This is a genomic window from Rhizobium changzhiense, assembly GCF_013087625.1.
GTDB classification, from domain to species: domain Bacteria; phylum Pseudomonadota; class Alphaproteobacteria; order Rhizobiales; family Rhizobiaceae; genus Rhizobium; species Rhizobium sophorae.
Window position 1 is genome coordinate 55,369 of record NZ_JABFCQ010000004.1, and the last position, 457,485, is coordinate 512,853.

Annotated in this window: 426 protein-coding genes, 2 tRNA genes, 2 other RNA genes and 13 pseudogenes (2 of these 443 cut by a window edge); 202 read left to right on the plus strand and 241 right to left on the minus strand. The window is 61.3% G+C overall.

Features of this window, described 5'->3' with window-relative positions; translation table 11 throughout:
• Both G9X68_RS20435 and G9X68_RS20440 read right to left on the minus strand, forming a co-directional pair.
• Positions 1-97 carry the 5' portion of a glycosyltransferase family 2 protein gene (locus tag G9X68_RS20435; RefSeq protein ID WP_171603985.1) on the minus strand. 962 nt of this gene lie to the left of the window's left edge, so the window shows 97 of its 1,059 coding nt (coding positions 1-97); the start codon lies at positions 95-97; its stop codon lies off the left edge, out of view.
• A 97-nt stretch (positions 98-194) separates the two neighbouring features.
• On the minus strand, positions 195-1,103 hold the full coding sequence (locus G9X68_RS20440) for an AraC family transcriptional regulator (protein ID WP_171603986.1): 909 nt from the start codon (positions 1,101-1,103) through the stop codon (positions 195-197).
• A 204-nt stretch (positions 1,104-1,307) separates the two neighbouring features.
• Between G9X68_RS20440 and G9X68_RS20445 the strand changes: the two genes are divergently transcribed.
• Positions 1,308-2,354, plus strand: a complete 1,047-nt coding sequence (locus G9X68_RS20445) for an NAD(P)-dependent alcohol dehydrogenase (RefSeq protein ID WP_171603987.1) — start codon at positions 1,308-1,310, stop codon at positions 2,352-2,354.
• Between the two features lie 190 nt (positions 2,355-2,544).
• Here G9X68_RS20445 and G9X68_RS20450 read toward each other — a convergent pair whose 3' ends face one another.
• The 3 genes from G9X68_RS20450 to G9X68_RS20460 all read right to left on the minus strand — a co-directional run bounded on the left by G9X68_RS20450 (position 2,545) and on the right by G9X68_RS20460 (position 6,747).
• Positions 2,545-4,491, minus strand: coding sequence for an elongation factor G (locus G9X68_RS20450; protein ID WP_171603988.1), 1,947 nt, complete (start codon positions 4,489-4,491; stop codon positions 2,545-2,547).
• A 417-nt stretch (positions 4,492-4,908) separates the two neighbouring features.
• Entirely contained in the window at positions 4,909-6,174 is a 1,266-nt protein-coding gene (locus G9X68_RS20455; protein ID WP_171603989.1) for an NAD(P)/FAD-dependent oxidoreductase, read from the minus strand.
• 108 nt (positions 6,175-6,282) lie between these two features.
• Positions 6,283-6,747, minus strand: coding sequence for an Lrp/AsnC family transcriptional regulator (locus G9X68_RS20460; RefSeq protein WP_168310066.1), 465 nt, complete (start codon positions 6,745-6,747; stop codon positions 6,283-6,285).
• A 158-nt stretch (positions 6,748-6,905) separates the two neighbouring features.
• Between G9X68_RS20460 and G9X68_RS20465 the strand changes: the two genes are divergently transcribed.
• The 4 genes from G9X68_RS20465 to G9X68_RS20480 all read left to right on the plus strand — a co-directional run bounded on the left by G9X68_RS20465 (position 6,906) and on the right by G9X68_RS20480 (position 10,795).
• Positions 6,906-7,625 (plus strand): aspartate/glutamate racemase family protein, encoded by a 720-nt coding sequence (locus tag G9X68_RS20465; protein ID WP_171603990.1) that lies wholly within the window; start codon positions 6,906-6,908, stop codon positions 7,623-7,625.
• A 248-nt stretch (positions 7,626-7,873) separates the two neighbouring features.
• Complete coding sequence (locus G9X68_RS20470) at positions 7,874-8,791, plus strand: bifunctional helix-turn-helix transcriptional regulator/GNAT family N-acetyltransferase (RefSeq protein WP_171603991.1); 918 nt, start codon at positions 7,874-7,876, stop codon at positions 8,789-8,791.
• 61 nt (positions 8,792-8,852) lie between these two features.
• Positions 8,853-9,476 (plus strand): TetR/AcrR family transcriptional regulator, encoded by a 624-nt coding sequence (locus G9X68_RS20475; RefSeq protein ID WP_171603992.1) that lies wholly within the window; start codon positions 8,853-8,855, stop codon positions 9,474-9,476.
• A 110-nt stretch (positions 9,477-9,586) separates the two neighbouring features.
• Positions 9,587-10,795 (plus strand): MFS transporter, encoded by a 1,209-nt coding sequence (locus G9X68_RS20480; protein WP_171603993.1) that lies wholly within the window; start codon positions 9,587-9,589, stop codon positions 10,793-10,795.
• Between the two features lie 9 nt (positions 10,796-10,804).
• On the opposite strand, the gene G9X68_RS20485 is transcribed toward G9X68_RS20480, so the two are convergent.
• Positions 10,805-11,221, minus strand: a complete 417-nt coding sequence (locus G9X68_RS20485; RefSeq protein ID WP_171603994.1) for a winged helix-turn-helix transcriptional regulator — start codon at positions 11,219-11,221, stop codon at positions 10,805-10,807.
• 137 nt (positions 11,222-11,358) lie between these two features.
• On the opposite strand from G9X68_RS20485, the gene G9X68_RS20490 reads away from it, so the two are divergent.
• Positions 11,359-12,246, plus strand: a complete 888-nt coding sequence (locus G9X68_RS20490) for an SDR family oxidoreductase (protein WP_171603995.1) — start codon at positions 11,359-11,361, stop codon at positions 12,244-12,246.
• A gap of 62 nt (positions 12,247-12,308) precedes the next feature.
• Here the strand turns inward: G9X68_RS20490 and G9X68_RS20495 are convergent, their stop codons facing one another.
• The gene (locus G9X68_RS20495) at positions 12,309-13,061 is read right to left on the minus strand and encodes a pyridoxine 5'-phosphate synthase (protein WP_171603996.1); all 753 of its coding nucleotides are present in this window, start codon (positions 13,059-13,061) and stop codon (positions 12,309-12,311) included.
• Positions 13,062-13,512: 451 nt separating this feature from the next.
• Between G9X68_RS20495 and G9X68_RS20500 the strand changes: the two genes are divergently transcribed.
• Positions 13,513-14,205 carry a MerR family transcriptional regulator gene (locus tag G9X68_RS20500; RefSeq protein ID WP_171603997.1) on the plus strand — a complete coding sequence of 231 codons (693 nt, stop codon included), beginning with the start codon at positions 13,513-13,515 and terminating at the stop codon, positions 14,203-14,205.
• An 86-nt stretch (positions 14,206-14,291) separates the two neighbouring features.
• On the opposite strand, the gene G9X68_RS20505 is transcribed toward G9X68_RS20500, so the two are convergent.
• Complete coding sequence (locus G9X68_RS20505; RefSeq protein WP_003541249.1) at positions 14,292-15,419, minus strand: ATP-dependent DNA helicase; 1,128 nt, start codon at positions 15,417-15,419, stop codon at positions 14,292-14,294.
• Positions 15,420-15,492: 73 nt separating this feature from the next.
• Positions 15,493-16,416, minus strand: coding sequence for a LysR family transcriptional regulator (locus G9X68_RS20510; protein WP_171603998.1), 924 nt, complete (start codon positions 16,414-16,416; stop codon positions 15,493-15,495).
• Positions 16,417-16,547: 131 nt separating this feature from the next.
• Here G9X68_RS20510 and G9X68_RS20515 point away from each other — a divergent pair, with 131 nt between their 5' ends.
• The 4 genes from G9X68_RS20515 (at position 16,548) to G9X68_RS20530 (ending at position 19,910) form a co-directional block, all read left to right on the plus strand.
• Entirely contained in the window at positions 16,548-17,027 is a 480-nt protein-coding gene (locus G9X68_RS20515) for a carboxymuconolactone decarboxylase family protein (RefSeq protein ID WP_171603999.1), read from the plus strand.
• Between the two features lie 68 nt (positions 17,028-17,095).
• On the plus strand, positions 17,096-17,851 hold the full coding sequence (locus G9X68_RS20520) for an SDR family oxidoreductase (RefSeq protein WP_171604000.1): 756 nt from the start codon (positions 17,096-17,098) through the stop codon (positions 17,849-17,851).
• Between the two features lie 66 nt (positions 17,852-17,917).
• On the plus strand, positions 17,918-18,334 hold the full coding sequence (locus G9X68_RS20525; protein WP_171604001.1) for a cupin domain-containing protein: 417 nt from the start codon (positions 17,918-17,920) through the stop codon (positions 18,332-18,334).
• 94 nt (positions 18,335-18,428) lie between these two features.
• Entirely contained in the window at positions 18,429-19,910 is a 1,482-nt protein-coding gene (locus G9X68_RS20530; RefSeq protein ID WP_171604002.1) for a cyclic nucleotide-binding domain-containing protein, read from the plus strand.
• Between the two features lie 19 nt (positions 19,911-19,929).
• Here G9X68_RS20530 and G9X68_RS20535 read toward each other — a convergent pair whose 3' ends face one another.
• Both G9X68_RS20535 and G9X68_RS20540 read right to left on the minus strand, forming a co-directional pair.
• Positions 19,930-20,418 (minus strand): RrF2 family transcriptional regulator, encoded by a 489-nt coding sequence (locus G9X68_RS20535; RefSeq protein WP_012758212.1) that lies wholly within the window; start codon positions 20,416-20,418, stop codon positions 19,930-19,932.
• 133 nt (positions 20,419-20,551) lie between these two features.
• Positions 20,552-21,103, minus strand: a complete 552-nt coding sequence (locus G9X68_RS20540; protein ID WP_171604003.1) for a MarR family winged helix-turn-helix transcriptional regulator — start codon at positions 21,101-21,103, stop codon at positions 20,552-20,554.
• A gap of 145 nt (positions 21,104-21,248) precedes the next feature.
• On the opposite strand from G9X68_RS20540, the gene G9X68_RS20545 reads away from it, so the two are divergent.
• The 5 genes from G9X68_RS20545 (at position 21,249) to G9X68_RS20565 (ending at position 23,919) form a co-directional block, all read left to right on the plus strand.
• On the plus strand, positions 21,249-21,584 hold the full coding sequence (locus G9X68_RS20545) for a cupin domain-containing protein (protein WP_171604004.1): 336 nt from the start codon (positions 21,249-21,251) through the stop codon (positions 21,582-21,584).
• Between the two features lie 58 nt (positions 21,585-21,642).
• Positions 21,643-22,059: a VOC family protein gene (locus tag G9X68_RS20550; RefSeq protein ID WP_171604005.1), complete on the plus strand. Its 417-nt coding sequence runs from the start codon at positions 21,643-21,645 to the stop codon at positions 22,057-22,059.
• Positions 22,060-22,213: 154 nt separating this feature from the next.
• Positions 22,214-22,594: a COG4315 family predicted lipoprotein gene (locus tag G9X68_RS20555; RefSeq protein ID WP_171604006.1), complete on the plus strand. Its 381-nt coding sequence runs from the start codon at positions 22,214-22,216 to the stop codon at positions 22,592-22,594.
• Between the two features lie 30 nt (positions 22,595-22,624).
• Positions 22,625-23,140, plus strand: a complete 516-nt coding sequence (locus G9X68_RS20560) for an RNA polymerase sigma factor (protein WP_171604007.1) — start codon at positions 22,625-22,627, stop codon at positions 23,138-23,140.
• Complete coding sequence (locus tag G9X68_RS20565; protein ID WP_171604008.1) at positions 23,137-23,919, plus strand: anti-sigma factor family protein; 783 nt, start codon at positions 23,137-23,139, stop codon at positions 23,917-23,919. The genes G9X68_RS20560 and G9X68_RS20565 overlap by 4 nt, the downstream gene beginning before the upstream one ends.
• 3 nt (positions 23,920-23,922) lie before the next feature.
• Here G9X68_RS20565 and G9X68_RS20570 read toward each other — a convergent pair whose 3' ends face one another.
• Genes G9X68_RS20570 through nthA form a run of 3 tightly spaced genes read right to left on the minus strand, consistent with a single transcriptional unit; the run spans position 23,923 to position 25,587 of the window.
• Positions 23,923-24,291 carry a nitrile hydratase accessory protein gene (locus G9X68_RS20570; RefSeq protein ID WP_171604009.1) on the minus strand — a complete coding sequence of 123 codons (369 nt, stop codon included), beginning with the start codon at positions 24,289-24,291 and terminating at the stop codon, positions 23,923-23,925.
• On the minus strand, positions 24,278-24,937 hold the full coding sequence (nthB, locus tag G9X68_RS20575; RefSeq protein ID WP_171604010.1) for a nitrile hydratase subunit beta: 660 nt from the start codon (positions 24,935-24,937) through the stop codon (positions 24,278-24,280). Before nthB ends, G9X68_RS20570 begins: the two co-directional genes overlap by 14 nt.
• Positions 24,934-25,587 (minus strand): nitrile hydratase subunit alpha, encoded by a 654-nt coding sequence (nthA, locus tag G9X68_RS20580; protein WP_171604011.1) that lies wholly within the window; start codon positions 25,585-25,587, stop codon positions 24,934-24,936. The genes nthB and nthA overlap by 4 nt, the downstream gene beginning before the upstream one ends.
• A 381-nt stretch (positions 25,588-25,968) precedes the next feature.
• On the opposite strand from nthA, the gene G9X68_RS20585 reads away from it, so the two are divergent.
• Entirely contained in the window at positions 25,969-27,243 is a 1,275-nt protein-coding gene (locus G9X68_RS20585; protein ID WP_171604012.1) for an SDR family oxidoreductase, read from the plus strand.
• Entirely contained in the window at positions 27,243-27,719 is a 477-nt protein-coding gene (locus G9X68_RS20590; RefSeq protein WP_171604013.1) for a DUF2269 family protein, read from the plus strand. Before G9X68_RS20585 ends, G9X68_RS20590 begins: the two co-directional genes overlap by 1 nt.
• Here G9X68_RS20590 and G9X68_RS20595 read toward each other — a convergent pair.
• The gene (locus G9X68_RS20595) at positions 27,711-28,304 is read right to left on the minus strand and encodes a LysE family translocator (protein WP_171604014.1); all 594 of its coding nucleotides are present in this window, start codon (positions 28,302-28,304) and stop codon (positions 27,711-27,713) included. The genes G9X68_RS20590 and G9X68_RS20595 overlap by 9 nt on opposite strands.
• Before the next feature lie 152 nt (positions 28,305-28,456).
• On the opposite strand from G9X68_RS20595, the gene G9X68_RS20600 reads away from it, so the two are divergent.
• Positions 28,457-29,305, plus strand: coding sequence for an aldo/keto reductase (locus G9X68_RS20600; protein ID WP_171604015.1), 849 nt, complete (start codon positions 28,457-28,459; stop codon positions 29,303-29,305).
• Between the two features lie 116 nt (positions 29,306-29,421).
• Here G9X68_RS20600 and ilvN read toward each other — a convergent pair whose 3' ends face one another.
• Positions 29,422-29,994, minus strand: coding sequence for an acetolactate synthase small subunit (gene ilvN, locus G9X68_RS20605; RefSeq protein WP_168310041.1), 573 nt, complete (start codon positions 29,992-29,994; stop codon positions 29,422-29,424).
• Positions 29,995-30,014: 20 nt separating this feature from the next.
• Positions 30,015-31,805 carry an acetolactate synthase 3 large subunit gene (locus G9X68_RS20610; protein ID WP_171604016.1) on the minus strand — a complete coding sequence of 597 codons (1,791 nt, stop codon included), beginning with the start codon at positions 31,803-31,805 and terminating at the stop codon, positions 30,015-30,017.
• A 323-nt stretch (positions 31,806-32,128) separates the two neighbouring features.
• Here G9X68_RS20610 and G9X68_RS20615 point away from each other — a divergent pair, with 323 nt between their 5' ends.
• Complete coding sequence (locus G9X68_RS20615; RefSeq protein WP_171604017.1) at positions 32,129-34,168, plus strand: ATP-binding protein; 2,040 nt, start codon at positions 32,129-32,131, stop codon at positions 34,166-34,168.
• Here G9X68_RS20615 and G9X68_RS20620 read toward each other — a convergent pair.
• Positions 34,153-35,079, minus strand: a complete 927-nt coding sequence (locus G9X68_RS20620) for a dihydrodipicolinate synthase family protein (RefSeq protein ID WP_171604018.1) — start codon at positions 35,077-35,079, stop codon at positions 34,153-34,155. The two genes, G9X68_RS20615 and G9X68_RS20620, sit on opposite strands and share 16 nt — an antisense overlap.
• 21 nt (positions 35,080-35,100) lie before the next feature.
• Positions 35,101-35,715: a LysE family translocator gene (locus tag G9X68_RS20625; protein ID WP_171604019.1), complete on the minus strand. Its 615-nt coding sequence runs from the start codon at positions 35,713-35,715 to the stop codon at positions 35,101-35,103.
• A gap of 150 nt (positions 35,716-35,865) precedes the next feature.
• On the opposite strand from G9X68_RS20625, the gene pdxR reads away from it, so the two are divergent.
• Positions 35,866-37,374 carry a MocR-like pyridoxine biosynthesis transcription factor PdxR gene (gene pdxR, locus G9X68_RS20630; RefSeq protein ID WP_206679813.1) on the plus strand — a complete coding sequence of 503 codons (1,509 nt, stop codon included), beginning with the start codon at positions 35,866-35,868 and terminating at the stop codon, positions 37,372-37,374.
• Here the strand turns inward: pdxR and miaA are convergent.
• Complete coding sequence (gene miaA, locus G9X68_RS20635) at positions 37,371-38,267, minus strand: tRNA (adenosine(37)-N6)-dimethylallyltransferase MiaA (RefSeq protein ID WP_171604021.1); 897 nt, start codon at positions 38,265-38,267, stop codon at positions 37,371-37,373. The two genes, pdxR and miaA, sit on opposite strands and share 4 nt — an antisense overlap.
• On the opposite strand from miaA, the gene serB reads away from it, so the two are divergent.
• Entirely contained in the window at positions 38,266-39,156 is an 891-nt protein-coding gene (gene serB, locus G9X68_RS20640) for a phosphoserine phosphatase SerB (RefSeq protein ID WP_171604022.1), read from the plus strand. The genes miaA and serB overlap by 2 nt on opposite strands.
• 331 nt (positions 39,157-39,487) lie before the next feature.
• On the opposite strand, the gene G9X68_RS20645 is transcribed toward serB, so the two are convergent.
• The 5 genes from G9X68_RS20645 to G9X68_RS20665 form a co-directional block, all read right to left on the minus strand.
• On the minus strand, positions 39,488-41,218 hold the full coding sequence (locus G9X68_RS20645; RefSeq protein ID WP_171604023.1) for a Do family serine endopeptidase: 1,731 nt from the start codon (positions 41,216-41,218) through the stop codon (positions 39,488-39,490).
• Between the two features lie 200 nt (positions 41,219-41,418).
• Entirely contained in the window at positions 41,419-42,384 is a 966-nt protein-coding gene (gene hflC, locus G9X68_RS20650) for a protease modulator HflC (RefSeq protein ID WP_171604024.1), read from the minus strand.
• A gap of 3 nt (positions 42,385-42,387) precedes the next feature.
• Positions 42,388-43,470, minus strand: coding sequence for an FtsH protease activity modulator HflK (gene hflK / locus G9X68_RS20655; protein WP_171604025.1), 1,083 nt, complete (start codon positions 43,468-43,470; stop codon positions 42,388-42,390).
• Positions 43,471-43,618: 148 nt separating this feature from the next.
• Positions 43,619-44,137, minus strand: coding sequence for a dihydrofolate reductase (locus G9X68_RS20660; RefSeq protein WP_171604026.1), 519 nt, complete (start codon positions 44,135-44,137; stop codon positions 43,619-43,621).
• A 13-nt stretch (positions 44,138-44,150) separates the two neighbouring features.
• Positions 44,151-44,945: a thymidylate synthase gene (locus G9X68_RS20665; RefSeq protein ID WP_171604027.1), complete on the minus strand. Its 795-nt coding sequence runs from the start codon at positions 44,943-44,945 to the stop codon at positions 44,151-44,153.
• A 111-nt stretch (positions 44,946-45,056) separates the two neighbouring features.
• Between G9X68_RS20665 and ssrA the strand changes: the two genes are divergently transcribed.
• The 4 genes from ssrA (at position 45,057) to G9X68_RS20685 (ending at position 46,684) form a co-directional block, all read left to right on the plus strand.
• Positions 45,057-45,419: a transfer-messenger RNA gene (gene ssrA / locus G9X68_RS20670) on the plus strand.
• Positions 45,420-45,547: 128 nt separating this feature from the next.
• Entirely contained in the window at positions 45,548-46,063 is a 516-nt protein-coding gene (locus G9X68_RS20675; RefSeq protein WP_003541317.1) for an SspB family protein, read from the plus strand.
• A gap of 50 nt (positions 46,064-46,113) precedes the next feature.
• A complete protein-coding gene (locus tag G9X68_RS20680; protein WP_171604028.1) occupies positions 46,114-46,308 on the plus strand; it encodes a DUF4169 family protein in 195 nt (64 codons plus the stop codon).
• 157 nt (positions 46,309-46,465) lie between these two features.
• Positions 46,466-46,684 carry a ribbon-helix-helix domain-containing protein gene (locus G9X68_RS20685; protein ID WP_171604029.1) on the plus strand — a complete coding sequence of 73 codons (219 nt, stop codon included), beginning with the start codon at positions 46,466-46,468 and terminating at the stop codon, positions 46,682-46,684.
• A gap of 98 nt (positions 46,685-46,782) precedes the next feature.
• Here the strand turns inward: G9X68_RS20685 and G9X68_RS20690 are convergent, their stop codons facing one another.
• The 3 genes from G9X68_RS20690 to G9X68_RS20700 all read right to left on the minus strand — a co-directional run bounded on the left by G9X68_RS20690 (position 46,783) and on the right by G9X68_RS20700 (position 53,413).
• Complete coding sequence (locus G9X68_RS20690) at positions 46,783-50,499, minus strand: AsmA family protein (RefSeq protein WP_171604030.1); 3,717 nt, start codon at positions 50,497-50,499, stop codon at positions 46,783-46,785.
• A gap of 202 nt (positions 50,500-50,701) precedes the next feature.
• A complete protein-coding gene (locus G9X68_RS20695) occupies positions 50,702-52,114 on the minus strand; it encodes an FAD-binding oxidoreductase (protein WP_171604031.1) in 1,413 nt (470 codons plus the stop codon).
• Positions 52,115-52,378: 264 nt separating this feature from the next.
• Positions 52,379-53,413 carry an aldo/keto reductase gene (locus G9X68_RS20700; RefSeq protein WP_171604032.1) on the minus strand — a complete coding sequence of 345 codons (1,035 nt, stop codon included), beginning with the start codon at positions 53,411-53,413 and terminating at the stop codon, positions 52,379-52,381.
• Between the two features lie 92 nt (positions 53,414-53,505).
• Between G9X68_RS20700 and G9X68_RS20705 the strand changes: the two genes are divergently transcribed.
• Together G9X68_RS20705 and G9X68_RS20710 are read left to right on the plus strand one after the other, a co-directional pair.
• Positions 53,506-54,408 carry a LysR family transcriptional regulator gene (locus G9X68_RS20705; protein ID WP_171604033.1) on the plus strand — a complete coding sequence of 301 codons (903 nt, stop codon included), beginning with the start codon at positions 53,506-53,508 and terminating at the stop codon, positions 54,406-54,408.
• A gap of 254 nt (positions 54,409-54,662) precedes the next feature.
• Positions 54,663-55,757, plus strand: a complete 1,095-nt coding sequence (locus G9X68_RS20710; RefSeq protein WP_171604034.1) for an AbrB family transcriptional regulator — start codon at positions 54,663-54,665, stop codon at positions 55,755-55,757.
• A gap of 76 nt (positions 55,758-55,833) precedes the next feature.
• Here the strand turns inward: G9X68_RS20710 and G9X68_RS20715 are convergent, their stop codons facing one another.
• On the minus strand, positions 55,834-56,730 hold the full coding sequence (locus tag G9X68_RS20715) for an AraC family transcriptional regulator (protein WP_171604035.1): 897 nt from the start codon (positions 56,728-56,730) through the stop codon (positions 55,834-55,836).
• Positions 56,731-56,775: 45 nt separating this feature from the next.
• Between G9X68_RS20715 and G9X68_RS20720 the strand changes: the two genes are divergently transcribed.
• Positions 56,776-57,183 (plus strand): DUF2000 family protein, encoded by a 408-nt coding sequence (locus G9X68_RS20720; RefSeq protein WP_003560946.1) that lies wholly within the window; start codon positions 56,776-56,778, stop codon positions 57,181-57,183.
• Between the two features lie 49 nt (positions 57,184-57,232).
• Here G9X68_RS20720 and G9X68_RS20725 read toward each other — a convergent pair whose 3' ends face one another.
• The 10 genes and pseudogenes from G9X68_RS20725 to G9X68_RS20770 form a co-directional block, all read right to left on the minus strand.
• A complete protein-coding gene (locus G9X68_RS20725; protein ID WP_129419950.1) occupies positions 57,233-57,898 on the minus strand; it encodes a YiaD family glycine zipper/OmpA-like lipoprotein in 666 nt (221 codons plus the stop codon).
• A 264-nt stretch (positions 57,899-58,162) separates the two neighbouring features.
• Positions 58,163-59,161 (minus strand): flagellin N-terminal helical domain-containing protein, encoded by a 999-nt coding sequence (locus tag G9X68_RS20730; protein WP_171604036.1) that lies wholly within the window; start codon positions 59,159-59,161, stop codon positions 58,163-58,165.
• A gap of 271 nt (positions 59,162-59,432) precedes the next feature.
• Entirely contained in the window at positions 59,433-62,588 is a 3,156-nt protein-coding gene (locus tag G9X68_RS20735; protein ID WP_171604037.1) for an efflux RND transporter permease subunit, read from the minus strand.
• Positions 62,585-63,787, minus strand: a complete 1,203-nt coding sequence (locus G9X68_RS20740) for an efflux RND transporter periplasmic adaptor subunit (RefSeq protein WP_171604038.1) — start codon at positions 63,785-63,787, stop codon at positions 62,585-62,587. The genes G9X68_RS20735 and G9X68_RS20740 overlap by 4 nt, the downstream gene beginning before the upstream one ends.
• 255 nt (positions 63,788-64,042) lie before the next feature.
• Complete coding sequence (locus tag G9X68_RS20745) at positions 64,043-64,963, minus strand: adenylate/guanylate cyclase domain-containing protein (protein ID WP_171604039.1); 921 nt, start codon at positions 64,961-64,963, stop codon at positions 64,043-64,045.
• Positions 64,964-65,143: 180 nt separating this feature from the next.
• Positions 65,144-65,287: pseudogene (locus tag G9X68_RS20750) on the minus strand (PIN domain-containing protein); the annotation flags it as partial.
• A gap of 35 nt (positions 65,288-65,322) precedes the next feature.
• Positions 65,323-66,873: a SpoVR family protein gene (locus G9X68_RS20755; RefSeq protein WP_171604040.1), complete on the minus strand. Its 1,551-nt coding sequence runs from the start codon at positions 66,871-66,873 to the stop codon at positions 65,323-65,325.
• Positions 66,870-68,141, minus strand: a complete 1,272-nt coding sequence (locus G9X68_RS20760; RefSeq protein WP_171604041.1) for a YeaH/YhbH family protein — start codon at positions 68,139-68,141, stop codon at positions 66,870-66,872. The genes G9X68_RS20755 and G9X68_RS20760 overlap by 4 nt, the downstream gene beginning before the upstream one ends.
• A 12-nt stretch (positions 68,142-68,153) precedes the next feature.
• Positions 68,154-70,097 carry a PrkA family serine protein kinase gene (locus G9X68_RS20765; protein WP_168310012.1) on the minus strand — a complete coding sequence of 648 codons (1,944 nt, stop codon included), beginning with the start codon at positions 70,095-70,097 and terminating at the stop codon, positions 68,154-68,156.
• Positions 70,098-70,509: 412 nt separating this feature from the next.
• Complete coding sequence (locus G9X68_RS20770) at positions 70,510-70,986, minus strand: VOC family protein (protein ID WP_171604042.1); 477 nt, start codon at positions 70,984-70,986, stop codon at positions 70,510-70,512.
• A gap of 247 nt (positions 70,987-71,233) precedes the next feature.
• Between G9X68_RS20770 and G9X68_RS20775 the strand changes: the two genes are divergently transcribed.
• Entirely contained in the window at positions 71,234-73,714 is a 2,481-nt protein-coding gene (locus G9X68_RS20775) for an ATP-dependent helicase (protein WP_171604043.1), read from the plus strand.
• 27 nt (positions 73,715-73,741) lie between these two features.
• Here G9X68_RS20775 and G9X68_RS20780 read toward each other — a convergent pair whose 3' ends face one another.
• Positions 73,742-74,089 (minus strand): hypothetical protein, encoded by a 348-nt coding sequence (locus tag G9X68_RS20780; RefSeq protein ID WP_171604354.1) that lies wholly within the window; start codon positions 74,087-74,089, stop codon positions 73,742-73,744.
• 396 nt (positions 74,090-74,485) lie between these two features.
• Here G9X68_RS20780 and G9X68_RS20785 point away from each other — a divergent pair, with 396 nt between their 5' ends.
• The 3 genes from G9X68_RS20785 (at position 74,486) to G9X68_RS20795 (ending at position 76,657) form a co-directional block, all read left to right on the plus strand.
• Positions 74,486-74,983, plus strand: a complete 498-nt coding sequence (locus G9X68_RS20785; protein ID WP_171604044.1) for an EF-hand domain-containing protein — start codon at positions 74,486-74,488, stop codon at positions 74,981-74,983.
• Between the two features lie 322 nt (positions 74,984-75,305).
• A complete protein-coding gene (gene pncA, locus G9X68_RS20790) occupies positions 75,306-75,932 on the plus strand; it encodes a bifunctional nicotinamidase/pyrazinamidase (RefSeq protein ID WP_171604045.1) in 627 nt (208 codons plus the stop codon).
• 59 nt (positions 75,933-75,991) lie between these two features.
• The gene (locus G9X68_RS20795; RefSeq protein ID WP_171604046.1) at positions 75,992-76,657 is read left to right on the plus strand and encodes a dihydrofolate reductase family protein; all 666 of its coding nucleotides are present in this window, start codon (positions 75,992-75,994) and stop codon (positions 76,655-76,657) included.
• Positions 76,658-76,705: 48 nt separating this feature from the next.
• Here G9X68_RS20795 and G9X68_RS20800 read toward each other — a convergent pair whose 3' ends face one another.
• Both G9X68_RS20800 and G9X68_RS20805 read right to left on the minus strand, forming a co-directional pair.
• Complete coding sequence (locus G9X68_RS20800; protein WP_171604047.1) at positions 76,706-78,298, minus strand: hypothetical protein; 1,593 nt, start codon at positions 78,296-78,298, stop codon at positions 76,706-76,708.
• Between the two features lie 165 nt (positions 78,299-78,463).
• Positions 78,464-78,709 carry a DUF2164 domain-containing protein gene (locus G9X68_RS20805; RefSeq protein WP_033181033.1) on the minus strand — a complete coding sequence of 82 codons (246 nt, stop codon included), beginning with the start codon at positions 78,707-78,709 and terminating at the stop codon, positions 78,464-78,466.
• A 132-nt stretch (positions 78,710-78,841) separates the two neighbouring features.
• Here G9X68_RS20805 and G9X68_RS20810 point away from each other — a divergent pair, with 132 nt between their 5' ends.
• Positions 78,842-79,573, plus strand: coding sequence for an AzlC family ABC transporter permease (locus G9X68_RS20810; RefSeq protein WP_171604048.1), 732 nt, complete (start codon positions 78,842-78,844; stop codon positions 79,571-79,573).
• A 3-nt stretch (positions 79,574-79,576) separates the two neighbouring features.
• Positions 79,577-79,885 (plus strand): AzlD family protein, encoded by a 309-nt coding sequence (locus G9X68_RS20815; RefSeq protein WP_168310003.1) that lies wholly within the window; start codon positions 79,577-79,579, stop codon positions 79,883-79,885.
• Positions 79,886-79,953: 68 nt separating this feature from the next.
• Here G9X68_RS20815 and G9X68_RS20820 read toward each other — a convergent pair whose 3' ends face one another.
• Positions 79,954-81,789, minus strand: coding sequence for an aminopeptidase P family protein (locus tag G9X68_RS20820; protein ID WP_171604049.1), 1,836 nt, complete (start codon positions 81,787-81,789; stop codon positions 79,954-79,956).
• A gap of 279 nt (positions 81,790-82,068) precedes the next feature.
• On the opposite strand from G9X68_RS20820, the gene G9X68_RS20825 reads away from it, so the two are divergent.
• Positions 82,069-82,242 (plus strand): hypothetical protein, encoded by a 174-nt coding sequence (locus G9X68_RS20825; RefSeq protein WP_003541368.1) that lies wholly within the window; start codon positions 82,069-82,071, stop codon positions 82,240-82,242.
• A gap of 230 nt (positions 82,243-82,472) precedes the next feature.
• Here the strand turns inward: G9X68_RS20825 and G9X68_RS20830 are convergent, their stop codons facing one another.
• Together G9X68_RS20830 and G9X68_RS20835 are read right to left on the minus strand one after the other, a co-directional pair.
• Entirely contained in the window at positions 82,473-83,351 is an 879-nt protein-coding gene (locus tag G9X68_RS20830; RefSeq protein WP_171604050.1) for a 50S ribosomal protein L11 methyltransferase, read from the minus strand.
• 68 nt (positions 83,352-83,419) lie between these two features.
• Entirely contained in the window at positions 83,420-84,022 is a 603-nt protein-coding gene (locus tag G9X68_RS20835; RefSeq protein WP_168310000.1) for an SCO family protein, read from the minus strand.
• A 319-nt stretch (positions 84,023-84,341) separates the two neighbouring features.
• On the opposite strand from G9X68_RS20835, the gene G9X68_RS20840 reads away from it, so the two are divergent.
• Complete coding sequence (locus tag G9X68_RS20840; protein ID WP_003541378.1) at positions 84,342-84,812, plus strand: chemotaxis protein CheW; 471 nt, start codon at positions 84,342-84,344, stop codon at positions 84,810-84,812.
• Positions 84,813-85,079: 267 nt separating this feature from the next.
• Here G9X68_RS20840 and G9X68_RS20845 read toward each other — a convergent pair whose 3' ends face one another.
• Complete coding sequence (locus G9X68_RS20845; RefSeq protein WP_171604051.1) at positions 85,080-85,574, minus strand: CreA family protein; 495 nt, start codon at positions 85,572-85,574, stop codon at positions 85,080-85,082.
• 77 nt (positions 85,575-85,651) lie between these two features.
• Complete coding sequence (locus tag G9X68_RS20850; protein ID WP_171604052.1) at positions 85,652-86,242, minus strand: 3'-5' exonuclease; 591 nt, start codon at positions 86,240-86,242, stop codon at positions 85,652-85,654.
• Positions 86,243-86,523: 281 nt separating this feature from the next.
• Between G9X68_RS20850 and G9X68_RS20855 the strand changes: the two genes are divergently transcribed.
• A complete protein-coding gene (locus G9X68_RS20855; RefSeq protein ID WP_171604053.1) occupies positions 86,524-87,060 on the plus strand; it encodes a GNAT family N-acetyltransferase in 537 nt (178 codons plus the stop codon).
• 34 nt (positions 87,061-87,094) lie between these two features.
• Here the strand turns inward: G9X68_RS20855 and ligA are convergent, their stop codons facing one another.
• The 10 genes from ligA to aqpZ form a co-directional block, all read right to left on the minus strand.
• Complete coding sequence (ligA, locus tag G9X68_RS20860; RefSeq protein WP_171604054.1) at positions 87,095-89,251, minus strand: NAD-dependent DNA ligase LigA; 2,157 nt, start codon at positions 89,249-89,251, stop codon at positions 87,095-87,097.
• 109 nt (positions 89,252-89,360) lie between these two features.
• Complete coding sequence (locus tag G9X68_RS20865; protein ID WP_171604055.1) at positions 89,361-89,888, minus strand: DUF6886 family protein; 528 nt, start codon at positions 89,886-89,888, stop codon at positions 89,361-89,363.
• A 99-nt stretch (positions 89,889-89,987) separates the two neighbouring features.
• Positions 89,988-91,661, minus strand: a complete 1,674-nt coding sequence (gene recN / locus G9X68_RS20870) for a DNA repair protein RecN (RefSeq protein WP_171604056.1) — start codon at positions 91,659-91,661, stop codon at positions 89,988-89,990.
• 5 nt (positions 91,662-91,666) lie between these two features.
• Positions 91,667-92,536 carry an outer membrane protein assembly factor BamD gene (locus G9X68_RS20875; RefSeq protein WP_171604057.1) on the minus strand — a complete coding sequence of 290 codons (870 nt, stop codon included), beginning with the start codon at positions 92,534-92,536 and terminating at the stop codon, positions 91,667-91,669.
• A gap of 258 nt (positions 92,537-92,794) precedes the next feature.
• On the minus strand, positions 92,795-93,751 hold the full coding sequence (gene lpxC, locus G9X68_RS20880) for a UDP-3-O-acyl-N-acetylglucosamine deacetylase (protein WP_129419922.1): 957 nt from the start codon (positions 93,749-93,751) through the stop codon (positions 92,795-92,797).
• Positions 93,752-94,013: 262 nt separating this feature from the next.
• A complete protein-coding gene (ftsZ, locus tag G9X68_RS20885) occupies positions 94,014-95,729 on the minus strand; it encodes a cell division protein FtsZ (RefSeq protein WP_171604058.1) in 1,716 nt (571 codons plus the stop codon).
• 56 nt (positions 95,730-95,785) lie between these two features.
• Complete coding sequence (gene ftsA / locus G9X68_RS20890; protein ID WP_003561012.1) at positions 95,786-97,117, minus strand: cell division protein FtsA; 1,332 nt, start codon at positions 97,115-97,117, stop codon at positions 95,786-95,788.
• The gene (locus G9X68_RS20895) at positions 97,114-98,046 is read right to left on the minus strand and encodes a cell division protein FtsQ/DivIB (RefSeq protein WP_129419920.1); all 933 of its coding nucleotides are present in this window, start codon (positions 98,044-98,046) and stop codon (positions 97,114-97,116) included. Before G9X68_RS20895 ends, ftsA begins: the two co-directional genes overlap by 4 nt.
• A complete protein-coding gene (locus G9X68_RS20900) occupies positions 98,034-98,960 on the minus strand; it encodes a D-alanine--D-alanine ligase (protein WP_017961294.1) in 927 nt (308 codons plus the stop codon). Before G9X68_RS20900 ends, G9X68_RS20895 begins: the two co-directional genes overlap by 13 nt.
• 272 nt (positions 98,961-99,232) lie before the next feature.
• A complete protein-coding gene (gene aqpZ / locus G9X68_RS20905; RefSeq protein WP_171604059.1) occupies positions 99,233-99,919 on the minus strand; it encodes an aquaporin Z in 687 nt (228 codons plus the stop codon).
• Positions 99,920-100,186: 267 nt separating this feature from the next.
• Between aqpZ and G9X68_RS20910 the strand changes: the two genes are divergently transcribed.
• Together G9X68_RS20910 and G9X68_RS20915 are read left to right on the plus strand one after the other, a co-directional pair.
• Positions 100,187-101,500 carry an MFS transporter gene (locus tag G9X68_RS20910; protein ID WP_171604060.1) on the plus strand — a complete coding sequence of 438 codons (1,314 nt, stop codon included), beginning with the start codon at positions 100,187-100,189 and terminating at the stop codon, positions 101,498-101,500.
• Between the two features lie 113 nt (positions 101,501-101,613).
• The gene (locus G9X68_RS20915) at positions 101,614-102,543 is read left to right on the plus strand and encodes a UDP-glucose 4-epimerase family protein (RefSeq protein ID WP_171604061.1); all 930 of its coding nucleotides are present in this window, start codon (positions 101,614-101,616) and stop codon (positions 102,541-102,543) included.
• Between the two features lie 4 nt (positions 102,544-102,547).
• On the opposite strand, the gene murB is transcribed toward G9X68_RS20915, so the two are convergent.
• The 18 genes from murB to G9X68_RS21005 all read right to left on the minus strand — a co-directional run bounded on the left by murB (position 102,548) and on the right by G9X68_RS21005 (position 122,178).
• The gene (gene murB, locus G9X68_RS20920; protein ID WP_171604062.1) at positions 102,548-103,522 is read right to left on the minus strand and encodes a UDP-N-acetylmuramate dehydrogenase; all 975 of its coding nucleotides are present in this window, start codon (positions 103,520-103,522) and stop codon (positions 102,548-102,550) included.
• A complete protein-coding gene (gene murC / locus G9X68_RS20925) occupies positions 103,519-104,934 on the minus strand; it encodes a UDP-N-acetylmuramate--L-alanine ligase (RefSeq protein ID WP_171604063.1) in 1,416 nt (471 codons plus the stop codon). Before murC ends, murB begins: the two co-directional genes overlap by 4 nt.
• Positions 104,931-106,055 (minus strand): undecaprenyldiphospho-muramoylpentapeptide beta-N-acetylglucosaminyltransferase, encoded by a 1,125-nt coding sequence (gene murG, locus G9X68_RS20930; protein WP_171604064.1) that lies wholly within the window; start codon positions 106,053-106,055, stop codon positions 104,931-104,933. The genes murC and murG overlap by 4 nt, the downstream gene beginning before the upstream one ends.
• 6 nt (positions 106,056-106,061) lie before the next feature.
• A complete protein-coding gene (ftsW, locus tag G9X68_RS20935; protein WP_129419907.1) occupies positions 106,062-107,216 on the minus strand; it encodes a putative lipid II flippase FtsW in 1,155 nt (384 codons plus the stop codon).
• Position 107,217: 1 nt separating this feature from the next.
• Positions 107,218-108,630, minus strand: coding sequence for a UDP-N-acetylmuramoyl-L-alanine--D-glutamate ligase (murD, locus tag G9X68_RS20940; protein WP_171604065.1), 1,413 nt, complete (start codon positions 108,628-108,630; stop codon positions 107,218-107,220).
• 7 nt (positions 108,631-108,637) lie between these two features.
• Positions 108,638-109,738, minus strand: coding sequence for a phospho-N-acetylmuramoyl-pentapeptide-transferase (gene mraY / locus G9X68_RS20945; protein WP_003541415.1), 1,101 nt, complete (start codon positions 109,736-109,738; stop codon positions 108,638-108,640).
• Between the two features lie 22 nt (positions 109,739-109,760).
• Complete coding sequence (locus G9X68_RS20950) at positions 109,761-111,194, minus strand: UDP-N-acetylmuramoylalanyl-D-glutamyl-2,6-diaminopimelate--D-alanyl-D-alanine ligase (RefSeq protein ID WP_171604066.1); 1,434 nt, start codon at positions 111,192-111,194, stop codon at positions 109,761-109,763.
• Complete coding sequence (locus G9X68_RS20955; protein WP_171604067.1) at positions 111,191-112,711, minus strand: UDP-N-acetylmuramoyl-L-alanyl-D-glutamate--2,6-diaminopimelate ligase; 1,521 nt, start codon at positions 112,709-112,711, stop codon at positions 111,191-111,193. Before G9X68_RS20955 ends, G9X68_RS20950 begins: the two co-directional genes overlap by 4 nt.
• 6 nt (positions 112,712-112,717) lie before the next feature.
• Entirely contained in the window at positions 112,718-114,478 is a 1,761-nt protein-coding gene (locus G9X68_RS20960; protein WP_171604068.1) for a peptidoglycan D,D-transpeptidase FtsI family protein, read from the minus strand.
• Positions 114,478-114,927: a cell division protein FtsL gene (gene ftsL / locus G9X68_RS20965; protein ID WP_171604069.1), complete on the minus strand. Its 450-nt coding sequence runs from the start codon at positions 114,925-114,927 to the stop codon at positions 114,478-114,480. The genes G9X68_RS20960 and ftsL overlap by 1 nt, the downstream gene beginning before the upstream one ends.
• A gap of 1 nt (position 114,928) precedes the next feature.
• A complete protein-coding gene (rsmH, locus tag G9X68_RS20970; RefSeq protein WP_171604070.1) occupies positions 114,929-115,954 on the minus strand; it encodes a 16S rRNA (cytosine(1402)-N(4))-methyltransferase RsmH in 1,026 nt (341 codons plus the stop codon).
• Positions 115,955-115,971: 17 nt separating this feature from the next.
• Positions 115,972-116,409 carry a division/cell wall cluster transcriptional repressor MraZ gene (mraZ, locus tag G9X68_RS20975; RefSeq protein WP_244956229.1) on the minus strand — a complete coding sequence of 146 codons (438 nt, stop codon included), beginning with the start codon at positions 116,407-116,409 and terminating at the stop codon, positions 115,972-115,974.
• 415 nt (positions 116,410-116,824) lie between these two features.
• An RNA gene (rnpB, locus tag G9X68_RS20980) (RNase P RNA component class A) lies at positions 116,825-117,222 on the minus strand.
• A 157-nt stretch (positions 117,223-117,379) separates the two neighbouring features.
• Positions 117,380-118,555, minus strand: a complete 1,176-nt coding sequence (locus G9X68_RS20985) for an NAD(P)/FAD-dependent oxidoreductase (protein WP_171604071.1) — start codon at positions 118,553-118,555, stop codon at positions 117,380-117,382.
• Positions 118,556-118,564: 9 nt separating this feature from the next.
• Positions 118,565-119,749 (minus strand): NAD(P)/FAD-dependent oxidoreductase, encoded by a 1,185-nt coding sequence (locus G9X68_RS20990; protein WP_171604072.1) that lies wholly within the window; start codon positions 119,747-119,749, stop codon positions 118,565-118,567.
• Positions 119,750-119,830: 81 nt separating this feature from the next.
• A complete protein-coding gene (locus G9X68_RS20995) occupies positions 119,831-120,451 on the minus strand; it encodes a lytic transglycosylase domain-containing protein (RefSeq protein WP_171604073.1) in 621 nt (206 codons plus the stop codon).
• Between the two features lie 261 nt (positions 120,452-120,712).
• Positions 120,713-121,474, minus strand: coding sequence for an N-acetylmuramoyl-L-alanine amidase (locus G9X68_RS21000; protein ID WP_171604074.1), 762 nt, complete (start codon positions 121,472-121,474; stop codon positions 120,713-120,715).
• Complete coding sequence (locus tag G9X68_RS21005) at positions 121,471-122,178, minus strand: J domain-containing protein (protein ID WP_171604075.1); 708 nt, start codon at positions 122,176-122,178, stop codon at positions 121,471-121,473. The genes G9X68_RS21000 and G9X68_RS21005 overlap by 4 nt, the downstream gene beginning before the upstream one ends.
• 409 nt (positions 122,179-122,587) lie before the next feature.
• On the opposite strand from G9X68_RS21005, the gene G9X68_RS21010 reads away from it, so the two are divergent.
• From G9X68_RS21010 to G9X68_RS21020, 3 genes are all read left to right on the plus strand, one after another.
• The gene (locus tag G9X68_RS21010; RefSeq protein ID WP_171604076.1) at positions 122,588-123,799 is read left to right on the plus strand and encodes a pyrophosphate--fructose-6-phosphate 1-phosphotransferase; all 1,212 of its coding nucleotides are present in this window, start codon (positions 122,588-122,590) and stop codon (positions 123,797-123,799) included.
• 57 nt (positions 123,800-123,856) lie between these two features.
• Positions 123,857-124,492 carry a LysE family translocator gene (locus G9X68_RS21015; RefSeq protein ID WP_171604077.1) on the plus strand — a complete coding sequence of 212 codons (636 nt, stop codon included), beginning with the start codon at positions 123,857-123,859 and terminating at the stop codon, positions 124,490-124,492.
• 125 nt (positions 124,493-124,617) lie between these two features.
• Positions 124,618-125,559, plus strand: coding sequence for a lytic transglycosylase domain-containing protein (locus G9X68_RS21020; protein WP_171604078.1), 942 nt, complete (start codon positions 124,618-124,620; stop codon positions 125,557-125,559).
• A 71-nt stretch (positions 125,560-125,630) separates the two neighbouring features.
• Here G9X68_RS21020 and G9X68_RS21025 read toward each other — a convergent pair whose 3' ends face one another.
• Positions 125,631-127,055: a serine hydrolase domain-containing protein gene (locus G9X68_RS21025; protein ID WP_171604079.1), complete on the minus strand. Its 1,425-nt coding sequence runs from the start codon at positions 127,053-127,055 to the stop codon at positions 125,631-125,633.
• A gap of 193 nt (positions 127,056-127,248) precedes the next feature.
• Here G9X68_RS21025 and G9X68_RS21030 point away from each other — a divergent pair, with 193 nt between their 5' ends.
• The 5 genes from G9X68_RS21030 to G9X68_RS21050 all read left to right on the plus strand — a co-directional run bounded on the left by G9X68_RS21030 (position 127,249) and on the right by G9X68_RS21050 (position 132,422).
• Positions 127,249-128,493 carry a BtaA family protein gene (locus tag G9X68_RS21030; RefSeq protein WP_171604080.1) on the plus strand — a complete coding sequence of 415 codons (1,245 nt, stop codon included), beginning with the start codon at positions 127,249-127,251 and terminating at the stop codon, positions 128,491-128,493.
• Positions 128,490-129,164: a methyltransferase domain-containing protein gene (locus G9X68_RS21035; protein WP_171604081.1), complete on the plus strand. Its 675-nt coding sequence runs from the start codon at positions 128,490-128,492 to the stop codon at positions 129,162-129,164. Before G9X68_RS21030 ends, G9X68_RS21035 begins: the two co-directional genes overlap by 4 nt.
• Before the next feature lie 125 nt (positions 129,165-129,289).
• A complete protein-coding gene (locus tag G9X68_RS21040) occupies positions 129,290-130,087 on the plus strand; it encodes a glycoside hydrolase family 25 protein (protein ID WP_171604082.1) in 798 nt (265 codons plus the stop codon).
• An 81-nt stretch (positions 130,088-130,168) separates the two neighbouring features.
• Positions 130,169-131,386: a lytic murein transglycosylase gene (locus tag G9X68_RS21045; RefSeq protein WP_171604083.1), complete on the plus strand. Its 1,218-nt coding sequence runs from the start codon at positions 130,169-130,171 to the stop codon at positions 131,384-131,386.
• A 130-nt stretch (positions 131,387-131,516) separates the two neighbouring features.
• The gene (locus tag G9X68_RS21050; protein WP_171604084.1) at positions 131,517-132,422 is read left to right on the plus strand and encodes a DMT family transporter; all 906 of its coding nucleotides are present in this window, start codon (positions 131,517-131,519) and stop codon (positions 132,420-132,422) included.
• A gap of 480 nt (positions 132,423-132,902) precedes the next feature.
• Here G9X68_RS21050 and metF read toward each other — a convergent pair whose 3' ends face one another.
• The 4 genes from metF to G9X68_RS21070 all read right to left on the minus strand — a co-directional run bounded on the left by metF (position 132,903) and on the right by G9X68_RS21070 (position 137,483).
• Positions 132,903-133,805, minus strand: coding sequence for a methylenetetrahydrofolate reductase [NAD(P)H] (metF, locus tag G9X68_RS21055; RefSeq protein ID WP_171604085.1), 903 nt, complete (start codon positions 133,803-133,805; stop codon positions 132,903-132,905).
• 1 nt (position 133,806) lies between these two features.
• Positions 133,807-134,832 carry an ArsR/SmtB family transcription factor gene (locus tag G9X68_RS21060; RefSeq protein ID WP_171604086.1) on the minus strand — a complete coding sequence of 342 codons (1,026 nt, stop codon included), beginning with the start codon at positions 134,830-134,832 and terminating at the stop codon, positions 133,807-133,809.
• 162 nt (positions 134,833-134,994) lie between these two features.
• Complete coding sequence (ettA, locus tag G9X68_RS21065; RefSeq protein ID WP_018242886.1) at positions 134,995-136,644, minus strand: energy-dependent translational throttle protein EttA; 1,650 nt, start codon at positions 136,642-136,644, stop codon at positions 134,995-134,997.
• Between the two features lie 98 nt (positions 136,645-136,742).
• Positions 136,743-137,483: a ribonuclease T2 family protein gene (locus tag G9X68_RS21070; RefSeq protein WP_171604087.1), complete on the minus strand. Its 741-nt coding sequence runs from the start codon at positions 137,481-137,483 to the stop codon at positions 136,743-136,745.
• Positions 137,484-137,642: 159 nt separating this feature from the next.
• Here G9X68_RS21070 and G9X68_RS21075 point away from each other — a divergent pair, with 159 nt between their 5' ends.
• From G9X68_RS21075 to G9X68_RS21090, 4 genes are read left to right on the plus strand one after another with little or no spacing between them, the layout of a single operon-like run.
• Complete coding sequence (locus G9X68_RS21075; protein WP_171604088.1) at positions 137,643-138,587, plus strand: alpha/beta fold hydrolase; 945 nt, start codon at positions 137,643-137,645, stop codon at positions 138,585-138,587.
• Positions 138,588-138,619: 32 nt separating this feature from the next.
• Complete coding sequence (locus tag G9X68_RS21080) at positions 138,620-139,576, plus strand: DMT family transporter (protein ID WP_171604089.1); 957 nt, start codon at positions 138,620-138,622, stop codon at positions 139,574-139,576.
• Positions 139,577-139,614: 38 nt separating this feature from the next.
• A complete protein-coding gene (caiB, locus tag G9X68_RS21085; protein ID WP_171604090.1) occupies positions 139,615-140,817 on the plus strand; it encodes a succinate--glutarate CoA-transferase in 1,203 nt (400 codons plus the stop codon).
• A 13-nt stretch (positions 140,818-140,830) separates the two neighbouring features.
• The gene (locus G9X68_RS21090) at positions 140,831-142,489 is read left to right on the plus strand and encodes a thiamine pyrophosphate-binding protein (RefSeq protein ID WP_171604091.1); all 1,659 of its coding nucleotides are present in this window, start codon (positions 140,831-140,833) and stop codon (positions 142,487-142,489) included.
• A gap of 188 nt (positions 142,490-142,677) precedes the next feature.
• On the opposite strand, the gene G9X68_RS21095 is transcribed toward G9X68_RS21090, so the two are convergent.
• The 3 genes from G9X68_RS21095 to G9X68_RS21105 form a co-directional block, all read right to left on the minus strand.
• Positions 142,678-143,022 (minus strand): RidA family protein, encoded by a 345-nt coding sequence (locus G9X68_RS21095; RefSeq protein ID WP_018446572.1) that lies wholly within the window; start codon positions 143,020-143,022, stop codon positions 142,678-142,680.
• Positions 143,023-143,093: 71 nt separating this feature from the next.
• Positions 143,094-143,432 (minus strand): protein tyrosine phosphatase family protein, encoded by a 339-nt coding sequence (locus tag G9X68_RS21100; RefSeq protein ID WP_018446573.1) that lies wholly within the window; start codon positions 143,430-143,432, stop codon positions 143,094-143,096.
• 71 nt (positions 143,433-143,503) lie between these two features.
• Complete coding sequence (locus tag G9X68_RS21105) at positions 143,504-144,343, minus strand: aldose 1-epimerase family protein (protein WP_171604092.1); 840 nt, start codon at positions 144,341-144,343, stop codon at positions 143,504-143,506.
• 357 nt (positions 144,344-144,700) lie between these two features.
• Between G9X68_RS21105 and G9X68_RS21110 the strand changes: the two genes are divergently transcribed.
• From G9X68_RS21110 to G9X68_RS21125, 4 genes are all read left to right on the plus strand, one after another.
• Positions 144,701-146,101 (plus strand): L,D-transpeptidase family protein, encoded by a 1,401-nt coding sequence (locus G9X68_RS21110; protein ID WP_171604093.1) that lies wholly within the window; start codon positions 144,701-144,703, stop codon positions 146,099-146,101.
• A gap of 183 nt (positions 146,102-146,284) precedes the next feature.
• Positions 146,285-147,253, plus strand: a complete 969-nt coding sequence (locus tag G9X68_RS21115; protein WP_171604094.1) for an aliphatic sulfonate ABC transporter substrate-binding protein — start codon at positions 146,285-146,287, stop codon at positions 147,251-147,253.
• 21 nt (positions 147,254-147,274) lie between these two features.
• Positions 147,275-148,114, plus strand: a complete 840-nt coding sequence (locus G9X68_RS21120) for an ABC transporter permease (RefSeq protein WP_171604095.1) — start codon at positions 147,275-147,277, stop codon at positions 148,112-148,114.
• Position 148,115: 1 nt separating this feature from the next.
• A complete protein-coding gene (locus tag G9X68_RS21125; RefSeq protein WP_171604096.1) occupies positions 148,116-148,871 on the plus strand; it encodes an ABC transporter ATP-binding protein in 756 nt (251 codons plus the stop codon).
• A gap of 58 nt (positions 148,872-148,929) precedes the next feature.
• Here the strand turns inward: G9X68_RS21125 and G9X68_RS21130 are convergent, their stop codons facing one another.
• From G9X68_RS21130 to G9X68_RS21155, 6 genes are all read right to left on the minus strand, one after another.
• Complete coding sequence (locus tag G9X68_RS21130) at positions 148,930-149,628, minus strand: ParA family protein (RefSeq protein WP_171604097.1); 699 nt, start codon at positions 149,626-149,628, stop codon at positions 148,930-148,932.
• A gap of 231 nt (positions 149,629-149,859) precedes the next feature.
• Complete coding sequence (locus tag G9X68_RS21135; RefSeq protein ID WP_171604098.1) at positions 149,860-151,011, minus strand: iron-containing alcohol dehydrogenase; 1,152 nt, start codon at positions 151,009-151,011, stop codon at positions 149,860-149,862.
• Positions 151,008-152,393, minus strand: a complete 1,386-nt coding sequence (locus G9X68_RS21140; protein ID WP_171604099.1) for an aldehyde dehydrogenase family protein — start codon at positions 152,391-152,393, stop codon at positions 151,008-151,010. The genes G9X68_RS21135 and G9X68_RS21140 overlap by 4 nt, the downstream gene beginning before the upstream one ends.
• Before the next feature lie 203 nt (positions 152,394-152,596).
• Positions 152,597-153,961, minus strand: a complete 1,365-nt coding sequence (locus G9X68_RS21145; protein ID WP_171604100.1) for a glutamine synthetase family protein — start codon at positions 153,959-153,961, stop codon at positions 152,597-152,599.
• 148 nt (positions 153,962-154,109) lie between these two features.
• Positions 154,110-155,666, minus strand: coding sequence for an amino acid permease (locus G9X68_RS21150; protein ID WP_171604101.1), 1,557 nt, complete (start codon positions 155,664-155,666; stop codon positions 154,110-154,112).
• A gap of 119 nt (positions 155,667-155,785) precedes the next feature.
• On the minus strand, positions 155,786-156,556 hold the full coding sequence (locus tag G9X68_RS21155; RefSeq protein WP_171604356.1) for an N-formylglutamate amidohydrolase: 771 nt from the start codon (positions 156,554-156,556) through the stop codon (positions 155,786-155,788).
• A 178-nt stretch (positions 156,557-156,734) separates the two neighbouring features.
• Between G9X68_RS21155 and G9X68_RS21160 the strand changes: the two genes are divergently transcribed.
• The 6 genes from G9X68_RS21160 to G9X68_RS21185 all read left to right on the plus strand — a co-directional run bounded on the left by G9X68_RS21160 (position 156,735) and on the right by G9X68_RS21185 (position 162,227).
• Positions 156,735-157,607 (plus strand): MurR/RpiR family transcriptional regulator, encoded by an 873-nt coding sequence (locus G9X68_RS21160; protein ID WP_017961343.1) that lies wholly within the window; start codon positions 156,735-156,737, stop codon positions 157,605-157,607.
• Positions 157,608-157,798: 191 nt separating this feature from the next.
• The gene (locus G9X68_RS21165; protein WP_171604102.1) at positions 157,799-158,902 is read left to right on the plus strand and encodes an extracellular solute-binding protein; all 1,104 of its coding nucleotides are present in this window, start codon (positions 157,799-157,801) and stop codon (positions 158,900-158,902) included.
• Between the two features lie 73 nt (positions 158,903-158,975).
• Positions 158,976-159,869 (plus strand): ABC transporter permease, encoded by an 894-nt coding sequence (locus G9X68_RS21170; RefSeq protein ID WP_064652265.1) that lies wholly within the window; start codon positions 158,976-158,978, stop codon positions 159,867-159,869.
• A complete protein-coding gene (locus G9X68_RS21175) occupies positions 159,866-160,654 on the plus strand; it encodes an ABC transporter permease (RefSeq protein WP_171604103.1) in 789 nt (262 codons plus the stop codon). Before G9X68_RS21170 ends, G9X68_RS21175 begins: the two co-directional genes overlap by 4 nt.
• Before the next feature lie 12 nt (positions 160,655-160,666).
• Positions 160,667-161,728, plus strand: a complete 1,062-nt coding sequence (locus G9X68_RS21180) for an ABC transporter ATP-binding protein (protein WP_171604104.1) — start codon at positions 160,667-160,669, stop codon at positions 161,726-161,728.
• A 193-nt stretch (positions 161,729-161,921) separates the two neighbouring features.
• Positions 161,922-162,227: an NIPSNAP family protein gene (locus G9X68_RS21185; RefSeq protein WP_171604105.1), complete on the plus strand. Its 306-nt coding sequence runs from the start codon at positions 161,922-161,924 to the stop codon at positions 162,225-162,227.
• A 69-nt stretch (positions 162,228-162,296) separates the two neighbouring features.
• Here the strand turns inward: G9X68_RS21185 and G9X68_RS21190 are convergent, their stop codons facing one another.
• From G9X68_RS21190 to G9X68_RS21210, 5 genes are all read right to left on the minus strand, one after another.
• Positions 162,297-163,298: an ABC transporter ATP-binding protein gene (locus tag G9X68_RS21190; RefSeq protein WP_171604106.1), complete on the minus strand. Its 1,002-nt coding sequence runs from the start codon at positions 163,296-163,298 to the stop codon at positions 162,297-162,299.
• A 10-nt stretch (positions 163,299-163,308) separates the two neighbouring features.
• Positions 163,309-164,367 carry a Gfo/Idh/MocA family oxidoreductase gene (locus G9X68_RS21195; protein ID WP_171604107.1) on the minus strand — a complete coding sequence of 353 codons (1,059 nt, stop codon included), beginning with the start codon at positions 164,365-164,367 and terminating at the stop codon, positions 163,309-163,311.
• Positions 164,364-165,203, minus strand: a complete 840-nt coding sequence (locus G9X68_RS21200) for a carbohydrate ABC transporter permease (RefSeq protein WP_017961350.1) — start codon at positions 165,201-165,203, stop codon at positions 164,364-164,366. Before G9X68_RS21200 ends, G9X68_RS21195 begins: the two co-directional genes overlap by 4 nt.
• A gap of 9 nt (positions 165,204-165,212) precedes the next feature.
• Positions 165,213-166,160 (minus strand): carbohydrate ABC transporter permease, encoded by a 948-nt coding sequence (locus G9X68_RS21205; RefSeq protein WP_171604108.1) that lies wholly within the window; start codon positions 166,158-166,160, stop codon positions 165,213-165,215.
• A 219-nt stretch (positions 166,161-166,379) separates the two neighbouring features.
• A complete protein-coding gene (locus tag G9X68_RS21210) occupies positions 166,380-167,639 on the minus strand; it encodes an ABC transporter substrate-binding protein (protein WP_171604109.1) in 1,260 nt (419 codons plus the stop codon).
• A gap of 528 nt (positions 167,640-168,167) precedes the next feature.
• Here G9X68_RS21210 and G9X68_RS21215 point away from each other — a divergent pair.
• Both G9X68_RS21215 and G9X68_RS21220 read left to right on the plus strand, forming a co-directional pair.
• Positions 168,168-169,052 (plus strand): glucosamine kinase nucleotide-binding domain-containing protein, encoded by an 885-nt coding sequence (locus G9X68_RS21215; RefSeq protein ID WP_171604110.1) that lies wholly within the window; start codon positions 168,168-168,170, stop codon positions 169,050-169,052.
• Positions 169,049-169,813 (plus strand): GntR family transcriptional regulator, encoded by a 765-nt coding sequence (locus G9X68_RS21220; RefSeq protein WP_171604111.1) that lies wholly within the window; start codon positions 169,049-169,051, stop codon positions 169,811-169,813. Before G9X68_RS21215 ends, G9X68_RS21220 begins: the two co-directional genes overlap by 4 nt.
• Before the next feature lie 133 nt (positions 169,814-169,946).
• Here G9X68_RS21220 and metH read toward each other — a convergent pair whose 3' ends face one another.
• Complete coding sequence (gene metH / locus G9X68_RS21225; RefSeq protein ID WP_171604112.1) at positions 169,947-173,720, minus strand: methionine synthase; 3,774 nt, start codon at positions 173,718-173,720, stop codon at positions 169,947-169,949.
• A gap of 169 nt (positions 173,721-173,889) precedes the next feature.
• On the opposite strand from metH, the gene G9X68_RS21230 reads away from it, so the two are divergent.
• Positions 173,890-175,149 carry an AGE family epimerase/isomerase gene (locus G9X68_RS21230; RefSeq protein ID WP_171604113.1) on the plus strand — a complete coding sequence of 420 codons (1,260 nt, stop codon included), beginning with the start codon at positions 173,890-173,892 and terminating at the stop codon, positions 175,147-175,149.
• Positions 175,150-175,176: 27 nt separating this feature from the next.
• Here the strand turns inward: G9X68_RS21230 and G9X68_RS21235 are convergent, their stop codons facing one another.
• The 7 genes from G9X68_RS21235 to G9X68_RS21265 form a co-directional block, all read right to left on the minus strand.
• A complete protein-coding gene (locus tag G9X68_RS21235; RefSeq protein WP_171604114.1) occupies positions 175,177-175,674 on the minus strand; it encodes a heme-degrading domain-containing protein in 498 nt (165 codons plus the stop codon).
• A gap of 87 nt (positions 175,675-175,761) precedes the next feature.
• Positions 175,762-176,373 (minus strand): flavin reductase family protein, encoded by a 612-nt coding sequence (locus G9X68_RS21240; RefSeq protein ID WP_171604115.1) that lies wholly within the window; start codon positions 176,371-176,373, stop codon positions 175,762-175,764.
• A gap of 4 nt (positions 176,374-176,377) precedes the next feature.
• On the minus strand, positions 176,378-177,121 hold the full coding sequence (locus G9X68_RS21245; RefSeq protein ID WP_171604116.1) for an aspartate/glutamate racemase family protein: 744 nt from the start codon (positions 177,119-177,121) through the stop codon (positions 176,378-176,380).
• A 1-nt stretch (position 177,122) separates the two neighbouring features.
• Positions 177,123-177,944, minus strand: coding sequence for an ABC transporter permease (locus G9X68_RS21250; protein WP_171604117.1), 822 nt, complete (start codon positions 177,942-177,944; stop codon positions 177,123-177,125).
• Position 177,945: 1 nt separating this feature from the next.
• Positions 177,946-178,857, minus strand: coding sequence for an ABC transporter permease (locus G9X68_RS21255; protein ID WP_171604118.1), 912 nt, complete (start codon positions 178,855-178,857; stop codon positions 177,946-177,948).
• A 309-nt stretch (positions 178,858-179,166) separates the two neighbouring features.
• A complete protein-coding gene (locus tag G9X68_RS21260; RefSeq protein ID WP_171604119.1) occupies positions 179,167-180,465 on the minus strand; it encodes an ABC transporter substrate-binding protein in 1,299 nt (432 codons plus the stop codon).
• 53 nt (positions 180,466-180,518) lie between these two features.
• Positions 180,519-181,607, minus strand: coding sequence for an ABC transporter ATP-binding protein (locus G9X68_RS21265; RefSeq protein WP_171604120.1), 1,089 nt, complete (start codon positions 181,605-181,607; stop codon positions 180,519-180,521).
• A 266-nt stretch (positions 181,608-181,873) separates the two neighbouring features.
• Here G9X68_RS21265 and G9X68_RS21270 point away from each other — a divergent pair, with 266 nt between their 5' ends.
• Complete coding sequence (locus tag G9X68_RS21270) at positions 181,874-182,584, plus strand: GntR family transcriptional regulator (RefSeq protein WP_171604121.1); 711 nt, start codon at positions 181,874-181,876, stop codon at positions 182,582-182,584.
• A gap of 64 nt (positions 182,585-182,648) precedes the next feature.
• Here the strand turns inward: G9X68_RS21270 and G9X68_RS21275 are convergent, their stop codons facing one another.
• Positions 182,649-183,062, minus strand: a complete 414-nt coding sequence (locus tag G9X68_RS21275) for a DUF4174 domain-containing protein (protein WP_171604122.1) — start codon at positions 183,060-183,062, stop codon at positions 182,649-182,651.
• A gap of 220 nt (positions 183,063-183,282) precedes the next feature.
• Complete coding sequence (locus G9X68_RS21280; protein ID WP_129419796.1) at positions 183,283-183,666, minus strand: BRA0787 family protein; 384 nt, start codon at positions 183,664-183,666, stop codon at positions 183,283-183,285.
• Between the two features lie 361 nt (positions 183,667-184,027).
• On the opposite strand from G9X68_RS21280, the gene G9X68_RS21285 reads away from it, so the two are divergent.
• Both G9X68_RS21285 and G9X68_RS21290 read left to right on the plus strand, forming a co-directional pair.
• Positions 184,028-184,234, plus strand: coding sequence for a hypothetical protein (locus G9X68_RS21285; protein WP_129419795.1), 207 nt, complete (start codon positions 184,028-184,030; stop codon positions 184,232-184,234).
• Between the two features lie 25 nt (positions 184,235-184,259).
• Positions 184,260-184,499: a DUF2934 domain-containing protein gene (locus G9X68_RS21290; protein ID WP_171377548.1), complete on the plus strand. Its 240-nt coding sequence runs from the start codon at positions 184,260-184,262 to the stop codon at positions 184,497-184,499.
• Between the two features lie 42 nt (positions 184,500-184,541).
• Here G9X68_RS21290 and G9X68_RS21295 read toward each other — a convergent pair whose 3' ends face one another.
• Positions 184,542-186,467 (minus strand): DUF5054 domain-containing protein, encoded by a 1,926-nt coding sequence (locus G9X68_RS21295; protein ID WP_171604123.1) that lies wholly within the window; start codon positions 186,465-186,467, stop codon positions 184,542-184,544.
• 337 nt (positions 186,468-186,804) lie between these two features.
• The gene (locus G9X68_RS21300) at positions 186,805-186,999 is read right to left on the minus strand and encodes a hypothetical protein (protein WP_003541553.1); all 195 of its coding nucleotides are present in this window, start codon (positions 186,997-186,999) and stop codon (positions 186,805-186,807) included.
• Positions 187,000-187,122: 123 nt separating this feature from the next.
• On the opposite strand from G9X68_RS21300, the gene G9X68_RS21305 reads away from it, so the two are divergent.
• The 3 genes from G9X68_RS21305 (at position 187,123) to G9X68_RS21315 (ending at position 188,910) form a co-directional block, all read left to right on the plus strand.
• A complete protein-coding gene (locus tag G9X68_RS21305) occupies positions 187,123-187,848 on the plus strand; it encodes a LuxR family transcriptional regulator (protein ID WP_164046687.1) in 726 nt (241 codons plus the stop codon).
• Between the two features lie 196 nt (positions 187,849-188,044).
• On the plus strand, positions 188,045-188,710 hold the full coding sequence (locus G9X68_RS21310) for an acyl-homoserine-lactone synthase (RefSeq protein ID WP_027683681.1): 666 nt from the start codon (positions 188,045-188,047) through the stop codon (positions 188,708-188,710).
• On the plus strand, positions 188,707-188,910 hold the full coding sequence (locus G9X68_RS21315) for a hypothetical protein (RefSeq protein ID WP_171604124.1): 204 nt from the start codon (positions 188,707-188,709) through the stop codon (positions 188,908-188,910). The genes G9X68_RS21310 and G9X68_RS21315 overlap by 4 nt, the downstream gene beginning before the upstream one ends.
• A 122-nt stretch (positions 188,911-189,032) precedes the next feature.
• On the opposite strand, the gene G9X68_RS21320 is transcribed toward G9X68_RS21315, so the two are convergent.
• Positions 189,033-189,401 (minus strand): response regulator, encoded by a 369-nt coding sequence (locus tag G9X68_RS21320; protein ID WP_130692259.1) that lies wholly within the window; start codon positions 189,399-189,401, stop codon positions 189,033-189,035.
• Positions 189,402-189,600: 199 nt separating this feature from the next.
• On the opposite strand from G9X68_RS21320, the gene G9X68_RS21325 reads away from it, so the two are divergent.
• Positions 189,601-189,676 (plus strand) — tRNA-Ile (locus G9X68_RS21325).
• A 571-nt stretch (positions 189,677-190,247) separates the two neighbouring features.
• Here the strand turns inward: G9X68_RS21325 and G9X68_RS21330 are convergent.
• Positions 190,248-190,541: a hypothetical protein gene (locus tag G9X68_RS21330; protein ID WP_171604125.1), complete on the minus strand. Its 294-nt coding sequence runs from the start codon at positions 190,539-190,541 to the stop codon at positions 190,248-190,250.
• 279 nt (positions 190,542-190,820) lie between these two features.
• Here G9X68_RS21330 and G9X68_RS21335 point away from each other — a divergent pair, with 279 nt between their 5' ends.
• Complete coding sequence (locus G9X68_RS21335) at positions 190,821-191,093, plus strand: BON domain-containing protein (protein WP_097620353.1); 273 nt, start codon at positions 190,821-190,823, stop codon at positions 191,091-191,093.
• A gap of 183 nt (positions 191,094-191,276) precedes the next feature.
• Complete coding sequence (locus tag G9X68_RS21340; protein WP_171604126.1) at positions 191,277-191,564, plus strand: DUF1236 domain-containing protein; 288 nt, start codon at positions 191,277-191,279, stop codon at positions 191,562-191,564.
• A 208-nt stretch (positions 191,565-191,772) separates the two neighbouring features.
• On the opposite strand, the gene G9X68_RS21345 is transcribed toward G9X68_RS21340, so the two are convergent.
• Positions 191,773-192,399, minus strand: a complete 627-nt coding sequence (locus G9X68_RS21345) for an outer membrane protein (protein WP_171604127.1) — start codon at positions 192,397-192,399, stop codon at positions 191,773-191,775.
• Positions 192,400-192,539: 140 nt separating this feature from the next.
• Entirely contained in the window at positions 192,540-192,731 is a 192-nt protein-coding gene (locus G9X68_RS21350; protein ID WP_020050966.1) for a hypothetical protein, read from the minus strand.
• 255 nt (positions 192,732-192,986) lie between these two features.
• On the opposite strand from G9X68_RS21350, the gene G9X68_RS21355 reads away from it, so the two are divergent.
• Positions 192,987-193,133, plus strand: coding sequence for a hypothetical protein (locus tag G9X68_RS21355; protein ID WP_171604128.1), 147 nt, complete (start codon positions 192,987-192,989; stop codon positions 193,131-193,133).
• 99 nt (positions 193,134-193,232) lie between these two features.
• Here G9X68_RS21355 and G9X68_RS21360 read toward each other — a convergent pair.
• Positions 193,233-193,677, minus strand: a pseudogene (locus tag G9X68_RS21360) (GNAT family N-acetyltransferase).
• Between the two features lie 195 nt (positions 193,678-193,872).
• On the opposite strand from G9X68_RS21360, the gene G9X68_RS21365 reads away from it, so the two are divergent.
• The gene (locus G9X68_RS21365) at positions 193,873-194,613 is read left to right on the plus strand and encodes an SIMPL domain-containing protein (protein WP_171604129.1); all 741 of its coding nucleotides are present in this window, start codon (positions 193,873-193,875) and stop codon (positions 194,611-194,613) included.
• Between the two features lie 396 nt (positions 194,614-195,009).
• On the opposite strand, the gene G9X68_RS21370 is transcribed toward G9X68_RS21365, so the two are convergent.
• The 4 genes from G9X68_RS21370 to G9X68_RS21385 form a co-directional block, all read right to left on the minus strand.
• The gene (locus tag G9X68_RS21370; RefSeq protein ID WP_171604130.1) at positions 195,010-195,372 is read right to left on the minus strand and encodes a hypothetical protein; all 363 of its coding nucleotides are present in this window, start codon (positions 195,370-195,372) and stop codon (positions 195,010-195,012) included.
• A 177-nt stretch (positions 195,373-195,549) separates the two neighbouring features.
• Complete coding sequence (locus G9X68_RS21375; RefSeq protein WP_171604131.1) at positions 195,550-195,852, minus strand: hypothetical protein; 303 nt, start codon at positions 195,850-195,852, stop codon at positions 195,550-195,552.
• Positions 195,853-196,021: 169 nt separating this feature from the next.
• Positions 196,022-196,444, minus strand: coding sequence for a secondary thiamine-phosphate synthase enzyme YjbQ (locus G9X68_RS21380; protein WP_171604132.1), 423 nt, complete (start codon positions 196,442-196,444; stop codon positions 196,022-196,024).
• Positions 196,445-196,522: 78 nt separating this feature from the next.
• Positions 196,523-196,876, minus strand: a complete 354-nt coding sequence (locus G9X68_RS21385; RefSeq protein WP_168309896.1) for a DUF1428 domain-containing protein — start codon at positions 196,874-196,876, stop codon at positions 196,523-196,525.
• Positions 196,877-197,090: 214 nt separating this feature from the next.
• Here G9X68_RS21385 and G9X68_RS21390 point away from each other — a divergent pair, with 214 nt between their 5' ends.
• Positions 197,091-197,834 carry an HAD family hydrolase gene (locus G9X68_RS21390; RefSeq protein WP_244956231.1) on the plus strand — a complete coding sequence of 248 codons (744 nt, stop codon included), beginning with the start codon at positions 197,091-197,093 and terminating at the stop codon, positions 197,832-197,834.
• 65 nt (positions 197,835-197,899) lie between these two features.
• Here the strand turns inward: G9X68_RS21390 and G9X68_RS21395 are convergent, their stop codons facing one another.
• From G9X68_RS21395 to G9X68_RS21405, 3 genes are all read right to left on the minus strand, one after another.
• Entirely contained in the window at positions 197,900-198,571 is a 672-nt protein-coding gene (locus G9X68_RS21395; protein ID WP_171604133.1) for a DUF922 domain-containing Zn-dependent protease, read from the minus strand.
• A 3-nt stretch (positions 198,572-198,574) separates the two neighbouring features.
• Positions 198,575-199,795 (minus strand): MFS transporter, encoded by a 1,221-nt coding sequence (locus G9X68_RS21400; protein WP_171604134.1) that lies wholly within the window; start codon positions 199,793-199,795, stop codon positions 198,575-198,577.
• 135 nt (positions 199,796-199,930) lie between these two features.
• Positions 199,931-200,650, minus strand: a complete 720-nt coding sequence (locus G9X68_RS21405; protein WP_017961399.1) for a Crp/Fnr family transcriptional regulator — start codon at positions 200,648-200,650, stop codon at positions 199,931-199,933.
• A gap of 132 nt (positions 200,651-200,782) precedes the next feature.
• Between G9X68_RS21405 and G9X68_RS21410 the strand changes: the two genes are divergently transcribed.
• Positions 200,783-201,028, plus strand: coding sequence for a DUF6894 family protein (locus G9X68_RS21410; protein ID WP_168255513.1), 246 nt, complete (start codon positions 200,783-200,785; stop codon positions 201,026-201,028).
• 171 nt (positions 201,029-201,199) lie between these two features.
• On the opposite strand, the gene G9X68_RS21415 is transcribed toward G9X68_RS21410, so the two are convergent.
• The 14 genes and pseudogenes from G9X68_RS21415 to G9X68_RS21480 form a co-directional block, all read right to left on the minus strand.
• Positions 201,200-201,433: a DUF6894 family protein gene (locus tag G9X68_RS21415; protein ID WP_129419781.1), complete on the minus strand. Its 234-nt coding sequence runs from the start codon at positions 201,431-201,433 to the stop codon at positions 201,200-201,202.
• A 75-nt stretch (positions 201,434-201,508) separates the two neighbouring features.
• Positions 201,509-201,907, minus strand: coding sequence for a DUF427 domain-containing protein (locus G9X68_RS21420; protein WP_171604135.1), 399 nt, complete (start codon positions 201,905-201,907; stop codon positions 201,509-201,511).
• 83 nt (positions 201,908-201,990) lie between these two features.
• On the minus strand, positions 201,991-202,683 hold the full coding sequence (locus tag G9X68_RS21425) for a B3/B4 domain-containing protein (RefSeq protein WP_171604136.1): 693 nt from the start codon (positions 202,681-202,683) through the stop codon (positions 201,991-201,993).
• Positions 202,684-202,686: 3 nt separating this feature from the next.
• Entirely contained in the window at positions 202,687-203,583 is an 897-nt protein-coding gene (locus G9X68_RS21430; protein ID WP_171604137.1) for a DMT family transporter, read from the minus strand.
• An 83-nt stretch (positions 203,584-203,666) separates the two neighbouring features.
• Positions 203,667-204,473: an AraC family transcriptional regulator gene (locus tag G9X68_RS21435; protein ID WP_171604138.1), complete on the minus strand. Its 807-nt coding sequence runs from the start codon at positions 204,471-204,473 to the stop codon at positions 203,667-203,669.
• Positions 204,474-204,552: 79 nt separating this feature from the next.
• On the minus strand, positions 204,553-205,350 hold the full coding sequence (locus G9X68_RS21440; RefSeq protein WP_171604139.1) for an APH(3') family aminoglycoside O-phosphotransferase: 798 nt from the start codon (positions 205,348-205,350) through the stop codon (positions 204,553-204,555).
• A 107-nt stretch (positions 205,351-205,457) separates the two neighbouring features.
• On the minus strand, positions 205,458-205,619 hold the full coding sequence (locus tag G9X68_RS21445) for a hypothetical protein (RefSeq protein WP_171604140.1): 162 nt from the start codon (positions 205,617-205,619) through the stop codon (positions 205,458-205,460).
• A 96-nt stretch (positions 205,620-205,715) separates the two neighbouring features.
• Positions 205,716-206,789 carry a DUF930 domain-containing protein gene (locus G9X68_RS21450; RefSeq protein ID WP_342355364.1) on the minus strand — a complete coding sequence of 358 codons (1,074 nt, stop codon included), beginning with the start codon at positions 206,787-206,789 and terminating at the stop codon, positions 205,716-205,718.
• A gap of 77 nt (positions 206,790-206,866) precedes the next feature.
• Positions 206,867-207,070 (minus strand): annotated as a pseudogene (locus tag G9X68_RS21455) (DUF930 domain-containing protein); the annotation flags it as partial.
• Between the two features lie 105 nt (positions 207,071-207,175).
• Entirely contained in the window at positions 207,176-207,469 is a 294-nt protein-coding gene (locus tag G9X68_RS21460; RefSeq protein WP_171604141.1) for a GYD domain-containing protein, read from the minus strand.
• Between the two features lie 314 nt (positions 207,470-207,783).
• Positions 207,784-209,841 (minus strand): RNA polymerase sigma factor RpoD, encoded by a 2,058-nt coding sequence (gene rpoD / locus G9X68_RS21465; protein WP_018074040.1) that lies wholly within the window; start codon positions 209,839-209,841, stop codon positions 207,784-207,786.
• Positions 209,842-210,308: 467 nt separating this feature from the next.
• Positions 210,309-210,656 (minus strand): GFA family protein, encoded by a 348-nt coding sequence (locus tag G9X68_RS21470; RefSeq protein ID WP_171604142.1) that lies wholly within the window; start codon positions 210,654-210,656, stop codon positions 210,309-210,311.
• A gap of 9 nt (positions 210,657-210,665) precedes the next feature.
• Positions 210,666-211,703, minus strand: a complete 1,038-nt coding sequence (gene tdh / locus G9X68_RS21475; protein ID WP_075224496.1) for an L-threonine 3-dehydrogenase — start codon at positions 211,701-211,703, stop codon at positions 210,666-210,668.
• 305 nt (positions 211,704-212,008) lie between these two features.
• Positions 212,009-213,196 (minus strand): glycine C-acetyltransferase, encoded by a 1,188-nt coding sequence (locus tag G9X68_RS21480; RefSeq protein WP_171604143.1) that lies wholly within the window; start codon positions 213,194-213,196, stop codon positions 212,009-212,011.
• A 171-nt stretch (positions 213,197-213,367) separates the two neighbouring features.
• On the opposite strand from G9X68_RS21480, the gene G9X68_RS21485 reads away from it, so the two are divergent.
• Positions 213,368-213,610, plus strand: a complete 243-nt coding sequence (locus G9X68_RS21485; RefSeq protein ID WP_171604144.1) for a type II toxin-antitoxin system VapB family antitoxin — start codon at positions 213,368-213,370, stop codon at positions 213,608-213,610.
• Entirely contained in the window at positions 213,610-214,032 is a 423-nt protein-coding gene (locus tag G9X68_RS21490) for a type II toxin-antitoxin system VapC family toxin (RefSeq protein ID WP_171604145.1), read from the plus strand. Before G9X68_RS21485 ends, G9X68_RS21490 begins: the two co-directional genes overlap by 1 nt.
• Before the next feature lie 41 nt (positions 214,033-214,073).
• On the opposite strand, the gene recQ is transcribed toward G9X68_RS21490, so the two are convergent.
• Positions 214,074-215,930 carry a DNA helicase RecQ gene (recQ, locus tag G9X68_RS21495; RefSeq protein ID WP_171604146.1) on the minus strand — a complete coding sequence of 619 codons (1,857 nt, stop codon included), beginning with the start codon at positions 215,928-215,930 and terminating at the stop codon, positions 214,074-214,076.
• Positions 215,930-217,939, minus strand: coding sequence for a DNA primase (gene dnaG, locus G9X68_RS21500; protein WP_171604147.1), 2,010 nt, complete (start codon positions 217,937-217,939; stop codon positions 215,930-215,932). Before dnaG ends, recQ begins: the two co-directional genes overlap by 1 nt.
• A 61-nt stretch (positions 217,940-218,000) precedes the next feature.
• Between dnaG and G9X68_RS21505 the strand changes: the two genes are divergently transcribed.
• Complete coding sequence (locus G9X68_RS21505) at positions 218,001-218,300, plus strand: hypothetical protein (RefSeq protein ID WP_171604148.1); 300 nt, start codon at positions 218,001-218,003, stop codon at positions 218,298-218,300.
• A gap of 308 nt (positions 218,301-218,608) precedes the next feature.
• On the plus strand, positions 218,609-219,499 hold the full coding sequence (locus G9X68_RS21510; RefSeq protein ID WP_171604149.1) for a hypothetical protein: 891 nt from the start codon (positions 218,609-218,611) through the stop codon (positions 219,497-219,499).
• 3 nt (positions 219,500-219,502) lie between these two features.
• On the opposite strand, the gene G9X68_RS21515 is transcribed toward G9X68_RS21510, so the two are convergent.
• Positions 219,503-219,958 carry a GatB/YqeY domain-containing protein gene (locus tag G9X68_RS21515; RefSeq protein WP_003541620.1) on the minus strand — a complete coding sequence of 152 codons (456 nt, stop codon included), beginning with the start codon at positions 219,956-219,958 and terminating at the stop codon, positions 219,503-219,505.
• Between the two features lie 269 nt (positions 219,959-220,227).
• Here G9X68_RS21515 and carA point away from each other — a divergent pair, with 269 nt between their 5' ends.
• Both carA and G9X68_RS21525 read left to right on the plus strand, forming a co-directional pair.
• Complete coding sequence (carA, locus tag G9X68_RS21520) at positions 220,228-221,433, plus strand: glutamine-hydrolyzing carbamoyl-phosphate synthase small subunit (protein WP_011652894.1); 1,206 nt, start codon at positions 220,228-220,230, stop codon at positions 221,431-221,433.
• A 127-nt stretch (positions 221,434-221,560) separates the two neighbouring features.
• The gene (locus tag G9X68_RS21525) at positions 221,561-221,881 is read left to right on the plus strand and encodes an antibiotic biosynthesis monooxygenase family protein (RefSeq protein ID WP_171604150.1); all 321 of its coding nucleotides are present in this window, start codon (positions 221,561-221,563) and stop codon (positions 221,879-221,881) included.
• A gap of 15 nt (positions 221,882-221,896) precedes the next feature.
• Here the strand turns inward: G9X68_RS21525 and G9X68_RS21530 are convergent, their stop codons facing one another.
• The 3 genes from G9X68_RS21530 to G9X68_RS21540 all read right to left on the minus strand — a co-directional run bounded on the left by G9X68_RS21530 (position 221,897) and on the right by G9X68_RS21540 (position 224,925).
• Positions 221,897-223,300, minus strand: coding sequence for an MATE family efflux transporter (locus G9X68_RS21530; RefSeq protein WP_171604151.1), 1,404 nt, complete (start codon positions 223,298-223,300; stop codon positions 221,897-221,899).
• Positions 223,301-223,442: 142 nt separating this feature from the next.
• On the minus strand, positions 223,443-224,687 hold the full coding sequence (locus G9X68_RS21535; RefSeq protein ID WP_171604152.1) for a TCR/Tet family MFS transporter: 1,245 nt from the start codon (positions 224,685-224,687) through the stop codon (positions 223,443-223,445).
• Entirely contained in the window at positions 224,680-224,925 is a 246-nt protein-coding gene (locus G9X68_RS21540; RefSeq protein ID WP_171604153.1) for a hypothetical protein, read from the minus strand. Before G9X68_RS21540 ends, G9X68_RS21535 begins: the two co-directional genes overlap by 8 nt.
• Before the next feature lie 135 nt (positions 224,926-225,060).
• Here G9X68_RS21540 and G9X68_RS21545 point away from each other — a divergent pair, with 135 nt between their 5' ends.
• On the plus strand, positions 225,061-226,056 hold the full coding sequence (locus tag G9X68_RS21545; RefSeq protein WP_171604154.1) for an aldo/keto reductase: 996 nt from the start codon (positions 225,061-225,063) through the stop codon (positions 226,054-226,056).
• Between the two features lie 55 nt (positions 226,057-226,111).
• Here G9X68_RS21545 and ypfJ read toward each other — a convergent pair whose 3' ends face one another.
• The gene (ypfJ, locus tag G9X68_RS21550; RefSeq protein WP_171604155.1) at positions 226,112-227,032 is read right to left on the minus strand and encodes a KPN_02809 family neutral zinc metallopeptidase; all 921 of its coding nucleotides are present in this window, start codon (positions 227,030-227,032) and stop codon (positions 226,112-226,114) included.
• A 76-nt stretch (positions 227,033-227,108) separates the two neighbouring features.
• On the minus strand, positions 227,109-227,639 hold the full coding sequence (locus tag G9X68_RS21555; protein WP_171604156.1) for a DUF2306 domain-containing protein: 531 nt from the start codon (positions 227,637-227,639) through the stop codon (positions 227,109-227,111).
• Between the two features lie 47 nt (positions 227,640-227,686).
• Here G9X68_RS21555 and G9X68_RS21560 point away from each other — a divergent pair, with 47 nt between their 5' ends.
• Both G9X68_RS21560 and carB read left to right on the plus strand, forming a co-directional pair.
• Positions 227,687-228,463, plus strand: a complete 777-nt coding sequence (locus tag G9X68_RS21560; RefSeq protein WP_171604157.1) for a LytTR family transcriptional regulator DNA-binding domain-containing protein — start codon at positions 227,687-227,689, stop codon at positions 228,461-228,463.
• Between the two features lie 269 nt (positions 228,464-228,732).
• A complete protein-coding gene (carB, locus tag G9X68_RS21565; RefSeq protein WP_171604158.1) occupies positions 228,733-232,221 on the plus strand; it encodes a carbamoyl-phosphate synthase large subunit in 3,489 nt (1,162 codons plus the stop codon).
• Between the two features lie 55 nt (positions 232,222-232,276).
• On the opposite strand, the gene G9X68_RS21570 is transcribed toward carB, so the two are convergent.
• The gene (locus G9X68_RS21570; protein ID WP_171604159.1) at positions 232,277-233,731 is read right to left on the minus strand and encodes a UdgX family uracil-DNA binding protein; all 1,455 of its coding nucleotides are present in this window, start codon (positions 233,729-233,731) and stop codon (positions 232,277-232,279) included.
• The gene (locus tag G9X68_RS21575; protein WP_171604160.1) at positions 233,731-234,963 is read right to left on the minus strand and encodes a putative DNA modification/repair radical SAM protein; all 1,233 of its coding nucleotides are present in this window, start codon (positions 234,961-234,963) and stop codon (positions 233,731-233,733) included. Before G9X68_RS21575 ends, G9X68_RS21570 begins: the two co-directional genes overlap by 1 nt.
• 253 nt (positions 234,964-235,216) lie before the next feature.
• Between G9X68_RS21575 and greA the strand changes: the two genes are divergently transcribed.
• Entirely contained in the window at positions 235,217-235,693 is a 477-nt protein-coding gene (gene greA / locus G9X68_RS21580; RefSeq protein ID WP_012758398.1) for a transcription elongation factor GreA, read from the plus strand.
• A gap of 27 nt (positions 235,694-235,720) precedes the next feature.
• The gene (locus G9X68_RS21585; RefSeq protein ID WP_171604161.1) at positions 235,721-236,779 is read left to right on the plus strand and encodes a glycosyltransferase family 4 protein; all 1,059 of its coding nucleotides are present in this window, start codon (positions 235,721-235,723) and stop codon (positions 236,777-236,779) included.
• 71 nt (positions 236,780-236,850) lie between these two features.
• On the opposite strand, the gene G9X68_RS21590 is transcribed toward G9X68_RS21585, so the two are convergent.
• Positions 236,851-238,185 (minus strand): dicarboxylate/amino acid:cation symporter, encoded by a 1,335-nt coding sequence (locus G9X68_RS21590; RefSeq protein ID WP_168310681.1) that lies wholly within the window; start codon positions 238,183-238,185, stop codon positions 236,851-236,853.
• 224 nt (positions 238,186-238,409) lie between these two features.
• Between G9X68_RS21590 and G9X68_RS21595 the strand changes: the two genes are divergently transcribed.
• Together G9X68_RS21595 and G9X68_RS21600 are read left to right on the plus strand one after the other, a co-directional pair.
• Entirely contained in the window at positions 238,410-240,278 is a 1,869-nt protein-coding gene (locus G9X68_RS21595) for an ATP-binding protein (protein WP_171604162.1), read from the plus strand.
• 4 nt (positions 240,279-240,282) lie between these two features.
• Positions 240,283-241,629 (plus strand): sigma-54-dependent transcriptional regulator, encoded by a 1,347-nt coding sequence (locus G9X68_RS21600; RefSeq protein ID WP_168314106.1) that lies wholly within the window; start codon positions 240,283-240,285, stop codon positions 241,627-241,629.
• A 32-nt stretch (positions 241,630-241,661) separates the two neighbouring features.
• Here the strand turns inward: G9X68_RS21600 and G9X68_RS21605 are convergent, their stop codons facing one another.
• Entirely contained in the window at positions 241,662-242,129 is a 468-nt protein-coding gene (locus tag G9X68_RS21605; RefSeq protein WP_003541645.1) for an Lrp/AsnC family transcriptional regulator, read from the minus strand.
• A gap of 230 nt (positions 242,130-242,359) precedes the next feature.
• On the opposite strand from G9X68_RS21605, the gene trxB reads away from it, so the two are divergent.
• The 6 genes from trxB to G9X68_RS21635 all read left to right on the plus strand — a co-directional run bounded on the left by trxB (position 242,360) and on the right by G9X68_RS21635 (position 248,298).
• Positions 242,360-243,334, plus strand: a complete 975-nt coding sequence (gene trxB / locus G9X68_RS21610) for a thioredoxin-disulfide reductase (RefSeq protein ID WP_168314107.1) — start codon at positions 242,360-242,362, stop codon at positions 243,332-243,334.
• A 22-nt stretch (positions 243,335-243,356) separates the two neighbouring features.
• Complete coding sequence (locus G9X68_RS21615) at positions 243,357-244,253, plus strand: LysR family transcriptional regulator VtlR (protein ID WP_018446649.1); 897 nt, start codon at positions 243,357-243,359, stop codon at positions 244,251-244,253.
• Positions 244,254-244,807: 554 nt separating this feature from the next.
• Positions 244,808-245,101, plus strand: a complete 294-nt coding sequence (locus tag G9X68_RS21620) for an ArsR/SmtB family transcription factor (RefSeq protein ID WP_168310677.1) — start codon at positions 244,808-244,810, stop codon at positions 245,099-245,101.
• Position 245,102: 1 nt separating this feature from the next.
• Positions 245,103-246,269, plus strand: a complete 1,167-nt coding sequence (locus tag G9X68_RS21625; RefSeq protein WP_171604163.1) for an MFS transporter — start codon at positions 245,103-245,105, stop codon at positions 246,267-246,269.
• Positions 246,270-246,294: 25 nt separating this feature from the next.
• Positions 246,295-247,419, plus strand: coding sequence for an alkene reductase (locus tag G9X68_RS21630; protein ID WP_171604164.1), 1,125 nt, complete (start codon positions 246,295-246,297; stop codon positions 247,417-247,419).
• A gap of 78 nt (positions 247,420-247,497) precedes the next feature.
• Entirely contained in the window at positions 247,498-248,298 is an 801-nt protein-coding gene (locus G9X68_RS21635) for an aminoglycoside phosphotransferase family protein (protein WP_171604165.1), read from the plus strand.
• On the opposite strand, the gene G9X68_RS21640 is transcribed toward G9X68_RS21635, so the two are convergent.
• Positions 248,295-249,317: an NAD-dependent epimerase/dehydratase family protein gene (locus G9X68_RS21640; protein ID WP_171604166.1), complete on the minus strand. Its 1,023-nt coding sequence runs from the start codon at positions 249,315-249,317 to the stop codon at positions 248,295-248,297. The genes G9X68_RS21635 and G9X68_RS21640 overlap by 4 nt on opposite strands.
• 94 nt (positions 249,318-249,411) lie before the next feature.
• Here G9X68_RS21640 and G9X68_RS21645 point away from each other — a divergent pair, with 94 nt between their 5' ends.
• The gene (locus G9X68_RS21645; RefSeq protein ID WP_171604167.1) at positions 249,412-250,311 is read left to right on the plus strand and encodes a LysR family transcriptional regulator; all 900 of its coding nucleotides are present in this window, start codon (positions 249,412-249,414) and stop codon (positions 250,309-250,311) included.
• A gap of 104 nt (positions 250,312-250,415) precedes the next feature.
• Positions 250,416-251,034, plus strand: a pseudogene (locus G9X68_RS32425) (GrpB family protein).
• Here G9X68_RS32425 and G9X68_RS21660 read toward each other — a convergent pair.
• On the minus strand, positions 251,031-251,318 hold the full coding sequence (locus G9X68_RS21660) for a DUF2188 domain-containing protein (RefSeq protein WP_003541669.1): 288 nt from the start codon (positions 251,316-251,318) through the stop codon (positions 251,031-251,033). The pseudogene G9X68_RS32425 and the gene G9X68_RS21660 sit on opposite strands and share 4 nt — an antisense overlap.
• Positions 251,319-251,549: 231 nt before the next feature.
• On the opposite strand from G9X68_RS21660, the gene G9X68_RS21665 reads away from it, so the two are divergent.
• Positions 251,550-252,647 carry a calcium:cation antiporter gene (locus G9X68_RS21665; RefSeq protein ID WP_171604168.1) on the plus strand — a complete coding sequence of 366 codons (1,098 nt, stop codon included), beginning with the start codon at positions 251,550-251,552 and terminating at the stop codon, positions 252,645-252,647.
• A 100-nt stretch (positions 252,648-252,747) separates the two neighbouring features.
• Here the strand turns inward: G9X68_RS21665 and G9X68_RS21670 are convergent, their stop codons facing one another.
• The 5 genes from G9X68_RS21670 to G9X68_RS21690 form a co-directional block, all read right to left on the minus strand.
• The gene (locus G9X68_RS21670) at positions 252,748-253,617 is read right to left on the minus strand and encodes a 3-deoxy-manno-octulosonate cytidylyltransferase (protein ID WP_171604169.1); all 870 of its coding nucleotides are present in this window, start codon (positions 253,615-253,617) and stop codon (positions 252,748-252,750) included.
• 46 nt (positions 253,618-253,663) lie between these two features.
• Positions 253,664-254,650: a glycosyltransferase family 8 protein gene (locus G9X68_RS21675; RefSeq protein ID WP_171604358.1), complete on the minus strand. Its 987-nt coding sequence runs from the start codon at positions 254,648-254,650 to the stop codon at positions 253,664-253,666.
• 100 nt (positions 254,651-254,750) lie between these two features.
• Positions 254,751-255,137, minus strand: coding sequence for a type II toxin-antitoxin system VapC family toxin (locus G9X68_RS21680; RefSeq protein ID WP_171604170.1), 387 nt, complete (start codon positions 255,135-255,137; stop codon positions 254,751-254,753).
• A gap of 2 nt (positions 255,138-255,139) precedes the next feature.
• The gene (locus tag G9X68_RS21685; RefSeq protein WP_003593113.1) at positions 255,140-255,400 is read right to left on the minus strand and encodes a type II toxin-antitoxin system Phd/YefM family antitoxin; all 261 of its coding nucleotides are present in this window, start codon (positions 255,398-255,400) and stop codon (positions 255,140-255,142) included.
• Between the two features lie 101 nt (positions 255,401-255,501).
• Positions 255,502-256,704, minus strand: coding sequence for a pyridoxal phosphate-dependent aminotransferase (locus G9X68_RS21690; protein WP_168310667.1), 1,203 nt, complete (start codon positions 256,702-256,704; stop codon positions 255,502-255,504).
• Between the two features lie 384 nt (positions 256,705-257,088).
• On the opposite strand from G9X68_RS21690, the gene G9X68_RS21695 reads away from it, so the two are divergent.
• From G9X68_RS21695 to G9X68_RS21705, 3 genes are read left to right on the plus strand one after another with little or no spacing between them, the layout of a single operon-like run.
• The gene (locus G9X68_RS21695; protein ID WP_171604171.1) at positions 257,089-259,476 is read left to right on the plus strand and encodes a marine proteobacterial sortase target protein; all 2,388 of its coding nucleotides are present in this window, start codon (positions 257,089-257,091) and stop codon (positions 259,474-259,476) included.
• Positions 259,466-260,239, plus strand: coding sequence for a class GN sortase (locus tag G9X68_RS21700; RefSeq protein WP_171604172.1), 774 nt, complete (start codon positions 259,466-259,468; stop codon positions 260,237-260,239). Before G9X68_RS21695 ends, G9X68_RS21700 begins: the two co-directional genes overlap by 11 nt.
• Positions 260,240-260,299: 60 nt before the next feature.
• The gene (locus tag G9X68_RS21705; RefSeq protein ID WP_171604173.1) at positions 260,300-261,442 is read left to right on the plus strand and encodes a PQQ-dependent sugar dehydrogenase; all 1,143 of its coding nucleotides are present in this window, start codon (positions 260,300-260,302) and stop codon (positions 261,440-261,442) included.
• A gap of 4 nt (positions 261,443-261,446) precedes the next feature.
• Here G9X68_RS21705 and G9X68_RS21710 read toward each other — a convergent pair whose 3' ends face one another.
• Positions 261,447-261,914 carry a DUF3052 domain-containing protein gene (locus tag G9X68_RS21710; RefSeq protein ID WP_171604174.1) on the minus strand — a complete coding sequence of 156 codons (468 nt, stop codon included), beginning with the start codon at positions 261,912-261,914 and terminating at the stop codon, positions 261,447-261,449.
• A 97-nt stretch (positions 261,915-262,011) separates the two neighbouring features.
• On the opposite strand from G9X68_RS21710, the gene G9X68_RS21715 reads away from it, so the two are divergent.
• From G9X68_RS21715 to G9X68_RS21725, 3 genes are all read left to right on the plus strand, one after another.
• Complete coding sequence (locus G9X68_RS21715) at positions 262,012-262,902, plus strand: DMT family transporter (protein WP_171604175.1); 891 nt, start codon at positions 262,012-262,014, stop codon at positions 262,900-262,902.
• A gap of 486 nt (positions 262,903-263,388) precedes the next feature.
• Positions 263,389-263,604, plus strand: coding sequence for a cold-shock protein (locus tag G9X68_RS21720; protein ID WP_003561293.1), 216 nt, complete (start codon positions 263,389-263,391; stop codon positions 263,602-263,604).
• A gap of 147 nt (positions 263,605-263,751) precedes the next feature.
• Positions 263,752-264,204, plus strand: coding sequence for a BA14K family protein (locus G9X68_RS21725; protein WP_171604176.1), 453 nt, complete (start codon positions 263,752-263,754; stop codon positions 264,202-264,204).
• 41 nt (positions 264,205-264,245) lie between these two features.
• Here G9X68_RS21725 and G9X68_RS21730 read toward each other — a convergent pair whose 3' ends face one another.
• A complete protein-coding gene (locus tag G9X68_RS21730) occupies positions 264,246-265,118 on the minus strand; it encodes an oxidoreductase (RefSeq protein WP_171604177.1) in 873 nt (290 codons plus the stop codon).
• Between the two features lie 34 nt (positions 265,119-265,152).
• Here G9X68_RS21730 and G9X68_RS21735 point away from each other — a divergent pair, with 34 nt between their 5' ends.
• The gene (locus tag G9X68_RS21735; protein WP_171604178.1) at positions 265,153-265,614 is read left to right on the plus strand and encodes a winged helix-turn-helix transcriptional regulator; all 462 of its coding nucleotides are present in this window, start codon (positions 265,153-265,155) and stop codon (positions 265,612-265,614) included.
• Here the strand turns inward: G9X68_RS21735 and G9X68_RS21740 are convergent.
• From G9X68_RS21740 to G9X68_RS21750, 3 genes are read right to left on the minus strand one after another with little or no spacing between them, the layout of a single operon-like run.
• Positions 265,611-266,987, minus strand: a complete 1,377-nt coding sequence (locus G9X68_RS21740; RefSeq protein WP_168310658.1) for an ATP-binding protein — start codon at positions 266,985-266,987, stop codon at positions 265,611-265,613. The two genes, G9X68_RS21735 and G9X68_RS21740, sit on opposite strands and share 4 nt — an antisense overlap.
• 24 nt (positions 266,988-267,011) lie before the next feature.
• Positions 267,012-267,713 carry a response regulator gene (locus G9X68_RS21745; protein WP_129419734.1) on the minus strand — a complete coding sequence of 234 codons (702 nt, stop codon included), beginning with the start codon at positions 267,711-267,713 and terminating at the stop codon, positions 267,012-267,014.
• Positions 267,714-268,205: a MarR family winged helix-turn-helix transcriptional regulator gene (locus tag G9X68_RS21750; RefSeq protein WP_171604179.1), complete on the minus strand. Its 492-nt coding sequence runs from the start codon at positions 268,203-268,205 to the stop codon at positions 267,714-267,716.
• Between the two features lie 353 nt (positions 268,206-268,558).
• On the opposite strand from G9X68_RS21750, the pseudogene G9X68_RS21755 reads away from it, so the two are divergent.
• A pseudogene (locus G9X68_RS21755) lies at positions 268,559-268,897 on the plus strand (aminotransferase class IV); the annotation flags it as partial.
• Between the two features lie 68 nt (positions 268,898-268,965).
• On the opposite strand, the gene G9X68_RS21760 reads toward G9X68_RS21755, so the two are convergent.
• Complete coding sequence (locus tag G9X68_RS21760; protein WP_171604180.1) at positions 268,966-269,235, minus strand: hypothetical protein; 270 nt, start codon at positions 269,233-269,235, stop codon at positions 268,966-268,968.
• A 183-nt stretch (positions 269,236-269,418) separates the two neighbouring features.
• Complete coding sequence (locus tag G9X68_RS21765) at positions 269,419-270,036, minus strand: DUF1236 domain-containing protein (RefSeq protein ID WP_171604181.1); 618 nt, start codon at positions 270,034-270,036, stop codon at positions 269,419-269,421.
• A 287-nt stretch (positions 270,037-270,323) separates the two neighbouring features.
• On the opposite strand from G9X68_RS21765, the gene G9X68_RS21770 reads away from it, so the two are divergent.
• The gene (locus G9X68_RS21770; protein ID WP_171604182.1) at positions 270,324-271,019 is read left to right on the plus strand and encodes an MBL fold metallo-hydrolase; all 696 of its coding nucleotides are present in this window, start codon (positions 270,324-270,326) and stop codon (positions 271,017-271,019) included.
• Between the two features lie 106 nt (positions 271,020-271,125).
• On the opposite strand, the gene G9X68_RS21775 is transcribed toward G9X68_RS21770, so the two are convergent.
• From G9X68_RS21775 to G9X68_RS21790, 4 genes are all read right to left on the minus strand, one after another.
• Positions 271,126-271,467 (minus strand): tRNA-binding protein, encoded by a 342-nt coding sequence (locus G9X68_RS21775; protein WP_171604183.1) that lies wholly within the window; start codon positions 271,465-271,467, stop codon positions 271,126-271,128.
• A gap of 10 nt (positions 271,468-271,477) precedes the next feature.
• Positions 271,478-272,305, minus strand: a complete 828-nt coding sequence (gene proC / locus G9X68_RS21780) for a pyrroline-5-carboxylate reductase (protein WP_171604184.1) — start codon at positions 272,303-272,305, stop codon at positions 271,478-271,480.
• Between the two features lies 1 nt (position 272,306).
• Positions 272,307-272,807: a type III secretion system chaperone family protein gene (locus tag G9X68_RS21785; protein WP_003541709.1), complete on the minus strand. Its 501-nt coding sequence runs from the start codon at positions 272,805-272,807 to the stop codon at positions 272,307-272,309.
• A 389-nt stretch (positions 272,808-273,196) separates the two neighbouring features.
• The gene (locus tag G9X68_RS21790; protein ID WP_003541711.1) at positions 273,197-273,457 is read right to left on the minus strand and encodes an accessory factor UbiK family protein; all 261 of its coding nucleotides are present in this window, start codon (positions 273,455-273,457) and stop codon (positions 273,197-273,199) included.
• A gap of 201 nt (positions 273,458-273,658) precedes the next feature.
• Between G9X68_RS21790 and lgt the strand changes: the two genes are divergently transcribed.
• From lgt to G9X68_RS21820, 6 genes are all read left to right on the plus strand, one after another.
• Positions 273,659-274,507: a prolipoprotein diacylglyceryl transferase gene (lgt, locus tag G9X68_RS21795; protein WP_171604185.1), complete on the plus strand. Its 849-nt coding sequence runs from the start codon at positions 273,659-273,661 to the stop codon at positions 274,505-274,507.
• Positions 274,508-274,525: 18 nt separating this feature from the next.
• Entirely contained in the window at positions 274,526-275,626 is a 1,101-nt protein-coding gene (locus tag G9X68_RS21800) for a class I SAM-dependent methyltransferase (RefSeq protein ID WP_171604186.1), read from the plus strand.
• Positions 275,627-275,738: 112 nt separating this feature from the next.
• Positions 275,739-276,533, plus strand: a complete 795-nt coding sequence (gene pgeF, locus G9X68_RS21805; RefSeq protein ID WP_171604187.1) for a peptidoglycan editing factor PgeF — start codon at positions 275,739-275,741, stop codon at positions 276,531-276,533.
• Positions 276,534-276,538: 5 nt separating this feature from the next.
• Positions 276,539-277,690, plus strand: a complete 1,152-nt coding sequence (locus G9X68_RS21810; RefSeq protein WP_171604188.1) for a M24 family metallopeptidase — start codon at positions 276,539-276,541, stop codon at positions 277,688-277,690.
• A 91-nt stretch (positions 277,691-277,781) separates the two neighbouring features.
• The gene (locus G9X68_RS21815) at positions 277,782-278,603 is read left to right on the plus strand and encodes a hypothetical protein (protein WP_171604189.1); all 822 of its coding nucleotides are present in this window, start codon (positions 277,782-277,784) and stop codon (positions 278,601-278,603) included.
• A gap of 105 nt (positions 278,604-278,708) precedes the next feature.
• Positions 278,709-279,641 carry a ribose-phosphate pyrophosphokinase gene (locus G9X68_RS21820; RefSeq protein WP_171604190.1) on the plus strand — a complete coding sequence of 311 codons (933 nt, stop codon included), beginning with the start codon at positions 278,709-278,711 and terminating at the stop codon, positions 279,639-279,641.
• A gap of 135 nt (positions 279,642-279,776) precedes the next feature.
• Here the strand turns inward: G9X68_RS21820 and G9X68_RS21825 are convergent, their stop codons facing one another.
• Positions 279,777-281,330: a hypothetical protein gene (locus tag G9X68_RS21825; RefSeq protein WP_171604191.1), complete on the minus strand. Its 1,554-nt coding sequence runs from the start codon at positions 281,328-281,330 to the stop codon at positions 279,777-279,779.
• Between the two features lie 401 nt (positions 281,331-281,731).
• Between G9X68_RS21825 and G9X68_RS21830 the strand changes: the two genes are divergently transcribed.
• From G9X68_RS21830 to G9X68_RS21850, 5 genes are all read left to right on the plus strand, one after another.
• Positions 281,732-282,340: a 50S ribosomal protein L25/general stress protein Ctc gene (locus G9X68_RS21830; protein WP_171604192.1), complete on the plus strand. Its 609-nt coding sequence runs from the start codon at positions 281,732-281,734 to the stop codon at positions 282,338-282,340.
• Between the two features lie 185 nt (positions 282,341-282,525).
• A complete protein-coding gene (locus tag G9X68_RS21835) occupies positions 282,526-284,877 on the plus strand; it encodes an EAL domain-containing protein (protein ID WP_171604193.1) in 2,352 nt (783 codons plus the stop codon).
• Positions 284,878-284,902: 25 nt separating this feature from the next.
• On the plus strand, positions 284,903-285,616 hold the full coding sequence (locus G9X68_RS21840; RefSeq protein ID WP_171604194.1) for a substrate-binding periplasmic protein: 714 nt from the start codon (positions 284,903-284,905) through the stop codon (positions 285,614-285,616).
• Positions 285,617-285,807: 191 nt separating this feature from the next.
• Positions 285,808-286,539: an aminoacyl-tRNA hydrolase gene (pth, locus tag G9X68_RS21845; RefSeq protein WP_171604195.1), complete on the plus strand. Its 732-nt coding sequence runs from the start codon at positions 285,808-285,810 to the stop codon at positions 286,537-286,539.
• Positions 286,536-286,997: a GNAT family N-acetyltransferase gene (locus tag G9X68_RS21850; protein ID WP_171604196.1), complete on the plus strand. Its 462-nt coding sequence runs from the start codon at positions 286,536-286,538 to the stop codon at positions 286,995-286,997. Before pth ends, G9X68_RS21850 begins: the two co-directional genes overlap by 4 nt.
• 11 nt (positions 286,998-287,008) lie before the next feature.
• On the opposite strand, the gene clpS is transcribed toward G9X68_RS21850, so the two are convergent.
• From clpS to G9X68_RS21865, 3 genes are all read right to left on the minus strand, one after another.
• The gene (gene clpS / locus G9X68_RS21855) at positions 287,009-287,320 is read right to left on the minus strand and encodes an ATP-dependent Clp protease adapter ClpS (protein WP_171604197.1); all 312 of its coding nucleotides are present in this window, start codon (positions 287,318-287,320) and stop codon (positions 287,009-287,011) included.
• A gap of 96 nt (positions 287,321-287,416) precedes the next feature.
• Positions 287,417-287,815 carry a type II toxin-antitoxin system VapC family toxin gene (locus tag G9X68_RS21860; protein ID WP_171604198.1) on the minus strand — a complete coding sequence of 133 codons (399 nt, stop codon included), beginning with the start codon at positions 287,813-287,815 and terminating at the stop codon, positions 287,417-287,419.
• Entirely contained in the window at positions 287,805-288,083 is a 279-nt protein-coding gene (locus G9X68_RS21865) for an AbrB/MazE/SpoVT family DNA-binding domain-containing protein (protein WP_171604199.1), read from the minus strand. The genes G9X68_RS21860 and G9X68_RS21865 overlap by 11 nt, the downstream gene beginning before the upstream one ends.
• Positions 288,084-288,235: 152 nt before the next feature.
• Here G9X68_RS21865 and ychF point away from each other — a divergent pair, with 152 nt between their 5' ends.
• Complete coding sequence (ychF, locus tag G9X68_RS21870) at positions 288,236-289,339, plus strand: redox-regulated ATPase YchF (RefSeq protein ID WP_027664117.1); 1,104 nt, start codon at positions 288,236-288,238, stop codon at positions 289,337-289,339.
• Positions 289,340-289,354: 15 nt separating this feature from the next.
• On the opposite strand, the gene G9X68_RS21875 is transcribed toward ychF, so the two are convergent.
• Positions 289,355-290,437 (minus strand): hypothetical protein, encoded by a 1,083-nt coding sequence (locus tag G9X68_RS21875; protein WP_171604200.1) that lies wholly within the window; start codon positions 290,435-290,437, stop codon positions 289,355-289,357.
• An 81-nt stretch (positions 290,438-290,518) separates the two neighbouring features.
• Here G9X68_RS21875 and G9X68_RS21880 point away from each other — a divergent pair, with 81 nt between their 5' ends.
• Together G9X68_RS21880 and G9X68_RS21885 are read left to right on the plus strand one after the other, a co-directional pair.
• On the plus strand, positions 290,519-291,010 hold the full coding sequence (locus G9X68_RS21880; RefSeq protein ID WP_171604201.1) for a MaoC family dehydratase: 492 nt from the start codon (positions 290,519-290,521) through the stop codon (positions 291,008-291,010).
• Positions 291,007-291,474 (plus strand): MaoC family dehydratase, encoded by a 468-nt coding sequence (locus tag G9X68_RS21885; RefSeq protein ID WP_171604202.1) that lies wholly within the window; start codon positions 291,007-291,009, stop codon positions 291,472-291,474. Before G9X68_RS21880 ends, G9X68_RS21885 begins: the two co-directional genes overlap by 4 nt.
• 24 nt (positions 291,475-291,498) lie before the next feature.
• Here G9X68_RS21885 and G9X68_RS21890 read toward each other — a convergent pair whose 3' ends face one another.
• From G9X68_RS21890 to petA, 4 genes are all read right to left on the minus strand, one after another.
• Positions 291,499-292,041 (minus strand): adenine phosphoribosyltransferase, encoded by a 543-nt coding sequence (locus G9X68_RS21890; protein ID WP_003561340.1) that lies wholly within the window; start codon positions 292,039-292,041, stop codon positions 291,499-291,501.
• A gap of 115 nt (positions 292,042-292,156) precedes the next feature.
• On the minus strand, positions 292,157-293,038 hold the full coding sequence (locus tag G9X68_RS21895) for a cytochrome c1 (RefSeq protein WP_171604203.1): 882 nt from the start codon (positions 293,036-293,038) through the stop codon (positions 292,157-292,159).
• 25 nt (positions 293,039-293,063) lie between these two features.
• Positions 293,064-294,344, minus strand: a complete 1,281-nt coding sequence (locus G9X68_RS21900) for a cytochrome b (RefSeq protein WP_171604204.1) — start codon at positions 294,342-294,344, stop codon at positions 293,064-293,066.
• 14 nt (positions 294,345-294,358) lie between these two features.
• Entirely contained in the window at positions 294,359-294,937 is a 579-nt protein-coding gene (gene petA, locus G9X68_RS21905; protein ID WP_171604205.1) for a ubiquinol-cytochrome c reductase iron-sulfur subunit, read from the minus strand.
• A gap of 386 nt (positions 294,938-295,323) precedes the next feature.
• Here petA and G9X68_RS21910 point away from each other — a divergent pair, with 386 nt between their 5' ends.
• A complete protein-coding gene (locus tag G9X68_RS21910; RefSeq protein WP_171604206.1) occupies positions 295,324-296,256 on the plus strand; it encodes an endonuclease/exonuclease/phosphatase family protein in 933 nt (310 codons plus the stop codon).
• On the opposite strand, the gene G9X68_RS21915 is transcribed toward G9X68_RS21910, so the two are convergent.
• A complete protein-coding gene (locus G9X68_RS21915) occupies positions 296,212-298,125 on the minus strand; it encodes an ABC transporter ATP-binding protein (protein ID WP_171604207.1) in 1,914 nt (637 codons plus the stop codon). The genes G9X68_RS21910 and G9X68_RS21915 overlap by 45 nt on opposite strands.
• Before the next feature lie 162 nt (positions 298,126-298,287).
• Here G9X68_RS21915 and G9X68_RS21920 point away from each other — a divergent pair, with 162 nt between their 5' ends.
• Positions 298,288-298,518 carry a CopG family ribbon-helix-helix protein gene (locus tag G9X68_RS21920; RefSeq protein WP_168310631.1) on the plus strand — a complete coding sequence of 77 codons (231 nt, stop codon included), beginning with the start codon at positions 298,288-298,290 and terminating at the stop codon, positions 298,516-298,518.
• A gap of 109 nt (positions 298,519-298,627) precedes the next feature.
• Here the strand turns inward: G9X68_RS21920 and G9X68_RS21925 are convergent, their stop codons facing one another.
• Entirely contained in the window at positions 298,628-300,484 is a 1,857-nt protein-coding gene (locus G9X68_RS21925; RefSeq protein WP_171604208.1) for an ABC transporter ATP-binding protein, read from the minus strand.
• A gap of 385 nt (positions 300,485-300,869) precedes the next feature.
• Between G9X68_RS21925 and G9X68_RS21930 the strand changes: the two genes are divergently transcribed.
• Together G9X68_RS21930 and G9X68_RS21935 are read left to right on the plus strand one after the other, a co-directional pair.
• A complete protein-coding gene (locus G9X68_RS21930) occupies positions 300,870-301,331 on the plus strand; it encodes a tRNA (cytidine(34)-2'-O)-methyltransferase (RefSeq protein ID WP_171604209.1) in 462 nt (153 codons plus the stop codon).
• A 207-nt stretch (positions 301,332-301,538) separates the two neighbouring features.
• Positions 301,539-303,185 (plus strand): Na/Pi cotransporter family protein, encoded by a 1,647-nt coding sequence (locus G9X68_RS21935; RefSeq protein WP_171604210.1) that lies wholly within the window; start codon positions 301,539-301,541, stop codon positions 303,183-303,185.
• Between the two features lie 3 nt (positions 303,186-303,188).
• Here the strand turns inward: G9X68_RS21935 and G9X68_RS21940 are convergent, their stop codons facing one another.
• Positions 303,189-303,449, minus strand: a complete 261-nt coding sequence (locus G9X68_RS21940) for a hypothetical protein (RefSeq protein WP_003541775.1) — start codon at positions 303,447-303,449, stop codon at positions 303,189-303,191.
• A gap of 175 nt (positions 303,450-303,624) precedes the next feature.
• Between G9X68_RS21940 and hemF the strand changes: the two genes are divergently transcribed.
• The 3 genes from hemF (at position 303,625) to G9X68_RS21955 (ending at position 305,209) form a co-directional block, all read left to right on the plus strand.
• Positions 303,625-304,536 (plus strand): oxygen-dependent coproporphyrinogen oxidase, encoded by a 912-nt coding sequence (gene hemF, locus G9X68_RS21945; protein ID WP_171604211.1) that lies wholly within the window; start codon positions 303,625-303,627, stop codon positions 304,534-304,536.
• A gap of 102 nt (positions 304,537-304,638) precedes the next feature.
• Positions 304,639-304,908, plus strand: coding sequence for a hypothetical protein (locus G9X68_RS21950; protein ID WP_171604212.1), 270 nt, complete (start codon positions 304,639-304,641; stop codon positions 304,906-304,908).
• Positions 304,909-305,023: 115 nt separating this feature from the next.
• Positions 305,024-305,209: a DUF1059 domain-containing protein gene (locus G9X68_RS21955; protein WP_171604213.1), complete on the plus strand. Its 186-nt coding sequence runs from the start codon at positions 305,024-305,026 to the stop codon at positions 305,207-305,209.
• Here G9X68_RS21955 and G9X68_RS21960 read toward each other — a convergent pair whose 3' ends face one another.
• Genes G9X68_RS21960 through G9X68_RS21970 form a run of 3 tightly spaced genes read right to left on the minus strand, consistent with a single transcriptional unit; the run spans position 305,210 to position 307,730 of the window.
• The gene (locus tag G9X68_RS21960; RefSeq protein ID WP_171604214.1) at positions 305,210-306,463 is read right to left on the minus strand and encodes a CCA tRNA nucleotidyltransferase; all 1,254 of its coding nucleotides are present in this window, start codon (positions 306,461-306,463) and stop codon (positions 305,210-305,212) included.
• Positions 306,460-307,110 (minus strand): CoA pyrophosphatase, encoded by a 651-nt coding sequence (locus tag G9X68_RS21965; protein WP_171604215.1) that lies wholly within the window; start codon positions 307,108-307,110, stop codon positions 306,460-306,462. The genes G9X68_RS21960 and G9X68_RS21965 overlap by 4 nt, the downstream gene beginning before the upstream one ends.
• Positions 307,107-307,730: a DUF1285 domain-containing protein gene (locus G9X68_RS21970; protein ID WP_171604216.1), complete on the minus strand. Its 624-nt coding sequence runs from the start codon at positions 307,728-307,730 to the stop codon at positions 307,107-307,109. Before G9X68_RS21970 ends, G9X68_RS21965 begins: the two co-directional genes overlap by 4 nt.
• Positions 307,731-307,888: 158 nt before the next feature.
• Between G9X68_RS21970 and G9X68_RS21975 the strand changes: the two genes are divergently transcribed.
• From G9X68_RS21975 to G9X68_RS32055, 5 genes and pseudogenes are all read left to right on the plus strand, one after another.
• Positions 307,889-308,899, plus strand: a complete 1,011-nt coding sequence (locus G9X68_RS21975) for an AAA family ATPase (RefSeq protein ID WP_129419697.1) — start codon at positions 307,889-307,891, stop codon at positions 308,897-308,899.
• 13 nt (positions 308,900-308,912) lie between these two features.
• Entirely contained in the window at positions 308,913-309,833 is a 921-nt protein-coding gene (locus tag G9X68_RS21980) for a DUF58 domain-containing protein (protein ID WP_171604217.1), read from the plus strand.
• Positions 309,830-312,643, plus strand: coding sequence for a DUF4159 domain-containing protein (locus G9X68_RS21985; protein WP_171604218.1), 2,814 nt, complete (start codon positions 309,830-309,832; stop codon positions 312,641-312,643). Before G9X68_RS21980 ends, G9X68_RS21985 begins: the two co-directional genes overlap by 4 nt.
• A 1-nt stretch (position 312,644) precedes the next feature.
• Positions 312,645-314,714: a hypothetical protein gene (locus tag G9X68_RS21990; RefSeq protein WP_171604219.1), complete on the plus strand. Its 2,070-nt coding sequence runs from the start codon at positions 312,645-312,647 to the stop codon at positions 314,712-314,714.
• Positions 314,714-314,869 (plus strand): annotated as a pseudogene (locus tag G9X68_RS32055) (GNAT family N-acetyltransferase); the annotation flags it as partial. The gene G9X68_RS21990 and the pseudogene G9X68_RS32055, both read left to right, overlap by 1 nt.
• A gap of 51 nt (positions 314,870-314,920) precedes the next feature.
• Here the strand turns inward: G9X68_RS32055 and G9X68_RS21995 are convergent.
• Positions 314,921-315,484, minus strand: coding sequence for a GNAT family N-acetyltransferase (locus G9X68_RS21995; protein ID WP_003541792.1), 564 nt, complete (start codon positions 315,482-315,484; stop codon positions 314,921-314,923).
• A gap of 194 nt (positions 315,485-315,678) precedes the next feature.
• Here G9X68_RS21995 and G9X68_RS22000 point away from each other — a divergent pair, with 194 nt between their 5' ends.
• Positions 315,679-316,689 (plus strand): glutathione S-transferase family protein, encoded by a 1,011-nt coding sequence (locus G9X68_RS22000; RefSeq protein WP_171604220.1) that lies wholly within the window; start codon positions 315,679-315,681, stop codon positions 316,687-316,689.
• Between the two features lie 23 nt (positions 316,690-316,712).
• Here the strand turns inward: G9X68_RS22000 and G9X68_RS22005 are convergent, their stop codons facing one another.
• Entirely contained in the window at positions 316,713-317,192 is a 480-nt protein-coding gene (locus tag G9X68_RS22005; RefSeq protein ID WP_171604221.1) for an NUDIX domain-containing protein, read from the minus strand.
• Positions 317,193-317,262: 70 nt separating this feature from the next.
• Here G9X68_RS22005 and G9X68_RS22010 point away from each other — a divergent pair, with 70 nt between their 5' ends.
• The 4 genes from G9X68_RS22010 to G9X68_RS22025 all read left to right on the plus strand — a co-directional run bounded on the left by G9X68_RS22010 (position 317,263) and on the right by G9X68_RS22025 (position 320,436).
• A complete protein-coding gene (locus G9X68_RS22010; RefSeq protein WP_171604359.1) occupies positions 317,263-318,171 on the plus strand; it encodes a metallophosphoesterase family protein in 909 nt (302 codons plus the stop codon).
• Between the two features lie 159 nt (positions 318,172-318,330).
• Positions 318,331-318,891, plus strand: a complete 561-nt coding sequence (locus G9X68_RS22015; protein ID WP_171604222.1) for a tetratricopeptide repeat protein — start codon at positions 318,331-318,333, stop codon at positions 318,889-318,891.
• Positions 318,892-319,078: 187 nt separating this feature from the next.
• Positions 319,079-319,588, plus strand: a complete 510-nt coding sequence (locus G9X68_RS22020) for an RNA polymerase sigma factor (RefSeq protein WP_003541801.1) — start codon at positions 319,079-319,081, stop codon at positions 319,586-319,588.
• 2 nt (positions 319,589-319,590) lie between these two features.
• Positions 319,591-320,436, plus strand: coding sequence for an anti-sigma factor family protein (locus G9X68_RS22025; protein WP_168310613.1), 846 nt, complete (start codon positions 319,591-319,593; stop codon positions 320,434-320,436).
• Positions 320,437-320,779: 343 nt separating this feature from the next.
• Here G9X68_RS22025 and leuA read toward each other — a convergent pair whose 3' ends face one another.
• From leuA to G9X68_RS22040, 3 genes and pseudogenes are all read right to left on the minus strand, one after another.
• Positions 320,780-322,513: a 2-isopropylmalate synthase gene (leuA, locus tag G9X68_RS22030; protein ID WP_171604223.1), complete on the minus strand. Its 1,734-nt coding sequence runs from the start codon at positions 322,511-322,513 to the stop codon at positions 320,780-320,782.
• A gap of 429 nt (positions 322,514-322,942) precedes the next feature.
• Positions 322,943-324,173 (minus strand): annotated as a pseudogene (locus tag G9X68_RS22035) (benzoate/H(+) symporter BenE family transporter).
• A gap of 161 nt (positions 324,174-324,334) precedes the next feature.
• Complete coding sequence (locus tag G9X68_RS22040) at positions 324,335-324,919, minus strand: ATP-dependent Clp protease proteolytic subunit (RefSeq protein WP_168310610.1); 585 nt, start codon at positions 324,917-324,919, stop codon at positions 324,335-324,337.
• A gap of 229 nt (positions 324,920-325,148) precedes the next feature.
• On the opposite strand from G9X68_RS22040, the gene G9X68_RS22045 reads away from it, so the two are divergent.
• The gene (locus G9X68_RS22045) at positions 325,149-325,910 is read left to right on the plus strand and encodes a DUF2076 domain-containing protein (protein WP_171604225.1); all 762 of its coding nucleotides are present in this window, start codon (positions 325,149-325,151) and stop codon (positions 325,908-325,910) included.
• Between the two features lie 136 nt (positions 325,911-326,046).
• Here G9X68_RS22045 and queF read toward each other — a convergent pair whose 3' ends face one another.
• From queF to G9X68_RS22075, 6 genes and pseudogenes are all read right to left on the minus strand, one after another.
• Positions 326,047-326,511, minus strand: coding sequence for a preQ(1) synthase (gene queF, locus G9X68_RS22050; RefSeq protein WP_003541825.1), 465 nt, complete (start codon positions 326,509-326,511; stop codon positions 326,047-326,049).
• The gene (gene emfA / locus G9X68_RS22055) at positions 326,511-327,425 is read right to left on the minus strand and encodes a CDF family cation efflux transporter EmfA (protein ID WP_171604226.1); all 915 of its coding nucleotides are present in this window, start codon (positions 327,423-327,425) and stop codon (positions 326,511-326,513) included. Before emfA ends, queF begins: the two co-directional genes overlap by 1 nt.
• Before the next feature lie 152 nt (positions 327,426-327,577).
• Positions 327,578-328,249: a DUF2161 family putative PD-(D/E)XK-type phosphodiesterase gene (locus G9X68_RS22060; protein WP_171604227.1), complete on the minus strand. Its 672-nt coding sequence runs from the start codon at positions 328,247-328,249 to the stop codon at positions 327,578-327,580.
• 15 nt (positions 328,250-328,264) lie between these two features.
• A complete protein-coding gene (locus G9X68_RS22065; protein ID WP_003561395.1) occupies positions 328,265-328,504 on the minus strand; it encodes a hypothetical protein in 240 nt (79 codons plus the stop codon).
• Between the two features lie 121 nt (positions 328,505-328,625).
• On the minus strand, positions 328,626-330,815 hold the full coding sequence (locus G9X68_RS22070; RefSeq protein ID WP_171604228.1) for an anthranilate synthase: 2,190 nt from the start codon (positions 330,813-330,815) through the stop codon (positions 328,626-328,628).
• Between the two features lie 262 nt (positions 330,816-331,077).
• Positions 331,078-333,329: pseudogene (locus tag G9X68_RS22075) on the minus strand (TonB-dependent hemoglobin/transferrin/lactoferrin family receptor).
• Positions 333,330-333,538: 209 nt separating this feature from the next.
• Here G9X68_RS22075 and G9X68_RS22080 point away from each other — a divergent pair.
• The 3 genes from G9X68_RS22080 to G9X68_RS22090 all read left to right on the plus strand — a co-directional run bounded on the left by G9X68_RS22080 (position 333,539) and on the right by G9X68_RS22090 (position 335,178).
• Entirely contained in the window at positions 333,539-334,561 is a 1,023-nt protein-coding gene (locus G9X68_RS22080) for an extensin-like domain-containing protein (RefSeq protein WP_171604229.1), read from the plus strand.
• Between the two features lie 84 nt (positions 334,562-334,645).
• On the plus strand, positions 334,646-334,891 hold the full coding sequence (locus G9X68_RS22085) for a CopG family ribbon-helix-helix protein (RefSeq protein WP_171604230.1): 246 nt from the start codon (positions 334,646-334,648) through the stop codon (positions 334,889-334,891).
• Entirely contained in the window at positions 334,888-335,178 is a 291-nt protein-coding gene (locus tag G9X68_RS22090; protein WP_171604231.1) for a type II toxin-antitoxin system RelE/ParE family toxin, read from the plus strand. Before G9X68_RS22085 ends, G9X68_RS22090 begins: the two co-directional genes overlap by 4 nt.
• An 8-nt stretch (positions 335,179-335,186) precedes the next feature.
• On the opposite strand, the gene G9X68_RS22095 is transcribed toward G9X68_RS22090, so the two are convergent.
• Positions 335,187-336,866 (minus strand): formate--tetrahydrofolate ligase, encoded by a 1,680-nt coding sequence (locus G9X68_RS22095; RefSeq protein WP_171604232.1) that lies wholly within the window; start codon positions 336,864-336,866, stop codon positions 335,187-335,189.
• Positions 336,867-337,125: 259 nt separating this feature from the next.
• Between G9X68_RS22095 and G9X68_RS22100 the strand changes: the two genes are divergently transcribed.
• Positions 337,126-337,656, plus strand: coding sequence for a TIGR00645 family protein (locus G9X68_RS22100; protein WP_171604233.1), 531 nt, complete (start codon positions 337,126-337,128; stop codon positions 337,654-337,656).
• 82 nt (positions 337,657-337,738) lie between these two features.
• Here the strand turns inward: G9X68_RS22100 and G9X68_RS22105 are convergent, their stop codons facing one another.
• Positions 337,739-339,436 (minus strand): hypothetical protein, encoded by a 1,698-nt coding sequence (locus G9X68_RS22105; protein WP_171604234.1) that lies wholly within the window; start codon positions 339,434-339,436, stop codon positions 337,739-337,741.
• Positions 339,437-339,920: 484 nt separating this feature from the next.
• Here G9X68_RS22105 and G9X68_RS22110 point away from each other — a divergent pair, with 484 nt between their 5' ends.
• Together G9X68_RS22110 and G9X68_RS22115 are read left to right on the plus strand one after the other, a co-directional pair.
• Positions 339,921-340,646: a helix-turn-helix transcriptional regulator gene (locus G9X68_RS22110; protein WP_171604360.1), complete on the plus strand. Its 726-nt coding sequence runs from the start codon at positions 339,921-339,923 to the stop codon at positions 340,644-340,646.
• A gap of 46 nt (positions 340,647-340,692) precedes the next feature.
• Complete coding sequence (locus G9X68_RS22115; protein ID WP_171604235.1) at positions 340,693-341,154, plus strand: PAS domain-containing protein; 462 nt, start codon at positions 340,693-340,695, stop codon at positions 341,152-341,154.
• Positions 341,155-341,160: 6 nt separating this feature from the next.
• On the opposite strand, the gene G9X68_RS22120 is transcribed toward G9X68_RS22115, so the two are convergent.
• The 4 genes from G9X68_RS22120 to G9X68_RS22135 all read right to left on the minus strand — a co-directional run bounded on the left by G9X68_RS22120 (position 341,161) and on the right by G9X68_RS22135 (position 345,744).
• A complete protein-coding gene (locus G9X68_RS22120; protein WP_171604236.1) occupies positions 341,161-342,453 on the minus strand; it encodes an MgtC/SapB family protein in 1,293 nt (430 codons plus the stop codon).
• A gap of 258 nt (positions 342,454-342,711) precedes the next feature.
• Complete coding sequence (locus G9X68_RS22125) at positions 342,712-343,842, minus strand: DUF2333 family protein (protein ID WP_171604237.1); 1,131 nt, start codon at positions 343,840-343,842, stop codon at positions 342,712-342,714.
• Positions 343,843-343,991: 149 nt separating this feature from the next.
• Positions 343,992-345,065, minus strand: coding sequence for a hypothetical protein (locus tag G9X68_RS22130; RefSeq protein ID WP_171604238.1), 1,074 nt, complete (start codon positions 345,063-345,065; stop codon positions 343,992-343,994).
• A 76-nt stretch (positions 345,066-345,141) separates the two neighbouring features.
• Positions 345,142-345,744, minus strand: a complete 603-nt coding sequence (locus tag G9X68_RS22135) for a thymidine kinase (protein WP_171604239.1) — start codon at positions 345,742-345,744, stop codon at positions 345,142-345,144.
• 236 nt (positions 345,745-345,980) lie between these two features.
• Between G9X68_RS22135 and G9X68_RS22140 the strand changes: the two genes are divergently transcribed.
• The 6 genes from G9X68_RS22140 (at position 345,981) to aptA (ending at position 351,798) form a co-directional block, all read left to right on the plus strand.
• A complete protein-coding gene (locus G9X68_RS22140) occupies positions 345,981-346,937 on the plus strand; it encodes a choline ABC transporter substrate-binding protein (protein ID WP_171604240.1) in 957 nt (318 codons plus the stop codon).
• Positions 346,938-347,009: 72 nt separating this feature from the next.
• Positions 347,010-347,855: a choline ABC transporter permease subunit gene (gene choW, locus G9X68_RS22145; RefSeq protein WP_171604241.1), complete on the plus strand. Its 846-nt coding sequence runs from the start codon at positions 347,010-347,012 to the stop codon at positions 347,853-347,855.
• Positions 347,852-348,904: a choline ABC transporter ATP-binding protein gene (gene choV / locus G9X68_RS22150; protein WP_171604242.1), complete on the plus strand. Its 1,053-nt coding sequence runs from the start codon at positions 347,852-347,854 to the stop codon at positions 348,902-348,904. Before choW ends, choV begins: the two co-directional genes overlap by 4 nt.
• Positions 348,905-348,935: 31 nt before the next feature.
• A complete protein-coding gene (locus G9X68_RS22155) occupies positions 348,936-349,685 on the plus strand; it encodes a HugZ family pyridoxamine 5'-phosphate oxidase (RefSeq protein WP_171604243.1) in 750 nt (249 codons plus the stop codon).
• A 115-nt stretch (positions 349,686-349,800) separates the two neighbouring features.
• A complete protein-coding gene (locus G9X68_RS22160) occupies positions 349,801-350,118 on the plus strand; it encodes an ArsR/SmtB family transcription factor (RefSeq protein WP_003561417.1) in 318 nt (105 codons plus the stop codon).
• Positions 350,119-350,472: 354 nt separating this feature from the next.
• Positions 350,473-351,798 (plus strand): omega-aminotransferase AptA, encoded by a 1,326-nt coding sequence (gene aptA / locus G9X68_RS22165; protein ID WP_171604244.1) that lies wholly within the window; start codon positions 350,473-350,475, stop codon positions 351,796-351,798.
• A 184-nt stretch (positions 351,799-351,982) separates the two neighbouring features.
• Here the strand turns inward: aptA and G9X68_RS22170 are convergent, their stop codons facing one another.
• Positions 351,983-352,897, minus strand: a complete 915-nt coding sequence (locus G9X68_RS22170) for an HD-GYP domain-containing protein (protein ID WP_171604245.1) — start codon at positions 352,895-352,897, stop codon at positions 351,983-351,985.
• 481 nt (positions 352,898-353,378) lie between these two features.
• Here G9X68_RS22170 and G9X68_RS22175 point away from each other — a divergent pair, with 481 nt between their 5' ends.
• Together G9X68_RS22175 and ade are read left to right on the plus strand one after the other, a co-directional pair.
• Entirely contained in the window at positions 353,379-354,482 is a 1,104-nt protein-coding gene (locus G9X68_RS22175; protein WP_130695171.1) for a branched-chain amino acid ABC transporter substrate-binding protein, read from the plus strand.
• Positions 354,483-354,599: 117 nt separating this feature from the next.
• A complete protein-coding gene (gene ade, locus G9X68_RS22180) occupies positions 354,600-356,297 on the plus strand; it encodes an adenine deaminase (RefSeq protein WP_171604246.1) in 1,698 nt (565 codons plus the stop codon).
• 70 nt (positions 356,298-356,367) lie between these two features.
• Here ade and bglA read toward each other — a convergent pair whose 3' ends face one another.
• Entirely contained in the window at positions 356,368-358,014 is a 1,647-nt protein-coding gene (bglA, locus tag G9X68_RS22185) for a beta-galactosidase BglA (protein ID WP_171604247.1), read from the minus strand.
• A 286-nt stretch (positions 358,015-358,300) separates the two neighbouring features.
• Here bglA and G9X68_RS22190 point away from each other — a divergent pair, with 286 nt between their 5' ends.
• From G9X68_RS22190 to G9X68_RS22215, 6 genes are all read left to right on the plus strand, one after another.
• Positions 358,301-359,881: a peptide ABC transporter substrate-binding protein gene (locus tag G9X68_RS22190; RefSeq protein WP_168310585.1), complete on the plus strand. Its 1,581-nt coding sequence runs from the start codon at positions 358,301-358,303 to the stop codon at positions 359,879-359,881.
• A gap of 48 nt (positions 359,882-359,929) precedes the next feature.
• Complete coding sequence (locus G9X68_RS22195; protein WP_168310584.1) at positions 359,930-360,853, plus strand: ABC transporter permease subunit; 924 nt, start codon at positions 359,930-359,932, stop codon at positions 360,851-360,853.
• Positions 360,850-361,767: an ABC transporter permease gene (locus G9X68_RS22200; RefSeq protein WP_168314165.1), complete on the plus strand. Its 918-nt coding sequence runs from the start codon at positions 360,850-360,852 to the stop codon at positions 361,765-361,767. The genes G9X68_RS22195 and G9X68_RS22200 overlap by 4 nt, the downstream gene beginning before the upstream one ends.
• Positions 361,768-362,760 carry an ABC transporter ATP-binding protein gene (locus G9X68_RS22205; RefSeq protein WP_168314166.1) on the plus strand — a complete coding sequence of 331 codons (993 nt, stop codon included), beginning with the start codon at positions 361,768-361,770 and terminating at the stop codon, positions 362,758-362,760.
• Positions 362,753-363,739, plus strand: coding sequence for an ABC transporter ATP-binding protein (locus G9X68_RS22210; RefSeq protein WP_168310581.1), 987 nt, complete (start codon positions 362,753-362,755; stop codon positions 363,737-363,739). Before G9X68_RS22205 ends, G9X68_RS22210 begins: the two co-directional genes overlap by 8 nt.
• Positions 363,740-364,043: 304 nt before the next feature.
• Positions 364,044-364,964 carry a sugar kinase gene (locus G9X68_RS22215; RefSeq protein ID WP_168310580.1) on the plus strand — a complete coding sequence of 307 codons (921 nt, stop codon included), beginning with the start codon at positions 364,044-364,046 and terminating at the stop codon, positions 364,962-364,964.
• Positions 364,965-365,067: 103 nt separating this feature from the next.
• Here the strand turns inward: G9X68_RS22215 and gstI are convergent, their stop codons facing one another.
• On the minus strand, positions 365,068-365,259 hold the full coding sequence (gene gstI, locus G9X68_RS22220; RefSeq protein WP_131619636.1) for a glutamine synthetase translation inhibitor GstI: 192 nt from the start codon (positions 365,257-365,259) through the stop codon (positions 365,068-365,070).
• 432 nt (positions 365,260-365,691) lie between these two features.
• Between gstI and G9X68_RS22225 the strand changes: the two genes are divergently transcribed.
• Entirely contained in the window at positions 365,692-366,732 is a 1,041-nt protein-coding gene (locus G9X68_RS22225) for a glutamine synthetase beta-grasp domain-containing protein (protein ID WP_047611346.1), read from the plus strand.
• A gap of 244 nt (positions 366,733-366,976) precedes the next feature.
• Positions 366,977-368,158, plus strand: coding sequence for a glycosyltransferase family 4 protein (locus G9X68_RS22230; protein WP_171604248.1), 1,182 nt, complete (start codon positions 366,977-366,979; stop codon positions 368,156-368,158).
• Positions 368,159-368,164: 6 nt separating this feature from the next.
• Here G9X68_RS22230 and G9X68_RS22235 read toward each other — a convergent pair whose 3' ends face one another.
• Entirely contained in the window at positions 368,165-369,178 is a 1,014-nt protein-coding gene (locus tag G9X68_RS22235) for an alpha/beta hydrolase (RefSeq protein WP_171604249.1), read from the minus strand.
• Between the two features lie 161 nt (positions 369,179-369,339).
• Here G9X68_RS22235 and G9X68_RS22240 point away from each other — a divergent pair, with 161 nt between their 5' ends.
• Entirely contained in the window at positions 369,340-369,777 is a 438-nt protein-coding gene (locus G9X68_RS22240; RefSeq protein ID WP_171604250.1) for a MarR family winged helix-turn-helix transcriptional regulator, read from the plus strand.
• Between the two features lie 236 nt (positions 369,778-370,013).
• Here the strand turns inward: G9X68_RS22240 and der are convergent, their stop codons facing one another.
• The 3 genes from der to G9X68_RS22255 form a co-directional block, all read right to left on the minus strand.
• A complete protein-coding gene (gene der, locus G9X68_RS22245) occupies positions 370,014-371,438 on the minus strand; it encodes a ribosome biogenesis GTPase Der (RefSeq protein ID WP_171604251.1) in 1,425 nt (474 codons plus the stop codon).
• An 18-nt stretch (positions 371,439-371,456) separates the two neighbouring features.
• Positions 371,457-372,140: a tetratricopeptide repeat protein gene (locus G9X68_RS22250; RefSeq protein ID WP_171604252.1), complete on the minus strand. Its 684-nt coding sequence runs from the start codon at positions 372,138-372,140 to the stop codon at positions 371,457-371,459.
• A gap of 206 nt (positions 372,141-372,346) precedes the next feature.
• Entirely contained in the window at positions 372,347-372,931 is a 585-nt protein-coding gene (locus G9X68_RS22255) for an NnrU family protein (RefSeq protein ID WP_171604253.1), read from the minus strand.
• 121 nt (positions 372,932-373,052) lie between these two features.
• Here G9X68_RS22255 and G9X68_RS22260 point away from each other — a divergent pair, with 121 nt between their 5' ends.
• On the plus strand, positions 373,053-374,039 hold the full coding sequence (locus G9X68_RS22260) for a polysaccharide deacetylase family protein (protein WP_171604254.1): 987 nt from the start codon (positions 373,053-373,055) through the stop codon (positions 374,037-374,039).
• 108 nt (positions 374,040-374,147) lie between these two features.
• On the opposite strand, the gene sbmA is transcribed toward G9X68_RS22260, so the two are convergent.
• On the minus strand, positions 374,148-375,413 hold the full coding sequence (gene sbmA, locus G9X68_RS22265) for a peptide antibiotic transporter SbmA (RefSeq protein WP_171604255.1): 1,266 nt from the start codon (positions 375,411-375,413) through the stop codon (positions 374,148-374,150).
• A gap of 124 nt (positions 375,414-375,537) precedes the next feature.
• Positions 375,538-376,722, minus strand: a complete 1,185-nt coding sequence (locus G9X68_RS22270; protein WP_171604256.1) for a YbfB/YjiJ family MFS transporter — start codon at positions 376,720-376,722, stop codon at positions 375,538-375,540.
• A gap of 165 nt (positions 376,723-376,887) precedes the next feature.
• Here G9X68_RS22270 and G9X68_RS22275 point away from each other — a divergent pair, with 165 nt between their 5' ends.
• Positions 376,888-377,463: a PadR family transcriptional regulator gene (locus G9X68_RS22275; protein WP_171604257.1), complete on the plus strand. Its 576-nt coding sequence runs from the start codon at positions 376,888-376,890 to the stop codon at positions 377,461-377,463.
• A 275-nt stretch (positions 377,464-377,738) separates the two neighbouring features.
• Here the strand turns inward: G9X68_RS22275 and map are convergent, their stop codons facing one another.
• The 7 genes from map to glpK form a co-directional block, all read right to left on the minus strand.
• The gene (gene map / locus G9X68_RS22280; protein ID WP_138386876.1) at positions 377,739-378,497 is read right to left on the minus strand and encodes a type I methionyl aminopeptidase; all 759 of its coding nucleotides are present in this window, start codon (positions 378,495-378,497) and stop codon (positions 377,739-377,741) included.
• A 146-nt stretch (positions 378,498-378,643) separates the two neighbouring features.
• The gene (locus G9X68_RS22285; RefSeq protein ID WP_171604258.1) at positions 378,644-379,705 is read right to left on the minus strand and encodes an LLM class flavin-dependent oxidoreductase; all 1,062 of its coding nucleotides are present in this window, start codon (positions 379,703-379,705) and stop codon (positions 378,644-378,646) included.
• A gap of 373 nt (positions 379,706-380,078) precedes the next feature.
• Positions 380,079-380,369 carry a GIY-YIG nuclease family protein gene (locus G9X68_RS22290; RefSeq protein WP_017989127.1) on the minus strand — a complete coding sequence of 97 codons (291 nt, stop codon included), beginning with the start codon at positions 380,367-380,369 and terminating at the stop codon, positions 380,079-380,081.
• Positions 380,370-380,529: 160 nt separating this feature from the next.
• The gene (locus G9X68_RS22295; RefSeq protein ID WP_171604259.1) at positions 380,530-380,997 is read right to left on the minus strand and encodes an SRPBCC family protein; all 468 of its coding nucleotides are present in this window, start codon (positions 380,995-380,997) and stop codon (positions 380,530-380,532) included.
• A 90-nt stretch (positions 380,998-381,087) separates the two neighbouring features.
• The gene (locus tag G9X68_RS22300) at positions 381,088-382,347 is read right to left on the minus strand and encodes an RNA polymerase sigma factor (protein ID WP_171604260.1); all 1,260 of its coding nucleotides are present in this window, start codon (positions 382,345-382,347) and stop codon (positions 381,088-381,090) included.
• Positions 382,344-382,718: a YciI family protein gene (locus tag G9X68_RS22305; protein ID WP_011653034.1), complete on the minus strand. Its 375-nt coding sequence runs from the start codon at positions 382,716-382,718 to the stop codon at positions 382,344-382,346. Before G9X68_RS22305 ends, G9X68_RS22300 begins: the two co-directional genes overlap by 4 nt.
• Positions 382,719-382,891: 173 nt before the next feature.
• Positions 382,892-384,385 (minus strand): glycerol kinase GlpK, encoded by a 1,494-nt coding sequence (glpK, locus tag G9X68_RS22310; protein WP_171604261.1) that lies wholly within the window; start codon positions 384,383-384,385, stop codon positions 382,892-382,894.
• Positions 384,386-384,542: 157 nt separating this feature from the next.
• On the opposite strand from glpK, the gene G9X68_RS22315 reads away from it, so the two are divergent.
• The 4 genes from G9X68_RS22315 to xdhC all read left to right on the plus strand — a co-directional run bounded on the left by G9X68_RS22315 (position 384,543) and on the right by xdhC (position 390,437).
• Positions 384,543-385,319 (plus strand): 3-hydroxybutyrate dehydrogenase, encoded by a 777-nt coding sequence (locus G9X68_RS22315; RefSeq protein ID WP_105006948.1) that lies wholly within the window; start codon positions 384,543-384,545, stop codon positions 385,317-385,319.
• Positions 385,320-385,346: 27 nt separating this feature from the next.
• Positions 385,347-386,813: a xanthine dehydrogenase small subunit gene (xdhA, locus tag G9X68_RS22320; RefSeq protein ID WP_171604262.1), complete on the plus strand. Its 1,467-nt coding sequence runs from the start codon at positions 385,347-385,349 to the stop codon at positions 386,811-386,813.
• A 181-nt stretch (positions 386,814-386,994) separates the two neighbouring features.
• A complete protein-coding gene (xdhB, locus tag G9X68_RS22325) occupies positions 386,995-389,334 on the plus strand; it encodes a xanthine dehydrogenase molybdopterin binding subunit (RefSeq protein WP_171604263.1) in 2,340 nt (779 codons plus the stop codon).
• 287 nt (positions 389,335-389,621) lie between these two features.
• Positions 389,622-390,437 carry a xanthine dehydrogenase accessory protein XdhC gene (gene xdhC, locus G9X68_RS22330; protein ID WP_171604264.1) on the plus strand — a complete coding sequence of 272 codons (816 nt, stop codon included), beginning with the start codon at positions 389,622-389,624 and terminating at the stop codon, positions 390,435-390,437.
• On the opposite strand, the gene G9X68_RS22335 is transcribed toward xdhC, so the two are convergent.
• Entirely contained in the window at positions 390,413-390,604 is a 192-nt protein-coding gene (locus G9X68_RS22335; protein WP_012758544.1) for a hypothetical protein, read from the minus strand. The two genes, xdhC and G9X68_RS22335, sit on opposite strands and share 25 nt — an antisense overlap.
• A gap of 101 nt (positions 390,605-390,705) precedes the next feature.
• On the opposite strand from G9X68_RS22335, the gene G9X68_RS22340 reads away from it, so the two are divergent.
• Positions 390,706-391,602 carry a LysR substrate-binding domain-containing protein gene (locus G9X68_RS22340; RefSeq protein WP_171604265.1) on the plus strand — a complete coding sequence of 299 codons (897 nt, stop codon included), beginning with the start codon at positions 390,706-390,708 and terminating at the stop codon, positions 391,600-391,602.
• Positions 391,603-391,689: 87 nt separating this feature from the next.
• On the opposite strand, the gene G9X68_RS22345 is transcribed toward G9X68_RS22340, so the two are convergent.
• Entirely contained in the window at positions 391,690-392,022 is a 333-nt protein-coding gene (locus G9X68_RS22345) for a hypothetical protein (protein ID WP_003541942.1), read from the minus strand.
• A gap of 163 nt (positions 392,023-392,185) precedes the next feature.
• Positions 392,186-392,872 carry a Type 1 glutamine amidotransferase-like domain-containing protein gene (locus G9X68_RS22350; RefSeq protein WP_171604266.1) on the minus strand — a complete coding sequence of 229 codons (687 nt, stop codon included), beginning with the start codon at positions 392,870-392,872 and terminating at the stop codon, positions 392,186-392,188.
• A 126-nt stretch (positions 392,873-392,998) separates the two neighbouring features.
• Here G9X68_RS22350 and G9X68_RS22355 point away from each other — a divergent pair, with 126 nt between their 5' ends.
• From G9X68_RS22355 to G9X68_RS22380, 6 genes are all read left to right on the plus strand, one after another.
• Positions 392,999-394,237: a urate hydroxylase PuuD gene (locus tag G9X68_RS22355; protein WP_171604267.1), complete on the plus strand. Its 1,239-nt coding sequence runs from the start codon at positions 392,999-393,001 to the stop codon at positions 394,235-394,237.
• A complete protein-coding gene (gene guaD, locus G9X68_RS22360; protein WP_171604268.1) occupies positions 394,234-395,544 on the plus strand; it encodes a guanine deaminase in 1,311 nt (436 codons plus the stop codon). Before G9X68_RS22355 ends, guaD begins: the two co-directional genes overlap by 4 nt.
• 120 nt (positions 395,545-395,664) lie before the next feature.
• Positions 395,665-396,807, plus strand: a complete 1,143-nt coding sequence (locus G9X68_RS22365; protein ID WP_171604269.1) for an alpha-hydroxy acid oxidase — start codon at positions 395,665-395,667, stop codon at positions 396,805-396,807.
• A 149-nt stretch (positions 396,808-396,956) separates the two neighbouring features.
• The gene (locus G9X68_RS22370) at positions 396,957-398,096 is read left to right on the plus strand and encodes a PspA/IM30 family protein (protein ID WP_171604270.1); all 1,140 of its coding nucleotides are present in this window, start codon (positions 396,957-396,959) and stop codon (positions 398,094-398,096) included.
• A 4-nt stretch (positions 398,097-398,100) separates the two neighbouring features.
• Complete coding sequence (locus tag G9X68_RS22375; RefSeq protein ID WP_171604271.1) at positions 398,101-398,748, plus strand: OB-fold-containig protein; 648 nt, start codon at positions 398,101-398,103, stop codon at positions 398,746-398,748.
• Positions 398,745-400,490 (plus strand): flotillin family protein, encoded by a 1,746-nt coding sequence (locus tag G9X68_RS22380; protein WP_171604272.1) that lies wholly within the window; start codon positions 398,745-398,747, stop codon positions 400,488-400,490. The genes G9X68_RS22375 and G9X68_RS22380 overlap by 4 nt, the downstream gene beginning before the upstream one ends.
• Positions 400,491-400,565: 75 nt before the next feature.
• Here the strand turns inward: G9X68_RS22380 and G9X68_RS22385 are convergent, their stop codons facing one another.
• The 8 genes from G9X68_RS22385 to G9X68_RS22420 all read right to left on the minus strand — a co-directional run bounded on the left by G9X68_RS22385 (position 400,566) and on the right by G9X68_RS22420 (position 406,063).
• Complete coding sequence (locus tag G9X68_RS22385; RefSeq protein ID WP_171604273.1) at positions 400,566-401,306, minus strand: metallophosphoesterase family protein; 741 nt, start codon at positions 401,304-401,306, stop codon at positions 400,566-400,568.
• Positions 401,307-401,308: 2 nt separating this feature from the next.
• Complete coding sequence (gene uraH, locus G9X68_RS22390) at positions 401,309-401,665, minus strand: hydroxyisourate hydrolase (protein WP_171604274.1); 357 nt, start codon at positions 401,663-401,665, stop codon at positions 401,309-401,311.
• Positions 401,662-402,162: an ureidoglycolate lyase gene (locus G9X68_RS22395; protein ID WP_182208711.1), complete on the minus strand. Its 501-nt coding sequence runs from the start codon at positions 402,160-402,162 to the stop codon at positions 401,662-401,664. The genes uraH and G9X68_RS22395 overlap by 4 nt, the downstream gene beginning before the upstream one ends.
• Positions 402,163-402,166: 4 nt before the next feature.
• On the minus strand, positions 402,167-402,529 hold the full coding sequence (locus G9X68_RS22400) for a HepT-like ribonuclease domain-containing protein (protein WP_129421666.1): 363 nt from the start codon (positions 402,527-402,529) through the stop codon (positions 402,167-402,169).
• Positions 402,526-403,026: a 2-oxo-4-hydroxy-4-carboxy-5-ureidoimidazoline decarboxylase gene (uraD, locus tag G9X68_RS22405; protein WP_171604276.1), complete on the minus strand. Its 501-nt coding sequence runs from the start codon at positions 403,024-403,026 to the stop codon at positions 402,526-402,528. The genes G9X68_RS22400 and uraD overlap by 4 nt, the downstream gene beginning before the upstream one ends.
• Complete coding sequence (gene puuE / locus G9X68_RS22410) at positions 403,026-403,949, minus strand: allantoinase PuuE (RefSeq protein ID WP_171604277.1); 924 nt, start codon at positions 403,947-403,949, stop codon at positions 403,026-403,028. The genes uraD and puuE overlap by 1 nt, the downstream gene beginning before the upstream one ends.
• Before the next feature lie 113 nt (positions 403,950-404,062).
• Positions 404,063-404,770, minus strand: coding sequence for a DUF1045 domain-containing protein (locus G9X68_RS22415; RefSeq protein WP_171604278.1), 708 nt, complete (start codon positions 404,768-404,770; stop codon positions 404,063-404,065).
• Positions 404,771-404,884: 114 nt separating this feature from the next.
• Positions 404,885-406,063 carry an NAD(P)/FAD-dependent oxidoreductase gene (locus G9X68_RS22420; RefSeq protein ID WP_171604279.1) on the minus strand — a complete coding sequence of 393 codons (1,179 nt, stop codon included), beginning with the start codon at positions 406,061-406,063 and terminating at the stop codon, positions 404,885-404,887.
• Here G9X68_RS22420 and mnmC2 point away from each other — a divergent pair.
• Positions 406,062-406,805, plus strand: coding sequence for a tRNA (5-methylaminomethyl-2-thiouridine)(34)-methyltransferase MnmC2 (gene mnmC2 / locus G9X68_RS22425; RefSeq protein WP_171604280.1), 744 nt, complete (start codon positions 406,062-406,064; stop codon positions 406,803-406,805). The genes G9X68_RS22420 and mnmC2 overlap by 2 nt on opposite strands.
• Here mnmC2 and G9X68_RS22430 read toward each other — a convergent pair.
• Entirely contained in the window at positions 406,799-410,194 is a 3,396-nt protein-coding gene (locus tag G9X68_RS22430) for a response regulator (protein WP_171604281.1), read from the minus strand. The two genes, mnmC2 and G9X68_RS22430, sit on opposite strands and share 7 nt — an antisense overlap.
• Positions 410,195-410,513: 319 nt before the next feature.
• On the opposite strand from G9X68_RS22430, the gene G9X68_RS22435 reads away from it, so the two are divergent.
• A complete protein-coding gene (locus G9X68_RS22435; RefSeq protein WP_171604282.1) occupies positions 410,514-410,822 on the plus strand; it encodes a hypothetical protein in 309 nt (102 codons plus the stop codon).
• A gap of 118 nt (positions 410,823-410,940) precedes the next feature.
• On the opposite strand, the gene G9X68_RS22440 is transcribed toward G9X68_RS22435, so the two are convergent.
• Complete coding sequence (locus G9X68_RS22440) at positions 410,941-412,326, minus strand: MFS transporter (protein ID WP_171604283.1); 1,386 nt, start codon at positions 412,324-412,326, stop codon at positions 410,941-410,943.
• A 197-nt stretch (positions 412,327-412,523) separates the two neighbouring features.
• The gene (locus tag G9X68_RS22445) at positions 412,524-413,471 is read right to left on the minus strand and encodes a dihydrodipicolinate synthase family protein (RefSeq protein WP_027683480.1); all 948 of its coding nucleotides are present in this window, start codon (positions 413,469-413,471) and stop codon (positions 412,524-412,526) included.
• 161 nt (positions 413,472-413,632) lie between these two features.
• Here G9X68_RS22445 and G9X68_RS22450 point away from each other — a divergent pair, with 161 nt between their 5' ends.
• The 3 genes from G9X68_RS22450 (at position 413,633) to G9X68_RS22460 (ending at position 417,828) form a co-directional block, all read left to right on the plus strand.
• Positions 413,633-414,661, plus strand: a complete 1,029-nt coding sequence (locus tag G9X68_RS22450) for a LacI family DNA-binding transcriptional regulator (protein WP_171604284.1) — start codon at positions 413,633-413,635, stop codon at positions 414,659-414,661.
• A gap of 73 nt (positions 414,662-414,734) precedes the next feature.
• The gene (locus tag G9X68_RS22455) at positions 414,735-415,850 is read left to right on the plus strand and encodes a DNA alkylation repair protein (RefSeq protein ID WP_171604285.1); all 1,116 of its coding nucleotides are present in this window, start codon (positions 414,735-414,737) and stop codon (positions 415,848-415,850) included.
• Positions 415,851-416,097: 247 nt separating this feature from the next.
• Complete coding sequence (locus tag G9X68_RS22460) at positions 416,098-417,828, plus strand: DEAD/DEAH box helicase (protein ID WP_171604361.1); 1,731 nt, start codon at positions 416,098-416,100, stop codon at positions 417,826-417,828.
• A 53-nt stretch (positions 417,829-417,881) separates the two neighbouring features.
• Here the strand turns inward: G9X68_RS22460 and G9X68_RS22465 are convergent, their stop codons facing one another.
• Positions 417,882-418,781 (minus strand): DMT family transporter, encoded by a 900-nt coding sequence (locus G9X68_RS22465; protein WP_171604286.1) that lies wholly within the window; start codon positions 418,779-418,781, stop codon positions 417,882-417,884.
• A gap of 386 nt (positions 418,782-419,167) precedes the next feature.
• Between G9X68_RS22465 and G9X68_RS22470 the strand changes: the two genes are divergently transcribed.
• The 3 genes from G9X68_RS22470 to G9X68_RS22480 are packed head-to-tail and all read left to right on the plus strand — an operon-like array spanning position 419,168 to position 422,355.
• Positions 419,168-420,577 carry a circularly permuted type 2 ATP-grasp protein gene (locus G9X68_RS22470; protein ID WP_168309433.1) on the plus strand — a complete coding sequence of 470 codons (1,410 nt, stop codon included), beginning with the start codon at positions 419,168-419,170 and terminating at the stop codon, positions 420,575-420,577.
• Positions 420,577-421,518 carry an alpha-E domain-containing protein gene (locus G9X68_RS22475; RefSeq protein ID WP_168309432.1) on the plus strand — a complete coding sequence of 314 codons (942 nt, stop codon included), beginning with the start codon at positions 420,577-420,579 and terminating at the stop codon, positions 421,516-421,518. The genes G9X68_RS22470 and G9X68_RS22475 overlap by 1 nt, the downstream gene beginning before the upstream one ends.
• 12 nt (positions 421,519-421,530) lie before the next feature.
• A complete protein-coding gene (locus G9X68_RS22480; RefSeq protein WP_171604287.1) occupies positions 421,531-422,355 on the plus strand; it encodes a transglutaminase family protein in 825 nt (274 codons plus the stop codon).
• 43 nt (positions 422,356-422,398) lie between these two features.
• Here G9X68_RS22480 and G9X68_RS22485 read toward each other — a convergent pair whose 3' ends face one another.
• The 8 genes from G9X68_RS22485 to chvE form a co-directional block, all read right to left on the minus strand.
• Positions 422,399-422,809: a type II toxin-antitoxin system VapC family toxin gene (locus G9X68_RS22485; RefSeq protein WP_171604288.1), complete on the minus strand. Its 411-nt coding sequence runs from the start codon at positions 422,807-422,809 to the stop codon at positions 422,399-422,401.
• Complete coding sequence (locus G9X68_RS22490; protein ID WP_171604289.1) at positions 422,806-423,048, minus strand: type II toxin-antitoxin system Phd/YefM family antitoxin; 243 nt, start codon at positions 423,046-423,048, stop codon at positions 422,806-422,808. Before G9X68_RS22490 ends, G9X68_RS22485 begins: the two co-directional genes overlap by 4 nt.
• 116 nt (positions 423,049-423,164) lie before the next feature.
• Positions 423,165-424,904 carry an L-arabinonate dehydratase gene (araD, locus tag G9X68_RS22495; protein ID WP_171604290.1) on the minus strand — a complete coding sequence of 580 codons (1,740 nt, stop codon included), beginning with the start codon at positions 424,902-424,904 and terminating at the stop codon, positions 423,165-423,167.
• A 61-nt stretch (positions 424,905-424,965) separates the two neighbouring features.
• Positions 424,966-426,399, minus strand: coding sequence for an aldehyde dehydrogenase family protein (locus tag G9X68_RS22500; RefSeq protein ID WP_171604291.1), 1,434 nt, complete (start codon positions 426,397-426,399; stop codon positions 424,966-424,968).
• 69 nt (positions 426,400-426,468) lie between these two features.
• Positions 426,469-427,464 (minus strand): AraD1 family protein, encoded by a 996-nt coding sequence (gene araD1 / locus G9X68_RS22505; protein WP_129421651.1) that lies wholly within the window; start codon positions 427,462-427,464, stop codon positions 426,469-426,471.
• A 120-nt stretch (positions 427,465-427,584) separates the two neighbouring features.
• The gene (gene mmsB, locus G9X68_RS22510; protein WP_171604292.1) at positions 427,585-428,790 is read right to left on the minus strand and encodes a multiple monosaccharide ABC transporter permease; all 1,206 of its coding nucleotides are present in this window, start codon (positions 428,788-428,790) and stop codon (positions 427,585-427,587) included.
• On the minus strand, positions 428,787-430,325 hold the full coding sequence (gene mmsA / locus G9X68_RS22515) for a multiple monosaccharide ABC transporter ATP-binding protein (RefSeq protein WP_168309428.1): 1,539 nt from the start codon (positions 430,323-430,325) through the stop codon (positions 428,787-428,789). The genes mmsB and mmsA overlap by 4 nt, the downstream gene beginning before the upstream one ends.
• Before the next feature lie 92 nt (positions 430,326-430,417).
• Positions 430,418-431,482 (minus strand): multiple monosaccharide ABC transporter substrate-binding protein, encoded by a 1,065-nt coding sequence (chvE, locus tag G9X68_RS22520; protein ID WP_020051228.1) that lies wholly within the window; start codon positions 431,480-431,482, stop codon positions 430,418-430,420.
• 271 nt (positions 431,483-431,753) lie between these two features.
• Here chvE and G9X68_RS22525 point away from each other — a divergent pair, with 271 nt between their 5' ends.
• The 3 genes from G9X68_RS22525 to G9X68_RS22535 all read left to right on the plus strand — a co-directional run bounded on the left by G9X68_RS22525 (position 431,754) and on the right by G9X68_RS22535 (position 434,481).
• A complete protein-coding gene (locus G9X68_RS22525; RefSeq protein ID WP_171604293.1) occupies positions 431,754-432,758 on the plus strand; it encodes a LysR family transcriptional regulator in 1,005 nt (334 codons plus the stop codon).
• Between the two features lie 62 nt (positions 432,759-432,820).
• Positions 432,821-433,294 carry a hypothetical protein gene (locus G9X68_RS22530; RefSeq protein WP_171604294.1) on the plus strand — a complete coding sequence of 158 codons (474 nt, stop codon included), beginning with the start codon at positions 432,821-432,823 and terminating at the stop codon, positions 433,292-433,294.
• 308 nt (positions 433,295-433,602) lie between these two features.
• Positions 433,603-434,481 (plus strand): Hint domain-containing protein, encoded by an 879-nt coding sequence (locus G9X68_RS22535; protein WP_171604295.1) that lies wholly within the window; start codon positions 433,603-433,605, stop codon positions 434,479-434,481.
• A 121-nt stretch (positions 434,482-434,602) separates the two neighbouring features.
• Here G9X68_RS22535 and G9X68_RS22540 read toward each other — a convergent pair whose 3' ends face one another.
• Complete coding sequence (locus G9X68_RS22540) at positions 434,603-434,884, minus strand: hypothetical protein (RefSeq protein ID WP_171604296.1); 282 nt, start codon at positions 434,882-434,884, stop codon at positions 434,603-434,605.
• A 313-nt stretch (positions 434,885-435,197) separates the two neighbouring features.
• Here G9X68_RS22540 and iolG point away from each other — a divergent pair, with 313 nt between their 5' ends.
• Positions 435,198-436,190, plus strand: a complete 993-nt coding sequence (gene iolG, locus G9X68_RS22545; protein ID WP_171604297.1) for an inositol 2-dehydrogenase — start codon at positions 435,198-435,200, stop codon at positions 436,188-436,190.
• A gap of 353 nt (positions 436,191-436,543) precedes the next feature.
• Here iolG and G9X68_RS22550 read toward each other — a convergent pair whose 3' ends face one another.
• Entirely contained in the window at positions 436,544-437,794 is a 1,251-nt protein-coding gene (locus tag G9X68_RS22550) for an ROK family transcriptional regulator (RefSeq protein ID WP_171604298.1), read from the minus strand.
• A gap of 226 nt (positions 437,795-438,020) precedes the next feature.
• On the opposite strand from G9X68_RS22550, the gene xylF reads away from it, so the two are divergent.
• From xylF to G9X68_RS22575, 5 genes are all read left to right on the plus strand, one after another.
• Positions 438,021-439,061 (plus strand): D-xylose ABC transporter substrate-binding protein, encoded by a 1,041-nt coding sequence (gene xylF, locus G9X68_RS22555; RefSeq protein WP_003542055.1) that lies wholly within the window; start codon positions 438,021-438,023, stop codon positions 439,059-439,061.
• Positions 439,062-439,324: 263 nt separating this feature from the next.
• Positions 439,325-440,638 carry a sugar ABC transporter permease gene (locus G9X68_RS22560; RefSeq protein WP_171604299.1) on the plus strand — a complete coding sequence of 438 codons (1,314 nt, stop codon included), beginning with the start codon at positions 439,325-439,327 and terminating at the stop codon, positions 440,636-440,638.
• A 14-nt stretch (positions 440,639-440,652) separates the two neighbouring features.
• Positions 440,653-441,435, plus strand: a complete 783-nt coding sequence (locus G9X68_RS22565) for an ATP-binding cassette domain-containing protein (RefSeq protein WP_171604300.1) — start codon at positions 440,653-440,655, stop codon at positions 441,433-441,435.
• A gap of 207 nt (positions 441,436-441,642) precedes the next feature.
• A tRNA-Arg gene (locus tag G9X68_RS22570) sits at positions 441,643-441,719 on the plus strand.
• Positions 441,720-441,972: 253 nt separating this feature from the next.
• Positions 441,973-442,260 (plus strand): DUF1236 domain-containing protein, encoded by a 288-nt coding sequence (locus G9X68_RS22575; RefSeq protein ID WP_171604301.1) that lies wholly within the window; start codon positions 441,973-441,975, stop codon positions 442,258-442,260.
• A 60-nt stretch (positions 442,261-442,320) separates the two neighbouring features.
• Here G9X68_RS22575 and G9X68_RS22580 read toward each other — a convergent pair.
• Positions 442,321-443,457 (minus strand): annotated as a pseudogene (locus G9X68_RS22580) (glycosyltransferase family 2 protein); the annotation flags it as partial.
• A gap of 473 nt (positions 443,458-443,930) precedes the next feature.
• Between G9X68_RS22580 and G9X68_RS22585 the strand changes: the two are divergent.
• The 3 genes and pseudogenes from G9X68_RS22585 to G9X68_RS22590 all read left to right on the plus strand — a co-directional run bounded on the left by G9X68_RS22585 (position 443,931) and on the right by G9X68_RS22590 (position 445,632).
• Entirely contained in the window at positions 443,931-444,308 is a 378-nt protein-coding gene (locus G9X68_RS22585) for a response regulator (RefSeq protein ID WP_171604302.1), read from the plus strand.
• Positions 444,309-444,688: 380 nt separating this feature from the next.
• A pseudogene (locus G9X68_RS32060) lies at positions 444,689-444,799 on the plus strand (BON domain-containing protein); the annotation flags it as partial.
• Positions 444,800-445,023: 224 nt separating this feature from the next.
• Positions 445,024-445,632: pseudogene (locus G9X68_RS22590) on the plus strand (response regulator).
• A 368-nt stretch (positions 445,633-446,000) separates the two neighbouring features.
• Here G9X68_RS22590 and G9X68_RS22595 read toward each other — a convergent pair.
• From G9X68_RS22595 to G9X68_RS22610, 4 genes and pseudogenes are all read right to left on the minus strand, one after another.
• Positions 446,001-447,190, minus strand: a protein-coding gene (locus G9X68_RS22595) for an IS3 family transposase (protein WP_171604303.1) whose coding sequence is annotated in 2 segments (ribosomal slippage) — positions 446,001-446,941 and positions 446,941-447,190 — 1,191 coding nt in all. Because the reading frame shifts where the segments join, the coding sequence is not laid out codon by codon here.
• Between the two features lie 537 nt (positions 447,191-447,727).
• Positions 447,728-447,947, minus strand: a pseudogene (locus tag G9X68_RS22600) (transposase domain-containing protein); the annotation flags it as partial.
• 64 nt (positions 447,948-448,011) lie between these two features.
• The gene (locus tag G9X68_RS22605) at positions 448,012-448,461 is read right to left on the minus strand and encodes a hypothetical protein (RefSeq protein ID WP_171604304.1); all 450 of its coding nucleotides are present in this window, start codon (positions 448,459-448,461) and stop codon (positions 448,012-448,014) included.
• Between the two features lie 159 nt (positions 448,462-448,620).
• A pseudogene (locus G9X68_RS22610) lies at positions 448,621-448,851 on the minus strand (IS481 family transposase); the annotation flags it as partial.
• Positions 448,852-449,032: 181 nt separating this feature from the next.
• Here G9X68_RS22610 and G9X68_RS22615 point away from each other — a divergent pair.
• Positions 449,033-450,409, plus strand: coding sequence for a peptidoglycan L,D-endopeptidase MepK (locus G9X68_RS22615; RefSeq protein WP_171604305.1), 1,377 nt, complete (start codon positions 449,033-449,035; stop codon positions 450,407-450,409).
• A gap of 6 nt (positions 450,410-450,415) precedes the next feature.
• Here G9X68_RS22615 and G9X68_RS22620 read toward each other — a convergent pair whose 3' ends face one another.
• Entirely contained in the window at positions 450,416-450,565 is a 150-nt protein-coding gene (locus G9X68_RS22620; RefSeq protein ID WP_171603940.1) for a hypothetical protein, read from the minus strand.
• 809 nt (positions 450,566-451,374) lie between these two features.
• On the opposite strand from G9X68_RS22620, the gene G9X68_RS22625 reads away from it, so the two are divergent.
• The 4 genes from G9X68_RS22625 to G9X68_RS22640 all read left to right on the plus strand — a co-directional run.
• Positions 451,375-452,331: an NAD-dependent epimerase/dehydratase family protein gene (locus G9X68_RS22625; RefSeq protein WP_171604306.1), complete on the plus strand. Its 957-nt coding sequence runs from the start codon at positions 451,375-451,377 to the stop codon at positions 452,329-452,331.
• Positions 452,332-452,401: 70 nt separating this feature from the next.
• Positions 452,402-453,583, plus strand: coding sequence for a glycosyltransferase family 2 protein (locus G9X68_RS22630; protein ID WP_171604307.1), 1,182 nt, complete (start codon positions 452,402-452,404; stop codon positions 453,581-453,583).
• Positions 453,577-456,576 (plus strand): trifunctional glycosyltransferase/class I SAM-dependent methyltransferase/polysaccharide deacetylase, encoded by a 3,000-nt coding sequence (locus G9X68_RS22635; protein WP_171604308.1) that lies wholly within the window; start codon positions 453,577-453,579, stop codon positions 456,574-456,576. Before G9X68_RS22630 ends, G9X68_RS22635 begins: the two co-directional genes overlap by 7 nt.
• A 2-nt stretch (positions 456,577-456,578) precedes the next feature.
• Positions 456,579-457,485 carry the 5' portion of a glycosyltransferase gene (locus G9X68_RS22640; RefSeq protein ID WP_171604362.1) on the plus strand. 170 nt of this gene lie beyond the right edge of the window, so only the first 907 of its 1,077 coding nucleotides appear in the window; the start codon lies at positions 456,579-456,581; the stop codon falls past the right edge of the window.

A 457,485-nucleotide genomic window follows, 5' to 3' on the forward strand; every position in this document is an offset into this window, starting at 1 on the left:
TCTGCGCTGCAGCAGCGGCGCGGCGGCAGAACTCACGCAGCCCCTCCTCCTCGTTGTGACAAGGCGCGACGATTGAAAGTAACGGTGCTTGCGTCATGCTGACGTCGGTGCCTGCTTGATGTTTGGCGCCAGCCTAGCCCGGAAAGGTCAAACATCCTTTAATGGCTGGCCGGCATCGCCGGCGTCCTTCAGCGCTATTCCGCCGCGATCATCTCGCGCACGCCGTCGACATCGCGGGCCGGCGAAGCGCCGTAGAGTCGGCTGTATTCGCGGCTGAACTGCGACGGGCTCTGATAACCGACGCGATGGCCGGCCGTGCCGGCGTCGAGCCGCTCGACCAGCATCAGCCGGCGCGCCTCGTGCAGGCGAAGCTGCTTCTGATATTGAACGGGCGTCATCGCCGTGACCGACTTGAAGTGATGGTGGAAGGATGACACGCTCATATTGACGCGCTCGGCAAGATCTTCGATGCGCAGCGGCCGCGCGTAATTCTCCTTCAGCCAGGCAACGGCGCGGGCGATCCTGTTGCTGTGGCTGTCGGCTGTGGCGATGTTGATCAGCCGCGCGCCATCCGGCCCAGTCAGCACCCGATAGAGGATTTCCTGCTCGATCAGCGGCGCCATGGCAGGAATGTCGCCTGGACGATCGAGCAAGCGCAGCAGGCGGACGGCGGCATCCAGAAGCTCCGGCGGAGCGACGTTCACCGCCATCCCGCGCTGCCCGTCGGTATGGGCGGCCGGGCGCGGAATATCGATGCGGCTGAGCAACTCCAGCAGCTTTTCCGAGTCGATTGCCAGCCCCAGGCAGAGATGCGGAACCTCAGGGCTTGCCTCCGTGACGCGCCAGGCGACCGGCAGGTCGAGCGAGGTCAGCAGATAGTCCCCGGTCCCGTAGCTGATAAGTTCCGTGCCGAGGCGCAGGCTCTTGGCCCCCTGCAGCACAAAGGCAAAACAGGGCCGGTAGCTGCTGTGCAGCGGATCGCTGGGCTTGGACCGACGGCTGATGTGAAGATTGCCGATATCAGTCGTAAACTCGCCGTCACCAGCCGCGAAGCGCATCGCGATATCGACAATTTCCTGATAGGGGCTGAAGGGCAAAGTCATGCGGCAACTCTTTCTGTCAACTGTCTGACGCCGGCGATACCGCTCTTATCTAGAGTGCCTTGGCCATTTCGCAAACAGGCCGGCGCCTCACTTTTGCAGGATCGTGCAAAAAGCTGAGAGGATCGCTCTAGCTCTCTGACGCAGTTCCAGGCGATAGTCCACCATCTCTTTCAACCCCCACCACAATCGAAAAGGATGGTTCCTATGCCTATTGCAAGAGGCTACGCCGCGACCGACGCTTCCAAGCCGCTGACCCCTTTCACCTTCGAACGCCGCAACCCGAACCCCGATGACGTCGTTATCGACATCAAGTTTGCCGGCATCTGCCATTCGGACATCCACACTGTCCGCAACGAATGGAAGAACGCCGTCTATCCGATCGTGCCGGGCCATGAGATCGCCGGCATCGTCTCGGCTGTCGGTTCCGATGTGACCAAATTCAAGGTCGGCGATCGCGTCGGCGTCGGCTGCTTCGTCGATTCCTGCATCGGCTGCGCCGAGCGAGACCTCGATCGGGAACAGTATATGCCCGGGCTCGCCGGCACCTACAACGACTTCGAAGCCGACCGCAAGACACGCACCCAAGGCGGCTATTCCGACTCGATCGTGGTTAGGGAAGGCTATGTTATGTCCATTCCGGACAATCTGCCGCTCGATGCCTCCGCGCCGCTGCTCTGCGCCGGCATCACGCTCTACTCGCCGCTGCGCCACTGGAATGCCGGTCCCGGCAAGAAGGTCGCGATCGTCGGCATGGGCGGTCTCGGCCATATGGGCGTCAAGCTTGGCGCCGCCATGGGCGCCGATATCACCGTTCTGTCCCAGAGCCTTTCCAAGAAGGAAGATGGGCTGAAGCTCGGCGCCAAGGAATACTACGCCACCAACGACCCCGAAACCTTCACGAAGCTCGCCGGCTCTTTCGACCTGATCATCTGCACCGTCAGCGCCGAGATCGACTGGAATGCCTATCTCGGCCTCCTGAAGGTGGATGGTTCATTCGTGGTGGTTGGCGCCCCGGAAAACCCGATCCCCGTGCATGCGTTCTCGGTCATCCCCGGCCGCAAGAGCATTTCCGGCTCGATGATCGGCTCGATCAAGGAAACCCAGGAAATGCTCGACTTCTGCGGCGAGCACAACATCGTCTCCGAGATCGAGAAGATCAACATCCAGCAGGTCAACGAAGCCTATGAACGCGTCCTGAAAAGCGACGTCCGCTACCGCTTCGTTATCGACATCGCCTCGCTGGCGGCTTGAGGAAATGGAAGGCGGCTCGCAAGGGCCGCCTTTTTTGATACCGGCATTCTCCACACGCCCTCATGCTGAGGTGCGGCCGCGCGACAGCTGAATCCTGTACCGGCGTTCCGTGTGGCACCCCCTCTGCCCTGCCGGGCAGAGGGGGTAACCACACGGCATACCCGTGCTCTGCGGGCACCCATCGCACCCTTCACACACTCCCCCGCAGACGCAACAGATATTCCGCACCATTGAACGGATCAGGCCCCGAACGCCCACGCAAGCGCGGCGGGCCGGCGGCCGGGGCATAATGATCGAAAGCGGTTTCCATGGTCCCCGCCCCGCTCGTCAGCCCCGGCAATTGCTGCTGGACGCTTTGGATCATCTGAGACGCCATGGTGCCTTCGAGCCGAGCGACGCCATCGACGATCGCCGAATCCGTCGTCGTCGCGGCGGATTTCGCAAGCAGGGTCAGCACGCCGCTCAAGCTCTCCGCGGGCGCTTCGAGATGAAATCGGTCGATCGGTTCGCATAGGACGGTTTGCGCGGCCGACAGTGCATCTGCCAGCACCCAAGGCGTCAACTGTCGGAAATCGGCGGCGGTGCTTGCCGGCGAACTGTGCCGGGCTGCGGTCATCGCCACGTGGCAATCGATGATCTGCCAGCCGAAAATACCCTGCTTCAGCGTCTCGAACACAGTTTCTTCGACCGCCCTGTAAAAGCTGGCAGGCATCTGGCCTACGTCCACTTCAAGTGCAAAGCTGTTGCCTGCCCCTTCTCTACGCGGTTCGACGCGTAGACCGACGGTGGCGAGAAACGGATTGGGCTCCTTGAAGAGGATCTGCAGGCCTTCCCCGGTTCCCGCAAGCCTTTCCACGAAGATGACCGTGCTTTCCTCAAACCTAGCCTCGAGACCGAAATCCGCCAGCAGGGTCGATTGGACGACCTCCTTCTGCACCTCGCCATAGAGCGATACGAAGATGTCGTCCGCATCGTCGTTCCGGCGCAGATTGATCAACGGGTCCTGTTCGGCCATCTGGTTCAGCGCCAGCCAGAGCGCCGCCTTGTCGGAGGGGCGCCGGGCAAGGACGCGAGTTTCGAGGCTGGGCGGGGCAAACTGCGGCCGGCCGCCCGCGAGCAGGTCGCCGCCCACCGCATCGCCGATCCGTGCGCCGGCAAGGCCGCCTACGCGCGCGATCTGCCCGGCGCGGAAGCTTGCCGCGCCATGAACCCTGCCGGCCTCGAAAACCTCGATCGCGGTCACTCTATGCGGGCCTTTGGGCAAATCCAGATATTGCCGCAGCCGGACCGTGCCTGACGTCAGATACGTATAGGCCAGCTTTTCACCGCCCCAGCCGCGTTCGATCTTGAAGATTGTTCCGGCAATCGGCCCGTCCGGATCGAGGCGCCGGCCGGGCAATATCGTCGCAATGGCCGATGTCAGGGCCGGCACGCCGACGCCGGTCGTTGCCGCACCTGCGAAGACAGGATGCACCAGACCGCTCGCGACCTGATCGGTCAGGCAGCGTTCAAGCCTATCCGCCGTCAGGCGATCGGGCGTCAAGACGTAATCGTCCAGCAGCACCTCGTCATTCTCCGCGAGCGCTTCGCAGAGCGGCGTGAAAAGCGGTTCGCATCCGGGAGACAACGCCTCGACCCTGGCAAGCCTGCTGCCGGCATCGATCACGGAAGACATGGCGATGGGACGAACGAGCAATTGGCTGGCAAGAGCCTTCAGTACGTCCTGATATTGCGCGCCGAGACGATCGACCTTGTTGACGAAGAAGATGAAGGGAACGCCAAGCCGCCGCAGCGCCCGCACCAGCACCCGCGTTTGGGCCTGTACGCCTTCGACCGCCGAAACGACGACGACCGCGGCATCCAGCAATCCGAGCACCCGCTCGACCTCGGCGATGAAATCCGGGTGACCGGGCGTGTCGATGAGATTGACGTTCCTGTCGCCGATCGTGAACGACACCACCGCGGCTCTGATCGTGATGCCGCGTTGCCGTTCGAGTTCGAGAGTGTCCGTTTGTGTATTGCCGGTATCGACGCTGCCGAGCTTGTCGATAACGCCGGCATCAAAAAGCAGTCTTTCGGTAAGGCTAGTCTTGCCTGCATCCACATGGGCGAGGATGCCCAGATTCAAAGTGCGCATGAACCACCAACTTCTCAGAATTTCGAATGTGATTTTCGTGAGAAGTGAATCGGCGCATTGGAACCTCTACCTGATGACAGGACAGCTGGATGCGTAACTCCCGGTGGTTGGGAGACGCGGGCGGAATGCTAAGGGTGAGTGTGGAGATATGTCAAGCGGGGCGTACCCCTGCTTGGAAGCGGCGGCCGTCTGGATCGACGCTGCGGCAAGCACACCGATCGGCCCTCATCGTGAGGAGGCCCACAGGGCCGTCTCGAACCACGATGGCGGGTGATTGGGTGGGTGTGTGCTGCAATCACTGGGTGAAGCGGCGGTGGCCGGCCCGTCCTTCGAGTCCCCTTCGGGGCAAGGATGAGGCCGGAGAGACGTCGCATTCCGGGGGCACGGCAGGATCGCCGTGGACGCACCGCAGCATATCTACCCCTCCTCCCGCATCGTCTCCTTCTGCGTAATCAGCCGGGCACTGTGCTGGCCGCTGAGGTAGATCCACAGCCAGCTCCAGGCAACGGAGAAGCGCGAGCGGGTGCCGATCAGGAAGTAGATGTGGGCAAGGCCCCAGATCCACCAGGCGATCCAGCCCTTCAGTTTGATCCGGCCGAAATCGATGATCGCAGCACTCTTGCCGATCGTCGCCAAGCTGCCCTGATGCCAGTAGCGGAAGGGCGCCGGCGCGGGTTTGCCGGATATGCGGGCGCGGATCACTTTGGCGACGTAACCACCCTGCTGCTTGGCGGCGGGCGCAATGCCGGGCACCGGCTTGCCGTCCTCGCGCATGACGGAGGCGGTATCGCCGACGACGAAGACGTCGGGCAGACCAGGCGCGCTCAGATCCTTCTCGACCACGACGCGCCCTGCCCGGTCGGCTGCAACACCAAGCCACCGCGCCGCCGGCGAGGCGGTGACTCCGGCTGCCCAGACGATCGTCCGGCTGGGAACGAAGGTCTCGCCGATCTTCACCCCGTCGGCGTTGCACTCGGTCACCGGTTGGCCCAGATGGATCTCGACCCCGAGTTTCTCCAGCGCCTTCTGCGCATAGGCCGAAAGCTCTTCGGCGAAGGTCGGCAGCACCCGCGGGCCAGCCTCGACCAGCACGACGCGGGTCTTGCGCGTATCGATGTTGCGGAATTCCTTGGGCAGCGTGAAATGCGCAAGTTCGGCAATGATGCCGGCCAGCTCGACGCCGGTCGGCCCGGCCCCGACGATGGTGAAGGTCAAAAGCGCATCGCGCACGGCAGGATCGGCCTCCATCTCCGCCTTCTCGAAGGCAAGCAGCACGCGCCGGCGGATCGTCGTCGCATCCTCCAGCGTCTTCAGGCCGGGCGCCACCGGCTCCCATTCGTCATGGCCGAAATAGGCATGCGTCGCTCCGGTCGCCAACACCAGCGTATCGTAACGAAGAGTCATGCCGTTGCGTAAGGAAACAGTCTTCGCAACGCTGTCGACACCCGTGACCTCGCCGAGCAGCACCGTCACGTCAGGCCGGTCGGCATAAAGGCGGCGGATCGGCCAGGCGATCTCCGAGGTGGAAAGAATGGTGGTCGCCACCTGATAGAGCAGCGGCTGGAAGAGATGGTGATTGCGCCGGTCGACCAGCGTGATCTTGACGCCCGCCCCCTTCAACCCGTTGACAAGCTGCAGCCCGCCGAAACCGCCGCCGACAACGACGACATGATGATCGCTCATGACCTACCCCTTTGCGCCATTTCGCTCAAAGCCAATGTGGCCTTCGCCGCGAAGGTTGCAACTGCCGTTTCGGCATAGCTCCCCTGCATCCCGGTCGGTGGAGCCGACTCAATCGGCATATCCGACGGGGATCGCCGTGCCGCCCTTCAGATGCTCCATCGAGATCGACGCTGAAACATCGAAAAGCTCGATCTTGCGGACGATCTGCTTGTAGATCACGTCGTAATGCTCGACCCGCGGCAGCACGATCTTCAGGATATAGTCGTGATTGCCGGTCAGACGGTGCGCCTCGACGATCTCGGGAATGTCACTGATGATCCTGCGGAAGCTTTCCGTCCATTCGTCGGAATGGTGCGCCGTCTTGACCAGCGCGAAAACTGTCGTCGGCACGCCCATCTTTTCCCGGTCGAGCACGACGATGCGCCGGGCGATATGGCCGCTCTCCTCCAGCCGCTGGATTCGCCGCGAGCAGGCCGATATCGAAAGCGCCACGCGCTCGGCAAGATCGGTCACGGATATGCCCGCATCCTTTTGCAGCATGTCCAGAATGCGTCTGTCGCGATCATCAAGCATGTGTCGAACATCTACCTCTCGCCTATTTTTTGCATGATTTCATAAAATGGCGCAAAATTCCATCACATGGATGATGAGAGAGACAAACAAAGCAAACACGCCGCGTCGAGAGTGCGGCATCATTTTCTAAAGTTCAGAAGCATGGAGAGCATGAAGAGATGGAAACGATCGGCCTGATCGGCGGCATGAGTTTCGAAAGTTCGGCGGTCTACTACCGCCTCGTCAACGAGATGGTGCGTGACCGCAAGGGTGGCCTCGCCTCGGCCGAACTCATCCTGCATTCGGTCAACTTCGAGGAGATCGTCACCCTTCAGAAGGCCGGCGACTGGGATATGGCTGCCCGCCGCCTCGCCGATGTGGCTCTGCGCCTGCAGATTGCCGGCGCCGGCTGCATCCTCATCTGCACCAACACCATGCATCTGATCGCCGACAAGGTCGCAGACAAGATCTCCGTGCCACTGATCCACATCATCGATGAGACGGCGAAATCGCTGCATGCGGCCGGTCGCAAGCGCCCGCTGCTGCTTGCGACCCGCTACACGATGGAGCACGGCTTCTACAGCAATCGTATGAAGAGCCTTGGCCTCGATATCATGGTGCCCGATGCTGGCGACCGCACGACCGTGCACGACATCATCTTCAACGAACTCTGCGCCGGCAAGGTGCTCGACAGTTCGCGTCAAAAACTGTTCGATATCATTGCTCGCGCCGTCGAGAACGGCGCCGACAGCATCATCCTCGGCTGCACCGAAATCTGCCTGATCCTCGACCCCGACCACCTGCCGTTGCCGGGCTTCGACACCACCGCGATCCATGCGCGCGCGGCGGTCGATTTCGCGCTTGGCGCGGACGAGACCGCGGAAGAGGAAGCGGCCTGACATCGCCCCGCTCTTGGGATCAGCAATTTAATTGACTCAGTCAACTAAATGCACAACAAAGTCTTCGTTCAGAGATCTTTGCCGGACTGCTGACAAAGTCGGCCAACACCTCTGTCGTCATGCTCGGGCTTGTCCCGAGCATCTGCAACCGATGTAGCAGATCCTCGGCACAAGGCCGAGGATGACGCCGAGTAAAGAGCGAGGTTTGTCAGCAGTCTGACAAAGATCTCCATCTGGAGATCTTTGTCATGTCCGATATCGCCCTTATCGAAACCGCTCGCGATTTCAACCGCTTCTATACGAACTTCCTCGGCCTCTTGAACAAGGCCTATCTCGACACCCCCTTCACGCTGACCGATGCCCGCATCCTCTTCGAGATCGGCTCGCATGACGGTGTCAGCGCCGTGGCGTTAGCCCGCGACCTGCATCTCGACGCCGCTTATCTCAGCCGCATCCTCAAGCGTTTCCGCGCCGAGGGGCTGATCGAAACCAGCCCCGATCCAGCCGACCTGCGCAGCCAGGTCATCATTGTCACCGATCGGGGACGAGAGCAGTTCGAAGAACTCGGCCGGCGCGCCAATGCGCAGATCGCCGCCCGGTTCGACAATCTTGCCAGCGGCGAGCCGGAGGCAGCGGTCTCCGCGATGCACACCATCCGCGCCCTCCTCGACCCCACGGCAAAGCCCGCACCGGCCATCATCCGCGCCCACCGCGCCGGAGATATCGGCTGGATCGTTCAGAGCCAGGGCCGCTTCTACGCAGAAGAATATGGCTGGGATCTGCGCTTCGAGGCGCTGGTCGCCGAGGTCGCCGGAAAATTCCTCGCCAATTTCGATCCGGCCAAAGAATATTGCTGGATCGCCGAACGCGGCGGCATCAATGTCGGTTCGGTCCTCGTCACCGATGGCGGCAACGGCATCGCCAAGCTCCGCCTGCTCTATGTCGACAAATCAGCCCGCGGCCTCGGGCTCGGCAAGCTGCTGGTCGACCAATGCATCCGCTTCTCCAGGGAGAAAGGCTACCGCGAACTCTCGCTCTGGACCAACGACATGCTGGAGACCGCCCGCGCCATCTACGTCAAGGCGGGCTTCCGTCTTGTCTCCGAGGAGAGACATCGCATGTTCGGCCCTGAAGCGAACGGCCAGAACTGGGTGCTCGATCTCTGAATTTGCTGCGTCGCAGAAATTTCACTTGATTTGGAAACGTTCATTCCCTAATTAGGCGGTCATGACCGTTGACAGCCTCGTATCAGATGAAAAAACACGCAGCCGTGGTCGTCCGCGCGAGTTCGATATGGACGACGCATTGGATTCGGCCCTACGGGTCTTTTCCGAACGCGGCTACCACGCTACGTCGATCAGCGATCTGACCGAGGCAATGGACCTCGCCTCTGGCAGTATCTACAAGGCGTTCAAGGACAAGCGCGGCGTCTTCCTCGCCGCTTTTGGTCGTTATCGCCAACTCGGCCGGCGGCGTCTCGAAGCGATGATTGCGTCGGCGGAAACAGGCCGCGACAAAGTCTTCCAGATGGTGATGTATTATACGGAACTATCCCATGGCGATGCTGGTCGTAAGGGCTGCCTCGTCGTCGGCGGCGCCAATGATTTCGCCCTGCTCGACGACGAAACGGCCACCCACGTTGCAACTGCCTTCGCCGCAGACGAAAAGCTGATGGCTGGTCTCATCCGCATCGGCCAGGCCGACGGCACCGTCCCGACGACGGTGGACCCTGATGCCGCCGCCCTTACCTTTCTCTGCTTTACCAAGGGCTTGCGCGTGATTGGCAAGACAGGACGCAGCAGGCAGGAGATGGTCGCCGCAGCCGAAGCCGCGATGAAGCTCGTGACTTGAACAGTCCACACCGTGGACGAGAGAAATACCGGCATTCGGTCAAGGATCGGGTGGCCGCAGCCAGCATATTTGCATTCATTCCTTCCAATCTTTGAATACCGGAGTTTCCGATGAGCATTTCGGCCACGACACCCGATAAGGCCATTCCTAGGGCGCTATCCCCCTGGCTCACCTTCCTTTTTGCTGCCGCCTGCGGGTTGGTGGCCGCCAATCTCTATTACGGCCAGCCGCTTGCCGGCCCGATCAGTGCCGATCTCGGCTTCACGCCTGCCGCCACCGGCCTGATCGTCACGCTGACGCAGATCGGCTACGGCCTCGGCCTGCTGCTGATCGTGCCGCTCGGCGACCTCACCGAAAACCGCCGTCTGGTGCTGATGCTAATCGCCGTCTCGGCCGTTGCGCTCATCGGCGCGGCGCTGTCCTCGACACCCACGGCCTTTCTCGTCGCCTCGCTCTCTATCGGCCTTTCCTCGGTCGCAGTTCAGGTCCTGGTTCCCTTCGCCGCCAACATGGCGCCCGATGCAACGCGCGGCCAGGTCGTCGGCAACGTCATGAGCGGCCTGCTCTGCGGCATCATGCTGGCGCGCCCCTTCGCAAGCTTCGTCGCCGAAGCCTCTTCCTGGCATGTGGTCTACTACGTCACCGCGGGGCTGATGATTGTGCTCGCCGTCGTCCTGCGCGCCAACCTGCCGGTCCGCCTGCCGAAGACGAAGCTGCGGTATAGCGAGTTGCTCGCCTCCATGGCCCATCTGGCGCTGACTTCGCGCGTGCTGCAGCGCCGCGCCCTCTATCAGGCCGGCATGTTCGGCGCCTTCAGCCTGTTCTGGACGACGACGCCTCTGCTGCTCGCAAGCCCGGCCTTCGGCCTGACGCAGAACGGCGTCGCCCTCTTCGCGCTTGCCGGTGCTGCCGGCGCCGTCGCTTCGCCGATCGCCGGCCGGCTTGCCGATCGCGGCATGACGAGGATCGCCTCGACGATCGCCATGCTGCTCGGCATGGCCTCTTTCCTGATCAGCCATTTCGCGGGCGACGGCTCGCTCACCGCTCTCGTGCTCCTGACGGCGGCGGCGATCATGCTCGATTTCGGGGTAACGACCAATCTCGTCTGCGGCCAGCGCGCCATCTATGCGCTGAACCCGGAACACCGCAGCCGGCTCAACGGCCTGTTCATGGCGACCTTCTTTGCCGGCGGCGCGCTCGGCTCAGCGCTCGGCGGCTGGGCCTATGCAACTGGCGGCTGGACGATGACGGCCTGGATCGGTTTTGCTTTCCCGGCGCTGGCCTTCCTGCTGTTCCTGACGGAGGGGCGCGGCAAGTAGGAAACCAGCCTATTTGTCAGTGGCATCGAAATGCGAGCGGGCGGCGCGAACCGCCTCGTGGTTCGCTTCCGCCCAGTTCAGAAGCTGCGATAGCGGCTGGTAGAGCGATCGGCCGAGATCGGTCATCGAATATTCGACGCTCGGCGGCTTGGTCGGGAAGACCTCGCGATGGATGTACCCGTCCCTCTGCAGGTCGCGCAGCGTCTGCGTCAGCATGCGCTGCGAGATATCGGGGAGCATACGCCGCAGCTCGCCGAATCGATGGGGCTCGGCCGCCAGAACCTCGAGCAGCAGCGTCGACCATTTGCCGCCAATCTGCTGCATCATGTCTCTGACCGGGCAATTGCCGAAATCGAGACCGGCGAGATCGATCTCGCGCCGCGCGCCCGGCATCCTGTTCTTCAGACTGACGACCGCACCGCTCATCTGCTGGTTCCCTTTTGGTAACGTAGAGCCGAAAAACTGCCTCCTTTACACCGCCAAGTCAATTCCTATTCTAGTGTTACTCTCTTTTCGAGACCACCGGCACAACACAGCCAATACAGCACAGAAGGAAACGACGTATGAGCGAAATCATCCTGGTCACCGGCGCTGCCGGGCAGCTCGGCCAGCGTGTCATCCATCACCTCATCGAGACCTACAAGGTCGCCCCCGGCAACATCGTTGCAGCGACGCGCAGCCCCGAAAAGCTTTCCGATCTAGAGAAGAAGGGCGTCGTTACCCGCAAGGCTGATTTCGATGACGTTGCCGGCTTGGAGAAGGCTTTCGCCGGCGTCGACCGCTTGCTGATCATCAGCACCGACGCGCTCGACACTCCCGGCAAGCGTCTCGCCCAGCACAAAGGCGCCGTTGCGGCCGCCGTCAAGTCAGGCGTCAAGCACATCGCCTATACCTCGATGCCGGCGCCCGACGATTCGCTCGTCACCTTCGCGCCCGACCACCTCGGCAGCGAAAACGCCATCAAGGCCAGCGGCATCGCCTATACGATCATTCGTGACGCCTGGTATCACGACAACTACCTGCACGGCATGCCGCACAATCTCCAGGGCGGCAAATGGTACAGCGCCACCGGCGACGGCAAGATCTCGACCATTTCGCGCAATGACTGCGCGCTGGCGATCGCCGCGGTCCTTGCCTCCGGCACCTCCGAGAGCGCCACCTATACGCTGACCGGCGCGCAACGGCTGACCAACAGGCAGATCGCCGCCATCGTCTCGGATGTCGCCGGCAAGCCGCTCGAAGTGGTCGACGTCAATGACGAACAGCTCGGCCAGGGCATCCGCGGCGCCGGCCTTCCCGGCTTCGTCGCCGACATGCTGGTGTCGGCCGACGCCAACACCCGCGCCGGCAAGTTCGACATCGTCACCGAAGACTTCACCAAGCTGACCGGCAGGGAGCCGCAGCCGCTGAAGGATTTCTTCGTCGAACACAAGGCGGCCCTGACCGCCTGAGGTAGCATAAGGTCGTCTGGAAAGCTCGCCTCGCACATCATGGGGCGGGCTTTCTTCAATGATCAAACCGTCTGCCCACAGGCCCGGCAGAAGCGCCGCACGGTTTCCGCCATGCCGTATTCCAGCGCATCGGCGGTCAGCCCGTGACCGATCGAAACCTCGGCAAGAGCGGGAATGCGCTTCACCAGGGCCGGCAGGTTTTCCACTGTCAGATCATGGCCGGCATTGACGGCGAGGCCAATTGCAAGGGCTGCATCGGCCGTCCGTCCGAGCGCTTCGAGGATCGGGGCGGAGCGCTCCGGCGCGTCGAAGCAGCCACCATAGGGACCGGTATAGAGTTCGATCCGGTCGGCGCCGACCGCCTTGGCGATATCAACCGCTTCTGCATCGCCATCGCCGTCGGCAAAGAGCGACACCCGGCATCCCATCGTCTTCAGCCGCGCGACGGCATGGGTCAGGAACGCCTGGTGCTTGCGGAAATCCCAGCCGTGATCGGAGGTCGCCTGGGCGGGATCGTCAGGCACCAGCGTCACCTGCTCGGGGGCCGCCCCGGCGCAGAGTTCGAAGAATTCCTCGGTCGGATAACCCTCGATATTGAACTCGGCCTTGGGGAATTCGTCGTCGATCAGGTTGCGGATCACCGGCAGGTCGGAAAAGCGGATGTGCCGCTGGTCGGGGCGCGGATGCACCGTCAGACCGCTGGCGCCGGAGGCAAGTGCGATCCGCCCGAGCGTTTCGACGCTCGGCCAGGGCAGATCGCGCCGGTTGCGCAGCATGGCGATGGCATTGAGGTTCACGGAGAGCTTGGCGGGCATGGCTGATATCCATCGGTCACGGAAATGGGAGGCTTGCTTTTAAGCCAAGGCCCGTGCGATGGCCAACGAGATTCGCAGATGGGTGCGATGCCAATCGCTGATGAGCGCCGAAATTACGCTGAGCATTTGCCGCACGCGTACCGCAGATAGTAAATCCCGTCACCTTTAAAGAGGACCGCGAGATCCCGCAGTGCAGCACCTGTTTTTGTGCAACACACCCAAGAACCCGGCAAAATATGCCGGTAAAGTTGCTATCCCATTTAAAAGAGATTATTTTTAGCACTTATAAAAAAGATCGTTCACGCATAACGTGGACATCGTATCGCGTAGAGTACGCCGCGTACTGCTTCTTTCCCACTGAGAAGAACGCCTAGAGGAAACCCCACTCGCCGCGCATGGGAAGCAACTGGCAAAACCGCATGAGGTGCAACAACATGCCCCAGGAGGGTTCATGCCAGACGGTTCCAAACGCCTGTTTGCCACCGCCGGTATCGCTTCGGAGGCCCGGTCGAAATACCGGTTCCTGCCTTCGGCCGCGCTGCCGCCGGATCTACCAGACGGTCCGGTGCCCATTGCCGATATGGCAAACGCATTCGGCGTCACGCACAGGACACTGCATTTCTATGAAGAGAAAGGGTTGATTTCAGCCAACCGTATCGGCCTGATGCGGGTCTACGGCCAGGACGACGTGATGCGCATGGCCGTCATTACAGTCTGCCGCGAAACCGGCATGCCGATCGCCGTCATCCAGGAACTGATGGACGAACTCCGCAACGCCGATTCGCAGGAATCGGCCGAGGCGATGTTCCGCGAGGGCCTGCAGGTGCGCAAGCGCGAACTGACGGCCGAGATGTCGACGCTGCACCGCCAGCTCCAGCAGGTCGGCGACCTCCTGGATTTCGACGGCAGCATCGAAGAGCCGCCGTTGAACGACAATCAGGGCAGCGCCAGCCTGACCCCGCAGGAACGGCGTTGCCTGGAACTGATGGCGGAAGGCTATTCCACCCAACGCATCGCCCGGGCACTCGACCTGAAACATGACGAGACCAAGGATCTCGAAGCCGGAATCATCTTGAAATTCCGCGCCAACAACCGCTTCCAGGCCATCGCCAAGGCGGTTCTGCTCGGCATCGTGCAGGCTTAGTACCATCCGCCTAAGACACGGCCGCCACCGTTTCTTCCTTACCACTCCAGACCGCGAATGCGACCGGGCCGCGGGTGCGACTGGGATTAGCGGACGATCGTCAGCGTCTCCGCCGCGCGCGTGATCGCGGTATAGAGCCAGCGTTCCCGGGTATCGCGAAACGCCCAGCTCTCGTCGAAGAGCACGACATCGTTCCATTGCGAACCCTGCGCCTTGTGAACGGTGAGCGCATAGCCATAGTCGAACTCGTCGTAGCGTTTGCGGGTGTTCCAGGGGATCTCACCCTCGACATCCTCGAAGGCCTGTTTCAGCAGCTTGATCTTGGCAGCCCCCCGGTCCATGTCATCGTCTTCGGGACGGACGAGCAGATTGATGCCGGGCTTCGTCGTTTCCTTCGACGAGGTCATCACCTGCCAGAGCGAGCCGTTGAGCAAGCCTTTGGCCGGATCGTTCCTGAGGCAGACGAGCTTGTCGCCGGTCTGCGGATAATCGGCATTGAAGCCTTTCAACTCCCGCAGGCGCTGATTGTAGCGCCGCCGCGTGCGGTTGGTGCCGACGAGCACCTGATCGGCATCGAGCACCAGCTGCTGCGTCACCTCGTTCTTCGAGATCACCTTGGCCGTGCCGTAATCGCCGTACATCACCTCATTGCCTTCGCGCACCTGCATGGCGAGCTTGATGATCGGATTGTCGCGCGCCTGGCGGTGGATATCGGTGAGCAGATAGTCCGGATCCTGATTGGTGAAGTAGCCGCCGCCTGTGACCGGCGGCAGCTGGCCGGGATCGCCGAGCACCAGGATCGGCGTGCCGAAGCTCATCAGGTCCTTGCCGAGCGCCTCGTCCACCATCGAGCATTCGTCGACGATGATCAGCGCCGCCTTCGCGACCGGGCTTTGCCGGTTGATCGAAAACATCGGCGCGATCGAGGTCTTGCCTGTTTCCTCGTCTTCCACCGCCTCCTCGCCGCGCGGCCGGTAGATCAGCGAATGGATCGTCCGGGCGTTGGAGGCGCCCCGCGAGCGCAGCACCTGTGCCGCCTTGCCGGTGAAGGCGGCAAACAGCACGTCGCCATCGACATTTTCGGCAAAATGCTTGGCAAGCGTCGTCTTTCCCGTTCCGGCATAGCCAAACAGGCGAAAGAGCGGCGAGCGCCCTTCCTTCAGCCATTTCGAAACAGCCTTCAGGGCTTCATCTTGTTGCGGCGCAAATTGCATGATCGCAGGACTTGGCAGGATTCGCGGGCTTTAGGCAAGGCGGAAAACCGCAAATCGCCCGGCCGGACGATCATCAGTTCCACTGCCGGTCCGCGCCGCTGGCGCACATCGACGGGTCCTGCCCCATAGCCTCGGTGAGAAAATCCAGAACCGTCTTGACGCGCAGCGGCATGTTGCGCCGCGAGGGATAGACGACGGTAACCGGCAGCCGGCTCGGCTGGAAATCCTTCATCACGGGGACCAACCGACCGGCGGCGATATCGGGCATCGCGATGATGTGCGAAAGCACCGCAAGACCCGCTCCGGCAAGGGCAGCCCGGTGAATGGCGACCGCATTGCAGGCGGTCAGCCGCGGTGAGATCCGGACCGATATGTCTTCCGAACCGTTCGAGAAGGACCAGGTATTGGCCTCGCCTGCCCTGTTGTAGCACAGGCATTCATGATCCTTGATCTCCTTCGGTGCGCGGGGAGCCGCCCTGCGCGCGAGATAGGCGGGAGCTGCAACGAGGAAGGCGGTCGTCCAGCCGATCCGTCGGCAGACGAGGCTGCTGTCGGCGACCTGGCCCAAGCGCACTTCGAGATCCAGGCGCTCCTCGATCATATCCGAGCCCAGCTCCCTGAAGATAAGTTCGACCGAGAGCTTCGGATTGGCGGCAAGAAGATCGCCGAGCCGCTCGCTGAGATAGAGGCCGAGTGGTGCTGGAACGCTGAGCCTGACCTTTCCCGAGGCCATGGCTCCGTCCGATCCGGCCGCATCGCCAAGCTCCTCAACCGCTTCGAGAATCCGCAGCGCCATCGGCAACATCCGCTCCCCCTCCGCGGTCAGCGACAGGCCGCTCGTCGTGCGATGCAGGAGGCGGGTGTTGAAATGGCCCTCGAGGGCTGCGACCTGTCGCGAGACCGCCGGCTGCGTCACGTCGAGATCGTGCGCCGCCGCCGAGAACGAACCCGTCTCCACGACGCGCTGAAAGGTCCGCAATGCCGAAACGATATCCATCCCCTGCCCCTCATACTTTTGCGCATAGGCTTTATGCAGCCAGACTAAGCGAGAATGGCTTTACAGTCCAGCAATTAAGGATATTTTCTATCCATAAGGATATAGAGTGTCCTTAATTGAAGGAGAGGCACATGACCCAGCGATTGAACTACGCCCAACAGTCCCCCGAGCTTTTCAAGAAATTCATGGAATTCAGCATGGCGCTGAAGAGCAGCGTGATCGACGAGAAGCTGCAGGCCCTCGTCGAAATCCGCGCCTCGCAGATCAATGGATGCGGCTTTTGCCTCGATATGCATGTGAAGCAGGCCAAGATCCACGGCGAGACGGAACTGCGGATCTACCACGTCGCCATCTGGCGGGAATCGAACCTGTTCATCCCCCGCGAGCGTGCAGCCCTTGCCTGGACCGAAGCACTAACCAAGCTTCCCGAAGGCGGCATTCCCGACGAGATTTACGAACGGGTGCGCGGCCAGCTTTCCGAGAAGGAAATCTCGGACCTGACTTTCGTCGTCATGGCGATCAATGCTTGGAACCGTGTCAATGTCGGCTTCAAGACCGTGCCCGGCACGGCCGACAAGGCCTATGGCCTCGACAAGGCCGGCCTGAACTAAACCGCGCAATTCATTGAGAAGATTCACCTTTAACGCTGCCGCACCGCGGCAGCGAACGGAGATCCATTATGAAAATCGTTGTCATCGGCGGAACCGGCCTCATCGGTTCGAAGACTGTCGAACGCCTGGCCAAACGCGGCCATGACGTGATCGCTGCCTCGCCGAACTCCGGCGTCAACACGATCACCGGAGAAGGGCTGGCAGAGGCGCTCTCAGGCGCCGAAGTCGTGCTCGACCTCGCCAATTCGCCGTCCTTCGAGGATAACGCCGTGCTCGAATTTTTCGAGACCTCGGGCCGCAATCTTCTCGCCGCCGAAAAACTCGCCGGCGTCAAGCACCATATCGCCCTCTCCGTCGTCGGCACCGAGCGCCTGCAGGAAAGCGGCTATTTCCGCGGCAAGCTTGCTCAGGAAAAGCTGATCAAGGCGTCGGGTATTCCCTATACCATCGTGCATTCGACGCAGTTCATGGAATTCCTGAACGGCATCGCCCAATCGGGCACCGTCGGCCAGACGGTCCACCTGTCGCCGGCCTATGTGCAGCCGATCGCTTCTGACGACGTGGCGGACGCCATGGCGGACGTGGCCCTCTCTGCTCCCGCCAACGCGACGCTCGAGATCGCTGGTCCGGAGCAGGCCCGCCTCAGCGAGCTCGTCGCCCGTTATCTGAAGGCGATGAAAGACCCGCGCACCGTCGAGGTCGATGCCGAAGCGAGATATTTCGGCGCAAGGCTCAATGACCAATCGCTCGTCTCCGACGCTAATCCGCGGCTCGGCTCGATCACCTTCGAGCAATGGTTCGCAAAGTCCGCCCAGCCGAAGTGATTTCACTTGTCCTCAGGACGCGGCCGCTTGGGCGCGTCCTCCGCATCCAGATCCAAGGAGATTCCGATGATCAAAAAATCATTCCTCGCCGCCGCCCTCGCCCTTCTGGCCGCCACCGGCGTGGCCGCACATGACAGCAGCAAGGCTGCGAAGGTCACGCTCGTTTATGAGCACCAACTTCCGAACGTGCCCGACAAGAGCATTAAGGGCGTGCTCGTCGAATATGGTCCGGGCGGCTTCTCCGAAGGCCACACCCATCCGGACTCGGCCTTCATCTACGCCACCGTGCTCGAAGGGTCGATCCGCAGCCAGGTCAATGACGACCCGGTCAAGGTCTATAAGGCTGGGGAGAGCTTCTCCGAAATGCCGGGCGACCGCCATGGCGTCAGCGCCAATGACAGCGAGACCAAGCCCGCCCGCCTGCTCGCGGTCTTCGTCGTCGACACCGACCAGAAAGAGCTGACCTATCCGCTCCAGAAGTGACAGTTCACTCCTGCCGTCCGCGCGAAGCTCCGATGCTTGCGTGGGCGGCCGAGATGCTGAATCATGTGCCGCCCGCCCCTCCGGAGACAGAGAGATGATTGACGACGCGTTCTTCGGCAAGCCTCTGATATCGCTGATAACAGTCGGCTTCGCCGGCATCGTCGTCTGGCATCTGCTTTCCCGCCAGCGGCCGACGACGCGACTGGTGGTGCAGATCCTGTTCTTTGGTGTGATGACGCTGATCCTCGTCGGCAGCGGCATCGAACCTCACCGGTTTCAGGGATATGGCTCGGAAGATCCGCAGGCCCTGCTCATCATCGTCGCAAAAACGCTCTGGTGGATCCATCTGGCATGGGCCGTCATCGGTTTCATCAGGCTCTATCTGGTGCTGGAGGGCAGCCCGCGAGAGGCCCGCCTGCTTCAGGATCTGGTTATCGGCGTCGTCTATATCGGCATGGCCCTGTCGGTTCTGGCCTTCGTCTTTGGCGTGCCGATCGGAACCCTCGTTGCAACCTCGGGCGTGGTCGCGATCATTCTCGGCCTGGCGCTGCAGAACACGCTCGCTGACGTCTTCTCCGGCATCGCCCTGACGCTCGGCCGGCCATACATCATCGGTGACTGGATCCTCTTGAGCGACGGCACAGAGGGGCGCGTCGTCGAAAGCAACTGGCGCGCGACGCATATCCTGACCAGCGCAAACAATATCGTCGTTCTGCCGAACAGTTTTCTGGCAAAGCTAGGCCTGACGAATGTAAGCCGGCCGGACGAGACCCATCTCTTGATCCTCACCATCCGCATCGCCCCGACGCGGATGCCGGCATCGGTCCGCCAAGTCATGGCAACGGCGCTTGCGAGCTGCAATTCGATCGTGCGCGAGCCGCCGCCGGTCGTAGCACTCAAGGGGCTGGATGCCACGGCGCTTGAGGTCGAGCTGCAGTTTCGGGTGACAAGCCCAAGCCAGCGGGTGCCGGCGCGGAACGAAGTGCTCGATCTCGTCTATCGCCATTGCAAATCCGCCGGCCTGTTGCTGGCCATTCCGCCGTCGGCGACGGTGCTGACCGCCGATCTGCCGACGGAAGAAAGCGCAAAGCCGCCGAGCGTAACGCCGCTTGCCCTGATCGAGGCCATTCCGGTCTTCACGACGCTGACATCCGATGAGAAGCGCAGGCTCGCCGAAACCACGACTGTCCGGGAGTTCCGCAAGGGCCATGTGATCGTGCGGGAGGACGAAATGCTTCCCTCACTGATGATGGTGCGCGCCGGCATCATCGCAGCGCGGAACGCAGGCGAGGAACGCGGACGGCTCGCGCCGGGCGACTTTTTTGGCGAGACCGGACTCCTCGCCGGCATGCAGGAAGTCTGCACCCTGGAGGCTCTGACCCCCGTGACCGCCTATGAGATCGACCAGGAGGCCTTCGCGCCGCTCTTAAGCGAACGCCCGGCGCTGGCGGAAGAAATCGCCGACCATCTCGCCAGCCGCGCCGAGCGTTTCCGCAACGGCGCCTCCTTGCCCCCGGAACATGCCCGCAATGCGCATGCCATCCTGAAGACCATCAGGACCATCTTCAAGGCGTAGAGATCGGCGCCCCCCCCGCTCAGCCGGCGCGCTTGAGCACCCATTCGAACGTGCTGCGCCAAATGTCGGCCGGCACTTCCTCGGACAAGGTGCCGACCAGATCGGAAAGCCGGACGCGCCTCAGCGTATCCCGCCAGGCCTCGTCGGCCTCCCACATGATGCGCGCCACCGCGCATGGCTTGCTGTCGCAATACCCCTCCGGCCGGCAGGGATTGTTCGCCCGGATATTCGTACAGGTGAAGCTGCGGGCCTTCCCCTCGACCGCCTCGACGATCTCGAGAAAATTGATATCCGAGGGGGTCTTGGCAAGCCTGTAGCCGCCACTTGGGCCGAGCGTGGTCTCGACCAGCGATGCCTGCGAAAGGCTCTGCAGCGCCTTGGAGAGATATTCCTTCGGCAGGCCGTGCAGCTCGGCGAGCGCCTTGGTGGAAAGATACCTGCCCTCTGGCAGGCCCGCGAGAATGGCGCAGCAGTGAAGCGCCCACTCGACCTGGCTTTTCAGGATCATTCAGCAACTCGTGTGATGGCTGGTTCTGCCAATGGAATTAAGGACATATCATATCCGAAAATCGACATGATGTAAATGAACTGCAAAAGCAGCGTGTTGCTGCCTGAACGGCGATGCGGGCTCCGATCTCCGCTCAGCCCCCGTTCTCGTCCTCTCCCTGCGCCTGCTGGTTTTCAATTCCCGCAATCAGCTTGCGCAGCAGCACAGCGAGCGCCTCGCGCTCCTTTCCGTCAAGAGCCTGCAGAAACGAAGATTCGCTCGCCATGTCGGTGCGGAAGGCCTTTTCGGCGAGTGCCGCACCCGCCTCGCTCAATGCCACCAATACGCTGCGCCCATCGCGCGGCGATTTCTCCCGGCGGATCAGTCCCGCCTTCTCCAGCCGGTCGAGCCTGTGGGTCAGGCCTCCCGAGGAGATCATCAGCGCCGAATACATCTCCGTCGGGGTCAGCCGGTAAGGCGGTCCGGAACGGCGAAGCGTTGCGATCACGTCGAATTCGCCGCGGTCGAGGCCAAAATCGGCAAAGGTCGCCTCAATGCTCGGGCGCACCAGGTTCGACAGCCGAAAGGCCCGGCCCAGGATCGCCATCGGCTCGGTGTCGAGGTCGGGCAGTTCCAGCGCCCATTGCCGGCGCAGCCGGTCGACATGATCCTCGTAAGAGCCGTCTCCTTTAGTTCCATTCGTCATTTTCTGCCTCATATGCCACCACAGCCGAGACATACACCTTCCATCCATATCAAGGAAGATATCTTGACAGGAAGACAGTTTTGAGGATATATCTTCTCGCGAAGATAGTTTTGTGATCGCAGATGGCACCAGCAGGAAGCCCGTGATGTTCAGTATTCTTCGCCACCAGGAACCGCGGCCCGATCAGAGCCGCACGGTCCGCTTCGAGGGCCGTGACCATGGCGGCGAGATATCGCTTTTCCTGGTCGACAATGAGCCCGGCCAAGGGCCTGACCTGCATGTTCACCCCTATTCCGAAACGTGGGCAGTCAGGAAAGGCGAAGCCGAATTTACCGTAGGCGACGCCAAGACCCGCGCCTTTCCCGGCGATATCGTCGTCGTGGCCGCCAACATTCCCCACCGCTTCGAGAATGTCGGCACCGGACGACTCGAAATCGTCTGTATTCATGCCAGCGAGACGATCGTGCAGGAATTTGTGTGAGCCGAGCCGCCGCCTGGAAAACAAAGCCCGAAAGACAAAAGAAGAGGAGAGAACTGCAATGCCCAAGATGATCTTCGTGAACCTGCCGGTAAAAGACCTTGCTGCTGCGACCCGCTTCTACGAAGCGATCGGCTGCAGCAAGAACGAACAGTTCAGCGACCATCAGGCGTCGAATATGGTCTGGTCCGACGCCATCTTCTTCCACCTGCTGACGCGCGATTTTTTCGCGACCTTCACGCCAAAGCCTGTCGCCGAAGCGCAAAAGGCGAGCGAAGTGCTGATCGCCCTGACGATGGACAGCCGCGAAGAAGTGGACGCTATCGTCGAGGCAGCCGCGGCCGCCGGGGGCAAAGCCGATCCGCGCGCGCCGACGGACATGGGCTGGCTCTACAACCGTGCCTTCGAAGATCCCGATGGCCATATTTTTGAAGCGGTCTGGGTCGACATGGCGGCGGCGACCGCCACCGGAGAATAGCCGGCAAGGCGCCGACACGCCATGGCGGGCGAAACGGGCTTCGGCCCACCTCGCCCGCCATGAAAACTTTTGCTGCGCCTGGAATAAAACCACCGCGCCTCGTGTCTTATCTCAGGTAGCGCAAGATTGCGTGCCCAACCTGAGGAGAGACATCATGAAATCCGTGAAATTCCTGTCCGTCTTGGCGGCCGCCGCCCTTGCCGCGACCGCTGCTTTCGCCGCCGCTCCTGTCACGACCGTGGAATCCGCCAAGGGCAAGGTGCTTGCCGGCGAAAACGGCATGACGCTCTACACTTTCAAGAAGGACGTGAAGGGCGTTTCCAACTGCTACGATGATTGCGCCAAGAATTGGCCTCCGCTGATGGCGGCTTCCGATGCCAAGGCTGATGGTGCATATTCGATCATCGACCGTAAGGATGGCACGAAGCAATGGGCCAAGGACGGCATGCCGCTCTATTATTGGGTCAAGGACAAGAAGACGGGCGACATCACCGGCGACGGCGTCGGCGGCAACTGGGATCTCGCCAAACCTTGATAGTCGGGCCCTGATGCCAAGAGAGCCGGCATGAAGATACCCGCACCCGAAAGTTTCGAGGGCCAGATCCTGGCCCTCCTGCCCTCGCTCAGGCGTTATTCGCGCAGCCTGACGCGCTCGGATGCCGATGGCGAGGACCTGCTCCAGGATTGTGTCGAAAAGGTTCTCACGCGCCGCGGCCAATGGCGCGGCCTCAACCTGCGCGGCTGGGTCCTGACCATCATGACCAATCTCTACCGCAACGGCCGGCGCGGCAAGACGCGCGACGGCCTTGTCGAGCTCGGTGCCGCAGAAAATCTGGCCGCGTCCGAACCGCCCGCCGATCCGCTGGAACGTGCCCGGCTGGACGATGCGCTGAACAGCCTTTCAGAGGAACACCGCGCGGTGCTGATGCTGGTCGTCATCGAGGGATACACCTATGGCGAAGTCGCCGCCGCGCTCGATATCCCGATCGGCACCGTCATGTCGCGCCTGTCGCGCGCCCGCCGGCGCGTCGCCGAGCGATTGAAAGCCGACAACATCATTACGCTTCGGAGACCGAAATGAACGAGACCAATCCGAGCGTCACCGAAGCCGACCTTCACGCCTATGCCGACGGCCAGCTGCCGGAAACGGTGCGCGCCCGCATCGAGACCTTCCTGGCCGACAATCCCGACGAGGCGGTGATAGTCGCCGAATGGCAGGCGCAGAACTCAGCCATCCGATCGCTGTTTGCCGGTTATGAGAAGGCGAAGGATACCGATCCTCTGCTCGTCGTCCCCCCGCGCGCCGTTTCATCGGGACCGAAACGCTGGGCGATTGCCGCATCAGCCCTCCTCGTCTTCACGCTCGGCGCCGTCAGCGGCCATTATGGCCCCGCGCTTCTGGAAAAGCCGGAGTTGCAGCTTGCCGGCTCCGAGACCCTGCCGAAACAGGCCCAGACCGCTTTCACGGTCTATGCCGCCGAGGTTCGCCATCCCGTCGAGGTCTTTGCAGACGAGGAGGTCCACCTCGCCACCTGGCTCGGTAAGCGCCTGGCAATCCAGAACCTCAAGATCCCGAACCTGCAGCCGCTCGGCTTCAAGCTTGTCGGCGGCCGCCTGCTGCCGGTCGACGGCAGGCCGGGTGCCATGTTCATGTATGAAAACCAGGCCGGCGAGCGCCTGACCGTCATGGTCGGCCGCAACACGGAGAACCGCACGACGAGCTTCCGCTTCGCCTCATCGGGCAATCTCGAAACCTTCTACTGGATCGACGGCGAACTCGGTTATGCCGTCACCGGCGAAATCTCCCGCGAGACGCTGCGTCAGGTGGCCGAGGAGTGCTACAAGCAGTTCCCGTCGTGAGGATCAGCGTGAGGGATCGTTGCAAAGCTCGATCGGCCGTCCGTGCGGCGTCGCTTCTGCCGCCCGCTGCCAGCTCTGCTGCAGCGCCAGGATCGTTTCCGCATCGGCGATGCCGTTGTCGACGATGAGGTCGGAGAGTGCCGCCACCCAGCAGTCGAAATAGTCGCTGCCATCTTCGGCCCGGCCGGGCTTGTGCAATTGCGCGGAAAGCGTTTCAGCCCATTCGCTCCAGCTGAACAGGCCTTGTGCGTGCAGGTGCACGGTCATGGCGAAAGCCTCAGCCGCCCATGGCTCGGGAAAAACCGGCTCGCCCTCCGGCGACCTCGGCAGGCTGGGCGATTGCGTCAGCGGCGACATTTCATGCCGGCTCAAGGTAGCTCTCCCACGCATCGATCGACACCGTCAGCGTCGGATCGGCATCTCCTCCCCAAATCTCCGCGCCGTCGAAAACGACCGTATAGAGCCATTGCGGGTTTTCGCCCTTGCCATGTGCATTGTCGTCAGGGAAAACGAAAGAGCCCTGCACTGCCTCGACCACACCGGTCCTGGCCCTGGCATAACGCGGCAGGCGCGTATGCGTCGTCGGATTGAAATTCTTCGTCCTCACCGTCTCGCCGACCGCAAAGAGCGGCGCGGTCTTAACAGGACGATCGCAAGGCCCGCCCTTCGCCAGAACGCCGGGCACCATGTCCGCCTTCAGCACCCGCTTCGGAACGGCTCCTGGCTGCTGCGCATGGCCGGACAGCAGCTCCTCACGAGTCGCAAAACCATGCCGTTCGAGCAGCTTATCGATGCCGCGGATCCAGATCTCGTAATAGCTGGCGGCGAGGTAATCGGCCGGCGGAATATTCTCGCGCGCATGCCGGCTTTCATCGATCGTCCATGCGCCGAAAGCGCCGCAGGAAATCGTAATGCCGAGCGCCCGCTTTTCCCATTCGGCATGGAAATAGGGCTCGTCCTTTTCGGGCGCGACCGGCCCAAAGCCCATCTGCCCGCCGAGATCGTGCGGTCCGTTCATGTGGCGCTCCCCGGCCTGCGGGCAACGGCCGTGCCGATCATCGCATCGCGACTGACGAGGCCGGCGAGCGTCTGCTCATCCATTCCGTCGGTCCCTTCGGGCCGTTCGGGAATGACGAGGTAACGCAGTTCCGCCGTCGAATCCCAGACGCGGATCTTCTTGTCCTCCGGCAGGGTCAGACCGAATTCGGCCAGCACGCCGCGCGGATCGATGACGGCGCGCGAGCGATAGGCCGGCGCCTTGTACCAGACCGGCGGCAGGCCAAGCACCGACCAGGGATAACAAGAGCAGAGCGTGCAGACGACGAGATTATGGGTCTCTGCCGTATTGAAGACGGCGCGCATATGCTCGCCCTGTCGGCCGGTATAGCCGAGGCTGGCGATGGCCGCCATCGCATCACGCTTCAGCCAGTCGGCGAAATCGGCATCGCTCCAGGCCTTGGCGACGACATGCGCGCCGTTTCTCGGTCCCACCTTCGTCTCGTAGGTCTCTACGATCGCGTCGATCGCCGCCGGATCGATCAGCCCCTTCTCCGTCAGCAGCGTTTCCAGGGCCTTCACGCGTGCCTGCATGTCGGAATAATGGTTGTCGTGATCATGCCCGTGGGCGTGCTCATGTCCCTGAGCATGGTCGTCGTCATGGTCGTGCAAGGCAATGTCCTCCCGGTACGGCAGATAGGTGGCTCTGACCCTCTCTGGCGGGTCTGAAAAGTAAGCGAGTCCGCGGCTTGGTTCCCTCTTCTCCCCAGCGGGGAGAAGGTGGCCCGCAGGGTCGGATGAGGGGGCCGCACGGCACGCCATTCATTGTTGCCCTTCGCTTTCGCTCAGAGCATTCGCGGCTTTGCCGCTCACCCCCTCATCTGCCTGCCGGCATCTTCTCCCCGCTGGGGAGAAGCGGAATCGTCGCAAAGCCTCGCCCCTCCTCGAAGCACGCCCATGGAAGCAGTGTAAACATCCGCCTCTCATTTTAGCACACACCACATGCCCGCCAAGCCCTTCTATGTCTCGTGCGCTTTCCGCTAATCTCCCACCATGAACATCCTGATTCTCGGCGCTACCGGCTTCATAGGCTCCGTCGTCGCGGCCCGGCTCGTTGCCGACGGCCACGCCGTGAGCGGGCTTGGCCGCAATCCCGCTCGTGCACGCCTGAAACAGCCGGCGATCGACTGGCGGCGCGCAGATCTCTCGCGCATGACGAAACCAGCGGATTGGGACGATATCCTCAAGGACCGGAATGTCGTCGTCAACTGCGCCGGCGCCCTGCAGGACGGGCTGTCGGACGATCTGTCGGCCACCCAGGCAGAGGCGATGCTGGCGCTCTATTCCGCCGCAAAAAGCTCATCGCGTCCGCTGATCGTGCAGATATCGGCAAGGACGGCGGGAGCGGCGGGCGACCTGCCCTTCCTTGCCACCAAGCGGCGAGCCGACGAGGCGCTGGCGGCAAGCGGCCTGCCTTACCTCATCCTGCGCCCTGCCCTCGTTCTCGGCCGCAATGCCCATGGCGGTTCGGCGCTGCTACGGGCGCTTGCAGCCTTTCCCCTGGTGCTGCCGCTGGTCCATGCCGAAAGTCCGGTCGAAACACTTTCGGTGGACGATGTGGCGGAAGCCGTGTCGCGGGCAGTCTCCGGCGGCATCTCCGGCGATATCGATCTTGCCGCCGACGAAGTTCTGACGCTCGCCGATCTCGTCGGCCTTCACCGCCAGTGGCTCGGCCTGCCGCCCGCCCGCGTGTTCACTCTTCCCCGCTGGCTTGCCGGCCCGGTGACATCGCTGGCCGATCTATCAGGACTGCTCGGCTGGCGTTCGCCGCTGCGCTCGACGGCGATGACTGTCATGTCGGAAGGCGTGCGGAGCTCGAAAACGAGGAGCGACCTTGCCACGACACCCGCGGCAGCGACGCTCTCGGCCAATCCCTCCAGCGTACAGGATCTCTGGTTTGCCAGGCTCTATCTTTTGAAGCCGCTCGTCATATCGGGCCTATCCGCTTTCTGGCTGCTCTCAGGTCTGATCCCGCTGCTGACGCTGGAGAAGACGTCCGCTCACTTCCTGCCGTTCATGCCTGAGGCCGCGGCAACGGCGCTGACACTTGCAACCTGTCTGATCGACATCGCTCTGGGCGTAGCCGTCCTCCTTCGTCCGCTGGCGAAAGGCGCCCTTCTCGGCATGCTGGCCGTGTCGTTCGCCTATCTTGCCGGCGCCAGCCTGCTCGAACCCGCGCTCTGGCTCGATCCGCTCGGCCCCCTCGTCAAGGTGCTGCCATCGATCCTGCTGACGTTCACCGCACTTGCCATCCTGGATGAACGCTGATGCTCGAGCAATGGCTGCTGCTTGCCCATGTCATCGGCGCGACCGTGCTCTTCGGCACCGGCGCCGGCATCGCCTTTTTCATGGTGATGGCGCACCGGACACGCGATCCCAAGCTGATCGCCCATGTTGCGGCAACGGTAGTGGTCGCCGACACCCTCTTTACCGCCACCGCAGTCATTCTCCAGCCGGTGACCGGCTATCTGCTGGCCCGGTCGATCGGCTGGGAGTTGTCGGAGGGCTGGATTGCGCTGTCGCTGCTGCTTTATGTCGTAACCGGCCTGTTCTGGCTGCCCGTCGTCTGGATCCAGATCCGGCTGCGCGATATTGCCCGCGCCGCAGCAGCGGCGGGAAAAGCCCTGCCGCCGGCCTATTTCAGCCTCTATCGCATCTGGTTCGCCTGCGGCTTTCCGGCCTTCTTCGCCGTCATCGGCATTCTCTGGCTGATGCTCATGAAGCCGGCAATCACTCTATTTTAGCATCGGCCAGAGGCTCGCCACCAACAGTACCGCCATGCTGATATTGAACCATTTCAACCGCACCGGATAGGAAAGCCATTCCCTCAGCGCCGAGCCGAAACCGGCCCAGGTCGAAACGCTGGGCACATTGACTGCCGCGAAAGCGAGACCCACGATCAGCACGCTGACGAGGTAGAGTTGCGGATTGGTATAGGTCGCCATCGCGGTCACCGCCATCACCCAGGCTTTCGGGTTGAACCACTGGAAGGCGGCGGCGGCGAGGAACGACATCGGCTCAGCGCCGGTTCTGCCTTCGCTGAGCGAGCGCGAGGAAGCGATCTTCCAGGCGATCCAGACGAGATAGGCGCCGCCCGCAAACTTCAGCGCCGTATAGATCACAGGTATCGTTTGCAGCAGCGCGCCAAGCCCGAGGCCGACGCCGAGCAACAGCACGAAGAAGCCGGCACCGATCCCGAACATATGCGGGATCGTCCTGCGGAAACCGAAATTCACGCCCGATGCGAAGAGCATCATATTGTTCGGCCCCGGCGTGATCGAGGTCGTGAAGGCGAAGAGAACGAGGGCGAGAAACGTATCCAGCGGCATGAAACCTCCCGGGACCGGCCATCCTTCGCAGCCGATTTCATTTAGGTCAATGTAACTGTCCTAAATTGCTGATGCCATTACATCATTGTCATGGAGACAGGATTACTTGAAAGATAAGAATTGGCGGCAATCTCCCCCAAATGGAAAAGATCATGCAAGACGACCCGATCCCGACGATCACCTTCCCGAATGGCGCGCAAGTGCCGGCGCTCGGCCAGGGAACCTGGGCCATGGGCGAGGATGCCGGCCATGCCAAGGCCGAGATCGAAAGCCTCAAGGCAGGCATCGATCTCGGCATGACGCTAATCGACACCGCCGAAATGTACGGTGACGGTGGCGCTGAAGAGATCGTCGGCCAGGCGATCAGGGGCCGGCGCGACGAGGTCTTCATCGTCAGCAAGGTCTATCCTTGGAATGCCAGCCTGAAAGGCACGATCGAGGCTTGCGAGCACAGTCTCGAACGGTTGGGCACTGACCGCATCGATCTCTATCTCTTGCACTGGCGCGGCAACTATCCGCTCGCCGAGACCGTCGCCGCTTTCGAAACGCTGAAGGCATCAAGCAAGATCGGCGCCTGGGGCGTCTCCAACTTCGACACCGACGACATGGAGGAACTGCTCCGCGTGCCCGGCGGCGCCAATGTTGCCGCCAACCAGGTGCTCTATAATCTCTCCCGCCGCGGCATCGAATTCGATCTGCTGCCCTGGTGTCAGAGCCGCGGCATTCCCATCATGGCCTATTCACCGATCGAACAGGGACATATCCTGCATCATCCCGAACTGATCCGCATCGCCAAGGCCTATCAGGCGACACCCGCCCAGCTGGCGCTCGCCTTCCTGCTGGAACGCGATGGCGTCATCGTCATCCCGAAGACCTCGAATGCCGAACGCGCGGCAGAAAACCGCGACTGCGTCTCGCTCGACATTACCGACGACGACTGGCTGGCGCTCGACACCGCCTTCCCGCCGCCGGCAAAGAAAAAGCCGTTGGAAATGCTCTGATCGCCGACTCCTCTTTCGTCATGCTCAGGCTTGTCCCGAGTATCTACTACCGGTTGATATGCAGCAGACCCTCGGCACAAGGCCGAGGATGACGCCAAGCAAAGGGCGATGCGAACTCACATCCCCTGCGCGCCACGGTTCATCGCGGCAATGCCGGTGCGGCAGACCTCGATCAGGCCAAGCGGCTTCATGATCGCCACGAACTGGTCGATCTTCGACGACTTGCCGGTGATTTCAAGAATGAAATGACCAACCGTCGCATCCACCACCTTGGCATGGAAGGCATCGGCAAGGCGGAGGGTCTCGGCGCGCATCTCGCCCTCGCCGATCACCTTGATTAGTGCCACTTCGCGCTCGATCGGCCGATCCTGGCCGAGTTCGCGGGCGCGCACCGTCAGGTCAACGACGCGATGCACCGGCACGATGCGTTCCAACTGCGCCTTGATCTGTTCCAGCACCTGCGGCGTGCCGCGTGTGACAACGGTGATCCGGGAAAGATGCGCCTGGTGCTCGGTCTCGGAGACCGTCAGGCTCTCGATATTGTATCCGCGGCCGGAAAACAAGCCAATGACCCGGGCAAGAACCCCCGGTTCGTTGTCGACGAGAACCGAAAGCGTGTGGCTTTCGACAGCCGCCGTTTCCGGCGAAATGAAGTAAGCGGAGCCCGTGGGCTGTAGGTGAGCGTTCATGTCCTTGGTCCCTTCCCTTATTATACGAGCGCGCGGCCCTTGGCGTCGATCGCATTGGCGACCGCTTCGTCGGTGGCTTCGTCCGGCAACAGCATTTCGTTATGGGCCTTGCCCGAGGGGATCATCGGGAAACAATTGGCGAGATTGGCGACGCGGCAATCGAAGATGACCGGCTTCCTGACCTCGATCATCTCGAGAATGGTGTCGTCGAGCTGATCCGGCTTTTCGCAGCGCAGGCCGACGGCGCCATAGGCCTCCGCCAGCTTGACGAAATCGGGCATCGCCTCCGTATAGGAATTCGACAGGCGGTTGCCGTGCAGCAGCTGCTGCCACTGGCGCACCATGCCCATATACTGGTTGTTCATGATGAAGATCTTGATCGGCGCATCGTGCTGGATCGCCGCCGACATTTCCTGGATGCACATCTGGATCGAGGCGTCGCCGGCAATGTCGATGACGAGGCTGTCGGGATGGGCGATCTGCACGCCGAGCGCGGCCGGCAGGCCGTAGCCCATCGTGCCGAGGCCGCCCGAGGTCATCCAGCGGTTCGGTTGCTCGAAGCCGAAGAACTGCGCCGCCCACATCTGGTGCTGGCCGACCTCGGTGGTGATGTAGGTATCGCGGTCCTTGGTGTGGGCGAAGAGCCGCTCCAACGCATATTGCGGCATGATGACATCATTGCTCTTCGTATAGGCGAAGGAGTTGCGCGCCCGCCAGCGGCCGATATCGGTCCACCAGTCATCGAGGCGGCCCTTTTCCGGTTTCTTCGGCAGCGCCCGCCACAGGCGGACCATGTCTTCAAGCACATGCCCGACATCGCCGCGGATGCCGATATCGACCCGGACGTTCTTATTGATCGAGGACGGATCGATATCGATATGGATCTTCTTCGAATTCGGCGAAAAGGCATTGAGACGGCCGGTGATGCGGTCGTCGAAGCGGGCGCCGATGCAGACCATGACATCGCAGTCGTGCATCGCCATGTTGGCCTCGTAGGAACCGTGCATGCCGAGCATCTTCAGCCAGTTCTTGCCTGAAGCAGGATAGGCGCCGAGGCCCATCAGCGTCGAGGTGATCGGGAAACCGGTGAGCTCGACCAGCTCGCGCAGCAGCTTGGAAGCCTCGGGGCCGGAATTGATGACGCCGCCGCCGGAATAGATGATCGGGCGGCGCGCATTCGCCATCAGCTCGATCGCGGCATGGATCTGGTTGAGATCGCCCTGGATCTTCGGCTGATAGCTCTTCTGGATCGCGTAATCGGCGGGCGGCGTGTAGGTGCCGGTCGCAAACTGCACGTCTTTCGGAATATCGACGACGACGGGGCCCGGACGGCCGGACTGGGCGATGCGGAAGGCCTCATGAATGACGGCAGCGAGCTGGTTGACATCCTTGACCAGCCAGTTGTGCTTGGTGCAGGGCCGGGTGATGCCGACCGTATCGCATTCCTGGAAGGCGTCGGAGCCGATCAGTGGGGTCGGAACCTGGCCGGTCAGGCAGACGAGCGGGATCGAATCCATCAGCGCGTCCTGCAGCGGCGTGACGGCATTGGTAGCGCCCGGACCCGAGGTCACGAGCATGACGCCGACCTTGCCGGTGGAGCGGGCGTAACCTTCGGCCGCATGGCCGGCCCCCTGCTCGTGGCGGACGAGGATGTGCTTGACATCCTCCTGCTGGAAGATCTCGTCATAGATCGGCAGGACCGCGCCGCCCGGATAGCCGAAGATATGTTCGACACCGTTGTCCTTCAGCGCCTTGAGAACGATCTCCGCTCCCGTCATCCGATTGCCTGCCGCCTGATTGTCCGTGCTCATCTGTCTGTTCCGTTTATGCTGGGATTACGTTTGTGGCCGGAAGCCCTGATTTCGGGCATAAAAAAAGGCCCCGGAGGGAGCCTGTCATCTAGCGCATGGGTGGCTATCGCCGGATGGTTACACCATCCTGCCCATGCGCTTTCCCACCACGATAAGAGCCGTTGCGATTTTCATGGTCGGAAGTGATAGACAGAAAATTTCGCAGCGTCAACGCATGCCGCAATAAAAAACTGCCCCAAGCCTGCATCCCTGAAAATCGGTAGGATGAAGGATTTGTTAAAGGATCGACTCTATTCTTCTACGCTACCGCATGGAGTAGCCCTTTGCTCAACAACGACTTGCGCACGTCTGGCAAGGCAGGCGAGCATGATCGCCGCGATGGCCATGCGCCGGGAAATCGCTTTCTCGGCCGCGTCGTTGCATGCAGCGGGTCGCGGGCCACCATCGCCGCCGTCGCCGAACAGGGCGGCACCGATCTGACCGAACTCTGGTCCGTGGGCCGGCTGATTTCGATCAGCGTTGGCCGCAACCGCGTCGTCGCCCTCGTCTATCAGATGAACACCGGCAGCCATGCCTGGGGCGAAGGCGAGGACAATACTTTCAGGATCGAGACCGAGCTGCTGGGCGAAGTCCGTGTCGACGAGGACGGGCGCGAGGAATTCTCGACCGGCATTTCGCGCTATCCCTATCTCGGCGCCATCGCGCACCGCATCCGATCCGCAGACCTGATGCGCATCTACGATGCCGGCCAGGGCACCACCGCCGTCATCGGCAAGCTGACGCAGGACGAAAGCATTGATGCGGCGATCCACATCCCCTCGATGCTCTCCAAGCATTTCGCCGTCGTCGGCTCCACCGGCGTCGGCAAGTCGACGGCCGTGTCGCTGCTCCTGCACAAGGCGATCGCGGCGGACCCGAAGCTGCGCGTGCTGATCCTCGATCCGCATAATGAATTCGCTGCCGCATTTCCGAAGCACGCCGTCACCATCGATACCGATACGCTCGACCTGCCTTTCTGGCTGATGCGGCTCGAGGAGTTCGCCGAAGTCGTCTTTCGCGGCCGCCCGCCGGTGCCCGAAGAGCTCGATATGCTGCGCGATATCCTGCCGGAAGCCAAGCGCGCCTTCCGCGGCAGCGACAATTCGCTGGTGCGGCGCACGACGGAAAAGAGTTCGATCACCGCCGATACGCCGGTTCCCTACCGCATGGCCGATCTGCTGGCGCTGATCGACGAGCGCATCGGCCGCCTGGAAGGCCGTTCGGAAAAACCCTCTCTGCGGTCGTTGAAGATGCGCCTCATCGCTGCGATCAACGATCCGCGCTATCACTTCATGTTCTCCAACAACACGATCAGCGACACGATCACCGAAACCATCGCGCAGATCTTCCGCATCCCCGGCGAGAACCGGCCGATCTGTACCTTCCAGCTTGCCGGCATTCCCTCCGAGGTCGTCAATTCTGTCGCCTCCGTGCTCTGCCGCATGGCCTTCGAGGTGGCGCTGTGGAGCGACGGCGCCATCCACATGCTGGTCGTCTGCGAGGAAGCTCACCGCTACATCCCCTCCGATCCGAGCCTCGGCTTCGTGCCGACACGCCAGGCAATCGCCCGCATCGCCAAGGAGGGCCGCAAATACGGCGTCTCGCTCGGCATCATCACCCAGCGGCCGGGCGAGCTCGACCAGACGATCCTCTCGCAGTGTTCGACGCTGTTTGCCATGCGCCTTGCCAACGACCGCGACCAGGAAATCATCCGCTCGGCCATCCCGAATTCGTCGATCTCGACGACGAGCTTCATCTCCTCGATCGGCAACGGCGAGGCGATCGCCTTTGGCGAGGCGATCAGCGTGCCGATGCGTATGCGTTTTTCCCGCGTGGACGAAAACCTCCTGCCGAAGGCGAGCAGCGCCAACAGCAAGCAGAGCGAGGAAGATCCGGATACGGTCGATCTGCGCAAGATCGTCACCCGCATGCGGGCGGTGACCGTCGGACCCGACATTTCGAATTTCCAGCAGAACTATGCCGCGTCCGTGGCAGGTTTCGAAGAGACCGACGCAGCCGACGAGGATCTTGACGCGAAGCCATACACGCCGCCCGCCTCTTCCGCCGCGCCGCCCGCCTCCGCGCCGCTTGAATCCTACCGCCGCGAACTCCTGCCGCAGACACCGCGGCTGGACCCGGCCACGTCACCTGCGATCGATCCCCGGCTGGACGCGCTCCGCCGCGAGATGCGCCGCGACGAGCCGGTCTTTCCCCGGCCGGCACCGCCGGCGGACCAGCCCGCGGTCTCGCGCCGGGAACCTGGCACGTCGCTGCGCGAAAGCATCCTGAAAAAACCGCTGAGCAGCCTCTACAACAAGGATTGACGCTTCAGCTCGCTCTCTAGAGCGATCGGAGGCTCGACGGCCTCGAGCACACGTTGCCGGTCCGTCGGCCCGAGCGGTAAGAGAGGGCGTGGGAGCTCTGCCCTGGCGAGTGAAAGAAAGTCGACCAGCGTGTAGACCACGCGAAGGCTTCCAAACTCCTTGAACGTTTTCCAGAGCGGCTGGAGGAGAGCATCGAGTCGATGCGCCTCGTCGCTGTCGCCTGCAATCGCGGCCTTGCTCAGGGCAAGAGCGACGTGCGGAAACAAGCCGCCGATGACGCTGTACCAGGCGTCGGCACCTGAAAGCAGCGCTTCGGCCGCGCCCCAGTCGCCGCTGTAGCCGATCGCAAGCCTGGTCTTCTCTCGCAATTCCGCCAACTCGCCTGCAAAATCGCCGTCAGCAGGCAGAGGCATCTTTACGGCCTTGATCGTCTCGATATCGGATAGGCGCTGCAGAAGATCTCGGCTGAAGGTGAAGTGGGTCGTGCCGGGATTGTTGTAGATACAAAGCGGCAGCTTCGCCGCCTCGGTGACCGCCAGGAAATGCTCGTAGGCTTCGTCCTGGGTCAGCGGCGTGTAGGACACCGGCGCAAGCAGAAGAGCGTCTGCACTGGCGGCCTCGGCATCCTTCGCCAGGTTCTGGGCTTGGTCTGTCCGGAGAGTACCGACGCCGACGACGAGGGGAATACGACCGCGAACGCACTCGACCGCAGCCTCGACGGCTCGCCGTCGTTCCTCGCGTGTGAGAAAGGCATAGATCCCGGTGCTGCCGAGAAGACCTATCGAAGCGACGCCCGCATCACACAGGCGTTCCAACAGACGGCAGAGGGCTTCCGTGTCGACCCGGCCATCCCTATCGGCGGGCGTGGGCGGAAAGGCCGAAAGACCATGAAACGGAGAAGCGACAGACATGATGCGATCCTGAAAATCCGGTCAATGTGAGAACAGAAGGCGCGATCCGGCGCCCGCGAAGAAGACGGCGAGAGTGCCCTCGATCCACCGCCGCGCACGTGCGTAGCCGCGCACCATGGGTGCCGTGGAGAAGAGCACGGCATAGCCGGCAAATATCGAGATCCCCAAGAACACGCAGCCGCCGAAGGCGGTGACGGCCATCTCTGGCGAAGCGCCCGGCTTGAGGCCGAGCGACATGATCGCCACCCAGGCCAGAACCGCCTTCGGATTGCCGAGATGCATCAGAACGCCGCGACGATAGAGCGTGCCGAGTTGCGCCGCGGGTCGGACGACCTCGCTTGCCGGCATATCCGGGGCAACTGCCGAGCGGGCCGCCCTCCAGGCGAGCCAGAGGAGGTACAATCCGCCTGCGATCTTAAGGAACAGCAGGGCATGGGCATAGCGGACCAGGAGTGTCGAGATGCCGGTGACCGCGATCAGCCCCCAGCATGTCGACATCGTTATAACTCCAGCGGCAAGGGCGAGCGCCGGTCGACGCCCTTGCCGCATCGCCACATTCATGATGGCCATATTGCTCGGTCCGGGACTGCCTGCAGCGATTGCATAGGCGATGTAGACGACGAGAAGATCCTGCATTTGCGTTTTTCCAGAAGTTTGCGCCCGCGCACGGCACGCCCCCGAAGGCGAAGAATGCGCCATCGGGGAGCCGCCAATCTGCTTCCTTTTCCTCAAAAATTGGTTCATCGTGAAGCGCCATTTTGAAGAATCTCTATGGACCATTTTACGATGTCTAAACGGCGCAGCACCATCGAAATCCCATCGCTCAACGCGATCGATCGAACGGCTAACGTCGGCCGCCAGCTTGCGCAGGCCCTGCGGAATGCAATCGCCCGCGGTGAGCTGAGGCCAGGCGAACGCCTTCCTTCAACGCGCAGCCTTGCGGATTCGCTGAAGATCGCGCGCGGCACCGTCGTCGAGGTGTTCGATCAGTTGACTGCCGAAGGCTATCTCGAAGCGCGGGTCGGAGCCGGAACCCGTGTTGCCGCCGATCTGATGGACACCACGCCGGCACCCCCGCTTGCGCCGGCAGTGCCGTCTACCGCGGATGCCGTCGATCTGCCTTCCCAAGCTGGCCGGCTGAGCGCCATCGCCCGTGCGCTCACCCCGCACCCACCCGTTCCCTTCGCCATCGCCGTCCCGGCTTGCGGTATTGCGCCCGACGACAACTGGCGCCGTCTCGGCAACCGCGTGCGCGCGTCGCGACAGGCCGCACCTTCGGGTTATCACGACCCTATGGGCTTGCTCGAACTCAGGCTTGCCATTGCCGACCACGTCCGGCGCGCGCGGGCCGTTCATTGCGAGCCGGAACAAATCATCGTCACGTCAGGCACCCAGCAAGGCCTCTATATGGCGGGCCGGGTTCTTCTCTCGCGTGACGATCCGGTATGGGCCGAGGACCCGGCCTATCCCGGCCTGACGGCAGTGCTTGACGATCTCGGCGTACGGACGCACCGCCTGCCAGTCGATGCACAGGGAATGAACGTGGAACGCGGCCTCGAGCTCTGTCCCCAGGCGCGCGCCGCATTCGTCACCCCTTCGCACCAATATCCGATCGGGATGCCGCTCAGCATGGCGCGGCGCAATGCCTTGATCGCCTGGGCCGACCAAAATCGCGCCTGGATCGTCGAGGACGATTACGACAGTGAGCTGCGTTATGCCGGACACCCGTTTCCGTCGATGCAAGGGTTGCGTCCGTCACGCGTCGTCTATCTCGGCACCTTCAGCAAGGTGCTCTTTCCTTCCCTGCGCCTCGGCTACGTCATCGTCCCTCCTCCGCTCGCAGAAGCCTTTGCCGGCGCCCGCGCCATTCTCGACCGGCATTCGCCGATCGCCGAACAGCATGTTCTGGCGGCCTACATGCGGGAAGGTTATTTCGAAGCGCATATCCGGCGCATCCGCGGCCTCTATGCCGAACGCCGCGCTGTTCTGCTCTCGGCGCTCGAGCGGGGCTTGCCTGAGGGCTGCCGCGTCCAGGAGAGCGACCAAGGCATGCATATTCTTCTATGGCTGCCCGAAGAGGTCGACGACGTGCAACTCGCAGCCCGTGCCCTCTCGGCCGGCCTCGCCGTGCGGGCGATTTCCCCGATGTATGCCACGCAGCCGGCGCGTCGCGGCCTGATGCTGGGCTTCGGCGGATTTATGCCGGACCAGTTGCAGGCCGCGGTCGGCGAACTCGTCAAACTGCTGAGCCAGCACATGTCTGGAGCGGGAGGCCCGCAACGAACTGAAGCCTAAACTGTCAGCCGCTCCCAGCTGTCGTCCATCTGGTTGCGGAACCATGTCATTTGCCGCTTGGCATATTGCCGCGTCGCCGCAGCACCCTTCTCCAACACCTCGCCGCGCGTCATCTCGCCCCTCAGCATCGCCGCAATCTGCGACACGCCGATTGCCTTCATCACAGGCGCCTCGGCCGGCAGGTCGAGCGCAAGCAGAGCCCGTACCTCGTCTTCCGCGCCTTGCTGCAGCATTTTTTCGAACCGCCCGTTGATGCGCTGATGCAGCACGGCTCTATCCGGCAGCACGACGATCTTGCGGGCCTCATCGGCGTCGATCACCACCGGTCCCGACTGGCCCTGGAAATTGGCGATCGATCGCCCCGTCGCCTTCAAGACCTCCAGCGCCCGGACGATCCGTTGCCCGTCCCGGCGGTTGAGGCTTGCCGCCATGGCGGGATCTGCCTCGGCGAGTTCGGCATAGAGCCCGTCCGGCCCCTCCTCCAGCAGCCGCGTCCTGAGTCTCTCCCGCAGCACCTCCGGTATCTCCGGCATATCGGAGAGCCCGCCGATCAGCGCCTTGAAGTAAAGTCCCGTGCCGCCGACGAAGACCGGCAGCCGTCCTGCGTCCCTGAGCGCCGGCAGTAGTGCCGAGACATCCCGCAGCCAGGCGCCTGTGGAATAGGCCGCACCTGCCGGCACGTGGCCGTAAAGATGATGCGGCACGCCCTGCATCTCCTCCTCTGACGGGCGCGCCGTCAGCACCCGCAGCGTGTCGTAGACCTGCATGCTGTCGGCGTTGACAACCGCGCCGTCATGGCGCTTGGCCAATTCGACAGCGAGCGCGGACTTGCCGCTGGCGGTCGGCCCGGTTATCAGGATCGCATTCATTGTGCTCAGAAGGTTTTCCATCATGGCCCTCGTTGCCACGCTTGTTGCCAATCCGTCAAATCCCGTGCTGACCCCGGAAATCGCCGAACGGGCGGCCGAGGCCGTGAACGCTTCCGGTCTCTACTGGCTGGCCGACGGCGTTGCCTGCGACATCGCGCTGCGCGACGGCACCGATGCGCAGGCAGCCGAGGCCAATATCCTTGCCGTCATATCAGGCGCGCCCATCGACCTCGTCATCCAGGAGCAAGAGACCCGCCGCAAAAAGCTGCTGATCGCCGACATGGACTCGACGATGATCGGTCAGGAATGCATCGATGAATTGGCCGCCGAAGTCGGCCTGAAGGAGAAGATCGCGACTATTACCGCCCGCGCCATGAACGGCGAGATCGCCTTCGAGCCGGCGCTGCGTGAGCGTGTCGCCCTGCTGAAAGGGCTGCCGATATCGGTCGTCGACGAGGTGATCGCCAAGCGCATCACGCTCACCCCTGGCGGTCCGGAACTGATCGCCACCATGAAATCGAAAGGCCACTACACCGCGCTTGTCTCCGGCGGCTTCACCGTCTTCACCAGCCGCATCGCCGCCACCCTCGGCTTCGATGAAAACCGCGCCAACACGCTGCTCGAAGACGGCGGTATTCTCTCCGGCTTCGTCGCCGAACCGATCCTCGGAAAACAGGCGAAGGTCGATGCGCTGAACGAAATTGCGGCTCGCCTCGGCATTTCGCCGAAAGAGGCGATCGCCGTCGGCGACGGCGCCAACGATCTCGGCATGCTGCACCTTGCCGGCTCCGGTGTCGCGCTCCACGCCAAGCCAACTGTTGCCGCCGAAGCGCAGATGCGCATCAACCACGGCGACCTGACCGCCCTGCTCTATATCCAGGGCTACCGAAAGACGGATTTCGTGATGGTTTGAAGGCGATGCCAGCGACATTCCCGAAATCGGGGCTGATCGCTGGTGGCTCGTACGGAAAGGCAACCTCCGTAAACCGCCAAATAGCCTGTCACCTCCGGACCGTTAGGCCAACGGTCCCGTTTCGAAAGGCCGCCCGGCAAACCCTCTCCGCCCTCATTCCTGTGCTCGTCACAGGAATCCAGCCACGGCGCGTCTGCGCGGTGAGTGACTTACGTCAGGAGAGAAGAGTCTTCTGCGCCCAAGGACCTGGGCGCACTGGATTCCTGTGACAAGCACAGGAATGAGGGAGAGTTGGAGACTACGGCTGCTAATTCACTATCGCCGTAGCTCGTTATTCCATCGGCACCGCCACGAACCGCAGATCGCCATTCGCCGATGCGATCATCAGCTGGGCGTTGCGGCGGCCTTCCTGTTTCAGCGCCTGCACCTTGGCGGCGACCGCATCCGGCGACTTCATGAACTCCTGTGCCACCTCGACGATTACATCGCCGGGCTTCAGCCCCTTTTCCGCCGAGGCCGAGCCGGGCGTCACTTCCGTCACGACGACACCATCGACGCTCTCGGCGATGCCGAAGGCCTTGCGGGTCTCGGCGCTCAACAGCGACAGCGACAGCCCGAGCACGTTCTTCGGCATGGCCGCATCCGGCGGCACCTGGCCCTTGTGCTGGTCGGGTGTATCAGGTGCAGGCTTTGCCTGATCGCCGGAATCCGGCTGGTCCATGTCATTGTTCTCGCCGGGATCCGGAGTGATCACGCCATCGTCCTGCGAGCCATCGGGTGCTGAATCGCCGGATGCAGCCGCCTGATCGCTGTCCTCGAGCCGGCCGAGCTTCACCTTGACAGTCTGTTCCTTGCCGTCGCGCAGCACCACGACGTCGACTTCCTTGCCGACCGTGCTTTCCGCCACGACGCGCGGCAGGTCGCGCATTTCGCTGACGGTCTTGCCGTCGAATTTCAAAATGACGTCGCCCGCTTTGATCGAGCCGTCGTCGACGGGACCGCCCTTGATGACGCCGGCGACCAGTGCGCCCTTGGCCGTGTCAAGCCCGAGGCTGTCGGCGATATCGTCGGTGACCGGCTGGATGCGCACGCCGAGCCAGCCGCGCCGCGTCTCGCCATATTGGCGCAGCTGCTCGACGACACCGGAAGCAAGCTCCGAGGGCACCGAGAAGCCGATGCCGATCGAGCCGCCGCTCGGCGAGATAATCGCCGTGTTGATGCCGATCACCTCACCCTTCATGTTGAAGAGCGGACCGCCCGAATTGCCCTTGTTGATCGCCGCATCCGTCTGGATGAAGTTATCGTAGGGGCCGGCATTGATGTTGCGGCCGCGCCCGGAAATGATGCCCACCGTCACCGAACCGCCGAAGCCGAACGGATTGCCGATCGCCATCACCCAGTCGCCAATGCGCATCTCGCTGGAATCGCCGAATTTCACGGATTTCAGCGGCGTCTTCGGCTCGACCTTCAGCACCGAGAGATCGGTCTTCGTATCCGTGCCGATCAGCTTCGCCTTGAGCTTCGAACCATTGGCGAAATTGATCTCGATATCGTCGGCGCCCTCGATCACGTGATTGTTGGTGACGATATAGCCGGCCGGATCGATGACGAAGCCGGAGCCAAGCGAGCTGACATTGTGGTTGCCGCCCTTGTTGCCCTGCTGCTTGTTGAAGAAGTCGTTGAAGAATTCCTGGAAAGGCGAGCCGTCGGGGGCGCGCGGCGCCGGACCGGCGCCCTCATCGTCCTTCACCTTCTGCGAGGTCGAGATGTTGACCACGGCGTCGAGCAGCCCTTCGGCGAGATCGGCGACGGAAGCCGGGCCGGTGTTGGGCACGGCGGCCTGGATCGGAGCGGTCTGCTCCGGCGCGGCGGGTGCGGGAGGCGTAGGAGCGGGAGCAGCCGTTTCCGGAGTAGCCGGAGCGGGTGCAGTAGCCCCGGGTGCGGTCGTCTCAGCCGCGGTTTGCGCATAGGCGACCCCGTTCATGCCGGCATGCGCAAGAATTGCAGCGCTGGCCATAAGCGCGAGCGTTCGTCTGAAGGGCGAGCGATTCGTGGGGGCCATCAAGCTTCCTCATAAGGGGTACATGCGCACATTGAGCACCAGCATAAGGCGGAATGATGGAGGGTGAAATCACCTTTTCGCGAAATCCCCGTGCAATGCGACGTGGCCTCGCAAAAGCCGGATCGTCTCAATCATTCCACGAAAAAAGGGCCGGCGCTCGGGCCGGCCCTTCCAGGATTGTCGGGGTGGTTTTCCTGCTGTCAGTTCGTCGGCTGGGCCGGTGCTGCGGGAGCAGCTGCGCCGGGAACTGCCGGAACTGGTGCGGCCGGATTTGCCGGCTGCAGTGTGCCGGCGGCATTGTCGAAATAGCGGAAGAATTCCGAATTCGGCGACAGCACCAGCGTCGTGTCCTGCGACGAGAGAGCGGAGGAATAGGCCGCCATCGAGCGATAGAACTCGAAGAAGGCTGGATCCTTGCTGAAGACTTCGGCGAAGACGCGGTTGCGTTCCGCATCGCCCTGGCCTCGAAGGATCTCCGCATCGCGCTGGGCGCCTGCGGTGAGCTCGACGACCTGACGGTCGGCGATGGCACGCCGCCGCTGGCCTTCCTCATTGCCCTCCGCACGGATACGCTCGGCCTCGGCGAGGCGTTCCGAACGCATGGCATTATAGGTGTTGGGCGCAACCTCCGGCGAAAGGTCGGTGCGGCGAATGCGAACGTCGTCTATATGCAGGCCGAGATTTTCGGCATCGGTGCGCAGGTCGTCGCGAATCTCCAGCATCATCGCGACACGCTCTTCCGAGAGGGCGGCATTGTAGTCACGCAGACCGTAGACGCGACGAAGCGATGAATCGAGCTGCGCTCTCAACCGCGCTTCCGCGGCTTCGCGATCGCCCGATACCGTTTCGCGGAAGCGGCGAACATCCGAGATGTTATAGATCACGAAGGCATCGACGTCGAAGGTCTGGCCATCCTGGACCTGAACGCGAATATTGTCGAGATCGAGCCTCAGCGCCTGCTTTTCGACCAGCTGAACGCGGTCGGCATCCATGAAGCCGAAGGGCAGCTTGAAATAAATGCCAGGCTCGGTCTTGACCGACTGGATCTGGCCGAAACGGACGACGATGGCCTGCTCACGTGCATTCACCACGAAGATGGACGAATAAAGCCCGACCAAAACGATGGCGAGGATGATGAGAATGATGGGAAGTCTGTTCGATGTCATGACTCAACCTCCCTGCTGCGCCGGCTTGCCAAGCTCATTGAGCGGCAGATAGGGCAGAACGCCCTGCTTCTCGTCGATGATGACCTTCCGGGAATTCTTCAGCACCTGCTCCATCGTTTCGAGATACAGCCGCTTGCGGGTCACGTCGGGCGCCTTGGAATATTCGTCGTTGATCGCTGTGAATCGCTGCGCTTCACCTTCCGCCTCCTTCACGACACGGTTCTTGTAGGCGGCTGCATCTTCACGGATTCTGGCCGCATCACCTCGCGCCTGGCCGAGCTTCTGGTTCGTGTAGCGATTGGCCTCTTCGATCGTGCTGTCGCGGTCACGGCCGGCACGCTGCACTTCTTCGAAAGCGTCGGCGACTTCCCGCGGCGGCGCCACGTTCTGGATCGTCACGCCGGTCACGGTCACACCCGCGCCATATCGGTTCATCGTGTCCTGCAGGATATTGAGCACGTCCACTTCGATCGGCTGACGATTGCTGCGGAAGGCGTCCTGCGCCGGACGACGGCCAACGATCTCACGCATGGCACTGTCGGATACCTGCTGCAGAGTCTCCGCCGGATTTTCGACGTTGAAGAGATAGGCCTTGGGATCGCTGACGGTATAGAAGACCGCGAACTGCACGTTGATCACGCTTTTGTCGCTGGACAGCATCAGGCCGTTCGAAGACGAGGCCGAAGTCGCCCCGATGTTCAGCTGCTGTACGGTCACCTTCACCGTCTCCACGGTTTCCATCGGCCAAAAGTGGAAATGCAGGCCCGGCATGGAAATCTCGTCCTTCGGCTGGCCGAACCGCAGTTCGACGCCGCGTTCGTCCGGCTGCACGACGTAAATGCACTGGATCAGCCAGAAGACGGCGAAAATCGCCACGACGATCACCGCCACGCCGCCGTTGAAGCCGCCGGGAATGATGTTGCGCAGCTGGTCCTGGCCGCGCCGAATGATATCTTCCAGATCAGGCGGTCCGCCCTTGCCGCCGCCACCGCGCGGCCGGTTCGGCCCCTGTCCCCATGGTCCCTGATTATTACCGCCGCCGCCGCCCCAAGGGCCGCCGCCGCCATTCTGATTGCTCCAGGGCATCAAAACCTCGTTGTTCGTTAAGTCGCGACGCATCCGAAACCGTGGGGGCTGACCGGCGGACGCGTTGGTGACCGTTATAGGTATCGCCGCATCGGCTTTCAACGCAGCGTGAGAAACTTGGTCAATTTAATTGGAAAATAGTTCATTTTCAGGCGCGACGGCGTTCGTAGACGATGAAACGCGTGGGATAACTGTCCTTTTCGCCGGCCGGAACCGCGATCGCCTCCCCCGCCTGCCAGATGTCGGGATCGATCGCGGGAAACGAAGCGTCTCCGTCGAGATCGGCCTCGACATGCGTGATGCACATCCGGTCGGCAAGACCGATCGCCTGGGCATAGACCTGCCCGCCGCCGAGAATGCAGATTTCGTCGACGCCGGTTTCGAGCGCCAGCCTGTCGGCCACCGTCATCGCCTCGGGCAGCGAATGGGCCATGCTGACATCAGCATGGTCTATCGCCGCTTGCCGCGAAATGACGACGTTCGGCCGTCCCGGCAGCGGCTTGCCGATCGAATCGTAAGTCTTGCGGCCCATCACGACAGGCTTTCCCAATGTCAGCGCCCTGAAGCGCTTGAGATCGCTCGAAAGCCGCCACGGCATATCGCCGTCGCGGCCGATAATGCCGTTGCGAGCAACGGCGGCGATAATGGTCCTGCGGATGTCGGCCATGGAATATCCCGGATCAGACGGCGATCGGCGCCTTGATGCTGGCATCGGCCTCGTAGCCGATCAGCTCGAAATCGTCGAAAGTGAAGCCGAAAATATCCTTCACATCAGGATTGATTCGCATGAAAGGCAGCGGCTTCGGCCGGCGCGCCAGCTGCAGCTTCGCCTGGTCGAAATGGTTGTGATAGAGATGGGCGTCGCCGAGCGTGTGCACGAAGTCGCCAGGCTTCAGTCCGGTCACCTGAGCCACCATCATCGTCAGTAGCGCATAGGAGGCGATATTGAACGGCACGCCGAGGAAGATATCGGCCGAGCGCTGGTAGAGCTGGCAGGAAAGCCTGCCGTCGGCCACATAGAACTGGAATAGGCAATGGCAGGGCGGCAGCGCCATCTCGTCCACTTCGGCCGGATTCCAGGCCGAAACGATGTGGCGGCGCGAATTCGGGTTGTTGACGATGGCTTTGACCAGATTGGCGATCTGGTCGATATGGCCGCCGTCGGGCGCTGGCCAAGAGCGCCACTGGGCGCCGTAGACCGGCCCGAGATCGCCGTTTGCATCCGCCCATTCGTCCCAGATCGAAACGCCGTTCTCCTTGAGATAGCGGATATTTGTCTCGCCCTTCAGGAACCATAAAAGCTCGTGAATGATCGAGCGCAGATGCAGCTTCTTCGTGGTAAGGACGGGGAAGCCTTCTTCGAGATCGAAGCGCATCTGGTAACCGAAGACCGAGCGCGTGCCGGTGCCGGTGCGGTCGCCCCGGTCGGAGCCCTTTTCCATCACATGATTCAAGAGATCGAGATATTGCTTCATGTCGCGCTGATTCCGTTTCGGCTAATTTAAGCCTTCGGAACTGGGAAACCAATCACCGGCAGGCATTTTCCCAATGTTTCTGATGGGTCGCATAACGCTTTTATGACGTTTGCCCTTTCCTTGGGCTGAGGAAACCACTATATCAGCCTTGCCGGCTTTCGGGTCGGCTATGGCGATAAATGAGCGGTGTAATAAACCTATTGGACCCGGGGGCGGTACCCGGCGCCTCCACCAAAAACCGGCGGTCTTAAAGGCCGGCTTTTGATGGGGGCGAAACAGGATCGACAAGGGTGTAAAGATCGTCTTTTTGCTCGGCATTGTACCGCCGTTATCGGGCTAAAATTGTAGTTGCAAACGACAACTATGCGGAAGCTCGTCTCGCTGCTTAATCGCGGTGTGACACTTCAATCAAAGTCCTAGTGGTTCGCACCTCTAGGCGGGGTCCGAAGGCACCTGGCAACAGAAGCCTTCACCTTCTCCCTGCCGCCGAAATCATGTATGCTGCTTAAAAACGTGACTCGGCTCCGGTCTTTCCCAAGGCGCCCGGACGTGGCATATAACCTTGTGAAAAGACTTCCGAACCGACGAAAGACAGGAAAAGCATGGGGCAGGATCATATCCGCTACGACATTCTGGCACAGGATGCACTTCGCGGCGTCATCCGCAAGGTTTTGGCGGAAGTCGCAGCGACGGGCCGCCTGCCCGGTGATCATCACTTCTTCATCACCTTCCTCACGGGCGCCACCGGCGTGCGCATCTCCCAGCACCTGAAGTCGAAATACCCCGAGCAGATGACCATCGTCATCCAGCACCAGTTCTGGGACATGAAGATCACCGAGACGCATTTCGAGATCGGCCTTTCCTTCTCTGACGTTCCGGAAAAGCTGGTCATCCCATTCAATGCGATCCGCGGCTTCTACGATCCCTCCGTCAACTTCGAGCTCGAATTCGACGTGCCGCTCGCCGATGGCGAGGAATTGCCGTCCGGCGAAATCACCGCCTATCCGGTGGATGCGGCTGGAAAGCCCGATGACGCCGCAGGCGCAAAACCCGCCGACGGTGAAGAGAAGAAACCGGGTTCCGTCGTCTCGCTCGACTCCTTCCGCAAGAAGCAGTGATTTGAAGGGAGGCCAAGCCTCCCTTCTTCATAGGGAATCCAGGCAACCGCATGAGCGCCGAAATCATCAATCTGCGCCAGTTCCGCAAGAAGCAGGCTCGCTCCGAAAAGGAGAAGCAGGCCGAGCAGAACCGCATCTCCTTCGGCCGCACCAAGACCGAGAACCAGCTGACCCGCAGCCTGAACGACAAGGCCGACAAAGCCCATCGCGACGGCCGGATCGAGACGGATGACGACGGCGCGTGACGCTTTCACGCAAAGCGTGAAAAGCCGGAATGGATTCTGCGATCAGCCACTTGCGCCCTTTCCTTGAATCGATCTGCCAACCCACGCTTAATTTGATAGAACGTCCTGAACGCGTCGTCTCGGGCGCGCTGTGCTCTACCTGGGATGTGAAGGCTCCATGATCCGCAAGCATTCGGCGACCTTGCACGGCCATCGCACCAGTTTCTCGCTGGAGGATGAGTTCTGGACCGAGCTGAAGACGATTGCCGCAGCCCGTTCGATACCGCTCGCCGCCCTGATCTCCGAAATCGACGACCACCGCCCACCGGACAGCAACCTGTCCTCGGCGCTGCGGCTGCATGTGCTTTCCTGGCTGAAGGCGGGCGCCGGCCACTAGCCTTGATGCATGTTGCTCAAAATCGCGTCGCGATTTGGGGCGACATCAATGAAAACAAAGACCTGAAGCGTCTTGCATGAATCAAATTCAACGCGCTTTCACTGCGCCTGAACGCCCGGCACCTGATCGAAATTGAGCGGACCGGGCTGCGCTTGCCCACTGCGCCGTGCTGCTTCCGCCTCGGCCGCGGCCCTCGCCTGCGGATCTGCATCCGCCTTCGCTTTGGCTTCCGCCGCGCGTGCGGCCTCCGCCTCGGCAGCAGCCTTCTCAGCGGCTGCTTTCTGCGCCAGCGCGCGCAGCCGCTCTTCCTCCGCCTGCCGTTGCTGCTCGATCTCGGCCGCCTTGATGCGCTCGGCGTCGTTGAACCGGTAGAGCGCCACCTCGCGGCGCAGCCGCTGTTTTTCGAGCACGACCGCCTGCAGCCGCTCGACACGCCGGCGCTCGCGCTCGAAGGCGCGCAGCGACAGATAGCTGGTGATATCGGTCACATCCATCGTCTTGCCGGGCGACGGCAGCATGCCGGAAAAATTCAGCCGGAGCGCAGGCTCGGCGCCAGAAAGCGCTTCCGTGCCAGGATTAAACCCGACACCCAGCGTCGCGCTGATCCGCTCTTCCGGCAGCGCGATCTGCGCATCGGCGGTGATGCGCGCGAGATCGTTGGCGACGGTGACATTCTGCACCCTCAGCGTCCCGTCGGCGATGTTGAAGGGGATGCCGAGCGGCGGCAGCTTCGCCTCGCCGTTGCTGAGCAGCGTCTCGATGATCGGATGCACCTTGCCGGCATTGATCTGCTCCTGCATCGTATCGGTCGCGGCAAGCAGCGGCGGAAGGACGGCAAGGTTCAACCCGCGTATGCTGGTTTCGCCGAGCCTCAACTCGCCCGAACCATTGAGGGAGCTGGCGATCTCGCCGATCGTCTTGCCCGAGGCCTCCATCGACAGCGACAACCCGAACTTGCCGTTGGCGATCGGCGCGCCGTCGCGCAGCCAGACGACGCCGGACAGATCGGAATCGGCAAGCGCAATCTTCGTTTGCAGGAAACCTGTGCCGTTGGCATTGGTGAAGAGCAGGTTGCCGGAGAGCTTTCCACCATCCCAGTTACCGGCCATGTCGTTGAGCTGCAGCTCGTCGCCCTTGTAGGCGACGTTGCTGGTGAAGTCGGACACCGCCGTTTCCGGCAGGCCGGGCCAGAACTCCTTGGCCGTCAGCTTCACGTTGACGTCGAGATCCTTGAAGATGGGTAGCCCCAGCGGCGCTGTCGTCAGCTGACCATTGGCGGGATCGACGATCTGGCCGAACACCGCCTCGCCGAGCCAGCCGGCATCGGCCTTGGAGAGTGTCAGCCCGCCGCTCGCAGTCGTCTTCGCAGCCTTCCGGTCGAAGGTCAGCGCACCGGAAAATTCGTTGTCGGCCGCATGTCCCTTTAGATCGGAAAAGACGATCTTGTCGCTGTCGACGGCGGTATTGACCTGGAGGCCGAACGGCAGCCCGGTTGCGGTCTGTGGCAGAGCGATGCCGTTCATGATGAGATAGGGGTCGATATCGGCGCTGTCGAGAGAAAGCGCGATCTGGCCGTTCATGAAGGTCTCCGGTCGGACATCGACCTTGCCGTTGGCCATGAACGAGGTCCGGTCGGTCGCAAAGGTCAGCGCCGCATCGGCGGGATCGTTGCCGGATGCCTTCACCTTGAGCGTCAGACGGCCGTTGGCCCCGACATCCACCGGCAGCGGGTCGAGCCCGGCCTGGCCGAACAGGATGGAGGGCACGGCGTTTTCGAGCGTCGCCTCGAGGCTCGTCGTGCCATTGCCGGTCAGCGCCAAGAGGTCGGACATGCGGTAGTCGAGATTGACGCGGCTGCCGTTCGCCACACCGGCAAGCGTCACCGTCAGCGCGTCGCCCTCGTCGCCGCCGAGCGTCAGCGCGCCGCGGAGTGCCGTATTACCGTACCAGCCGGCGTTGCGCACTAACCGGTCGAGCACGGGGTGATGCGGCAGGTGCTCGCGCAGCATGGTGAAGAAGCCGCCGGGATCGGCCGATTTGAAGGTGATTTCGCCTGCGCCCTTGTAATCGAGCAACGAGCCTTCCGCCCTGCCCGTCGCCGTCAGCTCGGCGCCGGCGATATTCTTGATCGACAGCCGATCGACGGCAAGCGCCCCATCGGCGATGGTAAACGTGGTCTCGACATCCTCGGCACTGACGCCGAAGGCAGTGAACTTGCCGGCCTTGAGCTGGGCGGCGATCTTGTGGTCGAGCACATTGTCGCCGGCATCCTGGCCGGTCATGAGCCCGCTCAGCGCCTGCAGCGCGTCGAGATCGAGCGTATCGCCGTTCAGCGCCACCGATAGCGTCGGCGTCTGGTCGGAGATTGCCTGGCGCTCCAGCCGACCCTTCAGCGTCGCCGGTCCGATGGCAATCTCGAGATTTTCAAAACGCTGCAATTCATGCGTCAGGCTGACATTGGCCGAAAAGCCCGCCTGCCGTAATTGCCGGATGGCCGGATCGACCGAGCCGGCAAGCCAGGAGGCAAGCCCCGTCGGCTGGCTGGATGCCACCACGATCTGGCCGTTGAACGAAGGTTCGCCCTGAAGCAGGAGCTTGCCCTTGCCTTCCACTTGCGTGCGCCCCGGCAGCGTGCCGGTGGCGCTGTCGATCATCCAGCCGGTGCCGGCCGGTTCGAGCTCCAGTTGCACGTCGCGCAGCGTCGTATCGCCGGCGACGATCGCCGGCAATTTGACGCTCGCCTTGCCCGGCACCTGCGGGATCGGCACCTGCGCGACGATATCGATCAGCGAATTCAGCCGTTGGCGCGCCGAAACAGCGGGATCCCGCGTCGTCTTGCCAGCCGAGCCCTGATTGCCGATGCGGTTGACGTCGATCTGCTGCCCGTCGGCGGTCAGCAGGAATTCCGGCGCATTGCCGGTATCGAGCGTCGCCTCGCCGGTTATGACATAGGGATCGTCCGTCGGGCCGATCTCCATCCGGTATTCCGGGATGCGGATGCGTTCGTTGGTGAGCTCGAAGCGGCCCTTGACGCGCGGCGGCTGTTCTTTCTTGTTGGCGGGCTTGGCGCTGTTGCGGATCTCGATCGCTGCCGAAAGCTGGCCCTGATAGTTCGGCTTGCTGTCGACGAGCTTCAGCTCGCCGTCGAGATCGATGCTGACAGGGTGCTTGTCCGGCGAAAGCCTCGTGCGCATGCGCAGCACGCCCTTCTCGTCCGGCTGACTGCTCGAGATCGAGAAGCCGCCGTGCTCGCCGTCGAGCGCAGCATCGCCCTCGATGCGCCAGGGGCCGGCCAGCGACTTTGCCGACATTTCCGCATTGAGGCCGGTGATGCGACGTGAGCGGCCCGACTGGTCGTCGATGAACTCGACTTCGCCGCCGCTGACATGCACGTTTTCGAGAACGACGGTCCTTGCCGGTATCTCCGCGCGGCTGCCACGCATCCAGTCGAGCGTGCCGTCCTTGAGCAATCTCAAGCGCACCTTCGGATTGACGACGCGCATGTCGAAGATCAGCGCTTCGCCCGACAGGAAAGGTGCCAACTCCGCATCCATGGAGAACTGCTCGACCCTGACGATCGGCGTGCCGTCCGCTTCCTGGCCGACGCGCACGTCATGCAGCGTCACCGACGGGAACGGCAGCAGGCGCGCATCCACCGTGCCGTAGACGGTGACCTTCTTGCCGATGATGCGGCTTGCCTGATCCTCGAAATTCTTGCGGAAATCCGTCCAGTCGATGAACAGCGGCGCAAGCAGCGCCACAAACAGCACTACGACGATCACTCCCCCCAGAAAGACGAGGAACCGGCCTACCAATGCAAAGCGTCTCCATTCGGGATTCTGTTGCCGACACTAGAGCATGATGCCGAAAAGTGTGAGCGGTTTTCGGACGACATCATGCTCTAACTCTTTAATTGAGAACAGGTTTCAGATTTCGGGGCGAGCCGGCCTAACATCATCTTGTTCTAGCGCTATTCATGCAGGGGGCAAGGCCCAAGTTCATGAGAATGTTCCGTTTTTAGCCATGGTGGAAAATCTTGCCGGGATTGAAGATATCGTCCGGATCGAGCGCCTGTTTCACCTGTCGCATCAGATCCACCGCGCCGCCGAGTTCCTGTTCCAAAAACGCCATCTTGCCTTGCCCGATCCCGTGTTCACCGGTGCATGTCCCGTCCAGGTCGAGCGCCCGCTGGTTGAGTCGCTGCACGAAGCTCTCAGCCCTGGCGATATCTTCGGCACTTCTGTCGTCGAACAACAGCAGCACATGGAAGTTCCCGTCGCCGGCATGGCCGACGATCGGACCCAACAGCCCGTGCTCCTCGATATCCGCCTGCGTTTCGGAAACACAATCTGCGAGCCTCGATATCGGAACACAAACATCGGTCGAAAGTGCGGCAAGCCCGGGCGCTAGCGCCCTTGCAGCCCAATAGGCGTCGTGGCGCGCCTTCCAGAGCTTCGTCCGCTCCTCGGCATTGGCGGTCCATAGGAATTCGCCGCCGCCGCACTCGGCGGCGATCTCGGCAAAGGCTGCCGATTGCAGCGGCACGGTCTCGTCGGTGCCGTGGAATTCGAGGAACAGCGTCGGGCTTTCGGCATAAGAAAGCTTTGAATAGGCGTTGCAGGCCCGCATCTGCACCGTGTCGAGCAGCTCGATGCGCGCCACCGGAATGCCCATCTGGATCGTCATGATGACGGCATCGCAGGCGGCCTTGATGCTCGGAAAGGCACAGGCCCCTCCGGCGATCTTCTGCGGGATCGCCTGCAGGCGCAGCGTCACCGAGGTCAGAATGCCAAGCGTGCCCTCGGCGCCGACGAAGAGCCGCGTCAGATCGTAGCCCGCCGAGGATTTACGGGCGCGCCGGGCCGTGCGGATCTCCTCGCCATTGGCAGTGACGGCGGTGACGGCAAGCACATTGTCCTTCATCGTTCCATAGCGCACGGCATTGGTGCCGGAGGCCCGCGTCGAGGCCATGCCGCCGATCGAGGCGTTGGCGCCGGGATCGATCGGGAAGAACAGGCCGGTATCGCGCAGGTGGATGTTCAGCGCCTCGCGTGTCACACCCGGTTCGACGGTGCAATCGAGATCTTCGGGGTTGACCTCAAGCACCCGGTTCATGCGGCTGAAATCGATCGAAATGCCGCCATTGGCGGCGTTCACCTGACCCTCCAGCGAGGTACCGACACCGAAACCGATCACCGGCACCTTGTGGGTCGCACAGGCTCTGACCGCCGCCTTCACATCCTCGGTGCTCTCAGCAAAAAGCACCCCGTCGGGCAGTTGCGGCGGGATATAGGTGGTCGTATGGGCATGCTGTTCGCGGAAGGACTGGCCGGTCTGGAAACGCTCGCCGAAGCTCTGTTTGAGAATGCCGAGCACCGCGGCAATTCCCGCCTCGTTGCGTGTGCCCGCCTTCGCGTCCTTCAGCGCCATCCCTTTGATCTCCCTGCCATTCCGCAGAAACCATATCGTGTCCCGCAGGCTACAGCGCCGCGCGTCTTTTCAGCCGCGCAAAGGACGCTGTAGGACTCTAGAATTGCTACATAATTTCCTCCTTAAATCGATTCCGATTTAAGGAATTATGCAGCAGGCTGGGTATGCGGCAAGTCACAGCGGCTGTCCAGTTAAGATTGGCAGAAGATTTCATTCCCCTTTTGTTATAGGCGGTTGCTATAGCCAAGGTCGCCGCCTTGCACCTCAGACAATCGGCGGATTGAGCCGCGCAAAACCCTCCTGCCTGCGATAGGGAAAATAGGGATAGGGCGCCGTGACAGTGCTGATCGCGTCGAGCCTTTCGATCTGCTCTCTCGAGAGGTTCCAGCCGACCGCGCCGAGGTTCTGCCTGAGCTGCTCCTCGTTGCGGGCGCCGATGATGACGCTCGATACTGTCGGCCGGCCAAGCAGCCAGTTGATGGCGATCTGCGGCACCGTCCGGCCGGTCTCCCCTGCAATGGTGTCTAGGACCTCGACGATGTCGAACAGCTTCTCGTCGTCGACCGGCGGGCCGTATTGCGCCGTCTCGTGCAGCCGGCTTGCCTCAGGCAGCGGCTGGCCGCGGCGGATCTTGCCGGTCAACCGCCCCCAGGCGAGCGGGCTCCAGACGAGGGCTCCGACACCCTGGTCGGCGCCGAGCGGCATCAGCTCCCATTCGTAATCGCGCCCTGCCAGCGAATAATAGACCTGATGAGCGACATAAGGTGGATAGCCGTAGCGCTCGGCGGCGGCGATCGACTTCATCAGTTCCCAGCCGGCAAAATTGGAAACGCCGATATAGCGGATCTTGCCTGCCGCGACGAGCCCGTCGAGCGTCGAGAGCACCTCCTCGACCGGCGTCGAGGCATCGAAGGCGTGAAGCTGCAAGAGGTCGATATAGTCGGTCCCGAGCCGGCGCAGCGCATCCTCGGTCGCGCGGATCAACCGCGCCCGCGACGTTCCCCAATCCTGCGGCCCCTCGCCCATCGGCAGCGCCGTCTTCGTTGAGATCAGCACAGCGTCGCGCCGGCCGCGGATCGCCTGGCCGAGCACCTGCTCGGACGCGCCGGCCGAATAGACGTCGGCCGTGTCAAAGAGATTGACGCCGGCTTCGAGGCAGATGTCGACGAGCCGCCGCGCTTCCTCGGCATCGGTATTGCCCCAGGCGCCGAACAGCGGCCCGCTGCCGCCGAATGTGCCCGCGCCGAAGCTCAAGACCGGCACTCTGAGGCCGGAGGCTCCGAGATTTCTATAGTCCATGGATCTGTCTCCTGTATTTCCTATGAGATAGACCTCGAGCATTCGATGATATAGATTGCCTATCAGCAAATCATCTGTGACTTGAATTCATCATGAGCCGTCAGGACATCAACCGCTCCGGCGAAATGGAAGTCTTCGTCAGCGTCGTCGAGCGCGGCGGCTTTTCTGCGGCGGCCACGGCCCGGCGCATGACGCCGTCGGCTGTCAGCAAACTCGTCGCCCGGCTGGAGACACGCCTCGGCGCCCGCCTCGTCAACCGCTCCACCCGCAGGCTGCAATTGACGCCGGAAGGCTGTGCTTTCTACGAGCGCTGCATCATCATCCTTGCCGATATCGCCGAGGCTGAACGTCAGGCATCGACAGGCGAACAGGCTTCAGGCCGCATCCGCATCAACACCAGCGGTTCTTTCGGCAACCATGTGCTGGCGCCGCTCGTGCCGGCCTTTATGGCGCTTCATCCGGCCATAACGCTGGATATTTCCCATACCGACAGAATAGTCGATCTGATGGAGGAGCGCGCCGATGTCGCAATCCGCGCCGGCCCCTTGAAGAATTCCAGCCTGATCGCCCGCAAGCTCGGCGCCACTGGCAAGATCATCGTCGCATCGCCGGATTATCTCTCGCGTCATGGCAAACCACGCACGATCGCCGATCTTAGCCGCCATTGCCGCATCGGCTTTTCCTACGCCCGCGCCATCGAGGGCTGGCCGCTGCGCGAAGGTGGCGAAACGGTAACGATCCCGATCACCCCGGGCCTGCAGGTGGGAGACGGCGAAGCCATGCGCCACCTCGCTTTGTCAGGTGCCGGCCTTGCCCGGCTCGCCGCCTTCACCGTGCGCGCCGATATCGATGCCGGCCGCCTGGTGCCGGTGCTCGAAGAGGCCAATCCCGGCGATATCGAGGAGTTCTACGCCCTCTATATGGGCCAGGGCGGCCATCTGCCGGCGCGTGTACGCGCCCTGCTTGATTTTCTCGCCAGCCATGTACGTTTCTGACGGTACCTCGCCTAAACCGTGCAGCGGCTTCGGAGGTGAGATGGATAAAAACAATGGCTTAGAGCGGCCGCATGAATCAAATTCGCACCTAAGGCGCCGAGACGCCAGATTTCGCAATTGACCGCTCGTCTTTCCCCCGCCTATATCGGACCCGCGCCAGCCGGCTCTCGTAGCCGGCCTTTTTTCGTCATGCCGGAGCCCCCTCCCAACTTCAGCCTCAAGGCTTGGCGCCGGCCAGGAAAGATACGGGGATCATGTCATTCAGCGACGCGAGCCGCCTGCTGCGGGATGCCGGCCTGCCGAAATGGGCGCTGCTGCTGGCACTTTCGACCGCTCTCGTCATCTTCCTCGAACTCTTCGCCCTGCCGGCCTCGCTGCTGATCGGACCGATGGTCGCGGCAATTGCGCTGGCGCTGACCGTTGGCAGGGGAAAGCTTCGCGTGCCCTTCTGGCCGCTGCAATTCGGCCAGGTTCTGGTCGGCCTGATGATGGCGCGCACCATCACCCCTGACATTCTCGGCACCATGGCGAAGGACGCACCGCTCTTCCTGCTGTTCATCTTCTCGGTCATCGCCATCGCCACCGGCCTCGGCTGGCTTTTGACGCGCTGGCAGGTGCTGCCTGGGACAACCGCGGTCTGGGGTTCCTCGCCGGGCGGCGCCTCCGCCATGGTCATCATGTCGGAAGCCTATGGCGCCGATGCCCGTCTCGTCGCCTTCATGCAGTATCTGCGCGTCGTCTTCGTCGCTGTCGGCGCGTCTGTGATCTCGCGCCTGTGGGTGGCAGCCGATGGCGCCGAGCCGCCGCCGCTCGTCCTCTTTCCCGAGATCGACTGGCCAGCCTTTGCAGCAACGATGGCTTTTGCCGCCTTTTGTGCTTATGGCGTCCGGCGCCTGCGCCTCCAAGGCGGCACGATCATCGTGCCGCTCTTTCTCGGCGCCTTGCTGCAGGGCATGGGCCTCCTGAAAATTGAGTTACCGATGTGGCTGCTCGCCATCGCCTATGCCCTGGTCGGCTGGAGCATCGGCCTGCGTTTCACCCGCTCGATCCTCAAGCACGTGGCGCGCGCCCTGCCGAGGGTATCGGCCTGCATCGTGCTGCTGATGGCGCTCTGTGGCTGCATGGCGGTGGCGCTTCACATCTTCGCCGGCATAGACCCGCTGACCGCCTATCTCGCCACCAGCCCCGGTGGCGCCGATTCCGTCGCCATCATCGCCGCCTCCAGTGATGTCGACGTGCCATTCGTCATGGCAATGCAGACCGGCCGTTTTCTCGTGATCCTGATGATCGGCCCGATGCTTGCCCGTTTCATCGCGCGCCGTTCCGGCCTTGCGGAAAATCCTGTCTAGAGCGGTTCAGCTTTTCATGGAAACGCAGAACCGCTCTAAGTTTTTGTTTTTACGCAATTCCGAACGGAAAACCGCTTCACACTTTTCCTGGAATTGCTCTAGTGCCCTGCTTGAGATTGTGCGCGAGTGCTACCCATTGGCCGGGCGTCATGCCATAGGCCTTCTTGAAATGGCGGTTGAGATGGCTCTGGTCGGCAAAGCCGGTCGCCGCCGCCACATCGGAAATCCCCTCGCCCGCGCCGATCATCGCCCGGGCTCGCTGCAGCCGACGCATCAGGAGGTAGCGATGCGGGCTGGTGGCGAAGGCTGCCCGGAAATGCCGCGACAGCGCAAAACGGTCGAGACCCGTCACCGCCTCAAGCTCGCCGGAATTCACTGCCCGGGTCGCATGCGCCTCAAGATAATCCCGTGCCGTCCGCGCCTGCCGCCAGGCGATAAGGCCCAGCGGCCGCGGCGGCAGGCGCGCATGCCGTGTCAGCCCGCCCACCACCCGCGATACGAAATCGTCGACGAAAAGCGCGTCCAGTTCGCGGTCGAGTTCGCCGAGAGCCGCCAGCAGCACGCCCGCCAGCGCCGGATCGCCGATAACGGGTTCATCGACAAAAGGCAGGCCGACGCCATCCGCCTTCAGGCATTCGAGAAGCAGCGATGGCTCCAGATAGAGCATGCGGTATTGCAGCCCATCCTCCGTCCCCGCCCCGCCGTCATGCTCTTCGTCGGGATGTAGCACGATCACCTGCCCCGGCAGGCTGAAGCGCCGCTCGCCACGATAGCGGAAGGTCTGAACCCCCTTCAGAGTCACGCCGAGCGCATAGGTGTCGTGCCGATGCGGCTCGAAAGCATTGCCTGAGAACTGCGCCTCGATGCGCTCGATGCCGGGAAAGGCTGGCGCAGCCAGGATGGCGTTGCCGGATGGTCCCGCGCACAAACGTTCAAGACCTTCGAAGACCTGCGGATGTAAGTCCTGGTTCAACGCGTCCGATACTCCATAACCCGTAGATAGGTGAAAGACCGTCCGATGTTTGATACCAAAATTGCCGTCGTCCTGCGAAACAATCTTGCCGGCTGGCAGAAGCTGAACGTCACCGCCTTCCTGATGACAGGCATCGCCGGCCGGCATCCCGAGATCATCGGCGAAGCCTACAGGGACCGCGCCGGCAATCTCTACAATCCGCTATCGATCCAGCCGATCATCGTGCTCTCCGCCGACGAGGCGACCATATCAGCCGTTCACCGCCGCGCGCTGGAGCGCGATATCACCAGCTCGCTGTTCATCGAGGAGATGTTTGCGACCGGCCACGACGCGGCGAACCGCGCCGTCTTCGCAGAATTTGCGCCCGAAGACGCCAAGGTGGTCGGCATCGCCCTGCGCGCCGAAAAGAAGATCGTCGACAAGATCACCAAGGGCGCAACGATGCAACACTAACAGAAACGGCCGGGCTAAGCCCGGCCGTTTCACAGGCAGAAAATTTGGTTCAGCCCTGCGTGATCGGCGCGATCTGGATCTCGACGCGGCGGTTCTGCGCGCGGCCGGCCTCGCTCGCATTGGAAGCGACGGGCTGCGACGGGCCGAAACCGACGGCGGAGACGCGGCGCTGGTCGATGCCCTGGCCGCCGAGATAATCGGCAACCGAAAGTGCGCGGCGCTGTGACAGGTCCTGATTGTGCTGCAGGCTGCCGGTTGAATCCGTATGGCCGTTGACGTCGATCAGCGTGCGGTTGAACTTGCGCAACACGATCGCCACCGAATTCAGCGTCGGATAGAAGCCCGGCTTCACCGCGTCCTGATCAACGTCAAAGGTGATGTTCGACGGCATGTTGAGGATGATGTTGTCTCCGTTGCGGGTCACCGAAATGCCGGTGCCTTCGAGCTGGGCGCGAAGCTCGGATTCCTGCTGGTCCATGTAATTGCCGATCGCGCCGCCGGCGAGAGCTCCGACGCCTGCGCCGATCAACGCCGCATTACGCTTGCCGTGGCCACCGCCGCCGACAGCCACGCCGACGAGAGCACCGCCCAGCGCACCGAGCGCCGCGCCGCCGGCCGTATTGGAAACCTTCTGTTCACCGGTATAGGGATCGGTCGTCGTGCAGGCGCTGAGATAACTTGCTGCGACAGCCAGAAGTATGAATTTCTTGATCATGGACAGGACGGTCTCCGTTCAAAGCTGATGCGAGCAAATGGCAAGGATTGCGGCAAGAAAATGAAGATTTTCCCTTGATAGGGGAATTTCAGACGCCGAAACAGCAGCCATGTTGCAGCGATGCGCTGATATCACCAGTTTTCGCAAATTGGCAGCGCTCGACGTCCCGCAAGATGCCGCAGGCTACGACGATCAGCCCTTATGGTGAGGAGGCCCAAGGGCCGTCTCGAACCACGAGGGCGAGTGTCTGGATGACCCGCATCGTTAAAAATTCTGGAACAGCTGCCGCACGGTGTCGTAGGTGGCGTTGGCGATGTTCAGCGATTGCAGGCCGAGCTGCTGCTGCGTCTGCAGCGCCCGCAGCCTGCTTGACTCCTCCTCCATGTCGGCATCGACAAGCCGGCCGATGCCGGCGGTGATGTTGTCGTGCAGTTTCGTGGCGAAGTCGTTCTGCAGGTTGATGCGCTTTTCCAGCGCGCCGAAGGCCGAACCGACCGTCGTCAGCTGCGAAAGTGCTGCATCGACGACGCTGATCATCTGGCCGATCTGGCCCTGCGTCGTGCTTGATGTCACCGAGATCACCACCTGCCCGGTGGTGGTGCCGTTCTTGCTCGTCATCAGCACGTAGTTCTGCGCAGCACCAAGTTCGGTGGCGAAATAGGCCGATGTCAGCACCCCGTATTCGCCGGAACCGGTGGCCCGGTCGTCGATCAGGTAGCGCGCGTCCTTGGAGGTCGTCGCCCCGACCGGCGTATTGTCGATATGGTAGCTCAGCATGCCGATCGAGATCGTGCCGTCGGCGTTGCGGATGAACGAGGCCGGGATCTGGCGCGGCTGCGTCGGCGTCGCATCGTTGGTGAGGACCACCCAGTTGTCGCTGTTGAAGGTCGCCGATTCCGAAACGCTGCGCAGCTGCTCCTGCAACTGCTTGATCTCTTCGTTGATCTTGTTCTTGTCGATGCCGTCTTCGGTGGCGGCGACCAGCTTGGCCTTGATTTCGGAGACGACGTCGATGACGCTCTGAACGCCGGTATAGGCCGTTCCCATCGTCGCTGCGGCCATGCCGAGCGCATCCTGGATGGCCGAAACCGCTTTATTGTCGGTCCGCGCGGTGGTGGCGATCGACCAGTAGACGGCGTTGTCGCTGGCTTTTGCGACACGCATACCCGTCGTGATGTGGTTCTGCGTGACCGTCATATTCCGATTGATGTCGCGCAGCACATAAAGCGCCGCATCCACGGAGACGCGCTGATAAATACTCACGGGACTAAACTCCAAAACACAACACACGCAAACTGAACTAAAAATGAACCATGCCGCACGGACATTCATGTCCGGGGTCGCTGAAACTCCAGCGCATCGCAGCCTTCAAGAAACGAAGAAGACCAGTCGGTTACTGGTAACAAGCATTGCCGTTTATGCTTAACAAACGACTAAACTTCAGAAGTAATTTATCTTATTTCGCAAGGTTTCATACACCATAAGAAACGCCGCAGGAGGAGATCCGGCGGCGTTTTCAAATTGGATGAAAATCCTATTCGGCGGCCTGCAGCTGCTCGTCGTCGGGTGCGGCGCGCGGCCGTGTGGCAATCGACATCTCTTCGTGCAGTCGCGCTTCCTCGTGGGCGTGCGGCTTGGCGAAGCGGGCAAGCAGTAGGTAGGCGACCGGCGTGATGAACAGCGTCACCAGCGTCGCGAAACCGAGACCGCCGACGATCACCCAGCCGAGCGCAACACGTGCTTCGGCACCGGCGCCATGGGCAAAGACCAGCGGCACGCCGCCGAGAATGGTGGCGATCATCGTCATCATGACAGGGCGAAGTCGCAGCGCGCAGGCCTTCTCGATCGAGGACCGCACATCCTCGCCCCGGTCGCGCAGCTGATTGGCGAATTCGACGATCAGGATACCGTTCTTCGCCATGACGCCGACGAGCAGCACCAGGCCGATCTGGCTGTAGATGTTGAGACTGGAGCCGGTGATAACAAGTGCGAAGACGGCGCAGGCAAGACCAAGCGGCACCGTCGACATGATGATCAGCGAGGACAGCACGCTTTCGAACTGGGCGGCTAGCACCAGGAAGATGATGACGATGGCAAAGCCGAAGGTCAGCGCCATGCCGCTCGAATTCTCTTCGAGCGTCGCAGCCTCGGCGAGCGGCAACAGGCGGGAGCCCGGCGGCAACAGCGGCTCGGCGAGCGCAGTCACTTGGCTGACGGCATCGCCGAGCGACATGCCGTTCCTGAGGCCGGCGGTGATCGCGACGGAGGCGAGCTGCTGCTCGCGGTTCAGCTGCGGCGCGACCGAACCTTCCTTCATCGTGGCGATAACCGACATCGGCACGATCTTGCCGTCGCCGGTTTTCAGGAACACGTTCTCAAGGTCGGTCGGATCGTCGATCGGCCGCGTCGTCGAGGTCAGAAGCACGGGATAGGATTCGCCGTCGACGAAGACGTCGACCACCGATCGCCCTTCGAGCAGTGATTGGATTGCCGTCGAAAGCCCGGTTATGTCGATGCCGAGATCCGAGGCGCGCTCGCGATCGATCGCCACCGATACCTGCGCCTGGCTCGGCTCGTTGGTCAGGCGCGGCGTATCGTACTGGCCGGTGGCCTCAAGCGACTGAACCAGCTTGGCGGCGGCCGCCGTCAGCGCCTCGTGATCATTGCCGATCAGCGCCATCTGCAGACCACTGCCGGCGCCGCGGATACGAAGGCTGTTCGATGAAATGGCATTGCCGCGCAGGGCCGGCACCCTGGAGGCTGCCTGGTTGATATCGCCGACGATCTCCGTCTGCGTCCTGTCACGCTCTCCCCAAGGGGCGAGCGTCAGCACCATGAAGCCGCTGTTCAGCGAACCGCCCTGGCCGGAGATCGAGAAGATATTGCGGATGTCGCCGCTGTCGACCAGCGGCTGCAGATATTCCTCGACGAGCTGCATCTTGTCGCGGGTATATTCGAGGCTCGATCCCTGCGGCGTCGTCAGCCGCATCATCACCATCGACCGGTCCTCTTCGGGCGTCAGCTCGCTCTTCACCGTCGAGAAAGCAACGAGTGCCGCACCGGCAAAGATCACCGAGAACAGGATGACGACGAAAGGCGCATTGAGACAGCCGCGCAGCGCCCATTTGTAGAGATCGGCGAGCGCCCCGCCGAAGCGGCCGAGCATGCCGTGATCTTCGAGCATCGGCTTGGTCAGCATGCGCGAGGCGAGCATCGGACACAGCGTCAGCGCCACGATCGACGACAGCCCGACCGAGAAGGCGAGCACGAAGCCGAATTCGCGGAAGAGGCCACCGACCTGTCCCGGCAGAAAGGAGAGCGGAATGAACACCGCCGCCAGTGTCGCCGTCGTAGCAATGACGGCGAAGAACACCTCGCGCGTTCCGAGCACGGCAGCAGCGCGCGGACCCATGCCCTCGGAGCGCCGGCGTACGATATTTTCGAGCACCACGATCGCATCGTCGACAACGAGGCCCGTCGCCAGCACGATCGCGAGCAGCGTCAGGATGTTGATCGAGAAGCCGACCATGTAGATCGCCGCCAGCGTGCCGATCAGCGCCACCGGCATGCTGACCGCCGGGATCAGCGTCGCCCGCCAGTCGCGCAGGAAGAGGTAGATCACGGCGGTGACGATGACAGCGGCGAGCACCAGCGCCAGCACCACTTCGTGGATCGCGCCCTGGATGAAGACGGCGTCGTCGCTGGTGATGGCAATCGTCGTGCCCTCGGGCAGCGTCTGCGACAATTGGTCGACGGCCACCTTGATGCCGGTCGAGATGTTCAACGTATTCGACTGCGCCTGGCGGATGATGCCGAGGCCGATACCCGGCTTACCGTTGGAGCGCAGCGCCGTTTCGCCGTCGCGTGGCCCAAGCATCACCGTCGCGACGTCGCCGAGCCTGACGCGATCCTGCAGGATGACGTTGGAAAAATCCGCCGGGGTCTGCAGGTTGGCGGTGGCCCGCACCACGATATCCTGCGTATTGCTCTTCAGCGAGCCAGCCGGCACGTCGAGTGCGGCATTGTCGAGCGCCTTCGTCAGGTCGCCGATGGTCAGCCCGCGGCTGGCAAGCGCCCCTTGGTCGACATCGACGCGGAACACCTTCTCCTGGTCGCCATATTCCTCGACGTCGGCAACCCCGTCGACGGAAGCGAGGCGATCGATCACCTCGTTTTCGACGAGCTGGGTCAGGTCGTCCATGTTGAGATTGGTGGAGGTGACGGCAAGGCGCATGATCGCCGAGGAATCCGAATCCGCCTTGACGATCTGCGGCGCATCCGCTTCGTCGGGCAGGTTCTGGGTAATGCGGCCGATCGCGTCGCGCACGTCGTTGGCAGCGACCGAGAGATCGATCACATCCGAGAATTCCAGCGTCACCCGGCTCTGGCCGAAGGATGAGGTCGACGAAATCGATTTCAGGCCACTGACGCGCGCGACTGCCCCCTCGATCACCTTGGTCAGTTCCTGGTCGATCGTCTGCGGCGATGCACCATCGAATGTGGTGCGCACGGTGACGACGGGACGGTCGACATCGGGCAGTTCGCGTACCTCGACGCCGACATAGGCGGCAAGGCCGGCAACGACCATCAGCGTATTGAACACCAGCGCCAGGATCGGCCGGCGAACGAAAAGTGCGGTGAAGCTCTGCTTGCCCGACGCCCTGTCCTGATGAATCTCGGTCACGTTCATTGGGTGGCGACCTCCGCAGTCGCGGCGACATCGCCGCTTACGCGCACCGCCCCACCCTCACGCACGCGCTGGAGGCCCTGCGTCACGATGTTGTCGCCGTCCTTGAGGTCGGCCTTGACGAGAATGAAGTCGGGATTGCGCTGCACGACGCTCACCCGCACCTTGTGCGACTTATCGTTCGTCACCTGCCAGACGAAGGACCCTTGCGAATCCCACTGTACGGACTGTGGATCGACCGCCGGATATTTGTCTCCGGGGAATTTCATACTGACGCTGAAGGACATGCCCGCACGCAACTCGTCCGAAGAGTTGTCGATCTTGGCGCGCAGGCGCAACGTACGGCTCGCCGCATCAATACGATTGTCGACCGCCTCAATCACCCCCGAGAACACTTGCCCGGGCCTTGCGACCGACATCGCCTCGACCGGCTGGCCGACCTCAACGGTGTTGGCAAAGCGCTCCGGTACCCAAAAGTCGACCAGGATTTCCGAACGGTCGTCGAGCGTGACGATCGGGATGCTCGTCGTGACGTTGTCGCCGATATTGACCGGCACGATGCCGACGATGCCGTCGATCGGTGCGGTGATGTTGCGCCGGGCGAGATTGAGTTCGGCCGCCTGCAGCTGCAGCCGCGCGCCCTGCTCGGCGATCTCCGAATCGAAGACGTCCATGCGCGACACGCTGGACTTGATGTTGTGATAGAGATTGGACTTCTCGACGGCGGCCTTGACCGCCACATCAGCTTGACCGCGGGCGATCACCTGCTCCTCGCTGTCGAGCTTGGCCAGCACCTGGCCGGCCTTCACCCTGTCGCCCGACCTGATGAGGATTTCGCGGATCGTGCCCGATGCCTGGGGCGTGACCGCGACCGAACGGATCGCGTCACCCGTGCCGATGGCGTTCAGCCGGTCATTGACGATACCCTGGACGACCGCCTGCGTTGCGACGAGAATGGTGTTGTTGCGCCCGCCGCCGTTGCGGCGCCCCCCCTGTGCCTGCCCCTCACCCCGCTGCTGCCCTTGCGCCCGGGCCGGAGCATCGGTCGTCTCCTCGGCCTTCGGCGCGATCTTGGAAACGATGCTGTCTGGAATGCCTGCGTCGCGCATCGTATCGCCAGCGGCAGGCGCGAAGAAAACCCACGCGGCAAAGCCGGCAATAATGACGATGAGCGAAAGTACAAACTGCTTCCAAAAGGCCATTCACGTCTCCGGAGGGACTCGAGGTTGGACCAGGGTCGGTCGAAAGAGGCGCTGCGGGATCGAGATTCCCGTCTGATGCGACAATATCGCGCGTTTACAGTTTACCAGCAAGCATAAGCAGCCGGCATTACCGATTTGTAATATCAGCAAAGAATGGAAATAACCCGGCCGCTCACTTTTGCTTGAATGAACACTCGCCCGTGTCTTTGACACCGCCGATTTTCGGGCAGATTTCTGAAGATGCGGGTTCGATGCCTATCGGCGCATCGACCACCGCACGCCCATGACGGCCGCAATCCCCAGTATTGGCCACACCGCCCAGAACTGCCCCGTCCAGGTGAAAAGGTTGATGCCGGCAAGGCCAAGCGCCAGGATCGCCAGCGAGGTGATCTTGCGGTTGAACAGGATCTGATCGCGGTTCCACGCGAGCGCCGCGACGACAGCAAGCGCGAGCACCGGAAAACGCGCCCAGAAGACGCCCTGCCACGACAGGATATTGATACCGATCAGGACGGCGGCGATGACGCCGAGCACGCCATACAGCCTGTGTCCGCCCGGTGCTGGGATTGTCTCGGCCTTGGCTGCCGCCATAACCGGCGCCGGCTGCGGCCGCGCGGGGCCGGATCGTTCAGCAGATGGCGTCTCGTCCTTGGCATCGCCGATCTTCACCGCGTAGCTCGGCACGCCTTCATCGACGTTCTTCACCATCAGCGGCCCGAGAAACTCGAAGCCGACTGCCACCTTGTTGCGGACCTGATCGTAAACGGTATTTGATATGACAATGCCGCCGGCCGCAGCCGACGTCTGCAGCCGCGCCGCAATATTGACGCCGTCGCCATAGATGTCGTCGCCCTCGACGATCACGTCGCCGAGATTGATGCCGATGCGGAAGAGCATGCGACCGTCAGCCGGGCGGCGGGCGTTGAAGCCCGCGAGTTCGTTCTGGGTATCGACGGCCGCACGCACCGCCTCGACCACGCTCGGGAAATCGGCGATCAGCCCATCGCCCCAGGTATTGATGACGCGGCCGCCATGGCTTTCGATCAGGCGCCCCATCGCTTCCCGGCAGCGCTTCAGGCTCGCAAGCGTCCCCTCCTCGTCAACCCCCATCAGCCGCGTATAATCCTGCACGTCAGCACAGAAGATCGTCGTCAGCTTGCGCCGCGTTTCACTCATGGTCTCTCGTCTCCGCGCTATCCGCCCCCAGGAAAGATCGCTGCAAAGGCTGAAATTGGTCGATTTGAGATCATGGGCTATTGCAGCGGCGGTAAGTTACTAAGCCTTTGTGTTCGTTGCCACCGATAATTGCTGATCGTCGGCCCGCGTTTTCCGGGCATGAGAGGCGGCGTGGACGATTCAGCTTCCTTCATTCGCCCAGTCATCGATCTTCAAAGGTTCCGAAACACGAGCAAAAGCCTCGTCGCGTGTGACGAGGGTCGCGGCCGTTGCGACGGCATGAGCGGCAATCATCATATCGAGGGGCGCCAGAGTCACGCCTAGCCCTTTAAGCCCGGCGCCTCAAGAAAAATGCTGGATCACTGAACGATCTTGCGCGGGCTGGCCGTGTGTTCTCTCGCCACCGTGCTGGAACTGTCGATTTCCTGGAGCAAAACGTCATAGCCCCAGAGATCGGCGAGATGTTGCAGGACGAGCTTCGTATCGGCTTCCTGCAGATAGCAGCCATTCATCATGATATGTTGCAGCAGCAGCCGGCGGTCGCCGGCGAGATCGACATCGACGATATCGATGGCGGGATCGGTCCAGCCGATATCGTATTCGCGGGAGAGCTGGCGGCGGATGCGCAAGTATCCGCGCTCATTGTGGATCGCCGAAACCAGCACCCCCTCGGTCTGTTCCGGATCGTCGTAGAGATGGAACAGCCGCAACTGCCGGATCAGGTTCGGGCTCAGAAACTGGCTGATGAAGCTCTCGTCCCGGTAATTGGCCCAGATGTCGCGCAGGACGGCCATCGCATCGCCGCGTCCCGCGATATCAGGAAACCATGCGCGGTCCTCATCCGTCGGGTTCGTGACGATCCGCTCGATATCCTGCATCATCGCAAAACCAAGCGCATAGGGGTTGAAGCCGGAGAAGCGCCGGTCGTCATAGCTCGGCTGGAACACGACGTTGGCGTGCGACTTCAGGAATTCGAGGAAGTTTCCGTCGCTGATCTGCCCTCGTTCGTGAAGCCGGTTCATGATCTGGTAGTGGACGAAGGTGGCGGTTCCCTCGTTCATCACCTTGGTCTGCCGCTGGGGATGGAAATATTGTGCGACATGGCGGACGATGCGAAGGATCTCGCGCTGCCACGGCTGCAGCCGCGGCGCCGACTTTTCCAGAAAGTATAGGATGTTGTCTTGCGGGAGCCCGAGGGCGGCGCGGCGCTTTTCCAAGCCGCTGTCGCCGGCCTTCCGGGCCTTGCCGACGGGAACCGTGCGCCACAGGTCGTTGAACATCTGCTCCTCGTGGGCGCGGCGCTCCTGCAGCCGCTTCTCCTCCTGGCGAAGGTCGATCGTGGTCTTGCCCGCATATCGATGCACGCCGTGCGACATCAGCGCATGCGCCGCATCGAGCGTCCGCTCGACGGCCGTCTCGCCGTAACGCTCCTCGCAGCGGGTGATGTAACCCTTAGCGAAGTCGAGATAATCGAGGATGCCCTCCGCATCGGTCCAGAGCTTGAAGAGATAGTTGTTCTTGAAGAAGTGGTTGTGGCCGAAGGCCGCATGCGCGGTGACGAGCGTCTGCATCGTCGCTGTGTTCTCCTCCATCAGGTAGGAGATGCAGGGAGAGCTGTTGATGACGATCTCGTAGGCAAGATCGCGCATCCCGCGGCGGTAGAAGGCTTCGTGATGCGCGAAGTGCTTGCCGAAGGACCAATGGCGGTAAAAGAGCGGCATGCCGGTCGAGGAATAGGCATCGAGCATCTGCTCCGAGGTGATGACTTCGATCTGGTTCGGGTAGACGTCGAGGCCGAGTTCGCCGAGCGCGATCTCCTCGCAGGCGTCGTGGATGCGCTGGAGCGTTGCGAAATCCCAGTCAGCCCCCTCGAACAGCAGCCGCTCTCTTGGCCTCATCGTCGTGGTCATGGCGTCACCCTCGACTGTGCTTCACGTTTCTGGAACAGATCGTGGAAAACAGGGAATATTTCGCTTCGCCGGCAGACCTTGCGCATCGAAAGCGGCAGCTCGGAACGGATCCCGTCATAGAGCATCCAAAGCGGTGAACGGGATACCGAGGAGTCGCCGCCTTCTTCGCCGACCTCGATATAGGCGAAATACTGGCACAGCGGCAAAATCTCGCGCAGCAGCTGTCCGGTCAGGTTTCCGTCCGAATGGGCATTGTCGCCGTCCGAAGCCTGGGCGCCGTAGATATTCCACTCTGCCGGATCGAAACGCGCCGCGATGATCCCGCGCATTGCCGCTAGCGCACTGGATACCAGCGTGCCGCCCGTCGCCGGACCATAGAAGAAGGTTTCCTCGTCGACCTCCTCCGCCTTGTCTGTGTGACGAATGAAGACGATCTCCACTTTCTTGTAGCGCTTTGACAGGAAAAGATAGAGCAGCAGGTAGAACCTCTTCGCCAGATCCTTCATGTGCTCCGACATGGAGCCGGAAACGTCCATCAGGCAGAACATCACCGCCTTCGCCACAGGCTTCGGCTCGTTTTCGAAGCGCCGATACCGCACGTCGAGCGGATCGATATAGGGAATGCGCCGGCTTTTTTCCGTCAGGGATTTGAGTTTCGCCTCGAGCGCCAGGCGGCTCTCGTCGTCCTCGCATTCGTCGATCTGCCGCTGCAGGGCTTCGATCTCTTCTCGGCGCGGACGGTGAAGCGCGACGCGGCGCATCATCGCGAGCCTCGTCGTGCGGCCGACGGCGATGTTGGACGGCGACCCCGACACGGAATAGCCGGCCCGCGATGGAATTTCCTCCTCGGTTTCGGCCAGACGCCGCTTGGCAAGATCGGGCAGTTCCAGGTCGTCGAGGAACACATCGAGGAATTCCTCGCGCGTCAGCACGAAACGGAAGCCATCCTCGCCGTCGCCTTCCCCTGCATCTTTTGGCTTTCCGCCTTTCCCGCCCGGCGGCCGCGGAATGATATCGCCTTCGACGAAGGCTCTGTTTCCCGGCAGGATGTGATCGGCGATGCCGCCGCCGCCCCTTCGAAGGCTCGGTTCGGCCATTCCATCGATCGGCAGGCTGATCTCACCGCCGTCGAGCACATCGCGAATGTTCCGGTTTTGCAGAGAACGCTTTACCGCCTGCTGCACGGCGCCTTTCATGCGCCGAAGAAACCGTTGCCGATTTTCCAGACTTTTACCGCGCGGATTTAGCCGACGGTCGACAATGTGCATATTGGCTCCACATTAACTTGCCTGTTTGACGCGCATGTACCATTCGACGAGGCGCCGAACCTGCCTCTCCGTGTAGCCCCGCGCAGCCATGCGCGAGACGAATTCGCTGTGCTTCTTTTCTGTTTCCGAATCCTTCTTCGATCCGAAGGAAATGACCGGCAAAAGATCCTCGACCTGCGAGAACATTCGCTTTTCGATAACTTCCCGGATCTTCTCGTAGCTCGTCCATGACGGATTCTTTCCGCCGTTGGCTGCCCGCGACCTCAACGAGAACTTGACGATTTCGTTGCGGAAATCCTTCGGATTGGCAATTCCCGCCGGCTTTTCGATTTTCGTCAGTTCCTGGTTGAGGAGCTCGCGATCGAGAAGCTGGCCGGTATCGGGATCCTTGAAGTCCACGTCTTCGATCCAGGCATCGGCATAATCGACGTAGCGGTCGAACAGATTCTGTCCGTAATCCGCATAGGATTCAAGATAGGCCTTCTGAATCTCATTGCCAATGAACTCTGCGTAACGCGGCGCAAGATCGGCCTTGATGAACTCCAGATAACGCTTCTCGACATCGTCGGAAAACTGCTCGCGGCGGATCGACTGCTCCAGCACATACATCAGGTGAACCGGATCGGCGCCGATATCCGTGGTGTCGTGATTGAATGTGGAGGCGAGCACCTTGAAGGCGAAGCGGGTCGATATGCCGTCCATGCCCTCGTCGATGCCGGCGGCATCCCGATATTCCTGGACACTGCGGGCGCGCGGATCCGTCTCTTTCAGGCTCTCCCCGTCATAGGTGCGCATTTTCGAGAAGTACGTCGAATTCTCATGTTTGCGCAGGCGTGAAAGCACGGAGAAGCGGGCCAGCATTTCGAGCGTCGCGGGGGCGCATGGCGCATCGGCGAGTTCCGATCCCTCGATCAGCTTTTCGTAGATCTTCTGCTCTTCCGTGACGCGCAGGCAATAGGGCACCTTGATCACGCAGATACGGTCGATGAAGGCCTCGTTGTTCTTGTTGGCCTTGAAGGTTTGCCATTCCGCTTCGTTCGAATGCGCAAGGACGATGCCGGAGAAGGGTATGGCGCCGATATTCTCGGAGCCGATATAGTTCCCCTCCTGCGTCGCCGTCAGCAGCGGATGCAGCATCTTGATCGGCGCCTTGAACATCTCGACGAATTCGAGCACGCCCTGGTTGGCGCGGTTGAGGCCGCCCGAATAGCTGTAGGCATCGGGATCGTTCTGGGAATAGGTCTCCAGCTTGCGGATATCGACCTTGCCGACCAGCGACGAAATATCCTGATTGTTCTCGTCTCCAGGCTCGGTCTTGGCGATGGCGATCTGGCGCAACCGCGAAGGCTGTACTCTGACGACACGGAAGCGGGAAATATCTCCTCCGAAGTCATCAAGCCGCTTCAGGCACCACGGGCTCATCAATCCATTCAGGCGGCGCAGGGGAATGCCGTATTGCTCCTGCAGGAGCGATCCCATCGTGTCCGGGTCGAAGAGGTTGAGCGGACTTTCGAAAACGGGGCTGATCTCATCACCCGCCTTCAGCACGTAGATCGGATGAACCTCCATCAGCAGCTTCAGCCGCTCCGCCAGCGATGACTTGCCGCCACCGACCGGGCCGAGAAGATAAAGGATCTGTTTGCGCTCCTCGAGCCCCTGCGCCGCATGCCGGAAGAAGGAAACGATGCGTTCGATTGTCTCTTCCATGCCATGGAAGCCGGCAAAGGCCGGATAGATCCGGATGGTCCGGTTCATGAATATCCGGCCGAGGCGCGTGTCCCTGGCGGTATCGACCATCTGCGGCTCGCCAATCGCGGCCAGCAGGCGCTCGGTCGCATTGGCATAGGCAAGCGGTTCTTTTTTACAAAGGTCGAGATACTCCGCGATCGACATATCGGTTTCGCGACGCGCATCATAGCTGCGGGTGAACGCATCAAATACGGATTCGCTCAGCATGGGCCCTCCATTCAAGGTTAATGCCACAGGCTCTAGGTCGTCATACCAAGGAGATGGACACGACATTCCTAAGAATCAATAGTTTCGCAGGTATATTCCACGCTCACCGGCTGTTTCTGGCAATGCACAAAAACGTGCATGCACCGGTTATTTTTCTACTCTACGAAACTGTCTCTTATTGTAGTTGAGAAGGATGCCATTGTGGTATCAGCACATTTCGCGACGTGACAGAAAGATGAAAAAGGTGTGCAATGTCGCCCGTGATTCGAGCACTGGAGAAATCGACGATTTGGCGGTCAATCTGCCCAAAGTCGATGCGGGGCAGCGTGTGCCGATCCGCTCCAGACATGCTGGAAAACGGCGCATCCCAGCCATGCGCCCCGCATCGTGATCATGCGCCTACCCGCGCGACTCAGCCGTTGAATGCCTTCTCCAGTGCGGCGACCTCGATCTTGACCATGCCGAGCATCACTTCGGTCACGCGCCTGGCCCGCTCGCGGTTGCTGTCGGCGATCATCTCGGACAGCATGCGCGGCACGATCTGCCAGGAAAGGCCCCAGCGGTCCTTCAGCCAGCCGCAGGCCTCCGGCGTGCCGCCATTTGCGAGGAAGGCCTCCCATATCCGATCGATCTCGGCCTGGTTTTCCACAAGAATCGCGATCGAGAAGGAATGGTTGAAACTGTCGAGCGGGCCGGCCTTCATCGCCAGGAAGGCCTGGTTGGCGAGCGTGAACTCGATCAGCTCGACGCTGCCGGGCGGCCCGCTCGGCGTTTCCGCCTGAAGTATGGTGGTGCGGCCGATCCTCGAGTCCGGGATGACAGACACGTAGAATTCGACGGCTTCGCGCGCTTCCTCGGCGAACCAGAGATTTGAAACGACCTTCGGCATGAATCGGCCTCCTTGTTGATGGGTGTGATCCGGACTGCTGTTCGATGACCCAAGGACGCCTCACCGGCGCCCGATCCGACACGCCGCGATCGGAAATTTTTAGCCCCGCACGCACGCAGGCCGACGGCAGCCGGGCTCGGCGGCGGTATTGCCGCCCGCAACATGCCGCCTGGAATAGCGCCGGCTCGGGAATGAAAGCAGAACATCTTTTCTGGTCTTTCCTTCCCGAATCACTACATTACGCGCCATGAGCAATAGTTTCGACGATATGCCCTTCTTCGACGAAGAGCCGGGCGAGATGGCGCGCAAGCCGCAGCCGCCTGCCGCACCCGCCGAAAGGGCGCCCGCCGCCGGTGGCGGCATCGCCGCCCGCGCCATGGCGGCTCGCGACGGCGGCAAGCGGCCGGATTATCTCGCCGGGTTGAACCCGGAACAGACCGAAGCCGTCGAAACGTTGGAAGGCCCGGTCCTCGTGCTCGCCGGCGCCGGCACCGGCAAGACGCGCGTATTGACGACCCGCATCGCCCATATCCTCAACACCGGCCGCGCCTTCCCCTCGCAGATCCTCGCCGTCACCTTCACCAACAAGGCTGCCCGCGAGATGAAGGAGCGCATCGCTTTGCTCGTCGGCGGCGCCGTCGAAGGCATGCCCTGGCTCGGCACCTTCCATTCGATCGGCGTCAAACTGCTGCGCCGCCACGGCGAGCTCGTCGGCCTGCGCTCCGATTTCACCATTCTCGATACTGACGACGTCGTCCGCCTGATCAAGCAGTTGATTCAGGCCGAAGGCCTGGACGACAAGCGCTGGCCGGCCAAGCAGTTCGCCGGCATGATCGACACCTGGAAGAACAAGGGTCTCGGCCCTGCCGATATCCCCGAGGGCGACGCCCGCGCCTTCGCCAATGGCCGCGGCCGCGATCTCTATTTCGCCTACCAGGCGCGCCTGACGACGCTGAACGCCTGCGATTTCGGCGACCTGCTGATGCATCCGATCGCGATCTTCCGCAGGAACCCGGATCTCTTGAAGGAATATCACGGCCGCTTCCGCTATATCCTCGTCGACGAATATCAGGACACCAACACCGCCCAGTACATGTGGTTGAGGCTTCTCGCCCAGCGCGCCAAGGGCGAGCCGCAGAACGTCTGCTGCGTCGGCGACGACGACCAGTCGATCTATGGCTGGCGCGGCGCGGAGGTCGACAATATCCTGCGCTTCGAAAAGGATTTCCCCGGCGCCAAGGTCATCAAGCTCGAGCGCAACTACCGTTCGACCGAGCATATCCTCGGAGCCGCCGCCCATCTGATCGCCCACAATGAAGGCCGGCTCGGCAAGACGCTGTTCACCGACCGCTCCGATCCGGACGACGTCAAGGTGCAGGTGCACGCCTCCTGGGATTCGGAGGAGGAAGCCCGCGCCATCGGCGAGGAGATCGAGCAGCTCCAGCGCGGTAAGCATCTCTTGAACGACATGGCGATCCTCGTGCGCGCCTCCTTCCAGATGCGCGAATTCGAAGACCGCTTCGTCACCCTCGGCCTCAATTACCGCGTCATCGGCGGCCCGCGCTTCTACGAGCGCCTGGAAATCCGCGATGCCATGGCCTATTTCCGCCTGGTCGCTCAAGCCTCCGACGACCTCGCCTTCGAACGCATCATCAACACGCCGAAGCGCGGCCTCGGCGACACGACGGTGCGCGCGCTGCACGACTATGCCCGCGCCCGCGATATCCCGATGCTCGCGGCGGCCGCCGACATCATCGAGACCGATGAGCTGAAGCCGAAGGCGCGAAAGGCGCTCTTCGACGTGATTCAATCTTTCCGCCGATGGCAGGAACTGCTTGAAAACACGCCGCATACCGAACTTGCCGAGCAGATCCTCGAAGAGTCCGGCTATACCGACATGTGGAAGAACGACAAGAGCGCCGAAGCACCCGGCCGCCTCGAAAACCTCAAGGAACTGATCCGCTCGATGGAAAGCTTCGAGTCGATGCGCGGCTTCCTCGAACACGTCTCCCTGGTGATGGATGCCGAGACCAACGAGAACCTTGATGCCGTGTCGATCATGACGCTGCACTCGGCCAAGGGCCTGGAATTCGACACCGTCTTCCTGCCCGGCTGGGAGGAGGGCCTCTTTCCGCACCAGCGCTCGCTGGATGAGAGCGGCCGCGCCGGCCTGGAGGAGGAACGCCGCCTCGCCTATGTCGGCATCACCCGCGCCAAGCACCGCTGCCACATCTGGTTCGTCTCCAACCGCCGCATCCATGGCCTCTGGCAATCGACCCTGCCCTCGCGCTTCCTCGACGAACTGCCGATCACCCATGTCGAGGTCGCCGAAATGGAGCAGAGCTACGGCGGGTACGGCCGCGGCGGCTACGGCCAGTCCCGCTTCGACAAGGCCGAACCCTTCGCCAACTCCTATTCCACTCCCGGCTGGAAACGTGCCCAGGCCAACAAGACCGACGCCACGCGCGACAATTGGGGCACCCGCTCCGGCCACGCCGTCGAACGCATCGGCTACGGCGAAAGCGGCCCGAAGGGGCGCACCATCGAGGGCGAGCTGGTGGCGAAATCGACCTCGTCGGAGCCATCTAGATTCACGCTCGGCGACCGCGTGTTCCACCTGAAATTCGGCAACGGCAACATTACCGGCATCGAAGGCAACAAGCTAACGATCGAGTTCGACCGGGCCGGACAGAAACGGGTGCTGGACGGGTTCGTCGAGCGCGTCTGACCTCGCGTCAGCACGACGCGAAAAGCCTTACCCGAGCATCCGCATCCTTCCGAGCCCGAGAATATCGTTGACGAGCGCGACGCCAATGCCCGCGGCGACGATTCCCAATCCGATCAGAAAGAGCCGGCGAGACCGGTCATATTTGACGGCAAACAAGGAGTCGCGCGCCAGCAGATCGGCAAAGACCTTCACCTGGACGGCGATGCCCACGGTCAGGAACAGCATCGGCGGAATATCGATGCGGCTCCAGTCGTTGGGATTGGAAACCCAGACACTGATGAAATTGAGCGAGAAACCGAGAATGATCCCGGCCGCCGTCAGCGACCCGTTGCGAAACGTCGCATCGATCTTTTCGTCGGGGTCCGGCTGTGACATGGCTTCGGTTCCGCCTTGCTTCTGAGTAAGAAAGGCAGAAATCATGACCCGGAGCAAGATCGGCCTGACGTTGCCTCGCGGAAAACAGACGAAATGTCGCAGCCGCGCAAACCTGGTCACTCCGTCCACACCTCCTCCGCACGCTGCGTTACGGCAATTTCGGGCCAACACCGGCACCGATTTAATCGCGCCCACACAAACCGTTGCCAAAAAATCCAATAAATTCAATGAAAAAGCTTTGGCAACCGAAAGGTTGATGTGCATTGCCTCACGTCGTCAATCACACTCCCGCCCCGTCAAAACGTCGCTTTGACGCCTTGCGCAAATCAGCTTAGCCCAGAGGCTGCCCGCCCATGAAAGGCAGGCTTCACGACGAACTTTTCAAAGGAGGTTCCAGTGACCAGTGTTTCATCTCTCGGCAGCACAGTGACCCAGTACCAGTCTACGCTGTCCAGCCTCGACAAGAACGGCGACGGCGTCATATCGGCGGACGAGTTGGCCGCCGCCTCGCAGTCCTCGACATCGGGCACGGCGTCGACCGACAGCGACGACAGCAGCACCGACATCGTCAAGAAGATCACCGCCGACATTCTGTCGCTGATGCTGTCCATGCAGAAGACCGATAGCAGCGACTATCAGGGCGACGGCAGCGATCAGAGCGACGACGATTCCAAGGGCGTCTTTGCCGCGATGGATACGAATGGCGACGGCAAGTTGACCGAGTCCGAATTCCTCGCCGCCGATCCGAACAGCATCAACACTTCAGGTGATAGCGATCCGCTCCTGACCGAAGTGCTGAGCGACATGCAGACGTCCCTTCAAGCCTACCGCAATACCTACGGCAATTCCGCCGCAGCAGGTGATTCCGCAGCCGACGACGTGGCTGCGGTCTAGCTGGCCAAGATCTGGGCCCTGCCGGGGGAGCCTCGATCCATCGATGCCGCACAAAAGCGTCCCGACGCGGCAATTGCCGCTGTCGCGGGCTGTGTCCGCAATTCGGAAATCATGCGCGAGCCTTCCCCATCCCTCCGTTCCATTTCAACACGAGAGCCGCCGTAAACTCTCGCAGCAGTTGCATTAGAGCACTCTGTTTTGACCACTTACTACCGCTAGTGCCAGAATTAACACTTGCGCGTCCGCGCCTGGAAATCCACTAGTTGATCCATTCAGTGTTCTTGGCGTCTTACACTGCAATAAAGCGAAGGGATTGGCCTTGATGAAAGCGCTGCTGCTCGTCGACATTCAAAACGGCTTCTGTCCGGGCGGCAATCTGCCGGTGCCGGAGGGCGACAAGGTGGTTCCCGTCGCAAACAGACTGATCGACAGCGGCAAATACGATCTGATCGTCGCCTCGCAGGACTGGCATCCGCCGAGCCACGGCAGCTTCGCCTCCGCCCATCCCGGTGCCGCCCCCTTCGAGATGGGAGAACTGTCGGGCAAGCCGCAGATGATGTGGCCCGATCACTGCATTCAGGGTACGCTCGATGCCGAACTGCACCCCGAGCTCAAATCCGAAGAGATCGACCTCATCCAGCAGAAGGGCGAGGATCCTGATATCGACAGCTATTCGGCGTTCCGCGACAATGACCGCGATGCCTCGACTGGGCTTTCCGATTTCCTCGAGGATCAGGGCGTCACCGATCTCGATGTCTGCGGGCTGGCGACCGACTATTGCGTCAAGTTCTCCGCGCTCGACGCGCTGGAGATGATGCCGGGTGTGCGCGTGCGCTTCATCGAGGATGCAAGCCGCGGCATCACGCCCGAAGGCGTCGCCGCCGCCATCGAGGAAATGCGGACGCATGGCATCGCCATCATCGACAGCGTCAAGGCCCTGGCCGGCTGATTGCGATCAGCGATAAAAGACAACTGAACACACCAATGATGAATCATGGGAGTTGAGAGATGAGAAAGCTTGTTACCGCCGCCTTCGTGAGCTTGGATGGCGTCATGCAGGCGCCGGGCGCGCCGCAGGAGGATCCGACCGGCGGCTTCACTCTTGGCGGCTGGACCGTCAATTACTGGGACGAGCAGATGGGCAAGTTCATGGACGGGATCTTCAAAGACCCCTTCGCCCTGCTGCTCGGCCGCAAGACCTACGAGATCTTCGCCGCGTACTGGCCCTTCGTCGGCGCAGACGATCCCATTGGAAAAGCCTTCAATGCCGCGACCAAATATGTCGCGACCACGTCGAAGGAACCATTCACCTGGGAAAACACCGTTGCGCTGCGCGGCGATGTCGCAGCTGAAATCGCCCGCTTGAAGCAGGAGGACGGTCCCGACCTTCTGACGCAAGGCAGCAGCGGCCTGCTGCAGACCCTGCTGGCGCACGATCTGATCGACGAACTTCGGCTCCTGACCTTCCCGCTCATCCTCGGCCCCGGCAAACGTTTGTTCGGCGAAGGCGCCAAACCGGAGGCTCTGAAGCTCAGCGCCAACTCGCTATCGACAACCGGCGTCATCATGAGCGTCTACGAGCGCGCGGGCGAGGTCAAAACCGGCAGTTTCGGGATGACGGAGCCTTCGGAAGCCGAAATCGCGCGCCGTGAACGGATGAAGCGCGAGGGCTGAGGCGGCGGTGGAGAAAGCGGAGGCCGAAGAGCCTCCTGACGGGGCCTCCTATTTCAATACGTAGACGTCGTACGTCTCATCGCTTCCCGCTGTCGCGCCGAAGCGCTTGATGAGGCTTGTCGCGCTCTGGAAAGCGGAAATGTCTTCCGGCGTCAGAGACAACCGCCAAACGTAGCTTTCACGCAGGGAGACGGGGGCGGCAATCTGATCGAGCCGCTGCGAAAGAAGAATGACGATAGGCACATGCTCGCTCTGCCGCAATCGATGTGCCGTTTGCAGAATATCGGCAAGGCTGAGCGAAAGCCGCGCGTTCCGAGTATATCGCACGATGGCGCCGAACCGCTCCTCCCGCAGAAGATAGGTGCGATTGGAGACGTAATAGGGCAAGGCTTCCACGAGATAGTCGGGATCCGCCATGATGACCGCGTCCTTGAGATCAGGGCGCGATTGCATGAAGGCACCGAAATCCTTGCTTCGGCTGAAGGGTATTTCAACGACGAAGGCCTGATTGACCTTTTCGATGCCGGACACGACCTGTAGCGCCAGCAATATCGGGAAGCACAGACGGGCGAACCTTACGATACCGCCGGCAGCCTCGATGTCCGCAACGCCTGCCCCTTCGCGCTGAGAGCGTGGGCTCAAAGCAGTGATGGCGATCATGAAAACCAGCCAGAGCGCCTGATGTCTGTATCCGCCGGGATAGACAAGCGTAAAAAGGAGCGAAAGCCCTAGAAGGACGAGTGCCGCTGCGATCATCGCCGGTCGCCGGTCCGCCAACGCCAGCAGGCTGCCATAGATGAGCACGGACATCAACGCTGCGAAAATATGGGACGCCAACGGATACGCCACGACCAATTCAAGGACGATGTTGGGATAGAACGCCATGAAATGCGAGCTGGGCGCGACAAGAGCACGAAGGGCAAGCAAGGCGAAATTCTCGCCGCTGAGATCGTTCTGCCCCGTATCGTTGAAAGTCGGATAGACTGTTGCGAAACAGAGAACAATTCCAAGCGCGGCAATGGCAGCGGCCGTCGCAAAGGCCCGATATTCCGTCAGAGGAGATCTCGGTCGCGCAAGAACCAGATCGAAGAACCAGTAGGCAAGGAAGCCGCCGACGAGGACGACCGAATGGACATTGGTATTGGCCAGCAAGGCAAACAACAGGCCGAGCAATAGCCCGCTGCGTGTTCCTTTCTCCCAATTCAGGACGATAAGAAAAATCACCAGCATGCTGATGCCGTAATTTCGCGACATCGCGGCATATTCGAAAAGCGAAAAGCCGCCAAACAACGACAGCAGCATGATGGAAAGCGGCAGCTTGAGCCGGAAAACAAGAAGATAGGCGGCTGCTGCCGCAATCGTCAGCGCAAGTATCTTCAGGACGACCGGCGAACCGATGACGATATAGGCGGCGCGCAGAAGGATATACCAGACAGCAGGATGACCCTCGCCATGCATCTGGCGAAGCATATCGATGAAATTATCCCCCTGGAGGGCGAGTGACAAAGCACGAACCTCGTCACGCCAGACCGTTTCGGACCAGCAAAGCGCAGACGCCAGCGTAAGCCAGACCATAAAGATCAACGCCTTGCCGAGCTTCGCGGATCGAGGTTCATCGATAGCAGAGACAATCACGGCCAAATAACACGCAACCCTGTGAACGAAAGCGTCTCGACCATATCGGGGCAGAAATAATTTGGCGTTAAGTGAAGGCCCTGTTTTGATTTCAGGGGCGCTGAAGCATGTCGCGCAAAACTGTGCAGCGGTTTAAACGCGACAAGCGAATCTGAAAGGTCGCGGCGCGCTTTAGAATTTTTCCTCCCTCTCAAGAAGATGGATGTCCTCGGCGACGTCGTCCATTCTCTGCAATAAGGCGGCCTGGGCATCTCTTAGCCCTCGATTGTAGAAGTACGGCCCGATCTCCTCGGCGAAGAAGTCAAGCAGGAATTCAGCCGGCAATGCACCGATGGGATCAAGTTCCCGGTCGAAATAAGCGCGGATGCGCGAAACGATCTCAGCCTTTTCTTCCTTCGAAAATTCGATCTTCTTCATGTTTGCCTCTTTACCGAATGCGATCAGGACTTTGATGGTTCAGCGAAATCGATTGGTCAATCAATGAAATTCAATTGCCGTTGCAAGCCGCAGACCATAAGGGGAGACCTGAATTCCAACAGGAAATATCCCATGAATCGCGCCGACTTTGTTGAAGGTTTGCGGGGCGGCTCCGCCGTTGCGCTGGCATCGGCGCCCTTTGGTGCCCTGTTCGGAGCGCTTGCGGTCGAAAACGGCATGTCGCTCTCCGAAGCCGCCTTCATGAGCGCCACGGTCTATGCCGGCGCCAGCCAGATGGTCGGCATCGAACTCTTCGGTCACAATGTCCATGCCTGGCTGATCGTGCTGTCGATCCTCGCCGTCAATTTCCGCCACGTGCTCTATTCGGCCGCGCTGGCGCGCTACATCGGCCATTTCACGCCGGTGCAGAAATTCTTCACCTTCTTCCTGCTCGTCGATCCGCAATTCGCCGAAGCGGTAAAGCGCGGCGAGGCCGGCCGGCAACTCACCTTCGCCTGGTATTTCGGCTTCGCGATCATCATCTACATTCCCTGGGTGCTGATCAGCGTCGCCGGCGGCATGCTTGGCGGTTTCATCGGCGATCCCAAGGCCATCGGCCTCGACATTCTGCTGCCGGCTTATTTCCTCGGCATCGTCCTCGGCTTCCGCAAGCGAGACAATTTCCTGCCCGTAGCGCTCGTCAGCGCAGTCGCTTCCGTACTCGCCTACCGCTATGTCGGCTCGCCCTGGCACGTCAGTCTCGGTGCTGCCGTCGGCATCCTGCTCGCCGCCGTGCTGCCTCTGCCGCCGCAAGAGCCTGATCTCGAGGCCGACGCCCTTAAATCCGAAGTGCATGAGGTCTGAGCCATGGAATTCGATCTTCACATGGCGCTCGTCATCCTCGCCGCAGCAGCCGCCACCTTCGCCACCCGCATCGGCGGCTATATCCTCATCACCCGAATGAAGAGCATTCCCCCGCGCATGGAGGCGGCGCTGAATGCCGTGCCGGCCGCCGTGCTGACGACGCTTGTCGCACCCGCCTTCTTCATCGGCGGCTGGGAATCGAAGCTGGCGCTGATCGTCGCCCTCTTCATCGGCCTGCGCTTCAGCCACACATGGATGCTGGTCGCAGCCTGGATCGTCGTGATGACCTGGCGCCACACGATCGGCGCCTGAGCACAGGCCCGAAAGCCGGCGCAGAGATTCAAGGCATTACAGCGTCGCCAAGGCTGTATGCCGTTTTCTCAATATTCCAGCGGCAGCGTCGCGTTTTCGAGCCATGTCCTGACATCGTGATCATGGATCAGCGGCATCAGCGCCTCACATGTGCGGCGATGATAGTCGTTGAACCAGTGCAACTGGTCGTGGGTCAGAAGCTCCGGAATGACGAGGCTGCGGTCGATCGGGCAGAACGTCAGCGTCTCGAATCCGAGCATCGGCGCATCGCCGCCCTCGATCTCTTCGGCCCCGCGCACATAGATCAGGTTCTCGATGCGGATGCCGAAGCTGCCCGGCCGGTAATAGCCAGGCTCGTTCGAAAGGATCATGCCGGGCAGCAGTTCCTGCGTCGAAAGCCTGGAGATGCGCTGCGGCCCCTCATGCACCGAGAGATAGGAGCCGACGCCGTGGCCTGTGCCATGGGCGAAATCGGCCCCTGCCCGCCACAGCGCGATGCGCGCCAGCGGATCGAGGTCGCAGCCGCGCGTGCCCTTCGGGAAACGCGCCGTGCTGATCTCTATCATCCCCTTCAGCACCAGCGTGAAGAAGCGCCGATGCTCTTCCGAAACAGTGCCGATGCCAACGGTGCGGGTGACGTCGGTCGTGCCGTTGATATATTGCGCGCCCGAATCAATCAGGAAGAGTTCGCCGGCCTCGATCATCCGGTTGGTCTCGGTCGTCACGCGATAATGCATGATCGCCGCATGTTCGCCGGCGCCCGAAATCGTGTCGAAGGAAATGTCCTTCAGCGGGTTCTGCATGCTCTGGCCGACGCGGGCGCGCGCAGCTTCGAGATGCTCGGCAGCAGCGATCTCGCTCACCGTGCCGGGCTTCGTTTGCGACAGCCAATAAAGGAATTCCACCATCGCCGCCCCGTCCTGCAGATGCGCGGCGGCCGAGCCGTTGATCTCGACGTCGTTCTTCACTGCGCGCGGCAACTTGGCGGGATCGGCGCCCTCCACCACTTCGCCGCCCGCCTTGCGGATGATCTCCGCCAGCGCATAGGCGGCGATGTCAGGGTCGATCAGCACGCGGCCGCCATCCCTGGAAACGGCAGCGAGCTTTTCTTCCAGCGCCGATGGCGGCAGCTGCGTGCAGATCTGCGCGAGATAGGCCTCCGGCTCGATGCCGGTCTTGCGCTTGTCGAGGAAGATCTCGGCCCGGCCGTCGGCATGAATGATGGCACGCGCCAGCGGATGCGGCGTGTGCGGCACGTCGGCGCCGCGGATATTGAAGGTCCAGGCGACCGAAGAAGGATCGGCGATCAGCACCGCCGCAAGGTTCTTCTTAGAAAGATCCGCGGCGATCGTCGCGATCTTCTCCCTCGCCAGAACGCCGGCCTGCGCGACGTTCTGGACGCTGACCGCGCCAAGCGGCTCGGCCGGCCGGTCAGCCCAAAGCCTGTCGAGCGGATTGTACGGCAGGAAGACCAGCGTGCCGCCGATCTCCGACAGCGCCCTTTCCAGACGGCGCACCTCGGCCCCTGCATGCAGCCATGGGTCGATGCCGAGCCGCAGGCCCTTGGCTCCGTTTGCGGCAAGCCAGACATGCGGCGGTTCGTTGACGAGATCGCCACCCGAAAAGACCGAGCCGTCGACCTGTTCGGCAAGCTGCGTCACATAGCGTCCGTCGACGAAGACGATCGCCTGCGTGCGCAGGATCATCGCAATGCCGGCCGAGCCGGTGAAGCCCGTCAGCCATGCCAAGCGCTCCGAACATGCTGGAACATATTCGCCATTGAATTCATCGGCGCGCGGCACGAGGAAGGCGTCGATGCCGAGCGAATCGAAACCGGCGCGCAGCGCCGATACACGATCCCTGCCGAATTGCGGCGTGGAGGTAACCTCGAAGGACTGGAACATGCTGGAAACCCGAATGATTGAAACGAATCCGGTTAATGGGATGCCGGCCATGTTAGCGAAATTTCAACCGATGGGGAGAAAAAGCGACAAAACGAGTCGAAACCCCTGGGACCGCTCAACATTTTGACAGAACTGTGACGCCAAAAGTTAATTTGGCACGCTTTATGCATTGGCCGCATGGCTCCCATGAGCGAAACCCTCTGCCTCCGCATTTCAGAATAGCTATATAGGCGTCATCGAACGGTTCGCGATGAACCTGTAAACAAAGGAATTCTTGAAATGACCGCCTCTCTCTCGCGCTTCGCATATAGCAGCCCGGTGCAGGCTGGCGAACGCCAGACCGTGCGTCACGTGATCGGCGCCCGCCGCCCGCAGAACGAGGACAGCCTCAAGCTGCTCGGCGCCGGCCAGCGGGCCACGCGCCACAAGGGCGCCCCCAGCTACGCGTTCTAAGCCTGAAAGCCAGTCCGTCTCCTCCCTCCCGGACCGGCCTATTGGAATGCAGTAGAGCCCGCTCGAGCGCTCCTCCCCTTGAGCTCGCGGGCATTGACCGGATAGACCGGTCCAAGGCGGTGCCATCGGCACCGCCTTTTTTGTTGTTGGAATGACCAGCGTGCCGCAGGTTCCCCTTCGCCCCAGCGGGGAGAAGAGGGAGCAAGCCGCGCTGCCTCAACTCTCCTTCGTCAAGGCCGATCGAAATGGATGGTCACCCAGCCGTTGCGCCAGATGGTTCTGACATGGCGAAGCCTCGCGCCGCTATAGGCGGCGATCACCTTCCAGCGTTGCCCGGAAAGGATGCCGGAGAGAATAACCGATCCGCCAGGCGCAATATGCGTCGCAAGCTTCGGCGCCATGCGGATCAGCGGCCGGGCGAGAATGTTGGCAATGATGAGATCGAAGGGACCATGCTCGGAAAAGGCCGTCGAATGAAGGCCCGGCGCGGTTCTGGTGACGATGCCCGAAGCGATACCGTTGCGGCGCACGTTCTCGGCCGCCACCTTCGTCGCGATCGGATCGATGTCGGTCGCCAGCACCGGTATGTTCCTGAGCTTGCGCACCGCAATCGCCAGTACGCCGCTGCCGGTGCCGAGATCGAGCGCGTTGCGGACCGGGCGCGAGCGCACCACGCTATCGATCACCTCGAGGCAGCCCGCCGTCGTGCCGTGATGGCCGGTGCCGAAGGCCTGGCCGGCATCGATCTCGATCGCTATGTCGCCGGGACGGACCTTGTCGCGGTCATGCGAACCATGCACCAGGAAGCGCCCTGCCCTGACGGGCTTCAGCCCCTCCAGCGATTTCACGACCCAGTCGACCTCGGGAATGACTTCCCGCTCCAGCACGGCTTGGGGAAAGGCAGTCGTCAGTGCCGTCTCGACGCGGGAACGCACTTCTGCCTCGTCCTCGGCCATCATATAGATCGAGGCTTCCCAGATATCCTTCTTCTCGTCGATCTCGGTGGTGCCGATGGCAAAGTCTTCTTCGCCGAAGACCGCGCTCAGAAGGTCGAGGATCTCCTCGGCCTTGCTTTCGGTCGTCGTCACGTAAAGGCGGATTTCACTCACGATAGGCGGTCTTTCCCGTTTCCGTTGCCCGCCACCGATCGAGCCAACGCCCCATCACGCTGAAGCTGTCACCCCTTGCTGACGAGATTCTCCAGCTTCTTTACCGCCGTGTCCGGGTTTTCGCCATAGGCGATCGTTCCGGAAAATCGCCCGGCCGAATCGAGCAGGAAGACCGACGCGGTGTGGTCCATCGTATAGTCGCCGTTCGGATCCTTCTCGTCGACCGGCACTTTCTTGGCGTAGACGCGGAACCCTTTGACGACCTCGGCGATCTTATCGGGCGCGCCCGAAATGCCAGTGATGCGCTTGGAAACATTGGAGACGTATTCGTTCATGATCTCAGGCGTGTCGCGTTCCGGATCAACGGTGACGAAATAGGCCTGCAGCTTATCGCCCTTCGGATCGACCTTCTCCATCCAGCCGTTCAGCTCGAAAAGCGTCGTCGGGCAGACTTCCGGGCAATGGGTGAAGCCAAAGAACAGCGCCGTCGGCTTGCCGCGCAGCGCCTCCTCGGTGATCGGCTGCCCGCTCTGGGAGACCAGGGTAAAGGGCACGCCGAAGGGAGCCTCCGCCACCACATTCCCCGATCTGTTGAGATAGTACGTGAACCCGCCGAGAAACCCGGCCAGTATCAGGACACCGACCCAGACGGCGATGCGGAATGTCTTCATTGGCATAATCCTCGATCCAGGCGGATGTGCCGCCCGCCACTGCTGGCGTGATTATAGCCTCGACCGGAGGCGCGCAATTCAAGAATATGTTTTCGAACCCGTGTTGAATTGTCTCACCGGCAGAAACGGCCACGGCAACGAAATCCGCCCTCAGGAATCTGCATGGATCAAAAATGCATGTGTATGAATGGCTTACCTCTAAAGCGACGGGCAATCCGAAAATACATATCGTTAGGAAAGACTTAAGCCGTCACATCTATATTTAACGGCGGTTCTGCATCGCCTCTCCCGCTGGGGACAACTGGGAAGAATTCTGACCATGAACAACAACAACGCCATCAAGCAGTCGGGCGCTTATCTCGAAATCGTTTCGTTCCACCTGGGCGATCAGGAATTCTGCATCGACATCATGGCCATCCGCGAAATCCGCGGCTGGGCGCCGGTGACGCCGATGCCGCACACCCCGCCCTACGTCTTGGGTCTCATCAACCTGCGCGGTGCGGTGATCCCCGTTATCGACATGGCCTGCCGCCTCGGCATGAAGATGACCGAGCCCTCCGAGCGCTCGGCGATCATAGTCACCGACATCGCCGGCAAGCTGGTCGGCCTGCTGGTCGAGCAGGTTTCCGACATGATGACCATCAAGAGCGAAGACCTGCAGCCGCCGCCGGAAATCATCCCGGAAGCCCAGCGCGCCTTCTGCCGCGGCATCGTCGCGCTCGAAAAGACCATGGTCTGCTTCTTGAACCTCGACACGGTCATTGCCGACGAGCTGACACAGGCGGCCTGAGGAATACTCATATCCTGGAATTCGAAGGCCCGGCTCGTCCGGGCCTTTATGTTTAGAGGATATGAAGCGGCCTGATCTCGCCAGGCAACATGGCACAGCCTCCACGACCCTCATCCCTGTGCTCGTCACAGGGATCCGGCCACCGCGCGTCTGCGCGGTGAACAACCCAGCTATTTAGGGAAATGAGCTTCCTACGCCCGAGGACTTGGGCGCGCTAGATCCCTGTGACAAGCACAGGGATTAGGGGATTGGGGGAGACGGCCTGCCCTACTGCGGCTTCCCGTTCTTCCACACAACGTTCTGCCCGTAGAGCGGGATGGTCGAGATCGACATCTTCGCCGAACCGTCCGTCAGTTCGCGCGAATGGGCGAGATAGATCAGCGTGTCGTTGGTCTTGTCGTAGATGCGGTTGACGACCAGAGTCTTCCAGATCAGCGACATGCCCTGGCGGAAGACCTCGGTGCCATCCTTGGACAGGTCGATATTGCCGATCTCGATCGGCCCGGTCTGCCGGCAGGCAATGGAATTGTTGGACGGATCCTCGAACCAGTTGCCGTTCTTGAACCGGTCGATCAGGCTGCGGTCGAAATAGGTGACGTGGCAGGTGACGCCCTTGACGTCAGGGTCGGAGACCGCATCGACGATGATGTCGTTGCCGATCCAGTCGACCCCGACCTTGCCGACGACTTCGGCCGACGCAGTACCTGCGGAAAGGGCGGCGAAAGAGAAGGCGGCGAGGAGAAAATTGCGCAGTCTGGACATGGCGGCTCCCTGAATAATCCACATTCTAGATAAGCATGGACCCATGTTTTGCAAGAAATGCGGTTACGTGAGAACACTCAGCCCTTTCGGCAGGTGCAGGGCTCGTAGGCCTGCGCCGTCAGCCGACCTGGCTTCATGCCGATCAACGTCGGTATAGCGTGGACGGCATGGGCCTGGACCGCCCTTGCCATCTCGATTGCGGCCGCTGCGCAGACGGCGGCATCTTCGGCGGCGTTGTGGTGCACGAATCGCAGGCCCAGATGCTCTGCGAGGAGGTTCAGCCGGTGCGAGAGGAAATGCGGCCAGATCCGCTGCGCCATCTTCAGGCTGCAGAGATAGGTAAGCTCCGGATAGGATTGCCGGTAGAGATCGAGGCTCGCCCGCCAGACGCTGAAATCGAAGGCGGCATTGTGCGCGATCATCGTCGCGCCGCGAAAATCCTCCTCGAACTCATCCATTACCTCGGGAAACTCGGGCGCGTCCTCGACATGCTCCGGCCGGATGCCATGGATTGCAATGTTCATCCCGGAAAAGCGCATCTGCCGCGGCCGGATCAGCCGCTCCTCGACGCGCGTGACCCTGCCGTCCTCGATCCAGGCAAGGCCGACGGAACAGGCGCTGCCGCGCTGTTCGTTTGCCGTCTCGAAGTCAATCGCAATGGTCTTCAATGCAGCAATCCGAATCGTTTCTCGAGGCACAGAAATACCGCCCCGCTTCCCACGGCGCAAATTCGACACGACGCAAGGTTGACTTTTTACCCCACATATCGAAACTTGCTGCCATGATCGGTTCCGTAACCATGGCAGCGCTTATTCATCACACCACGACCCTTGAAGGGTACGCGGGAGCGATGGCGCGTTAGCAGCGATCCGATCATCCCGAAAACCCTGCCGAGGCGAGCAGGGTTTTCGGAAACCGGCTCTCCTCCCGACACTGATGGAGAGCATGAATGTCCGAAAACGAAGAGAATGAACCTCGCGGCCGAGCGCGCCTGCCGGTTGGCGTCGTCGTGCGCGCCGTCCGCCTGTCCGATGCAGAGGAGATCACCGATCTCATAAATCTGCCGGGCTACCGGGCCGGCACCTTGCGGCCGCCGTACCAGAGGGTCGAAGAGGTTCGCAAGTACATGGAAAATCCGTCGCCAGGCGCGCTCAACCTCGTCGTCACCCAGGACGGTAAAATCGTCGGCAATGGCGGCCTCAACCGTCTTTCCGGCCGCCGGCAGCACGTCGCCAGCATCGGCATGGGCGTGCATGACGATTTCACCGGCCGCGGCTTCGGACGGATCCTGCTCGGCGCGATGGTCGAGGCTGCCGATGACTGGCTCGATATCAAACGGCTGGAACTGACTGTCTACACCGACAACGATGTCGCCATCGGCCTCTACCGGAAATTCGGCTTCGAGCAAGAAGGCCTGCTGAAGGCCTTCGGCTTTCGATCCGGCGAATATGTCGACGCCTATACGATGGCACGGCTCAGGCTATGAGCGAGCGCGAGGCTGACGGCTGGCCGCCAGCCCTTCACCCGCTGATCAGTGCCAGCCATTCGTCCTCGTCCATCGTCTGCACGCCTAGTTCGCGCGCCTTATCGAGCTTGGAGCCGGCGCCGGGGCCGGCAACGACGATGTCGGTCTTCTTCGAGACCGATCCCGCCACCTTGGCGCCGAGGCTTTCCGCCCTCGCCTTTGCCTCGTCGCGGGTAAACTTTTCCAGCGAGCCGGTGAAAACCACAGTCTTGCCGGCGACCGGGCTGCCTGCCGTCTTCGGTTGTTCGGCCTCCTCGGGCGTCACTTCCTCAAGCAGCCGGGTGATCACCTCGACATTGCGCGGCTCCTTGTAGAATTCGACGATAGCCCGCGCCACGACCTCCCCGATACCCTCGATGGCGTTGAGATCGTTCCAGGCGTCGCCGGAAAGCGCCTCGGCCTCGCGCATTGCGGTTTCAAAGGCCGCATAGGTGCCGTAGGAGCGCGCCAAGAGCTTCGCCGTAGTCTCGCCGACATGGCGGATGCCGAGCGCGTAGATGAAGCGGTGGAGCGCAATGCTGCGCCGTTCGGTGATCGCCGCATAGAGCTTGCCGACGCTGACCTTGCCGAAGCCATCAATATTCTCCAGCTTGGTCAGCGATTGCTGCTGACGCTTCTCCAGCGTGAAGATATCGGGCGCAGTGCGGATCTGCAGGGACGCGTCCTCGTTTTCGAAGAAGAAGTCGATCTGCTTCGAACCGAGCCCTTCTATATCGAAGGCGTTGCGCGAAACGAAGTGCTTCAGATGCTCCGTCGCCTGCGCCCGGCAGATGAAGCCGCCGGTGCAGCGGGTGACCGAATCGAGCTTGCCGGTCTTCTCATGTCTTTCACGCACCGCATGCGAACCGCAGACCGGGCAGGTCTTCGGAAATTCATAGGGCCTGGCCTCGGCCGGGCGCTTCTCCATGACGACGTCGAGCACCTGCGGGATCACATCACCTGCGCGCTGCACGATGACGGTATCGCCGATGCGGATATCGTGCTCGTCGTCGCGGATGCGCTCGCCGCTATTGCCGATGCCCCTGATGTAATCCGCGTTGTGCAGCGTCGCATTGGTGACGACCACGCCACCGACAGTGATCGGCGTCAAACGTGCGACCGGTGTCAGGGCGCCGGTGCGGCCGACTTGGATGTCGATATTCTCGACGATCGTGAAAGCCTGCTCCGCCGGAAACTTGTGTGCCGTCGCCCAGCGCGGCGAACGCGAGCGGAAGCCGAGACGGGCCTGCAGCTCAAGACTGTCGACCTTGTAGACGACGCCGTCGATGTCGTAGTCGAGATCCGGGCGGTCAAGGCCGATCTCGTCATAATGCGACAGGATGTCGGCGACCGAGTTCAATCGCTTCATCAGCGGATTGACGGGGAAACCCCAGTCCTTGAAGGTCTGCACCATCCCAAATTGCGTGTCGGCGGGCATTTCCGACATCTCGCCCCAGGCGTAGGCGAAGAATTTCAGCTTGCGGCTCGCCGTCACCTTGGCATCGAGCTGGCGCAACGATCCAGCCGCGGTGTTGCGCGGATTGACATAGGTCTGCTTGCCCTCCGCCTCCATCTGCCGGTTCAGTGCCAGGAAGTCGCTCTTGGCCATATAGACTTCGCCGCGGATCTCGACGACCGCGGGCACGCCTTTCGGCAGCTCGTTGGGGATCTCAGCGATGGTGCGGATATTGGCGGTGACATTCTCCCCCGTCGTGCCGTCGCCGCGCGTCGCTGCCGTCACCAGCCTGCCGTTTTCGTAACGGATCGACATCGAGAGCCCGTCGATCTTCGGTTCGGCGGTAAAGGCGATCGACTGGTCCGGCAGCCGGCCGAGGAAACGATAGACGCCGGCGACGAAATCCTGCACGTCCTCCTGCGAGAAAGTGTTGTCGAGCGACAACATCGGCCGCGCGTGGATGACGGGCGAGAACGTGACGGAGGGCGCTGCGCCGACATGCCGCGATGGGCTGTCTTCGCGGATCAACTCGGGAAAGCGCGCCTCGAGTGCATCGTTGCGGCGCTTCAGCGCGTCGTAATCGGCATCCGAAATCTCCGGCCGGTCCTTGCCGTGATAGAGCGCATCGTGATGTGCGATCTCCTTCGCCAGCCGTTCGAGCTCGGCGGCAGCCTCTTCGATCGTCAACGTGTCGACGGCGGAACCTTCGGTGGACATGGAACATCACTCCAGAGAATCTGGCCAGAAATCTGGATTGTTTTTAGAGCAAAATTGCCGGATGAAAAGAGAGGCTGCGGTCCTTCGAAAGGAAGATCGGTCTACCCGCCTATTCCCAATCCCTGACATTGCGCAGCCGGATGCCGCTGACATGCAGGCTGCTGTTCCAGAGACCCTTTAACGGCCGCAGGCTATCGACCACCCGAACCTCCACCCCGCGCGGCCCAAACTCCTGGTCGAGCCGCGAGATGGCGGTCCTCTCCAGGGGAATGACGCCTCTGCGGGCCACCCACATGCCAGCATCATCCAGATCCTCGAAGCTCTCGGCCGGCATCTCGTAACGGTGGATCGTCTCCGCTTCGAGCCTTTCCAGCCAATGGCGCTCGACATAGGCGACACCGCGCCAATCGCCAAGCCAGTGCCGCCGCTCGTTCTGTGACGTATCCGGCGTCGCCCAGATCAGAATACGCGGACAATCGCGCGGAAAAAGATACATGAAATCATGATCGGCATCGATTGCCCAGACGAGCGGACCGTTCAGCCAATCCCGGCCGGGCGCGCGGGCGGAGGGAATGCGAACCGGGCGCGGTTCGAACGCTACGATACCGGGATCGTCGCTGAAATGGAAAAGTCGCATGGCTTGAGCTCGCCGCCGATCGGGAAGCTTCAGCGCATATCGCGATGCGCGATGATTGTCATCCCGCCTACCCGAGCCGAAAGAACGTCGGAAGAAAAATCAGCCGTTGCCGGCCAGCAGCCGCTTCGCCGCCGCCCTCGCCTCTTCGGTGACCGAAGCCCCGGCCAGCATACGGGCGATCTCCTCGGTGCGGTCCTTCTGCGCCATCGTCGCCACACGCGTGGCAATCTTTTCCGAACCGTCGGCCGACGGTCCCTTGGAAATCAAGAGATGCGTGGCCGCCCGCGCCGCGACCTGCGGCGCATGGGTGACCGACAGCACCTGCACACGCTCCGACAGCCGCTTCAGCCGCTGGCCGATCGCATCGGCCACCGCACCGCCGACGCCGGTATCGATTTCGTCGAAGACAAGCGTCGGGGCCGATCCGCGATCGGCGAGCGCCACCTTCAGCGCCAGCAGGAAACGCGAGAGTTCGCCGCCGGAGGCGACCTTCATGATCGAGCCCGGCCGCGTGCCGGGATTGGTCTGGACGTGGAACTCGACCACATCGATGCCTTCAGCCAGAGCCTCGTGCGCATCCGTGGTGATCTCGACCATGAAACGGGCACGTTCGAGCTTCAGCGCCGGCAGCTCGGCCATGACGGCCCCAGCCAGTGCGGTGCCGGCATGATGGCGCTTGTCGGAGAGCGAGCGCGCCGCCGCATCGTAATTTTCCCGCGCCAGGCCGACCTCGGCCTCGAGCCGCGCAAGCCGCTCCTCGCCCGCGTCGAGATCGGCAAGATCGGCGATCATGCGCACGGCAAGCGCCGGCAGCTCGGTGACGGGCACGGAATATTTGCGCGAGGCGGCCCTGAGCGCGAAAAGCCGCTCCTCCACCCGCTCCAGCTCTCTCGGATCGTATTCGGTCTTGCGCAGCGCCGCTTCGACTTCCATCTGCGCGTTGGAAAGCTGGTCCAGCGCAGCATCGAGCAGCGTCACGGTGTCTTCGAGCAGTCCCGGCGCCTCATGGCTCTTGCGCTCCAGCCGGCGCACCAGCGAGGCGATATGGGGCACCGGCGAGGCATTGCCGTTGAGGAATTCGGACGCCTCGGCGATATCGCCGGCGATTCGCTCGGCCTTCATCATCTTCTGCCGTCGATCGGCGAGTTCTTCCTCCTCGCCATCCTGCGGCGAGAGCTTCTCGAGTTCCTCGACGGAAGAGCGCAGGTAGTCGGCTTCGCGCGCCGCGCTTTCCACCTTCTCGCGGTGCTTCTTCAGCGTCCGCTCGCTGTCGCGCCACAGGCGATAGAGCCGGGAGACCTCCGAAACCTCGTCGGTGAGGCCGGCAAAGGCATCGAGCAGAGTGCGGTGGGCATTGGTGTCGACAAGGGCGCGATCGTCGTGCTGTCCGTGGATTTCGACCAGCATCTGACCGGCCTGGCGCATCAGTTGCACGCTGACCGGCTGGTCGTTGACATAGGCCTTGGTGCGCCCGTCCGCCGATTGCTGGCGGCGGAAGATCAGGTCGCCCTCGTCGTCGATGCCGTTTTCACGCAGGAGGATGCGGGCGCCGTGTTCCATGCCGACGTCGAAAACCGCCGTCACCTGGCCCTTGTCCTCGCCATGGCGCACCAGGCCGCCGTCGCCGCGCCCACCGAGCGCCAGCGACAGACTGTCGAGCAGGATGGATTTGCCTGCCCCGGTCTCGCCTGTCAGCACGGAGAGGCCGGTCTCGAAGGCAAGATCCAGCCGCTCGATCAGGACGATATCGCGGATCGAAAGCTGGATCAGCATTGGCCTCAGGAACCGAGAAGAAGTTTCTTGCCCGCTGCCGCGATCCACGAGCCCTTGTTTTCACGCGGCTCGGCACCGCCGTTCTGCAGCAGCTTGTAGGAATCAGCGTACCACTGGCTGTCGGGATAATTGTGACCGAGAACGGCAGCGGCTGTCTGCGCCTCGTCGACGATGCCCATGGCGTAATAAGCTTCGACGAGACGCGCCAAGGCCTCTTCGATCTGGTTCGTATTCGGATATTTCTCGACGACGATGCGGAAGCGCGAGATCGCGGCGAGATATTCCTTCCGCTCCATGTAATACCGGCCGATCTGCATTTCCTTGCCGGCGAGCTGGTCGCGCGCGAAACGGATCTTGGCCTGTGCGTCGTCGACGTATTCGGAGTTCGGATAGTTGTCGACGACGGCCTGCATCGCCTCGATCGTCTTGGCCGAGGCGCGCTGGTCCTGCGTCACATCGACGATCTGCTTGGAATAGGTGAGACCGATGAGATACTGCACATAGGCGGCATCCTGGGACTTCGGATATTGCGACATGTAGCGGTTGCCGGAAGCAAGCGCATCGTCCAGGCGGCCTTGGCGGTATTTGACGAAGGTGCTCATCACAAGCGCCTTGCGCGCCCATTCGGAGAACGGGTTCTCGCGGTCGATCGCGTCGAACTTGCGCCCCGCTTCCGCCATGTTGCCGGCCTTCATATTGGCAAGGCCTTGCGTGTAGAGCACGTCGGGCGGATCGGTTTCGAGGCCGAGCTTGGTGATGTCGATATCGGGGTCCGACTGGCAACCGGAGATCAAGGCGCCTGCGCTGAGCACCAGAAGCGATGCGAACAAAGCGCGCGCTGTCTTCATCATACCTTCAGATCCTGCATAACCCATTCGAAAGAACCCCACTGCTGCCGCTCTCTCCACGGCAGCCACGCCTCGCTGGCGTTTCTAGCCACAAATGTGCATCAAGAGCAACGCAATGATAAGGCATTAACGCATTTTTGTGGCAGCAGCCTCAGAAATGATCGGCTTTACAACTTCTTCCCGACCTGTGGCGACAACGCATCGGGCTATTGCCGCAGACACGGCCGGACATAAAAAAACCGCCTCCGGGAAAGAGGCGGCCTGGTCTTGAGAATATGCTGGAGGTCATGCCGACCAGGGAGCGAATTCCGAAGCACTGACCGCGATCAGTTCGCGGGCAGCGACGCGCTGGCGCGGCGTCGACGTCTCGACCACCTCGTAGGCGGAGGGATCGGCGAGCAGCGCCTTCAGCGCATTGGCGTTCATCTTGTGACCACCGCGATAGGAACGGTAGCAGCCGATGAACTGGGCGCCGGCAAGCGAGAGATCGCCGACGGCATCGAGCGCCTTGTGGCGGACGAATTCGTCCTTGGCGTAACGCAGTCCTTCGACGTTGATGACGGTGTTGTCGTCCGAGATGACGACGGAGTTTTCGAGCGAGGAGCCGAGCGCGTGGCCCGACGCCCAGAGACGCTCGACATCGCGCATGAAGCCGAAGGTGCGCGCGCGGGAAAGCTCGGCCTTGAAGACGGCGGCGGTCATGTCGCCGGCCCACTTCTGCCGGCCGATCAGCGGGCAATCGAAATCGATCTCGACTTCGAAGCGCGTGCCGTCATAGGGGCGGAATTCGCTCCAGGAGCCGCCATGCTCGATTCGCACCGGCTTGGTGATACGGATATAGCGGCGCTTGACGCCGAGCGAGACGAGACCGACCTGCTCGATCGCCTCGACGAAGGGCAGCGAGCTGCCGTCCATGATCGGCATTTCGGAGCCCTGCACCTCGATCACCACATTGTCGAGGCCGAGCGCATAGACGGCGGCCATGACATGCTCGATCGTCGCGACCGAATGGGCCGGCGAGAATCCGAGCACGGTGCAGAGGTCGGTATTGCCGACCTGCGAGGAGACGGCCTTGAGTTCGGTGATGTCGCCATTGTCATGCAGGCGCTGGAAAACGACGCCGGTGTCCGATTCGGCCGGATTGAGGGTGATCGAGACTTCCGCGCCAGAATGGACCCCGGTGCCCGAAAGCGTCACGGGACGCGATACCGTCGTTTGAAAACCCAGCAAGCCAATCGCCATAAATTCTGCCTTTTATTCTTCCGTACCGGCGGTCTGTCCGATCGGCACGGCCATCGTTCATTCTGCAGCCGGAGCCTGTCGAAAGGTCTCCTAGGGCAGTTTCATTGCACCATACTTACGTGCGCCGGCGCTTCAATCCAAATCACTGTTTCTTTCGCTTTGTTACGAAGTCACGCGATTGAAATTGCTCGCGAATCGCAGGCTGAAAAACAGCAATGCCCGGGACCTTGATCCCGGGCATAAACGGTGCCGAAGCACGGCCTCAGTTCGACTGGCGACGCAGGAATGCCGGGATTTCCAGCTGGTCGTCTTCTTGCATCATCCGGGCCTGCGGAACTGCCCGGCCCTGGTCGTCGAGGTTGCCGCGGCGCGGTGCGTAGAGGCTTGCCTCGGGCGACAGCGGACGGCGCTGCTGCGAAGCGGCCGGCGGTGCTGCGGTCATATCGGCGGCAACGGCGTCGTCGTCGCGGCGGCCAAGCGAATTGGTGATTCGCTTGAGCAGACCCATCGGGCCGCGCTCCTCCGCCGCGTGCGCGGAAGCCGGCTGCGTGCGGTGGTCGAGTTCGGCCTGGACGACCGGCGGGAAATCCTCAACCTTCGGCATGCGCACCGGTTCGGCCTGGCGGATGGTCGGCTCCTGCCGGACCGGCTGCTGCTGGACCGGCTGACTTATGACCGGCTGGCTCATGACGGGCGCCGGAGCCTGCTGCTGCACCGGTGCCGGACGCATTGCCGGAGCTTCCGGCGCAGGCGCGAAGATCTTGCTCTGCGGACGGAAGGTTTCCTGCTGTACTACGGGCTGCTGCAGCGGTGCGGCAGCACGCGGGGCCGGAATTTCGAGTTCGCGTTCCATCTCGGCTTCGCGGATGGTCTGCGCGATCGGATCCATGGCCTTCGGTGCCTGCATCACGGGGGCAGGCTGCACTGCGGCCGCTGCCGGAGCAACAGCCGCGGAGGGACGGATAGCGGGCCTTGCGGCCGGCTGGAGGTTGCGCTCGGCGGCTTCGTTCATCGCCCGGTCGATGCCGGTTGCGACGACCGAGACGCGGATGATGCCTTCGAGCGATTCGTCGAAGGTGGCGCCGAGGATGATGTTGGCGTCAGGATCGACTTCCTCGCGGATGCGGGTCGCGGCTTCGTCGACTTCGAAGAGGGTGAGGTCGCGACCGCCGGTGATGGAGATCAGCAGGCCCTGGGCGCCCTTCATCGAGGTTTCGTCGAGCAGCGGGTTGGCGATAGCAGCCTCTGCGGCCTGCAGCGCGCGGCCGGAGCCGGAGGCTTCGCCAGTGCCCATCATCGCGCGGCCCATTTCGCGCATCACCGAGCGGACGTCGGCGAAGTCGAGGTTGATGAGGCCTTCCTTGACCATCAGGTCGGTGATGCAGGCAACGCCCGAATAGAGAACCTGGTCAGCCATGGCGAAAGCATCGGCGAAGGTCGTCTTGTCGTTGGCAATGCGGAAGAGATTCTGGTTCGGAATGACGATCAGCGTATCGACAGACTTCTGCAGCTCCTGAATGCCCATCTCAGCCAGACGCATGCGGCGCCCGCCTTCGAAATGGAACGGCTTGGTGACGACGCCGACCGTCAGAATGCCCTTGTTGCGGGCCGCCTGTGCGACAACTGGAGCAGCACCTGTGCCGGTGCCGCCGCCCATGCCGGCGGTGACGAAGCACATATGCGTGCCGTTCAGGTGATCGACGATCTCGTCGATGCACTCCTCGGCGGCCGCGCGGCCGACTTCCGGCTGCGAGCCGGCACCGAGGCCCTCGGTGACGTTGACGCCGAGCTGGATGATGCGCTCGGCCTTCGTCATCGTCAGCGCCTGCGCATCCGTGTTGGCGACGACGAAGTCGACGCCCTGGAGGCCGGCGGTAATCATGTTGTTGACGGCATTGCCGCCACCGCCGCCAACGCCGAACACGGTGATGCGCGGCTTCAGCTCTGTGATGTCAGGCTTTTGCAGCTTGATGGTCATGGTACCTGTTCCTTCTCTCTCTGGCCGCATCGCCACGCCGGCCAATTACGCAAATTTCAGAAGCTTTCCTTCAGCCACTGGCCCATGCGAGCTATGCGGCTGTTATTTCCCCCAAGCGACATGAGCAGGCCGCTCTGTGACGCATGTGTCTCCATGTCCGCGACCTGCGGATAGATCATCAGGCCGACGGCCGTCGAAAAGGCCGGGCCTTTGGCCGCCGTCGGCAACCCCGAGACGCCCATCGGACGGCCGATGCGGACGTTGCGGGCAAGGATGCGCCGCGCCACGTCGGCAAGGCCGGTCAACTGGCTCGCCCCGCCGGTCAGTACGACGCGCTTGCCGACGATCGGGCTGAAACCCGAACGCTGGATACGGTCGCGGATCAGTTCCATCGTCTCTTCGATTCGGGCGGACACGATGCGCGAAACCAGCGCCCGCGGCACCTGCGACGGCTGGTCGCGATCGTCCTCGCCGATCGGCGGGATCGAGATCAGCTCGCGCTCGTCGGAGGAATTCGAAAGCGCCGAGGCATGCACGACCTTCAGACGCTCCGCATCCTCGATGCGGGTCGAAAGACCGCGCGCCAGGTCGGTGGTGACGTGATGACCGCCGAGGCCGACGGCATCCGTATGAACGAGCTTGCCTTCAGCAAAGACCGAGATCGTCGTCGTGCCGCCGCCCATGTCGATCGCCGCGCAGCCGAGCTCGACCTCGTCGTCGACGAGAGCCGCAAGGCCCGATGCATAGGGCGTCGCGACGATGCCCTCGACCGACAGATGCGCACGATTGACGCTAAGTTCGAGGTTCTTCAGCGCCGAGCGCTCCGCCGTCACTACATGCATGTCGACGCCGAGCGCATCCCCATACATCGCCAGCGGATCGCGGATGCCGCGCTCGCCATCGAGCGAGAAGCCGGTCGCCAGCGAATGCAGCACCGAACGGTCCTGGCGCAGGGACTGCTGGCAGGCTGCCGACAGCACCTTCTTCAGATCGTTGAGCTCGACTTCCTGGCCGCCAAGATCGATCGTTGCGGTGTAGATATCGCTGCCGAGCCGGCCGGCCGTCAGGTTGACGATCAGGCTCTCGACGGTCAGCCCCGCCATGCGCTCGGCCGCATCGACGGCGAGACGGATGACGCCTTCCAGCGCGTCGAGATCGGCGATGACGCCGGTCTTGATGCCGCGGGAACGCTGGTGGCCGATGCCGATGATCTCGATATTGTGTGTGCGGCCCGGCAGGATCTGGCTTTCCTCGCGCGGCGTCAGCCGGCCGATCATGCAGACGACCTTGGTCGAGCCGATGTCGAGCACCGAAACGACATGCGACCGCTTCGACGAAAGCGGCTTCAGGCGCGGCAATCCGAAATGGGATGAACCGAACAAGCTCATATATTCTGCCCCGCCTTCTTCAATTCTTTCGTACGCTCTGTCACTGCCGTCTGCCTGCGGATCGCCGCCTCCGGCGTCAGCTGGATCGCGGTTCTGTCGGCCAGCCTGAGATCGACTGCGGCAATATCTCGCTCCAGCAGCTGGTGCTCCTTGTCGAACTTCGAAAGCGTCGCCAGTGCCTGGTCGATACCGTCTTCCGGCAGCTTGACGACGACGCCGTTATCCATATGCAGGTCCCAGCGACGGCCGGATATCCAGACATAGGCCTTCACGCGGGCCTTCACGTCGGGCCACTTCGAGAAGGCGTCGTCCAGTGAAGCCGCCGCCGTTTCCGCATCCCGGCCGACAACCAGCGGCAGCGCCGAAAACTTATTGTCGCGCAGCGGCGCAATGACGCTGCCGTTCTTTTCGATCAGCGAAAGCTCCTGCCCGTGCTGCCAGATCGCATAGGCCTGGCGCTCCTTGAGCTTCACCTCGATGGTCTTCGGATAAATCTTGCGGACCTCGACATTTTCGACCCAGGGAAGATGCGCGATCTTCCGGCGGGCGGCATCGACGTCGAGGGCGACCAACGAGGTCGTGCCATCAAGGCCGATCAGCTGTAGGATCTCGATTTCGGAGGTTTCCGAATTGCCGGAGACCTTCACGTCCTCGATCGCAAAACCCGCGGCCGTCGTCGTCGCCTGCGCGACGGCTTCGGTGTGACCGCCGAGCGACATGCCGTAAAGCCCGGTCGCGCCTAAGAAAGCGAGCGCCGAGACCGTGCCCGTATGAACAGGAATGTAGATGCGGCCGCTGCAAAGGCTGATCAGGAAGCGCGTGACCCGGCGCAGCGGACGCGGCAGCACGAACCGCTCTTCGGCTTCCATGATCGGAAGCACGGCATGATGGCTGGGGCGCCCAATCCTCTTGACCGTCAACGCAAACAAGACGCGTCCTCCACCATCCACCGGAGAAACTGACCAAATGAATAGCCGGCATGACCGGCCATTTCGGGCACGAGCGAGGTTGGAGTCATACCTGGCTGGGTATTGACCTCCAGCCAGATGATTTCGCCGTCTTCGGAGAAACGATCGTCGTAACGAAAGTCGGACCGACTGACGCCGCGACAACCGATTGCCTGATGCGCCCTTAGGGACAATGTTTGTATTTTTTGGTAAATATTCGGTGAAATTTTCGCGGGGATGACGTGTTTTGAACCGCCTGCCGCATACTTGGAGTCGTAATCATAGAAATTGTGTCCCTGCGGCACCACTTCCGTGACGCCGAGCGGAGTTTCACCCATGACGCCGCAGGTGAGTTCGCGACCGTAAACATAGCGCTCGACGATCACCTCTTCGCCGTAACGCCACTCGGGCGAGCTGACGATCTGCGGCGGATGCGCCTGATCCTCCGTGACGATGACGACGCCGAAGCTCGACCCCTCGCGGACAGGCTTGACCACATAGGGCGGCTTCATCGGATGCGTCGAGGGAAAGGCGAAACGGTTGACCACCTGCGATTCGGCGACCGGAATACCGGCAGCGGCGGCAACGAGCTTCGCCTTATCCTTGTCCATCGCAAGCGCCGAGGCAAGCACGCCCGAATGCGTATAGGGGATCTCGAGATATTCGAGGATGCCCTGAATGGTGCCGTCCTCGCCGAACGGGCCATGAAGCGCATTGAAGACGACATCGGGCTTCAGCGCGGCAAGCTTCTCGGAAACGTCGCGCGCCACGTCGATGCGCGTCACGTCGAAGCCCTCTGCCTCGAGAGCTTCTGCGCAAGCCTTTCCCGAGGAAAGGCTGACAGGCCTTTCCGAGGAAAATCCGCCCATCAGGACAGCGACATGCTTGCGACTCATCAACACCCCCAAAAATAACTTTCATTTTCGAAATCGACGCTTGCGCGAAGCTGTCTGCGCCGTTTCAGGCCTTTGTCCGACCTGGGTGCATTAGAGCATCATTATGGTTAATGAAGTGTTTACTTTCGTTAACTTCGTATTGCCGCGCCCTTGATTTTTTAACCTTCTCGTCTTCGGGATTGCCAGATCGAAGATGCCGCCGATCCGCGAAAACAGAAAAACCCGCACGGAAAAACCGGGCGGGCTCAATGGGATAGCTCGGTATCTTGCAGTCAGTCGGCGTCGTCGAGGAATTTCCAAACGAACCCGCCGAGCGCGCCACCTGCAAGCGGCGCAATCCAGAACAGCCAGAGCTGCTGCAGCGCCCAGCCACCGACGAAAAGCGCCTGGCCGGTGGAACGGGCCGGATTGACCGAGGTATTCGTCACGGGGATAGAAACGAGATGGATCAGCGTCAGCCCGAGGCCGATGGCAAGCGGCGCGAAGCCCGCAGGCACCCGGCTGCTGGTCGATCCCAAGATGATGATCAGGAAGAACATGGTGAGCAGCACTTCGATCAGCAGCGCCGAAAGCAGTGAATAACCGCCCGGAGAATGATCGCCATATCCGTTGGCGGCAAAGCCGCCGAGTTCGAAACCCGCCTTGCCGCTGGCGATGAGATAAAGCAGCGCCGCCGCGGCGATGGCGCCGACAACCTGCGTGACGATATAGGGAACGAGGCGCGCCGCCGGAAACCGTCCGGCAACCGTAAGGCCGAGCGAGACGGCGGGATTGAAATGACCGCCCGAAATGCCGCCCACGGCATAGGCCATGGTGAGCACGGTCAGACCGAACGCAAAGGCCACGCCGACAAAACCTATTCCAAGCTCGGGATAGGCCGCGGCCAGCACGGCACTGCCGCATCCGCCGAAGACCAGCCAGAACGTGCCGAGAAATTCGGCAACAAGACTCTTTTGCATGGATATCTCCTCTGCCCTCAACCAGAGGGTTAGCAATGAATCTGTTACAATTCGATTCCGGTCAAGCACACGGGCGCCGCCGTGGCAAGCCTCGCGCAAGGAAGGAAAACCCAAGGATTTGAAATGACCGGGGGATGCGAGCCGGTAACGCATGCAGGCCGCGTCCCCTGTACCGAATGCATGTTTTGACATTTTCTCGGATCTGAAATTGCGTTAAGACCCGCGAGCCTCCCAAGGCGCTTCATAAAAATATTGATTGGAATGAAAATGACAGACGCGATCTCTGCATCGCCGACTCCTGCCTCGAACAGCGCGCAAGTCAATTCTCCGGCTCGCGTCCTTATCGCCAGCCTCGTCGGCACCACCATCGAATTCTTCGACTTCTACGTCTACGCGACGGCAGCCGTCCTCGTCTTCCCGCATCTCTTCTTCCCGGCAAGCGATTCGAACGCCGCAACGCTGCAGTCGCTCGTCACCTTCTCGATCGCCTTCTTCGCCCGCCCCATTGGCGCCGTGGTTTTCGGCCATTTCGGCGATCGCATCGGCCGCAAGGCGACGCTCGTCGCCGCGCTGATGACGATGGGGCTTTCGACCGTCCTGATCGGCATGCTGCCGGGCTATGATGCGATCGGCATCGCCGCGCCGCTGTTGCTGGCGCTTTGCCGCTTCGGTCAGGGCCTCGGCCTCGGCGGCGAATGGGGTGGCGCCGTTCTGCTTGCCACCGAAAACGCTCCTCCCGGCAAGCGCAGCTGGTACGCCATGTTCCCGCAACTCGGCGCTCCGATCGGCTTCATCCTCTCCTCCGGCTTCTTCCTCATCCTCGCGGAAACGATGAGCAATGAGGATTTCCTCGACTACGGATGGCGCATTCCCTTCATCGCCAGCCTAGCGCTGGTCGCCGTCGGCCTCTATGTCCGCCTGAAGATCGCCGAGACGCCGGAATTCCGCAAAGCCGTCGAAAAGCACGAGCGCGTCGCCGTGCCGATCGAGGTGGTCTTCCGCAACCATCTGCGTAGCTTGATCCTCGGCACCTTCATCGCCGTTGCGACCTTCGTGCTGTTCTACCTGATGACGGTCTTCACCCTCTCCTGGGGTACGACACCTCTGGAAAAGGGTGGGCTCGGTTACTCCCGCGAGCAGTTCCTGGTCGTCCAGCTTGTCGGCGTCGTCTTCTTCGGCCTGACGATCCCGCTCTCCGGCTGGCTCTCCGATCTCTATTCGCGCCGCACCATCCTGACGCTGACGACGATTGCCATCGCCATCTTCGGCTTCTTCTACGCGACGCTGTTGACCAGCGGTCTCACAGGCGCTTTCCTATGCTCGATCATCGGCCTCGGCTTGATGGGCTTCACCTATGGTCCGATCGGCGCTGCGCTCGCCGCCCCCTTCCCGGCCACGGTGCGCTATACCGGCGCCTCGATGACCTTCAACCTCGGCGGCATCTTCGGCGCTTCGCTCGCCCCTTATATCGCCACCTGGCTCGCCACCCATTATAGTCTGGACTATGTCGGCTACTACCTCGCTGCCTCGGCAGTGATCTCGCTGGTCTGCATCCGGTTGTCGGGCCGCGAGGAAGTCTGAACCTCGATCCGCAAATGAATAACAAGCCGCGGCGGCTAACGTCGCGGCTTTTTTATTGATGCCGTCAGCACTTCCGGCTAACCGGAACACTCACGGCAAAACGGGAACAGATCATGCGATGCCTCATTACCGGCGCAGCCGGCTTTGTCGGTGGGCCTCTCGTCGAAAGACTGCATGGAGAGCGGATATGCGAGCTTGCGGTGACGACGCGATCTGCAGCCGCCAGCTTCCCGACATCCGTGCGGCATTTCCCCATCGAGATAACAAGCGAAACCGATTGGACAGCGGCTCTCGAGGGTATTGATGTCATCGTCCATCTCGCCGCTCGTGTTCACATCATGCACGACCGCGCAGCCGATCCGCTTGCGGAATTTCGTCGGATCAACACGGCCGCCACGTTGAACCTCGCCGAGCAGGCCGCCCGCGCAGGCGTAAAAAGGTTCGTCTTCATCAGCAGCATCAAGGTCAATGGCGAGGAGAACGATCGGCCCTTCCGGCATGACGATACGCCAATGCCGATCGATCCCTATGGCATCTCGAAGCTGGAAACTGAAATCGGGCTGCATGAAATCGCCGCCCGAACAGGCTTGGAAGTCGTCGTCATTCGGCCGCCGCTCGTTTATGGACCCGGCGCGCGGGGCAACTTCGCCCTGCTCGTCGGACTTGTCCGGAAGAAGATACCGCTCCCCTTCGCGTCACTGAAGAACCGCCGGACACTGGTCGCGCTTCCAAATCTCGTCGACCTGATCATCACTGGGATGAAGCATCCGGGTGCTGCCGGCCAGACCTTTCTCGCAGGCGATGGTGAAGATCTGTCGACTCCCGGGCTTATTGAAGGGATTGCCGCAGGGCTGGGTGTCAAACCGATGCTGCTCCCCTTCCCTCCCATCCTGTTGCAGATGGGCGCCAGAGTCACGGGAAAGGACGCCGTTTACCAGCGTCTTTGCGGTTCCCTGCAAGTCGACATATCCCACGCCCGCGAAGTGCTTGGCTGGTCGCCCCTCGTCACGCCGCGCGAAGGCCTGAAGCTTGCGGTGACGTAAACCGTTATTCGCTCGTCACGCCGTGGAACGGACGCACCTCACGGCCCGGCATGAAGACGCCGAGGCGTTTGATTTCCCATTCGAGCTTGATGCCGTCTTTTTCGAAGACCTCGCGACGTACCTGTTCGCCGAGATATTCGAGATCGTAACCGGTCGCCTGCCCCATGTTGATCATGAAGTTGCAGTGCAGCGACGACATCTGCGCTCCGCCGATGACGAGGCCGCGGCAGCCTGCCTCGTCGATCAGTTTCCAGGCCGAATGGCCGGCCGGGTTCTTGAAGGTTGAACCGCCTGTCTTTTCGCGCACCGGCTGTACCGTCTCGCGATGATTGCGCACGGCATCCATCTCGGCGCGGATCTGCGCGCGCTCTTCCGGGTAGCCCTCGAACAGCACGGAGGTGAAGATCAGGTCGGCGGGCGCTGCCGAATACCGGTAGGAGTAGCCCATCTCGGCATTGGAGAGCACATGCTTGTTGCCCTTGCGATCGACAGCATTGACTTCGATCAGCCGCTCGCGCGTCTCGACACCGTTCGCGCCGGCATTCATGCGCGCCGCGCCGCCGATACCGCCTGGAATCCCGTAGAAGAAATGGAAGCCGCCGATGCCGTTATCCATCGCCATCGCCGCCACATGTTTATCAGGGCAGATGGCGCCGGCGAGAATCCGGTTTTCGCCGGCAAGCTCGACGAAACCGAACCCCTTGGCCGACAGGCGCAGCACGACGCCGGGAATGCCGCCGTCGCGCACCAGGATATTGGAGCCGACGCCGACCACCGTCAGCGGTACCTCCTCCGGCAATATCTTCAGGAAGGCGATGAGGTCATCGACGTCATGCGGCTGGAACATCAGCTCGGCCAAGCCGCCGGCCCTGAACCAGGTGACGCGGTCCATGGGGGCATCCGGCGTGATACGACCGCGGATATCCTTTACACCGTCTCCCAGAGACGCGAGAAGCTTTTCCCCATTCACCTGTTTCATACGGACTTTCCCGATAGGCCTTCCAGTTGTTTGGGCAGCGCCGCCGCCCAGGATGTGATGCTCCCAGCCCCCAACAGAACCACGAAATCGCCAGGCTTTGCAACCTCCGCAACCATCTGCGGTAGAAGCTCCGCCGAGCTCAGAAAGCGGGCGTCGCGATGGCCACCGGATTTTATGCGCGAGACCAGCGACACGGAATCGATACCCTCGATCGGATCCTCGCCGGCCGCATAGACCGGTGCCAGGAAGATGCTGTCGGCATCGTTGAAGCAGGCGGCGAATTCCTCGAACAGGCTCGCAAGACGGCTAAAGCGGTGCGGCTGGTGGACCGCGATGACACGCCCCTTGCAGGATTCGCGGGCGGCGCGCAGCACCGCCTTGATCTCGACCGGGTGATGGCCGTAATCGTCGAAGATCTGCACGCCATTCCACTCGCCGGTCAGCGTGAAGCGGCGCTTGACGCCGCCGAAGGAGGCGAGCCCCTTGGCGATATCTGCGCTCGATATGCCGAGCCGGTTGGCAACGGCAATCGCCGCCGTCGCGTTGGAAATATTATGCCGGCCGGGCATCGGCATGACCAGCCCCTTGAGCTCGATTACCTGACCGGTGCGGCGGCGGCGGATTTCGACGTCGAAGATCGAGCGCGTGCCGTCGATGCGCACATTCTTGAAGCGCACGTCGGCCTGCGGGTTCTCGCCATAGGTGATGATCTTGCGGTCCTCGATGCGGCCGACCAGCGACTGCACCTCGGGATGGTCGAGACACATGACGCCGAAGCCGTAGAACGGCACGTTCTCGACGAACTGCCGAAAGGCGGCACGCACGGCGTCGAAATTGCCGTAATGGTCAAGATGTTCCGGGTCGATATTGGTGATGACCGCAACATCGGCCGGAAGCTTCAGGAAGGTGCCGTCCGATTCGTCGGCCTCGACCACCATCCACTCACCCTCGCCCATGCGGGCATTAGTACCGTAGGCATTGATGATACCACCATTGATGACGGTCGGGTCCAGCCCACCAGCTTCGAGCAGCGTGGCGACCAACGAGGTGGTCGTCGTCTTGCCATGCGTGCCGCCGATGGCGATCGCATTGCGGAAGCGCATCAGCTCGGCGAGCATCTCGGCGCGGCGCACCACCGGCAGCAGCTTTTCGCGCGCGGCGATGAGTTCCGGATTGCTCTTCTTGATTGCCGTCGAGACGACGACGACTTCGGCCTCACCCAGGTTTTCCGCCCTGTGGCCGACGAAGACCTCGATGCCCTTGTCGCGCAGGCGCTGGACATTGGCGCTGTCGGCCTGGTCCGATCCCTGCACCTTGTGGCCGAGATTGTGCAGCACCTCGGCAATGCCGCTCATGCCGATGCCGCCAATGCCGATGAAATGGACGAGACCGATCGCCTTCGGCAGTTTCATGCGCGTGTCCTCTTGAATTCTGCAATTGTCCGTCCGGCGGCAATAGCCTCAACCATGTCGGCAAGCAAGTTCGCCGCATCGGGTTTCCCGGCGAGTTTCGCCGCCGCCGCCATGTGCGAAAGCTTTTCTGGATCGTTCATCACAGCCGCCAGGATCGCCGCGATCTTCCCCGGCGAAAGCTCCGACTGGGCGATCACCTTCGCCCCGCCGGTCGCAGCAAGTGCCGCCGCATTCGCCGCCTGGTCGTGATCGAGAGCGTGCGGGTAAGGCACGAGCACCGCAGGCCGGCCGATGACGGAGATTTCCGAAACCGTCGAGGCGCCCGAACGGCAGATGACGAGATGCGCCCTGGCTAGCCTCTCGGCCATGTCGGTGAAGAAGGGTGCGATATCGGCTCCCATCTCCAGCCTGGCGACGCAGCCGCTGACCATCTCCATGTCCTCGGGACGCACCTGCTGGGTGATGCGGAGCCGCACGCGAAGCGCGTCGTCGAGCAGGCTGATCGCCGTCGGCAGCGCCTTGGAGAAATATTGCGCGCCCTGGCTGCCGCCGAAGACGACGAGGTTGAAGGCCTCGCCCGCATGCGACGGCGTGTAAGGCACCTCCGCTGCGGCGATGATTGCCGGGCGGACGGGATTGCCCGTCGTCACCGTCTTGTCTGGAAAGGCAGCGCCTCCCTCCGGCAGGAAACCGCCGGCGATGGCCTGCACGCGAGTTGCCAAGGCCTTGTTGGCGCGCCCCATCACTGCATTCTGCTCGTGGATCATCGCGGGCACGCCGAGCCGGGTGGCGGCAAGCAGCGGCGGCACGGTGGGATAACCACCGAAACCGACGACGATAACAGGCTGCAGCCGCTGGATCAGCTTCTTCGCCGCCCGCATCCCGCTCCAAAGCGTCCATAGCGAGCGGGCAACCGCAACCGGGTTCTTCGAGCCGATCGTCGCCGACGGCACGACATGAATCTCCTCGGCCGGGAACTTGCCGGCATAACGCTCCGCCCGGCTGTCCGTGACGAGATGCACCGAATAGCCGCGCTCCTTCAGCTTGAAGGCCAGCGCCTCCGCCGGGAACACATGGCCGCCGGTTCCCCCGGCGGCGAGCAGCACGATGCCTTTGCTCATGGTCTTCTACTCCGCCGGCATGCCGTGCGGGACACGGAAGAGACTCCGGTCCTGTGCGCGCTTTTCCGGTCGATGGCGCGTCAGCGCCAGAATGAAGCCGGCGGTGACGCAGATCGCCACCATAGACGAGCCGCCATAGGAAATCAGCGGCAGCGTCATGCCCTTTGCCGGCAGCAGTTCGAGATTGACGCCGATATTGATGATCGACTGGATGCCCATCTGCAGCACTAGGCCGGCGACGGCGAAACGGTTGAAGTCGTTGCGCTCGCGATAGGCATGCGAGAGGCCGCGCAACACTAGCACGGTAAACAGCGCGACGAGCGCCATGCAGAAGACGATGCCGAATTCCTCGGCCGCGACCGAGAAGATGAAGTCGGTATGCGCATCCGGGATGATGCGCTTGACGATGCCCTCGCCCGGGCCCTGGCCGAACCAGCTGCCGCGGATGATCGCCTCGCGCGCTGTATCGATCTGGAACGTATCACCCTCGCCGGTCATGAACTTGTCTATGCGGCCGGCGACGTGCGGAAAGACGTAATAGGCGCTGAGCAGGCCCCCGGCGCCGCCGATACCGAGCAGCACGATCCAGATCCACGGCATGCCGGCCATGAAGAACATCCCGCCCCAGACAGCGGTCGTCAGAATGGTCTGGCCAAGGTCCGGCTGTGCGATAAGAAGGGCCGCGACGATGCCGAACAGGATGATGGCAAAGAGATTGCCGGGGATCTCCGGCTGGCGCGCATGTTCGGCAAACAGCCAGGCGCAGACCACGACGAAGGCGGGCTTCATGAATTCCGACGGCTGAATGGAAAGGCCGGCGATCCAGATCCAGCGCCTGCCGCCCTTGACCTCCTGCCCGACGAACAGCACCAGCACCATCATGGCGAGCGAGATGATCAGGATCAGGATTGCGGTTCGCCGCACCTGGCGCGGCGTCAGGAAAGAAAGCCCGAGCATCACGGCGATCGAGGGGATCATGAAGGCCGCCTGGCGCTTGACGAAGTGGAAAGGTTCGAGCCCGATACGCTCGGCAACCGCGGGAGATGCCGCAAACGACAGCATGAAGCCAATGCCCATCAGGAAGATGAACATCGCCAGGAAGAAGCGGTCGATGGTCCAGAACCAATCGGCCAGAGGCCCACGTTCCGCGCGGCTTACCATGTCATTTCTCTCCTGTTGCCGGACCGATCAGCATCGTAATCCCGTCAAGCGCCGCCACGTGGCCGACGAAGGCTTCGCCCCTGACTTCGAAGTTCTTATACTGGTCGAAGCTTGCGCAAGCCGGGGATAACATCACCGTAGAAGCAGCGGCCTCGTCGCGCTCCGCATCCGCTGCCGCATGCGCGACCGCCCGCTCCAGCGTGCCCGAGATCTCGTAAGGTACGGCCTCGCCGAGTGTCGCCGCGAACTCCGCCGCCGCCTCGCCGATCAGATAGGCCTTGGCGATGCGCGGGAAATAGGGCGCGAGCGTCGTAATGCCGCCGGCCTTCGGCAGGCCGCCGGCGATCCAGTAGATGCGATCATAGCTCGAAAGGGCCGGCGCCGCCGCATCGGCGTTGGTCGCCTTGGAATCGTTGACGAAGACGACGCGGCCGCGTCTGCCGACCGGCTGCATGCGGTGCTTGAGGCCAGGGAAGGAAGCAAGGCCGGCGCGGATGTCGTCGGCGGAAATCCCGACGGCGAGGCAGGCGGCGACGGCTGCAGCGGCGTTCTGCGCATTATGGCTGCCGCGCAGCGTCTGGATGCCGTCGAGATCGGCGAAGGGCAGGATGGCGCCGCCGGCGGCCTGGATGAGTTTGGTGCCCTCGGCATAGATGCCGTCGGCCAGAACGTTGCGGCGCGAAATACGGACCACCTTGACGCCTGCCCGCTCGACACGATCGGCAATCAGCGCCGAAAGGCTGTCGTCGACGCCGACGATCGCGACATCGCTGCCGGCGACCAGCCTTTCCTTGATATCGGCATAATGCTGCATGGTGCCGTGACGGTCGAGATGATCCGGCGTCAGGTTGAGCAGAATGCCGGCAGACGGGTCCAGCGTCGGCGCCAGATCGATCTGGTAGGAGGAGCATTCGACGACGTAATAACGCTCGGCCTTCGGCGGTTCGAGCGTCAGCACCGCAGTGCCGATATTGCCGCCGAGCTGCGTGTCGTAGCCGGCGGATTTCAGGATATGGGCGATCAGCGCCGTCGTGGTCGACTTGCCGTTGGTGCCGGTTATGGCGATGAAAGGGCAATCCGGCGCATGGGCGCGGCGCTCGCGCACGAAGAGTTCGACGTCGCCGACGATATCGACGCCGGCCGCTCGCGCAAGATCGACGGTCCAGTGCGGCTTCGGATGGGTGAGCGGCACGCCGGGCGACAGCACGAACAGCGCCTGCTGGCTCCAGTCGATGTTGTGCAGGTCTTCCGTCCTGATGCCTTCCGCAGCGGCCTTGGCGACACTGTCGGGATTGTCGTCCCAGGCGGTCACCTCGGCACCGCCTGATATCAGCGCCCGGGCGGTGGCAAAGCCGGAGCCGCCGAGCCCGAAGAGCGCGACCTTCCTGTCCTTGAGCGTCGTGACCGGGATCATTGCTGCCTCACCGGAGCTTCAACGTCGAAAGGCCGAGCATCGCAAGGCCGACGGCGACGATCCAGAAGCGGATCACCACCTGGCTCTCGGTCCAGCCCTTCTTTTCGAAGTGATGATGGATCGGCGCCATCAGGAAGACGCGCCGGCCGGTCATCTTGAAGAAACCGACCTGGATGATGACCGACAGCGTCTCGATGACGAAGAGGCCGCCGATGATTGCCATGACGATCTCGTGCTTGGTGGCGACGGCGACGGTGCCGATCGTGCCGCCGAGGGCCAGCGACCCGGTGTCGCCCATGAAGATGGCGGCCGGCGGTGCGTTGAACCAGAGAAAGCCGAGGCCCGCGCCGATGACGGCGCCGAGCACGACGGCAAGCTCGCCGGTGCCGGGCACGAAATTGATCTGCAGGTAGTTGGCAAACACCACGTTGCCGGCGAGATAGGCGATGACGCCGAAGGAGGCGGCGGCGATCATCACAGGCACGATGGCAAGCCCGTCGAGACCGTCGGTCAGGTTGACGGCATTGCCCGCGCCGACGATCACGAAGCCGCCGAAGACGACGAACATGATGCCGATATTGATCATGAAGTCCTTGAAGAAGGGAAAGGCGATCGAGGAGCCGAAGGTCGAGCCGGCAATCCCCGAAGCAAGGGCGGTGCGCATCATGAAATAGACGGCGATGCCGGCGATGACGAATTCGATACCGAGACGCGCCTTGCCGGAAAAGCCCATATGGCTCTGCTTGGTGACCTTGAGATAATCGTCGTAGAAGCCGATCGCGCCGAAGCCCAGCGTCACCAGCAGCGTGGCGACCACATAGACGTTGGAAAGATCGGCCCAGAGCAGCGACGCGCCGACGATGCCGGCCAGGATCATCAGCCCGCCCATGGTCGGCGTGCCGGCCTTTTTGAAATGCGTCTGCGGCCCGTCGGCGCGGATCGGCTGGCCCTTGCCCTGCCGGATGCGCAGCGAATTGATGATCGTCGGCCCGAACAGGAAGACGATCAGCGCTGAGGTGAAGAGGGCGGCCCCCGTGCGGAAGGTAATATATCTGAACAGGTTCAGAAATTTGAAATATTCCGACAGTTCGACAAGCCAGATCAGCATTCAGGGCCCCTTGTTTACCCGATCAAAATTCGCGTTGCGTGTCGGCAAATGGCGGGAACTTGTCAAGGAGCGCGGCGACGATCTTGCCGAAAGCGATGCCCAGAGACGATTTCACCATCAACACGTCGCCCGGCGCGACCGAGTTCAATACATAATCCGTCAATTCGTCCGTGTTCTCGCGATATTCGACATGGACGCTTTCCGGCAACGATTCCTTGAGCGCAGCCATCTCGGCTCCTGCGAGCCACACATGCTCGATGCCGGCAGCAAGCAGCGGCACGGCAAGGTCGGTATGGACCTTTTGCGCATACTCGCCCATTTCCAGCATGTCGCCGAGCACGGCGATACGGCGTCCGCGGCCGGTCGGCTCGGAGGCTGCCAGCAGCGCGATCGCCGCGCGCATCGAAGCCGGATTGGCATTGTAGCTCTCGTCGATCAGCGTGAAGCTGCCGCCGCCGATGACAAGCCGGTGGCGCTTGCCCCTACCCTTTTCCGGCCTCAGCGTCGCGAGCGCTTCGATCGCCTTCTGCATATCGGCGTCGACGATCCTGACGACGCCGAGCGCTGCGAGCGCATTCTCGGCGATATGGCGGCCAGGCGCGCCGAGCGCGACCTCCAGCGTCTCGCCGTCGATCGTCAGCCACAGCGTCGAATTCTCGTCGGAGCCGTTGAATTCTGCGAGCCGGAATTCGGCCTTGGCATGCTGTCCGAAAGAGTGGATATGCTCGATGCCGAGCGACTGCGCCGTGCGGTCGAGGAAATTGAACTGGTCATTGTCGCGGTTGAGCACGACATGCCCGCCGGGTTCGAGCCCCTCGAAGATCTCGGCCTTGGCGGCGGCAATTTCCTTGATGTTCTTGAAATTGCCGAGATGCGCCGGCGCGATCGTCGTGATGACGGCGACATCGGGACGGATCATCGCCACCAGCGGCCGGATCTCGCCGGGGTGGTTCATCCCGACTTCGAAGACGCCGTAATCCGTATCCTCAGGCATGCGCGCCAGCGTCAGCGGCACGCCCCAATGATTGTTGAAGGAGGCGACGGAGGCGTGCACCTTGCCGGAGGGCGACAGCACATGCCGCAGCATTTCCTTGGTAGTCGTCTTGCCGACCGATCCCGTCACCGCGATGATTCGGGCCCGCGAACGCTCGCGCGAGGCAAGGCCGAGCCGGCCAAGTGCCGCGAGCACGTCTTCCACAACGATCATCGGCACCGTCAGGCGGCCCATGGCGGGAAGCCTCGCCTCGCTGACAACGAGAAGGGAAGCGCCGTTCGCCATCGCCATCGAGGCGTAGTCGTGACCGTCGACGCGGTCGCCCTTGATCGCGAAGAAGGCTTGGCCTGGAGTAATCGAGCGGCTGTCGATGGAAATGCCGGTGATACCTTCGGGCAGCGTGCCGAAAGGGCGCCCTGCCATCGCTGCGATCATGTCTTCCGTCGTCCAGAGCCAGCTCAAGATTTCAACTCCTCCAAGGCCTTGCGCACCTCCGCATGATCGGAGAACGGCAGGGTGACGCCGCCGACCGTCTGCCCTTCCTCATGCCCCTTGCCGGCGACGATCAGCGTATCGCCGGATCTCAGCATGCCGACCGCCTCGCGGATCGCCATGGCGCGATCGGCGATTTCCGCGGCGCAGCTTGCCGCCGCCATGATCTCCGCCCGGATCGAGGCCGGTTCCTCAGAACGCGGATTATCGTCGGTGACGATAACGACGTCGGCAAGACGGCAGGCGATTTCGCCCATGATCGGCCGTTTGCCGCGGTCACGGTCGCCGCCGCAGCCGAAAACGACGATGACGCGGCCGGTGGTGAAAGGTCTGACCGAGCCCAGCACGTTTTCCAGCGCATCCGGCTTGTGGGCGTAGTCGACATAGGCGAGCGCGCCGTCTTTCGTATGGCCGACGAGTTCGAGACGGCCGGACGCGCCGACGAGCTTCTCGAGCGCGGCCATTGCAACCTTCGCCTCAACGCCGGTCGACATGGCAAGCCCTGCGGCGACCAGCGCGTTGGCCACCTGAAAATCGCCGGCCAACGGAATGTCCACCTCGAAGATCTCGCCGCCGATGTGGATCTCGGCCATCTGCTTGTGGCGGAAGTGCTCGACTCGCTTCAGCGTAAGGTAATCGCCCTTTCGCCCGACGGTACGAACATCGTGACCGGCATCGGTCGCGGCCTTGGTCGCCTGCGCCGACCACGGATCGTCGGCGAAGATCACCGCCGGCGAGCCCTTCGGCAACAGCGTATCGAAAAGCCGCATCTTGGCGGCCATGTAGGCCTCGACGGTCGGATGATAATCCATGTGGTCTCGGCCGAGATTGGTGAAGGCGGCGGCGGCAAGTCTAACACCGTCGAGCCGGAACTGGTCGAGACCGTGGCTGGAGGCTTCCATCGCGGCATGCGTCACGCCTTCTCCGGCGAGTTCCGCCAGCAGCTGGTGCAGAGACACCGGATCGGGCGTCGTCAGCGAGCCATATTCGTTGCGCGTCGGCGAGACGACGCCCGTCGTGCCGATCATTGCGGCCACGTGGCCCGCATACGCCCATATCTGCCGGGTGAAAGAAGCGACGGAGGTTTTGCCGGCCGTGCCGGTGACGGCGACCATAGTGTCGGGCTGCCTGCCGTGGAAACGCGCGGCGGCGATGGAAAGGAAACGGCGCGGCTCCTTGACCGCAAGCACGGGGATCGAAGCATCGACGGCTTGGGAGGCAATCGCGACGGCAGCGCCGCGGCCGGCGGCATCCGCGATGAAGCCTGCGCCGTCCGCCTTGGTGCCGGCGACCGCGACGAAGACATTGCCCGGCGCCACCTTGCGGCTATCCGAAGACAGGCCTGAAATATCAAGCAGGCCTGCCGGGCCTTCGAGCTGTGCTTCAAGTTCCGGAAACTGATCTCCGGCCAAGTCTCGCAATTTCATCGAATGCACTTTTCTCTCTTGAAGCCGGTTCACCCCTCGCGAATCGGCATCGATATTCATTCACACTCAATAAGACACCAGCAAGGCCGATCCGCCCTCCCCGAATTTCGGCTCGATGCCGAGAATAGGGGCCGCACGCCTAATGATCTCGCGGGCGATCGGGCCGGCGGTACCGGCGGAGATCGTTCCGCCATAGGCTTTCTCGCCGGTCTTCGGCTCGTCGCAGAAAGTGATCACGGCATATCTGGGATCGTTCATGGGGAATGCGGCGATGAAGGAATTGAAATTCAGGGTTGCCGAATAACGCCCGTTCACCACCTTGTCGGCCGTGCCGGTCTTGCTGCCGACGCCAAAGCCCGGCACGCGGGCGACACGCCCGGACCCCCTGTAGCCGTTGAAGTCGAGCAGATAGCGGATCTCGTCGCTGGTGGTCTTCTTGATTACCTGCGTGGCGATCTGATCGGCCTGTTCGCGTGTGCGCGGCAGGAATGTCGGCTCGATCAGCTTGCCGCCATTGACGAGAGCGGCAGCCGCCACCCCTGTCTGCAGCGCCGTCGTCGATACGCCATGGCCGAAGGAAATCGTGATCGAATTGATCTTCTTCCAGACGCGTGGCTGGCTCGGCATCTTCACTTCGGGCAACTCGGTCTGCATCTTCGTCAACAGGCCGAACTTGGTTAGGTAATCCTTCTGCGCGTCGATGCCGACGATGTCGATGACGCGCGCCGTACCGATATTCGAAGAATACTGAAAGATCTCGGGAACGGTCAGCCAACGGCGCTGCCCGTGAAAATCGTGGATGGTGAAGCCGCCGATATAGATCGATTTGCTGGCATCGAAACTGTCGGTCATCTTCACCTTGCCGCTATCGAGCGCCATGGCCAGCGAAAAGGTCTTGAAGGTCGAGCCCATTTCGAAGGTGCCGTTGGTCATCCGGTTGAGCCAACCCTCCTTGGCGCCTTCCTGCGGATCGTTCGGATCGAAATCCGGCGCCGATGCCATCGCCAGCACTTCTCCCGTATGCACGTCAATGACCGCGGCACCGGCGCCTTTGGCCTGGAAGTTGTTGACGGCGTTGACGACCGCGTCCCGAACGATGTTCTGCACGCGCAGGTCGATCGAAAGGCGCACCGACTCGAGCGGCTGGTCGCTGGTCATGCCGACGGAGGCGAGATCGGCAAGCCCCTGGTCGTCGATAAATTTCTCCATGCCGGCGACACCGCGGTTGTCGATGTTGACGTAACCGAGGATATGCGCGGCGGTCGCCCCGCCCGGATAGAAGCGGCGCTTCTCCGGCCGGAAGCCGATACCGGGAATGCCGAGCGCCAGGATCTGGCTCTGCTGCTTCGGCGTCAGTTGCCGGCGCAGCCAGGCGAAATGCGAGGTTTTGACCGAGAGCTTCTTATAAGTGTCCCTGACGTCGAGTTCGGGCAGCACTGTCGCGAGCTTCTCGACCGCCTCGTCGGCGTCGACGATCTTGTTCGGCTCGGCAAACAGCGAGACGGTGCGAATGTCGGTTGCCAGCACCTCGCCGTTGCGGTCTAGAATGTCGGGGCGGGAGGCCATCAACCGGTCGGGCGGCAGGATGCTGGAGACGACCTCCTGATCCTTCATCGCGTATTCGACGAGACGGCCGCCGATGACGGCGTAGACACCCATGAAGCCAAGGATCAGCAGGCCGACGCGGCTTTTTGCCTGCCCTGATTTCTTCTTGCGCGACCCCTCGATCGCCAGGCCGGCGGGGGAAGGACCGCCGAACCGGTTATAGACGCCGGCGGAGAAATGCGCCTGGCTCTTCAAAACCATGATGCGGGAAAGAAACGACATTATTCCTCCACCGAGCCGGTTTCGATCTGGTCTGCGTCTTCTGCCTCACCACGTGGCGCGGGCATCGGGATGGGCTGCACCTTGGCGGTGGCTTGCGCGCCCTTGGCGGTGTCTGGCGCGCCTTTGGCCTTTGCCCCCGTCACGTCAGGCACGGGAACCTCGGATTTCAGCATCGGCAGTTCCTTGGCATGCACGAGCGCCGTCGATTCCGTCGGCTGCAGCTTCAATTCTTCATTATAGGCCTTGACCAGCCGCTCCAGCCGGTTCGGCTGCGATTGCAGCGCCCAGTCGGCCTTGAGAAGGTCGATCGTGTCCTTCTCGAGCTTGATCTCGGCTTCGAGGCGATGAACCTCCTCGAGCTTCAATTCGGCGCGGTGCTTGATCGTGTAGGTCACGGCGGCGGTGGCCGTCATGACGCCGATGAGCACGAGATCGAACGTTTTCAGCATATCAACCTCCAAGCTTTCCGAGATTGGCAAGATTGGGAAACCCGAAGAGGGACATATCCGCTGCTTCGGCGGCGGCGTCCGTCCTCAGACCAGCGCGCAGCTTGGCGGAGCGGGCGCGCGGATTGATCTCCGCCTCCGCCTCGCTTGCCGAAACCATCGGCTTGCCGATCGCCGCAAAGGTTGCCGCCCGCTCATGCGCGATCGGCAGATGCCGCGAACCCGACGCCTTGCCGGCGCGGTCGGAGAAGAATTTCTTGACGATGCGGTCTTCGAGCGAATGAAAGGTGACTACGACAAGCCGACCGCCGGGCTTCAGCGCCGTTTCCGCCGCAAACAGCGCCTGCGCCAGTTCACCGAGCTCGTCGTTGACGAAGATGCGCAAGGCCTGGAAGACCCGCGTTGCCGGATGGATCTTGTCCTTCATCTTGCGCGGCGTGACGAGCTCGATAAGACCGGCGAGATCGCGTGTCGTTTCAAACGGCTTTTCGGCGCGGCGCTTCTCGATCGCATGGGCGATGCGCGGCGCCTGGCTTTCTTCGCCGAGAAAATGGAAGATGCGGATGAGATCGGCGACCTTGGCGCGATTGACGACATCGGCGGCCGAAACGCCTTCGGCCGACATGCGCATGTCGAGCGGCCCGCTCTTCTGGAAGGAGAAGCCGCGCTCGGCCTCATCGATCTGCATGGAGGAGACGCCGATATCGAGCACGACACCATCGAGCCCGCCCTGCGGCGCATGATCGGCGAGATGCGAGAATTGCGAGTGAACGAGCTTGAGATGACCGCCGTGGGCGGCGACCATTGCTTGACCAGCCGCAATCGCCGTGGGGTCGCGGTCGAGCGCGATCACCTCGGCGCCTGCCGCCAGGATGGCTGCGCTGTAACCGCCCGCACCGAATGTACCGTCGAGAATGAGTTTGCCGGAAGCCGGCGCCAAGGCCGCAAGGACTTCGTCGAGAAGAACAGGAACGTGACGAACCGGTCCGCCACCGGCATCAGTTGAACCTCCGCCAGGATTCGCCACCATTCCGTTCCCTCGTTCTTTCAGGAACGCTTGCCCGCCAGCTTGCGCTCCCCTCGTGCCTGCGCCTGTGCGGCCACAAAAGCCTGCGGCTGCCAGAGCTGAAAATGATCCGCCCGACCGACGAAGGTCACTTCGTCCGAGATGCCGGTAAAGCCACGAATGAAATCCGTGACCATCAGCCGCCCCTCGGCGTCGAGCTTCATGAAGACCCCGCCCCCATGAATGAGAAGCGACATCTCGTTCGCATCCGGCGAAAACGGATCCTCCGCAACAATCTGCCGTTCGAATCTTTCGAGAAGATCCGGACCGCCGATGCTGATCGCCGGAAACACAAAGTCCTGGAAGCAATAGAGCTCCTGGACGTTGCGCTGCGCCAGCACGGAACGGAAAGCCGAAGGCACGGAAACCCTGCCCTTGGCGTCGATCCTGTTGGTCGCGTTCGAAAGGAAGCGGCTCATGACACGAAACATCCGTTCCCGCAGGGATCCGGACGACAAAAACACGCCCGAAACTCCCGATATCAGGCACAGCTTCGCAAGCCGGATGAGCGAAAACCCCTCCGACGCTTCCGGAGAGGAAGACGCCTTTGCTTTGCGATGAATGGGCAGGTGATTGCCCTGGTGCAGTGCGCATTTGGGATAGCATGGGACCATATGGGCGTCAATGGGATACGCCCATCTTGCAATAGACGCATGATCAAAAATTTATAAGCCGTTAAGTTTAACAAAGGGTTAGCGTCGTCATTTTACGAATGACACGCATTGGTATCCCTGCACGAAAAATCCATCCACTGGATGCATAAACATCTGCTTGAAAACAACCGGTTTCAGCGACTTAAGGTGAAAATCCGGCTGACGCGCCGTTCAGATGTTAATCGCCAGTTGGCCTGTAAGCCGGGTTCTGTATGGCTCCGGCGTGAACCGGAACGTGGCAGCCATTCCTCTGGGACAGCGTTCGCACGCTGCCTCACGCAACCCACCCGGATGACTGGCCTGGAAACCAGCCGGAAGGCCTTTCGGCCTACCGCGTCATCCCTATTCGGTCTTGCTCCCGGTGGGGTTTACCGTGCCATCTCCGTTGCCGGAGATGCGGTGGGCTCTTACCCCACCCTTTCACCCTTACCTGTCATGACAGGCGGTTTGCTTTCTGTGGCACTTTCCCTGAGGTCGCCCTCGCCGGACGTTATCCGGCACCGTGTTTCCGTGGAGCCCGGACTTTCCTCACCCTACCGCCTTTCGGCATTGGTAAAGCGCGGCTGCCCAGCCAACTGGCAGGGCTCCCATAAACGAGAGAGATCGCAATTGCTATCGAAATAAATGATATCGCTCAGAGTAATTCCAGCAAAACTGCGCAGCGGTTTTGTGTCCGGAATTGCGCAAGAACAAAAACAGGGAGCACCTCCGTGATTCGGAGAAAAACGGAAATGCTTTAGCGAAATTGCGGTGTGAAATCCGTCGAGTAGCCCTGTTCGCTGATTCCGCCCGACAAAAGCAGCTCGGCCCCAAGCCGACCGATTTCGTCCGAGCTCTTGGCCGACGTCCCGGCGCAGCCCGTCAGCACCGCGATCTCGGGCGATGAGCTATAGCCGATCATCGGATAGCCGCTTTCCGTATGCGACACGACGCAGGCGGCCGTCGAAATCGAAAGCGGCACCATATTGGGCACAAGACCTTCAACGATGCGTTTGAGATGCGCGCGCACCGTATCGCGCCCCTCGGTCTTGAACCAGGCGCGCATTTCCGTGTCGTCGCTGAGCGCCAGATCGTCTGGATCGCCGCCGATCTTCAGGTAGAATTTGCCGTCGGGATACCGGATCGGCGGTAGCAGATAGATATCGATGCCGGGTGCCCGGAGAATGAGCGACGGCATCGCGGCCAGCCGCGGCGCGTCGGCTTCGCTTACCTCGAAAAGCGTCACGGTACGGGCATAAACCGTCATGGCAACGGGCTGCGGCAACAGATTCTTCGCAATGGAAAATCCGCCTGCTGCCAGCAGCACCTTTTCAGCACGATGGGTCAGGCCACCGGCCGTCTCGACGACGGCCGATCCACCTTCGCTGCGGATCGAGACGACATGATCGCGGATGACTGTGGCGCCTGCCTTTTCCGCCAGCAGCGATTGGGCTTTCACAAGCTTGCGCGGACTGATGTGGCCGGCCCCCCTCGCCTCGAAGACGCCCGCGCCCCCATTGGGAAAGGCGAAGAAGGGAAAGGCGGCTTTCAGCCCCTGCTCGTCGAGCAGGCTGGTCTCGACGCCGAGCGAAACGGCGGCCTCTCGGGTTCTCTCGAGATAATCGCCCCCGGTCGGCGCGACGACGACGCAGCCGACCTCGCGATAGAAATCGATGCCGCTGTCGCGGGCGATCTCGCCATAGCGGTCGATCGAGCGGTTGGCGAGCAGTGCCCAATTGCGGTCGGGATCGATGGTGCGAGTGATGCGCCCCTCGTCATAATGGCTGGCGAAGACGCCCTGATGCGCCTTGCGGTCATCAGGCTCGTCCGGACCGATCACCGCGACACCGTCCGCTTGGCGCGCCAGATGCCGCGCCGCCGCCGCCCCCATCAGCCCGCGGCCGACGACGATATATTTGAAATCGACTGCCATAGTGTCCTCTCAAGCGAAAACGGGTGTCAGTTCACGGCCGAAATCCTGATCACCGAGCCGTCCTTCCGCCAGAAGCACGGCCCCTAAGCGGCCGAGTTCGTCTGAGGATTTGGCTGCGACGAAATTGCCGCCGGTCAGCACCGCGATGCGCGGCGACTGCGTAAATCCGGCATAGGGATAACCGGTCGGCGTGAAATTCGCCACGCAGGGCGCCGAGGTGACCGGGCAGCCGGCAAGCCCCGGCATCAGCTGCAGGGCGACGCGCGAGAGATGATCGCGCTCGGCAGCATTGCCGTCGGAACGGAACCACGCCCCGGCATCCTCAAGCCTGCCGAAGGAAAGCGCCTCGGTGTCGCCACCGAGTTTCAGATAGGTCTTGCCGTCGGGATAACGCACCGGCGGCAGGATATAGATGTGATCCTCTTCCCGGTCACCGAGCACGATCGTCGACGGCATATCGCCGAAGATCGCCATCTCGCGTTCGCCGATCTCATAGAAGGCGACCGTGCGCGCCATGACCCTGATATCGACGGGACGCGGCAGCAGGGCATGGAAATTACTGAAACCGCCGGCGGCGACCAGCACGCGCTCGGCACTGTAGATTTTGTCGCCAGCCATCACCTCGACATGGGAGCCCGCATCGCGCACCGATGTCGCGGTCGCCTCGACCAGCGAGACGCCGCCCTGTTCGGCAAGCTTGGCCTGCGCCCGCACCAGCGCCCGCGGGTTTATGTAGCCGGCGCGCGTGCGTTCGAAATATCCTGTGAAATCAGGATCGACGTGAACATAGGGAAAGCGTCCGCCGAGTTCCGACGGTGCGATGGTCTCGATATCGCTGCCGAGGGTCCGGCTGACGGTCAGCGCCCTTTCGATATAGTCCTGCTCGTCCTTCTCAGGACCGGCAAAGAGGCAGCCGACCTCCGAATAGAAGGAGATGCCGCTCTTTGCCTCGATCTCGCGATAGCGGTCGAGCGCGCGAGCGGCGAAGGTCCCCCAGCCAAGACTGCCATCGAAGGTGCGGGTGATGCGCGCTTCGTCGTAGTGGCTGGCGAAGACGCCGTGATGGGCCTTGCGCTCTTCCGGCTCGCGCGGGCCGATCAGCGCGATGCCGTCGGCCATCGAGGAGAGATGCCGTGCGGCGGCTGCACCCATCATGCCGCGTCCGATGATGATGAACCTGAAATCGACTGCCATATCCCACCTCGCTAAATTCCAGCGATACCATGGCAATCATCTTGAATCATCCAGCTCTTGTCAGGGATAAGCGCTTCAGGCTCAGAGCATTGCCAGAACCTTGCCGCAATAGGACTTGGACACCGGGTTCATGCGCTTGGCGCCATGACCGGCATTGTATTTGAGGATGGTGTTGCAGGTCTCGCCACCACCGAGATCATGGGCGGCGGCCAGATATTTCATGCCGTACTTGATGTTGGTTTCCGGATCGAACAGGCCCTTGGCGCTGCCGGAATAGCCCATCATGCGGGCGGTTGCAGGCTTTATTTGCATCAGGCCGATTTCACCGTGGCTGCCGCGTGCATTCGGATTGAAATTGCTTTCGATGCGGATGACCGCGGTCGCAAGCGCAACCGGTACATCATATTGGCTCGCATATTTGCTGATCAGTGCGGAATAGGAATTGCCGGAAGCATTGGCGACGGGATAACCGCTCTGGCGCTCCACTGTCTTCAGCGGGCGTTCCGCCGTCTTGAGCGGACGCTTCGCCGGCTTGACCGCACGCTCCGCTTTCTTCAACGGACGCTCTGTCTTCTTCGCAGGACGCTCGACTTTCTTCACCGGCACATCAGCTCGCACACCCCAATCATTCGCAAAGGCAAAGCTATTTCCGGCCAGCACCATGCCAACGCATGTTGCAGCAACAACAATCAGTTTTCTCATGTAGTCTTGAACACTCCGACCCAAAGAATTACCGGACCGCGCGCCTCGCTGTCATAATGAATACCAGATCAAGGATAGATCAGGATTCTCGGTAATTCTTATCGTTTCACATAACGCCCGTGGTTTAACTCGAAAACAACCCCGAGCCCCGCTTGGCGACGTTCTTAGACCATCGCAATGAGGAGATAATAGGGAAATGATGTGGCAGGCCGAATTTCGCGCTGCAGTGCGAAATTCGGCGTTTCAGTAATTGCCGAGGAATCAGGAATAACGCGGCAACGCCGACAGCAGCCGGTGCAACGTGTCGATCGTCGAGAAATCGGCGATGCCATCTATCCGTTCGGGCCGAAAATGGCGCTGGAAAGCTTCGACGTCGCCCGCCGTTTTTTCCGAGAATTCGCCTGTGATTTCAGTGGCGTAACCATAAAGCGACAGCATCGACTGCAGCGCTTCCACAGGTTGGCCGGTATCGCCGCGCTGGAAGAAGCGCCCGCCGGTGATCGTTGCCGGCTCGACCCAGTGCCCGATGCCTGCTTGGTGGAGCGCGGCCCAGGGGAATTTCTCGCCCGGATCGACCTTGCGGATCGGGGCAACATCGGAATGCCCAAGCACCCGTTCCGGCGTGATCGACCAACGTTTGACACAGTCGCGACACAATTCGATCACCGCGGCGATCTGCTCTTTCGGATAATCAGGAAGCCCGCCGGGATGGCCGGCATTGGCGATCTCGATGCCGATCGACAGCGAATTGATATCGGTCTCGCCGTGCCAGCTGCTTTTTCCCGCATGCCAGGCACGCCGCATTTCCGGCACGAGTTGCACGACCTCGCCATTCTCATGCACGAAATAATGGCTGGAAACCTGGCTCTCGGCGCGACAGAGCCAGTCGAGCGCGCCATCTGCCGTCGGCATGCCGGTATAGTGCAGCAGGATCATGTCGGGACGGCGCCCGTCCGCCCGCTCGCCATGGTTCGGCGAAGGCTGCACGCGGGCGCTTCTGCAGTCGGCCTCGAAAGAGGTCATGCGGCGCGGCGTTCCTTCTCGATCGCCTCGTAGGCCGCGTTCAGCGCCGCCATGCGCTCATTGGCGATCATATGGAATTCCTTCGGCACGCCGCGCGAGATCAGCCGGTCGGGATGATGTTCGCTGACGAGGCCGTGGTAGCGGCGGCGGATGGTCGGGAAATCATCCGAAGGCGAGACGCCGAGCACCTTGTAGGGATCGCCGCCGGACGAGACATGGCGGGCGGCGATCTGCTCGAAGCGGGTCTCGCTCATCTGGAAGATCTCGCCGATATGGCCCAGGAAATTCAGTTCCTTCTCGTGGATCAGCCCGTCGGCCTTGGCGATGTGGAAGAGCCCGTCGAGCACGTCTTCCAGCACCGGGCAATTGGCCGCACAGGTAACGCAGAGCGTGGAGAGCCGTTCGGCATAGGCTTCGTAGCCGGCGACGTCCTGCCGCGCGAGGTTGTAAAGCCTGGCGACATTCTTGGCCTGATCCTCAGGGAATTCGAAGATTTCGCGGAAGGCTTGGACCTCCTTCTCGCTGACGATGCCATCGGCCTTGGCCATCTTGGCCGACAGCGCGATGATCGCGACCGAGAAAGCCACCTTACGCCGGGTCTCGGGATCGCCTTCAAAAACCGTCCGGATAGCCTCGACCACCGCAGACAGCGCATTACCTGCGGTATTGCCAATGGCATTCAACAGTTTTTCCCAGAAGGACATCGAAAATCTCACACACGTGTCAACTTATAGAGAAACAGCTTGACCAAAGAATCGCAGCCTTTGCAAGGCGACTATTCGTCGTAGAGCCGAACACAGTTTTCACGATTTGGTAATTGTCGCACCGCAGCAAACGATTCATCACGCCCGCTTTCATCTCGCGTGAGCGCATGGCCGGCGGTCACCGCCATTGCTCGGGCAATGGATTCTGGTGCGCGCAGCGGAAATTTCCACGGCAGTTCCCGACAAGCAGACCCGGGTTGAAACGATTATATCAGCACTTCGCGTCGCCTTTGCGGTCCAACACGGCAGAAACGCGCATTTTTCGTAAATTCTTTACTTTACAGGGCCCTTTCCCTGCCGCATCCATGCGCTAGCTAACGCTGCCGCACCGAAACACCTAGGAGGGATCATGGCCAAACAGAAAGTCGCAATGCTGACCGCCGGAGGCCTGGCGCCCTGTCTTTCGTCCGCCGTCGGCGGCCTCATCGAACGCTATAGCGACGTCGCGCCCGAGCTCGAAATCGTCGCTTACAAGTCAGGCTACCAGGGTGTCCTCCTCGGCGACAGCATCGAGATCACCCGCGCGATGCGCGAAAAGGCGCCGCTGCTGCACCGCTATGGTGGCTCGCCGATCGGCAACAGCCGCGTCAAGCTCACCAATGCCGCCGACTGCGTCAAGCGCGGCCTGGTCAAGGAAGGCGAGAACCCGCTGCGGGTCGCCGCCGAACGCCTCGCCAATGACGGCATCACCATTCTCCACACGATCGGCGGCGACGACACCAATACCACGGCCGCCGACCTTGCCGCCTACCTTGCCGCCAACGGCTACGATCTCACCGTCGTCGGCCTGCCGAAGACTGTCGACAATGACGTCGTGCCGATCCGCCAGTCGCTCGGCGCCTGGACGGCCGCCGAAGTCGGCGCGCATTTCTTCGACAATGTCGGCAACGAGCAGACGGCCGCCCCCCGCACCCTCGTCATCCATGAAGTCATGGGCCGCCATTGCGGCTGGCTGACGGCCGCCACCGCCCGCGCGTATCTGCAGCGCACCAGCCGCAACCAGTATGTCGACGGCCTGATGATGGACGCGCACCTGAAGAGTATCGACGCCGTCTACCTGCCTGAGATGGCCTTCGACCTCGACGCCGAGGCAGCCCGCCTGAAGGAAAGCATGGACCGCAACGGCCACGCCACGGTCTTCGTCTCGGAAGGCGCCTGCCTCGACGCCATCGTCGCCGAGCGCGAAGCCGCCGGCGAGACCGTCAAGCGCGATGCTTTCGGCCATGTGAAGATCGACACGATCAATGTCGGCGCCTGGTTCCAGAAGCAGTTCGCCAATCTGCTCGGCGCCGAGCGTTCCCTGGTGCAGAAATCAGGCTATTTCGCCCGCTCGGCGCCGGCCAACGGCGACGATCTCAGGCTGATCCAGAGCATGGTCGATCTCGCCGTCGAAAGCGCGCTCAATAAGGTCTCCGGCGTCACCGGCCATGATGAAGGCCAGAACGGTAAATTGCGCACTATAGAATTCCCGCGCATCAAGGGCGGCAAGGCTTTTGACCTTTCGACGGCATGGTTTGCCGAAGTCATGGACAATATAGGCCAGAAATACAAAGAAGCGTGATTGACGGATGGTTAATATGGTGTCTTTGCTTGTTCCTGAGGAATAGGAGGAGACACCATGTCACTTGAAGCTTGGCTCGCTTTTGCGGCCGCATCCGCCATCATGCTGGCCATACCGGGGCCGACGATACTGCTCGTCGTTTCCTATGCGCTCGGTCATGGGCGCAGGACGGCGTTCGCGACGGTGGGCGGCGTGGCGCTGGGTGACTTCACGGCGATGACGGCTTCTCTCTTCGGTCTCGGCGCCGTCCTGGCGGCTTCCGCGACCCTCTTCACCGTCTTGAAGTGGATCGGCGGCGCCTACCTGATCTGGCTGGGAATCAAGCTCTGGCGGGCTCCCATCATCGGCGAACCGGTTGCCGACAACGACAACCTGCCGGAGGAGAAGTCGCGCAAGATCTTCCTCCACGCCTATGTCGTCACCGCCCTCAATCCGAAGAGCATCATCTTCTTCGTCGCCTTCGTGCCGCAGTTCCTCAATCCGGCCCTGCCCTTCGTCGGGCAGATGGCGATCATGGAAGCGACCTTCCTCGTGCTGGCGATCCTCAACGCTTCCACCTACGCCTTTCTCGCCCATAGCGCGCGCGGACTGATTCGCAAGGCGAGCATCCAGCGCGCGGTAAACCGAACCGGAGGCACTCTGCTGATTGCTGCAGGGACCGTAACGGCGGGATATCGCCGTATTGCCGCGTAGAAATATTCCGAAATATTCCGTGGTTGCCGGAATGCCACGAATAGGTTAATGGGGTCACCAGGGCTTAAGGCTTTTGGTAACTTTTATACGCTGCCGGGGCGGCGCGATTTCACGAAAGTGGCGGAATGGTAGCGATCGGATTATCCGGCCTGAAACGCAGTCTTGTCGTCTCGACGATACTCTGCGGCGTGATGACGGGATGTACGAGCGTCGAACACACATCGCAGGCCGAACTGACAGCCGCCCAGACCGTCGTGCCCATGCCGAAACCCGGCGAAGATGCAACACTCGCCGCGATCCCGACAGCCGAAGGCGCGGCCGGTCAGGTGGTTGCAGGCGCCATCATTCCCCAGGCATCCCCCTCCCTGACCGCAACGGCGATGCCGGCCGTGACAGCCTCCCAGCCTGGCGATCTTCCCATGCAGGCAGGCATGCAGCCGGCAGCCTATGCCCAGATCCCGCTGACGCCCGAGATGACGGCGATCCAGTCCGTCGTGCCGACGCCGCGTCCGGGAACGCCGGCACAGCCGACGACGCAGCTTGCCTTTGCCGCGACACCGCAAAACAGCGCGCTTGCAGCACTTGCCGCCGTCGACACCACGCCGCGCGCTAGCATGGACTACGGTTTCGACGAATCCGGGCCGATCGATCCGCCGACCGCGCCCCCGATGTTCAGCGACGACGACAAAGACGATGCGCCGACCGTCGAGAAGAGCTTTGTCACCAAGCTCATCCAGAAATATTCGAAAATCTACGAAATTCCCGAGACCCTGCTCCATCGCGTCGTCCACCGCGAGAGCCGCTATAATGCGAAGGCCTACAACAAGCGCGGCTATTTCGGCCTGATGCAGATCAAGTACAACACTGCCAAGTCCATGGGCTACGACGGTGCCCCGGGCGGCCTCTTCGATGCCGAGACCAACATCAAATATGCCGCGAAATATCTGCGCGGCGCTTGGCTCGTCTCCGACAGCAAGGAAGACGACGCCGTTCGCCTCTATGCCCGTGGCTATTATTACGACGCCAAGCGCAAGGGCATGACCGACATCGCCCAGGGTAACTATTGAAACCGGGTCATTGCTGAAACTACAGCATCCGTTGAATATGCAGTAGTGATAACGGCTGAATAAGCCCCGGCCTATGGCTGCGACTGGGTCTGCCCCTGCGATCCGGCTTGCTGTTGCTGCTCTCCCGGTTGCGGCAATGCCGCAAGGATCGCCTTGAGAAGCACCTGCGGCTGATAGTCGAACCAGCTCGGCGTCAGGCCAAGCCTCACGACCACCAGATTGGCCGAAGGCACGATCGCCACGCTCTGCCCGTCGTGCCCCGTCAGCCAGAACGCATCCTCAGGCAGCCCGGCCCCAGCGCTCGAGCCGCGGCCGGGAGCCAGCCAGGCCTGGCCCTGCGAATACCGCCCGTTCGAAGCCGCCGTCGGGGTACGCATGGCGCCGACGAAACCCTCCGGCAACAGACGCTGGCCGTTCCACACGCCATCCTGCAGCAGGAACTGCCCGAAGCGCGCCCAGTCATGCGCCGTCGCATAAAGATACGAGCTTCCGGCGAACGTGCCGCGCGCATCGAGTTCGAACACGGCGCTCGTCATGCCGAGCGGCGAGAACAACGCATCGTGCGGATAGGAAAAGGCTGCCTGGGCATTGCCGACCCTGTCCATCCAGATGCGCGAGAGCAGCATGGCCGTGCCGCTCGAATAGCGGAAGCGCTGGCCGGGTGCTGCCTCCATCGGCGCATTGGCCGGCAGCGATACCATGTCGGGATCGAGATAGAGCATGCGCGTCACATCGGCGACGTCGCCATAGTTCTCGTTGAAGGCAAGGCCGCTCTCCATGCCGAGCAGATCGGAAACCTTGATCTTGGCACGCGCATCGTTCTTCCACTGCGCCAGCAGGTTATCATCGTCGAAGGAGATCTTGCCGCCGAGCATCAGCCGGCCGAGGATCGCCGCATTCACCGTCTTCGTCATCGACCAACCAATCAGCGGCGTCTTCGCCGAGAATCCGGGGGCATAGGCTTCGCCGACGATGCGACCATCCCGCACCACCACGACCGCCCGCATGGCCGGGCCGGCAAGCTCGGCATCGGCCAGCACAGCGGCAATCTTCGTGTCGGGATCGCCGACGCCCTCGCCCTGCGGCCATAACGCAGGGTTGGTTTCCATCTTGGCCGGCGCGTCGAAGGGGACGGCATTCGCCGCCGCCTCGAAATCGCCATCCGGCACACTCGTGCAGCCGAGCCCGCCGCGATAGAGCGCATAACTCGATGCAAACAGCCCCATGAAGCGAGCCGTCACTCGGCCATTGTCACGGTCGACACTGACGCGCACAAGCCGCAGCAGCGGGTTTCCCGGGGCCTGCACATCGTCCTCCAGCACGTCCTCGGCGTTGCGGCCGGCGATGAAGACGTTGGAACAGACAATCTTGGCGGCATAGCCGTCCCCGACACGCAGGAGCTCCGGCGGACTGACGAACAACCAGGCTGCGCCGGCAACGACGAAGAGAACGAGAAGGAGAGCAAGCGCCTTCAAGATACGCAGGACAAGTCGCATGGCATTCCTCCGAATGCCCGGAGAGAAGCAGGAATTCAGTCTGCCGGAAAGGGGGCGGCGCAAAGAAGATCGGTCGCCTCGATCACTTTCCGAGGAGCTTGATGTTTTCGAACGGCGCGCGCCCACAGCCCACGTCATCAAACTGTAGCAGTGGCGCGCTACACGCCCTGAACGCTAAAAAGGTGACAGACTCATGTCAGAATTTGCACCGGATGCCGGCTTCCGCAAGAACCGGAAACTCAAAGACGCCCTTCTCCGCCACAAGGCTTTTTCGAAGGATGGCTTTTCCGAGCGTCTCTTCGGCCTTCTCTTCTCCGGCCTCGTCTATCCGCAGATCTGGGAGGATCCGGATCTCGACATGCAGGCGATGGAGCTGAAGCCAAACCATCGCATCGTCACCATCGGCTCCGGCGGCTGCAATATGCTCGCCTATCTCTCCAAGGCGCCGGCCTCGATCGACGTCGTCGATCTTAACCCGCACCACATCGCGCTGAACCGCCTGAAGCTTGCCGCCTTCAAGCACCTTCCCGGCCATGCGGATCTCGTCCGCTTCCTGGCAATGCCGAACGAGAAGTCGAACAGCCGCGCCTACGACCAGCATCTTGCCGCCAACCTCGATGAGGCGACCCGCAGCTACTGGAACGGCCGCAAGTTCGGCCGTCGCCGCGTCACCGTCTTCGACCGCAACATTTACGAGACGGGCCTGCTCGGCCGCTTCATCGGCGCCGCCCACCTTCTTGCCCGCCTGCATGGCGTCAAGCTACGCGAGATGACCAAGACCCGCTCGATCCGCGAGCAGCGCCAATTCTTCGACGAGCAGATCGCGCCGCTCTTCGAAAAGCCGGTCGTGCGCTGGATCACCGGCCGCAAGAGCTCGCTCTTCGGCCTCGGCATTCCGCCGCAGCAATATGACGAACTCGCAAGCCTTGCCGCCGATCATTCGATCGCGCCGGTGCTGAAGCACCGCCTGGAAAAGCTCGCCTGTCATTTCCCGATGAGCGACAACTATTTTGCCTGGCAGGCCTTCGGCCGCCGCTACGGCACCGAAGCGGAAGGCCCGCTGCCGACCTATCTGAAGTCGGAGCACTATCAAGTGATCCGCGCCAATGTCGACCGCGTCAATGTCCACCACGCAAGCTTCACCGAGCTTCTCGCCCGCGAGCCGGCCGCCTCGCGCGATCGCTATATCCTGCTCGACGCACAGGACTGGATGACGGACGAGCAGCTGAACGACGTCTGGAGGGAGATTACCCGCACGGCGCGCGAAGGCGCCCGCGTGATCTTCCGCACCGCCGCAGAAAAGAGCATCATCGAAGGCCGACTGGCTCCGGTGATCCGCGACCAGTGGGATTACTTCGAGGAGAAGTCGCGTGATCTGACCGCGCTCGATCGCTCGGCAATCTACGGCGGCTTCCACATTTACGGGAAGAAGGCGTGAGCAAGGTCGATACCGATATGGCAGCAAAGGACGATGAACATGCCAGCCTGATGGATGGCATGTACCGCTATCAACGCCATATCTACGATCTCACCCGCAAATATTATCTTCTCGGCCGCGACAGCACGATCCGTAATCTCGACGTTCCCGAGGGCGGCACTCTGCTTGAAGTCGGCTGCGGCACCGGGCGCAACATGGCCTTCGCCCACCGGCATTTCCCGACCGCCAAGCTGTTCGGCCTCGACATTTCCCAGGAAATGCTGATTTCGGCGCGCAAGACCTTCGCCACCAAGGCGACGATCCCGGAATTCCGCGTCGCCGACGCCACGGCGTTCACACCGCGAGAATTCGGCGTCAGCGGCTTCGATCGCATCCTGATTTCCTATGCCCTGTCGATGATCCCGGACTGGGAGTGCGCCGTCGATGCATCGATCGCCGCCCTCAATCCCGGCGGCCAGCTGCACATCGTCGATTTTGGCCAGCAGGAAGGCTTGCCGGGCTGGTTCCGGCGCATGCTGCAGTCCTGGCTTGCGAAATTCCACGTCACGCCGCGTCCCGATCTGCGCGAGGTCCTGGAAGCGCAAGCCCATGAAAACAACGCGACATTGTTGTTCGATACCGTCGGCGGCGGTTATGCCTGGCGGGCAGCTATTATCAGCAAGCGCTCATAATTCGCTTGAAACTAACCAATTTTTTACGTTGATATGATGAAAAGAGGGTTATCCTCTGCTGACTCGTCTTTTTCGAAGGTCAGGTTGTGGGGCAAAGAGATCATTCGAGCTACGACGGGACGCCCATGCGCCGGCTTTTGTTTTGCGTTTTGCCCTTGGCCGTCCTTTTGGCGGGCTGCAGTTCCTCCGGTTATGACTACCTCGAAACGGCCTCGATCAAGCCGAAGACGCGCTTCAAGGATACCGATCCCCAGGATTTCGGAGCGAAGCATCCGCAGCAGAATCCGGTGCACGGCATCGATATTTCCAAATGGCAGGGCGATATCGACTGGGGCACGGTGAAGAATTCCGGCGTCGCCTTCGCCTTCATCAAGGCCACCGAAGGCAAGGACAGGGTCGATTCGCGCTTCGACGAATACTGGCGAGAGGCCCGCGCCGCCGGCATCCCGCACGCTCCCTATCATTTCTACTATTTCTGCTCCTCCGCCGATCAGCAGGCCGACTGGTTCATCCGCAACGTGCCGAAGGAGGCCATGCGCCTGCCGCCGGTGCTCGACGTCGAATGGAACGCCGAATCGAAGACCTGCCGCTACCGTCCCGACGCTGAAACAGTGCGCGCCGAAATGCAGCGTTTCATGGACCGGCTGGAGGCCTATTACGGCAAGCGCCCGATCATCTACACCTCGGTCGATTTCCACCGCGAAAATCTCGCCGGATACTTCCGGGATTATCATTTCTGGGTCCGTTCGGTGGCAAAACACCCCGAGGTGACCTATTCCGACCGCCGCTGGGCCTTCTGGCAATATACCTCGACCGGCGTTATTCCCGGCATCAATGGGCCGACCGATATCAATGTCTTTGCCGGCAGCGCAAAGAACTGGAACAATTGGGTCGCGGCCGTTTCCAAGGATAGAAATTCTTAGTAACGTCTTGCGATGTTTCTTGCTTCCGTCACATTCGTCTGTGAAAGCGACGGCAATCTGTTTGATATAAGGACCGCATCCATGCACCGCTCGCTCGCAAGCCGCTCTGCACTCGCCCTTCTGTTTGTCCTCGCCCTCGCAGGCGGCGCGGCCGCCCAGCAGGCGCCGGGTGCAGCCCCGGCAGCGCCCTGCGGCGGCGACCTGTCCGCCTTCCTCGAAGGCGTGAAAAAGGATGCGGTTGCAGCCGGCGCCAGTGCGGCAGCCGCCGACGAGGCCTTCGCCGGCGCCGAGATCGACCCCAAGGTTCTAAGCCGGGATCGCGCCCAAGGCGTCTTCAAGCAGACCTTCCTCGAATTCTCCCAACGCACCGTCAGCCAGGCCCGCCTCGACATCGGCCGCCAGAAGATGAAGCAATATGCCGACGTCTTTGCCCGCGCCGAGCAGGAGTTCGGCGTCCCCCCGGGCGTCATCACCGCCTTCTGGGCGATGGAAACCGATTTCGGCGCCGTCCAGGGCGATTTCAACACCCGCAACGCCCTGGTGACGCTGTCGCATGACTGCCGCCGCCCGGAACTTTTCCGTCCGCAGCTGATCGCCCTCGTCGAGATGGTTCAGCACGGCGACCTCGACCCTGCCACCAATACCGGCGCCTGGGCCGGCGAGATCGGCCAGGTGCAGATGCTGCCGCGCGACATCATTGCCTATGGCATGGATGGCGATGGTGACGGCCATGTCCGCCTGAAACAGAGCAGCCCCGACGCCATCCTGACGGCGGCGAAATTCATCCAGCACCTCGGCTTCGAGCGCGGCCAACCGTGGCTGCAGGAAGTGACCGTGCCCGACAACCTGCCCTTCGAGAAATCCGGCCTCGGCGGCACGATGAAGGCCGCCGAATGGTTTGCACTCGGCGTCAAGCCGCGCGACGGCAACACAGCTTTCGGCGATCTCGAAGGCGACCTGGTGCTGCCGCAGGGCCGCATGGGACCGGCCTTCATCGCCTATCCCAATTTCAAGATCTATCTCGAATGGAACAAGTCGTTCATCTACACGACCTCGGCCGCCTATTTCGGGACGCGCCTTTCGGGCGCCGAACCCTATCTCAAGGGCGTGCCGGAACAGGGGCTTGCCAGCGACCAAATGAAGGCGCTGCAGACCAAGCTGCAGTCGCTCGGCCATGATGTCGGCGAGATCGATGGCATCCTCGGCTCCGGCACGCGTGTCGCGATCCAGAAGGAACAGCAGCGCCTCGGCATGCCGGCCGACGGATGGGCGACGCCTGCCCTTCTCAACGCCCTCTGATCCCCGCTGACATCTTGCCGCTCGCTTCGCAAGAAACGGGTGGCGCGATCCGCCTGCTGCGCTAAAGCATCAAGCCGAAAACCGGTGCCGGTTTTCGGCGAAACGAACGGCTTGCGGTGGAGGAATCGGCATGGACAGCAGAATGAATGCCTGGACCTGGGGGCTGCTGGTCCTGCTCGGCCTGATCTGGGGCGGCTCCTTCTTCTTTGCCCGCATCGCCGTCCAGCACGTGCCGCCGCTGACCCTCGTCTTCTTCAGGCTGCTGCTCGCAGCGCTGGCGCTGCATATCTATATCGCCGGCCGTTTCGACTTCTATGCGATCCTCAAGGCCCGCTGGCGCGAATTCCTGATCCTCGGGTTCATCAACAATGCCCTGCCGCATGCGCTGATCTTCTTCGGCCAGACTCGCATCGGCGCCGGTCTAGCGGCGATTCTGAATGCGACGACGCCGATCTGGACGGTGCTGATCGCCAACTACTTCACCTCGGACGAGAAGCTGTCGCCTGCAAAGATCGCCGGCTGCCTGGTCGGGCTGGGCGGGACGATCGTGCTGATCGGCCCCGGCATGTCGGCCGGTGGTCAAGCCCCGCTCTGGGCGCTGCTTCTTCCCGTGCTTGCAGCGATCTCCTATGGTTTCGCCGCCACTTACGGCAAACGCTTCAAGAATGTTCCCGCCCCTGTCACCGCAGCTGGCCAGTTGACCGCCTCCTCGCTGATTGCGCTGCCGCTGTCGCTGCTGGCCGATCGTCCCTGGGCGCTTGCCGCACCGCCGCTCGATGCCCTGCTCGCCATACTGGCACTGGCGCTGCTGTCGACCGCCTTCGGCTACATCCTCTATTTCCGGATCATGGCGGCGGCCGGCGCCACCAATGCCTCGCTCGTCACCCTGCTCGTGCCGCCGAGCGCCATCCTTCTCGGCGTGCTCTTCCTCGGAGAAAGGCTCGCACTGAGCGAGTTTGCCGGCATGGCGCTGATCGGTTTCGGCCTCGTCATTCTCGACGGCCGCGCCTATCGCATGCTGGCGAAGGCCGCCTGAAACCGGTTGCGAATTCCATATGTTTTCAACCGGTTGCGGGCCTGCCATGTTTTAGGCGCATAGGTAAATGCGCGATCGCTCAATTTAACGGCACGTTAAAATCTGTGAACAAAAATTTGTTGAAAATTATGAAGTAATTTCAAATGCTTGCTGAAACACTATTCGACTTATCCACCGAACCCTTCTGCAGCGCAGCATAAGATCTGCTTCCCAACCGACATATTTCAGACATATTATCGGCCGGTTAACGCGAGGAGACAGACATGGGACTCACGCAATCCTTGAATGTTCTGTTGGTCAGTGCAGCGTTTGCTTTCGTCTTGTCGATGCTCTTCATCTGAGCTGGCCGACGAAAGTGTAATGACTGATAGTGCCTAAACTCCTGAATAGCTGATCAATCCGCCAACGAAAAAGCGCATGTCCCGCCCGACATGCGCTTTTCACTTTTACAGCGCCACGCGCCTTTCAGACGCGCAAAGATCAGGCGGCTGCGCCCGCACTTTTTGCCGCCCGGCGGGAGAGGCCGAGATTGTCGAGCACGGCGGAAACCAGCGGCGCACGGTTCATCGTATAGAGATGGAAGTCGTGGATGCCGCGCCGGACGAGATCGTCGATCTGTTCGGCAGCGACTTCGGCGGCGACCTTCGCCCGCTCCTCGGGCTTGTCGTCGAAGCCTGCGAAGCGCTCGTCGAGGAAGGCGGGGATGATCGTGCCGCAAGCCCCGGCGAAGCGCTTCAGCTGCGTCAGGTTCTGGATCGGCATGATGCCGGGCACGATAGGGATCGAGATGCCGGCGCCGCGCACCCGTTCCAGGTAGCGCTCGAAATTATCGTTGTCGAAGAAGAACTGCGTCAGTGCTCTGTCGGCGCCATTGTCGGCCTTGCGCTTCAGCATCTCGATATCGGCCGCCGTGTCGCGGCTTTCCGGGTGTTTTTCCGGATAGGCGGAAACCGAAATCTCGAAATCGCCGATTTCCTTCAGGCCGGCCACCAGCTCCGCCGCATTGGCATAACCGCCGGGATGCGGCTGGTAGGGTGCGCCGGCGCCACCGGGCGCATCGCCGCGCAGCGCCACGAAATGCGTCACGCCGGCCTTGCGGAACGTGTCGACCACCTGATGCGTCTCCTCCTTCGTCGCGCCGACGCAGGTGAGATGCGAGGCGGTGGCAAGCGGCGTCTGCGACAGGAACCGCGTAACGGCGGTCAGAGTCGGCGCCTTGGTGGTGCCGCCGGCGCCATAGGTTACCGACACGAAATCCGGGTCCCAGTCCTGCAGTTCGCTGACGGTATGCCAGAGCTGCCCTTCCATCTCCTCCGATTTCGGCGGGAAGAATTCGAAGGAGACCCTGATGTTGCTGCCCCGCGCTTCGTTTTTCAAAGCCATGTCATACCCTCCCGGCAAATGTAGGTTCGGCGCCTTCGCTTAGTTGCGAAGCCATGAGGCGCCTCGGATCACGCGCGAGCCAGACGGTGACCGTCAACCCCTGCCCGCTTTGCTGACCCGGATGAAGATCGACGACCTGCTCGACGTCGAGCCCGGCCTTGCGCAACCAGTCGGACATTGCCTGGTGCGAAAAACCGAGACGGACATGCGCATGCTCGTCGCGGAGATATTCGAGCGTGTGCGGCGCAAGGTCGATGACCACGAGCCGGCCGCCCGGCCGGAGCATGCGCGCCGCTTCCGCGATCGCAATCTCTGGCTGATCAAAGAAATGCAGCACCTGATGGATCGTCACCAGATCGAAATCCTGTCCCTCGAACGGCAGGTTCAGGATATCGGCGTGGCGCACGGTGGCCTTGGTGATGCGGGACTTGTAGAGATTGGCGCGCGCCACGCTCAGCATGTCGCGGCTGGCATCGACGCCGGTCGCCCGACGGTAGAGCCCGGACAGGAGTTCGAGGATGCGGCCGGTGCCGGTGCCGAGATCGAGCAGCGAGTCGATCGGCTGGCTGCCGAGCAGCCGGATGACGGCAGCGTCGACCTCCTCATCGGCCGCATGCAGGCGGCGAAGCTCGTCCCATTCGGCCGCGTTCCGGCTGAAATAGGCCTGCGCCCGCTCGGCGCGCTGGCGCTTGACCTGCGAAAGCCGCTCGCCGTCGCGAAGAATGGTCGGATCGTTCTCGGAAACATGCTTCAACAACGCCCGCACCAGCATGGCGGCCTTACCGTCCTGCTTGAGGCGGAAATAGGCCCAGGCGCCCTCTTGGTAGCGTTCGATCAGTTCGGCCTCGCCAAGCAGCTTCAGGTGGCGGGAGATGCGGGGCTGGGATTGGCCGAGAATTTCGGTAAGATCGGTCACCGTCAGATCGCCGCCGTCAAGAAGCGCCAGAAGACGCAGGCGCGTGGGCTCGCCGGCCGCCTTCAAGACGTCCACCAGCGCATCCAGTCCAAGCTTCAAGGGTTCGCTCATCTTCGATCCAATCAAGATATAAAGATATCTTTATGTGATTTGAAAAGCGGTGGCAAGCGGCAATTCGCACTCTCCGCGAAATTGGCTGCTCAGATTGCGACAAGGCGCACCATGAAAAAGCCCCGGCCGAACCGGGGCTTCCGCATGCAAAAATAGGTGAAATCAGCGTGTCAGGCGCTTGTGAGCCTGGCTGCCCGGGTTGAGGGCGTCAGGGCCGAGACGGCGAACCTTGTCCTGTTCATAATCCTCGAAGTTGCCTTCGAACCATTCGACATGGCCGTCGCCTTCGAAAGCGAGGATATGCGTCGCCAGACGGTCGAGGAACATGCGATCGTGGCTGATGATGATGGCGCAGCCGGCGAAATTCTCCAGCGCGTTTTCCAAGGCACCCAGCGTTTCCGTATCAAGGTCGTTGGTCGGTTCGTCGAGCAGCAGAACATTGCCGCCGGCCTTCAGCATCTTGGCAAGGTGAACACGGTTGCGCTGACCACCAGAGAGATTGCCGACCTTCTGCTGCTGGTCGCCGCCCTTGAAGTTGAAGGCGCCGCAATAGGCACGGGAGTTCATGTCGAACTTGCCGAGCTTGATGATTTCGGCGCCGCCGGAGATTTCCTCCCAGACCGTCTTGTCAGCCGCAAGCGCGTCGCGGCTCTGGTCGACATAACCGAGATGCACGGTCTCGCCGATGCGGATCGAGCCGCCGTCCGGCTTTTCCTGGCCGGTGATCATCTTGAACAATGTCGTCTTGCCAGCGCCGTTCGGGCCGATGATGCCGACGATGCCGCCCGGCGGCAACTTGATCGACAGATCGTTGATCAGCGTGCGGCCCTCGAAACCCTTGGTGATGCCTTCCATCTCGATGACCACCTGGCCGAGGCGTTCACTGACCGGGATGATGATCTGCGCGTCGCCGGGACGCTGCTTCTCGGCGGCATCCACCAGTTGCTCGTAGGACTTGATACGCGCCTTGGACTTGGCCTGACGGGCCTTCGGGCTGGAAGCGATCCATTCCTGTTCGCGGCTGATCGCCTTCTGGCGCGATGCGTCTTCGCGGCTTTCCTGCAGCATGCGCTTGGCTTTCGCCTGCAAGTAGGCCGAGTAGTTGCCTTCGTAGGGGATGCCACGGCCGCGGTCGAGTTCGAGGATCCAGCCGGTGACGTTGTCCAAGAAGTAGCGATCGTGGGTAATCATCATCACGGCGCCCGGATAGTCGCGCAGATGTTTTTCGAGCCAGGCGATGGTTTCGGCGTCCAGGTGGTTGGTCGGTTCGTCGAGCAGCAGCAGATCCGGCTGCGAAAGCAGCAGGCGGCAGAGCGCGACACGGCGGCGCTCGCCACCGGAAAGGCTGGTGACTTCGGCGTCGCGCGGCGGGCAGCGCAGCGCTTCCATCGCCATCTCGACCTGGCTTTCCAGATCCCAGAGGTTCTGGCTGTCGATGACGTCCTGAAGCTTGGCGCCCTCTTCCGCCGTCTCGTCGGAATAGTTCATCATCAATTCATTGTAGCGATCGAGGACGGCCGTCTTCGAGGCAACGCCTTCCATGACATTCTCGAACACCGTCTTGTTGGGATCGAGATGCGGCTCCTGCTCCAGATAGCCGACCGTCGCACCTTCGGCGAGCCAGGCTTCGCCGGTATACTCCTTGTCCTGGCCTGCGATGATGCGCAGCACGGTGGATTTACCCGCGCCATTCGGACCAAGGATACCGATCTTGGCATCCGGATAGAACGAAAGGTGGATATTCTCCAGGATCTTCTTGTTGCCATAGGCCTTGTTGAGGCCGGACATATGATAGATGAACTGACGTGCCATGCTGCGCTGCTCCGGGCGGGAAACTTCGATTGTGCCGCTATGTAGGCGAAACAGCGCCTGCGGGCAACGCCGAAACCCGGTTTACTCAGGATTTCCGGTCAAAAGCCTGCAGCGTCGACGACGCCCTCGTCACAGCCGAACGACGTTTTTCCAGCACCCTGGATCAGATCGGCAAGGCCGGCACTCTTCGCCGATGCCGCCCCGGCGGCTTCCGAAAGCCCGATCGTCAGCTCGCTGATCATCCTGACATTGCCGGCCCGCCGGCAGCTCATCTTGACGCGGTCGCCGGCACCCGGCCCGAAGCTCTTGTCGAAAGCCGCCTTGATCGCGTCGGCCTTGACCGGCTTGCCGATATTGGCAGCGAAAAGATCACGCACGGCCGAAGCGTTGAGTGCGCCCACGAGATGCATACCGACACCGAAATAGTCGTCGGCGCTCATCTTCGTGCAGGTGCCATGCTTCACCCATTCATGCCGTTCCAGGCCGGATTGCGTGCCGGGCATCGCCTTTGCCAGCGCCGTCTTCGTCTCGGCCGCAAGCGTCACCTCCGGCAGCTTGTTCCAGTCGCCATCCTTGTCGGCGGCCTTCTGCTCGGCGCTCACGCCGCAATAATCCTGCCGCATCGGCCAAAGTCCGTGCAACGAAAAGTTCGTCGCGTCGGGGCGCTCGCCGGTTTGGCTCGCGCACTCGGCTTTCTTCTGGTTCGTCTGACAAAAGGCCGGCTGCCAGCTTGCCGCCAGAATGAAGCGGGTGCGCCCGCCGCCCTCCTGCGCCACGCCGGCGCCGGCAACAACCATCGACACGGCAAACGTCAAGGTACGCAACTGCATGCTGCTCATTTCAACCCCCAAAAAAAGAACAATACAGGAACAAATAAGCATCAAAATCAAAAGGCCGCAACCCTGAATCGCAACAAGGCTGCAAATTGTTATCAGATAATCAAATGCCCATGTTGCAATTACCCGGCGATCTGGTCTGTTGCCGCCGGGAGGACCCACATGTTTCCTGAAACGCAAAGGCTGGCCGTGCCGGAGGCGTCGCTGGCCTATCACCATGCCGAGGCTGCCGATCCGGCGCGCGGCATCCTGTTGATATCGCATGGCTTGGCCGAACATTCGAAACGATACCGCTTCTTTGCCGAGGCGATGGCGGCGCGCGGATATCATGTCTATGCCCATGATCATCGAGGCCACGGCGAGACGACGGCACCCGATGCGCCGATCGGTCGCTTCGCCCGGCGCTGTGGGGTCGAAAGGGTGATCGGCGACGTCATCGCCATGCGCGGCCATGCGGCCTCCCGCCATCCCGGCCTGCCGGTGATCCTTTTCGGCCATTCGATGGGCGGCCTCATCGCCTTCAATGCTGCCGTCACCGCTCCGGCCGACTTCGATGCCGTAGCCGTCTGGAATTCGAATTTCGCCGTCGGTTTTGCCGGTCGCGCCGCCCAGGCGATCCTGCTTGCCGAGCGCATGCTGAAGGGCTCCGACGTGCCGAGCGGCTTGCTGCCGAAGCTCACCTTCGGCACCTGGGGCAAATCCATTCCCGGCCGCCGCACCGAGTTCGACTGGCTGTCGCGTCTTCCTGATGAAGTCGACAAGTATGTCGCCGATCCGCTCTGCGGCTTCGACGCCTCGGTCTCTCTCTGGCTCGACATCTTCGAGCTGACCTTCCGCGCGCCGCAGAAAATCCACCTCGACCGGCTGCCGCGGGACATGCCGATCCATCTCGTCGGCGGCGGAGAAGACCCGGCGACGGAGCGTGGAAAAGCCGTGCTCTGGCTGTCAAACCATTTGAAAGGCCAAGGCTTCTCCCGTATCAGCACTGAGATATATCAGGACAAGCGGCACGAAACACTGAATGAGATCGGCGCGGATGCGGCGATTGCAGCCTTCGCGGACTGGTGCGACAGGGCCGTCCAAGATCCTGAGCGATCAATATCCTGAGTGACCAATATCCTGAGTACAGGGACTTCATCATGAACAGCACCTCCGCCCGCCCCGTTTCGTCCGCCTCCGACGTGACGATGGGGCTTGTGCTGATGTTTATCTCGGTGATGTTCTCGCCGCTCATCGATATTTTCGCCAAGCTTGCCATCGTCACAGTCCCGTCCGCGGAGATCACCGCCGGCCGCTTTGCAGTGCAGGCGATCTGCATGCTGCCGATTGTAATATGGCGGCACAGCTTCGCCGATTTCTCCTGGCGCCAGAGCCTGTTCCACGCAATCCGCGGCGCGATCATCACGATCTCGATGATCTCCTTCGTCACCACGCTGAAATACATGGCGGTCGCCGACGCGATTGCGATCTTTTTCGTCGAGCCGATCATTCTGACGATCCTCGGCGGCATCTTCCTGAAGGAGACCATCGGCTGGCGGCGCTATACCGCCTGCGGCGTCGGTTTCTTCGGGGCGATGCTGATCATCCAGCCGAGTTTCGAAGAGGTGGGCTATATCGCGCTTCTGCCTGTCGTCAGTGCCTTCTGCATCGCGATCTTCGTCCTGATGACCCGCGTCCTCTCGCACAGGGAGGACCCTTGGGCGATGCAGTTCCAGATGAGCATCTGGGGCCTGCTCTTCTGCGCCGTCCTGCTGTTCCTGGGCCAGGGAACCGGCTCCGATCTCTTCGATCCGATCATGCCGGAAGGCCGCGCCTGGTTCTATCTCGCCGGCGTCGGCGCCATGGCCGCAATCGCGGGCATCCTTGGCGTCTACGCCTATCGCGCGGCACCAGCCTCGACGCTGGCGCCGCTGCAATATTTCGAGATCGTCTCGGCGACGATCTTCGCCTGGCTGGTCTTTGGCGACTTCCCGGATGCGGTCAAATGGCTCGGCATCATGATTATCATGGCGTCGGGCTTTTACATTGTCTGGCGCGAGCGCCGCTTTGCATCGAAACCGGTATCCGGTACATCAGAGGCGACGCTGGCGCCCTAGATCTAAGCCCAGATCTAAGAACGAGAGCCCGGAGGAACATGACGGAGACCGTGACGAAAAAACCGCCGCTCGCCGGCATCCGGGTGATCGAGCTTGCCCGCGTGCTCGCCGGCCCCTGGGCGGGACAGATGCTCGCCGATCTCGGTGCCGACGTCATCAAGGTCGAAAATCCCGACGGCGGCGACGACACGCGCCAATGGGGGCCACCCTTCGTCGAGGGCGCCGACGGTGAAAATCTCTCGGCCGCCTATTACCACGCCGCCAATCGCGGCAAGCGCTCCGTCACCGCCGATCTGAAGAGCGCCGAAGGCCAGGATCTCGTCCGCCGCCTCGTCTCCACCGCCGATGTGGTCATCGAGAATTTCAAGCTCGGAGGCCTCGCCAAATACGGGCTCGACTATGACAGCCTGCGCAAGGTGAACCCGAAGCTCGTCTATTGCTCGATCACCGGCTTCGGCCAGAACGGCCCTTATGCCAGCCTCGCCGGCTACGACTATATCGTCCAGGGCATGTCCGGCTTCATGTCGATTACTGGGGAGCCGGGTGGCCAGCCGATGAAGGCAGGTGTCGCCATCGCCGATATCTTCACCGGCATCTATGCCGTCTCGGCGATCGAAGCCGCCCTGATCCACGCCCTGAAATCAGGCGAAGGCCAGTTGGTCGACATGGCCCTGCTCGACGTGCAATCGGCCGTGCTCGCCAATCAGAACATGAATTACCTGGTCTCCGGCGAGGCGCCGACCCGCCTCGGCAATGCCCATCCCAATATCTCGCCCTATGAGGTCGTGCCGACGGCGGATGGTTACCTCATTCTCGCCGTTGGAAACGACGGCCAGTTCCGCCGCCTCTGCACCATCCTCGGCTTGGAGGCCATCGCCGGCGACGAGCGTTTCGCCACCAACAAGGCCCGCGTCGCAAATCGCGGCGAAGTGCGCCGCCTCGTCTCCACCGAAACGCTGAAATGGCAGAAGACGGATCTGCTGAAGGCCTGTGAAGAGAACGCGGTTCCATCAGGCGCAATCAACACGATCGAGGAAATGTTCGCCCATCCGCAGGTGCAGGCCCGCGGCCTGCGCATCGACCTTGCGGATGCAGCCGGAACGGTGATCCCCGGTGTCAGGACGCCTGTGGTACTGTCGGAGACGCCGCTGCGTTATATCAGGCCGAGCCCGCGTCTCGGCGAACACCAGGCAGAAATTCTGGCGGAACTCGCCGAGCGCGAGAGGAAGGCATCGTCATGAAGAAGGCATTGTCATGAAGAAGACGGGCGGGGAACTGATCGTCGAGGCGCTGAAGGCGAATGGCGTCAAGCGTCTCTCCTGTGTGCCCGGCGAGAGCTTCCTCGCCGTGCTCGACGCGTTGCGCGACAGCGATATCGACGTCCTCGTCTGCCGCCAGGAGGGTGGAGCGGCGATGATGGCGGATTGCTGGGGCAGGCTGACCGGCGAACCCGGCATTTGCATGGTGACCCGTGGCCCCGGCGCCACCAACGCTTCCGCCGGCCTGCATATCGCCAAGCAGGACTCGATCCCGATGATCCTCTTCATCGGCCAGGTACAGCGGGAAGCGAGAGAACGCGAGGCCTTCCAGGAGGTCGAGTTCCGCCGCGCCTTCACCGAATTCGCCAAATGGGTGGGCGAGATCGACGATGCTGCCCGCATTCCCGAGTTCGTCACCCGCGCCTTTGCGATCGCAACCTCCGGCCGTCCCGGCCCTGTCGTGCTGACGCTGCCGGAGGACATGCTGCGCGATGAGGTCGAGGCGCCCCGCGCAAAGCGCTTTGTCGGCGTCGAAGCCCACCCCGGTCGCAGCCAGGTCGACGATCTCTATCTGCGCCTGCTCAAAGCCGAGCGGCCGATGGTGATCCTTGGCGGCACACGCTGGGATGCCGATGCCGTCGCCGATTTTGCAATATTCGCCGAACGTTTCAAATTGCCGGTCGGCTGCTCGTTCCGCCGGCAGATGCTGTTCGATCATCTGCATCCCTGTTATGCCGGCGATGTCGGCATCGGCATCAATCCGGCGCTGGCAAAGGAGATCAAGGAGAGCGACCTGCTGATCCTGCTGGGCAGCCGCATGTCGGAAATGCCGTCCTCGTCATATACGCTGATCGATATCCCCTACCCCCAGCAATCGCTGGTGCATATCTATCCCGACGCTTCCGAGCTTGGCCGCATCTATCGCCCGGATCTTGCCATCTGCGCCGCTGCTGCCGATTTCGTGGCCGCGCTCGCCGATCTGGAAGCGCCGGCCGAGCCGCACTGGGCGGAGCGCACGGAACGCATGCACCGGGCCTATCTCGCCTGGTCGAAGCCGCCTTCGACAGGTCCGGGCGCCGTCCATATGGGGCCGATCATGGAGTGGCTGGAGGCCAATACCGGGCAGGACGCGATCTTTACCAATGGCGCCGGCAACTACGCCACCTGGGTCCACCGCTTCCATCGTTTCCGCCGCTTCAACACCCAAGCCGCCCCCACCTCCGGCTCGATGGGTTACGGCCTGCCGGCCGCCGTCGCCGCCAAGCGGCTCTTTCCCGAGCGCGAGGTCATCTGCTTTGCCGGCGACGGCTGTTTCCTGATGCACGGACAGGAATTCGCCACCGCCATCCGCTACGGTCTGCCGATCATCGCAGTCGTCGTCAACAACGGCATCTACGGCACGATCCGCATGCATCAGGAGCGCGAGTATCCCGGCCGCGTCAGCAGCACCGATCTGACCAATCCCGACTTCGCAGCCCTTGCTCGCGCCTATGGCGGCCATGGCGAGACGGTGGAGACGACGGCGGATTTCGCTCCCGCCTTCGAGCGGGCACGCGCCAGCGGCAAGCCCGCAATCATCGAAATCAAACTCGATCCCGAAGCGATCACGCCGACGCGCACGCTCTCGGAAATCGCGCAAACAAAAAGCCGGTGAGTTTCCCCACTGGCCAAATCTGTTGACAAACCTCATTCTTTACTCGGTCTCGTGCCGAGGATCTGCTGCAGCGGCTGCAGATGCTCGGGACAAGCCCGAGCATGACGAAAAGAGTAGCGGTCGACTTTGTCAGCAATCAAAGCCGGCAAGTTTCCTAACCGGCTTTGACGAATAGCGCTGCCGCGACCTTAGTCGAGTGCCGCCGTGATGATGAACTCGACCTTGTATTTCGGCGCAGCGAGCTTGGCTTCGCTGGTGGCGCGGGCCGGCGGATTGGCCGGATCGATCCAGCCTTCCCAGACGGCGTTCATCTCGGCGAAATCGGCGATGTCGGAAAGGTAGATGATCGTCTGCAGGATCTTCGACTTGCTGCTGCCTGATGCGGCCAGCAGACGGTCGACTTCGGCAAGCGATGACTTGCACTGATCGGTGACGCTTTCGCCCTCGCCGACCTGGCCTGCGAGATAGACCGTGTTGCCGTGAATGACGGCGCCGCTCATGCGCGAGCCGACGTCGATACGCTTAATGCTCATTCTAGTCTCCTGAGTGAATGAAAGGTGACGGCGCTGAGGTTCAACGCCGGAAAATCGGCCCGGAACCGGGCTCAATTACGGATATGGTGGGTCTTCTGGTAAATCGCCGTCGAGCGTGCGCCGGAACGGCAATAGCCGAGCATCGGCCGCGGGAATTCATCGAGCGCGTCGACCATGCCCTGCACGGCTTCCTCGGTCACGCCCATCGGTCCAACCGGCACATGAGCGATCTCGAGACCGAGCTCCTTGGCGCGCGCCTCGATAACGGAGAACGACGTCTGGTCGGGACTTTCATGGTCGGGGCGGTGGCAGACGATCGATTTGAACCCCAGCGCCTTGATCTCGTCGAGCTCGTCCAGCGTGATCTGGCCCGAAACCGAATATTCATCGTCGATCTGGCGAATATCCATCGTCTTGTCTCCTCAAAAATCGTGGGCTGAAGGTCTACGACGGAGGTCTGCCAGCGTCAACAACACTTCGCTCACAGGAAGGCAAAGCTCAGCGCATAGCTGCGGCTCTCGCCGGGCGCCAGCATGTTGAACTCACCAGCTGCCTCAAGCTCGTCGCGCGAGACCCACCGATGCGACACCGGCTCGATGCCGATGATGTGGGCTGGCGCCTTCTGGTTCCGCCAGACCTGCAGATGGGGCAGCGTGTCGGCGCGGAAACGCACTCGCAGCGTCCTGCCGCCGATCGCGGCGATCGGTCCGAGACGGACCTCCGCGAACCCCTCCTCCGCAGCCGGCGCCGCGACGCAGAAGATGCCGCCCGGCTCCTCGCCGAACGTCCAGGGGAAACCGCCATTTTCCAGCATCCGGCCTTCGAGCCGCGTGTCGTCGTCCAGCCATTTGCCGCCGGTGTTCATGTGGTACATGAGGAAGGTCGGCACCGTCCGATCGCTTGTATTGACGACCCGGTCCTCGAGCCGCACCTCGCCGGTCGCACCATCGATCCGCCACAGCCGCTCGATGCGCTGCGGCAGTCCCTCGACGGTGGTGATGTCGATATCGGCGCGGCATTCGGCATTGGCGTTCTCGAACTTCGTCCACAGCACCTTTGCCGCATGACCGGAGGCCGATCCGTGCAGCGGATAGACCTTGCCGTCGTCCCGGCCGGCGATCGGCTGGCGGTGGCGGATATGGTCCGGCCCGCAGGTGAACAGGAAGCCTTCGAGCGAGTGATCGATTCGCGGATCGCCGTCGTCGGGAATGGCGCGTTTCGGCGCGATGTCGACGCCTTCGACGATGCATCCGCCGATATCCAGCACCGATGTTTCATCCAGCATCAGGCGTGGCCCGCTTGCGGCGGCAAATTCGATCATCACGGTCTCCTCAGGGATTATCGACTCTTTAGCGCCGTGCGCCTTCCGGATCGCCACGAAGGACGCTCTAACTCTTTGAATCCTCGTATCGTCCTTTCCGAAAATCGGTTCCGATCTCGGAAAGGACGATACGCTAGCGTTAGGTTTCACGCCGCCATTCGTCAATCGGTGCGGCTCCTATCTTGTGTTTTTGCAGCAACCGTGAATTTTGCGGAACTGACACAAGGACGCAAACGTTTATCAGTAAAAGGAAATCTTAGTGATTTTCATATTTTGTTCAGCACGCTTTCATAAATTCCACACTAGCGTCAAAATTCGCAGGTGTGTGTCTGCCAGTCACTGATCGAGGTATGATACGTGGATCGCTTTTTGAAGTCGGCATTTTGTCTCGCGGCCGTCCTGGCTGCTCTTGCGGCTACAGCGCCGCAGGCAAGCGCGCAGCAGTTCCGCGATCGCCGCCAGAGCGATATCGTGCTTGTGACGCCGAGGGGCGAAATCCTCGACTATGTTCCAGCCGGCTATATCTACGCCCGCGACCGTAGCGGCAATCGCGTGTTGATCGACGACTATGGCAACGTCGTCGCCACCGAGATGCGCGCCCGCGGCTACTATCCGCCGCAGCCCGGCCCGCGCGAAGTCTATAACGACCAATACGGCAACGACCCCTATTATTCCGACAACAATCCCGACGGCGATACGCGTTATTCCGAGCGCGGCGCCGTCACCGGCGGCATTCCGCGCGATGCCGCGATCGAGCGACAGCCGCTCGGTGACCAGCCCTATCCCGAGGATAACAGCATCGGCAATCCGCAGCCCGGCGACGATTATGCCTCGATCGATCCCGACCAGCAGATCCCGCCCGCCGATCAGCCGAAGGCCGCACCCGATGAACCTGTCATCACGCTGAACAACAAATCGAAGCCGGAGATCGTCGCATTGCAGGTCTTCCTCGACCGCGCCGGCGTCTCTCCCGGCGTCATCGACGGCCATATGGGTTCGAACGTCACCAAGGCGATCTTAGCCTACGATCAGATGACCGGCTCGAAGCTCGATCCGAACAACACCGACGCCATTCTGGAAGAGCTGCGCATGACCGGCGGGCTGCCCGTCGTCAGCTATACGATCACGCCGGCCGATGCGGCCGGACCTTTCGTCGCCGAGATTCCGGAAGACTATTCGCATAAGGCGCTGCTGCCGTCGCTGGCTTACACCTCGACCACCGAAATGCTGGCCGAGCGTTTCCACATGGATGAGGCTTTCCTCAAGGAGATGAACCCCGGCGCCGACTTCACCGTTCCCGGCACCGTCATCAAGGTCGTCAATCCGGGAGAGCCGAAGAGCGGCGCGGTCGCCCGTATCATCGCCGACAAGGGGCGTAAGCAGGTCTTCGCTTATGACGGCGCCGGCAATCTCCTCGCCGCCTATCCGGCGTCGATCGGCTCCACCGATACCCCCTCTCCGTCAGGCACGGTCAACGTCGAGCGCGTCGCCCTCAATCCCGGCTACACCTACAATCCGAAGATCAATTTCCAGCAGGGCGCCAATGATAAGATCCTGAACATTCCGCCCGGCCCGAACGGTCCCGTCGGCACCGTCTGGATGGCGCTTTCCAAGCCGACCTACGGCATTCATGGCACGCCCGAGCCCTCGAAGATCGGCCGCACTCAGAGCCACGGCTGTATCCGCCTGACCAACTGGGATGCCACCGAGCTTGCCAAGATGGTCAAGCCGGGCGTGACGGTCGAATTCGTCGACTGACTACAGCAACGCGTCGTCATTAACCGTGACGCGGCCACGCCACGTCCGCTTTTTGACACAACAATCTAGCGGCGACCGCGGCGGCAGTTCAAATTTGCTCTCCCGTTTCAAAGTTTAGAACCTGAAAGCGCGCCAAAAGCTATTAAATCTGTAGATTTCATCTCCTGACATTTAGGAGGTCGTATGAAATCGTTTGTTCGCTTGGCTTTGAGCGTGTTCGCGGGTTTGGTCGCAATCGGCACGGCGCGGGCTGCCGATGTCTCGGAAATTCGCGTGGACTGGGCAACCTACAACCCGGTCAGCCTTATTCTGAAGGATGAAGGCATCCTGGAAAAGGAATTCGAAAAGGACGGGATCAAGATAACCTGGGTCCAGTCCGCAGGCTCCAACAAGGCGCTGGAATTCCTGAATGCCGGCTCCCTCGACTTTGGCTCGACCGCGGGTGCGGCTGCATTGATCGGCCGGGTCAACGGCAACCCGATCAAATCCATCTATGTCTATTCGCGTCCGGAATGGACCGCGCTCGTAACGCGCAAGGATACCGGCATTGCCAAGGTCGAGGACCTCAAGGGCAAGTCCATCGCCGTGACGCGCGGCACCGATCCGCATATTTTCCTGGTACGCGCGCTCGCCGATGCAGGTCTCACCGAAAAGGATGTTTCGCTTGTTCTGCTCCAGCATGCGGACGGCCGCCTTGCTCTGAAGCGGGGGGACGTCGATGCCTGGGCGGGCCTCGATCCGATCATGGCCTCCGCCGAGATCGAAGATGGCGATATTCTCTTTTATCGCAAGCCGGAGAATAACAGCTGGGGCGTTCTCAACGTGCGCGAGGAGTTTGCCGCCGCGCATCCGGACATCGTTAAACGCGTGCTTGCCTCTTACGAGAAGGCGCGCACTGAGGCTCTGAAAGATCCGGCAAAGCTCAAAGCCGCCCTAGTTGCCGCCACCAAGCTGCCCGATACCGTAATTGAGCGCCAGCTGGAGCGCACGAACCTCGGCTATTCCGTGATCGGCGATGCCCAGCGCGAGACGATCGAAGCCGCAGGTCTTGCTCTGCAAAAGGCGGATGTCATCAAGGCGGATGTCGATGTCAAAACGGTCGTCTCCACGCTGATCGATCCCAGCTTCGCCTCCGCCGCTCTCGGCCAATGAAGCGATAGGAAACACATTCCCATGTCGTTGGTCGACATCGCGCTGTCATGGCGCAATACCGAAACAGAACGGGAGACCCGGCAGCGCCGGGTCTCGCCTTTCGATCACCCGATCGTCGGGATCGTGTTTCCAATCGCATTGTTTGCCGCCTGGGAGATCCTCGTCCGCACAGGGATAGTCGGCGGCCGCTTGATGCCTCCGCCCTCGAAGATTCTTTATACGGTCTATACGCTGGCCGGATCCGGCGATCTGGCTACCCATGTCGGTGCGACGCTGCGCAGAGTGGCGATCGGTTTTGCCTTCGGGTCCCTGGCGGGGACTGTGCTCGGGGCGCTGACAGGCTACTCCAAACTGCTGGCGCGCCTGCTCGATCCGACACTGCAGGCCCTGAGAGCGATTCCTTCGATTGCCTGGGTGCCGCTCTTCATCCTGTGGTTCGGCATTTTCGAGGCCTCCAAAGTCGCCTTGATTGCCGTCGGCGTCTTCTTCCCGGTCTATCTCGGGGTCTATGGCGCGGTCATCGGCGTCGACAGGCGCATCGTCGAAGTCGGTCGCGTCTTCCGGCTTTCGGGGTTCGAACTCATTCGTCTGATTCTGCTGCCGGCGGTCCTTCCGGACTTTATTCTGGCTCTGCGCGCCGGCCTTGGTCTCGGTTGGATGTTCGTTGTCGCGGCGGAATTCATGGGCGCGTCGGAGGGCCTGGGATATCTCCTGGTGGATGGTCAGCAGCTCGGAAAACCGGATCAAATCCTGGCGGCTATCTTGATCTTTGCCATTGTCGGCAAGGCGACCGACAGCCTGCTTCTGATTGCGACCAGACCATTTCTGCGCTGGCGTGACAGCCATACGAGCGGGATCTGACATGCTCGAGATCCGCTCGCTATCCAAGGTCTATCCCAACGGAACGCACGCGCTGCAAGACTTTTCCCTGAGCATCGGAAAGGGAGAACTGGTGGCAGTCATCGGCGGCTCGGGTTGTGGCAAGAGCACTCTTCTGAGGCTCTTGTCAGGCCTCGAAGCCCCGACACATGGCGAAATCAGCTCGCAGGGACGGCGGCTGACGGAGCCGGACTCGTTGGTGAACATCGTCTTCCAGGAGCCTCGGCTCTTTCCCTGGCTGAGAGTCGCGGACAATATCGGTTTCGGCCTGCGACATCTCCCAAGCAGCGAACGGGATGAGCAGGTATCGGCGGCCCTGGAGAAGATCGGCCTTCGTGGCTACGAGAAGCGCTGGATCAAAGAGCTGTCCGGCGGGCAGGCGCAACGCGTGGCCTTGGCGCGCGCACTCGTTACGAAGCCGGCCGTACTTTTGTTGGACGAGCCCTTCTCCGCGCTTGATGCGATGACGCGTGTTGATCTCCAGGATCATTTGATCGACCTCTGGCAGGTGAATGCCACGACGATGCTACTGGTCACCCATGACATCGAAGAGGCAGCTTTTCTAGCGGATCGCGTGGTCGTGATGAGCCCCTGGCCGGGACGCATTCTCGAAGTGGTCGACATGGGCTTGCCGCGGCAACGCAATCGCATGTCCGACGAATTTGCCGCTGTCAAAAGGCGCCTTTCCGATCTCCTGGCCCGTTCCCTCAACAATGGCAGCCGCTCGGCGAGTGCCTGAAAAACGAAATGCGTCGCGGGCGAACCGGACGCATTTTGTTCGACAATACGGGAAACGGTTAGGCGGCGGTCGCCATGCGGGCCGAGGCCGTCAGCCTGACCGGCAGCTTGCGCATCATTTCCTCGGCAAAACAGGTGGCGTTTTCCCGCGCCTTGTCGAGGTTGCTGACGCGTGTGGGGTCGATCGTGTGCAGTGTGCCGCCACAGTCGAAGATGTCGCGGAAGGCGGAGCGTTCGATAATCGCGGTATCCAGCACCGGCACGTGCCGCTCGCTGAGCAGCGACTTGACGACTTGCAGCGCCCGCGTCGTCACCATCGAATTGACACGGGTGAGCACCACCGAATGGCCGATCTTGATGCCGGCCTTCTCATCCAGATACTGCAGTAGTTCGAGCACCTGCGCGCCACCGCGCGCATCCATCGCACAGCCCTGAATGGGGATCAGCACATGGTCGGAAAGGCCGACGGCGGTGGCAAGCAGCGGATTGCGCGCACCCGGCAGGTCGACGATGAAATAGTCGGTGTTGTGCTTGTTCTCGCTGATATGTAGCGGCAGCGACGCAGTTGTCACGAAATCGATCACCGAAAGATTGGCCACATGACCTGATATTTCGTGCCAGCGCGAAATCCAGTGCTGCGGGTCGGCGTCGAGAATGGTGACGCGATAACCTTTGCGGGCAAGCTCGGTCGCGAGCAGCAGAACAGCGGTCGTCTTGCCGGCGCCGCCCTTGGTATTTGCGAATGTGATAACAGGCATGTTCGGTCCTCGGAAGGAAATGGTGCGAGCTGGAATCGCTCTTTTACGCACCCGTCGGAGCATCGTGCGGTTAATCCATCCTTTCTAATCATGGTTAACAAATTCGAAACACGCGCGGCGAAATTGCAGCCGGTATTTTTCACATCCCTAAAAATAGGGATGCCGCCGAAACGAAAAAAGCCTGGAAAACCAAGGTTTTCCAGGCCAGTCTGTAGGTCCGCTTTTATATTGTCAGAAGCAATCCCTGAAAAGCACCTTGGTATTTTCGAGTGTCATTGCAACCGGATTGCCTCCGGCGCTCGGATCTTCGATCGCCATGGCCGACAATTCGTCGATGCGGTCGGCGGCGATTCCCATCGCCGACAGCGTCTCCGGCACGCCGAGTTCGGAGCGGAGCTTCAGCACATAATCGTAGAATCCGTCGAAACCGCCCGAAATGCCGAGATAGGCCGCGGCACGGCCGATCTTCTCCTCGATTGCCTTCCGGTTAAAGCGCAGCACCGCCGGCATCACCACCGCGTTGGTCATGCCGTGATGGGTGTTGTAGACAGCTCCGATCGGGTGCGACAGCGCGTGAATGGCGCCGAGCCCCTTCTGGAAGGCCACCGCACCCATGGCGGCGGCGGCCATCATGTTGGCGCGAGCTTCCAGATCCGTGCCTTCCCTATAGGCGCGCGGCAGGAATTCCTTGACGAGCCGCATGCCTTCGAGCGCGATGCCGGCTGACATCGGGTGATAGAAGGGCGAGGAATAGGCCTCCAGGCAATGGGCGAAAGCATCCATGCCGGTGCCGGCCGTGATGATCTTCGGCATGCCGACCGTCAGTTCCGGATCTGAAATGACGACACCAGGCAGGAACTTCGGATGGAAGATGATCTTCTTCACATGCGTTTCGGAATTGGTGATGACGCTGGCGCGCCCGACTTCCGAACCGGTGCCTGCCGTTGTCGGCACCGCGACGATCGGGGCGATGCCCTCGAGGCTCGCACGCGTCCACCAGTCACCGATATCTTCGAAGTCCCAGACCGGCCGCGTCTGGCCGGCCATGAAGGCGACGCACTTGCCGAGATCGAGGCCGGAGCCGCCGCCGAAGGCGACGACGCCGTCATGGCCGCCATCCTTGAAAGCCCTGACGCCGGCTTCGAGGTTCTTCTCGTTCGGGTTCGGATCGACATCGGCAAAGATCGCCCGGCCGAGGCCGGCATCTTCGAGAATATCGAGCGCAGTCTTGGTGATTGCCATCGAGGCAAGGCCACGGTCGGTGACGAGCAGCGGCTTCTTGATGCCGAGGCTCTTGCAGGCGTCGGCCAGTTCCGTGATGCGGCCCCGGCCGAGCTTGACCGATGTCGGATAGCTCCAGTTTGCGATGATGTTGCTGCTCATGCTGTGACTTTCTTCAGATGGAAGGATTTCGGACGCGTCAGATTGTGGAAGCCGATGATCGACAGCGAACCGCCGCGGCCGGTCTCCTTGACGCCGGTCCAGCAGAGCGCCGGATCGAGATAATCAGCGCGGTTCATGAAAACGGTGCCGGTTTCGATCTCGCGGCCGAGCCGCCCTGCCCGCTCGACATCTTTGGTCCAGAGCGAGGCCGTCAGCCCGTACTGGCTGTCGTTCATCAAAGCGAGTGCCTCTTCGTCGCTCTTCACCTTCATGATGCCGACCGCCGGGCCGAAAGTCTCTTCGCGCATGAAGGCCATGGAATGGTCGACATTGACGAGAACCTGCGGTGCCAGATAGGCGCCGCCGTCATCCTGAGGAAAAAGCTTGGGATCGACGAGCGCCTTGGCGCCCTTGGAAACCGCGTCGGCGATCTGCTCGCGCACCACCTTGGCGAAGCGCATATGCGCCATCGGCCCGAGCGACGTCTCGGGATCAAGGGGATTGCCGAGCTTGTAGTTCGATACCCAGGCAACCGATTTCTCGACGAAGGCGTCATAAAGCGATTCATGCACGTAGATGCGCTCGATGCCGCAGCAGCACTGGCCGGAATTATAGGTCGCGCCGTCCATCAGCGTGTCGACGGCCGCCTCGAGATCGGCGTCTTCCATGACGTAACCCGGATCCTTGCCGCCGAGTTCGAGGCCGAGACCGGTGAAGGTGCCGGCGGCGGCCCGCTCCATCGACCGCCCGCCTTCGACCGATCCGGTGAAGTTGACGAAATTGAAGCTGCCGGCGGCAATCAGCGCCGATGTCGTTTCATGGTCGAGAAAGACGTTCTGGAACACATCCTCGGGAACGCCAGCCTCGATGAAGGCCTGCACCAGCCGCTCACCGACAACAAGCGTCTGCGAGGCATGCTTCAGCACCACGGTGTTGCCGGCCATCAGCGCCGGCGCGATCGTATTGATCGCCGTCATATAGGGATAGTTCCACGGTGCGACGACGAAGACGACGCCATGCGCCTCGCGCTCGATGCGACGCTCGAAACGCTCGCTCTCCTCGACCACAACAGGCGCCAGCGCATCCGCCGCGATCGAAGCGACATAGTTGGAGCGCTCGTTGAAACCCTTGTATTCGCCGCCATACTTGATCGGCCGGCCCATCTGCCAGGCGAGTTCAGGCACAACGACGTCGGACATCGCGTTCAGCCGCGCCACACCCTTCAGCACCAGTTGCACGCGCTCTTCAAGCGGCCGTTTCGCCCAGGCCTTCTGCGCCTTGCGGGCACGCGCCACCGCATCCTTCGCGGCATCGAGCGAAAGTGCCGGACGCTCGGCATAGATCGAGCCGTCAACCGGTGAAATGCATTGGATCATTGCCATGATCTATTCCTGTCCTCGTATTCTTCAAAATGTGTGTGGGCGACCGCCCCTCATCCGCCTGCCGGCACCTTCTCCCCGCACGCGGGGAGAAGGGACTACGCAGCACCGCTTTCGTCAACCGCAAATCCCGCGCAGGGCACGTCCCCTCTCCCCGTCAGAACGGGGAGAGGGTTAGGGTGAGGGGCAAACCCACGAAATGCCTATTAAGCCCTTTCGAAACCCCGCGCCACTTCCCAGTCGGTGATGCGGCGATCATATTCCTCCTGTTCCCATTCGGCAGCGCGGGTGTAATGGTCGATCACGTCGTCGCCGAAGGCTTTGCGCAGCATCGCCGATTCCGTCATCGCCGCCGTGGCCGCGCGCAGGGTGCGCGGGATCTCGCGAATATCCTTGCCGCCATAGGCGTCGCCGACAAAGGGCGCCTCGAGTTCGAGCTTGTTCTCTATGCCGTCGATGCCGGCGGCAAGCAGCGCCGCGAAGGCGAGATAGGGATTGAGATCGGAGCCGCCGACGCGGCACTCGATACGGATTCCCTTGGTCTCCTCGCCGCAGAGCCGGTAGCCGGCGGTGCGGTTGTCCTTGCTCCAAATCGCCTTGGTCGGCGCAAAGGTGCCGGCCATGAAGCGTTTGTAGGAGTTGATGTAGGGCGCCAGGAAATAGGTGATCTCGCTCGCATGCGCGAGAAGCCCGGCGACGTAATTGTGCATCAGCGGCGACATGCCGTATTTGCCGGTATGGTCGAAGAACAACGGCTTCTCCTCCAGGCTCCAGAGCGACTGGTGGATATGCGAGGAACTGCCGGCAGCGTTGTAATTCCACTTGGCGAGGAAGGTGATGGCCTTGCCCTTCGACCAAGCGATCTCCTTGCAGCCGTTCTTGATGATCGCGTGCCGGTCGGCCATGGCGAGCGCATCGGCGTAGCGCACGTTGATCTCCTCCTGGCCGGCCGAAGCCTCGCCCTTGGAGTTCTCGACCGGAATGCCGGCGCCCTGCAGCCCAGTGCGGATCGCCCGCATCACCTCTTCCTCCTTGGTGGTCTGGAAGATGTGGTAATCCTCGTTATAGGCGCTGGCGAGCTTGAGATTGCGGTAGCCGGAAGCCTGCGCCGTCTCGTAGCTCTGGTCGAACAGGAAGAATTCGAGCTCGGAGGCCATATAGGCCTTCATGCCCATATCCTCGAGCCGCTTCACCTGCTTCTTCAGGATCGCGCGCGGCGAGTGGGCGACCTCCTCATGGGTATGATGGTCGAGCACGTCGCAGAGCACCAGCGCCGTGCCGTCGAGCCAGGGAATGCGGCGCAGTGTCGCCAGATCCGGCTTCATCGTGTAGTCACCGTAACCCTTCTCCCAGCTCGTCGCCTTGTAGCCGGAGACGGTCTCCATCTCCATATCAGTCGCTTGCAGGTAATTGCAGCTGTGCGTTTCCTTCCAGGCGCTCTCGACGAAATATTCCGCCTGGAAACGCTTGCCCATCAGCCGGCCCTGCATATCCACCTGGCAGGCCAGAACCGTATCGATGCGCCCTTCGGCAACATCCTTCCTGAGATCGTCGATTGTGTAGCTGCTCATGATTGATCCGCCTGAAATAGGGATTGATAAAATCGGGGCAACGAAATCGCATCCGCTCGGCCTGGTATCACGGCCCGATGCCTTTTCGTTGAACCGGTGATGGGGCCGCAGGATGCGGCCCCGCCATTTGAGAGGGAAGCCTCGGTGCTTAGTTTTCGCCACTTTCGCCGACGGCTGCTTCGGCGGCCGCGATCTCGGCCTGGCGCTTTGCCACTTCGGCACCGATCGGCGGCCCCTTGAAGCGGCGGCTTTCGAAGCCGAACCAGACGATTGCCGTCAGCACCAGGAAACCGACGGTGATGTAGAGCGCCCATTCGTTCGGCGGCTGAATGCCGAGGATGAAGATCAGGATCATTGCGATGATGGTCAGCACGGCAAAGAGCTTGAAGACGCCTTCGCCGAGGTTCCACGGCCCCATCTTGTCCCACTTCGACGTGCCCCAGGCGAACAGGCCGAGCGTGATCGGGATCGCGAAGGAGAAGAACAGGAAGATGACCGTGCACGAGACGACGATCGTGTAGACCGGCGTGTCGCCGATCGAAACGAGCGAGGAACCCCAGACGAACAGAACCGACAGGATCGAGCCGGTCCAGATCGCAGCCACCGGCGTGCGGTATTGCGGGCTGACCTTCGAAAGGGCCTTCGATGCCGGCAGACCGCCGTCACGCGAGAAGGCGAAGATCATGCGCGAGACCGAAGTGACGGTCGCAAGGCCGCACAGCCATTGGCTGACCAGGATGGCGAGATAGAGAATGTCCTTGACGATCGGGTTGACCTGGCTGTCCATCGCCCAGAAGAACACGTTCCAGCCCTGCTTTGCCGCATCGTCCATGTTCGGCAGCATGAGGACGAAGGCGCACAGCATGATGTAGCCGAAAAGCGCCGACCAGAGCACCGAGGCGACCATGCCGCGCGGGACAGATTCGGCAGCTTTGACCGTCTCTTCCGACGTATGCGCCGAGGCATCATAGCCGGTGATGGTGTAGATCGGCAGCAGCAGGCCGAGAAGAAAGACCCAGGCGCCGGAGGTGGTCGGCCAGACATTGCCGCCGGCTTCACCGGAATAGTTGGCGAAGGTGAAGAGGCGACCGATCTCGTAGGAGGGCGCTGCGATGAGGCAGACGACCGCCAGCGCGATCGAGGTCGCGAAGATGAGATAACCCGAGAAATCGGTCAGCTTCGCGGTCAGTCCGATGCCCATGTGATTTACGAGAGCCTGCGCACCGGTGATGATGACGAGGAAGATGATGCGCACCGTCGTCGAGTCGGTCAGCCCGAGATAGCTCGTGCCGAACGAACCCATGAAGAAATAGTAGGTGCCGACATTGATGGCGCCGAGCACGGTGACGAGACCAAGCAGGTTGAACCAGGCGGTCAGCCAGCCGGTGAAGCGGTTGCCGAGGATCGAGCCCCAGTGATAGAGCCCGCCGGCCGTCGGATAGGCCGAGCTGATCTGCGCCATGGCGACGGCAAAGACGAGCGAGATGAAGCATCCCACAGGCCAGCCGATGCCGATGGCGGCGCCGCCGGCACCCGAGGTCGCCTGCGCCAGCGAATTGATGCCGCCGGAGAGAATGCAGATGATGGAAAATGAAACGGCGAAATTCGAGAACGAACTCATGCGTCGTTCGAGTTCCTGGGCATAGCCCATGGAATGCAGGATGTGCACATCCTGCTTCTTGTCCAGTTCGGTATAGTCCGACATGACTTCCCCCTGTTCACGACCGGCCGCGGGATTGCGGACCGATTCAGTGCCAATTGCCCGCGGCATTTTCGCCGTGCGGACGTTCGCAGTTAAACTGCTCCCTCGAGTCTTCTTTTTATTCAGCCGTCCAGGCTTTGCTGGAGCAGCCTTTTCAAATAATCGGCCATGACCCCTTGGCCGATATCGTCTGCGATGAAGTCGTTGCGGACCTCGATCATCACATTGCGCAAGCCGTTCGAAAGCCCGTGCAGGATCAGCGTGTGGGTGACGCCATCCTCGGGTCCGTAAGGCTCGTTGCGTTCCGTCCTGTAAAGCGGCGCCTCGGCCGCGGCTCTCAGCATGCGGTCGGCGAGCCGGCTGTCCTCATCGTGCAATATGCCGAGTTCGACGGCGCGTTCGCGGCCGTGATAGACCGGCGTGAAGCTGTGCATCGTCACGATGATGCTGTCCTGCCCTTTCGCCCGGCGATCGCGGATCAGCCCGCGAATAGCGTCATGGAAAGGTACATAGAGCGCATCGGTGCGCGCAAGCCGTTCTTCAGGGCTCAAATCCTTGTTGCCGGGAACGGCGTAAACTTCGCTGGTCTCCGGCATGGCGCCGGGTGCACTGGGCGGCCGATTGCAGTCGTAGATAAGCCGGGAGAACCGCTGGTAAACGAGCGTCGCGTCGAGCGCTTCCGATAGGATGCGGGCGACCGCCAGCGCGCCCGGGTCCCAGGCAATGTGGCTGGAGAGCGCTTCGCTGGGTAGGCCGAGATCGCCGAAAACAGCTGGAAGCGCATTCGAAGCGTGCTCGCAGATAAGAAGCACCGGGCTCGGGCCGTGGATGCGTTCGATCCCGACGCAGTCGCCGTCCGCTTCGCTGAGGATCTTCGGCCGGGCCAGCACCAAAGGCACCACTCCTTATCCCTTAACAAACTCTTGATGAAGAAAAGAATTCTTCAGGTTTCGGCCAGTGTCAAGCATGGGCTGAAAATTTCTTTTCATGACAGCGGTTGACATGGATTGTGACAGCGTTGTTAACTTTGAGTGGGAAAGTGGCGCCAGACCATCCCGGGGAGCATATTAAGTGACAGTTGCGTCGAAGACGGTTTCGGACGTCATACACTCGCATTTGGGGGTGTTGACTCGTGCCGAGAAGCAGCTGGCCGAAAGCCTGCTGGACAACTATCCGGTCTCCGGCCTCGGCAGCATCACCACGATCGCCGAAAACGCCGGCGTCTCGACGCCGACCGTCGTGCGCATGGTACAGAAGCTCGGCTTCAAGGGTTATCCGGACTTTCAGGCGCATCTGCATCAGGAAGTCGAGGCGACGATCTCGAACCCGATCGCCAAGCACGACCGCTGGGCGCAGAACGCGCCGGGCACCCATATTCTCAACCGTTTCGCCGATGCCATCATGGGCAATCTGCGCCAGACGCTGACAGATCTCGACACCGCGACGTTCGACAGCGTCGCCGCGTTGCTCTCCGATCGCAAGCGCGGCCTTTATTTCGTCGGCGGCCGCATCACCGGCGCCCTTGCCGAATATTTCTTCACCCATATGCAAGTGATCCGGCCGGCAACGACGCTACTATCGTCGAATTCAAGCAGTTGGCCGCAATATGTCCTCAACATGAATGCCGGCGACATCCTGATCATCTTCGACATCCGCCGCTATGAGCAGGAGATGGTGAGCCTTGCGACCGCCGCTCGCAAACGCGGCGCCGAAATCATCGTCTTCACCGATCAGTGGGGTTCGCCGGCCGCCAAGCTCGCCAGGCATGCCTTCCGCGTCCGGATCGAGGCGCCGTCGGCCTGGGATTCCTCCGTCGTCACCCTTTTCATCGTCGAAGCGCTGATCGAGGCCGTTCAGAATTCGACCTGGGACGAGACGAAAGAGCGCATGAAGACACTGGAAGGCCTGTTCGAGCAGACCAGGCTTTTCCGTAAACCGGGTTAGGAGGACAAGACTAAAACAGAAGAAAAACAATGACGGATTTTTCGCGGAACCAGACGACGTTGTCGCAAATAAAACATTTGTTGCAACCCCCGCTATTCACAGCAGAATTAACGTCACCGAACTGTCACACAAGCTTCATGTAATCTCATTAACAGCATCGCCAGACACTGAAAACCCGAAGGAGAACAACAGTGATCTCTAACATTTCTCGACTTCTGTCGCTTTCTACTGCGCTGATCGTGGCCTCGACCGCGATTGCCGCCGCCGAGCCGAGCGCTGAGCTTATCGCCGCCGCCAAAAAAGAAGGAAGCTTGACGACGATCGCTCTTCCGCACAGCTGGTGCGGCTATGGCGACGTCATTGCCGGCTTCAAGGCCAAGTACGGCATCGAGGTCAACGAACTGAACCCGGATGCAAGTTCGGGCGACGAAATCGAAGCCATCAAGGCCAACAAAGGCAACACCGGCCCGCAGGCTCCTGACGTCATCGACGTCGGCCTCTCTTTCGGCCCGTCTGCCAAGAAAGACGGCCTGATCCAGCCTTACAAAGTCTCCACCTGGGATTCCATTCCGGATACCGCAAAGGATTCTGAAGGTTACTGGTACGGCGACTATTACGGCGTTCTCGCGTTCCTGGTGAACAAGGATCTCGTCAAGGAATCGCCGGCCGACTGGGCCGACCTGAAGAAGAGCGACTATGCAAACACCGTCGCCCTCGCAGGCGATCCGCGCAGCGCCAACCAGGCTGTCCAGGGCGTCTACGCCGCTGGTCTTTCCGCATCCGGCGGCGACGCGGCCAAGGCAGCCGAGGAAGGCCTGAAGTTCTTCGCCGAACTGAACAAGAGCGGCAATTTCGTGCCGGTCGTCGGCAAGGCTGCTCCCTTCGCGCAGGGCTCCACGCCGATCGTCATCGCCTGGGACTACAACGCCCTCTCGTGGGGCGAAGGCCTGAAGGGCAATCCTCCCTTCGAGGTTGTCGTTCCGAAGACCGGCGTCGTAGCCGGCGTCTACGTTCAGGCGATTTCCGCCTTCGCTCCGCACCCGAACGCTGCCAAGCTCTGGATGGAATATCTCTATTCCGACGAAGGTCAGCTCGGCTGGCTGAAGGGCTATTGCCACCCGATCCGTTTCAACGATCTTGCCAAGAACAACAAGATCCCGAAGGAACTGCTCGACAAGCTGCCGCCGGCAGCAGCCTATGAAAAGGCTGTCTTCCCGACGCTGGAAGAGCAGGCCGCCGGCAAGGAAACCATCACCAAGAACTGGGATTCCGTCGTCGGCGCCAACGTTCAGTAAACTTTGATCCTGCCTCCCCGCCCGCCAAGGCGGGGAGGTTTTCTCACTCCGACGCCCCAGGATGAGCTTTTCCATGAGCACCGTTTCAACGCCGATGGCGAGCAGTGCCCCCTTGATCAACAAAGACCGCGTGATCGACTGGCTGGGCATCGCACCCTTCATTATTTTCTCCCTGCTATTCCTGATCATCCCTACGCTTTATCTCGTGGTGGGCGCGTTCCTGACGCCCGAGGGCGATTTCACGCTGAAGAATATCGGCGATCTTTTTACGCCATCGATCATGAGCGCTTACTGGATCAGTATCCGCGTCTCGGTCGCCTCCGCCCTCGGCGGCGCGTTGATCGGCTTTTTCCTTGCCTGGGCCGTCGTGCTCGGCGGCCTGCCCGCCTCCGTGCGCTCGACACTGCTGACCTTCTCCGGCGTCGCCTCGAATTTCGCCGGCGTGCCGCTCGCCTTCGCCTTCCTCGCAACGCTCGGCCGCACCGGCCTTGTGACGATCTTCCTGCGCGAATGGTTCGGCTTCAATCTCTACGGCACCGGCTTCAACCTGCTGTCCTTCTTCGGCCTCACCATCACCTACATGTATTTCCAGATCCCGCTGATGGTGCTGATCCTGACGCCGGCCCTCGACGGCATGAAGAAAGAATGGCGCGAAGCCTCGCAGATTCTCGGCGCCACCAACCGTCAGTACTGGACGATGGTCGCGCTGCCGATCCTCTGGCCGAGCCTGCTCGGCACGACGCTGCTGCTCTTCGCCAATGCCTTCGGCGCTATCGCTACAGCCTTTGCGCTGACCGGCAGTTCGCTGAACATCGTGCCGATCCTGCTTTATGCGCAGATCCGCGGCGACGTTCTGCATAATGCCAACCTCGGTTACGCCATCGCGCTCGGCATGATCGTGATAACCGGCGTCTCCAACGTCCTTTACCTCCTGCTGCGCATGCGCGCCGAACGGTGGCAGAAATGAAAGCTCAACGTCTCGGAGCCTGGATCGCCATCATTCTCGGCGCGTCCTACTTTATCATCCCGCTGATCGGCACAATCGAGTTTTCGCTGCGCATGCGCCGCGGCGAATACAGCCTCGATGCCTATGAGTCGGTCTTTTCAGACATTCAGTTCCGCGAGACGTTCGGCTATTCCATGCTGATGGCTCTGCTCACCATCGTCTTCGGCATGCTGCTCGTCGTGCCAACGGCATATTGGGTGCGGCTGCGCCTGCCGCAGATGCGCCCCGTCGTCGAATTCATCACGCTGCTGCCGCTTGTCATTCCGGCGATCGTCATCGTCTTCGGTTACCTCAGGATGTACAATTCGTCCTCTTACCTGCCGCTGACGGGTTCAACGACCGGCACCAACATCCTGCTGGTCTTCTCCTATATCACCCTGTCCCTGCCCTACATGTACCGCGCCGTCGATACCGCAATGCGCGCCATCGACGTCCGCACCCTGACGGAGGCAGCCGAAAGTCTCGGTGCCAGCTGGACGACCATCATGTTCAAGTGCATTTTCCCCAACGTCATGAGTGGCGTGCTCTCAGGCGCCTTTATCACGCTCGCGATCGTCATGGGTGAATTCACCTTCGCCGCGCTGCTCAACCGTCCGGCCTTCGGTCCCTACCTGCAGCTCGTCGGTGCCAACAAGGCCTATGAGCCTTCGGCGCTCGCCGTCATCGCCTTCTCGATCACCTGGCTCAGCATGGGCCTGCTCAACCTCGTTTCCCGCGTCGGCAAAGCCCGCCCGGCAAAGGCTTAAGGTAACTGGCTCATGTCCTTTCTCACACTGACCAACATTCAGAAATCCTTCGGCCCGGTGCAGGTCGTCAAGAACTTCAACATGACGATCGAAAAGGGTGAGTTCATCTCCTTTCTCGGCCCGTCGGGCTGCGGCAAGACGACCGTCCTGCGCATGATCGCCGGCTTCGAAACGCCGACCGGCGGCACGCTGACCATCAATGGCAAAGATCAGAGCTCGCTGAAGCCGAACCAGCGCAATATCGGCATGGTCTTCCAGGCCTACGCGCTGTTCCCCAATATGACCGTGCACGACAATGTCGCCTTCGGCCTCAAGGTCGCCGGCGCCCCGAAGACTGAGATCGACGCCCGCGTCAAGGAAATGCTTGGCCTGATCAAGCTCGATCATCTGGCCGACCGCTTCCCCTATCAACTGTCGGGCGGCCAGCAGCAGCGTGTCGCCCTTGCCCGCGCGCTTGCCGTCAAGCCGCAGGTGCTGCTGCTCGACGAACCGCTCTCCGCACTCGACGCCAAGATCCGCGTATCGCTGCGCGAGGAAATCCGCCAGATCCAGCAGCAGCTCGGCATCACCACGGTCTTCGTCACCCATGATCAGGAAGAGGCCCTGTCAATCTCCGACCGCATCGTCGTCATGAATGCCGGCAAGGCCGACCAGATCGGTTCGCCCTTCGAGATCTACAACACGCCGGCGACGCGCTTCGTCGCCTCCTTCGTCGGCACGCTGAACCTGATCGAAGCCAAGGTCGTGGATCCCGACAGCAACCTCATCCAAATCGGCGATCAGAATATCACGCTGAAGCAGTCGGTCGCCGCTCACAAGGCTGGCGAAACCATCTCGCTGGCGCTGCGTCCGGAAGCCGGCTCCCTCTCCGACAACGTCAAAAGCGATACGGCGCTAACCGGCCAGGTCGTCTCGGCTCACTTCCTGGGTTCTGTCATCCGCACCCGTATGAATGTCGGCGGCAACGTCATCTCCTTCGACATGTTCAACAGCCCGGGCATCACCCCGCCGCAGGCCGGCGAAACGGTGACGCTGCGCTTCATGGCAGCCGACCTGCTGATCATCCGCGACTGATTTCGCCGATACCGTTCACGCAAAAGGCGCCGCGAAACGGCGCCTTCTCCATTTCAGGCCGGCCGACACGTCAGCAAACGTGATGCAGCCATCACCACAAAGCACTTGAACTCTCTCGACGCGATGCCAGAAGGTGAGCAAACCAAACCTGCCAGGCAGACGTCCGCCAGCATTTACGCGATTGGATATGTCAATGATTACCTGCCACCTGCGTTATATGATCGATCCGTACAAGCTTGCCGAATTCGAGGAATATGCCCGGCTCTGGATTCCGATCGTCAATAGGATGGGCGGCATCCATCACGGTTATTTCCTGCCATCCGAAGGCGCCAACAACATTGCCGTTGCCTTGTTTTCCTTCCCGAGCCTTGCCGCCTACGAGGACTATCGCACGCGCATGGCGAGCGATCCGGAATGTCAGGCCGCTTTCGAACTCGACAAACGCAACCGCAGTATCGTCAGCTATGAACGTAGCTTCATGCGGCCCGTGCTCGGCTGATCGAACTCTTGCACGTCGACGGGAAGTGAAAAGCCCCGCAACACGGGGCTTTTTCGTTCTATCATGCGCTCAGCGGATCGCCTGGTCGTCTACATCGAAACGATGCACGTGCCCCTGGTCCGGCGTCGCATAGACGATCTCGTCCGGCTCATACTGGTGCTCGCCGAAAAGACGCGCGGTCAGCAGGCCGCACTGATCGGATTCCAGATAGATGATCGTGTCGGCGCCGAGATGCTCGACATGGACGACCTTCGCAGCCCAAGTCCCGTGTTCGCGCGACAGAGTCAAATGTTCGGGACGCACTCCGATCGTCTTGGCGCTGTGATCGCCGACCTTCTCGGCCGCGATGAAATTCATCTGCGGCGAGCCGATGAAACCGGCGACGAAAACATTGGCCGGTCGTTTGTAGAGTTCCATCGGCGAACCGATCTGTTCGATCGCGCCGGCATTCAGCACCACGATCTTGTCGGCAAGCGTCATCGCCTCCACCTGGTCGTGGGTGACATAGATCATCGTTGCCTTCAGGCTCCGGTGCAGCCGGGCGATTTCGAGGCGGGTCTGGACGCGCAGCGCCGCATCGAGGTTCGACAGCGGTTCGTCGAACAGGAAGAGCTCCGGTTCGCGCACGATGGCGCGGCCGATGGCGACGCGCTGGCGCTGGCCGCCGGAGAGCTCTGCCGGCCGCCGCCCCAGATAGGGTTCCAGCGAGAGCATGCCGGATGCTTTGGCGACGCGCTTTTCGATCTCGTCCTTGGCGGTGCCGGCCTGCTTGAGACCGAGCCCCATATTGTCCTTGACCGTCAGATGCGGATAGAGCGCGTAGGACTGGAACACCATGGCGATGCCGCGCTTGGCCGGCGGCGTCAGCGTCTCATCGCGGCCATTGATGACGACGGCGCCTGACGTGACGTCTTCAAGGCCAGCGATGCTGCGCAGCAGCGTCGATTTCCCGCAGCCCGACGGCCCGACGAAGATGACGAATTCGCCGTCCTTGACCTCGAGGTCGATGCCTTTCAGCACCTCATGCGTGCCATAGGTCTTGCGGATGGATTTGAGTTGAAGCGATCCCACGGGTCTTTCCTTATAATCTGACCGGCTGGCCGGTGCGCACGCTCTCGTCGGCGGCAAGGCAGATGCGCAGCGACGCCACCGCATCCGCCATATGGCGATCGAGGTTCAGATCCTCGCGGATCGCCCTCAGCATGAAGGCCTGTTCCAGGTCGCAGAGCGCCTGATGACCGGGCTCACCCGCCATCGTCATGTCCTGGTCAGGCCGGATGAACTTTCCGTCCGGGCCGGTCTCGGCAGTGTGCAGACGGATCACCGAGGTCTTGGTGTGCGTGTCGATATCGTCGGACTTGGCGTTCGGATCCATGACGATCGACACCGCGCCCTTCGGCGACATCACATCCTTCACAAAGAAGGCGGTCTCCGAGATCATCGGTCCCCAGCCCGCCTCGTACCAGCCGACGGAGCCGTCCTCGAACAGCACTTGCAGGTGACCGTAATTATACATGTCGGCGGCGATCTCGTCGGACATGCGCAGCCCCATGCCGCGCACCTCGACGGCTCTCGCGTCGGTGATCTGGCACATGACGTCGACATAATGCACGCCGCAATCAACGATCGGCGAGGTCGTGCGCATCAGCGACTTGTGCGTCGCCCAGGTCGGGCCGCTGGACTGCTGGTTGAGGTTCATGCGGAAGACGTAAGGCGGGCCGAGCTTGCGCGCCTCTTCGATCAGCTTCATCCAGGAAGGGTGATGGCGAAGGATATAACCGATCACCAGCTTGCGCCCCGCCTTCCTGGCCGCCGCGACGACGCGCTCTGCGTCGGCGACGGTGGTTGCCAGCGGCTTTTCCACGAAGACATCGCAGCCGGCCTCGAAGGCGGCGACGGCATAATCGGCATGGCTGTCGGAATAGGTGTTGATCGAGCAGAGGTCCGGCTTCAGCTCGGCCAGCGCCGTCGCGAAGTCGGGATGGATCGTGTAGCCCTGCAGCTCGGCCGCCAGCTCTGGCGTCGAGCGGTTGACGAGACCGACGATCTCGAAGCCGGGATTATTGTGATAGGCGAGCGTATGGCTGCGGCCCATATTGCCGAGGCCGGCAACGAGCACGCGGATCGGTTTTTCGGTCACTTGACGGCTCCTGACGTGATGCCGCGGATCAGCTGCCGCGAGAAGATGACGTAGAGGACGAGGATCGGTAGGATCGCCAGCGACAGCGCCGCCAGCACCGCATTCCAGTTGGTGACGAATTGGCCGATGAAGATCTGCGAGCCGAGCGTGACCGTCTTGGTGGCCTCCGAAGGCGCCAGGATCAGCGGGAACCAGAGATCGTTCCAGATCGGGATCATGGTGAAGACGGCGACCGTCGCCATGGCGGGGCGCACCAGCGGTAGCACCAGGCGGAAGAAGATCGCATATTCGGAAAGCCCGTCGATGCGCCCGGCATTCTTCAGATCGTCCGAAACCGTGCGCATGAATTCCGACAGGATGAAGATCGCCAGCGGTATGCCCTGCGCGGTATAGACGAGGATCAGCGCCGTCAGCGTATTGACGAGGCCGGCCGCCACCATGCCTTGCAAGATCGCCACAGTGCCGAGACGGATGGGGATCATGATGCCGATCGCCATGTAGAGCCCGAGCAGCATATTGCCGCGGAAACGGTATTCGGAAAGCGCAAAGGCCGCCATGGCGCCGAAGAGCAGCACCAGCAGGATCGAGACGATCGTGACGATGAAGCTGTTCTGGAAATAAGTGGCGAAATCGCCCTGTCCCAGCACCGTCTGATAGCCGACGAGGCTGAAGGTCGACGGCGTCGGGATCATCAATGGCTCGCGGAAGATCGAAGCGCGGTCCTTGAACGAGTTGACGATGGTCAGAAACACCGGAAACAGCGCGACCAGCGTATAGGCGCTCAGCGCCAGATGCACGAGGCCGGTGCGGATGGGAGATGTGCGTGCCTTGGACATGCGCGCTCCTCAGAACTGATAGCGACGCATGCGCCGCTGGATGACGAAGAGATAAAGCGAGACGCCGGCGAGGATGATGAGGAACATCACTGTGGCGATCGTCGCCCCCATCGAGCGGTCGCCGAGCTGAAGCTGGAAACCGAAGAAAGTGCGGTAGAGCAGCGTGCCGAGAATGTCTGTCGACATGTCAGGTCCGGCAAGCGCCCCCTGCACGGTGTAGATCAGGTCGAAGGCGTTGAAATTGCCGACGAAGGTCAGGATCGAGATAATGCCGATCGCCGGCAGGATAAGCGGCAGCTTGATCTTCCAGAATTGAGCCCAGCCGGTAATGCCGTCGCATTCGGCCGCCTCGATCACTTCCTCGGGGATGCTCAGAAGGGCCGCATAGATCAGCATCATCGGAATGCCGATATATTGCCAGTTGGAGATCAGCGACACCGCAATCAGCGCCGGGCCGGACTGGCCGAGCCAGGGTGCGAACAGGAATTTCAAGCCGATGAGATCGAGCATCCAGGGCGCCACGCCCCAGATCGGCGAAAGGATGAGCTTCCAGATGAAGCCGACGATGACGAAGGACAGGAGCGTCGGCAGAAACATCGCTGTGCGGTAGAAGGCGACGCCACGCAGCTTCGGCACCGAAAGCAGGGCGGCCAGCGCCACGCCGATCGGGTTCTGCACGCACATGTGGATGGCAAAGAAGATCAGGTTGTTGACAAGGGCATTCCAGAAATCGCGCGCCCAGCGCGCATCGCCGAACAGCACCTTGAAATTCGCCAGTCCGACGAAGGCCGGCTGCCCGTCGACCGTATTGTAGAGCGACAACCGGAGCGTTTCGATGAGCGGCAGCACCATGACTGCGGAATAGACGATCAGGGCCGGCAGCATGAAGACGAAAATGTGCCAGCGCACCGGGCGCTTGATCGGGACGATATCAGCCGCGTTGTCGGTTTCGCTCATGGCTTTTGCCTGTTCTTGTCGACTGGCCGCATGGCGCAGCTCAGGTGGAAAACGTTGCGCCTCACCCTAACTCTCTGCCACCTGGGAAGAGAGGGAACACGCCCTGCTGAGATGCCATATCGGGCTGGGAGGTCGCTGCGAGTCTCCTTCTCCCCGCAAGCGGGGAGAAGGTGGTCGGCAGGCCGGATGAGGGGCAGCAGACGCCGCCCCTCGATCACATCACTTGGCCGGCTTGTACCAGCTGTCGAGGCCCTTCTGGAGCTTCTCGGCAGCAACCGCCGGCGTATCCGTGCCGTTGATGACGTTGGCCGATTCGACCCAGGTCTCGTTTTCGAGGTTCGGGGTGCCGCGCGACAGGATCTGGTAGGTCGAGCGCACCGTCGACTTGTACGGGCCGCGCCAGGAAACGAATTCTTGAGCGAGCGAATCGGACATTTTGACCGGGGTGGAGTTCAGGCTGAAGAAGCCTGGCAACGAGTTGGCGTAGATATCGGCGAACTCCGGCGAAGCGACCCAGCTGAGGAACTTCTTGGCTTCCTCGGCATGCGTGCTCTTTGCGTTCAGGGCAACACCGATGTCCGGATGGTCGGAGATGTAGCCCGTGTCGCCAGCCTTCGGAACCGGCGGCGGGAAGGCGCCCATCTTGAACTGAGCCTGGGTATTGAACAGAGCGATTTCCCACGAACCGGCCGGATAGATGGCGGCGCGACCGAGCGTGAAGAGGTTCTGGCTGTCGGAGTAGGTTTGCGCTTCGAATCCGTCGCCGAGATAAGGCTTCCACTTGGCGAGCTCTTCGAAGGGCTTGACCCATTCGGGGTCGGTCAGCTTCTGCTTGCCGGCGATCAGGGCCTCGCGGCCCTCTTCACCCTTCCAGTAATTCGGGCCGATGTTCTGGTAGCCCATGGTGGCGGCTTCCCAGAGGTCCTTCGTGCCCATGGCGAGCGGAATATAGGTGCCGTCGGCCTTGATCTTGTCGAGCGCTGCGTAGAACTCGTCCTGCGTCTTCGGCACGGCTATGCCAAGCTTGTCGAAGGCATCCTTGTTGTAGATGAAACCGTGGATGACCGAAGCCATGGGCACGCAGAAGGTGGACTTGCCGTCGTCGGTCGTCCAGGCGGCCTTGGCGACGGGCGAAAAGTTCTCCATGCCCGGCAGGCTGGTGAGATCGACGAGCTGCTTCTTGTTGAAAAGTTCGAGCGAGGCGTCGAACGGACGGCAGGTGATGATATCGCCTGCGGAGCCGGCATCGAGCTTGGCGTTCAGCGAGGCATTGTATTCGGTCGGCGCGGTCGGCGAGAAGACGATCTTGATGCCCGGGTTCTTCGCTTCGAAGGCCGGGATGATCTTTTCCTGCCAGATCTGCAGGTCGTCGTTACGCCAGCTTTCGACCGTCAGCGTGACGTCGGCGGCATGGACGAGACCCGCTGAACTCAGCAGACTGGAGGCAAGCAGCAGGCTTTTCAGAGCAGTGTTTTTCATTTCCCTCTCCTGTTTTAAAGCGCCTGAAGGCGCCGATCTCGATCTGAAACAAGCAATTGGGGTGCCTGAGGCAACACCCAACGCCCCTTGGAGGGCCGCCAGCGACTGCCGGCCCCGAAAGCTCGATGGACGCAAAGGCGAATCGCCTGCGGCCGGACTGTGCGCCTTGCCGGTGACCTGCACCGGACGCGCCGAAATGATGGGAAAGCCGATAGATGCCTGAATTCCAACGCCGGCCCGACAGGCCGGTGGCATTCTGGCAATCATTCCCGAAGCGGTTCCGGCTTTGGCTTTATTGCCGGTTTCGTGGGCTTCGAAACGCTGTTCCCTTTTGTCGAATTAAGGCCAAAAAAATACCAATTGTCCAGCCGAATTTAACTTTTGGGCTGTCAAAAATTCATTAAAAAATTTTATCAAGTAAAATCAATACGATAAAAAGATGAATTTTCTCAACCATTCCCACTTGGTAAATGGTATTTTTTTGGTATTGTATTCAAAACAAGTGGGAACGGCGTATTCGGAGGTCCGATGACGGAGCTTGCAATCGGCATAGATGGCGGCGGAACGAGCTGCCGGGCCGCGGTCGCGGACAGAAACGGCAATATCGTCGGCCGTGGCAAATCAGGCCCGGCCAACATCCTGTCCGATCTGGAGAACTCTCTTCTCAATATCGTCGAATCCGCCCGGCAGGCGCTGCGCGATGCCGGAATTGCCACTGAAACAATCTCCTCTGTTGTATCAGTCGTCGGTGTCGCCGGCGCCAATGTCACGGATTACGGCCAGCGAATCGAAAAGGCCCTGCCCTTTGCCGAAGGCCGCGTCGTCACTGATGCGCTGATCGCCCTGCAGGGCGCGCTCGGCGATGCTGATGGCATCGTCGGCGCCTTCGGCACCGGCTCGGTCTATAATGCCCGCAGGGATGGCCGGCTGAACGGCATCGGCGGCTGGGGCTTCGTCGTCGGCGATCAGGCAAGCGGCGCCCGCCTCGGCCGCGACCTCCTGGAGCGATCGTTGCTTGCCCATGATGGCGTGCGCCCAGCATCGTCGATTACCGACGCGGTCATGACCGAATATGGCAATGATCCCGAGCGCATCGTCGAATTCGCGCATTCGGCAAGACCGACGGATTTTGCCCGTTATGCGCCTGTTGTCTTCGCACATGCCGCCAAGGGCGATGTCGTTGCCGCCGGCATCGTCACCGATGCGGCAACGGCGATCGGCGAAAGCCTTGAAGCGCTGCTCTGGTCCGAATGCCCGTCGATCTGCCTGCTCGGGGGCCTTGCGGGAGCCTACGAGCCCTGGCTTTCCGAACGCTACAGGTCACGGCTTACCAAGCCGAAGGGGGATGCCCTGCAGGGTGCGGTGGAACTGGCGGTCAAGCTTCTGAACGATCCGCAGAGAGGTGCGGCATGACCGACGACCTCGCGACCATCCTGTCCCTGGAGCGCCTGCAGGCGGCCGGCACCGGCCCACTCTACGTCAAGCTGCGCCGCACGCTCGAAGAGGCGGTGCGCACCGGCACGCTCGGCCATGGCGACGCGCTGCCGCCGGAGCGCGACATCGCCGAACTTGCCGCCGTCAGCCGGGTCACCGTGCGCAAGGCGATCGACGAACTCGTCGCCGACGGCCTATTGGTGCGCCGCCACGGCTCGGGCACCTTCGTCGCCAAGCCGGTCTCCAAGGTCGAGCAGCGCCTGTCGCAGCTCACCTCCTTCACCGAGGACATGGCGCGCCGCGGCATGTCCTCGCGCTCCGAATGGCTGCATAAGGGCATCCACACTCCCTCGCCCGACGAGATGATGATCCTCGGCCTCGCCGCTGACGTAAAGGTTTCGCGCCTCTCCCGCCTGCGCATCGCCGACGACCAGCCGCTGGCGATCGAGAATGCCAGCGTCTCCGGCGAATTTCTGCCGGATCCCTCCGCCGTCACCAATTCGCTCTATGCCGAACTCGAACGCCGCCAGGTCCGCCCGGTGCGCGCAGTGCAGCGCATCTCGGCGACCAATATGAAGGAAGCCGACGCCCAGCTTCTCGGCGTCTCCGTCGGCGCCGCCGGCCTGTCGATCGAGCGCATCTCCTATCTCGGCTCCGGCCGCGCCGTGGAATTCACCCGCTCGCTCTATCGCGGCGACGCCTATGATTTCGTCGCGGAGCTGACGATCGCGGTGACTTGACCGCAAAGCCGACATCACCGATTCAACAGAAAAATCTTCTTGATTTTCAAAAGCATGAAGCCGGAAAGTGAATCACTTTCCGGCTTCCTCGTTTCTTGAATCACTTTATCAGCGGACGACGCCAAACGGCTGGTTACGCCGCATCCTCGATCTCGGTTTCCGCCTTCCGCGGCACGTAGTTCAGCACCGGCCCGAGCCAGCGCTCGACTTCGGAGACCTCCATGCCCTTGCGGGTCGCATAGTCTTCCACCTGATCACGCTCCACCTTGGCAACGCCGAAATAGTAGGAGTCGGGATGGCCGATATAGAGGCCGGATACCGAGGAGCCTGGCCACATCGCATAGCTCTCCGTCAGCTTCACGCCGGCCGCTTTTTCAGCATCGAGCAGCTTGAAGAGGGTTGCTTTTTCCGTGTGATCGGGCTGGGCGGGATAGCCGGGCGCCGGACGGATGCCGGCATAGGCTTCGGTGATGAGGTCCTCCTTGCTGAGGGTCTCGTCCCTGGCATAGCCCCAGTATTCGCGTCGCACCTGCTCGTGCATACGCTCGGCAAAAGCTTCGGCGAAGCGGTCGGCCAGCGCCTTGACGAGGATCGAGGAATAATCGTCGTTCGCCCGCTCGAAACGCTCAGCGATGGCGATTTCCTCGATACCTGCCGTCACCACGAAGCCGCCGACAAAGTCCTGAACACCGCTTGAAACCGGCGCCACAAAATCGGAGAGCGCCACATTCGGCCGCCCGTCCCGCTTGGAAAGCTGCTGGCGCAGCGTGTAGAAGGTGGCGAGTTCTTGGCTGCGGCTCTCGTCGGTGAACAGCCGGATGTCGTCGCCGACAGCACCGGCCGGCCAGAAGCCGATGACGGCGCGCGGGCGGAACCACTTCTCGTCGACGATCTTCTTGAGCATGGCCTGCGCATCGGCCCAGAGCGCACGCGCCGCCACGCCCTGCTTCTCGTCTTCGAGGATGGCCGGGTAGCGGCCGCGCAGTTCCCAGGTCTGGAAGAACGGCGTCCAATCGATGTATTTGGCAAGCTCGGCCAGATCGTAATCCTCGAACACCCGCGTGCCGAAGAATTGCGGCTTCACCGGCTGGTGGGCGGACCAGTCGATCTTGTGGGCATTCTCACGAGCCCGGGGCAACGGCAGGCGCACCTTCTCGGCCTCGCTGCGCGCATGGGCGGCCGCCACCTTGGCATATTCGGCTCTTATATCGTCGACATAGCCTTGGCGTGTCTCCGGCGAGAGCAGCGCCGAGACGACGCCGACGGCGCGGCTGGCATCGGTCACATAGATCGTCTGGCCTTTGTTATAACCCGGATGGATCTTCACGGCCGTATGCACGCGGCTGGTCGTCGCCCCGCCGATCAACAGCGGGATCTCGAAGCCCTGGCGTTCCATCTCGGCGGCGACATGCACCATCTCGTCGAGCGACGGCGTGATCAGGCCGGAGAGGCCGATGACATCGACCTTCTCGGCAATCGCCGTCTCGAGGATCTTCGTCGCCGGCACCATGACGCCGAGGTCGACGATCTCGTAATTGTTGCAGGCAAGCACGACGCCGACGATGTTCTTGCCGATATCGTGCACGTCGCCCTTGACCGTCGCCATCAGGATCTTGCCGGCCGATCGACGCTCTTCGCCGCCGTTGAGGCGCTTTTCCTCTTCCATGTAGGGCAGGAGCACGGCCACCGCCTGCTTCATCACGCGCGCCGACTTGACCACCTGTGGCAGGAACATCTTGCCCGAACCGAACAGATCGCCGACAACGTTCATGCCGGCCATCAGCGGCCCTTCGATGACGTGCAGCGGCCGGGCGGCCTGCAGGCGCGCTTCTTCGGTATCGGCCTCGATATATTCGGTGATGCCGTTGACCAGCGCATGCTCGAGACGCTTCTCGACGCTCCATTCGCGCCAGGAAAGATCCTGGACCCGGCCTTCGCGTGCGGCGCCGCCACGGAATCTTTCCGCCACTTCGAGCAGCCGCTCGGTGCCGTCGGGGCGACGGTTCAGCACCACGTCCTCGCAGGCCTCACGCAGCTCGGGATCGATATTGTCGTAGACGGCAAGCTGGCCGGCATTGACGATGCCCATGTCCATGCCCGCCTGGATGGCGTGGTAGAGGAACACGGCGTGCATCGCCTCGCGCACCGGCTCGTTGCCGCGGAACGAGAATGACAGGTTCGAGACGCCGCCCGAAATATGCACCAGCGGCATGCGCTCACGGATCGTCCGCGTCGCCTCGATGAAGTCGACGCCGTAATTATTGTGTTCTTCGATGCCGGTCGCGACCGCGAAGATATTCGGATCGAAGATAATATCCTCGGGCGGGTAGCCGATCTTTTCGGTCAGCAGCTTGTAGGCGCGCGTGCAGATTTCCACCTTGCGCTCATAGCTGTCCGCCTGCCCCGTCTCGTCGAAGGCCATGACGACGACGGCGGCACCATAATTATGCAGCAGCCGCGCCTGGGCGAGGAAATTCTCTTCGCCTTCCTTCAGCGAGATCGAGTTGACGATCGGCTTGCCCTGAACGCGCTTCAGGCCGGATTCGATGATCGAGAACTTCGACGAGTCGATCATCACAGGCACACGGGCGATGTCGGGCTCGGCGGCGATCAGGTTGAGGAACTCGACCATCGCCTTTTCGGAATCGATCAGACCTTCGTCCATGTTGATGTCGATCACCTGCGCGCCGTTCTCGACCTGGTCGCGGGCGACATCGAGCGCTGCGGTGAAATCGGCATTGGTGATCAGCTTGCGGAAGCGGGCCGAGCCGGTGACGTTGGTGCGCTCGCCGACATTGACGAAGGGAATGTCCTTGGTCAGCTCGAAGGGTTCGAGACCCGACAGCGACATGAAGGGGCGATGCTCGGGGATCGGCCGTGGCTTGTACTTGGCGACGGTCTCGGCGATCGCCTTGATATGCTCGGGCGTCGAGCCGCAGCAGCCGCCAACGATGTTGACGAGGCCCTCGCGGGCGAAGCCGTCGATCTGCGCCGCCATCAGCTCCGGCGTTTCGTCATACTGGCCGAACTCGTTCGGCAGGCCGGCATTTGGATAGGCGCAGATGAAGGTGTCGGCAACACCCGAAAGCTCCTGCAGGTGCGGGCGCATCGCATTGGCGCCAAGCGCGCAGTTGAGCCCGATCGTGAAGGGATTGGCATGGCGCACCGAGTTCCAGAAGGCCGACGGCGTCTGGCCGGACAGCGTGCGGCCGGAAAGGTCGGTTATCGTGCCCGAGATCATCACAGGCAGGCGCACGCCCTTGGCCTCGAAGCGCTCCTCGCAGGCGAAGATTGCAGCCTTGGCGTTCAGCGTGTCGAAGATCGTCTCGATGAGGATGATGTCGGCGCCGCCGTCGATCAGCCCGTCGATCTGCTCGCCATAAGCGGAACGCAGATCGTCGAATGTCACGGCGCGGAAACCGGGATTGTTGACATCGGGGGAGATCGACGCGGTGCGGTTGGTCGGTCCGATGGCGCCGGCGACGAAGCGGCGGCGGCCATCCTCACGCTCGGCGCGCTGTGCTGCCCGGCGCACGATCTCGGCACCTTCCTTGTTGAGGTCGTAGACCGCACCTTCCATCTCGTAGTCGGCCTGCGCGATGCGGGTTGAGGAGAAGGTGTTGGTCTCGAGAATATCGGCGCCGGCCTTGGCGTATCTGTAATGGATCTCTTCGATCGCGTCCGGCTGGGTCAGGATCAGAAGGTCGTTATTGCCCTTCTGGTGACAGGCGCAGCCGATGAAGCGCGTTCCGCGAAACTGGTCTTCATCATAGCCGAGCCCTTGGATCTGAGTGCCCATGGCGCCGTCAAGAACGAGGATGCGCTCGCTCGCGGCTTGTCTCAAAGCCGCGAAAACTTCACTGCCGTCACGCTTGCCCGTTTCCGGACCAAAGAGGTTGTCAAACACGGGAGGGCTCCTTGACGTCGTAAGACCAGACTTCCAAATCACATAAAGATATCTTTATGTCAATATATGCCTGTCGATTTCGTGCTTTGCAAATCTCGCCGGATGACAGACTCGCACGACGCCTATATAGGCGTTTACAACGCTTTGTGCACGAAATCGGAGGAGCATCATGGCACCCGCAACCGGCAACGCCGTGCTTGGAAACTGGACGAGCCGCGCCTACCACCGCGACTGGCTGCTTAACCAGGCGAACGGTCTCTTCGATTTTTTCCAGCACAATTCGGTCAACCCCAAGGGCGGCTTCTACGATCTCGACGACGAAGGCGGGCCTCTCGACGCGGAAGGCCAGGTTCGCGGCATCCATATCGCCGCGCGCGCCGTGCATTGCTTCTCGATCGGCGCCCTGCTCGGCCGCCCCGGCGCTGCCGATGTCGTCGACCACGGCATGGACTATATCTGGAACCATCATCGCGACCGGAAAAACGGCGGCTATTTCTGGTCGCTCAACAATGACGGTCCCGTGGATTCCAACAAGCAGGGCTATGGCCATGCTTTCGTGCTGCTAGCCGCCTCATCCGCAAAGACGATCGGTCATCCGCTTGCCGACGGCATGCTCGCCGATATCACCGAGATCCTCAACACGAAATTCTGGGAAGCCAAGCACGGGGCGATTGCCGAGGAGTTCACTGCCGATTGGCAGCCGCTCGATGGCGGCACCTATCGCGGCCAGAACTCCAATATGCACCTGACCGAAGCGCTGATGGCGGCCTTCGAGGCCACCGGCGACAGGGAATATCTGACCAAGGCCGAAAGCATCGCCGACCTCGTCATCCGCCGCGCGGCCGGCTCGGTCGACTGGCGCGTCGCCGAGCATTTCGACGCCGAATGGAAGCTCGACAAGACCTACTATCATCCAAACGAAATGTTCCGCCCGGCCGGCACGACGCCCGGCCATTGGCTGGAATGGGCCCGCCTCATCCTGCAGCTCTGGGTGCTCGGCGGCAAACGGATCGAGTGGATGCCGGATGCGGCCAAGGCGCTGTTTGCCCAATCCATGGCGCTCGGCTGGGACAACGACAAGGGCGGCTTCTTCTACACGCTCGATTGGGACGACAAGCCCGCCAAGCGCAACAAACTCTGGTGGCCAGCCTGCGAAGGTGCGGCTGCTGCACATTTCCTCAACGAGCACCTGCCGAGCGATTTCCATGAGGAAAGCTACCGCAAGATCTGGAACGTGATCGAGCGCGCCTTCATCGACCACAAGAACGGCGGTTGGCACGAGGAGCTTACGGAAGATCTCGTTCCCTCGCACTCGCTGTTCCCCGGCAAGGGCGATATCTACCACGCCCTACAGGCCTGCCTCATCCCGCTCTTCCCGGCCACGGGCAGCCTGACGAAGGGCATCGCCGAGGCCGGCGGCAAGCTCTAAGATTGAGGAGTCCAGCGCCGCGCTCGCTCAGAGCGGCGGGGTGAGCCGCAGCGTATCCAAATCCTTCGCCAGCATCAGCGCCAGCGCCTCGACGGCGAGATTATGGTCGTCACGCTGCGGCAGGCCGGAGACGGTGACCGCACCGATGCAGCCGATACCCTTGACGTTGATTGGGAAACTGCCGCCATGCGGCGCATAGTCGGCGCCGGAAAGCCCGTTATCCTCGACCGTCTTGCCGTCTTTCTGCAGCTTCAGGCCGGAGGCATAGCTGCTGCGGAAATAACGCAGCACCATGTTGCGCTTGCGGCGGACCCAATTGACGTTATCGGGTATCACACCCGGGAGTGCCGCATAGAAGACGGGCATCGAGTGCAGGGTCACGTCGATCGCGATGCCGAGGCCGCGCTCGGTGGCCAGTTCCTGCAGGAGTTTGCCGAGCTGCCATGCCGTCGTCAGGTCGAAGGCGTCGAAGCTCAGCGCTTTCTCCTGCTCCGCGATCCGGCTGAGATCGTTCTCGATTGTCATGATAGGCCGCCTCTCCTGCAATGATCCGCTGCAGACCATTCTCATCAGAAGAGAAAAAGTAAAGCAAAACTTGGGCCTAACCTGATGTCAGAGCTTCGGCGTCAGCATCTCGAAGCGGTCGCGGATGGTGGCGCAGGTATCGCCGCCAAGCCTCGCAATGGCATCGACCGCAGCCGGATCGACATGCAGCCGTTCCGGATCGACCACCCCGTCGCGGTAATGCGCATAGACGATCTCGCCCATGACGATCTGCCGCGAACGGCCGAGCTCCAGCGTCACGTGCCGCTTGCATTCGAAGGCAGCCGGCGCCTCGACTATGAAGGGCGAGGCGACCTTCTCGCCCGGCATCGCCGTCAAGCCCGCTTCCTTTAACTCGTCGACGCCGCGCGGATATTTGGCGCCGCAGACATGCATTGCCTCGGCGATCGCGAAGGAGACGATATTGACCGTGAACACCTCGGTCATGCGGATATTGTGGCCAGTGTCCTTGAACGACATGTCGGCATTGTTCTCGACCCCGATCGCAAGGATCGGCGGATCGGCCGAAAGGCAGTTGAAGAAACTGAAGGGTGCGGCGTTGATCCGGCCGTTCTCGTCGACCGTCGTCACCAGCGCGATCGGCCGCGGGATGATCGTGCCGATCATCAGCTTGTAGCGTTCGCGCTCTGTAAGCTGCTTGAAATCGAAAGAGACGGACATCGGTTCAACCGACCTTCAGGACCGGCGAAAAACCGCTCATCGCCCCGGTGAAGGGTTTCGGCAGCGGCGAAGCATAGGAGCCGCGCTTGCTGGTGGAAAGCCCGAGCGACACCAGCGCTTCGGCCTGCTTGACGGCGGCCGCGACACCATCGACGACAGGCACGCCATAGATCTCCTGCAGCTCGCGCGCCAGATCGGTCATGCCGGCACAGCCGAGCACGATCGCCTCGGCGCCGTCTTCCAAAAGCGCCCGCTCGATCTCGGCCCTGAGCTTGCCGGTCGCGCCCGAGGCCGCATCTTCGAGCTCCAGCACGGGAATGTCGGAGGCACGCACCTTGGCACGATCGCCCATGCCGTAGCGGCGCACCAGATTGTCGATCAGCACCCGCGACCGCTCCAGCGTCGTCACCACGGTGAAGCGCTGCGCCAGGAAGCCCGCCGTCACCACGGCGGATTCGCAAAGCCCGAGGATCGGGACATCGGCAAAGGTTCGCGCCGCTTCGAGACCGGTATCGTCGAAACAGGCGATAATAGCCGCGTCGTAGCCCACACCCTGCCGCTCCTTAAGCTCGGCGAGCAGGCCTGGGATCGCTAGGGCCCCGTCGTAATGCCCCTCGATGGAAACCGGCCCCATGCGCGAGGTGGCCGCGATGATCTCCGTGCCGGATGCCGCCACCGCTCGCGCGGCGGTCGCGGCCTTCTCGGTCATGGAGGCCGTGGTGTTCGGATTGACGATGAGGATGCGCATGTCAGTTTATCTTTGCCTGCCGCCGGCTGAGCATCGTCATGATGCCGAGCGCGATGAGAATGATGGTGAAGGAAAACAGCGTCGTCACCGTGCCGAGCGCATAGAGCACCGGCGTCGTGACGTTGGTCGTCATGCCGTAGATTTCGAGCGGCAGCGTGTTGTAGGTGCCTGATGTCATCAGCGTGCGGGCGAATTCGTCGTAGGAGAGCGTGAAGCCGAAGAGGCCGACGCCGACGAGGCTCGGCGCGATCATCGGCAGCACGACATGGCGGAACGTCTGCCAGGAGCTGGCGCCGAGATCGCGCGCCGCCTCTTCATAGGCCGGCGAAAAGCGGTTGAAGACGGCAAACATGATCAGCACGCCAAAGGGCAGCGTCCAGGTCAGATGAGCGCCGAAGGCCGACGAATACCAGGCGGGCTTCAAGCCTCCCTGCTGGAAGACGACGCCGATGCCGAGCGAGATGATGATCGACGGCACCACGAGGCTGGCGACCGTGGCGTAGAACAGCGCGGTGGAACCGCGGAAACGGCGACGGAAGGCAAGGCCGGCGAGCAGCGACACGACGACGGTCACGACCATCACCATTAGCCCGAGGGTGAAGGAGCGACGGAACGAGGCGCCGAAATCGCCGACCGCCTGCTTTTCGAACAGGTTGAAGAACCAATGTGTGGAAACGCCGTTCATCGGAAAGGTCAGGCCGCCGTCCGGCCCCTGGAAGGAGAGGATCAGGATCGCCGATAGCGGCCCGTAGAGGAACAGCACGAAGATGACGAAGAAGAGCGCCAGCAGGTAGAATTCCAGGCCGCGTTTTTCGTGGCTCATCTCAAAGCTCCTTGCGGATATCGACGACGCGCAGGATGGCCGCGACCATCAGCAGCACGACGGCGAGCAGCACCACGGCATTGGCGGCAGCGGCCGGATATTGCAGCAACGACATCTGGTTCTTCATCATCAGCGCCACCGAAGCACTCTGACCGCCGGACATCACCTGCACCGTCGAAAAATCAGCCATGACGAGCGTGACGACGAAGATCGTGCCGATCGCCATACCGGGTTTGGCGAGCGGAACAACGACATTCCACAGCACCTGCCAGCCAGACGCGCCGGCATCGCGCGCCGCCTCGAACAGCGACCGGTCGATGCGCATCAGCGTATTGAAGATCGGCGTCACCATGAACAGCGTATAGAGATGCACCATGGCGAGCACGACGGCGAAATCGGAATAGAGCAGCCATTCGATCGGCTGCGGGATGATGCCCATCTTGATCAGCGTCGAATTGACGAGGCCGTTGCGCCCGAGCACCGGGATCCACGAAATCATGCGGATGATGTTCGACGTCATGAACGGCACGGTGCAGACAAGGAAAAGGATCATCTGCGTCGACGTCTTGCGGATGTGGAAGGCCAGGAAATAGGCGACCCAGAAACCGATGACGAGCGTCAGCGCCCAGACGATCGCGGTGAATTTCAGCGTGTTGAGATAGATCTTCCACGTTACCCACGAACCGAGCGTGTCGGTGTAGTTCATCGTCAGGAAGTCGGGATAGAGACCGGCAAAGTCGTAGTCCCAGAAGCTGACGACCGCGATCATGGCGATCGGCAGCAGGAAGAACAAGCCGAGAATGACGAACAGCGGCGTCGCCTGGAGATAGGAGATGGCTGAGGGGGAGAGGAAAGACCGTCTACCGCGTGCGCCGCGGCTGCCTTCTTCCGTTTCCACTGCAATGGTCGCCATGATCCAGTTCTCCGTTCTGATTACGCCAGGTTGAACGAAGGCGCGTGCAGCCCCTTCGTCCGCCTGCCGGCACCTTTTGCCTGGGTCGAGCCACTGGTCTCGCCCCGTCCTTCGGACCCCCGCTGGGGAGAAGAGATTCGCGGCAGCGTCTCCGCCGCCGCAAACCTTGCTCTTTTGTTACCTTCCGAGCGGCAAACTCCCCCTTCTCCCCGGCGGGGAGAAGATGCCCGAAGGGCAGATGATGGGGCGGAGCGAAGCGACGTCTTAAGCGTTAGCGAAAGACAGTAGCTGCCGCCCTGTCAGCGGAGATCAGGCAGCGATGAACTCGTTCCAGCGGCGAACCATGTAGCGGTCCTCGTCCATGACGGAGTTCCAGCAGGCGACAGCACCCATGCGGGCTTCGAAGGAGCCGCCGTCGCGAACGGCGCCGGCCTTTTCCATCACCTTGCCCTCGGGAGACAGGATGTCGCCGGCAGCCGGCTTGCCCTCGATCCAGTAGCCCCATTCGTCGGCCGACATGAATTGCTTGGCAGTGTCCATGCAGGCGGAATAATAGCCCTGGCGGTTGAGGTAGCCGCCGACCCAGCCCGACGTGTACCAGTTGATATATTCATAGGCGGCATCAAGCTGCGCGCCCTTGAGATGCGAGGCAAGGCCGAGACCGCCGCCCCAGGCGCGGTAGCCTTCCTTGAGCGGCTGATACTTGCAGGCGATGCCCTTGGAGCGGACGGCGGCAACGGCCGGCGACCACATGGACTGGATGACGACTTCACCCGACGCCATCAGGTTGACCGACTCGTCGAAGCTCTTCCAGAAGGCGCGGAACTGGCCGTCGCTCTTGGCCTTGATGAGGAATTCGATCGTCTTGTCGATCTCTTCCTTCGTCATGTTGCCCTTGTCGGCATATTTGATGTTGCCCATAGCCTCCATGATCATCGCCGCATCCATGATGCCGATCGACGGGATATTGAGGATCGAGGTCTTGCCCTTGAACTTCGGATCCATGATGTCGGCCCAGCTCGAAATATCGCGGCCGACGAGATCGGGGCGGATGCCGAGCGTATCGGCATTGTAGATGGTCGGAACCATCGTCATCCATTGCGTCGGTTCCTTGGCAAAGGTCTTGGCGCCCGGAGCCTCGACGAAGCCGACCGTGTGCGGCGCCGTGCCCTGGGCGATGACGCTTTCCGGCTTCAGCTTGCCGTTGATGAACAGCGGCACGATCTTGTCGTAATATTTCAGCTTCTTGACGTCCATCGGCTGCATGACGCCGGTCGGGAACACCTTCTTGGCGATCCAATATTCGATGTCGGCAATGTCGTAGCTGTCAGGCTGGGTGACGGCGCGCTGGGCGGCAGCGTCGGAATCGGTCGCCGTCATCTCCAGCGTGATGCCGAGATCGGCCTTGCACTTCTCGGCGATGGCATTGATGTTCGAAACACCGGTGCCGAACTGGCGAAGCGTGATGTTCGTCTGGGCCCAGATGGTGGGAAAGCCGGTGATGGCGCCGGAGCCGGCGATGGCGCCGACGGCGGCAGCACCCGTCTTCAGCAGCGTGCGACGGGAAAGCCCCTTTTCCGCCTTGGTCGATGTCGTTTCAGTCGTCATGTCAGTTCCCCTTTTTCTTGGATAGAAGGTTCAGTGTTCTTGATGGTAATGGCTCATGCGGAAGAGCGGCCGAGAAGCACGGCATCTTCGAGCGCCCAGCTGAGCGAGACGGTGTCGCCAACGGCAACCGGCCGGGCGAAATAGTCGCCGTCGTCGGCAATGACGGTGAAGTCGTCGCTGCCGGCGCCGAGAACGGTGATCTTCACGGAAGAGCCGCGATATTCGATGTTGGAGACGATGCCGTCGAAGCCGAGTGTCCATTCGGTCGCCACCTGCAGGCGCACACGGTCCGTGCGAATGCCGATGTCGACGGGCTCGCCGACTTCCTTGCCCGTCCCTCGTACGGAAAAGCTCTGCCCCTCAGGCACGGTCATGACGAGCACGCCGTTCTCGCTCGAGGCCACCCGGCCGGACAGCACGTTGTGGTCGCCCATGAAGCGGGCGACAAAGGCCGTCGCCGGCTTCTCGAAGACCTCGCGCGGGGCTGCCGCCTGCTCGATCCGGCCGTCATTCATGATGACGATGACATCGGCGAGCGCCATTGCCTCTTCCTGGCTGTGGGTGACATGCACGAAAGTGATGCCGAGCGACTTCTGCAGTTTCTTGAGTTCGGCGCGCATGCGGATCTTCAGGAACGGATCGAGCGCCGACAGCGGCTCGTCGAGCAGCAGCGCTTCCGGATCGGTGATCAGCGCGCGCGCCAGCGCCACGCGCTGCTGCTGGCCGCCGGAAAGCTGGGCCGGACGCCTGGCGGCATAGGCCTCCATCTGCATCAGCTTCAGCATCTCGAGCGCCTTCGCCCGCCGCTCCTGCTTGTCGACGCCTTTCATCTTCAGGCTGAAGGCGACGTTGTCGATCAGGTCGAGATGCGGGAAGAGCGCGTAGGACTGGAACATCATCGCCGTGCCGCGCCTGGCCGGCGGAAAATCGGTGACGACGACATTGCCGAGCCTGATGTCGCCTGACGAGATACTTTCATGGCCGGCGATCATGCGCAGCGTCGAGGTCTTGCCGCAGCCCGACGGGCCGAGGAAGCAGCAATAGGAGCCGGCGGGGATCTTCAGGCTAATCGCATGGACCGCCGTCGTCGCGCCATAGACCTTCGAAACGGATACTATATCGATCTCTGCCGCTTTCGACATCATGCCTTCCCCTGTTTGGAAAAGACGATGCATCTGCCGTGCCAGACTCCGTTGCCTGCAGCAAGCCATTGCGAAATAACGATTTTATCAAGACTGCAGCTAAGAAAGCAAATTATAGGCACAGCGCTATATGCACATGATTTAGGCTATCGTGCGCAATTTGTGCAAAACATCGTATACAATCTGGCCTCCATTTCGGGCACAAATTCTGTTTAACTTTGGCGCGAAGCCGGATATGGTTTGCCGACCATCAGGAAATAAATTTCATGAAATCCGCCGCCAAGGCTCAGCAGGCCGAAGACTCCACAGATACCGGCGCGCAACAGATCCGCGATGCCATTCGCGAAGCGATCGTCGAGCGCAGGCTCTCGCCCGGCACCAAGCTTTCGGAAAGCGATGTCGGCAATCTCTTCAACGTCAGCCGCACGCTTGCCCGCGCCGCCCTGCAGGCGCTCTCCTATGAAGGCCTCGTCAGCGTCGAGAAAAACCGCGGCGCCTTCGTCGCCTATCCCTCGCCGGAAGAGGCTCGCCAGATCTTTTCCGCCCGCCGCTTGGTCGAACCGGGCATATTGCGCGAGGCAGCGGCGCGGATCACGCCTGACGATATTACCCATCTGCGACAGCTTCTGCTGGAAGAAGGCCGCCTGATGAGCGAGCGCGGTCAGACGGCGCGCCGCGCCGAAATCAAGGCATCGGGCGATTTTCATCTGATGCTGGCGGCCATATCGGGAAACTCAATCATGCAGCGCTTCATGGAGGAGCTTGTCGCCCGCTCGTCGCTGGTGATTGCACTCTACGGGCAATCGACCGCATCGAGCTGCGGCCATTCCGAACATGGTGACATTGTCTCGGCAATCGAAGCCGACGAACTTGACCGCGCCTGCCAGCTGATGCTGCATCACATCGCCCACATCGAGGCCGATCTTGACCTGCGCGAACGCAAGAGCCTGGGCCTCAAGGAAGCCTTCGAACTCTGAACATGCAAAAGACACGGGGCGCGGATGCTTCACCGCGCCCCGCTTCAAACGGACTCTCGAAACGCTACCAGGGCGTCTTCTTCGGCAGCAACTCAAAAGCCGCGAAGATATCCTCGGCGCTCATCGGCTCGCTGGAGCGCAGCTTCACGGTTCCGTCGCGGCCGATCAGGATTAACCCGAACTCGCCGGATGGCGGTCCCTGCAGCCGATCGCGAATATCGTCGGCATCGAGTTCCCAGTCATCGTCGAACAGCGCAAACGCGCCGCCGCCGGCAATGCTGAACACCTCGATGTCTTCCTCGATCAAGCGCATATGCGCCTTGCGCAGCCATTCATCCTGGATGAGCGCGCGGTCATCTTGCGCATCGGCAAAGATGATCAGCACCCGTTTCCTGTCGCGAAACTGCTCGAGCGATTGCGGAAGATCAGGCTCACGCCTGGGTGTACCCATGATTTCATGAACAATAGATTTTAGCATGGTGCTCATTCCTCGCCCGTCACCACTGCATAATTCTTAAATCGGGATCGATTTAAGGATAGATTGTGCAGCAATTCAAAGTGCTACAGCGCCCCTTTGCGACTCTCGAAAAGGGCGCTGTAGTAGCGGGCTGTGCCTGCCGAATTAAACGGCTGGGAATAAGTGAGGTTCCGCCAAGAAGCGGAAAAGGATCGCAGCCATGGCCGCGATCCTCACTTTGTCAGTCGCGGCCCTGGTCTTCTGACGCATGGGCCGAAACGGCAACGAGATCCGCAGCCCCGGTGACGAGAAGGCGCTTGCGCACCAGGACGCGCATGACACGCGCCGCCGTCGAGAAAGTCATCTGGTCGAGCGGGCCTTCGCCCTCCCACGGCTTGGTCAGCCGTTCGGTGACGGCGCCGACGATGTTCATCGGCACGATGTCGGTGCATTCGCGCATGGCTTCGAAAACGAAGCTGATGGGGATGACCCGGCCTTCGTGGGTCACGATCGGTTCGGTCAATTCGCTGTCCCATTCCTCGAAGGCATAGAGCGCTTCACGAAACAGCTGCTGGAGGTTGAACGGCGCGTGGCCGTCATGAAGTGGCGGCAGTGCATTCATCATGTCTGTCTCCTCTTGATGGGTTGAAGCCAAAGTCCTCCGGTATCGGTCGCGCCAACGCGGGGAACGGAACGATTTGCTGCCCCTGCGAACCGAATAACACTATTGATTCTATAGAGTAACGCGCCGGGGTAAAGCCCATTTATCCGCCGCCGCGGAAGCGAATTCCATAACACGCTGATATTCTTGCGTGTTTTAGACGAAATTTTCTCCGCGCACACCAGCCTTAAAAATCTATGCCACCCGCCCGAGATCGCTCCGGAATGACACGGCGAGGCGAAAAAACCCCTGAAAATTCACGGAACTTTTGTCTCTGTAATTTGTTTTGTCCTCACATTCGCAAAACACACTGGGGTTATCACCAATGACGCAAATCCGTGAACCGGAGCGCCGAAGCAAGATCCTGCGCGGCCGCCCCTATAGCCTTGACGAATTCGCCTCCAAATATGGCCTGCGCGGCGAGCAGGCAGAAAGCCTGTTTACCCGTTTCGGGCCCTCCTCGATCGAACTCGACCTGCTGATGGCAGCCAAGCGCCGGCCGCCGGTTCTGCAGGACAGAATTGCCGAATAACAATTTTGATGAATGGAATGGATCGATGAGCGACAGACGCCACGAATGGATCAGCAAAAGAGCTTACGCGATTTGGGAGGAACAGGGCCGGCCAAATGGGCGCGACGACGAGCACTGGCGCCAGGCAGTTGCCGAACGCGACGCGCTGGAGCGCACGCAGGCCTCCTCCGATGGCCGCGAGGTGCTGGTGAAGTTTCGCCCGAAGCCGCAGCGGCCCGAAGCGCCACGCGCCAGTTGGTTCAACCGAACAGCAAACGTCGGCTGAATCCTTTCTCACATCGGCCGGGCCGCTTGCGGATCGAGCGGCTCAGTCGAGCCTGAGCCGGAAGCGCGCCTGAAAATCTCCCTGCCACCACATGGGGAAATTGGTTCCCCACTTGTTGTTGTGCAGATTGAAGCGGATGCCGGCGGTAAAATCCGGCAGAGTTCTGCAAAACGTCATGAAATCCGAGCTTTGCGGCCCAACCAGCGGCGCATCGAAGGTTTCGATCGTCAGCGGACCATCGGCAAGATCACTGCGTGCTGATGTCACCGCCTGCAATTGCGCCCCGCCGCTCGTCGCTATATTCCCCGATCGGTGCCAGAGGCCCATTTTGCGGAAATTCCAGTCTGCCGCACCATCAGGCGTGAAGGAAAGAAAGCTTGCCTCCGGCATGCGGTTGGCGGGCTTGTCGTGCAATGTCAGGCTGAGGTTGAGGCGATCGCCCTCGGCGGTGAAATGCAGCATCACATGCGGCGGCGCGCCATATTTCTGCACGGCCGCGGCCGGCATCGACAGAAGGATGCCCGCCGCTTGCGTTGCTTCCAACGCCGGCAGAAAGACCTTCGAAAGTGCGGCCCCCGACCAGGCGAGCCCCGGCTTGTCATGGTCGAGCACCGCCCATTCCTGGCGATGGGTCAGGTAGGTCTGCATGTGGCGGTTGACGTCGCCGGCATCGTAGCTCTCATATCGATAGGCGATCAGCGAGCCGTCGCAGCCGGAGATCGTCCGACCGGAGGGAGAGGTGATTTCGGCCACATCGCCGCTCGCGCCGTCGAGCACGATCGACCAGCCACCGGTCTGCAGGCGGAGCTCCCGCCCACCGCCCTTGATGACGGCAGGCGTGGCAAATTCGGCAAGTACGCTCTGGGCTGCGCTCCGGTCCGTCTCGTCGAGCTCCGAGACCGCCTGGTCGAGATAGGCGCGCTGCTCGTCCCATGAGGCTTCGGTATAGGCGAAGCGATAATCGGATCGGCGTGCGGCCTCGAAATCGGCCCGCGACCACGCCTTATCGTCGCGCAAATAGGATTTGATATCGACGCCGCAGGTATGCTCGGCCACCATCGCTAGTCCGCGCCCGAAGGCGAGACGCCGTGCGTCGAGCCCATCCGCCGCGAAGCGGTCGTAGAGCCGCTGCAGCGCGAGGAACCGAGCCGTCTTCACCGGATCGCTGCCGCTGCCATGGATCCAGCTGTCGCCGAGTTCCAGCTCGACAACCGGGAAACGCTCACGCTCCCTCCAGAGAATGGCGCCGTAATCCTCGAGCGTCGCCGCGCGGATGATCGCATCCGGCTCACGGGCGCGTAATTCGCGATAGGCCTCCGCCGTCTGCGGCACGCTCTGCGGCCCCATATTGTCGTTGGTATGGGCAAAGCTCAGACCGTCCTCGAAACCGTCGGGGAAACAGGTCTCGCCATAAGAGCGCTGATACATGACGACCACTTCCTCGGCGCCGGGCGCCCGCCAGCGGAAGATGTCGGGCACATCGGGCGGCGGTGAGGCCGTATTGACGCCGAGATGCAGGAAGCGGATGCCCGCCTCGGACAGCAGCGGTACCATGCCGAGCGTATGGCCGGGTACATCGGTCATCTTCGCCGCGATCGTCGTCTTGCCGAAGCGGCGGTCGAGTTCCTGCGAATAGGAAAGCCCGGCCCGGAGGAGATCCGGCGACATCAGCTCCGTATGGGTGGTGAACGGCAGGCCGTGCCAGCGGATCAGCCCGCGCTCGATCGCCTGTTCCAGCGCTCCCACCTCGGCTGCAGAGCGCGAATTCAGATGATCCCAGATCAGCCAGGCGCCCGTCGTCCAGATGAATTTCGGCTCGTCGGGATTTTCGGCATGAAAATGCTTGGCCGTTTCGATCGCCTGCGGAATGAAGCGCTCGTGATATTGCCGGCGGACTTTCTCGGCATAATCGGTAAAGCCGATATCGAGATGGGTCTTGAAGACCAGATGCACGCGCTTTTCAGTCATTCCATTTCACATATCGGTGATGACAGTCGAAACATTCTGCAGCCAGTGGCGGCACAGGTGAGAAGTGTAACCGTTTCCACAAACACCATTGCTCCTGCCACAAATTCTTCGTCAACCCGTTTTGGCACAAATCGATGAAATAGTGCGGGTTTATTAACCATATATCCGAAAACGCTGTCGTCCGACGCTTTCATCGTAGAATCGAATCGCGACAAGAATGAAGACGTGTTCATCGACAATTATATAGAAGAGGCGGCGGGACTTCCTTGCTGCCGCGCCCGGGTGGTGCGCTGTTTAGCCAAGGAGAAAAGCCTGAGCCTTTCGGGAAAGCCGATTATCAGAAGGCGTTGGTTTCCTGGCAGAGCGCCCGGTGAACCTCAGTCCAGAACAGCGCCAGCGGCGTGTCGCCGTTGCGTTCGGCAACGAGAGCGCGGATCAGCGCTTCGGAGCCGGCCATGTCCTGCCAGCTGGATTTCAGACCCTTGGCGGCCTGTTGGCATTCGGCAATCTCGAATGGTCTTTTGCTGTCCATATGAGGCCTCCTCATGGAAGGCGCTAGCAGATGGGGCCAAGATTGTCATTCCCCGCATATGTGGGGATGCCTTGTATTTGTGACGGCCCTCGCGGTAGGATTGAGGGGATTGGGGCAGTGGAAATGATTGAAAATACCTACAGCGAAAAGTTCGAGTCCGCTTTCGAGCAGATCAAGGCTGCGGCCAATGTGGATGGCGCCATCCGCATTCTCCAGGCGGAATATGGCCTCGATTTCGTCACCTACCATCTCGCCCAGACGATCGCGAGCAAGATCGATTCGCCCTTCGTGCGCACCACCTATCCGGATGCCTGGGTCTCCCGTTACCTCCTGAACAGCTATGTGAAGGTCGATCCGATCGTCAAACAGGGCTTCGAACGCCAGCTGCCCTTCGACTGGAGCGAGGTCGAGCCGACGCCGGAGGCCTATGCCATGCTGGTCGATGCCCAGAAGCACGGTATCGGCGGCAACGGCTACTCCATTCCCGTCGCCGACAAGGCGCAGCGCCGCGCGCTCTTGTCGCTGAATGCTCGCATACCGGCCGAGGAATGGGCCGAACTTGTCCGCCGCTGCCGCAACGAATGGATCGAGATTGCCCATCTCATCCACCGCAAGGCCGTCTACGAGCTGCATGGCGAAAACGATCCGGTGCCGTCACTGTCGCCGCGCGAAATCGAGTGCCTGCACTGGACGGCGCTTGGCAAGGATTACAAGGATATTTCGGTGATCCTGGGCATATCGGAGCACACCACGCGCGATTATCTGAAGACCGCCCGTTTCAAACTCGGCTGCGCGACGATCTCGGCCGCCGCCTCGCGGGCCGTGCAATTGCGCATCATCAATCCCTAGCCCATCGCGATCTTTCAGATTCGGTCCTCGCGCTTTAGCTCTTTGTTTTACGCATGTCGTTGTCGCAAAACCGCGGCACACTTTTGCGCGACATGTTCTGCCCCCCTCATCTGAGGGGGCCTATCTGAGGGAATTTCCGATCCGGCCCGCATGAACCATTCTGCTTTCCACGAACTTGAAAACGCTGGAGGGCAAAATGTTCGTTATCATTCAGGCACATGAGTATCAGAAATACGCTGCCGTACTCGACCAGATGTTTCGCCTGCGCAAGAAGGTCTTCGCTGATACGCTCGGCTGGGACGTTCCCGTCATCGGCCCTTACGAACGCGACAGCTACGATTCGCTCGCCCCCGCCTATCTCGTCTGGTGCAACGACAGCCGCACCCGTCTTTATGGCGGCATGCGCCTGATGCCGACAACAGGCCCGACCCTTCTCTACGACGTCTTCCGCGAGACATTTCCAGATGCCGCCAATCTTATCGCCCCCGGCATCTGGGAAGGCACGCGCATGTGCATCGACGAGGAGGCGATCGCCAAGGATTTCCCCGATATCGACGCCGGCCGCGCCTTCTCCATGATGCTGCTCGCCCTTTGCGAATGTGCTCTCGACCACGGCATCCATACGATGATCTCCAACTACGAGCCCTACCTCAAGCGCGTCTACAAGCGCGCCGGCGCCGAAGTGGAGGAACTCGGCCGTGCAGACGGCTACGGCAAATATCCCGTCTGCTGCGGCGCCTTCGAAGTCTCGGACCGCGTGCTGCGCAAGATGCGCGCCGCCCTCGGCCTCACCCTACCCCTTTATGTCAGGCACGTGCCGGCCCGCTCGGTCGTGACCCAATTCCTGGAGATGGCAGCATGAACCGCCTCGCTGAAACCGCCACGCAGACCGCAATGCAGAAGGATATCGGTGCGCTGGAGCGCCATGTTCTCGCATCCCGCGACATCGCCACGCAGATGGGGGATCCCTTCCTCTCCTATCTCCTCTCGATGGCGCTGTTTACGATCTACGAGAAGAAGGCCCATCATGAGAACGAGGCGCTGAAGAGCAGCTTCAGCTGAGGGTGTGGTTCCCCTCCGCCCCGCCTGAAGACGAGCATGTCTCCCGGCGCCTCGCGCGCAGCCGCAAAAACAGTCCCCGTTTTGCGGCTGCGCGCGCCTGTCCAGTCATCAGGGTATTGCCGTTACGTCATCAGGGAATTGATGGTCGAAATCAGCGTGTCGTGCATGTAGGGCTTCGGCAGGAAGGCGGTATTGGCGGGCAGCGCCATCGGATCGAGCCGCACCATGCCGGAGGTGATGATGATGCCGATATTCGGCCGCATCGCCCTCACCCGGTTGGCAAGCTGGAGACCGTCCATCGAACCCGCCATGTTGACGTCGGTGAACAGGATATCGACATCCTGCCTGCCCTTCAGCACCACCAGAGCCTCGTCGGCATTCGCCGCCTCCAGCGCCACATGACCGACCTCTTCCAGCACATCGAGGATATTGAACCGGATCAGCGGCTCGTCCTCCACGATGAGCACCACGGCACTGTTCGAAGCCACCATCTGCGATCGCCCTCTTCATGCGGAATGTGACTTGGATAAGTGTAGCCCACGCGAGAAGGTTCCAGTGGCTGCCCACGAAATATGCATCGTCCACAGATGCTTGCGCTCACCGCTTGTAGCCCCCGCGGATTTGCGTTAGAGCGAAACCGATGCTGCGGGAACCATTGCCCCGGCATCACGGTGCCGCTACCGGCGCCAAGGGCCTGTAGCTCAATGGTTAGAGCCGGCGGCTCATAACCGCTTGGTTGGGGGTTCGAGTCCCTCCGGGCCCACCAACGCTTTCTGCAGGCTCCTGTTTTTCCTGCTGATCTTTGTTTTCTAGGGCCCCCTTTTCAAAACTTGAACCGCCAAGTGGGATACCTTTGTTCTCGTTTCAATCCGGCAGCAGCAGCTTAGCGCTCGCGCCCGCCAAGTTCGTACGACGAGCCGCGCGGGTGTACAGTCTGCCTGTTGACTCGTCGTCCATCCAAAAATCGCTGACTACTGCTGATAGCTCCCATCCCTGCCCGACATCTTGATCTCCCGCAGTGGAGCTGGTCGGATCCAGACAGGTAGCGGCGCAGCTTGCCCACCTGCATGTTTTTATGCCGCGGGCAATTGCCACTAGTTTTATGCGGCTTGCACAGCCCGCAGGCGGCTTTCCGCGGGCGCTTTCTCTTGTGGTGCATGTCCATCTCCGAACGAAGTCGGTGCGCCCCGATGGCGCACGCGTTTCTTTCGGAGATGGATGGAGGTGCTGTTCATCTGCACTCTTTTTACTACAACGGCAAAGGGCGGAAAAGCCGCCGGCCAGTGATGCCGACGGCGCGCCTGTTGGACCAAGGTTGGTGTGCGTGGCAACACCGACTAGAAATCAAAATATACGGTCACACCTGACCGACGACGATAGGGGTAATAGTCGCGATAGCCGTAATACTGCTGACGGTAGCACGAGCCGTAATACCTGCAGTCGCGGTAGGCGTGCCGCCGCTTCCAGTGGCGATTCGCGTGCCATTTATGATGTTTCCGGTGCTTGACCTGCTCGACGTCGGGAGTGTGTATATGTACTGCGTTCGGCACCACGATCGGTGTGGCGTTCAACGGCAGAGCGAAAGATGCAGACAACACTATGGCTGCAAGTGAGGAAAAAGGCATTTTCATCGGCGCATCCTTTCAGGATAAGATTCTGGGTTAACAAGCATTAACCTTCGATGAACCGCCCAGCGGAGCGAAGTCTTCACTATTCCGACCGTTTGCATTGCTATTCATTCCCCTATGGATCGACAATCTGGCGCCCTTCAACAGAGCTGTGGAAGCAGCTAAAGCGGATGATACGGAGAGAAAGGCGGACTTAAGTCGGACTGGCAACTCCATGCCCTGCTGCTCATATTAGCCTTGAGGCATGTTGAAGATCCGTGGAGGGCGGATCAGGAGGAGACTATGAAGTTCGGCCCCGACAACTACAATCACGAAGAGCGCTGCTCGCAAGGCCACAGTTCAGCATCGACGATCGCAACCATCGAGGCAGCCCTGTCCGCAAATCCGGACATCGACAGCAGCGCCATCGAGATCCGGATGCTCGGCCCTGTCGTCCTGCTCGAAGGCTATATCACGAAAGCCGCAGACCGCGACAAAGCCATCTCGCTTGCGGCGATGATCGTCGGCGAGGAGAATGTCCACGACCGGATGCTGAGCCGCTTCCCGACGCAGTAGCGAGCGTTATTCAGCGAGCTCGGACGAACCAAGAGGGATGGCGAAAACCTGCGCCTGGAATGCGTCAATCTGACTCGGAAAGTGGATGTGACTATTTAAACATGCCCGCAGGCATTCCGTGTAGCGGAGGAACTATCTTATCGGTGGCGTTTACCGGGACACTCAATATCCTGGGAGGATAACATGAAAGCACTGGTCATCTCTGCGGTAGCGCTGTTTCTGTCACTCGGAGGAGCGGCGGTCGCGCAGACGGCGACGGTCGTCGTCCCTGGCGAGGTCAAGACCTATGTCCAAAAACAGGAAACGCCATCCGTCACCTTTGAAGGTGACGTCGCAGTCGGTACGGCGCTTCCTGACACGGTCGAGATCCACACAATCCCCGATCAACCTGATTACGGTTATGTGGTCGTCAACAAAAAGCGCGTGCTCGTCAATCCGAAGACCCGCGCGGTGATTGAGGTCATCCAATAACTTGAAAGCATCGCGGGCCTGTTTCCAAGGCCCGCGATTTATCATTCCACCTTCCTCCGAATCAGGCGCCGTTCGCTCGGCGCGCGAGGGTTGAATTCAGCTTGGCATCCACCGAAGCGAGCTGCATCAAATGACGTCGTTGCCATGAAACGCAAAAAGCCCCGCTTTTTCGGCGGGGCCTTCCTCCTGCTGATCCGACAGACAGTTCTTAGAACTTCACGCCGATTCCGAACTTGAGTTCGTGCTGGTCGATGTCGACATCAACGCCGAGAATGTCTTTCTCGCCGAAGTCATTATACCGATACTCGCCGCGGGCGAAGATGTTGTTGGTGATGGCAAAGTCGACGCCAGCGCCGACGGTGTAACCGTTGAAGGTCTCCGTTTCTTTGTCAAACCCCGGCACGTCCACGTATCCGCGCGTGGCGGTCCAACCAGCTGCGCCGTAAAGCAGCGCTCTGTCGAAGGCGTAGCCGACACGACCACGAACAGCGCCGGCCCAATCGGTCCCAACATCCGCCCCCAGCGCTTCCTCTTCGTTCCAGTTGTGTTCGAGGTTGCCCTCGATACCAACAACGAAGTTGTTGTCGAACTGGAAATTGTAACCCACAAATCCACCGAAGACGCCGCCGTTGAAATCCTGAGAATCGCTGGCCCCGCCGACGCTGAAGTCACCGTTTAGCCAACTGGCGCCGCCATCGATACCGAGATAAGGGCCTGACCAGGTGAAAGCCGGCGCAGCCGCAACAGGTGCGGCCGGGATGTCCTGTACGGCATCCGCCGCAAACGCGGTCGTTGCGACAAGTGCTAGAAAAGTGGTGGCGACCGTTAGCTTCATTTTCGTTTACCCCATGTCTTGCAACACGCCAGAGGATACAGCCCAACTCAACAAATAGCTGTAAGGCTAAAGACACACTCGCAGAACTATACGATTAGAGAACATATGCGCCAAAGTGGTCGTGACAAGTATCGCGCCCTCTAATAACTGCAAGACCGCCCGTCGCTAGGTCTAAACCCACCCCCACACGCGGGATTAAGCGGCTGACGCTCATAATAACCGCCGCCGATCGACGACGTCTGGTCGACGCTTCCGGACGAAGTGCAGCCCGAAATGATCGTGGCAAGGCTGATCAGCGTTCCGGTCGCGATAAATGCGAAAAATCGGTTCATCTGAGCTTCTCCTTCGAAGGGCATGGTTTTACCCCAAGCGGGCAATCTACCACGCCACGGCGAATACCGACGAGGATTTATAGCGGCCGGCCGCCCTCGGCGGCCCGTTCTAACGTCAATGTGATCATCTTTTAGGCCAGCCCCTGCCCCAGCCATGCACTGTCGCATAACTGTCATGCTAAATTGCCCATTGTTACGGCAGCCTGGGCAAAATATATGCTGCCGGCTAACAAAAAAAAGAATGAGTGAACTGCCATGAGTGCCATACAGAAACTTTTCAACCGCAATCTCCTGACCCGCTTCGTCGCTGGTCTCGGTGCGGTTCCCCAGCGCATTCGCGGCGCACGCGAAGAGCGCAAGCCCGCTATCCACCCATCCTTCATGGACGATTTCGGCGCCTAGCAGGACAATTGGCGAGTCAACAGACTCGTCTGTCCCGCGATTACCTCCTCCAATGTCATTTCAGTCGATATCTGACAGGAAGCCGCCAGCGGCTTCTGATCAAGTTGCGGCGGAAAATTCCTTCCGGAACCAGATCCGGTCAACGGGCCGGCCTCCCGCATACCCGCTGACCCTGCCGAATTCGACATATCCGAGCTTCGGGTAAAAATCCGGGGCCTGGGTCGAGAGCGTGTCGACGCAGGCCACGACGGCGGCGCCGCGGCGCCCTTCTTCTTCCACCGCCGCCATCAGCTTCCGGCCGATGCCGCTCAGGCGCAGCGATTGCGCCACCCACAAATTGCCGATGAAAAGAACCGAGAAGGAAACGGACGCCGTTATCCCGCCGGCAAGCCCTCCATTCTCCCGCCAGACGATGGCGAAGGCCTCGCGTCTGATCAGCGCTCTCATTGAAGGCGTTCAGGCCATCGGAAATCGCGGTGGCGACCTCGGACGGGACGGGATCGAGCGTTTCGAACATTGCTTCCTCGTCGTCGATGATCGCCATATGATAGCGAGCCATCGGTTCCGGTCCAGCCGTTTCGGTTTTAAGGTCGGCGGACATCCTCCTGATTCAAGCTCCAATGCATGCACCCCGCAGATTTTTCTCTCGCTGCGCATGCGCCTGTCTTTTCCGCCGTAATAGCTTCACAATCAACCGACAGAAAGCTCTTCCGGGAAACGACAACCAAGGAATGAAAACATGGCGCCGATCTATACCAAAACTGTCCTGATGACCGCCTTTCTGGCGCTGCCGCTTGCCGCCGCAGCGCCCGCCTTCGCACAGGAAGCAAAGCCGCGCGAGCCGGTGATTTCGGTGACCGGCGATGGCGAATCGTCCGTCGCTCCCGATATGGCCGTCGTCAATCTCGCCGTCGTCAAGCAGGCGAAAACCGCCCGCGAAGCGCTCGATGAGAACAACAAGGCGATGAACGACGTTCTTGCCGCGCTGAAGAGCGGCGGCATCGCTGAGCGCGACCTGCAGACATCCGGCTTTTCCATCCAGCCGCAATACAATTATCCGCAGCCGGTCGACGGCCAGCAGCAGCAGCCGCAGCTGATCGGCTACCAGACCATCAATTCGGTCACCGTCAGGCTGCGCGATCTCGCCAAGCTCGGCGCGGTGATCGACCAGTCCGTCACCCTCGGCATCAACCAGGGCGGCGAAATCCAGTTCACCAATGACAAGCCGGACGCCGCGATCGAAGAGGCACGCAAGGCCGCCGTCGCCGATGCCGTCAAGAGGGCAAAGACGCTGAGCGAAGCCGCCGGCGTCAAGCTCGGCCGCATACTCGAGATCAACGAGAATGTGCCGCGCGCCATGCCGCAGCCGGTCTATCGCGCCACGATGATGAAAGAGGCCTCCGACGCTGCCGTTCCCGTCCAGGGCGGCGAGAACAATTACAATGTCAGCGTCACCGTGACCTTCGCCATCGAGCAGTAAACATTGCAGCGCCGCGTGTCTTCTCAGATGCGCGGCGCTCGTTTCAATGTCACCTTCTGCTCCTCGGCCCAAGAGAACGCCGATGCCAGCCCCTCATCCGGCTGCCGCCACCTTCTCCCCGTAAACGGGGCGAAGGGACAATGCCGCGCCCTCTCCGTTCCCCGCTCGCTCTCGCAGGGCACGTCCCCTCGCCCCGTTTTTACGGGGAGAGGTTAGGGTGAGGGGCAGCCATTGGCGCCAACCGGACAGCCGTGCCACAGGACCCACGATGATGCCGGAGGAAAGAGCGCAGTCAAACTAAGCGCAGAAAGAAAACCGCCCTTGCCGATCCGGGGAGACTGGCAAAGGCGGTTCTGGCCGCCGCATCGGGGAGACGAGGCGGTATTCTACTTGATATCAGCGGCGGCGCAGAGCGGGGCAACCGCGCACATTGCCGAAGCTCATTTCATCCGGGCCGCGACGCGTCCAGCCCTGGACGATCACGCGGCGCGGGGTGATGTCGACAACCCGGGCGCGGCGAAAGCCGTAATCCCGGGCGAGGTTTTCGGCAAGCTGCGGATTGCAGCCGCGCGACGGGCGGCCGTAGCCTGAAGGCGGACGGTCATAACCCGGAGGCGGACGGCGGTAATCCTGCGGCGGACCACGGTCCGGCTCGCCAATAATGATATTCAACTGTGCGGCGGCCGGGGCCACCGTACCGGCCAGGGTGCCGGCTGTCAGCATGACGGCAAGACCCGCCTTTGCCAGAAACTGCATCATCGAAAAACCTTTTCGTTTGAAAGTCGGGCCGGTCGAGCCGCCCTCCCATTACTCCGCATGACGCCGAAGCGTCATTTGGGAATCACTCATACAGGTCAGAGAAGAGACGGCTGAAAGTGTCAGCGTCAAGGCAAAAACGGACCGGAAGCGCCGCATCGGCGCCTCCGGCCGCAGTCCTCAGCGCCGGATCAGCGGGCAGCCGCGGACATTCGCGAAGGTGATCCTGTCCCAGCCGCGGCGGTCGCGCCCGGCAACGACGACGACCCGCGGCGACATGCGGGTGATATGGGCTCTCCGCAGGCCGAAATCACGCGCCTTGCGCACAGCGTGCATCGGTGAGCAGCCGCGGATCGGACGATGGTATTGCGCCTCGACGATAAAGCTCGTCTGCGGTCCGGCGGCGGCCGTGGAAACAGTGGCCGGAATGGAGCAGAGGGCGAGCAATGCGGCAAGCGAAGCCTTGGTCAGGAAATGCGTCATGTTGTGTCTCCGTCGATTGGTATTCCCAAGCTCTCCCTTCAGGGATTGTCTAGACAGTAAACTCCGCAAACTGAATGGCGTTCGAACCGCGCATTCAGTTTGCATTCACAAGAGCATGATGCCGAAAACGTCAGCGGTTTTCGGCATCATCGACTCTCTTCTTCGATGTTCAGGGACTGAGATGCAGCACGATTTCGCGCCGGTGCGGCCGGTCGCGATGTTCGAAAAGATAGAGCCCCTGCCAGGTGCCGAGCATCAACCGCCCCCTGGCGACGGGAATGCCGATCGTGACCTGCGTCAGCGCCGCCTTGATATGCGCCGGCATATCGTCCGGCCCCTCGGCCCTGTGCACGATCCAGCCCATCTCGGGATCGGAGGCCGGCGGCACGAGGCGGCGGAAGAAGGCGAGAAGATCGGTGCGCACATCGGGATCGGCATTTTCCTGGATCAGCAGCGAGCAGGATGTGTGGCGCACGAAAACCGTGAGAAGCCCCTCCTCCTGCCCCGACGCGCTGACGAAGGCCTCCGCCTGGTGGGTGAATTCGTAAAGGCCTTGTCCGCGTGTGGACAAGGTGAGGATCGTCTGGGGCAAGGCGCTCTCCTGCTTCGAGATGACATCTGGGTCGCGAGTTGGCGCGCTGCTTGGCGCAAGTCAAGCTTGCCCGGGCGATCAGAGCTTGAGCAGCGTCTCGAAGCCGCCGTAGATCATCCGCTTGCCGTCGAACGGCATCTGCCACTGGTCGCCCTTGAGCCTGGGATCGGCCATCACCTTGGCATTGATATCGTCGCGTTCCTGGCGCGAGCCGTAGACGATCCAGGAAAACACCACCACCTCGTCCTCCTTCGCCTGCACGGCGCGGGGAAAGGAGGTCAACTCGCCATAGGGCACGTCATCGCCGATGCATTCGACATATTCGAGCGCGCCATATTCCTTCCAGATCGAGCCGGCGAAGGTCGAGAATTCCTTGTAGACCTCGATATTCGCTTTCGGCACAGCGACGATGAAACCATCGACATAGGACATCTCGCTCCTCCTTTGCGTATCTGCGCCTTGTTATGGCGGAGGAGATAGGACGGCGGCCAGGCAGGTCCAGGGACGAAGCGCTCAACTGCCTTGCCATCTCTGGCTTGCGCCGCTGTCGATCGTTCACTCGATTTGTGAGGTTTGACCCCGATCCGATTTTCCGCTTTACCGGCATTGCAGAACAATCCTTCCAGTAAGCATTGGGCGGGACACCATGATTAGAGCGGTCCTTTTTGATCTTGACGAGACCCTCATCGACAAGACCGCTACCGTCCTCACCTTCCTGCCGCTCCAATATCAGCGGTTTCGTCTTGGTGAGCACGGCGTCGACGAACAGCGCTACATCGCTGAATTCCTGCAGCTGGAGAAGGCCGGCCTGGTAAGAAAGCGCGATCTTTATCCGCGCCTGGTGGAGACATTCGGTCTTCCAGGCGAGCTTGCTGAGGCCCTCTTCCGCGACTTCGAGACAGTGTATCCCGGCATGGCTGTTCCCATGTCAGGAGCAAAACAGACCATTTCGGCGCTGAAGCAATACGGCGTTCTAGTCGGCGTCGTCAGCAATGGCGAAGGCAATGTTCAGCGACCGAAAATCGCGGCGGCGGGACTGAACGAAGGGCTCGACCTGGTGGTCATTTCAGGAGATATCGGCCTTCGTAAACCGGAACGGGAAATTTTCGAGCTGGCTGTCGGCCGTCTCCACCTGCCCGTCGACAGCTGTCTCTTCGTCGGTGACAATCCCCGAGGCCGATATTGTTGGAGCAGAGAACGCCGGTATGCATGCCGTCTATTTCGGCCCGAAAAACGCCTGGCCGGCTTCGCTGCCCTCGCCGCGGTATCAAATAGAGTTGCTGCCGCAGCTGATAGCCCTTGTCCGCGATCTGAACGCACTCACCGAGGGCTTGATGGCGACGAAGCGCCCGCGCCTAAGGTGACGCCTATGCATTTGGCTGCGGCCTGATAGGCGCACCCGAGGCTTGCCAGGCCCCGCCCGGAGAAGGTCGCCCGTTATCCGCTTCGGCCCCCTCAGGGCCCATTCACCAGCTTGAGGATGAGCTGCTGGATATTGCCGCCGTCACCCATTTCGATCTTGTCGAAGTCGCGGCCGCGCTGGCGCTGTCTTTGGGAGATCTCGCCGAGGCGCCGGGTCAGCTCGATCCTGATCTTCTTGCAATCGGGATCGTCGGCAACGGTGAGGCCGATGCTCATCGCCTCGATCTCCTTGACCATCTCCTTGATGGTCTCGCCATGCACCCGCTCATGCGCCTGCACCCCTGATATGAAGCCCTCCCAGCTGCTCTTCACGGCGGCTGGCAGCTCGGCGGATGGTTTCGGCAGCGTATAGGTGATGATGAGCTTCGGACGGTTGGTCACGATAACGCAGGCATTTCCCTGCGATTCGTATTTCCTGGTCCAGGTCAGCTTGAACGTCGTATGCGCGATCGCCCGGCCGAAGCCACTGGTCTTCGGCCCACGCTCGCCGATCGATGCATAGAGCCCGGCCCCCGATGTGCCTGATATCGAATAGGGCCGTACCTCTTCGACCGCCTGCCAATTGGCCAACGCCACAGCCGGCACCGACGCGAAAACCGCCGCAAGCACACAGGATAGAAAATTTGTTGTCACGCGCGGCTCCGCCGAATGATGTTTCGGGCCGAACCTAGCGGGAGCGGTCGTCGCTTTCAACGCGTCATGCATGTGCTAGCCCTGCAGCGTCTTGACCTTGGTGAGATCGGGGAAGAGCCGCATCCACAGGGCGACGACGACGATCGTGCCGAGTCCGCCGACAACGCCGGTGGCGACGGGGCCGAGGACTGCCGCCATCATACCGGATTCGAATTCGCCGAGCTGGTTGGAGGTGCCGATGAACAGCGAGTTGACGGCGCTGACGCGGCCACGCATTTCGTCCGGCGTCAGAAGCTGCACCAGCGAGCTGCGCACGACGACGCTGACCGTATCGGACGCGCCGACCACGAACAGCGCGACCACGGAAAGCGCGATATTGGTCGAAAGCGAGAAGACGATGGTGGCGACGCCGAACACGGCGACGGCGGCAAGCATCTTGCGCCCGACATTGCTACTCAGTGGCCGGCGGGCGAGCACGATCGACATGGCGAGCGCGCCGACCGCCGGGGCAGCGCGGAGAAAACCGAGCCCCCAGGGACCGGCATGCAGGATATCGCTGGCGAACATCGGCAGCAGCGCAGTCGCGCCGCCGAGCAGCACCGCGAAGAGATCGAGCGAGATCGTCCCGAGCATCACCGGCCGGCTGCGGATGAAGGAGACGCCTGCAAAGACCGAGGCGAGCGTCACCGGCTCACGCTTGGCAGGGCTCCATTGCATCCGGATCGAGATGACGTTGAAGCTTGCGACGGCAAAGAGCAGCGCGGATATGGCAAAGGGCGCGACGGGGTGGAGGCCATAAAGCAGGCCGCCGAGCGAGGGGCCGACGATCAGCGCCGTCTGCATAAGCGAGGTGGAGGTTGCAACCGCCTTCTGCAGCATCGAGGCTGGCACGATGTTCGGCAGCAGCGCCGCCATGGTCGGGCGCTCGAAGGCGACGACGGCGCCGAGCACGGTGACGGCGGCAAGGATGCCGGCCGATGTCAGCCATTGTTGCCAGGTGGCAACCGCCAGCACCAGCGCCGTCACCGCCTCGATCAACTGGCAGACAAGTCCGATGCGCCGCCGATCGAACCGGTCGGCGACATGGCCGACGACGAAGGTCAGCGCCGCCATCGGGAGAAACTGGCACAAGCCGACGAGGCCGAGCGCAAAGGCGCTGTGCGTCTGATCGTAGATCATCCACCCCATGGCGATGCCAATGGACTGGAAGGAAAGCGAGGAAAAGACGCGGGAGGCGGCGAAGTTCAGATAGCCGGGGTGGCGAAGAACGCTCCCCGGGCCTTGGGATATGTCCATTGCGATGTCACCGGCCGGCAGCGCGGGTCCGCCAGCCTTTATAAGAGTTTTCAAGGTCGGAGCGGTGTTCTGCCCGAATGGGCGAATTGTCAATCGCAATGAGCTGGTGTCACCGGATTGTGTGATGCCTCAGTTTTAGCGCGGTTCCCTGGAGATGCTGAGATAGCCGGGATCGAATTCGGCGATTTCCTGCAGGCGTTCCCAGTCGACGATGGTGATCGTCCGGTTCTCCCAGGTGAACACGCCCTCGCGCCTCAGCGCCTGCAGCGTCTTGTTGAGGTGGACGACGGAAACGCCGAGCACGTCGGCCATCTCGATCTGCGTCAACGGAAACTGGAAACTTGCGCCGCGCGTCCGCTTCACCACCTGCAGCCGCACGAAGAGTTCGCAGACGAGATGGGCGATATGGGCGCGCTTGGAGCGCCGGCCCATGGCGACAATCCACTCGCGGTGGATGGCGCCATCCACCAGCGTATCGAGCCAGAGCAGCCGGGTCAGATGCGGCATGCCCTCGGTGATCGCCTTGAGATCGGCGTGATCGGCAAAGGCGACATGACAGGACGACAGCGCGACGATCCCGTGATCCATTTTCTTGATCGGGAAAGCATGCAGATCGACGAAATCGCCGGCGACATGCAGCGCGGTGATCTGGCGGCTGCCATCGGCCATCACCTTATAGCGCGCCGCAAAACCATCGAGCAGCAGCGTGCTGTAGCCAGGCCTGCTTCCTTCGGAGACGAGATCCTCCCCGGCAGCAAAATACCTGTCTTTGACGATGATGGCTCTGAGATGGCTTTCCTCTTCGGCCGACAACACATCGCGGCTTCCAAGGTTGAGCAGCAGGGATTCAATCACGGGCTTGCCCACCGGTATCGCTGGAGCCCGACCGATTTCGATGCGACCTATATTTTTCTATAAGAATCAATGCCTAGCCTCGGGAACAATTGTCTTCATCTGTGATTTCCCCTGTGACGCGCAGGAAAAAACATGGCTCGCTACTATTTCGATCTACACAACGGGGAAGGTCCCACGCGCGATGAGCACGGCACCGAGCTCAGATCTCGTGAAGACATTCCGAAAGAAGTGACCCGCATCCTGCTGGATGTGGCCCGTGACGAATTGCCTGCGGGTGATCGCGCGATCATCGCCGTCACCGTTCGCAACGAGAGTGGCGATCCGGTCACGGTTGCCAGCCTCGTCTTCAGCAATGAATGGCTCGACGTCTTACGATAGCCGCAGCCGTTTAAGGGCTGCCGCCGGTCACACATACGCATCAATCCGACTCGGTCGATTGCGACGCGACGCTAAGACCCGCCTTCATGGCCAGCAATTAAATTTGACATAGTCATTCGATTGCTTTGGCGCGATCGACAAGCAATTCAAAGGCCGGCATGCCTGTGGCTGCTATTTCGCAATTTCCTCGAGAATCAACCGGATTTCCGCAAGCGGTCGCCGGCTTTCATCGAAGAGCTCCACCGACATCATATTCAAAGGCGCGGTCGGCAAGCCTTCGGCGGCCATCTCCGCGAGCACGCGCCGCGCCTCTGCTTTGGCAGCCTCGATAGAGTCGAAATCATATCCCGTCTCGGTCGCCCCGGCACCATCCCGATCGAAAAGTTGAAAGTAGAATTTCGGCACGACACATCCCCCGCTAGACGAGCCTAACGGCCCGGCGGCAAACATGTTCCGTCGGAACTGATTCAATGCACGTCGTCAGAAGGTGCCGGCTTCCGGAGAGGCCATTTCCTCGATGCCGTCGACGCGGTCGGGGTAAAAGGCCAGATGGTCCTTGATATTGCTGACCGCGGCGTTCGGCGCCTCGTAGGTCCAGACGGCATTCTTCGAGCGGTCGCCGCCCGGAATGATGCTGTAATAGGACGCATCGCCCTTATAGGGGCAATGGCTGGTGTGGTCGGTGCGCTGAAGCAGCGACATGTCCACATCCCTCCGCGGAATATACTGCACCGGCGGATAGGAGGCCTCGCGCAGCGTCAGTGCGTCGTGGGTGTCGGCGATGGTCTTGCCGCCAAGCGTGACGACGACACGGGAGGGATTGTGCTCGACCGTGATCGGATGGTCCGGCCCCGGAATCTTGATCGACTTGTCTGACATGGTGGTTCGTCTCCAGGAGATATCGGCCCCATGGAGATAGGGCGGCGATGCCGCCGGCCCAAGGCCTCGAATACCACCTTCGTTTAGAATTCGAAACGCGGCGATTCCACGCTCAGCACCGCCGTTTTGGGTGCCACCGGCCAATGCCCCGCGAGCACATCCGCAACTGTGGCGACCAGCTTCCCCATATCCTCACCGGCGGAAACATGCAGGGCCTCCGCAACAATCAGCACCGAGCGCGTCGTCTCCCGCACGGCCGAAAGCCCGCTCTGCCGGTTCGTCCAGCGCCGCGCATGCGCGTTTCCCGCACCGTCTGCGAAGATCACCTCGTCCGGCTCCGGATGTTCGATTTCGCCGGCGAAGGTCAGATAGGTCTCGTCGCCCCTGGCCCGCCGGACCTCGAGATCGCCAGCGATCTTTTCAGCGTCGAAGACAGCGATCGGAATGGCGAAGGCGAGCGAAATCGCATTGCAGAGATCGATAAGCGGATGCAGACGCGGCAGCGCATGCTCCAGGCGGAATCGGCGCAACAACGCCTCGGAAGCGCAGCGATATTGCGTCGGCTTCAGCCCCATGCGGGAAAAGCCGCGACGCCAGGCCTGAATTTCGGGGAATTCGCCTTCCTGCGCTTGCGTCAGCCGGGCCTCGGCGATCGCGTAGAAGCTTGCGATCACCGCCTCGACATCGGCATCCGCATGGATGCCGTCGCCATGGAGCGCGCCGGCGCGAAGTTCCGGAAAGGCCTGCCGCATGGCATCGGAATGGCTGAACTGCATGGTCTATCTCCCTCCGGCAAGTTTCGCGCTACGGCTCCCGGCAAAGGCAAGCCCGAGCACGGCCGCAAGCACGCAGGCCATGCCGGCGATCTGGCTGAGCCCGACCGGCTCGCCAAGGATGATGAAGGCAAGCATGACGGCGGAAACTGGAGCCAGCGCGGTGAAGAGAGCGGCCTCCGTGCCGCTCACCCTTTCTGCCCCCGCATACCACAGCAGAAATCCGCCGACGGTCGGCACCACCGCATAATAGCCGACGGCGGCGACAGCGCTTGCCGAAATACCATCTGCGAAAGGCGCTTCGAAAATAGCCGGGATGGCGGCAACAATGAAGCCGATGCCGGCCATCAGCGTCGACAGGGCAAGCGGCGCAACCTCCGTCTTCAGCCGTTTGTTCAGCAGGATGAACAATCCTTCGCAGACGACGGCGCAAAAGATCAATGCATTGCCGGCGAGCGATCCGCCGGCCGCATCCGGTGTGCAGGCGATCGAGAGCACGCCTGCCGTCGCAAGCGCCACGGCCAGAAGCAGGGCACGCTGCGGCCGTTCGCGAAGCAGCAGGATGGAGATTGCGGCCGACACCACCGGCAGCGTGCCGATGATGACGCCGGCATCGGCTGCCGAGGTCAGGCTGAGGCCGGAGATCAGCAGCGTCGTATAACCGACGCTGCCGGCCCCCGCCTGAACGACAAGGATGAGGCGGTCCTCTCTGGAGAGTTTCGGCAGCCGCGCGCCGGTCGCCCACATCAGCAGAAGAAAGACGGGAAAGGCGATGGCAAAGCGCAATGCGGTGGCGCTGAACGGCGGCAGGCTTGATGCGATGAGTTTGCTGGCGACGACCGTGCTTCCCACAGTCAGCATGGCCAGCGCCAGATAGACATAACCTTGAACCTGCCTCGACATTCAGCGTCTCCTGTTGGATGCGCCGAGAAAACAGCAGGAGACGGTCGGGGTCTTGAACGAAATTGCAGGTGCAAAGCAGCTGCTCAGAGAAAGGCGCCGGCATAAAGCCGCGGCGAAAGACCGTATTTGCGCACGAAGACTCGCGTCATGTGGCTCTGGTCGGCAAAGCCGCTGGCAAAGGCAGCTTCTGCAAGCGGCATGCCCTGAGCGATCAGCCGGCGGGCGATATGGATGCGGGCTTGGACGAGATAGGCATGCGGCGTCAATCCGGTCGCCTTGGCAAAACCGCGCAGCACCTGGAAGCGGCTGAGCCCGCTTTCCCTGGAGAGATCGGCAAGCGAGACGGCGGCAAGCGGGTCGTCGTCGATCAGGTTTCGGGCCGCGCGGATCGACGCCGGCACAAGTGGCCGCTCTTCGGTACCAGAGCGCTCCCGCATGACGTCGGCGACGAGTTGCAGAAGCAGTTCCTCGCAGAACAACCCATCCGCCGCCCCGCCGCCGGTCACCACGCCAAACAGCGTTTCGAAGCGGGCGGCGATCGCCGCATTGCGGATGACAGGATGCGGGATTTCCGATCGCCCTGCCCCGCTTTCGCTGATCTCTCGTGAAAGACCGCTGACGATGGCGGGATCGAAATAGAGGATGCGCCACGACCGCCCTTCGCCGATCGGCGCGCCGTCATGCACCTCGTTCGGATTGACCGTGATGATGTCGCCGGCCTCGGCCTCCACCATGCCGCGGCCGCTGAGCGATGACTGCGCACCGGCGGAAATCAGGCCGATGCCGAATTGCTCATGGGTGTGGCGCGCGAAGCTGTGATGCGTTTGCGCCGCCACCGCTTCGACGCCTGATAGCGCCGAGCGCAACATCCTGAATTGGTTCTTCGCCATCACCTGTCCGCAGGTCCGATCGCCAGCCACTCTGCCAGCCGCAGTGAGATGACGCAATCGTGGCGGCGAGAATGCCTGCCTAGAAGAATTCGTCGAGCAGCTGATAATAATCCAGCCTTGCCGGATCCGGCGCCGTCAATCCGTAACGTTCGAGGAAGGGCTGCACCAGCGCCTCGCCGAAATTATGGGCGACGCTGCTGCAGGCGAGCGCGATATCCTGATAGCGGTCGGCGACGCCGAGACGACTGCAGTCGATATAGCCCGAAAATCCCTCTTCCGACGCGATGAAATTCGGCAGGCAGGCGTCGCCATGGGTAACGACGAGATCTTCGCCGTCCGGCCTCTGGCGCTCAAGTTCGGCAAACAAGGCCTCAGCACTCTTTCCAAGCCGCGTCTCGTCAAAATCGGCCTCGTCGACGATGCCGGCCTGCATCCGCGCTTTTGCCGCCGCGATACGCCTCTCCAGCCGATGATCGAACGGGCAGGATGCGATCGGCAGGCGATGCAGGTTAAGAAGTGCCGCCGCCAGCAGTTCAACCCGCGCAAGCGGCGTCAGCACCGGTGCGCTGGCGAGGTCACTCCCGGGCAGCGCGCTGATCAGCAGCCGGTTGTGCGCACCGTCGCTATCCTCTGCAATGACACCAGGACAGGACAGACCGGAAGCCTTGACCCAGCGAAGCCTGGCTGCTTCATCGGCGAGTTCGCCAAAAGGACCGACCTCTTCGACCTTCAGATAAAGCGTCGGCAATCCGAGAGCTTCCAGCCGGAAGACACTTGCGGCGGAGCGGCCGAGTGCATCGCGTTCGAACCGGTAACCGGCCAGACGGGCATCAAGCGCGTCCGCCGACGGCGGTTGATCCTCTTGGAAAATCGACATGATATCTAGAGCCATTGATGCTGGCGAACTATCCCGACAAGACGGGACAGCGCAAGCGGCGCGATCGCTCTGCATACATTGGCAGACCGAACGATCCTTCTGCGACCTCAGTGAACGGTTTCGGCTGGTGCGACTTCGAGAAGGATTTCGAAAGCCTCTTCCAGAGCCGCCACCAGAATATCGGTCAGCTCGTCGCCTTTGTTTTCCAGGAACACCGCGCTCACGGCTTCGTCCTGACGCTCGAAAAAATGCTCAATCTCGTTCGACATATCATTTGTCCCTTCTTCACCGGCATCATCACGGCCATGGGAAGAAGCTAGATGCGGTTCCTTGCGCGTGGCTTGTTGCCATCGAGGCTTCCAAATTCAGTTTTCGGGAAGCCCGCGACTTTTCCATTGGCTACGCGGAATAGCTCCGTTGACATCAAAAGCAAAAGAGACAACTTTCATAGCATCCTGATCCACCTCGCAACGGAAGCGTACATCATACCAGCTTTCAGCTGTGCGGAAGGCGGCCCTGAGATCGAGAACGGTACCGCTAGATAATCCTTGGGTAGGTACAATGGTGGGCTGAAACCTCGGCGAAGTGTGGACCAGCTGTTGCCGGAGCTCGTTGGCGCAAAGCTGCGCGACACGCTTGCTACGCGGCATGCCGTTCATCGCAATTCTCGCAACGGGATCGTCGTTGGCAGCCTGCGAAAACAAGGTCTTGGCTTTAGGCAGATCGTCCTTTGCCGCGTCCACCTTGGGCGGTTCAGACGGATTCTGTTCGCGCGGCTTGACTACCTCGATATCAGTCTTGGCTTCACCGGTAGCTTCTGCAAGAGGCGCATCGCGCTCGGGAGAAACGTCGGCTGTTGCAACCTCGGGAAGTTGTACGTCATCGGGAATCGGCCTTGCCGGAGGCGTCTCAACCTGTGGCTTCTCTGCAGAAGCTTCTGCAGGCACCTGTTGCGGCTCTGCGCTATGCTGCGGCGCAGTGGTCGCGGGCTTTACCTCACCCTGGGAGGAATTCCCTGCTGCCGATTTTTCTGGTCCGCTGTCCCTGTCGCCAAACTCGAAGACAGGATTCAAACTAGGCATAGGAGCAGCGGGCTTGCCTTGCTCTGACGGCTTACTTTCAGCGGGACGTGGTGGTGGCGGTGGTGGTGGTGATGGCGGAGGCGGCGGAGGTGGCTCCTTCTTGGCCTCTTCCGGTGGCTTCGGCTCCGGTGGCTTTTCCTTGGGCTCCGGCTTCTTCTCCTCCGGCGGCGGAACGAGCTCCACCTTCACGCTCTCGTCTTCAACAGGCTTCGGCTCGATCTTCGGCAGCCCGAAAATCAGAAGAGCAACGATAGGAATATGCGCAGCAACGGACGCGACAACGCCCCAGCGGATTTCAGGCCGCTGCTTTCCCGTTTCGTGCTGCGCTTCCGCCGGTTCTACGTCTTCTTCTGTCACAGCAGCGATGTGGCCTCTAAAGCCGGCAGCATCAAGCCACAAAAGAAAAAAACCGCGTGATCGAGCAGCGATGAGGGTTATTGGTCGGCGGCGCCATCGTCGGCCACCAGATTGTGCTCCTGCCATTCATCTCGCGGAATGGCATCGCCGACGAGAAAGGCGAAGGACACGACCTCGCCAGAGCCGGCATCGAGCTCACATTTGAACTGGATGTTGTACCACTTGCGTTTGCTGCGGAAGGCGCCGCCCTTCATCTCGACGCTGTTGCCGCCGACCTTCTCCAAAAAAGTCGGGCCGGAACCTGCCGCGGAAATTGAAGCACGCCGCGACACTGCCAGCACAGCGAGTGCTCCGCAACATCTAAGATCGACGATCTCCGGCTCCGGTTACCCGAGCGAGCCGATGAGATCCCGGTAGGCGGCCTCCGGGAATGCCTTCAGCGTCTCCGTACGGACATTGCCGCCCATCGCCAATGAGAGGGTAAAATGCGCCATGACGGCGTCATCGGGCGCCTCGCAGACGGCGACCATGTCATGCCCGCCCATCGTCAGGTAGAATTGGTTGATGGAGCCTCCGACGCTGGCGAGCAATTTCTTCGCCGCATCGAGCCGTTTTGCCGAGTCGCGCACATTGCGGATGCCCTGATCCGTCCAATTGATCAAAAGAATGTAAGTGGTCATGTCGCACCTCCCAGAGCATGATGCCGAAGAGTGTGAGAGCTTTTCGGACGACATCACGCTCTATTTCTTTGATGTAGATCCGGATTCAGATTTTGGCCGGTCAGGCCAAATCATCCGGATCTAGTGGAGGATCGGTCTACACAGGCACACGTCAACTCTCGCTCGCGCGCGGCGATCGATCCTTCCCGTGCCGGATTATAAGCTTGTCACCACAGAGGGACAAGAAAGGCGCCGGGATCATTGGTATTAATCACGAAAGCAAAAGCCGGGCATGGAGCCCGGCTTTTCCAATCAGAACGACGTGGCCGAAGCCCTTAGCTGTCGAGGAAACTTCTGAGCTTTCTGGAGCGGCTCGGATGCTTCAGCTTGCGCAACGCCTTCGCCTCGATCTGTCGGATACGTTCGCGGGTGACCGAGAATTGCTGGCCGACTTCTTCGAGCGTGTGGTCGGTGTTCATGCCGATGCCGAAGCGCATGCGCAGAACACGTTCCTCGCGCGGCGTCAGCGAGGCGAGAACGCGGGTCGTCGTCTCACGCAGGTTCGCCTGGATGGCGGCGTCGATCGGCAACAGCGCGTTCTTGTCCTCGATGAAATCGCCGAGATGCGAATCCTCTTCGTCGCCCACCGGGGTTTCGAGCGAGATCGGCTCCTTGGCGATCTTCAGGACCTTGCGGACCTTTTCGAGCGGCATGGCGAGCTTTTCGGCCAGTTCTTCCGGCGTCGGCTCCCGGCCGATCTCGTGCAGCATCTGGCGCGATGTCCGGACGATCTTGTTGATCGTCTCGATCATGTGCACCGGAATGCGGATCGTGCGGGCCTGGTCGGCGATCGAACGGGTGATTGCCTGACGGATCCACCATGTCGCATAGGTCGAGAACTTGTAACCGCGGCGGTATTCGAACTTGTCGACCGCTTTCATCAGGCCGATATTGCCTTCCTGAATGAGGTCGAGGAACTGCAGGCCGCGGTTCGTGTACTTCTTGGCGATGGAGATGACGAGGCGAAGGTTTGCTTCGACCATTTCCTTCTTGGCGATGCGCGCTTCGCGCTCACCCTTCTGCACCATATGGACGATGCGGCGGAATTCCGAGATCGAGATACCGGTTTCGGTCGCCAGATTCTGGATTTCCTGGCGAATGTCGCGGATCGTCGTGTTTTCACCCCTGGCGAATTCCTTCCAGCCGCGGGCGGCCAGATTGCCGATCGACTTCATCCAGTTCGGATCGAGTTCAGCACCCTGATACTGCTCCAGGAAGCTATCGCGCTTGACGCCGTAGGATTCGGCCAGACGCAGCAGACGGCCCTCGTTGGAAACGAGGCGCTTGTTGATGTCGTAGAGCTGCTCGACGAGGGCGTCGATGCGGTTCTGGTTCAAGGACAGAGATTTGACGGCCTTGATGAGCTCATCTTTGAGTTCCTTGTAGCGGCGCTCCTGGGCAGTGGACAGCGTGCCGGAAGCCGACAGCCGCTGCTCGACCTGCTGGTCCTGCAGCTTGCGCAGCTTCTTGTAGGTCTCGGCGATCGTGTCGAGCGTCTCCATTACCTGCGGGCGAAGCTCGGCTTCCATCGCCGCCAGCGAAAGGTTGGATTCGTCCTCGTCCTCTTCCTCCTCCTCGGGAGGCAGGCCTTCGCCGCCGACATCGGTGATGTCGTCGTCGCCGGAGCGGGCGCGACGGGTCTTTTCCTTCTCTTCGGCGAGCTTGCGATCAGCCTCGATCTTCTCGGGGCTCTGGAACTGCGGCGCAGCCTTGGCTTCAGGACCGGAATAGGTCGTTTCGAGATCGATGATCTCACGCAGCAGCGTCGTGCCTTCGTTGAGTTCGTCGCGCCAGATGATCAGCGCCTGGAAGGTTAGCGGGCTCTCGCAGAGACCCGCGATCATCGTCTCGCGGCCGGCCTCGATACGCTTGGCGATCGCGATTTCGCCCTCGCGGGAAAGAAGCTCCACCGAGCCCATCTCGCGCAGGTACATGCGAACCGGATCGTCGGTACGGTCGGTCGGTTCTTTTTTCTTGGCAGTCGCAAGCGCCGTGCCGCTCGAAGGCGCGAGTTCGCCGCCTTCGCTCTCCTCGTCGCCGCCGGCGTCGTCGTCATCGCTGCCGCCGGAAGCACCGGCTTCCTCGGCTTCCTCGTCTTCGATGACGTTGATGCCCATGTCGGACAGCATCGACATCGTGTCTTCGATCTGCTCGGACGTCACTTCTTCGGACGGCAGGACCGCGTTAAGCTCGTCCATTGTCACATAGCCGCGCTTCTTGGCGGCCTTGATCATCTTCTTGACCGCGTCGTCGGAAAGATCGAGAAGAGGGCCGTCGCTTGCGCCGTCGCGTTCGACTTCCGCGTCTTCGTTCTCTTTGACCTTGGTTGCCATTTATATCGTCGCCTTCCTGACGCTATCCAATCTCGCTACGGTGAACGGGTTGTCTCAGGGCCTGACGCGCCGCACGCGCCGCCCTCGAATCACCTTTGCCCACCTAACGGGATGACATTTAAAGCCTGATTAACCACGATTACCGGCACCGGACAGCAAAGCTTTCTTGCTTTTGGATTTCCGGCCATGGTTGCGCGATCCGCCTTGACCCAGTTCACCATTCAACAAGTCGAACGGTGATTCCCACATTTTTTGTTCTCGTCAAGCTTTTCCAGAAAAAAAGCCCGCAAAAATACGGAAAAAGCCTTATCCACAGGCTTTGAACCGCGGCAGCGATTGCGAACCCTTATTTAAGATGCGGCGAACAAAAGACAAGGGCAGTAAGAATTTTGCCCGCCGCACCAGTTGCTTCCACCATTTTTGCAGTTGTGCCGAGAATATATTCGCCATTGCCTGACGGATATCGGCTAACGCGCCGCGCCGTCATACGCCTTCACCGTCAGCGCGCCGATATCCACCGCGGGAATACAGCGCAGATTGATCGAAGCCATTGCCGCGCCGTTCGGACCCACAGCCTCGCCGAAGGGTGCGATGCCGCAATTGGCGCAGAAGTGATGCCGAATGACATGCCGGTTGAAAGTATAGGTCGAGACATTGTCCTCCGGCGTTGTCAGCACAAGTTTCTCGCGCGGCACGAAGGCGAGAAGTCCGCCGCGCCTGCGGCAAAGCGAGCAGTTGCAGTCGAGCGCCTCGGTGAATTCACCTTCGACCTCGAAAGCCACATTGCCGCAATGGCAGCTTCCTTCATAGAGCATGTCGTCTCCTCACATCCAATCCATCACAACCTTGCCGGAATTACCCGACCGCATCGCCTCGAAGCCGTCGCGAAAATCGTCGATGCCGATCCGGTGGGTGATGATGGGCGCGAGATCGAGGCCGCCCTGGACGAAGGCGATCATCTTGTACCAGGTCTCGAACATCTCGCGGCCGTAGATGCCCTTGAGATTGAGCATCTTGAAGATCACCTTGTTCCAGTCGATCTCGAAACCAGCAGGCGCGATGCCGAGGATGGCGATCTTGCCGCCGTTGTTCATCTTGTCGATCATGTCGCGGAAGGCAGGCGCGGCCCCCGACATTTCGAGCCCGACGTCAAAACCCTCCGTCATGCCGATCGCCTTCATCACATCGGCGAGGTTTTCCTTCGATGCGTCGACGACGTAATCGATGCCGAGCTTGCGCGCCAGCTCCAGCCGGTGCGGATTGATATCGGTGATGACGACCTTGCGGGCGCCGGATCGCTTGGCGACGAGCGCACCCATGATGCCGATCGGCCCGGCACCGGTGACGAGCACGTCCTCGCCGACGAGATCGAAGGAGAGCGCGGTGTGCACGGCATTGCCGAACGGATCGAAGATCGCGGCGATCTCGTCGGAAATATCATCCGGGATCGGAACGACGTTGCTTTCGGGAATGCAGACGAACTCGCCGAAGGAGCCTGGGCGGTTGACGCCGACACCGAGCGTATTGCGGCAGAGATGCCCCCTGCCCGCCCGACAGTTGCGGCACTTGCCGCAGACGATATGCCCCTCGCCGGAAACCCGCTCGCCGACATGATAGCGGGTGACCGCCGAGCCGATCTCAGCGATCTCGCCGGAGAATTCATGGCCGACCACCATCGGCACCGGAATGGTCTTCTGCGCCCACTGGTCCCAGTTCCAGATATGCACGTCGGTGCCGCAGATCGCCGATTTCTTCACCCGGATCAGCACATCGTTCGGCCCGACCTCGGGCACCGGCACATTCTCCATCCAGAGCCCGACCTCGGGTTTTGCTTTGACCAGTGCCTTCATCATGTTCGACATAATTATTCCCACTTTGGTTGGCATCTGACTTTGCTATTCCCTCTTCTCCCCAGCGGGGAGAAGGTGCCCGTAGGGCGGATGAGGGGGCTGCACGGGACGCCATCTAAATCCCGCATGTTCCTCGCTCGCCGCTCGAAACCTCGCTTCGCTCGCCCCCTCATCCGACCCTTCGGGCCACCTTCTCCCCGCTGGGGAGAAGAGGAAGCTAGACGCACCGGCTTCGTCAACCCTCGACGCTGCGTTTAGCACGTCCCCTCGCCCCGTTTTTACGGGGAGAGGGTTAGGGTGAGGGGCAAACCCCATACTCAAATCACACCCAATTCCCGCCCTGCCTCGGCAAAGGCCGCAATTGCCCGCTCCACATCTGCCCGCGAATGCGCCGCCGACATCTGCGTGCGAATGCGGGCCTGGCCTTTCGGCACGACGGGGAAGGAGAAGCCGATGACATAGATGCCCTTCTTCAGCATCAGGCCGGCCATATCCTGGGCGAGCTTGGCGTCACCCAGCATGACAGGAATGATCGGATGCCCTTCGCCGGCAAGCGTGAAGCCGAGCTTGGTCATTTCGCTGCGAAACAGATCAGCATTGTCGGAAAGGCGCTTGCGCAGGGCATCGCCGTTTTCGATGAGGTCGAACACCTTGAGCGAGGCGGCGGCGATGACGGGCGCCAGCGTGTTCGAGAACAGATAGGGCCGCGAACGCTGCCGCAGCCACTCCACAACCTCGGCCTTCGCCGAAGTATAACCGCCCGAGGCGCCACCGAGCGCCTTGCCGAGCGTGCCGGTGATGATGTCGATCCGACCCTCGACGCCGCAATATTCCGGCGACCCACGGCCGTTCTTGCCGACGAAACCGACGGCATGGCTGTCATCGACCATGACCATCGCCTCGTATTTCTCGGCGAGATCGCAGACGCCGCCGAGATTGGAGATGATCCCGTCCATCGAGAAGACGCCATCGGTGGCGATCAGCTTGAAGCGGCTGCCTTCGGCCTTTTTCAGTTCTTCTTCCAACGCCGCCATGTCGTTGTTGGCGTAGCGGAAACGCTTGGCCTTCGAAAGCCTGACGCCGTCGATGATCGAGGCGTGGTTCAGCGCATCCGAGATGATGGCGTCCTCTTCTGACAGCAGCGTTTCGAACAGGCCGCCATTGGCGTCGAAGCAGGAGGAATAGAGGATCGTGTCCTCCATGCCGAGGAAGGAGGAGATGCGCGCCTCGAGCTGCTTGTGCTCCTCCTGCGTGCCGCAGATGAAGCGCACCGAGGCCATGCCGTAGCCGTATCGGTCGAGCGCCTGCTTGCCGGCCTCGGCCAGCTCCTCGTTGTCGGCAAGGCCGAGATAATTGTTGGCGCAGAAATTCAGCACGCGCTCGCCGGAGACAACGGCAATTTCGCCGGCCTGCTTCGAGGTGATGACGCGTTCGGACTTGTAGAGGCCGGCATCCTTAAGAGAGGCAAGCTCAGATTGCAGGTGGGAGAGAAATGCTTTTGTCATTGTAAACGCCCTTGTCCCCAAAACGTCCTCCGATGGGCGCTGCAATTAGCACAAAGCAAGTGCGGATGTCGCCGATCCGGTACGAAATATTTTCACAGTAAAGGTCCGCGGCGAGAGAAATTGAAATGAATATTCAAAAGTGATATTTGTATATGCGGAAGGAATATCACCATGGCGCTTTATATTCGAGACCCTGAAGTAGACGAGCTTGCGAGTGAGCTGCAGCGCCTGACTAAGGCTGCGACAAAAACCGACGCTGTGCGAACGGCCCTCCATCATGAGCTCAAGCGCGCACGGCAAAGCCAGCCGCTGTATGAACGCCTTGCACGCGCAAAATCGCTGGCGGACGCGATGGGAGCAAACGACCCGTCATTCGACATGAAGAAATTCAGCGACGAAATGTGGGGTAGCTGATGTTTATCGACGCATCGGCGATCGTCGCCATTCTTGCGCGAGAGCCCGGTCATGAGGAGCTTGAGAAGACTTTGGCGGCATCGGACGATCCCACTATGCACATCTCGCCCCTCGTCCGCTTCGAAGCCATCCTGGCGCTGGCACGGCAGAAGACGCCGACAGGCAGAAAGACGACACCCGAACTTCTAAAGGCATCAGCCGAAGCGGTTGATGCCTTCGCCGAAGATCTGATTCTCGAAGAGATTTCGATCTCGCATGAGATCGGCGAAGATGCGCTGTCTGCGAGCATGCACTATGGAAAAGTCATTGGTCATCCGGCAGATCTGAATTTCGGCGATTGCTTTGCCTATGCTTGCGCCACAGCGCTGAAAACGCGCCTTCTCTACAAAGGCAACGATTTCCTCCACACAGACCTTGCCTAACCAACTGCTCCGGGATCGGGTCCATCGCCAATCTCCGCGAACTACTGGTCGTGCGAGAGGATGATCTCCAGGAAGGCATCGCCGTAGCGTTCGAGCTTCGCCTGCCCGACGCCTGATATGGCGAGCAATTCCTTGCGGCTGCGCGGTTTCTCGGTGGCAAAGGCGATCAGCGTCGTATCGGGAAAGACGACATAGGGCGGCACGCCGAGCGACTTCGCGATCGCCATGCGCTCGGCCCTGAGCGCTTCGAAGAGAGTGCCGTCGGCGCCTGATAGTGCCGATTTGCGCTCGCTGCGCTCAGCCTTCGTCGTGCGCCGTTCCGAGGCCGGCCGGTCCTTGCGGAAGAATACCGGCCGCTCGTGCTTGAAGACAGCACGCGCCTCCGGCTCCAGCTTCAGCGCCCCGAAGGCCTCGTGGTCGACGCGGATCAGCCCCATGGCAAGCAACTGGCGGAAGACCGACTGCCAGACGCGCGCCGGAATATCCTTGCCGGCGCCGAAGACCGGCATTTCGGTGTGGCCGAAACGTTCGGTCTTTTCGTTGACGTTGCCGAGGAGCACGTCGACGACATGGCCAGCGCCGAAACGCTCGCCGGTGCGATAGATGGCGGCTAGCGCCTTGATCGCCGCCTCCGTGCCCTCCCAGGTCTCGACCGGTTTCAGGCAGGTGTCGCAATTGCCGCATTGGCCGGCATGCGCCTCACCGAAATGGGCAAGGATCGCCTGGCGGCGGCAGGAGGCGGTCTCGCAAATCGCCAGCAATGCGTTGAGCTTGGCGCGCTCGACCCGCTTGATTTCGGCGGCGGCACTGCCCTCGTCGATCATCCGGCCGCGCTGGATCACGTCGGCCATGCCATAGGCCATCCAGACCTCGGACGGCAGACCGTCGCGCCCGGCGCGCCCCGTCTCCTGATAATAGGCTTCCACAGAACCCGGCAGGTCGAGATGGGCAACATAACGCACGTTCGGCTTGTCGATGCCCATGCCGAAGGCGACGGTGGCGACCAGGCAAAGGTTCTCTTCTTTCAGGAAGGCATCCTGATTGGCGTCACGAACCGCCCTGTCCATGCCGGCATGATAGGCAAGCGCGCGGATGCCCTGCCCGTTCAGCCATTCGGCCGTATCCTCGACCTTGGCGCGCGACAGGCAGTAGACGATGCCGCTATTGCCCTTGTGACCGGACAGGAACCGCAACAGCTGCAGGCGCGGCTGATCACGCTCGACGATCTCGTAGGCGATGTTCGGTCGGTCGAAACTGGTGGTGAAGATCCGGGCGGCATCGAGCCCCAGCCGCTCGATGATGTCGTCGCGCGTATGCGGATCGGCTGTCGCCGTCAGCGCCACGCGGGGCACACCGGGATATTGCTCGCCAAGCCGGCCGAGCGCACGATATTCCGGCCGGAAATCATGGCCCCATTGCGAGACGCAATGGGCCTCGTCGATAGCAAACAGCGCGATCTTCTCGTTGGCGATCAGATCGCGGAAACCATCGGTCAAAATGCGCTCAGGCGTCACGTAGAGAAGGTCGAGTTGGCCTGCCGAAAGCGCGCGGCGAACCTCGACGAACTCCTCGCGCGACAGCGACGAATTGAGCGCGGCCGCCCGGATGCCGAGCTGCTTCATCGCCTCCACCTGATCGCGCATCAGCGCAATCAGCGGCGAAACGACGATGCCGACGCCGTCGCGGCAGAGCGCCGGGATCTGGAAGCATAGCGATTTGCCGGCACCGGTGGGAAAGAGCACCACAGCATCGCCGCCGGAAACCACATGGTCGACCACCTGCTGCTGCTTGCCGCGGAAGGAGGAATAGCCATAGACCTGCTTGAGGATATCGAGCGGCGAGCGGCCGGAAGAAAACAGCGCGCCGGAAGCGGAAAAACCCGGTTCGGTCAGCGACATCAGTGGTTCGCCGCCCCTTTGACGCGGCCGGAAAGAACGCCGAACCCATCGATGATCGCCTCCTGGTTCTCAAGGCGCACCCCTTCGAAATGCACTTCCTGCTGCGCTCGCATCAGTTGAACGATCGCCTCGCCGTCCCCGGCTTCGGTTGCCAGTGCGATCTCGCGCTCAAGCTCGATCTTCTGCCGGCGCAGCGCCTTCGACCGCTTGTGGGAGGCCAGCGCCTGACGGTATCCCTCACGCGCATCCTCCATCGCCGCCTCCTCGGTCGCGATCCATAGCCGGGCATTGCGCACCTGCTGGTCCAGGCTCTTGATAAGCGGGCCAAAGCCTTCGAATTCCAACCTTTCGGTCAGATATTCGCGCGTCAGATGCGGGCCGGCGACGGCAGCGGCGGCCCCCAGCATCGCCGACCAGAGCCGCTGTAGCTCGCGGCTGTCATATTCGATCGCGGCGATCTCGTCATAATCGTCGATCATCAGCGAGGGGTGATTGACGACGGTCAGCGCCAGCACGCTTTCGCGCAGCGCCGTATTGTTCTGGTGGCCGCGCACGGGACCCGATCGGGCGAGCCTTTCGGAAATGACGCTCGGGCTTTTCGGCCCTGCCTTGCCCGCATTGTCGCGGCCCGTCCGGTAATTGCCGTTGCCGTTGAAGCCGCCGCGGCGATCGCCATTGTTGCGGTTCTGGAACTGCGGCTGGAAGAAGGCGTTCAGCCGATCGCGAATATCCTGCTGGTAGTGGCGGCGGACGTTCTCGTCGGCGATGACGGCGACCAGTTGCTTCAGCCGCGCCTCGAGCTCGGCGCGCGCCTCGGGCGTGTCGAACTTGCCGGTGTTGACCTCCCGGCTCCACAGCATCTCGGAGAGCGGCTTTGCCTGGCTCATCACCTTGTCGAAAGGAGCGCGCCCGTCATCGCGCACGAGATCGTCGGGATCCTTGCCATCGGGCAGAAGCGCGAAGCGAACGGAACGGCCGGGTTTCAGATGCGGCAATGCCAGTTCGGCGGCGCGACTGGCGGCGCGGATGCCGGCGCCGTCGCCGTCGAAGCAGAGCACCGGTTGCGGCACCATCTTCCAGAGCAGCTCGAGCTGGTTTTCAGTGAGCGCCGTGCCGAGCGGCGCGACGGCATTCTCGATGCCCGCCTGATGCAGCGCGATCACGTCCATATAGCCTTCGACGGCGATGATGGTGCCGGTCGCATTCTCGTCCTGAGGATCGCCGCGACCCGGTCCCTGGATCGCGCGCCGCGCACGGGCGAAATTGTAAAGGACATTGCCCTTGTGGAAGAGCTCCGTCTCGTTGGAGTTCAGATATTTGGCCGGCGCGTCAGCCGACATGGCGCGGCCGCCGAAGGCGATCACCTTTTCACGCGACGAAAGGATCGGGAACATGATGCGGTCGCGGAAACGATCGTAGGAAACCGGCACGTTTTCATGGACGACCAGACCGCAGGCCTCGATCTGCTCCTTGGAGACACCCTTTCCGGCGAGGAATTCCTTGAGCGCATTGCGGCTGTCGGGCGCATAGCCGAGACGGAAGGTCTCGATGGTACGCCCCGTCAATCCGCGGTCGCGCAGATAAGCGCGCGCCCTCGCCCCATTCGCCGTCTGCAGCTGGTCCTGGAAAAATTGTGTCGCCATTTCCATGACGTCGATCAGCGAGCCGCGCTCCTTCTCGCGCTTCTCCATCACAGGATCGGCAAGCGGCATCGGCACGCCGGCCATGTCGGCGATCTGCTGCACCGCCTCGGGGAAACTCAGGCCTTCAAGTTCAGTCAGGAAGCGGAAATGGTCTCCGGTGACGCCGCAGCCGAAGCAGTGGTAGCGGCCCTTTCGGTCCTCGCAGTGGAAGCTCGGCGATTTCTCGCCGTGGAACGGGCAGCAGGCCCAGTAATCGCCGCGCGACACGTTGGTCTTGCGCTTGTCCCAGCTGACGCGGCGCGCGATCACGTTCGAAATCGGAACGCGGTCGCGGATCTCATCGAGAAAGGTGTTGGAAAAGCGCATTTATACCTCTTGGCCACTCTCCATATAAGCTGCTTTGGCGCTCCATGCCACGAAACTTGTCATGAAAACCCGCTATTCACAGGCAAGTGCATCCGTTGCCTGCGACGTCGGTTTTCCAATCAACAACACGTTATCGCCCCTGCGACAGGGGTGCGACATTATTGTCCCCGCTGACCGGGAACTCCATCGCCGCGAGTGCTCAACGAAGAGCCGCAGTTTTTCGAAAAATTTGAGTAAGTCATTTAAAAACAGTAAGTTATTCATTCCTATATTTGAGCATCCCCGTCTTCAAGCCAACAACTCAGCCTCCGCTTTAATGCCCATCAAACCGCCGTTTTCGCCAATCATTATTTTTTTGTAATTTGAATATGCAGCCAGCCCGCAATAAGTTCGATCTCAACAAAGCGATCCCCGAGCGAAGCACCATCCCTACCCCCGGCGCCGCTTCGCAAGGGTGCCTTTGCAAATACCCTCCGGCTTGGGCTTCGGCCCTGCGTGCCGGTGGAAGCAAAGAGCAAGAAGGCAGGAGCGCCCCCAGCTCCTGCCTTCTTAAATTTTGGCTCTCCTTGCGACAACTCTCCCTTTGAAATTAACCGCTTATTGACAAAACCGTTGACAGGCGGCGCTTGCATGAAAGATGTATGCGCCGAACTCCCTGGACCTCTCCAAATGGCTTTTACCGCGGACAATCTTGCAGCAGACGATCGCTTTCTCGCTGCGATCTTGCATTGCGCCGATCAGATGCTCGCCATCTATCGTGAGAGCCCGCGCATCGCCTCGATCTTCGCCGCGCAACAGCGCTGGCTGATGGCCCATGCCGGCTTCGCGCTTCATTACGGTTATTCCGAAGACGGAAAGAGCGGCGGCCTCTATTCCGGCCGCTTCATCGATTTCGCGGTCAGGAACGACATTGCCAGCCGCAATACGGCCGCGGCCTTCATGCAGGAAATGCTGGCCTATCGCTTCCTGCGAGCCGTTCCCGGCCCCGACAAGCGCACACGTTACCTGGGGCCCACCGAAATCGCCGAGCAGCATTTCACCCGATGGCTCGTCACCCATATGATGATCCTCGACAGCCTCGACGGCGGTAAGCGCGCCGACAAGATCACCGCCGATCCCTGGGCGATGATGGCAGCGATCCAGCCGCTGATCGCCAGGGCGATCATCGGCAGCGAACGGGTGCGCAGTCCGGGCGCCACGTTCAACCTCTTCAACTGGGCGAACACCGGCGGGCTGGTGATGGACTACCTGATCTCGCGCCTTCCCGAATTTCCAAGGACGGCCGACCGCGTCGTGCTCGGCCCTCTGTCGCTTAGGGAAATCCGCGAACAGTTCATGATCTCCAACACCCATCTGAAGCGGCTTCTGACGCAGGCAGCGACCATGGAGAGCATCGGCTGGACGGAACCCTCCCGCAAGGGCGACTTCTGGCTGTCGGCCCACTTCATCCGTGAATATTGGAATTATCAGGCGGCGAAATTCGCCATCATCGATGCCGCCGCCGAAGCGGTGCTCGGGCCTGCGGTCCGTGACGAACCGCAGGCAAGAAAGGTTATCTGAGGCTTATCCGTTCAATAGTTCCTTGACGGTCGCCGACGCCTTGGCGAAATCCATCTGGCCGGCGTAACGCTCCTTCAACGCCGCCATCACCTTGCCCATGTCCTTGGCACCCGCGGCACCCGTCTCGGCGATGATCGCCGAGACGTTGGCGCGCACTTCGCTATCCGAAAGCTGCTTCGGCATGAAATCCTGGATGACGATGATTTCGGCGCGCTCCTTGGCGGCAAGCTCCGGCCGGGAATTCTCCTCGTAGATCTTTGCCGATTCGTCACGCTGCTTCACCATTTTAGCAAGGATCTGCAGGATCTCGTCGTCGCTCGCCTGCTCCTTGCCGGTGCCGCGGTTGGCGATATCGCGATCCTTAACCGCGGCCTGAATCAGCCGGACGGTGGAAAGCCGCTCCGCATTCTTGGCCTTCATCGCCTCTTTCAGCTGGGTGGCGAGTTGATCGCGCAGCATGGTCTTCACTCCTGTTTTGATGCCGCTTCATAAACCACGCTGATGCGGCGGATCAAATAAATTGCGCGGTCAGCGCGATAAAGCGCAGGAAAACGGCCGCGATCTCGGCTACAAAGATTGACGCTAAGCGATTGCGTGGCTATTTACCGCCACCTGCACCAAAATTCGTGATCAGGCCTGAAGCGCGCGGCATTGCCGTGTCCACACGCCTGCAAAATCAAATGGCGACGAGCGCGACAACGCGCCCACCTGCCGGAAACGGGATGAAGATGACCGCGACAGCACCCTGGACAATCGAAAAGCCGACCGCCCTACTCGTTCTTGCCGACGGCACGGTCATCGAAGGCAAGGGCATCGGCGCCACCGGCAAGGTGCCGGCCGAAGTGGTCTTCAACACCGCGCTCACTGGCTATGAGGAGATCCTGACGGACCCCTCCTATCTCGGCCAGATCGTCACATTCACCTTCCCGCATATCGGCAATATCGGCACCAATGATGAAGACATCGAGGATCTGACGCCTGCCGCCCGCCACGGCGCTGTCGGCGTCATCTTCAAGGCCGACATCACTGAGCCCTCGAACTACCGCGCCGCCAAGCACCTCGACCAATGGCTGAAGGCCCGCGGCGTCATCGGTCTCTGCGGCATCGACACGCGGGCGCTGACCGCCTGGATTCGTGAGAACGGGGCCCCGAACGCGGTGATCGCCCACGATCCGAACGGTGTCTTCGACATCGAGACGCTGAAGGCCGAGGCCAAAGCCTGGAGCGGCCTTGAAGGTCTCGACCTCGCCAAGATCGCCTCCTCGGGCCAGTCCTCGCAATGGACCGAAACGCCGTGGGTGTGGAACGAAGGTTACGGTGAACTCAAGGCAACAGACGCGAAATACCACGTCGTCTGCCTCGATTACGGCGTCAAGCGCAACATCCTGCGCCTGTTTGCCGGCCTCGACTGCAAGGTGACGGTCGTGCCGGCCGCGACGAGCGCTGAAGACGTGCTTGCCATGCAGCCGGACGGCATCTTCCTGTCGAACGGCCCGGGCGATCCGGCGGCAACCGGCGACTATGCCGTGCCTGTGATCAAGACGCTGATCAAGACCGATATCCCGGTCTTCGGCATCTGCCTCGGCCACCAGATGCTGGGCCTGGCACTTGGCGCGAAGACCGAGAAGATGCATCAGGGCCATCACGGCGCCAACCACCCCGTCAAGGACCACACGACCGGCAAGGTCGAGATCGTCTCGATGAACCACGGCTTCGCAGTCGACTCGAAGTCGCTGCCGGATGGCGTTGAAGAGACTCATATTTCGCTTTTCGACGGCACCAATTGCGGCCTGCGCGTCCTCGGCAAGCAGGTCTTCTCCGTCCAGCACCATCCGGAAGCCTCTCCGGGCCCGCAGGACAGCCACTATCTCTTCCGTCGCTTCATCAACATGGTGCGCGAAAAGAAGGGCGAACCGGCGCTCGCCGAACGCTGATTTCAAAAATGCCCACTTCTGATCAAGGCTCACATAAGTGGGCCCTTTTTCTTCCTCCGTATATTGACCTCAACTTAACTTGAGGAATTACAGATCTGCCTGCAAACATCGATGCAGGAGAGAATGGATGAGCGGAGCTTTCTTTCGAGTGGACAAGTTCATCGTGCCGGCAGCGGCGCGAGAGGAATTTCTCGTCAAAGTAATGATGACCCACAAGCTGCTGGAGGCGCAGGACGGTTTCATCGATCACAGGGTGCTGGAGCAGGTCGCCGGTCCGGGCGAATTCAATTTCGTCACGATTGCCGAATGGGAAAATACCGAAGTCGTCGAGCGCGCGCGAGCAGCCGTGGCGGCCGCTCATAAGGCCGCCAATTTCGATCCGCAGGAAATGTTTGCGCGCCTCGGCATTCGCGCCGATATCGCCAGCTACAAACCTGTCGCGGCTTGAGGGTAAAACGGCCGGCTAGCCACCGGCCGTCACTCCCTCCCGGCGAAGAAGAAGGTAGAAGCGCGCGCAGAGCATGACGGCGGCGGCGGCCAGCCCGACGAGGAAGCCGAACCAGATGCCGATGCCACCGAAACCCAGCGGGAAGGCAAAGGCCCAGGCAAGGAAGAAGCCGATCGGCCAGTAGGCGATCAACGCCATGATCATCGGCACGCGTGCGTCCTTGAGGCCGCGCAGCAATCCATTGGCGATCACCTGCAACCCGTCGACGAGCTGGAAAAGCCCGGCAACGACGATCAACGGCCCGGCATAGGCAAGCACCTGAGGCGCCTCCGGCGAGCTGACGTCGAGGAACCAGCTTCCGAGGAATTGCGGCGCCACCGCAAAGAGCACGCCGCCGGCGGCTGATATGGCGCAGGCGAGGATAAGCACGGTGATCGAGGCGCGCACCAACCCCTCGTAATCGCCCCGGCCATGTGCCACGCCGACACGCACCGTTGCCGCCTGGCTGAGGCCGAGCGGGATCATGAAGGCGATCGAGGCCCATTGCAGCGCGATGCCATGAGCGGCGAGCTCGATGGTGCCGATATAGCCCATCAGCAGCGAGGCCACCGTGAACAGGCTGACCTCGGCAAGGATGGTGACGCTGATCGGGAAACCGAGCCGGATGACCTCCAGCAGCGCATGCCAGTCGGGCTTCCAGAACCGCACGAAGATCTCGTAGCGCCGCGTCTCTTCCCGCCGCTGCACGAAAGCCAGGATGAAGAGGAAGCCTGCCGTCTGCACGACGACCGAAACGATCGCAGCACCCTCGAGCCCCATCGCCGGAAAGCCGAAATGACCGAGCACGAGCATGTAGGCGAAGATTGCGTTCATCACCAGCGTGGCGATGGTGACGTTGAGGATGACACCCGCCTTGCCGATGGCGCTGACGAGCGAGCGCATGACGTTGAAGAGCAGGCCTGGCAGCACACCGAACTGGCCGATCATGATGTAGTCATGGGCGAGCTTCGCCACCTCGGGCTTCTGTTGCGCCCAAAGAAGGATCTGCTCCGAATTGAAGAAGGCGGGCTGCATGAGGACCCAGTATGCGATCACCACCCACAGACCCATGCGCAGCGACCGGCGCACCGAGACGAGGTCGCCGCGGCCATAGGCCTGCGCCACCATCGGAATGACGGCGATAGCAAAGCCCGAACCGAAGATCAGGATCGTGAACAGGAACTGTGCCGCAAGCACCATCGCCGCCAGATGTTCGGCGCCAAGGCGGCCGACGATCATCACATCGGTGGTGTTGATGCCGAGCTGGGCAAGCTGAGCGCCGATCAACGGAATGCCGAGCGCCAGCGTTGCACGGAAATGTGCGCTCCAACGATTATCGGTTGTCGGCGCAAGCCTGCGCGCGTCGATCGGCGTGTCCATGACACCAGTCCTGTGATTGAAATATGCGTCGCCGCAACTTGTGGCGAAATATCATCCGGGCTTAGAGCAAAGCCCTGCAAAGAACTACCCCAAATGAGGCAAATGATGAAAAATTCATCATCACATCAGCGTTTCTGATCGATCAACCGGCCGCTTCCAGCGCCTCGGCCGGCTGACGGACCCGGACCCGCAGGAGGAACACGCCGGCGGCCACCAGGATGAACAGGGCGGCGGCAAGATAAGGCGCGCCGGCAAAGGTGACCGGTGCCTCGGGCCGCGTGAAGTAGCCGAACATCTGCGTGAAGATTAGCGGCCCGGCGATGGTGGTGATGCTGCTGAGGCTGGTGAGCGCGCCCTGCAGCTCGCCCTGCGCCGATGGCGGCACCATGCCGGCGGCAATGCTGCGCAGCGGCGGATCGGCGACGTTTTCCATGACAGTTGCAACGATGATGACATAGACGACCCAACCTTCCCAGGCGAAGGCATAGCCGGTGAGCCCGACGGCCGAGAAGCAGAGGCCGAGAAGAGCGGTCTTCCACTCGCCGAGCACCGGCACGATCCGCGGCAGAACCAGCCCCATGACGATCACCGCGCCGATGCCGTAAATGCCGAGCGACAGGCCGATCTGTCCCTCGCTCCAGCCGTAGCGATAGGTCGAGACGAACGACCAGACCGAGGGATAGACGGCATGCGCCAGGAAGAACAGGAACATGACAAGGCTGACCCAGCCGATGCCGGGATAGTGGCGCATCTGGCGCAACGCGCCGAGCGGATTGGCGCGTTTCCACTCGAACCGGCGGCGGTTCTTCGCCTCCAGCGTTTCCGGCAGCAGGAAGCAGGCGGCGATGAAATTGAGAAGCGACAACGCAGCCGCACCGAGGAAGGGCACACGCGGGCCGAATTCGCCGAGGACACCACCGACGACGGGGCCGATGGTGAAGCCGACGCCGAAGGCGATGCCGATCAGCCCGAAATTCTTCGCCCGGTTCTCCTCCGTGCTGATATCGGCGATGTAGGCCGAGCAGGTGGCGAAGCTGCCGCCGCTGATGCCGGCAAGCACGCGGCCGACGAACAGCATCCAGAAGCTGGCGGCAATGCCGCAGATGAAATTATCGATCGCGAAGGTCAGCACCGAAAGCAACAGGATCGGCCGGCGGCCGAAACGGTCGGACAGGTTTCCGAGCAGTGGCGCGAACAGGAATTGCATGCCGGCATAGACCAGCATCAGCCAGCCGCCGTCGATCGCCGCATCGCTGACGCTGCCGCCGGTCAGCTGCTCCAGATAGGCGGGCAGCACCGGCATGATGATGGCGATGCCGATAATGTCGAGGAAAAGGATGATGAAGACCAGGAAAAGGCCGCGTCGAACGAATTTGGGGTCAAGCATGAGGCATCTCTACAGCGGTTGGTTCTGAAAAGACGATCTCATCGCCGAGAAAATGACATAGCTCAGAAAAGAAACCGAAACAATCCGTGAACATTTCAAAGTTTTTGATAATGCTCAACGGGAAGTTCACGAGACGCCTCAACCGCAGGGCGCACGCTGCCGTTCCAGCTTCAGGAGACCGAAAGCCGCCCAGCGAATCGCCGGGCGACGCATTCCCTTGCAATTGCCGCGACGGCATCCAGATCTCTCAAAGGATCGCCCATTGTACATTTTCCCGCACAGCCTGTTCGATGCCGTCCGATTATCGCTCGAACGCGAATGCGGTAGAACGATATCGACAGCGCCGCTCGGGGCGAGGACGAAGGAGAAGACCATGCAAACCTATCGCTTGGGAAAGACTGGACCCGATGTCTCGGCCATCGGCCTCGGCTGCATGGGCATGTCGGGCATGTACGGCCCCTCCGATCGCGCAGAAAGCATCGCGACGATCCATGCCGCGCTCGATGCCGGCATCAACCTGCTCGACACCGGCGATTTCTACGGCATGGGCCATAACGAAATGCTGATCGGCGAGGCATTGAAGGGCCGCAGGCGCGAGAACGCCGTCCTCAGCGTCAAGTTCGGCGGCCTGCGCGATCCCGTCGGCGGCTGGAATGGTATCGACGCCCGCCCGGTCGCGGTGAAGAACTTCCTCAGCTATACGCTGCAGCGCCTCGGTGTCGATTACATCGACATCTATCGCCCGGCCCGCCTCGATCCGAACGTGCCGATCGAGGACACCGTCGGCGCCATCGCCGACATGGTCAAGGCAGGTTATGTCAGGCATATCGGCCTGTCGGAAGTCGGCGCCGACACGATCCGCCGCGCCGCCGCTGTCGCCCCGATCGTCGACCTGCAGATCGAATATTCGCTAATCTCGCGCGGCATCGAGGAGAAGATCCTGCCGACGACACGCGAACTCGGTATTTCGATCACCGCCTACGGCGTGCTCTCGCGCGGCCTGATCAGCGGCCACTGGCAGAAGGGTCAGGGTGGAACGGCCGGCGATTTCCGCGCCTACAGCCCGCGCTTCCAGGAAGGCAATATCGAGCAGAACCTCGCTCTGGTGGAGAAGCTGCGCGAGATCGCCCAGGCAAAGAGCGTCTCGGTCGCCCAGATCGCCATCGCCTGGGTCGCCGCCAAGGGCAAGGACATCGTCCCGATCATCGGCGCCCGCCGCCGCGACCGGCTGACCGAGGCGCTCGGTTCACGTGCCGTCGACCTGACGCCGGAAGATTTCGCCGTCATCGAACGCGCCGTGCCGAAAGACGCGGCCGCGGGTGGGCGTTATCCCGAGCATATGCTGCAGCATATGGACAGCGAGAAGTAGGCAGCGGATGGAAGGGGCTGCGATGGGCTTGTGCCATGCGCCCCTTCATCTCTCCTCAAACCGGTCCCGAGAACGTATCGCAGGCCGACAGCTGGCCGCTGTCGAAGCCGCGCTTGAACCATTTGACCCGCTGCTCCGAGGTACCGTGGTTGAAGCTTTCCGGGACGACGTAACCCTGTGACCGCTTCTGCAGTGAATCGTCGCCGATCTGCTGGGCTGCGTTCAGCGCTTCCTCCAGATCGCCTGACTCGAGCAGGCCCTTCTGCTGGGTATATTTGCCCCAGATGCCCGCAAAGCAATCGGCCTGCAGCTCGACGCGCACCGACATCTTGTTGGCGTCGGCCTCGCTCATGCGCTGGCGGGCCTGGTTGAACTTCGGCAGGATGCCGAGCAGGTTCTGCACGTGATGGCCGACCTCATGGGCAACGACATAGGCCTCCGCGAAATCGCCCGAAGCGCCAAAGCGGTCGGAAAGCTCCTGGAAGAATTCGGTATCGAGATAGAGCTTGTGGTCACCGGGGCAGTAGAACGGACCTGTTGCAGATGATGCGGAGCCGCAGGCCGAGGCCGTCGAGCCCGAGAACAGCACCAGGCGCGGCTCCTCGTAATTCTGGCCCTGCGCCTGGAAGATGCCCTGCCAGGTATCCTCGGTCTCGGCAAGAACGGTGCGCATGAAGGCGGTCATCTCGTCATTGGCGGGCGCACGTGTTCCGCCGGACTGGCTCTGCTCGTAGCCGGGACCGCTCGTCGTGCCGCCGGTATCGAGCACCTGCAGCAGATCGATGCCCATCATCTTGAAGATGAAATAGATGACGACAAGGAAAATGATCGTGCCGATGCTCAAGCCCCCGCCGGCGCGGCGAACGCCGCCGCCGGAAGGAAAGTTGAAGCCACCGCCGCGGCCGAAACCGCCGCCGGTCGGACCGCCACGGCGATCCTCGATATTGTCGGACTGACGCCGGCCTCTCCATTCCATCTTCGCTCTCCCCGGCAATGCCTGTGCTTGCGCTCAAGGAGTTATATATCCGTCGGCGGCCGGAATTCCAGCGACTTCATCGGGCAATCAGGCGCCCGCGTCGGCGACGCAGCACGATTGCGATCAGGATCGAGCCGATCACCGCCGCAGCAAGGACAGCCGGCCATTCCGCGCCGGTGAAGACGACCGCATGCATGATCCGGCCAGGCAGGAAAGTGAACAGGCCGGCAAGGCCGATGCCGCCGAAATAAAACCCGGCAATGATGCGCTTGTGCAGACGGATATCGCCGCGACGAGCCGCAGCGATCGCATTCCAGCTGCCGAACAACGTTGCGATCGACAGAAAATGGATCGGGCTGAACCCGTAGAAGAGATCGAGCTCATGAATGAAGAAACTCGATATCGCCGTGACAACCATCAGCACCATCCAGATCCTGCCGAGCAGCCGGTGCAGCGGCGTGCCCTTGGGACGCAGCAGGATATAGGCGCCCAGAAGTGCCGCCGGCGTAACAGCAGTGACATGGATCTGAACGGCGAGCGGGGCGCCGAGGAGCGGTTCGAGGGTCATGAGCGACATCCGGTTGAATTCAATCCTTCTTTCCGCCAAGACTTCATCTGCCTCAATCCGAACCGCGCGAACGGCAGGAAAACTTCGTGATTCACCTCTTCTTGCAATCCACGCTTCGCGAATTGCAGGTCTTTCTCCACTCCCGGCGCTTCTGGGGAACCTTTGCCGCGATCGTCCTGCTCTTTGCCGTCACCGGCCCCTACGGCACGATGGAAAGCATGGCCTTCGGCGAACGCCTCGCCTACTGGCTGACCCTGCATGCCCTTGCCTGGGCGATCGCTATTCTCTGCGCAGTCGCGGCCGAAAGACTGCTGCGGGAGGTGATCGTTTCCATGTTCGCCCGCATGATGGCGGGCTCGCTCATAGCCGCCCTGCCGATCGGTTTTGCTATCGGCCTCGTTGACTATGTCTTCACCGGCGAAGCGACGACGCTGCAAAGCGGCCTGCAGCGCGCGCTTTTTGCGATGCCGCTCTGCGCCCTCTTCTGCCTTTTGACCTATATGGCGATGAGCCAGAAAATCGCCGAAGCCGCAGCACCTCAGGAAACCCCCAGCCCCGGCGCCTCGATCCTCGACCGGCTGAAGCCTGAGAATCGTGGCTCGCTGCTGCGCCTTTCCGTCCAGGACCACTATACCGAGGTGGTGACCAGCCGCGGGCGCGAACTGGTGCTCTTGCGTTTCGCCGATGCGCTGAAGGAAACCGCCGCGACGCCGGGCCTTCGCGTCCATCGCTCGCACTGGGTGGCCGACGCCCATGTCGAAAGCCTGAAACGCGACAATGGCAGGCTGCTGATCCTCACCCGCGACGGCACGGCAATCCCGGTCAGCCGCAGCTATGCCGAGGATGTGCGCCGCTTCACGTAAAGAAAAGGCGCCAAGCGCTTGACGGGACTCCCGCTTTCGCTCTTCCGGAAGCAGGGCGACGGCGAAATCTGGGTGGCGGTCGTGTCTGATGGGAAATAGTCTTTCGCGCCGTGTTGGATTCCTGTCGATTCCGCGATTTATGGGGTTCCGTTTGCAAATACATTTGCCTATAAGCCGCTTCTAGCCTGAAAAGACCCAGCATGCGCGACCCGACCCGGTGATCTCCCACCCTGGCCGGCTTTCTGCGCAGCCAGAAAACGGAAGCACTCATGCCGAAGCGCCAAGACATCAAATCGATCCTCATCATCGGCGCGGGACCGATCGTCATCGGCCAGGCTTGCGAGTTCGATTATTCCGGCACCCAGGCCTGCAAGGCGCTGAAGGAGGAAGGCTACCGCGTCATCCTCGTCAACTCCAACCCGGCGACGATCATGACCGATCCGGGCCTTGCCGACGCCACCTATGTCGAGCCGATCACCCCCGAGGTCGTCGCCAAGATCATCGCCAAGGAACGCCCGGATGCGTTGCTGCCGACCATGGGCGGCCAGACGGCGCTGAACACTGCGCTTTCGCTGAAGCGCATGGGCGTGCTCGACCGCTACAATGTCGAGATGATCGGCGCCAAGCCCGCCGCCATCGACATGGCCGAAGACCGCGCGCTGTTCCGCGAGGCGATGGCCCGCATCGGGCTGGAAACGCCGCGCTCGATGCTGGCGAACGCCACCGACATCAAGGACCTCGACCGCAAGACGCACGAGGCCGAACGCGTCAAGCTGCGTGAAAGCCTCTCGGGATCCGACCTCGACAAGGCGCTGGACGAGCTGGAAAACCAGTGGAATCTCGGCGAGAGCGACCGCAAGCAGCGTTACATGAGCCATGCCATGGCAATTGCCGCCCAGGCGATCGATCATGTCGGCCTGCCCGCCATCATCCGTCCTTCCTTCACGCTCGGCGGCACCGGCGGCGGCATCGCCTACAACCGCTCGGAATTTTTCGAGATCGTCGGCGGCGGCCTCGACGCCTCGCCGACCACCGAAGTGCTGGTCGAGGAATCGGTGCTCGGCTGGAAGGAATATGAAATGGAGGTCGTCCGCGATAAGGCGGACAACTGCATCATCATCTGCTCGATCGAGAACATCGATCCGATGGGCGTCCATACCGGCGATTCGATCACCGTCGCCCCGGCGCTGACGCTGACCGACAAGGAATACCAGATCATGCGCAACGCCTCGATCGCGGTGCTGCGCGAGATCGGGGTCGAGACCGGTGGCTCGAACGTCCAGTTCGCCGTCAATCCCAAAGACGGCCGTCTCGTCGTCATCGAAATGAACCCGCGCGTCTCGCGCTCGTCGGCGCTCGCCTCCAAGGCCACCGGCTTCCCGATCGCCAAGATCGCCGCCAAGCTCGCCATCGGCTATACTCTAGACGAATTGGATAACGACATCACCGGCGGCGCAACGCCTGCCTCCTTCGAACCGTCGATCGACTACGTCGTCACCAAGATCCCACGTTTCGCCTTCGAGAAATTCCCCGGCGCCTCGCCGGTGCTGACGACCGCGATGAAATCGGTCGGCGAAGTCATGGCGATCGGCCGCACCTTCGCCGAATCGCTACAGAAGGCGCTGCGCGGCCTCGAAACCGGCCTGACCGGCCTCGACGAAATCGAGATCCCCGGCTTTGAAGAGGGAGAATCCAGCCAGAACGCCATCCGCGCCGCAATCGGCACACCGACGCCAGATCGCCTGCGCATGGTCGCCCAGGCGCTGCGACAGGGCATGAGCGAAGCCGAAGTCCACGAAGGCTGCAAGATCGATCCCTGGTTTATCGCCGAACTGAAGGCGATCATCGAGATGGAAGCCCGGATCCGCGAGCACGGCCTGCCGGATGATGCCGCCAACCTGCGCATGTTGAAGGCCATGGGCTTTTCCGACGCACGCTTGGCTACACTGACCGGCAAGCGCCCGAAGGAAGTCGCCGAATTCCGCAACAGCCTGAACGTCCGCCCCGTCTTCAAGCGCATCGATACCTGTGCGGCCGAGTTCGCCTCGCCGACCGCCTATATGTATTCGACCTATGAGACGCCTTTCGTCGGCGCCGCCCGCTCCGAGGCTGAAGTGTCGGACCGCAAGAAGGTCGTCATCCTCGGCGGCGGCCCGAACCGCATCGGCCAGGGCATCGAGTTCGACTATTGCTGCTGCCATGCCGCCTTCGCGCTGAAGGATGCCGGCTATGAAGCGATCATGATCAACTGCAACCCCGAAACCGTTTCGACCGACTACGATACATCAGACCGCCTCTATTTCGAGCCGCTGACGGCCGAGGACGTGATCGAGATCCTGCGGGCAGAACAGGAAAGGGGTGAAGTCGTCGGCGTCATCGTCCAGTTCGGCGGCCAGACGCCGCTGAAGCTTGCCGAGGCGCTGGAAAAGAACGGCATCCCGATCCTCGGCACCGCGCCTGATATGATCGACCTTGCCGAGGACCGCGACCGCTTCCAGAAGCTGTTGATGAAGCTCGACCTCAACCAGCCGAACAACGGCATCGCCTATTCGGTCGAGCAGGCCCGCATGGTCGCCACCGAAATCGGCTTCCCGCTGGTCGTTCGCCCCTCTTACGTGCTTGGCGGCCGCGCCATGCAGATCCTGCATTCGGAAGGCCAGCTGCAGAGCTACCTGCTCGATACCGTGCCCGAACTGGTGCCGGAGGATATCAAGCAGCGTTATCCCAACGACAAGACCGGCCAGATCAACACCCTGCTCGGCAAAAACCCGCTGCTCTTCGACAGCTATCTTAGCCACGCCATCGAAGTCGACGTCGACTGCCTCTCGGACGGCACCGACGTCTATGTCGCCGGCATCATGGAGCATATCGAGGAGGCCGGCATCCATTCCGGCGACAGCGCCTGCTCGCTGCCGCCGCGCACGCTCTCCAACGAGATGCTCGACGAGCTGGAACGCCAGGCGAAAGCCATGGCCAAGGCGCTCAATGTCGGCGGCCTGATGAACGTCCAGTTCGCCATCAAGGACGGCACCGTCTACGTTCTCGAAGTCAATCCGCGCGCCTCGCGCACCGTGCCCTTCGTCGCCAAGACCATCGGCGCGCCGATTGCCAAGATCGCCGCCCGCGTCATGGCCGGCGAAAAACTCGACGCGACCTTCGCCGCCTACGGCGAAAAGCCCGATCCGCGCAAGCTGAAGCACATCGCCGTCAAGGAAGCCGTTTTCCCCTTCGCCCGTTTCCCCGGCGTCGACACGCTGCTCGGCCCGGAAATGCGCTCGACGGGTGAAGTCATCGGCCTCGATACCGATTTTGCGCTGGCCTTCGCCAAGTCGCAGCTCGGCGCCGGCGTCGAGCTGCCGCGGGATGGGACGGTCTTCGTCTCCGTCCGCGATGCGGACAAGCCGCGCGTGCTGCCGGCGATCCGCATCCTCGTCGAGCAGGGCTTCAAAGTGCTGGCGACCGGCGGCACCGCCCGCTTCCTCGCCGAAAACGGTATCACCGCCACCAAGATCAACAAGGTGCTGGAAGGCCGTCCGCACATCGAGGACGCGATCCGCAATCGCCAGGTCCAGCTCGTCATCAACACAACCGATGGCAACAAGGCGATCTCGGACTCCAAGTCGCTACGCCGTGCGACGCTGATGCAGAAGGTGCCCTATTACACGACGATGGCAGGCGCCGAGGCCGCCGCCCAGGCGATCAAAGCGCTGAAGGCCGGCAATCTGGAAGTGCGGCCGCTGCAGAGCTACTTCGCCTGAGATAGGGCAGCGCCATCGCTCGATCAGCGATGGCGCCAGAGGCTTCGGAATCAGTTTATGCAGCTGCCAGCATAAGGCGCTGAATTTTCAGCATATCTTCGCGAAATCGCGCCAGTTCTTCCGCTTTCAGCCGCTCGTCGGGAATACGCAGCAGATAGGATGGATGCACTGTCACAAAGAGCGTTCGCCTCTCGTCGATCGCGATCGCTTTCCCCCTGACATCCTGCAGCCGCTGTTTCGTATCGGTCAGCGCCGCGAGCGCCGTCGCCCCCATGGCAACGATCAGCTTCGGCTTGATCAGCGCCATCTCCAGATTGAGCCACCAGCGGCAATGCTTCACCTCCCCCATATTGGGCTTCTGATGGATGCGACGCTTGCCGCGCGGCTCATATTTGAAATGCTTGACGGCATTGGTGACGTAAAGCGTTGAGCGGTCGATGCCCGCTTCAGCGATCACCTGGTCCAGCAGCCTGCCGGCGGGACCGACGAAGGGGCGCCCTGATATATCCTCCTGGTCGCCTGGCTGCTCGCCGACGAACATCACCTCTGCATCGCGCGGCCCCTCCCCGAATACGGTTTGCGTCGCCTTCGCATGAAGCGGACAGCGGGTGCAGCCGGCAGCTTCCGCGCCCAGTGCTTCCAGCGTGCCCGCCGGCGCTTCAGGTTCAACTGGAATGCTGCGCGCGGCTTCCTGCAGGCGATCGTGAAAGGGCAACGACTGGGTCGCCTCCCTTGCAGCCATGGCCCGCACCTTGCTCTCCGCCGATGCGATCAGCCCAGGGATGAGATCGGCTTCCGGCAGGTTCTTCCAGTATTTTTTCGGCATCTCCGCCTGCATCGCCTTCAGCTTCAACCGCGCCGGATTGAAAATGCTGGCGTAGTAGGTGCGCCAGAGGTCATCGGTAGCATCGGTGAGATTGGGTTTTTCGCAGGGCTCGTCGCTCATCGTCAGCCGCTCTCCGTCCCAGGCGGCCGATCCCTTGGGCGTCGCGATCAGCCAGTCCATGTCGGTGAATCGCCTTTGGAAGAAGGGCGCTGTGCGCCTGACGATATGGTGATCCGGCTCGAACCAGGCGAGGAATTTTCGACGGCCTGCCGACACCGCACCAACCTCCTTGAAGCGGACGAAGGCCGTCATCTTGTGCGCGTCGCGCCAAACGTTTTTCGCCATCAGCCTGGCACAGGCGACGTCCTCGGCGGAGGCCACTTCAAGCAGTTGCCGGTCCAGTTGCAGCCGCCAGAGCAGACGGTAAAGCAGGGAAAAACGCGCCGGGTCGGAATGACAGAGAACTGTCTCTGCGAGTTCGATGAAGGCGGGCGGCACCGTCATCGGCTTGCGTGCCATGACGGGCGCCGGCGGCATGGCGTCGCGCTGAAACGCAAGGTCCGCCTCCTCGCTTTTTTCGCGCCAATCTATCTCTTCCGGCAGGATGCCCGCGGCCGCGAAAGCGCGCGCGGCGTCGCGCCATTCGGCAAGCTCCCCGCGTCCTGCAAGCACGACCCGGCGCATCACAGCAACGACAACTGTTCGGGTTGCGGTTCGAACATGGCGCGAAGGTCGGGGCGCTCGATCAATCGGCGCGGCGACCAGCCTTCCGCCGAGATGAAGGACTGAACCTTCTTGATCGAAACGCCGAGCCGCTGGAGATCGTCGAGCCGCAACCGGCGAAAACGCCGTGCCGAAACGATCGCTTTGACTGTCTTGGTGCCGAGACCGGGCACACGCAGCAACCGCTCGCGCTCGGCCCTGTTGATATCGACGGGAAATTCGGCCCGGTTGGCGAGCGCCCAGGCAAGTTTGGGATCGAGGCTGAGATCGAGCATGCCTCCCGCCTGGTTCGCGGTGATCTCGTCTATGCCGAAACCGTAAAATCGATAGAGCCAATCGGCCTGATAGAGCCGGTGTTCCCGCATCAGCGGCGGTTTGATCAGCGGCAGATTTTTCGACGAGTCCGGAATCGGGCTGAAGGCGGAATAATAGACGCGCTTCAGCCCGTAGCTGCTGTAAAGCCGGCCGCTGGTCGCAAGGATCGTCGCATCGTTCGCGCCATCGGCGCCGACGATCATCTGCGTGCTCTGGCCGGCCGGCACGAAACGCTGACGCTTCTTCGTCCGCAGCGTCGGTTCGCCGGCGGCCTCGATCTTCAGCCTCAGATCCCCCATCGATCGCCGAATATTGGCAGGCTTCTTTTCCGGCGCAAAGCGGGTGATGCCGTTATCCGTCGGCAACTCGATATTGAGCGACAGCCTGTCGGCATGAAGCCCCGCTTCCTCGATCAGACGCGGCGACGCCTCGGGAATCGATTTCAGATGGATATAGCCGCGGAAATTATGCGTCACACGCAGTTCGCGGACGATGCGGACCATCTCTTCCATCGTGTAATCGGACGAACGAATAATGCCGGAGGAAAGGAACAGGCCTTCGATATAGTTGCGGCGATAGAATTCCAGCGTTAGCCAGATGACCTCCTCCGGTGTAAAGCGCGCCCGTTCGACATTACTCGACGAGCGATTGACGCAATAGGCGCAGTCGTAGATGCAGAAATTGGTCAGCAGTATTTTCAAAAGCGAAATGCACCGCCCGTCCGGGGCGTAGGCATGACAGATGCCGGATCCCTCGGTCGAACCGAGCCCGCCGCTTGCCCGGGAATCACGTTTCACCGTGCCGCTGGAAGCGCAGGAAGCGTCATATTTCGCGGCATCGGAAAGGATGGCCAAGCGTTCTGTAAGCGACTTCTTCATTAGTATGTTCACTATATGTTCCCATGTAGAGAGTCAATCAGGACCATGCGATTTCTGCCCATTTTCAAGCCACATCACCTGATGTTGGGGCGCGCCGCGTTTCTTTCATGCGAATTTTCTGGAAATCGGCCTTGGCGATCTGCTATAAGCGTCCGACTAAGATTGTGGCACGGTTCCGAAGCTCCCCTTCGGGACCTGTTTTCTTTTGTGTTCGCCGCTGATTGTGCGGATACGAGGATTGAAGGACAGAAAAATGGTTGAAAAGGTACCGATGACACCGGGCGGTTTCGTCAAGCTGCAGGAAGAACTGCGCTGGCGTCAGCAGGAGGAGCGCCCTCGAATCATCGAGGCGATCGCCGAAGCCCGTGCCCATGGCGACCTTTCCGAAAACGCCGAATACCACGCCGCCAAGGAAGCCCAGAGTCACAATGAAGGCCGCATCAGCGAGCTGGAAGACCTGACGGCGCGCGCCGAGGTCATCGACCTCACCAAGATGTCGGGCGACAAGATCAAGTTCGGCGCCAAGGTGAAACTCATCGACGAGGACACCGATGAAGAAAAGACCTACCAGATCGTCGGCGACCAGGAAGCCGACGTCAAGGCCGGCCGCATCTCCATCTCCTCGCCGATCGCCCGTGCTCTGATCGGCAAGGAAGTCGGCGATTCCATCGAGGTCAATGCGCCGGGCGGCTCCAAGGCCTACGAAATCCTCCAGGTTTCCTGGGGCTGATCGCCCGCGAGCCGCGAGACCCCTCCCTTGCCCGATATCCGTGACGTCGAGATCATTGCGCCCAATTTCAAGCGCCGGCTCTCCGGCGTCACGTCGACTATCGTCCAGCTCATCCCATGCCAGATCCGGCTCGGCATCAAGATCGCGACACTCGGCCCCGGCCTGCCGGAGGACCTGCCGAAACTTAAGGGACGGCAACTCCTCGGCCTCTGGCGCCCGCCGGCGCGCCGGCGCCAGCGTGTCTGGCACGCTCGCCGCAACAACGAGATGGCCGTCGGCATCCTGCTGCGCCATCTGTTGCGGATGCCGCTGAAGCTTCTCTTCACCTCGGCCGCGCAACGCAGGCACACCGCCTATACGAAATGGCTGATCCGCCGCATGGACGCTATCATCGCGACCAGCGATCGATCAGGCTCGTTCCTCGAGGTGCCGCACACGGTGATCCAGCACGGCGTCGATCTTGCCTTGTTCCATCCGCCGGAAACGGCGGAGGACGGCATCGCCGCCACCGGCCTGCCGGGCCGCCATCTCGTCGGCTGCTTCGGCCGTGTGCGCCATCAGAAGGGCACCGATCTTTTCGTCAGGACGATGATCGAACTGCTGCCACAGCATCCCGACTGGACGGCGATCGTCTCCGGCCGGGTGACGGCCGAACACATGGCATTTGGCGACAAACTCAAGGCGGATGTCGCGGCCGCCCGGCTCAGCGACCGTATCCTCTTCCTCGGCGAAGTGCCGGACATCAAGGTCTGGTATCGCCGCCTGACGCTTTACGTCGCCCCTTCCCGCAACGAGGGTTTCGGCCTGACGCCGCTCGAAGCCATGGCCTCGCGCACCGCGGTGGTGGCATCGGACGCCGGCGCCTATGCCGAGCTCATCGTCACGGGCGAGACGGGCTCGGTCGTCGCCGCCGGCGATGGCGAGGCGCTGACGCGGGCAATCGCGCCCTATATCGCCGATCCCGCTCTGGCGCTCGCCCATGGCGAGAATGCGCTACGGCATGTCAGGATGAATTTTGCGCTGGAGAAGGAAGCAAGCGCGATCGGCGCCGTTTATAACAGCCTTCTCGGCGACAATCGCGGCTGACGCAGAAAGAGAAACGGCCCGTTGGATAACGGGCCGCTGCAGGGATTCTAAGGATAAGGAATAGCGGCTGACTATTCGGCCGGCTGCAGCCCGGCAGCCGAAATATCCTCTCCGGTCTGGCCGCCCAGTGCCGCGGCGAGCTGCGCCGTATCCAGTTCGTTTTCCCAACGTGCGACGACGATCGTCGCCACCGCATTGCCGACGAGGTTGGTCAGCGCCCGGCATTCCGACATGAAGCGGTCGATGCCGAGGATAAGCGCCATGCCGGCGACCGGCACGGAGGGCACGACGGAGAGCGTTGCGGCAAGCGTGATGAAGCCGGCGCCGGTGATGCCTGCAGCACCCTTGGAGCTCAGCATCGCCACCAGCAGCAGCAGGATCTGATCACCCCAGGAAAGTTGAATGCCGGTTGCCTGGGCAATGAAGAGCGCTGCCAGCGTCATGTAGATGTTGGTGCCGTCGAGGTTGAAGGAATAGCCTGTCGGGATGACGAGGCCGACGACCGAGCGCTTGCAGCCGGCCTTTTCCATCTTGTTCATCAGCCCCGGAAGGGCGGCCTCCGAAGACGAGGTGCCGAGGACCAGCAGCAGTTCTTCCTTGATGTAGCGCAGCAGCGCCACGATCGAGAAGCCGTTGTAACGGGCGACAGCGCCGAGAACGACGAGGACGAAGAGCAGGGAGGTGATGTAAAAGGTGCCGATCAGCATGGCGAGATTGGCGATCGAACCGACGCCGTACTTGCCGATGGTGAATGCCATGGCGCCGAAGGCGCCGATCGGCGCAGCCTTCATGAGGATGGCGACGAGCTTGAACACGGGCGCCGTCAGGGCATTGAGGAAGTTGACGACCGGTTCGCTCTTTTCGCCGACCATGGCGAGCGCGATGCCGAAGAGCACCGAGAAGAACAGCACCTGCAGAATGTCGCCATCGGCAAAAGCGCCGACAATCGTCGTCGGGATGATGTTTGTCAGGAAACCGACGATGCTCTGCTCATGCGCCTTGGCGGCGTAGCCGGCGACGGCGGCGGGATCCAGCGAGGCAGGATCGATGTTCATACCGGCGCCGGGCTGGACGACATTGGCGACGATCAGGCCGATGACGAGCGCCAATGTCGAGAATGTCAGGAAGTAGAGCATCGCCTTGCCGGCAACGCGGCCGACCTTCTGCAGGTCGCTCATGCCGGCAATGCCGGTCGCAACCGTCAGGAAGATGACGGGGGCAATGATCATCTTGACGAGCTTGATGAAGGCATCGCCAAGCGGCTTCAACTGGGTGCCGAGTTCGGGATAGAAATGGCCGAGCAGGATACCCGCAGCGATGGCCGCGAGAACCTGGACGTAGAGATGGGTATAAAAGGGCTTCTTGCCCTTGCTGCCTGCGACTGCATCGAGTGGTGCTGCGATCATGATGTCCTCCTAGTGGCTCGTCCGGAACGAACTCCGGCCTCCCGAGCCGTTCGCTTCAAGTCCAACAGCTCAGCCGTTGTTGCGAGGTTCTTCGCAATCGCCGTGCCAGTTCTACGTCCACACTCAACAGATTGAATTTATTAATGAAAAATTTACGGGACTTGTGATGACTCATTAAGAAATGCGGAAATCCGCACAAATCCATTTGCGTTTCGTGCAGAAAAATGCACAAATCCGCCATGTCCGTGTCGCAGAAATTGTGGCCTTCCCTGCCCCTGCAACACCGCATCCGCCGGATGTGGTGGGCCTATGCCGTGCTCGCCCTCCTGGCTGTCGTGGCAGGCCTCTGGGCCGGCGGCGAACTCGGTCGGCACCGGGCAGAGGCTGCTCTCGAGGAACAGGCCCGCATGGATGCGAGGCTGAATGCGGCTTTGCTGCGCACGGTTCTCGAAAAATACCGGGCGCTTCCTTTCGTGCTGTCGCAGGACGCGGCACTCGCCGCGGCGCTGGCAGGAAACGATGCCGGCGCGTTCGAGCGGCTCAGTCAGAAGCTGGAAAATTTGGCGGCGGGCACGAAGGCTGCCGTCATCTATGTCATCGACAAAGACGGTATGGCGGTTTCGGCCAGCAACTGGCGAGAACCGACGAGCTTCGTCGGCAATGACTATCGTTTCCGCGAGTATTTTCAGGGGGCGGCGGAACGAGGACAGGCCGAGCACTTCGCGCTCGGCACGGTCAGCAAGAAACCGGGTCTCTATATCTCCCAGCGGATTTCGGACGGCAATGGCCTGCTGGGCGTCGTCGTGGTCAAGGTTGAGTTCGACGACGTCGAGGCAGATTGGAATGCCTCGAACACACCGTCCTATGTCGTTGACGAGCGCGGCATTGTCCTCATCACCAGTATTCCGTCATGGCGGTTCATGACGATCGGCCGGATCGCCGAGGACCGGCTGACGGCGATCCGCGAAAGCCTTCAATTCGGCGATGCGCCGCTTCAACCCCTGCCGCTCGACATCGTCCGAAACCTCGGTGACGGGCTCGATGTCGTCGGGATTGTCATGCCCGGGGATGCCGGGAAAACCAGGTTTCTCGACGTCGCAACGTCGGTGCCGGCGACCGGTTGGCATTTGCAGCATCTTGTCGCGCTCGGGCCTTCCGTCGATGCGGGGATTCGTGAAACCCGCATGCTGGCATTGCTGATACTCCTGCCGCTACTGGCCGGAGCAGCGCTCCTGTTGCGCCGCCGCCATGCGATCGCCCTGCGAATCTCCAGCGAACAGCAGGCGCGGGAGGAACTGGAACGGCGGGTAGTCGAGCGGACGCTGGATCTCAGCCAGGCGCGGGACCGGCTGCAGGCTGAAATCGTCGGCCACAAGAGCACCGAGCAGAAATTGCAGGCCGTGCAACAGGATCTGGTGCAGGCTAACCGACTGGCCATTCTGGGTCAGGTGGCTGCCGGCGTTGCCCATGAGATCAACCAGCCGGTGGCGACCATCCGTGCCTATGCCGATAACGCCCGCACCTTCCTTGATCGCGGCCAGACTGCGCCTGCCGGCGAAAATCTCGAAAGCATTGCGGCGCTGACGGAGCGCATAGGTTCGATCACCGAAGAGCTGAAGACCTTTGCCCGCAAAGGCCGCGGCAGTGCCGAACCAACAGGATTGAAGGACGTCATCGAGGGTGCGGTGATGCTGTTGCGCAGCCGATTTGCCGGGCGCATGGATACGCTCGACATCGACCTGCCGCCCGCCGAACTGCAGGTGATGGGAAACCGAATCCGTCTCGAACAGGTGCTCATCAATCTGCTTCAGAACGCCCTGGAGGCGGTGGCGCCGAAGGCCGGAGAGGGTCGCGTCGAGGTCAGAACATCCACCGATGCAGGGATGGTAACGGTAACGGTCGCCGACAACGGTCCCGGCATCCCCCCGGAAATCCGCAAGGGCTTGTTCACGCCGTTCAATACCTCGAAGGAAAGCGGCCTCGGCCTCGGCCTGGTGATCTCCAAGGATATCGTCGGCGACTACGGCGGCCGGATGGAGGTTTTAAGCGACAGCAGCGGAACCCGGTTCATCGTTCAGCTAAGGAAGGCTTGAGATCATGGAAACGCCGACCCCTGTTGCGCTGATCGACGACGACAAGGACCTGCGCCGCGCCACCGCCCAGACGCTCGAACTCGCCGGTTTTTCCGTTTCCGCCTATGACGGCGCGAAAGCCGCGCTGGCGGATCTGCCGGCGGACTTTGCCGGCCCTGTCGTCACCGATATCCGCATGCCGGAGATCGACGGACTGCAGCTGTTCGCCACGCTGCAGGGCATGGATGCCGACCTGCCGGTGATCTTGATGACCGGCCACGGCGATATTCCGATGGCCGTTCAAGCGATCCAGGACGGCGCCTATGATTTCATCGCCAAACCCTTCGCCGCCGATCGGCTCGTTCAAAGCGTGCGTCGCGCAAGCGAGAAGCGGCGGCTTGTTCTGGAAAACCGCATGCTGCGGAAAGCAGCCGAAGATGCGCAGGAGAATTTGCCGCTGATCGGCCAGACGCCTGTCATGGAAAACCTCAGAAACATTCTTCGCCACATCGCCGATACCGATGTGGACGTGCTCGTCGCTGGCGAAACGGGCAGCGGCAAGGAAGTGGTTGCCCAACTCCTGCATCAGTGGAGCCACCGCCGGAAGGGCAATTTCGTAGCGCTGAACTGTGGCGCCCTGCCCGAGACCGTCATCGAAAGCGAGTTGTTCGGCCACGAGGCCGGCGCCTTCACCGGTGCCCAGAAGCGCCGTACGGGCCGCATCGAACATGCAAGCGGCGGCACGCTTTTCCTCGACGAGATCGAAAGCATGCCGGCCGCCACGCAGGTCAAGATGCTGAGGGTGCTGGAGATGCGCGAGATCACGCCACTCGGCACCAACGAGGTGCGTCCGGTCGATCTTCGCGTCGTCGCGGCTGCCAAGATCGACCTCGGGGATCCCTCGGTGCGCGGGGATTTTCGCGAGGATCTCTATTACAGGCTGAATGTCGTGACGATCTCCATTCCGCCGCTGAGAGAACGCCGCGACGATATTCCGCTGCTGTTTTCCCACTTCACTGCCCGCGCCGCGGAGCGCTTCCGTCGCGATGCCCCGCCGCTTTCACCGGATGTACGGCGGCATCTCGCCTCGCACACATGGCCGGGCAATGTCCGCGAACTCTCGCATTATGCCGAACGTGTGGTGCTTGGCGTGGAAGGCGGCGGAACGGCAGCGGTCCCTGTGCAGCCAACGGGCGCCACGCTTCCCGAACGATTGGAACGCTACGAGGCGGAGATCATCCGCGACACACTGGCGGCCAATAACGGCGACGTGCGTCGCACCATCGAGGCGCTCGGCATTCCGAGAAAGACGTTCTACGACAAACTCCAGCGCCACGGCATCAACCGGGGCGGCTATATATCGCGCAAGTAATCCGTGACGACGATTAACCTGCCAAGGTCGTTTTAGACTTCGACCAGTCCCAGCTTCTTCACCTGCCGGATCGTCAGCATGGTGCGCACGGTGTCGACATGTTCGTTCGCCGTCAGCACCTCGATGACGAAATCCTGGAAGCGGGTGAGGTTTTCCGCCACGCAATGCAGCAGGAAATCGCTGTCGCCCGAAACCATCCAGGCCTGGCGCACCAGCGGCCATTCGGCGGTGGCGGCGGCAAAGGCCTTGAGATTGCCTTCCGACTGATGCTTGAGGCCAACCATGCAGAAAGCGACGAGGTCGAAGCCGAGCTTCGGGCTGTTCAGCATCGCGTGGTAGCCCTCGATGATGCCCGCTTCCTCAAGCTTGCGCACCCGGCGCAGGCAAGGCGGCGCCGAGATGCCGACGCGATCGGCAAGCTCCACATTGGTCATGCGGCCATCGGCCTGCAGCTCCCGGAGTATCTTTATGTCGATGACGTCGAGTTCCGCACGACCCACATCATTGCCTTTCTTTAATTCTCCGCGGGGAGCTTCTATATAAAGCCGCGGAATACGCAAGAAAGTTTCACGTCGATGACGGATTCTTGCACATCCGGGCGATTTGCCTTGTTGGTAACGCAAGGCTGCCCTTGAATAAAAGCATTGGACGTTCATAAATGGCGCAGGGACGCGAAACGGCCGCAATCGCTATCTAGCCGCCGCCCTCCTGCCAGTCGAAAGGAAATGACATGCCCGCCCGCCATACGAAGGTGCTCATCATCGGTTCCGGACCCGCAGGCTATACCGCCGCGGTCTATGCCGCGCGCGCCATGCTGAAACCGGTTTTGATCGCCGGTCTCGAACAGGGCGGCCAGTTGATGATCACCACCGATGTCGAGAACTATCCGGGCTTTGCCGATCCGATCCAGGGTCCCTGGCTGATGGAGCAGATGCTGCAGCAGGCAAAACATGTCGGCGCTGAGATCGTCAACGACCTCGTGACCGAAGTCGACATGAACCAGCGCCCCTTCGTCGCCCGCACCGACAGCGGCCAGGTCTGGACCGCCGATACGCTGATCATCGCCACCGGCGCCAAGGCCAAGTGGCTCGGCATTGAGAGCGAGCAGCATTTCCAGGGCTTCGGCGTTTCGGCCTGCGCCACTTGCGACGGATTTTTCTATCGCAATAAGGATGTGATCGTGGTCGGCGGCGGCAACAGCGCAGTCGAGGAAGCGCTTTATCTCTCCAACATCGCCAAGTCGGTTACAGTCGTGCACCGCCGCGACTTCTTCCGAGCCGAGAAGATCCTGCAGGAACGCTTGTTCTCCAAGGATAATGTCAAGGTTCTGTGGAATACCGAAGTGGCCGAGATTACCGGCACGCCGGCCAAGCCACCGATGCCGCAATCCGTAACCGGCGCGCGCCTGCGCGACACCCGCACCGGTACGATCACCGACATAGTGATCGATGGCGTCTTCGTCGCCATCGGCCATGCTCCGGCAACCGAACTCTTCAAGGACAAGTTGAAGCTGAAGGACAATGGTTATCTCTGGACCGCGCCGGATTCGACTGCGACCAGCCTGGACGGCGTCTATGCCGCGGGCGACGTAACGGATGATACGTTCCGCCAGGCGATCACTGCCGCCGGCCTGGGGTGCATGGCAGCGCTTGAAGCCGAGCGATATCTGACGGGCCACATGCCCGTCGCCGTGGCCGCGGAGTAAGATCGGCATGAGGGGTGGGGGAATGCCATTGGATTGGGACAAGCTGCGTATTTTTCACGCAGCTGCCGAGGCGGGTTCGTTCACGCATGCGGCGGATAAACTGCATCTGTCCCAATCCGCCATCAGCCGCCAGGTCAGCGCGCTGGAGCAGGATGTCGGCACCAAGCTGTTTCACCGCCATGCGCGTGGCCTGATTCTGACGGAACAGGGCGAACTGCTTTACCGCACCGCCCATGACGTGCTGCTGAAGCTCGAAACCGTGAAGATGCAGCTCACCGAGACGACCGAGACGCCATCCGGCAAGCTGCGCGTCACGACGACGGTCGGCCTCGGCCAGGGCTGGCTGACCGACAAGATCCAGGAATTCCTGCAGCTCTATCCCGATGTGCAGATCCAGCTGATCCTCGACAATGAGGAAGTGGATGTGAACATGCGTCATGCCGACTGCGCGATCCGCCTGCGCCAGCCGCAGCAATCCGACCTCATCCAGCGCAAGCTCTTCACCGTGCACATGCACGTCTATGCGGCCCCGTCCTACATCAACCGTCACGGCGAGCCGCAAAAGGTCGAGGATCTCGACAATCATCGCATCATCACCTTCGGCGAGCCGGCGCCGAGTTACCTGCTCGATGTTAACTGGCTTGAGGTCGCCGGCCGCTCGTCCGACAACAAGCGTATTCCGCATCTGCAGATCAACAGCCAGACCTCGATCAAGCGCGCCGCCCTGCTCGGCATCGGCGTCGCCTGCCTGCCGGATTACATCGTCGGCCGCGACCCGGGCCTGATTCAGCTGGCAATCAATGCCGACGTCCCTTCCTTCGACACCTATTTCTGCTATCCCGACGAGATCAAGAACGCCGCCAAGCTGAAAGCCTTCCGCGATTTCATCGTCAGCAAGGCCAGAAACTGGAACTTTTGAGCCTGGTTTTATTGATGAATTGCCGACTATGCAGAGCACGCATAACTGGCATGCACAAATGAGGGTTGCCGTTTGCACATTAAACCACCATATCGCTCATAGCTGATGCACATGGTGGCTTTTCCTCCCAGTTCCACCGCATTAGCTGTTCCCCTCTGGAGGTTTTTGACCTTCACACTTATAAGGGCCCTGGTTTTCCAGTGGCCCTCTTTTTTTGCCTTTCTTCCTCAGCGAAATGCCGCACCGCAAAAAATTTGTGCGGCGCATAGCAGACATGCACAAAAAAGCATTGAAACCTGCTCAAGGAAGCACCATATCCCTCCCAGCTGATGCATCTTGTGGTTTCTCTCCCAGTACCACCGCATTAGCTGTTCCCCTCTGGAGGTTTTTTGACCTTCACAATTATAAGGGCCCTGGTTTTCCGGTGGCCCTCTTTTTTTGCCCAAAATTTGTTCATTTAATAAAATCCATCGCCTCACGCCTCCGTGATTTGCATATCGAAGTCTGACGATCGATATATCGTCCAGACACGATTTACAGTTCGGCGAAAGACGATGGACAAAGACGAAATTATCAAGGCGCTCGCCCATCCTGCCCGGATGGACATTCTGAACTGGCTGAAAAATCCCGAGAAGCATTTCCCCTCGCAGGAGCATCCTTTCGAAATGGGCGTCTGCGCCAGCCAGTTCGAGCGCTGCGGCCTGTCGCAGTCGACGGTCTCGGCCCATCTCGGCACCCTGCATCGCGCCGGCCTCGTCACCACCAAACGCGTCGGCCAGTGGATCTTTTACAAGCGCAACGAAGAAACCATCGCCGCCTTTCTCAAGCAACTGACGCAGGACCTTTAGAATGCCTCTCGCCCTCCTCGTTCTTGCCTTGAGCTCGTTTGCGATAGGCACCACCGAATTCGTCATCATGGGTCTGTTGCCGGAGGTCGCGGCCGATCTCTCGGTCAGCATCCCGCAGGCCGGGTGGCTGGTGACCGGTTATGCCCTAGCGGTCGCGATCGGCGCACCTGTGATGGCGGTTTCGACCGCGAAGCTGAAGCGCCGCACCGCCCTGATTGCGCTGATGGCCTTCTTCATCGCCGGCAACCTGCTTTGCGCTCTGGCGAGCGACTACTGGGTGCTGATGATCGCCCGCGTCGTGACAGCACTTTGCCACGGCGCCTTCTTCGGCATCGGCTCGGTGGTCGCCGCCGGCCTCGTTGCCGAGGACCGCAAGGCCCGCGCCGTCGCGCTGATGTTTACCGGCCTGACGCTCGCCAATGTTCTTGGCGTGCCGCTCGGCACGGCGATCGGCCAGGCCTATGGCTGGCGCGCCACCTTCGGCGTCGTCACCGTCATCGGTATCGTCACCATTCTCGGCCTGATCGCCATCCTGCCCAGGGACAAGCAACAAGAAAACGGCAGTATCCTGCGCGAGATCGCGGCACTCAGGAATAGCGGCCTGTGGCTGGCGCTCTCCACCACCGTCTTCTTCGCCGCCTCGATGTTCGCCCTCTTCACCTATATCGCGCCGCTGCTGCGCGACGTCACCGGCGTGTCGCCGGAAGGCGTCACCTGGACGCTGTTCCTGATCGGCCTCGGGCTGACCATCGGCAACCTCGTCGGCGGCAAGCTTGCCGACTGGCGGCTCGGCGCAACGCTTGCCGGCGTCTTCGCCGCGATCGCCATCACTTCGATCGCCTTCAGCTATACGAGCCGCTTCTTCATCCCGGCTGAAATCACCCTCTTCCTTTGGGCAATGGCAAGTTTTGCCGCCGTACCGGCGCTTCAGGTCGGCGTCGTCGGCTTCGGCAAGGACGCACCGAACCTCGTCTCGACGATCAACATCGGCGCCTTCAATACCGGCAATGCGCTCGGCGCCTGGGTGGGCGGCCTGGTCATCGACGCCGGCTTCGATCTCACCCGCGTTCCGCTCGCCGCCGCCTTGATGTCCCTGATCGGCCTCGGCGCGACGGCGCTCACCTATCTCTCCGCCAGGGGCCGGGCCGCCCTTGCCCCTGCCGAGTGATCCTCCCGCAAAAGAAAGGACCATCATGGCCAAGCTTTTCGAACCCACGAAAGTCGGCGACATTTCAGTCAAGAACCGCATCGTCATGGCGCCGCTCACCCGCAACCGCTCGCCGGGTGCAATCCCCAACGACCTCAACGTCGAATATTACCGCCAGCGCGCCACCGCCGGCCTGATCATAACCGAAGCAACCGCGATCACCCATCAGGGCCAGGGTTATGCCAACGTGCCTGGTCTCTACAGCAAAGAGGCTCTCGACGGCTGGAAGCGCGTGACCGACGCAGTTCACGCAGCCGGTGGCAAGATCGTCGTCCAGATGTGGCATGTCGGCCGTATCTCGCACACGACGCTGCAGCCGAACGACGGCAAGCCGGTTTCCTCGACCAACCGCGTCGCCAAGGCCAAGACCTATCTGGTCAATGCCGACGGCACCGGCAGCTTTGCCGACACCTCCGAGCCGCGCGCGCTCGAAACCGCCGAAATCCCCGGCATCATCGAGGATTACCGCAAGGCTGCCCGGGCCGCTATCGACGCCGGCTTCGACGGTGTGGAGATCCACGGCGCCAACGGCTACCTGCTCGACCAGTTCATCCGCGACGGTATCAACGACCGCACCGACCAATATGGCGGCTCGATCGAAAACCGCACCCGTCTGACCTTCGAAGTCGTCGATGCCGTGGTCAAGGAAATCGGCGCGGGCCGCACCGCGATCCGCATCTCGCCGGTGACGCCGTCCGGCGAAAGCTACGATTCCAATCCGCAGGCAACCTTCGCCCATGTCGTCGAAGGATTGGCCAAATACGACCTCGCCTATATCCATGTCATCGAAGGCCAGACCGGCGGCGACCGCGACTACAAGCAGGGCGACAATCCCTCCTTCGATTACAAGGCGCTGTGCCAGACCTATGAAAAGGCCGGCGGCAAGGCCGACTGGATGGTCAACAACGGCTACGATCGCGATCTGGCGATCGACGCCGTCGAAAGCGGCCGCGCCGATCTCGTCGCCTTCGGCAAACCCTTCATCGCCAATCCCGATCTCGTCGAGCGCCTGGAACACAATTTGCCGCTCAACACGCCCGACCAGTCGACCTTCTACGGCGGCACCGCCAAGGGCTATATCGATTATCCCATCCTCGAAAAGGTCGCCTGAGCCTTTCGTAATGCGAACCGCGAAATCCCGCCGAAAGGCGGGATTTCCATTTTCGATGCATCTTTGTAGTGTGTCGCCATGTTCGATTCTTATCTCCATCGCTGGTCGCTCATATCAGACGGCGAGCCTATCATCACCCACTCCAGCCGCCTGCTGCCGGTCCTCTGGCAGAACAGGCCTGCCATGCTGAAAGTGGCGGCCGATATCGACGAACGATACGGCGCGCTTCTGATGCAATGGTGGGACGGTGACGGCGCAGCTTACGTCTACGCCCGTGAGGACGACGCCGTGCTGTTGGAAAGGGCGATGGGGAAACGCTCGCTGCTTGCCATGGCGATGGACGGTGAGGATGACGAAGCGAGCCGCATCCTGTGCCGCACCGCCGCGCGGCTGCATGCGCCGCGTGAAAAACCGCTTCCCGATCCCGTGCCCCTCAGCCGCTGGTTCCGTGATCTCGAACCGGCCGCCGACAAACATGGCGGTGCGCTTGCCGATTGCTCGGCGATCGCCAACGCGCTCCTTGCCGATCCGCGCGACCTCGCTGTTCTCCACGGCGATATTCATCACGAGAACATCCTCGATTTCGAGGCGCGCGGCTGGCTGGCGATCGATCCAAAGCGACTCTACGGCGAGCGCAGTTTCGATTTCGCCAACATCTTCGCCAACGAGGAGCTGCCGACGATCACCAATCCCGTCCGTTTCCGCCGCCAGCTCGCCATCGTCTCGGCGGAGGCCGGGCTCGAGCCGAAGCGGCTGCTGCAATGGATCGCCGCCTATTCCGGTCTTTCTGCCGCGTGGTTCCTTGGCGATCCGAACATCGAGCAGGCAGAAAAAGCGCTGACGGTCGCCCGGATCGCGCTGGCCGAACTCCAGATCTAACCCGCATTCTCAGGCGAATGTGCGATAAAGGCGACCGCCGTCTCGCGCTGCGGTTCGGGCAGGCAGCCAAGCGCCACGAGCGAAGCCCTGACCGCCTCGTCGATCGGCGTCTGCGGCTCCTTGCCGAGTTCAGCCTTAAGCCTGGTGTTCCGCATCCGCACCGGCACCTTCCAGAGATAACGCATCTCCTTGATCTCCCGCATCACAGGAACGAAGGGCGCCGCCAGCGGCACGATCCACCAGGGAAAGCCGCCGATCTTCGCCTTGCCGCCGGCGACGCGCCTGATCGCTTCGGCCATCTGCATACCGTCCGCATCCCAGAACCCCTCCATGTGATAGACGGCGAAGTCCGGCAGCCGATCGGCCCGCTCGATGAGCTGGGCGATGGTTTCCGCCATGTCTGGCAGGTAGGCCCATTGATGACCGACATCGCGCCGACCCGGGTTCCTGATCGTGCCAACCGGCTTGCCTGGGGTCACGAGACCGGACGAAAACCAGCTATTGGCCGTCGTGCCCGGACCGAAGAAATCCCCTGCCCTGACGATGATGATGCCGGCGCCGGACTGTGACGCCGCCTTCAGCCGCTTCTCCATTTCGACCCGGATCGCCCCCTTCTTCGTCACCGGATGCTGCGGGCTTTCTTCCGTCGGCGCTGGCAGCGCATCGGGACCGAAATTATAGACGTTGCCCGGCAGCACGATGCGCACGCCGACAGCGCGAGCAGCGGCGATGGTATTGTCGAGCATCGGCAGCACCAGCGTTTCCCAGTCGCGGTAGCCGGGCGGATTGACGGCATGGACGATCAGCCCGACGCCTTCAGCCGCCCTCAGGACGTCACCGGCATTCATCGCATCGCCCTGCACCCATTCGAAAGCCGGCTCGCTCCTCGACGCCTTGGCGGCATCACGGTTAAGCGCCCGGATGCGCCAGCCGCGCGCAATCAGCTTGCGGGCAACTGCGCTGCCAATACCGCCAGTCGCGCCGAGAACGAGGGCCGTCGTCTTCATTTCACTGCTCATGACAATCATCTCCTTCGATCGGATGAGAAGATCATGCCATCAGAACGGCATAAACGAAATTGACGAAAGAAATACATCTGCTATACAAAAATATATGAGCGTCGAGCCGAGCTGGGATTTCTACCGCAGTTTCCTGACCGTGCTTCAGCAGGGGTCGCTTTCGGCCGCCGCCCGCGAACTGGGGTTGACGCAGCCGACCATAGGCCGCCATGTCGATGCACTGGAGCTGGCGATCGGCGCCGAACTCTTTACCCGCTCACCGAACGGCCTGCTGCCGACCGACGCCGCACTGGCGCTGAAGCCCTATGCCGAAACGCTGGCTTCAACCACCGCCGCCCTTTTGCGTACCGCATCCGGTGAGCGCGAGCGCGTGGCGGGAACGGTCAGGGTCAGCGCCAGCGAGGTCATCGCCGTCGAAGTGCTGCCGGCGATTCTCGGACCGCTGCAGGAGACCTATCCCGAACTGCAGATCGAGCTCTCGGCATCCGATATGATCGAGGACCTGGTGAATCGCGAGGCCGATATTGCCGTGCGCATGGCCGAGCCGCAGCAGGCCGCACTCGTCGTGCGCCGCATCGGCGATATCCCCCTTGGCTTTCATGCCCATCGCCGCTATCTCGAACGACACGGCATTCCGCAAACCCTGGCTGACCTCACAAACCACCGGCTGATCGGCTTCGACCGACAGACGGCCTATGTCCGCATGGCGATGAAACGCTATGCCGTGCCCGGCATCGAGTTCTCCTACAGGACCGACAGCAATCTTGCCCAGCTCTCGGCAATCCGCGCCGGCGTCGGCATCGGTCTCTGCCAGATCGGACTTGCGCGGGGGAACCTCGACCTTGTCCACGTCCTGCCCGATGCCTTCGCCATACCGCTCGGCACCTGGGTGGCGATGCATGAGAGCCTGAAGACTTCGCCGCGCTGCCGTGTCACCTTCGATGCATTGGTCAGGGGCCTGCAGGACTATCACCGATATTCGGCCAGTGCGTGACCGCGAAATCGGAATCGATTTTCGGAAAGAATCATGCGCAAATTTCAGAAAATGGAGCGTCCTTAGCGCATTCTGTCGGACGCGCACACTCCAGCGGGAGGGGAATGAGAACGTACAATCCGGTTGAACTCGTGCCCTGCGATCCGCAATGGCCGCAAGCCTTCCGGCGGATCCGCGACAGGTTGCTGGCCTTGCTGTCGCAGGCGCTCTCCATCGACCACATCGGCAGCACGTCCATACCGGGCATGATCGCCAAGCCGCTTATCGATATCGACATCGTCCTTCCCAGCCTCGGTCATATCGACGGCGCCACACGCGTGCTCCTGGCCGAAGGCTACGAGCCACGCGGCAACCGCTATGACGACGACGTCTACAGCGCCGCGCGTCTTTTCAGACGCGCAAAGGACGCTGTAGCACTTTGAATGGCTGCATAATTTTACCCATAAATCGATTCCGATTTAAGGAATTATGCAGCACGCGTTTCTGTCGAGAGGTTCAGTGCCGGCGGAGCGGGTCTACCTTTGCCCGGCCGGCAACGGCACTCATCGAAACAGGCTGGCTTTCCGGGATTATCTCATCGCGCATCCACATGCGGCGGCCGATTATGCCGCACTCAAACGCAGGCTGGCAGCCCAATTCCGGATGGACGGCGACGGCTATACTGCGCACAAGCGCGAATTCGTCGATGCGATCGTCGCGCGGGCATTGGCGGGAGATGGTTAGCTTCCGATGCCTTGGGAGGCCTCGGCCGTGCGATCCTTCCACTGGCCGTCCACCACCTCGGTTTCCGGCCGGTCGCCACCTTCGGCATATTCCTCATGCCACTTGCCGTTCTCGTCCTGCCAACTGATCTCGGCGGAATCGCCGCCGACCTGCTGTTCGGCCGCGACGATGCGCGCAGCTTCAAGCGCCTCGGCATGGGTCGGGAATGCCTCTGAATAGACACCCCCCAGCCTGTAGGCCCAGCCGCCGTCATGCGGCACGACTTCGTAGACCACCTTGATCATGCATCCGTCTCCTCATCTTCTTGTTGCGCATTCGCACGCTTCCGGAAAGGATCCGGATCATCGCGGCCGCTTGACGAGAATTCGAGGACGCCGCGATCTGCTTTCCGGCCCCGATGGCGTTCAGTATTCCATTAAACGCCGAAGACTGCAAATGACGCTCGACCAGAACTTGCTTGATATGCGAAATCAGTGACTTAGATAAAACGCATGAATCGGGACAGGAGCTGAGGCTTGGGGATCGCGTCACGCTTTAAAGAGGAAATGTTTCTGGTCGCCGCACTTGTCGTTGCAGCGATCGCCTATTTCTTCCAACATGCGGCGATCGAGATGGGGCGCGGCGTCGCGCTGATTGCCGCCGCTGGCCTGGTCGGCACCATCGTACTCGCCTCGATCCGCGTTGCCCATCATGCCGAGCTGCTCGCCGTCAAGGTCGGCGATCCCTACGGCACGATGATCCTGACGCTCTCGGCCGTCGCCGTCGAAGTCATCATCCTCGCCATCATGATGAGCGGCGAGAGCTCGCCGACGCTGGTGCGCGACACGATCTATTCAGCCTTGATGCTCGATATCAACGGCATTCTCGGCCTGGCCGCCCTGCTCGGCGGCCTCAAGCATGGCGAACAGCCCTATAATGACAATTCCGGCAAGACCTACGGCGTGATGATCCTCACCGCCATGGGCATCTCGATGATCGTGCCGGAATTCGTGCCCAGCGATAAGTGGCACTATTATTCCGCCTTCACCATCGTCGCGATGATCGCGCTCTACGGCCTCTTCCTGCGCATGCAGGTCGGCCAGCACAGCTATTTCTTCAGCTACAGCTATCCGCGCTCCGAACGGCAGAAAGAAAGTCCGCACGAGCAGGGCCACGACGAGTCGGCCGCGATCTCGATCGCCACCATTCTCGTCGGCGTCATCATTATCGGCCTGCTCGCGGAATTCATGGCGACCTTCATGACCGAAGGCCTGCGCGACAGCGGCGCGCCGATCGCCGTGACCGCCGTCGTCGTCGCAGCGATTTCAGCCGCTCCCGAGATCCTGACCGCATTAAGGGCGGCACTCAGGAACCGTATGCAGGCGACGGTCAACATCGCCATGGGCGCCTCGCTGTCGACGGTCATTCTGACGGTGCCCGTCATGGAGGCGATCGCGCTCTATACCGGCCAGCCCTTCATCATGGCGATGACCCCGGTACAGACGGTGATGGTGGCGATCACGCTGATTGCCGCGGCGATCAACCTCAACGATGGCGAAACCAACGCCATCGAGGGCATGACGCATTTCATCCTCTTCGCCACCTTCATCATGCTGACGGCGCTGGGGCTTTGAAGGTCCTTCCCGACAGGGGAACGGATAGCAGTGATCCGCACGCGTAACGTCAACTCACAGAGCGGCTTGACAGCCCACTTTTTGAGGAGAGCTTCGACAGTCATTCCTTCGACTTTTCGAGGAAACGCTGCTTGCGGGTTTTCGGCTTGAAGCGCCGGAAGAAACCCTCGATGGCGCGGATGGATTTGGTGACGGACATGAGCCTGTCGATCTGGCTATTTGCGTTGTGGAGCCGTTCCGACAGGACTTCGGCCGCCGTCATCGCGATCTCGATCGGCGGCACCTGTGGAAACCGTCTGGCGAGTGCCGTATAAGGGCTGGCATCCACGCCGCCCATCATCGAGATCGTGCCCATCCGGGCAAAGAGACGCAGGAAGATCTGCTCGAACGTCCAGTCGTGCACGTCGAAAACCTTCCACTTCTCGCTCCTCTTGGCCGAAAAACCGGCAAGCAGGATCTTGCCCGGCAGTTGCAGCTCGGCGAGCCACAGCGCCACCGCAAAACCACTCGTCGCGATCTTGCCCACCGGATAGAGGTCGACGAGCATTTTCGTCAGATCAAGATGACGGGTTTCAGCGCCTTCGAAGCGGCCCTCCTCGCTGAAATTTTCCTCCGGAGAGACGCGAATGTTGACGACGCCCAAAAAATCGTCGCCGGCAAAGAAGCGCAGGACATCCGCCGCCTCGCGCCGGTGGACGATATTGGCGCCCATCACGCCGCTGCGGGCAAACAGCACTGCATGGCCGGCGAAGGGTTCGTCGAGCACCTTATAAACATTGTTGAAGAAGACGTAGAGTGCCGTCTCCGGCAATTCGCTTCGCAGCCGTTTGAAGTCGACGGCTTCACTGTTTGCCACCAGCACGATGTGGGAATAGTGCGACAACAGCGCCTTCCACGCATCCGGCGTCAGAAAATTGAAGCCGCTATCCGGGGCGGCCATGGTCTGCGTGTCGCTGGGGATTGCTTCCATATCGGCTCACATGCACTTTCCAAGGACGATGCGTTCTGCCGTCCCACTAGCTGTTGCTGAAATAAGCGCGTGTCCGCGCCAGCCGCGCCAGCCCGCCGATCCGCTTTCCCAAATGCGAAAGGAACCCCGCGATCCGGCCCGTCATCGACGGCTGCCTGCAGAAGGAAGCCCATGGCGTATTGGCGAGATCCTCGGCATAACGCTTGGCCATCCGGCGATGCACCCACGGCACAGTCGCCTGCCACGGCTTTTTCCGGCCGGTGAAATGGATGATCGCCGGCCGGCCGACGAAAGGCAGCAGGCCGGTCTGCGTGTTCCAGCGTGGATCGAGCACCAGCCAGTCGCCGTCGAAAGTGACGTTCAGCGCATCCTGGTCGTTATTCTCGAAAAGATGCGACCGCTCCTCGAAGATCTCCCGTGTCCTGGCAAAAAGCCCCCTCGCCCGGCAGGCCGACCAGTCGAACAGCAGCACGCCGGCATTGAAATAGCGGCCGCCCTCGTGCATGCCGATCTTCCGCTGCCGTGCGCCGGCCTTCTCGGGAAAGGCCATGACATAATCGTCTATGGCGGCAAGCGCCTTGCCTTGAAAATCCCTCGTGAAGAGTTCGTCGACGGACGAAACCGCCAGCACATCGGCGTCGAGGTAAAGCAGGCGCTCGATATGATCGGGAATGTGCAAATCCATGTAGAGTCGCGCCAGCGTGGCGCCTGACCAGCGGCCTCGCGCCTGCAGCGCCGTATCCGGCGTATTATAGGGCAGCACCTTGATTGCCATGCCGTGCAGCCGCGCGAAATTTCCGACCTCGGCGATCTCGTTCGGCTTGAGATCGATACCGAGAAGCAGGAACTCGCCAGTGGAACTTGAGAGATTGCGCTTGACGGAAAGCAGGGTGCAGCAGGCGGCCGGCAGCATGTTGACATCCGAACAGACGATCACGGCACTCTGCTGCAAAATCCCGGCCTCCCGAAGCGGCGACTTAAACTGATGCCGGATATCTAGTTGGTTTGATGCCAACCCGCAACCGCAGATCACCCGCCGGACCGTCACTCTGCGTCACGTTTTGAATCGGAATTCAACGACTTGCGAGGCAAAGCGGATTCAGATGAGGAGCATATTGAATCGGAACGTGAACTTAGAGCCGCAGCGCCAATGGATGATCGACGAGCAGCCGGTCGACCGTCGCAAGCTGCAGCCCCTCGACCTTGCATTGCGCCAGCAGCAGCCGATCGAAGGGATCGCGCGTCTCCGGCTCGGGGTCGGCGGCGGTGATGACGTGCTGTATTTCTATCCGCAACAATATCAGCCCTATCTCCTCAAGAGACCGCGCGATGTCTTCAAGCGGCATGCCAGGATCCAGCTTTCCCAATCGAGCCTTGATAGCCGTTTCCCAGAGACTTGCGACGCTGACGAAGCCCTCAGTCTTGCTATCACCAAGCAGCGTGGCAATCTCCGGGAACCGTTGCCTGACGTCCTTGCGGAGGATCGCGAGAACGATGTGGGTATCAAGGAGAAGCCTCATGGCTACGGCAAAGGCTTCAGGAGAAAATCCTCGGGCAGCGGATCATCAAAATCATCCGCAATGAACGGCACGGGATTGGTGATGCCCCGTGCACGAAGATAAGCCTGACCGGCTTCCAGGTTCAAACCGCCGCGTTTTTGATGCGGCACGAGATCGAACACCGGCCGGCCGTTGCGTGTCACGACAATGGTTTCACCTTCCTCGACCTCACGGGCGAGTTCGGTCAGGCGGTTCTTCGCATCACGGATCGAAACGGTCTTCATGAGGGTAAATGTAGCTACATGCAGCTACATCGTCAACGTCGCCACAAAGAAAAAGGTCCGCCGTCGCCAGCAGACCCTCGATCGATGCTGTATCAATCGGCTTACTTGCAGGCGCCGCAGAAGCGCTGGATGCGGCGGCAGGCCTCTTCGAGAAGCTCTTCCGACGTTGCATAGGAGATCCGGAAGTTCGGACCGAGGCCGAAGGCCGAGCCGTGAACAACGGCGACGCCTTCGGATTCCAGCAATTCGGAAACGAAATCCTCATCGGTCTCGATGACCTTACCCGACGGAGCCGTCTTGCCGATCAGGCCGGCGCAGGACGGATAGACATAGAAGGCGCCTTCCGGAACCGGGCAGACAATGCCCTTGGCCTGGTTCAGCATCGAAACGACGAGATCGCGACGGCCTTCGAAAATCTTCTTGTTCGCAGGGATGAAGTCCTGCGTGCCGTTCAGCGCTTCGACAGCCGCCCACTGGGCGATCGACGTCGCACCCGAGGTCTGCTGACCCTGGATCATGTCCATGGCCTTGATGAGCTGGATCGGACCGGCGGCATAGCCGATACGCCAGCCAGTCATCGCATAGGCTTTGGAAACGCCGTTCATCGTCAGCGTGCGGTCGTAAAGCTTCGGCTCGACTTCCACAGGTGTGACGAACTTGAAGTCGCCATAGGTCAGGTGCTCGTACATGTCGTCGGTCAGCACCCAGACCTGCGGATGCTTCATCAGCACATCCGTCAGCGCCTTCAGCTCGTCCTGCGTATAGGCCGCCCCCGTCGGGTTGGACGGCGAATTGAAGATGAACCACTTGGTCTTCGGCGTGATCGCCTTTTCGAGATCGGCGGCCTGGAGCTTGAAGTTATGCTCCTGGGTGGCCGAAACGAAAACCGGCGTGCCGCCGCACAGCGCCACCATCTCAGGATAGGAAACCCAGTACGGCGCCGGGATGACTACTTCGTCGCCGGGGTTCAGCGTTGCCATGAAGGCGTTGAAAAGGATCTGCTTGCCGCCGGTGCCGACGATCGTCTGCTCCCAGGAATAGTCGAGGCCGTTCTCGCGCTTGAACTTGGCGGCGATCGCCTTGCGCAATTCCGGGATACCGGAAACTGGCGTGTACTTCGTTTCGCCGCGGTTGATCGCGTCGATGGCGGCCGTCTTGATATTATCGGGCGTATCGAAATCCGGCTCACCCGCGCCAAGGCCGATGACGTCACGTCCTTTTGCTTTCAGCTCGCGCGCTTTCTGGGAGACGGCGATGGTGGCTGAAGGCTTCACACGGGAAAGAGCATCGGCAAGGAAAGCCATGATAACGGTCCTAATGGTTGAAACGGGCAGAAAGCCGGGACCGGAGTTCTGCGGTTAGCTCTATGTCCAATGTATGACGGCATTTCAAGCGGAAAGGCGTCATGGTGGCATGATTCTTATTGATCGGTTCGCCACGCCGTCCACCCGGCATGCCGCCCCTTCGGAGAAGCCTTGCGTCACGCGGTCGAAACGCCATGCGCAGATCTTGAATCAATCTCTGAAGTCATCCGGATTTATCCCCTGAAATCAGTGGCATCGTCGAATTCGGCCATTGCCACGAATAAGCCGCAACAAATGCCGCGCCACGCCGCAATTCGGTCGCGAGCGCGCCGAGATCGAAGCCGCATCATCCGGCATCCGAAATTGGTTATTGAGGGTATGCCAATGTTTCTGGAAGATGAGTTTATTATAGGGCGCATTCGTGCGCGCCGAATTTCCGTTTCAGTCCTTATTGCCGTCACCGCCTTTGCCGCCTGCATCGCCGCGATACTGGGGCTTGCCTCCGCCGCCCGCGCCACCGAGACGCCACAGGGATCCGCCCAGCTCGCGGCGCTTGTCCGGCCGGACGACGTCAATAGCGGCTCGCTGCTCTTTCCGTCGAAGGAGCCGGGCTTCTATGTCGAAGCGCCGCGGCTGAAGACCGATGTCGCCATCGATGTCTCCGGCCCGATCGCCAGGGTGAAGGTGACTCAGCGCTTCCAGAATCCGAGCCGGGGTTGGGTCGAAGGCACCTACGTCTTCCCGCTGCCGGACAATTCCGCCGTCGACGCGCTGAAAATGCAGATCGGCGAACGCTTCATTGAGGGCCAGATCAAGCCGCGCCAGGAAGCCCGCGAGATCTACGAGCAGGCCAAGGCCGAGGGCAAGAAGACGGCGTTGCTTGAGCAGCAGCGGCCAAACATCTTCACCAACCAGGTCGCCAATATCGGTCCCGGCGAAACCATCGTCGTCCAGATCGAATACCAGCAGACCGTCCACCAGTCGGGTGGCGAGTTCTCGCTGCGCTTCCCGATGGTCGTCGCTCCGCGCTACAATCCGGCGCCGATCGTCCAGACTGTCGAGTTCAACAACGGCGCCGGTTTCGCCACGCCGCGCGACCCGGTGGAAAACCGCGACAAGATCGAAGCCCCCGTGCTCGATCCGCGTGAGAACGCCAGGATCAATCCGGTTTCGCTGACCGTCGGCCTCCGGGCCGGTTTCCCGCTCGGCGATGTTAAATCGTCTTTCCACGACGTCGATATCAGCCAGGATGGCGACCAGGCGAGGACGATCAGCCTGAAGGCGGACACCGTTCCCGCCGATAAGGATTTCGAACTCACCTGGAAGGCCGCTCCCGGCAAGATGCCGAGTGCCGGCCTCTTCCGCGAAGTGATTGATGGCAAGACCTATCTGCTCGCTTTCGTCACCCCACCCACGGCCCCGGATACGGCAACGCCGCCGGCAAAACGCGAGGTGGTCTTCGTCATCGACAATTCCGGCTCCATGTCCGGCCCGTCGATCGAGCAGGCAAGGCAGAGCCTGGCCCTTGCCATCTCAAAGCTGAACCCCGACGACCGCTTCAACGTCATCCGCTTCGATGATACGATGACGGACTACTTCAAAGGTCTCGTCACTGCCACCCCTGACAATCGCGAAAAGGCGATCGCCTATGTCCGAGGCCTGACAGCCGACGGCGGCACGGAAATGCTGCCTGCCTTGCAGGCTGCGCTGCGCAACCAGGGACCGGTCGCCACCGGAGCGCTACGCCAGGTCGTGTTCCTGACGGATGGCGCGATCGGCAACGAACAGCAACTGTTCGAGGAAATCACCGCAAACCGCGGCGATGCCCGCGTCTTCACCGTCGGCATCGGCTCGGCGCCGAACACCTATTTCATGACCAAGGCTGCCGAGATCGGCCGCGGGACCTTCACGGCGATCGGCTCGACCGACCAGGTGGCAAGCCGCATGGGCGAGCTTTTCGCCAAGCTGCAGAACCCGGCCATGACCGATATCGCCGCGACCTGCGAAGGCATCGAAGCCGAGGATATCACGCCGAACCCGATGCCGGACCTCTACAGCGGCGAACCCGTCGTGCTGACCGCGCAGCTGCCTGACGATAAGCCCGCCGGCAAGCTGCAGATCGTCGGCAAGACAGGCGATCAGCCCTGGCGCGTCGAGATGTATATCGCCAATGCCGCCGACGGCAACGGCATTTCCAAGCTCTGGGCGCGGCGCAAGATCGACGATTTCGAGGCCCGTGCCTATGAACGTCAGGATCCGGCCGCGCTCGATAAGGATATCGAGACGGTGGCGCTCGCCCACCATCTCGTCTCCCGCGTCACCAGCCTGGTTGCCGTGGATGTCACCCCGTCGCGCCCGGCCGATCAGCCGCTCGGCTCGGCCAAGCTGCCGCTCAATCTGCCGGATGGTTGGGATTTCGATAAGGTCTTCGGCGAAAACACTGTCCCTCTTGGTGGCGCGGAGCGTCATGGCTCGGCCACGCCGGCAGGAAACGTCGGGCCGGAACAGGCTGCGGCCGAAACACAGGCACTTGCCGCATCGCCTGAGATCGCAAACATGATGGCCGCAGCCCCAACCGCCAAAGCCGCCACCATGATCGCGCAAAAAAGCACGACCGTGAACCTGCCGCAAACGGCGACGCGCGCCGACGAGCAGATCATCCGCGGGCTGACCATGCTGCTCCTGGCGCTGACGGCGGCAAGCGGACTGGCCGTCTGGCGGCGCCGCTTCAAGCGCATGATCGCGGTCGGAGCCAAGCGCAATGGTCTCTAGGCTCTCCGCAAGCCAGAACGAGGAAGCGGCCGAATTCGAGCCGCTTCCGACCTATCTGGAGCTCGCCATGGCCGCCGCGACGGCCCACGACATACCGAGGCCTCGCCAGCGGAAGGGTTTCTTCCTCTGGCGACTTTCCTCGATCGAAAAGGCGATCGCCTTTGCCATCGCCGGCCTTGCCCTCTATGGCTTGGCGCTGATCGGCGACGGCTTCCTGCTGAAGGCGAAGGCGGAACTCTCCCAGATCCTGCTGAAACGCGCCTTCGCCGCCGAATTGCGAGGCGAAGAGACAAAACCCTGGCCTTGGGCGGATTTCACCACGGAGGCAAAGGTGCGCGCCCCGCGTCTCGGCAAGGAGGCGATCGTGCTCTCCGGCGCCTCTGGCGAGGCTCTGGCCTTCGGTCCGGCCTGGCTCGTCAACACGCCACAGCCCGGCGAGGAAGGCACCTCCGTCATCGCCGCCCATCGCGACACGCATTTCCGCTGGCTGCAATATATAAGGCCGGGCGATACGATCGAGGTCACTCGCCGCGACGGCAAACTATTGGCCTTCAAGGCCGGAGAGGGCCGCATCGCCCCATGGGATGCCAACGGCATCGATCCCTCCTCCGATGGCCACCGCCTGGTGTTGACCACCTGCTGGCCCTTCGATGCCACCGAACGCGGGCCGTTGCGCTACATCCTCGAGGCGGAACTGGTCGATGGCCAGGTCACGGGTTCCGTTCAACCGCAGAACACAAAGCCGTTATTGCAGGCTGAATGAGGGTTGAAGCTCTCCCCTGCCCGCTCCACGTTCAGCCTGTAGAGACGACGGGGAAGCAAGATGAAGAGAATGCCTGCCTTCCATTTCGCCGCAGCGCTGGTCCTGTTCGGCGCCGTATCGGCGGATGCGGCCGACACCATCAATACGCAGGAACTCGCCGTCCGTGTCGACAAGCTCGCCGACGGCCTCGAACATCCCTGGGCAGTCGAGGTGTTACCCGATGGCGCCTATCTCGTCACCGAGCGGCCGGGCCGCATACGCATCATCCGCGACGGCAAGGTCTCCGACCCGATTGGGGGCGTGCCCAAGGTTAGTGCCCGTGGCCAGGGTGGCCTGATGGACGTGGCGCTCGCGCCGGACTTTGCGACATCTCGCAAACTCTATTTCACCGCCGCCATCGCCAACAGCCGGGGCTCCGGCACCGAAGCCTTCACCGCCATGCTTTCCACTGACGAGAAGACACTCGACGCCGTGACGCCTATCTTCACCATGCGGCGCTTCACATCAGGCAATATCCAGTACGGCTCGCGTATTGCGATTGCCCCTGACGGTACGCTGTTCATCAGCGTCGGCGATCGCGGCAACCGCAACCGCTCGCAGAACTGGCAGGACGATGCCGGCTCGATCATCCATATCAATGCCGATGGCAGCATCCCTGCCGACAATCCGTTCAAGGACGGGGGCAAGGCGCTGCCGGAAATCTGGTCGAAAGGCCACCGCAATCCGCAGGGCATCACCTTCGACGCCAAGGATGGCAAGCTCTATACCGTCGAACACGGCGCGCGCGGCGGCGACGAGATCAACCAGCCCGAGGCCGGCAAGAATTACGGCTGGCCGATCATCACCTATGGCCGAGACTATTCGGGCGCCGAGATCGGCGAAGGCACCGCCAAGGAAGGGCTGGAACAGCCGCTGCATTATTGGGATCCGTCGATCGCACCTGGCGCGCTGGTCGTCTATCGCGGCGCCATGTTCCCGGAATGGGACGGCAATTTCATCGTCGCTGCGCTAAAGTTCCAGTTGCTCTCGCGCATGCAGCGTGACGAAACCGGCGCCTTCGTCGCCGAGGAGCGCCTGTTCAAGGGCGAATACGGCCGCGTCCGCGACGTCGTCGTTGCACCCGACGGCGCGCTACTGATGGTGACGGACGAAGACAACGGCGCGCTGCTCAGGATCTCCAGAGCGCAAGCCCGCAACGGCTGAGACGTCACAACGCGCCGCGCAGTTCCTTGCGGATGACGAACTTCAACCCGGACCAGATCTCGTCGATGGCGCAGACTTTGACGTCGACCAGACCGATTGGAAGTAGAACCTCCCGCAGCACGTCCTCAGTGATGTCGGTCGGCACGCGGGAACTCTTCTTCGGCCAGGAAATCCAGACCATCCCATCCCGCCTCAGGGCACGGAAAAGCGCAAGCGCGGCGGCCTCCAGCGCCGCCCGTTCTGTCGTAAACAAATGCACATAGTCGAACATACGCTGAGGCGTCTCGGGAAGCGCGCGGACGACTGACGCAAAGCCGTCGAAACCATTGATGGCGACGATCGTTTCAGGAATGCCGAGAAGAGCAGCCGCCTGCCCGCGTGCAAGGCCGAGTTTCCTGACGAGCGGCGTGCCGGAATAGCCTGCCGTCCTGGGCGCGACATCACCGGCCGGCTTCCATTCTTGGCGTCGCATGGACTCACCTCCGTCGTCAGGCATGAAATCTTCACCCTTGCCTGGAGGAAACGCAACTGCTAACCGCCGGGGCACATCCCTTCCCATAGAGGACGACATGACGCGCGTTCAGGCGAACCTTCTCCTATTGCTCGCAGCCGCCATCTGGGGCGGCGGCTTCGTCGCGCAGTCGACGGCGATGAAGGCGATCGGCCCCTTCTGGTTCATTGGCCTGCGGTTTGCCGTCGCCACGCTGGCCGTGCTGCCCTTCGTTCTTTTTGAAGCGCGCAAGGCCAAAGAGAAGACCAGCGCCCGCCATGCGAAGCTCTATATCCTGATCGGCCTGGCCCTTTTCGGCGGCGCAGCCACGCAGCAAGTCGGACTGCAGACGACGACGGTGACGAATTCCAGCTTCATCACCGGCCTCTACGTCGTCTTCGTGCCGCTGATCGCCGTGTTCTTTCTGCGCCGTGCCCCGCATTGGATCATCTGGCCGGGCGCGCTGATGGCGGTCACCGGCATCTATCTCCTGTCCGGCGGCCATCTCTCGGCGCTGACACCTGGCGATCTGCTGACCGTCGTCTGTGCCGTCTTCTGGGCGATTCAGATCACCCTTGCCGGCACGACCGTTTCCGAGACCGGAAGGCCGCTTGCGCTCTCCGCCACGCAATTTGCCGTCACCGCGGTCTGTGCGCTGGCCGTTGCCGCAGCCGTCGAACCTGTCAGCCTTTCGGCAATACAGGCCGCGGCGCCGGAGATCCTTTATGTCGGCATCTTCTCCTCGGGCGTTGCTTTCGTGCTGCAGGTGATCGGCCAGCGCTACACGACGCCCTCGCAGGCCGCGATCTTCCTTTCTTCCGAAGCACTCTTTGGCGCCTCACTCGCCGCCCTGCTGCTCGGCGAGACGATGCCGGTAACAGGTTATGCAGGTTGCGCGCTCATGTTTATCGCTATGCTTGTAGTCGAACTCGTGCCGGGACTAACCCGCCGGCGCTTGCCAGCCGCGTGAACACGCGTCCAAATATGGGTGAGTCACGCATCGGGAAAAAAATTCATTTGCCGCGAGAGACGCGTTCACGTTGCATTTTTGGGAAAATCTGCTCGGAACTTATATTGCAGACGATATAAAACGTTAATCATTCCCTATCAGCGAAGGAAATTTTGCGTTTTTGCGCAAATTGGATCTCGGCAGGGGTGTGCCCGCAACGACACGTTAAAAAACTTTTGCTTGCCAAAATCCTTTAAACGCAGCACTCTCAGCGCGTTCGGGCATTTTGCGAGCATGGGAAGTCCTTAAGTATTTGCGCGCCGGGAACGCTAATATCCCGGTCAGCCGGTTCCGAAAATGGCGGGCGGAAGCCCTGCCTGGAACAGGCCGAGGTAGAGGGGACCTTTTTCTCACATTTCAAGAATTGCCTGCCAACACCTCCCGCAAGGAGGCAATGCTATGATGCTGCCCGTGTGGATGGCGGGCAGAGAGAAAAGGACCTGACGCATGGCAGAGACTGGCACTGTAAAATTCTTCAATACCGACAAAGGCTTCGGCTTCATCAAGCCGGACCGGGGCGGCGCCGATATCTTCGTTCACATTTCTGCCGTTCAGGCCTCCGGCCTGGCCGGCTTGACGGAAAACCAGAAGGTAAGCTTCGACACGGAGCCGGATCGCCGCGGCAAGGGCCCGAAGGCCGTCAATCTGCAGATTGCGGGCTGAACCCTTAACAAGGCTGGCGAATTCGAGTTGAAGCCCGGCAGCAATGCCGGGTTTTGTCGTTCAGCCTTCGTTCAGCTACAAATCTGTACGACTGTGACCATCAAAAAAGGGACCGGCGTTCGGTTTCCGGGATTAGGATTTATGCTGATGAACAGGCTCGCCAAGACTCTTCTGCTGACGGCAACGGCTGCCGCCCTCACCCTTTCTGCTATCGGCGAAGCATCGGCTCGCGACCGTCATTGGCGGCGCAACGACGCGCTGGTCGGCGGCGCTGTCGGCCTTGCAACCGGACTGATCGTCGGCTCGGCTATCGCCAATGCCAATAACGGCCCTGTTTACGACGAGCCTCGCTATATCGACCCGCCCTACGAGCCGGGTTACTACGAGCCCGCTCCGGTTTACCGCGCCCCGCGCCGCGTCTATGTTGAGGAGCCGCGCTATGTCGAGCAGCCGCGATATTATGCGCCGGTGCGTGCGACGGTGGAGCCCTGGTCGCCGCAATGGGAGCGTTATTGCTCCTACCGCTACCGGTCCTTCGATCCGCGCACCGGCACCTATATCGGCTATGACGGCCGCAGCCACTTCTGCACCGCCGGCTGATCTTCCGACGCTCTTCAGCGGCGCTTTTATTTTTGGCTTCCTCAACCGAACTTCTTCTCCCAGGGCATCGCCTGCACCTCGGCGTCCGGCTCAAAATCGGTCGAGACGCTGACGGCGCGCCATTCCCGATCGGCCGCGATGCGCGCGGCATCCGCCTTCTCGACATTGCGCACAGCATCGCTGCCGAGTAGCAGCCGGAATGGTGGTGCGTCGAGGCCGGCAATGTGGATGATGACCGCAGCCGCTTTCGCCGGATCACCAGGCTGACGGCCGTCATATTCACGCTGGAAGCGCACCGTGGCGCCGACCGTTTCCGCATAGTCCGCACGTCCCTCGGCAAGCACCGTCGAGGCGCCGGCGAAATCGGTCCTGAAGCCGCCGGGCTCGATCACCGTCACCTTGATCCCGAATGGCGCAACCTCCTTCGCCAGCACCTCGGAAAAACCCTCGACACCGAATTTCGCCGCCGAATAGGCGCCACGCCCGGCAGGTCCGATCCGGCCGCCGACGGATGAGAACTGGATGATGTGCCCTGCTCCCTGCCCGCGCATCAGGGCGATGACTGCCTTGGTCATGATGATCGTGCCGAAGAGGTTGGTCTCGATCTGGGCCCGGAAATCGGGAAGGCTGGTATCCTCGATCGAGCCGACATTGCCGTAGCCGGCATTGTTGACAAGCACGTCGATGCGCCCGAACCGCTTCACACCCGCCTCGACTGCCGCCGCTGCCGCCGCCTCGTCGGTCACGTCAAGCGTCAGGGTCAGGACCTGATCACCATACCACTCGGAAAGATCGGCAAGCTGGCCGGGATCGCGCGCTGTCGCCACCAGATTGTCGCCGGAGGCCAAAACCGCCTCCGCCAGTGCCCGGCCGAGACCGCGCGAACTCCCTGTTATCAACCATACCTTCGACATCGGAAACCCTCCTTCTTTGGTTCCAGGCTCATGTATGATCTATTGTATCCGATCGAAAGAAGGTACCCAGACGATCTATACACACCTTGAGGTAACTGACGTGGGCAGCGACATGTTCGATTTCTGCAGCAGCATGACGGACGAACAGGATGGGCGGGCCCGTGAACTGATCGAGCGGGCGGCAGCGAAATGGCCGCTGCGCATCCTGCATGTGCTCTCCGATGCCGGCGCTCCCCTGCGCTTCTCGCGCCTTATGGAGAGGGTCGATGGCATCAGCCAGAAAGTGCTGACGCAGACGCTGCGCACCCTCGAAAGGGATGGCCTCGTCATCCGCACGCTCTATCCCGAAGTGCCGCCGCGCGTCGAATACGAATTGACGCCGCTCGGACGCGATCTCCTCATGCAGGTCGCCGCGCTATGGCGTTGGATCGTCGAACACCTGGACGATTTCGATGCGCGCAAAGCCGTCAAGCTGACAGCTGCCGTCAACGCTTAAGCCGGAATGCGGATCGTTGCCCTCAGCCCGCCGAGCGGGCTGTCGCCGAGCGTGACGTTGCCGCCGTGGCTGCGGGCAATGTCGCGGGCGATCGCCAGGCCGAGCCCCGTGCCTGATGCATCGAGGTTACGCGCCGTATCCAGCCGGAAGAACGGCTTGAACACGTCCTCACGGTTCTTTTCGGGAATGCCAGGCCCGTCATCGTCGAAGATGACGGTCAGCCATTTGGCATTGTGCTTGGCCTCGATGTCGAGCCTATCGGCATATCGGCGCGCGTTCGAGGCAAGGTTGGTGACGAGACGCATGAAGGCGTTCGGCCTGACGGAGATATCGTCATCGCCTTCGATGGAATAGCTGAATTTTTTACCGTGCAGGGCGAAATCGGATTCCAGCTTTGCGAAGATCTCACTGAGTTTCAGCTCGCCGACATCCTCTTCGACCTCGCCACGTGCAAAGGCCATGTAGGCCTCCAGCATGGTCTGCATATCGTTGACGTCATCGTTCAGCCCATGCAGGTCGGGATTGTCGCCGGCCAGCGCCAGTTGCAGCTTGAAGCGGGTGAGGATGGTGCGCAGATCATGGCTGACGCCGGAGAGCATCGCGGTGCGCTGCTCGATCTGTCGTTCGATTCGCTCGCGCATCAGGATGAAGGCAAGACCGGCGCGCCTGACCTCGTCGGCGCCGCGCGGATAGAAATTATCGGGCTTCTGCCCCTTGCCGAAGCTTTCGGCCGCGCGCGCCAAGGTCAGGATTGGCCGGATCTGCCCGCGCAGGAAGAGAATCGAGATGCCGATCAGCACCAGCGAAGTGCCGACCATCCAGACGATGAAGATATGGGTGTTCGAGGCATAGGTCTGGCTGCGCTTGGTCAGCACCCGCAGGATCTTGTTGTCGAGTTTGATGCGGATCTCGACGAGGTTCGAGTTGCCGACCGTGTCGATCCAGAAAGGCCGATGGATCTCGTCGGTGATCTCGTCGCTGAGGATGCCGTCGAGGATCGAGAAGAACGGCTTGACGCGCGGTGGCGGCAGATCGCCGTCCGGCTCGATCGAGATCTGCAGGCTGAGCTGGTCGCGGGCGATGCGGATGATCTCGCTATAATCCGAATTCTGCGGATAGGTCTCGATGATCTCGATGATCGCGGCGATGTCACGGGTGACCGCAAGCGACAGCCGCTCTGTCACCATTTGCCAGTGGCGCTCCATGAAGACGGCGGCGACGACGGATTGCAAGAGCACCATCGGAATGATGATGATCAGCAGCGAACGTGCGTAAAGTCCGGTCGGCAGCCGCCGGCGCAGCCAGCGGACGATCGAGCGCCAGCCCGGCGCAGAAGTGCGGTCTTCCCGCCGCAAACTGTCGATCGTCACCATCAGCGCCAGTCCCGAACCTTGTGTTTAGTCGATGCTCAGCCTGTATCCGATGCCGCGCACGGTCTGCAGCCAGACGGGATTGGCGGGATCGTCCTCGATCTTACGCCTCAGCCGGTTGATCTGCACGTCGATCGTCCGCTCGCCGACTTCCGTATCGTTGCCGATCAGTTCATGGCGGGGGATCGTATCGCCGGCGCGCCGCGCAAAGAGCAGCATGATCTCCTGCTCGCGGTCGGTGAGCCGGATCACCTCGCTGGCTTTCTTCAGCTCCTTGCGGGTCAGCGAGAAGGTGTAGGGGCCGAACATCACCTGTTCGATCTTCGGTCCCTCGCCGCCGGCGTTGCGGCGCAGGATGTTGTTGATACGCAGCACCAGTTCGCGCGGGTCGAAGGGCTTGGAAAGATAGTCGTCGGCGCCTGCCTCGAGGCCTTCGATGCGGTTGCCCGATTCTGCCAGCGCCGTCAGCATGATGATCGGGACGTTCTTGATGGCGCGAAGCCCGCGGGTGACGTCGATGCCGGATTCGCCGGGCATCATCACATCCATGATGATCAGGTCGAAGTCGAGACCCGCAAGCTTGCGCTGCGCCTCGGCGCCGTCGGCGGCGACGGTGACGCGGAAACCGTTCTCGGCGAGATAACGATTGAGCAGCGCGCGGATGCGGGAGTCGTCATCGACCACCAGCAAGTGCGCCGCATCGTCGGAAATATCTGTCTTGACCGCCATTCAATCCGCCTTCTGTCTGTCCCGCATGCCGCTGAGGAAAGCTTTTACGCCCTCCCGCACCTCCGCAGAAGCCCCTTCGAATGCCCGCTCAATGCGGCGCGATTGCGGCTCGGCAAGGGCAAGCGCCAGCTCTCGTCCCGATTTCGTCGGATAGAGCTTGCGCTGCCGCCGGTCCTCAGGACCTGCCACCTGGCGAATATAGCCTGAATCGATCAGCTGTTTCAGCACCCTTGCAAGGCTCTGCTTGGTGATCTTCAGCGTTTCGAGAAGATCGGCTACCGTCATGCCGGGGTTGCGGTTGACGAAATGCACGACGCGATGATGCGCCCGGCCGAAGCCACTCTTTTCGAGGATAGCGTCAGGATCGGAAACGAAGTCGCGATAGGCGAAGAAGAACAGCTCGATGATCTCGAAATCGATGATCTCAGTATCTTCCATCGGCGTGGCCAGCGGCTCTGGCTTGCCTGCTTTCGGGCCGGTCTGTCGTGACACTCGGCATTCCCTTCTTTTTCCGCGCACTGTCGGAAACTTTCGCGAAGATCAGCTTTATTGACATAAATTTGCTTCGCTTAGCTTTCCGCGAACACTGCGGAAGCCCCGCACGGTTTCTCGTTTCCCTGGCATTTCCCCGGAAACCAAGGCCGTCCGGCACTCCGACGCAATACGCGATTTCCCTTTGTGTCTGTGGATAAAACGTAATGGGGACAACAATCAACAGGCATGGCGCGTGAAGCCCCGGAGGAGCTTGGGGATGGCTTCGGTTCCTTTCGACCGGTTGGGCGGCGAAATAAGGTTCAACGGCGAGTTCGTCGCCTGGAAAGACGCCAAGATTCCGTGCTGACCAACAGCACGCCCCCGAAGCCAAGGGCTACGCCGATGCGATGATGCTAGATTATCGCGGTCAGGTCGCCGAAGCGACCGGCGCCAACATCTTCTTCATCAGGACGGCGTTATTCACACGCCGACCCCGGATTGCTTCATGACGGCATCGGCAGCCAGATCGTCATCGAACTCGCCAAACATCGCGGAATCGAGGTGATGAAACGCGCAATCCTGCCGGAAGAGCTTCCCGGCTTCAGCGAGTGTTCCTCGCCGGCTCGGCTGCGGAAGTGACTCCGGCTTCCGAAATAGGCCCATATCGCTTCACGCCGTCGATGATCTGCGAAAGGCCGATGAACGACTAGATGAAGGAAGTCTATCCGGCGGCGATCGCCGCCGAATAAGGCCCTCACGCAATCGATCCGTCGGGCCTCTATCTATGCGCCCGTGCCATGACCAGCCCGGCGAGCGTCGAGAGAATGCCGCCGCCGATCAGGCCGCCGATGCCGTCGGCGATCAGGCCGGCCATAGCCGCTTCCCCACCGACCATGCTGAGCAGCATACCGCCGGCAACGCCGCCGATCGCACCGGCGATCGTACGAGCGACGACGTTGATCGCCTGCTGCTTCAAAGCGGCGCTCGCGGCGTTGCCGCCGATTGCACCGGCAATCAATTGTGTGATGAGCGGAAGTAGGGCTTCCATGATTTCCTCCTCTGGCGATCTCCCCGATCGCCGACCCATGCCGAACCTTCGGCATATTAGTATTTTATCATATTTTGGAGGAAAGCGTTAAGAAAAATCAACCGATGCGGGATTAAGGCAGGGAGAAGCGCCCCGGAACGAGGCGGTCCGATGTCCGCCTCGCCTCAGTTTCTGTCGATCACGTCATTGATAGACGTAGACGATCCGGCGCGTACCGGGATCGACCAGCACCGGTCGATCGTTGATCCTGGTATAGCGGTACTCGTAGTCGGGAATCGTCTGGAAGGTGACATTGTCAGGCACTTCCGCGCCGACGACGACGTCACCGCCGAGCTGCACCGTCTGGCCCGGATTGGTTTCGATATAAGTGCGGACCGTCTCCGGCGGGGTGATGGTCTCGACCGCTCCGACGGGGCCGAGCAACTCGTCGCCCGGCGCCGGCTGCGGATCGGCCGGAACGACACTCGCGGTCGACTCGTAAGTCACGCTGGGAACGCCGATCTCGGCGCGGTGCTGTTCGACGATGACAGAGCTGCCGCCATGATCGACCTGCAGATAATCGGCATAGACCCAGCCGCGCATGCCGTTGACGTCGACGCGGCACCAGCGGCTGCCTTCGATGCAGCCATCAAGCACCGCGGTCGAACCGCGGGTAGCAAGACCGACCGTCGGATATTGCGGCCCCGGGCCGGCGCGAACGTTGAGATCATTGACCGTCGTCGCCATCATCTCCGCCTGCGCAAGACCACCGCTTGCCAGGAGCACGGCTCCAGCCAACAGAATGTTTCTCTTCAAGGTCATGTGAGCGTCTCCTTGGTTTCGATGGGCTGACAACGCACGGGGTTCCACGATGTTCCCCGGCACTCCGCCCAGCCAAACACCGCTTGCGGGAGATTTCGTCCAAGTCCCTTGAAGAATTGAGCAAAATTCGATTTTTCCACTCTACGGCAATGGCGAAGAGAGGCATAAACTCTTGTTGCAGTCCGTCTTTTTGCCGTGAGACAGGCCGCCATGGCGGAAGATTCCGGCTGTCCTTGCCGCGGTTTCGGACTATACCCGAAGTAGCAGAGACACCAAGCGAGGCACTTATGGGCATGCTCCAGGCCGGCATCATTCCGGTGACACCCTTCCAGCAGAACTGCACCATCTTCTTCGATCCCGATACCAAGGAAGGCGTCGTCGTCGATCCCGGCGGCGACGTGCCGCTCATCCTGCAGGCGATTGCCCAGAACGGCCTGACCATCAAGGAAATCTGGCTGACACACGGCCATCTCGACCATGCGGGCGGCGCCAGTGAATTGAAGGAAGCGCTCGGCATCGACGTGGTCGGCCCGCATCAGGACGACCTGCCGCTGCTGAAGCGGATCGAAACCCAGGCTGAAAAATACGGCATATCAGGATTGCGCGACGTCGTGCCCGACCGCTGGCTGAAGGACGGCGACAAGATCTCTTTCGGCGCCCATGAATTCGAAGTCTATCACACGCCTGGCCATGCCCCCGGCCACGTCATCTATTTCAACCGTGCGCAGAATTTCGCTCATCTCGGCGATGTGCTTTTTAACGGCTCGATCGGCCGCACCGATCTGCCCGGCGGCAATCATCAGCAGCTTCTTGATTCGATCCGCGACAAGGTCTTGCCGCTCGGCGACGACGTCGGCTTCATCTGCGGCCACGGCCCCGGCAGCCGCATCGGCGACGAGCGGCGAAGCAATCCATTCCTGCAGGAGATCAGGCCTCGTGGAGGATCCGATGCGACCACCTCAGGCGAAGCCCCGAACAACTAATGCACGTCGCCCAAAGTGCGCAGCGTTTTTTGGGCGACATGCATAAAACTTGAAACGGTCGCCTGAATCCGAGTCGACGCGACACGTTTTAAGTGTGAGCTCGCGCTCACATCATCTTTCGGCCGTTTGGCACCGGCTGTTCGACCACAGCAAGCACGATCGCACCGTTCTCGTCCTCGAAACCCAGCGTCAGCACTTCCGAGCGGAACGGCCCGATCTGGCGCGGCGGGAAATTGACGACGCCGAGCACCTGCCGGCCGATCAGGCTTTCCGGCGTATAATGCACGGTGATCTGCGCTGAGGATTTTTTAATGCCGATGTCAGGACCGAAATCGATCAGGAGTTTGAACGCTGGCTTGCGCGCCTCCGGAAAGGGACTGGCTTCGATGATCGTGCCGACGCGGATATCGACACGCTCGAAATCGGCGTAGGCGATCTCTTCGGCCATATGGTCTCCGTCAGCCAGCCAGTTCCTCGGCCCGCTTGCGCGCCGCCGCAAGGGCTGCGTCGAACAAGGGCTGCATGCCGTCTTCGGCCATCAGCACGGCGAGCGCCGCCGCCGTGGTACCGCCGGGAGAGGTCACATTCTCGCGCAGCCGCGAAGCGTCGTCGGGGGACTGGTGCATGAGTTCACCAGCCCCCGCGACTGTTTCCCGCGCAAGACGCATGGCGAGGTCCGCCTGCAGGCCGAGTTTACGGCCTGCCTCCGCCATACATTCGACGAGATAGAATACATAAGCCGGACCGCTGCCCGAAAGCGCCGTCACGGCATCGATATCGGCTTCCGCCGGCACCCATTCGACCGGCCCCGAGACGCTGAGAAGCGAATGGACGCGTTCGCGCTGCGGATCGCCGACCCGTGAATTCGCAAAAGCGCCGGTGACACCGCGCCCGACCATGGCTGGCGTGTTAGGCATGGCCCGCACCATGGCGGCCTTGCCAAGATGTTTCTCGAGGAAACCGAGCGTCTTGCCCGCTGCGACCGAGACGACGACCGTATCCGGCCCGACGGCGCTCTTCACCGCCGGCAGCACCATCTCCATCACCTGCGGCTTGACCGCGAGGAACAGCACGCTTGCCTTCAAATCCGCAGGAAGCGCGGTCAGATGGGTCGCGCCAGCCTCGCTGATCGTCGAAAGCATGGCCGGCGACGGGCCGGGATCGACAACGATAACGGCCGAGCCCGGAACGCCGCTTTTCAGCCAGCCGGAGAGCATCGCCCCGCCCATGTTTCCGGCACCGATCAGAACGACGGGATGTGTCGAGGAAAAAGGGGGCGTCGGCATCTTATGCCTCGCCGACCGTTTCAAACAGCACGGCTTCCATCGCCTTCGTTGCCTCCATGCCGGACCAGACGACGAACTGGAATGCCTGGAAATAGGCTTCGCAGGTGTCGAGCGCGCTGGAAAGCAGCACCTCCACCTGGCGATTGGTAGGCTCCGCGCCACCCGCAAGCAGCAGCGATTGGCGGAAAATAACGACATCTTCCTGGCGCCAGAGGTCGAAATGACCCATCAGCACCTGCCCGTTGATCGCCGAGAGCAGCTTGACCACCTCGTTGACCCTGATGTCGGGGACTTTGATATCGAAGGCGCAGCCAAGATGCAGCGCCTCGAATTCCTCCATCCAGGAGAAGGAGACGTGGTAGTCCGTCCAGCGGCCCTCGACCGTCATCGCGATCTCGTCCTCGCCGGACCGTTCGAACGACCAGTCGTTGTTGGAGGCAACGTACTCGATCATATCGACCGGGTTCGACTGACGCTCGACTTCCAATTCCATCAGGTTCATGCAGCACCTTCTTGACCGGAACGAATGCGACCTAACTTGGTGTACGAACACAAGAAAGACACACGCAAAATACCGGAACCACCACTCGGATGATCGTTGAACCGCTGCCAGACTTAACGCAGATAACCTGCCCGGAGCTTACCAAGTCGCTTCGAATCATCATTTAAAATCAGTGTATAGCGCCCCTTGCCCCCTGCCAGCCCCCCGAACGGAAAATAGGACCGACCACTGTGGAAAGGCTCTTCGAAATTCAATTCAGAAGGGAGAATAAGCGACTCTGCGAATTGGCTTTTTTGGCAGTGTCCACAGGTGGAAAACTCACCTGGTTTTTTTACGGAAGATGCGGCGTGTGGCATGAAGGCAACGCCGCATCTGTGTCTTATCGGGACTTAAGCGCCCTCGCCGGCAAGCTTCGCCTCGAGCGCTGCGATGCGGGCGGCAAGCGCCTCGTTCTCGTCGCGTGCCTTGATCGCCATCTCGCGCACGGCCTCGAACTCCTCGCGCTTGACGATGTCCATGCTGTTCAGCCAACGCTCGGCCTGGGCGTTGAAGGCGGTTTCGATCTCCTTGCGGACGCCCTGGGCGGCACCGGCCGCATCGGTCATCAGCTTGGCGAATTCGTCCATGATGCGGTTCGTTCCGGTCGTCATGGCGTTTTTCTCCCTTGGCATGAGGTGAATTCAGCCCTTCAGGGCCTCGAGGATTGAGGTAGGGCTTCGCCATCGACGATGCAAGCGCTTTACACGGGATAAGCTTGCCGGAACCGCCCGGGAACGGGCCATCACGAACAATGGACTTGACCGTCCGGGATCGCAGCGGCATGTTCCGCGCAACTCAACGGGTGGAAAACCTTGCCGACAGCAGCCGATCTCCTTGCCATCATGCCTTTCCCGGATATCGATCCGATCGCCTTTTCGATCGGTCCGCTGGCGATTCACTGGTACGGTCTCGCTTACGTCGCCGGCATCCTGCTCGGCTGGGCCTATGCGCGCCGCATCGCCGCCAATAACAGTCTCTGGCCCGGCAACGTCTCGCCGATATCAAAGACGCAGCTCGACGATTTCATCGTCTGGGCAGCCCTTGGCGTCGTCCTCGGGGGTCGTCTCGGCTATATTTTCTTCTATGATCTCCCCGCCGTCCTGCGCAGTCCCGTCCGTGCGCTAGAGATCTGGAACGGCGGCATGTCCTTCCACGGCGGTCTGACCGGCACGACGATCGCCATGATCCTCTTTGCCCGCCGCAACGCCATCCCGGTCTGGAGCCTGTTCGACATCGTCGCCGCCGTCGTTCCCTTCGGCCTGTTCTTCGGCCGCATCGCCAATTTCATCAATGGCGAACTGTGGGGCCGGTTGACCGACGTGCCCTGGGCCGTGGTCTTCCCGACCGGTGGCCCCTTCGCCCGCCATCCGAGCCAGCTTTACGAAGCCGGCCTTGAAGGCATCGTTCTGCTCCTGGTGCTGGCCGCCTTCGTCTATGGCTTGCGCGCGCTGAAAAGCCCCGGCTTCATTACAGGCGTCTTCGTCTGCGGTTATGCGCTGTCGCGCATCTTCGTCGAATTCTTCCGCGAGCCTGATGCCCAGCTCGGTTACCTCCTCGGCACGAACTGGCTGACCATGGGCATGGTGCTCTCCTCCCCGATGATCTTGCTTGGCCTCTGGGCGATGCTGCGGGCCCGCCGCCAGGCTGCGCTGCAGCTCTGAAACGGCAGGACACGCGAAATGACCACCGCTCTCGGCGAAAAGATCAAGGCGATCATCCAGGCCAACGGCCCGATCAGCGTCACCGATTATTTCTCGCTCTGCCTCGCAGACCCCGAACACGGCTATTATCGCACCCGCGAGCCCTTCGGCCGTTCCGGTGATTTCGTCACCGCGCCCGAGGTCAGCCAGATTTTCGGCGAGATGATCGGCGTCTTCATCGTCCATGCGTGGCAGCGCCACGGCACACCGACGGGCGTCCGCCTTGTTGAGATCGGCCCCGGCCGCGGCACCATGATGGCCGACATGCTGCGCGTCATCTCCCGCATCGCTCCACCGCTTTTCGACGCCATGACCGTGCATCTCGTCGAAACCAGCGAGCGGCTGCGCGACGTCCAGAGCCAGACGCTCGAACCCCACGGCGACAAGATCAGCTGGCACGGTGGCTTCGACGAAGTACCATCAGGCTTCACGCTGATTGCCGCCAACGAACTTTTCGATGCCATCCCGATCCGCCAGTTCGTCCGCATGCCGACGGGGTTTCGTGAGCGCATGGTCGGCATCGACGCCGATGGCGAGCTGACTTTCGCCGCCGGCGTCGCCGGTCTCGATCCCACCTTGCTGCCCGAACCGGTGCAGAACGTGCCGGTCGGCACCCTCTTTGAGATCTCGCCTGCCCGCCAGGCGGTGATGATGGCGATCTGCGAGCGCCTGCGCGCCTTCGGCGGCACGGCGCTTGCGATCGACTACGGCCATCTCGTCACCGGTTTCGGCGATACGCTGCAGGCCGTGCGCATGCATGAATTCGACCCGCCGCTCGCCCATCCCGGCGAAGCCGATCTGACAAGCCATGTCGACTTCCAGCAGCTCGCCGAAACGGCGCTTGCGGCCGGACTCCATCTGAACGGCGCCCTGCATCAGGGTGACTTCCTGACCGGCCTCGGCATCCTCGAGCGCGCAACCGCCCTTGGCCGCGATCGCGAGCCGCAAACCCAGCAGGTCATCCAGGCGGCGGTCGAAAGGCTCGCCGGCGCCGGTGAAGGCCGGATGGGCGAACTCTTCAAGGTGATGGCGGTCTCCTATCCCGCCCTCGATCTCATGCCCTTTCGTCCGGTGGATTGACAGGGCGCACGCGGCTGGTTCAACATCCGCCTGAGACAAGAACTTGAAGCGCGCCGCATATGCGATGCGCTTGGGATAATAACAAACACCTTAAAAAACCCCGGAATCACAGATGCAGGACGCGGCCTCTCCCGCACCGATCGAAAGCGCGCTGCTGAACGAAGCGGCGGGCACCACGATCCGGCACGGTTATTTCACTCGGGCCGGCGGCGTTTCCGAAGGGCTGTATCGTGGCCTCAATGTCGGTCTCGGCTCCAGCGACGAACGCGACAAGGTCCTGGAAAACCGCCGTCGCGTCGCCGCCTGGTTCGGCTTGCCGGTCGAGCGGCTGGCAACCGTGCATCAGGTCCACTCCCCCGATGTCGTGACGATCGGCGCCGATTACGACGGCGGGCGCCCCGACGCGGATGCGATGGTAACGCGCACCCCCGGCATTGCGCTTGGTGTGCTCGCCGCCGATTGCGGACCCATCCTGTTTGCCGACCCCGACAATCGCGTCATCGGCGCTGCCCACGCCGGCTGGAAGGGCGCGCTGACAGGCGTGCTCGAAAACACCATTGCCGCCATGGAGGCACTGGGTGCGGACCGCGCTCGCATCGTCGCTTGCCTCGGCCCCTCGATCAGCCAGGCGAGCTATGAGGTCGGCCCTGAGTTCGTCGAGCGTTTCGTCGCCGAAAACCCGGAGGACGAGCGCTTTTTCGTGCCTTCCGCAACGCCCGGCCACGCCATGTTCGACCTGCCGGCGCTGACGGTCGACCGGTTGACGAAAGCCGGCGTGCGTGCCGAAAGCCTCGGCCTCTGCACCTATCCGGACAATGAGCGCTTCTTTTCCTACCGCAGGACGACACATCGCAAGGAGCCGGATTACGGCCGCCAGATTTCCGCGATATCAATCAGGGAGACTTGAGCAGAATGGCACTGCATTTCGAAAAGGCCGAATTCGCAAGCCGGCTTGCGCGCCTCACCGAGAAGATGAAGGAAGAAAAGCTCGACGCCTTGCTGCTCTTCGCCCAAGAAAGCATGTACTGGCTGACCGGCTACGACACCTTCGGCTACTGCTTCTTCCAGACGCTGATCGTCAAGAGCGACGGCACCATGGCGCTGATCACCCGCTCGGCCGATCTTCGCCAGGCCAGGCATACCTCGATCCTCGAGGACATCCATATCTGGGTCGACCGGGTCAATGCCGACCCGACGCTCGACCTGAAGAATCTGCTGGTCGAGATGGACCTTCTCGGCGCCCGCATCGGTGTCGAATATGATACGCACGGCATGACCGGCCGTGTCGCCCGCCTGCTCGACGCGCAGCTGACCACCTTCGGCCAGATCGTCGACGCTTCCTATCTCGTCAGCCGCCTTCGCCTGATCAAAAGTCCGACCGAGGTCGCCTATGTCGAGCGCGCCGCCGTTCTCGCCGATGATGCGCTCGATGCCGCGATCCGGCTGACAAAACCCGGCGCCGACGAGGCCGATATCCTCGCCGCCATGCAGGGCGCGATCTTTTCCGGCGGCGGCGACTACCCGGCCAACGAGTTCATCATCGGCTCCGGTGCCGACGCCCTGCTTTGCCGTTACAAGGCCGGCCGCCGCAAGCTCGACGCCAACGACCAGCTGACGCTCGAATGGGCCGGCGCCTATGCGCATTACCATGCCGCCATGATGCGCACGATCGTCATCGGCGAGCCGACGCATCGCCACCGCGAGCTTTACAACGCCTGCCGCGAAACCATCGAGGCGATCGAGACCGTGCTCAAGCCCGGCCAGACCTTCGGCGATGTCTTCGACATGCATGCCAGGATCATCGACGAGCGCGGACTGGCCCGCCACCGGCTGAATGCCTGCGGTTATTCGCTCGGCGCCCGCTTCTCGCCGTCCTGGATGGAGCATCAGATGTTCCATGTCGGCAATCCGCAGCCGATCGAGCCGAACATGTCGCTCTTCGTGCACATGATCATCGCCGATTCCGATACGGGCACGGCGATGACGCTCGGCCAGACCTATCTGACGACTGCGGATGCGCCGCGCGCGCTATCCCGCCATGCGCTCGATTTCATCGGGCTCTGACCGGTGAGAATCCGGAATTGACAGACGACCGTCCCCACCCGCATACATTTGGGTGGGGCTGATTGCGATTGCGGGAAGGACAGACCAAGGGATGACGCGAGCTGCGATTGTGCCCACGCTCCTGTTCGTCATGGCTCTACTGACAGCCTGCAACACGACCGATGCGCTGACGCCGCAGGTCGACATCGGCAATTCCGCCGGGGGCGCCCCGTCAAGCCCGGTGACGCAGAGCGAAGCCGAGCGTTTGGCGGGCACCCGCCAGCCGCGTTTTTCGGGAAGCTCGCAGCAGGGCGGCTATCATCCAGCCTATGATCAGTCGCAGCGGGCCTATCGACCCGGCACCGGCGCGGCGCCAACGACGATGCAGGAACAGGCAGACGCCCTGTCGAGAAGCGGCTCCTCACCGGCCGCCTCTGCCCCGATCGACGGACAATCGCTGCCCCCGCCGGCGGCCGGTGGTGAGCTTGCCGCACAGCCGGCTCCGCCGGCCGAGGCGCAACAGCCGCAGCGGACCGCCGCCCTCCCCCCCAGTTCCTCCTCCGCCCGCGGCAATACCGTGCGCTTCCTGCCGATCATCGGCGCGCCGGTGCAGGCCGTGACACCGCTCTCGCGCCAGCTCGGCTCCGAGGCGCGGGCGCAAGGCCTCTCCATCAAGAGCTCGACCGATGCGAGCAGCGATTACATCCTCAAAGGCTATCTCTCCGCCTTCAGCGATGACGGCAAGGTCACCGTGGTCTATGTCTGGGACATTCTCGACAATAGCGGCGCACGCCTGCATCGCATCCAGGGGCAGGAAAGCGTGCCGGCGGCCGCAGCCGACCCCTGGGCGGGCGTTCCAGCCTCGGTGATGCAGCAGATCGGCTCGAAAACCATCGCCGAATTCACCTCTTGGCGGCAGACTCAGGGCGGTTAGTCACAAACTTTTTGCAAATATGAAAGTCTGTGGCGCCTTTGCCCTTGCATTCACGGGGAAGCTGACTAATAAGCGCGGCTATCAGCGCATAACAGGCGGACCAAAATGAAGGTTTTCGCAGGCAATTCGAACCGGCAACTCGCCGAAGCGATCTGCAACTATCTCAATGTTCCCTTGGGGAGAGCCAGTGTCCGAAGGTTTGCCGATCAGGAAATCTTCGTGGAAATCCAGGAAAATGTGCGCGGTGAGGACGTTTTCCTCGTACAGCCGACCGCTTTTCCTGCCAACGACCACCTGATGGAACTGCTGATCATGATCGACGCGATGCGTCGGTCCTCAGCCCGCCGCATCACGGCCGTCCTTCCCTATTTCGGTTATGCCCGTCAGGACCGCCGTGCCTCCGGCCGCACGCCGATCTCCGCTAAGCTGGTCGCAAACCTCATTACCGAAGCCGGCGCCGACCGCGTCATGACGCTCGATCTCCACGCAGGTCAGATCCAGGGCTTCTTCGATATACCCACAGACAATCTCTTCGCCCTGCCCGTGCTGACGCGCGACATCAAGAGCCACTACGACCTCAGCAACGTCGTGGTCGTCTCGCCTGACGTCGGCGGTGTGGTTCGCGCCCGCGCGCTTGCCAAGCGGCTGGACTGTCTTCTGGCCATCGTCGACAAGCGTCGCGATCGGCCGGGTGAATCCGAAGTGATGAACATCATCGGCGACATTGCCGGCAAGGACTGCCTTCTGATCGACGACATCGTCGATTCCGGCGGCACCCTCTGCAACGCTGCCGACGCGATGCTGGCCCAGGGCGCATCCAGCGTCACCGCTTACATCACCCACGGCGTCCTCTCAGGCGGCGCGGTCACTCGCGTCACTTCCTCGAAGCTGCGCGAACTCGTCATCACGGATTCGATCCAGCCGACCACGGCCGTGCTCTCGGCACACAATATCCGCATTGTGACGACGGCGCCGCTGATCGGCGAAGCCATCAGCCGAACGGCCCAGGAAGAGTCCGTCTCCAGCCTCTTCGATTAAAAGGAGCCGGCATTCGACCGGCTCTTTCAAATTCTGCATCAGATGGAGCAAGCTATTACCGGGCATGCTCTCCAAGGCGCAAAAAAGCCGGCACAAGGCCGGCTTCCTTTCATCTCTAATCCCAATTGATAATGCTCAAGGCTGCTGCGGCGGCGCAGGTACCGCGTCCTCCCCCTGATCCGGTTCCTGCTCCTGGTCTGGCTCCAGTCCCTGATCTTGATCCTGATCCGGACCATCCGGCCCCTTGATCTGCTGGCCATTGACCGCCACGGAACCATCGCGGCTGACGCTGATGTCCCAGCGCGAGCGGCCATCTGCATCGGTCTTGGCGAAACCCTTTACCATCATGATGCCGAAGGAGACCTGGTTGAGATCGGGATCCGTCTTGGCAAGCTCCTGAACCGCGGCAATCGTCTTGTCGAGATCACGGGCAAGGATCGTCGCCTCCATCGAATAGTCCTTTTCGGTGTCGACCCGCCCCTCGATCTTGCCGGTCATATCGAGGTCGTAGACATCGGATTTGGCGCTGATCTTCGGAAACTCGACGGCGAGCCGGCCGTCGCGGAAGAGCTTCTTAGCCATCTCCTCGCCGCTCGTCTCCGGCGCTTCGGCGCTGCTGAAATCCACCGCCATGAAGGCGTCGCCGAATGTGGCGAAATCCAGATTCGGCATGGCCAGTTGCAGCGCGAAGCTGGTCGGCACGAAAGTAGAATAGCTTGCCGGCATCAGCGGGCTGTCGAGGCTGATATCTTGCGCATTGATGCCGAAGCCGAAACGCATGGCGTCGCTCGGCCCGTCGACAGCCACGTTGTAACCGAATGCCTTGACGCCGCCATTGCCCATCTGGCTGCTGATGGTCAGATTATTGACCCCGATCGTCTCGCTGAACGAGGCAAGAATCGGGAAGGCTTGCTTGAGCATTCCCTTTATCTTGTCGCTGTTTTCGGGGCTCAGTTCCTTCTCCTCGAGATGGTCGAGAACGAAAAGGACGATCTCGCGGATTTGTTTGGCCGGCAGGCCGTTCACCTTGGCATCGAAATCGATCGAATCGGCACGGATTTCAACGGGCGGCATTTGCAGGCCGGAAACCTGCTCGACGAAAGTGGACATCGAGCCGCTGCCCGCAAAATCGATACGCCCGTTGCCGCCCGCGCTGTCCGTCGAACTCAGCTTTTGGTCGATCGAGGCGATGCTGGCATGGACTTCCTCGGTCTCGGACTTGCTGGTGACCTTGATATCCTTGCCGGTGAAGGTGCCGGAGCGCAGATAGCTGATCGCCGGGTCGAAGACGCCGGTGTAGACAAGCGAGGCAATGGAATAAGAAAAATCCGTCGGCTTCTGGTCAGGGCCTTTGAAATGACCGGAAACGTTGAGGTTATTGTCACCCTCGATGTTCCAGAGCCCGCTGTCGAGCGGCGTGGCGAACATCGAGAATGGCGTCAGCCCGTTGATCACGAATGTCGCCGGATCGGCTTTGGCAAGCAGCTTCGCCAGATCGTAAATGATCTCGTATCGCGCCCCCGCCGGATTGACGGTGATCATACCGCTCTTCGCCATATCCTCGGGAAGCAGCTTCGTCAGCGTCTCCTTGACCGCATTGGCGCCATCCTGATTGATCTCGACACCCTGGGCCGTGGTGACAAGGCAAAGTGCCAGCAAGCTCGTTGCCGTGACAAGTTTGAGACGCATAGTCCGATTTCTCCTCAGCCGCTTTTTTGAATGCGGGCCATCCAAAGATGCGAAGCGCGTCGATGTCAACCTCAGCTGGGGAGGAGAATGGCAATTTTGCCGTTCATACGGCCACGCATTTCGGACGGGCGAGAACACCGCCCCTCGTATGCGGCATTCGGCTCACCGTTGACGATCGACGATGCTCGAATGCGGTCTCGGCTTGTCGAAGCGTATATATCACCGGAAAACGGCCCGAATCCGCAACTTGCGTTTCCGATCGACTTATAATATAGGCCACCGGTCCGTGTAGACACCCTTGGAGGCAACGCGGATGAGGTCGGGTCATACCCGCCTCCGGTTCGTCGAACAAGGCTTTTGCCCGCCGCCGAACTCTCCAAATAACCTCGAAAGGAATAGCCATGAGCCAGGAAACTTACGAGCTCAAGGCCGAGGCGCGCGAACGGGTTGGTAAGGGGTCCGCCCGTGAACTTCGCCGCAACGGTTTGATTCCCGCTGTCATCTATGGTGACAAGCAGGCCCCCATTGCCATCGCTCTCAACACCAATGAGGTGACGAAGCGCATTCACGCCGGTGGTTTCATGACCACCGTGGCGACGATCGACGTCGACGGCAAGAAGCACAAGGTTCTGCCGAAGGACTACCAGCTCGATCCGGTCCGTGACTTCACGATGCATGTCGATTTCCTGCGCGTCTCCGGCAACACCCAGGTGACCGTCGAAATCCCTGTTCACTTCATCAACGAAGAGAAGTCCCCGGGCCTCAAGGTCGGCGGCGTTCTGAACATCGTTCGCCATGAAGTCGAAGTTCATTGCCCGGCCGATGCGATCCCTGAGTTCTTTAACATTGACCTCAGCGGCAAGAAGATCGGTGACAGCATCCATATCGCGGAAGTCACCCTGCCGAAGGGCGTCACCCCGGTCATCGACCGCGACTTCACGATCGCGACGATTATCGCTCCGGCTGCCGGCATCGACGAGAGCGCCGAGGAAGGCGAAGCCGAAGCCTGATCGCTTCGACCAATTTGTAAAGCATATGGCCCGCTTTCCCCTGGAAAGCGGGCTTTTCATTGCCCGGCAACTGCCCCGTTTCAGCAACATTTAACAAATTCGTGGAAGCATGCTTCGTCAGCTGCGAAGAAGCCCGCCTTGACGCGCGACAGGAAATATGGCCGGCCTGGGGAGTAGACGGAACCATGAACAATTCCGTTGAGAACAGATTTTTTGCGATAGTTTGCGGAGCGCTGCTTGTTTTTGTCGCTCCCCTCTTTGTTCTCTTCCTCTTTCTTTCCTCGGAACGGGCCGACAAGGAAATACGCGACCATATCTCCGTTCTTCTTGTCGCCAATGCCCAGGCGCTGGCCAAACCGCTGTGGGACCTCGATGAGGACAGCGTTACCCAGATCAGCGCGACGGTCGTTTCCCAGGGTGCCATCGTCAAGGTCGAAGTGCGTGACCAGTCAGGCCAGCTCGACGTCAGCCAGTCCACCATTCCGCGCTCCTTCGACGGCGATCTCGTGCAGGTGTCGCGCGCCATCATTTACAACACTGTCGACGGTCCGAAGAACCTCGGCAGCATCAGCGTCTATTATCCCGCGCTCGGCCTGTTTTCTGGCCTGAAGCAGGAAGAGGTCGTCTTCATCTCGATCTTCATCTTCGCGGTGCTGACCGTTTTCGGCACGGCGCTGATCGGCAACCGCTTCTTCGTCATCCAGCCGCTGATGCGGCTGACGGCGGCAATCGAGGCCACCCGCCAGCTGGGCTCCCGCCATCATGTCGACTGGCAGTCGAACGACGAGATGGGACGGCTTGCCCATAGCTTCAACGAGATGCAGACCAAGCTCGAAAGCGAGGAAAAGGAGCTGAAGCTCGCCCACCGCCGCGCCACCGACATCTACAATCTAACCCCCGCCATGCTCTTCTCGCTCGACGAGGAAGACCGCATCACCGCCGTCAGCGATTATTGGCTGCTTGCCACAGGTTATCATCGCGCCGCCGTCATCGGCCGCAACTTCGCCGATCTCGTCACCCCCAAGACCCGCGACAAATTCGTCAAGCGCCGCCAGGCCGAAAGCGGCATGACCGTCACCGTCAAGTTCGTTTGCTTGGATGGCCGCACCATGGACGTCCTCATCATGGAATCGGAGGCGGGAGCCGGCGCTCAAGACCGCCTCTCGCTATCGGTCATGACCGATGTCACCGAACTCAAGGCCTCCGAGGACCGCAACCACCGCCAGGCAATCACCGATCACCTGACCGGGCTTCTCAATCGCCAGGGCTTCGAAGCCGTCCTCGACAACAAGATCGCCGCCGCCGACGCCGCCGGCCAAGAACTCGCCTGCCTCTTCGTCGATCTCGACCGCTTCAAGTGGATCAACGACAATATGGGCCATGCCGCCGGTGACACGGCGCTGATCGAGCTCGTCGAGCGCCTAAAGACCCATCTTGCCCCCTCCGACGAGGCGGCCCGTCTCGGTGGGGACGAATTTGCCATCCTGCTGCCGGCAAAGGACGCCGAAAATCGCGCCAAGGTGATGTGTGAGCAGATCGCCTCGATCTTCGAAACGCCATTCGCCCCCGACATGCATCTGAGCGCTTCCGTCGGCATCGCCATCTATCCGCATCATGCCGAAACCGCGGCCGAACTGCTGCAAAAATCCGACATGGCGATGTATGCCAAGAAGCGCGACGGCAAGAACGGCGCACAGCTCTTCGACAATGCCATGCTCGACCGCGCCCGCAGCCGCGCCGAAATCGAGGCCAATATCGAAGCCGGCCTTGTCGACAACTGGTTCGAAGCCTTCCTGCAGCCGATCGTCAACCTGAACGGCCGCGGGATTGCCGGTTTCGAGGCACTGATGCGCCTCAACCATCCGCAGAAGGGCTTGATTTCGCCGGCCGAGATCATCAGCGTCGCCGAGGAGACGGCAAAGATCGTCCGAGTCGGCAACGTCATCATGGAAAAGGCGATCGCCAACCTCGCGAAAATTTCCCACATATCAGGCATGCAGGATACCTATCTCGCCATCAACTTCTCGCCGCTGCAGTTCGAGCCGGCGCTGCCGGCCCGTCTTGCCGCTATCGTCGGTCGCCACGGCATCCGCCCCGAGCGCATCGTCGTCGAGATCACCGAAGCCGTGCTGATGCACGACAATCCTCAGATTCGCATGATCGTCACGGAGCTTCGTCGTTTCGGCTGCCGCATCGCGCTTGACGATTTCGGCACGGGCTATTCGTCGCTGAGCTACCTCAACCGCTTCCCCGTCGACATCATCAAGATCGACCAGTCCTTCACCCGCGCGATCAACGACGGCGACGACGACGTGCGTCAGAAGAGCCGCATGCTGATCGAAGGCATCACCACACTGTCCCACAAGATGAATTGCACGGTCATTGCCGAGGGCATCGAGACCGAAGAGGAATGCCGCACGCTCCATCAGATGGGGCTTGACTATGGACAGGGCTATCTCTTCCATCGTCCGCAGCACGCAGCCACGTTGATCGAGGAACTGACGGCCTCGCAATCGGCCGTCGCACGCGCCTCGTGAACGAAGAACCAAGGAGATGATACGGATGAAAAAGCTCCTGCTTCTCGCATGCCTGGCGCTGCCCTGCACCGCCCATGCACAAACGGTGACGTTCACCACCGAGGACTATGCCCCCTTCAACTATCGCGAAGGCAAGGAGATCAAGGGCGCGACCGTCGAGCAGGTCGAAAAGGTGATGGCCGCCGTCGGCGTCGATTACACGATCGAGATCATGCCCTGGGCGCGCGCTTTCGGCCTTGCCCGCACGGCGCCGATGACTTGTGTCTTTGCGACCGCCCACAACGGCGCACGCGACCCCTTGTTCAAATGGGTCGAGCCGCTGCTCATCGACCGCAACATCCTGATCACCCGCAAGGGCTCGGGCGTCACCGCCGGCAATCTGGACGAGGCGAAGAAATATACGGTCGGCACGCAGCGCGAGGACTATACCGAGACGATCCTGAAGGAGAAGGGTTTCACCAAGCTCGATGTCGCCAGCGACTTCAATGCGACGCTGCGCAAGCTGCTTGGCGGGCGCATCGACATGATGCCGATCTCCGAACTCTATTTCGAAAAGCTGAAGGCCGACCAGCCGGTGGAATTGGTGACCGTGCTCTCCGCCCAGCCAATGGGCATCGCTTGCGAGAAGAACTTTCCGGACGATCTGCTCGCCAGGATGCAGGCTGCTCTCGACAAGCTGATCGCCGATGGCGACCAGAAGCAGATCTTCCTGAAATACGGCATGAACCTGTCGGAATGACTCCGAAGACAACCGCCCTTTCCGCTTGACTTTGCTTTCATTTCGCGGTGGTGAACGGCGGGAAGTTCTAAAGCGCGTCGCGATCTTTCAGATTCGCTCCTCGCGCTTTAGGTCTTTATTTTTACGCATGTCGTTGTCGCAAAACCGCTGCACACTTTTGCGCGACATGCTTTAGCGAGGAAAAACAGGCCATGCTGATCATCGCGGGTCTCGGCAATCCCGGCGGCAAATACGTCGGCAACCGCCACAATATCGGCTTCATGGCCGTCGACGCCATCCATCGGCGCCACAGCTTTTCGCCCTGGTCGAAGAAGTTCAGGGCCGAAATCGCCGAGGGCGAGGTCGGCGGCGAGAAAGTGCTGCTGATGAAGCCGCAGACCTTCATGAACCTTTCCGGCGAGTCCGTCGGCGAAGCGATGCGTTTCTACAAGCTCCAACCGGCCGATCTCGTGGCCATCTACGACGAGCTCGACCTTCCTGAGGGCAAGGCGCGGCTGAAGACCGGCGGCGGCCACAACGGCCACAACGGCATCAAGTCGCTCGATGCGCATTGCGGCAGGGAATACCGGCGGCTGCGCCTCGGTATCGGCCATCCCGGCATCAAGGAAATGGTGCAGAACCATGTGCTCGGCGATTTCGCCAAGGCCGACAAGGCCTGGCTGGAGCCGCTTCTCGACACGCTCGCCGACAATGCCGACATGCTGGTGCGAAACGAAGATTCGCAGCTGATGAACAAGATCGCGCTGGCGGTCGGCGGAAAGGCCGCGGAGGAGAAGCCAGCGAAGGAGAAGAGGGACGCCGAGAAGAAGCCGGCCGGCCAGTCGCATATCCATCAGGCCCGCAACCACAATCAGCCGAAGTTGCCGGCCACCGGCCCGATGGCCGACATGTTGAAGAAGATGTTCGGCAACAAGGGCGAATGAGAGCGATGCAGGATCAGCAATTCGCCATCCGCGCCGTCGCCGCCGGCGACCTCCCGGGTCTGACCATCCTCTATCAGCATTTGAACCCGACAGACCCGGTTCTCGATAAGGCCGCGGCCGAAGAGCGCTTCACCGCCATTCTCGCCCAGCCGGGCATGACCGTCTTCATCGGCTTTGCCGGTGATCTCGCCGCTGCAACCGCCACCCTGATCGTCGTGCCGAACCTCACACGCAACGGCGCCTCCTATGCGCTGATTGAAAACGTCGTCACCCATGCCGATCACCGGCAGCGCGGTTATGCCGGCGCCGTCGTCGGCCATGCGGTGACGCAGGCCCGGAAAGCCGGCTGCTACAAGGTGATGCTGCTCACCGGCTCGAAGAATCCGGCGACGCTGCGCTTCTACGAGAATTGCGGCTTCGTGCAGGACAAGACCGGCTATCAGATCCGCCGGCCCTGAGCCCAAAATGCCTATTCCTCCGGCTCCGTGGTGAACATCAGCGGATAGCCCATGCCCTTGGCGAGATCGATGCCCTCCTTGGCCTTGGTCTCGGCGATGTCCCTGGCGCAGACCACGACCACGCAGGAACCGAGCTTATGTGCCGTCATCATCACCCGGTAGCCGGTCTCCTCGCTCATGCGGAAGACAGCCTTCAGGACCATGATGACGAATTCACGCGGCGTAAAATCGTCATTGACGAGAATGACCTTGTAGAGCTTCGGCTTATCAAGCTTCGGCTTCACTCTTGTCTTCGGTTTCAGGGCAACGTCATTGTCACTCATCGGAAATATCCACCCGTTGATGACATGGAAAAGGCGGAGAAAACATCCGCCGACAATATATTGCACCGTAAGCACGGCAGTTCAATGACGTCGATATCACTCGGCGGACAGCAGCAAGCAATCTCGCCCGGCTTTTTCAAGGATCGCGGCAGCTTTCCTGTCAAAGGTCGCGAATATTTCACCGCCGAGCCTGCGCCCTTCGAAGACGATAACTCCATCAGCGAAGTCCCCATCGGCGTCGAGAAAGGATAATCCGGCTTCGACGGCAACCCTGTCATAAACGACCTTCCTGTCCGATATCAGCAACCGGATGGTCGCTGATATTTCGGAGGCGCTCTTGCGATAGACCCGGCTGGCGACCCAGACGAATTCGCAAAACGTCAAATTGGAAACGAACAGGCGTTCCGCCTCGCGCATGAATGTCCTTGCGCGTTCCGTTTGCTTCGGATCGTCGTGCACGGCCGCGCGCACGAGCACATTCGTATCAACGATCATGGTCGATGCCGACCTCGCCCGCCCATCCCGCTTTTACGGCCTCGTCGATCTCTTCGAGCGTCGCATGGATATTCTCCTTGTTCTCGAGACTCCCGAAGAAGCTTTCAATCGAGCCGGTGACCGGCTGCCTCTCCACCGCAACGACCTCGAGTTTGCCGCCTGGCAGGAGATCAACATCGATCTTGTCGCCGGGCCTGACCCCGAGGTGCTGAAGCACCTCCTTTTTCAGGGTCACTTGCCCTTTTGCCGTCACTGTCAGAGTTGCCACGTTCAAAATATCCTTTGCTCTGAAAGTAAGGCTATATCGCCTTACTTTCAAGCCAAACGTCGCTGCTTTTTCAATTCATGTTGCGAACCCTTGACCCGGGCAGCCATTCCCGCATAGGCAGGGCAAAGTTACCAATAGATATGGATCGAGCCATGGGCTTCAAATGCGGTATCGTCGGTCTGCCGAATGTCGGCAAATCGACCCTCTTCAACGCGCTCACCAAGACGGCCGCCGCACAGGCGGCGAACTATCCCTTCTGCACCATCGAGCCGAACACCGGCGAAGTCGCCGTTCCCGATCCGCGCATGCGCAAGCTTGCCGACATCGCCAAGTCCAAGGAACTGATCCCGACCCGCATCTCCTTCGTCGATATCGCCGGCCTGGTGCGCGGCGCCTCGAAGGGCGAAGGCCTCGGCAACCAGTTTCTCGCCAATATCCGCGAGGTCGACGCCATCGTCCATGTGCTCCGCTGCTTCGAAGACAGCGACATCACTCATGTCGAGGGCCGCATCAATCCGGTCGCCGATGCCGAGACGATCGAGACCGAGCTGATGCTTGCCGATCTTGAAAGCCTGGAGCGCCGCACCGAGCAGACGCGCAAGCGCGCCACCGGCAAGGACAAGGATTCGGTGGCGATGCTGCCGATCATGGAAGCCTCGCTGAAGCTGCTCAACGAAGGCAAGCCGGTTCGCACGCTGCTGTCGACGCTCGACGCCGAAGAAATCGTCATCCTCAAGAGCCTCAATCTTCTGACCTCGCATCCGGTGCTCTACGTCTGCAACGTCGCCGAAGGCGATGCTTCGACCGGCAACGAATTCACCGAAGCCGTTGCCGTCATGGCGAAGGAACAGGGTGCCGAAACCGTCGTCATCTCGGCGGCGATCGAAGCGGAGGTTGCCCAGCTTCCGGAAGAAGAAGCCAAGGAATTCCTCTCCGCCCTCGACCTTGACGAGGCGGGCCTCGACCGGCTGATCCGCGCCGGCTACAAGCTGCTCCACCTCATCACCTATTTCACTGTCGGCCCGAAGGAAACGCGCGCCTGGACGATCGAGCGCGGCACCAAGGCGCCGCAGGCCGCCGGCGTCATCCATTCGGATTTCGAGCGCGGCTTCATCCGCGCCAACACCATCGCCTATGACGACTACATCAAATACAACGGCGAAGTCGGCGCCAAGGATGCCGGCAAGGCGCGCGACGAAGGCAAGGAATATGTCGTCCAGGACGGCGACGTCATCCATTTCCGCTTCAACACCTGATGAAATCGCTGCCGCCTAGCCGGGCGGCAGCCTTTTTGCGATTGCCGGAGGCAGTGCCCTGAGCACCAGCCGCCGAAGCGGCATCCAGCCCGTTCCGATAATGAGCACGATCGCGCCGACAACAATCAGCGTCGTAAAGATATAGGTATCGACGGTCGCATCTCCCTTCCGCACGACACCGAAGATCGCAACGCCGAGCGATAGCAGCCCGGAGGTAACGAAGGCGCGCCGGTCGATGATGAGGCCGATCAGCATCAACGCCGCGACGGTCGCGACGACCACAGGCGTCCGGGCTGACATGTTCCCTACGTCAAAGATACGGACACCTTCCCCCAGGGACAGAAGGGAAACGGTGCTGTAGAGCAACGCCGGCGCGGCGCCGAGATGCAGCCAGAAAGCAATATCCGAACGCGTTGTCCGCCGAAAACGGTCGCCGAGATCGAAATAAAGCGCCGTCCCAAGCAGTCCCAGCGCGCAGATGAGGGCAACCAGCGCCAGCACGACGGGATGATCGAGGAAAAACGCCGGATTACCGCTTGCCCACTGCACCAGGCGCAAAAGCAGCGTGAGGACGAAGGCAAGCACGGACATGATGCAGAGCGCCAGCGACAGCGGCACGCGGTAGCACGCATAATAGACGCCGAGAATGATTGGGAAGCCCGCGACGAACTGCGTCGCCTCCGCTCCGAAGGATTGGGAAGTCGGCGTCCACGGCGGGAAGAAATGGGACATCAACAGACATGTCCAGCAGAACAACGCGATCGTCAGGCTGACTGCTGGCAAGGCAAGCCGCTGGCGGCGCACCAGGATTTCCGAAAGCACGATGATTGCAGGCAGCACGGCATAAAGTGCGGCAAGCCCCCAGAGGCCGCCGAGCGCCACCACGACGCCGATGGTGATCAGCACGTCGTGGAAGCCGCGCACGAAACGTGGCGTCTCAGTATCCGACCAGGCTTGCCCCTCCGCCGCCATTGCCGGCTGTACCTCAGCGACGACGACCCCGCGTTCCGTCAGGAACGGCAAAAGCCGCCCGCCCGCCTCCGGCGAAATCAGCTCCTGGCGCACTGCCTCATCGAGTATCGACCTTAGTTCAGTCATGCCGGTTTATCTCCCCGGAATCATTGAGCCCGCGCGGATGCTATTGTAAGCATTGTGCGCTGCATATGGCGGGAGGAGCGAATGTCGGCAGAAAAGCTTTCCTTCGAGGATTTCCAGCCCGGCCGCCGCTTCGCGCTTGGCCCGAAGCCGGTGACCACCGAGGAAATCATTGAGTTCGCAAGTGAATTCGACCCGCAGCCGATGCATCTCGATGAGGCTGCCGGCCGCGCCAGCATTCTCGGCGGCCTTGCCGCCTCCGGCTGGCATACCTCTTCGATGTTCATGCGCATGATGGCCGACAGTTACGTGCTGCATTCGCTCTGCGAAGGTGCGCCGGGCGTCGATCTGATGGAATGGCGAAAGCCGGTACTTGCCGGCGACACGCTGTCCGGCCACTCGACCGTGCTTGAAGCCCGGCCGATGCGATCGCGCCCCGGCATGGGCATCGTCAAGTTTCGCCACGAGGTGGAAAACCAGCGCGGCGAACTCGTCTGCGTCTCGGAGAATTCGGTCATGTTCGGCATGCGCGCCCGGCCCGCGGAAATCGGCATAAACCGGGAGACATCAGCATGAGGATGTCCGAGCTTTACGCGGTTGGCGAGAAGGCCGAGATCGGCAGCTACACTTTTACCGAGGAAAACATCATCCGTTTCGCGAAGCGCTACGATCCGCAGCGTTTCCACGTCGACAAAGAAGCTGCCAAAGACACCCTCTTCGGCGATCTCTGCGCCTCGGGCTGGCACACCACCGCCGCCTGGATGCGAACCTTCCTCGCCTTTTGGGAAAGACAGAGCGCCGCACTCGCGCAAAATGGCCAGACGTCGCCGAACCTCGGCCCGTCACCCGGTTTCCAGAAACTGCAATGGTTACGGCCGGTCTTCGTCGGCGACGTCGTGACCTATTCCGTCGCCTTCCTCTCCAGCCGGGCGCTCGCGTCGCGGCCGGGATGGCACCTCAACACCATCCTCTGCGAGGGCGTCAATCAAAATGGCGATGCCGTTATCCGCTTTGAAAGCGGCGTGCTCGAATTCGACTGACGCTGCAGCCAGTAGGAGGAGGGCTCAGTGACCGGAGAATTCGACCAGCGTATGCACGACGACGCCGAGTTCTTCCAGCTTCTTGCGGCCGCCAAGATCCGGCAGGTCGATGACGAAACAGGCGCCGACCACTTCCGCGCCGATCTGGCGCAGCAGCTTCGTTGCGCCGACCGCCGTGCCGCCGGTGGCGATCAGGTCGTCGACCAGGATCACCTTCTCGCCGGGCTGGACAGCATCGCGATGCATCTCCATCTCGTCGACACCATATTCCAGGCTGTAGGCGATCCGCACGGTCTCGTGCGGCAGCTTGCCTTTCTTGCGGATCGGTACGAAGCCTGAGGAAAGCTGGTGCGCCACCGCGCCGCCGAGGATGAAGCCGCGCGCCTCCATGCCGGCGATCTTGTCGATCTTCGTGCCGGCATAGGGCTGCACGAGTTCATCGACCGCCCGGCGGAAAGCCCGAGGGTTGCCGAGCAGCGTGGTGATGTCGCGGAAGATGATGCCGGGCTTGGGATAGTCGGGAATGGAGCGGATGCTGGCTGCGAGCTCCGAAGTCGTATTGTTCATGGAAAATCCATATCTGCGAACGCATGAAACTGGCCGGACTTTATCAATTGCCAGGGGCGGAACCAACAAAAAAGGCGGCCCGTAGGCCGCCTTTCGAAATTCGGCGGGGAACCGCTCAATGTTCCTTGTTGGCGTAGATCGAGCGCTTCGTCAGGAAGATCAGCACCGTGAAGATCGCCAGGAAGATCATGACCATGAAGCCGGTGCGCTTGCGCTCATCGAGATGCGGCTCAGCGGCCCACATCAGGAAGGCGGTAACGTCCCTCGAATACTGGTCGACTGTCGCCGGCGCGCCATCGTCATAGGTCACCTGGCCGTCAGAGAGCGGCTTCGGCATGGCAAGGACGGCGGCAGCATTGAAATAAGGGTTATAATGTCCGCCCTGCGGCACCTGGAAACCGGCCGGCGGCTCTTCATAGCCGGTCAGCAGTGCGTGGATATAGTCCGGGCCGCTTTCCTGATATTGCGTGAAAATGTCGAAAACGAACTGCGGAAAGCCGCGCTCGACTGAGCGGGCCTTGGCGATCAGCGAAAAATCGGGCGGAGCCGCGCCATTGTTGGAAGCAGCCGCGGCTTCAGCATTGGGGAAAGGCGACGGGAAGTAATCGGAAGGAACCGCCTTGCGGGTAAACATCTCGCCGCTGGCGTCGGGACCGTCCTGGACCTCGTAATTCGCGGCGAAGGCCTTCACCTGCGCCTCGGAATAGCCGAGTTCGTCGAGCATGCGGAAAGGCACGAGCTTCATCGAATGACAGGCTGCACAGACTTCCGTGTAGACCTTGAGGCCGCGCTGGAGCTGGCCCTTGTCGTAATGGCCGAACGGACCGGCGAAAGACCATTCCTCCTCCTTCGGATGCTTCAGCGGATAATGCGGCGTCTCACCTTCCGCGTGATGGGCCGGAGCCGCACCGTTGGCGGGCGCCTCCTCGGCCAGAGCCGCGCCGCTGAGACCGGCAACGACAGCGAGCGAGAGAATGCTTGCAACAAGCGTTTTCATGTTTCTGTTCCCTTCCGTCGCGCGCTTACGCATTGGCCGCTGCGCTGGCGGCAGCTGTCTTGTTGCGCTTCTCGAGCACCGCTTCGGTGATCGAGTTCGGGATGCGGCGCGGCGTTTCCACCAGGCCGAGCACCGGCATGGCAACCAGGAAGAATGCGAAGTAGAGGAGCGTGCAGACCTGAGAGATCCAGACGAAGTCACCTTCCGCCGGCTGCGATCCGAGCCAGCCGAGGATGATCGCGTTGATCACGAACAGCCAGTAGAACAGCTTGTACCAGGGACGGTAGACCGCGGAGCGAACCTTGGAAGTGTCGAGCCAGGGCAGGAAGAACAGCACGATGATCGCACCGAACATCACCAGCACGCCGCCGAGCTTGGAGTCGATCGGGCCGATGTTGAAGGTGATCGAACGCAGCATCGCGTAGAACGGCAGGAAATACCATTCCGGAACGATGTGGGCCGGCGTCTTCAACGGGTCGGCCGGGATGTAGTTGTCGGCATGGCCGAGGAAGTTCGGCATGTAGAAGACGAAATAGGCATAGACCAGCAGGAAGACCGATACGCCGAGCGCATCCTTCATGGTCGCATAGGGCGTGAAGCGCACCGTGTCCGTCTTCGTCTTGACCTCGACGCCAGTCGGGTTCGTCTGGCCGGTGACGTGCAGCGCCCAGATGTGCAGGACGACGACGCCGGCGATCATGAAGGGCAGCAGGTAGTGGAGCGAGAAGAAGCGGTTCAGCGTCGGCTGTTCGACGGCAAAGCCGCCGAGCAGGAACTGCTGGAGCGATTCACCGATCATCGGGAAGGCCGAGAAGAAGCCGGTGATGACGGTCGCGCCCCAGAAGGACATCTGGCCCCAGGGCAGGACGTAGCCCATGAAGCCGGTCGCCATCATCAGGAGGTAGATGACGACGCCGAGGATCCAGAGGATTTCACGCGGCGCCTTGTAGGAACCGTAATAGAGGCCGCGGGCGATATGCAGGTAGACGGCGACGAAGAAGAAGGATGCACCGTTGGCATGCATGTAGCGCAGCAGCCAGCCGTGGTTCACGTCGCGCATGATCTTTTCAACGGAGTTGAATGCAATCGCCGTGTCGGCGGCGTAATGCATGGCGAGTACGACGCCCGTCAGGATCTGCACGACCAGCATGACGGAGAGCATGGCTCCGAAGGTATAGGCATAGTTCAGGTTTCTCGGAACCGGATATGCCACGAAGCTGTCATAGACCATGCGCGGCAGCGGCAGGCGCGCATCGACCCATTTCTCGAAGCCGGTTGATGGTTCGTAGCTGGAATGGCCACTCATGAATCAGTCTCCCCTCAACCGATCTTGATTTTGGTATCGGACACGAATGAAAAGGTCGGGATCGCCAAGTTCTCAGGCGCAGGACCCTTCCGGATGCGGCCGGCCGTGTCGTAGACCGAGCCATGGCAGGGACAGAACCAACCATTGTATTCGCCGGCCTGGCCGAGCGGGACGCAACCGAGATGAGTGCAGGTACCGACCATGACGATCCAGTTTTCCTTGCCTTCGCCGCCCGAGCGGTCGACGCCCGTTGCCTGAGCCTCGGCAGGAAGGTTTGCATTGCGGGCTGCCGGATCCTTAAGGTCCGACACCGGAACATCGGCTGCGGCCTTTACTTCTTCCGGCGTGCGATTGCGGATGAAGATCGGCTTGCCGCGCCACTTGACTGTCAGCGACATGCCGGGCTCGAGGCTGGCAACGTCGACTTCGATGGAGGCGAGAGCAAGCGTCGAAGCGTCAGGACGCATCTGATCGATAAACGGCCAAGCGACCGCGACGGCGCCGACGGCGCCTGCCATACCAGTGGTGAGATAAAGGAAATCACGGCGAGTGGGTTCGCCCGTGCCCTCGCTTGTCGTTACGTGTTCGCTCACGGCTAACATCCTCTGCGCAATTTTCGCGGAATTCCGCCCTGCCCCCTCTACCGGCGAATCTCTCCAGACACAATTCGGCCATAGATTCCCCGGCAATCCGGCGCGTTCTATGCTTGATCGCAAATTATGTCCAGCCTTGGCAAGGGGATGAGGGCACAATGTCGCGGGAAATTTCGGATGAATTTTTTAAGGCAAACACGCGCTTGCCATTATGTTGCATTGCAACAAAAATGCCCTCGTGATAGGCGCAGTCCTAGAGCTATTCCAGCAAAAGTGTGTAGCGGTTTTGCGTCCGGAATTGCGTGAAAACAAAAAGCTAGAGCATTTCCGTGATTCGAAGAAAAACGGAAATGCTCTAGCCATGCCAGTGAGCCGGACCGGAGCGGATGAGAGACACGATTTATTGCGTATTCAGCGTTCTTACGACGCTCGTTCTCGCCATCGTCTCCCTGCGATACGTCACCGATTTCTATCTGCTCTCCTTCTTTTATAGCTTCCAGGTTCATCTGGCGGCAGCCGGCGCGGTGGCCTCGGTGGCCGCCCTTCTCGTCAAGCGGCACTGGTATGGCCTGCTGACCCTCGCGGTATCGGTGGTCCTTGCCATCCACGGTGTCGTCATGATGCGCGAATTCGTCGAGCCGGCTGTGGAGGAGAGCCGCCCGGCCCTGTTCAGGTTGATGTCCTTCAATATCGAGAACGATAATTTCGCAAACGGCCCTGACATCGCCGACATGGTCATCGCCTCAGGCGCCGATGTCGTCAACATCCTGGAGGCCGAGCCGCTGCTGTCGGAACTGCCGCGATTGTTGAAGACCTATCCCTATTATATCGGCTGCGGTGTCGGCATGGAGCAATGCGATACGCTGGTGCTGTCGAAGCGTCCGCTGATCGAACCCCGCATCCGCAATCTCGGCCTGCTCTGGCGCAACCGGCTGACGATCTCGACGATCGATTTCGATGGCCAGAAGGTCAATTTCCTCGCCGCGCACCTGACCAAACCCTATTACGACGAGTTCCACGGCCTGGAGGTCTGGGATCTCGCGGAGGTCATCCCTACCCTTTCGGGACCGCTCGTTCTCGCCGGTGATTTCAATACGTCGATTCTCGCGCCCGACGTGCAGTATCTCATGCGCACTCAAGGCTTGGGCACGGCATCGCTGGAGCCCGCGACATGGCCGATCCGTGCCGGCGCCTTCGGAATTCCGATCGATCATATCTTTACCCGGGCGCCGCTGCGGCTGAAATCGGTCCGCCGCATCGAGAACGGCTTCGGATCAAATCATTTTGGCCTCATGGCGGAATTCGTCGTCGACCCTTGAGCCCGCATCCTCATCCGTAGCAAGGAAGCCGCCGGACTGGCGTGCCCAAAGTTCGGCGTAGAGCCCGCCGTGGCGAAGCAGTGCGTCATGGCTGCCTTCCTCGATGATCCGTCCGAGGTCGACGACGATCAGCCGGTCGAGAGCAGCGATCGTCGACAGCCGATGGGCGATCGCAAGCACCGTCTTGCCCTCCATGATCTGATGGAGATTGGACTGGATCGCCTCTTCCACTTCCGAATCGAGCGCCGATGTCGCCTCGTCGAGAACGAGGATCGGGGCGTCCTTCAGCATGACGCGGGCAATGGCGATGCGCTGCCGTTGCCCGCCTGACAGTTTGACCCCGCGTTCGCCGACATGCGCATCGAAGCCTCTGCGGCCCTGCTGATCCTGCAGGCGGGCGATGAAGTCTATGGCTTCGGCGCGCCTGGCCGCCTCGACCAGCCCTTCCTCGCCGGCATCCGGCCGTCCGAACAGGATGTTGTCGCGCACCGAACGATGCAGCAGCGAGGTGTCCTGGCTGACGACACCGATCTGCATCCTCAGCGATTCCTGCGTCATGGCTGATATATCCTGGCCGTCGATCAGAATGCGGCCATCCTGAATATCGTAAAGGCGCAGCAGCAGGTTCATCAGCGTCGATTTCCCGGCGCCCGAACGGCCGACGATCCCGACCTTTTCGCCCGGGCGGATGGTCAGCGAGAAATTCTCGACGACCGGCTGGTGGCCCTTGCCGTAGCGGAAGGAAACATTATCGAAGCGGACACCGGGTTGCCGGATCACCAAGCTTTTGGCATTCGGCCGATCGACGAGCCCCAGAGGCTGGGAGATCAGCTCGGCGGCATTCTGGATCGTGCCGAGATTGCGCATGATGCCATTGAACTGCGTCATCAACCGTCCGAGCAGGAAATTCAGCCTGAGCACCAGTGCCAGCGAGAATGCCACGGCACCGGAGCTGACCAGGCCGCGCAGCCACAGATCGACGCTCAATCCCGCCATCGTCACGATCATCAGGCCGGAGAGCAGCGCCATCGAGGCCCTGACGCCGGTGATGAAACGCGTGAAGCGCAGCACCGTATCCTGATAGATATCGAAGCCCTGCCGCATGTAGCGGTCGCTCTCCTCGTCGCGTGCAAACAGCTTCAACGTTTGCATGTTGCTGTAGGAGTCGACCATCCTGCCGTTCAGCATCGATCCGGCTTCCGCCGTTTCGCGGGAATGATGGCGGATCCGCGGGACGAAGTGGCGGGCAAGCAGACTGAAGGCGCCAAGCCAGAACAGCACGACGGCGGCAAGGGAAAAGTCCAGCCGAGCGACGAGCACGAGCGTCGTTACGGCATAGATGCCGACGAACCAGACACTTTCCATCAGCGAGGTGACGAGATCGCCAGTGGCCTGCCCCGCCGACCAGACCTTGGTGACGATGCGTCCGGAAAAATCGCTCTGGAAGAACGACAGCGACTGTCTGGAGACGTGGAGATAGGATTGCCAGCGTGCGAGATTGTAGAAGCCCGGCGTGATTACCTGCTGGTCGATGAGGGCAATCAGGAAGGCGACGACGAAGCGTACGAGCCCGATGAGGGCGAGCATGCCGAACAATTCGCCGCCATGGGCTGCGAGAAGGCCGCTCCAGCCGGCACCCGGCGTGATGCTGCCGAGGATATCGACGAGCCGCCCGACAAACCAGAAGAGCGCCGCCTCGATCGCCGCCGATGTGCCGCCGAGAACGAGCATGGCGATGAACGGCATCCTCGCCTGGCCGATATAGAACCAGATGAATCCGAGCGTCGAGCGCGGCGGCTGGAGATTGGCGCGTGGGCGGAATGGATCGATCCAGGTTTCGAACCGGCGGAGGATGGGGTTCAGCAACATAGAAGCGATATAGGCGGATTAGCCGGACCGGCAAAGGGAATGAAAAGCGGACAGAATGTTATATTTTGGTAATTATCGGTAACATCGGCGGCATACCCATTGAATGCCCCCGAACCGGTCACAATCTGACGTTACGATCGCGCTTTACCGGAGACCACGTCCATGGAAACGAAAATGCTCGATGTGCATGTTCCGCTTCCGCTTGCAGAAAGGCTGGATGCCCTGGCATTCGCTCTGGGGTTGCCGCGCGACGAGATCGTCGCCGAGGCCATTGCCACCTGGATCGATCAGGAGGAGCACCGCCGCCTCGTCGCGCTGCGCACGATCGCCGCCGCCAACACCATGATGGTCGTCGAAACTCACCGCGTGATCGATTGGGCCGACAGCCTTTGAGCGGATAGGACGCAAACGCGCTCAGGCCTTCAGCACCGTCGGCAAGCTGCAAGCCACCCTCAGAATTCAAGAGGCCCTCTCCGCTTTCGCAGGGAGGGCCTCTTTCATCTTATTCCGCAGCCTCTTCCGCTTCGTCGGCGTGATCGGAGAGGAAGCCGCCGGACTGGCGGTTCCAGAGATCGGCATAGATACCGCCTGCCTCGATCAGTTCGCTGTGCGAGCCGGCCTCGATGATCCGGCCCTTGTCGAGCACGATCAGCCGGTCCATCTCCGTCAGCGTCGACAGCCGGTGGGCGATGGCGATCACCGTCTTGCCCTCCATCAAGGCGAAGAGGTTCTCCTGGATCGCCGCCTCGACTTCCGAATCGAGCGCCGAGGTCGCCTCGTCGAGCACGAGGATCGGCGCGTCCTTCAGGAAGACGCGGGCGATCGTGACACGCTGCCGCTGGCCGCCGGAGAGCTTGACGCCGCGTTCGCCGACTTGCGCGTCGAGCCCTGCGCGGCCCTGCATGTCGACGAGGCCTTCGATGAACTCCCAGGCATTGGCGCGTTTGGCGGCCTCGATCACCTCGTCGTCCGTTGCTTCGGGACGACCATAGGCGATGTTGTCGCGGATCGAGCGATGCAACAGCGAGGTGTCCTGCGTCACCACGCCGATCAGCGAACGCAGGCTTTCCTGCGAGACGCCGGCGATGTCCTGCCCGTCGATGGTGATGCGGCCGGCCTCCAGGTCGTAGAAGCGCAGCAACAGGTTCATCAGCGTCGTCTTGCCGGCGCCGGAGCGACCGACCAGGCCGACCTTCTCGCCCGCCTTGATGTCGAGCGACAGGTTGTCGATGACGCCCTTACTCTTGCCATAGTGGAAGCGGATGCGATCATAGTGGATCGCACCCTTCTTCGCCGTCAGGGTGGGTGCGCCCGGCTTGTCGACGATGTCGTGCTGTTTGCTCATCATCTCCATGCCGTCATAGACCGTGCCGATATTCTCGAACAGCGCCGAGACTTCCCACATGATCCATTGCGACATGCCGTTGACGCGCATGGCAAGACCAATGGCGATGGCGATGGCGCCGACCGAGATCGCTCCGTTCAGCCAGAACCAGATCGACAGGCCCGAGATGACGAAGAGCGCAACGCAGTTGTTCAGATAGACGCTGATGTGGAAAAGCGTCACCTTGCGCATCTGCTTGTGTACGGTCTGCAGGAACTCGTCCATGCCCTCCTTGGCATAGACCTCCTCGCGGCCCGCATGCGAAAACAGCTTGACCGTCGCGATATTCGTATAGCTGTCGACCACGCGGCCCGTCATCATCGAACGCGCATCCGCCTGCGCCGCCGCGATCTTGCGAAGCCGCGGCACGAAATAGGCGACGATGCTGATATAGACCGCGAGCCAGACGAGGATCGGGATCATTAGCCGCCAGTCCGCCGCCGCAATCACGATGATCATCGTCAGGAAGTAGGTGACGACATAGACGAAGACGTCGAGGATCTTCATCACCGTTTCGCGTACGGCAAGCGAGGTCTGCATCACCTTGGTGGCGACACGCCCGGCAAACTCGTTGGCGAAGAACGACATGCTGTGGCGCAGCAGGAAGCGGTGCATCTGCCAGCGTGCGATCATCGGATAATTGCCGAGCATCATCTGATGCATGATGAGAGAATCGAGCCCGGCCGTCAGCGGCAGGCCGACCAGCACCAGCGCCGCCATCCAGAAAAGCTTGTGGCCTTCTCTCTCCAGGAACGTGGCGCGGTCGGCATTGGTCAGCCAGTCGACGATGTCGCCGAGGAACTGGAAGAGCGCCACTTCGCCGATAGCGATCAGCGCGGTCAGCACGGCCATCAAGCCGAGCCAGGGCGCAGCCGGCTTGCTGTAATGCCAGCAAAAGGCAAAGAGACCTTTCGGCGGGGCGACAGGATCCTCGCTTGGAAAGGGATTGAGTCGCTGTTCGAACCAGCCAAACATGAAATTGCTCCGAAACGTCAGCGTTCCGGCTCCCGGCTTCGCGCCATCCCAGCGCTATGCAAGCACATATGGGAACCGAACGTTCAAGGGGCGAGGCTGAGACAGCCGCACAATGGATCAAAAAAGGAAATTCAGGGAAGAAACCCGCACTATCGGCGGAAAATCGCACCGCTTGGCATCACGGCCGGGAGGCGCACATACAGCAAAATATTCATTCTGGCGCTCCTTGCTGGCGATTGAAGATATGCACCGATAACGCGAAAACGAGGAATTTTCCAGCCCTGTTGTGCCAAAAATTTCATCTCTTCGGGTCAAAACGCGCCCTGTTGCGCCGAAATCACAGTTGCATTAGGCCTTGAGCGGCGAAAGCGGAAAACGGCGCATCATGACTTCACTCAGACTGGCACTCTATCAGCCGGATATTCCCGGCAATACCGGCACTATCCTGCGTCTTGCCGCCTGCCTTGGCTTCGCGGTCGATCTAATTGAACCCGCCGGCTTCGACATCTCCGACCGCAACCTGAAACGGGCCGGCATGGACTATATCGCCACCGCCGCCCTCACCCGCCATGTCAGCTGGGACCGCTTCGAGGCGTGGCGTCTGACCACCGGCCGCCGCCTGATCCTCGCCTCGACCAAGGCTGCGGAGCGCTACACCGATTTTGCCTTCCGCCCGGACGATGTCCTGCTCTTCGGCCGCGAAAGCGCCGGCGTGCCGGATCAGGTTCATGAAGCAGCCGATGCAGGCATCCTGATCCCGATGGTCGACGGCCAGCGCTCGATCAACGTCGCTGTTTCGGCCGCGATGATCGTCGGCGAGGCGATGCGCCAAACCGTCTGGGCCTGACAAAAGCGGGCGCCGGCGGAGCAAAGCCCGCGGAATTGCCGATCCACTCCAGAATATGTCGCAGAATAGCGTTGTCTATCCGTCAAACCGGCGTATATTTATTAGCCGAGCAATCAAAAATTCAGTATTGGCCTCCACGATTCCAATAAGTTGGAATGACCAAACCGCACTTCTCGATATCTGTGAAAGAAGAATAAAAACAACAAAATGGACTCTACAATCATCATGATCAACCTGTTCGGCGCCGTGGCTCTGCTGCTGTTCGGCCTCGCGCAGGTGAAAGATGGCGTGTCCAGGGCCTTCGGCGCCCGCCTGAGAACAGGTCTGGCGACCGGCACACGCGGCGGTCTTCGTTCTTTCCTGTCAGGCCTTGTCGCGACCATCGCGCTGCAGAGTTCCACGGCAACAGCGCTGATGACCGCCTCCTTCGTCGAGCGTGACCTGATCAAGCCGCGCATGGCGCAGATTGTCCTGCTCGGCGCCAATGTCGGCACCGCGATCACCGCCTGGATCGTCGCCACCGGCATCGAATGGCTCTCTCCTCTTCTGATTCTTGTTGGCATGGTGCTTTACCGCGGCCGTTCAAGCACCAGCCAGGGCGGCGGCACAGCGCTGATCGGCATCGGGCTGATGCTGTTGTCGCTGCACCTCCTTGGCCTTGCGACGGAACCGATGCGCGCCTCTCCCGCCCTTGCCGCCTTCATCGGCCTGCTGGACAGCGCCCTGCCCGTGGCAATGATCGTCTCGGCAGCACTTGCCTTCGCGTCCTCGTCGAGCCTTGCAGTGGTGGTGCTCATCCTGTCGCTCGCCTCGGCCGGCATGGTCTCCGCCGAACTCGTCATCGTGCTCGTGCTCGGCGCCAATCTCGGCGGCGCAATACCGCCCGTCGTCGCGACATTGTCCGGCCCGGTCTCGGCTCGGCGCGTCACCCTCGGCAATCTCACCGTCCGCGCGCTTGGCTGCCTCATCGCCCTGCCGCTGGCGGGATATGGCGCGGAACTCATCCAAATGCTGCCCTTCGGTCCTGCCAAGCTGCCGGTCGACGCGCATCTTGCCTTCAACCTTCTGCTGGCGGCGCTGGCCTGGCCATTCTCCCGGCCGCTCGCCGCCCTGATGGCCCGGCTAGTGCCGGATCAGGCCGAGCCTGACAGCGCCCCAAAATATCTGGATGCGCAGGAGCTTTCGACGCCGGTCGTGGCCCTCGCCAGCGCTACCCGCGAAGTGCTCGGCGTCGGCGACTTGATCGAGCGCATGCTGATCCGGGTCTCCGAAGCCTTCGAGCGTAACGACGCATCCAAGCTTGCCGAGATATCCGCCCTCGAAGAGCGCGTCGACCGGCTGCAGCAGGCGGTGAAGGTCTATCTCTCGAAGCTCGGCCGCGAGGGTCTCAGCGACGAGAATGCCCGCCGCTCGATCGTCGTCATCGATTATGCGATCAACCTCGAACATATGGGCGATATCATCGAGAAGGGCTTGCTGGAACAGGTGGCGAAGAAGATCTCCCTTGGCCTGAAATTTTCAGAGGATGGTCATCAGGAACTGCGCAAGCTGTTCGATCTGACGATCGATAATCTGCGCGTCGCCCAGACGATCTTCGTCACCCGTGATTTCAATCTCGCGCGCCAGATGATGGAGGTAAAGGTCGAGGTGCGCCGGATGGAAAAACAGTCTGCCGAGCGTCACCTCGAACGCCTGCGCGACGGCCGCGCCGACAGCCTGCAGACGAGTTCGCTGCATCTCGACATGTTGCGCGACCTGAAGCGCATCAACGCCCACATCGTCTCGGTGGCACATCCGATCATGGATGAAAACGGCCTGCTGATCGAAAGCCGCGTGCGGGCGACTGCGAAGTGACGGTCAGTCTGCCGAAGGCAGTCGGCGCATGGTGAATTCGATCTGGTCGCCGTCGAGCTGGCGCCAGCTTTCCACCTCGGTCCAGTAAGCGGCTTTCGGATATTCGTCGAACCATTCGCGCGCCTTGGCGCGTGCGTCCATGAGGCCGAGGCAATATGTCTCACGCACGAAATGGTCTTTCTTGCTCGGGGGATTTTCCGCCCGATGTCTCGCTATCCTGCGCTTCAGGCCGTCGAAGGACGGAGGCCCTGGAACTTTTTTCATCAAACTACCTCCTCGGAAAAAGGTAATATCGAAATTCTCGATTTGCGAGTCGAATCTTGGAAGCGCCGGGTGCTTGCCTCGGCTTGGCGAGATGCGGCACCAACTGCTAATCATGGCGTGCAATGAAGAATGAGCGAGTCGCCTCCCAAAGAGATGTCGACCGTCGGAGGCGTAAATGGAAAGACCGGAACTGCCGATCGGCTTGCCTGACGATATCGAAGACAAGAAGGCTGCCGCCCGCAATTGGTTCGAGGGATTGCGCGATACGATCTGCGCTTCCTTCGAGGCCCTCGAGGACGAGTTGGAAGGGCCGCTCTCCGACCAGGAGCCCGGCCGCTTCGCCGCCAAGGACTGGTCACGCGAAAACGGTGCCGGCGGCGGTGGCCGGATGTCGATGATGGAAGGTCGTGTCTTCGAAAAAGTCGGCGTCCATACCTCCACCGTCTACGGCGAATTCGCCCCGGATTTCCGCGCCCAGATACCCGGCGCCAAGGACGATCCGCGTTTCTGGGCCTCGGGCATCTCGTTGATCGCCCATCCCGTCAACCCCAACGTTCCGGCCGTGCATATGAACACCCGCATGGTCGTCACCACCAGCCGCTGGTTCGGCGGCGGCGCCGACCTGACGCCGGTGCTGTCGCGCCGCCGCACGCAGGAGGACGAGGATAGCCAGCTCTTTCACAAGGCCATGGATATCGCCTGCCGCAATCATTCCGTCGCCGATTACGATGCCTATAAGGCCTGGTGCGACGAATATTTCTTCCTGAAACACCGCAACGAAGCCCGCGGCATCGGCGGCATCTTCTACGACTGGCTGCATTCAAGCGAGGAAGCCGGCGGCTGGGACGCCGATTTCGCCTTCACCCGCGATGTCGGCCGAGCCTTCGCCATGGTCTATCCGAAAATCGTCCGCTCCAACTTCAACAAGTTGTGGACAGAGGCCGATCGCGACGAACAATTGATCCGCCGTGGCCGCTACGTCGAATTCAATCTGCTGTATGATCGTGGCACGATCTTCGGCCTGAAAACCGGCGGCAACGTTGAATCCATTCTCTCATCGTTGCCCCCCGTCGTACGTTGGCCATGAGACTGTGATATCTCATCGATAAATTCGAGTTGTAGACCTTCACGAAAATTCAGCGCGTCCTAACTTTATATGTCTGTGCGTAACAATCGGAGGAGGATTGTCATGACGATACAAAGTGGCTTGCCTACGTCCACGGATGTCCAGGAAACATCCCGCACGATCGACACGTCCGAGTTTCTGACGCGCATCGCGGAGAAACTGCGGGCCAAGAGCGGCTCGGATCTGCCGCTGTCCTGCTTCATCGAGCAGGTCAAGCTGCAACTGGCCGGCGGGAAATCGCCGGAACAGCTGCAGAACGAAGCCGCGGCCGCCAACAGCAACATGCCCGGCCACCTCTTGGATACCTACAAAGCCTGGGCGATGCCCGACTGACACGGCCTTTACTGGCCGGCATGTCGATTGCCGGCCGGAACCTTCCCTCCCCCCGCACATTCATAAATCGCGTAAGATCGCGATCGTCGTTGTGTTTCGAACAGAGGAGAAGACCATGCGACTTTTCGAATGCGGCACTCTCGTTCCGGGCTGCGCCTGGCATACACGGGCAGATAGCGACGCCGAGGTGGTCCGCCGTGCCGTCGAGCACCTGAAAAATGCTCACGGCGAGACCATAATCCGCGAGAACATGGTGGATAATATCAAGGCTCGCATTCGCGACGAAGCGACCGCCGCCTGATTATTGCACGCGTTCCTGCAGCCGGGCGAGCAGCGCCGCCCGGTCGGAAACGAAATTTTCCTCCACCCATTGGTCTTCCAGGCCGGCGAGCAGCTCGCCGACGCGCGGGCCGGACGCCACTCCTGCCGAAATCACGTCGCCGCCATTCAGCGGAAACCGAGGCTTCTGCCATTGCACTGCCCTGTCCAGCAGCTTGATGAGCCGCGCCGACCGCGCCATTTCGTCGAAATCGCCTTCAGCCTTGCCGCGTGCAACAGCAAGCGCCAGCTTCAGCCGTGTCATGATGCCGTCGGCGCCGTTGCGGTAAAGCAGCCGTTCGAAGGCCGCCGGTGACATGTCGTCATTAACAGGCGCTGCCATGGTCCAGGCCTTGAGAGTGGCCGCTTCCGCATTCGAGAGCTTGAGCCGGGCGGCAAGCGCCTCCATACGCGCCGCATCGGGCGGCACGATCGCCGCAAGACGCAGCAGCGGATCGGGCGTCCAGCCGAGCGCCTTTTCGGTGGCGATCAGCGAGGGGATCGCATCGATCCCCCATCGTTCGGTTTCCGGCAGGATTTCCGTCAGCACGGCCACCTGCCGCATCCACAGCAGAGCGCGGCCGGGATCGTCGGCACCAAGCAGCTTTCGCAGTTCAGACCAGACGCGTTCTGCCGAAAGTGTCGTCAGTTTCGAACGCGCGAGGGAACATGCCTTCAGCCCCTCGGCATCCGGCCGCCCGGAACCGTAATAGGCAAAGAAGCGGAAGAAGCGCAGGATGCGCAGATGATCCTCGGCAATACGCCTTGCGGCATCGCCGATGAAGCGGATGGTGCGCGTCTCGATATCAGCAAGTCCGCCGACAAGATCCACCACCTCGCCCCCCGCATCGGCATAAAGCGCGTTGATCGTCAGATCCCGCCGTTCGGCATCTGCCTTCCAGTCGGTGCTGAAGGCAACCTTGGCATGGCGCCCGTCGGTCTCGACGTCGGTGCGAAGGGTCGTCACCTCGAAGGGCTTGCCGTCGATGACGAGCGTCACAGTGCCGTGCTCGAGGCCGGTTGGGACTGCCTTGATGCCAGCCGCCGCCGCCCGCTCCATCACCGCCTCCGGTGTGAGTGTCGTGGCGATGTCGACATCATTGACCGGCAGGCCCATCAGGCTGTTGCGCACCGCACCGCCGACCACCCGAGCTTCCCCGCCATCGGCGTTGAGAAGCGCTAAGATCCGGCCAAGCGCCGGGTCGCGGAACCATGCTTGGTCGGCGATGCCGGTCATGCATAAAGCCTTTCATAAAGCGTGCGGACGATGCCGGCAGTGATGCCCCAGATCATTCTGGTTTCATAAGGCACGCGGTAGAAATGCCGGTCGATGCCGTCGATGACACGTCTGTCGCGGGTGTGATTGGCAGGATCCATCAGGAAGGAAAGCGGCACATCGAACACGTCGTCCACTTCGGTCGGGTTCAGCGTCAGCGCAAAACCCGGGGAGACGACGCCGAGCACCGGCGTAATGCGAAAGCCCGTCGAGGCAAGATAATTCGGCAGCCGCCCGACGGTTTCGACGAAGGAACCGGCCAGGCCGATCTCCTCCTCCGTCTCACGGATCGCCGCCATTTCGGGCGAGATATCGGCGGGATCGATCGAGCCGCCGGGAAAGGCGATCTGCCCGGAATGTTTGCGCAGCGTCGTCGTTCGCTTGGTGAAGATCACATGCGCCTCCTCGCCGTCGTCGACGACGGGCACGAGCACGGCGGCGTCGCGCAGCTTGAAGGTCTCGACTTCGGCGACGATATCGGGGTTGAGGATGTGGTCCCCGTGATCGCGCCAGGCATGATCGACCGGCCCACCATTCTGGTTGAGCGCACGGCGGCGGAATTCGGCTGCGGAAAACAGCGGGTAGCGGTGGGTGATCGCATCATTCATCGGCAAAGTGCATCCAGTTCATCGGCCGGCATCATCGCAAAGACCTCTCCGGCGGAGCGGACGGCGAACATCGCCTGTCCCTCGACCTCGAGCGTCTCGCCGAGCGCCACCAGTTCATACATCACTGCACGCGACACCAACGCCTCCAACCGCCCGCGCACATGCAGATAGGGTTTCAGTTCGGCATTCTCGCCCGCAATGGCAAAGCGCAGCCGATGCTCTCCTCCCGCCTCCACGACATCGCCGACATTGGTGCGGAAGGTCAGCACCTGTTGGTCCTGCCCCTCCGTCACGCTCATCTCCACGGCGATGAAAGGAGCATCGATGACCCTTATCCCGACTTTTTCCACAGGAGTTACGAGATAGGTCTTCTGGTCGTCGTCTTTTCTTAAAACCGTCGAGAACAGCCGCACCAGCGCCGGTCGGCCGATCGGCGTGCCCATGTAGAACCAGGTGCCGTCGGCCCGGATTTCCATGTCGATATCGCCGCAGAAAGGCGGATTCCATCGCTCGACCGGCGGTAATCCTCGTTTTTTACCGGCATTTTCCTGAGACGCGCGCGAAATCAGTGCGGCAAGTCCCGCCGCATCCGCCTGTCCGCTGATTTCCTCGGCTGCCATTCTTCCGTCCCGGTTTGTCCTTAACGAAGTAAAGTCACGAGATAGTCATTCGCAACGAACTTGTCAGCCCGTCACATCTCCATAACTCTATCGGGTATGAGGCACATGTATAAGTCCGCCGATTCGCTGCCGAATGATTTCAGCCGTTGGAGATACGCATGGGTATGATGAAGACCGAAGCCAGCCTCGATGAAAAGGCGATCGTCGCCGCCGCCGAAAAGGCGCTCTCCGATATCGCCGCCATCCGCGGGGAAGTCTCGAAAGTGATCTTCGGTCAGGAAAGCGTCGTCGAGAACACCATTCTCGCTGTGCTGTCAGGTGGTCATGCCTTGCTCGTTGGCGTTCCCGGCCTCGCCAAGACCAGACTGGTGACGACGCTCGGCGAGGTGCTCGGCCTTGCCGCCAACCGCATCCAGTTCACGCCGGATCTGATGCCCTCTGATATTCTCGGCTCCGAGGTGATGGACCAGGACGACAGTGGACGCCGCTCCTTCCGTTTCGTCAAGGGCCCTGTCTTTGCCCAACTCCTGATGGCCGACGAGATCAACCGCGCCTCGCCGCGTACCCAGTCGGCCCTTCTGCAATCCATGCAGGAATATCACATCACGATCGCCGGCCAGCGCTATGACCTGCCGGCGCCTTTCCATGTGCTCGCCACCCAGAACCCGCTCGAGCAGGAAGGCACCTATCCTCTGCCCGAAGCCCAGCTCGACCGCTTCCTGCTGCAGGTCGACGTCCACTACCCCGAACTCGCCGCTGAGCGCCAGATCCTGCTCGAGACGACGGGCCTGGGCGAAACCCGGCCGGAAGCCATCATCGATGCCCAGCGGCTGATCGAGATCCAGACTCTGGTGCGCCAGATGCCGGTGAGCGATACGGTCGTTGATGCCATCCTGGCGCTGGTGCGTTCCGCCCGCCCAGGACAGGGCAATGCCTCGACCGACAAGAACGTCGCCTGGGGTCCAGGCCCGCGCGCCGGCCAGGCGATGATGCTCTGCGCGCGTGCCCGCGCGCTCTACGAAGGCCGTCTCGCACCGTCTCTGGACGATATCTTCGCGCTCGCCGAACCCATTCTCCAGCACCGCATGGCGCTGACTTTCGCCGCTCGCGCCGAAGGCATGTCGGTGCGCGATGTCATCGCCGGACTGGTCAAGCAGGCAAAGGGATAAGGAAGCCGGACGCGTGGCATCTATCGGACAGATCGTCAATCCGACACCCGGCAGCGATGCCCTTTCCCGCGCCAGGCAGCGGGCCGCCCTGGTGCCGGACTGCCTGGTGGAAGCCAAGCGCATCGCCAACACGGTGATTGCCGGCTGGCATGGCCGTCGCAAGCGTGGCATCGGCGAGAATTTCTGGCAGTTCCGTCCCTATGCCGAGGGAGAGAGCCTGTCGCGCATCGATTGGCGCCGCTCCGCCCGCGACGATCATACCTATGTGCGCGAGCGCGAATGGGAGGCAGCGCACACGATCTGGCTCTGGTGCGACATGTCGCCCTCGATGATGTACAAGTCGAGCTATGGCAGCGTCTCCAAGGAAAGCCGCGCGCTGGTCATCATGCTGGCGCTTGCCGAAATCCTCGCCCGCTCCGGCGAGCGCATCGGTTGTCCCGGCATCATGGAGCCCGCCTCCGCCCGCAACGCCTCCGAACGCCTCGCAGCCGCGCTCATGCACACGCCGCTGACCGGCGGCCTGCCGGAAACGTCGATGATCCGCGGCTGGAGCGACCTCGTCCTTATCGGCGATTTCCTCGACGATGCGCCGGCAATCATGGAACGGCTCGGCCCGCTTGCCCGCCGCGGCTTGCGCGGCCACGTGGTCGAGATTTCAGATCCCGCCGAAGAGATATTCCCCTATAACGGCCGCACCGAATTCACTGATCCGGAGAGCGGCGCCAAACTTATCTCCGGCCGCGCCGAACATATCCGCGAGGCCTATCGCAACGCCTACCTCGCCCGCAGGGAGAGCCTCGGCCAGTCGTTGCGCCATCTCGGCTGGACTTTCGCGAGCCACCGCACCGATCATCTTGCGTCGGAGGCGCTGGTCGCGGTCCACATGTATCTGTCCGGCATGCCGGCCAAGGCAACGCATGGAGGGCAGCTATGAACGCCCTTCCCTTCGCTTTCGCCTATCCCGCCATTCTCGGCGCGCTCCTTGCCTTGCCCGTCATCTGGTGGCTGCTGCGGCTGACGCCGCCACGTCCGAAGACCGAAGTCTTTCCGCCGCTGAAAATTCTAGCCTCCGTGCTGAAGCGCGAGGAGACGCCGGCGCAAAGCCCGTGGTGGCTGACGCTGCTGCGCATGCTGCTCGCTGCCGCCATCATCCTTGCGATCGCCGATCCGGTTTTCAATCCACGCACCAGTTCGCTAGCATCAGGTGGCCCGCTCGTCCTTTTCGTCGACAACAGCTGGGCAGCGGCACCCGACTGGGAGCGCCGCATCCAGACCGCCGACGCATTGATAGACGATGCCGAATCCGCCGGCACGCCAGTGTCGATCGCCTTCACCGCCGATCCGACCAACGACGCCGTGCCCGGCACAGCCGCGAGCGCCCGCGACAAGCTGCGCGCCGCCGAGCCGCGACCGCTGGTACCGGACCGCGAACGCGCCTTCCAGGCGCTGCGCGCCGCGCTGAACGGCATCAAGCCCGGTACCCTCGCCTTCCTGACCGACGGCGCCGCCGCCAAGCCCGACGACGCGACGGTGCGCAGGCTCGCCGAACTCCAACCCGCCGATCTGCGTCTGATCGAGGGCGATGCCGCGCGGACAGTCGCTATCACCACGGCCAACAATGCGGCTGATGCCATGACCGTCAAGGTCACGCGGCTCAACAGTTCGCAGGCCGCATCGGTAGCGCTGAACGCCGTCGATACCCAGGGCCGCTCGATCGCCAATGGCAGGGCGGATTTCCGCCCCGGCCAGAGCGTCGCGACGAGTTCGATCACCGCCCCCTTCGAGATGCGCAACGATTTCGCGCGCGTCAGCGTCGACAATGGCGCGACGGCAGGCGCCGTCCACCTTCTCGACGACGCATTCAAGCGCCGCCGCGTCGTCCTGCTGTCAGGTGAAGGAGGCGACGAGTTCCAGCCGCTGCTCTCGCCGCTCTATTATATCCAGCGGGCGCTGCAACCCTATGCGGATCTGATCCAGCCTGCAGATTCCGACCTTTCGGTCGCAATACCAAAACTTCTCGCCAGCAATCCCTCCATCATCATCATGGCCGATATCGGCCGGCTGCCGGAGGAGACCTACGAGCCTTTGACGCGCTGGATATCGAATGGCGGCATGCTCCTGCGTTTTGCCGGCCCGCGCATGGCGGCAGCCCCTGCGGACGATCCGCTGATCCCTGTCATCCTGCGTCAGGGAGAACGGGCGCTGGGTGGCACCTTGTCCTGGAGCGAGCCGCAGTCGCTGGCCGAATTTCCGAGTATCGGGCCTTTCGCCGGCATAGCGCGTCCCGTCGATGTCGTCGTCAAGCGGCAAGTGCTTGCCGAACCGACACCCGATCTTGCCGAACGCACCTGGGCAAGCCTGGCTGACGGCACGCCGCTCGTCACGATGAAGCAGATCGCCTCCGGCCAGATCGTCCTGTTTCACGTCACCGCGGAAGCGACCTGGTCCGATCTGCCGATCTCAGGCACTTTCGTCGACATGCTGCGTCACCTCCTGCAGATATCGCGCTCGGGCGGCGTGACACCGGAGGCGCGCGGCAATGCGCGTGTCTCCGAAACCCTGCCGCCATTCCGCATGCTGACGGCCAAGGGCACGCTCGTCTCCGAGACGGGATCGGCGCGGCCGCTCATTCCACAGGCCGGAGTCGAACCGACGGCGAATTTCGACAACCCACCCGGGCTCTACGGTTCGGAGGATGGTTTCACCTCCCTGAACGTGCTGCCCGAGAACGCCGAACTGAAACCGCTCGACACAACAGGAACCAATGCCGTGCGCGAAGGCCTGATCGGCGGCGAAAGCTGGTCGGCAAAACCCGCACTCTTTCTCGCAGCCTTTCTGCTGCTCTTGGCCGATAGCCTGATCGTCCTCTTCATGAATGGCGCATTCTCGCGATTGCGCCCGGCTGTCCGCACCGCCGCGATGATCGCGGTCGCCGTCGGCGCCGGCTTTCTCATCCAACCCGGCACGCTTCACGCCGACGACTCCCAGCCCGGCGACGACCTCATCCTGCAGAGACTTGATAACACGCACCTCGCCTATGTCGTCACCGGCGAACAGGACGTGGACAATATATCCGAGCGCGGCCTCGAGGGACTGACCCAGTTCCTGACTTTTCGCACGACGCTGGAGCCGGCGCCGCCCGTCGGCATCGACCTCACCAAAGACGAGCTCTCCTTCTATCCGATCATCTACTGGCCGGTTTCGGCAACGGCGCCGATGCCGTCGACGGCGGCGATCAGCCGTATCGATGCCTATATGCGCAATGGCGGCACCGTGCTTTTCGATACGCGCGATCAGATCAGCGCATTGGACAATGGCGGCAATGTCAGCGCCAACGGTGAGAGGCTGCAGGCAATCCTCGCCAATCTCGACATTCCGCCGCTCGAGCCGGTACCATCAGATCACGTGCTGACGAAATCCTTCTATCTCCTGTCGAGCTTTCCCGGTCGTTATGCCGGCAGCCCTCTCTGGATCGAGGCCCGGCAAGGCGGTCAGGGGCCGAGCGAAAAATCGGCGGCGACGGCCGACGGCGTTTCGCCGATCCTGATCACCGGCAATGATTTCGCCGGCGCCTGGGCGATCGACGAAAACGGCGTACCGATACTGCCGACCGTACCGTCGGATGAAACGCAGCGCGAATATGCCTACCGTTCCGGCGTCAACATCATGATGTACATGCTGACCGGCAACTACAAGACCGACCAGGTCCATGTTCCCGACCTCCTCGAACGGTTAGGACAATGAGATGACATTCGACTTTTCGCCCTTCCTGCCCTGGTCGGTTCTGGCTGCATTGGCTGTCGTCAGCACGATCATCGCCGCCTTCGCCATCTGGCGCGGCATTCGAGGCGCCTGGATCAGAACGCTGGCAGCACTCGCCATGCTGACCGCGCTTGCCAATCCTGTGCTGCTGCAGGAAGATCGGGATCAGTTGTCGACGATCGTTCCCGTTCTTGTCGATCGAAGCCAGAGCCAGCAGACGCCCGATCGCGTCAAGATGACCGACGATGCGCTTGCGGCCTTGAAGGGACAGCTTGCCCGCTTCCCCCAGATTGAACCCCGCTTCGTTGATGTCGAAGGCGACGTCAATTCCGACGTGCCGTCCACGCGCCTGTTCGACGCGCTGTCGGCCAACATTGCCGATGTCCCGCCCGCCCGTATCGGTGGCGCCATCATGCTGACCGACGGTGAAGTCCATGATGTTCCGGGCGCCAATCAGGCGCTCGGTTTCGACGCGCCGATCCATGGCCTCGTAACCGGCAAGGCCAACGAATTCGATCGCCGCATCGAAGTCATCAAGGGACCGCGTTTCGGCATCGTCAACGAAGAGCAGCAGGTGATCTTGCGCGTCTTCGACGACGGCCCGAGCCCCGGCGGCACAGCCGATGTCACGGTAAAGCTGAATGGTGACGAGATCGCCACCCTGCAGGCGACACCCGGGCAGGATACGCCCTTCTCCTTCAAGGTGCCGGGTGGCGGCAGCAATGTGCTCGAATTCTCGGTCGCAGCACTTCCCGGCGAAGTCACCACTGCCAACAACCGCGCTGTCCACGTCATCGACGGCATCCGCCAGAATCTCCGCGTCCTGCTCGTCTCCGGCGAGCCGCATGCCGGCGAGCGCGCCTGGCGCAACCTGCTGAAATCCGATGCCTCGGTCGATCTCGTCCACTTCACCATCCTGCGTCCGCCGGAAAAGCAGGACGGCACGCCGATCAACGAGCTGTCGCTGATCGCCTTTCCGACGCGCGAGCTCTTCGTCGACAAGATCAAGGATTTCGACCTGATCATCTTCGATCGCTACCAGCACCGCGGCGTGCTGCCGCTGCTCTATTACGATTACATCGCGCAATATGTCGACAATGGCGGCGCGCTGCTGATCGCCGCCGGTCCCGAACACGCCGGCCCCGATTCCATTGCACTGACGCCGCTTTCCTCGGTTCTGCCCGCAACGCCCACCGGAGAGATGATCGAAAAGGCCTTCTATCCCCGCCTCTCCGAGGAAGGCCGCAAACATCCCGTCACGCGCGGTCTGGACGGTTCGGGCGAGGATCCGCCGCATTGGGGCCGCTGGTTCCGCAGCGTCGATGTCGACCGGCCGCAGGGCGAGACGATCATGCTCGGCGCCGACAACCATCCGCTACTGGTGCTGAACCGAGCCGGCCAGGGCCGCGTCGCCATGCTGCTTTCCGATCAGGGCTGGCTCTGGGCGCGCGGCTTCGAAGGCGGCGGTCCGAACGTTTCGCTCTATCGCCGTATCGCCCATTGGCTGATGAAGGAGCCGGCGCTCGAGGAAGAAGCGCTGACGGCGCGCGCCTCCGGCCGGACCCTTGAAGTCACCCGCCAGACGATCGGCGACAATCCCGGCAATGCCACCGTGCGTTATCCTTCCGGCAAGACCGAAACCCTGCCGCTCACCCAGTCCGAACCGGGACTTTACAAGGCCGAGAAGAGGATGGACGAAATCGGCCTCTTCGAAATCCGCAACGGCCGGCTGTCGACGCTTGTCCATATCGGCGCTGTCGACGCACCGGAATTCAAGGCGATGATCTCGACGACCGATGTACTGCAGCCGGTCGCCGACAGAAGCAAGGGTCTCGTCGCCCGCGTCTCCAACGCAAATGGCGCGATCTCCGTGCCGCCGATCCTGCCGGTGCGCGGCCAGGTCCGCGTCTCCGACAACGATCGCATGATGATCCGCATGACCAACGAGACGGTCTTGAAGGGCATCAACACGCTGCCGCTCTTTGCCGGTTTCGCCGGCGTCGGCATCCTGCTGCTCGCCTTCGGCGCCATGTGGTGGCGCGAAGGGCGCTGATCTCATGCCGGAATTTCGAGCTCACCTCGTCGCCCTCGCCGGAGGAATTGGCGGTGATCACCGATGCGCTGTCGGGCCTTCAACACCAGCGATGTCGGCCCTTGGATCGCCGCCCGCTCGCCGTCCTCATCCGCGATACCGACGGCAAGGTGACCCGGCCGTACGCACAGCTTCCTCCGGAAAAGTCTCTAGCGGGCTGTGCAAGATCATTCGCGCCAGGCGATCGTGCCCTTCAGCCGCGCGTGCACGCCCTCGGCGATCGGAACGACGAGCACACGACCGGGATCGACCGGGCCTGGAAAAGACAGCGCGTTGTAGGCCACCTTCTCGAAGCCGAGCGGGCCGTAATAGGGTGGATCGCCGACGAGGATGACGGCTTCCGAGCCCTTGCGTCTTGCCGCCTCCACGGCAATCCGCACCAGTTCCCGGCCGATGCCTTTGTTCTTGTGGGAGGGGCGGACGGCGAGCGGGCCGAGCAGATGTCCCTTCACCGTGCCGGCCAGCACCGGCGTCATGCGCACGGAGGCGATCGTCTCACCATTATCGGTGCAGATGAAGGAGAGCGACAGATCATGCGGTCCCTGCTCACGGATGCGCGCGGCAGCGCGCGTGAAGCGGCCGGGACCGAAGGCTTCTTCGTTGATGTGTTCGATGGCGGCGTCATGAGACGCGTCTTCGGTGAGGTAGACGAGATCGTGCTTGTACATGATGACAGAAACCGGATGGACAGATTGATGGGTCTCGAACACGCCTTGGGCGTTCGGGAGCATCAGCGTCGTCGCGGGTTTCTGGAAATGAACATCAAGCAGGGGTCCGAAAATCGTGAAAAGGCCGATAGCAGGAAAAATTTCCAACGTCCAACGCAAAATGCGCGACGTGACGCACTGTTCAATCTTTGCCGCCTGTAAAGCCCTGCCATCTGCGATATCTTCCGTTTCAACACGCAATCAAGGAAATGAACACCATGGGAATGCTGGTGGACGGCGTCTGGCATGACGCCTGGTACGACACGAAGGAGAGTAAGGGCCATTTCAAGCGGCAGCCCTCACAGTTCCGCAACTGGGTGACATCGGACGGTGAGGCCGGCCCTTCCGGCAGCGGCGGCTTCAAGGCCGAGTCCGGGCGTTACCATCTCTATGTCTCGCTCGCCTGCCCCTGGGCGCACCGCACGCTGATCTTCCGCAAGCTGAAGAAGCTCGAAGAGCTGATCTCGGTTTCCGTCGTCGATCCGCTGATGCTCGAGAACGGCTGGGAGTTCAAGGTCGGCGACGGCGCCACCGGCGACCACCTCTTCGCCGCGTCCGCGCTTTGGCAGATCTACGTCAAAGCCGATCCGCACTATTCCGGCCGTGTCACCGTTCCCGTGCTCTGGGACAAGAAGACCGGCACGATCGTCAACAACGAATCCGCCGAGATCATCCGCATGTTCAACGGTGCCTTCGACGGGCTGACCGGCTCGACAGCCGATTTCTATCCCGAGGACCTTCGCTCCGAAATCGATGCGCTGAACGCCACCGTCTACGACACCGTCAATAACGGCGTCTACAAGGCGGGCTTTGCCACCACCCAGGAGGCCTATGCCGAAAACGTCGACACACTGTTCGAAACACTCGACATGCTCGACGAACGCCTCGGCAAGGGCCGCTACCTCTTCGGCAACCGTCAGACCGAGGCCGACTGGCGCCTGTTCACCACGCTAGTGCGCTTCGACGCCGTCTATGTCGGCCATTTCAAGTGCAACATCCGCCGCATCGCCGACTACCGCAACCTGCCCGGCTATCTCAGCGACCTCTACCAGACGGCAGGCGTTGCCGAGACGGTGAACCTCAATCACATCAAGCAGCACTATTACCGCAGCCACAAGACGATCAATCCGACCGGCATCGTTCCCATCGGCCCAGCACTCGATCTCGACAGTCCGCACGGCCGCGCTACAGCGCCGCGCGTCTTTTCAGACGCGCAAAGGACTCTGTAGCAGTTTGAATGGCTGCCTGAGGTTCACCAGCGGTGGGCGGGCTCCTGCTCGCCGCGAAGCTCGGCGAGACGGCGATGCGTCGCCTTCGTCGTGCCCTCGGGCAGGCTGTCGAGGGAAAAAAAGCCGCTGTCGGATATCTCCCAGTCCGGCGGCCGCGGCGCCGTCTGCTCGACGGTCGCGCGGTAGAAGACGACATGGTCGCGCTTTGTGGTCGTGGTATTGAAATAGACCTGGAACAGCTGCGGCTTGCCGATGATCCTGAGGTTGCCTTCCTCGCGCAATTCCTTGATGAGCGCTTCCTCGACCGTCTCGTTGCGCTCCAGCCCGCCGCCCGGCATGTGCCAGCCGCCGATATAGCTGTGGCGGACGAGAAAGATGCGCCCGTCTGCATCGAAACAGGCAGCCCGCACGCCCACGGTCATGCTGCGGACGAAGCTGAAATAGACATGCAGCAGGCGCAACGCCAGCCTCATGTGAAGGGGCCGGTTCTCTTTATCCACCATCGCTCCGTTTCAGCTCTTCATCGCGCCGGATGTGTTTGATTTGTCAATAAGCTGGTCTATGTCTCGTAGCATGTTCAAGCTCGCGCATATCTCCGACGTCCACCTCGGGCCGTTGCCCAGTCTTTCCATTCAGGAGCTGTTTTCAAAACGCATAACAGGCTTTGTGAACTGGCATCGAAATCGACGCAAGCACCTTTTCGGCAGCACGCTGGATCTGCTGCTCGACGACATCCGCGCCCATCAGGCCGATCACCTGGCCGTCACCGGCGACCTCGTCAATCTGGCGAGCGGCATCGAGATCCGCTCGGCCGCCGCCTGGCTGCGCGAGCTCGGTGATCCCGCAGACACGTCGGTCGTTCCCGGCAATCACGATGCCTATGTGCCCGGCTCTTACGAGAAGTCGATGCGCGCCTGGTACGATTATGTCCGCGGCGATCTCGCTCCGCCGCAATGGCAGGACGACCGCCATATCTTTCCTTACCTGCGCGTTCGCGGCAAAGTCGCGATTGTCGGCTGTTCGACGGCGGTCGCCACTCCGCCCTTCGCCGCCTCTGGCTTTTTCGGCGCGCGACAGGCCCGCGATACCGTCAACATACTGCGTGCGGCTGGCGAAGCCGGTCTCTTCCGCGTCGTCATGATCCATCACCCGCCGATCCGCGGCGCCACGGCCTTCTACAAACGGATGATCGGCATCCGCCGCTTCGCTGCCGTGATTTCGACGGGCGGCGCCGAACTCGTGCTGCACGGCCATACGCACCTGAACACGCTGCATTGGCTGCGTGGCCAGATGCAGCCAGTACCGGTCGTCGGCATCGCCTCTGCCTCGCAGGGACCGGGCAGCATCAAGCCGCCCGCCGCCTACAACCTCTTCTCCATCGACGGCTCTCCCGGCGCTTGGGAGCTCAGCGGCGAGCGCTTCAGCCTCAACAGGGCCGGCGACGCGGTGATGCCGGAAAGCGCCGATATTTTCGCGCCTTAACGTCATCTCCGGCCTCTTTTTGTGCAGCAGTTGAATCGATCCGCGAGGACATCAAGCCACCGTCGCAACATTTGCCATGGAGGTTGCTTACCCTCTTGGTATTTTTAGTGGTAAGCGTACAATCCGAGCAACTGCATTGCTTGAGAACGGAGCGCGCCGATGACTTTTTCTTTCCGCCACCTGTCCCGACTTTCGCTCGCCGCCGGCTTTGCCTTCGGCATCGCCACGGCCGCTTTCGCGGCCGGCGACAGCAATGATGATACCAATCCGCCGCCGAAGACCCAGACGACCAAGACCTGCACCGGCGGCAAGGTCTGGGACAAGACCAAGAAGGAATGCGTCAACCCGAAGAAGAGCAGCTTCAACGACGACGATCTCTATCAGTTCGCCCGCGAGTTTGCCTATGCCGGCCAGTATGACAACGCCATCACCGTTCTCAATCTCGCTCGCAACCAGAACGACCCGCGCGTCCTGAACTATCTCGGCTACGCCAACCGCAAGGCCGGCCGCATGGAACTCGGCATGTCCTACTACCGCAAGGCGCTGCAGGCGGACGAGAATTATATCCTCGCCCGCTCCTATATGGGCATGGCGCTGGTCGAACAGGGAGACATCCAGGGCGCTCGCGTCCAGCTTGTCGAAATCCGTGATCGTGGCGGCGAAGGCACCTGGGCCTATCGCTCCCTGCTGGAAAGCTTGAACGGCTACAAAACATATTGACGCAAGCTTTGCAGGCCATAATACGAAAATCCCTTGGGAAAGAGGGATGAAGACGACCGGATGCTTGCGAAGTGCAGGAGACTTGTTTCATAAAGCACATGCATCGACGGCGTCGATAAAGTCGGTTTCGCGCCCGACGGCGAACCCTTCGTCCGCGAAACCATTGTGAATGCTTCTTGGATAGACAATGCGTCAGCCCGCAACGACCATCGATCTCCGGCGTGATCTCGTCGGCCTCCTGCCCCGCCTTCGCCGCTTCGCGATCACGCTCGCGGGTGAGGTTGCCGTGGCCGATGAACTCGTTCAGGCCGTCTGTCAGCGCGCCATCTCCAAAGGTCATCAATGGAGCGGCGAAGGCCGGCTGGAAAGCTGGATCTACACGCTTGCCCGCCAGCAATGGACCGACGACAACCGCAAGCGCAAGCCGAAGGCTTCCGTCCGCGGCAACGTCACCGATATTCGCGAGGCCGCGCGCGAACGCTCGGCCGCGGTCGATCCCGACACCATCCATCACATGATTTCCGATATGCCGGATGGCGTTTCCAGCATGTTCCTGCTGGTCGACGTCGAAGGTCACAGCTACCAGCAGGCGGCCGACATCATGGGCATTCCGGTGGCAAACGTCGTTTCGCAGCTCGCTACCGCGAGGCTGCATTTCGCCGGGCTTGCCGGCACCCACCCGATCCACAGGTTCTGAATTTGCTCGATCTTAGGAAATTGCCGCTCGAGGCCCAGCTCACCGCCCTTCTCGACGGCGAAGTCTCGCCCGAACAGCGGCACGAACTGGAGCAGCGTCTGGCAAGCGACGAGAATGCACGCAGGCTACATGAGAAGCTGCGCCACGGGGCTGATTTCGGCCGCCGCCGCCTCGACGATATCCTGAAGGAGCCGGTACCGCTCGCCCTCGTCCGCTCGATCAAGAGCACGCAGCCGCCGAAGACGCCGATCGCCCAGCGCGCCACGCGCCCGCAAGTGAAACTGGCGCCGAGCGGCCCGCAGGCGCTGGCCGCTGCCCTGATCCTCTTTGTCGTCGGTTGCGGTATCGGCTATTTCGTCGGCACCGCGCCGGATGCCGACGAGATTGCCAGCACGGCTACCACCAATACGGCACCGGCCAATACCAACGACTGGCTGGGCGACGTCACCGCCTATCAGCGCCTGCTGATCCGCCAACCCCGTCATCTCGTCGAAGTGCCCGCCTCGCAGGCCGAGGAAATCTCCAGCTGGCTGACGACGGCGATCGGCGTGCCCTTCCGCGTGCCGGATTTGAGCGCCGAAGCCTGGACCTTCCAGGGTGCCCGCGTCATCCTCGGCGACAGCCGCCCTGTCGGACAGCTCGTCTATTCTAATTCCGATGGCGACATCATCTCCATTTGCTTCCGCAAGGACGCGCAGCCGCCGGAGACCGACGACTTCAAGGAAACGATCAAGGACGAGATCGGCCTCGTGACCTGGCACAATGCCGGCACCTCCTACGTACTCGCCGGCCCCTCCGCCGAAGCAACGCTCGGCCAGCTTGCCATGGAGATCGCCACCGCGATCTGATTCCGCCTATCGTATGTGGCGAATGGTGAGCGTGCCGCGAAGCTGAAACGGTTTTATGGCAAAATCGACCATCAGCACCAGCCGCCCCCTCATCCGCCTGCCGGCACCTTCTCCCCGAGGGGAGAAGAGACGTGTGGCAACGTCTCGGCTCCTCAAAGCGTCTGTAGTAGAAGGCATAGCGAAAGGCCTGCTCCCTCTTCTCCCCTCGGGGAGAAGGTGCCCGTAGGGCAGATGAGGGGGCCACACGGCACGCCTTTATTGCTCCTGCTCAGGGAAGACGCAACGAAGCCAACCTATTCGTCAGGCCGCACCGACACCGGTCGCGGCCTGATTCGTTCCCGGATCAGGCTTTGCCGGCCTTCACCTCGAGCACGCGGTTGGCGGCCGAGACGATCGCTTCCAGCGACGCCGCGACGATGTTGGTATTGATGCCGGCGCCGAAGAGTTTGCCGCCGGGATAGGAAGTCTCGACATAGGAGATCGCCGCCGCGTTCGAGCCATGCTGGAGCGAATGCTCGGAATAGTCTTCGACCGACATCTCGATGCCGAGATAATGCGACAGCGCATTGATGAAGCCGTCGATCGGGCCGTTGCCGCGCCCTTCGATGCGCTTGATCTCCCCATTGTCGGTGATCTCGGCTGCGACGATCCGCTGGCCCTTGTGCTCGGTGTCGGGATAGGTGTGATGGTCAACAAAGCGCAGGCGCCCTTCCGGCTGCGTCACGTAGCGCTCGATGAAGCGGTCGTAGATGCGCCGCGACGGAAGCTCCTTGCCCTCTACGTCGGTGATGCGCTGGATATCCTCGCGGAATTCCACCTGCAGGTTACGCGGCAGGTTCAGCCCGTAATCCTGCTGCAGGATATAGGCGATGCCGCCCTTGCCGGACTGAGAGTTGATGCGGATGATCGCCTCGTAGGAACGACCGACATCGCGCGGATCGATCGGCAGGTAGGGGACCTCCCACACGGGATGGTTGGCGACCTGGGCAGCCTTCATGCCCTTGTTGATCGCATCCTGATGTGAGCCGGAGAAGGCGGTATAGACCAGCTCACCGACATAGGGGTGACGCTCGGCAATCGCCATCTGGTTCGAATATTCGAACACTTCCTTGATGTGCTCGATGTTCGAGCAGTCGATGCCGGGATCAACACCTTGCGTGAACATGTTGAGCGCCATCGTCACCACGTCGACATTGCCGGTGCGCTCGCCATTGCCGAAGAGCGTGCCTTCGACGCGGTCGGCGCCCGCCAGCAGGGCTAGTTCGGCGGCGGCTATACCGGTGCCGCGATCGTTGTGCGGATGCAGCGAAACGATCAGGTTCTCGCGATTGTCGAGGTTGCGGCACATCCATTCGATCTGGTCGGCATAGACGTTCGGCGTCGCCATCTCGACGGTGGACGGCAGGTTGATGATCAGCTTGTTATCGGGCGTCGGCTTGACGACCTCGATGACGGCGTTGCAGATCTCCAGCGCCACATCGAGTTCCGTGCCGGTAAAGCTCTCCGGGGAATATTCGAAACGGTAACCGCCGCCAGCCTTCGTGGCCATATCGGTGATCATCTTGGCGGCATCGACGGCGATCTGCTTGATGCCCTGCACATCCTTGGCGAAGACGACGCGACGCTGCAGCTCGCTGGTGGAGTTGTAGAAATGCACGATCGGCCGGTTTGCGCCTTCCAGCGCTTCGAAGGTGCGGGTGATGAGTTCCGGGCGGCACTGCACCAATACCTGCAGGGAGACGTCGTCGGGAACGTTGCCCTCCTCCACGCACCAGCGGGCAAAGTCGAAATCGGTCTGCGAAGCCGAGGGGAAACCGATCTCGATTTCCTTGAAGCCCATCTCGATCAGAAGATGGAACATGCGCGCCTTGCGATCGTGGCCCATCGGGTCGACGAGCGCCTGGTTGCCGTCGCGCAGGTCGACCGAGCACCAGACCGGTGCCTTGGTAATGGTCTTCGTCGGCCATGTGCGGTCGGGAATGTTCACCTGCGGATAGGCCCGGTATTTCACCGCGGCGTCGGGCATGCCTTTTGCGGATGCCATCTTATTCTGGGAGGATTGCGTCTTCGCGTCCATCGTATCGTCTCCTCGTCCCGGCATTTGCCCGCTCTTAGCCGATCACGTCGGGCTTGGCGATAAACAAATGCGGACCTTGTCGGTCGTTAGGTCAATTTTGAAAGTGAGTCGCGAGGAGCGATGGCCGGGCGGGCTTTCGGCCGCCGAGCGCTCCTCAAAGGACCCGGCAACCGCGCGTAAGGCCGAGGAGAAGAAGCGAGGTCAGGGCGCGCGTATTGTCACGCAGGGCGATGCGGCCGCGTGCAATCGTGTCAGAAATTCTGGCGCCAGTGGTCTTCATGACCGCGCTTATAACCTCGGGCGGTTAGGCTGGCAAGTCCTTGCCCGGCTTTTGGTCGTCGTCGAGAGTTGATGAATTGCCCGCCTATTGCCGGCGGAGCTGCTTGAAAGCGCCAGGATCCGGCATTTGGAGAGCAGAACGACCTTCCGTTACCTCGACTGAGCCCGGTCTTTCCAAATCTTCACCAGCTGCGACAGCGCCAGCATCAGTCCACCCGCGATCAAGCCCCAGAAGGCGCCGGAAATGCCGCCGAAGGACACACCAGCGGCGGTGACGAGGAAGGTGATTGCCGCCGCCTCGCGCGAGTCCGGCGCCTGGAAGGCCGACATTGCCGAGGACGAGAAGGCGCCGACCAGAGCGAGCCCCGCCACCGCCTCGATGAGGATGGAAGGCGCCAGCGCGACGAAAGCCGTCACCGCTCCGGCGAGCAGCCCGAGAATGATATAACCGACGCCGGCGATCAGGGACGCCCAATAGCGCCGCTTCGGGTCGGCATGGGCATCTTGGCCCGCGCACATCGCCGCGGTGATCGCCGCCAGATTGACGGCGTGGCCGCCGAACGGCGCCGAGAGCAGCGAGAAGAGGCCGGTGACGGCAAAGAGCGGACCGGGCTTCGGATCGTAGTGATTGACCTTCAGCACAGCGATACCGGGAATGTTCTGCGAGGCCATGGTGACGATGAAGAGCGGCAGCGCGATCGACACGAAACCGGCAAGATTGAACACCGGCCGGACGATCTCCGCTGTCGGCACCAGCGATTGTTCCAGCGAGACCAGCGCACCATCAGGGATATCAACGCCGAAGGCGAGCACCAGCACGAAGGCCGCGAGTGCTGCCGGCACTGCCCAGAGCCGCTTGAAGGCGCCGACGACGATCCAGGCGACGACGATCGGCAGGCCGAACAGCGGATTGAATCCGATCGCCTTCACCGGCGCGAAGCAGAGGCCGATCAGCACGCCGGCGAGCATTGCATTGGCGAGCGGCGCCGGAATGGCGGCAACCGCCCGGCCGAGAGGCTTGAACAGCCCCGCGACGACAATCAGCGCAGCACAGATCAGGAATGCCCCGACCGCCGCATTGAAGCCGCCCTCGATCGCCCCGGTGCTTGCCAGCAGCGCCGCACCCGGTGTCGACCAAGCGATACTGATCGGCAATCGCGTCACAGCACTGAGCACGATCGCGCAGACGCCCATGGATATCGACAATGCCATCAGCCCGGACGCCGCCTGTGCATCCGTCGCGCCGACTGCCTCGAGCCCGTGCAACACGACGGCGAAGGAACTGGCGGAGCCGACGAAGGCGGTCAGCAGCCCCATGAACAGGGCCTGGACGGAAAAATCTTTGAGCATGGCGGAACTCTAAGCTGCGGGAATGGCGCATGGAGCATGATGGCTGCAGCACGCGCAAGCCCAGATTCAGCCCTTTCCGTTCAGCGCCCGCGTCGTCCGATCGGCCGGCCTCTCCATGCCGACCAAAACAAAACGCCCTTGCCTGATATCTGCAGGCAAGGGCGGTTCTTGGCAGCTTCGGCTGAGAAAAACTCAGATATCGGCCTGCGAGGTCACGACCCTAGAAACGAGGCCGTAGTCCTTCGCCTCTTCGGCCGACAGCCAGTAGTCGCGATCCGTATCCTTGGCGATCTTGTCGAGCGGCTGGCCGGTGGCCTCCGCCATGATCTTGTTCAGGCGCTCGTTCATCTTGATGATTTCGCGCGCCTGGATCTCGATGTCGGATGCCATCCCGCGCGTGCCGCCGGAGGGCTGGTGCAGCAGGAAGCGGGTGTTCGGCAGGCAAAGGCGCCGTTCCTTCGGAGTGGCGACATAGATCAGCGCGCCTGCCGAGGCGACCCAGCCCGTGCCGATCATCCAGACTTTCGGCTTGATGAACTTGATCATGTCATGGATGGAATCGCCGGATTCGACATGGCCGCCGGGCGAATTGACATAGATGCGGATGTCGTCGTCGCTGGCTGCGGCAAGCGCCACGAGCTGCGAGCAGACTTTCTGCGCCAATTCCTGATTGATCGGTCCGTAGATGAAGATCGAACGCGACTTGAAAAGATTCGCCTCCGTTTCCTTGCCGAGCGGCAGTTCCTTCGTCTTGTCGTCCTGGTCTTCGTCGTTCATTCGAACCTCTTGGAGATGAATTCGGGTTCCTCGCACATAGTGCGACTCAATGCCTAAAACAATGCAGGAAAAACACAAGGCACCGAAGCGATGGAGATATCCTTAAGAAGCCGCGCGCCGTTCTGCAAGCCTTACCGAATTGTAACGGCGAAAGGCTTTGAAAAGCCTAAATCGGTTCCTACCTCAACCTCACGCGGCAAACGCCGCATTCGATAATAGGAGGCAGGACATGTCACCCGAAGAACGCCAATTGCTGACCGCCCTCTTCGACCGCGTACGCACCGCCGCGGCCACACCGCGCGACCGCGAGGCCGAAGCCCTGATCGACCAGGCGACACGCGAACAGCCCTCCGCCACCTATTATCTGGCCCAGGCCGTCATCGTTCAGGAAAAGGGGCTGGAGGCGGCAGCCAATCACATCAAGGAACTAGAGGAGCATGTCCGCCAGCTGGAAGCCGGCACGAGCGAACACCGCCAGGCCGAACAGGGCGGCGGCTTCCTGAGCTCGATCTTCGGCAATACGCAGACGCAGCAGCCTGCCCCCGTTCCCTCCAATCCCGGTCCCTGGGGCCAACAGTCCCGCGGCTATGATGACTCTCGCAGCTACGACCGCGACGTCCGCCAGCCCCAGCAGCAGCCGACCGGCCCCTGGAGCCAGCAGGCCTATGCGCCGTCGGCCGGCGGCAGCTTCCTGCGCGGCGCGCTCGGCACGGCAGCGGGCGTGGCGGGCGGCATGCTGCTTGCCAATTCGCTGAGCGGCATTTTCGGCAACCACATGTCCTCGCTCGGCTTGGGTTCGCCGTTCGGCGCCAATCCCCTCGGCAATGCCAGCGCACCAACCGAGGAAACCGTCATCAACAACTATTACGGCAACGATGACGCCCGCCAGGCTTCGGACAACGCCGCCGATGACAATGATAACGCCAACGTGCAACAGGCCGACTACGATGACAGCGACGACTCGTCCGGCGATGACGTCACGGATGTCTGAGGTTTAACGGCCAAGGCATGGGCGGCAGCTGGTTTTACCTTGCCGCACCGTTGCCCGGCCCTTCGCTCAGGCTCAGGGCGTTCGTCGCTGCAATCGATTCACTGGATCGATTGCTCGGGCTGCGCCCGACCGCTCCTCACCCACGGCCGCGATAGGTGGCGACGCCCTGTTCCGGCAGCCACACGCCTTCCGGCGGCTTGCCCGTCTGCCAGAAGACGTCGATCGGGATGCCGCCGCGCGGATACCAGTAAGCGCCGATCCTGAGCCACCGGGGATCGAGCAGCTCGACGATGCGCTTGGCGATGTAGATCGAGCAATCCTCGTGGAAAGCGCCGTGATTGCGGAAGGAATGCAGGAAGAGCTTCAGCGACTTCGATTCCACCAGCCATTCGCCCGGAATATAGTCGATGACGATATGGGCGAAATCCGGCTGCCCGGTCATCGGGCAGAGCGAGGTGAATTCCGGCGCGGTGAAGCGCACGACGTAATCGGTGCCGGCATGGTTGGACGGCACTTTTTCAAGCACCGCCTCCTCCGGTGACTGCGCTGTTTCGGTTTGCTGGCCCAGCATCGACAGGCTGGAAACATCGGTATTCGGCATCATGCCTCCTTGACGACTTTGACGCGGATGCCGTGAGCCTTTTCGCCTTCCGGTTCCACATGAATTGCAATGGTGGCGCCCTCGTGCACCGCCCTGATGGCATCCTCAAGGCGGTCGCATATATCATGCGCCTGCCGCACCGACATCGCACCGGGCACCACCATGTGGAAATCGATGAAGGTGACGGTGCCCGCCCGCCTCGTTTTCAAGTCATGCACGCCGATCGAGCCCGCCGCGTGGGTGGCGATCGCCTGCTTGATCGCCTCCTCCTCCTGCGGCTCGACCGCCTGGTCCATCAGCCCGCCGATCGATTGCGAGATCACCTTCCAGCCCTGATAGAGAATGTTGACGGCAACGAGAATGGCAAGCACCGGGTCGAAGATCGCATATCCCGTTGCCAGCGCCAGCAGCAGGCCGACGAGCACGCCGACGGAGGTCACGACGTCGGACATGATATGCTGCCCATCCGCCGTCAGCGCCGCCGAGCGATGTCTGCGTCCGGTTCTGATCAGCAACCGCGCCCAGACCACATTGATGACACCGGCCGCGAAGTTGATCGCAAGGCCGAGCACGGGTGCGTCCAGCATGCGCGGCTCGGCGAGATAACCGACAGCCTCGTTGACGATCAGCAGGGCAGCGACGACGATCAGCACGCCCTCGGTGACAGCCGACAGATATTCCGCCTTGTGATGGCCGAAGGGATGGTCGTGATCAGCCGGCTTCTGCGCATAGCGGATGACGAAGAAGGCGATGAAGGCGGCAACGACGTTGACCGACGATTCGAGCCCGTCCGACAGCAGCGCCACCGAGCCGGTGACCCACCAGGCCACCATCTTCAGCCCCATGACACCGAGCGACAGCGGAATCCCCCACATCGCCAGCTTGCGAACCGTAAGATCGCCGTTGTCACTCATATCGTTCCCCTGCGGTTGCGAATGAATTGCAGCTTTCGAGCCGTTGAAACGCAAAACCGCCCACGCGAATGTCGCGCAGGCGGTTCAGTTGATGGTGATATGGGGGAAGAGAGCGGATTTGTCAAAGGGAATGAGACTCGCATCCGCGCGCCTCAAGGAGCGGGGTCGGCGAGAATAATTTGCGGCCAGCGCAAGAGCGCGGCCTGCCCTTCAGGCGTCAGCGCATAGACGCCCTTCTCCCTGCGTTCGAACCAGCCATAAAAGTTGTCGCGCAGGATCGGGCCGGCGTTGGGCGCAAGCGCCTTCATATCCCGCGGCCGCATCAACCCCTTGTCGAGCGCGGCGGCGCAGACGAGCGCCTGCTGGCGATAGGCCGTCATGATCGGTGCCCGCGTACTGCCGCCGACGGCGGGATCGCCGCGGCGGCGCTGATGCTCCTTGACGAGGCGCGTCCGCCGCTTCGGACTGGTGCGCGGCATCGGCGAGACCGAGCTGACGATGACACTGACCTCGCCGCTATCGGAAACGCCGAGCATGCCAATACCAAGCCGCCGGCAGAGATCGCGGTAACGTTTGTCGGCCTCTCGCCCTCGGCCCTTGGCAGACACGCGAGCCGCGACCCAGACTTCATCGCTCATCGCCGCGCGATCGACTGCCTGGAGAAGCAGTTCGAGGTTGAAGGAAAGTTTCAATTCGCAGACCACCACGACCGGCGGCTCGGCACTGTTCAAGCCGACAAGATCGCATCCGCCGACCTCGCCCTTCACGACATAACCGGCCGCCTCCAGGAAAGCTTTGACCGGCAGGTAGAGCGATGTCTCCACGGTGAAAACGGCGCCTCAGGCGGCGTTGAGATCGGCAATCTCGCCATATCGTGCAAGCAGTCGCGGCGACGACATGTCGCCGGTCTCCTCGTCGACGATCACGGCATAGGCCGCCACGCCGACAAAACGCTCAGCCATCGCCGAAGCGATCTTTTCCGCGCTGACGGAGTTCGATGCCTGGCGCATTTCGCCGGGCACGAGATTGCCGCGGTTCTTGCGGTAAGGGAGAACGATGAACTTTTCAGCATTGGCCACGGCGATAGGTTCCAATTGATCGTTCCTGAAATGTTCTGATTTGCCGGAAGAAGTCAAGTCGCGGCTCGACGGTCTGAAGGATGGCCCTTCCCACAGTAGGAAGGGCCAGGCGAAATTGCGCTCAGGCAGCCTTGGTCTTCACCTTGCGCGCCAGATGCGCCACGACATTTTCGATCATCCGCATCCCGGCATCGCCACCGAGCGTCATGATCGACTCCGGATGGAACTGCACCGCGGCGATCGGCTCCTTTTCGTGTTCGATACCCATGATCGTGCCGTCGTCGCTTTCCGCGGTGATGATGAACTCACGCGGCAGCGTCGAGGGATCGGCGAAGATCGAGTGGTAGCGGCCGACCGTCACCTCCTTGGCAAGGCCGGAGAAGACGATGCCCGGTTCCAGCACGCGGATGCGCGAGGGCTTGCCGTGCATCGGCAGCGCCAGATGGCGCAGCTCCCCGCCATAGGCTTCGGCAAGCGCCTGCAGACCGAGGCAGACGCCGAAGATCGGCAGGTTGCGCGCCCGCGCCTTCTTGATCGTCGCCTTGCAGTCGAAATCCTTGGGCGTTCCGGGTCCGGGCGACAGCACGACGAGGTCCGGGTTCAGCCGGTCGAAGATTTCCTCCGGCACCGGCGTGCGCACGGTCGAAACCGTCGCCCCCGTCTGGCGGAAGTAATTGGCGAGCGTGTGAACGAAGCTGTCTTCGTGATCAACGAGCAGGATGCTGATGCCCTTGCCGACGCTTGCGACGTCGCGCTGGATCTTGCCGGAATTGCCCGTTTTGGCGTCGCGGATGGCGGAAAGCATGGCGGAGGCCTTCAGTTCTGTTTCGGCTTCTTCTTCGTCAGGAATGGAATCGTTGAGCAGCGTCGCACCGGCGCGCACCTCGGCGATGCCGTCCTTGATGCGCACGGTGCGCAGCGTCAGCCCGGTATTCATGTCGCCGTTGAAGCCGACCATGCCGATCGCCCCACCATACCATGCACGCGGGCTCTTTTCATGGCTCTCGATGAAGCGCATCGCCCAGAGCTTCGGGGCGCCGGTCACGGTGACAGCCCAGGCGTGGCTGAGGAAACCGTCGAAGGCGTCCATGTCGTCGCGCAACCGTCCCTCGATATGGTCGACCGTGTGGATGAGGCGCGAATACATCTCGATCTGCCGGCGGCCGATCACCTTGACCGAACCCGGCTCGCAGACACGGCTCTTGTCGTTGCGGTCGACATCCGAACACATGGTGAGCTCGGACTCGTCCTTTTTGGAATTCAGGAGCTTCAGGATCTGCTCGCTGTCGGCGATCGGATCGTCGCCGCGCTTGATCGTGCCCGAAATCGGGCAGGTCTCGATGCGACGGCCGGAAACGCGCACGAACATTTCGGGCGAGGCGCCGACCAGATATTCCTGATGGCCGAGATTGATGAAGAAGGAATAAGGCGACGGATTGATCGCCTTCAACCGCTTTGAAATGTCGGACGGCTTGCTGTCGCAGCGCTCCATGAATTTCTGCCCCGGCACGACTTCGAAAAGGTCGCCCTTGCGGAAACTTTCCTTCGCCTTGGTGACGAGCTCGGCATATTCGCCGGGCCGGTGATCGCTCTTCGGCGGAATGGCATCCGTGTGTTTGAAGGGCTCCGCTGCGATATCCTGCGCCTTGCCTTCGGTCGTCACGCCGCCTTTTTCGAAGTCGTAACGGTCGACCCAGGCCTTGGCGGCGTAGTTGTCGACGACGAGGATCTCGTCCGGCAGGTAGAGCACCATGTCGCGCTGGTCGGAGGGTCGCGTCAGCTTTAGATCGATCGCATCGAACTGGAAGGCGATGTCGTATCCGAAGGCGCCATAAAACCCGAGGCTCGCATCCGCCTGCGAATAAAACAGGTCAGTGACGGCGCGCAGCACGGTGAAGACGGTCGGCATCTTCGAGCGTTCTTCCTCGGTGAACACCCGGTCCGGCGTCTTGACGGTGAGGTCGAGGCGGCGGGCCGAGGAAGCGCCGAGCACGAGGTCGGAGACTGTCTTCAGCCGCTCGGTCACGAAGCCGAGGATCACCTCGCCGCGTTCATTATAGGCCTCGATCCAGACGTCGCGCCCGAAAGAAGAGATGCCGAGCGGCGGATCGACGACGGCGGTATCCCAGCGCGTATAGCGGCCCGGATATTCGTAGTTCGACGAAAACACCGCGCCACGGCGCTCATCGAGCTTGTCGACATAGGAAGAGACCGCATCGCCGTAGGGGATTGCCCGCCGCTGCCGCGTGACGGTAATGCCGCCCTTGGTCTCGTAGATTTCCGCACCATCATCCCGCAGGATCGTTACCATTGTTCCACTCCGTTATCGGGGCCCGGACGACAGGCGGCCATAAACAAAAAAAGCCGCCTCGAAGTTTCGGGCGGCTCACTCGTCGTCTTTGGACACGATTGGTCGAGGCCGCCTTAGCGAACCCACCACCAAACAGCAATGTTCAAGGACTTGATCATGAAAAATTGTTAGCCTGAGATCAGCGATTGCGCAAGAGGCGAATGCGGAATGAAAAGGGCGGCCCGAAAGCCGCCCCTCCCCAGCCTTGAAGACGTGATCGCGATCAGAAAGTCTTGGAGATCGAGACCTTGAACGTACGGCCCGGCTCCGAATACCACTCCCGCGGCTGGGACGCCGTCGCCGAGCTCAGATTGACCTCGCGCACGGCGAGCGCGTTGTAATGTTCCTGATCAAAGATGTTGTAGACGCCTGCCTGCACGCGCAGGCCCGGCACCTGTTCCGGCGTCCACCAGCCAGTCAAGTCGACGATTGCGTAGCCGGGCGCATCGAAGGTCGTGTCGTTGGTGTTGCTGAGGGGCGTATCGAGATGGTCGGTGAGCATGCCGGCCGACAGCGTCGAAGAAAGGTCGAAACCGAAATTCTCGTTGCTCCAGCCGCCGCCGACGATCGCCTTGAACGGTGCCACCGAGCGTAGGCGCTGAGTGGTTTCTTCATTTCTGCCATATGCATAGGCAAGTGACGCATGCAGATTGATGCCGTTATTGAATGTCTTGGCGGCGCTGGCTTCAATACCCGAGATCGTGGCCGCAGACACATTCGTGTAGTTGAATTCCGTAAAGCCGGTCGCGTCGACGCTCGTCACCGTCTCGATAAAGTTCTGGTAGCGGGTGTGGAAGGCAGCGACCCGACCGGTAAAATCGCCCGTGTCAAAATTAGCGCCGATTTCGACGCCGCGGCCGATTTCGGGTTCCAGATCGGGATTGCCGAGCTGGGCGTAGCGGCTCGTCGGGTTGTAGAAGCGGCTGTAGAGTTCGTCCACGGTGGGTGCGCGGAAGCCGACTGCCAGCTGCATGTAGAGCTGCACGTCAGGCGTCAGGTCGTATGTCGCAAGAATCTTCGGCGACAGACCGGCTTCCGTTCGGTCGTTCAGGTCCCCGAAACGGGTAAGCCCGGTATTGCTTGCGAAACTCCCGCCGGTCGAGGGATTGTAGTTGAACCAGTCGAAGCGGAAGCCGGGTGTCAGCGCGAAGCCGGTATTGCCGATTTCGATCTTGTCTTCGACAACAAGCCCAAAATTCTGGCTGTCGACATCGGGCACTTCCGCCTGGTTGTTCAGCGACGGGCAGGTCGTCGGTGTGGGGCAAAGGGCCCAGCTATACTGGCTCCAGCTCGAAACGCCGACGTCGAAGCCAATGCGAACAGAGTGGCTGAGACCGGAATATTCGAAATCCTTCGTTGCCGTGCCACTGAAGCCCCAGGTTTCGTTTTCAATCTCGTTGTTACGTCCATAGGCCACATTGGCGGTCGTACGGCCCCTGCTGCCGGCTTCCTTCTTCAAATCCAGCCAATAGAGCGTGGCACGCGCACTGCTGAAAAACGCGTCGGAGGACTGCGCTTCATAATCATAATCGAGCGATACGCGATCGCGGTCACGCAGTTCGCGACCGTCATAATTGTCGATCATGAAGTTGCGAGGACTGGTGCCTCCCTGGAGTTGGCGCAGGTCGGTCTTAAGATCGCGGCGGAATCGTTCCGCTGTCAAGCCGATGCGATGGCCGCCTTCCAGCTCCTGGCGTAGTTTGAAGAGCAGGTTGTTCTGATCGAAATCAGCCGGATTCGCCTCGGTGCGAAAAGCACCGTAGCTGTCATTGTCGCCCATATTGTCGCGCTCATGGCCCTTGCGGTAGCCGCCCTGAAAGAGGATCGACGTGTTGCCGATCTTCTTGGCAGCGGCGGCCGAGCCGGAAATGCTGCGGTCTTCGCTGTCATAGGTCGACTTGACGATCGCACCCCAATCCCGGCCTTCGGGAATAAGATCCTCCGGCTCCAGCGTATTGAGAACGATGGCGCCGCCGAGCATGCCGGAACCGCCCTTGCTTGAATCCGCACCGCGCACGATATCGAGCGAAGACAGTGAATCGAAATCGAAGGTGTCGCCGCCACCGTTGGCGTTGGCCGGCGCAAAGGCGCCCTGGCGCGAGCTGTTCGAAATATAGGGTATCGGAATGCCGTGGTCAGGATGCGAGCGCCGGAAAGGCCGCGCAGGTTGAAGCCTGCGTCACCACGCGAATAATTCACACCTGCATCGACGCTGCGGCCGATATCGTCAAAATTGGTGACCTGCTTTTCTTCGAGCTGCTTGGCAGTGATCTCGGTGGCAAGCGGCGTGTCGGCGACGCTGCCCGGCGCCACGCGTTTGCCCTTGACGACGATCTTCTGCAGGACAGTGCTGTCCTCAGCCGTGGCTTGCGGCTCGGTTGCCGTAGCGCTTTGCGCGAAAGACTGCGAAACAGGAAGAACAACTGTGGCTGCCGTGCAGACCAATAGAACCGAACGCCAATGCCGGACGATCATAACCTACCCTCTAATGATGATTACCGGGCTGGCTGGTCGTGGCGTGTCGCACGCTCGAGGGGCTGGCTGGGTTTTTGCGGATGAAGACGAAGTAGAATTCCGCCTTCTTTTCGCCGCATAAAAAACATGAGGAGTGTTGTCAACATAAGTCATGGTTTTATGTTGAATATATCTATCAAGTTTTAGCGATCTTCAATGACGTTGCACAATTGCAACGAAAAACGCCCTCATGCGTTGTCATCAGCCAGGGATACGAGGAATCGGACGCGTTGAGAAAACTTTCGACATTGGCGATCCTTTTCGCCGCTACCGCCTTTCTTGCCGGTGCCCGCCTGCCCCCGCAAGGCCCGATGCCCGAACCTCGGCCAGATGCCGGACAGGCGACCAACCCCACCTCCCCCTCCTCGGAAAAAGTGGAACCGCCCGCACCTGAAGAAGTCCCGGCCCCTCAGCCGAAACCCGATGTCCCCGATGTCAAGGATCCGGAGGCACCGGCATCGAGCCAGCCGCCAGCGCCGCAGGCCGCACCGTCAAAGCCCGGGTCGGCAGAACCGATGCAAGGTCCACCACGGCCGCCGGGCAGCCCCGAAAGCTCGCAGCCGCCGACGGAGGAAGGTAAGCCGCCCGGCGAGCAGACACTTGAAGAGCAACACCTGACGATCGAACCCGAAAGCGATGCGGAACATGCCGAATGCACGGCCGCACTCCAGTCCCTGGGCGTCGTCTTCAAGGACACGGCGCGCATCGACGACGGTAACGGCTGCGGCATCGACAAGCCGATCATCGTCTCCGAAGCCCTGCCCGGCATAAGGCTGAAGCCGGAGGCGACGATCCGCTGCGCGGCGGCACTGGCCCTTGCCCGCTGGATGAAGGACAGCGTCATCCCGGCGGCTTCCGCCGCCCTGCCGGAGCAGGGCCGCATCACCACCGTCAACCAGGCAACGTCCTATATGTGCCGCCTGCGCAACGGCGCCGGAACCGGCAAGATCTCCGAACATGCCCGCGGCAACGCCATCGATATTGCGAGCTTCCATTTCGAAAAGGGCGAGGATGTCGCCGTCCGCTCCCGCCGCGAGGATCCGACCCTCACCGGCGCCTTCCAGCGCACCGTCAGCGCCGCCGGCTGCCTCTACTTCACCACCGTCCTCGACCCCGAAAGCGACGCGGCCCACGAAACCCATTTCCATCTCGACGTCATCGAGAGGAAGGGTGGCTATCGTTATTGCCATTAGTTATTTCAAAGACTTACGATTCCCGCTTGAATCGGGTCATCCAACCACTAAACTTCGGCACGAAGAACCGGCGGAGTGCCTACCATGACCTTGTTGAGCTTCCAGATGAAAGATTCCACAGTTTCCCGTCTGGATCGCCTGGCCGAAAGGCGAAAGCTTTCGTCGGCCGAGATCGCAGCCGTGGCGATCGAAGAATTCATCGAACGGGAGGAATGGCAACTCTCGGAGATCGAGGCTGCCGTTCGCGAAGCCGACCAAAGCGACTTCGCCTCCGATGAGGATGTCGCCGCAGTCCTGTCAAAATATATCGGCAACCCTTCTGGAAAATGAGCCTGCGCATCAAATGGACCCGCAGAGCGCTTGCCCGCCTTGATCATATCGGCGTTTACATCGCCCGTCACGATCAAGGCGCCGCGGCGAGGGTCATCGCCCGTATCCAATCCATCGTGGAGACGATGCCGGATTATCCGTTGATGGGAAAAGTTGGGCGCGTCGCGGGGACAAGGGAAATGGTGCTGAGCGACATTCCCTATATTGTCGCATATCGCGCTAAAGAAAACGAAATTGAAATTCTAACCATCTTGCACACATCTCAGCGGTGGCCGAAGAGCTTCTGAAGCCGGCTCTAAAACAACCCCTCGATATAACCCTGGTCGTTCAAGAAAATCCGTTCCGCCGACGGTGATTTCGGCAAGCCCGGCATCGTCATGATCTCGCCGGTGATGGCGACGACGAAGCCCGCTCCTGCCGAAAGCCGCACCTCTCGCACGGTAACGATGTGGCCTTCCGGCGCGCCGCGCAGGTTCGGATCGGTGGAGAAGGAATATTGCGTCTTCGCCATGCAGATCGGCAGCTTGCCGTAACCCTGCTCCTCCCATGTCTGCAACTGGTCGCGCACCGCCTTGTCGGCCGTCACCTCGCCGGCGTGATAGATCTTCGAGGCGACGATCTCGATCTTCTCGAACAGCGAAAGATCGTCGCCGTAAAGCGGCTGGAATTTCGCCTGCCCGGATTCGGCCAGTTCCACCACCTTGTGCGCCAGTTCCTCGATGCCGGCCGAACCTTTCGCCCAATGATGGCAGAGGATCGCCTCGGCGCCGAGCCTCGAGACGACTTCCTTGACCGCCGCGATCTCGGCCTCGGTATCCGAGACGAAATGGTTGATCGCCACGACGACGGGCACGCCGAAACGGCGCACATTGGCGACGTGCCGGCCAAGATTGGCGCAGCCCTTCTTCAGTGCGACGACATCCTCCGTGCCGAGATCTTCCTTCTTCACCCCGCCATTCATCTTCAGCGCCCTGACCGTCGCGACGATGACGGCCGCATCCGGCTTCAGCCCCGCCTTGCGGCATTTGATGTCGAAGAATTTCTCCGCTCCGAGATCGGCGCCGAAGCCTGCTTCCGTCACCACATAGTCGCCGAGCTTCAGCGCCGTCTTCGTCGCCGTTACCGAATTGCAGCCATGGGCGATGTTGGCGAAAGGCCCGCCATGCACGAAGGCCGGATTGTTCTCCAGCGTCTGCACCAGGTTCGGCTGCATCGCATCTTTCAACAGCACCGCCATGGCGCCGTCGGCTTTTAGGTCGCGCGCATGCACCGGCGTCCTGTCGAAACGATAGCCGATGATGATGTCGCCGAGCCGCCGCTCCAGATCCTTGAGATCGGTGGCAAGGCAGAGAATCGCCATCACCTCGGAGGCGACGGTGATGTCGAACCCGCCCTGGCGCGGGAACCCGTTGGCGACGCCGCCGAGCGAGGAGACCATACTGCGGAGCGCCCGATCGTTTATGTCCATGACCCGCCGCCAGGTAATGCGGCGGATGTCGATATTCTCTTCGTTGCCCCAGTAGATGTGGTTGTCGACTATCGCCGCCAGCAGATTGTGCGCCGAGGTGATCGCATGGAAATCGCCGGTGAAATGCAGGTTGATGTCTTCCATCGGCACGACCTGCGCATAACCGCCGCCGGCCGCGCCGCCCTTGACGCCGAAGCAGGGACCGAGCGAGGCCTCGCGGATGCAGACAATAGCTTTCTTGCCGATCCGGTTCAGCCCGTCGCCGAGCCCGACGGTGGTGGTCGTCTTGCCCTCGCCCGCCGGTGTCGGATTGATCGCGGTGACGAGGATCAGCTTGCCGTCCTTCTTGCCCGCCTGCGCGGCGATGAACTCGGCGCTGACCTTCGCTTTGTCGTGACCATAGGGAACGAGTTGCTCGACCGGAATGCCCAGTATCGCCCCGATTTCGAAGATCGGCTTTTTGGCCGCGGCGCGCGCGATTTCGATATCGGATTTGATTGATGGCATGGATGTTCCCCCGTCGGCCTCCGCGGGAGCGGAGTCGTTGTTTTTCTCTTCATCGAGATAGCGAAATATCGGCGGGGTGTGAATAGCGCTAGCGCCTTGCGGTCGCCACGCTTACAGCGCCGCGCGTCTTTTCAGACGCGCAAAGGACGCTGTAACACTTTGAATCTACGCATCGACCCGAAAATCGGTTTCGATTTTCGGGTCGATGCGCTAGGCGTTTATGTGGCGGTCAACAATTGCGGCTTCTTAGGGTGAAGACATGAAAGCATTGGAAATCTTCGTCGAGCGCATCATCCTGTCGAGCCGCTGGATCCTCGTGGCCTTCTATATCGGCCTGGTGCTGGCACTGGCCGTTTATGCCGTTTCCTTCGGCTACAAGCTTCTGAAGATTGCCGCCAGCGTCTTCGTACTGGACGAAGCTGGGATGATCCTTGCCATGCTCAGCCTGATCGATGCGGCCCTCGTCGCAAGCCTGATCGTCATGGTGATGATCTCAGGCTACGAGAATTTCGTCAGCCGCTTCGACGAGGTCGACGAGGCCGACAGCGAAGTCTCCTTCCTCGGCAAACTCGATTCAGGCAGCCTCAAGATCAAGGTCGCCTCCTCGATCGTCGCCATCTCCTCGATCCATCTGCTGCAGGTCTTCCTCAACGCCGACCAATATGCGGACGGCAAGATCATGTGGCTGACCTTCATGCACCTCGCCTTCGTCGCCTCCGCCGTCATGCTCGGCTTCCTGGAGAAGCTGATGAGCGTCACGTCGAAAAATGATCTGAAGGATAAGGATTGACAGGCGGCACGAGGCGCCTTCGGAGCTTGAACAAGCAGCAGCCCGACGCAAACGCCGAGCTATGCTCTTTCGCGTTCTGAGATCAATTGACCGAAGCAGCAACAGGAACGATCTCTACCTCAGCTTTTCTCGGGCATCGAAGGCTCTCCTTCGCCTCCGGCCCACAGACATGCAAGCCGGGCTCTTCATCATAAGGGAGGATACCATTGATGATGCCAAGCTTGAGCGCCTCAGAAGGAAGTATGATACTTCCTCGCTCAGTTGATGTGGCGGGCATCATCGTCTCGTATGTCTCGGCATTGACGCCCATCTCGTCGAAATAAGCGAAGAATGTCGTATATTCAGTCGTCGTGGGCCTAACGATGCCGATCGAAGAATATCCGACAATCCGCGGCGTTCCGCTCATCAGGACAAGAGTACAGGTCGAAAGGCAGTACGCACGGCCGGCGAAGACTTCGCCCTCGGTCGATCCGCTTTTGGCGATGCTGGCTTTGCAACGCGGATCCAGCTTTGGACAATTCGGCAACTGCGTTCTGCCAATCGAGGTCTCCACACCTGCAGCACGGATCATACGCCCCATCGCGAAAGCCGCATCCATGTCCCCGCCACTAGACTGAAGGACGATCGGCAGCTTTCTGTCGCCGAGCGTCATCAACATCGCCTTCAGCCGAGCCGGCGTATCCGGCGTGATGTCTCCATCCGCAGAAATCCACTGTCTGCACTCTTCCTGGCAGTTGCCATTGGACATCAGGAGGAAGTCCATCGGCCGGCTTTTCGGCAGACTCCCGCTTGTGTCTGCGGCCGCATCCTGCACGGGCGTCTCAGATACCGGCGTCTTAGATACAGGCGCCTTAGCCGCCACAGGCGCTTCGGCTGCCGGATGGCTGTGACAGACAGCATCGGCCGCTGCATCCGGCGCGCAGAGCGGCATCCCGGGCCATTCATTATAAGCCAGCATGTCCGTCGAAAGCCCCATTCGAAGGGCATCTGCGGGTACTACGATGTTGATGCTGTCAGGCGTGGCGCTCATCATCAGACCAATCAGATCCTCGCTGACACCCATTTCTTTCAGATAGGCCGTCAAGGCAGCGGTGGCCTTCTTTCCAAGTTTGGTGGAACTGCTCCGCCCCGCCACCTTGCGTCCGACCTCCTTGCGGGAGATCTCCTTTTTCTTGCCGTTCACGATCTTGTATTCGATGCGATAGGAAACACGCACCTTGTTGTAGACGGTCGTGATCTGGTGGACACCGATAAAGGCCCATTGCGATGCGACACGCGACGTACCGCCGGCGAACGCCAGCGGACAAGCGGAAAAGCAGTATGCACCGGACGAATAGGTGTAACCGACCGCGCTACCGTCCTTGGCAATAGCGGCTTGGCAGCGCATATCCCCAACCGGGCAATCTTTGAGCCGCGTGCCGCCGACCGCCGTTTCCAGCCCGGCCTTGCGGATCATCCGGCCCATCGCATAGGCGGCATCGACGTCGCCGCCTTCCGAACGGAAAACGACAGGCAATTTACGGCCGCCGATCTTCTTGAGTATTTTTCTCAGCCGCGCGGGCGTATCGGACGTTATGCGCCCCTCCGCCGATATCCATTCCGGACAGTTTTCCTGGCAGAGATGACTACGCACGAGGATGAAGCTCATCGGCGGCTGTGCCGCCTTCTTCTCCCCGGCAGCCTGCGAGGTTGCCGCCCCGATCGGCAAGGTCAAAAGGAGAAAAACAAGTAATAATCTGGAAAATAGACACTTCACCAAAAAGGAAATTGCAAAGCGCACGATTAAATTGCCTCAGTTGTACTGAGCATAGGCTTAGCAATTGGATTGACTGCCAGCAAGTCGGATTTCGACGCCCGCTGCGGTCCTCTTATCTTTGTTCTCTCATTCGCAATCCGGCTGACATGGCGACCCGCTGCGGCCGTGTTCACGGCAGATCACCCGGCCCGCGCAAAGCGCTGCAGGTGGACCGGCCCAATCGCCTTTACGCCGGTGCCGGGGGGATCCGTGTTCTGCCCCCGAAATTCTCCCAAAGTGATTCTCTCCCTGCCCGGTTGGGCGAGATCTATAGTTAGGCGGCCATGGAGGAACTCAAAGATACCGCGACGCTATCTTTGCAAGTCGAAACTCAACCGGGGCGCGAGCTACTGTGGCTAATTTTTCACAATTTGAATGAATCGGCTTGCGTTAGGTCAATTGGGGCTAGCATCCCACCGATTTTCTGTATTTGATAGCGGTAACATTAGGGCTGCCCGGGGGCGTACAAATGTCTTACATGACTACCTCTGAAAGACAGTCATTGCTTTCGGCAGAGCTTGCGACCGCACGAACGCGCAGCCTGTTCGCGCAGGCACTCGGCAGGGTCTCCACAGCCTTCGGATTGTCGCATGCGACGCTGATGCACGCCCCCTCCCCCGAAGACCTCCTCTTGAAACCCCTGCTGATCGAGAGCTCGCTTCCGGCCGCCTATGTCAGGGATTTCGACCGAGCCCACATGATGCGCGGCTGCCCTTTCGGCGTAAGGTTAAGGGAGTCTGCCGTGCCGCCGGTCTGGCACCTCAACGACGCCTCCAATGGTCAGGCCTTTCCGGCCGAACTTCGTGCCCTGATGCTGCGCCATGCCATACCGGCAGGCGTTGCCATGCCGACCATTGCAGCCGACGGCCAGCGTCTCGTCTTTTGGTTCTGTGGCGAGCGCGCCGCACTCGGCCAGAGCGAGATCAACGAGCTGGCAATGATCATTCTCCATGCACTCGATGCATACAATGCAGTCAAGCGCAATGAGGAGTGCGCGCATAACGCGCTGTCGACTCGAGAACTAGAAGTTGTGCGATGGACTGCCCAGGGCAAGACCTCAATCGAAATCGGTCAGATTTTGGCGCTCTCGGACCATACGGTGAACGCCTATATGACGAACGCGATCAAAAAACTCGATTGCGTCAACCGGACCCAGTTGGTAGCTAAGGCAATTCGATTGAAGCTGATCAACTGAGGAATCAGAAGAGAGTCGGCACGTCGTCCCGTGATCTGGGGGAATCGTGCCTCTTCACTTCGAACAGCCCGTTATTGACAAGACAGAACAATCCCGCGCCCACATCGGCATCACCGATGCGGAAGTCGTCCAGATGCTTGGCTCCTATCGTCTTTTCGGCTTCTGGCGCATCGACATCGAGACCGGACATTTCTTTGCAAGCGAGGATGTCCACGCAATCTTCGGCCTCCCCTACAGCGATGGCCCTGTCAACCTGACAGAGCTGATGTCGCGCATCCACGAGGAGGACCGCAGCCTGATCGCCCAAACCTTCGAAGAGGCAAGCCTTCACGGCGTCGGCTTCCATTTCGTTTATCGCGTCGACAACCGGCTTGGCGGCTACAAGCTGGTGCGCAGCGTTGGCCGCTTCCGAAGCGATGAAAGCGGCGGCGGCATCGTCGGCATCACCTATGAATTCGTCGAGAAACTGCGCGTCGTCGGCTTCGAGGACAACACGATACCCCGCTGACCGCCCTCAGCGCGAAAGGACCACTGCTTGCAGCAGCGCAGGCAGGGCTTGGTAAACGAAGAATCCCACAGCGAGCGCTCCGGCATTGACCAAGAGGAAGCGTATGCTGTAGGCGCTCGCGCCGAGCGCGACGGCATAGCCGCTTTTCGCCACGGTGTTGGAGATTGCTGCAACGCCAAGAGCGGTCGCTGCAAGCTCAGTGCCGATGCTGTCAAGCATGCCGGCAACGGTGACGGTAATGGCGTCGACATCGGCAATACCCGAGAGCATCGAAACGGTCAACAGGCCTGCATCGCCAAACAAAGCCGCCGATGCTCGCGCCAGAAAGGCCACGGCGACGAGCAGAAGTGCCATTTTCAGCACTGCCGGAAGTTCGAAGGGGTTACGCGAATTGTGGGATATACTTTCAGTGGTATTGCGACGCGCGATCAAAAGGGAAATGCCGCCCATGACGAGAGCGGCGGCAACGAGCGCCGGGCCGATCCGCCACGCGATCGGCGCGGCGATGAGGGCCGAAAACAACGCGACCTTGAGGCAAGAGACTGCATTGGCAGCAAGCGCTCCGGCGACCAACACCTGTGGCGGATGACCGGCGGCGCTGAGCTGGGCATTGTTGATGGCGGTGGCTGTTGAGGAGACCAGGCCGCTGACGGCTCCGGCAAGCAGTTCGCCGCGCGTTTGCCCAAGCGCCTTCACCGCCACATAGCCGATGAAGGAAATGCCGGCGAGCAGAATGACCAGCATCCAGGTTTCAGCCGGCGAGACGCCGCCGAAGGGACCGATGGGCGTTGTGGGAAGGGCCGGCAATACGATGAAGGCCATCGCGAGAAATATGATCGCCGAACGCAGTTCATTCCAGGTCAGCGTTTTCATGAAGCCGTGCAGCACCTCGCGGCTAGCCAATATCACCACCAGCGCTACACCGCCTGCAGCCGCAAGGGTGAGGCTCCCGAGCACAGCCAGCGCCCCAAGCGAAAAAGTGGCCATCCCGGCGATGACGGAGGTAACGCTATAGCTGCCGGATGCCTCCGATTCCCGGTACTGATAGAGCGCGAAGACGGCCGAAAAGGCAATCAGGATGCCGGTAACGACGAGCCCACGGGGCGTCGACGGAGCGGAAACGGCCTGCTCGATGAAGCCGGCAAGCCCCCCCAACATACCGGCAAGCGTGAAAGTGCGCAGCCCAGCAGTGCGTTTTCCTTCCTCCTCATCGCGTTCACGCCAGTGGCGTTCCACGCCGACAATGGCGCCTATGGCTATCGCCAGCCCGAAACGTTCGAAGAGTTCGAGATTCTCCATGCCAGGTCCCTGCATCGAATCCTGAGCAACATTGCCGCCAGTGATGAGACCTGTCCATAGCAGTCTTTCCCCAACGCGAAGACGGTCGAGTGAGATTGACACTACGCGGAACCGGTCCCCGTCGGCATTGGCAGTCAATTCGGCCGAGCTGCTTCTGGACGTATCTTTCATCGTGCCGGCGTCGGCTGCAGCCGCCGACAGGGAACCCGACATCTTCAGCACAGCGTGTGTGAATGCGTTGAAATCTGATTGCTTGCTCTACCGGTCGAGCACCGAGCGGATCTCGACGAGGTTGGAGCGCACCCTCAGAATATAGAAGCCCATGGTGGCAAGATGGCTCGGCATGATCCAGCCGTCCTCGCGACCGTTCGAGATGATCGCGGGCTGGATGCGCAGTGCGGCCTGGAATTGCCGCGTCGTGCTGCCCCAGATCGCGCCGAGATTGCGTTCCTGCACCACCTGCGAGAAATCCGCCTGCGCGGCGGCAAGGATGGCGTAGTAGGCATAGAGCTGGCCATAGGCGAACCAGAATCGGTCGTCGGCGCGTGTATCGAACCAGCCGCGATTGTGGTTTTCCGAGCGCTCCGCGAGCATGTCGGAAGTGCCGCCGAGATCGTTGGCAATGCGGTCGATGAACTGCATCAGATTATCGGCGCGGCCGTCGAAAATGACATTGCAGAGGGCGAGATCGGTGTTGAATTTGCGCAGACTGCCGATCGCCGAGCGATAATAGGAAGGCGTCGGCGTCTTTGGCCCGAAGGGATTTAGCCCGAAATACCAGCTGTTTTCGTCGAACTGCAGATTGCCACGCGCGCTCTGCAGGTCGTTGTTGATGCCCGACGTGCCGCGCACGCGCCCAAGCGTATCGACCAGCTCCGCCGAGGTCCGCCGGACCGCCTGATTGACGCCGCGCTGGAACGACGCCTTGTTGTCGAGGAAAGGCGTGTGATCCCAGTCGATGCCGAAGAAGCCCATCTTGTAGAGCAGCATGGAGGAGATCCACGCATTCTGATTGACATTGAAATCTGTCAGATCGGCCGCGACGTCGACGATCGCCGAGCGCTGGCAGGTCTTGGCAGGCACAGCATTCGTCCCCTCGGCGACCGGCACTTCCTGCCCGGCGGCAACCTTGCGTTCGGAAAGCCGGTACTGGTCGACGAAGGCCGTGTTGAAATTCGACCAGACCTGTGTCTGCCAGAAGAAATAGCCGTAGAGCCCGACGAGCAGCACCACGAACGCGATGACCGGCAGCCGGATCATCCAGCTCCGGCGCTGATACCAGCCGTGCGCGGCAAGAAAGGGCCAGAAGGCCCAGGCGGAAAACAGGCGGGCCCAGCGGCCGATCGTCTGGCCGATCAGCCTGAAAAAACCGGCTATCCGGTCAAGCATCGTCGTCTCCTGTCAGGCGAGGCGAACATCGGGACATTGCCGCCCCGCTGCATCCCACATATGCGCTCGATGGGCCGAGCACAACACGAGCCCTTCGATTTTTCGGAATGAAAGCATTGCGGAAGAGGGGTATTGCCTCGACCGGCGGGTCAGGAGCGCAGGAAAGGCCAGCTGAAACGGAAGGACCTGCGCGCCGTGTCGATCAGAGGCGCTCCCGATGTTTCCGGCGGCGGTTCGGCATAGGTCGGAAACCTTCTGGCGAATTCGAGATCGGCACGGCTCTTGCGCCGCTCCAGATCCTGAGCGACCAGCATGCCCTTCTCGAACAGCCTGATCGGCGGGGCGATATCGGGAAAGAGTTCCGGCTTGATCCTCACCTTCATGCCCGGCCGGTCGGTATCGACCTGCGCCTGGTAGATGATCAGCCGCTCTTCCACGTCGATGAACAGCTTGCGCAACAGCGCATTGCAGGCGGCGATCCGGCCGTTCAGCGAATCGACAAAGGTCTGGAACAGGCCGATGAAACGCTCGCGCCGCTGGCTGTCGTCGCGCATCTCGTGCTCCCCGGCGGAAATCCGCTCGGCCTCCGCTTTCAGCGCCCGCCGCTCCGCCTCCATCTGCTCCCAATGCGCCCTGTTGCCATAGACGCCGATACGGCCTTGCGTGGTCAGCGCCTTGGCATTGAGCTCCTTCATCTTGAGGCGGGCGATATCGATGGAAACGACCAGCCGACGCCTCTGCTCGACGATATCGACAAGGCTGAGTTCGGCCGCCTTGTGCCGGTCGGTGAGCGCGGCGCGCTGGCCGGCGATCAGCCCGGCCAGCGCGTCCGATTTCGTCAAAAGGTCGAGCAGCCGCTCGATGACCGGCGCCTCGCGCACGCGTTCGGTATACATGCGCCACATCCGTTGGCGCGACACCCAGCCGGCCATCTTCTCGCGCAGCGTCAGCCCCCGGAAACTGTCGAGATCGGCTGAAACCTCGGCCGTCAGCCGGTCGAGGCAAAAGACCAGCTCGGCCAGTTGGGCGTCGAGCGCTGCAGCATCGGAGATATGGGCTTGGAAGCGGGCATTCTGCTCGAGGAAGACCTCGTCGGCCGATCGTGTTTCGTCGCCGCCGAAGGCACCGATCGCGGCCACGCAATAGGCTCCCTCGGCCGCAATCCTTTCGGCAAGGCTGCCTGCGGCTTCATACTGGCTGTCGAATGGCGGGGGTTTGCGCACCAAGCCTCTCCAGGGAATCTCCTGACCCCAAGCTAGTCGCTTGCGGCGCCAAAGAAAACAGGCAGCGTCGCCGGCTTCAGACCGGCTCGGCGATCCAGGCACCGTTCATCGCGTCGTCCCAATGCCTGCGGCAGAGCGAGACATATTTCTCGTTGCCGCCGACATCGATCTGCGCGCCTTCGTGCAACACTTCTCCTTTCGCGTCGAGCCGCACAACCATCGTCGCCTTGCGTCCGCAATGGCAGATCGTGCGCACCTCGCGCATTTCGTCGGCGATCGCCAGCAGTTGCTGCGAGGCCGGAAACAGCTTGCCCTGGAAATCGGTTCTTAGCCCGTAGACCATCACAGGGATGCCGAGCCTGTCGACGACGCGAGCCAGCTGCCAGACATGGACAGGCGTCATGAAATGCGCCTCGTCGACGAAGATGCAGGAAATCGGCGCCCCTTCGCCGCTCAGCGTCGCGACCAACCGGAACAGATCCTCATGCGGCTCGAAGGGAATGGCGCTCGCCTCCAAGCCGATCCGCGAGCCGATGACGCCTCGGCCCGCGCGCTCGTCGAAGGCGGCGATCAGCTGCACCGTGCGCATGCCGCGCTCCTGGTAATTGTAGGAGGCCTGCAGCAGCATCGTCGACTTGCCGGCGTTCATCGTCGAGTAGTTGAAATAGAGTTTTGCCATCCGATTTCTCCTTGATCGGTTTATTGAAAGCTCGGAATGGCAAAGAAAAGCCCTGAGGGAGCGATAATCACAGGAATCCGGCTCGAAAACCGCTGAAAGCCCCTAAAACAAAGCATTGCGAAAAAATCCGCGGACGTCGCAATCGCATGGGGCGATACGGCGCAAACGCACGGAGGTCGCTTGTCAAACTCGACTATTGATGGTTGGCTTGGGAACCTAAAGACTGGGAGTCTAAAATGAAAACAACAAGCACGTTCAAACTCGTTACCGCAACTGCCGTCGCCGCCCTCTCCGTTGCGACCGCCGCCTTCGCTGCCGATCCCGACAGCTGCTCCACCGTTCGTTTCTCGGACGTCGGCTGGACGGATATCACCGCCACCACCGCCACCGCATCCGTCGTCCTGAAGAGCATCGGCTATCAGACCGATGTCAAGGTTCTCTCGGTCCCGGTCACCTATACCTCGCTGAAGAACAAGGACATCGATGTCTTCCTCGGCAACTGGATGGAGACGCAGGAGAAGGACATCCGTCCCTATCTCGACGACAAGTCGGTCGAATCCTTCGGCCCGAACCTCGTCGGCGCCAAGTACACGCTCGCAACCAACGCCAAGGGTGCGGAACTCGGCATCAAGGACTTCAAGGATATCGCCGCTCACAAGGACGATCTCGACGGCAAGATCTACGGCATCGAGCCCGGCAATGACGGCAACCGCCTCGTCATGGACATGATCGAGAAGAACGAGTTCGGCCTGAAGGATATGGAAGTCGTCGAATCCTCCGAACAGGGCATGCTCGCCCAGGTCGCCCGCGCCGACAAATCAGGCAAGCCCGTTGTTTTCCTCGGCTGGGAACCCCATCCGATGAACACCAACTTCAAGCTGACCTACCTCACAGGCGGCGACAAGGTCTTCGGCCCGGACTTCGGCGGCGCCAAGGTCTTCACCAACGTGCGTGCCGGTTATCTCGACGAATGCCCGAATGTCGGCATGATGTTGAAGAACTTGAAGTTCTCCCTCGACATGGAGAACCAGATCATGGGCAAGATCCTCAACGACGGCAAGGAGCCGGAAGCTGCGGCTTCCGAATGGCTGAAGGCGAACCCCGCAGCGCTCGAGCCCTGGCTTGCGGGCGTCAAGACCCGCGACGGCAGCGGCGAAGCCCTGGCGGCCGCCAAGACCGGCCTCGGCCTCTGATGATATGAACGGGGCGTCTCGCCGCCCCGTTTCATTTTTGTCCGATTGTTGTTTTTCTGGATAGGCGCCCCCTTGAATTGGATCACCGAATTTAAGATTCCCGTTGGCCCCTGGGCCAAGTCCTTCGTGGATTGGCTGACATCGAACGGCGAATGGTTCTTCAACCAGATCGCCTTCCTGCTGTCGAGCGCCATAGACGGCCTGCTCTTCGTGCTGCAGAAGCCTCATCCGCTGATCGTCATCGCTGCCATCACCGCCATCGCCTTTTGGCTGCGCCGGTCGATCGCGGTCGCCGTCTTCACCTGTCTCGGGCTGCTGCTGATCGTGAACCAGGACTACTGGAAGGAAACGACGGAGACGCTCGCCCTCGTGCTCGCCGCCACCCTCGTCTGTATGGTGATCGGCATTCCGCTCGGCATTGCCGCCGCCCGTCGCCCTTGGGTCTATGCTGCCATGCGCCCGGTGCTCGATCTCATGCAGACCATACCGACATTCGTCTATCTGATCCCGGCGCTCATCCTGTTCGGCCTCGGCATGGTGCCGGGCCTGATCGCGACCGTCATCTTCGCAATCCCCGCACCGATCCGGCTGACGCGCCTCGGCATCATCTCGACGCCGCCGTCCCTCGTCGAAGCCGCCGTCGCTTTCGGCGCGACGCCGTTACAGGTGCTGCGCAAGATCGAGCTTCCCTTCGCCACGCCGCAGATCATGGCGGGTCTTACCCAGACCATCATGCTGTCGCTGTCGATGGTCGTCATCGCCGCCCTTGTCGGCGCTCCCGGGCTTGGCGTGCCCGTCGTCCGTGCGCTGAACACCGTCAATATCGCCAAGGGTTTCGAGGCGGGTTTCTGCATCGTCATCCTGGCAATCATTCTCGACCGGATGTTCCGCACGGCGGGTGAAGGAGGCGCTGCATGACCGCGGTAAGCTTTAATAATGTCAGCATCATCTTCGGCGACCGGCCGGAAACAGCACTTGCCATGGTCGACCAGGGCAAAACGCGCGACGAAATCGGCGCCGCGACCGGGCTGGTGCTAGGCGTCGCCGATGCTTCGCTGACGATCGAGGAAGGCGAGATCCTGGTGTTGATGGGGCTGTCCGGCTCCGGCAAATCGACGTTGCTGCGCGCCGTCAATGGGCTCGCGCCCGTTGTACGCGGGGATGTCGCGGTCTCGGCAGCCACCGGCTCGGTCAATCCCTACAGATGCAACGCCAAAGCCTTGCGCGACCTGCGCACCCACACCGTCTCCATGGTGTTCCAGCAGTTCGCCCTCCTACCCTGGCGCACCGTCGCCGACAATGTCGGCTTCGGCCTCGAGCTCGCGGGCATGCCGGAGACCGAACGCAAGCTCCGCGTCGGCGAGCAGCTTGAACTCGTCAACCTGACGAAATGGGCGGACCGCAAGGTCAACGAACTCTCAGGCGGCATGCAGCAGCGCGTCGGGCTTGCCCGCGCCTTTGCCACCGGCGCCCCGATCCTGCTGATGGACGAGCCTTTTTCGGCCCTCGACCCTTTGATCCGTACTCGCCTGCAGGACGAACTCCTGGAGTTCCAGCGGCGGCTGAAGAAGACCATCCTCTTCGTTAGCCACGATCTCGACGAGGCCTTCCGCATCGGCAATCGCATCGCCATCATGGAGGGCGGCCGTATCATCCAGTGCGGAACGCCGCATGACATCGTCAAGAACCCTGCCGACCAGTATGTCGCGGATTTCGTGCAGAACCTTAATCCGATCAATATGCTGACGGCGGCCGACGTGATGCAGCCCGGCCTCGGCCAGACTGCCGCCGGCATGAGCGTCAGCGCCACGGCACGCGCCGCGACCCCGCTTGTCGATGTCCTCGATGCCCTTGCCCGCCAGCCGGGCAGTATCGGCATCGTTGAGAATGGTGCGATCGTCGGCACCATCTCGGCCCAGGATATAGTCGCCGGCCTCACCCGTCATCGCCGCAAGCAGGACGCTTGATGTTTTCCACGCGCTTTGCCACAAAGCGGATATGAAAGATCAGCCCTCCCCTTTACGCGAAACCGACGACGAAGCCCGCAAGCTCGCCCGCGTGTTGCTGCGCTCCGCCCGCTATGCTGCGATCGCCGTTCTCGACCCCGAGACCGGCTTTCCCTTTGCCAGCCGCGCGCTGGTCGCTACCGACATCGACGGAACGCCCGTGATCCTGGTTTCGAAGCTGTCGGCCCACACCAAAGCGCTCGCCAAGGACCCGCGCGCTTCGCTCCTGACCGGTGAACCCGGCAAGGGCGACCCCCTCGCCTATCCCCGTTTGACGACCCAATGCCTGGCAGAACCCGTCGAGCGTGGTAATGCAATCCATGAGCGTATCCGCACGCGTTTTCTCGACCGCCACAGCAAGGCGGCGCTTTATATCGACTTTCCCGATTTCCTGTTCTTCCGTCTCAAGCCCGAGCAGGCCAGCCTCAATGGCGGATTCGGCCGCGCCTACCAGCTCGATGGGAACGATCTCATAATCCAGTCGGCCGCGAATGAGGAGATTGCCGCCGGGGCAACAGAAGCAGTGCGAGATTTAGTAGAACGCCATCCCGATATCGCCGACGCCCTCGCTATCAGGCTAAAGGCGCCAGAGTCGGGTCCTTGGCGCATTTGTGGTATCGATTCCTCAGGTTTCGAGATGATTTCCGGCGACTTCCTTCTGCGATACGAGTTCGAAACCCTCGCTGTGGATGCCGATCACATTTGTTCAAACATGTCTAAAGTAGCATACTCGATACCTTAAATTTAGGTATATACAATCTTCGAGCCTAGTTGATAGCTTTTGGTGTCAGTCAAAATCCCGGCTGGCGCTGTGCGTCAACCCGCTTGACGTACGTTTCGCATTAGGAAGATAACATATGGAAACCTCTGATTTGGCCGATCACACGAATGTGGCGGCAGCTTTATTGTCGGCCATGGCCAACCCGAAAAGATTGCTGATCCTGTGCAGCCTCGTGAAGGGCGAAGTGGCCGTCGGCGTGCTTGCGACGCAGGTCGGGCTCAGCCAGTCGGCTCTTTCTCAGCACCTGTCGAAGCTGCGCGCCCAAAAGCTGGTCAAGACCCGTCGGGACGCACAAACCATCTATTATTCGAGCACCTCCGAGCCGGTCATGAAGATCCTGGCAACGCTCGAAGACATCTACCTCGTGCAGAACCGGAACAGATCCGCCGCTTAATGATAGCGCTGACATGAATGTCGGCCGATGCCGTGCTACAAGGGAATGTTCCCGGAGGCTTGGCAACGCTATTTCAGCACGTGAACCTTATGGCACGACCGGCAAATTTGCGATTTGCCGGTGGTGTTTTTGGAATGGCATAGTCTCTCTGCTCCCTTCGCCGGAAGGAATTGCAGCATGACCGCGCCGAAGCGGTCGCCCCGTGAGCGAGCCAAGCAGCTTGCTCCTCCCCCTCAGGAGGCCTTTCGGGACTTTTCCCGTTGACGCCTTGGGAAGCCCTGATAATTTGACCGGGCAGTAAAAATATGGGCGTGAAGCCCCGGGGAAAGGGCCGTCGGCGCCCAGGAGAACAGCATGTCCAATCGCCTCAATGCACCGAACGATCTTCGCGCCTTCTGGATGCCGTTTACGGCAAATCGCCAGTTCAAGAAGGAGCCGCGTTTGTTCGTCGGCGCCAAGGACATGTACTATACGACCCATGACGGCCGTCAGGTGCTGGACGGCACGGCTGGCCTCTGGTGCGTCAATGCCGGCCACTGCCGCCCGAAGATCACCGAGGCGATCCGCGAGCAGGCCGGCGAACTCGACTACGCACCGGCCTTCCAGCTCGGCCACCCCAAGGCCTTCGAACTGGCAAACCGCCTGGTCGACATCGCCCCCGAAGGCCTGAACCACGTTCTCTACACCAATTCCGGTTCCGAATCCGTCGAGACGGCGCTCAAGGTGGCGCTCGCCTATCACCGGGTGAAGGGCAATGGATCACGGTTCCGCCTGATCGGCCGCGAGCGTGGCTATCACGGCGTCAATTTCGGCGGCATCTCCGTCGGCGGCATCGTCACCAACCGCAAGATGTTCGGCACGCTGCTGACCGGCGTCGATCACATGCCGCACACCCACCAGCCCGGCAGGAACAACTTCACCCGCGGCGAGCCTGAGCATGGCGGCGACATCGCTACCGAACTCGAGCGCATCGTCACCCTGCATGACGCCTCCACCGTCGCCGCCGTCATCGTCGAGCCGGTGGCAGGCTCCACCGGCGTCCTGATCCCGCCGAAGGGCTACCTGCAGAAGCTGCGCGAGATCTGCACCAAACACGGCATCCTTCTGATCTTCGACGAGGTCATCACCGGCTTCGGCCGCCTCGGCGCCCCGTTTGCCGCGCAATACTACGACGTCAAGCCCGACATGATCACCGCCGCCAAGGGACTGACCAACGGCGTCATTCCGATGGGCGCCGTCTTCGTCACCTCCGAGATTCATGATGCCTTCATGAACGGCCCGGAGCACATGATCGAGTTCTTCCACGGCTACACCTATTCCGGCAACCCGATCGCTTCTGCCGCAGCACTCGCCACGCTCGACACCTACAAGGAAGAGGGCCTGCTGACCCGCGCCGCCGAGCTTTCCGAATACTGGGCCGACGCGCTACATTCGCTGAAGGATTGCCCCAATGTCATCGACATCAGGAACACCGGCCTGATTGGCGCAATCGAACTCGACCCGATCGCCGGCGAGCCCACCAAGCGCGCCTTCACCGCTTTCCTGAAAGCCTATGAAAGCGGCCTGCTGATCCGCACCACCGGCGATATCATCGCACTCTCCCCGCCGCTGATCATCGAGAAGCACCATATCGACGAGCTCTTCGGCAAGCTGCGGACCATCCTGCAGAACAACGTTTGAGAAAGCACTGAAGACTTCCGGCATCACGGCCTGCGGCGGATCTCCTGCATAATTCCTAAAATCGGATTCGCTTTAAGGATAAATTATGCAGCCATTCAAAGTGTTACAGCGACGTTTGCGCGTCTGATAGACGCGCGGCGCTGTAAACCCATGCAGGCCCTTTTGTTGGGAAGACCGATAGGCCTTAGGTCACGGCGGCGACGGAAAGGCAGAGGGCGAATTTCTTCAGCAGCCGGCGATCGAATTGCCCTTCGTTGCCGAGCATCCATTTCAGTGCTTGGCTCGCACTCCATGGCGCCTTGTACGGCCGCACGGAGGTCATGGCGTCATAGACGTCGCAAATCGCAGCAAGACGCGCATGGAAGCTGACCTGTGCTTCGGAAAGCCTGCGGGGATAGCCCTTGCCGTCGATACGCTCATGGTGGTTGAGGCAGACGTCGAGAACGATCTCCGGCATCCCTTCCTGGCGTGAGAGAATTACGTGCCCCTTTTCCGGATGATCGCGGATCATCTTGATCTCGTCCTGGTCTAGGCGCCCTTCCTTGTTGAGTATCTCGAGCGGAATTTCGAGCTTGCCGACGTCGTGCAGCAATCCTGCAGTGCCGAGTATCTGCACGGTCGTCTCGTCAAGTCCGAGATGACGGCCGAAAAGGATCATCAGCGCGCTCACCGAAAGGGAATGCAGAAACGTCACTTCGTCCTTGGATTTCAGACGCGTAACGCTCAGAAAGACAGTGGGGTTGTCATCCATCGACTTGGAGACCGAGGAAATCACCGGCGCCACCTGATCGAAGCTGATCCCATCGCCATGTTGGAGCCGGCCGAAAACGCTTTCCAGGACCTGCACGGATTTCTGGATGGTCTCGCGTGCTGCCTTGGTGTCGATCTCGATATTGCCGCCTGGCAGACCGTCAATGTCGAGACCTCTGCTGGTGTTGATGATAACACCTTCAATGCCGCTCTTGCGAAGCTTCAGGACATCGACTTCACGGCGCAGCAGAAATCTTCGCTTGGATAGAAGAGGGTCCTGCCATGCACCCTCGATCGCCTCCACAAACATTCCGTTGCGCACCTGTCTGGCTTCGATACGCTTGAGCATCCAGATCTCTGTTCCTGAAATATTTCTCTGTTTATTATCGACCGTTCTTTTGCATCGCAGCAATATATGCACGAACGATGATTCTACTCTAATTGGTAGAATCAAGTGTTAATCTCGAAACGGAATTCGACTATTCAGAAAGGCGAAGAGTTTCGCGAAATTCGGCAAGTTCATCGGCACCGCGCAGGTGCTGGGACAGTACCCCCGGAGATCTGCAGACGGCGCCAAGATGGACGATTTTGGATTACTTCGTGCCGGATCGGCTCGATTTTCGTTTCATTTTGTTATCAACTTGCGGAATCTCACCAAAATTCCTAGAAATCTTGCCGTTGCGCCCATTCGAGCCAAATATGGCCGGAGGGCGCATCGATCGCGCCGATATCGATCGTCCTTGGCACGGCCTGGGGGCCGTTGAACGATCCGGAAAAGCCGGCGCGACGCTTCATCGCGGGTCGAATGACCCCATCCAAGGAGACAGACAATGACCCTCAAGACATTGACGGCGACCCTCGTCGCGTCACTCGCCTTTGCGCCGCTTGCCTATGCCGATATCACCATCGGCCTGATCGCGCCGCTGACCGGCCCCGTCGCCGCCTATGGCGACCAGGTGAAGAACGGTGCGCAGACCGCCGTCGACGAAATCAACAAGAAGGGCGGAATTCTCGGCGAGAAGGTCGTCCTCGAACTGGCCGACGATGCCGGCGAACCGAAACAGGGCGTTTCCGCCGCCAACAAGGTCGTCGGCGACGGCATCCGCTTCGTCGTAGGCCCGGTGACATCGGGCGTCGCCATTCCCGTTTCGGACGTGCTTGCTGAAAACGGCGTGCTGATGGTCACCCCGACTGCGACGGCCCCCGACCTGACCAAGCGCGGCCTCACCAACGTGCTGCGCACCTGCGGCCGCGACGACCAGCAGGCCGAAGTCGCCGCCAAATATGTGCTGAAGAATTTCAAGGACAAGCGCGTCGCCATCGTCAATGACAAGGGCGCCTATGGCAAAGGCCTCGCCGACGCCTTCAAGGCGACGCTGAACGCCGGCGGCATCACCGAAGTCGTCAATGACGCGATCACGCCTGGTGACAAGGATTTCAGCGCGCTCACCACCCGCATCAAGTCCGAGAAGGTCGACGTCGTCTATTTCGGCGGCTACCACCCGGAAGGCGGCCTGCTCGCCCGCCAGCTGCATGACCTCGCCGCCAACGCGACGATCATCGGCGGCGACGGCCTCTCCAACACCGAATTCTGGGCAATCGGCACCGATGCGGCAGGAGGCACGATCTTCACCAACGCCTCGGATGCTACGAAGAGCCCGGATTCCAAAGCCGCAGCCGACGCCCTCGCCGCCAAGAACATCCCGGCCGAAGCCTTCACGCTGAACGCCTATGCCGCCGTCGAAGTGCTGAAAGCCGGCATCGAGAAGGCCGGCAGCGCCGAGGATGCGGAAGCCGTCGCGACCGCGTTGAAGGACGGCAAGGAGATCCCGACCGCCATCGGCAAGGTCACCTACGGCGAGACCGGCGACCTGACCTCGCAGAGCTTCTCGCTCTACAAATGGGAAGCCGGCAAGATCGTCGCCGCCGAGTAGGCCATCGCTGACCGCACCGACCGGGCGCCCCTGTGGCGCCCGGTTTCCTATGCGGCACTCGCTTGTCGCGGCAGATCGGCTATAAGTTTCGGAATCGGTTGTAATGTGAGCAATGCCATGACCAGCAGACTCGAGCGTTTCATCGACCAGGGCGTCGGCCGCGTACCTGCCGATATCGTGCTGAAGGGCGGCCGTTTCTTCGATCTGGTCACCGGCGAACTCGTCCAGTCGGACATTGCGATCGGCGCCGATCGCATTGTCGGCACCTCAGGCAATTATGAGGGCGAAACCGAGATCGATATTTCGGGCAGGATCGTCGTTCCCGGCTTCATCGACACACATCTGCACATCGAATCCTCGCTCGTCACACCGCATGAATTCGATCGCTGCGTTCTGCCCTATGGCGTCACCACTGCGATCTGCGATCCGCACGAGATCGCGAATGTGCTCGGAGCCGCCGGCATCGAATTCTTTCTCGAATCAGCACTTGAGACGATCATGGACATCCGCGTCCAGCTCTCTTCCTGTGTTCCGGCGACGCATCTCGAAACCTCCGGTGCAGATCTGCCGATCGAGCGCCTCCTGCCCTTCCGCGACCATCCGAAGGTGATCGGGCTTGCCGAATTCATGAATTTCCCCGGCGTGATCTACAAGGATCCCGTCTGCATGGCCAAGCTCGACGCCTTCCAGGGCGGCCATATCGACGGTCACGCGCCGCTGCTCTCCGGCAACGACCTCAACGGTTACCTCTCAGCCGGCATCCGCACCGAGCACGAATGCACGACCGCCGGCGAAGCCTTAGAAAAGATTCGTAAGGGCATGCACATCCTCGTGCGCGAGGGTTCGGTCTCCAAGGATCTCGCGGCGCTGATACCCATTATTACCGAGCGGCTTTCACCCTTCCTCGCGCTCTGCACCGACGACCGCAATCCGCTCGATATCGCCGAACAAGGCCATCTCGATCACATGATCCGCACATCGATTGCAAGCGGCGTCGAGCCCCTGGCGATCTACCGCGCCGCCTCGATTTCGGCCGCCCGCGTTTTCGGCCTCAAAGACCGTGGCCTGGTCGCGCCGGGCTGGCGCGCCGATCTGGTGGTTCTCGACAGTCTGGAGAACTGCCGTGCCGACATGGTCTTCTCGGCCGGCCGCCGCGTCACCGATGCGCTCTTTTCCTCGCGCAGACCGGTTGCCCCAATCGGCCTCGACAGCGTCAAGGCCCGGCCCGTCAACGCCGCCCATTTCGGCGTGCCGGTCGCCGAGGGCGAGACGCCCGTCATCGGCGTCATGCCGGGCAAGATCATCACCGAGCATCGCCGCTATCGCCTGCCCGTCAGGGGCAACGAGACGACGGTCGATCTTGCCAACGACATCATCAAGGTCGCCGTCATCGAACGCCACGGAAAGAATGGCAACCATGCCAATGGCTTCGTCCAGGGCTTCGGCCTGAAGAAGGGTGCGATCGCCTCGACCGTCGGCCATGACAGCCACAATATCTGCGTCGTCGGCGTCAGCGAGGACGACATGGCACACGCCGCAAACCGCCTTGGCGAGATCAAGGGCGGCTTCGTCGTCGTCGAAGACGGCAAGGTCACCGGCGAAATCGCCCTGCCCATCGCCGGTCTTATGAGCCTCGAGCCCTATGAGGAGGTTCGCGACATCCTCCACCATCTGCGCAAGGCCGCCTTCGCGCTCGGCGCCACGCTGGAAGAACCCTTCCTCCAGCTCGCTTTCCTCCCGCTGCCGGTCATCCCGCACCTGAAGATATCCGACCGCGGCATGGTGGATGTGGACAAGTTCGCACTCATCGGGTGATGCGATTGAAACAGGGTTGGCTCCGCAGTGAATAACCTCGACGGTCGCCTTCAGACACAGCAGTCGAACATCAAACCCGCGCACAAAACCCGTCAAGCGCCGCAAGCTTCACTGACCCCGCGCCCGCTACCGCCTCGAAGCCCGGCATCTCAAGCGGTTTCTCGATCACCATGTCATCGGGCAGGCGGAATTCCGCCGGTTTGCGCGTCAGGTTGAAAACGAAGAGCAGTTTTTCTCCGTCCTTTTCGCGGGTGAAGGCGAGCAGGTCCTGGTTGGTGCCGATGAAGGTCATGTCGCCGTCGATCAGTGCCGGATGGCTGCTCCGGAATGCAAGCGTCTTGCGGTAGTGATGCAGCACCGAGCTGTCGCTCGCCTCCTGCGTATCGACGGAAAGTGCTGCCTGCTCGTAAGGCACCGGCAGCCAGCTCTTTTCCGCGGAGGTGAAGCCCGCATGCGCCTTGCCGGCTTCCCAGGGCATCGGTGTGCGGCATCCATCGCGGCCCTTGAAGGCCGGCCAGAAGCGGATGCCGTAGGGGTCGCGCAGGTCTTCGAAGGCGAGTTCCGCCTCGGGCAGGCCGAGTTCCTCGCCCTGATAGAGGCAGATCGAGCCACGTAGCGCCGCCAGCACCGAGATCGCCAGCTTGGCGATAACCGGTCGCTCTTCCTCCGTCCGCGCGAAACGGCTGACATGGCGCATGACGTCGTGGTTGGAAAAAGCCCAGCAGACCCAGCCGTCGGTCACCGCTTTCTGGAAGGCCTCGACGCAGCCGCGAATATGCTCTGCGGTGAAATCCGGTCCGAGCAGATCGAATGTGTAGCACATATGCAGCTTGTCGCCGCCGCTCGTATAGGCGCCAACCGTCTTCAGCGAGCGCGCCCCGTCGCCGACCTCGCCGACGGTCGTGCGATCCTCGTACTGATCGAGCAGCGCCCGGAAGCGCCTGAGGAAATCGACATTTTCCGGCTGCGTCTTGTCGTAGAGGTGGTTCTGCATGCCATAGGGATTGCTGTCAGGCGCATCGAGGCCGGCGTCATCCTCATCAGGCTCGTGCGGCGGATTGCTCCTGAGCTGCTTGTCGCAGAAATAATAATTGACCGTGTCCAGGCGGAAGCCGTCGACGCCGCGATCAAGCCAAAACTTCACCGTCTCCAGCACCGCATCCTGCACGGCCTTGCTGTGGAAATTGAGGTCCGGCTGCGAGGTCAGGAAATTGTGCTGGTAATATTGACGGCGCACGCCGTCCCATTCCCAGCCCGGTCCGCCGAAGATCGACAGCCAGTTGTTCGGCGCCGTGCCGTCAGGCTTCGGGTCGGCCCAGACGTACCAGTCCGCTTTCGGATTGGTCCGGCTCGATCGGCTCTCGACGAACCAGGGATGCCGGTCGGAAGTGTGCGAGATCACCTGGTCGATGACGACCTTGATGCCGAGCCTGTGCGCTTCGGCCATCATCTCATCGAAATCGGCGAGCGTGCCGAAGATCGGATCGACGTCGCAATAATCGGAAACGTCGTAGCCCATGTCGGCCATCGGCGACTTGAAGAAGGGCGAGAGCCAGATCGCGTCGACGCCGAGGCTGGCAATATGCGGCAGCCGGCGGGTGATTCCCCTGAGATCGCCGAGACCGTCGCTGTTGGTGTCCTGAAAAGAGCGCGGATAGACCTGATAGATCACCGCACCGCGCCACCAGTCCGCACTCCCGCCTGCCTGCAATGCCATCGGCTACATCTCCTGCCTCGTTTGCGCTCGCCACACTAAAGCGGACGAAACAAAAGACAACCAGGTGAAGCGGTTATGAAGGCATTGCGAAACGCCGCGACGCATCGTCGCGATCCGACAAGGGGGAGACGTATATAGGCTTGTCCACAACCCGTTTCCACCCTCCGGATTTGGGGTTGCAACGCAAAGCCTTTGCGATAATGTGCGCGCTGACCTGCACGTAAGAGGTCAAACACCGGGAACAAATGTCTAATAAAGGCGAAAAGCCTAGAAAGGTGGACCCACCATGAACCATTTCGCGAAAAAATTTCTCGCCTCTGCGATGCTTGGCACATTGCTGGCGTTTTCGGCCCATGCGGCCACGCTCAACATTCACAATGGTGGCGACCCGCAGTCGCTCGATCCGCAGAAGCTTTCCGGCGACTGGGAGAACCGTATCGCCGGTGACATTTTCGAAGGCCTCGTCACCGAGGACGCCAAGGATAATCCGATCCCCGGCCAGGCTGAAAGCTGGACGATTTCGCCTGATGGCAAGGTCTACACCTTCAAGCTTCGCGACGGCATCAAGTGGTCCGATGGCCAGCCGGTAACGGCAGGAGACTTCGTCTTCGCCTTCCAGCGCCTCGTCGACCCGAAGAATGCCGCCGATTATGCCTATCTGCAATTCACCATCAAGAATGCGGAAAAGATCAACAAGGGCGAGATCACCGATCTCAACGAACTCGGCGTCAAGGCGATCGACGACAAGACGCTGGAGATCACGCTTGAAAACTCGACTCCCTATTTCATCAATGCCCTGATGCATTACACTGCCTATCCGCTGCCGAAGCATGTCGTCGAGGCGAAGGGCCAGGATTGGGTCAAGATCGGCAACATTGTCACCAACGGCCCCTACAAGCCCGTCGAGTGGGTGCCGGGCTCGCATGTCACGACGGTCAAGAACGACCAGTGGTATGGCGCCAAGGACTTGAAGATCGATGGCGCGAAGTTCTTCGTGCTCGAAGACCAGGAAGCCGCGCTGAAACGCTACCGCGCCGGCGAATTCGACATCCTCACCGACTTCCCGACCGACCAGTATGAGTGGATGAAGAAGAACCTGCCGGGCCAGGCGCACGTCGCCCCCTTCTCCGGCCTCTACTATTACGTCGTCAACTCGCAGAAGCCGCCCTTCAGCGACAAGCGCGTCCGCCAGGCTCTCTCCATGGCGATCAACCGCGAAGTGATCGGCCCGCAAATCCTCGGCACGGGCGAACTGCCGGCCTATTCCTGGGTCCCGCCGGGCACGGCGAATTACGGCGAGCCGGCCTATGTCAGCTGGAAGGACCTGCCCTATAGCGAAAAGGTTGCCGAAGCCAAGAAGCTTCTGACCGAAGCCGGTTTCGGCCCGGACAAGCCGCTGCACGCCGTGCTCAGCTACAACACCAACGACAACCACAAGCGCATCGCCGTCGCCATCGCCTCCATGTGGAAGCCGCTCGGCGTCGATGTCGAGCTCGTCAATGCCGAAACCAAGGTGCATTACGACCAGATGCAGCGTGGCCAGGTCGAAATCGGCCGCGCCGGCTGGCTCGCCGACTATAACGACCCGGACAACTTCCTGAACCTCCTGGTGACAGGCGTGCAGATGAACTACGGCCGCTGGTCGAATCCCGAATACGACAAGCTGATCAAGGAAGGCAACGCCGAGACGGATCTCACAAAGCGTGCGGCGATCTTCAAGAAGGCCGAACAGCTGGCGCTGGATGAATCCGCCGCCCTGCCGATCTACTACTACGTCTCGAAGAATGTCGTTTCGCCGAAGATCGAAGGCTTCGTCGACAATATTCAGGACATCCACCGCACCCGCTGGCTGTCGATGAAAGAGTAAGGGAAAACGGTCCTTCCCGCGCGTTGCGGGAAGGACCGGCCCACGACCATGATCAAATACGCCCTCCGTCGCCTGCTATCGACGATCCCCGTTCTCTGGATCGCCGTCACAGCCTGCTTTTTTGTTTTGCGCCTTGCCCCCGGCGGCCCTTTCGATGGCGAAAGGCCATTGCCGCCGGTGATCCTGAAGAACCTTGCGATCCACTACAATCTCGACAAGCCGCTCATCCAGCAGTACCTGATCTATGTCGGGGACCTGCTCCGGGGCGATCTCGGCCCCTCCTTCGCCAGCGAGGATTTCACCGTCGCCCAGCAGATCATGATCGGTCTGCCCTACACCTTCACCATCGGTACGGTTGCCTTCCTGATTGCCATCATTGTCGGCGTCGCCGTCGGCTGTCTTGGGGCGCTCTATCAGAACAAGGCACCGGATTATATTCTGGGCGCGCTCATTCTGGTGGGCGTCGTGCTGCCGAACTTCCTGATTGCGCCCATCCTGCAGCTCGTCTTCGGCATCCATCTCGCTTGGTTTCCGGTCGGCGGCTGGGGCGACGGCTCGATCAAATACCTCATCCTGCCGATCGTCGTTCTGGCGCTGCCGCATGCCGGCCGTATCTCGCGCATCACCCGCGGCTCGATGATCGAGGTAATGAACCAGAACTTCATCCGCACGGCCAAGGCCAAAGGCATCGGCCCCCGCCTGACCGTCATGCGCCATGCGCTGAAGCCCGCCATGATGCCTGTCGTCTCCTATCTGGGTCCGGCTGCAAGCTACCTTCTCACCGGCTCGCTGGTTGTCGAAAGCATCTTCGGATTGCCCGGCATCGGCCGCTATTTCGTCAACGCAGCACTGAACCGCGATTACGGCATGGTTCTCGGCACGGTCATTTTCTACATGGTGCTCATCGTGTTCCTGAATCTTCTCGTCGATATCGCCTATGCGTGGCTCGATCCGAAAGTGAGAAACCGATGATCCTCAACCCCGCAAAACGCGAGCTGCTTGCCCAGGAGCTACTGGAAGCGGAAGGCCTTGCGCCCGAAAGCCGCTCGCTCACCAAGGATGCCTTGCGCCGCCTCGGGCGCAACAAGGCGGCCGTCCTGTCGATCGTCGTCCTGACGCTGCTGATCCTCGTGGCCTTCATCGGCCCCTGGTTCATTCCCTTCAACTATGAGGATCCGGATTGGGCGGCCTTCCGCATACCGCCCTCGATCGAGAGCGGCCACTATTTCGGCACCGACCCGAACGGCCGCGACCTTCTCGCCCGCGTGCTTTACGGCACCCGCGTCTCGCTGGCCGTGGCGCTGACGGCGACCGTCGTGTCCGTCTTCATCGGCGTGCTCTATGGCGCGGTATCGGGATATATCGGCGGTAGGCTGGATGCGATCATGATGCGCTTCGTCGACATCATGTATGCGCTTCCCTATATCCTCTTCGTCATCCTGCTGATGGTGATCTTCGGCCGCAACGTCTATCTGCTCTTTGCCGCCATCGGCGCGCTGGAATGGCTGACCATGGCCCGCATCGTGCGCGGCCAGACGCTGTCGATCAAGCATCGCGAATTCATCGAAGCGGCCCGCGCATCCGGGCAGCGGCCGTTCAAGATCATCATCAAGCACATCATCCCGAACCTCGTCGGACCCGTGGTTATCTTCGCAGCATTGACGGTGCCTGAAATCATCGCCACCGAAAGCTTCCTTTCCTATCTCGGCTTCGGCGTGCAGGAACCGCTGACCTCGCTCGGCACGCTGATCGCCGAGGGGACCGATGCCATGGAAAGCATGCCTTGGCTGCTGGTCTTCCCAGCAAGCTTCCTCGTGGCCCTGCTGCTCAGCCTGCTCTTCATCGGCGACGGCCTGCGCGACGCGTTCGACCCGAAGGATCGTTAAATGACGGATACCCTCCTCGAACTCAAAGACTACTCGATCACCTTCAAGACGCCTGATGGAGAGGTGAAGGCGGTCTCGAACATGAACCTGACGGTCAAGCGCGGCGAGCGCATCGCCATCGTCGGCGAATCCGGCTCCGGCAAGAGTCAGACCTTCCTCGGCATCATGGGCCTGCTCGCCAAGAACGGCAAAACGACGGGACAGGCGCTGCTCGAAGGCAAGGACGTACTGGCGCTGAAACCGCGCGAGCTCGACCAGATCCGCGGCAAAGACATGGCCATGGTCTTCCAGGACCCGATGACGGCCCTCAATCCAACGCTGAAGATCTCCCGGCAGTTGACGGAGCAGCTCGAGGTTCACGGCGGGCTGACGGCGCGCGCCGCATCCGCCGCAGCCCTCGATATGCTGAAACGCGTCGGCATCCCCGACCCGACCCGACGCTTTCACCTCTACCCGCACGAGCTCTCCGGCGGCATGCGCCAGCGCATCGTCATCGCCATGGCGCTGCTCACGAGGCCGAAGCTTTTGATCGCCGACGAGCCGACGACGGCGCTCGACGTCACCATCCAGGCGCAGATCCTCGATCTCTTCAACGATCTGACGGCGGAGATGAACACGGCGCTGATCATGATCACCCACGATCTCGGCGTCGTTGCCGGCCTCGCCGACCGCGTCGCCGTCATGTATGCCGGCCGCATCGTCGAGGAGGCGCCCGTCGATGAGCTCTTCGACAATCCAGCGCACCCTTATACCGCAGCACTGCATGCCTCGATCCCGCGCCCCGACCAGGATGTCGACGACCTCGTCGTCATTCCCGGGCGGCCGCCGAACCTGCAGCACCTGCCGAAGGGCTGCAATTTCTCGCCACGCTGTTCGCAGGTCCAGGACGATTGCATTGACCGCCCGCCACCGCTTGAAACGCTGGCGCCGCGCCATTGCGCCGCCTGTTACCACCCCTTCCCGCGTCGCGAGGAGCTGTTGAATCATGGCTGAACGATCGCTTCTCAGGGTCGAGAACCTGACGACCCAATTCGAACTGCCGGCGAAAGGCTTCTTCAAGCCGCCGATCTTCTTGACCGCTGTCAACAATGTCAGCTTCGACCTCAGCGAAGGCCGCACGCTCGGCATCGTCGGCGAATCCGGCTGCGGCAAGTCCACGCTCGGCCGCTCCATTCTGCGGCTGTTGAAATCGCAGAAGGGCCGCATCCTGTGGCAGGGCCGCAACCTGCTCGACCTGTCGGATGAGGAAATGCGCGCCGCCCGCCGCGACATGCAGATCATCTTCCAGGATCCGATCGCCTCGCTCGACCCGCGCATGACGGTCGGCGACATCATCGCCGAACCACTCACCGTCTTCGAGCCGAAACTCTCCAAAGCCGAGCGCACCGAGCGTGTCCGCGAGATCATGACCGCAGTCGGCCTGGTGCCGGAGATGATCAACCGCTATCCGCACGAATTCTCCGGCGGCCAGGCGCAACGCATCGGCATCGCCCGCGCGGTCGTCACCAAGCCGAAGCTCATCATCTGCGACGAGCCGGTTTCTGCCCTCGACGTCTCGATCCAGGGCCAGGTCATCACGCTTCTGCGCAAGCTGCGCAAGGAATTCGGCCTGACGCTGATCTTCATCAGCCACGACCTCTCCGTCGTGCGCCTGATCTCCGACGATGTGCTGGTGCTCTATCTCGGCAGGGTGGTGGAAGCCGGCGACTGCGCTACCGTCTTCGATCACCCCGCCCATCCCTATACGCAGGCGCTTTTCTCCGCCGCGCCGATCCCGGATCCGAAGCTGGCGCGCCTGCGCACCCGCATCCGTCTGCAGGGTGACCCACCTTCGCCGCTCAACCCGCCGAAGGGCTGCGTCTTCTCACCGCGCTGCTGGAAGGCGACCGACATCTGTCGGACCGAAATGCCGCCGACCGAGGAGGTCCGCCCCGGCCAGAAGGCCGCCTGTTATCACATGGACAGGCCATGAGTGGAGTGAAGGTGGGATTCCATCTTCCTTATTATCGGCGCTTGCCACCTTCATGCTCTCCGCGTATCAGCGAATGAGGACCGGCGCATAACCCCCGAAAATCGGAATCGATTTTCGGGGGGTTATGCGCCAGTTCAAAGTGATAGAGCGTCTTTTGCGCGTCCTGTTGGACGCGCGGCGCTCTGATGCAACTCCAGCAGAAGTGTGCAGCTGTTTTGCGATAACGACATGCGTAGAAACAAGGACTTAAAGCCCGAGAGCGAATCTGAAGGATCGCGACGCGCTTTAGTGCGGGGAGGAAAAGGTGAGCAGACGGTTTCTATCGATCGGTGAATGCATGGTGGAACTCTCGCAGGCAGGCGATGGTCTGCTGCGCAAAGGCTTCGCCGGCGATACCTTCAACACCGCCTGGTATGCCCGCGCCTGCCTTGCCGCGGACTGGTCGGTCGACTACTTCACCGCCCTCGGTGACGACGCCATGTCGGATGAGATGCTGGCCTTCATCGACAAGGCGGGCATCGGCACGAGCCTCATCCGTCGCATCAGGGGCAGGACGCCCGGCCTCTACATGATCAACCTGAAAAACGGCGAACGCTCCTTCAGCTACTGGCGCGACAACTCGGCCGCCCGCAGCCTGGCTGCCGATCCCGACCGCCTGCGCGAGGCGGTGGAGAGCGCTGAAGTCGTCTATTTCTCCGGCATCACCCTTGCCATCCTGCCGCATGAGGATGCCGAGACGCTGCTTGCCGAAGTCCGCCGCGCCAAGGCCGCCGGCAAGCTCGTGGTGTTCGACCCGAACATCCGTCCCCGCCTCTGGTCGAGCTACGACGTGATGCATACGACAATCAGCGAGGGCGCCCGCTCCTCGGTGCTCGTCATGCCGAGCTTCGACGACGAGGCGGCCCATTTCGGCGATGATTCCATCGAGGCAACGATCCACCGCTACCGCGCACTGGGCGCCATTCATATCGTCGTCAAGAACGGCGCCGACGGTGTCACGCTGAATTTTGCCGGCGAGCAAACCTTCGTTCCTGCCGAAAAGGTGGAGAAGGTGGTCGACACGACCAGCGCCGGCGACAGCTTCAACGGCGCTTTTCTCGCACGATATCTCGAAGCCGGTGACGCGCCTGCTGCCGCCCGTTTCGCAGCAAAGGTCGCTGCCCGCGTCGTCAGCGAACATGGTGCATTGGTCCCAAGGGAAAAGCTTGGATTGGATGGCGGCTAAAGCGGCGCGATCTTTCAGATTCGCTTAGCGAGACATGCCTTTAGGCCGCACATGCTGACGCAGTATGAACGCCATGGCATCGGTTGCCCGCTGCCAGGGGAAATCAGGACTTCGTCGGCCGATCGGAATCGCGAACTGCCTCGTCATGGTACCAGCAGCTGTCGAGCGCAGCATCGCAGACGTCTGCGGCCTCGCGCTCCATCAGCCTGGCGCGTTCGAACCGGTTGGCGTTTCGTATCGCCTTAACGGGAAACTGGTAGATCGTTGCGGATTCACGATGGAAACCGGTGGGCATGAGATCGCCTCCATTCAGTTCGGCGCATCAACATTTCAGGACCATCTACATAGCACAATGCACATAGTTTATGCAAATTGCATAAAATAAGGGCAATGTTGCAATTGTAATCGGTCGGCATGCTGTCTCGACTAACAGCTTCCGATAATTTGTTTAACACTTCATCATTTCAGCCTAACGCCGCAATTTTCATCCGGTTCCACATGGAAAAAATGCGATTTGATGGGCGATACCGCCAGTGAGCGTTAAAAACAGCACGATTTTCCAAAAGGGAAAAAATCGGCCGACACGCTGATTCGCGATTTTTCTTTCGCGTGGCGCCAAAACTGGCACGCTACGTGCTTTTAAAGCGTCATCCCTGGCGGTCGGATGCGCTTGCGCGCCGAGATCACCTCCGGATTTGCTCACCTTCGTAGCATTGAGAGAGTCACGATGACAAAATATAAGCTCGAGTATATTTGGCTCGATGGGTACACTCCGGTACCGAACCTGCGTGGCAAGACGCAGATCAAGGAATTCGACGCATTCCCGACGCTGGAACAGCTTCCGCTCTGGGGCTTTGACGGCTCGTCGACGCAGCAGGCTGAAGGCCGCAGCTCCGATTGCGTGCTGAAGCCGGTCGCTATCTATCCCGACCCGGCCCGGACCAACGGCGCTCTCGTCATGTGCGAAGTCATGATGCCGGATGGCGTCACGCCGCACGCATCGAATGCCCGCGCCACCATCCTCGACGACGAAGACGCCTGGTTCGGCTTCGAGCAGGAATATTTCTTCTACCAGAACGGCCGTCCGCTCGGCTTCCCTGAGCAGGGCTACCCCGCTCCGCAGGGCCCCTACTACACCGGCGTCGGCTATTCGAACGTCGGCGACGTTGCTCGCGAAATCGTCGAAGAGCATCTCGACCTTTGCCTCGCTGCCGGCATCAACCACGAAGGCATCAATGCCGAAGTGGCCAAGGGCCAGTGGGAATTCCAGATTTTCGGCAAGGGCTCCAAGAAGGCCGCCGACCAGATCTGGATGGCTCGCTACCTCTTGCAGCGCCTGACCGAAAAGTACGGCATCGACATCGAGTATCACTGCAAGCCGCTCGGCGACACCGACTGGAACGGCTCGGGCATGCATTGCAACTTCTCGACCAAGTACATGCGCGAAGTCGGCGGCAAAGCCTATTTCGAAGCGCTGATGGCGCAGTTCGAAAAGAACCTGATGGACCACATCAACGTCTACGGTCCTGACAACGACAAGCGCCTGACCGGCAAGCACGAGACGGCTCCGTGGAACAAGTTCTCCTACGGCGTTGCCGACCGTGGTGCCTCGATCCGCGTGCCGCACTCCTTCGTCAAGAACGACTACAAGGGCTATCTGGAAGATCGCCGCCCGAACTCGCAGGGCTGCCCCTACCAGATCGCTTCGCAGGTTCTGAAGACGATCTCGGAAGTTCCGACCGCTAGCTCGGCCTCCGCTGCAGCTTGACCTCCCAAGCGGCGCCGGTCCAAGACCGGCGCCGTGACCTTCTTCTTTCAGAAGAAAACCGCGGCCAGCCACTGACATAATCGGGGCGATCAGGCCGGCGAAAGCCCTGCAATCCTTGCAATATGGGCTGTAATATTTCCATCATGATCATGCCTCAAAATAGAGAAGCGGGAATCGCCGTTCCGGAACCCCGCTTAGGGGTTAAGCGTTGGCATATCAGTGCGACGCGGATGGAAATCGTGACATGCTGCAACGTCCGGCAAACACTTATAACGGCGAGAGCTGGACTAATGCCGCAGCCTCCGGGAACCGGCCTGAGAGGCTGGTGATCGTCACCGATGCCTGGCACCCGCAGGTCAATGGCGTCGTGCGCTCGATCGAGAACACCAACCGCGAACTTGCAAAGATGGGCGTCGAGGTTTCCATGGTGACGCCGGAGCGCTTCAACAGCATCCCCTGCCCGACCTATCCTGAGATCCGCCTGTCGATCGCCAATTACCGCCGCATCGCCCACGAGATCGAAAAGCACAATCCCTCCTACGTGCATATTGCCACCGAAGGCCCGCTGGGGCTGACCGCTCGCCGCTGGTGCCTGAAGAACCGCATGCCGTTTTCGACGAGCTACCACACACGCTTCCCGGAATACGTCTCCGCGCGCCTGCCGATACCGAGGAGCTGGCTCTATTCCTTCGTCCGCTGGTTCCACAATGGCGGCGCCGGATGCATGGTGGCGACGCCGAGTCTTGCCCGCGAACTGTCGGAAAAAGGCATCCGCAACCTAATGCCCTGGAGCCGCGGCATCGACGCCACGCAATTCCGTCCGATGGAGCTCGAGGAAAACCCGTTCGGCCTGTCGCGCCCGATCTTCATGACCGTCGGTCGCGTGGCGCTGGAAAAGAACCTGCCGGCCTTCCTCGATCTCGATCTGCCGGGTTCCAAGGTCGTCGTCGGCGACGGTCCGGCGCGCGCCGAACTCGAAAAACAATATCCCGACGTCTTCTTCGCCGGCGTGCAGTTCGGCGAGGATCTGGCGAAAACCTATGCCCAGGCCGACGTCTTCGTCTTTCCCTCGCTCACCGACACCTTCGGCAACACCATCCTCGAAGCGCTGGCATCGGGCGTGCCGGTCGCAGCCTATCCGGTCACCGGCCCGCTCGACATCATCGGCGAGGATAGTGAAGTCGGGGCGCTCGACGCCAACCTGCAGACTGCCTGCCTTGCCGCCCTCTCCGCCTCGCGCAGCAAGGCCCGCGAGCTCGCCATGCAATATTCCTGGGAAGCGGCGACGCTGCAGTTCATCAACAATATCCGCGCCGCTAACGGTGTCATCACGCCGAAATGGAAGAAGGCCTGGCAGTTTGCCAAATCGCTTCCAAGAAGCAGAAAGCCCGGCGAAACCGCCGGGCCTCTCCCGTCCGCAGACTGATTGGTTTCACTTGTGAAGTGCGCTGCGAAGCGTGTCGTTCGCAACCGCAATCGCGCTGCGCGCGGCAGGCGTTTCGGCAATGGCGTTCAGGAGCACGAAATCGTGGATCGTGCCGTTATAACGCATCGACGTGACCTTCACGCCAGCCTGGCTGAGCTTGCGGGCATAGGCCTCGCCCTCGTCACGCAGCACGTCGTTTTCGTCAACGATGACGAGCGCCGGCGGCAGGCCGTTCAACTGCTCCAGCGATGCCTGCAGTGGTGAGGCCGTCGGCTCCTTGCGCTTGGCTTCGTCGGGCAGGTAGGCATTCCAGAACCACTTCATCGCTTCCTTCGTCAGCCACGGTCCATCGGCGAACTGGTTGTAGGACCCATTGTCGAAATTGGCGTCGGTGACGGGGTAGAACAGCACCTGCTGGTCGATGGCGGGACCGCCACGTTCCTTGGCAAGCAGCGTCACCACCGCCGCCATGTTGCCGCCGACGCTATCGCCTGCGACCGCGAGCCGGGAGGCATCGACCTTGAACTCCTTGGCATGTTCGGCGACATATTTGGTCGCGGCATAAGCCTGCTCGATGGCGACGGGATAACGGGCTTCGGGCGAGCGCTCATAATCGACGAAGACGACGGCGGCATCGGCGCCGTTGGCGATTTCACGAACCAGCCGGTCATGCGTATCCGCATCGCCCAGCACCCAGCCGCCGCCATGGAAATAGAGAATGACCGGCAGCGTGCCCTTGGCATGTTCCGGGCGGACGATACGCAGCTTGATGCTGCCTGTCGGGCCAGCCTTGATGACCCTGTCCTCTTCCTTAGCAGCAAGCTTCTTCACGTCGCCCTTCTGCGCGCCGGCCAGGACATTGCGGGCATCGGCCGGCGACAGCGTGTAGATCGGCTTGCCGCCGGCAAGCCCGTCGATGAATTTCTGCGTTGTCGGTTCGAGTACCGGATCGGCAAGCGCGCCGACGGCGGAGGCTGCGAGCAGTGCTGCTGCGGAAACGGTGGTCTTGATGGTCGACATTGTCTTGTCCTCTCGGGTTCGATGTTCGTCCTGAACACCGTTTTTATATCGCGCACGATTGTATATTGGACAATTTAAATTTACGCATAGCAGCCATGCATAAAAATCGCTTACGATTATTTATTGCACGATATAAATTCCATCAGTTCTGGAGGCAACCCATGCAGGATCACCTGAAGCTCGACAATTTCATCTGCTTCGCCGTCTATACGGCAAGCCACGCACTGAATCGCGTCTACAAGCCGCTGCTCGATGAGTTGGGTCTCACCTATCCGCAATATCTAGCGATGGTTTCTCTCTGGGAGCAGGACGGCCAGACCGTCGGTGGCCTCGGTGAAAAGCTCTTCCTCGAATCGAGCACGCTGACCCCGCTGCTCAAACGCCTGGAAACCGCAGGTTATGTCAGACGCGAACGCAGCCGGGAGGACGAACGCGTCGTCGTCATCCGCTTGAGCGAAGAAGGCATTCGCCTGAAGGAAAAGGCGCGCGACATCCCGAACTGCATCGTCGGCGCCAGCGGCCGCGACGCAGTCGACCTCAACCGCCTGCAGGCAGAGATCGTGGCGTTGCGAGAAGCGCTGAACCGAAGCGTTGCTTAGCTGCTGAAATAGCTGCGGCAGTGCTCGTGATACCCCCCTCTGCCCTGCCGGACATCTCCCCCACAAGTGGGGAGATCGGCTGGGCGCGGTGGCTTCCCCAACCAAATATCCATTGCAGCTCGGCGAAACGTTGATGTGACGAGAAGATTTAGCCACTTGTGATCTCCTCACCTGTGGGGGAGATGCCCGGCAGGGCAGAGGGGGGCTGACACGGGACGCCGTAAAAAGGACCGCCCCTACGTTCGCCTCTTCTTGCCTTCGAACGGATTGTCAGGCGAGCGGAAATGGATGCGGATCGGCACGCTCGGCATGTCGAAATCGGCGCGCAACCCGTTGATCAGATAGCGCGTATAGGATTCCGGCAGCGCATCCGACCGGGTGCAAGAGATCATGAAGGCCGGCGGGCGGGCCTTGACCTGCGTCATATATTTCAGCTTGATGCGGCGGCCGGAAACGGCCGGTGGCGGATGCTGGATCTGCTGCGTCTCCAGCCAGCGGTTGAGCCGCGCCGTCGAGATGCGCTTGTTCCAGACCTTGTCGGTATCGATGATCGACTGCATGAGCTTGTCGAGCCCCCAGCCGGTCTGGCCGGAGATCGGCACGGCGCGAATGCCGCGCGCCTGCGGCAGCAGCCGGTCGGTCTTTTCGCGCAGATCCGCAAGCACCGCCTGCCGGTCTTCGATCATGTCCCACTTGTTGAAAGCGAGCACGGCGGCACGGCCTTCGCGAAGCACGAGGTCGACGATCTGCAGATCCTGCTTTTCGAAAGGGATCGTTGCATCGAAGACGATGACGACGGTTTCGGCGAAGCGGATGGCGCGTAGCGCATCGGCTACCGAAAGCTTCTCCAGCTTCTCGATCACCCGCGCCTTGCGGCGCATGCCTGCCGTATCGAACATCTTGATGGTGCGGCCGCGCCAGTCCCATTCGACCGAGATGGAGTCGCGGGTGATGCCGGCCTCCGGCCCGGTCAAAAGCCGGTCCTCGCCGAGGAAGCGATTGATCAGTGTAGACTTGCCGGCATTCGGCCGGCCGACGATCGCCACTCTGAGCGGCTTCGTCTCGTCATAGGTCGGCTCTTCGTCCTCGTCGCTGCCCTCGCCGTCAGTCTGCGGAATGTCTACATCTGTGACGGCGACATCCTCCTTGGCGGGATAGGCCCGATCCTCGCCGATCGCCGCGACGATCGCGTCACGCAGGTCGAGCATGCCCTGCCCGTGTTCGGCCGAAATCGGTGTCGGTTCGCCGAGCCCGAGCGTGTAGGCGTCATAGAAGCCGCTGTCGGAACCGCGCGCTTCGGATTTGTTGGCGACGAGCACCACCGGCTTGCCGCGCCGGCGCAGCATTTCGGCAAGGTCGGTATCGACGGGCGTCAATCCGCTCTTGGCATCGACGACGAAAAGCGAAAGATCGGCCTCATCGATCGCCGCTTCCGTCTGCGCCCGCATCCGGCCCTGCAGGCTTTCCGCGTCGGCCTCTTCCAGACCAGCCGTGTCGATGATCGTGAAAGTCAGGCCCATCAGCCGCGCATCGCCCGGCCGGCGGTCGCGGGTAACACCCGGCGTGTCATCGACAAGCGCCAGCTTCTTGCCTACCAGCCGGTTGAAAAGTGTCGACTTGCCGACATTCGGACGACCGACGATCGCGACCGTGAAACTCATATCTTGTCCTTAACGCGATCAGCCCTGAGCGGCGGGCGCCTTGCCGGATGCGGTAATCAGATCAAGCATCATATGGGCGCGATTGGCAACATTGCGCGGGCTGTCGGTATCGTCGACGATCGACTGGAACCACTGCCGCGCCTGCGCCATGTTGCCGGCTTTGTAAGCGGCAAGGCCGAGTGCCTCGCGCGCCGAATGACGGAAGGCGTTGCCCGGAACGGCCATTTCCTCGATCGCCGCCGAAACCTGTTCGTAAGCGCCGTTCTCGATGAGCAACCAGCCGGCACGCATCTTGGCGGCATCGCGCACGGCGGCCGGAACGGCATTGTCCTTGCCGATCTCGTTGAAGGCGGCGATTGCCGCGGCGGTATCGCCCTTCTGCACCTGAACGGTCGCAGCCCGCATGCGCGCCAGCACGGGATAGGCGCCGTGGCCTTCCTTCTCGAGCTTGTCGAGCGCGGCCAGCGCCTCGTCGTTCTTGTTCTCGTCGGCTAGCTTCATCGCCGCCAGGAACTGGTCGCCGGTGCCGGAGGAGCGGTTGTCGTCCCAATAGTCGTAGAGAACCTTGCCGGCGGTGCCGACGACGATCAGGATGGCGACGACGACGATATAGCGGCCGAACCGGCGCCAGACGCCCTTCATCTGGTCAGACCGCAATTCCTCATTGACTTCACGGATGAAGCTGTCGTCGTTGAATGCCATTCTCGTCTCCGGCCGCGGAAATACCCATGCACTGCGTAAAACGCATATTGTCGGGCCTTCTACTCCATTTTGCCGCCGTTGTAAGGGGGATGTGAAAGATTAGAGCGCCGCGCGTCCAATAGGACGCGCCAAGGACGCTCTAACACTTTGAATCCGCGCATAATCCTTTCCAAAAATCGGAATCGATTTTTGGGGTTATGCGCAGGTCACATGGCGAGCGGCGAAACGCCGATCAACCATTCGTGCAGCTTCCAGATGATCAGCGCCCAGACGACGATACCGATGACGATCGCATAGAGGTCGTATTTGGCCGAGACGAACGGCCGGAGCGTGATTTCGCCTGCCCGCTGCCGCCGTTTCAAGGAAATGCGCAGAATGACGCCCCAGGCGAGAAAGGCGGCAAACAGCAGAACCGACGACGTCTCGCCATTGGAGAGCAGGTGCGCCAGTGCCCAGATCTTCACCGACAGCACCATCGGATGTTTGGTCTTGGTCGCGATATGCCCCGCCGGCAGCAGCGAGGCGACGAGACAGATCATCGCGACCAGCATCAGCGTGATTGCTATATGCGCCATCCAGACCGGCGGATTGTAAAGCATGCCGGTCACCTGCCGCGCCTGCCCGAAGCCGTAGATCAACAGGATCAGCGTGGCGATGCTGGCAATGGAATAGGCCGCCCGCCAGCCCTTCTCGCCGAGGCTTGCGATCATCGAACGGCGAAAGTCCGGCACCAGCACCCGCACCAGATGCACCCCGAGGAAAAGTATGATGCCGACGATAAGCAATGTCATTGCGAAACCTTTCCGTGCCGTTTGTCATGGCTTAGCTGGTGGCGCGAAAAAATGCCAGCGCGACCGCAGCTTCGCCGCAATTCTATCGGAGGGAAACCGCGAACAAATTGTCGCGGTGCCCATGTCTCGTTCCCTCCTCTCCGCCTGCCTTTCTGTTTCGCTCCTCGTTCCGGCAATAGCAGAGGCGACCGACCGGCCGAAACAGCTCGTCATCATTTCCTTCGACGGCGCCCACGACAACGCGCTGTGGCTGAAGAGCCGCGAAATGGCGGCGAAGAACGGCGCCCACTTCACCTATTTCCTCTCCTGCACTTTCCTGATGAACGAGGCGGCAAAGAAGGCCTATCAGGCGCCACACCAGAAACGTGGAAAATCCAATGTCGGTTTCGCCCAGAGCGACGACGAGATCCGCGAGCGCCTCGGCAATATCTGGCATGCCCATCTCGAAGGACATGACATATCGAGCCATGCCTGTGGCCATTTCGACGGCCGCCTCTGGAGCGAGGCCGACTGGTCGGCCGAATACGCCACCTTCCACGCGACGCTTGAGAATGCCTGGAAGAGCCTCGGCCTGCAGGAGCCGGCGGGCTGGCAGGATCTGGTCGATCACGGCATCAAGGGCTTTCGCGCCCCCTATCTCTCGGCAACTGCGGGCGCCGACATGATCGCCGCCGAAAAGAAGGCGGGCTTCACCTATGACGCGAGCCTCGTCACCAAAGGCCCGGCCATGCCTGTCGAGGAAGACGGCATCATCCGCTTCGGCCTGCCGCTGATCCCGGAAGGCCCGAACGACAAGCCGATCATCGGCATGGATTACAATCTCTTCGTCCGCCATTCCAAGGGTGAGGAGGATACGGCCGATTCCGCGGAATTCGAGGACCGCGCCTATACAGCCTTCAAGGAGGCTTTCGACAAGCAATATGCCGGCGCCCGCATACCACTACAGCTCGGCTTCCACTTTGTCGAAATGAACGGCGGCGCCTACTGGCGTGCGCTCGACAGGCTGGTCAGCGACGTCTGCCACCGAAAGGATGTGGCCTGCGTCAGCTATTCGGAAGCGATCCCGATGATCGAGGCGCGAGGGAAATTGCAGACGTCAGGCCTTTGATGGCGTCTAAGGAAATGCTGTAGAGACGGCCCCTCATCTGCCTGCCGGCATCTTCTCCCCGCTGGGGAGAAGAGATTCGCTGCAATCGCTCGCTGAATACCCCGCGCATCAACCGTCGGCGTGCACGACGCCCGTCTCACGTTCCAGGTAGCGCTGGTCAATATCCGGCAGCGGTTCGTCATCGATTGCCGCCTCGAAGGCCTTGAGGCGTTTGTGGATCGAGAGCAACTCGATGATCGTCGTCCAGGAGTTGACGAGATACTGGAACGAGTTGCTGACCTGGCCGAAGGCGGTCGAGATCTGCTGGAAGATACCGTAGGTGATCGTGCCCGCCACGATCGTCGGCACCAGCATGAAGACCACGAAGAGCGCGTCGGCCTGGATATAGAAATAGCGGGCGACGTTGAAATACATGTAGTGAAAATACATGCGGTAATAATTGCGGCGGACGTTGTCGAAGAGCTCCCTGACTGTCAGCGGCTCGGCTCGGTCCGCATGGTCCTCGCCATAGACGAGCTCTTTGCGATAGGCCGCCTCGACTCGCTGGTTGCGGAAATTCAGCCCCGGCAGCTTGACGCCGGCGACCGCCAGCAGAAGCGTGCCGAACGCCGACCAGAACAGCGCCAGCCAGAAGAGCGAATTCGCCACCGGCCCGATGAACGGCAGTTCCGTCACGTAATGCGACAGCGCCAGAAGGATCGGAAGGAATACCACGAGCGTCATCACCGAGTTGATGAGGCTGATACCAAGACCTTCGAGCGTGCTCGAAAAGCGCATCGTATCTTCCTGAACGCGCTGCGAGGCACCTTCGATGTGACGCAGCTTTTCCCACTTCGACATGTAGAAATTGTTCATCGCCGTGCGCCAGCGGAAGATGTAGTGGCTGGTGAAGAAGTCGGTCATGATCGACACGAACATGCTGAGGAATGCGATCTGGCAGAAGATCCACATCAGGTCGTAGAAATTGTCGACGGTAATACCAGGTTTCTTCGCCATCGCATTCACTAGAAGATCGCCGAACGGCCGGCGCCAATTGTTGATCACAACACTGATCTGGACGCCGAAATAGGTCACGAAGATAATCAGGGCCGAACCCCAGATCGACCACCGCTTCCAGGGGTGGTTCCGCGCTATCAGATGCCACGCGGCGCAGAAGATCGCCGCCGACAGCAGGAAATAGCTGTAGAACCAGAGATTTTCGGGCAGCAGGAAGAACGAGAGATCAATCGGCTGCTGTTCTTCGGGAACCGACGCGTAGCCGAGAGATGCGCCGAGACTGGCAGCGAAGAGATACCAGCCTGCAATGGAAATCAGCGTCCAGACAACGAGCGAAGTGAAGAACGCCTTTGGCTGCGGAAAGAAGGAATGAAACACGGGGGGCTTTGCTTTCCTGAACTGTGAGTCTCGGGAGTGTCGTCAACACTGATTGTGCCGGAAACTAAGGCAGTTCGAAGGAAGGAGCAACGGGTTCAGCCCATTGTTACGGAGTTGTAACCGGTTAGGCGATTTTCTTGATCACCGGCATCACCAGCGCCGCGCAGGCGACGAGTGCCACGGCGGCGATCACCGTGGGCACGGTGAAGTTGCCGCTGCGCTCGGCGATCCAGCCGGCAACGACAGGCCCGACGATCTGGCCGACACCGAAGGCGGCCGTCATCATCGCCAGGATCCGCCGCGGGCTCTCAGGCGAAAGCTTGCGGCCGATCTGCAGCCCGTAGGCGGTGATTGCCAGGAAGGTCGCCCCGAACAGCCCGCCGCCGATCAGCGGTGCGACGGAAGGCGGCAGCGCCACCGTCGCAAGCACGCCGGCGGCCTCGACCAGAAGGGCTGCGACATAGACCCCGCCAAGCCCGAGCGGCCTGACCAGCGGCTTCCAGGCAAACAGCGCCACCGCCGCCGTCAGGCCGGCGATGAACCAGCAGAGGAATTCGACGAAGGGTCCCGTTGCAGAAAGACGTGCGATGGTGACGAGGAAGGTCGCGGTGATGACGTAGCCGAAGCCGAACAGGCCGTAGGACAGCGTCAGCAGCACCATCGGCCGGTTCCAGATGAGCGCCGGTTCCTTGCCCGCCTGCGCCGATTGCGCCGGAGCCGACGGCAGCAACAAGAAAACGACGACGAGGCTTGCCGCGCAATAAAGCGCCCCGCCGATCCAGTCGGCGCGCCAGCCGCCCGGCCCGTCGTGAAAGCCGAGGCCGATCAGAAACACCATGACCGAGGACAGCGCGATGCCAGCACCCGGCCCGCCGAAATGCGCCGCCTGCACATGATCGTTGCCGGCAGCAGCCCCGTGGCTGAGCACGATCGACGAGGTGAAGACCATCGCAAAGGCGCTGGCGAGGCCGGCCAAGAAACGAATGATGGCAAAGACGGCGACGGAATCGGTAGCGGCCATGGCGGCAAGCAGGATGGCGGTTGCCAGCAGCGACAGCAGCGCCACCAGCCGCTCCCGCCCCGCCGCCCAGCCATAGGCGGCAAGCACGGCGCCGACGAGATAACCGACGAAATTCGCCGATGCGATAAAGCCTGCATCCGCTGCCGAAAGCGGCACGCCACTGATCATACCGGGCAGGATCGGCGTGTAGGAGAAGCGCCCGAAGCCCATGGCAGCGGCCATGGCAACGGCGCCGGCAGCGGCGGTGGAGACAAGATTCGGCGGGGAGTGACCGGTACGCACGAGCATGCAGCGCTTATCGCGCCGCAGCACCGGCATCACAATCAAGTAATTCTGATCGATCGATCAATTTCCCGAAACATCAAAAATTCTCCGCTGCACTTGAAAGGGATTATCTTACGATATATGTTTTACGACATAGTCAACGATACATCTAACGATGAAAGGAAAAGCATGAGAGGCTTTAAAGGCGGCATGTTCGGCGACGCTTTCCGCATGGGCCGCAAATTCGCGGCAGGCGATCTGCAGCTGGTCATCCTGGCGCTGCTCGCCGAGCAGCCGCGCCACGGCTACGAATTGATAAAGTTGCTGGAGGAGCGTTCCGGCGGCTTCTACGTCCCGAGCCCCGGCGTCATCTACCCCGCGCTCACCTATCTCGAAGAAACCGGCCTTGCCGAGGTCGAGGCCGAGGGCGCCAAGAAGCTCTATCGCATCACCGAGGCCGGCCGCCGCCGCGTCGAGGAAAACCGCGACATGATCCTGCACACGCTCGCCAAGCTCGAGCGCATCGGTGAGAAGATGACCTATGTGAAGCGTGTCTTCGAAACCGACCGTCACGGCGCCGACGATGGCGATGACGGCGACTTCATGCAGGACGGCGGCGATATCCGCGCCGCCCGCATGCTGCTGCGCTCGGCGCTGCGGATGCGCTATCCCTGGTCGAAACCCGAAGCCGCCCGCATCGCCGGCATCCTCGAACGCGCCGCCACCGAAATCCTGCAAGGCGGCAGGCCGGGAACGCGGGGTTAAAGAGGAAGGCTGGCCACCAAAGCTCGGTGAGTTGACGAGTGCGCTAACCTCTCCTCCCTCATTCCCTTCCTCGGGCTTTGCCCGAGGGATGTCACAGGAATCCAGTGCGCCCAAGTCCTTGGGCGCGGGAGACTCTCTTCACTCCCATATGAGTCATTCACCGCGCAGACGCGCGTTGGCTGGATTCCTGTGACGAGCACAGGAATGAGGGAGGAGAAGTGGGCGCGCGCCACAAAGCGTCGTGGAGATGTCAACCTCGAAAGGCCCCTAATGCCTTACCCCCGCTCATCCGGCAAGGTTAGAACCACTGGCCCGTTGCGCGTCGCGACCACCGTGTGTTCGTATTGCACGGTCGGCGCCTTCGGATCGGCATAGAGCGTCCAGGCATCGTCGCCGCCTTCGGCCCATGTCGCGCCGAGCGAGAGAAATGGCTCGACGGTGAAGACGAGACCTTCCGTCATCATCCGTTTTTCCGAAGGGTCCGGCCAGGTCGAGAGCTCGGCCGGCTCCTCATGCAGCGAGCGACCGACGCCGTGGCTCGCCAGATTGGCGACCAGCGTATAGCGGTTCTTCTGCGCGAAGGCGCCGACGGCTGTGCCGATCTTTGCCAGCGGCTCGCCTGATTTGACCTGGTTGAGCCCGATCCACAGCGCCCGCTTGCCGTCGCGGCAGAGCCGCTCGATCTTCGGCTTGACCGGCGGCATCGTGAAGGAGGCGCCGGTATCGGCGAAGAAGCCGTCCTTTTCCGCCGAGACGTCGATATTGATGAGATCGCCGGCGCGGATGACGCGCGGGCCGGGAATGCCGTGGGCGATTTCCTCGTTGATACTGATGCAGGTGGCACCGGGAAACTGGTAGCAGAACTCCGGCGCCGAACGCGCGCCCGAATCCTCGAGCACTTTGCGGCCGATTTGGTCGAGCTCCAGCGTCGTCATGCCGGGCTCCATCGCCGCCGCCATCACCTGGATGGCGTTGGCGCAGATGCGGCCGATCTCCTTGAGCTTGGTCAGTTCATCGTCGTTTGCGATAACCATTCGTCTGTTCCGGCCTTGCGCAGGGCGGCAGCGGCCGCCTTAGAGCGCCACGCCTCCAACAGGAAGCCCTAAGGACGCTCTGTCCCTTCGAATCAGCGCATACTCCCATCCGAAAATCGATTCCGATTTTCGGCGTCATGCGCTCGTCAAGCCGTGGCTTTCGCCTCTTCGCTGCTATCAGTCAACGCCTTTCTGACGATCGGTGCGACTTTCGTGCCGTAAAGCTCGATGCCGCGCATGATCTCGGCATGCGGCATCAGGCCGATGGCCATCTGCAGCAGGAAGCGGTCGTTCTTGAAGAGCGCATGATGGGTGATGATCTTTTCGGCGACCACCTCGGGATCACCGACGAAGAGCGCGCCGTTCGGCCCGCGCGACATGTCGAACTGCGCCCGGTTCGTCGGTCCCCAGCCGCGCTCGCGGCCGATGCGGTTCATCACCTCGGCCTGCGGCCCGTAGAACTGGTCGGCCGCCGCCGCCGTCGTGTCGGCGATGAAACCGTGGACATTGATGCTGGTCTTCAGCTTCGACTGATCCTGCCCTGCCCGGCGCGCGGCTTCGCGGTAGAGATCGAAGAGCGGCGCAAAACGGCGCGGCTCGCCGCCGATGATCGCCAGCGCCACGGGCAGGCCGAGGGCGCCGGCGCGCGCCACCGACTGCGGCGTACCGCCGACCGCGACCCAGAGCGGCAACGGATCCTGCAGCGGCCTGGGGTAGACGCCGCGCCCGTTGATCGGCGCGCGAAGCTCACCCTTCCACTCCACGACCTCGCTGTCGCGCAGCGCCAGCAGCAGATCGAGCTTCTCCTCGAAAAGCTGGTCGTAGTCTTCGAGATTGTAGCCGAACAGCGGGAAAGACTCGATGAAGGAGCCACGCCCCGCCATGATTTCGGCGCGGCCGTTGGAGATCAGATCGAGCGTCGAAAACTGCTGGAAGACACGCACCGGATCGTCGGAGGAGAGCACGGTGACCGCACTGGTCAGCCGGATGTTCTTCGTTTTGACCGCGGCCGCAGCCAATACGACTGCAGGAGCGGATGCCGCATAGTCCGGTCGATGATGCTCGCCGAGGCCGAAGACGTCGAGCCCTACCTGATCGGCAAGCTCGATTTCCTCGATAAGATGCTTCAGCCGCTCGGCCCCTTCCGCGCCCTTGCTACGGGAGGGGGTGGGATTGACGTCGGCGAATGTGTAAAGCCCCAGTTCCATCATCAGCATCCTGTTGAATTCTCGGTTGAGATAAGGATGCCGGGGATGCAGCGCAAATACAAATTCTGGAACGGAATGTTCGAGAATCTCGATAGGCGGCGTTGTGTTTCTGACGGTTGATGGACTTCATCGCGAGACGGCAAAGAGTCTTTGCGCCGTGGACACGGCGCTGCTGGATTCCTGTGACAAGCACAGGAATGAGGGAGCAAGAGGTATGCACTCCGCCACTAATATCTGTTATCATTCAAAGCATTATCGTCATATTGGGTAGGCGATTGTTGTTGAATTCCACAAACACCAAGAACTCCCTCATTCCTGTGCTTGTCACAGGAATCCAGCAGTCGCGCGTCCGCGCGACGAGAGACTCATCTTCTCACAAACCCAAAAGATGAAACGAGATATCCTCCCATTCGGGATTCTCCCTCTCGATGAGATTGAGCTTCCACTGCCGCGGCCATTTCTTGATCGTTTTCTCCCGCGTGATCGCGGTGGTCAGGAGGTCGTACTCCTCGAACCAGACTAAAATCTTGACGCCATATCTCGACGTAAAGCCCGGCGTCAGTTCATTCTGGTGTTCGTACAAACGCCCTGCCAGATCGCGCGTCACGCCAACATAGAGCGTGCCGTTGCGCTTCGATGCGAGAATATAGACATAGCCCTTCATGGCGGAAGATTGGCACACGTCGTGCCAAAAGGCATCTGGAGACCACCGATCACCAATTTCGATTCCGGATCAAGCACTTCAAGGGGTGAGCGGAATCATCTCTCGAATGACTTCACACGGCAGATGACGAAAAGGGCCGCGCAGGGCCGTCCCTTACCGCTCACATCTTCGCCAGCAGCTCCGCCAGTTGGTCCGCAGCCTTGCCCCATCCTTCGTGGAAACCCATCTTCTCGTGCGCTTCCTTGTCCTCGGCGCGCCAGTGCAGCGCCGTGGCCGTATATTTCGTGCGACCGTTGCCGAGATCTTCGAGCAGGATGACGCCCGTGAAGAAAGGTTTTTCGGCCGGCACCCAGGCGCTGGTATAGGCATCGGTGAAGATGATCTTCTCGTTCTCGATGATTTCGAGATAGACGCCGTGGTTCGGATAGAGATTGCCCTCAGGATCCTGCATGACGACGACGCTGGAGCCGCCGGGGCGGACATCAAGCGTTGCTTCCGCCACACCCCAGGGACGCGGCACGAACCACTGCTTCAGCAAGTCGGGATCGGTCCATGCCTTGTAGATCTTCTCTCGCGGGGCCTCGAATTCACGAACGAGAACGAGTTCATGCTGCGTGGCGGCGGTCATTTCAACATCTCTCCGTTTGAATGAAACCAGTTTCGTATTAGGTTGTTACAAGGACGTGTCGAAGCTCGCAGTCCCGACAGTACGCCGAAATTATTTTGCGACCGGCTGCGCGGCCTCTTCCTGCATCTTGTCGAGCTGCCGGCGGATATGGGCTGCCTCCGCAGCCGAATGGGCAAGCGCAATGGCGCGGTCGAAAGCTTCACGCGCCTGGGCGTTACGACCGAGCTGCTTCAACAGATTGCCGCGCAGGCCATGATAGTAGAAGTAGCCACCGAGCTTTTCGCCGAGCGGATCGACAAGATTGAGCGCGTCCTGCGGCCCCTGCAATTTGGAGACCACCACCGCCCGATTGAGCGTCACGACAGGGGACGGCTGGAGACGCTCCAGCGCGCGATAGAGCAGATCGATCTCAACCCAATCCGTATCCTCGGCGCGTTTTGCGCGGGAGTGAACGGCGGCAATCGCTGCCTGAATCTGATAAGGAGCGGGCTTGCGATGGCGCAGCGCCTTGTCGAGCAGCGCCAACGCCTCATTGATGAGCGGTTGGTTCCAGAGCGACCGGTCCTGATCTTCGAGCAGCACGATCTCGTCTCCGGCGTTGAAGCGCGCCGGCCGGCGCGAGATCTGCAGGAGCATGAGCGCAAGCAGCCCCATCAGCTCCGGTTCGGATGGGAAGATATGCAGCATCAATCGCGCCAGCCGGATCGCTTCGTCGCTGAAAGCAGCCGCCTCATGCCTGGGATCGGCCTGGCTGTAGCCCTCGTTGAAGATGAGGTAGATCATCGTACTGACGATCGAGAGCCGTTCGGCCCTTTCCTCAGGGCTTGGCGTTTCGAAAGGCACCCCAGCCTTGGCGACGCGCGCCTTGGCCCGCGTGATGCGCTGTTCCATGGCGCTCTCGGACACCAGGAAGGCACGCGCGATCTGCGGCACCGAAAGGCCGGAAACGATGCGCAGCGCCAGCGCGATCTGCTGGGTTGCCGGCAGATCGGGATGGCAGCAGATGAATAGCAGCCGCAGGATATCGTCGCGATAATGGGAATCGTCCAGCCGCTCGGCGATATCGCTTTCGGCATCCTCGGTATCGGAGATGACCTCCTCATCCGGCAGAGCCTGGGTCTTCGCCCGCTTGCGCACCGCATCGATGCCGCTGTTGCGGCCGACGAAGATGAGCCAGGCTGTGGGATCGCGCGGTGGCCCTTTCTCCGGCCATGTCCGGATCGCCCTCAGACACGCTTCCTGAAACGCCTCTTCCGCTGTATCGAGATTGCGGAAATAGCGCAGCAGCGCGCCGAGCGCCTTCGGGCGGGCCGATGCAAGCGCGAGGTCGATCCAGGCAATGTCTGTCATGATGAAGCATCTCCGGGCCTGAAGACGTAGAAAGGCCGAATTTCGTAAGAGGTGGAACCGGGATTGACGGATGAAAGCTGCTTCGAAAAGGCGATCGCCTCGTCGAGCGTTTCGAAGTCGACGACATAGAAGCCCAGAAGCGCCTCTTTCGTTTCCGCAAAAGGCCCATCGATGACCAAGGGCTCGTCCTTGCCCTTGCGCACTGTGGTCGCAGCGGTGGTCGGCATCAACCGGCCGACAGGGCCGAGTTTGCCGGATGCGGCAAGCGGCTCCTGCACGGCGTAGAGTTTCTCCATGACGGCAGCCTCCTCCTCCTTGCTCCAGGCGAAGACGGTTTCCTCATGGGCGTAACAAAGGATTGCATAAAGCATTGCTCACTCCTCTTTCCGAATGACGAAGGAGTAACCGCTTACCCGACAGGCCGCATCAAAAAATTATCGAGGACAAATTCGTGATCTTCCCGAGCACGGCGAGGCCGTAGCTGAAGAAAGCACTGGGCATCTCGCGAACACGAGCGGCGTTATATCGCGGCGCTGATCGCCCCTCACCCTTCGCTCAGCGTCCGCTTGACCGCATTCTTCCAACCCTTGAGCTTTGCCGCCCGCACCTTCTCGTCCATCTCGGGCTCGAACCGCCGATCCCGTTTCCAGGTCGCTGAAAAGCCGTCCCTGTCCGGCCACACACCTGCCCGGCTGCCGGCAAGCCAGGCGGCCCCCAGCGCCGTCGTCTCGAGAATGACGGGGCGGTCGACCGGCGCATCGAGCAGGTCGGCAAGGCGCTGCATCGTCCAGTTGGAGGCGACCATGCCGCCGTCGACGCGCAGCACTGTGTCCTCCGTGCCGTTCTTCCAGTCCTTCTGCATGGCGTCGAGCAGATCGCGGGTCTGATAGCAGACGGCTTCCAGTGCCGCCCGGGAGAGTTCAGCCGGGCCGCTATTGCGCGTCAGCCCAAAGATCGCGCCGCGCGCCGCGGCGTCCCAATGCGGTGCGCCGAGGCCGGTGAAGGCGGGCACGAGATAGACCTCCTGAGTCGGATCCGCCCTTTCGGCAAGCGCGTTGGTCTCGGCGGCGCTGCCGATGATGCCGAGCCCGTCCCGCAACCATTGCACCGCGGCGCCAGCGATAAAGATCGAACCCTCCAGCGCATAGGTCGTCTCGCCGTTCAGGCGGTAGGCGATGGTGGTCAACAGCCGATTTTTGGACCGCACCATATCGGCGCCGGTGTTGAGCAGCGCGAAACAGCCGGTGCCGTAGGTCGATTTCATCATGCCCGGCGCAAAACACGCCTGGCCGATAGTCGCCGCCTGCTGGTCGCCAGCCACGCCGAGGATCGGGATAGCAGCACCGAAAATATCAGGATCGACGGTGCCGAAATCGGCGGCGCAATCCTTGACCTCCGGCAGCATGGCGGGGGGCACTCTCAAAATATCGAGCAGATCCTCGTCCCACGCGTTTTCGGCAATGTTGTACATCAGCGTGCGCGAGGCGTTGGTGGCATCGGTAACGAAGCTCTTGCCACCCGTCAGTCGCCAGATCAGGAAGGTGTCGATCGTACCGAAGCAGAGATCGCCCCTGGCGGCGCGCGCCCGCGCGCCCTTCACGTTAGCCAGCATCCAGGAGAGCTTGGTGCCGGAAAAATAGGGATCGAGGATCAGCCCGGTCTTCTTCGTGAACAGCCGCTCGAGATCCTGTCTTTTCAGATTTTCGCAATAGCTTGCCGTGCGCCGGTCCTGCCAAACGATGGCATTCTGGATTGGCCGGCCCGTCTCGCGCTCCCAGACGACCACCGTCTCGCGCTGGTTGGTGATGCCGAGTGAGGCAAGATCCCTAGCCTCGATCCCGGCGTCGCGAAGCGCCATGTGGACAGTAGAGACCACCGAATCCCAGATCTCCTCGGGATCGTGCTCGACCCAGCCGGAACGTGGGTAGATCTGGGTGAACTCCTTCTGGCCCTTGCCGGCGACATGCATGTCGCCATCGAAGACGATCGCCCGCGTCGACGTCGTTCCCTGATCAATCGCCAGAACATATCCGCGCATGAAATCTCTCTCTTAACATGTCGATTATCGTGGCAAATCAATAGGACACGGATGCAGGCGAGAAAAGCGAATAAAGCGGAATTGCCAGCCCGACGGCTTTGGGCATAACCTCGCAGCTAACGCTGCAACGCAGCATCGCGATTTCAGGGAGAACAGCATGAGCAGAACAGTCGTCGTCACCGGTTCCACCAGCGGCATCGGCCTTGCGATCGCCACAGCCTTCGCCGAAACGGGCGACAACATCGTCATCAACGGTTTCGGAAAGGCCGATGAAATCAAGGCGATCGTCGAACGGCTTGAATCATTGTCCAAAGGCCGGGCGCTCTATCACCCGGCCGACATGACCAAGCCCGCCGAGATCGCCGATCTGATCGAAACGGCAGCCAAGACCTTCGGCGGCGTCGATGTCCTGGTCAACAATGCCGGCATCCAGCACGTCGAGAAGATCGAGGATTTCCCGATCGAGAAATGGGACCAGATCATCGCGATCAATCTGTCGAGTTCCTTTCATACCATGCGCGCCGCGATCCCGCTGATGAAGGCGAAAAAATACGGCCGCATCATCAACATCGCCTCCGCCCACGGGCTCGTCGCCTCCCCCTTCAAATCCGCCTATGTCGCGGCAAAACATGGTATATTAGGCCTGACCAAGACGGCAGCACTCGAGCTTGCCGAATTCGGCGTAACCGTGAACGCCATCTGCCCCGGCTACGTGCTGACGCCGCTCGTCGAGAAGCAGATACCGGATACCGCCAAGGCGCGCGGCATGACCGAGGAACAGGTAAAGAGCGAAGTCATCCTCAAGGCGCAGCCGACGCATGAATTCGTCAAGGCCGAGGAGATCGGCGCACTGTCGCTCTACCTCGCCAGCGACGCCGCCCGCCAGGTGACCGGAACGCATATCTCGATTGACGGTGGCTGGACGGCGGCTTAACCATTTGGAAAAACAACCGGGAATATCATGAACGACAGCATCCGCTTCATCCTGAATGGCGAGGACATCACGCTCACTGATGTCAGGCCAACCGAGACGCTTCTCGATTTTCTGCGGTTGAAGCGACGCCTGACGGGCACCAAGGAGGGATGCGCGGAGGGCGATTGCGGCGCCTGCACCGTACTCGTCGGTCGGCTGGCGGACGGCAAGCTCGCCTATGAATCCGTCAATGCCTGCATCCGTTTCATGGGCTCGCTGCACGCCACCCATGTGGTAACGGTCGAGCATCTGGCCGGCAGGGACGGCGCACTGCATCCGGTGCAGCAGGCACTGGTCGATTGTCATGGCTCGCAATGCGGCTTCTGCACGCCCGGCTTCGTCATGTCGCTCTACGGCCTTTGGCTGACGACCGAGAAGCCGAGCCGCCGGCAAATCGAAAAAGCCTTGCAGGGCAATCTCTGTCGCTGCACAGGCTATGAGCCGATCGTCAAGGCCGCCGAGCAGGTGAGCCTGATGCGGCCGAGCACGCTCTTCGATCCGCTGGAACGGACGCGCTCTGAAATCGTCGCGCGGCTTTGGGCAATGCAGGCGAGTGGCACGATCAGGATCGCGAATGGCCAAGACCGGCTGATCGTGCCGGCTTCGATGCAGGCACTGGCAGAAGTCCTCTCGCAGGAACCCGACGCGATTATCGTCGCCGGCGCGACGGATGTCGGCCTCTGGGTGACGAAGCAGATGCGCAGGCTGAGCCCGGTCGTCTTCATCAATCATTTGAGCGAATTGCAGTCGGTCACGGAAGGCGAGGACGGCGTCACCATCGGTGCCGGCGTCAGTTACACCAAGGCCTTCGAAGCAATCTCTCAGAAAATCCCGGCGCTCGGCCGGTTGATCGATCGCGTCGGCGGCGAACAGGTGCGCAACATGGGCACGATCGGCGGTAACATCGCCAACGGCTCGCCGATCGGCGACTGCCCGCCGCCGCTGATCGCGCTCGACGCGATGCTGACGCTGCGGTCCCTGCAAGGCCAGCGCAGAATGCCGCTCGAGGATTTCTTCATCGCCTATGGCAAGCAGGACCGGAAGCCCGGCGAATTCGTCGAAAGCGTCTTCGTGCCCTATCCGGCAGCAACCAGCCGCTTTGCCGCCTATAAGATCACCAAGCGCCGCGACGAGGACATCACTGCCGTGCTCGGCGCCTTCCTGCTGACGCTCGACGAGACCGAAATCGTTACCGACATCCGCATCGCCTACGGCGGCATGGCGGCAACGCCGAAACGCGCCCGCACGGTGGAGGCCGCGCTGATCGGCAAACCATGGACGGAAGCGACGATCGACGCAGCCCGCCCCGCCTTTGACGCCGATTACCAGCCGCTGACCGACTGGCGCGCGACGGCGGAATACCGCCAGCTGACGGCGAAGAACCTGTTGACGCGGTTCTATCTGGAAACGGTGGGCGCGCCGGCGGAGCTGAAGCGGTTCGAGGAGGTGGCGTGATGACGATGATACATGTCAGCGCAAAGCACCCCCCTCATCCGGCTGCCGCCACCTTCTCCCCGCTGGGGAGAAGGGAGTGCCGCGCCGTCTCTTTTCCCCCTTCTCCCCTCGGGGAGAAGGTGCCCGAAGGGCGGATGAGGGGGCCGCACGGCACCAGACGTTCTCGCGAAGGAGGTATCTAATGGACAAGTCCACCTTCGAAGACCGCAAGGCCATCATCGCAGGCCCGATGCACGGCTCGCTGCGGCATGATTCAGCACATAAGCATGTCACCGGAACCGCTGATTATATCGACGATATTCCCGAACCCGCAGGTCTGCTGCATGGCGCCCTCGGCCTCTCCGACCGGGCGCATGCCGAAATCCTCAGCATCGACCTTTCCGCGGTCGCCGCGCATCCCGGCGTCGTCTGGGTTTTCACCGGCAAGGACGTGCCCGGCGTCAACGACGTCAGCTCCAACGGCAGCCATGACGAGCCGCTGCTGGCCGAAACTTTAATCCAGTTTCATGGCCAGCCGATCTTTGCCGTCATCGCCGAGACGCGTGATGCCGCCCGCCGCGCCGCGCAGCTGGCAAAGATCGACTATCGTGACTTGCCGCATTGGAGCGATATCGACGGCGCGCTCGCCAATGGCAGCCCGCTGGTCATCACCCCGATGACGCTGCACCGCGGCGAGCCGGAAACGGAAATGACGAATGCCGCCATGCGTCTGAAAGGTCAGATGCGCATCGGCGGACAGGAGCATTTCTACCTCGAAGGCCATATCGCCGTGGCGATCCCCGGCGAGGACGACGAGGTCACCGTCTGGTCCTCGACGCAGCATCCAAGCGAGATCCAGCACATCGTCGGTCACGTGCTCGACATTCCCTCGAACGCCGTGACCGTCAATGTGCGCCGCATGGGCGGCGGCTTCGGCGGCAAGGAGACGCAGGGCAATCAGTTCGCAGCCCTCGCCGCCATCGCCGCCAAGAAGCTCGGCCGCGCAATCAAATTCCGCCCTGATCGCGACGAGGATATGAGCGCCACCGGCAAGCGCCACGATTTCCTCGTCGATTACGAACTCGGCTTCGACGCCGAAGGCCGCATCCATGCGGTCGACGCCACCTATGCGGCGCGCTGCGGCTTCTCCTCCGACCTCTCAGGGCCGGTGACCGATCGTGCCCTCTTCCATGCCGATTCCAGCTATTTCTATCCGCATGTGCATCTGACGTCGAAGCCGCTGAAGACGCACACCGTCTCCAACACCGCTTTTCGCGGTTTTGGCGGGCCGCAGGGCATGCTCGGCGCCGAACGCTTCATCGAGGAGATCGCCTATGCCGTCGGCAAAGACCCGCTCGATGTCCGCAAACTGAATTTCTACGGCCAGCCGGGTTCGGAGCGCACACTCACACCCTACCATCAGGAGGTTGAGGACAACATCATCGCCCGCATCGTCGAGGAGCTGGAGGAAACGGCTGAATACCAGGCACGGCGCAACGCCATCATCGCCTTCAACCGCGACAGCCGCTATATCAGAAAGGGCATCGCGCTGACGCCGGTGAAATTCGGCATCTCCTTCACCATGACCGCCTTCAACCAGGCCGGCGCCCTCGTGCACATCTATCAGGACGGCTCGATCCACCTGAACCATGGCGGCACTGAAATGGGCCAGGGCCTCTATACCAAGGTGGCGCAGGTGCTAGCCGACAGCTTCCAGGTCGATATCGACAGGGTGAAGATCACTGCGACGACGACGGCCAAGGTACCGAACACCTCGGCCACCGCCGCCTCCTCCGGCTCGGACTTGAACGGCATGGCAGCCTTCGACGCCGCTCGCCAAATCAAGGAACGGCTTGTCGCCTTTGGCGCCGAGAAATGGGATGTCGGAGCCACCGACGTCGTCTTCCTGCCGAACCGCGTGCGCGTCGGCGAGATCGAGATCCCCTTCCCCGATTTCATCAAGCAGGCCTATTTCGCCCGCGTCCAGCTTTCCGCCGCCGGCTTCTACAAGACGCCGAAGATCCACTGGGACCGCAAAGCCGGCCGCGGCACGCCCTTCTACTATTTCGCCTACGGCGCCTCGTGCACCGAGGTTTCGATCGACACGCTGACCGGCGAATATCTGATCGACCGCACCGACATCCTCCACGACGTCGGCCGCTCGCTGAATCCGGCGATCGACATGGGCCAGGTCGAAGGCGCCTTCGTGCAGGGACTGGGCTGGCTGACGACGGAAGAACTCTGGTGGGACGAAAAGGGCCGACTGCGCACCCATGCTCCCTCGACCTACAAGATCCCGCTCGCCTCCGACCGTCCGAAGATCTTCAACGTGCGCCTTGCCGAATGGTCCGAGAACACTGAGGCCACCATCGGCCACTCCAAGGCCGTCGGCGAGCCACCCTTGATGCTGGCGATCTCGGTGCTGGAAGCACTGTCGATGGCCGTGGCAAGCGTCGCCAACTACAAGGTCTGCCCGAGGCTCGACGCCCCGGCGACGCCGGAACGGGTGCTGATGGCGGTCGAGCGGATGAAGCGAGTGTAGCAGATGGGAACGCGTCCGGCTGGTTTGTCGGCTGAGCAGGACCGGCAGAGAGGTTGGAGTGGGCGGCACCCCCCTCTGTCCTGCCGGACATCTCCCCCACAAGGGGGGAGATCGGCAAGACCGAACGCACCGCACCTTAATGCCCTGGCATTGCGTCATAAAGCTCTACGCCACAGCTGCCGTGTCCCGGGAAGCTCGCGTCTCATGCTAATCTCCCCCCTTGTGGGGGAGATGTCCGGCAGGACAGAGGGGGGTGCCACGCCCACCCGCTCATCGGCCCTCCACCCATGACCGACCTCTCCAGCTTCCTCCTCGCCCACCCCGACAGCATCCTCGTCGACATCACCGGCACACAAGGCTCGACCCCACGTGAGGCCGGTACCTTCATGCTGGTATCGCAAACCGCATTGTGGGGCACGATCGGCGGCGGGCAGTTCGAATTCATGGCGATCGCGAATGCGCGGGACATGTTGGCGGGAACCGGCGGGATGGCGGAGATGGATATTCCGCTCGGGCCTGACATCGGTCAGTGCTGCGGTGGGCGCACGCAGCTGCGGTTTCGCCGGGTGACGCAGGCGGTTGCCGAAGAAATCGAGGCCAGGCTGACAAGTGAGATCGAGCGCTTGCCCGAGGTCTATCTCTTCGGCGCCGGCCATGTCGGCCGGGCGCTGGCAACGGCGCTTGCGCCGCTGCCGCTGTCGGTGACGGTCGTCGAGACGCGGCAGGAGGAACTCGCCAACCTGCCTCCCGAGACGAAGACGCGGCTCATGCCGATGCCCGAAGCGCTGGTGAAGGATATTCCGGCTGGCGGCGCGGTCGTCATCCTGACGCACGACCACGCGCTGGATTTCCTCATCGCCCGCGAAGGGCTGGAAAGAACGGATCTCGCCTATGTCGGCATGATCGGCTCGGCGACCAAGCGCGCCACCTTCGCCAGCTGGCTTTCCCGTGAAGGCGGCGGTGAGCGTGCCTGGCTCGAGCGGCTGACGCTGCCGATCGGCGGCGCCGCGGTCAGGGACAAGCGCCCTGAAGTGATCGCCGCCATGACCGCCGCCGAGATCCTGACGGCGCTTGGCGCCTACCGCATGCGCTCGTCTTCGTAATAGGGATCGCGTCCGTCGAGGAAACCGAGATCGCGCTTGACGCGATCGGGCGCCGTGTCGAGATCGAGGCTGGGCATGCGCCAGATCCGCGCCAGCCGGCCGCCGATGCGCCGGAAAATTCCGATGGTCGGCTGTGGCGGGCTCTGTTCGATAGCATAGCAATCCATGACATCACCTCGATGGTTTGATGGTATGAGTTGCAGTTTGCCGGTAAAAATGCTGCAATTCCAATCGAACAACCGTCTGCCTGCATCAAGAGAACTTATCCATGAAGCTGTCGAAACAATTCCCGCTGAATGCGTTGCGCGTCTTCGAGGCCGCTGCCCGGCTCGGAAGTTTCACCAAGGCGGGCGACGAACTCGGCATGACGCAGACCGCCGTCAGTTACCAGATCAAGCTGTTGGAGGAGAATGTCGGCGAGCCGCTCTTCCTGCGCCGTCCGCGCCAGATCGCACTGACAGATACCGGCGAGCGGCTGGCGCCGAAGGTGACCGAAGCTTTCGCCATGCTGCACGACGCGATGGCGACGGCGCGCGACAGCGTCGAAGGCACGCTCGCCATCAGTTCGACCCATACCTTCGCCTCGAAGTGGCTGGCGCCGCGCCTCGGCTCCTTCCACTTGAAACATCCGGCCATCGCGGTGCGCTTTCAGGCGAGTTCGGATATCATCGACTTCGCCCGCGAGCAGATCGATGTCGGCATCCGCTGGGGCGACGGCAACTGGCCGGGGCTGGCGCTGCACCGGCTGATGGGACTGGAGTTCACGCCGATGCTGAGCCCGAAGCTGGCGGAGGCGGCAGGTGGCATCAGGGAGCCGCGCGATCTCCTGAACCTCGATATCTTCGACGCCGGCGACATCTGGTGGAAACAATGGTTCGAGGCAGCCGGCGTCACAGACACGGATCTCGATCGGCGCCCGCGCAACCAGCTCGGCTCTCAGGCGGTGGAAGCCGATGCGGCGATCGCCGGCCATGGCGTCGCCATCCTTCATCCTGCCTTCTATGCGGCCGAGATCGCGCTCGGCCGGCTCTATCAACCCTTCGAACTGACCCGCAACGACGGCAAGGCCTACTGGCTCGTCTACCCGGAAAACCGTCGCAACGTGCCCAAGATCAAGGCCTTCCGCAACTGGATCCTCGAGGAGATGAAGGCAGCCGGAAATTGATGATGTCACCTTAAAATGTGCAGCCATTTTCGGACAACGACATGCCGGACCCGGTTCGTGAGCCGGGTCCGGTCCTGTGGCTCGGCTTCAAAATCCCATTTCCGGCGCATAGAAACAGCGCGGCGTATCCTCGTTCGGGAACAGACAGAGATGATAGTCGTTATCGCCGGATTGCATCGCCTTCGTCATCGGTAGCAGGAAGACATGAGCATGCGTGACCAGCCGGTGGTCGCCCGGCATCAGCGTCACACGATATCCGCCTGGCGTCACCGCCACGCTTTTCGAAGGGATCATTTGGCAATCGCCATTATGACTGTTGCCGTTGCAACAATAGGGGTCATAACTCCACCCCGAGGGTGCGTCGTGAGCCATCGCCAACGACGCATACGCAATCATCACACACGTCAGAATGCTGCGCATGGGCATCTTCTCCGTCGATGAATGCGCCGCCGATGATCTAACGTTTCTTATTTTATCCGGCGGCCTGCAAAAATAACTGTAATCGAGTCGTCGTAGTTCAAGGTCTACTGAATTAGCAGATCAAGCATAAGTCAGAGATAATGCACAGCCTTCTCGGCAGCTTTTAGGCACGGGACAGCAGATCGGCGATGCGGCCGCGATCGGCAGCTTCGGCAAAGCCGCCGGAAATCGTCAGCGGAGCGCCGAAGATCTCGACGAGCCCGTTGCCGAGGATGAGACCTTCGCCGTCCCGGCATGCGAGAATAGGGTTTGCCGTCGTCTCGCTGTAGCGCAGCAGCGCGGCGAGATAGCCGGGATCGTCGTTCAGATGCGGGAAGAATTCGAAGGGCAGGAGATCAAGAGCCGCGCCATCCTGCACCGCATCGGGCGAACCGCCGGAAAAGAGCGCGTCGACGGCGATTGTCGGCGTCATCAAAATCGCCCCGGCGCTGGTACCGACGACGATACCGTCATCACGCGCCCATGCGCGTAGCCTGTCCAGCATGCCGCTTTGGCGCAGACGTCTCAGAAAATCGCCGGTGTGGCCGCCGGTGAGATGAATGGCGCTACAGGAAAACAGTTGGCCGATCTCCTCGTCATCGGAAAACGCGTCGAGATCGAAGAAGAGATCGAGGGAAAGCCCGTAGCTCAGATAATACTGCCGTTTCTCGTTGAAAAACTCCCGCTGCGGCTCCGGACCGGAGGCGATATAGCCGATGCGGTTACCGCGCGACAGAATGAGCGCGGCAAGCCGCCGGTCCATCGGCGCGTTTTCGGCTATGAACTGATCGCTGTAGAGCGCGGTAATCATTCCATTGCTCCTTCGGCCCTGCCGCCTCTGCAGAAATCAGTACGCATGTGCAGTCCTTCAATCTCCTCTTCCCTCCCCGCCAAAATTTCCGCAATGTCACGAGTCGGAGGAAGATAGGGGAACTCGATGTATGAATATGCCATAGCATGGGAATGGCTCGCCTTCGCGGCCCGTTGGTTCCATGTCATTACCGCGATCGCCTGGATCGGATCGTCCTTCTATTTTATCGCGCTCGATCTCGGACTGGTGAAACGCCCGCATCTGCCACCCGGCGCCTATGGCGAGGAATGGCAGGTCCATGGCGGCGGCTTCTATCATATCCAGAAATATCTGGTCGCGCCCGCCCAGATGCCGGAGCACCTGACCTGGTTCAAATATGAAAGCTATTTCACCTGGATCTCCGGCTTTTTGATGCTCTGCATCGTCTATTACGGCGGCGCCGACCTCTTCCTCATCGACCGCCATGTGCTCGATATCAGCCCGCCCGTCGCGATCCTGATCTCGCTAGGGTCGCTTGCCCTCGGCTGGGTCGTCTACGATCTGCTCTGCAAGTCGCCGCTTGGGCGGAATACCTGGGGATTGATGGCGGTGCTCTATATCGTGCTCGTCTTCATGGCCTGGGGCTATACGCAGCTCTTCACCGGCCGCGCCGCCTTCCTGCATCTCGGGGCCTTCACCGCGACGATCATGTCGGCCAATGTCTTCATGATCATCATTCCGAATCAGAAGATCGTCGTTGCCGACCTCATCGCCGGACGGGTGCCCGATCCTAAATATGGGCAGGTCGCCAAGCAGCGTTCGCTACACAACAACTACCTGACGCTGCCCGTCATCTTCTTCATGCTGTCGAACCATTATCCGCTGTCCTTCGGCACGCAGTTCAACTGGGTGATCGCGGCTCTGGTCTTCCTGATGGGCGTCACCATCCGCCACTGGTTCAACACCACGCATGCCAGGAAGGGCCGGCCGACCTGGACCTGGATCGTCACCGTCATTCTTTTCATCCTGATCATGTGGCTTTCGACCGTGCCGAAGCTGCTGACCGGCGAAACCGATGCGGCGGCGGTCGCGCCCGCCTTCCAGCAATTCGCCGGCGATGCACATTTCCCTGCCGTCAAGCAACTGGTCTCGACGCGCTGTGCCATGTGCCACGCGGCCGAGCCGGTCTATGAGGGTATCGTGCGGCCGCCCAATGGGGTGATGCTTGAAAAAGACGCGGAAATCGCCGCCCATGCCCGAGAAATCTATATACAGGCGGGCCGCAGCCATGCCATGCCGCCCGGCAACATCACCGACATCACGCCGGACGAACGCAAGCTGCTGGTCGCCTGGTTCGAGAGCGCAGTCGAAGGCAAGACACGATGACGACGACACTCCTGCGCGGCCGCCTGCTTTCCTTCCATCGCGCACCGCTAAGCCTCGCCGATAGCCAAAGCTATCTTTACGAACAGGATGGCGGCCTGCTTGTCGAATATGGGCTGATCACGGCGATCGGCCCCTATGCCGACGTCAAGGCAAAAGCAGCCGCGGAGACGGCCGAGATTGACCACCGCCCGCATCTGATCATGCCCGGCTTCATCGACATGCACCTGCATTTTCCGCAGATGCAGGTGATTGCCTCCTACGCCGCCAACCTGCTCGAATGGCTGAATACCTATACCTTTCCCGAGGAATGCCGCTTCGTCGAAAGCGCCCATGCCGAAAGGATCGCCACGCACTTCTATGACGAGTTGATCCGCCACGGCACGACGACGGCGGTCGCCTATTGCTCGGTGCACAAGACCTCGGCCGACGCCTTCTTCGCCGAGGCGATGAAGCGCAATATGCGCATGGTCGGCGGCAAGGTGATGATGGACCGCAATGCCCCGCAGGGCCTGCTCGACACGCCCGAGATGGGCTATGACGAGACCCGCCAGGTGATATCGGACTGGCATGGCAAGGGCCGCAACCACGTCGCCATCACCCCGCGCTTCGCCATCACCTCGACACCGGCGCAGATGAAAGCGACATCAGCCCTTGCCCGCGAATTTCCCGACCTGCACATCCAGACGCATCTTTCGGAAAATCACGACGAGATCAGATTTACCTGCGAGCTCTATCCCGACGCGCTCGACTATACCGACATCTATGCGCGCTACGGCCTGCTCGGGCCGAAAAGCCTCTTCGGCCATTGCATACACCTGTCCGAGCGCGAGGCCGACGCGATGAGCGAGGCGGGCGCCGTCGCCGTCCACTGCCCGACCTCAAACCTTTTCCTCGGCTCCGGCCTGTTTCCGCTAAAGGCGCTGGCGAGGCGGGAAAAGCCGGTCCGCATCGGCGTGGCGACCGATATCGGCGGCGGTTCCAGCTATTCGATGCTGCGGACGATGGACGAGGCCTACAAGATCCAGCAGTTGCTCGGCGAACGGCTGAACCCGCTGGAAAGCTATTACCTGATGACGCGTGGCAATGCCGAGGCCCTGTCGCTGGCGGACCGGATCGGCACGCTGGAACCCGGCACCGAGGCCGATATCGTCGTCCTCGATGCCGCGGCGACACCCGCCATGGCGCTGAAGATGGAAGTGGTGAAGACGCTGCCCGAGGAGCTTTTCCTACTGCAGACGATGGGCGACGACCGGGCGATTGCCGAGACCTATGTGGCCGGCGTTGCGTTGAAAGCGCAGCTACGATGACACATCTCGTTGCTCTTGAAATCAGGCCGTAACAGCTGTCCGACAAGGCCAATTTCCATAACGCTTCTGCGAAATTCATGTTATGGCCGATGGCCGTATTCAGACGTGAAGGTTCAATTCATGGCCACCCCGCTCACCATCGCCGACCTGAAAAAGCTCGCACGGCGCCGTGTGCCGAAGATGTTTTTCGACTATGCGGATTCGGGGGCCTGGACGGAATCGACCTATGCGGCAAACGAGAGCGATTTTAGTCAGATCAAGCTGCGACAGCGGGTGATGGTCGATATGACCAACCGCACGCTGGAAACGACGATGATCGGCCAGAAAGTGTCGATGCCGGTGGCGCTGGCGCCAACCGGCCTGACCGGCATGCAGCATGCCGATGGCGAGATGCTGGCGGCACGCGCCGCCGAGGAGTTCGGCGTTCCCTTCACGCTTTCGACGATGAGCATCTGCTCGATCGAGGACGTGGCGTCAGCGACGACACGCCCCTTCTGGTTCCAGCTCTACGTGATGAGGGACAAGGATTTCGTCCTCAACCTCATTAACCGCGCCAAGGCGGCCGGATGCTCGGCGCTGGTGCTGACCGCTGATCTGCAGATCCTCGGCCAGCGGCATAAGGACCTGCGCAACGGCCTGTCGGCGCCGCCGAAATTCACCCCGAGACATGTCTGGCAGATGGCGACCCGGCCCTTCTGGTGCCTGGATATGCTGCAGACCAAGCGCCGCAACTTCGGCAATATCGTTGGCCATGCAAAAAATGTAACCAATATCGCCTCGCTCGCCGCTTGGACACATGAGCAGTTCGATCCGCGGCTTTCCTGGGCGGATGTCGCCTGGATCAAGGAACAATGGGGCGGCCCGCTGATCATCAAGGGCATACTCGATCCGGAGGATGCAAAGGCCGCCGTCGACACCGGCGCCGATGCGATCGTCGTCTCCAATCACGGCGGCCGCCAGCTTGACGGCGCCCCCTCATCGATCAGCATGCTGCCGAAGATCGTCGACGCCGTCGGCGACCGTATCGAGGTCCATCTCGACGGCGGCATCCGCTCCGGCCAGGACGTGCTGAAGGCTGTGGCCCTCGGCGCCAAGGGCACCTATATCGGCCGCCCCTTCCTCTACGGCCTCGGCGCCATGGGCAAGGAAGGCGTATCGCTGGCGCTCGGCATCATCCGCAAGGAGATGGACATCACCATGGCGCTCTGCGGCAAGCGCGACATCAACGACGTGAATTCATCGATCATCGACGGGCGGCAGTGACCTGCCGCCAACGACGGACGCAGCAACGGCTCCCTCAACATCTCGATACTGGACGCTGCCATCGGTCCTTCTAACTGTGCGTTAAGACTAGGTTGTATTTTTAGCCCGGCATCTTGAAAGCACAAAAGCGGTGCTTTATGTTTTAACCTATGGCAACCACAGGCAAGACACCGCATCCATCGCTGCTGCGCTACATGCTGGCACCTGACGATTACGCCCGGCAGGCGCTGGACGACACCATTGCCGCCTATCTCAGGATGATCGAAATCCTGACCAGCCTTGTCGCCGACAAGGCGGGCGCCAACCTCGTCGTGCTGCATGACCTTGCCTATGAAACCGTCCGCGAGCAGACGGGCCTGCCGGCAAGGCTGGTCACGCTCGGCCTTCGCGATTTCGCCGCCAATCGCGGCGTGACCGCCGATCCGCCGCAACTACCGCTCGATGACAAGCTCTTCGCCATCAAGGGCCCCTCGGACCTGACGATCGCCACGGTGCACGGACGCGTTGCCGTGCCCTTCGATGTCGCGGGTTATTCACGGGGATGGGAGAGTATTTTTCCGGCCTACCTCGTTGCGGGCCAGGACCGTTACGAGATTCACATCGGCGTCACGCCGAATTCCGCTCGGATGGAGGAAAACATGACGAACGAAGGCATTCTCTCACGCATGGGTCGCCTGATCGCGGGCATCGCGAATGCGGCGATCGACAAGGCGGAAGGCGTCAACAAGATCGCCGTCATCGAACAGGCGGTCCGCGAGATCGATGCGGCGGCTGATGAGGCCCGCACCGATCTCGGCAAGGCGCGTGCGGAGGAATACCGCATCCAGAGCCGCAGAGACGAAATCGTCGAAGACATGAACGCGCTCGACCAGAAGATCCGCCTCGCCGTCTCCTCGGGGCGGGATGACCTGGCTAAGGCCGGCGTCGCCCGTCAGATCGATCTCGAATCCCAGATCGCAGCGCTCGACAAGGCGCTGGCCGATGCCAGAGAACAGGTGGACGAAGGCCAGAAAGCCTTGCAGGCCGTGCTCGCCACGCGCCGCGAGGCGGACGCTCGCCTTGCCGATTTCAAGCGCAGTATCGCCCGGCATCCCGAACAAGCAGCGACCGGTCACAGCCAGCCCGCACCGGGTGCAGATGCTGCCCGCGCTGCCGCAGCCGTCTCGCGGCTGACCGGAGTTCCCGCTGGCGAGCATGGCCACAGTTCCGAATTGGACGAACTCGACCGACTGCACCGCGAACAGGCAATCGAAGCCCGGCTCGCACGCTTCAAGGCGGATAACCGATAACACGATGGCACTCCTTTTCTCCCCTGAATGTGCGCCCTTTGCCATCGCCGCAGCGATCCTTGTCGGTCTGACCGCGATCGAGATGCTCGCGATGGTCATGGGTTTTTCGATGACGGAATTTCTGGGAAAGCCGGAGCTTCATGGCCATGACGGCATCCTGGCTTACCTTTCCTGGCTCAATCTCGGCGGTGTTCCGCTGCTGATTCTCATGATGCTGACGCTCGGCTTCTTCGCGATGACGGGCTTTGCGTTGCAGGCCGTCGCCAACGCCTTCTGGGCGCCGCTGCCAAGCTTCATCGCCGTCATTCCTGCCGCGCTGGCAACCATCCCCATGGTCAGGGCATCGAGCAGAACCGTGGCGCGGCTCGTGCCGCACGACGAAACCTATGCGGTCGATCTCGACGCCTTGCTCGGCCGGACAGCCGAAGTGTCGATCGGCCCGCTCGATCAGGGACTGCCGGGCCGCGTCCGCGTCAAGGATCAGCATGGAAACTGGCATGTGCTTCGAGCCCGAGCCGCCAAGGGCGAAGGTCCGCTCGCCATCGGCGCTTCGGTTCTTCTCGTCGATCACAAGGCAAATGTGTTTATCGCCATTCCCGCGCCGGTCGACCCCACCGATGCGGACAATCAATCTTTGAGGGAGCAGCAATGATGTACGACGTTATTCTACCAGCCGGCATTGGGATTGTACTGATCTTCGGCATCGGTTTTGTCCTCGCCTCTCTTTACACACGCTCCAGCCGCGATGAGGCCTATGTGCGCACCGGTCTCGGCGGCCAGAAGGTCGTGCTCGACGGCGGTTCGGTCGTCCTGCCGATCTTCCATTCGACCGCCCGGGTTAACCTCAAGACACTGCGGCTCGAGGTTCGCCGCGGCGAAGGCGATGCATTGATCACCAAGGACCGCATGCGGGTCGATATCGGCGCCGAATTCTATGTGCGCGTGAAACCCGATGCCTCCTCGATTGCGCTTGCAGCTCAGACACTCGGCAACCGCACCAACGACGCCGAGGCTCTCCGCATCCTGATCGAGGCGAAATTCGTCGACGGCCTTCGCTCGGTGGCCGCGACGATGAATCTCGACGCGCTGCAGGAACAGCGCATGGATTTCGTCAAGGCCGTGCAGGAAGCCGTCGGCGCCGATCTCCAGTCGAACGGCCTCGAACTCGAATCCGTGTCGCTGACACGCCTCGACCAGACCGATATCAAGCATTTCAACGCCAACAACTTCTTCGACGCGCAAGGTCTTGCGGCATTGACCCGCATCACCGAGGGACGCAAGAAGGAGCGAAACGAGATCGTTCGCGATACCGAAGTCGCCATCGCCCAGAAGGATCTCGAGGCCCGCCAGCAATCGCTGACCATCGAGCGGACCAAGCGGGAAGCCGAACTCAGCCAGGAACGGGACATCGCCAACAAATCCGCGGCGACACGCGCTGAAACCGCGCAGCAGGAGCAGGCCGCAAAACGCGCCGAGGAGGAAGCCCGCATCGCTTCCGAACAAGCGATCGCCGAACGCGAGGCATCTGCCAAGCAGGCTCGCGAAAGCGCCAATATCGACGCCGCCCGCGCCGTCCAGCAACGCGAAACCGAAGCCAAGCGTGACCTCCAGATCGTGGCACAGGAGAGCGCCATCGCCGTTGCCAACAAGAGCCGTGAAGAATCCGAGGCGAAGGCGGCTGCGGAAACGGCCCGCGCGCTGGCGATAGCAGCAGAAGAAAAGGTTGGCACCGCCAAGGCGATCGAGATTGCCGAACGCGAAAAGCAGATTGCCGTCATCGACGCACGCAAGAAAGCCGAGACGGAAGCGACTGCCGTCACCGTTGGCGCCGAGGCCGAAAAACAGGCAGCAAGCGACCAGGCCGAGGCCATCAAGACGCTTGCGACCGCCGAGGCGGATGCGGCGATCATCAAGGCCAAGGGCATTCTCGAAACCGGCAAGGCCGCGGCCGAGAGCGAGGCATTGCTCAACGACGCTCGCAACAAGTTGAGCTCTGCTATCATCGAGTTCGAGATTACCCGCGAACGGATCCGCATCATACCGCAGGCGCTCGCCGAGGCGGTCAAGCCGATTGAGAAGATCTCCGATATCAAGATATTCGACACCGGCGGCATGCTCGGCCGCGGAAACGGTGCGGCCGGCGGAAACGGCATCGGGCTCGGCGAAGGGCTGGCCGGCCAGCTCCTCTCCTACCAGGCGAATAAACCGATCCTCGACAAATTGCTGAAGGAAGCCGGCTTCGAAGGCGACGATGCCATCTCATCCCTCCTTGGAAATCTCGATGGCGCAAAACCGGCAAGACCGCCAGCCCCGGCAAAGCCGGCAACACCGGCCGTAGCCCCGACACAAACGATCATCCCTCCAGCACCGAAGCCGGCACCAAAGAAGGACTGATCGCCGCGCAGGCGGGTCTAAATTAAATAGTTAGAGCATGATGCCGAAAACTGCTCACACTTTTCGGCATATGCTCTATCTCACCCAACCCGCTGCCAGCGCGCCCGCCCAGTCGGCACGGCCCCTTTCGGCGGCCAGTGCCGACATCGCCATATGGTCATAGGCGACGGTTCGGAACTGGCATGTCCATCCGCCCGTCGCCTTTTCCAGAATGGCGTAGCTCGCCAGCGGATGGCCGGCCTCCACCTTGTGGAAATAAGGCAGTTCGTCGTCATAGGCCGGGCAGCCGACGCTGCCGGGATTGACGATCAGGCGGCCATCGAAGAGGCGCACGGCGCGGGGAATATGGCTGTGGCCGCAGAGGATCAGCGGCAAGTCGATGCCTTCGGCCAACGCCTCGATCGCTTCGATCGGCTTCAGGAAGACGAAGCCCTCCGGCGAGACCGATTCCAGCCAGTAGAGATTATCGTCCTTCGGCGTTGCGTGGCAGAGATAAACCTCGCCGCGATAGACTGTATCGAACGGCAAGCCGCGCACCCAGTCGAGATGGGATGTCGTCAATTGCCGGTAGGCGGCGGCATCCGAAGCATGCATGGAGGCCGGATCCTGCTCGATCAGATAGCGATCATGATTGCCGCGAACCGAAGTCAGGCCGCGCGGCATCAGCAGGTCTGCCGTCAGCCCGGCCTCCAAAGGGCCGCTGAAGAAATCGCCGAGATTGACGATCTCATCGATCTCCTGCGCATGAATATCCGCAAGCACGGCCTCAAGCGCCAGATGGTTGCCGTGAATGTCGGCGATTGCTGCAAAACGCATTTTTAGCTGCCTCGGTAGGTGGAATAGCCGTAGGGCGAAATCAGCAGCGGCACATGGTAATGCGCCGTGACGTCGGCAATGCCGAAGCGGATCGGCACGAGGTCGAGGAAGGCGGGATGCGGGAGCGGCGTACCGCTCGCCCTCAGATAATCGCCGGCATGGAAGACCAGTTCATAAGTGCCGGCCCGGAAACCTTCGCCAACGAGGATGGGGCCGCCGTCAACCCGGCCATCGGCATTGGTCTCGACCGTCTTCAGATGCCTGCGGATCTCGCCGTCGAGCTGAAAAAGATCGATCCTCAAGCCCTCGGCCGGCTTGCCGAGAGCGGTGTCGAGAACATGCGTGGTCAGTCCGGTCATGGGGCTGGCTCTTTGATGATAAAAGGGGTTTCGAAGAAGTATTCTTCCAGATTATTGCCCGGCCCGTCGCGATCGACGACCAGGAAATCACAGGCTTGGCCGAGCGCCATCAAGGGATGATGCCAGACGTTGCGGCGATAGTTCACGCCCTGGTCGCCTCGCGCCAGAAACACCTGCGGCATCCCCGGACGGCCGTTCTCATCCTCGGAGACGATGACCAGAAAAGAGCGGCCCGAGACCGGCGAGAAACTCTGGCTGCCGAATGGGTGGCGCTCCATCATGGTGATTTCATAGGGGAAGGCACGCGGCTGGCCACGAAAGAGGTTGATGACGACGCGCGCGCCCTCGCCGGTCGCTTCAACGGCCGCCAGCGCGTGAAAACGCTCCGTCGTGCCGCCATTGATGAGCCGCATCGAGGCCGGATCGGCTTCGATGACCTCGCCGAAGGGAGCGAAGGCGCATTTGGTGAGCGGGCGGATCTCGAGAAATTCGGACATGGCTTCACTCGCCTTGGGCATGCCAGTGACGTATGGCATCGATCGCGGAAAGAAGCTCCGGCAGCGTGCGATACGTCGCCTCCCAGATGTCGGAAGGATCGAGATCGAAGACACCGTCGAGGATACGGTTGCCCGTGCCGCAGATTTTCGTCCACGGCAGATCGGGATGCTCAGTCGCAAATTCCGGATGAGTCACCAGTAAGCGGGATGCCGCGGCACCGATGGTGAAGTGGCAAAAGGTCACCGCCTTGAAAGTGAGCTTGTCCCCGGCAAACGCCGCCCCATCCATTCCGCCGACGAAAGACAGCGCTTCGGATGCCGCCTCATACATCTCATTGAGATAGTCGATCGCGCGCCGCTCGTTCATTCAGCCTCCGGCAGCATCGACGTCAGGCGCAGCAGCGCGATCCGCTCGACTTGCGCCGTCGCGGTCGTAAATTCCTCGTCCCGATCATTGCCGATCCGTGTTTCGAAGGCCGACAGGATATCGTCCTTGCCGAGCCCCTTGACGGCGATGATGAAGGGAAAGCCGAATTTTTCGACATAGACCGAATTGAGTTCGGTGAAGCGGGCATGTTCGGCCGGGCTCAGGCGGTCGAGACCGGCGCCGGACTGCTCCTTCCGGCTGTCTTCGGTGAGCTCGCCCGCTATCGCGAGGCGGCCGGCGAGGTCAGGATGGGCGCTGAGCACGCCGAGACGCTCCAGCGGGCTTGCCGCCCGGAAGACAGCGGAAAGGGCCGCATGCACGCTGCCCACCGTCAGCGGCTCCGTCAGGTGGCCAGCGTCATAGGCGCGCTCGGCGATGAAAGGCGAATGTTCAAAGACGCCGCCGAAGCGGGAGACGAAATCCTCGCGTGACATCATCAGAGCGCTTCCGGCTGATGGTGCTTGTGCCAATGTTCGGCGATCTCGATACGGCGCGGAATCCAGACCTTGTCGTGCTTCAGCACATATTCGATAAAGCGCTTCAGCGCTGCCGCCCGGCCGGGACGTCCGACGAGGCGGCAATGCAATCCGACTGACATCATCTTCGGGCTGCCTGCCTTGCCTTCCTCATAAAGCGTGTCGAAGGCATCTTTCAGATAGGTGAAGAACTGATCGCCCGCGTTGAAGCCCTGCGGCGTCGCAAAACGCATGTCGTTGGTTTCGAGCGTATAGGGGATGATCAGGAAGGGTTTCCCGTCGACGCCCTTCACCCAATAGGGCAGGTCGTCGGCATAGGAATCGGAGGAATAGAGGAAACCGCCCTCCTCCTGCACCAGCCGAAGCGTATTGTCGGAAGGCTTGCCCTGGTACATGCCGTAGGGCCGCTCGCCCGTAAGTTCGCTATGCAGGCGCACGGCTTCGAGGATATGCTTGCGCTCCAGATCTTCTGGAAAATCCTTGTATTCCAGCCAGCGATAGCCGTGGCTGGCGATCTCCCAGCCGGCCTCCTTCATCGCGGCGACGGCCTCGGGGTTGCGGGCCATCGCCAGCGTCACGCCGTAGACGGTTGCCTGCACCTTGAGATCGGTGAACATCCGCCAGAGCCGCCAGAAGCCGGCACGCGAGCCATACTCATAGATCGATTCCATGTTGAGGTTGCGCTGCCCCGGCCAGGCGGCCGCGCCGACGATTTCCGACAGCAGGTTTTCCGAAGCCGGATCGCCGTCGAGGATCGAGCTTTCGCCGCCCTCCTCATAATTGATGACGAACTGCACGGCGACGCGTGCCTCGTCCGGCCATTTCGGATCGGGCGTAAGACGCCCATAACCGACGAGATTGCGCGGATAGGTCTCGGATACCATCAAATCACCTTCTGAAAAGACGGGGAACGGTAGCATCCGCAGCCGGAATGTCGAGAAGGAAACTGCGCAGCGGAATTTTCCCGTTATGGAACAAATCCTTAGCGCAGGGAACTTCAGGCGATCTTGCGCGCGCTGACCTTGCCCATCGGATGCAGCGAATGAACGCGGAAGGGACCGCCGGTGCCCTCCTCGATCATCAGCGCCACGTTCGAAACCATGATCGGCTCTCTCAGCACAGGCTCGAAGATCGTCCGCAGCGCCGGCTCGATGCGCGGCATGTCGATCGCGTTGATCGGGCCCGTCACCGGCATGTGAAAGCGGAATTCCTCCATCACATAAGGGTTGCCCCAGCGATGCAGATTGGCGAACTGCGCTGCCGACAAGCCGTCTGGATCGCTGCGCTCGATCTCGGCTTCGCTCAGCGGCGCACGGAAACGATCGAATTCCTGCACGATTGCCGAGGCCAGATACTGGATCTGCCCACAAGGGATATTCGGCAGCAGGCTGTAGAAATTGCCGGGCCTGGCAACTTCGAGACGCGGCATCCGGAAAGGAAGGACCGTTCCGGAGAAACGCATAAGATCGCGCAGGAGTTGAGATTCCGACACGTCGGAGGAGAGGTGGAACGGCGCCTTCAAAACACCGTGAAAACCATAGCGCCGCGGCACGGCCGTATGGAAGGCGATCTCGTGAATGCCGAGGCCGCGAATGGCCGGAGGCTCCGTCACATCACCGGAAAACACGTTTCGGCCAAGCCAATTGGCGGCTACGAGCGAGAGCGGGTCGCTCGCCGGAGGCGTGAAGCAAATGGCATAGCGCATGCGATTTCCTCCATCAAGGAAGTGAGCGCCGGTGACTTCAGGCGCTGTCGATGCGCAAGCAGATAGGTGATTTGCATGACAGAATAACGAAAGGCAGCGGCGCCTAATTCACGTTTAACGTGAAGCCGCCGCGATGTGGCTTGAAATTGCGAAGCTTTCCGGCAGCAAAAATCCGCAGTCTGTATCGCCTGCGATACATATCGCCGCCTCGGCCAGCCGGTGCGCCAGACCGAAGCTGACCTTGAAGCCACCGGTCAGCGCGATCAGGCGTGGGTGATCGGGGTGGCGGCCGATCATCGGATCGCGGTCAATCGCCTTCGGGCGAAGCCCCGCCCAGCGCTCGACGACGGGGGCGTCGCGAAGGCTTGGCACAATCGCCCGCGCCGCCTCGATCAGCACGTCGAGCTGGGCGTCGGTGGACACTGGATCGTCAAAACGGTTCTCGCTGGTGCTGCCGATTGCCGCGTGCCCGCCTTCATGCGCGACGATATAGAGCCCGTCGAGGAAGACCGTCGGCAGGGCTGGGTCGATGTCGGCTTTCAATAATGCCGCCTGCCCCTTGACCGGCTGGCCGAGCGGTTGTTTCAGCCCCGGCGTCAGCTCCTGCAGCAACGGAAAGGACTGATGGCCGGCGGCCAGGATGCAGTGACTGAAAACGATGGTTTCGCCGTTGATTTCGGCCGTACCGCGATCGGGATCGAGGCCGGCAACCGTCGCATGCTCTAGGATGCGAACATGCTCTGCCCGCCGCAGAAAGGCGATGAGCGCTGCGACCAGCAAGCGAGGTGCAGCGCGGGCGGCGAGCGTGTCATGCACGAAGCCGCTCTCGCCCGCAGACGCCTTGATCCAGCCATCGACCGGCGGGCTGTCGAGCACATGCCAGTGGAAGCGGCGGTCGCCCGCCCGCCAATGGCGTTCGGCGTCCTCGAAATGGCCGCGCGCTATTGTGTGGAGATGCGGCTTCGGCAGCGGGATCAGGCGTCCGGAACGGTGGTAGCCGGCGGAAAGTCCGGTCTCTGCTTCGAGCGCGGCGATCTCGGTTTCGAGCGAGACCAGCGCATCGAACTGGAACTTCTTCTTCTGCGACCACCGGTCCGGCATATGCGGCATCAGCGCGCCGAGCAGGCCGCCGCTTGCACCTTCGCCCAATCTGCCGGCGTCACTGATAAGAGTCCGGATACCCCGACGCTCGGCATGGACGGCCGCCCAGAGACCCATGATGCCGCCGCCGACGATCAGCAATTCGCAGGACGATTGACCTGAGACCGGCGCAGGACTATCGGCTTTTTCCATGACAGACGTGAACCCCGATCAGATTGGCGCAGGCGCGCCGCAGCCGCTCGAATGGCGCGACGGCGATATGCCCTATTCCACCGCCTTTGGCGATCATTTTTATTGCCAGACCGACGGACGGCTGGAATGCGGCCATGTTTTTCTCGCCGGCAACGGCCTGCCGGAGCGCTGGAACGGGCGGCAGGCATTTCTGATCGGTGAGCTCGGCTTCGGAACCGGCCTGAACTTCGCCGAGACCTGGCGGCAATGGAAGCTCCACCGCGCAGACGGCCAACACCTGCATTTCATCTCCTTCGAACTCCACCCGATGCGCGGCGAAGAAATCGGCCGGGCGCTGTCGCACTGGCCGGAGATCGATGTCGAACGCGAATCGCTGACGGCGGCGTGGCCGCATGCGCCTGCTGGCACCGTCTCGCTGAACCTCGATTCTCAAACGACGCTCAGCGTGGTCTGCGGCCGCGCGCTCGATGGCGTTGCAGCGGCCAAGCCTGGCTTCGACGCTTGGTATCTCGACGGCTTCGCCCCGTCGCGCAACAGCGATATGTGGTCGGAGCAGTTGATGCGCCTCGTCTGCGAGAAAAGTGCAGCCGGCGGCACTTTCGCCACCTATGCGGCGGCCGGCTTCGTACGCCGCAACCTCATCGCCGCCGGTTTTGCCGTCGAGCGCCGCCAAGGCTTTGCCGGCAAGCGCGAAATGCTCTGTGGCGCCAAGGCTTCACCCGACCAGCGTACAGATCAGTAGCTGGTGCGCTCCGGCAGTTGCTCGCTCGTTCCGAGCCACTGGCGGATTTTTTCCTCGAGCAATTCGGGGCTGATCGGCTTCGACATGTAATCGTCCATGCCTGCGTCGAGGCAGAGTTCGCGGTCGCTTTCGAGCGCATGGGCGGTGACGCCGATGATCGGCACCCGGTGCCCCTGCCCCTTTTCGCGTTCGCGGATCGTCTGGGTGGCTTGATGGCCGTTCATCACGGGCATCGAGACGTCCATCATGATGATGCGCGGCGCATGCCGCTCCCAGGCGGCGACCGCCTCCTCGCCATTGTCGACGACGAGGAAGGAAAGACCCGTGCCTTGCAGGATCTGCGTGAAGACGATCTGATTGACTTCGTTGTCCTCGGCAACGAGCACATCGACGAATTCAGCGGCCCGCTTCTGCGGCACTGGCGGGGGCGCCGGCACGGCCGCTTCCGTCTGCAGCCGGGCAATCTCAGCCTCGGAAGCCTGCTTGACGCGGCTGGCGCGCACCACTTCGACGACGGTGTTGCGCAGCACGTTGGCGCGCGCCGGTTTCATCAGATGCGCGTGGCCGTTCAGCGCCGCGAATTCCTTTTCGGTGCCGGAAATATCCATCGACGTCAGGAAGATGATAGGCAGTTCGACGAAGCGGGGATCGGCTCGTAGCCTGCGCGCGACATCGGCGCCGTTCATATCGGGCATATGATAATCGAGCACGACGGCATCGACGGTGACGCCGAGATTGGCCGCCGCCTCCAGGATCGCAAGACCGGTACCGCCGCCTTCGGCGGCCACGCCGTCGAAGCCCCAGAGCGACAGCTGCTCGGTCAGGATGCGCCGGTTCACTTCGTTGTCGTCGACGACGAGGATACGCGCGCCCTGCACGTTGATCGGCAATGGCTTCGGTTCGACGCGGGCGGCCGCCACAGCGAACGGCAGGTTGACAGTAAAGACCGAGCCCTTGTTCCACTCGCTTTCGACGTTGAGATAACCGCCGAAAAGATCGACGAGCCCAGCGGTGATCGCAAGACCGAGGCCGGTTCCCTCATGCCGCCGGGTCGACGAGGCGTCCACCTGCGAGAACTTGTCGAAGACCGATTCAAGCTTCTCCGACGGGATGCCGATGCCGGTATCCTCGATGCGGATGCTCGCCATGATCTCGCCACCGGCGGCCGGCTGGAAGCCGACATCGACGAAGACATGGCCGCGCTCGGTGAACTTGACGGCGTTGCCGACGAGATTGGTGACGATCTGGCGGAAACGCCCGGCATCGCCGATCACCGCGGCGGGTAGGTCGGGTGCTGCCCGCACCAGGAGCTCGATGTTCTTCTCGGCGGCATGCGAAGACAAAAGTGTCGCCACATCCTCCACCGCTTCGGTAATATCGAAGGCGGCCTTGCGCAGTTTCATCTGCCCGGCATCGATCTTCGAGAAGTCGAGGATGTCGTTGATAATAGTCAGCAGCGCATTGCCCGATTTGACGATGATGTCGACGAAGGTCTTCTGGCGCGTGTCGAGATTGGTCTTGGCAAGCAGCTCCGCCATGCCAAGCACGCCGTTCATCGGCGTGCGGATCTCGTGGCTCATATTGGCGAGGAATTCGGATTTGGCGCGGTCGGCGGCTTCGGCACGCGACAAGAGATGGCGCAACTCCTCCTCGCGGCTCTTGAGTTCGGTGACGTCGGTGAAGAGCGCCATCCAATGCTGCCCCTTGCTGATCGTCGCATCCATGTTCACCCAGCGCTCGCCGCCGACGTGGAAGACGGTGGAAATCGGCAGCCTGGCGGCGATATTGTCGCGCCAGCCCTGCAGGATTTCCGCCGCGGCATCGTGGAAATCGCCGCGCGCCGCGCAAAATTCAAACATGCCGAGCCAGCCCTGCCCGGCTTCGATATAGGCGGGCGGAATCTGCAGGATATCGGCCATCGCCCCGTTGGACATCTTGATGACGCCGTCCTGGACGATGGCAAGACCTTGGGACATCGCATGCGTCGCATCGCGCATCATCTCGCCGACCCGCTCGAGCGCGGCGCGGGTCTCGTGAATTTCCTTTTCCCGCTCGCGCACCGCAGAGATATCGGCATAGGTGAGCAGGATACGGTCGTTGGAGATGCGGCGGCTGTCGAAGATGACGGATTTGCCCCCCGCCCAACCGAGCTCAATCGGCTCGGGCACTTCGGCCTCGAACAGATGCTTGCGGAAGGCGTAGATCTCCTCCGGCGTCTGCGTGCCGTCGTAGCGTCCGAGCTCTAAATTGCGGCGGATGACGTCGATGAAGGGGCGGCCGTCGAAGCGATCGTCGAGCGGCAGCTCCCAGATGCTGTAGAATTCATCGTTGACGTAAAGAATCCGGTGGTCGTTGTCGAGGATCAGCACGCCGACCGGCAGCGAGCGCAGGATACTTTCGATATCCCGATGCAGTATTTCTTCCTGCTTGCGCGACGCAATCAGCGCCTTCTCGCGCTCCTTGAGCAGCGAGATGTCGGAGAAAGAGCCGACGACATAGGTCCGCCCATCCGCCGTCATGACGCGGTTGACGCGCGAAATGACGGGATAGATGTGGCCGCTCTTGCTCGGCATCTCGCTCTCGAGCTCCACCGAAATGCCGTCCCTGAGCGCCAGCAGGTTTTCCTGGTAGATCGCCTCGCCACCTTCCGGCCCGAACATTTCATGTTCGGTCATTCCCAGTATCTGGGAGCGGTCGTGGCCGCTGAAGGTGTCGTAATACTTATTGGCATAGACCAGGCGGTGCTTGTCGTCGCGGACGAAGACTGCAACCGGCAGGTCCTCCAGCACGGTGCGCAGAACGTCGAGTTCGTTGACGCTCTCACCCCAGGCCGAATCTCCGGCGGCCGCAGGCTTTGCGCCGTTGCGATAGGCCGCGTTGACGACCAGCGGCCGGCCATCCTCGGCGAAGATGCCGATCGGATGGTCGAGTTGTTCCAGCGCCTCGCGCACGCGGGCCAAATCGGCGACGACGCCGGCGTCGCCAGTCATCCAAGGGTCGCCGGCGATCCCAGGGTCGCCAATCGTCCGGCGCAGCGGCTCGCGCACTTCGAAAATGCCGAGCACATAAGCCCGGTCCGGCGATGGCGAAAAGCTTTCGATCTGGATGCGCTCATGGCCGATGCCAGCCACATCGAAGCAGATGGCGTTTTCCTCGGTGCCGAATACCAGCGCGCGGCGTTCCTTGTCCTCGCGTTCCTCTTCCTCGGGACGGTCGAGAAGCTCGCGGCTGCGCCTGCCGATGAAATCGGAAATCTCGCGGCCTAGAAAACGGGCATAGGCCTCGTTGACGGCGATATAACGCAGCTCGCTGTTCTTGACATAGGCCGGGGTATCCAGATCAGCGATCCGGCGGCAAGCCAACTCCAGAAGTTCCCCGGCTGATTTCAAAAAATATCGCTCCCGTAATGAATGAAATATCGACTACAAAAACTATAACGCCAAGGCTTTTAACAAGGTTTTAACCATAAAATTCGACAGCGGAATTTTACGAGCCGGCTCACCAAGCCGAAGATAATTCGGGATTACCGGCCACGGCTTGCACGAGACTGAAAGGTCGCCCGCTATAAATCCTTTCGACGTCGGTATCCGTTGAAATCATGACGAAAATTTAATGCCGAAACCGCTTGCGTGGCCATTGCGCCGCCGCGATCCGGGCCGAGTCTGCGGCATGGCTTTATGGAAGCCATGCCCATGAAAGGAAAATACCATGTCCGTTCTTCATAAAACCATGGCGACGGGCCTGATTGCGCTGACCTTTGCCGGCGCCTCGCTCGCCACCGCCACCACTGCCGATGCCCGTCCACGCGATGCCTTCTGGGGCGGCCTTGCCGCCGGCGTCGTCGGCGGCGCCCTGCTGTCGGAGGCCGCCCGTCCCGCCTACCCTGTTTACCCTGCCTATCCTGTTTATCGCCCCTATCCCGTCTATAGGACCTATTACCGGCCGTCCTATTGCCATCTCGAATGGCGGCACGATCGATGGGGCGAACCCTACCGCGTCAAAGTCTGCCCGGAATAGGAAAACCGCATCCGGCGCCGCTTGACCTCCCGGCGGCGCCGACCCAGTGTCCTCAACGACGACCAAAACTGGCGGATTTTCATCCGCCAGCTCAAAGCCGATCAGACCGTGTTTTACGTTACGGAGAAAGCTCCTCCAGCACGCGGTCCTTGGTTTCTACCGCAAACAACATCGTGATGATTGCACCGACGATCAGAATGGCTGCGAAGCTCGCAAAGACATACTGGATGCCCATGGAAGACATCACCGTGCCGACGAGGATCGGGCCGGCCGATGATCCCAGGCGAAGCCAGGCACTGCCGGTTCCTGTTCCCAATGCCCTAAGGCGCGTCGGGTAGATCTCTGCCGAGTACAGGTAAAGGGAGAATGTGACGGTCTGGACGATCGCATAAGCGAGGCCGCCTAGAACCAAAACCTGGATGGGAGAGGTCGCGCCGAGCCATGCGAGGGCCAGCAGCGGCACGGGAGCGAGAAGCAGCGCACCGGTATACCAGCGCTTGCGTCCCACTTTGTCGATGAGCAGCGCGCAGATGACGGCGGCGATCACGCCGCCGACCGACGTCAGGAAACCATAGAAGATGCTGGTTTGAAGCGGCAGGTTGAAGACCTGTCGATACAGGGTCGGCAGCCAGGTGATCGTACCGTTGGCCACCGTATAGGCGGTAAACCACATTGCCCAGATGGAAAGCGTCCGCTTCAGGTAAATGCCCTGAAAGAGCTCGCGCCAGTCCGACTTGCGGCGGACAGGCGCCTGGATGAGCTTCGGCTCGGGCAATTCCTTGCCGGCTGCGCGAGCACTTTCTTCCATGCGGGTGACGATAGCGTTTGCTTCGCCATAGCGGCCGTTGGCAGCCAGCCAACGCGGTGATTCCTTCAGGAACCAGCGCAGAGGAATCATGATGATTGCGGGAACGAGACCGACGACGAACATCGCCTTCCAGCCGTAAACCGGTACCATGAAGTAGCCGATCAGCCCGGCGCCGACGAGGCCCAGCAGGAACATGACCTCATAGAGGAGGAAGAACTTGCCGCGCCCCTTCGATCCGATCAACTCGTTGATATAGGCGCTGGCAACAGGGACCTCGCCGCCGGTGCCGATCCCCTGAACAAAACGGAAGGCCATCATCATGCCGGCCCCGGCAGCAAACAGGCATGCGACATCCATGCTGACGAAGAGCAGGATGGTGAACCGGAGAACTTTCAGCCGGCCGATCCTCTCGGCGAGCCAGCCAAACAGGATCGCACCGATCAACTGCCCCAGATAGCCCATCGACAGGATCATGCCGGTCTGTGAGGGCGTCAGGCCCCACTCGCGGACGAGGACGGGCATGGCATAAGCGATGGCGATGACCGTGTAGCCGTCGAAGAACGTTGCGGCGCCGACGATATTGCGCGCCCAGAATACCTCGCGGGTGATGGGAAGGCGCTCCAGACGAGCGCTGATTTCGGCCTGATGATCAGCGGCATTCGCCGTCTCGGCAGGCATAGGCTGCATGACATTCATTGGTTCCTCCTTCTCGCCCCGTGGCCTACCACTCTCCCGGCCAGGGGCGCTCCTGCTTGATGGTTGCTATTGCGCGTCAGTTCGTCCTGTCAGAGCAATGGCCTTCAAAGACGTTCAAGTCTGCCTCGGCGGGTTTCCATGGTTTCCTCCTCCCTTGGGAACGCGCCCCTGCGACCTCCGCAGGGGCGTCAAAGAGGTCACTCGGCAGCCAGCAACTGGTCAACGCGACCGATACCGGCAGCGTCGAAGGCGGCAAAAATCTCCGCTTCGGCCTTTTCGCCAAGGCTCTTCAGCGGCTCTCGGATCGTAGCGTGGTCAAGGATACCACGGTGCACGAGGCCGAGTTTCAGGGCCACGGTGCCTTCCATGTGAGAGCCGCGGTGATAGACGGCACGCGTCACCGGAAGAAGGCGCTCGAAGATCTTACGCGCTTCCGGATAGTCCTGCGCCTTGCCAGCTTTGATCAGGTCGATCAGCAGTTCCGGAGCGATATTGCCGTAACCGACGAGCAGACCGTCGACATCGAACATGGTTGGTAGCAGCCATTCATCGTGGCAGCTCAGAACCTGCAGCTTTGGATTGGCCTTCTTCAGCTCCGGAATTTCGACATACCAGCGCTTCATATTGCGCACGCCGTTCTTGGTGGCGACGACGCCTTCCTGGGTGGCAATCGCAAGCTGTGTATCGAGATCGTATGATGCCTTGGTGGCGTCGGGATATTGGAACAGGATGCACTGGAGGCCAGACTCCTGCCAGATTGCCTTGTAGCGATCCTGAGGCGCTCCCTTCTGAAAGCCGAAACGCAGCCAGCCGTGGTTCGGATAGACGAGTGCGCCGGTGGCACCGGCAGCCTTGCATTTCCTGGCCTCTTCAGCAGCGACCTTCGTGCCTTCACCGGTAATCCCGGCAATGATCGGAACGGCACCGTCGACCGCTTCGACATAGGTGCGGATGAGAGCAAGGCGCTCCTCTTCCGTGAGGAAGGTGCCCTCGCCGGCATGGCCGAGGATGACGAGGCTTTTGACGCCTTCCATCGAAACCAGCCATTTGGCGAGTTTGGCGTTGGCTTTGTGATCAACTTCACCGTCGCGGGTGAAAGCGGTAACGGGGGCCGGGCTCAGCCCGCGCATATCCATCGGCTGCATATTGGTCTCCTCCTTCGTGCGATCGCGGTTCACTTGCGACCGGTATAGGATCGTTTACGGGAACGTTCCCACTATCGTTCTCGAATTCTCTGGAGTCAATATCTTTTTTGAGGCATGCTGGAGAGCGGCGGCTCAAAGCCGACTCGAATGGAAAAGGCTCAATGAATTCAAAGACGGATGAAGTTCCAGGTCAGACCCGCGTCACTATTCACGGCGTCGCTGCCGCAGCCGGTGTCTCCAAGTCTACCGTGTCCCGCATTCTCGACGAGAGGCTTCCGCGATCCGACAGCGAGACCGCGCGTCGCGTGCGCAAGGTTGCCGAAGAGCTTGGATACGTTAGGGATGTTTCTGCAGCGAGCCTTAGGCGCGGCAATACAATGACAATCGGGGTGATCGTGCCTAGGTTGACGGATACGGTCATGGCCATGCTGTACGAAGCGCTGGCCAAGGCCTGCAGCCGTAGTGGCCGCTTCGCGATTGTCGCAACGACCGACGACAAGCCAAAGGCAGACCGGCTTGCGGCCGAGTCTCTGCTGAAGCGCGGTGTCGATGGACTGATTCTTTCGACGGCGCGGGAAGACGATGACTTTCCGGACGAGCTGGCAAAACGCGGTATTCCTTATGTCCTGGCACTCCGGACGGATGGCCACAGCCTCTCGTCGGTCGGCGATGACAGGCTCGGTGGTTACCTCGCGGCCCGCCATCTCCTCGATCTCGGCCATCGCAGAATTGGCGTCATTGCCGGTCCATCCTATGCGTCCAGTTCGCGAGGCCGCGTCGAGGGTTTCCGCCACGCCTTGGAAGAGGCTGGATTGAATGCAGATCCCTCACACATCATTCCCTCGACATTCGGAATCGAGTCCGGTGCGGTAGCCGTCGAGACACTGATGCATCTCAGTCCGCACCCAACCGCTATTTTCGCCGTCAACGACAATACCGCCATCGGCGCCTTGTCGGGACTGACGAAACTCGGCCTTTCCGTGCCGCAGGACATCTCGATCGTAGGCTATAACGACATTCCGATTGTCAGCCACCTCCCCACGCCGCTCACGACGTTGCGGGTGCCGTTCGAGCAAATTGCATCAAACGCCCTTGATCTTCTTGCCGGTGACAATAGCCCTGCCGACGAGCGTATTCGGATCTCGGCCCCAACCCTCATTCCACGGAAATCGACGGCACCGATACGCTAAAGCTCGCGCCACGCAGACCATGCTGCCCCCATGCGGGCGGCATGCGGCGGCCGCATAGAGAGGAAGGACCAGCATGCCGGAACCGCTCAAGAACCTGCTGCATGAGGCATTGGTCGGCGACATGGCCGATCGCATTGCCGGCAACACGCCGACTTTCGATAAAAACCGCTTCGTGACACTGGCGACCGAGGGCCTCACCGCGCTGGAGCTGATGGAGCGCTCGGCCCTGATCCGCGACGCGCTGCTTGCTACCCTTCCCGGTGATTTCTGGGAGGCCGCAGCCATTCTGAAGGCGAGCCTGCCTGCCGCCGGCAGGCCGGGGCTCTCCGGCTGGATGCTGCTGCCGGTCAATCAGTTCATCGCCGCACGCGGCCTAGATCATTTCGATCTCGGTCTCGATCTTCTGAAGGCACTAACGCCGCATTTCACTGCCGAATACGGCATCCGCCCCTTTATCCACCGCGACCAGCAGCGCGCGCTGGCCATCATTTCCGGCTGGGTCGACGATCCCGATCAGCATGTGCGCCGGCTGGCGAGCGAGGGAACGCGGCCGCGCCTGCCCTGGGCGATGCGACTGCCGCAACTCGTCAAGGATCCGGCGCCGATCCTGCCCATCCTGACCGCGCTGATGGATGATCCGGAGGATTATGTGCGCCGCTCCGTGGCCAACAGCTTGAACGACGTCGCCAAGGATCACCCCGATCTGGTCGCCGCCTTCATCGCCGGCCATATAGACGGCGCTTCCTCCGAACGCCGCTGGCTGCTGAAACATGCTTCGCGCACGCTTCTGAAGAACGGCCACGCGCAGGCGCTCGCCAATTTCGGCTTCGCCGCGGCCGCTTCCCTCAAATGCGAACTGCGGCTCCAGAATGCAGAGGTGATGTTCGGCGCAGGGCTGGATTTCGAAATCCGCGTGACGAATGCCGGCGAGATCACGCAATCGCTGATGATCGACTACGCCATTCACCACGTGAAGAGCGACGGTTCGCTCTCACCCAAGGTCTTTAAATGCAAGGCGATAATGCTCGCTCCGGGGCAAAGCCATACAATTGAGCGCCGCCACGCCATGCGACCGATCACGACGCGGCGCTATTATCCCGGCGAACATCGCATCGCCATCCTCGTCAACGGTGTGGAGACCGCATCGCAACGCTTCGTCCTCGTCATGCCCTCACCTGACCCAGCTTGAGGCTTTCTTGTGCACTGCACTTGACTTTCCACGCGAACTAGCCCAAATGCGGGTCAGCTTTCACCCTTCCGGCCGCCGCGTGAGCGTGCCCCTGCTGAAAAATACAGATGCAGGAAGAAGGGACAAAAGCGCATTTCGATAGAGCGCCGCACTCCCCATGAGCGGCCAGAAGCGCTGGAAAGCTTTTTCCAACTCACAAGTTCCCACTTCACGCGGGGTTCTTGACGCCAGAATGAAACCGGATCGCATGGTGCGTTCCGGCGATAGTCATTGTGGCGCCCCGAAAGGTTATACCTTGACTAATTTTGAATCGCTTGGTGTCTCCAAGCCGATCGTCGCTACTTTGTTCCAACTCGGCATCGAAACGCCGACGCCGATCCAAGAACATGCCATTCCCCTCCTCCTCGAAGGCCGCGACCTGATCGGCCTTGCCCAGACCGGCACCGGCAAGACCGCCGCTTTCGGCCTGCCGCTGATTGAAAAGCTGCTCGCCGACGAACGGCGCCCCGACAACCGCACGACGCGGACGCTGATCCTCGCACCGACGCGCGAACTGGTGAACCAGATCGCCGAGAGCCTGAAGAAGTTCATCCGCAAATCGTCGCTGCGCATCAATGTCGTCGTCGGCGGCGTCTCGATCAACAAGCAGCAGCTTCAGCTCGAAAAGGGCACCGACATCCTCGTCGCCACGCCGGGCCGCCTGCTCGACCTCGTCAATCGCCGCGCGATCACGCTGACTGCGGTTCGCTATCTCGTGCTCGACGAAGCCGACCAGATGCTCGACCTCGGCTTCGTCCACGATCTGCGCAAGATCGCCAAGATGGTGCCGAAAAAGCGCCAGACCATGCTGTTCTCGGCCACCATGCCGAAGGCAATCGCCGATCTCGCCGGCGAATATCTCGTCGATCCCATCAAGGTCGAAGTCACGCCCCCGGGCAAAGCTGCCGACAAGGTCGAACAATACGTCCATTTCGTCGGCGGCAAGAACGACAAGACGGAACTGCTCCGCAAGTCGCTGACCGAAAACCCTGACGGCCGCGCCATCGTCTTCCTGCGCACCAAGCATGGTGCGGAGAAGTTGATGAAGCATCTCGAGAATGTCGGCTATTCCGTCGCTTCGATCCACGGTAACAAGAGCCAGGGCCAGCGCGAGCGGGCGCTGAAGGCCTTCCGCGACGGCAGCATCAAGACGCTGATTGCCACCGACGTTGCCGCCCGCGGCATCGATATCCCCGCCGTCAGCCACGTCTACAACTACGACCTGCCTGAGGTGCCCGACGCCTATGTCCATCGCATCGGCCGCACGGCACGCGCCGGCCGCGACGGCATCGCCATCGCCTTCTGCGCCCCCGACGAAGCCAAGCTGCTGCGTGATATCGAGCGCCTGATGGGCATCGACATCACTGTCGCAAGCGGCGAACCCTCTGCAAATATCGGCGGCGGACCCCGCCGTGCCAACGGCAATGGCAACAACCGCAATCGCAATGGCGGCCAGGGTCGTGAAGGCCAGGGTCGTGGCGAAGGCCGTGGCGACCAGAACCGCTCCGAGCATCGCGGCAGCCGTCAGGAACGCCGCCCGCGCCGCGAAGGTGATGGCAGCGAAGTCCGCGCCGGCGGCGAGGAGCGTCGTCCACGTCCGGAGCGCCCGACCAGCCGCAACGAGGATTTCCGTGGCCAGCGCCGCGGCGAAGCGACCCCTAACCTCGGTCCCGACAACGACCTGGTCTCGACCTCCGACTTCCGCCCTTCGGCGAAGCCGCAGCGTCCTGCCCATAACGGCCATGCCAATGGTGAGCCGAGCGGCCATCACCGCGGCAACAGCCGCCATGCCCACGGCCGCCCGGCCCGCAAGCATGGCGAGGATCGCGGCCCGCAGCAGGCCCAGGCCGGCGAACCGCGCCGCGACGGCAATGGCGGCAACCGCCGCGGTGGCTCCGGCTCCCGCAACGGTAGCGGCCAGCGCCGCGAACGCGCCTGATCGTCGAACGACTGAAAAGCAAAAAGGCCGGGGATCTCCGGCCTTTTTGTTATCTACGCCTCGGCAGGCCTATGCTCGCTGAACGCCCTGCGGTTCGTGAGATAGACGCCTGTCACGACCACCACGGTGCCGACGATCAGCGGCAGGGTCAGCGGTTCCCCGAAGGCGATGAAGGCTTCGAGAGCGACAGCCGGCGGCATCAGGTAGATCAGCGAGGCGGCGCGTGATACCTGACCCCGGCGGATCAGATAGAGCAGCAGTCCGACGCCGCCCATCGACAGGCCGAAGACCGACCAGGCCAGCGCGCCATAGGCCTGCGCGGCGCCGTTGAAATGCTGATGCTCGAAGACCAGCGAAAGCGGCAGCGTGAGGATCAGCGCGCCGACATATTGCAGGGTCGCGATGGTTCTGAGGTCGCCGGATTGCAGGTGTTTCTTCTGATAGAGCGTGCCGTAGGTGACAGACGCCATGGCGACGAGATTGATTGCCAGCGGCAGGGCCGCATGCGTGAGATCGGCGGTCGCCGGATCGAGCAGCTTCGGCGAAATGGCGATGGCAATGCCGACGAAGCCAAGGGCAAGGCCAAGCTTCTGTGCCTGCTGCAGCCGCTCGCCGATGAGGAAGGGAGCTGCCATCGCCGTCAGCAACGGCTGCAGCGCCGCGATGATGCCCGATATGCCGGCCGGCACGCCATTGGCGATCGCCCACCAGAGACCGGCGAGATAGAAACCATGCAGGAAGAACCCGGAATAGACGGCACGCAGCGCCGCCGCCCGGCTGGGCCATTGCGCTCGCACCACCAGGCAGAGCGCCAGGAATGCCGCCGCCGACAGCGCGTAGCGTATCGAAAGAAAGGTGAAGGGTTCGGAATGCAGCGAGGCGTATTTCGCCACCACCCAGCCCGTGGACCAGAGCAGGACGAAGACGGCGGGGGCAAGGCGATCGAAGGACATGGAGCGGCTCGGGAGAGAAGGGTCGCCGTGCTGATAGCCCCACGCGGCAACTGCCGTCAAAGGCGAAGCATTGATGTTTATTTGAAATTTCGCTGATGGCAGAGACCCAGTGGCCGTCGCGCCAGCCGGCATTTGCCACGGAGGGCGGGCCGGGGAGCCTTAGGCGCGCGACTATATTCGACCGTCTTGACCGAACGAAAAACGCTCAAATGCTCAGATTTTAGGCAAGCCTCGATACCCCTATCCGCCATGCCGCACCGCATCACTTTAAATGCCCAGATTTTCACCCGTTTCCCGCAGCGCAAAATCTTTTCCTCGAACTGCGCATGGTTCTTGCATTGCCATTTGCGTTGTATTCAAATGAACAAAAAAGGGGAGCCGAGCCTTTGGCATTTGATGAAATGATTACCGGGGACGAGAGTCCCCGCCCGCCTTATGACAAATACTTCGAGTGGTACAACAGCCAAGACCGGGCGCATCTGATTGCCAAATCCCGCGATGCGGAGAACATTTTCCGGAAGACCGGCATCACCTTCGCGGTCTACGGCCATGCCGACAGTTCCGAAAAGCTCATCCCCTTCGACATCATTCCCCGCATCATCTCCGCCCGCGAATGGCGCAAGCTCGCCCAAGGCATCGAGCAGCGGGTGATCGCGCTCAACGCCTTTCTGGACGATATCTATCATAAGCAGGAGATCATCCGCGCCGGCCGCGTTCCGCGCGAGCTGATCGAGAACAACGTCACCTTCATCCCCGAAATGATCGGCTTCCGGCCGCCCGGCGGCGTCTATACCCACATCGTCGGCACCGATATCGTGCGCACCGGAGAGGACCAGTTTTACGTGCTGGAGGACAATGCCCGCACGCCCTCCGGTGTCAGCTACATGCTGGAAAACCGGGAAACCATGATGCAGATGTTCCCTGAGCTCTTTCATGAGAACAAGGTGCAGCGTGTCGAGGATTATCCCTATCTGCTGCGTCAAAGCCTCGCCTCGCTCGCCCCTCCCGGCTGCAAGGGCAAGCCGCGCGTCGCCGTGCTGACGCCAGGCATCTACAATTCCGCCTATTACGAACATTCCTTCCTCGCCGACATGATGGGCGTCGAACTGGTCGAGGGCTCGGATCTGCGCGTCATCGACGGCAAGGTGAAGATGAGGACGACACGCGGTTACGAAGCGATCGACGTGCTCTACCGCCGCGTCGACGACGACTTCCTCGATCCCCTGACCTTCCGGGCTGATTCCGCGCTCGGCATTCCCGGCATCATGGATGTCTACCGCTCCGGCAACATCACCATCGCCAATGCGCCGGGCACCGGCATTTGCGACGACAAGGCGATCTATTCCTATATGCCCGAGATCGTCGAATTCTATACCGGCCGCAAGGCGCTGCTCGAAAACGTGCCGACCTGGCGCTGTTCGGAAGCCGACAGCCTGAAATATGTGTTGGAGCACCTGGAAGAGCTGGTGGTTAAGGAGGTGCACGGCTCCGGCGGCTACGGCATGCTCGTCGGCCCGACGGCGTCGAAGAAGGAGCGCGCCGATTTTGCCGAGAAACTGAAAGCCAAACCGAACAATTACATCGCCCAGCCGACACTGTCGCTCTCCACCGTGCCGATCCTCGTCAACAAGGGCATCGCGCCGCGCCATGTCGACCTTCGCCCCTATGTGCTTGTATCCGACAAGGTGCAGATCATTCCGGGCGGTCTGACACGCGTGGCGTTGAAGCAGGGCTCGCTGGTGGTCAATTCCAGCCAGGGCGGCGGCACCAAAGACACTTGGGTATTGGAGGACTGATGCTCGGAAGAACAGCAAACGGCCTCTACTGGATGTTTCGTTACATCGAGCGCGCCGAAAATATAGCCCGCCTGATCGATGCGGGGTTGCGCATGTCGCTGACCCGCAGCAGCACCGGCGATGACAATTGGGATGGCGTTCTACAAAGTGCGGGCGTACGCGAGGCTTATGACGAAGGCCATAACAAGCTGACCAACGCAGACGCGATCGACTATCTGCTGCGCGATCGCACGAATCCGTCGAGCGTCATGTCGTGCATCGATTCCGGCCGCAACAATGCCCGCATGGTGCGCACCGCCCTGACACGCGAGACCTGGGAAGCGACCAACGAATGCTGGATCGACTTGAAGTCGCTGCTCGAAAAGCGCGTCAAGGCGGCCGAAATGCCAGAGGTGATCGATGTCATCAAGCGCCGCGCCGGCCTCATACGCGGTGCCTTCCATGGTTCGACACTGCGCAACGAGCTCTATAATTTTGCTCGCATCGGCACCTTCATCGAGCGGGCAGACAATACCAGCCGCATCCTCGACGTGAAATATTACGTGCTGCTGCCCTCGGTCTCGGCTGTCGGCTCCTCCCTCGACAACGTGCAGTGGGAATCGATCCTGCGCTCGGTCTCGGCGCACCGCGCCTATAGCTGGGCCTATGACGGCGAATACCGGGCGATGAACATCGCCGACTTCCTGACGCTGAATGTCCAGATGCCGCGCTCGCTTGCCTATTGCTACGAGAAGATCGTCAGCAATCTCGGCTATCTGGCCCAGGATTACGAGGAGCGGCTTCCTGCCCACGATACCGCGGATTCAATCCGCACCACGCTGCAGACGAGGGCGATCCGGGATATCATGGATCAGGGCCTGCACGAGTTCCTGGAGGATTTCGTCGCGCGCAACAACAAGCTCGGCGCGGAAATTTCCGATGGCTACCGGTTTTATGTATAAGCGGATGACAATATGAGACTGAAGATCAGCCACCTCACCGAATACCGCTACGACGAACCGGCGCAATTCTCGCTGCAACGGCTGCGATTGACGCCACCGACGACATCGGCTCAGAAAGTGCTCGGCTGGGCCCTGAACGTCGAAGGTGCCACGCCGGAAGTCGAATATGACGACCAGTACGGCAATCATGTCAATCTGGTCTCGCTGGAAGGCGAGCAGGATGTGACGCGTATCCTGGCCGAAGGCGAGGTCGAGACGGAGGACAACAACGGCGTCACCGGCCCGCATACCGGCTTCTGCCCGCTTTGGCTCTTCCTGCGCGACACGCCGCTGACCAAGGGCGGCAGGCTGGTGAAGGAACTGATCAAGGGCGTCAGCGGCGACAATGAGCTTTCCCGCATGCATGAGCTGATGGCGGCGATCCACGAGACGGTCGATTATAAGCCCGGCACCAGCAACACCGAGACGACGGCCGAACAGGCGCTGGAGAGGAAGAGCGGCGTCTGCCAGGACCATGCGCACATCTTCATTTCCGCTGCCCGTGCCCTGCAGGTGCCGGCGCGTTATATCTCCGGTTATTTGATGATGGAGGAAAAGATCGAACAGGCCGCGACCCATGCATGGGCCGAGGCCCATATTCCCGGCCTCGGCTGGGTCGGCTTCGATCCCGCCAACGAGATCTGCCCGGATGCCCGTTACATCAGAGTCGCCTCCGGCCTCTGCTATCGCGACGCCGCGCCGATTTCAGGCATGCGCATCGGCACGCCGGGCGAAACGCTGTCGGTCACCGTGAAGGTCGAGGACGGCGGACAGATGCAAAGCCAGAGCCAGAGCTGAGGGCACAGCCCGAAGCCAGGCTGCGCGCCTCCACCCAAAGGCCCTATTCCGCCGCAAGAACCTGAAGGTGGCCGCGCGCACCGTAGCTGAGGATCGCCTGGTCGGCCGTCAGCAACGGTACGCGATGAAAACGGGCTGTGGCAATGATGATGCGGTCGGCGGGGTCGGCATGAAACTGGCCGGGTAGCCGAACACTATCTATCGCGATCGAGGGCTCAATCGGTGCAAGCTGGATTCCGGGCAGAGACAGTGCGCTGTCGAGCCATCGCCCGACATCGTCGCCGAGCGCCAAGCGTCCCTTCTGCACGAGCATCGCGATTTCCCAAGGCGTGATCGCCGAAATCAGGATCCGGCTTTTCTCCGTCATCTCGTCGATGATGCGCCGGGCTTGTGAACCGAGGCGTGCATCGTCCTGCATCGCCCAGACCAGAATATGCGTGTCGATGACGATCAACGGACGGCGTCCCAATCTTCTGCTTCAGCAGCCGGAGACAGCGGATCATCGTAGCGCAATACGCTGCCCTTCATCGCACCGATGATACTCCTGCGTCCGCTGGGGTCAGGTGCCGGCGAAAGTACGGCGACTGGCCTGCCGCGCTTGGTGATGACGATAGATTCGTCGTCTTTCGCCATCTGATCGATAAGGTTCAGGCATTTCGCCTTGAACTCGGCTGCACCGACGGTCTTTGACATCACCATATCTCCTGTACATTTGTACAGAATATAATGCCATTTTTTCATTGAACAAGTGCAAAGAAAAAGGCGGGTGATGCCCGCCTTTTATCGATTTCCAATCCTGGAATTACCTGTCAGTGGCTGTCCTTGCCGACAGCGTTTCCGCGACATCCCTTCAGGAAGTCGAGGTCGGCGCCGGTATCGGCCCCTTCGACATGCTGCTGATGCAGGAAGGCATAGCCTGATTTGGGCAGATCGTGGTTCGGCTGCCATTCGGCAAGCCGTCGCGCCAATTCCTCCTCGGAAATATCGAGATGCAGGCGACGGTTCGGCACATCCAGCTCGATCATGTCGCCGTTTTTCACGACCGCAAGCGGCCCGCCAACGGCTGCTTCCGGAGAGGTGTGCAGCACGACCGTGCCGTAAGCCGTTCCGGACATGCGGGCGTCGGAAATGCGCACCATATCGAGGATGCCCTTCTTCAGCACCTTCGGCGGCAGCCCCATGTTGCCGACTTCGGCCATGCCGGGATAGCCTTTCGGCCCACAGTTCTTCATGACCATGATGCAGGTTTCGTCGATGTCGAGGTTGTCGTCGTTGATCTTCGCCTTGTAGTCGTCGATGTCCTCGAACACGACCGCCCTGCCCCGGTGTACCAGCAGATGCGGCGAAGCCGCCGAAGGCTTCAACACCGCGCCCTTCGGCGCCAGATTGCCGCGCAGCACGACGATGCCGCCCGAAGCTGTCAGCGCCTTTTCGGCCGGCAGGATAACGTCCTCGTTCCAGTTTACGACGTCCTTGACCTCGTCCCAGACGGTTTCGCCGGAGACCGTCAGCGCGTCCTTGTGCAGGAGGCCCGCTTCGCCGAGGCGCTTCAGCACGACAGGCAGACCGCCGGCATAGAAGAACTCTTCCATCAGGTATTTGCCCGACGGCATCAGATTGACGATTGTGGGAACGTCGCGGCCGCAGCGGTCCCAATCGTCAAGCGAAAGATCGATGCCGACACGGCCGGCGATAGCGAGCAGGTGGATGACGGCATTGGTCGATCCGCCGATCGCCGCGTTGGTGCGGATGGCATTCTCGAAGGCTTGCTTCGTCATGATCTCGGAGGGCTTCAGGTCGTCCTTGACCATCTGCACGATACGCCGGCCGGTCAACTGCGCCATGACCTTGCGGCGGGAATCGACGCCCGGGATCGCAGCATTGCCGGAGAGCGCCATACCGAGCGCCTCGGCCATGGAAGCCATGGTAGAGGCAGTACCCATGGTGTTGCAGGTGCCTGACGAACGGCTCATCGAGGCCTCAGCCTCGAGGAATTCGGCCTGCGTCATCTCGCCGGCCTTCACCATCTCGGAAAACTTCCACAGATGCGTGCCCGAGCCGACCCGTTCACCGCGGAAATAGCCGTTCAGCATCGGCCCGCCAGTGACGACGATCGAGGGCAGGTCGCAGGAAGCCGCCCCCATGATAAGCGACGGCGTGGTCTTGTCGCAGCCGACCAGCAGTACGCAGCCATCCATCGGCTGGCCGCGGATCGCCTCTTCCACCGCCAGCGCGGCAAGATTGCGGTACATCATCGCGGTCGGGCGGAAGGTGTTTTCGGATGCCGAGAACACCGGCACCTCAAGCGGGAAGCCGCCAGCCTCCCATACGCCCGCCTTCACCTTCTCGGCGAGCTCCCTCAAATGACCGTTGCACGGGGTCATATCCGACCAGGTGTTGAGGATGCCGATCACCGGCCGGCCGTCGAACAGGTCGTGCGGATAACCCTGGTTTTTAAGCCAGCCGCGGTGATAGATCACGTCGCGGCTCGTACCGCCGTACCATTCCTGCGACCTCAGCCTGCGCGGCCATTCCGCTTTCTTTTTCATTGTCTCTATCCTTCAGGATATCGCCGGACCGCCTGGTACGGCCCGGGTTATCGCACTTGTCTCAAGCCAAGGTGTAGGCGGTCTTGACGGTTGTGTAGAATTCGGCGGCGTACTTGCCCTGCTCGCGCGGGCCGTAGGAAGAGCCCTTGCGGCCGCCGAACGGCACGTGGAAATCGACGCCTGCCGTCGGGAGGTTGACCATCACCATGCCGGCCTCGGAATTGCGCTTGAAGTGCGTGGCATGTTTCAGGCTGGTCGTGGCGATGCCGGCCGAAAGGCCGAACGGCGTGTCGTTGGCCGTCGCCAGCGCCTCGTCGTAATCCTTGACTCGGATCACCGAGACCACAGGTCCGAAGATCTCCTCGCGCGAAATGCGCATCTGGTTGGTCGCTTCGGTGAACAGCGTCGGCTGCAGGTAGAAGCCGGGTGTGTCGCGCGAGATGACCTCGCCGCCGAAGGCGAGTTTGGCGCCTTCCGACTTGCCGATCTCGATATAGTCGGTATCGGTCTTCAGCTGCCGCTCATCGACGACGGGACCGATATGGGTGCCGGCCTTCAGTGCGTTGTCGACGACCAGCGTCTTCAGCTTGTCGGTCAGTGCTGCGACGAACTTGTCGTGAATGCCCTCGGTGACGATCAGGCGCGAGGAAGCGGTGCAGCGCTGGCCCGTGGAGAAGAAGCCGGAATTGGCGGCCGCCTCGACGGCGACGTTGAGATCGGCATCGTCGAGCACGACCATCGGGTTCTTGCCGCCCATTTCCAGCTGGAACTTGCGGTTATGCTCGATGGAGGCGGCGGCGACGCGCCTGCCGGTGCCGGTGGAACCGGTAAACGTGATGCCGTGAACGTCGGGGCTTTCGAGCATGGCCTGGCCGACGACCGAGCCTTTGCCCATGACGAGGTTCAGCACGCCCTTCGGCAGGCCGGCGCGATGGAGGATATCGACGATCGCCCAGGAACAGGCGGGCACCAGTTCGGCCGGCTTGAAGACGATGGTGTTACCGTAGCAGAGCGCTGGCGCGATCTTCCAAGCGGGAATGGCGATCGGGAAGTTCCACGGCGTGATGATGCCGATGACGCCGAGCGCCTCGCGGGTGATCTCGACCCCGATATTCGGGCGAACCGAGGGGATGACCTCACCGGCCAGCCGCAGCGCCTCACCGGCGAAAAATTCGAAGATCTGCGACGCGCGGATGACTTCGCCGGTGGCTTCCGGCAGCGTCTTGCCTTCTTCGCGAGCCAGCAGCGCACCCAGCTCATCCTTGCGCGCCATGATCTCGTCGCCGGCCTTTTTCAGGATGACGTGACGCTCCCAGATGCCCGAGCGCGACCAGGCCGGGAAGGCAGCCTTGGCGGCAGCGATGGCGTTTTTCGTGTCATCTGCGCTGCCGTCGGCATAGAGGCCGACGACCTCATTCGTATCCGACGGGTTGATGTTCTTCGTCGCGTTCGAGCCGACCCATTCGCCGGCGATCAGATTTTGATAAATGGTCATGGGCTTAACAAGCCTCCTTTACCGTTTACGAGCAAAAAGCCGGCCGCCGAATGCGGCCAGGTCTTGAATTCAGAGCTGCCTGACGGCGATCTCTTCCTCGGCGGCCACCTTCAGCGGATTGCGGAGCGCCAGGCCGAATTCGGCGACTTCGATCTCGAAGACGTCGCCCTCTTCGGTCTTGACGCCGTCGGCAAAGGAAAGGGTTGCCGTGCCGAACATATGGACATGAACATCGCCTGGAACACGGAAGATGCCGTATTTGAAATGGTGATATTCCAGATTGGCGAAGGTGTGCGACATGTTCGCTTCACCGGACAGAAACGGCTTTTCGAAGATCACCTTGTCCCCGCGCTTGATGCGCGAGGTGCCGCGAATATCCTCCGGGGCCGCGCCGACGCGGATTTCCGGGCCGAAGCTGGCCGGGCGCAGCTTCGAATGGGCGAGATAGAGATAGTTGATCCGCTCGGTGACGTGATCGGAAAATTCGTTCGACAGCGCAAAACCGATACGGAAGGGCGAGCCGTCCTTGGCGATCACGTAAATGCCAGCCATCTCCGGCTCTTCGCCGCCGTCGAGCGCGAAAGAAGGCGAGATGAGCGGTGCGCCGGGGGCTGCGGCGCCATAGCCGTTGCCCTTGTAGAACCATTCGGGCTGGACGCCTTTTTCGCCGGCCTTCGGCTTGCCGTTCTCGAGGCCCATCTTGAACATCTTCATCGAGTCCGTCAGGGTTTCCTCGGCGGCTTCGGTGGTCTTCTTGTGCATGGAATCCCGCGTTGCCGCCGATCCCAGATGCGTCAGGCCGGTGCCCGTCAGATGCAGATGCGCCGCGTCAGGATGGGTGATCGGCGGAAGGAAGCGGCCTTCCGCATAGGCCTTTTCAAGATCGACGGCATCGCCGTAGCCATGCGCTTCGATGACCGAGGCAAGAGACTTGCCGCCGTCAGCGGCCTCCATCGCCAGCGCGTAGACGCTGACGGCGTTCTTGACCGACCTTGCAGCGCCGCCCTGCTCACGCACGGCGACGATGATCTCTCCGTTTGCACCCTTGATCTGTGAAATAAGCACGTCTTCGATCCTTCTCGTTTCAGCGAAGACAGGAAAAAGCTCCGCCTGTCCGGCTCCATCAGGAGCCGGAATCTATCATTCATAGGACTGCGAATGCCTGGCTGGCGCGCTTTGAGGCGCTCAGCCCTTGTTCTTGTTGTAAACGTCGAAGAACACTGCGGCGAGAAGCACGAGGCCCTTCACCATCTGCTGGAAGTCGATGCCGAGCCCGACGATCGACATCCCGTTATTCATGACACCCATGATGAACGCGCCGATGACCGCACCGGTGATCTTGCCGACGCCGCCGGACGCCGAGGCGCCGCCGATGAAGCAGGCCGCAATGACGTCGAGCTCGAAACCGACGCCGGCCTTCGGCGTTGCCGAGTTCAGGCGAAGCGCGATGATCATGCCGGCAAGGCCTGCAAGAACGCCCATATTGACGAAGGTGTAGAAGCTCAGCCGCTCGGTATTGATACCTGAAAGCTTGGTCGCCTTCGAATTGCCGCCCATGGCATAGATGCGACGGCCGATCGTGGTCCGGCGGGTGATGAAGGCGTAGATCGCAATCAGCACCAGCATGACGACGAGAACGTTCGGCAGGCCCTTATAGGTGGAGAGCAGATAGCCAATCCACAGGATGGCGAGCGAAACGATCAGGTTCTGGACGATGAAGAAGCCCATCGGCTCGACATCGATCCCGTGGTCTTCGTTCACCTTGCGGCGGCGCCAGGCGAGGTAGAAGAGGATGACAGGCAGGATCACGGTCAGGATCAGCGAGGTCGACTGCACGGGTGTGCCGGCAATGTCGATCATGTCGCCCGGCAGGAAGCCGGTGCTGATAACCTGGAACTCCTTCGGGAACGGACCGATGTTCTTGCCGTTCAGGACCGTCAGCGTCAGGCCGCGGAAAACAAGCATGCCGGCAAGCGTCACGATGAACGACGGAATGCGGTGATAGGCGATGAAATAGCCCTGCGCCGCGCCGATGATGCCGCCCACGATCAGGCAGATCAGGCCGGCAAGCCAGAAGTTCATGCCCCATGACACGGTGAAGATCGCCGCGAGCGCGCCGACGAAGGCGACGATCGAACCCACCGACAGGTCGATATGGCCGGCGACGATGACGAGCAGCATGCCGAGCGCCATGATGACGATGAAGGAGTTCTGTAGAACAAGGTTCGTCAGGTTGACCGGCTTGAAGAGAATGCCGCCGGTATAAAACTGGAAGAACACCATGATCGCGACAAGTGCGATGAGCATGCCGTATTCACGAATATTGCCGCGGATATAATCGGCAACGGAAACGACGTTGCTGTGTTCGGTTGTCGGGTTGACCGGAGTCATTGTCTCTTCTCCCCTGAGCGCATGATAGCGCGCATGATAGTTTCCTGGCTTGCTTCTCCCTTCGGCAATTCCGCGACGATGCGTCCTTCGTTCATCACGTAGATGCGGTCACATGTGCCAAGAAGTTCAGGCATTTCCGATGAGATCATCAGAACGCCCTTTCCATCGGCGGCAAGCTGGTTGATGATAGTATAGATTTCGTACTTTGCGCCAACGTCGATGCCGCGGGTCGGCTCGTCGAGGATCAAAATATCGGGATCGGAAAACAACCACTTCGACAGCACGACCTTCTGCTGGTTGCCGCCCGAAAGATTGACCGTTTCCTGGAAGACGCCGGAGGAGCGGATGCGCAGCTTCGACCGGTAATCGGTCGCGACCTTCATCTCCTTGATGTCGTCGATGACGCTATTGCTCGAAATCCCGTCGAGGTTGGCAAGCGTCGTATTGTGCAGAATGCTGTCGCTGAGCACGAGACCGAGTTGCTTGCGGTCCTCGGTGACATAGGCAAGACCGGCGTCGATCGCCTTGCGCACAGTGCTGACATCGACAGCCTTGCCATTGACGAAGACCTCGCCGCTGACTTTGTGGCCATAGGATTTGCCGAAGACGCTCATCGCGAATTCGGTGCGGCCGGCACCCATCAGACCGGCAATGCCAACGACCTCGCCCTTGCGGACGTTGACGTTGATGTCGTGCAGCACCTGGCGGTCGCGGTGCTGCTGGTGATAGGCATTCCAGTTCTTCACTTCGAAGATCGTCTCGCCGATCGGCACCGAGCGCGGCGGATAACGGTCGGCCAGATCTCGGCCCACCATGTTCTTGATGATGATGTCTTCGCTGATCTCGTCCGTGTGACAGTCGAGCGTCTTGACGGTCATACCGTCGCGCAGGACCGTGATCTGGTCGGCGACCTTCCGGATCTCGTTCAGCTTGTGGGAAATGATGATCGAAGTGATGCCCTGATTGCGGAACTCGATCAGCAGATTGAGCAGCGCGTCCGAGTCCTTCTCATTGAGGGAAGCAGTAGGCTCGTCGAGGATGAGCAGCTTCACGCTCTTCGACAGTGCCTTGGCGATCTCGACGAGCTGCTGCTTGCCGACGCCGATGTCGGTGACCAGCGTGTTCGGAGATTCCCGCAGGCCCACCTTGGTGAGCAGCTTCTTCGTGCGGTTGAAAGTCTCTTCCCAGCTGATGACGCCGTTCTTGGCATTCTCGTTGCCGAGGAAGATGTTTTCGCCGATCGATAGCAGCGGCACCAGCGCCAGCTCCTGGTGGATGATGACGATGCCGATTTCTTCGGAATCCTTCAGGACCTTGAAGTTGCGCGTCTCGCCTTCATAGACGATGTCGCCTTCATAGCTTCCTGTCGGATAGACGCCTGATAGCACTTTCATCAGGGTCGATTTGCCGGCCCCGTTTTCGCCCACCAATGCGTGGATCTCACCCTGGCGAACCTTGAGGTTCACGTTCTCCAGCGCCTTGACGCCCGGGAACGTCTTGGTGATGCTCCGCATTTCGAGGATGGTATTGTCCATAGTCAAAGTTCCAGCGCCTCCAGCCGTCGAGCGGCCAGGCGATCATAAAATCGAAGACCGGAACCCGCAAGCGCGGGTTCCGGTCCCTCTCATTACTTCAGCTTGTCTTCGGTGTAGTAACCGCCGTCGACGAGGATCTGCTTGTAGTTGGTCTTATCGACGGCAACCGGCTTCAGCAGATAGGACGGAACGATCTTGACGCCGTTGTCGTAAGTCTTCGTGTCGTTGACCTCGGGCTCCTTGCCGGACATGACGGCATCGACCATGGCAACGGTTACCTTGGCGAGTTCGCGGGTGTCCTTGAAGACCGTCGAGTGCTGTTCGCCAGCAATGATCGACTTGACCGACGGAACTTCAGCGTCCTGACCGGAAACAACCGGAAGCGGCTGGTCCGGAGTGCCGTAGCCGACGCCCTTCAGCGACGAGATGATGCCGATCGACAGACCGTCATAGGGAGACAGGACGGCATCGACCTTGGCGTCGGTGTAGTTCGCCGAGAGCAGGTTGTCCATGCGGGCCTGGGCCGTTGCAGCGTCCCAACGCAGCGTGCCGACCTTGTCCATGCCGGTCTGGCCGGACTTCACGACGAGCTTGCCGCTGTCGATGTAAGGCTGCAGGACCGACATTGCGCCGTCATAGAAGAAGAAAGCGTTGTTGTCGTCAGGCGAGCCGCCGAACAGTTCGATGTTGAACGGGCCCTTGCCATCCTTGAGGCCGAGGGCGTCGACGATGGAGCCAGCCTGCAGAACGCCGACCTGGAAGTTGTCGAAGGTGGCGTAGTAGTCGACGTTGGCCGAGTCGCGGATCAGGCGGTCGTATGCGATCACCTTGATGTTGGCGTCATGAGCCTTCTGGAGGACGTCGGAAAGCGTCGTGCCGTCGATCGAAGCGATGACGAGGACCTTGGCGCCCTTGGTGACCATGTTTTCGATCTGCGAAAGCTGGTTCGGAATATCGTCGTCAGCATACTGCAGGTCGGTCTTGTAGCCAGCGGCCTCGAGCTGCTTGACGATGTTGTTGCCGTCGTCGATCCAGCGAGCCGAAGACTTCGTCGGCATTGCGATACCGACAAGCCCCTTGTCCTGCGCCATTGCCGGCATAACGAACGAAGCGACGCCGAAGGCAGCCGCAGCCATCAATGAGATAATGGATTTCATTTCTCTCTCCCTTGTTAATAGAGCAGCAGACGAAAAATCGCCCGCCCCGAAACTGTGGCAGGTTCCGTATTGGATAGTTACTTCAGATGGTGAGAAACGAAGTAGGTCTCCTCCACGATCTCACACGTGTTGAGTGCCAACCAGCACACGGCGGCAAACTGGTATGGATTCCTATAACTGTCAAATAGAATAACTGGTAATATGCATAACAATTTTGGTATATCGTTAAAAAGTATTACTTTTGATGGAGCGCAGTGAGGAGGCTGCAACCATGACGATTGTTTCCGAGCCATTTTCGATGGATCACGTCGATATCCACAGCGATAATTTCGGCGATGACAGCCTGTTACGCGCAGGACTTAAGCTGAATCACCTGCGTATGATCGTCGCAATCGAAGATAGCGGACAGATTTCCGCCGCAGCCGACGTTCTGAACATTTCGCAGCCCGCCGCATCGCGCATGTTGTCCGAAATGGAATCGATCACCAAGACGTCGCTCTATGAGCGCGTGGCCCGCGGCGTCGTGCTGACGACCTTCGGCGCAGCGCTTGCCCGAAGGGCTCGGAAGATCCTCCTGGAGCTGCGCGAGGCGAGCCGCGAGATCGGTGAATTGAAAAGCGGCAAGGGCGGCTCGGTCTTCATCGGCGCAGTGACGGCGCCGGCCATGAGCCTCGTCGTGCCGGCAATCAACAAAGTGCGCAAGGCCTATCCCGGCATTGAGATCAACATCCAGGTGGAGACGAGCAACGTGCTTGCTCGCGAGCTGCTCGCCGCCCGCCATGACTTCATCATCGGCCGCATTCCCGATGATCTCAATCCGCGCCTCTTCGAGGTGAAGGAGATCGGCATCGAGCGCGCCTGCCTGATCGTGCGCAACCGCCATCCGCTCATGAAGCAGAAGACGAGCAGCCTCGCCGACGTCAGGGATTACGACTGGGTGTTCCAGCCGCCGGGCACCCTGCTGCGCCGCACGATCGAGGACGTCTTCCTGTCGCGCGGCGTGGCGCTGCCCGAAAACATCGTCAACACCTCCTCGCTGCTTTTGACCTGCGCCATCATTTGCGAAACCGATGCGATCGCTCCCGTCGCCGTCGATGTCGCCCAGTTCCTTGCCAGCCAGGGCTCGAATGCCTCTGATGTGCGCATGCTGCCGATCGATTTCGACATCAACGTCAAGCCCTACAGCATGATCACCGCCAGGGAACGGGCGCTGCCGCCGAGTGCAAGGCTGCTCTACGACATCATCCTCGAGGAGAGCCGCAAGCAGGCCGGCTGACGACACCCGCAAGCCCGGCGCCATCTTGTCCGTCTTTAATCTACGCATCGAAAGGGAGGCGGATGCTGTTCGGACAGTCGGTATTTCAATCAGTCCTCGAGCGGCTAAAGGCGGAGGACGGGACGGACGAGGACGCCCAGGCGCCAGCGGCCCACCGAGTTCCCGGCCTCGGCACCGGGCTTGCCTTCGACGTCATGGAAGGTGTCTCGGCCGCCTCACAACGTGTCGGCCAGGCCTATTTCGACAATCTGGATCTCGATCCCGCCGCCGCGATCGCGGAGGAACCGGCGGCTGCGCCTCCGCCCGAGCCCGTCATGCCGGACCATCTCGCCCGCATCGCTCCCGAAGAGATCGCCGCGGAACTGGCGATCGCTGCCGCCGATACCCAACAGACGCTGAACGAGAAACGGCGCGCCTTTGCCAAGGCCAATCATCCTGATGGCGTCGCAGAGCCTTTCCGCAACAATGCCAACAGGCGCATGATGATCGCCAATCTGCTGATCGACGAGGCGATGCGCCGCCTGCCGCACAGCTGAAGCTTTCTCGAACGCAGGCAATGTTTCGAGGCTTTGGAAGAGCCGCCGTTTCCGGCTCGATTCGCGAAGTCTATATGGGCTGTTTTTCCTGCGATTCAACCGGTGCCCCTGATACTCAGTTTGATTCTTTCGCGTTCGGGTAGCAGATAAATCCTCCGCTTTTTGGTACCGGCAACAGCGCATTTCGGGACCCCAATAGACCATGCCTACCCCCTTTTCGGTAGGACCTAGCGCAATTTAGCGGAATGGAATGCGATACAACCCAGTGTAACATAGGGTGGTGTAAATATTTTCAGGAGAGCGCCGACATGTCATCTACGGAAGATCCGAAGCTACCACGCAACACTGCGCGCAGACATTTTCTAGGTGTAGCCGCAGCCGCCGGAGCTCGTCTTGCCGGCGTGGCCGCCTTGGCCACAGCAATTACCACCTCTCCGGCCAACGCGCTGGGGCGGCTTTGGGGACGGGGCGGCTCCGGTGGACACGGAGGCTCTGGCGGGAGCGGTGGCTCAGGCGGAAGTGGTGGCTCCAGTGGCGGCAGCGGCAGCGGCCCGCAATGTTTCCTGCGGGGAACGGCGATCCTCACGGATTGCGGTGAGAAGCCCGTCGAGGATCTGCGCATCGGCGATCGCGTTGCCCTTCCTGACGGTAGCACCCGTCTGGTAAAGTGGGTCGGCCGCCAAAGCTTCAAGAAGAGCGGCGCGCGCTGGCACAAGGACGTCGTGCCGATCCGGGTTTCCCGCTACGCGCTGGACGGGCACACACCTCATTCGGATCTCTATCTGTCGCCTGGCCATGCGCTGTACCTAAATGGCATTCTGATCCAGGTGAAGGATCTCGTGAACGGCACGACGATCGCATCGGTCACTCCCGCCGCCGACGCATCGATCGAGTACTATGCAGTCATGCTCGATACGCACGAAGTTATCCTTGCCGAAGGTGCTGCGGCCGAGTCCTTCCATCTGAAGAACAGCAATCACGAGAACTTCAGCAATTTTGCAGAGTACCAGCGTCTCTATGGTGAGGAACGCATCGTGATGACATCCTTTGCGCCGTTGCTGGGAGGTGGCCGGTCACATTTGAAAGCGCTTCTCCTGCTCGGTGTTTCGCCGCTGGTACCGGTGCGCGATCCATTCGGGGATGTCTGCGAAAAGATCGACGCGCAAGCCAAGGAACTGTCACTCTGACAGGACGGGAATGCGCCGGGGATCGGGCTGGCGGCGCGCGAAGCCGTGCGTCGGTTTTGCGATAGGATCAAACAAAGACGTCAAGCGTGGCGCGCATCGGAAAGATCGCGGCACGCTTCGATTATTCAGCCTTCTTCTCTTCGGCTTTCTTCTCTTCGTCTGCTGCCGGCTCGTCCCCGTCCGTGTCATCGGGTGTGACGACTGCCGCCGTCTCCGGCGGCTGCGGCTTGAAGGTCCAGAACAATATATAGAAGGAATAGGCGCCCGCCCCGCCCGCGAGCACGCCCCAGAACGGATCGCCGGTGGTGAACTCGACCGCGGCCCAGCCGAAGCAGACGGCGACGATGGCAATTCGCACCCAAAGATGACGATATGCCGGATGGTTCGGATCGATGAGTTGCATTCCTGCCCCGCGGTCGCATTTGTCGCACTGCCTTCGGCCCGTGCCGCGATTGTCTCTAGAGCTTTTCCTGGTCAGATTAAAGTATTCTCTTGGCTGAAAGGCCGGGCATCTTTCCGCCAGGTCAGAGGCGATCGGCTCTGCTCAGGCCAAAACCTGCTCCGGCAGAATACTTCAATCCGACCAGGAAGGGCTCTGGTTCGAATCTTGCAAATGTGAAAGATCCGCGGGCTTGACGCGGTCCACAGAAGATGGAATGAAAATTCCAGAATTTTAGCAATTCGGTTTATTTGTTCCGAATTCAAGGGAGGTTAGAATGACAGTGAGATTTGGTCTGCTCGGCGCCGGCCGCATCGGTAAGGTCCATGCAAAAGCCGTCAGCGGCGATGCCAATGCGACGCTCGTCGCGGTCGCAGACGCCTTTCCGCAGGCAGCTGAAGCAATCGCCTCCGCCTATGGCTGCGAGGTCCGCACCATCGAGGCGATCGAGGCAGCCAAGGATATCGACGCCGTCGTCATCTGCACGCCGACGGATACCCATGCCGACCTGATCGAGCGCTTCGCCCGCGCCGGCAAGGCGATCTTCTGCGAAAAGCCGATCGATCTCGACGTCGCCCGCGTCAAGGCCTGCATCAAGGTGGTGGAAGAGACCGGCGCCAAGCTGATGGTCGGCTTCAACCGCCGCTTCGACCCGCATTTCATGGCAGTGCGCAAAGTCATCGACGAAGGCAAGATCGGCGATGTCGAGATGGTGACGATCACCTCGCGCGATCCCGGCGCCCCGCCCGTGGATTACATCAAGCGCTCGGGCGGCATCTTCCGCGACATGACGATCCACGATTTCGACATGGCCCGCTTCCTGCTCGGCGAGGAGCCGGTCTCGGTGCTGGCGACCGCCGCCGTGCTCGTCGACAAAGCGATCGGCGAAGCCGGCGACTATGACAGTGTCTCGGTGATCCTGCAGACGAAATCCGGCAAGCAGGCCGTCATCTCGAACTCCCGCCGCGCCACCTACGGCTATGACCAGCGCATCGAGGTCCATGGTTCCGAGGGCCTGGTCTCGGCCGAAAACCAGCGCCCTGTTTCGATCGAGGTCGCAAACGGCGATGGCTATACCCGCCCGCCGCTGCATGATTTCTTCATGACCCGTTATACCGAAGCCTATGCCAACGAGATTGCCGGCTTCATCGCCGCGATCGAAAAGGGCACCAAGATCTCTCCATCAGGCGCCGATGGTCTCGCAGCGCTGGCACTCGCCGATGCCGCGGTCCAGTCCGTCAAGGAAGGCAAGCTTATCAAGATCGGCTGACTGCCCTCTCCCGACCGGAAGCCATGCATGAGATGGCCGGGCTCCTGCCCGGCCATTTCGCGTTTCAGAGATCCTTTGGTGAACGGTGTGCCGCGACGCCCCCCTCTGGCCTGCCGGCCATCTCCCCCACAGGTGGGGAGATTGGCTGGCTGCACCGGCTTCCCCAAACAATCAGCGTCGCAACACAGCAAAACGATAGATGAGCAGGAAGGTAGGCCACTTGTGATCTCCCCACCTGTGGGGGAGATGGCCGGCAGGCCAGAGGGGGGCTGGCACGGCACACCCCTCAAAGTCGCATACTACCGACTGGCCGGTTGCTGCTGCAATCACCAGACGTCGATTGAAAGAAACCCTCAACCCGATTCCTGAATAATCGTCGATGCCTGGATTCCCTGAACACCCGAGAGAACGATATCCTCGTCGATCACCGACAGCGCCCGGTTCAGATGTCCTTCGAAGACGAGGATCTGCTCGTCGGCCACCACCCTGATCTCGGGCATGCCTTCCATGCGCACGATATGCGACTGCCCCAGACCTTCTTCGATCCCTTGCCGAAGAAGGTCGTAATAGCGCGTGCCCGGCCCGGTGATGGCGATCGGCATGCGCTCCGTCAGGCTCAGCATGCGCGACAGGCCATTGCCGAGCGCCAGCCCCGCCTGGCGAAAGGCGAAGGCGGGGACGCGATGGCCCTGGCGGGCCTTTGCGGCGATCTTGTCGAGTTCCGCCACCGGCACGAACTTTGCCGGAATCGTATCGAGCGGCACTTCGAAGGCGCTGCGCAGGATCGCGTAGAAACCGGCATAAGCCTCGATGCAGCCGCGCGTGCCGCAGCGGCAGAGCCCGCCATTGGCCATGTGCAGCATGTGCCCGAAATTGGGCGCCGATATCTCCTGGCCTGTCTGGTTCCCGCGCCTGACGATTCCGAGCCCGACGCTGTGGCCGAGCGAAAGGGCTGCGAGCGCGCGGAAATCGGCGCCCTTCACGATCTCTTCACGCGCGCCGAGTGCTGCCGCGACCAGCAGCGTCTCGTTGTCGAGGATCACCTTGGCCTGCCATTCCGGCCGGAGCGCTGATTCGAAATCGATCTGGTCGCTGCCGAAGATCGGCGACCAGACGAGAACCGGCTCGGTGGAATTGACCAGCCCCTTGCTGCTGATCGAGATCAGCAGCACCTTTTCTTGGCGGATTTTCGAACGATCGAGAACACGCGAAAGCCCGGCCCGCACCGCCGCCACGAAGCGGACGGCGCCTGACGGATCATGCGAACGCTCCTCGCTGAAGCGGTCGATCAGCTTGCCGGCATAATCGACCAGCGAATATTGAACCGCATCCGAAGAAATGATGACGACGATGAGATAGCCGCAATCGCGCCGCTGGCGCAGCAGCACACGCGGCCGGCCGCGGCCGCTTGCCGGCTGCTGTTCCGATTTTTCGATGATCTGGGCTTTTTCCAGCTCAGTGGTGATCGCCGAGATGGTGGCCGATGACAGCCCTGTGGAATCGGATATTTCGGTATGGGCGAGCGCACCGTGGCGGCGCAGCACGGACAGCACGAGCACGCTGTTTCTCTGCCGGACCAGCTCCGTGCTCGACTTGGTCAGCATGAATGCCGCCCTCTCCTCCTGCTTATCCTACCCCGGTTTTCACTGCATCTCCGGCCGCCGTTCCGCAAGCGAATTAAGCCGGCAGTGCAGTGTTGACAGTTGAAAAAATCTCTGACACTAAATTTCTCGACTGTCGAGAAAAAAATCCGAACCTTTCTCGACAGCTATTCGCGGTGGCCGGAGGAAGCATGGGCTGGGCCGGTCGCAATCCACTCGGGAGGACATTATGAAGTCTATTTTGAAATTGATGGCCGGTGCTGCCATCCTCGTTTCCGTGCATACCGCTGCCATGGCTGCCGATCTCGTCGTCGGTGTTTCCTGGTCGAATTTCCAGGAAGAGCGCTGGAAGACGGACGAAGCCGCCATCAAGAAGGCTCTCGAAGCCAAGGGCGCCAAGTATATTTCCGCTGACGCGCAGTCTTCTGCCGCAAAGCAGCTTACCGACGTCGAATCGCTGATCTCGCAGGGCGCCAACGCGCTGATCATTCTCGCCCAGGATTCCGACGCAATCGGCCCGGCGATCGAAAAGGCCGCTGCTGAAGGCATCCCGGTCGTCGGCTATGACCGCCTGATCGAAAACCCGGCTGCCTTCTACATCACCTTCGACAACAAGGAAGTCGGCCGCCTGCAGGCTGAAGGCGTCTTCAAGGCCAAGCCGGAAGGCAACTACGTCTTCATCAAGGGCTCGTCTTCCGATCCGAATGCCGACTTCCTGTTCTCGGGCCAGCAGGAAGTGCTGAAGGCCGCTATCGACGCCGGCAAGATCAAGAACGTCGGCGAAGCCTATACCGACGGCTGGCTGCCGGAGAACGCTCAGCGCAACATGGAGCAGTTCCTGACCGCCAACAACAACAAGGTTGACGCCGTCGTCGCCTCGAATGACGGCACCGCCGGTGGCGCGATCGCTGCTCTCGACGCACAGGGCCTCGCCGGCTCCGTTCCGGTTTCCGGCCAGGATGGTGACAAGGCAGCCCTCAACCGCATCGCTCTCGGCACGCAGACGGTTTCCGTCTGGAAGGACAGCCGAGAACTCGGCCAGCGCGCCGCTGAAATCGCTCTCGACCTCGCCGGCGGCAAGGACATGAGCAAGATCGACGGCGCCCAGGCTTTCAAGGGCGGCCCGAAGGGCGTTGAAATGCAGTCGGTCTTCTTGAAGCCGCTTGCGATCACCAAGGACAATCTGAACGTCGTCATCGACGCCGGCTGGATCTCCAAGGCGGAAGCGTGCCAGGGCGTCAAGGCCGACAGCGTCGCTGCCTGCAAGTAAGCCAGGGCTGAATTGAAATTGCCGGCGCCGCAGCGGAACACCGCTGCGGCGCCGGATGCGGATGAGAACTCCAACGACGAAGTTTTCTCTGCCTCGCCGCACCATCGCGGGTTTTCATTCCCTGCCGGAAGGTTGTCGCGACGCCACGCGACCGGTTTCCGCAAGCATCGCGATGGTGAGTTGAAGAACAGACGCATGACGCCGATGGCAGTCTCTCGCACGCCGCGGCATCCGTCCAAACAAAGTGGGGGAACGGCAAACCCATGGCCGAAATGGTAAAATCCACAACATCAAGCGGACCGCGAGCGGCGGAAGCCAATCCGGTGACCCGCTTCTTCCGCGCCACCGAGATCGACACGCGTCTGCTCGGCATGATCGGTGCGCTGATCATCATCTGGATCGGTTTCCACATCATCACCGGCGGCCTCTTCCTGACCCCGCGCAATCTCTGGAACCTCTCGGTCCAGACGACCGATATCGCCGTCATGACGACGGGCATGGTGCTGATCATCGTCACTCGCAACATCGACCTGTCGGTCGGTTCCGTGCTCGGCCTCTGCGGCATGATCATGGGCGTGACTCAGGCCAAGATCCTGCCGGAATATATCGGCTTCGACAGCCCCTTCACCTGGGCGATCACGCTGCTGGTCGGATTGGCGGCAGGCTGCCTGATCGGCGCCTTCCAGGGCATCATCATCGCCTTCCTCAACGTTCCCTCCTTCATCGTCACGCTCGGCGGCCTGCTCGTCTGGCGCGGCGCCACCTGGCTTGTCACCAGCGGCCAGACGGTTGCCCCGATGGACCAGACCTTCCGCATCATGGGCGGCGGCGCCGAGGGCTCGATCGGCGCCACCTGGAGCTGGATCGTCGGCATCTGCGCCTGCCTCTTCGTCATCGGCAGCATCGTCGGCTCGCGCCGGCAGCGCCGCCGCTTCGGTTTCCCGCGCCGGCCGATGTGGGCTGAATATTTCCTCGCCGTCCTGAGCTGCGTGCTCATCCTCGGCGCGGTCTGGATCGCCAACAGCTATTACTGGCCGATCAACATCGCCAAGAAATATGCCGAGACCAACAATATTCCCTGGCCCGAAACCGGCCTGGATATCCCCTACGGCATCGCCGTGCCGGTGCTGATCGCCATCGTCGTCGGCATCATCATGACCTTCATCGCGACACGGCTGCGCTTCGGCCGCTACGTCTTCGCGATTGGCGGCAACCCCGAAGCGGCCGAACTCGCCGGCATCAAGACCCGCTGGGTGACCGTGCGCATCTTCGCGCTGATGGGCATTCTGGCCGCCATTGCAGCGGCAATCTCCACCGCCCGCCTCAATGCCGCGACAAACTCGCAGGGTACGCTCGACGAGCTCTACACCATCGCCGCCGCCGTCATCGGCGGAACGTCGCTGGCGGGCGGCACCGGCACCATCGCCGGCGCCATGCTTGGCGCGCTCGTCATGCAGTCGCTGCAGTCGGGCATGGTGCTGGCGCATGTCGATACGCCGCTGCAGAGCGTCGTCGTCGGCACCGTCCTCGTCGTGGCGGTCTGGCTCGACACCGTCTATCGCTCCCGTGCCAAGTGAGAGGAGCCCGAAACATGGCTGATCAACGCACTCCCCTCGTGGAACTGAAAAACATCTCGATCTCCTTCGGCGGCATTCACGCCGTGGACAACGCCTCTGTGGATCTCTACCCGGGCGAAGTCGTGGCCCTGCTCGGCCACAACGGCGCCGGCAAATCGACGCTGATCAAAATCCTCTCCGGCGCCTACAAGCGCGATGGCGGCGAGATCCTGATCAACGGCGAGCCGGCCGACATCCGCAATCCGCGCGATGCCAAGAAATACGGGATCGAGACGATCTACCAGACGCTCGCCGTCGCCGATAATGTCGACGCCGCCGCCAACCTCTTTCTCGGCCGCGAGCTGAAGACCCGCTGGGGCACGCTCGACGACGTCGCGATGGAAGCCTCGGCCCGCGAGGTGATGGGGCGCCTCAACCCCAACTTCAAGCGCTTCAAGGAGCCGGTGAAGGCGCTCTCGGGCGGCCAGCGGCAGTCGGTGGCGATCGCGCGCGCCATCCTCTTCAACGCCCGCATCCTGATCATGGACGAGCCGACGGCAGCGCTCGGCCCCCAGGAGACGGCGCAGGTCGGCGAGCTGATCAAGCAGCTGAAGAAGGAAGGCATCGGCATCTTCCTCATCAGCCACGACATCCACGACGTCTTCGACCTCGCCGACCGCGTCTCGGTGATGAAAAACGGCCAGGTCGTCGGCCACGCCCGTACCGAGGATGTGACCAAGGACGAAGTCCTCGGCATGATCATCCTCGGCAAGGTGCCGCCAAAAGCGATCCCCGGCCCCGGCGCCATGCAGATCTGACCGCCGCAAGGCAACAGCCCGCGACAACAACACTCCGCCGCTCGCAAGGCCGGCGGAGTTTTCTATGCAACGGTCCTCGGGGCTGATGGATAAAAACACCCTGCAAAGCGCAAGCACCCGTATTTCTGAGAATTTCGCGATTGAAGCCGGCCGCAAGCTAGGCTAAGAACCACCCATCGGACAGGCGATTCAAACCGCCTCAGGCATGCACCCGTAGCTCAGCTGGATAGAGTGTTGGATTCCGATTCCAAAGGTCACAGGTTCGAATCCTGTCGGGTGCGCCATTTTCATTAGGTCCGTTCTGGACACATGGTTACGGTTTATGGTGAGGCCCCCTAGGTTTGCGCTTTGGAACCCCTGGTCTGATAGATTCTCCGCGATAGCTTTGCGCCTAACGTCGTGGCCTGCGGCACCATTCGGAAATATGCCTTTACCGTCGGAATAACGCGCTGGGACACAGGCATTCCGTGTAGCGGAGGAACTATATCTTATCGGTGGCGTTTACCGGGACACTCAAAATCCTGGGAGGATAACAACATGAAAACACTGGTCATCTCTGCGGTAGCGCTGTTTCTGTCACTCGGAGGAGCGGCGGTCGCGCAGACGGCGACGGTCGTCGTTCCTGGCGAGGTCAAGACCTATGTCCTAAAACAGGAAACGCCATCCGTCACCTTTGAAGGTGACGTCGCAGTCGGTACGGCGCTTCCTGACACGGTCGAGATCCACACGATCCCCGATCAACCTGATTACGGTTATGTAGTCGTCAACAAAAAACGTGTGCTCGTCAATCCGAAGACCCGCACGGTGATTGAGGTCGTCCAATAAATTGAAAGCATCGCGGGCCTGCTTCCAAGGCCCGCGATTCCTCTCCTCCGTCCGCCTCAGGTGCCCGTTCGCTCGGGGAGCGAGGGCTGAATTCAGCTTGGCATCCACCGCAGCCAGCCGCATCAGATGACGTCGTAATCGCGGGGTCTCCTTTGGGCATTCGAGACGCGAAGGAGCAATATGATCGTCGAATTTCAACCTCTTCATTCGCGGCTGATCTTCACGGTTTGCTGTGGTCGTCCCGAGACGAAGACAGTGTTGTATTCCGCGCAGACCCTTCTCGAGTACAAGCCGAACCACGAAACAGGGGTCGCTTCGGAAAATCACCCCAATGGTCACGAGTGACAGATACGTTCTCCGAGCTTGTCGGAATTCCCAAAACGCATATTTCTGCGTGGCGTCGATTGCACTTCCGATCGCGTATCGGGGGACTTGCGGATTTGCGGCCAGGGAACGCCGGACGACTTCCAAAGCACTTTTACCCATTCGCAGATGATCGGAAGACATGCTGCCTGGATGCTTTCGATATCCCACCAGCCGTTCGGGAACGACTTCGATGAAGTAGCGTGCGGCTAGCTTGAGCTCGAAATCGAGGTCTTCGCAGCCTCCAATGCCGGCTGCTGCATATGAGCTATCAAACCCACCTATCGCAAGCGCGACGTCACGCCGGACGAGAAGCGCGCTTCCATTCCCTATATACTTAACATTCAGATGCCGGGCATAGATATATCCTCTTGCAACATCGGAACTGCCAGGGCGAATGATCTCGTCGTCGTCATTGATGATGTAATGCAGCGTATAGACCGCAGCCCAGTGCGCGGGCAACCGCTCGAGAGCGTTCACCTGCTTTTCGATTTTCGTTGGGTGCCAGAGATCGTCCGCATCAAGGAATGCCACGAATCGACCTGATGATGCCTCGATCCCAGTATTCCTTGCGGCGGCGACACCGCGGTTGGGGGTGGACAGGAGGCGGATCCGTGAGTCTGACGTCGCTATCTGCTCGACGAGTTTTGCCGTGTCGTCCGTGGAACCGTCGTTGACAACGACAATCTCCAGGGCGGCGTAGGTCTGTCGCATAGCGGACCGAAGCGTGCGCTCAATGTAAGTGGAAGCATTGAAGGCCGGGATGACTACCGAGACCAGAGGCTGGTCAGAATGAAATGTGTCTGGTCGATCCTCATCTTTATATGAATGCATTGCAGATCTCTCGCCACGTCATCCAGAAAGATACTTTCGTACAGGTGAAGGGACTGCTTTTTGATTTCTGCCGTTTTCGTACATTCAATTCGGGGCGGGCAAATCCCAGCCGCCGACATTGTTGGAACGCCGTCAACAAGCCTACACTCTAGCTTTGTTCTGCGGGCGCAAACGGACTTTGGTCTGACGTAGACCCTCTACTTTCGTGGAAGAGTGTAGATATGTCAGCCGCACGTTGGCGAACCTTGGAGTTCCAGGCCAGGCGTCAAGATCTGGTCCTCCGACACTTCGTTCGCGCGGGTCGCGCACAGGGGCCGGCGCCCAACCTCGGTGAGGCATCCGGATCTCGGACCTTAGTTGGGTATGCTTGAGACTGAAGTCCTACACGTGGAACGGCTTGTAGCGGGGGAATGTTTTCGATTGGCGACGCCAGAGAGCGCCGCGCCGATTTTGTAGCCGCCCTGGAGACGAACATGCGTCTGCTCATCGTCGAAGACGAACCGGGAATCGCTCTGGTGATCGAGGACGTCGCGATCGACGCCGGATTCGAAATCATTGGCATCGCGGGGAACATGTCAGAGGCTCTGGAGCTCGGCTCCGAAGCGGACATCGCCATCATCGACGTCCGGCTTGGGGATGGACTCACCGGGCCGTCCATTGCCCGCGCCCTCTTTTCCGGGTTCGGACTTGGTGTGGTGTATTTCACCGTGAACCCCGGCCTTATCGAAAACCCGCAGGGCCGAGCTGTCGTCACCAAACCGGCGAGCCCCGAAAGAATAGTGGACGCGTTGTCCATGGCAGCCAAGAACGCAAGAACGCATCGCGTCGCGAGCAGGCCCACCTTCTCCTGAACGCTTGAGGCGCCGTTGATCGGCTTCCTCCACCCAAACCCAATGCTGCCGACGCTATTCCTATTGTCGGTCAGGAGATTCACCTGCCCACTCCGCAATCGTATGAAGCGGCTGTGCTCGAATTTTTCAAGGAATGCTACCCTCGGGAACTCCCCACGACGCCCGACATGGATCGACAGCGCTTCACCAGGGAGGTTCTGACTGGATACAGCAACATCGCTAAAACCTCCCTGGTGTCCTCTCAACAAGGATGAGGAAATTTAAGCGAGATAGCGCCGAGGGGAAGACGGACCTAAGTCTGATTGGCGCTCCAGGACCTGCTTCTCATGGTAGGATTGAAGTAATTGAAGCTCCGTGGAGGGACGGAACAGGAGGACGATATGAAGTTCGGTTCCGACAACGCCAGCCATGAAGAGTGCTGCTTCCAAGGCCATAGCTCAGCCTCGACCATCGCGACGATCGAAGCGGCCCTTTCCGCTGATCACGAGATCAGATATCTGAACCGGCATTACCATGTCGTTTCGCCGAGGCCACGAACCACGTGGAACCCGCGGGCGGCAAAATCACGATATTGCACTGGCCTAACTAAAAGTGTTCAGTCGCTCCTATAGTGTCTCTCTGGACGTTTTCCACACGCTTGCCATGTCTCTATCGAATAGCCAGCCGATGGATCGCGGATGGCTATTCTTCAGCCCGAGGAGACGGAGAGTGCAGCTTGACAGCCATTAAGATAGCGATTGTGGACGACCACCCTCTTTTTCGAGAAGGGGTGAGCCGCAGTCTGTCCGAAATCAAGGATTTCGTCGTTGTCGGAGAAGGGCAGGCGCCGATGACGCTGCCGCGCTGGCGGCGTCCCATATGCCTGACGTCCTTCTGCTCGATGTATCCATGCCCGGAGGAGGTATCGATGTGATTTCCGAAATCGTGGCGCGAAGCCCCAGACAAAGGTCCTGATGCTGACCGCCTCGGAGGAAGTCGACACCCTTATCGCGACGCTGCGACGAGGCGCAGCCGCATACGTCGTCAAGGGTATCGGATCACGCGGTCTTGCTGGGGCCATTCGAACGGTCGTTGGAGGCTCGAGGTACATCTCGCCGACCATGCGCGCCAAGGTCGAACAAGGTCTTCTCGACAGACCGGCTTTACTCACCGGCCGCGAAACCGAGGTGATAGAATTGGTAGCAGAAGGACTTTCAAACAAGCATATTGCGCGCCGCCTGGACCTCCAGGAGAAACGATCAAGCATCACATGACCGAAATACTGTTCAAGCTTGGCGCCACCAATCGAACGGAAGCAGCAATCAGATGGCGCCAGGGCGCCTAGCGGAGGTAGCGTAGCTACGGAACTGAAGGCGCACGGGCTGATCGCCAAGGATTCGAGGTCGCCGACCGTTCGGATTTCTATCCGTGTCCTACAAGCGCAAAGCATTCCGCATTTATAGCGGCGTTGGGAGTCATCAGGGAGGTTCTGACTGGAGTTGGGCAACATGCTAAAACCTCCCTGACGTCCTTGCAAGGATCATGAGCCTGACGTCCTTGCAGGATCAGGAGAGTCTAAGCCGGATCGTGCCGAGGGAAAGCCGGACTTAAGTCCGGCTGGCGACGTCAGGACACGCTGCTCATATCACTTGCGAGGTAACGTGAAGATCCGTGGAGGGGCGGGACAGGAGGAGATGGCCTTGCCCCCAAGTTTTATCCAGTTTTGAGTTCGCTCCGGCGGTTTTGGGTTGCGGTATTTGGGACGGTAGCGGCGGGTTGCGGTGCGGAGCCTTTCCGGCTGCGCAGCACCGCAGCACGTCGCGGGTTGATGGTCTGAGCGAATTCGGCAGGTGTCATCCAGCCGATCCCCGAGTGCGGCCGGTGATCATTGTAATCCATGCGCCAGTTTGAAAGAGCTGATCGAGCTTGAGGCAATGACGAGAAGAGCGTCTCGTTCAATAACTCGTCGCGCAGCCGCCCGTTGAAGCTTTCGATGAAGGCGTTCTGGATCGGCTTGCCAAGCGCAATGTAATGCCAATCCACCTTGCCCCGATCCGTCCATTGCAGGATGGCGTTGCTGGTGAATTCGCTGCCGTTGTCGCTGACGATCATCCTGGGCTTGCCACGTGCCTCGATAATCCGATCCAGCTCACGGGCGACCCGCAGGCCGGAAAGCGATGTATCGGCAACGAGAGCCAGGCATTCCCTGGTGCAGTCATCCACGACCGTCAGAACCCGGAACCTGCGTCCATCGGTGAGTTGATCCGACACAAAGTCCAGCGACCAACGATCATTGGCGGAAAGCGGGATCAGCATCGGTGCTCGTGTGCCGATCGCGCGCTTGCGACCGCCGCGTTTGCGCACCGTCAGCTTCTCCTCCCGATAGAGCCGGAAGAGCTTCTTGTGGTTCACAATGTGGCCCTCACGCCTAAGCAGCACATGAAGGCGTCGATAGCCGAAGCGGCGGCGTTCATGCGCCAGCGCCTTCATGCGCTCGCGAAGGCCATGATCGTCGTCGCGGCTAGTTTCGTAACGGATCGTCATGCGGCAATAACCGATGGCTTTACACGCCCGCCGTTCGCTCATCCCATGTTCGTTCATCAGATGCGCAACAGCTTTCCGCTTTGCTGCGGGCGTCACCACTTCTTTCCCAAAAGGTCTTTCAAAGCAGCATTATCGAGCATGGCATCCGCCAGAAGCCGCTTCAGCTTCGTGTTTTCGTCCTCCAGCGCCTTCAGCCGCTTGGCTTCCGACACCTCCATGCCGCCGAACTTGGCTTTCCATTTATAGATGCTGGCATCGCTGACGCCGTGCTTGCGGCAAAGCTCCGAGACCGGCGTGCCCGCCTCGTGCTCCTTCAGAATGCCGATGATCTGTTCGTCTGTGAAACGGTTGCGCTTCATTCTCTGGTCCTCTCAATGGGCCAGAGCTTACTTCAAAATGGATTATTTCAACGGGGCAAGGTCAGAGAATATGAAGTTCGGCCCCGATAACTACAATCACGAAGAGCGCTGCTCGCACGGTCGGCGTAGAACGCTCCTGCCGCCTCCTGCAACTATCGAAGCGGACGATCGGCGCTGGGTACCGTACCTCTTTTGCTGGTCGCTGTCGCTACGGTGAGGTGAAACGCAACACGGCAATCATTGCTCGGGCTACGTCGGCTCCCGACTTCGGCTGGATTGCCCACTCGATAAATCTTTGCCCCGACGAATTATTGCGAGTAAGTCGGACTTCGGTCCGATGGTAGACAGCAATCTCTCTGCTAATTTCCGTTCCGCTGAGACTACAAAACTCAGCACGAAAAGGGTGTCTGCCCCTGATCCGGAGCACCCTTTTCAAACTCGTTTTCGGGAATCCCTCTTAAATCTCGGCACAGCAACATCCAGGGGGCGATGTCATTGGTCAGTTGCATGTGCGCCGGCTGCTTTCCAATTACCTTTCTATATCCGACGGGAATTAACGATGACTTTGGGCTCCGGGCAGCCCCACGGGCGCGCGTAAGCCGCTGGACAGCTCCACGGCAAAAAACTCATCGATACGGCTCTGCTTGTGACCATTGCCGATGGCAGTGAGCGTGGCGGTCGGATAGGTCTGCGGATCGACGGCGTTGAATTTGCAGGTCTCGATGAGCGAAGCGATGGTCGCCCAGTTCTCCTGCCCTGCCCTCGCCTTCAAATCGAACCTAGAACGGTCGCGCACGTGAGCAACACGTCTTCGAGCGGCATCAATCCTGGTCTGGTATCGGCTTACCCTCGTAGCGCACGCGAAAATTCCTCCTGTGAAAATCCTGCTCGAAGCAGACGAAGACGAGCTCCAAGTCGTTGGCGCTGTCGCGCTTCCCAAGGAGGCTGAGCGTGACAACGATAACGCCGCTGTATCCGCGCGTCAGGCGGAAAGCCGCGTTACGGATGTCAGTTCCTTCCGGATCCCTCCGGTCTTCGCGGCGCTCATAGATGACCCAGAAACGGGCCGCATCCCAAGTCTGCCGCAGGATTTGGCTGACCTCTGCCTTGAACTCTTCGGCATGCATTGCCGGACCCCAAGACAATGCCGTCTCGCCCGCATCGCTAACGACATGGAGATAACCGTCATATTGGTAAGCGCCTGACAGTGACCGTTCGATCGTCTCGAAAGCCGAGTTTTCGCTGATTGTTGTTTTGAAGAGAATTGCCATGGAATCGCTGCGTGCCACTGCCGATATGTCGGTGAGACGGCGAGACTACTGGGTGTCGCCTGGGCGAGCAACGGCGACTTAATTGTCGGGTATTCGAGTCCGCCGCATCGTTCCGGAAATCTGCCTGTCCATACCGGAGACATCGGTAACAGAACGTCCCTAACACATGGGTGACAACCTTTTGCCGAACGGGTTGGCGATGGTTTGCAAAGTCCTCTGCTCCAGATCGATATATCCGAGATCACAGCGCATGAAGCTGGCGACCCAAACGCCGTCATCGACCTCCTCGATGTCGAGCCTCTGGCCGGCCATGACTGTGAAGATATTGATCTTCTTGCGGTACATTCAGATGCGGCTGCAATTGGTCACCAGTACGTCACGCTCGTGGAAGCGGATTTGTGCTTGGCTCCGATGAATGGGTGCAGGGGCGCAATTCGCCTCGGGTGATGGCCCGCATCCTCAACTCACCAACTTTCCTCTCGTTAGGAATTTATTGACCATAAGCTGGCTTTACTGAGCGTGATGGATGCGGAGGTTCCCGCACGTCGTCGAGTGTTTGGTGTAGGCGGGATTGTTCGTGTTGAAGTATCCAGTGCAAGGATTAACGGGCGGAGCCTTGGGCGGAATTGCCACGCTCCTGTCGCGTGCGGAACGGTTTGTCGCGAAGACCATTCTCCCAGCTTTGTTGGCGCTCCCGGCACTTGTCGGTTCCACATCATTTGCCTCGGCGGAAGATCGCGCCCTGAAGCTGTTCTTTACCCATACCGGCGAGAGGGCCACGATTACCTACAAGCGGGACGGAAAGTTCGATCCGAAGGGCCTTGCCCAGATCAATCGGTTTCTGCGCGACTGGCGAAGGAACGAGCCGACGCGGATGGATCCCCGGCTGCTCGACCTGGTCTGGGAGGTGTATAAGCGCAGCGGCGGCAAGGACTATATCCACATCGTCTCCGCCTATCGATCTCCGAGCACCAACAACATGCTCCGCAACCGCTCGCGCAGTACGGGCGTCGCCAAGAAGAGCCAGCACATGCTGGGCAAGGCGATGGATTTCTACGTTCCCGGCGTGAAGCTTTCGACACTGCGTGCCCTTGCAATGCAGATGCAGGTCGGCGGTGTCGGATATTATCCGACCTCGGGATCGCCCTTCGTGCATCTCGACGTCGGCAACGTCAGGGCCTGGCCCCGCATGTCTCGGCAAGAACTCGCTCGAATATTCCCGAATGGGCAGACGATGCATCTGCCGGCCGATGGCCGGCCGCTGCCCGGATACAATCAGGCAGTTGCCAACCACAGGAAACGCGTCAGCACCACCTCGATCCAGATCGCCAGCACGGCTGGAGAAGACGAAGACGCAGGACCCTCGATCACGTCGCGCAAAGACACCACAGAGAGCAAGCTCGTAACAGCACTTCTGCCGACGCCGAAAAGCCGCGCATTGAATGCGCTCTCGTTGCAGACCGGTGCGGTCGAGCGGGATGAAAAACCATCCGCTGCGGGTCTGTCCTCTCTGTCGATTCCGATACCGGCGATGCGCCCGCCCGCCCTCGAGCACGAGGCGGACGAGGACGACAAGCTGGAGACGGCATCGATCGGCCCGATTGCACTGCTTCCGGAGAGACCGGCGCCTGCATTGCCGGCCCACGCACGCTTCGAACCCCTTCGTGTTGCGCACCAGGCCTCTAAACAGGGCGCTGATATGATCGCCTCCCTGCCGATGACCGCTTCCTGGGAAGACGCAAATTTCCTCGGATCGACGTCCGACGCGGCGTTGATGAAATGGGCGCTGCATTCTCCTGGCGACGTGATGGAATTGAACGCGCCTCGAGTTTCTCCCCGCACGGTTCATCGTGAGGTCGATGTCGCGACCTCAGGTCAGGATATCACTCCGGTTGCCGCCACAGACCTGTTCGATGCGAGCCGGTTTGCGTCGCCCCCGGAGGGCTGACCTCACTCATCGAGGCTTGATGCGCTGCACGAAGCCGGTCAGCCGCGCGAGAACGACCACGGTGAGAACCGGTTGGCGGTCCCCGAGAAACCAGGCGTCGCCGCCCAATGCCAGAGGCCTTTCGTGGTCGAGCAGCGTTAGAATGGAGAGCCGCACTGCGGCCGACCAGTATTTTTAGAATCCCCTAAACAATTGCCGCACCTTACAGGCGGTGCCTGCGCATCGGCCCGAAAATCGAAATCGATTCTCGGGAAAAGCGATGTAGATCCAATGTGTTAAAGCGTTAACTATGCGCCTGAAAGGAGCGCAGGCGCCATAGTTTGGATAATAGAACGACGATGACGAAGGTCTCTGCGAAGGCGGAAATTCAGACCAAAGTCCGATCCACCCCGGACTTCGTGCCCATACTAAACGTTCGATCGCTGTAATAACAATAATATATTCTCAAGTAACGAGGCGAGATGATGTGAGAAACGGGTTCGGCTTCATCGGATCGCATTTATGCGACGACTTCTACTTGGAAAATGATACCCAGAAACTGGTTGTTGTTGGCAATCCTTGCACCCGACCTTTCGAAAATATAGCACACATCAAGGATCCCGCGTTTCCACCGAGCGACATCCTTTTCGATGAGGCAACCTCAGCTCTCTGTATCGGGAACTCGTCGGAGAGGTTCTCGATACCATCCCGATTCCTTCGATCGAACTGCAGATGGTGGCAGCCGTCTGATGGAACGGATAGTCGAGATTGGCCAGGCCGTGATGATCGCGCGGCGATCATCTGTAGCATCCGGCCCGGCCGCTCGTTATCGAGCGCGCCGTCGGCAGCAACACCTTAAAGGTGCTGCATTTAACGATTAACATTAATAAGCGAGTATTTCTTAGAATTCTTCTAAGCAATTGTCACGCATTACAGGTGATGCTAATAAACAAGTAGCTTAATCTCAAGTCACGAGGCGCGAAGCAATGAAAAGCGTATTGATTTCTGGCGGGGCTGGCTTCATCGGATCCCACTTGTGTGATCGACTTTTGCTTAGGACGGATATTCAGAAGCTGGTCGTTGTCGACAACCTCTGGACCGGGCTTTTCGAAAATATCGCGCACATCAGGGACCCCCGTTTCCACTTCGTGAAATCCGACGTCGAGACGCTACAGACCTCGGATAAATTCGACGAAATCTATCACCTTGCATCGCCCGCATCGCCGCCGTGGTACATGAAGGAGCCGAAGAGGACGATCTCCGCCAATCTTCTTGGGGCATTCCGGTTGCTCGACCTTCTGAAGAAGGGCGGACGTTTCGGTTTCACCTCTTCTTCCGAAGTCTATGGCGATCCTCTGGTGTCGCCGCAGCCGGAATCCTACAAGGGCCAGGTCGACTGCACCGGGCCGCGCTCGTCCTACGACGAGAGCAAAAGGTGCACGGAGTCGCTGCTGTTCGAGATGCAGCGTACCCAAGGGCTCGACGTCAAAGTTGTCCGCCCCTTCAACATCTATGGTCCCCGGACACGCTCCGACGATGGGCGCGCGGTCTCCAATTTCATCACCCAGGCGCTTTCAGGCCGCCCGATTACCGTGTTCGGCGACGGCCTGCAGTCACGCAGCTGGGGTTATGTCGACGACATTGTCGATGGTTTCGCGCGATATTTCTGGATCAATAAAACCGACTACAAAGGGCCTCTGAACGTCGGCAATGATCGCGAGATTTCGGTTCTCGAGGTCGCGCAATATGTCTCCAGACTCGTTGGCGGCGTGCCGATCGTCTTCGAGCCGTCACCGCCGCAGGACCCAACGAACAGGCGGCCGGACTTGACCAACGCGCACTATGTCATGCCCGAGTGGTCGTGCAAAATCACCTACGAGCAGGGCGTGGCGATGACGCTCGATTGGTTCAGGGGCCAAATGAAGGCGCACGCGGCAGAATAAACCATGATGACTTTCGAGACTCGCGTCTTGGATGCAGGTGACGTAGGTTCACGGTGCGATTGAGAGAGTAATGATGCGAGAGCCAATTCCGTCCGATCTGAGGGATATAAGTTTTCCCATACCAATTCACTATCTTGATCTCGCCACCTCTCGCCTTGATGCCGTTTCGCCCCCGGTCTCCGATGGGCTCGTGGTCTTTCTGTCGGATGGTCTTCCCGTAGGACAAGCCTATATCGAAAGGCCCGAGAAGGCGGCGGCACTAGTCCAGCGTGTCGTGCGACCCGAGACGCTCGAGCACGCGCGTCAAGTCGCGCTAACCCCTGTGCGCAACCGCGACGTCAGCATTCTGATTTGCACAAAGGACCGGCCGGAGGAACTACGCCGGTGCCTGGCCTCGATCCCCGAACAATCGCTTGAGCCCGTCGAGATCATCGTGGTCGACAATGCCTCAACAGGCGATGCGACGCGCCGCGTCGTGGAGGAATCGGGTGCCACCTATGTCCGTGAAAATCGGGTCGGGCTGGACTATGCCCGCAATGCGGCGGTTCGGGCGGCGAAAACCGAATTCGTCGCCTTTACCGACGATGACGTCGTTCTCCACCAGCGATGGCTGGAGAACCTGATGAAGGCGTTCGATCTGCCTGAGATCGCCTGCGTGACGGGATTGGTCCTTCCCGGAGAACTCGCTACGCCGGCACAGTTCATCTTCGAAAAGCACTGGAGTTTCGGCCGGGGCTATCTGCGGCAGGATTTCAATCAGGACTTCTATCGCCGGGATACACGTTACGGCGCTCCGGTCTGGACGATCGGTGCCGGCGCAAGCCAGGCCTTCCGCCGCAAGGTCTTCGACGAGATCGGCCTGTTCGATGTCCGCCTCGACATGGGAGCGGCCGGCTGCTCGGGCGATTCCGAATATTGGAACCGGCTGCTTCATCGCGGCCATGTCTGCCGCTACGAGCCGACGGCGGTCTCCTGGCACTTTCACCGCAAGGATATGAAGGGGCTCGCCAAACAGATCCATCAATATATGAGCGGCCATGTCGCAGCCCTGCTGGTGCAGTATCAGAACACCGGACATAACGGCAATCTCAGGCGCATCCTCATCTCCTTTCCGAAATACTATGCCGGAAGGCTCCGCAAACGACTTCGCAAAGGCGCGACATCAAACGACTTCTTCCTGAAGCAGGAGATGCTCGGAAGCCTAAACGGCGCTCTCTATGTTCTGCGCCGATGGAAGATGCCTGCATGGTGAGCGCCGCGACGCCTGAGATCTCATTCCTCATCCCTGCCTATAATGCAGACGATACGCTCGGCGAATGTCTTGCCAGCCTGCAGCAGCAGACGCGCTCGAACTGGCAGGCGGTCGTGGTCGATGACGGCTCGACCGACCGCAGCTGGGAAGTTCTGGAGACGATCGCAAGAGCGGACAGCCGCATTCTCCCCGCCCGTCAGCCGAATGCCGGCGCAGCCGCGGCGCGAAACCATGCGGCAAGACTGGCAGCCGCGCCCCTCCTCTGCATGCTGGATGCCGACGACTGGCTGGATCCGACCTTCATCGAAAGCATGCTGCCGGTGGCAGAGGATGCATCGACACCGGTTCTCGCCTTTTGCGCTTACCGCCGGGTCGCCCCGGACGGTCACATGATGCCGATGGAACAGGCGCCCATCCTGACCGGCGATGCCGCCAAGCGCGAATTCTCCTCTTTTTGTGCGCTCGCCATCCATACGGTTGTCTTTCCCAAAAGCCTTTTCGAGCACCTAGGCGGCATGGATGAGACCTTGCAGACCGGCGAAGAATGGGACCTTTGGCTGCGCATGGCCTTCGCAGGCGCCGAATTTCGCCGCGTCGACAAATGCCTCGCCTTCTATCGCATGAAAGCGGGCTCGCTGTCCGGCGATCCGTTCAAACTGGTGCGTGACGCCGTTGCCGTCACCACGAAGGCCGAAGCTCTGCGCGTGCAGCATGGCCTATCGGCCGAAGGATCGCAGACCGGTTGGATGACGCCCGGGCTCAGCCAGTTGCGCATGCTCTGCTGGGCCATTTCAGCTAGGTTCAGTCCGACGACTGACGTCGCAGCCCTTTCAGCACTTGTGCCAGAAATACCGGATGCGGCGGGCAATGAGAGCTTTCTTGTCGACGTGATCATGCACGGCTTGCGGACTGGACTATTGACCGACCGGCCTGGCGATCTCATTGATGCCCTCGACAAATGGCAACCGGCTTTTCTTTCGCTCATCCGCCTGATTGAGCAGCATTCCTTCCCCGGCACCGGGCGCAAGATCATCGAGATCGCCTGTTGGCAGCTATCCGCCGCCAACCCTTTGCGATCCTTCACGCTCGGCAATATTCAGGTGGTCAGCGTCGAGCTCAGCGCGCTTTTCAGGATTTCCAAGGCGGAGCAAGCCGACACGCTGATCATGCATGCCTTTTCCGGCGGACAACATGTCGGCACCTTTGTCGGGCCAATCTGGGGCGATCTTTCGATCCAGGCGCAGATCCGGCTGATCATGCATGAGATGCAGGCCGAAGAGCACCTGCAGACGCCGCGTACGCTCGCCTATGCCGGTTCGTGGACAAGGGAGGCGCTGCGCGGCTACCGAGCCTTCGGCGATTTGATCATTCGCAGCGGCCGGCGCGGACGGCTCGAACGGCTTCTGGTGCGTATCGGCCGCGACGCCCTCCTCGCCGCAGCGCCCGGCGACAAACAGGACAATGACGCCCGGCTTTCCGAAATCCTGCGGGATTTCGAACATCGGCTGGCACCGCGGTTTCGAAACTCCCCCGAGCCACGGTCGGAGAAGAGAAAACAGACTGCTCCCACTCAGTCGGAAGAGGAATACTGGGAGCATATGTTCGAACGCCCGGATCCGTGGAATTACATCTCGGTCTACGAGCAAGTCAAATATGCGCAGACGTTGAGCCTGATCCCGGAAGGGATCGAAAGGGCCCTCGAACTTGCCTGCGCCGAAGGAATCTTTACCGAGAAGCTGGCGCCAAAGGTCGGCCGGCTGACCGCCACCGATATTTCCCAGCGGGCGATCGACCGGGCGACCAAGCGGTGCCGCGACCATGGTAACGTCGAGCTTCGCGTTCTCGATTTCGTCAAAAGCGATGTTCCGCCCGAGCAGGATCTCGTTATCTGTTCCGAAGTCCTCTATTATATGAAGGATGAGGAGATGCTTGCGGCCGTCTGCCGGAAGATGGCCGCAGCAGTGAAGCCGGACGGCTACCTGATCACTGCCCACGCGCATATCCGCCAGGACGAACCCGGCCGAACCGGTTTCGATTGGGGCCATCCTTTCGGTGTCGAGACGATCAAACGGGTTTTTGCCGCACAGGCCGGCCTCGCCCTGGAAGAGACGATCGACACCGAGCTTTACGCCATCCACCGATTCAGGAAAGGTGCCGTGGCCGATCCCGCCCTACGGATCGAAGCGCATGGAGCCCCATTGGATACGGATGTGGCAAAGCACATCATCTGCGGACCGGCGGGCATCGGGCGCGAGGCGGCATGGAAGACGGAGGTAACCACCTCGGTTCCCATTCTGATGTATCACAGGATCGCAGAGGACGGCCCCGCCGCACTCCGACGCTTCTGCACGCCGCCGGAGATCTTCCGCAAACAGATGCAGTTCCTGAGGCGACAGGGCTATTACAGCGTGACCGCGCAGAACCTGGCAAATCTTCTGCACAGCAGCAAGCCGATCCAGGGCCGGCCAGTGATGCTGAGTTTCGACGACGCCTATCTGGATTTCCAGACGAACGCCTACCCGACCCTTGCCGAGAATGATTTCAGCGCCGACGTGTTCGTGGTGACCGATAAAGTCGGCGGTCGGTCAGATTGGGATTCCGCCCATGGAGAGCCTGCGGCGCTGATGGCATGGCCGGATATTCAGGAACTGCACAAAAAGGGCATCAGCTTCGGCTCCCACCTCGCATCCCACACGCCAGCCGGCGCGATGGACAACCAGGCCCTGCTGGCCGAGGCCATGTTATCGCGCGACGCGCTGCAGAGCCGGCTGGGCGCCCCGGTGGAATCCATCGCACTTCCCTATGGCGCGACTGACTTCAGGGTCCCGGGCATTCTGGCGCTTGCCGGCTATGGCGTCGGCTTCACGACACGGCCGGCGAAGGCCACCTTCTCCGATAATCTCTTCGCTCTGCCGCGCTTCGAGGTGCGTGGGGATCGCCCGCTAGAGGCCTTCCCCGAGCTCATCGGCCTGCCGGGAGCTTTTATCGGATGACAATATCAGGCGCAGCGTCCCCTTTGGTCACCATCGTCATACCGGCTTACAATGCCGAGAAGACGCTTGTCGAAACATTGCGAAGCGTCTCTGCCCAGTCCTACGACAAGCTCGAAATCCTGGTGGTCGACGACGGATCGCGGGACGGCACCTTCGATCTTGCGCGCGACTACAGCCTGACTGATCGCCGTGTCCGTGTTCTCCGTCAGGACAATGGCGGGGTTGCGCGGGCGCGCAACCACGGCGTCAGGAAGGCGCGCGGCCTCTACATAGCCCCTGTCGATGCCGATGATGTGTGGCATCCGAGCAAGATCGAGCTCCAACTCGAGGCGGTGCTGAAATTTCCCGATGGAAACGGGGTTGCCTATAATTGGTATGCCGCGATCGACGAAAACGGCATCATTTTCGGCCATTCACGCCCGGTCATGCATCAAGGAAATATCTTCGAGCCGCTGCTGCGGGAAAACTTCATCGGCAATGGCAGCACGCCGCTGATGCCACGGGAAGAGATCCTTCGCTGCGGCGGCTATGACGCCGACCTGCGCGACAACGGCGCCGAGGGCTGTGAGGATCTGAAACTTTATCTGGCGCTCGCCGAGACGCTGCCCTTCGCGCTGGTTCCGGATTTTCTGACCGGCTATCGTTTCACCAGGGGAAACATGTCCAGCAATGCCTATCGGATGCTGAAGTCCCACGCCCTGGTGATGGCGCCGATCATCGCCCGCTATCCACATCTTGAGCGTGACATCCGGACGGCTGAATTCAACACCGCCTCCTGGTATTTCAAAAAGGCGTTTGTCGACAACGATTATGCGCAGCTCAAAAAGCTGGTGCCGATGATGGTGAGCAAATACCCCTCACGACTGATCATCCACGGCCTGCAGCAGGGATGGCGGCAGGCAAAGCTCC

Bases quoted from the DNA above. Each gene is read 5' to 3' on its own strand.
- G9X68_RS20440 (WP_171603986.1), bottom strand. From the start codon at position 1,103: ATGACTTTGCCCTTCAGCCCCTATCAGGAAATTGTCGATATCGCGATG.
- G9X68_RS20445 (WP_171603987.1), top strand. From the start codon at position 1,308: ATGCCTATTGCAAGAGGCTACGCCGCGACCGACGCTTCCAAGCCGCTG.
- G9X68_RS20450 (WP_171603988.1), bottom strand. From the start codon at position 4,491: ATGCGCACTTTGAATCTGGGCATCCTCGCCCATGTGGATGCAGGCAAG.
- G9X68_RS20455 (WP_171603989.1), bottom strand. From the start codon at position 6,174: ATGAGCGATCATCATGTCGTCGTTGTCGGCGGCGGTTTCGGCGGGCTG.
- G9X68_RS20460 (WP_168310066.1), bottom strand. From the start codon at position 6,747: ATGCTTGATGATCGCGACAGACGCATTCTGGACATGCTGCAAAAGGAT.
- G9X68_RS20465 (WP_171603990.1), top strand. From the start codon at position 6,906: ATGGAAACGATCGGCCTGATCGGCGGCATGAGTTTCGAAAGTTCGGCG.
- G9X68_RS20470 (WP_171603991.1), top strand. From the start codon at position 7,874: ATGTCCGATATCGCCCTTATCGAAACCGCTCGCGATTTCAACCGCTTC.
- G9X68_RS20475 (WP_171603992.1), top strand. From the start codon at position 8,853: ATGACCGTTGACAGCCTCGTATCAGATGAAAAAACACGCAGCCGTGGT.
- G9X68_RS20480 (WP_171603993.1), top strand. From the start codon at position 9,587: ATGAGCATTTCGGCCACGACACCCGATAAGGCCATTCCTAGGGCGCTA.
- G9X68_RS20485 (WP_171603994.1), bottom strand. From the start codon at position 11,221: ATGAGCGGTGCGGTCGTCAGTCTGAAGAACAGGATGCCGGGCGCGCGG.
- G9X68_RS20490 (WP_171603995.1), top strand. From the start codon at position 11,359: ATGAGCGAAATCATCCTGGTCACCGGCGCTGCCGGGCAGCTCGGCCAG.
- G9X68_RS20495 (WP_171603996.1), bottom strand. From the start codon at position 13,061: ATGCCCGCCAAGCTCTCCGTGAACCTCAATGCCATCGCCATGCTGCGC.
- G9X68_RS20500 (WP_171603997.1), top strand. From the start codon at position 13,513: ATGCCAGACGGTTCCAAACGCCTGTTTGCCACCGCCGGTATCGCTTCG.
- G9X68_RS20505 (WP_003541249.1), bottom strand. From the start codon at position 15,419: ATGCAATTTGCGCCGCAACAAGATGAAGCCCTGAAGGCTGTTTCGAAA.
- G9X68_RS20510 (WP_171603998.1), bottom strand. From the start codon at position 16,416: ATGGATATCGTTTCGGCATTGCGGACCTTTCAGCGCGTCGTGGAGACG.
- G9X68_RS20515 (WP_171603999.1), top strand. From the start codon at position 16,548: ATGACCCAGCGATTGAACTACGCCCAACAGTCCCCCGAGCTTTTCAAG.
- G9X68_RS20520 (WP_171604000.1), top strand. From the start codon at position 17,096: ATGAAAATCGTTGTCATCGGCGGAACCGGCCTCATCGGTTCGAAGACT.
- G9X68_RS20525 (WP_171604001.1), top strand. From the start codon at position 17,918: ATGATCAAAAAATCATTCCTCGCCGCCGCCCTCGCCCTTCTGGCCGCC.
- G9X68_RS20530 (WP_171604002.1), top strand. From the start codon at position 18,429: ATGATTGACGACGCGTTCTTCGGCAAGCCTCTGATATCGCTGATAACA.
- G9X68_RS20535 (WP_012758212.1), bottom strand. From the start codon at position 20,418: ATGATCCTGAAAAGCCAGGTCGAGTGGGCGCTTCACTGCTGCGCCATT.
- G9X68_RS20540 (WP_171604003.1), bottom strand. From the start codon at position 21,103: ATGACGAATGGAACTAAAGGAGACGGCTCTTACGAGGATCATGTCGAC.
- G9X68_RS20545 (WP_171604004.1), top strand. From the start codon at position 21,249: ATGTTCAGTATTCTTCGCCACCAGGAACCGCGGCCCGATCAGAGCCGC.
- G9X68_RS20550 (WP_171604005.1), top strand. From the start codon at position 21,643: ATGCCCAAGATGATCTTCGTGAACCTGCCGGTAAAAGACCTTGCTGCT.
- G9X68_RS20555 (WP_171604006.1), top strand. From the start codon at position 22,214: ATGAAATCCGTGAAATTCCTGTCCGTCTTGGCGGCCGCCGCCCTTGCC.
- G9X68_RS20560 (WP_171604007.1), top strand. From the start codon at position 22,625: ATGAAGATACCCGCACCCGAAAGTTTCGAGGGCCAGATCCTGGCCCTC.
- G9X68_RS20565 (WP_171604008.1), top strand. From the start codon at position 23,137: ATGAACGAGACCAATCCGAGCGTCACCGAAGCCGACCTTCACGCCTAT.
- nthB (WP_171604010.1), bottom strand. From the start codon at position 24,937: ATGAACGGACCGCACGATCTCGGCGGGCAGATGGGCTTTGGGCCGGTC.
- G9X68_RS20585 (WP_171604012.1), top strand. From the start codon at position 25,969: ATGAACATCCTGATTCTCGGCGCTACCGGCTTCATAGGCTCCGTCGTC.
- G9X68_RS20590 (WP_171604013.1), top strand. From the start codon at position 27,243: ATGCTCGAGCAATGGCTGCTGCTTGCCCATGTCATCGGCGCGACCGTG.
- G9X68_RS20595 (WP_171604014.1), bottom strand. From the start codon at position 28,304: ATGCCGCTGGATACGTTTCTCGCCCTCGTTCTCTTCGCCTTCACGACC.
- G9X68_RS20600 (WP_171604015.1), top strand. From the start codon at position 28,457: ATGCAAGACGACCCGATCCCGACGATCACCTTCCCGAATGGCGCGCAA.
- ilvN (WP_168310041.1), bottom strand. From the start codon at position 29,994: ATGAACGCTCACCTACAGCCCACGGGCTCCGCTTACTTCATTTCGCCG.
- G9X68_RS20610 (WP_171604016.1), bottom strand. From the start codon at position 31,805: ATGAGCACGGACAATCAGGCGGCAGGCAATCGGATGACGGGAGCGGAG.
- G9X68_RS20620 (WP_171604018.1), bottom strand. From the start codon at position 35,079: ATGTCTGTCGCTTCTCCGTTTCATGGTCTTTCGGCCTTTCCGCCCACG.
- G9X68_RS20625 (WP_171604019.1), bottom strand. From the start codon at position 35,715: ATGCAGGATCTTCTCGTCGTCTACATCGCCTATGCAATCGCTGCAGGC.
- pdxR (WP_206679813.1), top strand. From the start codon at position 35,866: ATGTCTAAACGGCGCAGCACCATCGAAATCCCATCGCTCAACGCGATC.
- serB (WP_171604022.1), top strand. From the start codon at position 38,266: ATGGCCCTCGTTGCCACGCTTGTTGCCAATCCGTCAAATCCCGTGCTG.
- miaA (WP_171604021.1), bottom strand. From the start codon at position 38,267: ATGATGGAAAACCTTCTGAGCACAATGAATGCGATCCTGATAACCGGG.
- G9X68_RS20645 (WP_171604023.1), bottom strand. From the start codon at position 41,218: ATGGCCCCCACGAATCGCTCGCCCTTCAGACGAACGCTCGCGCTTATG.
- hflC (WP_171604024.1), bottom strand. From the start codon at position 42,384: ATGACATCGAACAGACTTCCCATCATTCTCATCATCCTCGCCATCGTT.
- hflK (WP_171604025.1), bottom strand. From the start codon at position 43,470: ATGCCCTGGAGCAATCAGAATGGCGGCGGCGGCCCTTGGGGCGGCGGC.
- G9X68_RS20660 (WP_171604026.1), bottom strand. From the start codon at position 44,137: ATGGCCGACATCCGCAGGACCATTATCGCCGCCGTTGCTCGCAACGGC.
- G9X68_RS20665 (WP_171604027.1), bottom strand. From the start codon at position 44,945: ATGAAGCAATATCTCGATCTCTTGAATCATGTGATGGAAAAGGGCTCC.
- G9X68_RS20675 (WP_003541317.1), top strand. From the start codon at position 45,548: ATGGGGCAGGATCATATCCGCTACGACATTCTGGCACAGGATGCACTT.
- G9X68_RS20680 (WP_171604028.1), top strand. From the start codon at position 46,114: ATGAGCGCCGAAATCATCAATCTGCGCCAGTTCCGCAAGAAGCAGGCT.
- G9X68_RS20685 (WP_171604029.1), top strand. From the start codon at position 46,466: ATGATCCGCAAGCATTCGGCGACCTTGCACGGCCATCGCACCAGTTTC.
- G9X68_RS20695 (WP_171604031.1), bottom strand. From the start codon at position 52,114: ATGGCGCTGAAGGACGCGAAGGCGGGCACACGCAACGAGGCGGGAATT.
- G9X68_RS20700 (WP_171604032.1), bottom strand. From the start codon at position 53,413: ATGGACTATAGAAATCTCGGAGCCTCCGGCCTCAGAGTGCCGGTCTTG.
- G9X68_RS20705 (WP_171604033.1), top strand. From the start codon at position 53,506: ATGAGCCGTCAGGACATCAACCGCTCCGGCGAAATGGAAGTCTTCGTC.
- G9X68_RS20710 (WP_171604034.1), top strand. From the start codon at position 54,663: ATGTCATTCAGCGACGCGAGCCGCCTGCTGCGGGATGCCGGCCTGCCG.
- G9X68_RS20720 (WP_003560946.1), top strand. From the start codon at position 56,776: ATGTTTGATACCAAAATTGCCGTCGTCCTGCGAAACAATCTTGCCGGC.
- G9X68_RS20725 (WP_129419950.1), bottom strand. From the start codon at position 57,898: ATGATCAAGAAATTCATACTTCTGGCTGTCGCAGCAAGTTATCTCAGC.
- G9X68_RS20735 (WP_171604037.1), bottom strand. From the start codon at position 62,588: ATGAACGTGACCGAGATTCATCAGGACAGGGCGTCGGGCAAGCAGAGC.
- G9X68_RS20740 (WP_171604038.1), bottom strand. From the start codon at position 63,787: ATGGCCTTTTGGAAGCAGTTTGTACTTTCGCTCATCGTCATTATTGCC.
- G9X68_RS20745 (WP_171604039.1), bottom strand. From the start codon at position 64,963: ATGAGTGAAACGCGGCGCAAGCTGACGACGATCTTCTGTGCTGACGTG.
- G9X68_RS20755 (WP_171604040.1), bottom strand. From the start codon at position 66,873: ATGACCACGACGATGAGGCCAAGAGAGCGGCTGCTGTTCGAGGGGGCT.
- G9X68_RS20760 (WP_171604041.1), bottom strand. From the start codon at position 68,141: ATGCACATTGTCGACCGTCGGCTAAATCCGCGCGGTAAAAGTCTGGAA.
- G9X68_RS20765 (WP_168310012.1), bottom strand. From the start codon at position 70,097: ATGCTGAGCGAATCCGTATTTGATGCGTTCACCCGCAGCTATGATGCG.
- G9X68_RS20770 (WP_171604042.1), bottom strand. From the start codon at position 70,986: ATGCCGAAGGTCGTTTCAAATCTCTGGTTCGCCGAGGAAGCGCGCGAA.
- G9X68_RS20775 (WP_171604043.1), top strand. From the start codon at position 71,234: ATGAGCAATAGTTTCGACGATATGCCCTTCTTCGACGAAGAGCCGGGC.
- G9X68_RS20780 (WP_171604354.1), bottom strand. From the start codon at position 74,089: ATGTCACAGCCGGACCCCGACGAAAAGATCGATGCGACGTTTCGCAAC.
- pncA (WP_171604045.1), top strand. From the start codon at position 75,306: ATGAAAGCGCTGCTGCTCGTCGACATTCAAAACGGCTTCTGTCCGGGC.
- G9X68_RS20795 (WP_171604046.1), top strand. From the start codon at position 75,992: ATGAGAAAGCTTGTTACCGCCGCCTTCGTGAGCTTGGATGGCGTCATG.
- G9X68_RS20805 (WP_033181033.1), bottom strand. From the start codon at position 78,709: ATGAAGAAGATCGAATTTTCGAAGGAAGAAAAGGCTGAGATCGTTTCG.
- G9X68_RS20810 (WP_171604048.1), top strand. From the start codon at position 78,842: ATGAATCGCGCCGACTTTGTTGAAGGTTTGCGGGGCGGCTCCGCCGTT.
- G9X68_RS20815 (WP_168310003.1), top strand. From the start codon at position 79,577: ATGGAATTCGATCTTCACATGGCGCTCGTCATCCTCGCCGCAGCAGCC.
- G9X68_RS20820 (WP_171604049.1), bottom strand. From the start codon at position 81,789: ATGTTCCAGTCCTTCGAGGTTACCTCCACGCCGCAATTCGGCAGGGAT.
- G9X68_RS20825 (WP_003541368.1), top strand. From the start codon at position 82,069: ATGACCGCCTCTCTCTCGCGCTTCGCATATAGCAGCCCGGTGCAGGCT.
- G9X68_RS20835 (WP_168310000.1), bottom strand. From the start codon at position 84,022: ATGAAGACATTCCGCATCGCCGTCTGGGTCGGTGTCCTGATACTGGCC.
- G9X68_RS20840 (WP_003541378.1), top strand. From the start codon at position 84,342: ATGAACAACAACAACGCCATCAAGCAGTCGGGCGCTTATCTCGAAATC.
- G9X68_RS20845 (WP_171604051.1), bottom strand. From the start codon at position 85,574: ATGTCCAGACTGCGCAATTTTCTCCTCGCCGCCTTCTCTTTCGCCGCC.
- G9X68_RS20855 (WP_171604053.1), top strand. From the start codon at position 86,524: ATGTCCGAAAACGAAGAGAATGAACCTCGCGGCCGAGCGCGCCTGCCG.
- ligA (WP_171604054.1), bottom strand. From the start codon at position 89,251: ATGTCCACCGAAGGTTCCGCCGTCGACACGTTGACGATCGAAGAGGCT.
- G9X68_RS20865 (WP_171604055.1), bottom strand. From the start codon at position 89,888: ATGCGACTTTTCCATTTCAGCGACGATCCCGGTATCGTAGCGTTCGAA.
- recN (WP_171604056.1), bottom strand. From the start codon at position 91,661: ATGCTGATCCAGCTTTCGATCCGCGATATCGTCCTGATCGAGCGGCTG.
- G9X68_RS20875 (WP_171604057.1), bottom strand. From the start codon at position 92,536: ATGGGTTATGCAGGATCTGAAGGTATGATGAAGACAGCGCGCGCTTTG.
- lpxC (WP_129419922.1), bottom strand. From the start codon at position 93,751: ATGGCGATTGGCTTGCTGGGTTTTCAAACGACGGTATCGCGTCCCGTG.
- ftsZ (WP_171604058.1), bottom strand. From the start codon at position 95,729: ATGACCATCAAGCTGCAAAAGCCTGACATCACAGAGCTGAAGCCGCGC.
- ftsA (WP_003561012.1), bottom strand. From the start codon at position 97,117: ATGAGCTTGTTCGGTTCATCCCATTTCGGATTGCCGCGCCTGAAGCCG.
- G9X68_RS20900 (WP_017961294.1), bottom strand. From the start codon at position 98,960: ATGAGTCGCAAGCATGTCGCTGTCCTGATGGGCGGATTTTCCTCGGAA.
- aqpZ (WP_171604059.1), bottom strand. From the start codon at position 99,919: ATGCAAAAGAGTCTTGTTGCCGAATTTCTCGGCACGTTCTGGCTGGTC.
- G9X68_RS20910 (WP_171604060.1), top strand. From the start codon at position 100,187: ATGACAGACGCGATCTCTGCATCGCCGACTCCTGCCTCGAACAGCGCG.
- G9X68_RS20915 (WP_171604061.1), top strand. From the start codon at position 101,614: ATGCGATGCCTCATTACCGGCGCAGCCGGCTTTGTCGGTGGGCCTCTC.
- murB (WP_171604062.1), bottom strand. From the start codon at position 103,522: ATGAAACAGGTGAATGGGGAAAAGCTTCTCGCGTCTCTGGGAGACGGT.
- murC (WP_171604063.1), bottom strand. From the start codon at position 104,934: ATGAAACTGCCGAAGGCGATCGGTCTCGTCCATTTCATCGGCATTGGC.
- murG (WP_171604064.1), bottom strand. From the start codon at position 106,055: ATGAGCAAAGGCATCGTGCTGCTCGCCGCCGGGGGAACCGGCGGCCAT.
- ftsW (WP_129419907.1), bottom strand. From the start codon at position 107,216: ATGGTAAGCCGCGCGGAACGTGGGCCTCTGGCCGATTGGTTCTGGACC.
- murD (WP_171604065.1), bottom strand. From the start codon at position 108,630: ATGATCCCGGTCACGACGCTCAAGGACAGGAAGGTCGCGCTCTTCGGG.
- mraY (WP_003541415.1), bottom strand. From the start codon at position 109,738: ATGCTGATCTGGCTTGTCGAACTGTCGGAATATTTCAAATTTCTGAAC.
- G9X68_RS20955 (WP_171604067.1), bottom strand. From the start codon at position 112,711: ATGAATATCGATGCCGATTCGCGAGGGGTGAACCGGCTTCAAGAGAGA.
- G9X68_RS20960 (WP_171604068.1), bottom strand. From the start codon at position 114,478: ATGTCGTTTCTTTCCCGCATCATGGTTTTGAAGAGCCAGGCGCATTTC.
- ftsL (WP_171604069.1), bottom strand. From the start codon at position 114,927: ATGCTGAAAACGTTCGATCTCGTGCTCATCGGCGTCATGACGGCCACC.
- rsmH (WP_171604070.1), bottom strand. From the start codon at position 115,954: ATGGTGGCGAATCCTGGCGGAGGTTCAACTGATGCCGGTGGCGGACCG.
- mraZ (WP_244956229.1), bottom strand. From the start codon at position 116,409: ATGAGCCGCTTCCTTTCGAACGCGACCAACAGGATCGACGCCAAGGGC.
- G9X68_RS20985 (WP_171604071.1), bottom strand. From the start codon at position 118,555: ATGGCAGTCGATTTCAAATATATCGTCGTCGGCCGCGGGCTGATGGGG.
- G9X68_RS20990 (WP_171604072.1), bottom strand. From the start codon at position 119,749: ATGGCAGTCGATTTCAGGTTCATCATCATCGGACGCGGCATGATGGGT.
- G9X68_RS20995 (WP_171604073.1), bottom strand. From the start codon at position 120,451: ATGAGAAAACTGATTGTTGTTGCTGCAACATGCGTTGGCATGGTGCTG.
- G9X68_RS21000 (WP_171604074.1), bottom strand. From the start codon at position 121,474: ATGACCTCTTTCGAGGCCGACTGCAGAAGCGCCCGCGTGCAGCCTTCG.
- G9X68_RS21005 (WP_171604075.1), bottom strand. From the start codon at position 122,178: ATGTCCTTCTGGGAAAAACTGTTGAATGCCATTGGCAATACCGCAGGT.
- G9X68_RS21010 (WP_171604076.1), top strand. From the start codon at position 122,588: ATGGCCAAACAGAAAGTCGCAATGCTGACCGCCGGAGGCCTGGCGCCC.
- G9X68_RS21015 (WP_171604077.1), top strand. From the start codon at position 123,857: ATGTCACTTGAAGCTTGGCTCGCTTTTGCGGCCGCATCCGCCATCATG.
- G9X68_RS21020 (WP_171604078.1), top strand. From the start codon at position 124,618: ATGGTAGCGATCGGATTATCCGGCCTGAAACGCAGTCTTGTCGTCTCG.
- G9X68_RS21025 (WP_171604079.1), bottom strand. From the start codon at position 127,055: ATGCGACTTGTCCTGCGTATCTTGAAGGCGCTTGCTCTCCTTCTCGTT.
- G9X68_RS21030 (WP_171604080.1), top strand. From the start codon at position 127,249: ATGTCAGAATTTGCACCGGATGCCGGCTTCCGCAAGAACCGGAAACTC.
- G9X68_RS21040 (WP_171604082.1), top strand. From the start codon at position 129,290: ATGCGCCGGCTTTTGTTTTGCGTTTTGCCCTTGGCCGTCCTTTTGGCG.
- G9X68_RS21045 (WP_171604083.1), top strand. From the start codon at position 130,169: ATGCACCGCTCGCTCGCAAGCCGCTCTGCACTCGCCCTTCTGTTTGTC.
- G9X68_RS21050 (WP_171604084.1), top strand. From the start codon at position 131,517: ATGGACAGCAGAATGAATGCCTGGACCTGGGGGCTGCTGGTCCTGCTC.
- metF (WP_171604085.1), bottom strand. From the start codon at position 133,805: ATGGCTTTGAAAAACGAAGCGCGGGGCAGCAACATCAGGGTCTCCTTC.
- G9X68_RS21060 (WP_171604086.1), bottom strand. From the start codon at position 134,832: ATGAGCGAACCCTTGAAGCTTGGACTGGATGCGCTGGTGGACGTCTTG.
- ettA (WP_018242886.1), bottom strand. From the start codon at position 136,644: ATGGCACGTCAGTTCATCTATCATATGTCCGGCCTCAACAAGGCCTAT.
- G9X68_RS21070 (WP_171604087.1), bottom strand. From the start codon at position 137,483: ATGAGCAGCATGCAGTTGCGTACCTTGACGTTTGCCGTGTCGATGGTT.
- G9X68_RS21075 (WP_171604088.1), top strand. From the start codon at position 137,643: ATGTTTCCTGAAACGCAAAGGCTGGCCGTGCCGGAGGCGTCGCTGGCC.
- G9X68_RS21080 (WP_171604089.1), top strand. From the start codon at position 138,620: ATGAACAGCACCTCCGCCCGCCCCGTTTCGTCCGCCTCCGACGTGACG.
- caiB (WP_171604090.1), top strand. From the start codon at position 139,615: ATGACGGAGACCGTGACGAAAAAACCGCCGCTCGCCGGCATCCGGGTG.
- G9X68_RS21090 (WP_171604091.1), top strand. From the start codon at position 140,831: ATGAAGAAGACGGGCGGGGAACTGATCGTCGAGGCGCTGAAGGCGAAT.
- G9X68_RS21095 (WP_018446572.1), bottom strand. From the start codon at position 143,022: ATGAGCATTAAGCGTATCGACGTCGGCTCGCGCATGAGCGGCGCCGTC.
- G9X68_RS21100 (WP_018446573.1), bottom strand. From the start codon at position 143,432: ATGGATATTCGCCAGATCGACGATGAATATTCGGTTTCGGGCCAGATC.
- G9X68_RS21105 (WP_171604092.1), bottom strand. From the start codon at position 144,343: ATGATCGAATTTGCCGCCGCAAGCGGGCCACGCCTGATGCTGGATGAA.
- G9X68_RS21115 (WP_171604094.1), top strand. From the start codon at position 146,285: ATGAAATCGTTTGTTCGCTTGGCTTTGAGCGTGTTCGCGGGTTTGGTC.
- G9X68_RS21120 (WP_171604095.1), top strand. From the start codon at position 147,275: ATGTCGTTGGTCGACATCGCGCTGTCATGGCGCAATACCGAAACAGAA.
- G9X68_RS21125 (WP_171604096.1), top strand. From the start codon at position 148,116: ATGCTCGAGATCCGCTCGCTATCCAAGGTCTATCCCAACGGAACGCAC.
- G9X68_RS21130 (WP_171604097.1), bottom strand. From the start codon at position 149,628: ATGCCTGTTATCACATTCGCAAATACCAAGGGCGGCGCCGGCAAGACG.
- G9X68_RS21135 (WP_171604098.1), bottom strand. From the start codon at position 151,011: ATGAGCAGCAACATCATCGCAAACTGGAGCTATCCGACATCGGTCAAG.
- G9X68_RS21140 (WP_171604099.1), bottom strand. From the start codon at position 152,393: ATGGCAATGATCCAATGCATTTCACCGGTTGACGGCTCGATCTATGCC.
- G9X68_RS21145 (WP_171604100.1), bottom strand. From the start codon at position 153,961: ATGAGCAGCTACACAATCGACGATCTCAGGAAGGATGTTGCCGAAGGG.
- G9X68_RS21150 (WP_171604101.1), bottom strand. From the start codon at position 155,666: ATGTCGGACTATACCGAACTGGACAAGAAGCAGGATGTGCACATCCTG.
- G9X68_RS21170 (WP_064652265.1), top strand. From the start codon at position 158,976: ATGAGCACCGTTTCAACGCCGATGGCGAGCAGTGCCCCCTTGATCAAC.
- G9X68_RS21175 (WP_171604103.1), top strand. From the start codon at position 159,866: ATGAAAGCTCAACGTCTCGGAGCCTGGATCGCCATCATTCTCGGCGCG.
- G9X68_RS21180 (WP_171604104.1), top strand. From the start codon at position 160,667: ATGTCCTTTCTCACACTGACCAACATTCAGAAATCCTTCGGCCCGGTG.
- G9X68_RS21185 (WP_171604105.1), top strand. From the start codon at position 161,922: ATGATTACCTGCCACCTGCGTTATATGATCGATCCGTACAAGCTTGCC.
- G9X68_RS21200 (WP_017961350.1), bottom strand. From the start codon at position 165,203: ATGTCCAAGGCACGCACATCTCCCATCCGCACCGGCCTCGTGCATCTG.
- G9X68_RS21205 (WP_171604108.1), bottom strand. From the start codon at position 166,160: ATGAGCGAAACCGACAACGCGGCTGATATCGTCCCGATCAAGCGCCCG.
- G9X68_RS21210 (WP_171604109.1), bottom strand. From the start codon at position 167,639: ATGAAAAACACTGCTCTGAAAAGCCTGCTGCTTGCCTCCAGTCTGCTG.
- G9X68_RS21215 (WP_171604110.1), top strand. From the start codon at position 168,168: ATGACGGAGCTTGCAATCGGCATAGATGGCGGCGGAACGAGCTGCCGG.
- G9X68_RS21220 (WP_171604111.1), top strand. From the start codon at position 169,049: ATGACCGACGACCTCGCGACCATCCTGTCCCTGGAGCGCCTGCAGGCG.
- G9X68_RS21230 (WP_171604113.1), top strand. From the start codon at position 173,890: ATGGCACCCGCAACCGGCAACGCCGTGCTTGGAAACTGGACGAGCCGC.
- G9X68_RS21235 (WP_171604114.1), bottom strand. From the start codon at position 175,674: ATGACAATCGAGAACGATCTCAGCCGGATCGCGGAGCAGGAGAAAGCG.
- G9X68_RS21240 (WP_171604115.1), bottom strand. From the start codon at position 176,373: ATGTCCGTCTCTTTCGATTTCAAGCAGCTTACAGAGCGCGAACGCTAC.
- G9X68_RS21245 (WP_171604116.1), bottom strand. From the start codon at position 177,121: ATGCGCATCCTCATCGTCAATCCGAACACCACGGCCTCCATGACCGAG.
- G9X68_RS21250 (WP_171604117.1), bottom strand. From the start codon at position 177,944: ATGAGCCACGAAAAACGCGGCCTGGAATTCTACCTGCTGGCGCTCTTC.
- G9X68_RS21255 (WP_171604118.1), bottom strand. From the start codon at position 178,857: ATGGCGACCATTGCAGTGGAAACGGAAGAAGGCAGCCGCGGCGCACGC.
- G9X68_RS21260 (WP_171604119.1), bottom strand. From the start codon at position 180,465: ATGACGACTGAAACGACATCGACCAAGGCGGAAAAGGGGCTTTCCCGT.
- G9X68_RS21265 (WP_171604120.1), bottom strand. From the start codon at position 181,607: ATGTCGAAAGCGGCAGAGATCGATATAGTATCCGTTTCGAAGGTCTAT.
- G9X68_RS21270 (WP_171604121.1), top strand. From the start codon at position 181,874: ATGAAATCCGCCGCCAAGGCTCAGCAGGCCGAAGACTCCACAGATACC.
- G9X68_RS21275 (WP_171604122.1), bottom strand. From the start codon at position 183,062: ATGCTAAAATCTATTGTTCATGAAATCATGGGTACACCCAGGCGTGAG.
- G9X68_RS21280 (WP_129419796.1), bottom strand. From the start codon at position 183,666: ATGATGAATGCACTGCCGCCACTTCATGACGGCCACGCGCCGTTCAAC.
- G9X68_RS21285 (WP_129419795.1), top strand. From the start codon at position 184,028: ATGACGCAAATCCGTGAACCGGAGCGCCGAAGCAAGATCCTGCGCGGC.
- G9X68_RS21290 (WP_171377548.1), top strand. From the start codon at position 184,260: ATGAGCGACAGACGCCACGAATGGATCAGCAAAAGAGCTTACGCGATT.
- G9X68_RS21295 (WP_171604123.1), bottom strand. From the start codon at position 186,467: ATGACTGAAAAGCGCGTGCATCTGGTCTTCAAGACCCATCTCGATATC.
- G9X68_RS21300 (WP_003541553.1), bottom strand. From the start codon at position 186,999: ATGGACAGCAAAAGACCATTCGAGATTGCCGAATGCCAACAGGCCGCC.
- G9X68_RS21305 (WP_164046687.1), top strand. From the start codon at position 187,123: ATGATTGAAAATACCTACAGCGAAAAGTTCGAGTCCGCTTTCGAGCAG.
- G9X68_RS21310 (WP_027683681.1), top strand. From the start codon at position 188,045: ATGTTCGTTATCATTCAGGCACATGAGTATCAGAAATACGCTGCCGTA.
- G9X68_RS21315 (WP_171604124.1), top strand. From the start codon at position 188,707: ATGAACCGCCTCGCTGAAACCGCCACGCAGACCGCAATGCAGAAGGAT.
- G9X68_RS21320 (WP_130692259.1), bottom strand. From the start codon at position 189,401: ATGGTGGCTTCGAACAGTGCCGTGGTGCTCATCGTGGAGGACGAGCCG.
- G9X68_RS21330 (WP_171604125.1), bottom strand. From the start codon at position 190,541: ATGAAAATGCCTTTTTCCTCACTTGCAGCCATAGTGTTGTCTGCATCT.
- G9X68_RS21335 (WP_097620353.1), top strand. From the start codon at position 190,821: ATGAAGTTCGGCCCCGACAACTACAATCACGAAGAGCGCTGCTCGCAA.
- G9X68_RS21340 (WP_171604126.1), top strand. From the start codon at position 191,277: ATGAAAGCACTGGTCATCTCTGCGGTAGCGCTGTTTCTGTCACTCGGA.
- G9X68_RS21345 (WP_171604127.1), bottom strand. From the start codon at position 192,399: ATGAAGCTAACGGTCGCCACCACTTTTCTAGCACTTGTCGCAACGACC.
- G9X68_RS21350 (WP_020050966.1), bottom strand. From the start codon at position 192,731: ATGAACCGATTTTTCGCATTTATCGCGACCGGAACGCTGATCAGCCTT.
- G9X68_RS21355 (WP_171604128.1), top strand. From the start codon at position 192,987: ATGAGTGCCATACAGAAACTTTTCAACCGCAATCTCCTGACCCGCTTC.
- G9X68_RS21365 (WP_171604129.1), top strand. From the start codon at position 193,873: ATGGCGCCGATCTATACCAAAACTGTCCTGATGACCGCCTTTCTGGCG.
- G9X68_RS21370 (WP_171604130.1), bottom strand. From the start codon at position 195,372: ATGATGCAGTTTCTGGCAAAGGCGGGTCTTGCCGTCATGCTGACAGCC.
- G9X68_RS21375 (WP_171604131.1), bottom strand. From the start codon at position 195,852: ATGACGCATTTCCTGACCAAGGCTTCGCTTGCCGCATTGCTCGCCCTC.
- G9X68_RS21385 (WP_168309896.1), bottom strand. From the start codon at position 196,876: ATGTCCTATGTCGATGGTTTCATCGTCGCTGTGCCGAAAGCGAATATC.
- G9X68_RS21390 (WP_244956231.1), top strand. From the start codon at position 197,091: ATGATTAGAGCGGTCCTTTTTGATCTTGACGAGACCCTCATCGACAAG.
- G9X68_RS21395 (WP_171604133.1), bottom strand. From the start codon at position 198,571: ATGCATGACGCGTTGAAAGCGACGACCGCTCCCGCTAGGTTCGGCCCG.
- G9X68_RS21400 (WP_171604134.1), bottom strand. From the start codon at position 199,795: ATGGACATATCCCAAGGCCCGGGGAGCGTTCTTCGCCACCCCGGCTAT.
- G9X68_RS21410 (WP_168255513.1), top strand. From the start codon at position 200,783: ATGGCTCGCTACTATTTCGATCTACACAACGGGGAAGGTCCCACGCGC.
- G9X68_RS21420 (WP_171604135.1), bottom strand. From the start codon at position 201,907: ATGTCAGACAAGTCGATCAAGATTCCGGGGCCGGACCATCCGATCACG.
- G9X68_RS21425 (WP_171604136.1), bottom strand. From the start codon at position 202,683: ATGCAGTTCAGCCATTCCGATGCCATGCGGCAGGCCTTTCCGGAACTT.
- G9X68_RS21430 (WP_171604137.1), bottom strand. From the start codon at position 203,583: ATGTCGAGGCAGGTTCAAGGTTATGTCTATCTGGCGCTGGCCATGCTG.
- G9X68_RS21435 (WP_171604138.1), bottom strand. From the start codon at position 204,473: ATGGCGAAGAACCAATTCAGGATGTTGCGCTCGGCGCTATCAGGCGTC.
- G9X68_RS21440 (WP_171604139.1), bottom strand. From the start codon at position 205,350: ATGTCGATTTTCCAAGAGGATCAACCGCCGTCGGCGGACGCGCTTGAT.
- G9X68_RS21445 (WP_171604140.1), bottom strand. From the start codon at position 205,619: ATGTCGAACGAGATTGAGCATTTTTTCGAGCGTCAGGACGAAGCCGTG.
- G9X68_RS21460 (WP_171604141.1), bottom strand. From the start codon at position 207,469: ATGACCACTTACATTCTTTTGATCAATTGGACGGATCAGGGCATCCGC.
- rpoD (WP_018074040.1), bottom strand. From the start codon at position 209,841: ATGGCAACCAAGGTCAAAGAGAACGAAGACGCGGAAGTCGAACGCGAC.
- G9X68_RS21470 (WP_171604142.1), bottom strand. From the start codon at position 210,656: ATGCTCTATGAAGGAAGCTGCCATTGCGGCAATGTGGCTTTCGAGGTC.
- tdh (WP_075224496.1), bottom strand. From the start codon at position 211,703: ATGTCGAACATGATGAAGGCACTGGTCAAAGCAAAACCCGAGGTCGGG.
- G9X68_RS21480 (WP_171604143.1), bottom strand. From the start codon at position 213,196: ATGACAAAAGCATTTCTCTCCCACCTGCAATCTGAGCTTGCCTCTCTT.
- G9X68_RS21485 (WP_171604144.1), top strand. From the start codon at position 213,368: ATGGCGCTTTATATTCGAGACCCTGAAGTAGACGAGCTTGCGAGTGAG.
- G9X68_RS21490 (WP_171604145.1), top strand. From the start codon at position 213,610: ATGTTTATCGACGCATCGGCGATCGTCGCCATTCTTGCGCGAGAGCCC.
- recQ (WP_171604146.1), bottom strand. From the start codon at position 215,930: ATGTCGCTGACCGAACCGGGTTTTTCCGCTTCCGGCGCGCTGTTTTCT.
- dnaG (WP_171604147.1), bottom strand. From the start codon at position 217,939: ATGCGCTTTTCCAACACCTTTCTCGATGAGATCCGCGACCGCGTTCCG.
- G9X68_RS21505 (WP_171604148.1), top strand. From the start codon at position 218,001: ATGAAAACCCGCTATTCACAGGCAAGTGCATCCGTTGCCTGCGACGTC.
- G9X68_RS21510 (WP_171604149.1), top strand. From the start codon at position 218,609: ATGGCTTTTACCGCGGACAATCTTGCAGCAGACGATCGCTTTCTCGCT.
- G9X68_RS21515 (WP_003541620.1), bottom strand. From the start codon at position 219,958: ATGCTGCGCGATCAACTCGCCACCCAGCTGAAAGAGGCGATGAAGGCC.
- carA (WP_011652894.1), top strand. From the start codon at position 220,228: ATGACCGCGACAGCACCCTGGACAATCGAAAAGCCGACCGCCCTACTC.
- G9X68_RS21525 (WP_171604150.1), top strand. From the start codon at position 221,561: ATGAGCGGAGCTTTCTTTCGAGTGGACAAGTTCATCGTGCCGGCAGCG.
- G9X68_RS21530 (WP_171604151.1), bottom strand. From the start codon at position 223,300: ATGGACACGCCGATCGACGCGCGCAGGCTTGCGCCGACAACCGATAAT.
- G9X68_RS21535 (WP_171604152.1), bottom strand. From the start codon at position 224,687: ATGCTTGACCCCAAATTCGTTCGACGCGGCCTTTTCCTGGTCTTCATC.
- G9X68_RS21540 (WP_171604153.1), bottom strand. From the start codon at position 224,925: ATGCCGTCGCGGCAATTGCAAGGGAATGCGTCGCCCGGCGATTCGCTG.
- G9X68_RS21545 (WP_171604154.1), top strand. From the start codon at position 225,061: ATGCAAACCTATCGCTTGGGAAAGACTGGACCCGATGTCTCGGCCATC.
- ypfJ (WP_171604155.1), bottom strand. From the start codon at position 227,032: ATGGAATGGAGAGGCCGGCGTCAGTCCGACAATATCGAGGATCGCCGT.
- carB (WP_171604158.1), top strand. From the start codon at position 228,733: ATGCCGAAGCGCCAAGACATCAAATCGATCCTCATCATCGGCGCGGGA.
- G9X68_RS21570 (WP_171604159.1), bottom strand. From the start codon at position 233,731: ATGCGCCGGGTCGTGCTTGCAGGACGCGGGGAGCTTGCCGAATGGCGC.
- G9X68_RS21575 (WP_171604160.1), bottom strand. From the start codon at position 234,963: ATGAAGAAGTCGCTTACAGAACGCTTGGCCATCCTTTCCGATGCCGCG.
- greA (WP_012758398.1), top strand. From the start codon at position 235,217: ATGGTTGAAAAGGTACCGATGACACCGGGCGGTTTCGTCAAGCTGCAG.
- G9X68_RS21590 (WP_168310681.1), bottom strand. From the start codon at position 238,185: ATGATCGCAGCACCACTCGATGCAGTCGCAGGCAGCAAGGGCAAGAAG.
- G9X68_RS21595 (WP_171604162.1), top strand. From the start codon at position 238,410: ATGCACAAATCCGCCATGTCCGTGTCGCAGAAATTGTGGCCTTCCCTG.
- G9X68_RS21600 (WP_168314106.1), top strand. From the start codon at position 240,283: ATGGAAACGCCGACCCCTGTTGCGCTGATCGACGACGACAAGGACCTG.
- trxB (WP_168314107.1), top strand. From the start codon at position 242,360: ATGCCCGCCCGCCATACGAAGGTGCTCATCATCGGTTCCGGACCCGCA.
- G9X68_RS21615 (WP_018446649.1), top strand. From the start codon at position 243,357: ATGCCATTGGATTGGGACAAGCTGCGTATTTTTCACGCAGCTGCCGAG.
- G9X68_RS21620 (WP_168310677.1), top strand. From the start codon at position 244,808: ATGGACAAAGACGAAATTATCAAGGCGCTCGCCCATCCTGCCCGGATG.
- G9X68_RS21625 (WP_171604163.1), top strand. From the start codon at position 245,103: ATGCCTCTCGCCCTCCTCGTTCTTGCCTTGAGCTCGTTTGCGATAGGC.
- G9X68_RS21630 (WP_171604164.1), top strand. From the start codon at position 246,295: ATGGCCAAGCTTTTCGAACCCACGAAAGTCGGCGACATTTCAGTCAAG.
- G9X68_RS21635 (WP_171604165.1), top strand. From the start codon at position 247,498: ATGTTCGATTCTTATCTCCATCGCTGGTCGCTCATATCAGACGGCGAG.
- G9X68_RS21640 (WP_171604166.1), bottom strand. From the start codon at position 249,317: ATGAGCAGTGAAATGAAGACGACGGCCCTCGTTCTCGGCGCGACTGGC.
- G9X68_RS21645 (WP_171604167.1), top strand. From the start codon at position 249,412: ATGAGCGTCGAGCCGAGCTGGGATTTCTACCGCAGTTTCCTGACCGTG.
- G9X68_RS21660 (WP_003541669.1), bottom strand. From the start codon at position 251,318: ATGATCAAGGTGGTCTACGAAGTCGTGCCGCATGACGGCGGCTGGGCC.
- G9X68_RS21670 (WP_171604169.1), bottom strand. From the start codon at position 253,617: ATGGAAGCAATCCCCAGCGACACGCAGACCATGGCCGCCCCGGATAGC.
- G9X68_RS21680 (WP_171604170.1), bottom strand. From the start codon at position 255,137: ATGAGGCTTCTCCTTGATACCCACATCGTTCTCGCGATCCTCCGCAAG.
- G9X68_RS21685 (WP_003593113.1), bottom strand. From the start codon at position 255,400: ATGAAGACCGTTTCGATCCGTGATGCGAAGAACCGCCTGACCGAACTC.
- G9X68_RS21690 (WP_168310667.1), bottom strand. From the start codon at position 256,704: ATGGCTTTCCTTGCCGATGCTCTTTCCCGTGTGAAGCCTTCAGCCACC.
- G9X68_RS21695 (WP_171604171.1), top strand. From the start codon at position 257,089: ATGTTTCTGGAAGATGAGTTTATTATAGGGCGCATTCGTGCGCGCCGA.
- G9X68_RS21700 (WP_171604172.1), top strand. From the start codon at position 259,466: ATGGTCTCTAGGCTCTCCGCAAGCCAGAACGAGGAAGCGGCCGAATTC.
- G9X68_RS21705 (WP_171604173.1), top strand. From the start codon at position 260,300: ATGAAGAGAATGCCTGCCTTCCATTTCGCCGCAGCGCTGGTCCTGTTC.
- G9X68_RS21710 (WP_171604174.1), bottom strand. From the start codon at position 261,914: ATGCGACGCCAAGAATGGAAGCCGGCCGGTGATGTCGCGCCCAGGACG.
- G9X68_RS21715 (WP_171604175.1), top strand. From the start codon at position 262,012: ATGACGCGCGTTCAGGCGAACCTTCTCCTATTGCTCGCAGCCGCCATC.
- G9X68_RS21720 (WP_003561293.1), top strand. From the start codon at position 263,389: ATGGCAGAGACTGGCACTGTAAAATTCTTCAATACCGACAAAGGCTTC.
- G9X68_RS21725 (WP_171604176.1), top strand. From the start codon at position 263,752: ATGAACAGGCTCGCCAAGACTCTTCTGCTGACGGCAACGGCTGCCGCC.
- G9X68_RS21730 (WP_171604177.1), bottom strand. From the start codon at position 265,118: ATGTCGAAGGTATGGTTGATAACAGGGAGTTCGCGCGGTCTCGGCCGG.
- G9X68_RS21735 (WP_171604178.1), top strand. From the start codon at position 265,153: ATGATCTATTGTATCCGATCGAAAGAAGGTACCCAGACGATCTATACA.
- G9X68_RS21740 (WP_168310658.1), bottom strand. From the start codon at position 266,987: ATGGTGACGATCGACAGTTTGCGGCGGGAAGACCGCACTTCTGCGCCG.
- G9X68_RS21745 (WP_129419734.1), bottom strand. From the start codon at position 267,713: ATGGCGGTCAAGACAGATATTTCCGACGATGCGGCGCACTTGCTGGTG.
- G9X68_RS21760 (WP_171604180.1), bottom strand. From the start codon at position 269,235: ATGGAAGCCCTACTTCCGCTCATCACACAATTGATTGCCGGTGCAATC.
- G9X68_RS21765 (WP_171604181.1), bottom strand. From the start codon at position 270,036: ATGACCTTGAAGAGAAACATTCTGTTGGCTGGAGCCGTGCTCCTGGCA.
- G9X68_RS21770 (WP_171604182.1), top strand. From the start codon at position 270,324: ATGGGCATGCTCCAGGCCGGCATCATTCCGGTGACACCCTTCCAGCAG.
- G9X68_RS21775 (WP_171604183.1), bottom strand. From the start codon at position 271,467: ATGGCCGAAGAGATCGCCTACGCCGATTTCGAGCGTGTCGATATCCGC.
- proC (WP_171604184.1), bottom strand. From the start codon at position 272,305: ATGCCGACGCCCCCTTTTTCCTCGACACATCCCGTCGTTCTGATCGGT.
- G9X68_RS21785 (WP_003541709.1), bottom strand. From the start codon at position 272,807: ATGAACCTGATGGAATTGGAAGTCGAGCGTCAGTCGAACCCGGTCGAT.
- G9X68_RS21790 (WP_003541711.1), bottom strand. From the start codon at position 273,457: ATGACGACCGGAACGAACCGCATCATGGACGAATTCGCCAAGCTGATG.
- G9X68_RS21800 (WP_171604186.1), top strand. From the start codon at position 274,526: ATGACCACCGCTCTCGGCGAAAAGATCAAGGCGATCATCCAGGCCAAC.
- pgeF (WP_171604187.1), top strand. From the start codon at position 275,739: ATGCAGGACGCGGCCTCTCCCGCACCGATCGAAAGCGCGCTGCTGAAC.
- G9X68_RS21810 (WP_171604188.1), top strand. From the start codon at position 276,539: ATGGCACTGCATTTCGAAAAGGCCGAATTCGCAAGCCGGCTTGCGCGC.
- G9X68_RS21815 (WP_171604189.1), top strand. From the start codon at position 277,782: ATGACGCGAGCTGCGATTGTGCCCACGCTCCTGTTCGTCATGGCTCTA.
- G9X68_RS21820 (WP_171604190.1), top strand. From the start codon at position 278,709: ATGAAGGTTTTCGCAGGCAATTCGAACCGGCAACTCGCCGAAGCGATC.
- G9X68_RS21825 (WP_171604191.1), bottom strand. From the start codon at position 281,330: ATGCGTCTCAAACTTGTCACGGCAACGAGCTTGCTGGCACTTTGCCTT.
- G9X68_RS21830 (WP_171604192.1), top strand. From the start codon at position 281,732: ATGAGCCAGGAAACTTACGAGCTCAAGGCCGAGGCGCGCGAACGGGTT.
- G9X68_RS21835 (WP_171604193.1), top strand. From the start codon at position 282,526: ATGAACAATTCCGTTGAGAACAGATTTTTTGCGATAGTTTGCGGAGCG.
- G9X68_RS21840 (WP_171604194.1), top strand. From the start codon at position 284,903: ATGAAAAAGCTCCTGCTTCTCGCATGCCTGGCGCTGCCCTGCACCGCC.
- pth (WP_171604195.1), top strand. From the start codon at position 285,808: ATGCTGATCATCGCGGGTCTCGGCAATCCCGGCGGCAAATACGTCGGC.
- G9X68_RS21850 (WP_171604196.1), top strand. From the start codon at position 286,536: ATGAGAGCGATGCAGGATCAGCAATTCGCCATCCGCGCCGTCGCCGCC.
- clpS (WP_171604197.1), bottom strand. From the start codon at position 287,320: ATGAGTGACAATGACGTTGCCCTGAAACCGAAGACAAGAGTGAAGCCG.
- G9X68_RS21860 (WP_171604198.1), bottom strand. From the start codon at position 287,815: ATGATCGTTGATACGAATGTGCTCGTGCGCGCGGCCGTGCACGACGAT.
- ychF (WP_027664117.1), top strand. From the start codon at position 288,236: ATGGGCTTCAAATGCGGTATCGTCGGTCTGCCGAATGTCGGCAAATCG.
- G9X68_RS21875 (WP_171604200.1), bottom strand. From the start codon at position 290,437: ATGACTGAACTAAGGTCGATACTCGATGAGGCAGTGCGCCAGGAGCTG.
- G9X68_RS21880 (WP_171604201.1), top strand. From the start codon at position 290,519: ATGTCGGCAGAAAAGCTTTCCTTCGAGGATTTCCAGCCCGGCCGCCGC.
- G9X68_RS21885 (WP_171604202.1), top strand. From the start codon at position 291,007: ATGAGGATGTCCGAGCTTTACGCGGTTGGCGAGAAGGCCGAGATCGGC.
- G9X68_RS21890 (WP_003561340.1), bottom strand. From the start codon at position 292,041: ATGAACAATACGACTTCGGAGCTCGCAGCCAGCATCCGCTCCATTCCC.
- G9X68_RS21895 (WP_171604203.1), bottom strand. From the start codon at position 293,038: ATGAAAACGCTTGTTGCAAGCATTCTCTCGCTCGCTGTCGTTGCCGGT.
- G9X68_RS21900 (WP_171604204.1), bottom strand. From the start codon at position 294,344: ATGAGTGGCCATTCCAGCTACGAACCATCAACCGGCTTCGAGAAATGG.
- G9X68_RS21910 (WP_171604206.1), top strand. From the start codon at position 295,324: ATGAGAGACACGATTTATTGCGTATTCAGCGTTCTTACGACGCTCGTT.
- G9X68_RS21915 (WP_171604207.1), bottom strand. From the start codon at position 298,125: ATGTTGCTGAACCCCATCCTCCGCCGGTTCGAAACCTGGATCGATCCA.
- G9X68_RS21920 (WP_168310631.1), top strand. From the start codon at position 298,288: ATGGAAACGAAAATGCTCGATGTGCATGTTCCGCTTCCGCTTGCAGAA.
- G9X68_RS21925 (WP_171604208.1), bottom strand. From the start codon at position 300,484: ATGTTTGGCTGGTTCGAACAGCGACTCAATCCCTTTCCAAGCGAGGAT.
- G9X68_RS21930 (WP_171604209.1), top strand. From the start codon at position 300,870: ATGACTTCACTCAGACTGGCACTCTATCAGCCGGATATTCCCGGCAAT.
- G9X68_RS21935 (WP_171604210.1), top strand. From the start codon at position 301,539: ATGGACTCTACAATCATCATGATCAACCTGTTCGGCGCCGTGGCTCTG.
- G9X68_RS21940 (WP_003541775.1), bottom strand. From the start codon at position 303,449: ATGAAAAAAGTTCCAGGGCCTCCGTCCTTCGACGGCCTGAAGCGCAGG.
- hemF (WP_171604211.1), top strand. From the start codon at position 303,625: ATGGAAAGACCGGAACTGCCGATCGGCTTGCCTGACGATATCGAAGAC.
- G9X68_RS21950 (WP_171604212.1), top strand. From the start codon at position 304,639: ATGACGATACAAAGTGGCTTGCCTACGTCCACGGATGTCCAGGAAACA.
- G9X68_RS21955 (WP_171604213.1), top strand. From the start codon at position 305,024: ATGCGACTTTTCGAATGCGGCACTCTCGTTCCGGGCTGCGCCTGGCAT.
- G9X68_RS21960 (WP_171604214.1), bottom strand. From the start codon at position 306,463: ATGACCGGCATCGCCGACCAAGCATGGTTCCGCGACCCGGCGCTTGGC.
- G9X68_RS21965 (WP_171604215.1), bottom strand. From the start codon at position 307,110: ATGAATGATGCGATCACCCACCGCTACCCGCTGTTTTCCGCAGCCGAA.
- G9X68_RS21970 (WP_171604216.1), bottom strand. From the start codon at position 307,730: ATGGCAGCCGAGGAAATCAGCGGACAGGCGGATGCGGCGGGACTTGCC.
- G9X68_RS21975 (WP_129419697.1), top strand. From the start codon at position 307,889: ATGGGTATGATGAAGACCGAAGCCAGCCTCGATGAAAAGGCGATCGTC.
- G9X68_RS21985 (WP_171604218.1), top strand. From the start codon at position 309,830: ATGAACGCCCTTCCCTTCGCTTTCGCCTATCCCGCCATTCTCGGCGCG.
- G9X68_RS21990 (WP_171604219.1), top strand. From the start codon at position 312,645: ATGACATTCGACTTTTCGCCCTTCCTGCCCTGGTCGGTTCTGGCTGCA.
- G9X68_RS21995 (WP_003541792.1), bottom strand. From the start codon at position 315,484: ATGCTCCCGAACGCCCAAGGCGTGTTCGAGACCCATCAATCTGTCCAT.
- G9X68_RS22000 (WP_171604220.1), top strand. From the start codon at position 315,679: ATGGGAATGCTGGTGGACGGCGTCTGGCATGACGCCTGGTACGACACG.
- G9X68_RS22005 (WP_171604221.1), bottom strand. From the start codon at position 317,192: ATGGTGGATAAAGAGAACCGGCCCCTTCACATGAGGCTGGCGTTGCGC.
- G9X68_RS22010 (WP_171604359.1), top strand. From the start codon at position 317,263: ATGTTCAAGCTCGCGCATATCTCCGACGTCCACCTCGGGCCGTTGCCC.
- G9X68_RS22015 (WP_171604222.1), top strand. From the start codon at position 318,331: ATGACTTTTTCTTTCCGCCACCTGTCCCGACTTTCGCTCGCCGCCGGC.
- G9X68_RS22020 (WP_003541801.1), top strand. From the start codon at position 319,079: ATGCGTCAGCCCGCAACGACCATCGATCTCCGGCGTGATCTCGTCGGC.
- leuA (WP_171604223.1), bottom strand. From the start codon at position 322,513: ATGGACGCGAAGACGCAATCCTCCCAGAATAAGATGGCATCCGCAAAA.
- G9X68_RS22040 (WP_168310610.1), bottom strand. From the start codon at position 324,919: ATGAACGACGAAGACCAGGACGACAAGACGAAGGAACTGCCGCTCGGC.
- G9X68_RS22045 (WP_171604225.1), top strand. From the start codon at position 325,149: ATGTCACCCGAAGAACGCCAATTGCTGACCGCCCTCTTCGACCGCGTA.
- queF (WP_003541825.1), bottom strand. From the start codon at position 326,511: ATGCCGAATACCGATGTTTCCAGCCTGTCGATGCTGGGCCAGCAAACC.
- emfA (WP_171604226.1), bottom strand. From the start codon at position 327,425: ATGAGTGACAACGGCGATCTTACGGTTCGCAAGCTGGCGATGTGGGGG.
- G9X68_RS22070 (WP_171604228.1), bottom strand. From the start codon at position 330,815: ATGGTAACGATCCTGCGGGATGATGGTGCGGAAATCTACGAGACCAAG.
- G9X68_RS22085 (WP_171604230.1), top strand. From the start codon at position 334,646: ATGACCTTGTTGAGCTTCCAGATGAAAGATTCCACAGTTTCCCGTCTG.
- G9X68_RS22090 (WP_171604231.1), top strand. From the start codon at position 334,888: ATGAGCCTGCGCATCAAATGGACCCGCAGAGCGCTTGCCCGCCTTGAT.
- G9X68_RS22095 (WP_171604232.1), bottom strand. From the start codon at position 336,866: ATGCCATCAATCAAATCCGATATCGAAATCGCGCGCGCCGCGGCCAAA.
- G9X68_RS22100 (WP_171604233.1), top strand. From the start codon at position 337,126: ATGAAAGCATTGGAAATCTTCGTCGAGCGCATCATCCTGTCGAGCCGC.
- G9X68_RS22110 (WP_171604360.1), top strand. From the start codon at position 339,921: ATGTCTTACATGACTACCTCTGAAAGACAGTCATTGCTTTCGGCAGAG.
- G9X68_RS22120 (WP_171604236.1), bottom strand. From the start codon at position 342,453: ATGGAGAATCTCGAACTCTTCGAACGTTTCGGGCTGGCGATAGCCATA.
- G9X68_RS22125 (WP_171604237.1), bottom strand. From the start codon at position 343,842: ATGCTTGACCGGATAGCCGGTTTTTTCAGGCTGATCGGCCAGACGATC.
- G9X68_RS22135 (WP_171604239.1), bottom strand. From the start codon at position 345,744: ATGGCAAAACTCTATTTCAACTACTCGACGATGAACGCCGGCAAGTCG.
- G9X68_RS22140 (WP_171604240.1), top strand. From the start codon at position 345,981: ATGAAAACAACAAGCACGTTCAAACTCGTTACCGCAACTGCCGTCGCC.
- choV (WP_171604242.1), top strand. From the start codon at position 347,852: ATGACCGCGGTAAGCTTTAATAATGTCAGCATCATCTTCGGCGACCGG.
- G9X68_RS22155 (WP_171604243.1), top strand. From the start codon at position 348,936: ATGAAAGATCAGCCCTCCCCTTTACGCGAAACCGACGACGAAGCCCGC.
- G9X68_RS22160 (WP_003561417.1), top strand. From the start codon at position 349,801: ATGGAAACCTCTGATTTGGCCGATCACACGAATGTGGCGGCAGCTTTA.
- aptA (WP_171604244.1), top strand. From the start codon at position 350,473: ATGTCCAATCGCCTCAATGCACCGAACGATCTTCGCGCCTTCTGGATG.
- G9X68_RS22170 (WP_171604245.1), bottom strand. From the start codon at position 352,897: ATGCTCAAGCGTATCGAAGCCAGACAGGTGCGCAACGGAATGTTTGTG.
- G9X68_RS22175 (WP_130695171.1), top strand. From the start codon at position 353,379: ATGACCCTCAAGACATTGACGGCGACCCTCGTCGCGTCACTCGCCTTT.
- ade (WP_171604246.1), top strand. From the start codon at position 354,600: ATGACCAGCAGACTCGAGCGTTTCATCGACCAGGGCGTCGGCCGCGTA.
- bglA (WP_171604247.1), bottom strand. From the start codon at position 358,014: ATGGCATTGCAGGCAGGCGGGAGTGCGGACTGGTGGCGCGGTGCGGTG.
- G9X68_RS22190 (WP_168310585.1), top strand. From the start codon at position 358,301: ATGAACCATTTCGCGAAAAAATTTCTCGCCTCTGCGATGCTTGGCACA.
- G9X68_RS22195 (WP_168310584.1), top strand. From the start codon at position 359,930: ATGATCAAATACGCCCTCCGTCGCCTGCTATCGACGATCCCCGTTCTC.
- G9X68_RS22200 (WP_168314165.1), top strand. From the start codon at position 360,850: ATGATCCTCAACCCCGCAAAACGCGAGCTGCTTGCCCAGGAGCTACTG.
- G9X68_RS22205 (WP_168314166.1), top strand. From the start codon at position 361,768: ATGACGGATACCCTCCTCGAACTCAAAGACTACTCGATCACCTTCAAG.
- G9X68_RS22210 (WP_168310581.1), top strand. From the start codon at position 362,753: ATGGCTGAACGATCGCTTCTCAGGGTCGAGAACCTGACGACCCAATTC.
- gstI (WP_131619636.1), bottom strand. From the start codon at position 365,259: ATGCCCACCGGTTTCCATCGTGAATCCGCAACGATCTACCAGTTTCCC.
- G9X68_RS22225 (WP_047611346.1), top strand. From the start codon at position 365,692: ATGACAAAATATAAGCTCGAGTATATTTGGCTCGATGGGTACACTCCG.
- G9X68_RS22230 (WP_171604248.1), top strand. From the start codon at position 366,977: ATGCTGCAACGTCCGGCAAACACTTATAACGGCGAGAGCTGGACTAAT.
- G9X68_RS22235 (WP_171604249.1), bottom strand. From the start codon at position 369,178: ATGTCGACCATCAAGACCACCGTTTCCGCAGCAGCACTGCTCGCAGCC.
- G9X68_RS22240 (WP_171604250.1), top strand. From the start codon at position 369,340: ATGCAGGATCACCTGAAGCTCGACAATTTCATCTGCTTCGCCGTCTAT.
- der (WP_171604251.1), bottom strand. From the start codon at position 371,438: ATGAGTTTCACGGTCGCGATCGTCGGTCGTCCGAATGTCGGCAAGTCG.
- G9X68_RS22250 (WP_171604252.1), bottom strand. From the start codon at position 372,140: ATGGCATTCAACGACGACAGCTTCATCCGTGAAGTCAATGAGGAATTG.
- G9X68_RS22255 (WP_171604253.1), bottom strand. From the start codon at position 372,931: ATGACATTGCTTATCGTCGGCATCATACTTTTCCTCGGGGTGCATCTG.
- G9X68_RS22260 (WP_171604254.1), top strand. From the start codon at position 373,053: ATGTCTCGTTCCCTCCTCTCCGCCTGCCTTTCTGTTTCGCTCCTCGTT.
- G9X68_RS22270 (WP_171604256.1), bottom strand. From the start codon at position 376,722: ATGCTCGTGCGTACCGGTCACTCCCCGCCGAATCTTGTCTCCACCGCC.
- G9X68_RS22275 (WP_171604257.1), top strand. From the start codon at position 376,888: ATGAGAGGCTTTAAAGGCGGCATGTTCGGCGACGCTTTCCGCATGGGC.
- map (WP_138386876.1), bottom strand. From the start codon at position 378,497: ATGGTTATCGCAAACGACGATGAACTGACCAAGCTCAAGGAGATCGGC.
- G9X68_RS22285 (WP_171604258.1), bottom strand. From the start codon at position 379,705: ATGGAACTGGGGCTTTACACATTCGCCGACGTCAATCCCACCCCCTCC.
- G9X68_RS22290 (WP_017989127.1), bottom strand. From the start codon at position 380,369: ATGAAGGGCTATGTCTATATTCTCGCATCGAAGCGCAACGGCACGCTC.
- G9X68_RS22295 (WP_171604259.1), bottom strand. From the start codon at position 380,997: ATGACCGCCGCCACGCAGCATGAACTCGTTCTCGTTCGTGAATTCGAG.
- G9X68_RS22300 (WP_171604260.1), bottom strand. From the start codon at position 382,347: ATGACAGACATTGCCTGGATCGACCTCGCGCTTGCATCGGCCCGCCCG.
- G9X68_RS22305 (WP_011653034.1), bottom strand. From the start codon at position 382,718: ATGCTTTATGCAATCCTTTGTTACGCCCATGAGGAAACCGTCTTCGCC.
- glpK (WP_171604261.1), bottom strand. From the start codon at position 384,385: ATGCGCGGATATGTTCTGGCGATTGATCAGGGAACGACGTCGACGCGG.
- G9X68_RS22315 (WP_105006948.1), top strand. From the start codon at position 384,543: ATGAGCAGAACAGTCGTCGTCACCGGTTCCACCAGCGGCATCGGCCTT.
- xdhA (WP_171604262.1), top strand. From the start codon at position 385,347: ATGAACGACAGCATCCGCTTCATCCTGAATGGCGAGGACATCACGCTC.
- xdhB (WP_171604263.1), top strand. From the start codon at position 386,995: ATGGACAAGTCCACCTTCGAAGACCGCAAGGCCATCATCGCAGGCCCG.
- xdhC (WP_171604264.1), top strand. From the start codon at position 389,622: ATGACCGACCTCTCCAGCTTCCTCCTCGCCCACCCCGACAGCATCCTC.
- G9X68_RS22335 (WP_012758544.1), bottom strand. From the start codon at position 390,604: ATGGATTGCTATGCTATCGAACAGAGCCCGCCACAGCCGACCATCGGA.
- G9X68_RS22340 (WP_171604265.1), top strand. From the start codon at position 390,706: ATGAAGCTGTCGAAACAATTCCCGCTGAATGCGTTGCGCGTCTTCGAG.
- G9X68_RS22345 (WP_003541942.1), bottom strand. From the start codon at position 392,022: ATGCGCAGCATTCTGACGTGTGTGATGATTGCGTATGCGTCGTTGGCG.
- G9X68_RS22350 (WP_171604266.1), bottom strand. From the start codon at position 392,872: ATGATTACCGCGCTCTACAGCGATCAGTTCATAGCCGAAAACGCGCCG.
- G9X68_RS22355 (WP_171604267.1), top strand. From the start codon at position 392,999: ATGTATGAATATGCCATAGCATGGGAATGGCTCGCCTTCGCGGCCCGT.
- guaD (WP_171604268.1), top strand. From the start codon at position 394,234: ATGACGACGACACTCCTGCGCGGCCGCCTGCTTTCCTTCCATCGCGCA.
- G9X68_RS22365 (WP_171604269.1), top strand. From the start codon at position 395,665: ATGGCCACCCCGCTCACCATCGCCGACCTGAAAAAGCTCGCACGGCGC.
- G9X68_RS22370 (WP_171604270.1), top strand. From the start codon at position 396,957: ATGGCAACCACAGGCAAGACACCGCATCCATCGCTGCTGCGCTACATG.
- G9X68_RS22375 (WP_171604271.1), top strand. From the start codon at position 398,101: ATGGCACTCCTTTTCTCCCCTGAATGTGCGCCCTTTGCCATCGCCGCA.
- G9X68_RS22380 (WP_171604272.1), top strand. From the start codon at position 398,745: ATGATGTACGACGTTATTCTACCAGCCGGCATTGGGATTGTACTGATC.
- G9X68_RS22385 (WP_171604273.1), bottom strand. From the start codon at position 401,306: ATGCGTTTTGCAGCAATCGCCGACATTCACGGCAACCATCTGGCGCTT.
- uraH (WP_171604274.1), bottom strand. From the start codon at position 401,665: ATGACCGGACTGACCACGCATGTTCTCGACACCGCTCTCGGCAAGCCG.
- G9X68_RS22395 (WP_182208711.1), bottom strand. From the start codon at position 402,162: ATGTCCGAATTTCTCGAGATCCGCCCGCTCACCAAATGCGCCTTCGCT.
- G9X68_RS22400 (WP_129421666.1), bottom strand. From the start codon at position 402,529: ATGAACGAGCGGCGCGCGATCGACTATCTCAATGAGATGTATGAGGCG.
- uraD (WP_171604276.1), bottom strand. From the start codon at position 403,026: ATGATGTCACGCGAGGATTTCGTCTCCCGCTTCGGCGGCGTCTTTGAA.
- puuE (WP_171604277.1), bottom strand. From the start codon at position 403,949: ATGGTATCCGAGACCTATCCGCGCAATCTCGTCGGTTATGGGCGTCTT.
- G9X68_RS22415 (WP_171604278.1), bottom strand. From the start codon at position 404,770: ATGCGCTATGCCATTTGCTTCACGCCTCCGGCGAGCGACCCGCTCTCG.
- mnmC2 (WP_171604280.1), top strand. From the start codon at position 406,062: ATGACAGACGTGAACCCCGATCAGATTGGCGCAGGCGCGCCGCAGCCG.
- G9X68_RS22420 (WP_171604279.1), bottom strand. From the start codon at position 406,063: ATGGAAAAAGCCGATAGTCCTGCGCCGGTCTCAGGTCAATCGTCCTGC.
- G9X68_RS22435 (WP_171604282.1), top strand. From the start codon at position 410,514: ATGTCCGTTCTTCATAAAACCATGGCGACGGGCCTGATTGCGCTGACC.
- G9X68_RS22440 (WP_171604283.1), bottom strand. From the start codon at position 412,326: ATGAATGTCATGCAGCCTATGCCTGCCGAGACGGCGAATGCCGCTGAT.
- G9X68_RS22445 (WP_027683480.1), bottom strand. From the start codon at position 413,471: ATGCAGCCGATGGATATGCGCGGGCTGAGCCCGGCCCCCGTTACCGCT.
- G9X68_RS22450 (WP_171604284.1), top strand. From the start codon at position 413,633: ATGAATTCAAAGACGGATGAAGTTCCAGGTCAGACCCGCGTCACTATT.
- G9X68_RS22455 (WP_171604285.1), top strand. From the start codon at position 414,735: ATGCCGGAACCGCTCAAGAACCTGCTGCATGAGGCATTGGTCGGCGAC.
- G9X68_RS22460 (WP_171604361.1), top strand. From the start codon at position 416,098: ATGGTGCGTTCCGGCGATAGTCATTGTGGCGCCCCGAAAGGTTATACC.
- G9X68_RS22465 (WP_171604286.1), bottom strand. From the start codon at position 418,781: ATGTCCTTCGATCGCCTTGCCCCCGCCGTCTTCGTCCTGCTCTGGTCC.
- G9X68_RS22475 (WP_168309432.1), top strand. From the start codon at position 420,577: ATGCTCGGAAGAACAGCAAACGGCCTCTACTGGATGTTTCGTTACATC.
- G9X68_RS22480 (WP_171604287.1), top strand. From the start codon at position 421,531: ATGAGACTGAAGATCAGCCACCTCACCGAATACCGCTACGACGAACCG.
- G9X68_RS22490 (WP_171604289.1), bottom strand. From the start codon at position 423,048: ATGTCAAAGACCGTCGGTGCAGCCGAGTTCAAGGCGAAATGCCTGAAC.
- araD (WP_171604290.1), bottom strand. From the start codon at position 424,904: ATGAAAAAGAAAGCGGAATGGCCGCGCAGGCTGAGGTCGCAGGAATGG.
- G9X68_RS22500 (WP_171604291.1), bottom strand. From the start codon at position 426,399: ATGACCATTTATCAAAATCTGATCGCCGGCGAATGGGTCGGCTCGAAC.
- mmsB (WP_171604292.1), bottom strand. From the start codon at position 428,790: ATGACTCCGGTCAACCCGACAACCGAACACAGCAACGTCGTTTCCGTT.
- mmsA (WP_168309428.1), bottom strand. From the start codon at position 430,325: ATGGACAATACCATCCTCGAAATGCGGAGCATCACCAAGACGTTCCCG.
- chvE (WP_020051228.1), bottom strand. From the start codon at position 431,482: ATGAAATCCATTATCTCATTGATGGCTGCGGCTGCCTTCGGCGTCGCT.
- G9X68_RS22525 (WP_171604293.1), top strand. From the start codon at position 431,754: ATGACGATTGTTTCCGAGCCATTTTCGATGGATCACGTCGATATCCAC.
- G9X68_RS22530 (WP_171604294.1), top strand. From the start codon at position 432,821: ATGCTGTTCGGACAGTCGGTATTTCAATCAGTCCTCGAGCGGCTAAAG.
- G9X68_RS22535 (WP_171604295.1), top strand. From the start codon at position 433,603: ATGTCATCTACGGAAGATCCGAAGCTACCACGCAACACTGCGCGCAGA.
- G9X68_RS22540 (WP_171604296.1), bottom strand. From the start codon at position 434,884: ATGCAACTCATCGATCCGAACCATCCGGCATATCGTCATCTTTGGGTG.
- iolG (WP_171604297.1), top strand. From the start codon at position 435,198: ATGACAGTGAGATTTGGTCTGCTCGGCGCCGGCCGCATCGGTAAGGTC.
- G9X68_RS22550 (WP_171604298.1), bottom strand. From the start codon at position 437,794: ATGCTGACCAAGTCGAGCACGGAGCTGGTCCGGCAGAGAAACAGCGTG.
- xylF (WP_003542055.1), top strand. From the start codon at position 438,021: ATGAAGTCTATTTTGAAATTGATGGCCGGTGCTGCCATCCTCGTTTCC.
- G9X68_RS22560 (WP_171604299.1), top strand. From the start codon at position 439,325: ATGGCCGAAATGGTAAAATCCACAACATCAAGCGGACCGCGAGCGGCG.
- G9X68_RS22565 (WP_171604300.1), top strand. From the start codon at position 440,653: ATGGCTGATCAACGCACTCCCCTCGTGGAACTGAAAAACATCTCGATC.
- G9X68_RS22575 (WP_171604301.1), top strand. From the start codon at position 441,973: ATGAAAACACTGGTCATCTCTGCGGTAGCGCTGTTTCTGTCACTCGGA.
- G9X68_RS22585 (WP_171604302.1), top strand. From the start codon at position 443,931: ATGCGTCTGCTCATCGTCGAAGACGAACCGGGAATCGCTCTGGTGATC.
- G9X68_RS22605 (WP_171604304.1), bottom strand. From the start codon at position 448,461: ATGGCAATTCTCTTCAAAACAACAATCAGCGAAAACTCGGCTTTCGAG.
- G9X68_RS22625 (WP_171604306.1), top strand. From the start codon at position 451,375: ATGAAAAGCGTATTGATTTCTGGCGGGGCTGGCTTCATCGGATCCCAC.
- G9X68_RS22630 (WP_171604307.1), top strand. From the start codon at position 452,402: ATGATGCGAGAGCCAATTCCGTCCGATCTGAGGGATATAAGTTTTCCC.
- G9X68_RS22635 (WP_171604308.1), top strand. From the start codon at position 453,577: ATGGTGAGCGCCGCGACGCCTGAGATCTCATTCCTCATCCCTGCCTAT.